Genomic DNA, 439,850 nt, shown 5'->3' on the forward strand with positions numbered 1-439,850 from the left:
GGCGCCGCGGCGATGAACGCGGCGGCCATCTGCACGTTGTACTCCGTGACGAACGATCCCTGTAACGCGTTCAGCGACAGCGTCACGACCTGGTTCGACGTCGAGGAGACGAGCACGAGCGCGAACAGCAGGTCGTTCCAGATCTGCGTGAACTGGTAGATCAGCACCACCGCGAACATCGGCGCCGACAGCGGCAACACGATCCGGCGGTAGACCCGCCAGACGGAGGCGCCGTCGAGGCGTGCGGCTTCGAGCATCGCCTCGTCGAACGAGAGGTAGTACCCCCGGAACAGCACCACGCAGATCGGGATGCCGTAGGCCGTGTGCGTGATCATCAGTTCGACGAGGTCGATCTTCGCCCCGAGGAACGGGACGCCCGACAGCAGCGAGTTCAGATCGACCATCAGCCAGAACCGCGTCAGCGGCACGAGCACCGACTGGTACGGGAGGAACACGCCCGCGAGGATCAACACGAGGACGGCGAGTTGCCCCCGCCAGTCGACGTGCGTGAGGCCGTAGGCGGTGAGACTGCCGATCGTCGCCGACAGCACGGTCGCGGGGACGGCAAACAGCAGGCTGTTGACCATCGACCCGCTCAGGTTCGTCAGCGGCCCCTGGAGGCGCTCGAACGCCGTCAGCCACGGTTCGACGGTGAACCCGACCGGGCCGGGGGGCTGGATCGGGGTCGTCCGGACGAACGCGTCCTGGGTCTTGAACGCCGTCATCAGCCCCGACTCCAGCGGCGCGAGGTAGAACGCCACGAGGAGAAGCAGGCCGGCGTACAGCGCGACGCGGCGCCCCGACGGGCGCCGCACGCGGCCGCCGGATCGCTCGGCCGTGGCCCCCATCAGAGCTCACCTCGCCGGTACTGCATGAACAGGTAGGGGGCGATCACCGCAAGCGCCATGAGGAACAGCACGGTCGCGACGGCCGCCCCGTAAGCCCACCGGGTGTTGTCGAACGCCTCGCGGAACATCATCACCGAGAGGATGTCGACCGAACTGCCGGGGTTGGTCCCGAACAGCACGTACAGGAAGTCGAACGCCTTCAGCGCGAACACCATCAGGACGACGGCGGCGCTGGTCGTCGCCGTCCGCAACTGCGGGAGGATCACCCGCCAGTACATCCGGACCGACGAGGCGCCGTCGACCTTCGCGGCCTCGTAGTGTTCGGTCGGGATCGCACGTAACGCGGCGAGGTAGACGACCATGCAGTAGCCGCTGAACTGCCACATCAGCGCGAAGATGACCGCGGCCATCTTGAACCGGGGGTCGCCGAGCCAGTCCTGCGTCAGGAATCCGATCTCGACGCCGACGAGGCCGAGCGGGACGTTGAGCGCCCCCTGGACGGCCCCGAGGACCGTGTTGACCATCCCGACGGTGGGGTTGTACATCCACGACCAGAAGATGGCCGTCACCACGAACGAGAGGCTCATCGGCAGGAGGTAGATCGTCCGGAAGGTGTTCTCGAAGCGGATCCCCTGATCGACGAGGATCGCCGCGAACAGCCCGAACGCGAGCGACACGGCGGTGAACGCGACCAGCAGCACGATCGTGTTCCGGAACGCGACGTGGAACTGGCCGTGTTCGAGCATCCGCACGTAGTTGTGGAGGCCGACCGTCGAGTAGTCGGGCGACGGCTGGAGCGTGGCCCAGTCGGTCAGCGAGATGACGAAGTTCCAGCCGACCGCGCCGTAGACGAACAGGCCGACGAGCAGGAACCCGGGGAGCCAGAACGGGAGCGACCGGAGGAACTCCGAGTCGAGGATCGAGGCCACACCGGTCGACCGCTCGCCGACGACGGCCCCGCCGTCCGGCCGCGGCTCCTCGCCGTCCGGGGGGTCACGACCCGGGAGTCGCCGCCCGATCGCCCTCACGAGAGTGTTTCGCATAACTCGTGTATGGCCCGGTTCAGAACGCGTTGACGAGCCCCTGGTAGGCGCTGTCGACGTCCCAGCTTTCGACGAAGTCGGCGAACACGCCCTCGATCTCGCTCTTCTGCTGTGGAGTGACCCCGGAGCCGTGGGCGATCGTCGTCGGCTGGGCCGACGAGGCGTCGAAGTCCTCCATCTGCGAGGCCAGGAACTCGCTGTCCAGTTCTTCGGCGTCGACGTCGGTCCGCGGGGGGATCGATCCCTTCTCGCGGTTGAACCGGATCTGCGCGTCGCGGGTCGTACAGTAGGTCAGCCACGCCTCGGTGGTCTCCGGCGACGGGTTGTTCGAGGGATAGACGAACGAGTCCATCACGCTCGAGTAGACGTCCTCGGTGCCGGGGAACGGGACGTAGTCCCAGTTCTCGCCGTACTCGAAGCCCTCGGCGGCGTTGTACTGGCCGGCCGCCCAGTCGCCGTTGTGCAGGAACGCGGCGTCCCCGGAGATGACGTTCTCGTTCGCCTGGTCCCACGTGACCGAACTGGCGTCGTCGTTGTAGTACTCGCGGAGGTCCGAGGCCACCTGCAACGCGTTTCGCACCTCGTCCTCGTAGGCCTCGACCTCGCCGTTCATGAACTCCTCCTGACCGTCGGCGCCGATCTCCGAGAGCAACACCATCTCGAAGAACTGGAGTTGGACCCACACCTCCTGGGTTGACGTGGCCATCCCGACGGCGTCGGTCTCGCTCTGGACCGTCTCGAGGGCGCCGACGAGGTCGTCGATCGAACCGATCGACGCGGGGTCGACGCCGGCCTCGTCGACGAGTTCGACGTTGTAGAACAGGTTGTTCAGCCGGTGGATGTTGATCGGAACGGAGACGTAGGTGCCCTCGGGGCTGGCGGCGTTGCGGACCCCTTCGAGGTAGGCGCCCTCGACCTCGTCGGTCCAGACGTCGTCGACGTCCTCGAGCACCTCGTAGAACGGTTCGAGCGCCTTCCCCGGCCAGATCTGGAAGGTCCCGGGCGGGTCCTCGTTGACGATCCGGTTGCGGATCTCGGTGTCGAGCGCGTCGCCGGCGCCGCCCGGCGCGGGGTTGTCGTCGATCGAGATGTCCGGGTACTCCTCCTCGAACCCCTCGTAGAGGGCGTCGATCGCGTCCCGCTCCCCGCCGGCGGTCCACCAGTGCATGACCTCGAGTTGGCCGCTGCCGGCGCCGGTGTCGTCGCCGTCGCCGCCGTCGCCGCCGTCGCCACCGTCGCCGTCGCCGCCGTCGTCGCCGTCGTCGTCACCGGTACAGCCGGCGAGGGAGACGACGCCTGCGGTTCCCGCGAATCCGGCACCCCTGAGGATCGTCCTCCGCGAAAGAGTATCCATGTCAGTCATTGTGGGCCACACTAGAGAGTCGTCGGCAGGGTACTTAATAGTTTTCCGCCATTAATTCGATGATGAGTGAATTGTTGTCACGAGACGCGCGATCGATCTACAGGGGCCGCGTCTCCGTCTCCTCGATCGCGTCGAGCGAGCGGTTGTGGACCGTCGTGCCCGTCTCGGGGTCGAACAGGTGGATCGCCGACTCCGGGAACCGGACGGTCGCGGTCGTCCCGGCGTCGATCGGACGCAACCCCGAGACGGTCGCGACGAACGAGGCGTCCGCGAGCGTAAAGTACACGTTGTTCTCGTTGCCCATCGGCTCGACCACGTCGACGTCCGCGGCGAACGCGCGGTCGCCGGCGTCGCCGGGCGCCCGATCGAGGACCTCGATGGCTTCCGGCCTGATGCCGAGTACGAGGTCGGTCCGGTCCCCGACGTCCGCGCGGGTCGCGGCCGACAGCGGGTACTCGAAGGCGTCGGCGACGAGCCGATCGTCGGCTCGCGTCACGTCGAAGAAGTTCATCGGCGGCTCCCCGACGAACCCCGCGACGAACAGGTTCGCCGGCTCGTGGTAACACTCCAGCGGCGTGGCGACCTGCTGGAGGCGGCCGTCGTTCAGGATGGCGATGCGCTCGCCCATCGTCATCGCCTCCGTCTGGTCGTGGGTGACGTACACCGTCGTCACGTCGAGGTCGGCCTGCAGGCGCTTGAGTTCCGTGCGCATCTCCGCGCGCAACTTCGCGTCGAGGTTCGACAGCGGTTCGTCCATCAGGAAGACGTCCGGGTCGCGGACGATGGCGCGGCCGAGCGCCACTCGCTGCTGCTGGCCGCCCGACAGCTCCCGCGGACGCCGGTCGAGCAGGTCGTCGATTTCGAGCATCGTCGCCGTCTCGGCGACGGTGCGTTCGATCTCGTCGTTCGGGAGGTCGGTGGACTCCTCCAGCCCGAAGGCCATGTTCCCCCGGACGGTCATGTGCGGGTACAGCGCGTACGACTGGAACACCATGGCGACGTCGCGTTGCTGTGGCGCCCGGTGGGCGATCGACTCCCCGTCGAGGCGGATCTCGCCCGCGGTGACCGATTCGAGGCCGGCGACCGTCCGCAGGGTCGTCGACTTGCCACAGCCGGAGGGGCCGACGAGCACGAGGAACTCGCCGTCGTCGACTTCGAGCGAGACGTCGTCGACGGCGACGACCTCGTCGCGGCCGTCGACGAACCGCTTGGTCACGTTCCGGAGTTCGAGCGTCGCCATCAGCCGGCCCACCTCCGTCGGGACGGCGGTTTTCGTCGGTCGGTGCCTCGGAAACGCGTCGGCGCGGTCGTGGGTTCGTGTCGTGGAGTCATCCGGATTCACCCGCGAGTCCCCTCGCGAACTGTCGACCGAAGACGACGTACAGCAGCAGCGTCGGCGCGGCGACGACGAACGCGCCGGCCATCTGCAGGTTGTACTGGCCGACCATCGCCCCCTGGAGTTCGTTCAGCGCCTGCGTCGCGACGAAGTTGCGGCTCGTGGTCACGAGCACGAGCGCGAACAGCAGGTCGTTCCAGATGTTGGTGAACTGGTAGATAAGCGCCACGGCGAACATCGGCTTCGAGAGCGGCAAGACGATGCGCCGGTAGATTCGGAACGTGCTCGCGCCGTCGATCTTCGCCGCCTCGATGATCTCGTCGTCGATCGTCAGGTAGTAGCCCCGGAACAGGATCGTACAGATCGGGATCCCGTAGGCGGTGTGCGTGATCGCGAGTTCGAGCAGGTCGGCTCGCGCGGCCAGCACCGGCGAGAACGCGAGCAGCGACGCCAGATCGACCGCCGACCAGAACTGTCTGAGCGGGACGAGCACCGACTGGTAGGGGATGAACACGCCCGCCAGAAACAGCAGGAGGACCCCGATCTGTCCCCGCCAGTCGACGTGCGTCAGGCCGTAGGCCGCGAGGCTGCCGAGAAACGCCGAGAGGACCGTCGCCGGCACGACGAAGATCGCGCTGTTGCTCATCGCAAAGCGGATGCGCCCCCACGCCTCGTACCACGGCCCGGTCGTGAAGCCGTCCGGCGGCGGGGGCGTCAGCGGCGACGTGGTCGCGAACGCCGCGGCCGTCTTCAGCGAGGTCGTAAAGCCGCTCCACAGCGGCGAGAGGTAGAGCAGCACCGCGGCCACCAGCACCCCGTACAGCGCGACCCGCCGCCGGCCGATCCGGTCGACGTCGGGGCCTCGATCCGCGGCCGCGTCGACCGCTCCGGAGCGCTCGTCGGCCGCCATCAGAGCTCACCCCGCCTGTACTGTGCGTAGACGTACGGCGAGATGACGGCGATGGCCATGAGAAACAGGACCGTCGCGATCGCCGAGCCGTACGCCCAGTTCGTCCGCGAGAACGCCTCCCGGAACATCATGACCGCGAGGATGTCCGCGGAGGGCCCCGGCGTGTCGCCGTACATGACGAATACGAAGTCGAACGCCTTCAGCGCGAACACCATCAGGACGACGGCGGCGCTGGTCGTCGCGGCCCTGAGTTGCGGGAGGATCACCCGCCAGTACATCCGGACCGTCGAGGCGCCGTCGACCTTCGCGGCCTCGTAGTGTTCGGTCGGGATCGCGCGCAACCCCGCCAGATAGACGATCATGCAGTAGCCGCTGAACTGCCAGGTGAGCGCGACGACGACCGTCGCGAGCTTCGTCCGCGGATCGCTCATCCAGTTCATCGCGAGCGCGTCGAGGCCGAGTCCCCGGAGCGCGACGTTGATCATTCCCGTCTCCGGGTTGTACATCCAGGCCCAGAAGATGGCCGTCACCACGAACGAGAGGCTCATCGGCAGGAGGTAGATCGTCCGGAACGTGTTCTCGAAGCGGATCCCCTGATCGACGAGGATCGCGAGCAGGAGGCCGACGATCAGGGCGCCGCCGGTGAAGACGATCAGCAACGCGAGGGTGTTTCGCGCGGCGGCGACGAACGAGCCGTCGTCGACCATCCGCCGGTACGTCTCGAAGTTCAGCGCGTCGTAGGTGGGCTGGCCGAGGCCGCTCCAGTCGGTCAGCGAGATGACGAAGTTCCAGCCGATCGCGCCGTAGACGAACCAGCCCATCAGCAGGGCCGGCGGAAGCCAGAACAGCGCCGCCTGCAGGGTCTCGGCGTACCGGAGGCGCCCGACCCGCTCGCGCACGCGGAACCGACGTTCGGTCACGGTGCCGCCGTCGGGGGCCGGGCGAGCGTCGCCGTCGTCCCGGCGGTCGGCCGCGGACGTCGAGGACGACGAGCGCGAGTCGCCCCGCTCGCGGAGGCGTCGAACTCGGTGCCGAAGCCACGAGCGGGGTGACGGCATTCGTTCGGCCCTCGCGATCAGAAGCCGGCCGCCTCGTGGGCGTCGAGGAGGCGCTGGGTCGTCTCGTCGACGTCCTCCGTCTCGAGGAACCGCGCGAACGTCTCCTCGATCTCGCTTTTGACCTCCGGGCGGACCGCGGTGCCGTGGGCGATCGTCGTCGGCTGCTCGTCGGACCCCTGGAACGCCTCGATCTGGTTCTGGAGGAACGGCGGGAACCCGTCGGTGGAGACGTCGGTTCGCGGCGGGATCGACCCCTTGATGGGGTTGAACCGCTCCTGGGCGTCGATCGTGCCACAGTAGCTCAGGAACGCCGCCGTCGCCTCCGGCGAGGGGTTCGGCTCGGGCATGACGAACGAGTCGATCACCATCGAGTAGACGCCCTCCGTCCCCGGGAAGGGGACGTAGTCCCACCCGGATTCGTACTCGAAGTCGGCCTCGCCGTACTGGCCGGCCGCCCAGTCACCCTGGTGGATGAACGCGGCCTCGCCGTCGATCACCTGCGCGTTGCCCTCGTCCCACGCGATGGCCCCCGCGTCGGGGCTGAAGTAGTCGCCGTACTCGACGACGAGTTCGAGCGACTCCCGGACCTGCTCCTCGAGGCCGTCGGTCTCGCCGGCGACGTACTGCTCGAACGTCTCGACCCCGTGCTGGCCGATCAGGACGGTCTCCCAGAGCTGAACCGTCGACCACTCCGTCGAGGTCTGGTGTGCCATCCCCGTGTAGCCGGCGTCGTCGGCCGCCGCGAGCACCTCCAGCAGATCGGCCGGATCCTCGATGCCCTCGGGATCGACGCCGACGTCCTCGACGATCCCGACGTTGTAGAACAGGTTGTTCAGCCGGTGGATGTTGAGCGGGACGGAGACGAGGGCGTCCTCCGGGCTGGCGACGTCCATCACGCTCGCGAGGTAGGCCTCGCGCATCTCCTCGTCCCACAGGTCCTCGACGCTCGCGAGCACGTCCGCGTCCGTGTACGGCCGCAGCGACTCGCCCGGCCAGATCTGGAACGTGCTCGGCGGCGTCTGGTCGACGATCCGCGACCGGATGGCCGCGTCGAGCGCCGACCCGGCCCCGCCCGGCGCGGGGTTGTTGTCGATCTCGACGTCCGGGTACTGCTCCTGGAAGCCCTCGAGCAGCGCGTTGAGCGCGTCCTCTTCGCCGCCCGCGGTCCACCAGTGGACGATCTCGAGCGTGCCGTCCTGACGGCGAACGTCGCCGAGGTAGCCCGAAAGCCCGGCGAGACTTACGGCCCCCGTGACCCCCGTAGCTTTGACGTACCGCCGACGTGACAGACGTTCGTGTATCATGGTAGACAGTGACTACCTCATTCCTATCCTTCGGTACGATATGCCTAATAATTATTCATATAATTAGCGAACGAAATACGTCGAACCGTGTGAGAGTAACGAAACCCGTCACGTGGCGCCCGTGGTCGCCGCGCGGGGTCCGACGCTCCCGGAGCCGATCCGCGCGAACCGTCTCGGGGCGACGACGGTGCGTTTTCGGTGGATTTTACCCGACCGACCGCGAGGTTTCGAGTATGGCAGGCGATGACGAGTTCCGGATCGAGGAGGACAGCCTCGGCGAAATGCGCGTGCCGGCGGACGCTTACTGGGGGGCACAGACCCAGCGCGCCGTCGAGAACTTCCCCATCTCGGGGATCACCTTCGGTCGGCGGTTCGTTCGCGCACTCGGCGTCGTCAAGAAGGCCGCCGCGCAGGCCAACCGCGACCTCGGACTGATCGAGGACGACGAGGCCGAGGCGATCATCGAGGCCGCGGACGAGGTCATCGCCGGCGAACACGACGACCAGTTCCCCGTCGACATCTTCCAGACCGGCTCTGGAACCTCCTCGAACATGAACGCCAACGAGGTCATCGCGAACCGCGCGGCCGAGATCTACGGCGCGGAGGTCGGCGACAGGGAGATCCATCCCAACGACCACGTCAACTTCGGCCAGTCGAGCAACGACGTGATCCCGACGGCGATGCACGTCGCCTCCCTCGAAGCCGTCGAGAAGGACGTCATCCCCGCGCTCGACACCCTGCGGGAGGCCCTCGAGGAGAAAGAAGCGGAGTTCGACGACGTCGTCAAGACCGGCCGCACCCACCTCCAGGACGCCACGCCCGTCACGCTCGGTCAGGAGTTCGGCGGCTACCGCACGCAGGTCGAGAAGGGCCTCGCGCGCGTAGACAAGGTCCGCGAGCACCTCGCGGAACTCGCGCTGGGCGGCACCGCGACGGGGACGGGCCTGAACACCCACCCCGAGTTCCCCGGCCGCGCGGCCGAGTACATCACGAAGGAGACCGGCGTCCAGTTCCGCGAGGCCGACGACCACTTCGAGGCCCAGGCCGCCCACGACGCCATGAGCGAGGCCCACGGCGCCCTTCGCGTCGTCGCCGGTTCGCTGAACAAGATCGCCAACGACCTGCGCCTGCTCGCCTCCGGCCCCCGCAACGGCCTCGGGGAGATCGAACAGCCCGAGAACCAGCCGGGGTCGTCGATCATGCCGGGCAAGATCAACCCCGTCGTCGCCGAGGCCGTCAACCAGGTCCACAAGCAGGTCGTCGGCAACGACGCCGCGGTCGCCGCCGGCGCCGCCGAGGGCCAGATCGACCTCAACCTCTACAAGCCCGTGCTGGCGCACAACTTCCTCCAGTCGGCCGACCTCATCTCGAACGCGAGTGCGGTCTTCGCCGACCGGTTCGTCCGGAAACTGGAGGCCAACCGCGAGTACTGCGAGGAGCAGGTCCAACAGTCGATGGCTCTCGCGACGTCGCTCAACGTCCACATCGGCTACGACAAGGCCAGCGAAGTCGCCAAGACCGCGCTCAAGGAGGACAAGACCGTCCGCGAAGTCGCCCTCGAGAAGGGGTACCTCGACGAGGCGGAGGCCGACGAGGTGCTCGACCCCCGGAAGATGACCGAGCGGGGCATCCTCGGGCAGGACGACTGAGCCGGATCTGACGGATTCGACACCCGTTCTCGACGGTGCGTGTGCCACGCGCCCGCGGCGCACACACCTGACAGATTCGGTAGAACTCGGGCGCGAGTACTCGGGCGATTCGACCGTTCTTTCTTGCCGACTCGACCGACGTAAATCAGCGTATAGAAGCCCGATCAACGTCGATCTGGGCGGAATAAAAGAACCCAAGTAGTTTTAACGAGGGGCGTCGTCAGACGATATATGCACACCTGTCGCGACTGCAACCAGTCGTTCCGGACCGAACTCGCCCTCGAACTCCACCGGGACTCGTGCAAGAACGGACAGCTGTTCTGTCAGGTCTGTGGTGATCGATTCCGCGAGCGAGAGGCCACGCAGGACGGCTGGCACTACGAGTGCCCGAACGAGGACTGCGACGGCACCGGCCTGCAGGAGGACCTCGTTCACGTACGGGACGTTCGAGCGGCGACGCACTGACCCGTCCAGCCGCCGGGATCACGCGATTGAACGGTCCCGGCCGCCGATATCCCATCTTTTATTCTCACCCCGTCCCTGACGGCACGTATGGAACGGCTCAACCCGCGGGTCCGTGCCGTCTGGGTGGTTTCGGCGCTGGTTCGTGCCGCGGTCTTCGCGGGCATCGTCGTCGGCGGTACGTTCGCGCTCTACGTCGCCGACATCGTGGCGACGTCCCGCTCGCTCGTACTCGGCGGGGCGGTCGCGCTGGTGCTCGTCCTCGGGGTCGCCCGCGTCCTCGTCGCCTGGCTTCGCTACGGTATCTGGCGGTTCGAACTCCGGGAGGACGCGCTCTACATCGAACGAGGGGTCTTCACCCGGGTGAAGACCGTCGTCCCCTACGTCCGGGTCCAGCACGTCGACTCCCGCCGGTCGCCGATCGAGCGGCCGATCGGACTCGCGACGCTCGTCGTCTACACGGCCGGATCGCGCAGCGCCGACGTGGCGATTCCCGGGCTGACGCCGGCGCGGGCGGAGGCCCTGCGGGAGGAACTGCGCCGCCTCGCGATCGAGAGCGAGGGTGAGGACGCCGTATGAGGAAACTCCACCCGGCGTCGGTCGCCGTCCGGTCGCTCTCGCGCAGTCTGAACACCGGGTTTCTGTTCTTCGTCGTCGGCGTGGTCGCCTCGCCCGGCGGGGCGGGCGCGAACCTGCTGGCCATCGGCGGGATGGTGTTGATCGGGATCGCCTTCGGCGTCGTCTACGAACTCGCCTACTACCAGCGGTTTCGCTACCGGACGACCGAGGACACCTTCGACGTCGCCTCCGGCGTCGTCTCGCGGCGCGACCGCGAGGTCCCCCTCGGGCGCGTCCAGAACGTCGACGTCCGCCAGAACGTGATCCAGCGGGCACTCGGCATCGCGGCCGTCCACGTCGAGACCGCCGGCGGCGGCGAGACCGAGGTGACCCTCAAGTACGTCGACGAGCGCGAGGCCAAACGCCTCCAGCGGGTGCTCCGGCGGAAGGCCCGCGGGGCCGACGTCGGCGCTGACGCCGACGGCGAGACCGACGGGGCCGAACGGTTCGACGACGAGTACGGGGACGAGGACGAGGAGGAACTCCTGTTCGAGATCCGGCCGAGCGAGCTCGTGTTGCTGAGCGTCTTCACCATCGACCCCGGGGCGAGCGTCCTCGGCGGGATCGCCGTCTCGTTCGCCAGCGGGTTCGACCCGACGACGCTCGTCCCGTTCGACCTCATCGAGGGCGACCTCCCCGGGTCGGGGCTCGTCGCCCTCGCGTGGGCCGTCACGCTGTTCGTCCTCGCGGCTTGGGTGCTCAGCGCCGCGCTGACGTTCAGCCGCTACTACGGCTTCCGGCTCACCCGCGTCGGCGACGAACTCCACTACGAACGGGGGCTCGTCCAGCGCTACAGCGGGACGATCCCGCTCGGGAAGGTCCAGACGCTTACCGTCACCGAGTCGGTGCCGTTTCGCTGGTTCGGCTACGCCTCGCTGGCCGTCGAGACGGCCGGCTACGCGCCCGGCCAGTCCGACTCCCGCGGGAGCGAGTCGGCGATCCCGCTGGCCGAGCGCGAGCGGGTCCTCTCGCTGGCCCGCTCGATCGAGCCGTTCGGCCCGGCCGACCCCCTGCGGTCGATCCCCAAGCGGGCGCGGGAACGCTACGCGGTCCGGTACGGGGCCGTCGTCGTCCTGCTCGTCGCCGCCGGCTACGCCCTCGCGACCTGGGTCGGCGTCGTCCGCGACTGGTACGTCCTCGCCGCGCTCGCGCTCGCGGTGCCGGTCGCCGCCCACCTCAAGTGGGCAAACCGCGGCTACCGCGTCGGCGACCGCTACTTCTTCGCCCGGACGGGCTTCTGGCGCCGGACCACGAAGGTCGTCCCCTACTACCGCGTGCAGGCCGTACTCTTCCAGCAGACGATCTTCCAGCGCCGGCGGGGACTGGCCAGCGTGACCGCCGACACCGCGAGTTCGGCCTCGCTGCTCGGCCGGGCCGCGATCGCCCACGACGTCGACGCCTCCCGCGGGCTGGAACTACAACGGGTCACCGAGGAGCGACTGCAAGAGCAGTTGCTCGAACGCAAGCGCCAGCGGACGTTCGGCCGCTGGTTCGGCGACGAGTCGAGCGATCCACGCGAGGGGGCGTCGGGCGCGGACGCGAGCTGAGACCCGGGAGCGGTTCGACTCCCGTCAGGCGGCCGTTCGGGGACGCGGCGACGGATCGACCCGAGAGGTATCGTCACGAGTAGCGAACGAAGGCGGAAGATCGGACGACCAGGGGATGCTGGCGGCGAGTTCCCTCGCTCGCGTCGCTCGCGCTCGTTCGGCTCCGGGACGTAACGACTGCGGGAGATCGACTATCCCACCGACGGCGGGGTTGTCGTGACCATCGCGCGACACGACCCGTGGGCGACGCCGAGCGACGTCCGTCTGCCGGCGCCGTCGCGACCGCGACCCCCCGTGGGCGACCACGTTCCGGGTAGCTCGTCCCCCCATCGAGGGGATCAATTTGATATAGCGACATACGATTTATCAGTCGCAGTTCGAACGCCGCGGATCGCCACGGAACTCCGAGAAGACGCCTCGAACGGCGCTATTTCCGGGTTTAGAGTAGCGAGTAGACGTTGGCCTCGTAGACTCGCCGGACGCGGTCACCCCAGTTGTGGGTGTAGGTGTCGATCACGTCGCTGGCGACGTCGCCGCGGAGGTACTTGACGACGCCGCGGTCCCCGGTGCGATCCCGCAGATGGGTGGTAAAGAAGTGCCGGAAGTAGTGGGGCGTGACGTTCTCGGCGGCCCCGCCGCCCGTCCGGTACCAGCCACGCTCCCGGGCGTGTTTCTCGACGACGTACCGGACGTCCGACGGCGTCAGGCGCTCGCCCCACGACTCGCCCGTGTCGAGAAAGAGGGGGTTCGCCGGCGAAACCGGGTCCGGGCGGATCGCCAGCCACTCGATCAGCACCCGGCGGAGTTCGTCGCCGACGGGGATCACCGTGTCCCGCTTGCGCTTGTTCGAGGCCGTCCGCTCCTCGCCGTTGACGACGTCTCCCCGGGCGGGTTCGGCGGAGACGTACAGCGAGTTCGGCCGCCGGTCGAGGGCGACGCGGGGTTCCCACTCGCAGTCGAGTTCCGCCGTCGAGAGTTCCAGGTCCCGGAGGTCGAGGTTGCAGAGTTCCCCGACGCGCATCCCGGTCTTCAGCAGGGTGACGACGACCGCCCGCTCCAGCGGGTGGGGGATCGAACCGACGAACGATCGCATCCCCTCGACGGAGATGTCCCGCCGGGTCGGGTTCGTGTCGATCGACTCGTTCATCTCCTCTATGACCAGCGCCATCGGGTTCGACTCGAAGACGCCGACCCGGTTCATGTAGTCGTAAAAGCGGTTGACGTAGGAGGCGTAGGTCGCGATCGTGCTCGGTTCGTGGCCGCGTCGCAGCGAGTGTACCCACGCCATACACTCCCGCCTGCTCGCGGTCTCCGGGGTGACTTCCCGCCCGTCGGGATCCTCGCGGACGAACGCCTCGAACTCCCGGAGCACCCGCTCGTAGGCGTCGAGGGTGCGCTCGCTCTTGCCGTGGTAGCGTTGCTCGTCGAGGAAGTACGCGATCGGATCCTCGACGGACTCCGGCGCGCCGGCCTCAGTCGCCATCGTCGCCCTCCACGATCGCGTACCCGCCGTGGCGCCCGCTGTACCGAATCCGGTTGTCGGCCTGCAGGGATTCGAGGGCCTCGTCCAGTCGCGACTCGACGTCGTCGCTGACCGCCTCGAGGAGTTCGTCCCACGAGTACGTGTCGTCCTCTAGTAATTTTAGGACCCGCCTTTCGAGGCCGTTACCCCCGGGGTTTGCGTCCGGAGAACCGGCTTCCTCGCGGTCGGGTTCGAACCCCCGGCGCCCCGCCTGTACCATCGTCCGGACGAACTCGCTCTGGCTCATCCCGAGTTCGTCGGCGTGGCGTTTCCACTCGGCTTTCTGGTAGGCGGGGACGTAGGTCTTGATGACTTTCTTAGACGTTTCGGCGGACTCGCCCATACGCGACCCCTCACGGGCCGTGATCTTCAATCTGTCCCTACATTCGAGCTAAGTAACCTTATCTGTGATTGAGGCACCCTAACCGCGTCCATGATAGAACCAATGTTCGAGATTAGTGTATACTACAGCACCACAATTGAGGATCTTAGGTTTGGCTGCCTAGTACCACACTTTGGGATACAATTACGGCGCCGAACTCCGCCGCGGGCGTTCTCCGACGCCGCATCCGCGCCTCGCCCGGGAACCCGACTGCACCGTGTCCCGTGCCGTGTGCCCGGCACAGGGGCCTCTGTGGCCGAGCGTTCGGCCGACCGGACTCTACGGGATCGCCGTGCCTTCGGAGTGCACGTACTGCGCCGTCGCGAATCGCGGCACCGGCCGGCCTCGACGAACTGCTACTCGTCGTCCGGGGGAGGGATCGAACGAATGCGTCCGCGTCGAAGCCACCGGTTGCCGGGTCGGCGGTTGTGGTGTCCCCGGACCCCGTTGGTCTCGTTACCGCCGGTAGGGCTCCCCGTTCACGATCGCGAGATCGACACGTCGGGTGACGGCGACGTCGCGCGCCGACCGTGTAAACCCCATATCGCTATATCAACTGCACCCTCGAAATAGTTGACAACCGACCAACCGGACCCGGAACTGTACGAGACGACAACTGTTCCGAAGCCGGCACGTAACAATGTTCCGGTCGTTCGTAGACGGGGTCATGACCGGCGAGAGCCAGGGTTCGGTGATCTACGTCGGCTGTACCGCACCGGGGCGGGCCGTCCTCGAGACGCTGCTCGCCGAGGGCGTCCCGATCACGGGCGTCGTCACGATCGACCCGGAGACGGCCGCTGACGCCGGCGTCTGCGGGTACGCCGACCTCGGCCCGGTCGCCGACGAGCACGACTTGCCCGTCTACTACCCCGAGTCGTACGCGATGACCGGGGAGGCCGACCTCGATTTCTTCGAGACGGCCGATCCGGACCTGCTGATCGTCAACGGCTGGCAGCGGCTGATTCCCGAGTCGATCCTCGAAACAGCCACGTACGGCGCGCTCGGCAACCACGGCAGCGCGTACGGCCTCCCGAAGGGCCGGGGCCGGTCGCCGCTGAACTGGTCGCTGATCGAGGACCGCGACCGATTCCTGCTGTCGGTCATCAGGCTCGACCCCGGCGCCGACTCCGGCGACGTCGTGACGACGCGCAAGTTCGACGTCACCGACCACGACACGATCCGGACGCTCTACTACAAGGTGACGATGGCGCTCGAGGAGATGTTACTGGAAGTGATCGATCCGATCCTCCGCGGGGAGTGGTCGTTCGAACCCCAGGAGGGAGAGCCGACGTACTACCCGAAGCGAAACCCCGAGGACGGCGAGATCCACTGGGGCGACGGCACCGCCGAAATCTACGATCTGGTGCGCGCGGTCGCCGATCCGTACCCGGGCGCGTTCACGTTCCACGAGGGCGAGCGCGTGATGATCCGGGAGGCGACCCCGTTCTCCGCGGACCTCGCGCGGACCGCGGCGGCCGGGACGATCGTCGAGACGTTCTGGACGGGCGACTTCGTGGTCGCGACCGCCGACGGCACCCTGCTGGTGACCGAGTGGGAGGCCGACGAGTGGGAGCCCGAAGCCGGCCTGCGGTTCGAGAGCCACGGGCGTCACGACCGCGTCGACGGCCCCGAGCACCGCCACAACCTCACGAGTTCCTGAGCGATGCCGGAACTCTCCGTCCCCGACCGACTCGCCTACGACCTCGACGAGTACGAGGGGTTGCTCCGGTCGCTGCGCGAGGACGGCTTCTCGTTTACCGGCTTCTCGTCGCTCTCGGACGACGAGGTCGCGATCCGCCACGACGTCGACCTCTCGCCGGAGGCGGCCCTCGAGATGGCCCGCATCGAGGCGAACCTCGACGTCCGGACGACCTACTGCTTCCTGCTGACGACGCCGGTGTACAACCTGCTCGAAGTCGAGCACATGCAGGCGCTCGCCGAGATCGACGCCCTCGGCCACGACGTCGGCCTGCACTTCGACACCCACCACTACTGGCCGAATCGGCCGAGCGCGGACGAACTCCGGACGCGAGTCCGCGCGGAGTGTGACGTCATCGGCAAACTGGTCCGGAGGGAGGTCGACGTCGTCTCGTTCCACCGGCCTCCGGAGTGGGTCCTCGGCGTCGACTTCGCCGGCTTCGAGAACGCCTACGGACCCGCCTACTTCACCGAGGCCACCTACCGCTCGGATTCGAACCAGAAGTGGCGCCGCGAACCGCCGTTCCCCGACGGCCGGCCGGACCGGCTCCAGCTTCTCGTCCATCCGGGCCTGTGGGGCGAGGACGACCGCGAGATGGACGCGATCATCGCCGACCTCGCGGGGACCTGCCACGACCGCGTCGACACGTACCTCGAGGCACTCGGCGCCTGAACCGACTCAGACCGCGAGTTCGGTCTCCGTCTCCCGCTCGACACCCGTCAGCAGCGAGCGAACCGCCCGCACCGCGTCCGTAACCTCGGCCGCGTTCTCCATGAGGACCGTCTCGCTCGGGAAGAGCCGCTCGCCGAGCGACAGGCCGTGCTGGCGTGCCGTCGAGCCCGTCACGGTCAGGTAGACGCCGAGCCCCGTCTCGGCGATCGCGGCCTCCTCCTCGCGGTCGCCGGACGGATACCGGAACTCGACGTCCGCCAGCGCGTCCGTCCCGACGACCGCCTGGACGAGTCGCTCGTACCGCGGGGCGATACACAGCGGCCCCGCGTACTCCGTCACGAACGAGCGGTCGAGTCCGCCGGCGTTCGGGGCGACCTCCGGGGTCGCCATCAGCGTGTGGTAGACCGTGTCGCCGAGACCGGAGACGACGCGGACGTCCGTGTCGGTCGGGTCGATCCGGGCGTTCACGTCGGCGATCCGGTCGAGCGGCTCCGGGCGCAGTTCGACGACCTCCTCTAAGACGAGGTCGGCGCTGTCGAACCCGAGGGCGAACTCGTGGGTGCGCAGCGCCCGGAACGGCTCGTCCCGGCCGACAAGCTGGATCGCCGTCCCGTTCGGGACGCCGTCGACGCCGTCGAGCGGGAGAGTCACGCTGTCGAAGACGATCCGCCGGGGTTTCCCGTCGCGGTCGTCCCGGAGCAGCGTGTACTCCGGCGCCGTCGGCTCGTCGACGTCGCTGTAGGTCGCGAGACGATGGTAGACGTCGCCGTCGGTCGGGTCGACGGCGCCTTTGGTGACCGCCTTCTCGTGTCGGAGCGTCGAGGTGACGTCGTCCGCGAGCCCCGCGAGGTGCAGGCGCCGTGCCAGTAGCTCGAACACCGATTCGAGCGGGCGCCCCTTGCGCGGAATCGCGACCGGAATCGTCTCGCCCATCGACGAAGCGTCCGATTCCGAGGGGTAAACGAGTTGCGTTTCGACCGGATACTTGCGATATCAGCCCGAGAACATCGAGCCGAGCTGGTCGCGCCACTCGGCGATGTCCGTGACCGTCTCGCTGACCTCCTCGAGTTCCTCCTCGACGTCGTCGAGGTCCGCTTTGACGTCTTCGAGGGCGGCCTCGACGTCCTCGACGTCTTCGTCGAGGTCGGACAGGTCGCCGTCGAGGTCGCTCACCCAGTCGGTGACCTCCTCGACCTCGCCGTTTACGTCCGCGAGCTCCTCCTCGACGTCCTCGACGGCGGCGGCGGTCTCGTCGAGGCGCTCCTCGAACGAGTCGAGGTCGGCCTCGAACTCCTCGATCAGCTGCTTGCCGGTCCCCTCCTCGTCGAGGAACTCCTCGAGGGCGTCGGCGTACGCGGCGACGTCCTCGACGCGCGACCGGAGGTGGTCGATCTTCGCGACGTCGGTTGCCCCCGGGCCAGCCTCGACGTCGAGTTGCTCGCGGATGACCTCGCGGTCGCCCTCGTCGACCGCGCCCTCGCGGAGTTCCTCGGCGAGTGCGGCCGCGACGGACTCGACGGCGGGGGCCGGTTCGGCCCCGGCCGTCTGGTCGGCCTCGCCGCCACCTTCGGTCTCGGAGTCGCCGGCGTCGGATTCCGCGGCCTCGTCGGTCCCGGACGCGTCGAGCCCCGACTCGTCTTCGTCCTCGGCGAGTTCGAGCGACGGCTCGTCCTCCTCGTCGGCAGCGCCGTCCGCGTCGCCGGACCCCTCCTCGTCGACCGACGCCGCGGCCGCTTCGAGGTCGATCTCGATCTCCGGGCCGTCGTCGTCCCCGGCGTCGTCGGCGTCGTCGGCGTCGTCCTCGTCGAAGCCGAGGTCGATGTCGGGGGTGTCGTCGGCGTCGTCCGCCTCCGTCTCGACCGGATCGGGGTCGGCGTCCTCGAGGTCGAGTTTCAGTTCGAGTCCCTCGTCTTCCTCGTCGGCCGTCGACGCGGTACTCTCGTCCTCGGCTTCGTCCTCGTCGTCGAGCCCCGGGACGGTGTCGGACTCGCCGGCGATCATGTCCTTGACGACCTGCGTCCGGTCGTCGTCGATGATGTCGTCGATCATCGTGTCGTCGACCGTCTCGGCGTCGGTGGCCGACCCCCCCTCGACGTCGATTTCGGTGATCCGTGGCTCGGCGAGAAACTCCTCGACGTCGTCGTCGTCGTCGATGCGGATCCCGTAGACGGTCACGAGCGACTCGCCGGGGTCGACCGTCCCGGTGAACTCGAGGTGGTTGTCCTGGAAGGCGGTCCAGTCCTCGCTGTGGTACTCGGGGTGAAAGCCGACCCCGTCCATCGGAAAGGAGGAGGGGATCCGTTCGGAGAGACGAAACGTCACGCGATCGTCGTGTTCGGACTCGATCTCGAAGCGGATCGCCGGGACGGGAAACTCGTCCGGCGCGAAGCGTTTGCGGACGATCAACCCGTCGTCGCTGACCTCTATCACGTCCTGTGCGTCGGCGGCGTTACTCATGGCGAGAAGGTTACTCCACCACTACCTTAAAGGAAACGGGCAAATCGGCGGCGGGCTCAGAGGTCGACGCGGTCGCCGATCTCGACGAGTTCGAGCCGGCGGGGGTGGGCGAAGCTCTTCGCGTGGTGGTGGAGCACCTTCGGGTCGGCGGTCAGCCCGCGCCACATGTCCCAGTGGCTCGGCAGCAGGCGGTCGAGGCGCAGCGCCTCGGCGGCCTCGACGATCTGGTTCTCGTCGTTGTACCACTTCGTCCGTACCGGCTCGCCGGTCTCCTTGTCCGGGACGGTGCCGACGGTGCCGAACGCGAGGATGCCGAGGTCGACGTCGTACTCCTCGCCGATCCGGTCGAACTCCTCGGACGGCTTGGTGTCGCCGCCGTGGAAGACCGTGCCGGCCTCGTGCTCGAACACGTAGCTGACCGGGTGGGTCGCGTCCGGATCGTGGGCGTCCTCGACGTGGAGGGTGAACTCGCCGATTTCGATGGTCTCGCCCTCCGTGACTTCCTCGAACTGTTCCCCGGAGACGTCCCACTCGTCGGTCCACGACTCCTCCTCGCGGGCGACCGCGAGGCTGTCGTCCGGGGCGTAGAACGTCGCCCCCGCGTTCGCGAGGATCGGCGCCTGACTCGGCCCGTGGACGTGGTCGGTGTGCTCGTGGGTCGCGAGCACGGCGTCGGCCTCGACGACGTCCTCGGGGTCGAACGGGACGGGGATCATCCGGACGGTCCGCGGCGGGTCCCCGAGGCCGACGTAGGGGTCGACGAACAGCGTCGTCCCCTCGCTCCCCTTGAGGACGAAGCCGTTGCAGCCGAGATACCAGACCGCGACCCCGTCGGGGTCGGCCGCCTCGACGTCGCGTACTAGCCAGTCGCCCCAGTCGCTGGTTGCCATGTTCGGAGGTTTCGAGGCGGGTGCGTAAGTGTTGTCGTTTCGGCGAAGAGGAGAGGGGCGATCGACTCCGTTGAGACTCACAGTGGTCGATACAAACGGCGTGCTGGAACCAGCGCGCGAGTACAACCGAACCGAAGAAACGTATCGCGGTTGCTCATACGGTCGACTGTACCTGCGTGAAACCACTCACTACCCCATGGCAGCGAGAATTTCCACGCAGGGAGCCACCAGTATCACGTAGATTTCTTGTCCTCTTTCTTCTCCTTTTCGGGCTCTTTCTCGGGTTCGTCTTCTTTCGGCTTCTCTTCGTCCGGGAGGGAATCCTCCGTGAGGAGGATCTCGAACGGCTCATCGGCGGGTGCTCGCTCCGGCTCGAGGTAGCCGATCGCGAACGCGGAGTAGACGGTCCCTCCGGCGAGGGAGACGTCGATCTCGAAGACGCTGGTCTCTCGGTCACCCGCAGGATAGATGGCGAGCGTATACTCGCCTTCCGGGACTTCGGTGTAGCCGGATTCGCCGAACGCGACGTTCTCGAACAGCGCGTCCCCGTTTTTACCGGCGACGACGTCCACCGCAGGCGCGTCGGGTGAGGCGTGGAGGGCGCGAACGCGAGCGACACCCGGATCGACCGGGCTGTTGTCGTCCTCGAGTAGCAGCGCCTGCAGGGGCTGGTTTTCGGCGGCCACTTCGCCGATCACCGCGAAGGTGGAGTCTACGTCGACGATCTCGATGGTCTCCTTGAGCACTGCTGCGGACGGGTCTTCACCGGCGGGGACGACCTGAACCGTGTACGTTCCAGAGTCGAGATCGCGGTAGGGGGTGACCGTCCCGTACGGGATGTCCTCGCGGACCCGCTCTCCGTCGACGTAGACGTCGATGTTTGGTGCGTCGGGTGAGAGGTGTGCACTTCGAGTCCGGACGCGGGCATCGGTCGACTGGTCGTTCGTTTCGTGGTCACTCGAGGCGGCCGTGGTACTTCCGACGCCACTGACCACCACGAGGCCACCGCCGATCTGTATAACTCGCCGTCTGCTCACGCTATCTCTAGTCATTCACTTGTCATGAACGGCGATATCGGTAATAGTGCTACCACTTGCAGACGAAGGCCGGTACAGTTCCGGGGCTCGATCCCCGACGCGTTGGGCCTTTCGAGCGAACCACCCGGTATACCCGACGAGCGAGGTCCCGTGACCGGATCGATCACTCACCGGCGTCCGGTCTCTCGAACTGGATGTCGCCTCGATTGCTCCCCCACACCCGTCGTATGCTCCGTCTCTTGCACGCACGTTCTATCAACTGCATAGATCGAGCGAAACGTGCGAGAGACACAGCGGACTACTCCGAACTGACGGGCGAGGCCCGTGATCACGCTCCCGGTACGGATAGCCGATCGAGAACCCGGAGACGATCATCCGGCTACTACTATCGTCGCGTCATGAAATTATTCTCGAGTCTCGTCGCCGTATTATATGGCACGCTGGCGTGAGAGCGTGTGAGTCGGTCCCAACTGCTGCCGTGGGCTGCTCGGAGAGACACGAGCTATGAGCAACGAGCCACCCCATACGACTGCGGAACCGGACTCCGAATCGATGCGAGCAACGCGACGCACCGCACTCCGCGGGGCGGGCCTCGCCGGAATGTTCGCGATGGGCGGCGCCAGCGCCCGCCAGGAGTCCGGTGTGCGACTCCACTGGCATCGCCGCGACCTTCGCGTGACCGACAACCCGGCGCTGGCGGGCGACGACCGCCTCCTCCCGGTGTTCGTCCACGACCCCGAGATACTCGCCTACGGCGCGCCGCCCGTGGTGGCGTTCCTGCTCGATGCGCTCGACTCGTTGCGCGAGCAGTACCGCGAGCGCGGCGGCGAACTGCTCCTCGCCCGCGGCGACCCGAGCGCGGTGCTTCCCGACCTCGCCGCGGCCTGCGACGCCGATGCGGTCACCTGGAACCGCGACTACTCCGGGCTGGCGAGCGAACGCGACCGCACGGTCGCGGCGGCGCTCGCCGACGCCGGCGTCAGCGTCGACGTCGAGCAGTTCGGCGGCACTCTCCTCCACGAACCGGAGACCATCACGACGGACGACGGGAGCCACCACTCCGTCTTCTCGAATTTCTGGCAGGAGTGGCGCGACCGGGAGAAGGCCGCCCCCGTCGCCACGCCGGTTCGCGGTGACGTCGTCGACCCCCGCGACAGCCTCGACGAGGAGTGGCTCGGCGAGACCGCCGAGACCGCCGGCGCGCTCCCGTCACTCGCCGATCTGGGCTTCGACGAACCCGAAGCCGACGTGCAGCCAGCGGGCACCGACGCCGCCCACGACCTGCTCGCCGACTTCCGCGAGGACACGATCTACCGCTACGAGGACGACCGCGAGTACCCCGCCCGGGAGTCGACCTCGCGCCTCTCGCCGCACCTGAAGTTCGGGACGGTCGGCGTCCGGACGGTCTGGGAAGCCACCGAGGACGCGGCGGCCGCCGCCGGCGACGAGGACGCCCGGGAGTCGGTCGAGACGTTCCGGCGACGGCTCGCCTGGCGGGAGTTCTACGCGCACGTCCTCGACGCGCGTCCCGACGTAGTGACCGAGAACTACCGCGAGTATCCGAACGAAATCCAGTGGCGCGACGACCCCGAGAGCCTCCGGGCGTGGAAGGACGGCGAGACGGGATATCCGCTCGTCGACGCCGGGATGCGGCAGTTGCGTGCCGAGGCGTGGGTTCACAATCGCGTCCGGATGGTGGCCGCCTCGTTTCTCACGAAGGACCTGCTGATCGACTGGCGCGAGGGCTACGACTGGTATCGCCGAAAGCTTGTGGATCACGACACCGCCCACGCCGCCGGCGGCTGGCAGTGGGCCGCCTCGACGGGAACGAACGCCCAGCCGTACTTCCGCTTCCTCGACCCCGTGGCCCAGTCGGAGGAGTACGATCCGGACGGCGAGTACGTCAGGGAACACGTCCCCGAACTCCGGGACGCCCCGACCGACGCCATCCACGAGTGGCCCACGCTGGACGACGAGACACGCGCCGCCATTGCGCCCGACTACCCCGCTCCAGTCGTCGACTACGGCGAGTACCACGAGCGCGCAATCGAGGCGTTCGAGGCCGCGCGCGGCGACGGCTGACGGGACACGCGAGAAGGGACGCCGTCAGGACCACGAGGACACGGCGGGGCTGGTTCCGTGGGCGGGGATATCGAAGCGACGAAACTCCAACGCCGGGCCGGACATAACGGAACGGCCTTGTTGAAACCCGCTATCGACGATGGATCGTAGCGACCGTGCTGAATACAGGGCGCGTATGTTGAATCAGTTATCTGTGAGTGGAACGAGGAATCCGAATATGCACAGCCCTCTCCACTTCCTTTGGAACACCCGAATCCTCGGGGGATACCTCCGATTTCGGATTGCTCTCTTTGTAGCTGGTGTGTTAGCAGCGGGAGGTACAGTTGTCGCCCTCGAAATCGGTGGTGTGGCCGGTATCCTGACTCTCTCGGGATTGGTTTTCGTCACTCTCGGTGCGCTTGCTGTCGCCTTCAGATTCCGCTGAACTCAGCCTCTCTATTCGGCACCCCGTTTTGACAGAATTTGAGTAGAACACTCGGCCGCTGCCGAGTCGAAGGCGCGAATGCGGCACAACCCGAGTCGGTCAACGAATAGTGGCGATCGTCCAGTACAGACGGGAAATCGAACGGAAACGGGACGCCGCGTCGGGATTACAGCGACAGCATCGAGAGGAAGTCCTCGCTCTGGGCGTCGAGGTGGTCCAGCCGCGAGCCGAGCATCTCGCGCAGCAGGACGACGAGCCCGTTGTTCGCGCCCTCGCCGACGATGGCGGTCTCGTCGTACTCGTCGTCCCCGCGGGCACGCCCGAGGGTGCCGACGAGCGCGGCCTCGCGGTCGGCGAGGACGAGCCGGCCGATCGCGTCGCGCTCCGGCGGGAGGTTGAGCCAGTCCAACTGGGGCTCCCAGATGACCGCCTCGGGCAGCCGCTCGCGGACGACCTCGCGGACCGTCGGGTCGCGGGTGCCGAGGGAGACGTCGACGCCCCGGTCGATCGCGTCCTCGAGGCGGGCGAAACAGCCCTCCTCGAGCAGCCCGGTCGTCGTGATCATGAGGAACAGTTCCTCGTCGGCGCGCTCGAAGAGCGACTGTCCGTGGGCGACGATGTTCTCGCGGCCCTCGACGGCTCGGACGCCGCTCTCGCGGGAGTCGCGCTCGGATTCGGGCCGGAGCCAGCGGGCGCGAAGCGCCGGGTGCCCCTCGTAGGAGAGCCGGTCGGCCTCGTCGGCCGTCACGAGCCCCGCCTCGCGCAGCAGCGGGAGGTGCGAGTGGACGAGCGAGACGCGGACGCGGTCGACGGCCGCCCCCGAGACGACCCGTTCCGGTTCGCCCGCCTCGCGGGCGGCCACGTCGCGCGCGAGGGTATCGAGGCGGATCGGGTGGCGCTGCTCGCTGAGGACTGCCAGCGTCGTCCGCCGGCGCTCGTCCGCCAGCGCACGGAAGAGGGCGTCGAGGTCGTCGTCGGCGGGGCCGCCGGCCGGGACCTCGTCGAGCCCCAGTTCGCCGACGCCGGGGTGGTCGGTCGCGCGGACGGCGTCCGCCTCGCGGTCGTACTCGATCAGGCCGGCATCGGCCATCGCCGGGAGGTGGCGGTGCCGGAGCTCCGTCAACTGTCGGCGGTGCTCCGCGTCCGTCACCGAAAGCAGGGATTTCTCGCCCGCGCGCGCCGCCAAGTGCGCCGCGAGGTCCGAAACCGAGGTCGCGGAGCTGCGCCCGTCGAGCAGCTCCAGCGTATATCGCCTATTACCGCCGGCGTAACAACGAAAGAGCTCGTTTCGGGACCACTCGGGTTCCCGTCCGGTTTGTCGGGTAGTCATCGACCGGGTATCGGTCCCTCGGGGGAATAAGCGACACCCCAAGGTATTTTGGAATTGGGGCCAGTTAGGAACACATTTCACGACTTTCAGCAGGATTTGTACGTACGTTGCAGGACAATAGTACGATATTGCGGGTGAATTTCGATCCGGAGTGACGGTCGCGATCGCTGAAACGGACCGGCTGCGGCCGTCGCGGGCCGGTCACCAGGTGCCGTGGAAGGTGTCGAACGAGAGTTCGTCGAGGGGCTCGTTCCCCACTGCGATCTCGTACTCGCCGGGGGTGAGCATCGGCTTGTGGAACCGCGGGCCGTCGTCGGTCGTGATCCGCGGACAGCCAGTGTTGACGAAGGCGTCGAAGTCGAAGTTCCGGAGGCGGTCGGGGGTCACCTCGTCCATCGTGATCAGGTAGGCGTCGTCGTTGTCGTCGAGGATGTCCTGGGCGACCTCCCAGCGGCCCTGCCCGATCTTCGTACAGAAGATGACGCCCCACGTCTCGGCGTCCATCGCGCGGTGGACGGCGGCGTAGCGCTGTTTCATGAACGTCTCCGTGTCGGCCGCGGTGACGACGTTGTTGACCGGGTCGGCGATGACGACGTGCTTGTCGGGGTGTTCCATCGCCAGTCCGAGCGGGTGGAACTTCCCGCCGCCGACGTAGAGCACCTGATCGGCCGGGACGTCCGCGCTCGCGTAGTTACAGCCGAGCACCTGTCCCTCGTGGGTCAGGCGCTCGTCGCCGCGGCGACTGTGGACCTCGTAGCCCCGCTCTTCGAGGAACTCGCCCATCTCCTCGTAGCGGTTCATGTGCTGGGCGGTCGTCACGAGGCCGACTTCGGGGGTCTCCTCGGGGGACTCGAGCGTGTCGAGGGCCTCCTCCATGATCGGCGTCACGTCGACGTTCGAGAAGAGGGGGACGTAGATGATCTTCTCCGACTCTTTCATCGGCGAGTGGCCGAAGTGGACGAAGACGTCGGTCCGGCGCATCAGGTAGGTGTCGAGGTCGCAGGCGCCGTAACAGGGCTGGCCCGAGATGAGGAAGGTGACGTCGTCGTCGACGAGTTCGCGGAGGTCGTCGGCGACTCTCGGGCCGCGGCGTTTCAACCCCTCGGGGAACTGCAGGCCGACGTTCGTCGCGTCGCGCTCCTCGATCGCCTCGACGATCCGATCGAGTTCGTAGTCCCACTCGCGGTCGTGTTTCAGCCGCATCCCGGTGTTTCGGAGGTCGCCCTCGCTGTACTCCGACTCCTGACTCATTGCCCGTCGTAACGGCCACGGACGTATAACGCCGACGCTTCGGTCACGGCGGCGCCGTGCCGGCGGATCGTCGCGGAGTCGGCGGGCAGCAAACGGTCGCGAACGGTACGAACGGCGCGAACGCGCCGAACCGTTCGGCGTACGGTCACGTTTCCGCCGCTACGAGCCGATTACCGGCGGTACGTTGAAACCGCGGACGCCCGTACCGCGGCCATGAGCGTCGAGCGAAGCCGCCCCGACGAACTGGCCCGACGACTCGGCGAGGCGATCGCGGACCTGCCCGAGTACGAGGCGTTCGAGTCGGCGCGAGCGGCGGTCGCCGACTCCGAGCACGCACAGGCGAAGATCGACGAGTTCGAGCGCCGACGCCGGGAGTTCGCCCTCGCCCGGCAGGCGGGGTCGGCGACCCGGGAGGACCTCGAGACCCTGCGGGAGACCCAGGAGGAACTGCACGCGATACCGGTGATGCGCGAGTACCTCGAGGCGAAAGCCGACCTCGCGGGGCGTCTCGAAGAACTCAACGAGGCCATCTCCGGGCCGCTCGCCGTCGACTTCGGCGGCGAGGCGGGCGGTTGCTGTCACGACTGAGCGGTTCGGCCCGCCGTCGGAGTTAATTCGTCGCGATTCGGCGGCTATTTTTTCGACCCAACAGTCATGGTGCTGGAATCGAAAGGGGCTCTCAATGCCAGCAGAAGGGTCTACGGACGGGTACCTGTTCGACCTCTACCGCCGGTACATCGGCGAACCCGACGGTCGGACGGACGTGTACCTCGGCTTCGGGCTGTTCCTCGGCGGTATCGGCCTGGCGATCGTCGCGCTGTCGCTGTTCCTGTGGGGAAGCACGTTCGAGGCGCGGACGCCGGCGTACTTCGCGTGGATCGAACCGGCCTACGCGCTCGGGATGCTCTCGCTGCCCGCGGTGATGCTCGGCATCGTCGTCCTCCTGCCGGCCGAGCGTCGGGTGCGCTACGCATCGATCGGCGGTGCGGCGGTCGCGGTGGCGGCGGTCGTCGGCTTCCTTCAGCTCTATCCGTACAACTGGAATTTCTACGAGAGCGGCGAGGCAGCGTTCAGCACCGTCCACGTCGTCGCGACGTACGCCGTCGGTCTGGCGAGTCTCACCGCCTCGACCGGCGCCGCGCTGATCGCCCACTACCTCGACATGGCGCGGACGGTCGAGGAACTCGAGGCCGCCGACGAGGCGGACGAGGAACGCTACTCCGACGAGGAGATCCGCGAGGACATCGACGCCGCGATGGAGGAGGTCGAACTCTCGTGGGGCGGCGTCGAGAAGAACGACAACAAGCGGCTGAGTTTCACCGACCACGAGTTCGAGAGCGTCGACGTCGACGTCGAGGCCAAGACCACCCGGTCGTCGGGCGTCGACGAGCAGGTCGCCGGCCTCAAGGGGCTCAAAGGCGGCGAGACGAAGACGACCACGTCGAGTTCGACCGTCGACGACCAGACCCGGAAACTGAAGGAACTCAGAGAACAGCGGCGGGCGGAGGAGACGGCCGACGACGGCGGCGCGCTGGCGTCGGTCCGCCGACCGTTCGCGGGGCTGGTCGAACGGCTTCGACGGCTGGGTCGCGGAAATTGAATCGCCGGTTCGATATAAATACAGCCCTCTTCTCCACTGTTTTCTGATTCAACCAATTCACATAGATTTATAATCCGTCAGACGCCTTGGCCAACCATGGCCAAGGGCCTAGACGTTGGGACGATGAACATCCTGTCGGCACAGCAGGATGGTAACGACACGGTGTTCGTGCAGCAGCGAAACTCCTTCGTGGAGATCGAGTACTCCGACATGGCCGAGCAGATGCTCTCGCGGAGCGAGGTCCTCCACATCCGCAAGGACGACAAGGTGTACGTCGTGGGGGACGACGCCCTGAACTTCGCGAACATCTTCAACAAGGAGACGCGCCGGCCGATGTCTCAGGGGATCCTCTCCTCGGACGAGAAGAGCGCGATTCCGATGATGAAACTCATCATCGAGCAGGTCGTCGGCGAGCCCTCCTATCCGGACGAGAAACTCTACTTCTCTACGCCCGCGGACCCGATCGACTCCGATCTCTCGACGCTGTACCACCAGAAGACGATCGAGTCGTTCCTCAACGACATGGGGTACGACGCCGAACCGATCAACGAGGGGATGGCCGTCATCTACTCCGAACTCGCGGACAACAACTTCACCGGCCTCGGCATCTCCTTCGGCGCGGGCATGACGAACGTCTGTCTGGCCTACTACGCGGTGCCCGTGATGAAGTTCTCGGTCGCCCGCGGCGGCGACTGGATCGACGAGCAGGCCGCCCGCGCGACCGGCACGCCCGTCGACAAGGTGACCTCGATCAAGGAGGACGACTTCGAACTCGACTTCACGACCGACGTCGGCGGCGTCGAAGGGGCCCTCTCTATCTACTACGAGAACCTGCTGGACTACGTCATCGAGAACATCGTCACGGAGGTCGACGACGAGGACGTCGAGGAGGGTCTGGACGTGCCCGTCGTCGTCACCGGCGGCACTTCGAGTCCCAGCGGCTTCGAGGCGCTGTTCCGCGATCACCTCGAGGACGCGAACATCCCGTTCTCGATCAGCGGCGTCAGCCACGCCACCGAACCCCTCTACAGCGTCGCCCGCGGTGGCCTCGTCGCCGCCCGCTCCGACGAGGACGTCGACCACGACGACGAACCGGAAGCCGAAGCGACCGCCGAGTAACCCTCCCTCGCTCCCGCCCGCTCGGATCGACGTTTCGACGGCGGAGGCCCCCTCAGTTCTCGTAGAACCGGTTGATCGCGTCCCGCCACGACTCGGCGTCCTCGGGTTCGCTCTCGTGGTCGACCGGCACGTTCGCGTACCCACAGCGGTTACACGCGACCGTCTCGACGTCGCCCAGCGAGAGCCGTTCGAGCGGGGCCTGACACCGTGGGCAAACCTCCATGTGCGTACCTATCAGTCGATCCAGTTAATTCTATACGATAGTTTTCACCGCCGACGGATACCGCGTTCCGGCCCGTCGCAGTCCCCGGGTTCCGGCCCCGACGCCCGCCCCGGAATTACTATTGCGCATTTACCAAAGTTTTTGTATGCGGCCCATGTATGCAGTTTCGATGAGCGCAACCTCGCCCGCCGACGTGGACCGGACGATCGAACGCTGTCGACCCGCGGACGTCACCCCCGTGCGACTCGACGCCGACGCCCTCGAGTCGACCGCACCCGAGTACCTGCGCGACCTGAAACGCGAGTTGAACCGCAACGGCCTGTTCCCCGCCGACCTCACGGTCGCGGCCCGCTTCGACGAGGACTGCTCGCTTGACACCCAGCGCGAGGCCGACCGCGTCCGCGGCTACGTCCGCGCGGGCGCGTTCCTCGGCGTCGGGACGGTGACCGTCTCCGTCGAGGAGGTCGCCGACCCCGAGAAGGTCCGGCCCGCCCTCGCGGCCTGCGCCGAGCGCGCCGACCGCGAGGGACTGGCGCTCGAACTCGACGGACCCATTAGCCTCGAGGGCTGACGGCCACCCGATGCCCTCGCGGCGCGCGGTCGCCCGCCGACTCGAATCCGTCGCGGACTTCGCGGAGCCGTCGCCGGCGCTCGAACAGTACCTCACGCCGCCCGAAATCGCCGCTCACGTCGCCCACCTCGCCGACCTGCAGGGCGACCTGCGCTCGCGGACCGTCGTCGACCTCGGGACGGGCACGGGGATGCTGGCCATCGCCGCGGCCTGTTTCGATCCCGGCCGCGTCGTCGGCGTCGACGTCGACCCCGACGCGCTGGCGCTCGCCCGCGACAACGCCGCGGCCGTCTTCGGCGACCCCCCGGCCGCCGACGCCCTCCAGTGGGTGCGCGGCGACGCCGCTCGCTCCCCCATTTGCGCCCCCGACGCGACCGTCCTCTCGAACCCCCCGTTCGGCGCCCAGCGCGGGAACCGCCACGCCGACCGCGCGTTCCTCGAGACGGCCAGCGAGGTCGGCGCCGTCTCGTACACGATCCACAACGAGGGGAGCCGCGAGTTCGTCGAGGCCTTCGCCGCCGACGCCGGCGGCACCGTCACCCACGCCTTCCGGGCGGCGTTCCCCATCGAGCACCGGTTCGACTTCCACGAGGCCGAGTCGCGCGAACTCGCGGCCGAAGTGTTCCGGATCGAGTGGGAGCGATCGTAGCTCCCGACGGTTCGAGATCGCGACGAACCCGTTCACCCGTCCCGGTACTCCTCCGCGCTCGCGATCGGCACGCGCGTCCCGTCCGAGCGTGCGAAGACGACGTCCTCCTCGCGTTCGACCTGCAGTCCGTTCGCCGAGACGGTTTCGTTCTCGGCGGGGATCTCGACCCGGGCGTCCTCGCCGTCGCCCGTCACGTCGAGGAAGAAGCCGTCCTCCTCGGGGACGATCCGGACGTCACGGCCGTCGATCCGCACGTCGGGGTCGACGGGGTCGGAGGCGTGGGCGAAGTGCCGGTCGCCGTCGACGTCGATCCAGACCCGGTAGGCGGTCTCGTTGCCGACCGCCGACCAGCCCTCGCGCTCGACGGTGACGGACTCGCGCCAGCCCGGTCCGCCGACGTGGACGGTCTCCTCGCCGGCGAACTCGAGTTGGCGGGCGGGGACCGCCTCGATCCAGAGGTTGCGCTCGTCGCTGGAGACGACGAGGCCGCTCGACTCCACCGTCGAGTTCAGGCCGTACGGCGAGAGGTCGACGACCGAGACGAGTTCGTTCTCGACGCCCTCGACGTACTCGACCGAGTAGTCCTCGACCGTCACCGCCGTCTCCGAGGACTCGCCCTCGACGACGAACAGGTTCGCCGGGACGGCGGGGCCGGCGACGAGCGCGACGACGAACAGCACGGCGACGAGCGCCGACCGGCGACGGGTCGCGCCGGCGAGTCGACCGCCCAGCGTACGCACGCGCCCCCCCGAGGCGAGGGCGCGGATCCGTTCGCCGGCGCCGGGGCTCGATCCGCCGCCGAACGCGAGCGAGAGGGGCCGCGCCGTCGGCGCCGCGTCGCCCGCGAGGCGTCGCCGGAGACCCGCCGGCAGCAGCGGCCGGTCCGAACCCGCGACGGCGACGGTGACGAGCAGCGCCAGCGCGAGGACCACGACGACGCCGGGCCCGCGGTAGAGGACGTACGTGTCCCGGCCGCCGAACCAGTAGATCGCCCACAGCGACTTGGCGAAGCCGAAGAATACCAGCGCGAGCCAGAACCGGAGCGGGTCGGGCCGGTGGCCCCGCCGTTCGAGCATCGCCGCACAGAGCAGGACGCCGACGAGGAAGCCGAGCGCGTGGCCCTGGATCGCTATCGTCGCCCACGACGGGGCCGACGGCGCCCCGGGGGTCGCCTCGTAGACGTAGATCGGGTTCCGGACGGCCCAGTAGACCGTCGAGAGGACCCCCTGCGCGCCGAGGGTCGCGAGGACCGTCGCGATCGGGTAGCGGACGAGGGCGAAGCCGGCGAACGCGAAGACGACCCCCGAGAAGCCGATGACGGGGCCGAGCGCGAACAGCCCCGTCACCAGTCCGACCGCGAGGACCGCGCCCGGAACGATCGCGAACGCGCGCACCCGCGGGTCGTACCACCACCAGCGGGACCCGTCGCCGTCGTCGCGCCCGCCGGGCGGGTAGTGTCCCCACGCGAACTCGGCGATGGGCGCGACGACGGCGGTCCCGACGAGGTTGCCGACGAGGTGGCCCGATCCCGCGTGGGCGAACGACGAGGCGACGATCCCGAGCGGGTAGAAGTACGACCACGCGCGGTAGGGGAGCGCGACGGGGTTCTCGAAGTCGGAGACGCCGTCCTGAACGAACAGGTAGAACCCGAGGACGAACGCGACGACGAGGAGCGTCCCCCACGGGACGCCGTACAGCAGCCGCGAGCGGAGGGTCTCGCCCCACCGCCGGCCCGCGGGGGAGAGTCGCCTGACGACCTCGACCGACGCGACAAGCGACGCTACTACGAGCGCCGCGAGCAACGGTCCGAGGGCGTCCCCGGGTTCGGGCACGCCCAGAGGGTTTTCGCGGAGCCGTCTTGTGGGTTGTGTCTCCGGCGAGTCGCGGCCGTTCGGACGGGAGAGGCTTCGAAAGGTACAAGCGACCGACGAACGGACGTGTGGGCATGGAACTGCGGGTCACCGAGAGCAGCGAGGACGAACTCTCGATCGAGATCGCCGGCGAGGACCACACGTTCATGAACGTGCTGAAAGGTGCCCTGCTGGAACACGACGCCGTCGCCGCGGCGACCTACGACATGAACCCCGAGCAGTCGGGCGGCCAGACCGACCCGATCCTGACGATCAAGACCGACGGTGGCGTGGACCCCCTCGACGCCCTCGAGGAGGCCGCCGCGAGCATCCGCGAGAAGACGGCCGCGTTCCGCGAGGCGTTCGAGACGGCCGCGGACGAGCAGACGGCGTAGGGTTCGAACCGGCCCGCCGACGCTGGTACGTCGCTTCTTCGGGTTCCGGCGCGAACAGCGCCGCGGGCGCCCGGTTCAGGGAAGCCCCGGCAGGGAGACGGCGCCGGTCGCGACGAGTACGAGCGCGAGGCCGACGGCGACGAGGATGGGCAGGTAGGGCTTTGCGACCTCGACCCAGCCCGGCGCGACGAGGTCCTCGCTGGCGGCCGTGGCGTCGAACGCCGTCTTCTCGAGGTCGTGACCGCCACAGCGCGAACACGGCGGATTGTTCTTGACGTGCTGGCGGCCGCAGTCCGAACAGACCCAGACGTACTGGGGGCCGGTGTCGACGGTCCGCGACGACGGGTCGGCCTCGGCCGGTTCGAAGACGTTGTGGCCACACGCGTCGCAGGGAGGATCGTTCTCGGCGTGGGCTTTCCCACACCACGTACACCGCCACGTCACCCCTAGAACGGGGGACCGGGGTGGTATAAGGGTACGGGAATCCGGCCGCGTCGGCGGTCGAAGCGGGAACGGCCGAACCTACGGGCGAACGGGAACGCCGCGCTCGTCGAGGTACGCCTTGACCTCGGGGATCGAGTACTCGCCGAAGTGGAAGATAGAGGCCGCCAGCCCGGCGTCGGCGCCGGCCTCGGTGAACACCTCGTGCATGTCCTCGGGCCCGCCACAGCCGGAGGAGGCGATGACGGGCGTGTCGACGGTCTCGCAGACGGCCTTCGTCAGCGGGACGTCGTAGCCGTCCTTGGTGCCGTCCTTGTCGATGGAGTTGACGAACAGTTCGCCCGCGCCGCGGGCCTCGGCCTCGGCGGCCCACTCCAGCACGTCGATCCCGGTGCCCTCGCGGCCGCCCTTCTTGGTGCACTCGAACCAGCAGGACTCGCCGTCGACCTCGACGTAGTGCTCGCCGCCCTCGTCGTACCGGCGGCGGGCGTCGACGCTGATGACGATACACTGGCTGCCGAACGCCCTGGCGCCCTCGGTGACGAGTTCGGGCCGTTCGAGCGCGCCCGTGGTGATCGACACCTTGTCCGCACCCGCACGCAGGGTCTCCTTGATGTCCGCGACGGTGCGGATCCCGCCGCCGACCGTGAGGGGGATGAACACCTCGTCGGCCACGTCGCGGACGACGTCCAGCATCGTCTCGCGGCCCTCGGCCGAGGCCGTGATGTCGAGGAAGACGAACTCGTCGGCGCCGGCCTCGTTGTAGGCGCGGGCCATCTCGACCGGGTCGCCCGTGTACTGCAGGTCCTCGAAGTGGACGCCCGTGTAGACCGCCGCGTTCCCGTCGTCGTCGAGGTCGACGTCGATACACGGGATGATTCGCTTGGTCAGTACCATGCTGTGGGTCTCGCGCGGACGTTCGCGCCCGGGGTAGTAAAGGCGTCTGGATCGGGCGATTCGCGCTCCCTCGACGGTCAGTCCGCGAGCAACCGGTCGCGAAACGCCGCGACGGCCTCGGGCAGGACCTCGAGTTCCGCACGCAGGCGGGCGTAGCGGCCGTACTCTTTGTCGATCGAGACGACCACCTCGGGGTCGTGGTCGGCGGCACGGCGCACCGTGCCGTCGATCCACTCGAACGATCGCAACGTCTCCGAGAGGGCGTACGAACCGGGTGACGGCTCGGAGACGGGAAGTTCCTCGCGCGCGGCGGCCGCCGCCTCGATCGCCCGTTCGCGTTCGTCGCGGATCTCGGCGACGTCGGAGGGGGCCGCGACCGTCCCCTCCGCCATCCGGTCGCGGAGGCGCTCGAACGCCCGGTACGTCCGTTCGAACTCGAGCGCGCGGTAGAGCCCGGTTCCGAGGTCGCCGTCGGCCCGCGCCGTCTCCGTCCCGTCGCGAGCGTCGACGACCGAACCGCCGAACCGCCAGAGGGTGAATTCGAGTCGATCGTCGTCGAGGTCGCCGACGCCGACCGCGTCGTACCACTCCTCGCCGTCCTGCTCGGGAAAGTCGACGGCCGCGGCGCGGTCGATCGAGCGGTCGAGGGCAGCCTCGAAGATCGGCTCGAACGTGGTCGCGTCGTCGAGTCCCGCCTCGTACCGCTCCTCGAAGTGGTCCCAGACGTCGGCCGTCGCCGTCGCGAACTCGACGTCGCCCGCGGTCTCGCCGACTTCGATGACGTTCGCGTCGACGCGCCGCCGGTCGAGCGACGCGGTGGCGCGGTCGAGGTCCGACTCGAGTTGCTGGTAGTACAGCGCCGCCCGGAGCCGTCCGTCGTCGGCGTCGTCGCCACGGTACTCGATTCCCCCGCGCCGGTCCTCGATCGCCGACCGGACGGTCTCGCGTTCGGTCGCGAGGTCGTCGACGAGCGCCTCCATCTCCTCGTCGATGGCGCGCAGCGTGGTCGACGACGCCCGCGCGGACTCGCGGGCCTCTCGAAGGTCGCGCAGCGCGTGGTACAGGTCGTCGCCCGTCGCGTCGGCGGCCTCTCCCCGGGTTCGGACGGCGTCGTCCCGATGCTCCGCGATCGACTCGCGGACGACCCCGTTGGGGACGTCGTCGGGACCGAGCGATTCCGGGACGTCGGCCAGGAGTTCGTCGACCCGTTCGATCGCCGCCTCGCGGGCGCCGCGTTCGGGCCGGACCGGCACCGGCCACTTGACCGCCGGCGGCGACGGCGCGTCCGCCAGCACGGCCTCGGCGTCCGCGGCGGTGAACGTCGTCGAGTCGGTTTCCGAGGGGCGAACCTCGCTACAGCCAGCGAGGGCGACGCCGGCGCTCGCGGCGAGGCCGGCGAGGAACGCCCGCCGACGGGAGCGCGGCGTTCGTTCGCCCGTCATTCCTGGTCACCCCCGTCGGCGGTCCCGTTCGACTCGCTCGTTTCGGTTCCGTTCGGTGGGGCCAGCGGTTCCGACACGTACCGGCACATCGCGCTCTCGGAACTGCCCCGGCTTCGGGGCCGCTCCTCGTAGGGTCGATCGACCCTGCAGAGGACCGCCTCCATCACGTCCCTGTCGGCCTCACAGCGAGTCGTCGGCTCTTTCAGCCACCGACAGTAGTGGATCTTGAACTCCTCGTCCCGGGCCTCGACCGCCTCGACCTCCCTGCGGTAGCAGTCGCCGATGGACCGCTGGTCGATCGCGACCGTCTCGTTCTCGAAGTCGGTCCCCTCGACGAACGTTCGGATGGTCTCTCGCCCGTCCTCGTCGGCTTCGACGTGAAGTTCCTCGGCCGCGGCCTCGTCGGTGACGAACAGGATCGACGTCACGCCGACCGGGAGGGGTTCGTCCTCGGGGGTCTCCGCGACCTCCCGGGCCGTCTCCTCGTCCTCGAAGAGGAACGGCTCGTCGGCGTCGCTCCGGACGAAACGAACCGCGTACTCGTGGGTCGACGAGCGCTCGACGCCCGGGCCGACCGCGGTTTCGCGTCCCGTCGACGACGAACTCGGCCGATCGTCGCCGGTACACCCGGCGAGGACGACGCCGAGACAACCGCTCGCGGCGGCGAGGAGGCGCCGCCGGGAGTGCAAACTGGAGGGCATCGTCCGAAACTCGTACCCCTCGGATAAATACTCTCCGAACGACACGTCTGCGGGGAGTCGTCGCGGCGTCGCTGTAGACGGTTTTAAGGTGCTGAACCGGAAACCCTCGCGTATGGCAGACGAGAGCGAGTCCACGGACGAAGGGGAAGGGGACTCGGCGGCGACGGTCGGCCACGACCGCGTCGCCGAGCGGACGACGGCGCCGATGAGCGAGTTCGGAGCGAGGGAGACCGCCGTCGGCGCGCTCGTGGCGGTCGTCGGCGTCGCCGTCGCGTTCGGAATCCCGCTCGTCGCGTTCTGAGGAGAGAAGAGCAGCTAGAAGACGTACTCGTCGTCGTGGCCCATCATTCCGTCGTCTTCGAGCCCCGGCTCCTCCTCGTCCATCGGCCCACTGGTCTTGTAGGCTTTGATCCCCGTCGAGAGGAGGTCCTCGATGGCCTCCTCCCGATTGACGAACTCGCCGCGCTCGACCATCTGCGTGATCTGCATCTCGAGGTGCTCCGGGATCGTGATCTCTACTTTCGGCATCTGATTCGGGTTTCGGCGAGGGGGTATTTAACTTTGACGGGGATAATACACCGAAGGAAAAGAAAAATTCACACCGTGATAACTTTCTTTGGGCGGAACCGGAAATCGAACGCTTCCGCGTCGGGACGAGGCCGGGCCCGCTAGCGGTTCCCCATCATCGAGTCGATGGCGTTCCTGAGCGTCGACCCCGGCTGGGTGATCGTGTTGAGCTGCTGGCGCATCTTGCGCTGGTTGAAGTAGCTGGCGAACGCGAGGATCGTCGGCGGCCAGAGGCCGACGAACAGCCCCCGTTCGCGGTCGCCGCGCAGGAAGAAGTAGTACCACGCGAGCCCCACGGACGCCGCCGACGCGAGGGCCGCCGGCCCTATGGCCTGTTCGCTTACCTCTTCTGCCGCCTCTCCTGACATCTCCCGTTCGGAAATCTTCTGTCTGGTCGCCATGCGATCCAACGGTCCACGAGCCGATACTAAGCGGTGGCGAGGGTTTCGGGTGGTACCGAGCTGTTGGTACCCTCGCCGCGGCCGTTACGATCCGTTTAGGCGCCGGTGCCCGCGGGCGAATGCCGGATTTACCGCGCGCCGTCCGGCCGCCGGTCGAGGCGGCCGTAGCCACCTCGATTCGGGGGAACGTTACGCCTACGTACGTCGGGGCCTACCTCCGCGTATGCGAGACGTCACGGACCTCTACCGGGAGTTCGGCGACGACCGCCTCCCGCCGGGCCAGCGCGAGACTTCGAAGTTCCCCGTCCTCTCGAAGAGCGGGACGCCGTCGTGGGATCCCGAGACGTGGGAGTTTACCGTCACCGGGGCCGTCGAGGAGCCGCTCTCGTTCTCCTGGGAGGAGTTCCGCGACCTTCCGAGCGAGACCCAGCGGCAGGACTTCCACTGTGTCACCGGCTGGAGCAAACTCGACTGTGAGTTCACGGGCGTCCCGTTCCCCGAAATCGCCGAGCGGGCGGGCGTCCGCGAGGACGCCGTCCACGTCCTCTTCTCCGCGCTCGACGACTACACGACCGACCTGCCCCTCGAACAGTGCACGCGTGAGGAGGTGCTGTTCGTCCGGGCGTTCGACGGCGAGCCGTTGCCCCGCGAGCACGGCGGCCCCCTCCGCGTCGTCACCCCGCACAGGTACGCCTACAAGGGGGCGAAGTGGGTCGACGGCGTCGAGTTCCTCACGGAACCCGAACTCGGCTACTGGGAGCGGCGGGGCTACTCGGAGACGGCGAATCCGTGGCGAGAGGAACGATATAGTTAGGCTGAAGACGGCCCGCTCCCGAGGGTCTGGCGATGGACAGAGCGTCGGGAGACCGGGGGCTGACCGGAGTCGCCGAGGGCGCGGACGCCGCGTTGCACAGTCGCAGCAGCGAACTCGAAGACGTCTCCTTCGGCGCGGTGCTCGACGCCGACGGCGACTCGCTGGTCGCGTGGGCGACGCCCGACGGCCTCGAAGTCGTCGGCTGCGGCGTCGCCGCCCGCCTCTCGGCGACCGGCCCGGAGCGCTTCGAGCGCATCCGGGCCGACGCCCGCCGGCTCTTCGACGACCTCGACCACGACGGCCCCGCCGTCGCCCGCCCGCGGGCGTTCGGCGGCTTCGCGTTCCACGACGGCCACGAGGCGACGCCGCCGTGGCGCGGCTTCGACGCGGCGACGTTCGTCGTCCCCGAGGTGCTCGTCGTCCGGAGCGAGGCGGGGACGTGGCTGACCGGCGTCGCCCGCTCCGAGGCGGCGGCGAGCGAGACCCTCGACGCGTGGCGCGAGCGGCTGGCCGGCCTGCCCGCGATGCGCCCGAGCGGCGATCCGCCGGGGGTCGTCGAGACCCGGCGGACGACGACCCGCGAGGAGTGGACCGAAGGGGTCGAGACGGCCCTCGACCGGATCGACGCGGGCGACCTCGAGAAGGTCGTCCTCGCGCAGGCGCTGTCGGTCTCGCTGGCCGAACCGATCGACGTGCCGGCGACGCTCGAACGCCTGCGCCGGCGGTACCCGAACTGCTACCGGTTCCTCGTCGGCTACGGCGCGGGCACCTTCTTCGGCGCGCCACCCGAGCGCCTCGTCGCCAAGCGCGGCGACCGCGTCGAGACCGAGGCGCTCGCGGGGTCGGTCCCCCGCGGGGAGAGCCCCGAGGGCGACGAGGAACTGGCCGCCCGTCTGCTCGACAGCGAGAAGTTCCGCCGCGAGCACGGCCTCGTCGTCGAGGCGATCCGCGAGCAACTCGCGCCGCTGGCCCGGGCGGTCACGGTCGACGACCGGACCGTCCGGCGGCTGGCGACGATCCAGCACCTCCGGACGCCGATCGAGGCGACGCTCGCCGACGGCGCGCACGTCCTCGACATCGTCGAGGCGCTGCACCCGACGCCGGCCGTCGGCGGCGTCCCCCCGGACGCGGCGTGGGAGACGATCCGGAGCGTCGAGACGTTCGACCGGGGGTGGTACGCGAGCCCCGTCGGCTGGTTCGACGCCGCGGGCGACGGCGAGTTCGCCGTCGGCATCCGCTCGGGCGTCGCGACCGACGAGTCGGTCACGCTGTTCGCCGGCAACGGCATCGTCGCCGACAGCGACCCCGACGAGGAGTGGGAGGAAGTGTTGCTCAAGTACCGGCCGATCCTCGACGAACTCCGCCGATGACCGCGCCGAACCGCGCCACCCTCTGGGGTCGCGTCCTCGTCGACGAACTCTCGAAGGCCGGCCTCGAAGCCGTCTGCCTCGCCCCCGGCAGCCGGTCGACGCCGCTGACCGTCGCGTTCGCCGAGAGCGACGTCCGCGTCTTCTCGCACCTCGACGAGCGCTCGGCGGCGTTCTTCGCGCTCGGGCGGGCCCGCCGGACGGGCGAGCCGACCGCGCTGGTCTGTACTTCCGGCACGGCGGCCGCGAACTTCCACCCGGCGGTGATCGAGGCCAGTCAGGCACGCGTGCCGCTGCTCGTGTTGACGGCCGACCGACCGGCGGAACTGCGCGACAGCGGCGCCAACCAGACCGTCGATCAGGTCAAACTCTACGGCGACGCCGTCCGCTGGTACGCCGAACTTCCCGACCCCGAGGCCGACCAGCGGAAGGTACGGAGCCTCCGGACGACCGCCGCGCGGGCGCTCGCGGAGACGACCGGCGTCCCGCCGGGGCCGGTCCACCTCAACTGCCCGCTCCGCAAGCCCCTCGAACCGACCGACGTGCCGGAGGCCGTCCCCGACGAGTTCGCCGAGACGCTCGCGGGGGCGGGCCGCGAGGGGCCGTTCGTCCGGACCGAGCGAGGACGGACGACGGCCGACGCGGACGCCGTCGACCGGGTCGCGAGCGCGCTCGAAGACGCCGAGCGACCGCTGCTCGTCGCCGGCCCCGCCGACCCGCCCGCGGTGGACGGGATCGACCCCGACGTCGTCGCCGCAATCGCGACGGCCGCCGCCGCTCCGATATTCGCGGACCCGCTCTCGGGGCTGCGGTTCGGTCCGCACGTCGACGACGCGCCCGTCTGCGGCGGCTACGACGGCTACGCCGACGCGCTCCCGGCGCCGGACGTCGTCGTCCGCGTCGGCGCGTCGCCGACCTCGAAACGGCTCCGCAACGCCTTGCGCGACGCCGAGGCCCGGCAGTTCCTCGTCGACCCCGCCGGCGAGTGGCGCGAGGCGACGTTCACCGCGACCGACCTCGTCACCGCCGAACCGGGGCCGTTCCTCGCGTCGGTCGCGGCCGAACTGGACGCCGACGCGGGGACGGACGCCGACTGGCTCGAATCCGTCCGCGAGGCGGAGGCCCGCCACTGGCGCGTCTGCGAGGCCGCCCGGACGGACGACGCGGTCGCGAGCGACCCGTTCGAGGGGGCGGTCGTCGCCGCGGCGCTCGACCTCGCCCCGGACCCGGCGACCGTCTTCGTCTCGAACAGCATGCCGATCCGGGACGCGGATCGGTTCGGCCGACCGCGGAGCGCGGCCCTGACCGTGCTCGCGAACCGCGGCGCCAGCGGCATCGACGGGATCACGAGCACCGCGCTCGGGGCCGGCAGCGCGACCGACGACCCGCTCGTGCTCGTCACGGGCGACCTCGCTTTCTACCACGACGCGAACGGCCTGCTGGCGGTCGACCGCTGTGGCGTCGACGCGACGGTCGTCCTGCTGGACAACGACGGCGGCGGTATCTTCCACAAACTCCCGATCGAGTCGTTCGACCCGCCGTTTACCGACCAGTTCAAGACGCCCCACGGCCTCGAGTTCGACGCGCTGGCGGAGTTCTACGACGTCGAGTTCGAGCGCGTCGCGCCGGCCGACTTCGACGAGGCCTACGAGCGCTCGCTCCGGCGCCCGGGGACGCAGGTGCTCGCCGTCGGGTTCGACGCCGAGGCGAGCCACCGGCGCCGGGAGGAACTCGAACGGCGGGTTCGCGACGGCGAGTGAGTCGGGGCGTCAGGGCCGTACGGCCCACCAGACGGCCACCGCGTAGCCGAGGGGTACCCAGGTGGCCGCGAGGGCGAGCAGGCCGATCGGGGAGAACGGCCCGACCGCGGGGTGCCAGACGAGCGCGAGCGGCGTGAGGACGCTCCAGACGCCGAAGGCCGTGAGCGCGGCCCGCGGCACCGTCAGCAGGGAGCCGACGAGGACGAGCGTGCAGGCCGCGACGACGAGGTTGACCCACAGCGGGAACGCCGGTGTGAGGCTCCCGTAGACCAACAGCGGATAGAAAAGCGCCACGGCGCCGGCGGTGATCGCGATCGACTGGTCGATCGGCGGTCGTTCGTCGGCGAAGTCGACCTCGTCGTCCCAGCCGTGGACGCTGTAGCTGAACCCCTCGCCCTCCGCGCGCGACCCCCCGGCGGTCGTCCGCGTCCGGTCCGTCGAAGTTGTCTTCGCCCGCGCTCGGCCGGCGGAGACGTCCGACGAGGAGTCCGTCCCGAACTGCCACTCCGTGCCCGAGGTCGCTCGCCGGCGGCGGGACCGCTGGCGGGCGTGGTGGCTCGGTCCGCCGTCGTCGGCCTCGCTCGCGGATCGCTCGGCGGCCCGCGCGGCCGCCTCGGCGACGCTCCACGATCCGTCGCCGCCGGTCCCGCCGCCGGTTCCGGCGACCCCCTCGTCGTCCGACTCGACCCCGAGGTAGGCCTCGTGGCCGAGGCGGTCGTAGCGGGTGCGCTCGTCCTCGTCCGTGAGGACCGCCTCGGCCTCGCGGACGCGTCCGAACTGCTCCGCGGCGTCGGGGTCGTCGTTGTGGTCCGGGTGGGTTTCGAGGACGCGCTCGCGGTAGGCGGCCCGAATCTCCTCCGTGGAAGCGTCGCGGGGGACGCCGAGCACGTCGTAGTACGTCTCGGCCATCGGCTGGTCGACGATACGTCGGCGGGGGGATAAATTTCCCGGAGCGACGCGGCGACGCGAACCTATTTCACGCCTCCGTCACCAATTCCCCGGCATGGTTTCGGAACTGTTCGACGAGGACCGGTGGGAGCCGGTGGACGGGTTCGACTTCCGCGACATCACCTACCACCGCGCGGTCGACTCGGGGACGGTCCGGATCGCGTTCGACCGCCCCGAGGTGCGAAACGCGTTCCGGCCCGGCACCGTCGACGAACTGTACGACGCGCTCGACCACGCCAAGCGCCAGACCGACGTCGGGTGCGTCCTGCTGACCGGCAACGGCCCGTCGCCGAAAGACGGCGGCTGGGCGTTCTGTTCGGGCGGGGACCAGACGATCCGCGGCGAGGACGGCTACCAGTACGAGGGCGAAGAAGCGCGAGCCTCGGAGCAGGGTCGCCTCCACATCCTCGAAGTCCAGCGGCTCATCCGTCATATCCCGAAAGTCGTCGTCTGCGTCGTCCCCGGGTGGGCCGTCGGCGGCGGCCACTCCCTGCACGTCGTCTGCGACCTCACGCTCGCCAGCGAGGAGCACGCGAAGTTCCTCCAGACCGACCCCGACGTCGCCAGCTACGACGCCGGTTTCGGCTCCGCGTACCTCGCCCGACAGATCGGCCAGAAGAAGGCCCGCGAGGTGTTCTTCCTCGGGAAGACCTACTCCGCCGAGGAGGCCGCCGAGATGGGGATGGTAAACGAGGTCGTCCCCCACGAGCGGCTAGAGGAGACCGCACTGGAGTGGGGCGAGACCATCAACTCGAAGAGCCCGACGGCGATGCGGATGCTCAAGTACGCGTTCAACATGGCCGACGACGGCTTCGTCGGCCAGCAGGTGTTCGCCGGCGAGGCAACCAGACTCGGCTACATGACCGACGAGGCCCGGGAGGGCCGGGACGCCTTCGTCGAGGGGCGGGAGCCGGACTTCTCGGAGTTTCCCTGGCACTACTGACCGCTACCGTCCCTCCCACTCGGGGTCGCGGTCCTCGAGGAAGGCGTCGATCCCCTCGTCCTTGTCGCGGGTCGCGAACAGCCCCGCGAACAGTTCGGCCTCGTACTCGATGCCGGCTTCGAGGTCCATCCGGGAACTCGCCGTGACGGCTTTCTTCGCGACTTCGAGCGCCAGCGGGCTCTTCTCGGCCATCGAGCCGGCGAGGTCGTAGACGGCCTCGTCGAGGTCCTCCGGAGGGTGAACCTCGTCGACGAGGCCGATCTCGCGGGCCTCCGCGGCGTCGATCAACTCGCCGGAGAGGATCAGCCGCATGGCCTGTCCCTCGCCGACCAGTCGCGGCAGCCGCTGGGTCGCCCCGCCGCCGGGGACGAGGCCGAGGTTGATCTCCGGCTGGCCCAGTTTCGCCCGCTCGCTGGCGATCCGGACGTCACAGGCCTGCGCGAGTTCACAGCCCCCGCCCAGCGCGTGGCCGTTGATCCGCGCGATCACGGGCTTCGAGAGGTCGTCGACGGTCTCGTAGACCCGCGGGCGCGCGCTCGCCGCGCGCTGCTCGACGGGGCCGCGCTCGCGTAGCTCCGTGACGTCGGCGCCGGCGACGAACGCCTTCGCCTCGTCGGCGCCGGTCAGTACCACCGCGCGGACGCGGTCGTCGGCCTCGACGGCCGCGAGCGCCCGCTTCAGTTCCTCTCGTACCGTCGCGTTCAGCGCGTTCCGGGCCTCGGGGCGGTCGATCGCGACCGTCGCCACGCGCTCGGCGCGCGCGCCGACGTCCACCCGGACGGTTTCGAGCGAGGCCGCGACTGCCTCCGGGTCGCCGTCGTCGCCGTCGCCCTCGACGCCGCCGTCACTCATCGGCGCCACCCCCGAGCCCCCCGCTCCCGTCGTCGCTGACGCCGACGATTTCGCCGTCCTCCCAGACGTAGAACCCCTCGCCGGTCTTGCGCCCGAGTTTGCCGGCGCGGACCTTCCGGCGGAGGATCTGTGGCGGGCGGAACCGCTCGCCGAGTTCCTCGCGCAGGTGCTCTAGGATGTCCAGTCGGACGTCCAGCCCGACGACGTCGCCGAGTTCGATCGGCCCCATCGGGTGGTTGTAACCGAGTTCCATCGCCCGGTCGACGTCGCGGGGCGAGGCGACGCCCTCCTCGAGCATCCGCATCGCCTCGACGCCGAGCGCCACGCCCAGCCGCGAGGTGGCGAAGCCGGCGGTGTCCCGGACGGTGATCGGCTCCTTGCCGAGGTCGTCGACGAACTCGCGGGCGAACGCGACCGTCGACTCGTCGGTCTGCTCGGCGACGACGATCTCGACCAGCGCCATCACGTGCGGCGGGTTGAAGAAGTGGAGGCCGATCATCCGTCCGGGATCGTCGAGCGTGCTCGCGATCTCGGTCAGCGACAGCGACGACGTGTTCGAGGCGAGCGTCGCGTCCGCCGGGGCGAGGTCGGCGACCTCCTCGAACGTCCGTCGCTTGAGGTCGAGTTCCTCGGGGACCGCCTCGATTACGAGGTCGGCCTCGCCGACGGCCGCCTCGAGGTCGATCGTGCCCTCGATCCGTTCGAGGGTCGCTTCGAGGTCCTCCTCGGGGACCTTCCCGCGGTCGACCCCCTCGCGGAGGTTCCCCTCGATCGACTCCAGGCCGTCGCGGACGAACTCCGTCTGGACGTCCCGCATCACGACGTCGTGGCCGGCCATCGCGGCCACCTGCGCGATTCCGTGCCCCATCGTGCCTGCGCCGAGTACGCCGACGTGCATGCACGAACCCCCACCCGCGTTCGGGTTAAGCGTTGTTCCCGTCCGCGCTACGCGGGCCGGACCTTGAACCCGTACCGCGTCACGCCCTCCTGCTCGTAGATCCGGCGGATCGTCGCCTCGACGCGGTCGCCGACGGCGAACGCCGCGGGGTCGGCGTCGGTCCCCATCGCGGGCACCCTGACGCGCTCGTCGCCGACCGCGAAGGAGACGACCAGCGCCGCGTACGCGCCCTCGCGGGCCACGCGCTCGGCGAACTCCGGCGGGGCGCCGCCGCCGGAGATGGTCGTGGCCGCCTCGACGGTCCCCTCGCGGGGGAGGGCGACGGACTCGAACGGGTCGAGCGACCCGCAGTCGGGGCAGGCCCCCTCCGGCGGGAACGCGAGCGCCCCGCAGTCGGGACAGCGCCCGGCCTCGAGTCGGTAGCGCTGCGGGAGCGACCGCCGCCACGAGGGGACGCTGACGTACGCGCCCCCGCCCTCGGGCGGGCCGGACGTGACGACGCCGCGCCGGCGGAGGTACGCGGCGTACGAGATGGGGTCGCCGCCCCGGTCGAGCGCGTCGTCGACGGGGACGTCGCCCTCCGCCTCGACGACGAACGCGTCCGCGCCGGCGCCGCTGCCGTGGGAGACCGCGAGGATCGACTCGTGGCCCGCCGCCAGCGCCCGGGCGAGCGAGACGGGGACGCTCGCGGCCCCGAGGTCGCCGAGGTCGTGGACCGTCGCCGCGGCCTCGATCGCCCCCGCGTCGACGCCGGCCGCGTCGGCCGCGCGGTAGGGGAGTTTCCCGTCGGGCGCCTGAATCGCCGCCGCGTCGGGGTCGGGCACGGCGGCGAGTCCGTCGACCGCACCCTCGATCGTCTCGACGAACGCCCGCCGGTCGTAGGCCGTGACGCCCAGTCCCGTCGTCTCGTCCGACCCCGTCTCGCGGAACCGCGTCCCCGGATAGGGGGCGGCGTACTCGGCCCGGTCGACGATCCGGGCGGGCCCCTCGCGGTCGAGGACGAACGCCGCGGCGCCCGCGCCCGCCGCGTGGTCGATTTCGTCGTCCGGGTCGCCCCGCGGGGCGTCCGCCGCGACGACGAGCGCCGTCTCCGCCGCACCCGCTTCGAGGGCGTCCGCCGCGGCCCACAGCGCCCGCGTCCCGGCACGGGTGCTCCCCGCGAAGGCGTGTCGGGTCGCCCGCTCCGGGACCGCGAGCATCGCCCCCAGACGGGCGGTGAGGTCCTCCTCGGCCAGCGGGGGCCGGGAGGCGGCGAAGCCGAGCCAGTCGACCGCCGACCCGTCGCGGTCGGCCGCCGAGAGCGCGCGCGCCGCGGCCTCGCGGGCCATCGTCAGCGGGTCCTCGTCGGCCGCGGCGACCGCCTTCTCCCGGACGCCGGGGGCGTCGAACCGGCCCCACGCCGCCTCGAACGCCTCCGCGTCGATCCGGAAGCGGGGCGCGTAGGCGCCCGCGGCGCGGATCGCGGTCACGCGCCCACCTCCTCGGACTCCTCGCGCTCGAAGACGTGGACGACCGCCGCGCCGCCGCTCCCCCCGACGTTGTGGGTGAGCCCGCGGGTCGCGCCCGCGACCTGTCGCTCGCCGGCGGTCCCCGAGAGCTGTTCGAACGCCTCGACGACCTGCCCGGCGCCGGTCGCGCCGATGGGGTGGCCCTTCGACTTGAGGCCGCCGGAGGTGTTGACCGGCAGGTCGCCGCCGCGTTCGGTCGCGCCGGCGGCGACGAGGTCGCCCGCCTCGCCGCGCTCGCAGAAGCCGAGGTCCTCGTAGGCGAGCAGTTCGGCGATGGCGAAACAGTCGTGGACCTCCGCGAAGTCGATCTCGTCGGGGCCGATCCTGGCCGCCTCGTAGGCCCGCTCGGCCGCCCGCTCCGAGGCCGGGATCCGCGCGAGGTCCTCGCGCTGGAACAGTCCGACGCGGTCGCTGCCGGCACCGACGCCCGCGATCCGGATCGGCTCGTCGGCGTACTCGGCGACGACGTCCTCACTCGCGACGAGGACGCAGGCCGCCCCGTCCGAGGTCGGACAGCAGTGATAGAGCGTGAGCGGGTCGGCGACGACCGGCGCCGACTCGGCGTCCTCGACGGAGCACTCGAACCCCAACTGGGCGTGGGGGTTTTTCGCGCCGTTCTCGTGGTTCTTCGCGGCGACCTGCGAGAGGCGCTCGCGCGGGAGGTCGTACCGGTCGGCGTAGACGCCGGCCATCTGGGCGTAGGTGCCGGCGAAGGTCGTCCCGGAGAGCCGTTCCCACTCGGTCTCGCCGGAGACGCCGAGCCAGTACTTCGTCGCGTCGGCGCTCGCGTCGGTCATCACCTCGAAGCCGCCCGCGAGGACGACGTCTGCCATCCCCGAGCGGACGGCCTGTACCGCCTGCCGGACGGCGAAACCACTCGCCGCGCAGGCGTTCTCGACCCGCGTACAGGGTACGCCGCCGAGGCCGACGTGTTCGGTGACGGCGGGGCCCGACAGGCCGAGTTGGCGACCGCCGACGCCGAGGGTACCGACGACCGCCTCGTCGACGGCCGCGGGGTCGAACCCCTTCGGGACGCTCGCGACGGCCGCCTCGAACGCCGTCCGGAACAGCGAGCGGTAGCTCTCGTCGGGGAACGCGCCGAAGTCGGACTGGCCCGCCCCGACCACGTAAGCGTCTCGCATACCCCCACGTGCGTCGGCGTCGCGGAAATACGTGCTGGGGCGGCGGTCTTCGGCGAGCGAGGAAAACCTCACGATTAAATATCGTGTCCGGAGAACCCCCGGAGCATGCCCTACAGCTACGAGCCCCACCACTTCGAGGACTTCGAGGAGGGACAGGAGTTCGAGAGCGTCGGCCGGACGGTGACGGAGGCGGACTTCGTCTTCCACTCGATGTTCGCCGGCGACTGGACGGAACTACACACCAACCGTCACTACGCCGAAGAGGAGTACTTCGGCGAGCGCGTCGCCCACGGCCCGATGACGTTCGTCCTCGCGACGGGGTTCGTCTACCGCTGTGGCTTCCTCGAACGGACCGTACTCGCGTTCCTCGGGATGAACTACATGGACATCCCCGCGCCCGTCCGGACGGGCGACACCATCTCCCTCGAGATGGTCGTGACCGGGACGAAGGACCTCTCCAGTCGCGACGACGCCGGCCTCGTGACCATCGACACGACGATGACGAACCAGGACGGCGAGGTCGTCTTCGAGGGCGACATGAAGTTCCTGATCAAGCGCCGGTCGGCATGACGACGGGCAGTAATAGACACTTACACCGGTAAACACGGTGTTGCCGCGCGTTCGGCCCGCAGAACCGCCGGGGGGTTCAAACGCGTCGTCGCCCTATGTGGATGCATGTCCCGCGCGGCGGAGCTCGCGGACGCGCTCGACGAATGCGACTCGCTGGCGATCGTCTGTCACGACAATCCCGACCCGGACTGTCTGGCGAGCGCGCTGGCGCTGCGGACGATCGCCGACGCCCACGACGTCGAGGAGGTGACGGTCCTCTACGGCGGTGAGATCTCCCACCAGCAGAACCGCGCGTTCGTCAACGTCCTCGACATCGGCGTCCACGACGTCGGCGGGGGCGATCCCCTCGACTTCGACGACGACGAGTGTATCGCGTTCGTCGACCACTCGCGGCCGGGCGCCAACTCGATCGCCTCGGCGTCGGTCGACCCGGACATCGTCGTCGACCACCACCCCGGCGAGACCGTCGACGCGCCGTTCGTCGACGTGCGAACCGACTACGGCGCGACGGCGACGATCTTCGTCGAGTACCTGCTCGAACTCGGGGTCGCGCTGACGACGCGGCTCGCCTCGGCGCTGCTGTTCGCGCTCCACCGCGAGCGCCTCGACTACCTGCGCGAGCCGACCGAGCGCGAGTACGAGGCCGCGCTCACGGTCTTCCCGCACGCGGATCTGGAGACGCTCGAACAGCTCTACGGCAGCGCGTTCTCCCCGGCGACGATCGACGCGATCGGTCGGGCGATCGCCACGCGCAAGCGCCGGGGCTCCTCGATGGTCGCGAGCGTCGGCCGCACGCCCGAGACCGACGCCCTCCCGCAGGCCGCCGACTACCTGCTGAACCTCGAGGGGGTCGACACGGTGCTGGTCTACGGGCTGGTCGACGGCACGATCCGGATGAGCGGCCGCTCGATCGACCCGCGGGTGAACATGGGCGAGACGCTCGACGACGCCTTCGGCGACCTCGGCGCCGTCGGCGGCCACCACGACATGGCCGGCGGCCGGATCGGCCTCGGGCTGTTCGCCGACGACTCCGGGGACGACGCGGAACTCCTCGAGTTCGTCGCCGGCCGGATCACGCGCCGGTACTTCGACGCGCTCCACCTCGACGACCGCGCCGAGGAGGCGCGCTGACCCGCTCCCGTCACTCGATGTCGATCGAGCGCCCCGCCTCGCTCGGCTCTCGCTTCTCGAGGGTGACCGACAGGACCCCGTTGTTGACCGACGCGCTCACGCCGTCGGGGTCGACGGGTTCCGGAAGGCTCACCTGCCGGCTGAACGACTGCGACCGGCGCTCGCGCCGGATGAACGTCTCGTCGCTCTCGTCGACGGCGTGCTCGCGCTCGCCGCTGACGTGGAGTCGGTCGCCAGAGAGCCGGACGTCGAGGTCTTCGGTCTCGTAGCCGGGGACGTCGACGGTGACGACGAACTCGTCGCCGCGGTCGGCGAGGTCGAGACCGGTCGTCGACCCGCCGAGCGACATCTCGAACTGTCCTTCGCCCCCGGCGTTCGTGTCCCACACGCGCGCCGCGTTCTCGAACTGCCGGCTCATCCGTTCGAACAGTTCCTCGAGTCCTTGAAACGGGTTGGGTCGACCTGACATGGATACCACCGCACTCGGACGGTTCGCCGCGAACGGCGAAAAAGATCACCCCCGCGCTCCGGGAGCCCGCGGCCGGCAGGTCGCCGGCTGTCGGTTCCGGCAGAATCGAGGGGTGGGCCGGTCGTTATAGTTCTGGGTCGCGTACGGCCGTCCATGACGAAAGCACTGTTCGTCGTCAGCGAGGAAGGCTACTGGGGAGAGGAGTGTGTCGAACCGCTCGAAACGCTCTCGAACGCGGGCGTCGAGGTGACGGTGGCGACGCCGTCGGGCGGGCCGCCGGTGATCGACGAGCGCTCGATCGACCCCGAACAGGTCGGCGAGGAGACCGCCGAGCGCGTCCGCGAGGTCCACGAGACCGACGAGCGACTCAACGACCCCGTCCCGCTGGCCGACGTCCACGCCGAGGACTACGACGCCGTCGTCTTCCCCGGCGGCCACGGCACCGAGTGGGACATCAATCAGGACCGCCACGCCCGCGCGGCCCTCCGCGAGGCCATCGAGGGCGAGGAGGGCAAGGCGATGGTCGTCTGCCACGCCGTCGGCCTCCTCGCGTTCGCCCGCGACAGCCACGGGGCGTTCATCGTCAACGGCCGGGAGGTCACCGGCTTCCCCAACGCGTGGGAGGAGGGGATCGTCGACGAGAACGACTGCATGCCCGACGGCCGGAAACTGCCCTACTGGGTCGAAGACGAGGTGAAAGAGGCCGGCGCCGAGTGGGACGCCGAACTCGATTCGGACACGAGCGTCACCGTCGACGGCGACCTCGTCACCGGCCGCGGCCCCGAGTCCTCGCGGGCGGCCGCGGAGACGCTGCTTTCGGAACTCGGCGTCTAGCTCCGGCGGCCGGTACTCCCGTCGTCCCACCGCGACCCCGGTACGGTTTTGACGGCCGCAAGCGTGGTCCCGCGTATGGAGTACACCCGACTCGGGTCGACCGGGACGACGGTCTCGCAACTGTGTTTCGGGACGTGGCGCTTCGGCCGCGAAACCGACGGCGTGGTCGAGACGGACCGCGAGGAGGCCCACGAGTTGCTCGACGCGGCGTGGGAACGCGGCATCAACTTCGTCGACACCGCCAACGTCTACGGGACGCCACACGGTACCAGCGAGGAGTACATCGGCGAGTGGCTCGAAGACCACGACCGGGAGGACTTCGTGCTCGCCTCGAAGGTTTACTTCCCGTTCGACGGCTGGGGCGACCCCGGCCCGAACGATTCGGGACTCGGGCGCAAACACGTCCGGGCGCAGATCGAGGGGACGCTCGACCGCCTCGGCACCGACTACCTCGACCTCTACTACATCCACCGCTGGGACGAGAACACGCCGATCCGCGAGACGCTCCGGGCGCTCACCGAACTCGTCCGCGAGGGGAAAGTCCACTACCTCGGCGCCTCGACGATGGCCGCCTGGCAACTCACGAAGGCCCTCTGGACCGCCGACGTCGACGGCCTCGAACGGTTCGAGGTGACCCAGCCGCTGTTCCACGCCGGCTACCGCGACGACATCACGGACTACCTCGACGTCTGTGCCGACCGGGACCTCGCGGTCTGCCCGTACTCGCCGCTGGCCGGCGGCTTCCTCACCGGCAAGTACGAGCGCGTCGACGAGGACGACCCGACGGCGTTCGAGGGGCCGGAGGGCGCCCGCGGCTCGCTCGACGATCGCTTCGAGGACTACTACCTCTCCGAGCGCGGCTGGCACGTACTCGACGAGGTCCGCGCGGTCGCGGACGAACTCGACGCGACGCCCGCGCAGGTCGCCTTGCGCTGGCTGATCGAACAGCCGAACTTCACCTGCGTCCCCATCGTCGGCGCGCGCACCGTCGACCAGCTAGACGAGAACGTCGGCGCCGTCGACCTCTCGCTCAGCGACGAGCAGTTCGACCGGATCGTCGACGCCCGGTACGACGAGGCCGGCGAGCGGTGGGGTCACCGCACCTGACCGTCCTGGTGTGAATCAGTCCCTTTTTACGCCGCGCCGGGGAACTGCGAGTATGAGCTTCGAGGAAGACGACCGCGTCGTCCTGCACGACAAACACAGCGAGTTCGACGGCGAGGTCGGCACCGTCACCCAGACGATGGAGTCGATGTTCGGCGACGTCACCTACACCGTCAGCTTCGAGGAGGGGCAGGAGACCGGCGTCCCCGAGGACGCCATCGAGGCCGCCGACGAGGACGAGGACGAGGACGAGGACGAGGACGAGGACGAGGAGTAAGCGCACCGCCGCCCGACCGCCACCGACTCACGAACCGATGCCAAAGATCCCGCTGCACTACGTCGACCTCCGTACGTTCTGTTACGCCACCGAGGACGAGAAGCGCGTCGAGGCGGCGCTCCGGACGTTCCTCCCCGAGGAGTTCGAGGTAGAGCGCGCCGAAACCGAGGGCCACTACGGCGACCGCATCCTCGTCCTCTCGGCGCGCGTCGAGAACGCCGACGACGTCCGCCACGTCCTCGGACGGCTGACCGACCTCGAAGGGTTCGACCGCCTGCTCGCGGAACTCGACCAGCGGGTCACCGACAACTGCGAACTCTTCTTGCGGCTGGACAAGCAGGCCGCGTTCAACGGGGCGGTCCGCCTCGGCGACGGCATCACCGTCCGCGCGAAGGTCGAGGCCTACCCCGCGAAGAAGGAGCGGGCCGTCGAGAACGCCGAGGCGGTTCTCGAGGAACTGCGCGACGAGGCGGCCGAGGACTGACCGGCCGCGCCCGCGGCGTCGAGCGGGGCGTTTTTCTCCCCCGCGCGAGTGGGGCGGCGTATGGACGTACACGTCGTCGCGGACGATCCGATCCTCGACGCCGTCGCCGCGGCGCTCGCCGACGCCGACGTCGGCGTTCGCGAGGCCGAGGCGGCCGACGTCGCCGACGCCCGCTTCGCCGTCGTGAGCGACCTCGCCGGCGGCGAGACGCTGCGGGCGGCGAACCGGGCCGCGCTGGACGGGAACACGCCGTGGATCGCCGTCGAGGTCGGCGGCGTCGGCGGCCACCCGCTGCCGGGGGTCGACGCCGCGGTAGCGGGATTTGCCCCGCAGACGGGCTGTTACGAGTGCCTGCGCGCCCGCGTCGCCTCGACCGTCGACGAGACGGCGGACCGACCGAAAGCCGACCGCAGCGCCGTCCGCCTCGCGGGCGCGGTCGCCGGCCGGGAGTGCGTGCGGCTGTTCGCCGGCGAGGAGCCGTCGATCGTCGGCCACGTCCGCGAGGTGCCCCACGCCCGTCGACGGCTGTTGCCCGTCCCGGGCTGTTCCTGCGAGGAGGGCGGCCGGGACCGCCGCCTCGACCGCGCGGACGACGAGTCGCTGTCGCTGGAGGCGGCCGTCGACGCCGCCGAACGCGCCATCGACGAGCGAGTCGGTCTCGTCACCTCCATCGGCGAGGCCGAGTCGTTCCCCGCGCCGTACTACCTCGCGACGGCGGCGGACACGACGGCCTACAGCGACGCGAGCGCGGCGACGCAGGCCGCCGGCGTCGCCGTCGACTGGAACGCCGCGCTGATGAAGGCCGTCGGCGAGGCCCTCGAACGCTACTGCGCGGGGGTCTACCGCGAGGACGACTTCGTCCACGCGAGCGAGGTCGACCTCGCGAACCCGGTCTCGCCGACCGACCTCGTCCGGCCCGACGACGCCCCCGCGTACGACCCGGCCGACGAGCACCGGTGGGTCGAGGGCGAGGACCTCGCGACGGGCGAGCAGGCCCACCTCCCGGCCGCCGCGGTGCAGTTCCCCCAGCCCGGCGACCGCCTCGTCCCGTCGATCACGACGGGACTCGGCCTCGGCTCCTCGACGGCCGACGCGCTCGCCGCGGGGCTGACCGAGGTCGTAGAGCGCGACGCGACGATGCTCGCGTGGTACTCGACGTACGATCCGGTCGGGCTGTCGGTCGACGACGACGGCTTCGAGGCGCTGGCGAAGCGTGCGCGCAGCGAGGGGCTGACCGCGACGCCGCTTTTGGTCACGCAGGACGTCGACGTGCCCGTCGTCGCCGTCGCGGTCCACCGCGACCCCGACGCCGACGGTTTCGACGCGGAGTGGCCCCACTTCGCGGTCGGCTCCGCCGCCGACCTCGACGCGGCCGCGGCCGCCCGGTCGGCGCTCGCGGAGGCGCTGCAAAACTGGATGGAACTGCGCGGGCTCGGCCCCGAGGACGCCGACGAGGCCGGCGGCGCCATCGGCGAGTACGCCTCGTTCCCCGAGCGCGCCCGCGAGTTCGTCGCCGTCGACCGGACGATTCCGGCGGCGTCGGTCGGCCCGGACCCGGTCCCGACGGGCGCCGAGGCGGTCGAGGAACTCGTCTCGCGGACCGTCGACGTCGGACTGACGCCCCACGCGGCCCGGCTGACGACCCGGGACGTGGCGGGGGTCGGCTTCGAGGCGGTCCGGGTCCTCGTCCCCGGCGCGCAGCCGCTGTTCACCGGCGAGCCGTTCTTCGGCGAGCGCGCGCGGGAGGTGCCGAAAGAACGGGGGGACGAGCCGCGGCTCGACCGGGCGTTCCACCCGTATCCCTGATCACTCGCCGGTCGTCCCGTCCGCGGTGTCGTTGGTCGAGCCGTCCGCGGTGTCGTTGGTCGTCCCCTCGCCCTCGCGCTCGCTGATCTCTAGCGTCAGGTCGTCGTCGTAGATGCGGATCGCGACGAGGTTCGTCTCCTCCGTGATCCGGCCGGTCTCGACGAGGTCGTCCGCGCCGTCGCCGCCGAACCGCGTCACCCGGAACCGCTGGGCGACCGCGTCGAGTCGGGGCGCGTTGACGCGCTCGTCGGGCCTGACCGTGTACGCCTCGTCGTAGGTCTGGCGGTCGGTCCGGCTGTCGTACGCCTCGAGGCGCACGTTGAACGCCCGGTCGGCCTCGCTGAAGATCCGCACCGGCACCGGCCGGCGGAGGCTGCCCTGAAAGTGCTCCCGGAAGGCGTCGAGACAGCCCGCCGTCCCCACGGTCCCGAGGGCGGCCGTCGATCGGAGTACCGTACGGCGATTCACGGCCGGCGGTTGGGGGCGGGAACTGGTAAACGCTCCCCTTTCGGGTCGGTCGACGGACCCGTCACTCGAACTTCTCGAACGGCTGGCGACACGCCCGGCAGAAGTGCATCGACCGACAGAGCGACGGCCCCTTCGGGTGCTCGCGGACGGTGTCCTCCGACCCGCAGTAGGGACACTCCGCGCCGGCGGCCGCACCCGAGGTGTCGACGCTGGGGTCGAGTCTCCGGCGCATGTCAGACGCTCAGGCCGAACTCGCGGAGGTCGGCCTTCCCCCGGTCGGTGACCATCTCGAGTGACCACTCCGGACTCCAGACGAGTTCCACGTCGGCCGCGTCGACGCCTTCGGGCGAGGCGGCGGCCTCCTCGACGTCGTTCAACAGCATGCTCCGGGCGGGACAGCCGGTGTAGGTGAGCGTCATCAGCACGGTGGCGCGCGTTTCGGCGGCGTCACCCTCGTCGACGTCGACCCCGTAGATCAGCCCGAGGTCGACGATCGAGACGGGCATCTCCGGGTCCTCGACCTCGTAGAGGGCGTCCCACACCTCGCGTTCGAGGCCCGTCGCGCCCTCGCCGGTCGCCGGCAGGTCCTCGGGGTCGGAGCCGCGGACGTACTCGGTGTACGCGCAGGGCGTCGCCTCCGCGTCGGGATCGGGATCGAACTCGACGGCGGGATCGCGGGGGTCGAACTCACTCATCGTCGGGATCACCCATGATCCGGCCCGCCTCCGTCCGCCCGAGTTCGCGGTACGTGCGGGTGAACTCGTCGTGGAGGGTAAACCAGTCGTCGGTGTGGCTCCCGTCCCGGCCGCGGGCGTCGGGGAGGTCGGCCTCGGTCACCTCGTCGCGCCCCGAGACGGGCGTCTCGACGCCCAGCGACTCGAAGAAGGGGACGACGGTGTCGAGCCACTCCGCGCCCATCTCGTCGAGCGAGCGGGTCCGCAGTCCGAGGTCGTCGATCCGGCGCTCGATCTCGGGATCGACCGGTTCGAACAGCGTCAGCGCGTGCGGGAACAGCCGGTCGACGGCGTCTTCGACGCGCTCGCGGCCGTCCTCGGTCTCGGCCAGCCGTTCGAGCCAGTTCGTCGCGTGTTCGCGGTGGTAGTCCTCCTCGCCTCGCACCTTGCCGACGCGGTCGACGATCCGGGGGTACGAGGACTCTTCGAGCGCCGCCAGCCGTAGACGCTCGGCCTCGTCGTAGAGGTACGAGCGAACGATGGCGTCGGCCCAGTCGCCGGTCTCGAAGGGGCGTTCGACCAGCGTCGCGTGGCGGAACGCGCCGGGGTCGCGCTCCCAGAGCAGGTCCGGTTCGTCGTAACCGAAGTCCGCGAGCAGGTCGTACCAGAGGCGGGCGTGGCCGTACTCGTCCTGAGCGACGTTCGCCAGCGCGAGGTCCGATTCGAGGGTGGGCGCGCGCACCTGCCACTCGGTGTAGCGTTCCGCGAGGACGAACTCGTCGTCGGCCAGCCGGTAGAGGAGCGTCTCGACGGCCTCGCGCTCCTCGGCGTCGAGGTCGTCGGGTCCGGGGAGGGGTTCGACGGTCGCCATCAGTCGTCACCTCCGGCGGTCGCGTCGCGTTCGCGCTCGCGGTCGGCGCGTTCCTGTTCGCGCTGGGAGTCGGCGACCTCCTCGGCGAAGCTCTCGTCGACGCGGTTGTACGTCATCGCCCACCGGTAGGACTTGTCGGTCGTCCCGCCGAAGTTGGTGTCCTCGGCGTCGACCTCCTCGACCGCCGACTTCGGGACGACCCAGAGGCTGTTGGTGGGCTTGCGCCGGCCGTGCTGGATCTCGGCGAACAGCTTCGCCATCTCGGCGTCCGGCGCGTGGACGTCCCCGCAGTGAGTGTGGTACCCTCCCGGCTTCTCCTGGCGGAACACTTCCCAGATCATGGTCAATCGGCCGCCTCCGCGACCGTCTCGCCGGTCGCCGCGCCCTCGTGTTCGTCGAGGGCCTCGCGGACCCACTCGACGGCCTCCTGGGTCCGCCGGCGCTTGCCGATCTGTTCGTGGCTGCCCTCGTACTCGTTCTTCGCGACCCGGAAGAACTCGTCCCAGTCGAGGTCGTCCTCGACGACCTCGTAGGTGCCGTCGTCGCGCTCGCGGATCCGGGGCTCGTCGGGGATTTCGAGGCCGTACTTGCGCGCTTTCGGGACGTACGCGGTGAGGAAGGCGTTGCGCAGTTCGTCGTTGGTCATCTGCTTCAGCCCGACGGCCGCCGAGAAGTCGTGGTGGGTCGACTGCGTGTCCGTCGGCCCGAAGAACTGGATGATCCGGGGCCACCACTCCTCGAACGCCTCCTGCAGCAACTCCCGTTCCTTGCGCGACCCCGTCGCGAGTTCGCGCATGATGTCCTCGCCGTGTTTGACGTGGAACCCCTCCTCGAAACAGATCTTGTCCATCGCGTGGGCGTACGGCTCCCAGCTCGACCGCTTGAGGGTGGCCTGCCGTCGCATCGCCGCGCCGTCGACGAAGAAGGCGATCATCGGCGTCTCCCACCAGTGTTCCATCGGGTAGTGAAAGCAGTTGAGGAACTTGCCCTCGCCCGCCGCGAGTTCGTCGAGCATCTCCTCGCGCGTCTTGATCCCCAGCGACTCGGCCGCCCGGTAGAGGAGTTGGCCGTGCCCGATCTCGTCCTGTACCTTCGCCGAGAACGCGAGCTTTCGGTCGAGCGACGGCGCCTGCCGGATGAACGGCCGTTCGAGGTACGCGCCCATGATCTCGCTGTTCGCGTGGAACTGGATCATCCGGGTCGCCGCCTCCCGGTACTCCTCGGGCATGTCGTCGGCCGGGCCGAACGCCCGCGGCCCGGCGCGCTCCGTGACGGTATCGAGGTCCATGATTATTCGTTCGGGTTCGGCTCGCGTACCTCTTGGCCCGTCCATGGACGGGATTTATACGTGAGCGCGGGCTGTTCCCGAACGTGATCGCCGAGTGTCTCGCCGTCGAGTTCGCGGTCACCGGCGACGACTGCCCGCTGGCGGCGGCGACCCGGGAGACCGACTCGGCCGTCGACTCCCGGCCGCCCCAGCGACGGCGCGACGGGAACGCGCTGTTGCGGTTCAGCGCGCCCCACGGGGCCGCGCTCGCGGAGGCCCTCGACGCCGACGACCGCATCCGCTACCTCCACGCCTCGCACACCGACGGCCGGACCAACTACCGGTGTCTCTCGCGCCAGCCCTGCGTGGTCCACGAGTTGATCGACGCGGGCTTTCTCGTCGACTCGATCCGCTACCGGCGCGGCGAGGAGCGTTACGCCGGCGCCGTCGTCGGCTACGACGTTCTGGAGGGGGTGCTCGAAGCGGCGGGCGAGACGGTCGGGGTGACCCTCGAACGCGTCTACCCCCTCGGCGACGAGGACGAGCGGGCGGTCGCCAGGCGCTGGGACCTCACGCCCGCCCAGGAGGAGGCGATCCGGGCGGCCCACCGGATGGGGTACTTCGCGGTGCCGAAGGGGGCGACCGCCTCGGAGGTGGCGGCGGAACTCGGGATCGGCAAGTCGGCGTTCCTCGAACGCCTGCGGCGGGGTCAGGCGGCGGTGTTCGACCAGTTGTTCGCCTGAGTCGACGGGCGCCGCACACGGCGCTCTCGACCGAGTTCCGGCGCCGCTGAGCGGGTCGGTGGTCCTGCGGCCCGGGTTGGCGGCCCCGGGGTTTTAGCCACCGGCCGACGACCGTCGGGACATGGAGAAAGTCTCGATCGACGACGTCGAGGCGGTTCCGAACCCGATGAACGTCCACGAGATCCGACGGCCCGTCTCGAAGGCGCTCGGCACGACGGACTTCGCGATGAACTACTTCGAACTCGATCCCGGCGAGTCCTTCTCGGGCGGATTGCACACCCACCACGATCAGGAGGAGGTGTTCTACGTCGAGACGGGAACCGCGACGTTCGACACGGCCGACGAGGAGGCCGCGGCCACCGTCGAAGCGGGCGAGGCGATCCGCTTTGCCCCCGGCGAGTACCAGACGGGGTACAACGACGAGGCCGCCGACGAGCGCGTCGTCGCGTTCGCCTTCGGCGCCCCCGGCGCGAGACACGACTGGGACGAGATCGAGTCGCTGGTCTTCTGTCGCGAGTGCGGGGACGAGGTCGGCCACGGCCTCGAACTGACCGACGAGGGGGCCTTCCGGCTGACCTGTGGCGACTGCGGCACGTCGTTTACGATCGGCTGAACGCCGCGTTCCGGCCTCGACGCTCGCGTGACCGCCGTCCGGAGCCGTCGGCTCACCCCGTCTTGTAGACGCCGCGGGCGTCCGCGACGTGGGTCCCGTCGTCGGTCGCGTACACCGCCACGTCGACGACGCCGACGTCGCCGCCCTGCCGGACGACGTCGGCCTCGGCGCGCAGGTCCCCGGTTCCCGCCGCGAGGTAGTCGATGCGCATGTCGATCGTCGGCACCGGCCGCTCCACCAGCGAGACGAGCGCCGCGCCGCCGACGGTGTCCGCGAGCGTGAACGTCACGCCCCCGTGGGCCACCAGCCGATCGGCGTTCCAGGACAGTTCCTCGCGCACCTCGATCCGGCCCTCGGCGTGGCCGTCCGCGACGGTCGTCACCTCGACCCCGAGCAGGTCGGCGAACGGCATCTCCTCGAAGAAGGACTCGACGTCCATGCCGGCGTGTGCACGGCGCGCCCGCATAAAGGGTCGGGCGCGTCTCGGACGGGTCCCTACTCGTTCGGCGAGTAGTTCGGTGCCTCGTCGGTGATGACGACGTCGTGGGCGTGGCTCTCGGTCTGGCCGGCCGCGGAGACGCGGACGAACTCGCTGCGCTCTTTGAACTCGGGGATCGTCTCGGCGCCGACGTAGCCCATCCCGGACTGCATCCCGCCGGCCAACTGGTGGAGTTCGGACTTGAGGGTACCCTTGTACGGGGTCGCGGCCTCGACGCCCTCGGGGACGTACTCCTCGTCGTCCTCGGGGTCCTCCTTGAGGTAGCGGTCCGCGTCGCCCGACTTCATCGCGCCGACCGACCCCATCCCGCGGTACTGCTTGTACTTCTTGCCGTTCATGGTGACGACGCGGCCGGGCGCCTCCTCGGTGCCCGCGAAGTACGAGCCGAGCATGACGGCGTCGGCGCCGGCGGCGACCGCCTTGATCGCGTCGCCGGAGTAGCGGATGCCGCCGTCGGCGATGACGGGGACGTCGTGTTCGGCGGCGACGTCGGCGACCTGCGCGACGGCCGTGATCTGGGGCATCCCGGCGCCCGAGACGACCCGCGTGGTACAGATCGAACCGGGGCCGATGCCGACCTTGATGCCGTCGGCGAAGTCGACGAGGTCGGCGGCGGCCTCGCGGGTCCCGACGTTGCCGACGACGACGTCGGCGTCGACGGACTCCTCGATCTCGCGGGCGCCCTCGATGACGTTCAGGTTGTGGGCGTGGGCGGTGTCGATGAACAGCACGTCGGCGCCGGCCTCGTCGGCGGCGACCGCGCGGTCGAACTCGAACGGACTCACGGCGACGCCGAGGCGGAGTCGCCCGTCGTCGTCGCGGACGGCCTCCTCGTACTCGCGGCGCTGGAGGATACCCTGCATCGTCACGAGGCCGACCAGCAGGTTCTCGTCGTCGACGACCGGGACGCGCTCGATCTTGTGCTCGTACATCAGGTCGAACGCCTCGCGGGCGTCGACGTCCTCGGGGGCGGTGATGACCTCGTCGGTCATCGCCGCCGTGACGGGGTCGTCTTCGTTGACTTCGAGGTGCGGACGGATGTCCGTACTCGAGATGATCCCCAGCACCTCCCCGCGGGTGTTGACGACGGGCGCGCCGCCGACGCCCTCGCGGACCATCATCTCGTCGACCTCGCGGACGGTCATCTCGGGATCGGCGGTGACGACCGATTCGAGGGGGATGATGAGTTCGTCGGCGCGCTTGACGCGCTCTATCTCCTCGACCATCCGGTCGGCGTTCATGTTGCGGTGGAGGACGCCGAGGCCGCCGTGGCGGGCCATCGCGATCGCCATGTCGCTCTCGGTGACGGTGTCCATCGCCGCCGAGAGGATCGGGACCGAGACCTCGACGTTCTTCGAGACGCGGGAGGTCAGGTCGGCGTCGTCGGGTTCGACGCGGCTCTCTTTCGGGCGCAACAGGACGTCGTCGAACGTCAGCGCTTCGGGTACGCGAAGTTTCGAGGAGTAGGGCTCGTGCTCGGGAACGTCGTTCGCCATGTAAACCGTCCGGAACCGCGGGCCAAAAACGTTGCGAGATTAGAGCGGAGCGGGCGACCGGCGCGCGGGCCGGTCCGTGGCACCCGCGACTGGGCGTCGCCGCAGTCCCTCGGAACGCCGGCCCGCCGGGTGGCAACCGTTGCGTCGACCGAAAAGGACCGCCCGCCGAGGGCCGTCGACGTACCCCCTCCGGCGGCGACGGTACGTCAGTCGTTGGCACCGCTCACCACGATTTCGTCGCCCGATGCCCGGATTCGGTGACGATTTTTTCGATCGTGGCTCGATTTGCCACACAACGTTTATTAACGATCGCCTACTGTTGCCGAGTATGAACGCTGTGAGTATCGGCGCATCCCGTACCGTCGGTCGGACGAGTCTCGACTCCGCCACGACGTTCTTTAACGGGAAATGCACACTCACAGCGCGAGGCCTCCGGCAAGCGACGGACTGGCTCGCATCGCGTCAGCCCTTGCTGGACCGTTCTCGGTACCACCCTTCGGCCTTGGGTTACGGCCATCGAACCTGATCGATGAGCACGTCACAACACCCGGTCGCCCTCCGTCTCGAGCGGTTAGTGGGCGGTGACACCAGACTCTTGGCGCTGGTGATGGGGCTGCCGTTGATCGACGGCATCTTCCCCGCGCTGATCCTCGCGGGCGCGCTCGACGAACCGCTGGGCGCCCTGCAGGTCGGCCTGCTGATCTTCGGCGGCAGCGCCACCGTCGCAGTCATCCTCGCGGAGATGGACGGCACCCCGGCAGAGCAGATGAAGGTCGTCCTGCTCGTGGGCGTGCCGCTGGTGGCCCTCGCGGCCGTTCAGGCGGCGCTCGCGCCCGCGATCGCGAGCGTCCTCGAAATCGTCGTCTTCGAGCGGTTCGCCGCGCTCGTGATCGCCGGCATCGCGGCCAAGACCGCGAGCGCGACCGTCGGCGAGTACCTGCCCAGCTCCGGAATCGTCATCGCCCTCGGACTGGTCGCCAGCCTCGACCCGAGCGGGTTCGAATTCGTCGTCATGGACGACCCCGCGCTGGTCGCGAACGCGACGCTCGCGGCCGTCGTCGGCGTCGCGTTCGCCCTGTCGATCGCCCTCGGCGGCCCGTACCTGCGCGAGTACCTCGACATCGACCGCTTCCGCTTCGGCAGCGCCGTCGCGCTCGGCCTGCTGCCGCTGTCGTTGCTGGGGATGCCGTTCGGGCAGGCCCCGCTGGCGGTGCTCTGTGTCGCCGCGCTGTTCGCGTTCGACCCCGAGTCGGATTCGGAGACCGACGCGGCCGACGAACCAGCCGAATCGCCGTCGCCCTCGCCGGCGCCGGCGAGGACGGACGCGGGGACCCTCGCCGACGGCGGCCGGGCGGGCGAGCGTGGCGACGGGGAGGCCGACCGCGAGGAGGCGCCGTTCCCGGGCGACGACGTGACGCCCGCCGAGGGCCGGGCCCCGTGGCTGTAAGCACCGGCCGGATGCCTTCTCTCTCTTCGGTAGGCGACACCCGTTTGCCGATCGTTCCGTCGTGACGCTACGTTCCGCGAGGGGCTACTGTAAATTAGCCGACCCGATCGAGTACAGTGTTAGCTATTCTAAATAACATTTATGGAAGTGGGCTAAAATTGAGGTCCTACACAGATATGATAGAAAGTGATGGCCCACAGAACGAAACGGACGGTGGACGCGAAGACGGTGCGGAACTCGGTTCCAGGCCGCCGGATTCGACCGCTTCGGCAGGCGTCGAGTCGACCGGCCGCCGGCGCTTGCTCGCGGCCGTCGGGGCCGTCGGACTGACGGGACCGCTGGCGGGATACGCGAGCGCGGACGGGGGTTCCGGCCCGGAGGTCGCCTCCCTCGAGGTGATCGACAGGAGCAACCCGCCGTGGGTGTGGTACCGCGTCCGCTGGGACGTGACGAGCGGGGACGCGGACCTCGCGACGGCGCGGTCCGAACTGCTCCACGACGGGGCCGTCGTCGACTCCAGGGAGACGAGCGTAAGCGGTTCGAGGGAGACCGGGGCGCACCGAATCCGGACGAAGGGCGAGGCCGACACCGTCCGATTCCTCGCTTTCGACGAGGAGGGTCGTCTCGGCGGACGGGTGTTCGACGCCGACGACCCCGCGGACGAGGGGGACGGCGACGAGACCGACGGTGGCGATACGGACGGAAGTGGCGGCGACGGCGAGAGCGACAGCAGCGGAACTGGCGGTAGTGTCGACGACGCCGAGGACGACGGCGAAGATGGTGACGGCAACGAATCCGACGGCACCGAGGTCGACGCCGTCGAAAACGCCACCGAGGCGAACTCCGACGGTGACGAGAACGCGGACGGAAGTCCGGGTCCGGGCGCGTTCACCGCGCTCGCGAGCATCACCGGGACCGGCTACCTGCTGGCCCGATTGCGTCGCGACGACACGGAGCGATAGCGCCGCTCGCTCCCGGTTGCTGGCCCACAAATCGAAACCACTTTAGGTGGGTTCGCCCTACGACTCGCCGAGGGGTCGTGGCCAAGCCAGGCATGGCGACTGACTCCAGAGGCTCGCGCCCGGGACGACACTCCAGACTGATATACTGATCGGACGCCTGATCAGCGTCCGTGTGATGACCCTCTGGAGTTCCGAGGCGCACCGGAGATATCAGTCGATCGGGGGTTCAAATCCCTCCGACCCCACTCACCAGTTCTTTAGGCTTTGAGAGTGGCGTACACAGGCTCTACAGCGGGTGACTTATAAAGTCTTTCGAGGATATCGAGAGTTGAACCCATCCCCTTATCGACTATGCCCCCCTCACGTACGCCGAAAATGTGGTACTCGCTAACCGGCAAAAGACTCCGGTAGCGGCACGAGTCATCGGTTGACGGACAACTCGCGCTTGGAGCGTTCCGAAAACAGATATGTTATCGGGTAGTCGCCGTTAGAGGGCCACCACTTGGTGTCTTCAGAGAGTTCTGCGCCAGGAATCGTCATCGCCCTCTTCTCACTGGGTGTTTCTCGCACACGGAAGACCCTTTCTCGGCGTTTGCGATAGCGTTATATTCGCCTACGCAATCCAGATGGGGGAAGTCTCAAGCGGCGGGAAGCGCCGCCGCCTCTTCTCCCGGACAGATCATGCCATACGACGAGACCGAAGCAGTCCCGCTTAGCGAGCCGGCCACGGAGAACGCCACCAAATTTCATATTCAGGACGTACCAGCCGCACAGCGACGCCGTCTCTACAAGGGCGCTATTAACCTGGAAGAACGGTGGCGGCGATTCTACGGCCACAACACAGGGCTGTGGAACGGGAACTGGGGGGACAACAAGCGACTTCGGCAGAAGGACAACAGGGAGATGTTCGACGCGATCGCCGGCTACCTGGAGCTATCTCGCCACCAGCGAGATCGGGCACTGTATCTCCTGCACGGCATCCACTTTCCGACGTACAGCCCCTACTACACTGTTCGAGATATCATCATCATCGTCTGTATTCTCGTCGCCAGCGTGGACTACCGTGGCGAGGGCATGATCTACTACCCAACCCGGAAGTACCCGTCCGACTCGACGGAGGATGATCTGCTGGAGCCACAAGACCCCTTCCGGAACCTCATCGAATCCCTCGGGGTCGAGAAGCGCGTTCTGGAGAAGGGTATCCCCAAGTTCCGCAATATCCTCAACAACAATCGCCCTGCGTTCAGCCCCCCTATATAAGGCGGCGTATATTGTTATGAGTAAGACGAATAGGGTTCCCGGTGACGGATAGCCCTCTCATCCGAGACCCGCTTACCCGTGGCGTCGCCACGGCTCACCGAGGCCTCGATCAAAGAGGCGGCGCGTTCCTGCTGGAGAGGGTTCGTGAGGGTGAGACAGGGATTGTTTGAGGCCGGGCAGGGTTTCTGATGGATACCCAATGGGCAACACTTCGACTCGTCGCGTCCCGCTGGATAGGGTAATTCGGATATTTGGAAACTACCTCGGCGTGACAGGTATATACTCTGTTCACCGAGTCGGGGTATGACATGGACGCTCCGCGTGTACGACGCCGACGGCACCGAAATCGGGTGGGCGACTGTTGAACCGCTCGATTACTGGGTTGACGACACACATCCCGACTCAATCTTCATCGACGCGACGATCGACATGGTTCCGCGCGAGATCGTCCGTGAGGCCCGGATAAACTGGATAGCCGAAGACGGCGAATACCACCCAGAAATGGTCGAAATCATACGAGAAAACGATACCCCGGCTCGTGATCGGCTCGATAGCGCAGGAATGACCTGTGTTCGAGAGGGCTGGGCTGACCACTACGAACTGGCTGACGAATAACCCCCCTTCCCCGCTTCTCTCCCGATGAGTGTTGATCTCGATAAGTGGCATCCAACCTACGTCTATCTCGTGTTCTGGTCACAGGACAAAATCAAGCGAGAAGGCCTTGAGGGAATCCACTACATGCAACACGCCTGCGACTGGGCGGAACGCAACGTAGAGGATGTGACGGACAAACACGGCAGGAAGCCACTCCTTGCCTTGCAGACCGGGCGCGTCGCAGAGACGACCATCCAACGGTACATCTACACGGCGACCCGTCCCTGCTACGACAACAGTGGGAACTGCCCGTTCGACCGGGAACCTGAGGCCTGCGAGGCTATGTCTTGGAACGCCTCACGTGTCCCAGCTCAGTCAGCCCGTATGCCCTTCGTCGGAGCTATGTCAGGGCGGCGCGGAATGCAGGTCAGCCCGGGGACGTGACTGGTGAGCGAGTAAATATGACCGGGAAAGTGCTGAACAAGCACTACGGTAAGGGGACGAACGCAGAGAAAGCAGAAAGGAGGCAGGACTACATCAGAGACATATAGAATAGCTCGGGAGTTCACCTCGACCTCAATTTTATATTATACCGCTAAGAAGTTCCATCTATGGCAGATACCCCTTTTGAGATTTCACTTACTCTAAACGCGATTTCACAGGCGCTCGAACTGACTAAACCACCGTACACATCGACAGCCGCAGTTGCCCCATCAAGTCAACTGGAGAACGCTCTGGGATACGACGTCGAACTCCCTTTCCTCAAAAGTCTATTTCTCCAATTCAAACGACCGTACATCCTAAATTACCGTAAGCGGCCATTCTCGTTTCATACCGACCACCCCGGTCAGTTGGATACCCTTCTTAAACTTGCCAACATCCTACCGAGGACGGTTTTCTATTCTCTCCCTCTTGTTGAGACGGAGTCGGAATTGGACAGAACCTTAGAGAATACCTTGTTCGTCAAGGTAGATTGTCTCAAGAAGAACACAAGCCGGATTCGAGTTCATCGAAATTACGATTGGTCTGGAGAATGGGAAATCGACCGAGTAGAGGCAAAAGTGAAGAAGGGCGATTGGTATGACCTCTCCAACAAATGCTGGCTGAATTGGGTGCAGTTCAATGAAGGACTTAGTTCCCAATTCAGCGGGATTGAAGGCTGGGTTGGCGAAGAATTCAGTGATGTGGAGTGGGAGCCGGTTGGAGTTGTGCTGAAAGCAGAAGGAGAGTTAGAGAGATTCGGTGATTCGCAGGCAACAGTCCGAGACTATGCAATGAAGCGAATCAAAGAGGCGGAGATCGATATTGACCAAGGAGGTCTAACTGCCGGGATGTTCGCGCGGTAGTCAGAACTATTGTTGGTTAGTTTGATTCTTAGGATATGGAGATTAGTAACGTACCTCAGAAGCCGAACTTCGTGGTTGGGGAGCGATACCTGCGAAAAGAACTCCACAACCAATTCAAGGGTCAGCGACAGTACGGGATTTCTACACCCTCCTCTGAATCATTTATCTTCATCTTCACCGACCCCGATTCCGAAGAACACGGGTACAGTGACCGGTTCCTCGACAACGGATTGTTTGTCTACTCTGGTGAAGGTCGGTTGGGAGATATGACGCTTGACGGCGGGAACGAGCGTATCCTAAAACACAAAGAAAACGGCGACTCACTACTCGTCTTTGAGAAGGTCGGTGAACAGAACGGTGCAGACGTAGTGACCTATGATGGAGAGTATGAGTACGTAGACCACTATTGGGAGCGTGCCCCAGACGATAACGACGAAATGCGTGATGCAGTCCGGTTCAAATTGGAACCGCAAGGTGGTCTGGAGACGAGCTTAGACGAATCTGAAGTCGGTACGTTGTCCGATGATGAATTGTTCAAACGTGCAAAACAGAGTGCCCCCGGGAAGTCTGTCACCACAACTACCAGCACGAGAACGCCTTATACTCGGAGCGACCTCGTTCGAGACTTCGCACTACGGATGGCTGATGGGATTTGTCAGGCTTGCTCAGAAGAAGCCCCGTTTGTTTCTCAAAAGGGCGAACCGTATCTGGAAGTGCACCATCTCTACCGCGTCAGTGATGGCGGCGTTGATGACCCGGAGAACGTTATTGCTATCTGTCCTAACTGCCACCGAGAAGTCCATCACGGTAGGAACGGCGATGACCTGAATGAGAGACTTATCGAGACTGCGGAGAAGCGGAACGAGCGTCTTCGGTCAGTATCACCGAGGAGTTAACCTTCCAAGGAGCTGAGAACTATCCGACATAATCACTATTCATTTCTCAAATCACAAGACAACAGGAATCCCCACGCTCACGGGTGTCCTTCGTAGGCAAAGGATTGTGGCGGTCGGGAACACAATTTGAAGACAAATTGGCTACTTGTCCTACTATGGGCAGTTCGGATAGCGAATTGAAGGCACGGGTCAGAGAGTGTGTGGAAGATTTTGTTGAAACCATCCGTGAGGAGCAAGATTTCGTCCCCAAACTTCGAATTGCTGCAGGAGATCGGATGGACAGAAAAGAGAAGATCATCGATGAGCCTTCACGGATTATTACGTTCTATTCCTCACGCCAGCAGGAGTTCTTCAAAGAGACCGCAGAGTGGATGCACGAGACCGGAAACGGATTTGGTCTCAAGGGGCCTGCTGACCCCGGTGACGAAGACGTAGTATTTCTCAGCGCACCGGAGGACTACGAACCCCCTGAGGAACCTAATCTATTCTCCTACGTTAACGCGCTTTTCAACTTCGCTGGTACAGTAATGGATTACTCAGGAGGTTACGTGGTCACGGAGGAAGGGTTCAATCAAGCATACGAGGAACGTTGGCTTCCGAAGTACGAGACCGGACTGAAAACCTTCGAAATCATCATTCCACTTCACCTATTCAATATCCCAAGAGACGACGAGGCAGTTATCGAATTATCTCCAGAATTCGAACTTCGTCGAAGACGGCACAATTACTATCGAGTTGAGTCGCTTCGTATCTGTCCTATCACTGATTCGGAAAGGCGGGGAATCCATACATCTTCAGCAGGTGGAGGAGAGCAGTTCAATCTAAACCCTATTGACGCTTGTGAGTACAAAATCCATGCAGAGATCGCGGCACGCGAACCTGAAGCGACTCTCTATGACCCGGGTGAGGAGATCGGAGAGCGGTTAGCAACTGCACTTCGACTCTTTGACCCTGACCCAGAAACAGGTGATTTGATTGTTGGCACTACCTTCCGGCGTGAACCCAATTGGCTGGAATTCAGAGAAGGAATTCCGGACTTCACAGTAATCGGAGACGCCAACAAAGACCGAACACAACGGCAAGAAGCATACCTGCTGTATCCGGACTCGGTTGAAGAGTTTACTGAGTTCTGGGAGCGTCATTGCCAACGGATTCGTCTCGATAAGAACGGGCAGTTCACCCGTTCAATTCAGCGATTCAACGAGATTTGGTCGAAACGATTCTACGAAGATCAACTCCTTGACTGTCTAATTGGGCTGGAAGGGCTCCTTCTCCACGGAGTCGGGTCAGGAAACTCAATCACTTTTCGACTCAAATTGCGTGGAGGTCAGATACTGTACGATAGGCTACCCTACGAAAGAGAATACATCCAAAAGTTCCTACAGGACATTTACTCACTTAGGGGAGACATTGTTCACGAAAATCAGTATCTCGCAAATGTGTTAGACCGAAATAGCCGGCTAAAGGTGTTAGATGAGGAATTTGACCATCCGAAAGATGTAGTGGCTGAAGCGCGCCGATTCATGGGCGCATCCGTTGTCGCATACATGGATTTAACCGAGAAAACGGGGCTGAGTATAGACAAGATCGGTGAGAAGATGGATGAAGCAGCTCTTGATGTGCACTCAGAAGAGTTGTTCGGGTAGTCGCTGAAAACGCCACGCGCGGCGGGAACGCCCCTACCACAACCAGGGAACACAACTCTTCTACCAACTCGTAGTCGGCGGCCCAGCTTTCGTAGACGATACCAGTCCCGCACTCTTCGAGCCGATCTCGGGGCGGGGTCTCGTCTACTGAGACAACCGTTCTCATCTCGGGAACGTAGCCGCCATCGTACAGTCTTGAAGCCGACCGACTCGTATTTTGCCCGTGAGCCCGTGGTTCTGAGTGCGACAGTCGGCCCTCGAACCGGCGCGAGTCCCGACGTGGGGGAAATCACGGCAATTGTCGTTCCCCGATCTGGGCCAGTGTGCTATTATCGTGGCATGGTACTATAGTCACCTACCGGCTATACTCGGTTACTCGGATAGGGTTTCCTAAGGTACCCTATGGTATCTACCTCAATCAGGTACCAGCAATAAGCCCCAATCAGAATACCAGTGGTATACCTAATCAGGCTACCAGTGGTTTCACCAGGGGTTTACCGAACCAGATAGCCGCTGTTCCTGCTTGTTTCGGTAAACCTTGGGTAATACCGGTGAGAGTACCGGGTACGGTTCCGCTGGTGGTACCGAGTATAGCCGATACACGTCGGTATGTGAATCTGTTACCACACTCGGTTCGGCCCGGAAAGAAGAGGAATCGAGATCGGATAGCTGTTCTCGGTATAGCTGTTCTCGGTATAGCTGTTCTCGGTCTCAGTCCCTTGTTGAGCCTGAACGACCTTCTTCTCACCCAACCTTCGGTTGCCAACCTTATGAGTGTTGTGTATAATCTAATTAGAGAATATAATTGAAGCCCATTAGCACACAGAGTCTCTCCAGATCGCCGGCCCCCTCAGACGGCTCAGATTCGCTCCTGTTACATTTCCTGGTTCGAATGTAGAAAGGCATTCAGAGAAAAAAGAAACTCAACAGAAAGCGTTCTCGTGGCTCTGGTGGGACTTGGTGGTAGTGGCAGTGGTGGTGACGTGGAAGGCTACTCCGTGGAGAGCCGTTCTTGGTATCTGCTACGGCTGGGCTTCGAACGATTGAGAGATGTGAGAAGACCATATCTGGAGCCGGAGACGGATACCTCTGATCGGGCCGCTGGTCGAGATCGGTGGCTGGCCACCGACGGTATTTCGTTGATTGTCGATAACAGGCCGGTCGGTTATTACACCGTTCGATTCACGATGCTGATTCGCTACGTTACCTGCCTCGAAAATATCTGGGTTTTCCACGCGCGTTAGGGCCGATCTCGGGTGTGGGCGATCGGCCCCGATAGGTAATGATTCTGAATTATGTTACTGGTGATTCGTGTAAAAGGCCGTTCCCGGTAACCAGCCGGGTGAGCCGACGACCGACGACTGTTACTGGAGCCAACCAGACCCCAGACCCAAATGCAACCAATTACGGGATGCCTCCCGCACTTCGGAGAGGAGAGGGGCGGATATAACAGTTTCCTTGAGGGTCTGTAAGGGGCCTTCTGCGTTTCAGCCCAGGTCGAGAAGCACCCTTCCAGGATTCGGAGTTACAGGCTGACGCCGACCAGGTAGAGGTCGATATCGTTACAGAAGTTCTGCATTAGCTCTTCTTCGTGCTGGTTCAGGTCACCTCGCTTGATGGCCTGAACGACGGCCTCCTGAACCAGTACGGCCTGCATCGGCGACGGTTTTAGCGACATACTTTTTCTGACGGTCGCTGAGATTATATATCTTTCAGATAGATTATAGAAGGCCCCTTCTGGGTTAGAGAAGGTCTCGGTACTGCTTCCGTCTCCGCAAGGCGTCTTCCTGCGTTCTCGCGTCGTAGTGCTTCTCCAGTACCTCGACAGATACATCTACGCGCTCCGACAGCAACTCTTTCGGCCACCCTCTGTTGATGTGATCGGTGATCGAGCCGCGCCGGATGGGGTGAAGGCTGACGTTCTCCGGGCAGGACATGGCCCGCTTCTTTTTGGTGAACTCGCAGGTTTCTATGTCCTTGTTGGCGGGGCACTGACCGGCGTAGACGCAGGGCCGGGTGAGGGCGACGGTGTTCTTGTAGGCCCGTTGGCGGGTGAGCCGACCATTCGCCGTTGTGAAGAGCGGGTTCCTCCCGTATTCGTCTGTCACGTCGGGCCGCCGCATTTCGATGTAGTCTTGGAGAACGTCGAAGAGGCCTTCCGAGAGTTGGATTGTCCGCTCGCTCTTCTCGTTGTTCTTCAGCGGGGTTCCCTGGGCTTCTCGGTGTACGAACGTTAGTGCGGGGTCGCCTTCTCGATCTCTTCCGAGGTCTTCGAGATCGAGTGAGATCGCCCCGGAGATTCGGCTGGCGGTCTCCCACATTAGCTGGAAGAGCGCGTGCTGTCGGGTGGCGTATTCGTAGGTCGAGAGGTAGTCGAGGATTTGGTTAGCGGCGTGTGCCCGTAAGACCTCTTGGCTGACTTGCTCTTTTTCGCTCACGTTGGGGACGCGGGTTCGGTCGTAGACGCCCGGCTCGATCAGGCCGGAGTTCTCGCACCATTTGATGAAGACCCGGACGAGTTTTACGGTCTGCTGGGCCGTGATGGGCTTCACGTCTTCGGCTTCCCGTTTCTGTACCCACGATTCCATGAGGTAGCTGTTGACTTGGCCGATTGCGTCGATGCCCTCGTTCTCGCAGTATTCGACAAAGTGCCGGGTGGGGAATTTGTAGGCCCGGTAGCTGGATTCTTTGACGTTCCCGCGCTTGGCGTTCAAAAACTGACGCCGTGCGGCTCGGGGTGTGAGTTCTTCGCTGGGGTCGCGTTCTGTGATCGGCTTCATCGTGATCGGTCTCCGTGTGCGCCCCTCTGCTGGCTCTTCCGAGGCCGGTGGAGATATCAGTCTGTTCCCCGACGGCCCTACCGAGCCAGTTCAAAGAACTGGTGAGGTGGGGTCGGAGGGCCGACCGAAATCTCGACGGCGGTATGTCGAGATTGAGGGAGGTTGAACCCGCGAGCGGCCTGAAAGGCCGCGAGCGGAGGTGGTTCAAATCCCTCCGACCCCATACTTCTGTCGCGAACGATCCCTACCGGGCCGTCGGCCTCGGCTTCCCGTGGCCGGTCGGGCTGGTCGCCGCCGTCCTCGCCGCGGCGGCGCTCGGCCTCCTGCTCGGAGCGACGACCCTCAGACTTCGCGACGACTTCCTCGCAATCGTCACGCTGGGCGTCGCCGGAATCGTCCACGGGCTGGTCGTCGCCTTCCGCGACGTCACCGGCGGGGCGGTCGGTCTCACCGGCGTTCCCCGGCCGATATCGGACGCCACGACGTCGGCGGGGGAGCGGAACTCGTGTCGACGCTGTTCGTCTTCGGTGCGCTCGCGCTCCTGTTCTACGGCGTCTTCCACCGGCTGTCGGCGTCGCCGTACGGGCGCGTCCTCCGTGCGATTCGGGCCGACGATCTGGTGACGGAGACGGTCGGCAAGCGCGTGTTCCGGTACAAGGTCGCGGCGTTCGTCTACGGGGCGGCCGTCGCGGGCCTTGCCGGCGCGTTGCTGGTCTTCTACAACGGCGCGGACGCGGTGGGCTTTTTCACCATCGACGTGACCGTCGTCCTCTGGGTCGGAATGCTCATCGGCGGCGCGGGCAACGACCGCGGCGTCGTCGGCGGGCTGGCGATCATCATGGGCTTTCAGCTGGCGACGCGGTTCTTCAACGACGCGATCCCGTTTGTCACGCAGGATCGGTTCGCGTCCGTCCGGCTGATGCTCGTCGGCCTGCTGTTGATGCTCATCGTCAGGTACCGCCCGGAGGGGATCTGGGGTGACGCCGACAGGCTGGGGGTGGAGTCGTGACGCTGCTCACGGTCGAGAACCTCCGGCGCTCGTTCGGCAGCCTCGTCGCCGTCGACGGCGTCTCCTTCGAGGTCGAGGCCGGCGAGATCGTCGGGATGATCGGTCCGAACGGCGCCGGGAAGACGACCACGTTCGACTGCGTGTCGAGCGTCGTCGAGAGCGACGCCGGGACCGTCACGTTCGACGGGCGAGACGTCACGACCAGTCCCCCGCACGCTCTCGCCCGACGGGGTCTCGTCCGGACCTTCCAGCGGACCCGGGAGCTGTCGACGATGACCGTCGAGGAGAACCTCCGGATCGGCGCCTACCCGCTCGGCGGCCTCCCCGAAGACCGGCTGCTCGCGGTCGTCGAGCAGTTCCCGGTCCTCGAAGAGCGCCTCGACCAGCGGGCGGGCAACCTCTCGGGGGGCCAGCAGCAACTGCTCGCGATGGCGCGGGCGCTGATCCCGGAGCCGCCGCTGCTGTTGCTCGACGAACCGTCGGCTGGTCTCGCCCCCGACCTCGTCGACGAGATGTTCGACCACATCGACGCGATCAACGACCGCGGCGTCACGGTCCTCATCGTCGAACAGAACGCGAAGACGGCGCTCCGGCGGTGCGACCGCGGCTACGTCCTCGCGCAGGGGGAGAACCGCTACGCCGACGAGGGGGAGACGCTGTTGAACGACCCCGAGGTCCGCAAGCAGTTCCTCGGCGGCTGACGCGGCCGGTGCGGCCCCCGCGAGCGTAACCGGCCGCCGCTCCCGCGAGTTACAGCGAAATCTCCGTCCCGGCCCCGCGTTCCAGCGCTCGCCGGTAGACGGTCGTTCCCGCGGCCGCGTCCAGCGTCGCGGAGCCGACGCTCTCGACGACGACGGGTTCGTCCGGGGAGCCGCGCTCGTAGCCGTCGGCGAGCAGGTCGCCGAGCGGCACGAGGTCCGCGGCGTCGAGGTCGGTCGCGAGGAGGTCGCCCGTGTCGGCGACCTCGGTCGGGACGTCGGCGAAGACCGCGCCGGCCCGTTCGAGGACGGCGGCGTCGAGTTCCCGCATCTCGGCGGTGAACGCGCCGACCGCGACGACGACCGCCCCCGGGGCGAGCGCGTCGGCCGGGAACACCGGTTCGGTGGCGGTCGTCGCGGTCACGACCGCGTCGGCCCCGTCGACGGCCGCCGACGGGCGCTCGACGGCCCGGGCCGGGATTCCCTCGTCGCGCAGGTCGGCCGCACACGCCGTCCGGGAGTCGCTCGGGGAGTAGACCCGCACGTCGTCGAGCGAGGCGACCGTCTCGATGGCGCGGGTCTGCCAGCGCGCCTGCGCGCCCGCCCCGAGGACGCCGAGCGTTGCCGCCTCGGGGGCGAGTTCGCGGACCGCGAGCGCGCCGATACAGCCCGTCCGGGCGTTCGTGACGGTCGTTCCGCCCATGAACGCTTCGGGGACGCCGGTGCGGGCGTCCGCGAGAACGATCTGCGCGTGAATCGTCGGCAGGCCGCGTTCGGCGTTGCCCTCGTGGACGCCGACGAGTTTCGTCGCGTACTGGTCGTCGCCGTGGACGTAGGCGGGCATCGCGATACCCGTCCCCAGCGGGTCGTCGCCGTCGAGGCCCGCGCCGACGGCGAAGTGGGGTCGGTCGGGTCGCTCGACGTCGCCCGCGGCCTGCTTGACGAGCGCGTCGCCGACCACGTCGACGAGTCCCGCCAGGTCGAGGGCCTCCCCGACCTCGTCCTCCGAGAGTACGAGTACCATGGGCTGGCGTCGCACTGTCGCGCCTTAGGTGTTGGTCAAAATCGGCGCGGATCGTGCCTGAACGCTCGTCCTGTCGCTCGTGGGGAGACGCGACGGGGACGCGGTTCGCGTCGACGAGTTGTACTGCTCCGACGAGGCCCCCGACCCCCTCCTCGCGGACCTCCAGCACCACCACCTGCCGAAACTCGTCGATACGGGGTACGTCGTCCGGGACGAGGAGACGCGGACCGTCCGACGCGGGCCGCAGTTCGACGAGGTTGCGCCGCTCCTGCGGGTGTTACACGACGACCGCGACGTGCTTCCCGGCGACTGGCCGTGACCGGGAGTGTAGCCGCTCGCTTCCAGCCGTACCGGCGGGTTACGGGCGGAGCGGCGCCGGAAGGGACGACCTGCGACGGCGCCGAGCGGGAGGCCGGGTCGAATCGATCCGCGTACCCGCCGGTAACGACCGACATCCGTCCGGGGGAGAACCGGGGCGGCGACCTGTAACGGGAGAATACACGACCGGCGCTAGCGCACGCGTGCGCGAATTCGAGTCGCATCGGCGCCGACGGTCGGTCGCAGGGGGACACCGACGCCGGCCCCGGTGACGAACGAGACGGCGGCGGCCGCGAGGAGCAACGGCAGGTTCGGGCGTTCGAAACCGCTGTGACGGATCGGATCCGTGGCGTTCGCTGGCGGCCGGAACCCCTTAGCGTTACGATACCGCGAACCGGCGATGGAGGCGCCGAGACGGCCGTCTACCGGGGCGAGCGCCTAGAGAAAGGTACGGCGCGATTACTAATCACGGATTCTATCAATCGGCCTGATATGGAGCGACGAAAGATCCTCCTCGGCAGCGGTGCCGTGTTCGCAACCGTCCTGGCCGGCTGTTCCAGCGCTGACGGCGACGAAGAGAACGACGGCGACGACGGCGGCGACGGGACGACCGGCGACGGCGGCGACGGAACGACCGGCGACGGCGGCGACGGCAGCGACCACGACATCCCCGGCTTCACGGAGAAGGAACTCTCCCTCGAAGAGCACCACGTCGAGGTGAAACGGGTCAAACGCGACGGGAACGCGGTCGAGGTCGTCGTCAGCACGACGATCCTGAGCGAGGAAGAACTGGAAGCGGAACTCGAAGAACTGAGCACCGCCATCGCGGAGGCGATCGAGGACCCCGACGCGTTCGTGAACGCGATCGACGTCGTCTACGGGACGATCATCGACGCCGACGGGAACGAACTGGCCACCTTCCACGTCGAGGTCGCCTGGGCGATCGCCTACCTCAACGGCGAGATGACCGCGGAGGAGTTCGCAAACCGGGTCCTCGAGACGGTCGACTGAAGTCGACCGACCGTCGCCTCGCGACGCGGTTTTCGCCGGGACGGTCCGGAGTCGTCCCCGGCCGCGGCCGCGGCCGTCGCTACCCGGCGTCGCGGCGGCGAAACGGAGAGCGGGACCTACTCGTCGTCGGCGGCCTCGACGCGGATCTTTCCGTCCGCGGTGACCGTCACGAGACAGCCCTCGTGTTCGAAGGTCACCGATCCCCCCGAACGGAGGCCGTCAGCCCGGGGTTCGAACAGGCGTTCTAGCGCGTCGGCGTTGATCGAGTAGTGAAGCGGTTCGAGATCGACGACGTCGACGCCGGCGAAAGTGGCGACGGCGTCGGCGACGGCGACGCTGAGCGGTTCGTCGTCGAGTCGATCGTACTGTACGGTGTAGCTGTCTCCGCTCGAAGATGGCGAAATCGGTGAACTCGTCTCTGTCATTCGTGTCTCCCCCAGTTCAACGACGGTTCTTCAGCACTGGTAGTAAAGAGGTTGACCATTAACTGTGTAACGGACTTCTTCGAGGGCGGTTAAAGGATTAACCTCCGACGCCCTCGCCGTCGAACAGCGCCGCGAAGAGCTTTCGCTCGGCGGTTCGCACGTGGTTGTGAAATGCCGGCGGGGAGATGCCCAGCGAGTCGGCGACCTCCTCGCCGGTCGCCTGCCGCGGCCACTCGAAGAAGCCCCCGTGGTAGGCGGCCTGGACGACCTCGCGCTGGCGGTCGGTGAGGTCCTCGAGGGCGGAGACGGGCTCCCGGTAGGGGCCCCTGAGCCGGCCGTCGCCCGCGCTGGAGCGGTCGCGTCTCGCCAGCAGCGAGACCGAGAGGCCGCGCCGATTGATCGTCGAGAGCAACTCCCGGACCTCGATCGACGGCGGGACGTCGACCGTCGCGCGCACCTCGTCGCCGTCGACGACGAACTCGCGTAACACGCCGCCGTGGGCGTCGACGATCGAGCCGAGGAACGGCTCGACGAGGCGAAGCTGGACGACCGTCCGCCCGTCGGCCCGGCCGATGACGGCCGCGTCGTCGAGACCGTCGACGTCGTTCACCTCGTCGGCGTCGACCTCTCCGTCGATCTCCGCGAAGACGACGGTCGAGCCGTCCTCCTGTGAGATCACGCCCCGGAGGTCGACGGTCGCCCCGAGGGCGCCGGAGAGCGCCGAGAGCGGGCCGCCGTCGTCGACCGCGAGTTCGACCTCGGTGACCTCGTCGCCGAGCAACGCGTTCTTTCGCTGGACGGCGTCGATGGCGTACGCGACGGTCTCGCCGAGTTCCGTGAGCACCCCGCGGTGGGTCTCGTCGAAGGCGTCGCGCCGGGTCGCGTAGATCGAGAGGACGCCGTAGAGGAAGTCGTCGTAGAGCAGCGGGACGGCGTAGACGGACTGGACGCTGCGCGAGAGGGCCTCGGGGCGCCAGGCGCCCTCGCGGATCGCGTCGGCGACGTTGTCGACGTAGGTCGGCCGCCGGCTCCGGGCGGCCCGGCCCGTCGGCTCCGCGGCGGGGTCGTCGACGGTCGTGACGGTCACGGCGTCGAGGTAGCCGCGGTCGAGCCCCGCGGTCGCGCGGGAGACGACCCGGTTCCCGCCCGGGTCGGGTTCGCCGATCCACGCGAACGCCCAGTCGTCGACGTCGGTCACCCGCTCGCAGACGCCGCGTTCGATCTCCTCGCGGGAGTCCGCGCGCAACAGGAGCTGTTCGACGTCTTCGCGGAGGTTGCCCGCGCGGTTGAGCCGTTCGAGGCGCTCGTTTTGCCGCCTGAGTTCCTGCTCGCGCTCGTGGAGGCGCCGCGTCCGGCCGATCCTGTCGAGGGCGGCCTCGGCGGTCGCGGCGAACAACTGGACGAGTTCGACCGTCTGGTCGTCGTAGAGGCCGGACTCGGTCGAGAACGCGACGAGGACGCCGTGTTCCCCGAGGGGGACGTAGAGTCCGCTGCGGACGTCCGTCGACTCGTCGTAGACCGCCGACGCGGTCCTGACGTCGTCGTAGACCTGCGGGGTGCCGTCGACGAACGCCTCCCACGTGATGCTCTCGTTCGGGCCGAACCGCGGCGGCGTGCCGACGTGCGTCGTCAGTTCCGAGGAGTACGCCGCCGGGTAGAGTTCGTTCTCGCGTTCGTCGAACCGGTAGACGACGACGCTCGTGAGGTCGAGGACGTCGGCGGCGACGTCGACGATGTACTCGCAGGCGGCCTGCTTGGACTCGACGGCGAGCAGGTGACGCGTCGCCTCGTGCATCGCGCCGAGGGTCTCCTCGTAGGTGACCCGCTCGGTGACGTCGATGGCGATGCCGATGACCCGTTCGAGGTCGTCGCCCCGGGTCACCGGCCGGTACCACGTCTCGAAGATGCGGTCGCCGACCTCCCGGTGGCTGTAGACCGGGTCGCCGTCGAGCGCTCGCGCGGCGTCCTCCTGAATGCCGGAGTCCTCGAAGACGTCGAACAGCGACTCGCCGACGACGTCCCCAGCGCCGAGCCCGATCTTCTCGAGGCCGCGCCCCTCGGAGAGGGTGAACCGACCGTCGGTGTCGAGGACGAACAGCACGACGGGGACGTTCTCGACGACCGCCTGAAGACGCTCGGTGCGGTCGAGGAGTTCGCGCTCGCGGGCGACGCGTTCGGAGACGTCCCGGAAGTAGACCGAGATGCCCGTCGCCGACGGGAAGACCCGCGCCTCGATCCAGGCGTCCATCGGCTCGTAGTAACCCTCGACCGTCCGGGGCTCCTGGTTCGTCATCGCCGTGACGGCCTCGTACTCGAACGCCGACCCGGCGACGCCCGGGAAGACCTCGAGGAACGTCCGGCCGAGCAGGTCCGACTCCTCGCGTTCGAGGATGTCCTCGGCGCGGTCGTTGACGTACGTGAACCGCCACTCGTCGTCGAGCGCGAGGAACGCGTCGGTGACCCGGTCGAACGACTCCCGCAGTTCCCGCTCGACGCGGTGGTAGGCCGTCACGTCGCGGATCGAGAGGACGATCCCCTCGACGGCCGGGTCGTCGAGCCGGTTGGTGAAGACGGCCTCGTGGACACACCAGGAGCCGTCGGCGTGTCGACAGCGGTACTCGCAGGTGTCCGTCGCGCCGAGGTCGCCCTCGGCGACGGCATCGAGCGTCGCGAGGAACTCCTCGCGGTCCTCCGGGTGCAACACCTCGTCGACGGGCGCTTCGAGCAGTTCCTCGGGTTCGTAGCCGACCATCCGCTCGACGGACGGGCTGACGTACGTCCGCCGGAACTCCTCGTCGAGGACGACCAGCAGCGTCGAGGAGCGTTCGAGCAGCGTCCGGTACCAGTCCTCCCGGTCTTCGAGCGCCGCGCGGGCCCGTTCGCTTCGAACCGTCCGCCGCACCCGGTGTCGGAGGAGGGTCGGCTCTTCGAGGGCGGCCGCCGTCACGACCTCGGCGGCACCCGCCGAGAGCGCCGCCTCGACGGTCGCGCCGTCGGCCGCGTCGACGAAGACGACCGGCCGGTCGTCGCCGCCGACCGCTTCGAGGAGGTCGAGGTCGTCGGTCAGCAGGCAGTGGATCGAGTCGTCGACCGCGTCCGCGTCGGTTCCGAGGGTCGTCCGCGGCCCCTCGACGGAGACGGCCCCGTCCTCGTCCCCGTCCTCGGCGTCGCCGTCGCCGTCGCCGTCGAGGGCGGTCGCCGCGGCCCGCAGCGGCGACGACGAGCCGACGGCGAGGACCCGGATCGACGTCGACTGGAGGGGACCGATCGCGCCGTTCATACCGTCCCTGAGCCGCCGGAGCGTAAAAAAGCGCCGCCGGGTTCCGGCACGGGACCGTATTTGTCGCTGGCGTCCGAAGGCGACGTATGGTCTCGCGAGTCGTCTCCAACGGCGACGTCGAGGTTCCGACGATCGGGCTGGGGACGTGGCGTCTCACCGGAAACCGGTGTCGGCGGGCGGTCGAGACCGCACTCGACCTCGGCTACCGGCACGTCGACACGGCACAGCGGTACGGCAACGAGCGCGCGGTCGGCCTCGCGCTGGCGGCGAGCGACGTCCCGCGCGAGGAGGTGTTCCTGACGACGAAGGTCTTCGGCACGAACGCGGGGTACGACGACGTGCTCGACTCGACCGAGGAGAGTCTCGACCGCCTCGGCGTCGACCGGGTCGACCTCCTGCTGTTGCACTGGCCCAATCCGCTGGTCGACGTCGAGGAGACGATGGCCGCGATGAACCGCCTCCGCGAGGAAGGGAAGGCACGACACCTCGGCGTGAGCAACTTCTCGCGGCGCCAGTTCGCGGCCGCGCGGGCCGCCTCCGACGCGCCGCTTGTGACCAATCAGGTCCAGTTTCACCCGTACAATCCCCAGCGGGAGCTACTACGGTACTGTCAGGACGAGGGGGTGCTCCTGACGGCCTACAGCCCGCTGGCCCACGGCGGGGTGATCCACGACGACACCCTGACCGAGATCGGTGCGCGGTACGGGAAGACGCCCGCACAGGTCGCCCTCCGGTGGGCGATCCAGCACCGGAACGTCCTCGCGATCCCGAAGGCCTCAAGCCGGGCGCACGTCGCGGAGAACCTCGACGTCTTCGACTTCGAACTCTCCCGGGCGGAGATGGAGACGGTCACGAACGCCTCCCCGTTCAGGACCGGACTCGCGTGGGTCCGGGGTCGGCTCGGGGTCTGAGCGGTCAGTAGCCCGCGACGTGGCCGTCCTTGCGGGGCTCGGTCGCGCCCGCGAGCGTCCCCTCGCGCCGGCGGACGAGTTGCGCGCCGCCGAACAGCGACGGCGGGAGGACGCGGACGTCGTGGCCCTTGCGCGCGAGTTTCGCCGCGTTCGGCAGTCGTTCCTCGACGCCGAGGGTGCCGTCCTCGCGGTAGCGCCACCGCGGGGCGTCGAGGGCCTCCTGCTCGCCCATGTCGTAGTCGACGATGTTGGAGAGCACCTGCACGTGGCCCTGTGGCTGCATGTAACCGCCCATCACGCCGAAGGCGGCCCAGTCGTCCGGGCCGAACCGCGCGACGGCGGGGACGAGCGTGTGGAACGGCCGCTTGCCCGGTTCGAGGCTGTTCGGGTGGTCGGGGTCGAGCGAGAACGACGCCCCGCGGTTCTGGAGCGCGATGCCCGTCTCGCCCGCGACGAGGCCGCTCCCGAAGCCCGCGAACCGGGAGTTGATGTAGGAGACGAGGTTCCCCTCGTCGTCGCCGACGGTCAGCAGGACGGTGTCGGCGTCCTCGGCGGTCGCGTTCGGCACGCCCACCGCGGGATCCGAGATCGGCGACTCGCCGATCGCCTCGGCGCGCTCGCGGGCGTACGCCTTCGAGGCAAGCGGCGGCACCGTCTCGTACTCGGGGTCGGTGACGTAGCGGTGGCCGTCGACGAACGCGAGTTTCGTCGCCTCGGCGAAGGAGTGGACGCGCTCGGGCGAGTCGTAGGGGTGGTCGCCGGCGCCGATCTCCGCCGCGAGGTTGAGCGCCTCCAGCGCGATCAGCCCCTGGTTGTTCGGCGGCAACTCGTACACCTCGGCGCCCTCGTAGGTCGTGCTCACGGGGTCGACGAACTCGGGTTCGAAGCCGGCGAGGTCGTCGACGGTCAGGAAGCCGCCCTTCGACCGCACTTCGGCCGCGATGGCCTCGGCGATCTCGCCCTCGTAGACGACGTCGGCGCCCGCCGCGGCGATTTGCCGCAGCGACTCGCCGAGTCGCTCCAGCGTCACGGTCTCGCCGGGCGCCGGCGACTCGCCGTCGAACAGGTAGGCCTCGCGGGCGTGTGCGTCGGTAAAGAGGTCGGTCGCGCCCTGCCAGTAGTAGGAGATCACCTCGGAGACGGGGAACCCCTCCGTCGCGTAGCGGATCGCGGGGTCGAGCACCTCGGCCAGCGTCTTGCGGCCCAGTCGCTCGACCGTCGCCTCCCAGCCGCGGGCCGTCCCCGGGACGGTGACCGCGTGCGGGCCGAGGAAGGGCATCCCGAGGTCGTCGGCGTCGGCCGCGGCGTCGACGGCGTAGCCGCGGGACGCGGGGTACCACGCCGAGGGGTCCTCGGCCTCCCGGATCGCCGCCTTCACGTTCTCGATCGTCGCCCCCGCGGGCGCGCCGCCGCAGGCGCGCATCGCGCCCACCTCGCCGTCGGCCGTGCGGTAGAGCGCGAAGACGTCCCCGCCCAGCCCCGTCGAGGTGGGTTCGACGACGTTCAGCGCCGCGGCCGTCGCCACCGCGGCGTCGAAGGCGTTCCCGCCGTCCCGCAGGATCGAGAGGCCGGCCTGCGCGGCCAGCGGCTGGCTGGTCGCCACCATCCCGCGGTTCGCGCGGACGGTCGAGCGTCGCGAGTCGAACCGGTCGAGGTCGTCGATCATGTGTCCTCCTCGGACCGGCGGGACCTAAAACGCGGGCGTCGCGGTAGCCCGGAGGGGGTACCGTCCCGCGGCGTCTCCGGACCGACCGACGGACTGTCGGTGGAACCGGCGAAATCGGTTAAGCTCCCTGACAGCCCCCGTACCCCATGGACACGAACTGGAGAGCAGTGATCCTCGGATTCGCCGTCATGATCGTCGTCGGGACCCTCGGGGGCCTCGGCCTGCCGGTCGTCGGCGTCGTCGGCGGCGGCGTCGTCGGCGGGCTGGTAGCGGGCTACCTCGCCGGGAACGGGGTCGGAAACGGCGTCTGGAACGGGCTGGTCGCGGGCGCGCTCGGCGGCATCGTCAGTGCGGTCCTGCTCGCGCTGCTCGGGGCGCTCGTCGGCGCCGTCGCGGGGCCGCTCGGGAGCCTCTTCGCGGGCGTGAGCGTGCTGGTCGTCGGCGTCGTCGTCGCGCTCCTGTACGCCGTGCCGAGCGGGATCGCGGGCGGCCTCGGCGGACTGCTGCGGGGCGCCGTGCGCCGGCGCGGCGTCGAACCGGTCGAACCGGTCGGCCGCTGAGCCGGCCGGGCCGCGGACGCAACGTTCACGTCGACTCGCGAGAAGCCACGCCTATGCGCGACGGGCCGCGCCTCCCCGGCGTCGAGCGCGAGGACGACGAGCGGATCGTCCTCCACGTCGACGCAGACTGCTTCTACGCCGCCTGCGAGCGCCTGCGCGAGCCCGACCTCCGCGGCGAGCCGGTCGTCGTCGGCATGGGCTACGAACCCGGCGAGACCGTCGGCGCCGTCGCCACCGCGAGCTACGAGGCCCGCGAGTTCGGCGTCGAGAGCGCGATGGCGATCTCGACGGCGCTCGAACGGCTCCCCCGGCGGGTGGACGCGGCCGACGACCCCGACCTCGCCCGCGAGGAGACCGGCCACTACCGGCCCGTCGACCTCGACTACTACGAGTCCGTCGCGGCCGACGTACGGGAGATCCTCCACGACTGCGCCGACGTCGTCCGCGAGGTGAGCATCGACGAGGCCTACCTCGACGTCACCGAGCGCACCGCGTGGGAGGTCGCCGACGGCTTCGCCCGCCACGTCAAAGACCGCATTCGCCGCGAGGTGGGCGTCACCGTCAGCGTCGGCGCCGCGCCGACGATGAGCGCGGCGAAGATCGCCAGCGACTTCGACAAGCCCGACGGCCTCACGGTCGTCCGCCCCGGCGAGGTCCGGGACTTTCTCGCGCCGCTCGACGTCGACCTGCTCCACGGCGTCGGCCCGGTCACCGCGCGCGAACTGCGGGAGATGGGCCTCGAAACCGCGGGCGACGTCGCCGCCGCGGATCCGGGACCGCTCGTCGAGCGCTTCGGCGAGCGCGGCCGGGAGCTGTACGACCGCGCGCGCGGCGAGGACGACCGCCGCGTCGAGCCCCGGGGCGAGCCCAAGAGCTTCTCGCGGGAGTCGGCGTTCGCCGACCCCGTCGAGGCGCCCGAACCGAAGTACGAGCAGGTCGGGACGCTCGCGGCGGCGGTCGCCGACCGCGCCCGCCGCGAGGGCGCGCTGTACCGGACCGTCGGCGTCAAGGCCGTCACCCCGCCGTACGACGTCAACACCCGGGAGCGGTCGCTGCCGGGACCGGTCGACGATCCGGACCTCGTCGCCCGCCTCGCGCGCGACCTGTTCGCCGAGTTCGAGTCCGAGCCGGTGCGCAAACTCGGCGTCCGCGTCGCGAACCTGGAGTTTACCGGCGCCGAGCAGGCCAGTCTCGACGGCTGGGGCGGCGACGGGGACGGAGACCCGGACGCAAACCCGGGAACGGCCGACGACGAGCGCGAGGCCGAGGAAACGTCGCCGGACCGGCCGTCCGGACAGTCCTCGCTCGGCGACTTCGCGTGAGCGGCGGGTGCCAACCGCCCCGTCCCCCACGTCGAGTATTCAAGATATAAGTACCCGTGCGCGAATCTCTCCGCAACGATAGCGTCCAACCGGACGACAGATATTCGATGACCGAGGACTTCTACGAGCTTCTCGACGTTCCTCCCGACGCCTCGCAAGACGAGATCAAGCGGGCGTTTCGTGAGCAGGTCCGGGTCTACCACCCGGACCACAACGACGACGACCGCGCGCGGGCGCAGTTCACCGCGATCAAGAAAGCCTACGACATCCTCGGCGACCCGGTCGAGCGGCAGGCGTACGACCGGCTGGGCCACGAGGACTACGTCGCCAAGCGGACCAAAGGGCTGCCCTCGCCGGACGTCTGGGAGCCGCCCGACGAGGACGAACTGCGCTCGCGCGACCGGTCGAGCGCGTCGGGGCGGTCGACGGACCGCTCGCGGTCGAGCGCCGACGCGGGTGCGACCTCGACGGGATCGACGCGCACGTCCGCGGGTGCGACCTCGACGTCCCGCGGCCGTCGAACGACCCGGTCGACGGGGTCGACGTCCTCGTCGACCGGCGGCGGGAGGACGACCCGGAGCGCGGGCGCGACCGACTCGCGGCGCTCGCGATCCGCGGCGGGCGACGCCGACGGACCCGTCGACGCGCTCGTCCGGTGGTGGCGGGCGCGCAACCTCGCGTGGCCGCTCATCTGGGCGTCGGTGCTGACCTACCTCGCCGGCCTCGGCCACTACGCGCTCGAACACGAGGCGGCGCTGCGCCGGGTCGTCGAGGAGGCCGGCGCGATCGGTCCCGACCCGGCCGGCCTCCTGTCGTTCCTCTCGAGCGGTCACCACGGCCTCGAGTCCCCGGCGGCGTTCGTCGCGGGGGCCGACTTCGTCGGGGCGTCGCTCCCGACCGCGCAGTGGCACGGCGCGCTCGCCGGGCTGGTGGCGCTCTCGGCGCTGCTCGTCGTCGGCGCGCGGCTGGCGCGCGACCGGCCGGTCAGGGACCGGCTGACGACCGACGAGACGATCGTGATCGCGCTCGCGGTCGCCGTCGCGACGACGCTCGTCGGCGGGCCGCTGCTGGCCGGCGCCGCCTTGCTGCCGCTGTTGTTCGGCGTGATCGTCCACCGGACCCACCAGTTGCCCGGCTGGTCGCCGTCGTACCTCTACGTCCTCGGCGTGCTCGCGCCGGCGGCCGGCCTCGTGGCCGCCGCGGCGGGCGCCGACTCGCTGATCGGCGACCTGCTCGCGTTCGTCGTCGTCCCGCTCGTCGCCGCGCTCGGCCTCCCGGTCCGCGTCGAGATCCGCAAACGGTACGGGCGCTGACCTACCCGATCCTCGTCGCGACGCCTTTCGTCTGCCGGTAGTCCGACGCGAGGATCCCCCGCATCGTCTCCAGCAGCGCCTCGCGGTCGCCGTCGTCCCACGCGGCCGGGTCACGGATCGGGACGACGAGGAAGCCCCGGCCGCGGACCTCGCTCGCGTGGCGGGCGGCGAGGTCGAGGTCGTCACCGAAGCGACGGCGCTGGGTCGTGTACTCCCGGAGGACGTGGTCGGTCGGCCATTCGCCGACCGGCAGCAGGATGTGGGCGTTGACCGCGCGCAACTCCGCGTCGAAGTACCGCTCCAGTTCGTCGTACTCCGCCTCGGTCGGCTCGCGGCCGCCGGCGAGGCAGTTCATGTGGAGGTAGCTGCAAAAGAGGTTCGACAGGGCGGGGCGCTCCGGCGGGCCGGAGACGAACCCGAGGTCACGGAAGACGTCGAGCAGGGTCTCCCCCCGCTCGGTCCCGGTGAACGGGACGCCCGTCTCCTCGCCGCCGTGGACGCCGGGGTGGTCGCCGATCAGGTGGAAGTCGGCGTTGGCGTCGCCGTAGCCGAAGACCGCGGGCGGGCTCCCGGGGTCCTGTCGCTCGAACGGCGGGCGCATCCCGAACGGGTTGCTGATCCTGTCGGTGACGTTCTTCACGGACGGACAAACGGCGTCGCGACCCATAACGGCCGCGATACCGGAATATTAGCGGTCCGGCGGCGGCTCGACGCCGGTCCGGTCCGGCCGGGGGTCGGCGGCGATGGTCGACTCGATCAGGGCGGCGAGGCCGCGGCGGAGCCGCTGGGAGACCGCCGAGTCGGAGACGCCGAGGCGTTCGCCGAGGTCGACCAGCGTCGCCCGCCGGGGAACCTCGAAGTAGCCCGCCTCGTAGGCCGCCAGCAGCAGGTCGCGCTGGGCGTCGGTCAGGCCGAACCCGACGTCGCGCTCGGGCGGGACCGCCTCGCGCAACCGGACGAGTTCGATCGACAGCCCGCGGTCGACACAGCGGGCGTGAAACGCCGAGAGGTCGTCGTAGCCGGGCAGGCGGAGCCGGAACGTCCAGCGGTCGGCCGTCCCGATCGCGTCGGTGACGATCGCGTCCGACTCGCGGATCGCCTCGACGAGGCCGTCGACCTCGTCGACCCACTCCAGTTTGACGAGGGCGTATCGGCCGACCTCGTCGAGCACCGTCGCCGACGCCACGTCGGGGTCGGCCTCCAGCGCCTCGACCGGCGAGGCGGAGAGTTCCGTCGGCACCCAGAGGTACGGGAGCACCTCCTCGCCGGTCGGCACCGCCGTCTCGGCGAGGAGGGCGCGTTTCGAGTCCGCTTCGAGGGTCGTCCCGAGGGGGAACTCCGCGGCGGGGACGGCGACGGTCACGAGCAGGCTCATCCGCGGCTCACCGTCGTCACCGGGCGATGCGAAGCGTCTCCGGGGGGAGCGGCGCCGCTGGGGGGCCACGCGTCGGGGGTCTGGCGTCGGTCTCGGCGATCCATGAACGACTCGTTGTCTGTGACATTCTCCGTCAGACACATGAATACGGAGCTTGGATGTCGAAGCCGTTTATACGAGCCACGCTCCGTGCGGCCGGCGGCTCACCGCCCGAGCGAGTGGAACTCCTCGTTGGGCCGCATGTCGGCCAGCTGGGCCATCCGGTTCGAGAGGTTGAAGAAGGCGGCGACGGCCCCGACGTCCCAGATCGCCTGCCGGCTGAACCCGTGGGCCGCCAGCCGTTCGAGGTCGGCCGCCTCGACGGCCGCGGGTGACTCGGTGAGCTTCACGGCGAGGTCGAGCATGGCCCGGTGGCGGTCGCTGACGTCCGCGGTCCGGTAGTTCGCCACGAGTTGATCGGCCAGCAGCGGGTCGTCGCCGTAGAGACGTAGCAGGGCGCCGTGGGCGACGTTGCAGTAGTAACAGTCGTTCGCGCCGCTGACGGCGACGACGATCATCTCGATCTCCTCGCGGGTCAGTTCGGTGTCCTCGACGAGCGCGTCGTAGTACCGGAAGAACGCCCGGAAGTGCGACGGGCGGTAGGCGTACGCGAGGAAGACGTTCGGCGTAAAGCCCGCCCGCTCGGTCTCCTCCTCGATGCGGTCGACGACGTCCTCGGGGAGGTCGTCGAGGGACGGTACCGGGAATCGGGTCATCGGATCGACGTCCGACATGGGCGCGAAGACGACCCCCGGGACGGTAAGGATACGGGTCCGGGTCAGGCCGACAGCGGGCTCCGGGTGTCGCCGCCGCGGCGGGCGAGCCACGCCGCGGCGAGCAGGGCCGCGAAGAGGACCGCCGTCGTGAGCGTGTAGAGCTGGTCGAGCGCGGGCGCGAACGTCATCACGCTGCGCCGGCCGAGCAGGAGGACGAGGAACGTCAGGACGGGCGTCGCGAACAGGACGCCGACGAGCCGCCGGTCGGCGAACCGCCGCGGGCCGACCATCGCGGCGAGGATCACCGCGCCGACGAGCGTCAGCGTCGCGGCCATCTGGATCGTCATGGTGACGTCGGTGTACCCCTGAATGAACAGGGGGCTCAACACGAGCTGGACCGGGACCGCGACGGCGGCGAGCCCGAGCGCCGCGGTGACGTGGGTCCGCGTCAGCCGCGTCGACCAGACGGTGACGGCGGCGACGACGTAGACGACGAAGATGGCGATCGCGGTCCAGAAGTGCATCGAGAGGATCTCGAGTTCGTACGAGAGGACGGTCTCGCGGCCCAGCAGGATCTGCACCGGCGTCAGGACCAGCCCGAGGGTGACGAGGGCGGTGACGCGCCGGCCGACGCCCCCGGCCCGCCAGGCCGCGGCGGCGGTGCCGACGATGAAGAGCCCGGCGGTCCCCGCGACGACGCGGTGGATCCACTCGTAGAAACTCGGCCGTCCCTGGGGCAGCAGGTTCAGGAAGCCGCCGTCACAGACCGGCCAGTTGGCGTTACAGGCCAGCCCCGAGCCGGTCACCCGCGCGGCGACGCCGAGGACGATCGTCCCGGCGACGAACAGCGTCGTCACCGCGAGCAGGTGCTCGAACCCGAAGCGGTCGAGCGGCGAACGGGTCGAAGAATCGGACGTGTGGCTGTCGTACGACACGGGCGTTCTGTCGACGGTTGGGAACGGCCGTACTTAGGTTTCCCGAGTCCCCGTCGAGTCGACGGCTTCGTCGGATTCAATACCCCGCCGTTCCAGCGACCGCCATGGAGAAACTGGAGCGACTCGACGCCTCCCTCGACCGGAACGGGCTCGAGACGGTCTGGCTCGTGCGACCGAACTCCTACGCGTGGCTCACCGGCGGCAGCGCCGTCGTCGACCGTGAGAGCGACCTCGGGGTCGCCGCGGTCGGCTACGACGGCGACGAGGTGACGCTGCTGACCAACACCATCGAGGCCGACCGCCTCGAAGCCGAGGAACTGCCGGATCTGGACCGCGACGCCGTCCGCGTCGAGACGTTCCCGTGGCACGAGCGCTCGCTCGTGGAGGCGATCGCCGAGCGGACCGACGGCCCCGCCGCCGCGGACGTCGACGTGCCCGGTCTCGACCGCGTCGACCCCGCGACGCTCCGCCAGCCGCTGACCGAGACCGACCGCGAGCGCTACCGCGACCTCGGCCGCGAGACGGCCGCCGCCGTCGAGGCCGTCTGCCGGGAACTCGAACCGGAGGACGCCGAACACGAGGTCTCCGCGGCGCTGTCGGTCGCGCTGTCGGCCCGGGGGATCGAGGCGCCGGTCGTCCTCGTCGGCGGCGCCGAGCGCGCGCAGGCGTACCGCCACTACACGCCGACGGACGCCCGACTCGGCGGGTACGCTCTCGTCTCGGTGACCGCCCAGCGCCACGGCCTCCACGCCAGTTGCACCCGCGCGGTCGCGTTCGACCCGCCGTCGTGGCTCGCCGAGCGCCACGCGGCCGCCGCACGCGTCGAGGCGACGGCGCTGGCGGCGACCCGCGAGGCGGCGACCGAGGGCGGAACGGCCGGCGACGTCTTCGCGGCGATCCAGGAGGCGTACGCCGACCTCGGCCACGAGGGCGAGTGGCGCCACCACCACCAGGGCGGAGCGGCCGGCTTCGCCGGCCGGGAGTGGATCGCCACCCCGGACCACGAGGCGCCCGTCGAGGCGCCGATGGCCTACGCGTGGAACCCGACCGTTCAGGGGGCCAAAAGCGAGGGAACCGTCCTCGTCTCGGAAGACGAGGTCGAACCGCTGACCGACACCGGAGGCTGGCCGACCGAGTCGGTGCGTGCGGTGGGGTACGACCTCGAACTCGAACGGCCCGCGGTGCTCGGCCTCGAGGAGGAGTAGCCGACTTCGACTGACACCGGTCGCTGACGTCGCGTTCCGGCCGGGTCGACGCCGTCCGTGCGTTACTCCTCGTCGACCTCGTCTCCCGGTCCGGCGTCGGCACCGGACTCGGGGTCGGCGTCGTCGTTTGCCGACGCCCGATCGTCGGCCGCGTCCGGCGCGCTCGTGTCGTCGACGGTGATCGTCACGGGTTCGACGCCCTCGTCGAGGTCCCCCTCCTCCTCGCGGTCGAGGATGCGGTCGAGGGTGAAGATCGTGTTGAGTTCGCGCTGGACCTGATCGACGACGCCGCCGACGAGTTCGCTCGGCTGGATCGCCGTGTACTCGTAGGGGTTGTTGCCGGCGCCCTCGCTCGCGCGCTTCTCGCGGCTGACCCGCTCCTCGTCGTGCAGTTCGGCGAGCGCCTCGCGGACCGTGCTCGGGTAGAGGCCGGTCCCCTGGGCGACCTCCTCGGAGGTGCTCCCGGGGTTTGCGAGCAGGTAAACGTAGATCTTCGCCCGGGTCTCCGTGTCGAGGATCCAGGCGAGCAGGTCGACGATCCGGCCGTCGAGTTCCTCGGCCGCGCTCGCCGTCGGTTCCTGCCCCTCCCCCTCGACCGGCGTGATTCCGCCGTCTTCGGTGTCGTCGACCCCGGTCTCGCCGGTCACCGGACGGTCGTCGGTGTCGTCTGAAGCCATGGCTCCTCTCGTGGGGTGAAAGCTATCCGCGGTGTTAAACCTTTGCGGGTCAGTTCACGCGGCTTCGAGCAGCAACGACCGGCAGAGGGCGTCGACGCCCGCCTCCTCGCGCAGTCGGCGCTGCCGGTGCGCGCCGCTCTCGCGCTCGTAGACCCGGCGGATGCCGTCGACGCCGAGGCGCTCGGACTCCCGGTCGACGAGTTCGCCGAGGTCGACGGTCCCCTCCACCTCGCGGTCGAGGAACGCGGCGTCGTGGCCGTAGCGGATCGCCCGCCACTTGTTCTCGTCGAGCAGTTCGCGGCGGTGGCGGCGGGCGGACGTGCCGTCCTCGTACTCCTCGGCCAGCGCGGTCACGAGCGCGTGGGCGTACTCGACGAACGCGTAGACGACGTCGGGGTCGGCCTGCCCGTCGGGGGTCCGTATCTCGACGGTGCCGTGGCCGGTGTGCGGACGGACGTCGTACCAGAGTTCGCCGCGGTCGTTTATCGCGCCGGATTCGAGCATCCGGCGCTCGAAGTCGTCGAACGCGGCGAAGTCCTCGAAGTAGGTCGGCATCCCCGTGTTCGGCAGCGCCTCGAAGATCTTCGCCCGGGCGGACTGGAGGCCGGTGTCGAAGCCGTTCCAGTACGGCGAGTTGGCCGAGAGCGCCAGCATGATCGGCACGTACCACCGCAACTCGTTTGCGATCCAGACGGCCTTGTCGGCGTCGTCGACGCCGACGTGGACGTGGACGCCCGCGGTCGTGTTGCGGTGCTGGGGATACTGGATGCGGTCGAGTTGCGAGCGGTAGCGGGGCTTCTCGGCGTGTTCGAGTTGGCGCCACCTCGCAAGCGGGTGCAGGCCCGCGGCGGCGACCCGGAAGCCGTAGGCCTCGGCGTAGGAAACGAGCGCCTCGCGTACGTCACACAGCACGTCGCGGGCCTCGCCCGGGTCGTCGATCAGCGGCGTCTGGGTCTCGATCACGAACTTGAACAGTTCGTGGTCGAGTCGCCCATCGAGAATCTCCGGCGGCTCTCCCTCGTAGACGAGTTCGTCGGTCCCGCTCGTCGGGCGGCCGCGCTCGTCGACGACGAAGCACTCCTCCTCGATGCCCAGCGTGCCCATTCGCGTGAACGATTCGGGCGACCCCCGTTCCATCGTTGCGCGTCTTTCGGCCCGGGAGATAAATACGGTTTGGAGTCGGCAGCGCCTCCGCGGCGACTCACCGCGGCCGGGCGACGACCCCGAGGTGGTCGGCGTGGTACTCGTCGAGCCGCCGGCTTTCGAGGATCTCGTACCCCGTTTCGAGTTCCTCGCGCACCGCCGCGAAGACGGCGGCGGGGTCGCGGGTCACGTCCTCGCTTCTGGCCTTGATCGCGACGAGCAGGCGGCCGTCGTCGGCGAGGAACCGGCGGTTTTCGAGCGCCACGCGGGCCTGCCCCCGGGTCGCGACGTCCTGGACGACCGCGTCGACGTCCGCCTCGACGACGTGGGCGTAGGTCTCGGGCTTGCGGGCATCTTTCAGCAGCGGGAACAGCCGCGGGCGCGGTTCGGCCGCCGAGAGCAGGTCGCGGGCGGGGCGGGCGGCGAACTCGACGGCGTAGGTCGGCCCCGCGAAGTCGGCCACGTGGCTCGCGGTCGTCCCGCTGGCCGCCCCGAGGTAGAGTACCGTCTCGCCGCCTTCGAGGCCGGTCTCCATCCCGAGTTCGAACATCGCGCCGAGCTTCGACCGGCGCGGGTCCCACGCGCGCCACTCGCCGTCCGTGGGTTCGCCGTAGACGGGGTCGCCGCGGGTCGCCAGCCGCTCCCGGCCGTCGATTTCGCGGCGCTCGACGCCAGCGGGGAGGACGTCATTCACCGCCCTCACCTCCCGTATCGTCGGCGCGCGCCTGTATCGTCTCGATCCGCTCGGCGAGTTCGGCCTCGAGTTCCGGCCGGTAGTCGCCCGAATAGTGGTCGATCCGGGCCGCGATGGCGAGTTTGCCCGCGACCGCGCGGGCCGCCGACCCCCGGTCTTCCGGTCGGGTGCCGCGGACCGCGTCGTGGGTGTAGATGATCCCGTGTTTGGGCGAGGGGGCGTGCCCGCGGAGGTGCGCGAACAGCGCGTCCTCGGCGCCGAGCACCTGGACCGTCCCGCTGGGCTGTTTCGCCAGCGATTCGAGGCCGCCGGCGAGCGAGACCAGTCGCGCGGCGAGGACGGGGCCGGCGAGCGCCGCGAGGTTGGGCGCGACCGCCGGGGTGCGCCGTTCGACGAACGCCCGCAGGTCGTCGGCCTCGTCGGCGAGGGCCGCGACGCGGGCGGCCAGCGAGTGGACGCGTTCGAGCCCCGGTTCGGGCTCGCGGGCGGCCAGTTCGCGGGCGTACTCGACGCCGGTTCCCGCCTCGGGGTCGACCGTCCCGGCCCACTCGGCCAGCCGCTCGGCGAGTTCGTTGGCGGTCCGCCGGCAGTCGTCCATCGCCCGCACGGCGTGGACCAGCTGGCGGTCGTCGGCGCGCTCGCGCGCCTCGACGGCGGCCCGCGTCGCCACGAGCGAGGCCTCGTGCAGGGCGTCGTAGTAGCCCGCCTCGTCGGCCGCGAAGCCGGCGTCGACGGCGCGTTCGGGCCAGTCGCGGGGCTCGTCGGTCTCGCCGTCGCCGATGGCGGCGGCGAGCGCGTCGACGTCGTCCGGGTCGCCCGCCGCGAACCACCCGTCGGTGTCGGTCATGGGCGGTCGTTTCGCGCCGCGGCGATTAAACGCCTCGCTCCGCGGAGCGGGGCCGACGAGAACGGGCGGCGGGCGATCAGACGCCGAACGTCGCCCGGAGCATGTCGCGGGTGCCCGGCCCGAGGCCGACGGCGACGACGGTGATCAGCAGGAGGACGGCGTAGCGCGGGCTCTCCTCGAAGATGGTCTCGTCGAAGATCCAGACGACGAAGACGGCGGCGACGACCTTCAGGAGGAGGAACGGCCCCGCGTGGCCGAAGTAGTCGACGATCGCCGCGTTGATCGGGTGTTTCGGGATCAGGTTCTGCTCCCAGCCGAAGTACGTCGCGTACTCGAGGCCGATCACGTTCGCGACGCCGTCGACGGCGTGGGCCCAGATGACGACCAGTCCCATGTACTCGGTGCCCCGGTTGAGGTCGGGTGCGAACCGGTCGATCCCGACCCACGTGACCGCCGTGACGACGGTCGCGCCGCCGAGCGTCGCCACGAGGATGCCCGGGTAGAAGGACGTGTACGGCGTCGTCGCCGCGAGGTAGCTCAGGTAGCCGACCGTGACCGCGAGGGCGGCGGTCCCGAGGCCGGCCAGCGCGTACTCGTAGCCCCGGACGTGGCCGTTGCGTTCGAGCCGGACGGCCGCCACCAGCGCGGCGACCGTGAGCACGAAGACGGTACCGTAGATGAACGGGCTGATGAGAAACGCCGACCACGGCAGCGAGATCGGCGTCCCGCCGGCGACGTTGGCGTCCTCGACGACCCGGAGCGCCCCGCCGAACAGCATGAACGGGAACAGGCCGTAAAAGCCCGCGCGGTAGCGGGTGATATCGAGCCGGCGGATCAGGAAGATGATCCCGACCAGCAGCAGGATCAGCGTCGGGATGTAGCCGGCGTAGGAGACGAACGTGTACCCCGGGCTGGCGGTCGGGCCGTCGCCCGGACCCGCCTGAGTGCAGGGAATCTCCGTCCCGCCGGCCCACGCGACGCAACTCATCCCCTGTGCGTCGGCGACCACCGGTCCCCAGTAGTACTGCCAGATGAGGTCGACGTACACCCGCTGGGGGAACAGCGTCGCGCCGAGGACGACCGTGAGGCCGAGGATTCCGACGACCGCGACCCAGAGCCGTTCGGCGCCAACGCGGTCGATGTACTCGTCCATACACGATACGCCTGCGGGGCTTGCGTTTACCGTTTCCGATTCCGGTCGCGGGCGCTCGCCGTGCGGTGGCTCACAGCGGCAGTTCCTCGCTGTCGTGGGTCGTCCCGAGGACGACCATCGTCTGCGAGCGCGCGAAGCCGTCCATCCGGGCGATCCGGTCGAACATCAACTCCCGCAACGCGTCGGCGTCCTCGGCGTAGACGCGCATCATCACGTCCCACTCGCCGGTCGTCAGGTGAACCTCCTGGACGCCTTCGATCCCCGCGAGCGCTTCGAGGGTGTCGGTCTCGCGGCCCTGTTCGACCCGCAGGCCAACGATCGCGGAGATGTCGAGGCCGACCGCCTTCGGGTCGACCCGCGCGTGGTACCCTTCGATGACGCCGGCCTCTTCGAGGCGGTTGACGCGGTCGTGGACCGTGGCGCTCGACATGTCGATCCGGCGTGCGATCTCGCTGAACGGCGTCCGCGCGTTCTCCTGGAGAATCCGCAGGATCGCGCGGTCCGTGTCGTCGAGGTCCATACCTCGACGGGCGGACGCCCGGCTAAAAGGCCTTCCGGCGGGGGCAGATTCGCGGGATGGCGTCGGCCTCAGTCTCCGGCCTCGCGTTCGATCTCGCGGGCCGCCGCGAGCACCTCCTCGTGGACGGCCCCGTTCGAGGCCACGAGGCCGACGCTGTCGTGGCGCCAGCGCTCGCCTTCGAGGTCGGTGACCGTACCGCCGGCCGCCCGGACCATGTGGACGCCGGCGACCGAGTCCCACGGGTTCGCCCGCAGGTTCGTGATCGTCCCGTCGAGCGCGCCCGAGGCGACCATCGCCAGCGTGGCCTGCGCACAGCCGAACCGCCGCAGGTCGGCGAACCGGTCGACGATCGCTTTGCAGGCCGCGCCGTAGCGCCCGCGGTCGTCGAGGGCCCACCACAGCGTCGGCGCGACGGCGCAGGTCTCGGGGTCCGTCCGGTCGCTGACCGCGATCGGGTCGCCGTCGCGGAAGACGCCTTCGGGCCCCGACCGGTAGGCGTCCCCGAGCGCGGGGAAGACGTTCGCCGCGCCGACCGGTTCGCCGTCGACGACGGCCGCGACGGCCGTGCCGAACACTCGGATCCCCCGGACGAAGTTGTTCGTCCCGTCGATCGGATCGACGATCCACGCCGGCCCCGCTTCGGGGACCGCCTTCAGTTCGTCCTCCTCCTCGCCGACGACCGGGTCGTCGGGGTACTCCTCGCGGATCGCCTCGATGACGGCCCGCTGGGCGTCGCGGTCGGCCTGCGTGACGACGTCGGTCTTCCCGCCTTTCGTCTCGACTGCGATCCCCTCCCGGAACGCCTCCTCGGCGACCGCGGCGCCGGCCTCGGCCGCCCGCGCGGCCCTCGTAGCCCGGGCCGCGTGGTCCTCGTCGTCGCTCTCGTTCATCGTCGAGGGTGAGCGGGCCGGCGACAAAAGGTGTAGGGGTTCCGGCGGTCGGGGTCGTCCCCGCGTCGCGGCCGCGGGGCCGGTCAGCGGATGGCCTCGAACAGTTCGCGGACGAGTTTCCGCTCGGCCGCACAGAGGCGGTTCGAGACCGCAGAGCGCGTGATCCCGAGACGATTCGAGATGTCCGCGAGGTCCGTCCGGCGTGGCACGTCGTAGTAGCCGGCGCTCACCGCGACTTCGACGGCCTCCAGTTGCTTGTCCGTGAAGCCGTCCACCTCCAGCGTGAACGACCTGTTCGCCTCGTCGAGTTCGTCCGTCGTGAGTTGCTGGAGTCGGACCTCGGCCCCAGTGTCCTTCAGCGAGCTGATAATAGAGAAGATCTGCTCCCGGTCGCAGGTCGACAGCGAGACGATCAGGTCGTCGTCCTCGAAGGCGTCGACGCTCGAAATACAGTCGTGGGACCGGATCACCGAACAGATGCACTTCTCGTGGACGTTCGTCTTGACGAGCGTCGCGTCCGACTCACCCGTCCGCAGTTTCGCGCGACACTCGTCGCACTCCTCTTCGTTGTTGTGACAGATAGACTGCATTACCTCCCGGCTGGAGCCGATCGCATCGAGTATCGGACAGTTCGAGTCGGGGTGCGGCGTGATTCGTAACACCGCGTTGAGACACTCTTCAACGGTTATCACGTCGAGAGGAGTTTCGTTGCAGTCAGTCATCTTATACGTAACTATCCGCGGCACGCTTACAAGTCCACGCTCCATTCCCAGCGAGTGGGGTTCACGACGGGAGTCCCCGTCGTAGCCGGGGTCGTGAGGGGCACGTCGCCGGTCGGCGTCCGACGGTCATCGCTTCTCGTCGTCGGCCGACCGCCGTCGGTGCAAGTCGAGCAGGTCCACGTCGAGGGCGTCGGTGGGACACTCCTCGACGCACCGGAAGCAGTTGATACACGCGTCCTGCTCGGTTCGGGGTCCCCGGACGTCGTTTCCCCGCGGGCAGACGGTTACACAGCGGTTACAGTCGATGCACTCGTCCGGCGCGTACCGAACGGTCTCGGTCGACGTGTACACGTTCGCGACGCCGCCGACGTTTCCGACGGGACAGACGCGGGGCCAGTCCACGACGAACAGCACGACGAACGGGTACGCGGCGGCGATGCCGAGGCTCCACGACAGCGTCTGGTGTTTCCCGAGGAGGATCAGGTTCCGCGAGATGATCCCGATCGGACAGAAGGAACTCCAGAACGGGTAGCCGGTCACCGCGGTGACCCCCAGTACCCCTGCAAGCAGCGCGACGCCGTCGCGCCAACTCGTCGATACCGGGAGCCGACGCGACGCGCCGTGGACCCACATCAGGGGCCGGGACCGCTGCACCCAGTGGACGATCGGTCGCATCGGACAGACCCACCCGCACAGCGACCGTCCGAGGACGAGTACGACGCCGAGGGTCAACAGCGTGTAGGGGAGCGCGACCCACACGACCGAGCGCGTGGCGAGCGTGATCTCCAGAAAGCCCACCGGACAGATAAACCGGAGCATCCCCACCCCGAACGCCGAGAGCGATCCGGTCGCGACTTCGAGTCCCGACCCGACGAGGATCAACGCGAGCACGCCGAGGAAGAACGCGTTCCGGACGGTCCGGATGGAGAGGCGCGACATCGGTCACCCCCTCCGGACCGGGTACGCCGCCTCCTCGTCGGGCGGGTACAGTTCGATCGCCGTCCCGTCGACGGGACAGGCCTCGACGCACCGGCCACAGCCCGGACACCGGTCGGTGTCCACCGAGAACGTCTCCCGGTCCTCGTAGCCGGGTTCGCGGATCGCGTCGGTGGGACACACCGGGTCGCAGTTCGAGCAGTTGATACAGCGGCCGGCGTCGACCTGTGCGACCCCGATCACCTCGTCGGCCGGGAGGCGGCCGCGGTCGTCCGTGGGCAGGTCCCGGAGCGCGTCGGTCGGACAGGCGTCGACGCAGTCGAGACACGCCTCGTTCCACGCGATACAGCCGCCGTTTTCGGGATCGAGGATCGGCACGCCGCTGTGTAACAGCCCGTCGGGGACGTCGGCGAACGTCAGCGCCGACGTCGGGCAGACCTGGACGCAGCGGCCGCACTTGATGCAGCGTTCGAGCAGTCGCTCGTCGGCGTCGACGCTCGGCGGGAAGACGGCCTCGTCGGCGTCGCCGCCGACGACGCCCGCTCGAATCAACAGGGTTCCCAGCGCGGTGACGGCCGCGGCTTCGCCGCCGTAGCGGAGCGCCTCGCGCCGGTTCACGCCGGCCACCCCCTTCCCGTCGCGGGACGGCGTCGACGGTCGCGTCTCGGAGTACTGGTGGTGTGCATGTGGTTTGACGTCGAAACGGACGTTCGTGGGGTGCGGGACGATAGCCGACTCCGGCGTTAGCTCTCGAGCCGACGGACGAGCGCGGATCGGGCGCCGTGGGGGTCACGCCAGAGGTAGATCGCGAGCCCCGCCAGCAGCCACGCGATCAGGATCCCCAGCAGGATTCGTCCCGCCTGCGGGACCTGTTCGCGGTAGGCGCCCGCTGCCCAGTCGTACCACACCCACAGTCCGACGAGCCAGATCACGCCGAGGACGACGCCGGGCGCGCCGAGTTGCGCCAGTTTCGCCTTCGTGAGCGATCCGACCGTCCGCCAGTAGCCCGCGTCTTCGAGTTCCGTGTTGTGTGCCGTCATCGTTGTCACCTCTAGAACGTCCCGAGACCGGGGTCCGCGTAGATGCCGTACGGGAGCCAGTCCATCTCCCAGATCGCCTCCGCGGGGAGGGGTTGCTCGTAGCCGAACGCGCGCGACATCGTCGCCAGCATCCCGTCGACGGTGCCCGAGATGCCCGCCTGCCAGCGGACGATCTCGTGGAGCCAGCTTCGACCCTGCGTGAACGGGCAGGCGTTCATACAGGCGCTGTCGTTCGTGCCGTTCTCGCCCCAGAACTTCCGGCAGCGCGCGCCGTCGTTGTACCATTTGCGGACGCCGGGGTTCTTGTGCTCTTGCGTGCCGGGATAGGGGCTCTCCCACGTCTGCGTGCCGGTCGGAATCGCGCCGGCCGGACACTGGTGGGCGCAGATCTTGCAGGCGTCACAGAACTCGTTCGCCCCGAACCGGATCCAGTCGTCGGACTCCAGGGGCATGTCCGTGAAGATCTTCGACACCCGCAGGTTCGAGCCGAACTGCGGGTGGATGAGCCGCGCGTGGCGGCCGTGCTCGCCGAGGCCGGCGTCGATCGCCAGCGGGACGGTGGCGGCGAGGTCGTTCCCGCTCGGGATGGCGCGGTAGCCCATGTGCTCGATCCACAGCGACATCGTCTCCAGCGCGTACCCCTGGCGTTCGTACCCCATGTTAGAACAGAGGCCGCTGGCGAGAGACTGGCCCGTCCGACCCATGTTCCGGGGCATCTCGATGGCGATGACGATCGCCTTGTCGTAGCTCTCGGGGAAGTAGACGGTACCGTCGTCGCCGTGTATCCGGTCGTAGTCCCCGATTTCGACGGTCTGGCCGAACTGGGTCGTCTCGTAGATCCAGCGCTCGTCTACGTCCGCGACGCCGACGGCGCCGACGCCCATCATCCGCGCGAGTTTCTTGACCTTGTGGGTCAGGTCGGCCGGGTCGGTGAGGTCCGGCGCCCGCGTCGCCAGTTCGTCGTCGTCGAGGCCGTGTTTCTCGTAGAACGTCGTCTCCGCCCGGTTCACGTGTGCCCCCCAGCCGGGACGGGCTCTGGCGTCGTTTATCGCCCAGAGCGCTCGCGCCTCGCCCACGCTGGAGGCCTCGTACGGGTCCATGTTGCCGATCGTCACGGAGCCCCGACCCACCCAGGCGTTTTCGATCTGGGTTATCGGGTCCGACTCGCTCGCGTCCGGTTCGCCGATGTCGCCGGACGTTTCGCCGTAGAGGTCGGGGTGGCGGATCGCGTGTTTCGACGCGTCGATCCGCTCGTAGACGTCGTCGTCGACCTCGTAAGGGGGGTCGTCGACCTTCCGGACGCCGAGGGGCGCGTCGCTCGCGGACGCGACCGCCTTCATCCCCGACTCGAAGTCGTCGCCGAAGAACAGCTTCTGGGCGAACAGCGCGTTCAGGACCGCGAGACCGCCCCCGCCCGCGAACGCCCCCAGGACGGCCCGCCGGTCGACCTCCGTCTCGACGATGTCCTCGAAGAGGTCCTCGTAGGTCTCCTCCATCTCCCGCCGGTCGATCTCCCCCTCGTGTTTGGCCATCTCCTGTAGCCCTTCCGGAAGGTCGTCGACGTCGTCGGATGGTTCCACTCCGCCGGAGAGTTCGTCGGGATTGCTGGCCATCGTCCGTACAATCGGTAGTAAGACGAATAGGTACTATGCGCTATATTACACGGGTACTAGTACGACCCTCGAAACGGACGGGGTCGAGCCGACGGCGCCGTCTACAGGGTGGCCTTATTTTGGGTGGGTGAAACCATCACTCACGATATATGTCGTCCTCCGGGATCGAACCGCCGGACGAACCGTCACGCCGAGAGCGACGAATCCGGACCGTTCCCGCGACGGGATGCGATACCTCGGTGATAAACGTTCCTCTCTCCAATACAGTGTGAGAAAACTGAACGTTCTTTTGCGACGTCGGGACGCGCGTGAGCGTGTGGCAGCCCGCCACACCACCGACTATGAGCAACGAACGCCACCACGACCGGGCGTCGGCGTCGTCCGGTTCCGACGCGGCGGACGGGTATCGACTGGACAGACGAACCGCGCTGAAACTCGCCAGCGTGGCGGGCGTCGGCGCCGTCTTCTCCGGGACGGCGCTCGGGGACGGCGCGTCGCCGGACGGGGAGCCGATCGATCCGGATCGCTCGCCGCCGTGGGAGGACCGCGACGGGCGGGGCGACCGGTGGGCGGCGGATCGGTGGTTCGTCGAACTCGAGGCGCCGCCGACGGTCCGCGGGGGGACGCCGGCGGACCACGCCGACGAGCGCGCTCGCCTCCGTGCGGCGGCCCGACGCGAGGGCGTCCGGTTCACCGAGCGGTACGACTTCACCGCGCTGTGGAACGGCCTCTCGGTTCGGGCCGACCTCGCCGACGCCGTCGCGATGAGCGGGTTCGACGCCGTCGGCGCGGTGTACCCGGTCGCGCTCGTCGACCGTCCCGATCCCGAAGAGGCGTCGCCGGAACTGGACACCGCGCTCGCGATGACCGGCGCGGACCGCGCGCAGAACCTCGGTCTCACCGGCGACGGCCGCAGCGTCGCGGTCGTCGACACGGGCGTCGACTACAACCACCCGGACCTCGGCGGCGGCGGTGACCCCGACGAGACGATCGAGGCCGGCGCCGACCGCACGTTCGACCACCCGCGGATCAGCCACGGCTGGGACTACGTCGGCGACGAGTTCGACGCCAGCGACCCGGACGCCGAACCCGACCCGAACCCCGACCCGATGGACCGCAACGGCCACGGCACCCACGTGGCCGGCATCGCGGGGGCGAACGCCGCCGCCGACGACGGCGTCACCGGCGTCGCGCCCGCGGTGGCCTTCGGGGCCTACAAGGTGTTCGGCGCCTCCGGGCCCACGACGGCCGACGTCATCGTCGCGGCGCTGGAGGACGCCTACGAGGACGGGATGGACGTCGTCAACATGTCCCTCGGGGCGAGCCTGACGTGGGGACAGGAGTACCCGACGACGGCCGCCAGCAACGAACTCGCCGCGCAGGGCGTCGCGGTCGTCAACTCCGCGGGCAACGACGGCGGACTGGGCGCGTGGAGCCTGAGCGCGCCGGCGAACGCCCACGACATCGTCAGCGTCGCCAGCGCCGAGAACACCTCCCTCGACGCGCTGGCCTTCGAGGTCACCGCGCTCGACGGGTCGGTTCCGTACCTCGAACTCAGCGGCGCGGAACTGCCGCCGACGGCGGGGGAGTCGGCGCCGCTGGCGCTGCCCGCCGAGAGCGAGATCGGCGGCGAGACGGGCTACTTCGGCTGCGAGCCCGAGGACTTCGCGGCGTTCCCGGAGGGCCACGTCGCGCTGATCGAGCGCGGTCATTGCACGTTCGCGCGGAAGTACCTGAACGCCGTCGAGGCCGGGGCGACGGGCGTGGTGATCTTCAACAACGTCTCCGGCCTGTTCAGCGGCACGATCCTCGACGCCGGCGTCGAGGGCGTCTGGGGGGCGGGCATCAGCCGCGCGGACGGGCTCGAACTCGCCGCCCTCGTCGACGCCGGCGAGGAGGTGCGACTCGGCTTCACCGACGAGGAGGTGTCGGTGCCGAACCCGAACGCCGGCCTGCTGTCGAGTTTCAGCTCCTACGGACAGGACGTCGAACTCGCGTTCGGCCCGACGCTCACCGCGCCGGGCGGGCTGATCACCTCCACCTACCCGCTGGAGCGGGACGGGTACGCGATGCTGTCGGGGACGTCGATGGCGGCGCCGCACGTCGCCGGCGCGGTCGCGCTGCTGCTCGAAGCCGAACCCGACCTCGATCCGTTCGCGGTACGCGACCGGCTACAGAACACCGCCGAGCCGGCGCCGTGGTCGCTCGCTCCCGGCGCCGGCTTCCTCGATCACAGCTTCCGGCAGGGGGCCGGGATGCTCCGGATCGACGAGGCGGTCGGCGCCGACCGGCGCGTCGAGCCCGGGCAGATAGCCGTCGGCGACGCCGACCGAACCGAGGTGACGGTGACGGTGTACAACGACGGTGACACGGACGTCGAGTACGCGATCGACCACGCCGGCACGCTCGGGACCGCGGCCAGCACGTTCGAACCGACGTTCCTCCTGCCGGGCGCCGCGGTCGAGGCCCCGGAGACCGTGACGGTCCCCGCCGGCGACTCGACCGCGGTCGACGTGACGATCGTCGCCCCCGGCTTCGGCTGGCCGAACCACCAGTACGGGGGCTACGTCGAACTGCGCCCCGACGACGAGGACGCGGCGACGCTGCGCGTCCCGTACGCGGGGTACGACGGCGAGTACCTGGACCTGCCGCTGTTCGGCTACTACGAGGGGCCGGACGAGTTCGTCGAGCGGGAGCCGCGGCTGGCGGCGATCGTCGACGAGGCGGACGGGGACCCCGTCACCGAACCGGTCGAGGCGGGCCACGAGTTCGCCGTCGCGGAGGGTGACTACCCGGTCGTCGAGGCGTTCTTCGGGCACTTCCCGCGGGAGATGCGGGTGTACGCCGAGCACCGGGAGAGCGGCCGGGAGTGGCTCGCGATGGCCGACGAGTACCTGCCACGCAGCGAGGGGCCGAACCACTACCGACAGTTCCCCTGGCCCGGGACGACCCGGGCGGGCGAGAGCGACGCCGCCCGCCCGGTCCCGAGCGGGACGTACACGCTCAGGGTGGAGGTCCTGCACACCCTCGGCGACCCCGAGAACCCCGCCCACTGGGAGACCTGGAAGTCGCCCGCGTTCGAACTCGACACCCGTCGGGCCCGGCGGCCGACGGCCTCGCCGGTCGACTCCCCCGCCAGTTCCGGGGAGTAGTCGGCGGGTAGACGCCGTTTTCGTTCGCCGACGGCCCGACGGTGACGACGGCCCCCGAGCGACCGATAACAAATGTATAGTATACCGTTTTTCAGGAAACGATCGAGGTCGAACCGGTTGTACGTCCCCGGCGGTTCGGCCGCCCGGAACGGCGGAGACGCGGCGCTCGTCGGTCGTCCGGTCAGAATTGCGAGGGAAGATCGCTCCGTCGGATCTTCCGCATCTTGCGATGCGAGGGGAGGGAATCGAACCACCTCCGAGAACCTGCGCGAAGCGCAGAACCTCGGCGTAATTCGATTCCTCCGTGGCATCTCGTTCGGCGCGGCGTGCGCCTCACTGCGATGCGAGGGGAGGGAATCGAACCCACGAACTCCTACGAGAGCGGATCTTGAGTCCGCCGCCGTTGACCGCTTGGCTACCCTCGCACGCGACTCGGGTGTACGCCCTCGTGGGGGTTAAACGACCCGATTTTCGTTCCGGCGGTCTCCGGACGCCTATCGGGACACGTGATCGGCAGAAACGGTTCGGGAAGTCTAGTCCGGCAGACCGTGTAGACGGTGCCGAACGGATAGCACGTATCGTTCGGAGAAGCGGACAGAACTGGGCGTCGATCGGGAGAATGCCGTGTGCTCCCGCGAGGCGCTCGTCCCGACGGGATCGGGTGGAGATTTGGGGCCAATCTTCGACGGAGTTTCCATCGATCTTCCGTCCTTCTTGAAAAATCTACTTCCCCGGGGGCGGCCACGTACTGGTAGCATGAGGCCCACTGGAACGCGACGAAGTGTGTCCACGCGGCGAGTGGAGCCACGGCCCTCGAACTGGCCGACCGTACCGACGGCGGGAGCGACGACGATCCGACGGACAACGAGACGACGGCCGATGGCGGGTAACTGCCGCTGCCGGAAGCCACTATGCTGACCGAGCGCCTCCGAGGCGGCGAGTTCCCCTCACGTACCGACTTCCTGTTCGCCGTACTCGCCGGAGGTACGGGCGTCGCGGGATCGTACGCGGTCGCAGGGTACACGAGACGGTTCGTCGTCGCACCGATCGATGCCGCGGTCGTCCGGCTGACGCCCGGAGAGATCGTCGCGTTCGTGATTCAGAACGTCGGCGAACAGGGACACCTCCTGCACGTTGGCCTGTCCCTCGTCGTCGCGACCGGATTGCTCGCGGCCACCGCACTGGGTGGACGCTACGCTGCTCGACGAGTCGGCCGGCCCGTGGTCGGCGGTGGCCTGGCCTGCGTCCTCGCGTGGGGCCTGACCGTCTCGATTACTGCAGAGCCGGTACTCGCGGTCGGTGCCGCTGGACCCGTGGCGGCGTTTACCACCGCTGGCGCTGTGCCGCTGGCCGCTTCCGGACGGGACCCGTCGCGACGGCGCGTCCTCGTCGCGAGCGCGAGTGCCCTCACCTTCCTCGGTATCTCTATCGGCCTCGGCCGGTCGACGGCTCCCGGCAAGCCCGCCACCGGCGAGACGGGGGAGATCGACGAAGAGGTATCCACGCTTCTACAGGAGGCCGAAGCGAAGTCCCTCGACATCCGTGGCGACGTCCCGGGACTCGTGAGTACGTTCGACGAGTTCTACAACGTCGACATAGCGACGTTCGATCCGACCCTCTCGCCCGAGGACTGGTCGCTGACGATCACCGGCGAAGTCGACGACGACGTGACAGTTTCCTTCGACGAACTGACGGACATGCCCACCGAGCGACGGTTCGTTACGCTCCGGTGTGTCGGCGAGACCCTGAACGGCCGGAAACTGGACAACGCCGTCTGGACCGGGACGCCGATCAAACCACTCCTGGAGGAGGCCGACCCCGGGGGTGAGTGTGGCTGTGCAATGGTTCACGCGGCGGACGATTACTTCGTCCAGTTCCCGATCGAGGCCCTCGAGGACGGCTTCCTCGCGTGGGAGATGAACGGCCGGCCTCTCCCCCGGTCCCACGGTCATCCGGTGCGCGTTCTGATCCCCGGACACTGGGGCGAGACGAACGTCAAGTGGCTCACCGAGATCGAACTTCTGGACGAGGAGATAGACGGCTACTGGGAACAGCGCGGGTGGCACGGGACCGGCCCGGTGAACACCGTCGCCAAACTCTGGAGCGACGCCACGCTCGACGATGGAAACGTCGAGGTCGCCGGCCACGCGTACGCCGGGACGCGTGGCATCGAGAGCGTGGAAGTCTCGATAGACGCGGGGGAAACCTGGCGGGACGCGGAACTCTCGGACCCGCTCCCCGGGGACGACGTGTGGCGACAGTGGCGGTACGAGTTCGAAGCCGACGGCACTCACGACGTCGTGGTGCGAGCGATCGACGGCGAGGGAACCCTTCAGCCCGAAGCGCCGTCGGAGGCGTTCCCGAGCGGTGCGACCGGGTGGGTCTCGAAGACGGTAGGGGAACGACCCCCGAATTGATGATACCCCGAACCGAGAGCACGCACGGATGGAGAAGGCACTCTGGTATCTCCTCGTCGGCACTCGCGGCGGCGAGAACCGTGCGCGGATCATCGCCGCTCTCGACGAGCGACCCCGGAACGCCAACCAACTCGCGGAGTGCCTCGACGTCGACTACAACACGGTGAGACACCACCTCGAAATGTTACAGAAACACGACGTGATCGAATCCGGCGGCGACGAGTACGGGAAGTTGTACTTCCTGACCGATCGGTTCGAGCGCCACCGCGAGGAGTTCGAAACCGTGCTGGAGGCGATGTGAATGGCGGAGGCGATGGGGCCCTGGATACTGGTCGCGACCGCCCTCTCGGGGGTGAACGTCCTCCTCCTGGCGGCGCTGACGGTCGTCTGGCTGCGCAACTACCGGACGTTCGGGTCCGAGATGACTGCCGGACTGGCGGCGTTCGGCGTCGCGATGCTCCTCGAGAATATCGTCGCCATTTACTTCTTCTTCAGCAGCGGGATGCTCTACGCCGATTCCCCGGCCGTCCAGCGGTCCGTGGTCACCCTCCGTGCACTGCAGACCGTGGCTCTGGCCTTCCTCACCTACGTTACTGCGAAGTGACCCGTCCCGTACTCCGTGCGGGATTCCTGAAAGAGGGGGTCACGTCACCGCAACCGAACATCCCGGGAAACCGATCTTCGACGCGCTCGACGCGCCTCGGTCGCCGGAACCGATTCGTTGATGTGTGCGAGAGGCCGAGAGCCGACCGAACGACAGCCAGTGACCATGACACTCTCCTTCGAACTCACGCTCTCGCTGCTCGGCGTCTGGACTCTCATGCTCTTCGCGGCGACGAACGCCGCGGCCTACGGCCAGTGGCTCGCGGAGCGGTCGCCGCCGGACGAACGAGAACGGTAAGCGGGGGCGTCAGGCCGGTGCCTCGACGCGGCGCTCGCGCTCGTCGCTCCCGCCGCCGTCGTCGTTCCCGTCTCGGCCCTCGCCGTCCCGGCGCCCACAGTTCGGACACCAGTAGCCGCCCTCGACGTGCGCGTAGAGGCGTTCCCCACACCCCGCACAGCGCCAGCTCGGATGTCTCATCGGCGTCCCGTCCCACCCGGAGCCGAATAAGGCCTCGCCCCGAACGTGCGGGGGACCGAGGGAGTTACCCGGCGGCGGCGCCAACCGTGGGCATGGACGAGCACACCCGCGACCCGACGGTCGAACCGCCGCCGGGGAATCCGACGGGGTGGCTCGCGTCCGCGGGCCGCTGGGAGCACGACACCCTCCGCCGGGCGACGGTCCACGGCGTCCGCCTGTACAACGCCGGCGCGTTCCACGAATCACACGACTGTTTCGAATCGGAGTGGTACAACTACGGGGCCGGAACCACCGAAAGCGCCTTCGCTCACGGAATGGTGCAGGTCGCGGCGGGCGCGTACAAGCACTTCGACTTCGAGAACGACGACGGGATGCGGAGCCTCTTCGAGACGGCGTTGCAGTACCTCCACGGCGTCCCGAACGACTACTACGGTGTCGACCTGCTCGACGTGCGAACCACGCTCACGAACGCGCTAGCCGATCCAACCGTGTTAGACGGGTGGCGAATCGAACTCGACGGGGAGCGACCGGAAGCGAGACCGGGGGATTACGAACACGCCGAACGCCTCGAATGACGCCATTCCGGCCCCGTCGAACCCGCAGACGGGGATCGGGTTCGGCGAGCGTGCCGAGGACGGGGCGCGAACGTGGCACCGTCGACGAGTGAAAGCGACACTCGGCGCGGAGAGAGAGTGTGCAGTAGATTCAGCAGGCCGTATCGTCACGGTGTCATGGTTGTATGCGATGGTACCGACATTATTTTATGTGAGAGTTCGACGTGCGATAGTGCGTGAGCCGGTTGCCTATCGACAGCGATTTAGAGAGGGGACAGCGGGACGTTCCCGTTCCGTACCCGACAGCTGACGCGCCGCGAGGCGCTCCGGAGAGGGGGCTGTGAGCCGGAGCCGCGACCGCCCCGAGGTGCGAACGGCCCTCGCCGGCCCCCTCGAAGAGCCGCTTACAGCCGGAGCGGCCGGTCCGAGGAGACGTAGTCGACGCCGCGTAGCCCGAGCAGCGTCGCCGTCAGTCGCTTCTCGACGTCCCAGGCGTGGACTTCGAGCCCGAGGTGCTTCGCCCGGGAGACGAGCCGCGTCCCGAGACAGCGACGGGAACTCGCCCCGAGGACGTCGCAGTCGAGTTCGACCGCGGTCGTCACCGGGTGGTCGAGGCTGCGACCGGCCAGCAGCCCCGTCGGTTGCTCGGGGTCGAGGTCCCGGACGGCGCGCAGTTCGGGGAGCAGGAACGAGGTGACGACGACGCGGTTGTCGACCCCGTCGAGCGCGTCGAGGACGTCCGCGGCGACGCCGACGGCCTTCACTTCGAGGTTGACGTCGACCCCCGGCGGGAGCGCCGCGAGGACCTCGTCGAGCGTCGGAATTCGCTCGTCCGAGCGGCCGACGGTCAGCGAGCGCAACTCCTCCAGTGTGAGGTCGGCGACCGCGCCGGTGCCGTCGGTGACGCGGTCGACCGTCTCGTCGTGGACGACGACGAGTTCGCCCGAGCCACAGCGGCGGACGTCGAACTCGACGGCGTCGGCGCGCTCGGCCGCCGACCGGAGCGCCGCGACGGTGTTCTCCGGGGCCGCGGCCGCGAAGCCGCGGTGGGCGATGAGCCGCATCGGTCGTTCGAGTAGACGACGCCCGCGACGTATTAACGTACCGTCGGCACGGACGGCTCGCGCCGTCGACGAGTCCGTCGGGGTCGCGACGAGACGCGCTGCCGGAACCGTGGTATGCTTTGTCCCCCGGGACGAATCGGGGGACATGCGCGCCGTTCGATTCCACGAACACGGCGGACCGGAGGTACTGCGAGTTGACGAGGTCGACCGGCCGGAACCCGACGACGACGAGGTGCTGATCGCCGTCGAGGCGGCGGCGGTCAACCCCGTCGACACCTACTTCCGCGAGGGGTCGTACCAGCCCGGCGACCTGCCGTGGATTCCGGGCAGCGACGTCGCCGGCGTCGTCGAGGCCGTCGGCGAGGCCGTGACGCGCTTCGAGCCCGGCGACCGGGTGTTCGGCACCGGACTCGGGAAGGACCACCAGGGGACGTGCGCCGAGTTCGTCGCCGCGCCGGCGGACCTCCTCGCGCACCTCCCGGACGGCGTCGGCTTCGACGTCGGCGCCGCCCTCGGCGTCGCCGGCGGTACCGCCTGGCGGGCGCTGATCCAGTACGCGGGGCTCGAACCGGCCGAGCGGTGCCTGATCCACGGCGGTAGCGGCGGCGTCGGCCACGCCGCCGTTCAGGTCGCGGCCGCGGCGGGCGCGGCGGTGACGGCGACCGCCGCGCCCGAGTACCACGCCGACCTCGAGGCCCTCGGCGCGGACGCCGTCGTCGACTACGCGCGAGACGACCTCGCGGACGCGGTCCGGGAGGCGGGCGAACCCGACGTGATCCTCGACCACCGGCTCGACGACTACCTGCAGTTCGACGCGGACGTCGCCGCGCAGGGCGCACGCGTCGTCGGCATCGGGAACACGCGGCCCGAGGCGGGCTTTACGAACGTCCCGGCCGCGCGGGCGACGGAACTGCGGATCCAGCTGATGGTGCTGTTCAACGCGCCGGACATGGCGGGCATCCTGGAGCGGCTGGCGCGGCTGCTGGCCGCGGGCGACCTCACCGCGGAGGTCGCCCGCACCTACAATCTGGAGGCGGTCGACGAGGCCCAGCGGGCCGTGATGGAGGACAGTTTCCTCGGGAAACTCGTCGTCGAGCCGTAGTCGCGGGCGGCGGGAGCCGCGTTTTTGAGACCGCGGGTCGTAGGGGAAGCCATGTCAGTCTCGTACGACTTCGAGGGGACGGTCGCGGTGATCACCGGCGCGAGCGGCGCGCTCGGCAGCGCCGCCGTCGAGACGTTTCTGGCGGCCGGCGCGACGGTCTGTGCCGTCGACGTGGTCGAACCCGACGCCGAGGACGCGCTCCTCGATCCGGACGCCGGCCACCACTTCTACGAGACCGACCTCACCGACGAGTCGGCGGTCGAGGAACTGATCGAATCGGTCGTCGACGACCACGGCGGGATCGACCACCTGCTGAACGTCGCGGGGACGTGGCGCGGCGGCAGCCACGTCGAGGAGACCGACCTCGAGGAGTTCGAGTTCCTCGTGGACGTGAACCTGAAGACGGCGTTTCTGGCGTCGAAACACGCCCTCCCGCACCTGCAGGCACGCGAGGGGGCGATCGTCAGCGTCAGCGCGCGCTCGTCGCTCGAAGGCGGCGCGGGCGACGGCCCCTACCGGATCACGAAGGCCGGCATCCGCCTGCTGACCGAGACCCTCGCCGAGGAGAATACGGGCACCGTGCGCGCGAACTGCGTGCTGCCGAGCGTGATCGACACGCCGGCCAACCGGGAGATGCTGCCCGACGCCGACCACGACGCGTGGGTCCAGCCCCGGGAGATCGCCGACGTGATGGCCGTCCTGTGTAGCGACGCGGCGGCGGCCACGAGCGGCGCGGCCGTGCCGGTCTACGGCGAGGCGTGAAAAAAGAGCGGTCGACGGTTACAGGTTCTGTCCGAGCCAGTCGGCGAAGTCCCCGGTCAGGAACTCGTAGTACTCGAAGACGCCGAGGTAGATGGTGACGAACAGGATGACGATGACGGGAATTCGGACGAGCCAGATCCAGACGTCGCCCCACGAACCGAGGTTCCTGACGCCGCGTCCGATCTCGTCGAGCGCGACGTTCGAGATCACCCAGCCGACGAAGATCGACACCATCAGTCCGCCGAACACCAGCAGGATGTTGTTGGCGAACAGGTCGTAGAGGTCGATGAAGACGAGGTCGAGCGCGGTCGGGATCCCGACGACGAAGATGATCGTTCCGACGATCGCCGTCGCGGTGAACCGTTCCATTCCCCGCTCGTCGATGAGGTACGAGACGACGACCTCGAGCAGGCTGATCGCGCTCGAGAGCGCCGCGATGGCGATGGTGCCGAAGAAGACCGTACCGATGAGCCAGCCGAACGACAGGTCGCCGAGCGCCGCCGCGAGGCTGATGAAGATCGCGCCCGCGCCGATCGTATTGGCCGGATCGACGCCGCCGGTGAAGAAGATCGGGAAGACGATCAGACCGGCGGTGAACGCGATCAGCGTGTCCAGTCCGACGATGATCAGGCCGTCCTCCGCGAGGTTTCGGTCGTCTCCGATGTAGGACGCGTAGGTGATCATCGCGCCCATCCCGAGCGACAGCGTGAAGAACGCCTGTCCGGCCGCCGCCGGCAGGATATCGGTCCAGTTCGCGAGGATCTCGCCCACGTCGGGCGAGAGGTAGAACGCGTACGCCTCGCTGGCACCCGGGAGCGTGAACGCGTAGACCGCGAGGCCGAAGGCGATGAGGATGATCGCCGGGACCATCACTTGCACGGCGAATTCGATCCCGCGACGGATGCCGAAGCCGACGATGGCGATCACGGCCGCCATGAAGATGGCGTGGCCGAGCACGGCGTCGAGTCCGCTCGCCGCCTCGACGAACTGCCCTCCGGCGCCCTCGATGTCACCGACGTAGCCGCCCTGAAGGCCGATCAGGACGTACCTGAGTACCCAGCCGCCGACGACGCTGTAGTACGACAGGATGATGAATCCCGTGGCGGCGAAGACCCAGCCGAGGTACTGCCAGACGCCGCCGCCGAGTTCCTTCAGTGCGCCGACCGGGTTGCGATTCGTCCGCCGACCCACGACGAACTCGACGAGCATCGCCGGGAACCCGATGAGGGCGACGAACAGGAGGTAGACGACCAGAAACGCCGCGCCGCCTTCCTGTCCGACGAGGAACGGAAATCGCCAGATGTTACCTAGTCCCACTGCGCTACCGACCGCGGCGAGGATGAACCCCGTCCGCGTGGCCCATGTTTCTCGTTGCGCCATGACACGGGGTACAAATGCCCCCCATATATGAGTTTCGTGATCTTATGTATCAACAGTCCGACCGAACTGCCGGACGGGCGCGGACTTCGGCGATCCGACGCGGTCGAGAACCCCCGGAGATGGCGATTATTGCCAGTTCCGGTGACGCCGGAATCGGAATCGAACGGGTCAGGTTACGTTACATTGTCTGTCTTCACCAGCCACGTCTCCCCGTAACGTATAACACGGCACCGCGGGAATACGCCTGCATACGGAGGGATAGATATTGTCTACCATAGACGAGGCGGTAAGACGGGGTCGAGACGTGAGCCTCGAGGAAGCGGGCGCGATCGTCGTGGGACTCGCCGGGCTCCTGTTGCTCGGCGACCTCGCGCTCGGGATCCTCGATGGCACGTACAGCATCGCCCGGACCGGCAGGTACCTGTGGCAGGGACTGATGTACGGACTGATCATCGGTCTCGCGGGGATCGGCCTCTCGATGACCTACAGCATCCTGAACTTCGCGAACTTCGCCCACGGTGACTACATCACGAGCGGCGCCTTCCTCGGCTGGGGCGTCACGTACCTCGTCGCCGGGTGGACCGCTGGCGTCTACGAGTTCGGCCAACTCGTGCTGGTCAGCCCCACCCGCGGCGTCGGTGGACCGCAACTCGGCATCGCCGCGACGTCGACGCCGCTTGCGGTCCTCGTCGGCGCGCTGTTCGCCGGGGTGGCGACGGCCGCGTTCGTGCTCCTGATCGACCGGGTCGTCTACAAGCCGATGCGCGGGGCCGGCGGGATCCCGCTGCTGATCGCCAGCATCGGGGTGGCGTTCGCGCTGCGGTACCTCGTCGTCTTCGTCTACGACCAGCGGACCCGCGGGACGACGGCGACGCTCGACCTCCCCTCGTGGGAGTTCCTGCTCGTCGACGGTTACATTACGATCGACGCCCACGACCTGACGCTGTTGTTCGCCAGCGTGGGGCTCATGGTCGGCGTCCACCTGCTGTTACAGCGGACGAAACTCGGCAAGGCCATGCGGGCGATGTCGGACAACGAGGACCTCGCGCTGGTGACCGGCATCCCGAACGAGCAGGTCGTCCGCTGGACGTGGGCCATCGGCGGCGGCCTCGCGGGCGTCGCCGGTTACCTCATGGTGCTGTGGACCGGGACCATCGACTACCAGTTCGGCTGGCTGTTGCTCCTGTTGATCTTCGCCGGGGTGATCCTCGGCGGGATCGGCTCGGTCTACGGCGCGATCGCGGGCGGACTCGTCATCGGCCTCGCGATGCGGGTGTCGCTGATCTGGCTGCCCGGGGGCGATTTCACCAACGTCACGGCGTTCCTGATCATGATCCTGGTACTGCTCATCAAACCGTCCGGCATCTTCGGAGGGAAGACCACAGCATGACGAACGGACCCGACCGACCGACCCTCGCAGCGTGGTGGGAACACGACGCCGTGAAGATCGTCGTCGTCATCGGCGCGATCTACGTCGCCTACGCGGCCATCGGCCTGTCGCTCGGCTACTCGACGTCGGGGATCGCCAACACGCTCCGGCGGCTGACCTACCTGATCGCCCTCTACGGGATGGTGACGCTCGCGCTGAACCTCCACTGGGGGTACACCGGGCTGTTCAACATCGGCGTCGCCGGCTTCATGGCCATCGGCGTCTACGTGACGATGATGTTCGCGAAGTCCCCGGACCCGTCCGGGGGCGCCCAGTACCCGGGCCTCGGCCTGCCGATCCCGATCGCGATGGCGGCGGGCGTGCTCGCCGCCGCGCTGGCCGGGCTGGTCGTCGCCATCCCTGCCCTCCGCCTGCGCGCGGACTACCTCGCGATCACCACCATCGCGTTCGCCGAGATCGTCCGGCTGACGTTCACCTCGAGCGCGCTCCAGGAGTTCACGATCTTCGGCGTCGAACTCGGCACGGGTGGCGGCCGCGGGATCATCGCCGACTACCCCGACCCCATGAACGTCATCTTCGAACTGCCGGCGTTCGAGACGTTCGTCGACCTGACGAACAGCTGGTTCGGCTTCGGCCCCAGACAGGCGCGGGCGCTCGCGTACGCGATGACGCTCGTCGCCTTCCTCGCCGGCTTCTACTGGCTCATCCAGCGGACGAGTCGGTCGCCGTTCGGGCGCGTCCTGAAGGCGATCCGCGAGGACGAGCAGGCGGCCCAGGCGCTCGGGAAGAACACGAACCTGTTCAAGGTGAAGGTGTTCATGCTCGGCTGCGGGCTGATGGGGCTGGCCGGCACGCTCTGGTGGTTCCGCCGACAGGGGGTAACGCCCACCGCGTTCCGCCCGCACGTCACGTTCTACATCTGGATCGCGCTGATCATCGGCGGCGCCGGCTCGAACACCGGCAGCATCCTCGGCTCCGGGCTGTTCGTCGCGGTCCTCTTCGAGGGGCCCGACTACGCCCGCCGGGTGATCCTCGCGAACGTGGAGGCCGGCGACGCGCCCAACACGTTCGACGCGGCGGTCGCGCCGCTGCTGTCGGGCGACCCCTCGCCGCTGCTCTGGTACGCGTTCGACGAACTCCTGACGCTGCAGTTCGTCGCGATGGGCGTCGTGTTGATCCTGCTGATGCAGCGGCGGCCGGACGGCCTGCTCGGCCACCGCGAGGAGACGGCCGCGGCCGTGCCGTTGACGCGGCGATCAACCGAAGCCCCCGCCGCACAGCCGGGAGGTGACGACTGATGAGCGACACGGCTGGCGACCCCGCTACCGGCGCGGACGCGGCCGGGGAGGCGGCGTCCGCGGTGACGACCGAGGAGCGCCGTCCGGAGGCGGAACTCGTCGTCTCCAACATCGAGAAGCGCTTCGGCGGCATCACGGCCGTCGACGGGGCCTCCTTCGAGGTCGAGGAGGGGACCCTGACCGGCCTCATCGGGCCCAACGGCGCCGGCAAGTCCACGACGTTCAACCTCATCACCGGCATCCACCGGCCCGACGGCGGCCGCGTCACCTTCCAGGGCCACGACGTCACGACCCTCAGCCCGCACGAGGTCGTCGACTACGGGCTGGTCCGGACGTTCCAGATCGCCCGGGAGATGCCGAACATGACCGTCCTCGAGAACCTGATGCTGCCGGCGAAAGACCAGCTGGGCGAGGCGCTCTGGCGGTCCGTGACGCCGATCGTCCGGGACGAGGTCGAACGCCAGGAGGCGGAACTCCTGGAACGCGTGTGGAAGACCCTCGAGTTCTTCGAGATCGAGCACATCGCCGAGGAGAAGGCGGGCAACCTCTCGGGCGGGCAGCGAAAGCTACTCGAGATGGCCCGCGCGCTGATGACCGATCCCGAGATGCTGCTGCTGGACGAACCGTTCGCGGGCGTCAACCCGACGCTCGAGAAGAAGTTGCTCGGGCACATCCACGACCTGCGGGCCGACGGCTACACCTTCCTCATCGTCGAACACGACATGGACGTCATCATGGAGAACTGCGAGCACGTCATCGTGATGCACCAGGGGACGGTCCTCGCGGAGGGCCCCCCCGAGGAGATCACGTCGGACGAGCGGGTAATCGAAGCCTACCTCGGGGGTGAGGTCTGATGGCGATGCTCGAAGTCGAGGGCCTCGACGCGGGCTACGGCGACCTCCAGATCCTCAGCGAGGTCGACCTCGCGGTCGACGAGGACGAGTACGTCGTCATCGTCGGTCCGAACGGCGCCGGCAAGTCGACGGCGATGAAGTCCGTCTTCGGACTGACGACGTACATGGGCGGCAGCGTCCGGTTCAAGGACGACGACATCACCGGCCGTCCGCCGGAGGAGATCATCCGCGAGGGGATCGGCTACGTCCCGCAGAACGAGAACGTCTTCCCGTCGCTGACGGTCGAGGAGAACCTCGAGATGGGAGCGTACATCCTCGACGAGATCCCGGACGAGGCGTTCGAGACCGTCTTCGAGCAGTTCCCCGTCCTGCGCGAGCGCCGCGACCAGAAGGTCGGCACGATGAGCGGCGGCCAACAGCAGATGGTCGCGATGGGCCGGGCGCTGATGCTCGACCCCGACCTGCTGTTGCTCGACGAACCCAGCGCCGGCCTCGCCCCCGACCTCGTCGACGAGATGTTCGATCACGTCGACCGGATCAACGAGAACGGCACGGCGGTGCTGGTCGTCGAACAGAACGCGAAGGAGGCCCTCGGTCGGTGCGACCGGGGCTACGTACTCGTGCAGGGCCGGAACCGCTACGAGGACGCCGGCGACGCGCTCCTCGCGAACGAGGAGGTCCGTCAGGACTTTCTGGGCGGCTGAGCCGCGACGAGGGCGGACCGGCCGCTCGGCCGGCGACGTGCGAAGAACTGCCGGCGCCCGGTCTCACCCGGACAGCGCCGATTCGAGTTCGCTCGTGTACGAACCCTGCGTCTGCTCGAACGAGACGGTGTTGAGCGCCTCGCCGCCCTGATCCTCCTCGAACGCCCGAACGAACTCGTCGGAGAGCTGCTGGCCGTAGTCGTTGTTGACGTACAGCGTCGCGGCGGTCTCGGCGCCGAGTTCCTCGGCGCAGACTTCCGCCATCACCTGTCCCTGGAGGATGTCGCTCGGGGCGGTACGGAAGAAGTAACCGTCGTCCTCGATGTTCGTGAGGCTGAGCGCCGTGCTCGCGGGCGAGCACTGGACGATGCCCGCGTCGCTTGTCACGCCGACGAGCGGCACCGAGTTACCCGAGGAGGCCGCGCCGACGATCGCCGGGTAGCCGGCGTCGATGAGCGCCTCGCCGTTGCTCAGCGCCGTCTGCTCGTCGGTGGCCGTGTCCTCGACCTGCAGGTCGATGCTGAAGGCGCCCTCGAACTGCGCGGCGGCGAGTTCGCCGGCGCGGATCATCAGCGACCCGAGTTCGCCGAGGTCGCCGGTCTCGGGCAGCAGGATGCCGACGCTGACCTGATCGCGGTCGGTGCCGCCCGGACTCTCGTCGGCCATCTCGCCGCCGGGGTCTTTGCCCTCGAACTCGATCATGTCGTAGGGCGTGACTGCGCCCTCGCTGAAGTCCCAGAGGTCGTACGCCGCGTCCGCGGGGTCGCCGTTCTCGTCGTAGTCGACGCTGCTCGAAGCGCCCTGGTAGTTGATGTCCTCGCCGTCGGCGACCGCCTCGGCGGCCTCCTGTAACTCGCCGGGGCCGTACTCGTCGCCGTTCGGGTTGGCGATCCGGCGCATCTGGCCGCGGATCGCCTCGCCGTCGTTCTCGCCGGCGGCGACGTTCGCGAGCACGCACGTCGCGACGGCGTCGAACGTGTGCGAGTTGAACACGCCGGCGCTCTCGCCGTACTCGTCCTCGTAGAGTTCCTCGAAGGTGTCCTCGTTCGGACCCGCGGACGACGGGGCGGTACCGACGACGTTGTCCATCGGGTTGCCGACCTCGCTCGGGAGCGCGTCGTCGGCCAGTCCGTCCGGGACGATGATGTCGGTCCCGTTGTCGAACGTCGAGTAGAAGTCCCGGAAGATCTGGATGCCGCTCTCCGGGTACCCGATGATGTTCAGCACGTCCGGGCCGTCGAGCCCTTGGCTGGCCTCGGCGGCGGAGTCCTGATCGTCGCCGTCGCCGCCGTCGCCGTTCGAATCTCCGTCTCCGATGCAACCCGCGACGAGTGATCCGACGCCGATCGCACCCGCGCCCTTCACTACCGTTCGCCTGTCGCAGTGACGTGGCATAGTAGATAGAGATAGCTAATTCTATATAAACTCCGGTAGTTATTGTCATGCAAGGTATGGGTTAACACGACATTTGACACCGCATTCCGGGCCGGTCCGGGGTGGGGAGCCGCCGGGACGATTCCTCCCCATCGTTGCAGAACGTTTTTTGTGTCCGTGCTCGTTGCCCCGCACGATGACTCGGCACGGGAGGGGCAACCGATGACGATGGAAGACCGCATCGAGGAGCTGGAGGAACTGCGCGAGGAAGCGCTGCTCGGCGGCGGCGAAGCCCGCATCGAGCGCCAGCACGAGAAGGGGAAGATGACCGCCCGCGAGCGGATCGACTACTTCCTCGACGACGGCACGTTCACCGAGTTCGATCAGCTCCGGACCCACCAGACGAGCCAGTTCGGGATGGAGGAAAAGCAGATTCCCGGCGACGGCGTCGTGACGGGCTACGGCGAGGTCGACGGCCGGACCGTCTTCGTCTTCGCCCACGACTTCACCGTCTTCGGCGGTTCGCTCGGCGAGGTCTTCGCCGAGAAGATCTGCAAGGTGATGGACATGGCGATGGAGGTCGGCGCGCCCATCGTCGGCCTCAACGACTCCGCGGGTGCCCGCATCCAGGAGGGCGTCAAGAGCCTCGCCGGCTTCACCGAAATCTTCCGGCGCAACCAGGAGGCAAGCGGCGTCGTCCCGCAGATCTCGGCGATCATGGGCCCGTGTGCCGGCGGCGCCGTCTACTCGCCGTCGATCACCGACTTCATCTTCATGGTGAAAGACACGAGCCACATGTACATCACCGGCCCCGGGGTGACGAAGACGGTCACCGGCGAGGAGGTCACCCACGAGGAACTCGGCGGGGCGATGACCCACGCCGACAAGACCGGGGTCGCCCAGTTCGCCTGCGACAGCGAGGAGCAGGCGCTCGACGACATCAAACGGCTGCTCTCCTATCTCCCCCAGAACAACGTCGAGGATCCCCCGCGGGTCGAACCGTGGGACGACCCCGACCGCCGCGACGAGGCCCTGGAGTCGATCGTCCCCGACAGTCCGCAGAAACCGTACGACATGACGCGGGTCATCGAGTCGGTGACGGACGAGGGTTCGTTCTTCGAGGTCGCGGAGAACTACGCGCAGAACCTCGTCGTCGGCTTCGCGCGCCTCGACGGCCGCTCGGTCGGCATCGTCGCCAACCAGCCCCGGGTGAACGCCGGCACGCTCACCGTCGACGCTTCGATGAAGGGATCGCGGTTCGTCCGCTTCTGTGACTCCTTTAACATCCCTATCGTCACCTTCGTCGACGTCCCCGGCTACATGCCCGGCACCGACCAGGAACACCGCGGCATCATCCGCCACGGGGCGAAACTCCTCTACGCGTACGCGGAGGCGACCGTCCCGCTGCTGACCGTCATCACGCGGAAAGCGTACGGCGGCGCCTACTGCGTCATGGCCTCGAAGAACCTCGGCGCGGACGTCAACTACGCGTGGCCGACCGCCGAAATCGCCGTCATGGGTCCGCAGGGCGCGGTCAACATCCTCTACCGCGACGAACTCCAGGAGGCCGAGGACCCCGACGCGCTGCGGGACGAACTCATCGAGGAGTACCGCGAGGAGTTTGCCAACCCCTACACGGCGACGGACAAGGGCTTCCTCGACGACGTCATCCTCCCCACGGAAACCCGGCCGCGGCTGATCGACGATCTCGAGATGCTCGAGACGAAACGCGAGACGAACCCGGACAAGAAACACGGCAACATCCCGCTGTGATGTCGGGCGGAGGCGACACCCCCGAGATGGGCACGGTCGACGACCCCGAACCGCTGGGCGAGGTGCTCCCCGGCGGGATCGACCTCGACGTCCCCGCGGACGCGACCGACGAGGAGGCCGCCGCCATCGTCGCCGCCATCGGGGCACACCTGCGCGACCGCGAGCGTGCGGCCGCCGCCGCGGCGGCCGAGGAGGAGACCTGGCAGGACGCTCGCTGGCGGTTCGCCGGCCGAATGCGCGCCCAGCAACACCGCGACGCCCGGGTGCCGACGACGGCGCCGACGGACCCGTGGACGGCGGCGGGGCGGACGGACAGGTTCTGAGCCGCGTCGGCTCGTAAACCGGACTCTCGATCGAGCGTTGACGCTACTCGTTGCGAAAAAGTAAGGTAGTCGCCTTCCGACGAGACGAACAGGAATGTTCCGGAAGGTTCTCGTGGCCAACCGCGGCGAGATCGCGGTCAGGGTGATGCGAGCGTGCGAGGAGTTGAACGTCGGCACCGTCGCCATCTACTCCGAGGCCGACAAGGACTCGGGCCACGTCCGGTACGCCGACGAAGCGTACAACGTCGGGCCGGCCAGGGCGGCCGACTCCTACCTCGACCACGAGGCGGTCATCGAGGCCGCCCGCAAGGCCGACGCGGACGCGATCCACCCCGGCTACGGCTTCCTCGCGGAGAACGCCGAGTTCGCCCGCAAGGTCGAGGAGGCCGAGGGGATCACCTGGATCGGCCCGTCGAGCGACGCGATGGAGTCGCTGGGCGAGAAGACCAAAGCGCGGACGATCATGGACGAGGCCGACGTCCCCATCGTCCCCGGCACCACCGACCCCGTCACCGATCCCGACGTCGTCCGCGAGTTCGGCGAGGAGCACGGCTACCCGATCGCCATCAAAGCCGAGGGGGGCGGGGGCGGCCGCGGCATGAAGGTCGTCGAGGACGAGAGCGAGGTCGAAGACCAGTTCGAGAGCGCCCAGCGCGAGGGCGAGGCCTACTTCGGCAACGACTCCGTCTACCTCGAACGCTACCTCGAACGGCCCCGCCACATCGAGGTACAGATCATCGCGGACGAACACGGCAACGTCCGCCACCTCGGCGAGCGCGACTGCTCGCTCCAGCGTCGCCACCAGAAGGTCATCGAGGAGGGTCCCTCGCCCGCGCTGTCGGACGAACTGCGCGAGCAGATCGGCGAGGCCGCCCGCCGGGGCGTCGCCGCCGCCGACTACGTCAACGCCGGCACCGTCGAGTTCCTCGTCGAGGAGGAACCCGGCCGCGACGGCCCGCTGGGCCCGGACGCGAACTTCTACTTCCTCGAGGTCAACACCCGGATTCAGGTCGAACACCCCGTCACCGAGGAGATCACGGGCGTCGACATCGTCAAGTGGCAGATCCGCGTCGCCGCGGGCGAGGAACTCGCGTTCGCCCAGGACGACGTCGATTTCGACGGCCACGCGATGGAGTTCCGGATCAACGCCGAGAACGCGGCGAAGAACTTCCAGCCCGCCTCGGGCGGCAAACTCGCCACCTACGATCCGCCGGGCGGCGTCGGCGTCCGGGTCGACGACGCGCTCCGGCAGGGCGACGGGATCGTCACCGACTACGACTCGATGGTCGCGAAGCTGATCGTCCACGCCGAGGACCGCGACGAGTGCATCGCGCGCTCGCTGCGCGCCCTCCGGGAGTACGAGATCGAGGGCGTGACGACGATCCTGCCGTTCCACCGGTTGATGCTCACCGACGAGACGTTCGTCGACGGCAGGCACACCACGAAGTACCTCGACGAGGAGATCGACCGGAGCCGCATCGAGGACGCCCAGGCACAGTGGGGTCCCGAGGAGTCGACCGCCCCGGAGGACGAGGAGGTCGTCGAGCGCGAGTTCACCGTCGAGGTCAACGGCAAGCGCTTCGAGGTCAACCTCGAGGAGCGCGGCGCCGTCCCCCTCGCGACCGGCGACGGCGGCGCCGACGCGGGGGCGAGCCGGCCCGAACCGGCCGGCGGCAGTTCGGGCGGCGCGACGGCCGTCGAGGGCGACGGCGAGCGCGTCGACGCGGAGATGCAGGGGACGATCCTCTCGGTCGAAGTCGAGGAGGGCGACGAGGTGGCCCCCGGCGACGTGCTGGTCGTTCTCGAGGCGATGAAGATGGAAAACGACATCGTCGCCTCCCGCGGCGGCACCGTCTCGCAGGTCGCCGTCGGCGAGGGCGAGAGCGTCGACATGGGCGACACGTTAGTCGTCATCGAGTGACGGCCGGCCGCGAACGCTTTCGGCGGGATTCCGCTCGACGCGCGTAGCCCCGCGCACGCGGGGTCGGCTCCAGCGAACGTCCGTCGGCCCGTGGCCGCGGGACGGGGCCGTCGCGCGCGGCCGAACGCCTCGTCGCCGACCGCCGCCTGCGGGGTTGCTCAGTCGCCCGTCGCCGCGTCCGGGACCGAGTCGCCGTCGTCCCACGGCAGCGGGCCGTCGTACTCCTCGGGGACGAACGGACAGAGTGGGTCGCTCTCCAGCGGGTCGCCGGTGTGGGCGTACGCCCGCGAGCGACTGCCGCCGCAGACGTGCCGGTAGGGACAGGCGCCGCACTTGCCTTTCAGCCGGTCGCGGTCACGGAGCGCGCGGAACAGCGGCGTCTCGCGGTAGAGTTCGTAGACGGGCCGGTCGCGGACGTTGCCGGCGGACTCGGGCAGGAAGCCGGAGGGGTACACCTCGCCGGTGTGGCTGACGAACGCGAAGCCGTCGCCGGCGACGATGCCGCTGCGACGGCGGACGCCCGAGTCGCGCTCCTCGGGGTCGAGGTCGCCGGACTCCACGCGGCGCTGGATCGACACGCGGCGGTAGTGTGGCGCCTCGGTCGTCTTCACGCCGAACGGCTCGGTCTCGCCTGCGTCGGCGAGCCAGGCCATCACGGCGTCGGCCTCCTCGGGGTCGATCGGGTCGAGGATGCGCCCCCGGCCGACGGGGACGAGAAAGAAGACGCTCCACATGACCGCGCCGACCTCCGCGAGGAGCGTCCGGATCTCCGGGAGTTCGCCGACGGTCTCCTGGCAGACGGTGGTGTTGACCTGTACCGGGATGCCCGCAGCCCTCGCGTCCTCGATCGCTCGCAGTGTCTCCTCGAAGCTGCCGTCCTCGCCGCGGAAGGCGTCGTGGGCCTCGGGCGAGGCGCCGTCGAGGCTGACGGCCATCCGCTTGAGACCGGCGTCGGCGAGCGCCTCGATCCGCTCGCGGGTGAGCGAGTGCGTCCCGCTCGGCGTGATCGTCATCCGCAGGCCGAGGTCGTCGCCGTAGGCGACCAGTTCCTCGACGTCGTCGCGGACGAGGGGGTCCCCGCCCGAGAGCACGACGAGTTGGCCGTCGCCGAACTCGGCGGCGTCCGCCAGCAGGGCCTTCCCCTCCTCGGTCGAGAGCTCCCCGGGGTCGCGTTCGGGGTGGGCGTCGGCCCGGCAGTGGTCGCAGGCCAGCGCGCAGGCCTGCGTGAGCTCCCAGATGAGGACGAACGGACGATTCGACGTGTCGATCCGACCGGGGCGCATGATAGGTGGCGCCTTGGGGCGCGACCGGGAAAGTCGTCCCCGACGTTCCCGCGACCCGGGAAGTTCTGCGAACATGTTCGGCACCATCCCCTCGGGTTCCCGGCGCGTGGGAGTTTACGTAACCGTCTTCGATCCGGTTTCGAAGGTATATCTATGGTAGAGAAAGCACGCCGCTCGCGCGTCGAGGGGGACCGACGCGGGACGCCGGTCGGACAGTGGGAGGTGTTCGTCCGCGACGAGGAGGCCGACCCGCTCAGACACGTCGGGAGCGTCGCGGCCGAGAGCGCGACGGAGGCCCACGAGCACGCCTCGCGGCTGTTCGGCTGGTACGCCGTCGACCTCTGGGTCTGTCCGGCCGAGGAAGTCGCGCGGTTCTCGACGCGGGGACTCGGGACCGCAGGCGGCGAGGACGAGAGCGAGGCCGAATCGGACGAGGCGAGCGCCGAACCCCGCGTCTACGAGGAGACCGAGGGGAGCCCGGAGGTGCGCGAGTCGTGATCTCGATCAGCAAACTCCTCTGTGACCTCGACGCGGAGGGCGACGGCCTGCGCTACGACGCGGCCGACGAGTCCGAGAAGCCCCAGATCACCGAGCGCAAGCAGCGCCGGCCCGTCGTCGTCTGGAACGTGACGCGGCGCTGTAACCTCTACTGTGCACACTGTTACGCGGCCGCCCAGACCGAACCCGCGCCGGGGGAGTTCTCCACCGCCGAGGCGAAGGCGTTTCTCGATCAACTGGTCGACTACGGCGCCCCCGTCGTGCTCTTCTCCGGGGGCGAACCGCTCGTCCGGAACGACCTGATCGAACTCGTCGACTACGCCGCCGACGCCGGCTTGCGGCCGGTGCTCTCGACGAACGGGACGCTGCTCACCCGCGAGAAGGCCGCCGCGCTCCGGGACGCCGGCCTGCAGTACGCCGGCATCTCCGTCGACGGCCTCCCCGAGCGCAACGACCGCTTCCGCGGGAAAGACGGCGCGTTCGAGGCCGCGGTGCGGGGCATCGAGGCCTGCCTCGACGTCGGGCTGAAGACCGGCCTCCGGTACACGATCACCGAGGCGAACGCCCCCGACCTCGAGGGGGTCGTCGACCTGCTCTCGGACGTCGGTCTCGACCGCTTCTGTTTCTACCACCTCGACTACGGCGGCCGCGGCGCCGAAATCGCCGACATCGACCTCACGCCCCGGGAGAAACGCGAGGCCGTCCGTCGGCTCTGTGACCTCACCCTCGAGTACCACGACCGCGGGGAGGAGATCGAGACCCTGCTGGTCGGCAACTACGCCGACGCGGGTTTCCTCGTCGAGTACGCCCGCGAGCGCTTCGGGCCGGAGAAGGCCGCCGCCGTCTACGAGTACCTCGAACGGAACGGCGGCGACCCGACCGGCGAGCGGATCGCGGACGTCGACTACCAGGGCAACGTCCACCCGACACAGTTCTGGCAGGGCTACAGCCTCGGGAACGTCCGCGACCGCCCGTTCGGCGAGATCTGGGAGGACGAGTCGAACCCGCTGCTGTCGGCGCTGCGCGAACGCGAGAAGCACCTCACCGGGAAATGTTCGTCCTGCCGGTACGCGTCGATCTGTCGGGGTGCCTCGCGACTGCGCGCGCTCTCGACGACCGGTGACCTGTTCGCGCCCGACCCGCAGTGTTACCTGCGCGACGATGAGATCCAGTACGACGGGCCGATCGCGGGCGGCCTCGCGGACTGAGCGCCGCGGGGTTTCCGTCGCGGGCGACCGGTACGCGTCGAAGACGGTCGGCCGGCGGTCGCCCAAACTCTCTGGAGGCGTGCTTTTTCCCACTCCCCATCAACGAGCGGTTAGCACGAGCCAGACACGAACGCGACGCCACGCGACCTCGTCAACGCGACCTTTGAGGGCGTCTCCGGCGGGCGTCGTCGACGCCTCCTCGCGGTCGTCGCGGATCGCAACTCCCCCGTCGACACGCGCGACCTCGCGACCCACCTCGCCGCGCGGGAACGCGGGAAAGCCCTGATTGACGTGAGCCGCGAGGAGTTCCGCCGCGTCTTCGTCGCCCTCGTCCACGAGGCGTTACCGCCGCTGGACGACGTCGCCCTCGTCGCGTGGGACCGCGAGGCGGGCACCGTCGCGCTCGGCGACCGCTACTCGCCCGCCACGCCGGCGCTGCAGTCGGTCCTCGACGCCGACGGGACGCCGTGCGCCCTGCTCGCGGCCGTCCACGAGTAGGTCGCCCGCGGCCGCGACGGCCTCAACAACAGAAGATAAACGGGTAGAGCAGCCCCACGCGGTCGCCCTCCGAGAGTTCCGTCTCGAACCCGTCGAGGTGCTCGTTGAACCGGCCGTTGATCGTGACGCGGGCGTACGGCCGGGTCTGCTCGCCCTCGGGGTTCTTGCGCCACGTGCCGGGGAGGTCGTCGGGGACGGGCGCCCAGCCGCGGGCCGTCGCGTCGGCCTCCGTCTCGGCGATCAGCAGGTCCTCGACGGGGTGCTCCTCGAAGAACGCTTCGAGGAACTCCCGCAGGCTGGACCCCTCGAAGGTGAACTCGATGTCGTGCTCCCCGATGGCGGTTCGGACGTGGCCCGTACAGCGGACGTCGACCGTCGTGGTGTCGGCTCGCGCCTCCTGAGCGTCGGTTGCCATGGTCGGCTACGCCCGTCTACGTCCCGGCGCGGGGAGAGCTGTCTTCCGAACATGTTCGTCGCCAACGCGAGGGGACCCGCGGCCGAAGCCCGGGTATGAACGCGATTCCCGGGGGGTTGCGGACCGATCAGCAGCCGCCGATGGCGATCCCGCTGCGCCACTTCGTCGTCGCGCTGGCGTTTCTCGTCGTCGGCGTCGGAGGCGGGGCCGCCCTCGCGGTCGCGAGGGGGCCGGGGCTGGCGCCGCTCGCCCACCGCCACGCGCTGCTGGTCGGCTGGATCGCGCTGACGATCATGGGCGCGATGACGCAGTTCGTCCCCGTCTGGTCCGGCGTGACGATCCACTCCAGACGGCTCGCGGTCGCCCAGCTCTGGCTCGCCGTCGCGGGGCTCGTCGGCTTCCTCGCGGGCCTGCTCGCGGGGGCGTTCGAACTCCTGCCCGCGTTCGCCGCGGTGCTCGCCGTCGGGATCCTGACGTTCGTCTACAACGTCGGCCGGACGCTGCTGCGGGCTCGGCCGTTCGATACGATCGAGCGCCACTTCGCGCTCGCGCTCGTCTGCTTCGCGCTCGTCGCGACGTTCGGCCTCGGCCTCGCGGTCGACTTCACGACGCCGGTCTTCGAACCGCTCTCGATCGCCCGAAGCGAGGCGATCCTCGTCCACGCGACCCTCGCGCTCTACGGCGCGGTCCTGCTGACGGTGATCGGCGCGCTCGGCCAGCTCGCGAAGATGTTCACGCAGGCGACCCTCGAACCGGTCGACGACGCGCTCCTGCTCGGCGAGGAGGCCCTCGTGGTCGGCGGCCTCGCGGTGCTGGTCGTCGGCCGCGGGACGGGCTGGGAGGCGGCGGCGCGCGTCGGCGGCCTCGCGCTGCTCGTCGGCGTGGTCGCCTTCGCCGTCGTGATCGCGCGACTGCTCGCGCGCGCCACGGTCGACCCCAGCCCGATGACGCGGCGCTACTGGGTCGTCGTCGCCTCCCTGATCGCGTGGGCGGGACTGGCCGCGCCCGCGTGGTGGGACGACCCGGCGAGTTACGCGACGCTGTTCGGCCATCCCGAGGGGCGGAACCTGTTGCTGTTCGGCGTCCTCGCGTTCGTCGTCGTCGGCAGCCTCTACCACATCGTCCCCTTTATCATCTGGATCGAGCGCTACAGCGACCGGATCGGCCTCGAGAAGGTGCCGATGATCGACGACCTCTACGACGACCGCCTCGAACGCGCGGACTTCGCCGCGACCCTCGTCGGCGCCGCCGGCCTCGTCGCCGGCGAACTGCTCTCGCTCGCGGCGACCGTCCGCGCCGCGGCCGGCCTCCTCGCGACGGTCGGCTTCGCCCTGTTCGTCGCCAACCTCCTGCTGACGATCCACCGCCACGGTCCCGGTCTGGCGGGCGTCCTCGCGGGCGACCTCGGGACGGACGAGGACGGCGCCGTCGAGGGCGTCGACGCCGCCGAGCGCTGACGGCGGACCCGACGCCGCACGCGGCAGGCTTTTGCCCGCGTCCGGCGTAAGACCGTAGATCACGCATCATGAGCCACGCTGCCACCGGGAGCGAACTGGAGGAGGTGTCGAGAGGGATTCGGGCCGGTGTGGACCGGCTGACGGCCGCGATCGAGGGCGGCGCGTCCGAGCGGGACTTATCGGAGACGGCGACGGAGTTCTGGGAGGTCGTCGAGGCCGCTGCCGCCCTCCTCGGGACGGTCGACCTCGCGGCGGCGCCGGACGTCGTCGACCCGCGGACGATCCCGGAGGCGGTCGACGCGGCCGCGATTCCGGCCGCGATCGCGGCGCGCGATCCGGATCGCGCGCTGGACGTCCGACCCATCCTGCAGGCGGTCGAACTGCGCGAACTCTGGAACGCCGTCGACCTCGTCGAGTTCGCGAGGGCAAAGCGGCGCCTCGACGTGGAACTGGCCGACGTGGTCGACGTCGACGGCGCGTCCGGGTCGGCCGACTCGGACGTCGCCCGCGACCTCGACGAGTTCGCCGCCGAGAACCGGACCGCGAGTCGGAACGCCGCGGTGCAACAGCAGGCGCGAAAGCGGGTCGGGGCGGCCCGCGCCGCGGCCGTCGACGCACACGTCACCCTCGAATCGGCGTACGACGCGAACCGGAGCCGGCGGCGCTCGCGGAACCCGACGGCGGTCTCGCTCCGGAGTCCCGGACCGCTCCCGGCGAGCAGTTCCGCGGCGTTTTCGACGGTTCCGGCGACCGTCCGGGGCGCGGCGGTCGACGCCCCGCCGCGGCTCTACGGCCGGCGGTGGCGGGACGTCCGGCGCGAGCGGGAGAGCGGGCGGTGAGCCGGCTGGCTCACACCGGCCGCTCGACGAACAGGACCGCGAGAATCGCCGCGTAGACGGCGGCGCCGGCGAGCGCGAGCCAGCGGCCGAGCGCCGCCGCCGCGGGGGCGTCGACGAGCAGGCCGCCGGCTTCGAGGGCGATGCCCGACGCGAACAGCCCGACGGAGGCGGCCGCGGTCCGGTCGTCGACGCCGCGGCGCGTGGCGACCGACGGCGGGTAGAACTGGTAGGAGACGCCGACGATCGAGAGCGCGAGGAAGCCCCCGACGGCGAGGCGGTAGTGGGCGTCGAGCGCGGCCGCGTCGACGCCGACGAACGCGAACCACAGGCCGAGCGCGACCGCAACGACGCCAAAGCCCACGGCCGCCAGAACCGCCGGGAAGCCGACGCGGCGGCGCTCGCTGCGCCGGTAGAGGTCGGCGTACGCGGCGGCGAAGCCGACGACGGCGCTCGCCTGGAGGGCGGCGCCGAGCCGGAAGGGGAGGCCGCCGAGGAAGTCACCCGCCAGCAGCGCGGGCGCCGCGGCCCCCGCGGGGAGGACGGCGTAGACGAGCGCGGGTCGCGGGTCGGCGACGAGAAACCGCGGGAGCAGGCGGAAGCCGACGGCGAACAGGAGCAAGGCGCCCGCGCCCGCGGCGAGCAGGTGGGAGGCCGGCGGGCCGTTCGCGGGGAGGACGGCGGGCGCGAGGCCGACTCCGTCGAGTACGGGCAGCGCGGCGCCGGCGAGGAGGTACGCGAGGACGACCGGAACGGCCGCGTTCGCGACGCGGTCGACGGTCAGGCGGTGCTCGTCGACCGCGCCGGTCCCGGTCTCCCGGCCAGAGAGGTTGTCCCGGACGGTCCAGCCGAGCGCGCCGACGAAGACGAGCGCGCCGGCGAGCCAGAGGACGGCGCCGGCGAACGCGACCGTCGGGGACGCGAGCCCCGCCTCGCCGGCGAAGCGGCAGGCCGCGCCGGCGGCGGCCAGCGGGAGGTGGACGAACGGCGCCCGGGGGAACGCGAGTTCGCGGGCGAAGTACGAGGGGACGAGCGCGTAGGCCTTCCCGAAGACGACGTGGAAGACGAAGCCGTAGAGTCCGAGCGCCAGCGCCGCGGACCGGCCGAGCCCCGCGACGACGGCGGCCTGCCAGGCGACGAGGAAGGCGACCCCGGTGGCGACGAACGCGCGCGAGCCCCGGCTGACCGTCGCCGTCGCCATCCTAGAAGGGGGAGCCCTCGCCGTCGGTCGAGTCGTCGCCCTCGTTCGCGGCGGCGACGCCGGCCGTCGGATCGGGGGTCAGCGAGTCGAGAGCCGCGTCGTCGAGGCCCGACTCGAGTGCCTCCGCCTCGAGGTCGGCGAGGTCGGACTCGACGGCCGCGGCGCGGTGGTGGCTGGGGTGGACGCGCACCCGGACGAGGTCGTACCCGTGGCGGTCGGCGAGGCCGTTCCACGCGCGGAACGACCCCTTCGCGAGGGCGGCCGCCTGCGGGCAGAACGGCGTCGTCGGCGTGAACTCCGCGCGCAGGACGGCGGGGTCGTCGGCGTCGACGGCGTAGCGGTAGCCGGCGTCGGGGTGGCGCCGGTCGAGGTTGAGCCGCGCGAGGTTGTAGCCGAACGTCGCGTCGTAGACGCCACGCTCCTCGAACACCTCGCGGGTCACCTCGTGGAACGCGACGTGGTCCTCGCCCGCGAGGACGTCGTGGCCGTCGAGGAACGGACCGGGCTCGGGGACGCTCGCCGGGACGAACTCGGCCCAGTCGTCGAAGCTCCCGTCGTCTCCGTCGGAGGCCGCTCTCGAGAACGGGTTCATGTCGGCCGTGACTACTCGCTCCGGCCCCCAATATGTACCCCCGAACGTGTTCCCGTCCGTGGGCGGGGAGTCGCGCGGGTGCGGCCGAACACGTTCGCCGATACGTTCTGGTGGGCATCGTTCCAACCGTCGGCCGATGGCGGTCGAACGATCCGACACTACCGGCGATCGGCGGGCGCCGTCACCGAACGCCTACGGCGACGTCGACGAGATCGAACAACGACACGTCGAGCGGGCGCTGAACCGTCTCGCCTCCCGTGGTGACCTGACTGACGACCAGCGCGAGGCCGTCGCCGAGTTGGCCCGTTCGATCACGTCGTCGCTCGCCCCGGCCGCCATCGCGACGGTCCGGGCCGGCCGAACGACTCCGGGCGAGTCGGTCGCCGGGCAGTCCCGCGACGAGCGGGACCGGTCCCGGTGAGCGCACCGGGCGACCGACCCGGCCGTCGACGCGCCGGATCGCCTCTCCCCCCGTCTTCTCGCCGCTCGACGCCGACAGCCACACCGGCAGGTCCGGGCGACGACCGGCGGTAGTCGTGCGACGATCGTATCCGGGGAGTGAGACGGGGTAGCCAACCGGGTGAAAGCACTTACCGGTGGCCCGCGACCGTTCCGGTCGATGGTCGAGCGAGACGACGTTCGTCGGGCCTACGACGAACTCGCGGAGGTCTACGCCGCACAGCGGAGCGAAGACGGCACCGGCACGGAGCGTCTCGAGACGTTCCTCGAGTCCCTCCCGTCGTCGGCCCGCGTGCTGGACGCCGGTTGCGGGCAGGGGACGCCGATCCTCGGCCGACTGCGCGACTCGACCGACGCCGTCGGCGTCGACTTCTCGCGGGAACAGCTACGGCTGGCGGCGGGGAACGTCCCCGGCGCGTCCCTCGTCCGGGGGGACATGACGACGCTGCCGTTCGCGACCGGCGCGTTCGACGCCGTGGTCGCGTACTGGTCGCTGATCCACGTCCCGATGGACGACCACCCGACGGTCGTCGACGAGTTCGCACGCGTCCTGCGTCCGGGCGGTCGGCTGCTCCTCTGCGAGGGGACGACCGAGTGGGTCGGCGAGAACACGGACTGGCTCGACAGCGGCGTGACGATGACGTGGAACATCGCCGGCGCCGAAACGACGCGAGAGCAGTTGCGAGACGCCGGATTCGAAATCGTCGACGAGTGGGGCGTCCCCGAGGAGCTGGGTGAAGACGAAGACGACGCCGACGACGAGCCGTGGACGTTCTTCTCGGCGCGACTCGACGGGTGACGGAACGAGACGTGCGACTCACGAGGTTGTTCGTCGGAGAATGCTCCGTCTGGGATTTGAACCACGGCCAGACGTGCTCGCTACGCTGCGCGCGACTGGTCTGATTCGAATCCCATCCGTGCGCGCTTTGCTTCGCGTCACTCCGCGTTGCTACGTTCGCTCGAAAAGTGCTCCGTCTGGGATTTGAACCCAGGTCATCGGCTCGAAAGGCCGAAATGATTGGCCGGACTACACCAACGGAGCGTTCACTTCGTTCCGCCCCGAGCCCTACGTCGCCGCGCTCCGTAGGACAACGGAGCTCGCATCTCCTGCTTGCTCTGGCCTAGTAAAAAGCGTTCCGTTCCGCGCCGAGGATGCCATCTCGTCACGCACTCCGTCGGCGGGCTCGCCGCCTCAACGCTTTTCGTCCCCGAGTGCGACCGACCGGGCATGCGCTACGTCCGATTCCGCGACCCGGCCGGAGCCGTCCGGCGAGGCGAACTCGAGAGCGGTCACGTCCACTTCGGCACCGAGAGCTACGCGCTCGACGACGACGCGATCGACGTCCTGCCGCCGTGCGAGCCGTCGAAGCTCGTCTGCGTCGGCCGCAACTACGCCGACCACGCCGCCGAGATGGACTCCGACGTCCCCGACCGGCCGCTGTTGTTCCTCAAGCCGCCGAACACGGTCGCCGCCCACGGCGACACCGTCACCGCCCCCGCCGGGAAGGCCCGCGTCGACTACGAGGCCGAACTGGGCGTCGTGATCGGCGAGCAGTGCCGTCACGTCCCCGAGAGCGACGCGATGGACGTCGTCGCGGGCTTTACCTGCGTGAACGACCTCTCGAACCGCGACGACCAGCGCGAGGAGCAAAACTGGGTCCGCGGGAAGGCCTTCGACGGCGCGGCACCGATGGGCCCCGTCCTCGCCACCCCCGACGAGGTACCTGCCGACGCCACCGTCCGCTCGCGGGTCGACGGCGAGGTGAAACAGGACGGTTCGCGCGACCGGCTCATCTTCTCCGTCCCGGAGCTGATCGCCGAGATCACGACCTACCTCACCCTCGAACCGGGCGACGTGATCGCCACCGGCACCCCCGAGGGGGTCGGCCCGCTGGCCGACGGCGACACGGTCGAGATCGACGTCGAGGGGGTGGGAACCCTCGAACACTCGGTACGGGTTCCCTAGTCCGGGACGGGAACGCTTTTCGGCCGCCTGACCGAACGGAACGGTATGACCGTCCGCTTCGGCGCCGTCGCCGTCGACTGGCTCGGGTACGCGACCGTCCGCCTCGAAGGGGAGACCGGGGCCGTCGTCTACACCGACCCCGGGAGGTACGGCGTGCTCGACGGCTACGACGCCCGCGACGGCGATCTGGTGCTCGTCACCCACGACGACCACTACGATCCCGAGGGGATCCGGCGGGTGGCCCACGACGACGCGCTCGTGCTCGTCCACGAGGCCGTCGACGCCGCCGACATCGACCGCGTGGACGAACAGCCGGCGGACCTCCCCTTCGAGGTCGAGCGCGTCCGCGAGGACGAGTCGTTCGTCCTCGGGCCGCTGGACCTGTTCACGACGCCCGCGTACAACGAGCCCGACGGGCCGTACACCCGCGAGGACGGGACGCCGTACCACCCCGAAGGCGAGGGCTGTGGCTACGGCGTGATAATCGACGGCGTCTGCGCGTTCTGGCCCGGCGACACCGACGCCCTCCCCGTCCACGAGGGACTCGACGTCGACCTCTTCCTGCCGCCGATCGGCGGTAGCTTCACGATGGATCGCCGCGACGCGGCCGCCCTCGCCGGCCGGATGGCCCCCGGTCTCGTCCTGCCGATCCACTACGACACGTTCCCGGCGCTTGAAACCGACGCCGACGCGTTCGTCGTCGACGTCGCGAACCGCGGCGTCCCGGTGGTCCTCGACGAGCCCTGAGCCCGCCGACGGTCGTCGGGAGACCCCCTCAGAACACGCCCATCTCGGTCAGGCGCTCGGGTAGGTACGTCTCCGTGACGAAGTCGAGCCCGCGCGAGGCGAGGGCCTGCTGTTCGGCCTTCTTCTCGATGTCGAGTTGGAGTTCGATCTGTTCCTCCCAGTAGTCGGTCTGGAAGCGCGGGTCCTCGAGTTCGCTCTCCAGGGCGTTGACGTCCGAGTCGCTGAGCGGGTCGGTCGGCAGGTCGTACTCGACGATGTCGGCGGGCTGGATGCCGACGAACTGCGCCTCGGGCGTCGCGAGGTACTCCGAGAGGTGGGCGGACTTGATCGAACCGTAGGTGACCGAGCCGTAGATGCGGTACGACCACGGGTCGCCGTCGGTGAAGACCGTCACGGGCAGGTCGAGTTCGTCGTGGAGCCGGCGGGTGATCCGTCGGGTCGCGCGGGCGGGCTGGCCCTTGAGGTGGACGATCAGCGCGTCGTACTCCTCGTCGAAGCCGTTCTCGACCAGCCGGTCGCGCATCCCGCCGGTCTCGACACAGAGGACGAACTCGGCGTCGCAGTCGAGGAACTCGATCGTATCGGGGTTGTTCGGGATCTGGTAGCCGCCCTCGCCGACGTCCTCTTGGCAGTGGATCTCGCGTTCGCCCCGGCGGGTCTGCTCGCGCAGGTACAGCGGTCCCATGACCGTCGCCCCCGACTCCTCGGGTCGCATGTGGAAGTCCTCGCGGGTGACCCCCGAGACGATCTCCAAGTCCTCGATGAGACCGTTCGACTCGTCCTGGTTGTTGAACTGGGCCTCCTCGTTGTCCCAGCTCTCGGAGAGGTAGTAGAGTTCACGCAGGGTCGACGAGCGGTCCTCTTCGAGCTGGGTCGCGAGGAACTCGATGGTGTAGACCGCCTTGAGGAGCTTTCGTGCCCCCCGGACGGAGTTCGCCGAGCGCGTCGAGGTGCGGTCGCCGTAGACCCACACGCCTTTCTCCTCGTCGAAGACGATGTTGCTCTTGGTCCGCGTCGGCACCTCCATCGAGGGGATCTCGCCCAGTTCGAACTGGTCGTAAAACTGGGCGGCGAGGTCGATCAACTGTTCTCTGGCCTGCTGGCTGTCGTCTGCGCTCATTGTTCGGTCACCGTGAGTTTCTCGCTTTCGACCCCTTTCACGTCGAGGTCGAACGATGCGTCCGCGGCCACCTCGTACTCGAGGACGGCCTCGTCGCCGCTGCTAACGTCGGGCTCCCACTTGACGAACCACTCGCCGTCCATCTCGACGACGGTCGCGCCGTCCGAGAGGCTCGACGGCTCGGCGCTGACGATGTCGGTGACCTCGAGGCTCTCGTTCGTGCCCGAGTTGTTCTCGACGACGACCCGGACCGCGGAGCCGTCGCCGTTCTCCTCGACGTGTCGTTCGACGAGGACGTTGTTCATGATGCGGGCGACGGCGTCGTCGATGTCCGGCTCCGGCCGGTCGATCACCTGCGCGACCTTCTCGGCCATCTCCGGGAGGATCTTCCCGAGGACGTTCTGTTTCTTCCGGCGCTTTTGCATCGAGCGGCGCTTGTTGAGGTAGCTCTTGAGGTCGCGGGCGGCCTCGCGGATCGCGAGTTCGATCTCGTCTTCGATCTCGGGGACGTTCGCGATGGCGTCTTTCGACTCGCTCGTGAAGGGCACGTTCGTCGAGGCGACGTGGATCATCACCACGGCGGCACCGTTCGGCAGGCCGGAGCCGCCGGGCTGGTCGAGGCCGTAGTTGCGCCAGCCGATGGTCTTGACGACGTCGGTGGTCGCGCACGCGCCGCGCTGGTAGACCAGCGGGACGCGGTTGGCAAACCGGAGCACGTCGACGCTCCCCTCGGCCTCGAGGTCGCCGCCGTAGGCGATGCCGGCCTCGACGACGAACGGGTCGCCGCCGGAGACCTCGGCGTCGCGGCTCGCCGCCGCGTAGAAGTCGGCGTCGAACTCCTTTTTCAGCCCCGCCTCGATCAGGTCCGCCGAGATGGGCGAGAGACACCGCGTCGGCGGCGCGATGATGTCGGTCGTGCGCATCGCGTCGACGAGGTCGCTCGCGGCGTCCCGGGAGTCGGCGAGTTCGCGCACCAGCGGCGGGTCGTCCGGCACCGTCACCATGACGTCCCAGACGGCGTCGGTGACGTTCTCGCGGGCCGTCTCGCCGAAGGCGACCTCGTCGTACTCCTCGGTCAACTCGGCCGCGCGGTCGACGTGCGAGCGCAGGCGGTCGCGGGTGAGGCGGTGCCGGTGGTCCTCCTCGTCGGCGAACTTGCCCGCCAGTCGGACGGCGAAGGCGTGGACCACCTCGTCGTCCTTGCGGGTGCTCGTCGCGTCGTCGGCAAGGTCGTAGAGGTCGGCGACGAGCCGCGACTCGTCGTCGGCGTCGGCCTCCGCGTCTCCGTCGGCGTCGGCCTCCGGTTCGCCGGGGCCGGCGATCTCGTTCCAGGCGGCCTCGAGAGCGTTCTCGCGGACGGTGTCGCCGAAGGTCGTCCCGTGGTCGGCTTCGGCCGCTTCGGCGGCGTCGGCGACGACCGCCCGCAGTTCGTGGTGGGCGATCCGGTCGCGGTCGGCGACCGCGTCGGCGACCGCGTCGGCGAAGGCGGCGGTCGCCTCCGGGCCCTTGTTCGCCGTGGCGTCCTCGACGGCGGCGGCGACGTCGGCGGACTCGGCCGCCGTCGGGGGCCGCCAGGTCATCTCGCGGCCGTAGTGGCGGTCGCGGAAGGCGTCGATGATCGACGCCGCGGTCTTCGTGCCCACGCGAGTGAACTCCTCCTGAAGGAACCCCGAGACGGAGTGGGAGTCGGTCGCCGTGAGCATCTTCATCACGGTGCCGAGTTCGACGCCGTGGGGGTGTGGGCGGATCTCCTCGGTCTCCTCGGGGAGCTGGTCGGTCGCGCGCTCGAACTTGAAGTGGGCGTTCGGCTCGCGCAGTTCGAGCCGGGCGTGTGGGTTGACGACCGCCGTGTGCTTGATGTAGTCGTGGAGCTGTCCGCGGGCGCGCATGTTCGCCTCCATCTCGAGTTCGATGCGCGTCCCGTGGGGCCTGTCCCACGAGGTCGTCTCGTCGACGCTGATCTCGGGTTCGTTCTCGTCGGTGTCGACGATCAGCTCGAAGTACTGGGCCTCGCTCGACCCCTGTGTGCGGCTGGTGATCTTCGCGGGCTTGCCGCTCGTGAGCTGAGAGTAGAGGACCGCGGCGGAGATACCGATCCCCTGCTGGCCGCGGGACTGTTCGCGCCGGTGAAAGCGCGAGCCGTAGAGCAGTTTCCCGAAGACTTTCGGTAGCGACTCCTTCGTGAGCCCGGGACCGTTGTCCTCGACGATCAGCCGGTAGTAGTCGCCGTCCTCTCTGATCTCGACGTAGATATCCGGGAGAATGCCGGCCTCCTCGGCGGCGTCCAGGGCGTTGTCGACGGCCTCCTTGACGGCCGTGACTAACCCTCGGGCTCCGCTGTCGAAGCCGAGCATGTGCTTGTTCTTCTCGAAGAACTCGGCGATGGAGATCGATCGCTGGTTTTCGGCCAGCTCTTCGGCGATCCCCGACTCCTCGCCGAGCGTCGACTGAAACGACGTCATCACGGACACGGTAGCGGTGGTGTCCTTAAAACATTCCCGCTACCGTGGTGAAAGTATTCCCCCCGCGCCCACGTCGTGTGGTCTCGCGGGCCGCCCGCGCCCCGCCCTCGCGCGCGAGCGCGTACGTGAGTTTTATAAAGGATCGTCCACTACCCGGAAACAGGTTTCTCATGTCCCAGGAAAGCGAGTACGGCGCCGGACAGATCCAGGTCCTGGAAGGCCTGGAGGCGGTCCGAAAGCGTCCGGCGATGTACATCGGCTCTACAGACGCTCGAGGGCTCCATCACCTCGTCTACGAGGTGGTGGACAACTCGATCGACGAGGCGCTGGCCGACTACTGCGACGAGATCACCGTCACCATCCACGACGACGGGTCGGTGAGCGTCGCCGACGACGGCCGCGGCATCCCGGTCGACACCCACGCCGAGTACGACCGTCCGGCGCTCGAGGTCATCCTCACCGTTCTCCACGCCGGGGGCAAGTTCGACAACAAGTCCTATCAGGTCTCCGGCGGCCTCCACGGCGTCGGCGTGAGCGTCGTCAACGCCCTCTCCCAGCGGTTCGAGATCGAGGTGACCCGCGACGGCGGCGTCTACCGCCACGCCTTCGAGCGGGGGGAACCCGTCGGCGAGATGGAGCGCGTCCGCGATATGCGCCCCGACGAGGAGACCGGGACCTACCAGCGGTTCTGGCCGGACGAGGAGATCTTCGAGACCGGCGAGTTCTCCTCCTCGACGCTCTCGAACCGACTGCGCGAACTCGCGTTCCTCAACTCGGGCGTCCGGATCACGCTGCGCGACGAGCGCGACCGCGAGGACGGCGACCCCGCCGAGGAGACCTACGAGTACGACGGCGGCATCCGCGAGTTCGTCGAGTACCTGAACGAGACGCGCTCGTCGCTGCACCCGGACGTCATCTACTTCGAGGACGAAGAGCAGAACGTCCAGATCGAGGTCGCCATGCAGGCCACCGAGGAGCTACAGGGCTCGATCCACGCCTTCGCGAACAACATCAACACGCGCGAGGGCGGCACCCACCTGACGGGGTTCAAGACGGCGCTGACCCGCGTCGTCAACGACTACGCCAACGAGAACGACCTGCTGTCCGACCTCGACGAGAACCTCCGCGGCGAGGACATCCGCGAGGGACTCACCGCGGTGATCTCGGTCAAACACCCGGACCCGCAGTTCGAGGGCCAGACGAAGACCAAACTCGGCAACAGCGAGGTACGGGGCATCGTCGAGAGCGCGATGCACGAGGGGCTTGGCACCTACTTCGAGGAACACCCCGACACCGCCCAGGCCATCGTGATGAAGGCCGTCGAGGCCGCGAAGGCCCGCAAGGCCGCAAAGAAAGCCGAGGAACTCACCCGCCGGAAGTCGGCGCTGGACTCGACCTCCCTGCCGGGGAAACTCGCCGACTGCCAGACCCGCGACCCCGACGAGGCCGAACTGTTCATCGTCGAGGGCGACTCCGCGGGCGGCAGCGCAAAGCAGGCGCGCAACCCCGGGTTCCAGGCGGTCTTGCCCATCCGCGGGAAGGTGCTGAACGTCGAGAAACACCGGCTGGATCGCATCCTCGAGAACGACCAGATCCGGAACATGATCACCGCCATCGGCGCGGGCGTCGGCGACGAGTTCGACGTCGAGGAGGCCCGGTACAAGAAGATCATCATGGCGACCGACGCCGACGTCGACGGCGCGCACATCCGCACCCTGCTGTTGACGTTCTTCTACCGGCACATGCGCCCGCTGCTCGAGGGCGGCTACGTCTACGCGACCAAGCCGCCGCTGTACCGCATCCGTTACCGCGGGGAGACCTACGACGCGATGACCGACGCCGAGCGCGACGAGATCGTCGAAGAGAAGTGCAACGGCAACCCCTCGCAGGTCCAGCGGTTCAAGGGTCTCGGCGAGATGAACCCCGAACAGCTCTGGAGTACGACCATGGACCCGGAAAACCGCATTCTAAAGCAGATCACGGTCGAGGACGCGGCCGCCGCGGACAAGATGTTCTCCGTCCTGATGGGCGACGCGGTGGAGCCGCGAAAGCAGTTCATCAAGGAACACGCCCCCGAGGCGGAGTGGGTGGATATCTAGCATGAGTTCAGACGTACCCGAACCGACGGACGTCGACGCGGCCAGAGTAGAGCACGTCCGCATCGAGGACGAGATGGAGCAGAGCTACATCGACTACGCGATGAGCGTCATCGCGGGTCGGGCCCTCCCGGACGTCCGGGACGGGCTAAAGCCCGTCCACCGCCGCATCCTCTACGCGATGGGCGAGATGGGCGTCACGAGCGGGAGCAGCCACCGCAAGTCGTCCTCGATCGTCGGCGAGACGATGGGCGACTACCACCCCCACGGCGACCAGGCCATCTACGACACGCTCGTCCGGATGGCCCAGGAGTTCTCGATGCGCTATCCGCTGGTCGACGGTCAGGGGAACTTCGGCTCGATGGACGGCGACCCGCCGGCGGCCATGCGGTACACGGAGGCCCGGATGGCCGCCATCGCCGAGGAACTGCTCGAGGACATCGAGAAGGACACGGTCGACTTCCAGTCGAACTACGACGACCGCCTCCAGGAGCCCGGGGTGCTCCCCGCGGCGTTCCCGAACCTGCTGGTCAACGGCTCCTCGGGCATCGCCGTCGGGATGTCGACGAACATCCCGCCGCACAACCTCGGCGAGATCGTCGACGCCACCGTCGAGGTCATCGAGAACCCCGACTGTACCGTCGAGGACCTGATGGAGCACGTGAAGGGGCCGGACTTCCCGACCGGCGCCAACATCGTCGGCCGGGACGCCATCTACTCGGCGTACGCGACCGGCCGGGGACGGCTCCGCGTGCGTGCCGAGTTCGAGGTCGAGGAGTACGACAACGACCGCGAGCGTATCGTCGTCACCGAACTCCCCTACCAGACGAACAAGGCCCGCCTCGTCGAGCGCATCGCCGACGACGTAAACGAGGGCAAGATCGAGGGCATCTCGGACCTGCGCGACGAGTCCGACCGCGACGGCGTCCGCGTCGTCGTCGAACTCAAGCGCGGCGCCAACACCGAGGTCGTCAAGAACCAACTGCTCGAACACCACCTGGAGCGGACGTTCGGCGTCATCAACCTCGCGCTGGTCGACGGCCAGCCGCGGGTGCTCAGCTTAAAGGAGACCCTAGAGGAGTACGTCGCCCACCGCCGCGAGGTGATCCGCCGGCGCAGCGAGTACGACCTCGCCGAGGCCGAAGACCGTGCCCACATCCTCGACGGGCGGCTGAAGGCCCTGGAGAACGTCGAGGACGTGGTCGACCTCATCCGCGACTCCGAGGACCGCGACGCCGCGAAGACGCGCCTGCGCGAGGCGTTCGACTTCTCGGAGGCGCAGGCGAACCACATCGTCCGGATGCAACTCGGTAGCCTCACCTCGATGGAGGCCGCCGAGATCGAGTCCGAGTACGAGGACGTCCAGGCGGAGATCGAGCGCCTCGAACGGATCCTCGGCAGCGAGGAGGAACTGCTCGGGGTCATCAAGGAGGAACTGCTCGACCTCAAGGAGGAGTACGGCGACGAACGCCGCACCTCGATCGTCGAGGACGAGGGGACGGTCACCCACGAGGACCTCATCCCCGAGGAGGACGTCGTCGTCGTCACGACCGAGGACGACTACGTCAAGCGGATGCCCCTCGCCCAGTTCGAGGCGCAGGGCCGCGGCGGCAAGGGGATCATCGGCGCCGACGTCAAGGAGGACGACCGCGTCGCGACGGCCTTCAGGGCGAACACCCACGACTACCTGCTCTGTTTCACGAACCACGGACAGGTCTACCGGCTGAAGGCCTACGAGATCCCCGAGATGGGCCGGACCGCCCGCGGGAAGTCCGCGGTCAACATCCTCGATCTGGACCCGGGCGAGGACATCACGGCCATCGTCGACACGGACGCCCTGGACGGCGACGAGTACGTGACGATGGTCACCCGCAACGGCTACGTCAAGCGGACGGCGGGCGAGGAGTTCGAGAACATCCTCTCGACGGGGATCATCGCCGCCTCGCTCGAGGACGGCGACGAACTCGTCGACGTCGAGGTCACCGACGGGACCAGAGACCTCGTGATCGCGACCGAACAGGGGATGACGATCCGCTTCGACGAAAGCGAGGTGCGTCCGATGGGGCGCAACGCCCGCGGCGTCAACGGCATCAAACTCGAAGGCGACGACGCCGTCGCCGGCCTCGTCGCGACCGACGAGGGCGACGACCGCGCGCTGCTGACGGTCACCCACAACGGCTACGCCAAACGGACGCTCCTCTCGGAGTACCGCACGCAGTCGCGGTACGGCAAGGGCCTGATCGACATCAAGACGAACGAGCGAAACGGCCCCGTGACGGCCGTGAAGGCCGTCACCGAGGACGATCACCTCGTCGTGATGAGCGAACGCGGGCAGATCATGCGCACGCGCGCCGGCGAAATCTCGACGGTCGGCCGGAACACGATGGGCGTGACGCTGATGGACGTCGAGTCGGGCGACGCGGTCGCCAGCGTCGACGTCGTCCCCGACACGTCGGACGACGCGTAGAGACGCTCCGGGTCGGCGCGTTTCGTTCGCGACGCGAATCGAGACGGGAGTCGAGAGACGAGACGGAAACTCAGTGTTCCGGCTCCTCGGCCGGTGCGATCATCGCGTCGATCCGCAGAATGAGGATGTTGTTCGTGTCGTCCTTGCCGTCGAGGGTGCCCTCGATGACGAGTTTCGACAGCGGCGTCGGGCCGACGGTGACGGAGTCGCCCTCGTGGATGTCGTTCGTCGGGCCCTGAATGTGTACCTCCGCCCGGCAGAGTTCGGGGTGGTGGACGCTCGAGAGGTCGATCTCCTCGACGATGACGCCCTCTACTGATTCGCCCTCGTGTTCGAGGGGGACGGCGGCCGGGTCGTCCATCTGCTGGATTTCGAGGGCCTCGTAGGCGGCCGCGGTCGGCTTGTAGCCGCCCTTGGGGCCGGGGACGCCCTCGACCAACTGGAGCGCCTTCAGGCTCTGCATCTGGTTTCGAATCGTCCCCGGGTTCCGGTCGACCTGTTCGGCGATGTCCTCGCCTTTGATCGCGTCCTCGGAGTCGGAGTGGAGATTCGTCAATGCGCGCAAAATTTTCTTCTGACTTGGAGTGAGTTCGATCGATGACATGGGGAATCCTTCGTAGTTGATTTCCTTAAATGGGATGGTCGATTTCCTTAAATGGGATGTATCGAACGGGCGATCCCTTCGAATTTGACGGTTACTCCGGGAGTAGTAAGTAGTTGTCTTTCCCGGCGGCCGGTCAGTGTTCGATCTCTGCGGGGGCGGCGACGCGGACGTGGCGGGCGACCCCCTCCGGGAGCGAGACGGGGTCGTCGTGGCCGCTCGCACGAGCGGTCACCATCCCGAAGGGGGCGACCTCGAGGATTTCGAGTTCGACGCCGGGTTCGACGCCGTGGTCGGCGAGGTACGAGAGGATCTCGGGGTCGCGGTCGGCGACCTCCTCGACGATCACGACGTCGCCCTCGTCGAACTCGACGATCGACTCGCCGGCGGGGGCCGCCGGCGGTTCGAGGTCGGCGCCGGGGATCGGCGAGCCGTGGGGGTCGACCTCCGGGTCCCCGAGGGCGGCGGCGACCCGGGCCTCGAAGTCCTCGCTGATGTGATGTTCGAGGCGGTCGGCCTCCTCGTGGACCTCCGCCCAGTCGTAGTCGAGGTGTTCGGTGAGGTACGCCTCCAGCAGACGGTGGTGGCGGATCACTTCGAGGGCGACGGTCTCGCCCTCGTCGGTCAGCGTCGCGCCGCGGTACTTCTCGCGGTCGACCAGCCCCCGCTCCTCGAGTTTGTCGAGCATGCTGGTGACGGTCGGCGACGTGACGTCGAGTTCGGCGGCGATCTCGGAGGTTCCGATCCGTTCGTCGCGGCCCCGCTGGAGCTGATAGATCGCCTTCAGGTAGTCTTCCATCACGTCGCTCAGCATCATTTCGTCGGGATTTAGAGACGTCTAACCCTAAGTGTTGCGTCGTCCCGAACCCGCCGGAAATCGGCCCGCTCGCCCCCTCGAACCTGCCCGTGACAACTGTGCACACGCCGATCGGGGTTTCAACACCTTTGTATCGGAGTGATTCTGACAGTGCCGTATGACCGAGAACGTCGTCGTCCTGGGCGCCGGATACGCCGGCGCCGGGGCGGTCACGAAGCTCCAGTCGGAACTGGATGGCACCGCGCGGCTGACCTGGATCTCCGATACCGACTACCACCTCGTCCTCCACGAAGCCCACCGCGTGATCCGTGACCCCGCCGTCCGGTCCGACATCACCATCCCGGTCCACGACATCGCCGACCCGGCGACCCGCTTCATCCAGGACCGCGTCGTCGACCTCGACGTCGACGAGCGGGTCGTCGAACTCGAAGACGGCGAGGACGTCGAGTACGACTACGTCCTCGTCGCGCTCGGCAGCCAGACCGCCTACTACGGCATCCCCGGCCTCGAAGAGTACTCCCTGACGCTCAAGAGTCTCGACGACGCCCTCGAGATCCACGAGGCGATCGAGGCGGCGAGCCGCGACGCCACCCGCGGCGAACCCGCCCAGGTCGTCGTCGGCGGCGCCGGCCTCTCGGGCATCCAGACCGCCGGCGAGGTCGCCGAGTTCCGCGACGCACACCGCGCGCCCATCGAGATCCACCTCGTCGAGGCCCTCGAAGAGATCTTCCCCGGCAACGACCCCGAGATTCAGGCCGCGCTGCGCGACCTCCTCGAAGACGCGGGCGTCACGATCCACACCGACGACCCGATCACCGAGGCCGAGGAGGGCGTCATCCACTTCGACGAGGGCGACCCCCTCGAGTACGACGTGCTCGTCTGGACCGGCGGCATCACCGGCCGCGACGCGCTCGACTCCGCCGACCTCGACAAGCAGCACAACCGCGTCGAGGCGGAGGCGAACTTCCAGACCTCCGACGAACGCGTCTTCGCCATCGGCGACTCGGCGATCGTCGACCAGGGCGACCAGCCCGCGCCGCCGACCGCCCAGGCCGCCTGGCAGGCCGCCGAGGTCGCCGGCGAGAACATCTCGCGGGCCATCCAGAACCGGCCCCTGGTCACGTGGGAACACGAGGACAAGGGGACCGTCGTCTCCGTCGGCGAGGAGGCCGTCGCCCACGGCGTCAAGCCCGCCCTCGGCGTCTCCCTCCCCGTCACCACCTTCGGCGGCTTCCCCGCGAAGAACCTGAAGAAGCTCATCGCCGCCCGCTGGATCGCCGACCTCACCTCCTGGAACCGCGCGCGCAAGGCCTGGCCGTCGCTGTAGCGCCGGGAAGTCGCTGCCGCGGACGCGGCGACCGCCGCTTCCCCGGGGCGACCCGCCGATTCGTCGGGCCGTCGACTCGTCGCCCGTCGCCGATCACGTCGATCAGCCGAAGTCCGCCTGCGACGTGATCGGGTCCGTCTCGATCAACGCCTCGTCGCTGTACGCGCCCAGATTTTCCCGCAGTCGGTCGACGTCGAACGGGTCTCCGTGGGCCGGATAGACCGTCTCGGCACTGCTGTCGAGGATCTTCCGCCAGCTCTCGTAGTACCGGTCGACGTCGGCGATGAAGATCGTGTGGTACTTGATTCCCGCCCAGAGCGGCCTGCTCATCGCCGCGTCGCCACAGAAGAGCGTACCGTCGTCGAGCAGGACGGAGATCGAGTCGGGGGTGTGTCCCGGCGTGTGAAGGATCGTCCCGTCGATTCCCAGTTCGCCCAACAGCCGATCGTCGTCGCCGTCGACCAGCAGATCGTCGTCGCGAAGCGCCACCGGCGGAAAGGTCAGGTCCCACTCGGGGACGAGCCACGATCGGAGTTTCGCGAGGTAGTAGACCCGCCTGTTCAACAGCCCGCCGCCGGACCTGTCGTTCTCGCCGGCCCGGAGCAGTTCGTCGGCGGCTTCGTGAGCGATCACGGTCACGCCGTCGAGCAGTTCGTTCGCGAAGCCGACGTGGTCGTCGTGGTGGTGGGTCAAGAGCAGGTACTCGATCTCCGCGACGTCGACGCCGACGTCCGCGAGTTGCTCTACGAAGCTCCGGTACTCCCACTCGTACCCGGTATCGATCAACAGGTATCCCTCGTCGGCGTCGAGCAGGTAACAGTTGGTCGATCCCGGGGATAGCGTGATCCACCGCTCCCCCTGCGTCGCGTCGTCAGTCACTGTTCGTCACCCCCTGTACGCGGGAACAGCACGGTCAGCACCGCCAGCAGGGCGAGCGAGCCGGTTAGCCCGGCACCGGTCAGCGCGGGGTATCGGCATCGGAAGGCGCCCGGGTTCGCGCTACGGCCCTCGCGCCTCCGGGCCGGCGTCGGCGTCCGACACGTCACCGGCGATTCTCCCGAACCCGAGCCGCCGGCCGACGCCTCGCTCTCCACCGTGCAGGTGACGGATGGTCGAGACGAACGACCCATGTCGGAGCGTCCGTCCACGCGCCACAAACCATGGCGCTAAATTTCCCACTGGGCGAGAATCGCTGGTCACGATTGCCCTCCACGGCCCGCCGTTCGAGACGGGCGTCCCAACGCGACGAGATCCGCTCAGGTGGCCGCTGACCGTCCTCGGCGGGACACTGGTCCTGCTGGCGAGGCGTTTCACCGGTCAGGCGTACCGCCGTTGACCGACTACCACAGAGGTCTCGGGATAACCGTCGGCGGAACGCGTCGCTCACCGCCGACCAGTTCGCGGGTACAGCGCCGTCAGCGCCAGCAGCACCGCCACGGCCGACAGCGCGACCCCCAGCCAGTCGGCGAACACCGGCAGAAAGTAGGCCACGGTCTCCCGGCCGAGCCCCCACCACAGGCCGAGCGTCGCGACGGCGAGGCCGCCGAGGAGCGCGCGGGCGGGCCGGTCGCGCTCCGACAGCGGGTCGAACGAGCGCGTGCGGCTGAACCGGCCGTAGCCGAGTCGCGCGGCGAGGCCGACGGCGACGCCCCCGAGGATCCAGACCGGCAGCCGGATCCACCGCACCGCGCTGGCGATGGCGGGCGAGGGCAGCCCGCGCCGGTCCGCCCACGCGCGGACCACGTCGGCGATGAGCTGGACGCTCCGCTCGCTGTTGGTGAGGATCACGATGCCGTCGCCCGTCGCGGGGACGGCGTGGAACCAGCTCCACGAGCCGGTGCCCTGGCCGCCGTTCATCACCGCCAGTTCACCGTTCGAGAGGGTCTCCGCGAAGTGACCCAGGCCGGCGCCGTCGGTCGCCAGTTCGTAGAAGCCCGTCGTCTCGACGGCCGGGTCGTGTATTTCGGCGACGCTCTCCGGTTCGAGCACGCCCCGGCCCGGCGGTTCGCCGTCGGTCCCCTCCGTCCCGGCGGCGACGAAGCGGGCGACGTCCGCGGCGGTCGCGTACAGCATCCCCTGCGCCCTGACGGGTTCGCGGTACTGGGGCACCGGCGTCCCGTCGACGAGGTGCTCGGCGGCCAGTTCCGCCTCGATCCGGTCGTCCCAGACGAACGTGGCCCCGTCCATCCCGAGCGGTTCGAGGATCGCCTCGCGCATGTACGCCGCGAAGTCGCGGCCCGTGACGTCCTCGATCAGCAGTTCGAGCAGCCCGTACCCGGGGTTCGCGTAGCGAAACGACCCGGGTTCGTCGGTCGGCCGCGCGGCCGGCGCACCCGCCTCGCCGGAGAGGGCCTCCCGGAGCGAGGGGGGCTCCTCGTCCGGCGGGACCTTCTCGTAGCCCCCCGCCGGCAGCCCGGCGCTGTGATTGAGCAACCGTCGCACGGTCACCCCCTCCCACGGGAACTCGGCGTCCGGGAGTTCCCAGCCCGTCACGTGGCGCCCGACCGGATCGTCGAGGGCGACCTCGCCGCGCTCGACCAGTTTCAGCACGCCCCACGCGGTGACCGACTTCGTGATCGACTGTACCCGGCAGGGCGTGTCGACGGTCATCGCCCGCCCCGCCGCGGGGTCGGCCTCGCCGTACGCGCCGGCCCACGTCGGGTCGCCGCCCTCGACGAGGGCGACGCTCGCCCCGGGGACGTCGTAGCGGTCGAGCAACTCCGGGACGTACTCGTCGAGGTAGTCGGGCAGCGAGTCGCCATCGCCCTCACCGCCGGGTCCGAGGTCGAGACGCCCGGCGAGCGCGCCCGTCAGCCCGGCGCCGGCCGCCGCGAGGTAGCCGCGGCGGGTCGCGGCCGGTCCCACGTCAGGACCCCTCCCCCGGGCCGCCGGCGGCGACGTCGCCCGGGACCTCGTCGAGAGTCGCCTGTCGACCGCTGGACGTCCGGCCGCGGCGCTCCCGGAACGCGTCGCGGAGGCCGAGCGCGAGCGCCCCGAGGCCGAGCAGGAACGCGACGAACTCGAGGAGGCCGCCGAGGAAGGGGACGGCCCCGAGGACGGCGAACCCGACGAGGCCGACCGCGAGCGCGAGCCACCGGTTCTCCCGGTCGGCCAGCCCCAGCGCCCACGCGCCGACGGCGTACTGGCCGTAGACGACCGCGACCCAGACCGCGAGCGCGAAGCCGAACGCGCCGAGGACGGTCAGCGGGATGCCGACGACCGTAAGCGCCACCAACACCAGCGCGACCGGGACGCCGATCAGCGTCAGGACGCCGACGCCGCCGGACGTGACCGGATCGTCGGCCACGCGGGACGCGACGCCGGACGAGAACGAGGGGAAGACCGCGAGCAGGACCGCGCCGAGCAGGAGGCTGGCGACGAGTTCGTAGCCGGTCACCAGCCACGGGGGGACCGTAAAGACCTCGACGGTGCCGACGCCGTTCCCGCCGAGGCTCGCGTCGTGGACGACGCCGCCGCCGACGCTCGCCGCGGGGTCCTCGGTGAACTCGCCCGCGTCGTAGCGGAACTCGCCGGCGACGTCCGCGTTCGGCCCCAGAACGATCGTCTCGGCGCCGGCGCGGACGTCGCCGTCGACCGCCCCGTCGACGGAGAGGTAGCCCGCGCCGACCGCGAGGTCGCCGCCGATCCGGGCGGTCTCGCCCACCTCGACGTGGCCGGCGCCGGCGCTGACGTCGCCGGTCACCGTCCCGTCGACGCGGACGCTCCCCGCGGCGACCTCGACCGCCCCGTCGACGGTGCCGCCCTCGGCGACGTGGACGGTACCGGCGACCCCCGCGACGTCGCCCGAAACCGTGCCGCGGACGACGATCGATCCCGCGACGCCCTCGATGCCGTCGGACGTCTCCCCCTCCTCCACGACGACCGTCCCGAACCCGCTCTGGATCGGCCCCGCGGCGACGACGCCGGTCCCGGCGGAGAGCAACAGCACTGCGACGACGACGAGCACGACCGCTCGCCGTCCCGTCTCGATGTCCGTGAAACTCATACTGAAAGTTCGCGCAGGTTTCAGAAATCTACGCCGGCCGGTTCTCGAACGGCGGGAATCAGCGGTCGCTCGCCGGGTCGGTCTCCCCGCCGTCGAGCCCCACCGCGTCGCGCTCGACGCGCGTTCCCATCGGCCGCGCCGGGACGCCGGCGACGGTCTCGCCCGGCGGGACGTCGCGGGTGACGAGCGAGTTCGCCGCGACGCTCGCCCCCTCGCCGACCTCGACGCCCGGGAGGAGTATCGCCCCGGCGCCGATCATCGCCCGCTCGCCGATCACGACCTCGCCGGTTCGGTACTCGTCCTGGAGGAACTCGTGACAGAGGATCGTCGCGTCGTAGCCGACGATGGCGTGGTCGCGGACCGTGATCAGGTCCGGCCAGAAGACGTCCGGGGTCGCCTCGAGCCCCCACGAGACGCCCTCGCCGACCGTCATCCCGAGCCGGCGCATGAGCCAGCGTTTGAGCCGCAGGCTCGGCGAGATGCGCACGAGCCAGACGACGACGTAGTTGATCGCCACCCGCAGCGGGTGCCGCGCGCTCGTCCAGTGGGCCAGCGAGTTGCCCCGTCCCGGGGTCGGGTGGGCGGTCACGCGGTCGTGTCGGGAGTCGGCGTCGTCGGTCACTGCAGGGCGGTTGGGCGGCGGTCTACAAGAAACCACGCGACGGTCGCACGCGCCGAGTCAGTCCCCGCGAAGCTCCTCGACGTGGTCGATCCGCCGCCGGACGAGGTCGGCCGTGCCGATGTCGTGACGCACGTGCAGGCCCTCCTCGCCGGCGACCGCGAGGGCGTCCTCGGCGATTTCCTCGGCCTCGGTGATCGAGTCGGCGACGCCGACGACGGCGAACGACCGCGAGGTCGTCGTGTAGATGCCGTCGTCGCGCTCGTCGACGCTGGCGTAGAAGAGCAGGGCGTCGCCGGCGCTCTCTCGCGGCTCGTCGCCGCTCGAATCGTCCGTGGCGCGGGCCGCCCGCGCCACGCTCTCCTCGTCCACCTCGACTTTCGCCCCAGCCGTCGGGTCCGTCGGGTACCCCTCGGGGACCGCGTACTTGCAGACCGTCGCCATCGGGGCGAACTCGGGTTCGGGCAGGGGGTCGCCCTCGCGGGCGGCGACGAGCACGTCGAGGAAGTCCGTTTCGAGGACGGGCAGGGTGTTCATCGCCTCGGGGTCGCCAAAGCGGGCGTTGAACTCGACGACCTTCGGCCCCTCGGCGGTGAGCATGAACTGGCCGTAGAGGATGCCGCGGTAGCCGTCGAGCGCGTCCACGGTGGCCTCGATTATCTCGACGGCCGCCTCGTAGTCGGCCGCGGTCATGAAAGGCAGTTCGCGCGCGGCGTCGCTGTACGAGCCCATGCCGCCGGTGTTGGGCCCCTCGTCGCCCTCGTAGGCGCGCTTGTGGTCCTGGACGGCCGGCGCCGTGCGGACCTCGCCGTTTGCGACGAACGCCTGCACCGTGAACTCCTCGCCGACCAGCCGCTCCTCCAGGACGAGCCGGTCGTAGCCCGACTCGCGGATGTACGCCTTGCCCTCCTCGGCGGTGACCTGATCGCCGATCACCTTCACGCCCTTGCCGCCGGTGAGGCCGGCGGGTTTGATCGCGAGGTCGCCGTCGTACGCGTCGACGTACTCGCAGGCGGCCTCGGGGTCGTCGAAGACCGCGAAGTCCGGACAGCCGGGGACGTCGTGTTCGGCCATGAACTCCCGCTGGAAGGACTTGTCCGTCTCGATGCGGGCCTCGGCCCGTCGCGGGCCGAACGCGTAGATGTCCGCGTCTTCGAGCGCGTCGACGACGCCCGCCGCGAGCGGCGCCTCGGGGCCGACGACCGCGAGGGTCGCCTCGATCGCCTCGGCGTAGTCGACGACCGCCTCCGGGTCCGTCGTCTCGACCGTCTCGAACTCCGCGGCGAGTCGGGCGATGCCGGGGTTGCGGTTGCCCGCGCAGGCGTACAGCTCCGCCTCGCCGTCGCCGCCGGCGAGCGCCCGCGCGATGGCGTGTTCGCGCCCGCCCCCGCCGATCAGTAGCACGCGTTCGCGCATGGTCGGTATCGGAACGCACGAAAGTGTAAACCTTGCTGTTTCTCTACCCGAGGGTGTACACGTTCGTGGGTAGGCGTGCGGGCGGCGCGGCCGGCGCCGGTCCGAGCGAGCGATCCCCTACGGCTCGCAGACGATCGCTTCGACCGGCTCGGTCGGCCGGAGCGTGATCACGGGCCGAAGCGAGAGTTCGCTGGCGAGCGGTTCGAGGTCCCACCGCGGGGCGAGCGTCGCGAGGACGACCTGCGCCTCGACGGTCGCGAACCGGTGGCCGAGGCAGTGACGCGGCCCGCCGCCGAACGGGAAGTAGGCGTACTCCGGGCGGTCGGGGTCGTCGTCGAGCCAGCGTTCGGGCCGGAACGACTCGGGGTCGTCCCACCAGCGACCGTCGCGGTGGACGATCCACTGGGGCAGGAACACCGGCTCCCCGGCCGGGACGACGTAGCCGTCGAACGTCACGTCCTCGGTCGGCTCCCGGGCGGTGGCGTGGGTCGGCGGGTACAGCCGCAGCGCCTCGGAGACGACCGCCCCCGTGTACTCGAGGTCGGACAGGTCCGCCAGGGTCGGCGGCTCGCCGTCGAGGGCGTCGAGTTCCTCGCGAAGCCGCGCCGCCGCGTCCGGGTTCGTGCCGAGCAGGTGCCACGCGTAGGTCAGCGCCAGCGCGGTGGTGTCGTGGCCCGCAGCCAGCAGCGTGACGACCTCGTCGCGGACCCCCTCGTCGGACATCCCCTCGCCGCGCTCGTCCTCGGCGACGAGCAGCGTCGAGAGCAGGTCGTCGCGGTCGGCCGCCGTCTCGCGTCGGGACTCGATCAGCGCGGAGACGATCTCGTCGAGGCGCTCGCGCCCGCGCTCGAACCGCCGGTTCGCCGGCGTCGGGAGCCAGCCGGGCAGCCACATGTTCGCCCCCTCGAACCGGCCCATCGCCATCGTGAACGCCTCGCGGATCTCCGCTTCGAGCGCGCCGAGGTCGGTGCCGAACAGCGACCGGACGAGGACCGAGAGGGTGAGCCGGCGCATCTCCTCGGTGACGTCGATCGTCTCCCCGCGTTCCCACTCCTCGGCCGTCGCCGCGGCGCGCTCGCCCATGATCTCGGCGTAGGTCGCGATCCGGTCGGGCCGGAACGCCGGCTGCATCCGCGTGCGCTGTCGCCGCCAGTACTCGCCGTCGCTCACGACCAGCCCGTTCCCGAAGAGCGGTTCCAGCCGCCCCTGTCCCAGTTCGGCCTTGCGGAACCGGTGGTCCTCGGTGACGAGCACCCGCTCGACGTGCTCGGGGTGGACGAGCATGTGCGAGTCGGCCGTGCCGACGTTCGTCGCCACCACGTCGCCGTACTCCTCGGCGCAGCGCTCGACGAACCCCAGCGGGTCGCGCAGGTACCGGTGGAGGTTCCCGACGGCCGGCAGTCCGTCCGGGCCGGGCGCCCGACGGCCGATCTCGCCTCGCGCGTCGGGGGTGGCGTCGGAGGCCATCGGTCGACGCTCCGACGGCCAGGTCCATTGCGTTTTCCGTGGCATCCCCCGGCCCCCGCCCGCGGCCACCGACGTCCTCGCGAACTGGGAGGGTCGGCGCCGCTTTATTGCCGTCCGGCCCCTCCGGTCGGACGTGCCCCGGTCCGGGGCGGTGCCACGAATGACAGGAAGAGTCGTTATCAGCGAGACGCCGTTCGTCGACGTCGACTACCAGCGCGAACGCCTCGACGGCGCGACCGTCGAGGTCCGGGACACGCACACGGAGGGGGCCGTCCGCGAGGCGGCGGCCGACGCCGACGCGCTGATCGTCGACGTGCACACGCCGGTGACCGCGGACGCGCTGGCGAGCGCGGATCGGCTGCGGCTTGTCGCCCGCGCCGGGACCGGCTACGACAACGTCGACGTGAACGCGGCCGCCGAGCACGGGATCATCGTCACGAACGTCCCCGAGTACTGTACCGACGAGGTCGCGAGCCACGCGTTCGGGCTGTTGCTGGCGTGTCGCCGGCGCATCCCGGCGTACGACCGCGAGGTCCGGGACGGCGGGTGGGACTGGCGGACCGACCGCCCGATCCGCCGCGTCGCGGGGTCGACGCTGGGGCTGATCTCGTTCGGCGCCATCGCGCGCCGGGTCGCCGACTACGCCTCCGGGTTCGACATGGAGGTGATCGTCTACGACCCGTACGTCGACGAGGCGATCGTCGAGGGCTACGGCGGCCGCCTCGTCGAGTTCGACGAACTGTTCGAGGCGGCCGACGCCGTCTCCGTCCACGCCCCGCTGACCCCCGAGACGCGGGGGCTGATCGGCGCCGGCGAGTTCGCCCGCCTGCCCGACCACGCCGTCCTCGTCAACGTCGGCCGGGGCGGGATCGTCGACGAGGACGCGCTGGCCGAGGCGCTTCGCGAGGGCGACATCGCGGCCGCCGGCCTCGACGTTCTGGAGGAGGAGCCCCCGGAGGAGACGCCGCTTCGGGGCCTCGAAGACGTCGTCCTCACGCCACACGCCGGCTGGTACTCGACGGAGGCCCGCGCGGACCTCAACCGGACGCTCGCCCGACAGGTCGAGCGGACGCTCGCCGGCGAACGTCCCGAACACGCGATCGAACCGGACGCCTGGACCTGACGCACCGGCGGCGACCGCCGGTCGCGCCCGTCCCCGTCGGCAGGGACACGCGTCGCGGGCGTCGTGAGGTGCGAGGTCGGCCGAGAGGGTCGCGGGAGACGTGGTCTCAGGCGATCGAGGGGTCGGCGAGGGTCTTCCGGAGCGCGATGGCCATCTCCTCGAACGGGTCCATCTCGATCCCGTCGCTGGTGACGAGGACGCCCCGGTCGCCGACGATGACGCGACTGACGAAGCCGTCGGAGAAGACGCGGACGGTGAACTCGTACTCGCCGATGTCGGGTTCGACGTTCGGTTCGGTCGCGAGGCTCTCGTAGGTCTCCACGTCGGCGAAGCCGACGCGTTCGTTCTCGACGAACGCGCCTTTCGCCTCGCGGACCGCGTCTTCGTCGCCCGCGTAGAGGTCGGCCCGGACGTACAGCAACTCGAAGTCGTCGGGCGTGAAGTAGACGACCGACCTGAGCGAGTCGCCGACCGTTACCCGGGCCGTATTTACGATCGTTTCCGCGAAGTCGTCGGTGACGAGGTCCGCCATAGCAGTCCCCGTAGGTCCCCGAGCGGCATCAACTCGCGCGCTAACGGGACCGGTCGATTCCGGTGTTGCTTTTGTGCCGGCCCCCGAACGGACCCACGATGCGACAGTACCTCGACCTCGTCGACGCGGTCCTCTCGGGGGGCGCCTACAAGCCGAACCGGACCGGCGTCGACACGATTTCGTCGTTCAGCCGGCACTACGAGGTCGATCTGGGGGAGGGATACCCCCTGCTGACGACCAAGAAGATGGACGGCTACCGGTGGAACTCGATGATCCACGAACTGTGCTGGTACCTCTCGGGCGAGGAGCACGTCAGGAACCTGCGCGAGGAGACGAAGATCTGGGACGCCTGGGCCGACGAGGAGGGGCGCCTCGACACCGCCTACGGCCGCTTCTGGCGCCGGTTCCCGATCCCGGAGGGCGAGGCGCGCCTCGACGGCGAGTCCTGGCCCGACGCCGGCCACCGGTGGGTGACCGAGGAGGCCGACGGTCGGCAGACGTTCGACCAGTTACGGTACGTGATCGACACGCTCTCGGACGCGCCGAACTCCCGGCGACTCGTCGTCGACGCGTGGCACCCCGCCAACGCCGCCGTCTCGACGCTGCCGCCGTGTCACTACACCTTCGTCTTCAACGTCCAGGGGGATCGGCTCAACTGCCACCTCACCCAGCGCTCGGGCGACGTCGCGCTCGGGATTCCGTTCAACATCGCGGCCTACGCCCTCCTGACGAAAGTCGTCGCACAGCAGACCGGCTTCGAACCCGGGGCGTTCGCACACACCGTCGTCGACGCCCACGTCTACTGCGGCCGCGGCGAGCGCGGCGCGTGGTACGCCGGGAACCTCGGTCGGCTCCAGTCGCGACTCGCCGACGTCGACGACCGCGAGGGGTACCGGGAGGTCCGCGACTGGCTCGAAGCCGAGGCGCCGCCGGAGGCCGACGGCGACGAGCACCTCGACCACGTCCCGAACCTGCTCGAACAGCTCTCGCGCGAGCCCGGGCCCCGCCCCCGCCTCGAACTCGCGGACGTCTCCGTCGACGAGTTGCGCGCCGACGACGTCGAACTGGTCGACTACGAGGCCCACGACGGCCTGGAGTTCGCGGTCGCCGAATGAGCGCGCCCGACCGGGGTCCGGAGACCGACCTCGAACTCGTCGGCATCGTCGCCGTCGCCGACAACGGCGTCATCGGCCGCGACGGCGAGATGCCGTGGCACCTCCCCGCGGACCTGCGTCGCTTCAGGGAGGCGACGACCGGCCACCCCGTGATCCTCGGCCGGGTCACCTACGAGAGCATCCGCGACGACCTCGGCGAACCGCTCCCCGGACGGACGTCGGTGGTCCTCACGAGCCGCGACGTCGAGACGCCCGAGAACGTCGTCCTCGCCCGCGATATCGAGTCGGCGGTCCGCGCCGCGGAGGCGGCCGCCGAGGAGCGCCACGGCGGGGTCGACCGCGCGTTCGTCGCCGGCGGCGCGACGGTGTACGAGGCGTTCCTCCCCGCGCTCGACCGCCTGCTCGTCACCGAGGTCCACGACGACCCCGACGGCGACACCCGGTTCCCCGACCGGGACCGCGAGGCGTGGCGCGAGGTCGACCGTGACGAGCGCGACGGCTTCGCGTTCGTCGAGTACGTCCGCGGCGAGCCGTCGTGATGGACGACCTCGAACGACGGCTTTCGGACGCGCTCGGCTCGCGGCCCGAGCGCGCCGTCGAACTGCACGGCGGGATGATCGGCTCGGTCCGCCGGGTCGACCTCGACGACGGGCGGACGGTCGTCGCGAAGACGGGCGAGACGCCGCTGGAGCCGGAGGCGTTCATGCTCCGGTACCTCCGCGAGGAGAGCGATCTGCCCGTCCCCGCCGTCTACCACGCCGACGACGACCTGCTGGTCATCGAGTACGTCCCCGGGTCGACGGACCACTCTCCCGCGGTCGCCCGCGACGCCGCGGCCCACCTCGCCGCGCTCCACGGGGTCGAGGGACCGGCGTTCGGCTTCCCCCGGGACACCCTCACCGGTCCCGTGTGCCAGCCGAACCCGTGGACCGACTCGTGGGTCGAGTTCTTCCGCGATCACAGGGTCCGCCACGTCGCGTCGCTGGCGGCCGACGACGGAGCGCTCCCCGCGGCCCTCGCGGAGCGCGTCGACGCGCTCGCGGACGACCTCGACGCGCTGCTCGTGGAACCGGACGCGCCGTCGCTGATCCACGGCGACGTCTGGACGACGAACGTCCTCTCGCGCGACGGGCGCGTGACGGCGTTTCTCGACCCGGCGACCTACTACGCCCACCCGGAGGTCGAACTCGCGTACGTCGACTGGACCGACACGTTCGGCCGGGCGTTCTTCGAGGCCTACGGCGACCGGCACGAGGTCGCCGACGGCTTCTTCGACCGCCGGCGGTACGTCTACCGGCTCTACCCGCTGCTCGTCCACGTCCACCTCTTCGGCGGCCGGTACGTCGAGGAACTCGACCGGACGCTCGACCGACTGGGGTACTGACCCTCTCGCGTGTCTCCGGCGACGACACAATCACGGATTTGGGGCCGGTCCGGCGGCGGGACCACCTCGCCGGCCCCGCTCGGCGGGGCGGCGTGACCCCCGTAAACGGCTCGTTCCGGGGCCGTCAGATCCCCACGGCGACGACCGACGGATCGTCGCGCCGTGGGCCGAATCGAACGGTTCGGCGGCGTCGCGCCCGCGCCGGCTCCCGAAACGATGGCGGTCACTTATGCGACGAGTACCGCAACGGCCGGACGCCCCGAGGGGGTGATCTGACGTGAGAGACATGACAGGAACTGACCGAACGGACGAAACGAGACGACGAACGCTCGGCGCGGCCGGCGGCCTCGCCGCCGGCGCACTCGCGACGGGAACCGCGGCCGCGCGGACCCGGCAGGACACCGAAGGGCGGGTACTGGTCTTCTCGGGCAACTACTTCCCGAGCGCCGACTTCGAGGTCATCGGCGAACTCCAGGTGTCGGCGGCGATCGACATTCTGCGGGTCGACGGCGAGGAGGTGTCCGAAATCTCCGACCCCACCGACTGGACCACGTACATCATCCGCTACGACATGAACGGGGAGGACGTCGCGGGCGTCACGACGTTCCTCTTCAGCGAGGACGTCGACCTCGACGAGGGCGACACGGCGACGCTCTCGTCCGATTCGTCGATGTACAGCCCCGATCTGAACCTCCTCGAGACCGAACTCGGCGACGACGCCGACGTCGGCGACGACGAGGACGAAGACGACGAGGACGAAGACGACTTCGCCGCGGACGACGAGGACGACGACTTCGACGCCGACAACGAGACGGACGACGGGGTGAGCGACGTCGAGCACGTCGCCGAGGCCGCTCCCTGCGACGACGGCGAGCAGTACGACTGGTGCCAGTAGACTCACTGGCGCCGACACCTCCGTTCTACTCCGGCGCGGTCGAGACGACGCTCGTTCGCCTCCGCGGGCGCACGAGCGGTCGAGCAGGCGGACCGTGAAGCGACTGCTCGTACGGGAGACGGTCAGCGATTCGGACCCGTCTTCGACGCTCGTCGTCGGGCGAACTGTCCGAGGAAAGCACCTGTTTTCGTGAACGAAACTCCGACCGAGAGCCCGCGAAACCGCGACATACCTCCGAGACGCGCGTTCGAGGCGTCGTGCTCGATCCGCGAGTGATCCTCCGACGCGACGTGTCCGCTCCGAGTACTGTCAGCGCCGGATCGACGTCCCGGCGGCGGACGCGTGCCGCGTCGAGCGCCGTTCCGACGGATAAACGACCATTTCTGCCGGCCGGTCTCCGCGCCGAGTGTTCTGCGGGCATTCGTCCCACAGAGGCTCCGAAACCCGAATTTTCTGGAGGTATCGTTCCGTAGAAGGTGAAACGATCGGCGTCACTTATACGAAAATTCCATCAACGGTAGTGTGCCCCGAACAGGGGATACCGAGTGAGAGACATGACAGACGAAACCTACGACAACGGACCATCGGGCGACTCGCGACGCTCGTTCATGAAGAAGGGCGCGCTCGCCGCGAGTGCCGTCGCCTTCGGTGCGGGGGCGACGGCCGGCACGGCCGCCGCCCAGGACGACGGCGACGTGCTGGCGTTCTCGTACGACTACTTCCCGGGCGCGGACTTCGAAGTCCTCGCCGTGATGGAACAGAGTACGACGAACAGCGTGCTGCGCGTCGACGACGAGGAAGTGGACGAGATCGACGACCCCTCCGACTGGGACGGCCACGTCATCCGCTACGACATGGGCGGCGACACCGCCGGCGTCACGACGTTCCTCTTCAGCGAGGACGGCCTCAGCGAGGGCGACAGCGGGACCCTCGGCGAGGACGCCCGGATGTTCAGCGACGACCTGAACCTCCTCGAGGTGTCGCTCGACGGTAACGGCGGCAACGGCGGCGACGACGAGGACGAGGAGGACGACGAGGAGATGGAAGAGGACGACGAGGAGATGGACGACAACGAGACCGAGGGCAACGAGACCGCGTAAGCGGACGATCCCGCCACGGCGCTGATCTTCCTTTCCTCTCGCGGTCGGCGAGCGGGGAGCGACTGGAGCGTCGATCGCACGTGCGCCGCCGTCCGGCCGCTCCGGCGGCGACGAACCGTCCCGAAAAACTGTGCTTACGACCGAACCGTTCACCGTTCCCGAGAGAAGGTTGTCGTAACGTGCTGTAACGATCGACTTCGCTTATACGAAAACTCCACCAACACCTTCTCGCCCCGAACAGGGGATACCGAGTGAGAGACATGACAGACGAAACCTACGACAACGAACCGGTCGACGACTCGAAGGGTTCGCTCGCGAAGAAAGGCGCCGTCGCCGGCGCCGCCGGCCTCGCGGCGCTCGGAGCGAGCGGCTCGGCCGCCGCGCAGGACGGCGACGAGGTGCTGGTGTTCTCGAGCAACTATTTCCCGGGCGCGGACTTCGAGATCATCGCCGAGTTGGATCGGACGACGACGGACAACGTGCTGGTCGTCGACGACGAGGAAGTCGACGAGATCTCCGACCCCACCGACTGGAACGGGTACGTCCTCCGCTACGACATGAACGACTCGGCGGGCGTCACGACGTTCCTCTTCACGGAGGAGAGCCTGGACGAGGGGGACACCGGGTCGCTCGGCGAGGACACCCAGATGTTCAGCGCCGACCTGAACCTGCTCAGCAGCGACCTCGACTGATCGGCCGGTCGGTTCCCCGGTGGACCCGGTCGCTCGCGACCCCGCCCCGGTCGCTCCGCTGACCGACGTTTCGTCCCTCCGTCCGCGCCCGTCGACGGGCGTCGTCACGGTAGATCGAGACGTATCGCCGGCAACGCCAGTCGCGTCGACGGAACGAATCGCGCGGGCGACGCCGAGGCGAAGTCCCCCCGCGTCCCTGTGCCTTTTAGCCGCCACCGCGCCTAGCGGGTCACATGGATTCTCCCACGCGGCGCAACCGACTCGACGAGGAGGAGAGCCCCTACCTGCGCCAGCACGCGGACAACCCGGTGAACTGGCAACCCTGGGACGAGACCGCCCTCGAAGCGGCCCGCGAGCGCGACGTCCCCATCTTCCTCTCGATCGGCTACTCGGCGTGTCACTGGTGTCACGTCATGGAGGAGGAGAGTTTCGCCGACGAGGACGTCGCCGAGGTGCTAAACGAGCACTTCGTCCCGATCAAGGTCGACCGGGAGGAGCGACCGGACGTCGACAGCGTCTACATGACCGTCTGCCAACTCGTCACGGGCAGCGGCGGCTGGCCGCTGTCGGCGTGGCTCACCCCCGAGGGGAAGCCGTTCTACGTCGGCACCTACTTCCCGAAGGAGGCAAAGCGGGGCCAGCCGGGCTTTCTCGACCTCTGTAGTCGAATCGCGGCGTCGTGGTCGGACCCGGACGACCGCGAGGAGATGGCGAACCGCGCCGACCAGTGGACCCGGGCCGCGAAGGATCGGCTGGAGGAGACGCCGGACTCGGTGCGCGCGAGCGAGCCCCCCTCCAGCGACGTGCTGGAGTCGGCCGCCGACGCCGCCCTCCGGAGCGCCGACCGGGAGTACGGCGGCTTCGGGAGCGGCGGGCCGAAGTTCCCCCAGCCCGCCCGCCTGCTGGTGCTCTGTCGCGCCTTCGACCGGACGGGCCGGGACGCGTACCTCGACGTCGTCCGCGAGACGCTCGACGCGATGGCCGCCGGCGGGCTCTACGACCACGTCGGCGGCGGCTTCCACCGCTACTGCGTCGACCGCGACTGGACGGTCCCCCACTTCGAGAAGATGCTCTACGACAACGCCGAACTCCCGCGGGCGTACCTCGCGGGCTACCAGCTTACCGGGGACGACCGCTACGCCGAGGTCGTCCGCGACGCGCTGGCGTTCGTCGAGCGCGAGTTGACCCACGAGGAGGGCGGCTTCTTCAGCACGCTCGACGCCCAGAGCGAGGACCCCGGGACCGGCGAGCGCGAGGAGGGCGCCTTCTACGTCTGGACGCCGGCGGCGGTCGACGCGGTCCTCGAAGACGCCCTCGACGCCGACCTCGTCCGCGCCCGGTTCGGGATCACCGAGTCGGGGAACTTCGAGGGGGAGACGGTTCCGAACGTCGACGCCTCGATCCCCGACCTCGCCGCGGAGTTCGACCTCGACGAGGCCGACGTCGAGCGCCGCCTCGAAGACGCCCGCGAACGGCTGTTCGAGGCCCGCGAGGATCGTCCCCGGCCGAACCGCGACGAGAAGGTACTCGCGGGGTGGAACGGGCTGACGATCGCCGCCTTCGCCGAGGCCGCGCTGGTGCTGGGCGAGGACGCCTACGCCGAGACGGCCGTCGACGCCCTCGAGTTCGTCCGCGAGCGGCTGTGGGACGCCGAATCGGGGCGGCTCTTCCGGCGGTACAAGGACGGGGACGTCGCCGTCGACGGCTACCTCGAGGACTACGCCTTCCTCGCCCGCGGGGCGCTGGGCTGTTACGAGGCGACGGGCGAGGTCGACCACCTCGGGTTCGCCCTCGACCTCGCCCGGGGCATCGAGTCCGAGTTCTGGGACGCCGACCGGGGGACCCTCTACTTCACGCCCGCCAGCGGCGAGTCCCTCGTCACCCGGCCCCAGGAACTCGGCGACCAGTCGACGCCAGCCTCGGCGGGCGTCGCCGTCGAGGTCCTGCTCGCACTCGACGGCGTCGCCGACGAGGACTTCGAGGGGATCGCCGAGGCCGTCCTCGAAACGCACGCGAACCGCCTCGAAGCGAGCCCCCTCGAACACGGCACGCTCTGTCTGGCCGCGGACCGCCTCGAGTCGGGGGCGCTCGAAGTGACGGTCGCCGCCGAGACGGTGCCCGACGACTGGCGCGAGGCGTTCGCCACGCGGTACGTCCCCGACAGGCTGCTCGCCCGGCGGCCGCCGACCGACGAGGAACTCGCGGACTGGCTCGACGCGCTCGGCCTCGACGAGGCGCCGCCGATCTGGGCCGGCCGGGAGGCCCGCGACGGCGAACCGACGCTGTACGTCTGTCGCGGCCGGACGTGCTCGCCGCCGACCCACGACGCGGCCGCGGCGATCGAGTGGCTCGGCGGGGAGGGCGGCGAGGACGTTCCGTTCTAGGGGTCAGGCCGTCCCGAGCGCCGACTCGATCTCCTCGGCGAGGTAGACCGCCGGCGGGCGGTCCTCGCTCTCGACGAAGCGGGCGACCTCGGTTCCGTCGTCGTCCTCGACGACGATCGTCGGGATGTACTCGACGCCGTACTCGTCGACCCCGGGGCCCTGCTTGTCCCGATCGACCGCGAACTCCTCGATCCGGTCGTCGGGGACGCCGGCGGCTTCGAGCGCGGCGCCGAAGTCGGGGAGCAACGCGCGGCAGTCCTTGCACCAGTCGCCGCCCCAGACGAGGTACCGGAGGTCCTCGCGGCGGGCGGCGAGCGCGTCGACGGTCTCCTCGTAGGCCGCGCCGTCCCACGTCGGGTTCGGGCGCATGGTTTCGAGCGTCATGGCTTCGCGTTGCGCCGCGAGCGCCTTAACCGCCCCGCTCGCGAGGGGCGCGAAAAACGGGCCGCTGGCCGATATCCCCGCCGGTCGAGCGGTCGCAGTGGCAGTGAGTTTCGGTGGTGTGTCGGCCGACCGACCGGGATACGAGTACGCTTCCTCGTCGGGGTACCTTATTATGAACCACATAACCCGCAGGCGACCGGATCGCCGGCACGAACTGTCGGTATCCGCCACGGGTTTACGTGTTCGCTCCCTACGGAGTCGCGATGAAGGGAAGTATCCTGGACACCATCGGGTCCCCGCTCGTCCAGGTGGACTCGCCGGACGGTGCGACCGTCGCCGCCAAGGTCGAGTCGTTCAACCCCGGCGGGTCGGCCAAGGACCGGCCGGCGCAGGCGATGGTCCGCGCGGCCGAGCGCGAGGGGGTGCTCGAACCCGGCGACCGGATCGTCGAACCGACCAGCGGCAACACCGGGATCGGCCTCGCGCTCGTCTGTGCCGCCCGGGACTACGACCTCACGATCGTGATGCCAGCCTCGAAGTCCGAGGAGCGACGGCGCATCATGCGCGCCTACGGCGCCGACCTCGAACTCGTCGACGGCGACATGGAGACCGCCCGCGCCCGCGCCGACGAACTCGAGGCCGAGGGCGCGGTCCAGCTCGGCCAGTTCGAGAACCCCGCAAACCCCGAGGCCCACTACCGGACGACCGGCGAGGAGATCGTCGAACAGGTCGGCGACCGCGAGGTCGACGCCTTCGTCGCCGGCGTCGGCACCGGCGGGACGCTCTCGGGGGTCGGCCGCCGCCTGCGCGAGGAGTTCCCCGACGTGGAGATCGTCGCCGTCGAACCGGCGCGCAACGCCGTCCTCTCGACCGGCGAGGCCGGCGAGGACGGCTTCCAGGGAATGGGGCCCGGCTTCGTCAGCGAGAACCTCGACGTCGACCTGATCGACTCGGTCGAGACGGTGCGACTGGAGGACGCCGAGGCGGAGTGTCGCCGCCTCGCCCGCGAGGAGGGCGTCCTCGTCGGCCAGTCCAGCGGCGCGACGAGCATCGTCGCCCGGCGGGTCGCCGAGCGCATCGCCGACCCCGACCGCGAGTGTCCGGCGGTTCCCGACGCGTTCGAGGCGGCCCCGCCCGCGGAGTCCGACGGCGGCGAGGTCGACGACTGCCCGCTGGTCGTCACCGTCTTCTGGGACAGCGGCGAGCGCTACCTCTCGACCGGGCTGTTCGACTAATTCTACCGGACGACCGTTACTCCGCGAGAGCACGCTCGTCGACGCCGTCGCGTCGAACGAAGTCGCTCGCGCGGGTCACGCCCGGGCGAGGAACGCGCCGAGGACCTCGTTGAACCGTTCGGGTCGCTCCCGGGGGGTCCAGTGGCCGCAGTCTTCGAGGATCGCGAGGTCGGCGTCCGGGATCCGCTCGGCCGCCCGCTCGGCCCAGCGGGCGGGAAACAGCGGGTCCTCGGCGCCGTGGACGAGCAGCGTCGGCGCCGACAGCGACCCGAGGTCGTCGGCGTAGTTGGTGACGGCCGTCCCGTCGGGCGCGAGTTCGTTTCGCTGGAACGCCTCGAACGCCCGCCCGGCGCCCGGCTGGCTCGCTCGCGACCGGACGTCCTCGACGAACCCGTGTGACAGGGCGGCCGGATCGGCGACGACGTTCCCGAGGCCGATCCGGGCCGCCGCGGTCGAGACGCCCAGCGCCGACCAGGCCGCGGCGTTCGCCCCCGGGACGTACGCGGCGGCCCTCCAGAACGGGCCGACCGGAATATCGCCGCCCAGCCCGTAACTGTCGACCAGCGCCAGCCGATTCACCCGGTCGGGACGGTCCAGCGCGAAGCCGAGCGCGGCCGCCCCGCCCATCGAGATGCCCGCGAGCGACGGGGCGTCGAGGCCGACGGCGTCGAGAAAGCCCCCGAGGAGTTCGACGTAGCTCTCGGTCGAGTGGACGACGCCGTCGGCGCTGTCGCCGTAGCCCGGCCAGTCGGGGGCGTACACCCGGTGGTCGTCGGCGAGGTGGTCGATGGCGTGGCGCCACGAGAGGGTCGCGTCGTCGACGCCGCCGCCGTGGAGCAGGACGACCGGCGGGCCGTCGGTCCCCGCCCGCCGGTAGGCGATCCGCACGCCGTCGACCGTCGCGACGCCGGTCCCGCTCACGGCGAGAACTCCTCCTCGGTGAGCCTGACGACGAGCGTCTCGTCGACGTCCCGGAGGTCGTACTCGGGGACCTCGCCGTCGGTCCGGCGGACGTACAGCGGTTCGACGAGGCGGTCAGCGGCGGTCGTCCCGGCCGCGGCGGCGTCCGCGTCGTCGGCGTCGGCGTCGGACTCGGCGTCCGCGTCGCCGTCGGGATCGATCGGCTCCGCCGCCTCGACGCCGTACACCTTCAGGAACTCGGCGGTCTCCTCGGGTTCGACCTCGCCGTTTCGCAGCGCCACGGCGAGGTCCCGCGAGAGCCACTCGCCCTCGGTGACGCTCGGTTCCTGCACGATCGCCTCGTCGACGAACCGGACGAGGTACCACTGGAGGTCGTTGAGCAGCGAGACCGCGGCGCCGACGCTGACCGTGCGAACCGCGAGCGCGTTCTCGAACGGCCGTTCGAGGTCGTAGGTCGACAGCGCCTCGCGGGAGGTCTCCCGCGAGAGCAACTCGTACCGGACGTTCACCTCGGGGGAGCCGATGAGACAGACGCGGGTCACTGATGGGTGGTGCGTGCGCTCCGTATTGGTGGTTTCGCCTCCCGGCCGAGGGAGTCGTCACTCCGAGCGCCCCTCGGCCGAGCGCGCTTCGTCGCCGGGCCGGGGCTGTAGCTGGCGAACCAGATTCAGGTGCATGAGGTGCAGGTGCATCCCGATCCCGTAGAGGAGGAGCCCCATGCCGACGAAGATGAGCGGGAGGAGCATCGATTCGATCGCCTGCGAGGCGCTGTCGAGGTTCGCCGGGAGGACGCCGCCGAGCGCCAGGAGGAACGCGCTCAGGATGACGAGGAACCCGGCGCGGACGGCGCGGGAGTAGGTTCCGACCTCTCGGAGTCGATCCTCGATCTCGTCTTCGGTGGGAGTCGGTCGTTCGCGAGCCATAGTCGCGTACACACCAGTAGTGAGAGGTCGTGCGGATAACCGTTCAGTTTGCAGACTCGCGTGACGGGGATCGAGGGTCGGTTCGCCCGAGAAGGAGCGACCCGGGAAGCGCGCCGAACCGCTATCAGGGCTCGACCCGCGTCGCGTTCGCGGCCGCCTCGTCGGCGCGGTCGAACAGGTCGTCCGGTTCGACGTCGAGCAGTCGATCGAGGCGGGCGTTGGTCTCCGCGCGGTCGGGTGCGGCGCGGTTACAGCCGGCGTCGATCGTCGAGTCGGTGAAGGTACCGATCTCGCGGGCGGTGGCGACGATGTCCTGTTTGTCGTGGGTCAAAAGCGGCCGGTGGATCGGCAGGTCGGCGGCGCGGCTGGTCACCCCGAGGTTCTGGGCGGTCTGGCTCGACTTCTGGCCGACGGCCTCGCCGGTGACGATGCCGCTCGCGTCCTCGCGCTCGGCGATGCGCTCGGCGATCCGGTAGAAGAAGCGCCGAAGCGAGAGCATCCGCCCCTCCTCCATCGTCTCGACGAGCAGGGCGACCGTCTCGCCGCCGGGGACGCGGTAGACGCGAGTGTCGAAGTTGGGGGCGTACCGCGCGAGCGTCCGCACGGTCTCCATCGCGCGCGCCTCGTGGTCGATGCCGCCGTAGTCGCCGAGGGAGACGTAGACCGGGATCACCGGCGAGCCGCGTCTCATCATCTCGTAGGCCGCGACGGGGGAGTCGATGCCGCCGCTGACCAGCGCGACGACCGGCGCCTGCGAGCCCAGCGGGAGCCCGCCCGGCCCCGGGACGGTGTCGAGGTAGACGTACGCCGCGTCCTCGCGGATCTCGACGCCGAAGGTGAGGTCGGGGTCGTCGAGGTCGACCTCGGGGTCGAACTCGTCCTCGACGGCGTTCCAGACGGCGTCGCCGCCGCCGACGGCGACGTCCTCGCTGGTGAACGGCAGCGACTTGTCGGCGCGGTTGACGTCGACGGCGAAGCTCCCGCCGCGGTACCGCTCCCGGGCGGTCGCGTCGAGGGCGTCGTAGATCGCCGCCTCCTCGGGGGCGACCCGGCGGGCGGCGCTGGCGGAGACGACGCCGAAGGTGTCCGCGGCGGTCGCCGTCGCCTCCTCGACCGCCTCCTCGGTCGTGTGGATCAGCGGCCGGTTCCAGCGCTTCTCGACCTCGCCGGGAACCGAGCGGTCCGCCAGCAGCGCCTCGAGGTTCTCCAGCAGGCGGTCCACCATGTACCGCTTGACGGTGGCGCTTTTCGTGTTGAGGTCCCCGTGGCGGACGAGGACGGTGTCGGCTCCCGGCGGATGCATGGACGGGGATAGACGGTTACACCTATAAGGGGATTACGAGCCAGCGGTCGCGACGTCGGCGCTTACGGCCGGCCGGTTAGAGGATCGACTCGTCGACGGTCGGACTCAGACTGCCCGTGTGGGCGTAGACGCCCGTGACGAGGACCGCACCGGCGACCACCGCGATGGTCGCGCTCGCGGCGTACATCGCCCCGAAGCCGACGGCCTCGACCAGCGGCAGCGAGACCATCGGTCCGAGGCCGCCGCCGACGTCCCCGAGGACGTTGTTGGTCCCCATCGCCCGCCCCATCCGCTCTTCGGGGGTGAGGTCGGCAAGCAGGGCGGTCAGCGGGCCGCCGACGCCGCCCTGCCCGGCGCCGACGAGGGCGCAGGCGGCGACGACGACCGGGAACGACGGCGCGAGCGCGAGCACGACGAAGCCGACGCAGTTGGTCGCGAGGAAGAAGACGAGCACGGGGACCCGCGCCCCGACGGTGTCGCTCGCGGCGCCACCCGAGATGGTGAAGATCGACCCCGCGAGCACCGTCACCGCCATCAGCATCCCCGAGGTGCCCTTCGGGCCGAACGCGACGGCGTAGCCGAGGACGTCGGTCGAGATGGTGAGCGCCTCGCGTTCGAGGTAGAGCACGAGCGTCGAGAACAGCACGCCGACGTACGCGAAGTAGAGCCCGAAGTTGACCAGCCCGACGGTGAGCGCGGGCGTCGTCAACTCGAGGTCCCACGGCGAGACCGACCTGTCGGCCGCCTCGACGTGGGTCTCCGGGACGACGAAGTAGGCGACGACACTCGCCAGCGCGGCGAAGGCGGCCGCGAGGACGAACGCGACGGCGTTCCCGTACTGCTCGCCGACGATTCCCCCGAGGACGAGGCCGACGGGAAAGCCGAAGGTGATCCCCGCGCGGACGACCCCCATGCTGGTGCCCCGCGAGTCGGCCTCGCTGACGTCGGCGGTGATCGTGTACGCCGTCGCGAAGACGAGCGCGCTCCCGAGCCCCCAGAGCACGCGCGCCAGCAGGAACCAGAACTCGGGGGCGCCCGGCAGGACCGCGACCTCGTCGGCGACGAGCGCGACGACGTAGCCGAACGTCGCGACGCCCTCGACCGCCAGTCCGACGACGAACGGCGTCCGGGTGCCGACGCGGTCGATGAGGACGCCCGCCGGGGCGTTCGCGACCAGCCGCGTCCAGCGGTTCGCCGCGAGGATGAGCCCCACCATGAACGCCGAGATGCCCAGAAACTCCCCGAGGGTCGGCAGGATCGGGAAGATGACCCCGCCGCCGAAGCCGACGAAGAAGGTGCTCGCGACGACGGCGAGGACGACGCTTCGGGGACTGGCGCTCGAATCCGGCACTGGCGATCGCTCCGAGGTGTTTCGATTCGTAACGGCGATACCGGACGGGCGCTCTTGGCTCTTCCGGAGTCGCGAAACGGTGCCGGTCCGACGCGAGGAAGGGGAGACCGGCGACCGCGACTCAGAAGGTCGTCAGGTCGCCCTCGATGACCCGGCGGGTGACGTCGGTGACGGTCGCGAGGCGCTCGTCGGCGATGGCCGTGACCTCGGCCTCGACGTCCGAGAGTTCGACGCCGTCCTCGGTGACGACGTGGATGTCGGCGACGTGGGGTCGGTCGATCGGACGGCCGATCTGGCTGAGCAGTCGGACGCGCAGGTCGCGGATGCCGTCGACCTCGCCGACGACCTCCTCGGCGATCTCCGTCGAGAGCAGGTTGTAGATCTTGCCGATGTGATTCACGGGGTTCTTGCCGCTGGTTGCCTCCATCGACATCGAGCGGTTGGGCGTGATGAGGCCGTTGGCGCGGTTACCCCGGCCGACGGAGCCGTCGTCGCCCTGCTCGGCGGAGGTGCCCGTGACGGTGAGGTAGATCGACCCCTGCTCGACGTCGTCGGCGGTGTTGACGTGGACGTTCACCTCGCGGTCGGTGTAGTCGGCGGCGACCTCGGCGACGTACTCGCGGACCGACTCGACGGCGTCGACGTAGGCGTCCATGTCGGGGACGTACTCGTCGACCATCGCCGCGGCGACGGTGACGTCGATCGTATCGCCCTCGCGTTTGCCCATGATCTTCACGTCCGGCCCGAGGTAGGGGTTCTCGGCGGCGAACTCACCGTTGAGTCGCCGTTCGGCGTTCAGGACGATCTCCTCGGTCTCCGAGAGGGGGGCGTGGCCGACGCCGAAACTCGTGTCGTTGGCCATCGGTACCTGCACCTCGTCCTCCCCGAAGACCTCCTGGAGGTCGCCGCTTCCCTCGCCGAGTTTCACGTCGACGACGACGTCCTCGCCGAACTCGAGTTGGGGAATCTCGGATTCGAGGTACTCGCGGGCGGCCGTCAGGGCGATCCGCTCGGTGGGGATCGTCTGGCCCTCGTAGTGTTTGGTGGCGCGGCCGACGATCAGCACGTAGATGGGGTCGACGACCTCGCCGCCGCCGAACGCGGGGGCGGCCTCGCCCGCGACGAGTTGCGTCTCGTCGGTGTTGAAGTGCAACACCTTTCCGACGCGGTCGATGTACTCGCGGGCGAGCGCCCCGGCGACGCTCTCGGCGATCCCGTCGCAGATCGAGTCCGGGTGACCGATCCCTTTCCGTTCGACGATCTCTACCTCCTGATCCTCGACGGCTCGGCGATCGATCGGCTCGACCCTGATGTTCCGCTCGCTCATTGCCGGACGTTCAGCCGGGGTCGTTCTATAACTTGCGAAAACTTTGCCGTCCCGGAAGATACGCTCCAGTAATGTCGCCGGTCACTCGGCGAGCGACAGTTCGAGGTACGAGGTCCGGATCCCGTCCGCGGGGTCGAGTCCCAGCCGTTCGAGGACCGCCGCCGCGCCCTCACGGACGGCGTCGAGGTCGTCCGCCTCGGCGGCGGCCTCTACCTCGACGAACTCGCCGACGCCGTCGACCGAGTCGACGACGACCGCGTAGCCGTCGAGGCCGTAGCGCTCGCGCTCCTTGCGGACCGTCGCGGCGGGCTCGAAGCCGAGGTGGCCGAGGATGGTCGCCAGTTTCTCGCCGTCGGCGACGCGCGTCTCGACCTCCTCGCGGGTCTTCGTGGCGTCGTCGACCAGCGGCCCCTTGTAGGTCACGCGGGTCTCCGGGTCGGCTCCCTCCTCGTCGACCGCCACCTCCTCGCGGATCCGCAACGCCTCGTCGGTCTCCGGGAACGACCGGTGGGGGGCGTCGTAGTAGGTGTCCTCCTGGACGACCGTCCCGCGGCGGTCGGCCCCGAGTTCGTCGAGCCTGTCTCGGACCCGGTCGGGGTCCGCGGGCACCTTCAGTTCGACCTCGTACATGGGCGGGTCGAGGGGCGGCGCGCTCAAGAAAGGGTCGCTCTCGACCGTGTGGAAACGCATCCCTTAAATGTAGACGGCGGGACGTACCACGTATGACCGAGGATCAGGAGGCCGATCTCGAGGAGCAGGCCGATGACGTCGAAGCGGAGACCGAAGACGCAGACGCCGACGGGCTTCAGGTCGGCGACTTCGTCGAGATCGCCTACACCGCACGCACCGTCGACGGCGACCAACTGGTCGACACGACCGACCCCGAGGTCGCCGAGGAGGAGGGCGTCGACGCCGACCGCGAGTTCGCCCCCCGGACGATCGTTCTCGGCGAGGGCCACATCTTCGAGGCCGTCGAGGACGAACTCGTCGGCACCGAGGTCGGGACCGAGGGCACCGTCACCATCCCCGCCGAGGACGCCTTCGGCGAGTACGACCCCGACGCGGTCGAGACCGTCAGCGCCGAGAAGATCGACGAGGACGACCGCTACCCCGGCGCACACGTCCACCTCGACAACCGCCACGGCTACGTGAACACCATCGTCGGCGGCCGCGCCCGCATCGACTTCAACCACCCGCTGGCCGGCGAGGACGTCGAGTACGAGTTCGAGGTCCTCGACGAGGTCGACGACCGCGAGCAGCAGGCCGCCGGCCTGTTCGAGATGTACCTCGACGTCGAACCCGAACTCCACATCGAGACCGACGAGGTCGAAGAGGAGGTTCCCGTCGAGGCCGACGACGGGGACGACGAGGACAGCGAGACTCCGGAGGAGTCTCGTGAAGGCGGCGAAGCCGCCGACGCCGAACCCGAGTTCGAGACCCAGACCGTCGAGAAGGAGACGCTGTACGTCGAGTCGACGCCGCAGTTGACGATGAACCAGCAGTGGATGTTCTCCAAGCAGCAGATCGCCCAGGACGTCATCGACAAGGTCGGCGTCGACCGCGTCATCGTCCAGGAGGTCATCGACGGCATGGGCGGCATGGGCATGGGCATGGGCGGCATGATGGGCGGCATGGGTGGCGCCGGTGGCGCCGGCGGCGCCGACCTCGAAGCCGCGCTCGAAGACGCCGACGTCGACGCCGACGAGATCGTCGAGGAACTCGAAGGCGACCTCGACGAGGAGTAAGACGGCTCGCGGACGTTCTCTCCCGGTTCGAACGGACGGCGGACGGCGAGCCGTCGCGCCGTCAGGCGATGTCGCGGCTCGTGTCGATCTCGACCCGCTCGGAGAGTTCCAGCTTGATGGTCTCGTTTGGCCCGCCGCCGACGCGGTACTTCGGGATCGAGAGGTGGTTCTCGATCTCCGTCCCCTCCACGTTCGTCCGGAGGTCGAAGACGGCGTCGGCGAGGTGTTCGGTTCGCGTCCTGTTCTCGGGTTCTGCCCGCCCCTTCAGGCAGTGCAAGAGGGCGATGCTACCCGTCTCGACCATCCGCGCTTTGAGGGCGTTCAGGAACTCGACGTAGGCGTCGGTGGAGGCACGTTCCAGGACGTCCATCGTGTCGATGATCAGGTTCGCCCCGTCCGGAAGGGCGCCGATGAGCCGCGTCGTCTCCTCCAGCGGGTCGTCGGCGTCGATGTGCCTGACCGTCGGGCTGCCGACCTGTGCCTGCGTCGCCGCGAACGAGTGCTCGATGACGTCCTTCGAGCGCTCCGTCGAGACGTAGAGCGTCCCGCGCGCGGCGGTCAACTCGTAGAGCAACAGCTCCGACTGGCTGGCCGGTTCGGCGGTGTACGCGACCACACAGCCCGGTGGCAGCCCGCCGTCGAGTTTCCGGTCCAACACGTCGATTCCCGTCTTCAACCGACCCGCCATGCGGTTACAACTGATTGCAACAGCCCCTGCATAACTCTTTGCTTTGCGGTCGGCCGTGAAGGAATCGAACGCGTTCCGGACCGCAAATCCGGTGAGCGGCGACGAAACGCCGGGAACGTCCCCGCGGATCGGCGCGGCCCGCCGGCCCAGCGCCGGACGACTCGCGCGGGTTCCGCGAGCGCCCGAACCGACCGGTCGGCGAGTCAGTCGCCGACGGTGATCGTTCACGGCGCCCAGAATGCCTAAGTACGGAGACGGTGAAGTGTCGAACGGACATGTCGCGCACCGTTAAAGTCATCATCGCCCTGGCAGTTATCGCTCTCCTGTGGAAGACCTTCTCCGGCGACTCGTCGGAGGTCGAAGTGGAGTACGAACCCGCGACCGTGGAGTGAGAAACCGAACGGCTTACTCCGTCGAGGCCGTACCGGCGGCCATGTACGGCGTCGTCACGCGAAACGCCGAGGAACTCGACTGGCCGGAGTTCGATCTGGGATTCTACGAAGTCAAGGACGTCACCGGCAGGTCCGCCGAACCCCAGCCGAACGCGGTTAACATGATCTCCTGTTTCGGGGACAACGCGGCCGCCGACGCCGACCCCTCGCTCGTCCCCGTCGACGACGCGGGCAACCGGGCCACCCGCGAGCAACCCTACTTCGACTGGGCGTACGTCTGCCCCTCCCGCGAGGAGTACCGCGAGGGGTTGCTCGAAATCGTCGACGACTGCGTCGCCGCGAACGAGGACGTCCGCCTCGACGACGTCGGCTTCCCCCGGGCGGAGTACTGCCGCTGTGAGGTCTGCGAGGAACGGTTCGCCGAGAGCGAGTACGACGACCGCTTCGCGTGGCGCGCGAGCGTGATTACCGAGTTCGTCGAGGAGGCCGTCGACCGGATTCCGGGAAAGACCTACTTCACCCTCTACCCCGACCCGTACCCCGGCCACCTCTACGAGCGCGCCGGCCTCGACCTCGAAGCGCTCGACGGACTCGTCGACGAGTTCGTCGTGCCGCTGTACGACACGGCCTACGGGACGACCTACTGGCTGGAGACGATCGCCGCCGGCTTCGAGAGCGCCCTCGAGACGCCGTTCAGCGTCGAACTGTACGCGGTGAACGTCGACGTCGACGACCTGATCCGCGCGACCGAGGTCGCCGACGCCTACGGCGAGCACGTCCTCTTCGGCTACGAGGCCGGCAACGCGCGGGCGGTGCTGCGCCGACTGCACGCGGACCGACGCGAGGGGGTCACCCACGGCGACCCCGACGGGTGACGGTCGTTACCGCCGCGAAACGAGGGCATTCCCGCGGTAGCGATCGATTTGTCTCCCCACGCCGTCGGCGGGTTCTCCGGTCCCGGCCGTTTCGAACGGTTGGTGGCGGGCTTCGGGGACGCAACTGCCGCCGGCTTTATCCGGCTCTCGGTGGCCGTCGGTGACGACCGGGGACGCGGCGTCCTCGAGAGGTGAGTCTCATGGACGACCGACAGTCTACCTTCCAGCAACGGACGGCCGATCAGGGACAGCGCGCGCTCCAGCAGGCGATCGAACTCCAGCGAAACGCCGCCAGAATGACGCTGAGCGCGCTCGAGTGGCAGGACACGACCCAGCGACAGGGAATCGAGTTCACGAAGTCGCTCCTGCGCAACTACCTGCAGGGCGTCGAGTCGATCGCACCCGAGATGGGACGCGCGATGCAGGAGGGGATGGGCGGGCCGATGGCGGCCCAGCAGGAGATGATCGAGGGGATGGAGCGTGGAATGCAAGGCGTCGCGGGCGGCCAGCGGGGGTCGATGGGCCCCGAACGCGGCCGCGGCGGCGAGTTCGGCGGGTTCGAGACCGGGCCCGGCGGGGGTCGGGGGTACGAGGAGGCCGGCCGGCGGCGGTCCCGCGAGTCCGGGTGGGAGTCGCCGGATCGCCGCCAGTCCGGGCGAATGGGCCCCGGATCGGAGCCGCCGGAGCGAGGCCCGGAGTTCGCGGGCGGCGAAAGCGGCTACGGGCGGACGCAACCGCCCTACGAGCAGGGCGAAAGCCGGCGGAACGAACCGGAGTACCGACGATCCGAGGGGCAGACGGGTGCCCCCCGCTCCGGCGGGACCGGGTCGCCGTACGGGCAGCCCTCGCGCGAACCCGACCGGCGGAGCCGCGAGTACGAGCGGCCGGGCGGCGAGCGGGAGCGGGAGCGAGAGCGAGAGCAGCCGATGCCCCGACGGGACCGCGGGTCCGGCGACCGCCGGCGCGAACCCGAGAGCGGCCGGGGCGAGGAGAGCGGGGGCGACCGCGAGCGTGGCCTGCGGTCCGAAGCGGACGTCGAAGACGAGTCGCGACAGGGCGGCGCGCCGAGTCGGAATCGGGGGAGTCGGTCCCCCGAGTGAACGCGGGCGGCGTCAGAAGCGGTCGCGGCGCCACGCGAGGAGGTCCTCGCGGTCGCGGGTGTCCGCGGGGAGCGTCTCGAACCAGCGCGCCGCGGAGATTTCGCCGTCCGGGTCGTCGACCTCGGGGTCGGTGGTCTCCGCGCGCGCCTCGAAGATCGGGAGGACCCCCCACGTGCGGTAGCCGCGCGTTTCGAGGTCGATCCGGGTGAGAATCGCCAGACCGTCGTAGCTGACATCGACGCCGGCCTCCTCGGCGAGTTCGCGGCGCGCACCCTCCAGTGCGGACTCGTGGCGGTCGAGGCGGCCGCCGGGGAGGACCCACATGTCGACGCCCTCGTGGCGGACGAGGAGCACCTCCCCGGTTGGCCGGTAGACGATCGTGTGCGCGCCGTAGGGGGTGCCGCTCTCGCGGATGCGCTCGACGAGCGCGCTGAACCGCCGCCTCGATACCTGCTTGCTGCGTTCGCGTTCGAGGAACTCCTCGTCGCGTCCCTCCAGTCGGCGGTAGAGGTCCGCGGCGCGGCGGGTGGCCTGATCGGCCCGGAGCGTCAGTTCGTCGACCGACATCGGTAACGCGACGGGCGGTGGTCGTCCGACGGAGACGAAGACGGAGCGCGGTTCCGGGCGACGCGATTCATACGCCCGACGTACATTCGCCTGTGCAATAACGATTCGGTCGCCGTACACGGTTTAGTCGGCGGCGGTGACGCTGATCGAGGAGTTCGAGGGGGCCGCGGCCGCCGTCGTCGACGAGGTTGCCGGCCGCGCGCGAGGCGGGGGTCGACCGGGTCGTCGGCGACGTCGTCAGGGGGACTCCCCACCGGGAGATCCTCGCGTACGCCGACGAACACGACGTCGATCTGATCGTGGTGGGGACCCACGGCCGGACGGGCCTCGAGCGTCCTCGCCGGCAGCGTCGCGGAGAAGGTCGTCAGGTCGTCGACGGTGCCGGTGCTCGCCGTTCGGCTGACCGAGGCGTGACGCGGTTCGGGAGCGAGCCGAGGGATTTTGACGCCGTCGCCCGTACGGACCGTATGTCACCGCAGGCGTCGTTCGACGTCCACTGCCCCGACGACCGCCGCTGCGACGTCCTCGTGCTCGGACTCTCGACACCGGGACTCGCCGGCGTCACCGCGACCGACTACCTCGTCCGTCAGTTCGACTGCGAGGAGATCGGCCACCTCGCTCCCGACGGCCTGCCGGGGGTCACGCCGTTCGCGAACGGGACGCCCCGGCACCACACCCGCGTCTACGACGTCGCGGACTCGCCGCTCTCGCTCGTCGTCGGCGAACTGTTCGTCCCCGTGTGGGCGGCCGCGTCCTTCGTCGACTCCCTGCTCGGGTGGGCCGAGCGGGCCGGCGTCGACGAGATCGTCGTCCCCTACGGCGTGGCCTACCCCCACGGCCCCGACGAACACGGCGTCTTCTCCGTCGCGACCCCGGCGTACCGGGATCGACGGCTCGACGGGACGACGATCGAGGGGCTTCGAGGCGGCGTCCTCGACGGCGTCGTCGGGGAGGTGATGGCCCGGAGCCTCGCCGGCGACGCCCCGCCGGCGGGCGCGCTGGTGACGCCGATCCACCCGCCGGGGCCGGACCTCGATGCCGCGCTGTCGCTCATCGACGCGCTCGAAGGGGTCTACGGGTTCGACGTGGACGAGCGGGACCTGCGCGAGCAGTCGACCGAACTCCGGCGGTACTACGCCGCGCTCGCCGACCGGATGGCCGCGATCGAGGAGGAGTCGGGTCGCGAGTACCCCGAGGATCGATCGTACATGTGATTTTTGTCGCCGGGCGTCGCACCCCGGCGTATGTCGCTACCGACGGCGCTCGAGGCGGCCGACGGACCGCGGGCGATCGACACCCACGCCCACCAGCCGACGGCGACGTTCCTGCGCGACGCCGGCGGACGGATGATGCGCGACGCGGCCGACCGCTTCGGCGCCGACCTCGAGACCGGCACGTACGAGGAGATGATCGAGGAGTACCGCGAGACGGGGGTCGGCCGGGCGGTGTTGCTCGGCTGGGACGCCGAGACCAACACGGGGAACCCGCCGGTGCCCAACGACCACGTCGCCGAGGTACGCGACGAGTACCCCGAGTTCTTCGTCGGCTTCGGGAGCGTCGACCCGCTGAAAGACGACTGCGTCGAGGAGGCGATCCGCTGCGTCGAGGACCTCGACCTCTCGGGGTTCAAGTTCCAGCAGATCGCCCAGGGGTTCGACCCCTCGGAGCCGGCCCACGAGGAACTGTGGGCGACGATCGAGGACCTCGGCGTCCCCGTCGTCTTCCACGGCGGCAGTTCGACCCTCGGCGCCGGGAGCCCGGGCGGCCGCGGCCTCAAACTCGAGTACGGGGATCCGATGTTGATCGACCCCGTCGCGGCCGACCACCCCGAGTTGCGGATCCTGATCGCCCACCCCGCGTTCCCGTGGGAGAAAGAGCAACTCGCGATCTGTCAGCAGAAGGGCAACGTCTACATGGACCTCTCAGGGTGGATGCCCGGGTACGTCGACGAGCAGGTGCTCCACTACGCGCGGAAACTCCTGCCCGAGAAGGTCATGTTCGGTACCGACTACCCGATGCTCGAACCGCGGCCGTGGCTCGAGGGGTTCGCCGAACTCGGCTTTCCCGAGGGCGTCCAGCGAAAGCTCCTCTGGGAGAACGCGGAGTCGTTTCTGGGGCTGTAGCTGCGGGCGCGGTCACTCCCCCCGTCCGACGGCCCGGCCGAGGGCGACCCCGAGGCGGTCGAGGAACTCCTCGACCGGCCGGCCGCGCTCGGCCGACCGGAGGATCGGCGCGAGGACGAGGCCGGCGACGGCGAGGCCGACCGCCGCCGGCAGCCCGGGGACGGGGTCGGCGGCCCCGACGGTCACGACGAACAGCGCCGCGACGGCCAGTCCCGCGGTCCAGACGTGGACGGCGCTGCGCCGGCCGTCCTCGCCGGCGGTCTCGGCCGCGCGGAAGGCGGCCCAGCCGGTGAGCGCGCCGAGCGTCGCCGCCAGCAAGAGTACCTGATCGAAGGCGGCGCCGCTCGAACCGACGCCGGCGGCCGCGCAGGCGACCGCGACGAGGAACGCGACGGCGCCCCGCTCGCGTCCGGCCCGCCGGAGGAGAAGCGCCGTCGCGCCGAGGAAGGCGAGGCCGACGGCGACGCCCGCGAGCACGTCGACGAGGTAGTGGACCCCGAGGGCGACCCGCGAGAGGGAGACGGCGCCGACGAGGGCCGCGGCCGCGGCGTACCGCCGACGGGCGCTCCCCGCCGCGACGGCGCCGGCGAGCGAGACGTAGACGACCGTCGACAGCAGGGCGTGGCCGCTCGGGAAGCCGTAGCCGCCCGCAAAGCCCGTCGCGGCGTACAGCGGCTGGATCGCCGGGTGGACCGCCTCGACCGGCGCCAGCGGGGCGCTGGGCCGCGGGAACGCGAAGTAGTACTTCAGCGCGTAGAGGACGCCGAGCCCCCCGAGCGCCCGGGCGGCGACGACGGCGAACCGCTCGCGGCCGTCGCGGACGTACAGGAGCGTCACGACGAGCGCGAGGAACCAGACGTCGCCGAGTTGCGTGACGAGCGCGACGACGGGCGCCAGCGACTCGGGGAGTACCCCCTGAACGAACTCGACGCCTCCGAGTTCCCTGGCCATTCGTCACCCACTCCGTCTCGACGGCTGATGTATGTGTCGAAAAAGCGGGCCGTCAGGGCGCGACGTCGTCCTCGTCGCCGCGGTCGGACTCCCGGTCGCGGTCCTCGATCTCCTCGGCGGCGTCCGTCTCCAGTTCGTCGTCGGCCGGTTCGTCCACCGGGGGTTCGTCGGTCGGCCCCTCACCGCCGCGCTGGCGGGGCCGTTCGTCCGCGTCGACCTCGCCCTCGGTGTCGCTCGGTTCGACCTCGTCGACGCCACGCTCCTCGCCCGCCATCCCCTCGGCGGCCCGATCACGCTCCCGCGACTCGTCCGTACTCGGCGTTCGCTCCCGCGCTCGCTCGACCCGTTCCGCCCGCCGGCCCTCGTCGGTCGCCCCCGCCGCGCCGACGCTCTCGGAGAGGTCCCCCCGCAGGCGGACCGCGTCGCCGGTGATCTCCGCGACCGACTCCGCTTCGAGGGCGACCGTGTCCGGACCCGGTTCGTCCCAGCCGATCGCGGCCTTGATGCTGTCCAGTATGCCGGGGTCCGGTTCGACGTGGGCGACGTCGCCCTCGACGACCGCCACCAGTCCGACCTCGTCGCCGTTGGCGTCGACGACCGTCTTGCCGACGTCGTCGTCCGTGAATTGTGCGCACATGACACGTGTCAGGTGGGTCGTGACGGCAAAGCCCCTGCTGCCTGCATCCGCGTGGGGCGAGGCCGTCGCTGGCGGGTAACGCCGGCGAAAAATCGATGGCTTCCGGACGGGCCGATCGAGTTCAGATTCCGGTGTCCGATCCCATTCCCGCGCTGGCGTCGGAGAGATCGCCCCTGAGGCGAATCTCGTCGTCGGTGACCCTGTCGACGGCGGCCTCCTGCAGCGGGTAGGCCTTCTCGTCGGGGTCCTCCCAGCCGAGTTTCGCCTTGATCGTGTCGGTCATTCCGGGGTCCGGTTCGACGTGTGGCGTGCCGTGTTCGATCGCCGTCACCACGCCGATCTCGTCGCCGTTCGCGTTCACGACGCGCTTGCCGACGTCGTCGTCGGTGAAGTCGGGAGACATGGCGTTCGAACGAACGGCCATTCCGGCCAAGGCGCTGGTGCCTGTGCCTGCAGGCCGTCAGTCGAACTCCGGATCCCGTCCCTCGAGGAACGCCGAGACGCCCTCCTCGTGGGCCTCGGAGGTGTACGCCTGCACCTGCACGTGGTTCTCGTAGTCGAGCGCCGCCGACCAGTTCCGCCCGAGGTTCTCGTGTATCGCCCGCTTTGCCAGCCCGATGGTTCGCGTCGGTCGCCGGGAGAGGCGGTCGACGGTCTCGGCGACGCGCTCGTCGAGTTCCTCGGCGGGGACCGCCTCGTTGATCAGGTCGATCGCCGCGGCCCGCTCGGCCGGGAAGAACTCGCCGGTGAACGCCAGTTGCTTCGCGGTGCGCAGTCCGACCAGTTGCGGCAGCAGGAACGTCCCGCCCGTGTCGGGGATGAGGCCGACCCGGACGAACGCACACGAGAACGTCGCGTCCTCGGTCGCGTACGCGAAGTCGGCCAGCGCCGCGACGGCCAGTCCCGCCCCGACGGCGTCGCCGTTTACCTTCGCGACGGTGGGCACGCGACACTCGAGCATCTCCTCGACGACCCGCCCGAACGTCTCGGTGACCCGGTCGTAGGCCTCGCTCGGCCCCTCGTCGCGCTCGGCCATCGCCTGAATGTCGCCGCCGGCGCTGAACGCGTCGCCCTCGCCGGTGAGCACGACCGCGTGGTGGTCGTCGGGGGAGGCGCTCGCCACCGCCTCGGCGAGTTCCTCGGCGGTCTCCGTCGAGAAGGCGTTGAGCACCGCCGGTCGGTCGAACGTGATTCGCAGGACGCCGTCGTCGTCTTCGACGCGCATGGCCGCAGTCTCGAACGCCGGCGCCTTAACTGTACGCGGGAGACGGCCGGCGGCGGGCCGCGACGATCTCGCCACGTCCGGCAGGATAGCCGAACGTTCGTTCAATCCTTCTCGTTTTACCAAGAAATTTTATAAGTAACGTCCGGCTACCGGTTCGGTTCACTTAACTCGTGAACTGGTGCTGGGCAACCCCTATGAGAACACGACAGCGAACCTGACCTGCATGGCACGCGGACCTTCGGGAACGAGTGAATCCGATAGTCGCAACGTACGCAGGGACTCCCTGCTGGATCGACGGTCGTACCTGAAAGCGGCCGGGATCGCGGCCGGCGTGATGGCCGGCGCGGCCGGCAGCGCCGCGGCGGCCGAGGACGCCGACGTGAACATCGTCGAGGCCGGCGCCGACGATACCGGGAACAGGGCGATCAACGACGTACTGGACCGCGTCCACGGGAGCGGCAAGACGATCTACTTCCCGCCGGGGCGGTACCTGCTGCGGTCGTTCCGGACCGCCGCGAACGACTGGACGTGGGTCGGCGAGGACGCGACCATCGTCGTCCCCGGCAGCGAGAACCGGAACTACCTCTTCTTCGAGGGCGACCGGTGGACGTTCGACAACTTCACGATCGACCTGACGGCGTCCGGCGCCGCGCCGATCAACTACCCCCGTGGCAACGACTGGGAGTTCAAGAACGTCGTCTTCGAGGGGCAGATGGACGACCCGGAGTACCGGGCCGGGTCGAACCTGCTGTACCCCAACGTCGACAGCGCCGGCGCGACCGGCGTGATCGAGAACGTGATCGCGACCGACGGGAGCGCCGACCCGGGCGACTCCTCCAACCGCGGCGGGTTGTGGGCCGGTCCGAGCAACGAGGGCCACCTGATCGTTCGCAACAGCCACTTCCGGCACTTCGCGAACAACACGCTGTACGTCGCGAACATCCCCGGCCGCGTGACGATCGATGGCTGTCTCATCGAGGACAGCAACGTCGGCGTCCGCATCGGCGGCAACACGGCGGTCCGGGACACCGTCTTCGACCAGCGCGGGCCGGTGCCGCGGGCGCGCTGGTCCGGCGGCCGGGCGGCCCGGGGGATCTGGATCAACAGCAACTCCTACGTCCCCGGCGACATCGAGGTCGAAGGCTGTGATTTCCTGATGAACGGCCCGCAGGGCGCCCACGCCGTCTTCTCCCGGCGTCGCCTCGACGGGATCGAGATCCGTGACTGCCGGATCCACCAGAACGGCGGCTTCACCGGCATCGAGTTCGCCGACGGCGGCTCCGGCGCGACGGTGATCGAGGACACGAGCGTCGTCGGCGACTCCTCGAAACCCGCGATCAGGCTCGTCGACCGCGACGGGGCGCGGCTCCGGCGCGTCTGCGTCCAGAAGTCCGGCCCCGGGATCGAACTCCGCGGGTCGAGCAACGTCTCCGTCGAGGACTCGAACGTCAACGTCTCCGGACAGCAGTTCACCGGCGTCGCGCCGTCGACCCGCGACGTCACCGCGAACGAGAGTTGCCCGGCGCCGTCGAGCGACTGGGACGGCGAGTCGGAGCCAGGCGACGACCGCGACGACGAGGACGAACCCGCCGAACCCGAGGGGACCGAGGTCCGACTGGTGGGGACCGCCGAGTACGTGATCGAGGCCTCCGGCGAGGTGCAGCCGGCACCCGAGATCGCAGAGTGGGTCGAAGAGGGTGACCAGTACGGCGACGGCCGGGTCGAGTGGTACCTGACCGACTCCGAGACCGCGTGGTACGTCACCGGCGAGATCGAGACCCTCGACGTGGACGACCCGAGCACCGTGACCGTCTACGTCGACGGCGAGGAGGTCGACCCCGAGACGTACCCCTCGGCGGACGAGGACGACGGCGAGCACAGCCTCCGTCTCGACGGGACCGCCGAGTACCTGATCGAAGTCAGCGGCGAGATCCGCCCCGCCGAGGAGATCGCCGAGTGGGTCGAGGAAGGCGAACAGTACGGCGACGGCTGGGCCGAGTGGTACCTGACCGACTCCTGGACCGAGTGGCAGTTCACCGGCGAGATAGAGCGGTTCGAACTCTCCGGCGCGGAGAACCTCGACGTCTACCTCGACGGCGACGCCGTCGACCCCGACGACCTCGGGGCCGACGACGGCGACGGCGTCCCGCCGAACCGGATCACGATCACCGGCACGGGGACGCCGACGGAGTACACCTTCACCGCGAGCGGCGACGTCGTCGACAACCCCGACCGCGGAACCCTAGAAGAGTGGGACGAGATCGACGGCAGCACCGTCACGGGCTGGGTGACCGACCCCGAGCACGTCGACAGCTTCCGCTTCGAGGGATCGCTGACGAACCTCGAGTTACGCCAGGGCGAGGCGGAGGTCCGGGTCAACGGCGTCGCGGTCGACCCCGGGGACGTCTGAGCGGCGTCGGGGACCGACCGCGCTCCGGTCGGGTTCTCTGACCCTCGGGCTGACGCGACGGTAACGGGGCTGTACCCGTCCGAAGCCGTGATATAACAATACCGGGTAACGGCGTCGGGTCCGGACATGGTCGGAATCACCGGCAGGCTGTCCCGACGGGAGCCCCGCCAGGGGTCGTTCGCGGAGTCGCTTCGGCCGCTGTTGCACACGGAGCGGCTGAACCCCCACATCGCGTACCGGACCGACGTCCACTCGGTCGGCTACACGGCCTACCCCGAGTACCCGATCCGGACGTTCGAGGCCGACGGCGTCCGGGTCTGCTTCGAGGGACGGCTCTACGACCGGCCGGCCGACGCCGTCGAATCGGAGGTCATCGAGGTCGCCCGCCGGGCGCTGGCGGACGACCCGGATCCGGGGCCGATCCGCGACTGGCTGCTCGACGTCGACGGGGAGTTCCTGCTGGTCGCCTGCGACGTGGAGAGCGGGCGACTCGCCGTGCTCAACGACGCGCTCGCGCGGCTGCCGACGTACTACTACCGCGACGAGGACGCGTTCGTCCTCTCGCGCGAGATCCGTTACCTCCTCGAATCCATCGACGTCGAGTTCGACCGCCTCGGCGTCGCGCAGTGTCTCCTGTTCGGCTACACGCTGGGCGATCGAACGATCGTCGAGGGCGTCAGCCGACTCCGGCCGGCGACGCTGCTGACGGTCGAACCCGACTCGCTCGCGGTCACGACGACGCGGCTCCACACCTTCGACTTCGACGAGCACCGCCACGACGACCGGAGCCGGACGCGCAACGCCTCCGAACTCGTCTCGCGGTTCGAGACGGCCTGCGAGAACCGCGCGGGGTACGCCGACCGCGACGTGATCTCGCTGAGCGGCGGGCTCGACTCCCGGTCGGTGCTCGCCGGCTACGCGGCGGCCGGGCTCTCGCCCGTGGCGGCCACGATGGAGTCCGAGGAGTACGTCGCGCGGTCCGACGTCGAAATCGCCGAGCGGCTGGCGGCGGACTTCGACGTCGACTGGCGGACCTACCACGTCGGCCACCCGACGGGTGCGGACCTCGACACGCTCGTGAAGACGAAAAACGGCCACATCGGGCTGATGACCTCGTTCATCCTCGACTTCTTCCGCCAGCTCGAAGCCGAGTTCGGCCCCGACGTCACGTACATCACCGGCGACGGCGGGGACAAGGCCCTCCCCGACCTGACCCCGGTCCGGTCGCTCTCCGAGGACGACCTCGTCGACTACGTGCTGGCACAGAACAGCCTCGTCGACGTCGAGCGGGTGGCGGAGCTGACGCGGCTCTCCGAGGGCGAGATCAGGCGGAGCGTCCGCGAGCACGTCGACGCGTTCCCGGAGCGGACCCCCGCCGGGAAGTACGTCCACTTCCTCGTGTACGGGCGGGCGGTCAACTTCCTGTTCGAGGGCGAGGACCGCAACCGGCTGTTCTTCTGGAGCGTGACGCCGTTTTACTCGCTGCCGTTTTTCCGGTACGCGATGAACTGCCCGCCGGAACAGAAGGAGCGGTACAAGCTCTACCGGTCGTTCCTCGGCCAACTCGCGCCGAGCGCCGCCGGCCGGGTCCACCCCATCTACGGGGCACCCGTCGACTCCTCGCGCCACGCCCTCGCGGCGCTCGTCGACGACGTCCTCTCGCGGTACCCGTCCGTCTTCGAGACGGTGAAACCGTTCATCAAGGCGTTCAACGACCTCGACACGGGCTCGACGGTCGGCCCGGACACCGTCGACTGCATCCGCCACCAGGTCGACCGCAACGACGTCGTCGACGACCTCTTCGACCGGCAGGCGCTCGACCGGATCATCGACGCCCACGACGAGTACGGGAAGTTCACCCTCTACCGGATCTTCGCGCTGACCTCCGTCGTCGACGACATCCACTCGACCCGGAGCGTCCTCGAGGCCAACCGGGACGCGGTGTTCGCCTGAGCCGCGGCCGGGACCTACGGCGCGGTCCGCGGCCCCGTCAGTCCTCCAGCAACGTGTCGGGGTCGACCGCGACGCCGTTGACCCGGACCTCCGCCTCGCCGTCGACCGACAGCGACTCCAGCCGGCCGCTGAACCGGTAGGCGTCGAGCCAGTTTGCGACCTCGCCGCTCGCGCGGTTGCCGTCGACCTCCGCGGCGTCGTCGACCGTCGCGCCGTCGTCGGTGCTGGCCGCGACCGCCCCGGAGACGGTGAACTCGTAGCTGGTGATCTCGTCGGACCCCTTCTCGCGGCCGTCGAAGAAGATCGTGTTCAACAGGAGCGGCTCGTCGTCGCCCTCGACGGAGCCGCCAGCGGCCGCCTCCTCGGCGCTCGTGGGGACGCCCTCGGGGACCTCGGTCGTCGGATTCGAGCCGGCGCCTTCGACGGTGAACTCGCTCGTGGGCCGGTCGCCGGCGAACTCGCAGTCGCGCAGGGTCGCGGTGCCGCCCTGGGCCGTCGTCGTCATGCTCCCGGGGGTCTCCCACGTGAAGTGGCAGTCTTCGAGGACGATGTCGGAGGGGTTCGACCGGTACCACGCCCAGATACCCCGGCCGCCGGGGTAGCCGGTCGCGTCGTGGACGAAGACGCAGTCGCGGGCGCGACTCCCCTTCGTCCCCAGCCGCAGGTGGTTGACGCCGTTGCCCCGGAAGTAACACGACTCGAGTTTGACCGGGCCGCCGCTGGGCCCGGCGCCGGAGGCGTAGGCCGCGTTCGAGGGCCACCCCGCGAAGTGGACGCGGTCGAGTTCGAGGGTGCCGGCGTGCTCGCTCGACGCCCACAGCGCGCTGCGCCCCCAGTTCTTGCCGCCGTGGACGCCGCAGTCGTCCTCGCCGACGCTCGACCCGTCGCCGAGGTAGACGTTCTCGATCCGGCCGGTCGACCCGGCGTCGACGGCCGCGGTGATCGCGAAACACGGCGGGTCGTTGCGGAGGTCGTGGTCGCCGCGGAAGCCGACGTCGCGGATCGTCCAGTCGCTGCCGCGCGCGTGGATCGTCGCCGCCGTGTTCGACGCGGTACAGTCGATCAGGACGTTCTCGAACGTCTCGCCGCTGCCGACCGAGATGACCTCGTGTTGGCCCGAGGGGACCTCGATCACGTCGTAGTCGTCCGACGCCGCGGCCGCCGTTCCGCTCGCGGCGGCCGTCGCCGCGCCGGCCGCGGCCGCGCCCACCATCCCGAGGTACGCGCGACGGTGGATCGAACCGTCCCTGTTCGGCCGTTCGCGGGTGTCGTCCGCGTCGGCAGTCTCGTCATCCAGTACGTCAGGTTCGCGTGCCATACACCCCAGACGGACAGTCACCGGAACATAAATTTTTCGTATTGCCACTTATAATTTTTCGTGAGATAAATTTGTTCCTAACTGTCCACGGAAGGGGTATCGACCCGGACTCGCTAATCTTTATACGTCCGCGAGCGCGCCGCTCCCCCGAACCGCCCGTACGCGACGGCGCCGGCCACGGATATATGCCGCTGGCCGCTGTAGGGAGCCGGTGACTCGGCTCGTGTCCCGAACGCGCCAGACGAGCGCCCCCGGCGAAGCGGCGCCCGAACCGGTCCCTGTCCCCGAGGAGCGCGTCCTCCGGGCGTGGCTCGCCCGGGAGGCCGACCGCGGCGCGGCCCCCGTCGATCCGGAGTCGGTCCCGACGGACCGGACGGCGATGCTCGACGCGCTCCTCGCGGCGAAGCCGGGGGCGGCGGCGTTCGTCTGGCGCGAGCGACCCGTCCGCTGGTACCGACTCGACCTCGACTGGGATCGCTTCGCGGCGCTCCGGCCGGTGAACGGCCCGGACGACGCCCTGTGGCGGGCCGCCTCCACGGACGGGACCCTGTTCGGCGTGGCCGAGCGGGCCCGCGAGGAGGGGTTCGCCCCGCTCCGGGAGGCGGGAATCGACCCGGCGGCGATCCGCGCGTACCGCGACGACCTCGCCGCCGGGCGACGACTCGACCCGCTTGTCGTCCGGACCAGACGCGGCGCGACCCCGTGGTTCGTCGCCGACGGGAACCACCGGGCGACGGCGGTGGCGCTGCACGCCCTCGAAACCGGCCGGTACGATCCCCAGACGGCCTACGTGGCCGTGACCGCGAACCCCGTCCTCGGGCCGGCGCTCGCTCGCGTGCGGGGGCTCCTCCAGCGTCTTCGCGGACGGACGATCGGTCACGGGGGCGTACGGCGGTGACGGCGTCGCCGCTCGGGCGGTCGTCCGTGATGAGAGCGGGCCGCGATTCGAACCACGCCCGAGAACCCGCTCACTTCGTTCGCGGAACCTCGATTTACGTCAGAGTCCGCCGATGGCGGACTCTGACCGCACGGTCGGACGTGCTCGCTTCGTTGCGCGCAGCCTCCCTGCGTTCAAATCGTGCCTGCCGCTTCGCTCCTCGCGAATCGTTCGTCGCAGAAAGCGGGCCGGGCGCGATTTGAACACACAGTCGGACGTGCTCACTCCGTTCCGCGCGACCTCCCTACGTTCAAATCCCGCCGGATCCGATGCTCACCGCTCGCGGAGTTGCTCGCGGTGAGAAGCGGGCCGGGCGCGATTTGAACACGCGACCGACGGATTAAGAGTCCGTCGCTCTGCCTAACTGAGCTACCGGCCCTGTGTACGAACGTTTCGGTCGGGTATTGAAATACGTTTCCTTTAGCGAGTTCCGTGCGAGGGCGGGACAAACCGGTTGCGCGCCGAGAGCGTCCTGTCCGAGAACCAAAACGTAACAATCTTCGGGAGCGTTAAGTACGGTGGGTTCAACCACACTCTCACCATGAGCACGGGGGTCACTATCTCGTCGATATCTGACTACGCCATTCTGGGCTGTGGCAGCGTCGGCTACGCCGTCGCGGAGGAACTCGTCGATCAGGGGAAGGACGTCCTCATCATCGACCGCGACGAGAGTCGCGTCGAGTCGCTGCGCGACCAGGACCTCGACGCCCGCACCGCCGACATCGGCGACCCGGAGACCGCCGACCTCGTCGCCGACCGGAGCGTCGTCCTCATCCTCGCCTCGGACGTCGAGGCGAACAAGCAGGCCGTCGAGAACATCCGCGAGAACGACGGCGAGCAGTTCGTGGTCGCGCGCGCGAGCGACCCGGTCTCGGGCGACGAACTCTCCGACCTCGGCGCCGACGTCGTGATCAACCCCTCGACGGTGATCGCCGACTCGGCCCTGCGCGCGCTCGAATCGGGTGAACTCGAGTACAACGCGGGCAAACTCGCGGAGATCATCGAGGAGACCGCCGGGCGACTCGCGATCGTCACTCAGGACAGCCCCGACCCCGACTCCATCGCCAGCGCGGCGGCGCTGCAGGCCATCGCCGACCATCTCGGGGTCGAGGCGGACATCATCTACATGGACGAGATCGGCCACCAGGAGAACCGGGCGTTCGTCAACCTGCTCGGGATCGACCTCCTCCAGTGGGACGACGTCGAGGACCGCTCGGCGTACGACACGGTCGCGCTCGTCGACCGCGCCACCTCCGGCGAGATGGAGTTCGACGTCGACATCATCGTCGACCACCGCGAACCCGAGGTCGACTACGACCCCTCGTTCGTCGACATCCGCCCGAACATGTCCTCGACGTCGACGATCATGACGAAGTACATCCAGGAGTTCGACATGAACGTCTCCGAGGAGGTCGCGACCGCCCTGCTCTACGGCATCCGCGCCGAGACGCTCGACTTCAAGCGCGACACGACCCCCGCCGACCTCACCGCCGCGGCCTACCTCTACCCGTTCGCGAACCACGACACCCTCGAACAGGTGGAGTCGCCGTCGATGTCCCCCGAGACGCTGGACGTCCTCGCCGAGGCCATCGCCAACCGCGACGTTCAGGGGAGCCACCTCGTCTCGAACGCGGGGTTCGTCCGCGACCGCGAGGCGCTCACGCAGGCGGCGAGCCACCTCCTCAACCTCGAAGGGGTGACGACGACGGCCGTCTTCGGCATCTCCGAGGAGACGATCTTCCTCGCGGCCCGCTCGAAGGACATCCGGATGAACATCGGCAGCGTCCTCGCCGACGCCTACGGGGAGATCGGCGAGACCGCCGGCCACTCCACGCAGGCCAGCGCCGAGATCCCCCTCGGCATCTTCACCGGGATCGAGATCTCCGACGACACCCGCGACACGTTACTTGAGTTGACCGAGGAGGCGGTGAAACGGACGCTGTTCGACGCGATGGGCGTCGACGGCAGCGAAGGATCGAACGGCGGTTAGACGACGACTTCCTCTCGTTCCTGATCGGGGTCGCGGACGCGCTCGATGACGTCGTTGACGAGGACGACGTCGCCGACCGCCCGCACCCAGCGGTAGGGTACGATGACCCCCCGCGCGCTCCGGGCTTCCTCGTCGAACAGTTCCGGGTTGAGGGTGCCGAGCGCGAGGCCGGTGACGCTCTCGCCGTCGACGTCCAGACGCAGGTCCTCGACCTCGCCGACGTAGATGCCGTTGTTCGAGTACACCTCTCGCCCGACGAGCGACGTGATCTCCTGGGGAGTGTCGTCCATACCGAACGATCACGCGAGGCTGACTCTTAACTCTTAGTCAGACGCCACCCGACCGGCCGCGCCCGGGCCGACCCGTCGCGGCCGCCCCCGCTCGGCGGGGTCGCGACGCGGGTCCGACGGATTCCGACCGCGATCGGACGACGCGACCCCTTATAAACGAGAGTAACATTTAACACTAATTAACGATCGTGTGGCGGGATCGGCGACGCGTGAGAATATATCGCTGGAGGGCGAACGATCTGTCGCCGGGGTGCCTCTGACAACCGGCACGGGGACGGCCCGTCAGGCCCGGAGCGGCCGTCCCCACGGCCCCGACGCCCTTATACGAGTCGACCGCGCGCCGACAGCGCCCGGTCTCGACGCGCTCACTCCCCGAGGATGGCGTCGACGTCGGCGTGGTTCGAGAGGAGTTCCTCCATCCGGTCGACGGTCCGTTCGTCGCGGGTGCGGCCGCTACGGACGACGTCTTCGGCCCGTTCGATGGTCGTCAGCGTGTCCGTGTTGACCAGCAACACCGGCAGGTCCTTCTCGGCGGCCTGCCCGAGGATCGCCCCCGACGGCCGGTGGCCGCCGGTCAGGATGAGACAGCGCACGCCCGGCGCTTCGAGCGCGGCGGTCTGGAGTTCCGCGCGGTCGCCGCCCGTGATGACCGCGGCGTTCTTCGTCCGGCGGAAGTGCCGCAGCGCGCTGTCGGCGCCCATCGCGCCGACGCTGAACCGTTCGACGTAGGCGTCGGTCTCGCCCTCGACGAGGAGGTTCGCGCCGAGTTCGTCCGCGAGGTCGCCGACGGTGACCCCCGACAGCGTCCGCTCGGTCGGGAGCACGCCGTAGACGGGGATGTCCTGTCCTTCGAGGAACGGGACGACCTCGTTCTCGAGCTGGTCGTAGACCGCGTCGGCGACGTCGTTGAAGACGACGCCGTCGAGGTGGTCGCCCAGCACCTCGGCCGCGGCGAGGACGTCGTCGACGTCGCCGGGCACCTCGTACGGGGCGACGAGCAGTACGCGGGCGTCGAGCAGGTCGGCGACGTCGGCGTCGGTGAGATCGACGATGCCGCCGAGTTCGAGTCGCCCGCCGCCCTCGAGGAACACCCGGTCGTGGTCCGCCGCGAGCGTCTCGAACGCCTCGCGGACCCGGTCGCGCAGTTCGTCGGGGTTCTCGCGGCCGCGGATCGCCTGCTCGATGAACGTCGGCGAGTAGACGACCGGTTCGAGGTCGTGCATCTCCGCGTCGAGGTCGAGCAGTTCGCGCGCGAACATCGGGTCCTCGTCGAGGGTCTTCCCGACGTTGCTCTGCAGGCGCGTCCCCTTCGGTTTCATGTAGCCGACGTCCTCGCCGCGCTCGCGGGCCAGTCGGGCGAGCGCGAGCGCGATGGCGGTCTTGCCGGTACTCTTCTCCAGTGACGTGACGAGGATCGTGTCCGTCTCGGTGGTGTCGGTGGTGGTGTCGGTATCGGTGTCGGTGTCGCTCATAGTTCCTCCGTGTCAACGGTGAGTCTGAGGTCGATCGCCTGTACGCCCTCCGGCCCCGCGACCAGCGGGTTCACGTCGAGTTCGAGGATCGACGGGAAGTCCGTCACCAGTTGCGAGAGTCGCTGGATCGTCTCGACGACCGCGTCGACGTCCGCCGGGTCCCGTCCGCGCGCGCCGCGCAGCAGCGGCGCCGCCTTGATCTCGTCGACCATCTCGGCGGCCTCGTCCTCGCCGACGGGCGCGACGCGGACCGACGTGTCCTTCAAGATCTCGACGAAGATGCCACCCAGCCCGAACAGCAGCAGCGGGCCGAACTGGGGGTCGCGGTTCATCCCGACGATGGTCTCGGTCGACCCCTCGAGGTCGAGCATCTCCTGGACCTGCACGCCGAGGATCGTCGCGTCGGGCTGGTAGTTGTGCGCCCGGGCGACGAGGTCCTCGTAGGCGTCGTAGACGTCCTCGTCGCCGACGCCGACCTTGACGCCGCCGATGTCGGACTTGTGGGTGATCTCCGGGCTGACGATCTTCATCACGACGTCGCCGTCGATCGACTCGGCGACCGCATGCGCGTCCGCCGGGTCGTCGACGATTTCGCCCTCGGGGATCGGGATGCCGTAGGCGTCGAGCAGGTCCATCGCCTCGACGCCCAGCCGGTTGTCCTCGCGGTCGCGCGCCCGTTCGAGGATCTCGCGGGCGCGCTCGCGGTCGACGTCGAACGCCGTCGGCTCGTCGTAGGTGCGCTCGCTGACGTCGCGGTAGGTCGCGAGCGCGTCGAGCCCCGACACGGCCCGCGCGGGGTCGAAGTAGTTGGGGATGCCGCTGTCGCGGAGGACCGCCTCCGCCGAGCGGGTGCGCTCGCCGCCCATCAGGCAGGTGACGACGGGCTTGTCGTGTTCCTCGCTGCGCTCGATCACCGCCTCGGCGAGGTCGTCGTAGTCGAGCACCGCCGTCGGCGCCGAGACGACGACCGCACAGCCGACGTTCGGGTCGGCCAGCGCGACGTCGAGGGCCTCCTCGAACCGCTCGACGTCGGCGTCGCCGATGGCGTCGATCGGGTTGTAGACGTTCGCCTCGTCGGGCATCGCCTCCGAGAGCGTCTCGATCGTCTCGTCGGTGAACGAGGCCATATCGAGGCGCGAGTCGCCGACCGCGTCGGTCGTGAGCACGCCCGGCCCGCCCGCGTTCGTGACGACGGCGACGCCGTCGGACTCGGGCGTCGGCAGTCCCGAGAGCGCGCGCGCCCAGTCGAACAGCTCCTGGACCGAACTCGCCCGCAGGACGCCCGCCTGTTCGAGGCCGGCCTCGTAGGCGCGCTCGCTGCCGGCGATGGCACCGGTGTGCGAGGAGGCGGCGGCCGCGCCCGCGTCGGTCCGGCCGGACTTGACGAGGACGATCGGGGTGTCCTCGCTGACCTCGCGGGCGGCGTCGACGAACGCGCGCCCCTCGTCGATCCCTTCGAGGTAGCCGATGACGACGTCGGTGCCGTCGTCCTCGCCCCACTCGTGGACGAAGTCGGTCTCGTCGAGGACGGACTTGTTGCCGAGCGAGACGACGTCCCGGAAACCGATCTCCTGCTGGTTCGCCCAGTCGAGCACGGCGGTGATGAACGCCCCCGACTGGCTCATGAACGAGACCGACCCTTCGAGGGCGTTCTCGGGCCCGAAGGTGGCGTTCATGCCGGCGCGCGTGCTCATCACCCCTAAGCTGTTGGGCCCGACGAGGTTGAGGTCGTACTCGGCGGCGACCTCGCGCAGTTCCCGCTCGCGTGCGGCGCCCTCGCCGCCGGTCTCGGAGAAGCCGGCGGTGATGACGACGACGTTCTCGACGCCGGCCTCCGCGGAGTCGCGGATGGCGTCGATCACGTACGGCGGCGGGACGACGATCACGGATAAGTCGACGGGAGGAGCGCTGGCGACGTCGGAGTGACACTCGAGGCCGAGTACCTCATCGCGGTTCGGATTCACCGGCACCACTTTGCCGGCGAAGTCCGTCCGGAGGTTCTCGAGGATCGCCCGACCGACGGCCCCCTCGCGGTCGGTCGCGCCGACCACGGCGACAGTCTCGGGTGCGAACAACTCGTGTAACCTTCCCATCACTCGTGGCTTGGCCGAGCGCGGAGTTAAACGTGTTCTCCCGTTCCCGATTCGTGGGTCCACCCCGTTGGTTTGGCCGGATCAATGCGTCGATATCGCCGTCGTCGATCGGTTCGAGGCGGCGACCGCCAGCAGGTAGAGCGCGACCGCGACGAGGACGATCGACCCGCCCGAGGGGAGTCCCCAGCGGATCGCGGCCGCGAAGCCGCCGACGATCGCGGCCTGCCCGGCCAGCACCGAGAGGTACAGCGTCTCCCGGAAGCCGCGTGCGACCTGCGAGGCGGCGGCGACCGGGATGACGAGCATCCCGGCGACGAGGATCACGCCGAGTACCTGCATCGAACCGACGACGACGACCGCCGTCAGCACGACCAGCAGGGTGTTGTAGCCGGTGACGTTCAGCCGGGCGACGCGGGCGGCCTGCTCGTCGAAGGTGATAAACACCAGTTGCTTGTACGCGAGCGCGACGGCGGCGACGACGACGACGCTGAGGACGGCCATCAGCCGGGCGCCGGCGGGGGTGACGACCGAGAGGTTTCCGAAGAGGTACTCGTCGATGGTGAACCCCTGCTGGCCCGGCCCGTAGCTGACGACGATCGTCCCGAGGGCGAAGCTGCCGGTGAGCATGATCGCGATGGGGACGTCGCCGTAGGCGTCCGTCCGCTCGGAGAGCCACTGGACCCCGAGCGCGCCGAGGACGCCGACGACGAGCGCCGCGTACAGCGCCAGCCCCCGCTGGGAGCCGCCCCAGCCGGTCACCGAGCCCGCGGCGAAACCGATCGCGACGCCGGCGAACGCCGTGTGCGCGAGCGTCTCGCCGATGAGCGCCATCTGGCGGTGGACGAGGAACGTCCCCACGAGCGGCGCGACGACGCCGACGAGCACCCCCGTCGACAGCTGTTGCCACATGAGGGGGTGTTCGAAGACGTTCGTCCCGAGGTAGAGGTCGATCCACTCGCCGACGATCAGGTACTGCTCGTACAGCGGTCCCGCGACGGGGTACGCCCGGAGCCAGTAGCAGGCGACGAAGCCGAGCATCGCCAGCGCGAGCGCGGCGGTGACCGCGAGGCCGGCGAGTTCGGCCGCTCGCCGCGGTCGCTTTCGCAGGGAGCGGACGCTCTCGGCGATCCCACGTTCTCCCGTCCGCTCGACGTTCCCGCTCATCAGTGATCGTGGTGGACGACCTGTCCGGTCGCGCCGTAGGCCTCGGCCAGCGCGTCGCTCTCGACGAACGACTCGGTGTCGCCGTGGTGGTACAGTTCCGTGTTGATGCAGGCGATGCGGTTCGCGCGGTCGGTGACGACCCCGACGTCGTGTTCGATGAGGATGATCGTGATCCCCGACTCGTTCAGCGAGTCCAGCAGCCGGTAGAACGCGTCCCGGGACTCGGCGTCGACGCCGACGGTCGGCTCGTCGAGCGCGAGCAGGTCGGCCTCCGAGGCCAGCGCCCGCGCGATGTACGCCCGCTGGCGCTGGCCGCCCGAGAGGCGGTTGATCCGCCGGTCCGAGATGTCGGCGATGCCGACCGTTTCGAGGGCCTCGTCGACGATCTCGTGGTCTTCCGCGGTCAGCCGCGAGCGGCCCGCGCGGGCGAACCGTCCCATCGTCACGCCCTCGCGGACGGTGACCGGCATCGAGCCGCCCCGCGAGGTCGCCTGCTGGGAGACGTAGCCGATCCGCTCGCCCCGATCGAACTCGTCGATCGGCCGGCCGAACAGCTCGATCCGGCCCTCGTCGGGTTCGAGCAGGCCGAGCATGAGGTGCAACAGCGTCGTCTTCCCGGAGCCGTTCGGGCCGATCAGCCCGAGGAAGTCCCCCGCCTCGATGGTCAGCGAGACGTCGCGGACCACGTCGGTCTCGTCGTAGGCGAACGACACGTCCTCGAGTTCGACGACCGGGGGCACGGTGGAGTCGCCCGATCCTCCGCGCGCGAGACGTTTAGTTCTTCCAGTTCGCGTCGGCGCCGACATGGTCACTCCGCGTCGAGGGCGGTTCGCAGCGACGGCAGGTTCAGCTCCCGCATCTGGTCGAGCCAGCCCCAGCCCGTCTCGTTCCACTCGGCGGTGGTCCCCTCGGCGGGGCTGATGGGGACGGCGTCGGTCGCGTCGCTGCTCTCGATGATCGACGCCGCGATCTGGGGGATCTCGTCGCCGGGTGCCGCGAAGGGATCGTAGAGGATCGTGTCGATGCCCTCCCCGTCGACGAGGTCGATCGTGTCCGCGATTTCGGTCGGGCTCGGGGACTCGTCGGGCGAGACCCCGACCGGCGAGTGCAACTCGAAGCCGTAGCGCCGTTCGAGGTAGCGGAAGGAGTCGTGGCCCGCGAAGACGGCCACGTCCCGGGCGGCGTCGTCGACGAGCCGGCGGAACGCCGCGTCGAGGTCGTCGATGCGCTCGCGGTAGTCGTCGGCGTTGGCCGCGTAGACGTCGGCCCCGTCGGGGTCGGCCGCGGCAAGCCCGTCGGCGATCCCGTCGACCATCTCGCCGACCAGCACCGGGTCGGTCCAGACGTGGGGGTCGAAGCCCTCGCCGGCGTGGTCGCCTTCGCCGTCGTTGCCGTCCTCGTCGTGGTCGTGCCCGCGAGCGTCCGTCGGGTCGAGCAGTTGGGCCGCCGGGACGGCGTCGAGGGCGTCGATCACGGCGACGTCGTCGTAGTCGGCCTCGATCTGGTTCGCGATGTCCTGTGCCCACGCGAACTCCGGCATGTCGAGGTAGACGAAGGCGTCCGTCGAGGCGATTTCCGTGGCGAGGTTGCCCCCGGGGCTCCAGCCGTGGCCGCTCTGGCCGACGCCGACCGGGTTCTCGAAGGCGAACCGGTCGCCGCCGACGTGTGTCGTCCAGTCCCAGATGGCGAAGAACGCGGCGTAGCCGGTGTCGTCCCCGTCGGCTCCGTCGGCACCCTCCTCGGGCGAACTCAGACAGCCGGCCAGCGAACCGAGCGCGAGCGCGCCCGCGCCGTTGCGCAGCACCGAGCGCCGTGTCAGGTTCATACCGGAGAATGCGGCCCCCGTCGTAAAAGAGTTATTATACCTAATGTCCGAGTTAATAACTCGTGGCAGCTATCGGACGCGAGCTAGTAACCGGCCGATCGAGGGTCGCTATCCGTCGGGCGGACACCCACAGCGGCCGATGCAGTGTGTCGCGGCACCGTTCGAGACGACCCCGTCGGCGGCGAGACGCGCCAGCACCTCGTCGAGCGCGTCCGTCCGCGGGCGCGCGGAACTCGCCGTCGCGCCGTAGGGCGCGGCGCCGACCGGGAGCCGTTCCGCGACCGTCCCGCGCTCGTGGTCGATCACCGCGACCTCGTCTTCGGTCTGGACCGGCGCGAAGAGCCGTTCCCTGTCGGGCCCCCACGTCCCGGTGAACGCCTCCCCGCCGAGGTCGAGGCGGTCGACGACCGCCCCGTCGCCGAGGTCGACGACCGTGACGTCCGCCGTGCCGGGGGTGAACACGTAGGCGACCTCGCCGTCGGGGCCGATCTCGCTCGTCAGCGGCGACTCGCCGAGGCCGTCGTCGGCAGTCAGCCGCGTCCGCTCGACCGGGCCGGCCGGATCGCTGACGTCCCAGACGCTCTCCGTGCCGCGCTCGCCCTCCTCGTTCTCGACGGTCAGCAGGTCGCCGTCCCACGAGGCCGTCGCCATCCACGGCCGGGCGTGGTCGGCGTCGTCGACCGGGTCGACCGCGACCTGCGTCCGAATCTCGAACGGGTCGATCCCGAGGACGGTCAGCGTGTTCCCGTAGCGGTCGGGGACGTAGGCGTACTCGCCGTCGGGGTGGATCGTCACGTCGCAGGGACCGGGCCCGTCCTCGCCCTCGATCGCGGGTTCGTCGCGGCGGTCGATCTCGGCGGTGACCTCGCCGAACGAGGCCGACGCCGGGTCGGCGTCGAGCCGGTAGTTCCGGTGGACCGGTTCCCGCGCGCTCACGACGAGGTGCTCGCCGTCGGGCGTCCGCTCCAGCCAGTTGGCGGCCGCGCCGGTCTCGTGGCTCGCGACCGTCTCCAGCCCCGAGAGCCCGACCGCCTCCACGCCGCCGTCGACGGTGAGCCAGAGGACCTCCTCCCGGGAGTCCGCCAGCCGCGGCGCGTACTGGTTCGAGGGGAACGAGGAGGTCGTCCCGAGGTGGACCGTCGCGACCACCTCCGGCGCCGACGGGTCGATCAGGCTCGCGGTGCCGTCGCCGGTGTTGAAGACGTACACCGTGGGCGCGTCCGCCTGCGGGCGCGACCCGATCCGCGCCGCTCCGACGCGCCCGAGCGTCGTCGCGCCCGCGCCGGCCGCGACCGACCGCCGGAGCAGGCGTCGTCGCGACACGGCGGCGGGTTCGACGACGTCGCCCTCGCCGTCGCGGTTCCGTGCAGGCATCGCGGTCGCCTGTCGACGCCGGCGCGCAAAAAGCCACCACGGACGGTTCGGCTTCCCTGACGGTCGTAGCCGTCGCTCACTCGCCGACGGCGACCGCCTCGGCGCCGGCGAGCGTCCGGAGTCGCTCGGGGTCGATCGGAAACACCGCGTCCGGCGTCCCCGCGGCGGCCCAGACGGTGTCGTACGCGAGCAGCGTCTCGTCGAGCACCACGGGCACGGGCCGGTCGTGACAGAACGGCGGGACGCCGCCGATCGACCAGCCGAGGACCCGCTCGATCCGGTCCGGATCGGCCAGCGAGACCGCGTCGGCCGGCGCGTCGAACTGCGCGCCGAGGGCGGCCTCGTCGACGCGGTTCGCGCCGCTGGTGACCGAGACGACGAGGTCGCCGTCGACGTCGAACGCGAGCGAACTGGCGATCTGGGCGACGTCGCAGCCGACCGCCGCCGCGGCGTCCGCGGCGGTCTCGGTCCCCTCGGGGAACTCCTCGACCGCCGGATCGAAGCCGTACTCCTGCCGCGCCTGGGCCCTGAACGACGCTGTACGCGGGTGCATGAGCGCGACGGACGACGCCGCGCGTAGAAAAGCTACCGGACGTTCGTGAGGGTTGTGACGGCCCGGCCGGCTCACGCGAGCGCGACCGAGAGCGCCACGCCGTCGAGCCGGCGGTAGCCCGGGTCGGGGTCGCGGACGACCTCGAAGGCGTCGAGGCGGATCACGAGCCGTCCGGGGTCGACCGTCGCCCGGAGGATCGGCCCGCGGCTGGTGACGGCGACGTACGGCGGCGACGGCACCGGCGTCGCCGGGAGCTCGAAGCCCGCCGCGTCGACGGCGTCCGCGAGGACCCGCGGGAGCGTCTCCAGCACGCCTCGGGCCGCGAGCCGCCGGCGGAGCGGGTCGACGACGGCCGCCCGGTCGGTCGCCAGCGGGCCGTCCCAGGCGTCGGCGACGGCGTCCGCACAGGCGTCGACGGCGCGGACGGTCCCCCGGTGCTCGCGCTGGATCCGACGCCGGGCCGACCGGGCGGGGTGGGTCACGCAAGCGAGTGCGACGGCGAGCGACAAGTGTCTCCCGATCTCACTCGTCCGACCGCGAGACGCCGATCGAGAGGACCGAGACGCGCCCGGCGAGCCGTCGCGCGAGTCGCTGCCAGCCGGGTTCGCGCCGGAGTTCGCGCTCCGCACGCAGGCGCTCGGTCTCCCGCTCCAGTCGGTCGCGTTCGGCCTCCAGCCGCCGCGAGCGCCGTTCGAGGCGGTCCCGTAGCTCCCGCGCCGCGTGCAGGTCGTGTGCGAGGAGGTCCCGCTCGCGTTCGAGGTCCGTGACCCGCTCGGCGAGGCGCTCGCGTTCCACCTCGGCCGAGTCGGGGCCGATCTCCGGCGTCTCCTCGGCGTCCGCCTCGACGACGAGTCGGCCGGTTCCCGTCGCGTTCACCACGGCGCCGACGAGCAACACGAGGGCGCCGAAGTAGAGCCACGTCAGCACCAGCAGGACGCCCCCGATCGCCCCCGCGGACTCGGAGCCGCTCGCGAACGCGACGTACACCTGGAACAGCGCCTGCAGCGCCGCCCAGCCGACGGCCGCGACGACGACGCCGGGGAGCACCTCGCGGACGGAGACGTCGACGTTCGGGAAGACGTAGTACATCGGGAAGAACGCGACCGTGAGCCCGACGACGAGCAACAGCGGGTTCACCACGGCGAGGAGGACGCTGTCGGGGAAGAACGCGAAGGCGCCGCTGGCGACGGCCGCCGCCAGCAAGGCGAGTCCGAGCGCGCCGAACACGACGAGGGCGTCGCGGAGTTGGCCGACGAACGACCGCTCGGCCGTCGAGTCGTACACCTCGGAGAACGCGGTGTCGAGGCCGCGGAAGATCTTCAGCGACCCCCAGAGCAACACGACGAGGCCGATGACGGAGGTGCCCGCGGTGGCGACCGAGCCGGCGATCGCGTCTTCGAGCAGTTCGGTGCCGCTCTCGGGGAGGAACCCCTCGGTGGTCTCGGCGACGGTCGCGGCGAGTTGCTCGTCGCCGACGACCGAGACGAGGAAAAAGACCAGCACGAGCAGCGGGATCAGCGAGACGAACGCCTGGTAGGCGATGCTCGCGGCCATGAACGGGACGTTCCGCTCTCGAACGCCCGCGACGACCGCCTTCGCGAACGGCACGGGGGTGCGGAGGTCGGGATCGGGTTCCATACCGCGCGAACGGGCGCGCGACCGATAGCCGAACGGCTTGCAGCCACGCGCCGCCGCCGGTCAGTCGCCGTCGGCCCGCGCGCGGAACGACCGGACCGCCTCGCGGTCGGGGAGGGCCGCCATCGCCCCGGCGGCCGTGGTCGCCGTCGCCGCGACCGCGCTCGCGAACGCGAGCGCCTCCGCGAGGTCCTCGCCGTCGCGCAGGGCGGCGATCGCGCCGGCGACGAAAGCGTCGCCCGCGCCCGTCGTGTCGACGGCGTCGACCGCGTAGCCGGGGTGGTCGACGACCCCCGACGGCCACGGGGCGTCCTCGCCGGCGACCGCGACGGCGCCCTCGCTCCCCCGCGTGACGAGGGCGGTGTGGGGGCCGTCGGCGACGACCGCGCGGGCGACCTCGACCGGCGACGACCCCTCGAAGCCGAGCGTCCCGAACTCCTCGACGGTCCCCTTGCAGACGTCGACGTGTGCGAGGGCCTCGCGGACGACGCGCGCGAACGTCGCCTCGTCGGGCCAGAGTTCGGGCCGGGCGTTCGGGTCGAACGAGACCGTACAGCCGGCGGCCGCGGCCCGTTCGAGCAGGTCGAGGGTCGCCGCGCGCGAACTGCCGCCGGAGAGCGCGACGGCGCCGGCGTGGACCCACGCGAGGTCGGCGAGGACGTCGTCGCCGACGGTCCCCGGTTCGAGTCGGGTGTCGGCGGTGTCGTCGCGGTAGAACGAGAACGTCCGGTCGCCCGCCTCGTCGTGGGTGACGAACGCGAGGGTCGTCTGCGCGTCGGGGTCGCGCTCGACGAACCGATCCGGGAGGCCGCGGTCGGCGAGGACGTCCGCGAGGTAGCGCCCGAACGGGTCGTCGCCGACGCGCGTCCAGAACAGGGGGACCTCCCCCAGTCGCGCGAGCGCGACGGCGACGTTCGCGGGCGCGCCGCCCGGCCGTCGCTCGAAGCCGTCGACGGCCGAGAGCGGGCCCGGACGCTCCGGGAGGAAGTCGATCAGCGTCTCGCCGGCGACCAGCACCTCGTGGGTCATTTTCCCACACGTCCGACGGCAGGGGCCGTCAGTGCTTCGTTCCGGGCGACGGCGCGAGCGTGTACCCCCAGTATGCGGGGTTCCACAAACGTTTTAGGCCGAACTAAAAACTTAGTTTTCCGATTCGGGAAAAGAAATTCCTCGTAGGGCAAACCTTTAAGTGGAATGCTGCTGTATCATCGAACGAGATGAGCACCCAGAAGACCGTCCGTCAACAGGCCGACACCGTCGAGGAGACCGCGCTTCGGCTCGACCAGGAGAAGGCCGAACAGATCGTCGACGCGCTGAACACGGAACTCGCGAACGCGTACGTCCTCTACCACCAGCTGAAAAAGCACCACTGGGTGGTCGAGGGCGCCGAGTTCCTGCCGCTGCACGAGTTCCTCGAGGAAGCGTACGAGAACGTCGAGGAGGGCGCCGACGTCATCGCCGAGCGCGCGCAGGCGCTCGGCGGCGTCCCCGTCTCGGGGCCGACCAACCTCGAACGCCGCGCCACCGTCGAGTTCGAGGGCGAGGACGTCTACGACGTCCGGACGATGTTCGAGCACGACCTCGAGATGTACGGCGACATCGTCGAGTCGATGCGCGACAGCGTCGAACTCGCGAACAACCTCGGCGACCACGCCACCTCGCAGATCCTGCGGGAGATTCTCGTGGAGGTCGAGGAGGACGCCCACCACTTCGAACACTACCTCGAGGACGACACCCTCGTACTCGAGGAGGCGACCCACTGATCGGTCGACGGGTCGCGCGAACACGGTCGGCGAACGGAACCTAACTTTTCTGCACCCGATCGAGAGCGAGAGCGACGGCTACCTCGGAGGAACGGATCGCGAGAAGGCGGCGACTCAGGGCTCGAGGTCGACGGTCAGGTCAGTGGCGATCCAGCCGTCGGTGTTGTGTCGCTCCGTGAAGACGAGCTTTCCGGGGCTGGTCTCGTGGCACGTGACGACCGCGTCCGTCGGCTCGAAGCCGTCCGGTTCCGTCGCGTCTTCCCTCTTTGCGGGGACGTCCATCAACAGGAGTTAGGTGAGCCTAAAACTAAAAGCGTTGTGATCGGACCGGACTCGCGGGAACGACCGCCGCCGACGGCCGATTTTTTGGGCCGTCGCGGCGTACCCGCGCGCATGGAGTTCGACGTCGTTCAGGGAGACATCGCCGCACAGGAGGCGGACGCGCTCGTCAACGCCGCCGGGACGAGCCTCCGAATGGGGTCGGGCGTCGCCGGCGCGCTCCGGCGGGCGGCGGGCGAGGAGATCGACGAGGAGGCACGGTCGAAGGGGCCGGTCGACCTCGGGGAGGTCGCGGTCACCGGCCCCTACGACCTCGACGCCGAGTACGTGATCCACGCGGCCGCGATGCCCCACTACGGGGACGGGCAGGCGACCGCCGACAGCATCCGCGACGCCACCCGCAACGCGCTCGAACGCGCCGACGAACTCGGCTGCGAGTCGCTCGTGTTCCCCGCGCTCGGCTGTGGCGTCGCCGGCTTCGACCTCGACGACGGCGCGGCGATCATCTGCGAGGAGATCGACGCCTACGAAGCCGGGACGCTCGCGGACGTCCGCTTTATCGCCTACTCGGACGAGGAGTACGAGACGATCCGCGCGGTCGCCGCGTCGATCTAGGATCTAGTCAGGGCGCGACGGTCGCCTCGCCGTAGACCGGGATCGAGAGCAGGAGAAGCGACGCGGCCCCGACGACCGCGACGGCCGTCGCGAGCGCCCGCGCCGGCGAGGGGTTCGCGCGGACGGCGTACCCCGCGAGCGCGAGCAGCGCGACCTGCGCGAGCAACTCGACGTAGCTCGCGTGGAGCCCCGGTCCGCCGGGGCGGAGGACGAGGACGGTCACGGACGTAGAGAACAGGGTCAGGCCGGCCGCCGCGGCCGCGGGGGACGACCGGTGCCCGGCCGAGCGGGCGACCATCGCGGCCAGCGTCGCGTTGAGGAGGAACCGCGCGCCGACGAGCGCCGCGATGGTCGCCGGATCGCTCCAGTTCGGGAAGAGCCACTCGGCCGCGCTCATCGCGTCGAACGTCAGACGCGGGCGGGATAGTCGTTTCGGCGGGCGCGTGACCCGCTCAGGACAGCGACAGCCCGCGGATCTCGACCGCGTTCCCCGCCTCGACGCGGCCGACGATCCGTCCGTCGGTCTCGGCAGCGAGCGCCTCGGCTCGCTCCTCGGGAACGGCGACGACGAAGCCAGTGCCCATGTTGAACGTCCGGTGCATCTCCTCGTCGCTCACGCCACCCTCCTCGGCTACGAACTCGAAGATCGGCTGGGCCGGCAGCGGGTCGTCGATCACGTACCGTCGCTCGCCCATCCGCAGGAGGTTCGTCCAGCCGCCGCCGGTGACGTGGGCCGCCGCGCGGGCGCCGTGGTCGCGCATCGGGTCGAGCAGGTCCGCGTAGATCCGCGTCGGCCGGAGCAGTTCCTCGCCGATCGTCCGCTCGTCGTCGTACGGGAACGGGTCGTCGTACTCGTGCTCGCGGGTGACGGCCTCGCGGGCGAGCGTCAGCCCGTTCGAGTGGATCCCGTTCGAGGGGACGCCGACGAGGACGTCGCCGACGTCGGCCTCGCCGTCGAGGATGTCGCCTTTCGCCGCGAGGCCGGCGCAGGTGCCCGCGAGGTCGAAGCCGGAGACGACCTCGGGCATGACGGCCGTCTCGCCGCCCAGCAGGGTGAGGTCGGCCCGTTCGAGGCCGGCGGCCAGCCCCTCGCCGATCTCGTTGGTCAGGTCCTCGTCGGGTTCGTCGACGGCGAGGTAGTCGACGAACGCGACGGGTTCGACGCCGGCGGCGACGAGGTCGTTGACGTTCATCGCGATGCAGTCGATGCCGACCGTCGAGAAGTCCCCGACGGCCTCCGCGACGAGCAGTTTCGTCCCGACGCCGTCGGTCGCCAGCGCGAGGTAGCGGTCGCCGATGTCGAGCAGGCCGGCGTACTCCGTGGTGAGGTCGCTGCCGAACGCGTCGAGTAGCGCCGCGGTGGCGTCCTCGCTGGCCTCGATGTCCACGCCCGTCCCGGCGTAGGTGAGTCCGTCCCCCTCGCCGTCGTCGGCTGGCTCGGTCATGTCGGATAGAGTTCGGGGTGTCGGCAAAAGGTCACCGGTCCCGGCTTCGACCCGCCGATCGGGGGACGACGCGGTGGTAGTTTGCGGTAGTTACCACGGAACGAGAATTATAATGGTAGTTAATGAGATTGAAGGAGACCCTGTACGTGGGATGGCGACGATAGATATCGAAACCGAAGCCGGACAACGCGAGGCACTGGAGCGGATGTTGCTGATCCGTGAATTCGACGGTGCGGCCGGCCAGCGGTTCGCAGACGGAGAGATCCCGGGGTTCGTTCACCTCTACATCGGCGAGGAGGCGGTCGGCGTCGGGGCGTGTGCGGCACTGGAGCCGGACGACTACATCACGAGCACCCACCGAGGACACGGTCACTGCATCGCGAAAGGGCTCGACCCGAAGCGGATGATGGCCGAACTGTACGGCAAGCGCGAGGGCTACTGCAACGGCAAGGGTGGCTCGATGCACATCGCCGACGTCGACGCGGGGATGCTCGGCGCGAACGGCATCGTCGGGGCCGGCCCGCCGCTGGCGACGGGGGCGGCGCTCACGGCGTCGATGGGCGACGGGGACCGGGTCGTGCTGGCGTTCTTCGGCGACGGCGCGGTCGCGCAGGGACAGGTCCACGAGGCGATCAACCTCGCGGCGACGTGGAGCCTCCCCGCGGTGTTCCTCGTCGAGAACAACCAGTTCGGCGAGGGGACGCCCGTGGAGAAACAGCACAACCTCGAAGACCTGAGCGAGACGGCCGAGGCGTACGACATTCCGGGCTTTACCGTCGACGGGATGGACATCACCGCCGTCTACGAGGCGGTCGGGGAGGCCCGCGAGCGGGCGGCCGACGGCGACGGGCCGACGCTCATCGAGGCGAACACCTACCGCTTCCGCGGCCACTTCGAGGGCGACCAGGAGCCGTACCGCGACGACGAGGAGGTCGATCGCTGGCGCGACCGCGGTCCGATCGAGACGTTCGAGCAACGGCTCCTCGACGCCGGCGTGCTGACCGAAGACGAGATCGAGGAGATCCACGAGGAGGCGAGAGCGGAGATCGAGGCCGCGATCGAGTTCGTCGACGAGGCGACCGACCCCGATCCGAGCGAGGCGTACGAGGACATGTACGCGGTCGCGGTCCCCGAACTACAGGAGTTCGCCGGCGGGAGCGCACGTACCGACGGCGGCGTGGACGGAGGTGAACGCCAATGAGCACCGAATCCGACACCGGGGGCGAGGTAGCGAACACGGAAACGATGACCGTCCGGGAGGCGATCCGGGAGGCCATGCGCGAGGAACTCGACCGCGACGAGGACGTGTTCCTGATGGGCGAGGACGTCGGCGTCTTCGGCGGCGTCTTCGACGTCAGCGGCGACCTCTACGAGGAGTTCGGCGAGGAACGCGTTCGGGACACCCCGATCAGCGAGGCGGGCTTTATGGGCGCCGGCGTCGGCGCGGCGGCGACCGGCTCCCGCCCCATCGTCGAGATCATGTTCGCCGACTTCCTCGGCGTGTCGATGGAACAGGTGATGAACCAGATGGCGAAGATGCGGTACATGTTCGGCGGGAAGACCGAGATGCCGGTCACCGTCCGCACCACGGAGGGCGGCGGCATGGGCGCGGCGAGCCAGCACTCCGGGACCGTCCACACGTGGATCGCCCATTTCCCGGGGCTGCTCGCGGTGACGCCGGGGACGCCCGCGGCGGCGAAGGGGCTCCTCAAGTCCGCGATCCGCTCGAACGATCCGGTGTTCTTCTTCGAGAACAAGATGATCTACGAGCGGTCCGGCGAGGTCCCGACCGACCCCGACTTCACGCTCCCGCTCGGGGAGGCGAGCGTCGAGCGCGAGGGCGAGGACGTCACCGTCGTCGCGACCCAGCGGCTGGTCGGCGAGTCGCTCGACGTCGCCGACGACCTCGACGGCGACGTGAGCGTCGAGGTGATCGACCTCCGGTCGCTGTACCCGCTGGACACGGACACGCTCGTCGAGAGCGTCGAGAAGACCGGCCGCCTCGTGGTCGCCGACGAGAGCCCGCTCTCCTACGGCACCCACGCCGAGGTGCTGACGCGCGTCCTCGAGAACGGCTTCTTCAGCCTCGACGCGCCGCCGGAGCGCGTCGGCGTGCCGGACACGCACGTTCCGTTCAGCCCGCCGCTCGAGCAGGAGGTGCTCCCGGGCGGGGAAGACGTGAGAGCCGCGATCGAACGGCTGGTCTGATGGCCGCTGACGAGCCATGACCGACCCCGGCCGGCGGCCCCGGTCGGACCGCCCCGCGGTCGGACTGATCGTCAACCCGGCCGCCGGTCGCGACATCCGCCGGCTCACCGGCGGCGCCAGCGTCAGCGACAACTACGCGAAGCGCCGGATCGGCGAGTGCGTCCTCTCGGGGCTGGCGCTCGGCCGCGATCCGGTCGACGCGCTCGTGATGCCCGACCGCGCCGAACTCGGCCAGCGGATCGCCGAGGACGCGGACGCGGACGGCGGCGACGGCTCGGTTCGCACCCTCGAGATGCCGATCACCGGCACGTTCGAGGACACCCGCCGGGCGGCGCGTCGCTTCGCGGAGGTCGCCGACGCGGTCGTCGTCCTCGGCGGCGACGGGACGACCCGGGACGTGTCGACGGCCATCGGCGACGTCCCGGTCGTCGCCGTCTCGACCGGGACGAACAACGTCGTGCCGACGCCGGTCGACGGGACGGTCGCCGGCGGCGCGGCCGCCCTCGTCGCGACGGGCGCGGCCGACCCCGCGGCGACGACCCGCCGACACGGGACCGTCCGGGCGACGATCGACGGCGCGGCCGGGGCCGGGACGGTCCGCGGACTCGCGACGATGGGACTTCTCGACAGACAGTTCGTCGGAACGCGGGCGATCCTCGACGCGAGCGAGTTCGTCGGCGGCGCGGTCTCGCGGGCCTCGCCGGCCGAGATCGGCCTCTCCGGCGTCGCCGGCGGCCTGCTCCCGACCCGGCCCGACGACTCGGGCGGCGTCGGCCTGCGGTTCGAATCGGCCGACGCGGCCGACCGCCGCGTCCGGGCGATCACCGTCCCGGGCGTCGTCTCGGAACTGGGCGTCGCCGACTGCCGGCGACTCGAGGCGGGCGAGTCGCTCTCGTTTGCCGTCGATCGGGGCGTCGTCACCGCGGACGGCGAACGCGAGCGGGAGGTCTCCGACGCGACGGTCGCGTTCGAGGTTCGCGACGACGGGCCGCGACTCGTCGACGTCGAGGCCGCCTTCGAGGCGGCCGACGCCGACGTCTTCGCGACCGAGCGGGCGTGACCGCCCGCCGGTACGCCGACTCCCGCCCACCCCGCTGACGTTCTACCGCCGATGCCACGCGAGGTCGACGTCGAGGTCCTCCCGGAGCAACTCGGCGACGTGACAGCTCCGTTCCCCGCCGGCGACGATCCGTTCGAGGGTCGCGTCGTCGACGTCGGGGTCGGCGTCGATTTCCACGTCGATCTCGATCCCCTCGACGGACTCGTTTCCGTCCCGGGGCGAACCGACGACCCGCACGTCGATCCCGTCGAACGCGACGTCGCGCATGTCCGCCTGAATGCCGATGCTGTCGGCGAGACAGGCCGACAGCGCGCCGAGGAAGTAGTCGACCGGCGTGGGCGCGCGACCGCCGCCGAGGTCGGCGGTCACGTCGAACGGCCACTCCTCGCTGCCCGCCGCGACGGTCCCCGAGAGGTCGGGCGCGACGCTCGCGGTCACGTCGCGCTCGGGGAGTTCGATCGCGCCCGCGGCGCCGCGCCAGTCCACGTCCGACGGGACGTCCGCCGGACTCACGCCTTCGAGCAACGGCCACGGCTCCTCGATGTGGCCGACGAGCGTCTCGAGGAAGCGCGCGGCGTCGGCGCCGTCGACGATCCGGTGGTCGAACGAGAGGTCGAGCGGGAGCGTCCGCCGGACGACCACCTCGCCGTCGCTCGCGACGGGGCGCTCGGCCAGCGCGTCGACGCCGAGGATGGCCACCTGCGGCGGGTTGATGACCGGGTCGAACGCCTCCACCCCGAGCAGGCCGAGGTTCGAGACGGTGAACGTCCCGCCGCTGAGGTCGTCCATCGTGTACTCACCCGAGAGCGCTCGCTCGGTCACCGCCGCCCGCTTGCGCGCGAGGTCGGCGACCCCGAGGCGGTCGGCGCCGCGGATCACCGGCGCGATGAGGCCGTCGTCGACGTCGACGGCGACACAGAGGTTGTGCTCCTCGTGGAGTCGGTGGACGTCGTCCTCGAACGTCGCGTTGAACGCGCGGTGGTCGTCGAGCGTCGCCGAGACGGCCGTCAGCAGGACGTCGGTCACCGTGACCGACTCCTCGTGGACGGCGGCCGCGGCCTTCGCCGCGGCGCGAAGCGCCTCGGCGTCGGCCTCCCGGTGTTCGGTGACGTGGACCGCCTCGCGGTAGCTTTTCCCCAGTCGGGAAGCGATCGTCCGGCGCATCCCGTCGAGCGGGCGCTCCTCGACGCCGTCCCCCGTCGCCGGCGTCGTCGTCGACTCGGCCGCCGCCTCGACGTCCTCCGCGGTGACCGATCCCTGCGGGCCGGTCCCCGACACCGCCGCGAGGTCGACGCCCAGTTCCTCCGCGCGCTTTCTGGCCCGCGGCGACGCCTTCACCGCCTCGGCTCCGTCGTCCCCCGCGGCTTCGACGTCCGCTTCGGTGATCGCCCCGCCCGGCCCCGATCCCGTCACCGTCGCGAGGTCGACGTCCAGTTCGTCCGCGCGCTTTCTGGCCCGCGGCGACGCCTTCACGTCGCCGGCCGCGGTCGGCTCGGTCCCCTCCTCACCTCCCGCGGCGGGTTCGGCCGCCGCGTCGTCCGCGCCCGCGTCGTCGTCCGCTACCGCCCCCTCGTCGACCGTCGCCTCCAGTTCCGAGAGGTCCTCGTCGGGGCCGGCGACGATCCCCATCGGCGCGCCCGGCGGCCCGGAATCGCCCGCTTCCATGTAACGGCGGCGCAACACGCCGCCCTCTCGCGCCTCGACTTCCGCGGAGGTCTTCTCCGATTCGATCTCCGCGATTACCTCCCCCCCATCGACCTCGTCGCCCTCGTCGGCGAACCAGGCCGTGACGGTCCCGCTGTCCATCTCCAGACCGAGTTTCGGGACCTTGACTACGTACCCCATACGTATGGCTACCGGCCGCGTCAGCATAAATACAGCGAGGGGCATCACCCGAAATATAACGGGCAGTCAGGGGAATCCGAGGACGAGAAACGCCGCGACGAGTGCGACCACGCTCGGGACGAAGACGCCGATGAACATCGACGTGTCCCACCGCCAGACGGACTTGCCGTCGAGTGGCCCGTACGGGAGCATGTTGAACGCCGCGAGAAAGAGGTTGATCAACACCCCGAGGTGGCCGACGGCGCCGAGTCCGGGGACGACCACGAGCGGCAGGAACGCGGCGGCGAGGCCGATGTTCGTCACGGGACCGGCGAGCGCGATCAGGCCGTTCTCGCGGACGGTGATCCGGCCGCGGTGGTAGACGGCGCCGGGCGCGGCGAAGAGGAAGCCGACGAGCGCGCTGACGATCGCCAGGAACAACATCCCGTAGTCGGCGCGGAACTCGGCGGTCTGTCCGAAGCGGACCGCGACGACCTTGTGAGCGAGTTCGTGCAACAGGAAGGCGACGCCGACGGTCACGAAACTCAGCCCGACGGTCGCGACGAAGTCGGCGGGCGAGATCCCGCCGCGGTGGATCGGCCGCAACAGCAGCGCGAACGCGACGCTCAGCGCCACCCACGCGGCCGCGAGGTCGACCAGTTCGCGGTCGCTGAACTCGATCGACGAACGCGTCGGGTAGCTCATCGCAGGGCCCCCACGAGCAGTTCGAGGCTGTTTCGCGCGCCCCGGAGCAGTTCCGAGAGCAGCGCGTCGACGCTGCCGAACTCCCCGCCCGCGAGCCACGGGAAGACGACGACCGCGAACAGCAGGCTCGCGACCATGCTGCCGAGGTTCGTCAGCGCGACGATCATGATCAGCCGAAACAGCGGCACGTCGAACATCGCACGCATCGCCTCGTCGAGCGGGCGCTCGGTGTCGCCGACGATCTCGTTGAGGGTGGCGATGTCGCCGACGTTGACCGGCCGGTGTCGGAGTTCGACGTAGCCGGCGAACCAGCCGGGAGCCAACAGCGGGTTGATGCTCGTCAGCCACGCGACGGCGCCGCCGACGCCCGCGCTGGTCCAGCGGGCGCCGGCCAGCCGCGCCAGCGCGAACGCGAAGACGCCGTTGAACAGGACCCAGGCGAGAAACAGCCGGAGCAGGAAGGTGTTCTGGACGCCGGCCATGAGCAGCAGGAAGAAGAAGCCGACGAAGCCGACCATGAACAGGTAGCTGACGACCTTCACCGGCGAGAACCGCCGACCGGAAACGGTGCCGGTGATCGACTCCAGCGGGGGCAGCGACCCGGGGTTTTCGAGGTAGGTCTCGATGCCGGCCTCGTGGCCGGCGCCGACGACCGCGACGACGTCGTACCCCTGCTCGCGGAGCGCGTGCAGTTTGTGGGCGATGTAGGCGTCGCGCTCGTCGATCAACGCGTTGGCCCCACGCGGGCTGAACCGGCGAAACTCCTCCATCATCGCCGTGACGACGTCGCCGTCGGTCATCTCCTCGATGTCGATCTCGTCCAGTTCCTCGGTGTCCTCGGCCACCGCGTCGAGTACTACGCCGACGACGGCGCCGACGGCGACGCCGGCGCCCAGCCCCGCGAGACCGCCGACGGTCCCCCGGATCGTGAGCGCGCCGGCCGTCTCGAACGCCGCGGCCGAGAGCGGGCCGACGTACGCTCCCGTGTAGACGACCGCGAGAGACGCGACGACGCCGACCGCGACGCCGGCCGCGAGCCGGAGCGCGAAGCCGTCGACGGCGCCGCCGGTGTACTTCTCGGGGGCTTCGAGCGAGGGGAGAAAGAGCAGGCCGAGCAGGAGGCCGCCGACGACGCCGGCGCCGACCGCGCCGACCGCCGTCAGCGTCCCGGGGTCGGAGACGCCGAGCGCGAGCGTCCCGCCGAGGCCGACCAGCGGCGCGACGAACGCGGCGAAGATCAGGCCGACGAACAGCCCGAGGCCGCCGCCGAAGGCGACAGCGATCGTCCGGGGGTCGGTGATGCCGAGCGCGAGGCCGCCTATCATCTTCACCTTCTCGGCGAGCGAGAGCCGCGTCCAGAACCGCTGCATCGTCACCTGGATGTCCCGATCGACGAGCGCGACGCCGCGCTCGCCGCGCTCGGCCGCCTCGATGGCCGCGCGCATGTCCGCGCCGGGTTCGATGTCGAAGCGCTCCCCGAGACGCGACTGGACGTACGAGAGCATCCAGTACGCGAGGAACTGAAAGACCGTGTTGCCGCTCAGGAGGTCGCGGGCCTCGATGTCGTCCGGGGTACCGCCGCGCATCTGCCGGTACCGTCCCTCGTCGAGTTCGACGGCGACCACGTCCGGCTCCTCGCGTTCGACCGTCTCGTGGACCTCGTCGACGCTCGCCTGCGAGACGTGGGCCGTCCCGAGGACGTGGACGGTACCGCGGTCGCGTTCCGGCGGGTCTGGTGGTTCCGGAACGCTCGCGTCACCTGCGTCGCTCATTACCGGTTCAACTCGGCCGCGACTTTTACCAGTATCGAACGCTCCGGGAGGCCGTGACACGGACGCGGACCGCGGGACGCGAGATACGGGGTCGCGGGATGCGTGACGCGCCGTCGCACGCGCCGGCGAACGGGCAAGACTGATTGGGCCGCTGGCGAAACGGTCGCCGATGACCGACCTGATGGAGACCTACATCGAGAACCGCGAGATGGTCCAGCCGAACCACGCGAACATCCTCGAGGTCGCCCACGGGGGGAACGTGATGAAGTGGATGGACGAGATCGGCGCGATGTCCGCGATGCGCTTTGCGGGCGAGACCTGCGTCACCGCCCGGGTCGACCAGATGAACTTCGAGCGGCCCGTCCCCGTCGGCGACACCGCGTTCATCACCGCCTACGTCTACGACGCCGGCGAGACCAGCGCCAAGGTCCGCATCCGGGCCTACCGCGAGGACCTCCTGACCCACGAGCGCGAGCAGACCACCGAGTCGTACTTCGTCTTCGTCGCCATCGACGAGGAGCGCAAACCGACGACGGTGCCCGACCTGACCGTCAGCACCGCGGAGGGCGAGCGACTCCGGGAGGAGGCGCTGTCGGGCGAGTCGAACCTGCGGTGAGTGGGCGCACGAACAGTGCATGCACCACCGTTTTCGCGCTCGCTCGCGCGAGTTCGACGCGTGCAAACCGTATTCCACCTGATCGAGGACGACGCGGAAAAGCGCGAGACGGCGCTCACGATCGCCGAGAATCTCACGCAGGACGACTCCGTCGAGGTGGGCGAGGTCGCCGTCGTCGCGCAGTCCCACGGCATCGAACCGCTCACGGCCGACGGCGAGGGGAGCGACCACGTCCGGTCGTTGCTGGAGGCCGGCGTCTCGTTCAAGGCCTGCGGGAACACGCTCGACCTGATGGACCTCGACGAAGCCGACCTCGTCGAGGGGGTCGAGCCCGTCTCGTCGGGGGCTGGAGAACTCACGCGCCTGCAAAGCGAGGGCTACGCGTACGTCAGGCCCTGACCGACTCCCCGAACCGGATCGTCTCCTCGTCGGAGCGGACCGCGATCCGCTCCCAGATCACCCCCGCGGCGCCGGCGAGCACCGCGAGGCAGGCAGCGGCGAACGCGATCGCACGGTCGAGGTGGGCGATCGGAGCGCCACCTCGACCGGTGCAGCAACGTCGGCCGCGACGACGGCCCCTCTCCGAGAGACACGTCGGATGCCTCTGACCCGGATACAGCCCCTCTCGTCGCGTCCCCGGTAGAGGTGCCGTGCCGACCGACTCGGCTTCGAGGCGTTCGACGAAAGCGAGCCGGCCATACCCAGCCCCGCGTGGGCGCCGGCTCCCTTCGACGACTTCGAACTCGCGGGCGCTTTCCCGAGAGTGTTCTGGCTCGACTCTCGTACGGCGCTCGCCGTCGGAACCACCTTACTGCCCGACGCCCGCGTCTCCCGAGCGATGGGCCGGGGGCTCCCCGAACTGTCTGTTCGATTGAAACATTGAGTTAGAGTTATTACGCCCCTATCATAACTCATGAATCGTGAGAAATTATGGCGGAGAAGGACGAAGATCCGGTTGTACAGGATGCTGAACGGATCACGGCCGAATTCCTCGAACGAGAGATGATTCCCGAGGAGGTAAAAGACGACGTGGTCTCCCTCCTCGAAGATGGGGACCCGACGGAGGCCCTCGAAACGGCACTGACGGCTCGCAGCCGGTCGCTCTAGCACGACGGAGCGCCACTACCGGCGAAGAGCGAACCGTCGGTACCGCCTGCGGAGTCGGTGCCGTCAGTCGGCATCGCTCACCTCGGGACGGCCTCGACGCCGGTCGCCGGGCCGTCGTCGGTCGCGACGATGCCCTTCCCGACGGCCACGTCTCGTCGAACTGTGGCCGCGGATGCCACGAGGGAGTCCACGCACCGGTCGTCGGTCCTCGGAAGAACGCGACATCGAGGCTGGAGGCCCGGTTTCGGGACCCGTCGCCGGCGGGAGGGAGGAGCGTTTTTCCGGGTCCACGCCGATGACCACTACATGTACGATCACGTTCTGTTTCCGACGGATGGAAGCGAGGGAGCCGAGACGGTGTTCGAGTACGTCCTCGATCTCGCCGCGGCACACGGAGCGACGCTTCACCTCCTGAACGTCGCCGACACGACCCACGACAGCGTCACGCGGATCGAAGGCGAGGTCATCGACGTACTCGAACGCGAGGGCGAAGAGATCGTCGACGAGTTCGCGGATCGCGCGGCGGAGCGCCACGTCCCGACCGCGACCGAGGTTCTCCAGGGGGCGGTTCCCGAAACCATCACGACGTACGCCGCGGAGTTCGGCATCGACCTGATCGCCATGCCGACGCGCGGGCGAACCGGACTGCAGCGGCTGGTTCTCGGGAGTACGACCGAACGCGTCGTCCGCCGGGCGACGACGCCGGTTCTCACGCTCCGCCCGGAGGACACCGCCGCTCGGTATCCGCCACGGAACGTGCTCGTCCCGACCGACGGGAGCGACTGTGCGACCGCGGCCCTCGAACACGCGGTGACACTCGTAACGGCGGCGGACGCGACGCTTCACCTCCTGTCGGTCGTCGACGTGACGAGCCTCGGCGCCGACGTCTACGCCGAACACCAGGTCGAGACGATCGAAGGGCACGCGAAGCAGGCGATCAGCGAGGCGGCGGCGTACGCCGAGGAACGGTCCGTCGAGTCGGTCGTCGAGTCGATCGAGTTCGAGTCCGCGATCCATCGCGGGATCCGCGCTTACCTCGACGACCACGACGTCGATCTCGTGGTGATGGGAACGCACGGACGCACCGGCGTCGACCGCTATCTACTCGGGAGCGTCACCGAAAAGATCGTCCGCACCGCGCCGACGCCAGTCCTGACGACTCCCGGGTCGTCTCCGGATACGTAACATCGCGTCCGGGATCGGGACAGTCCGCCGAACTCGTACGCCGACCGCCGACAGTCGAAAGCCCTGCCTTGAATACCCCCCGCGTGGAGCGGTGTACCTGAATTATGTCCGTTGGCGAACTCGGTCCGGAGGAGGTCGTAACGGCGAGCAAAGGACGTTCGCTGGGGGAGATCACGGAACTGCTCGACTCCGAAGGCGTGGGGGCGGTCGTGATCACCGACGACGACGCTCCCGTCGGGATCGTCACCGACCGTGACGCCGCTCTGGCGATCCACCGGCACGACGACGTCTCGGACGTCCCCGTGGAGGACGTGATGACGGCCGATCCGGCGACGATCCGGGAAGACGAGGAGGCGATCGAGATTTCGCGAGCGATCGAGGAACACAACGTTCGCCGGTTCCCCGTCGTCGACGAAAACGGGAAGCTGACCGGGATCGTCACCCTCGACGACCTCGTCGCGGTGATCGGCGAGCAACTCGACAACGCCGCGGAGACGATCGAAGTCCAGTCGCCGGAGTACAGCCCCTGACGTAGCGCGATCGGTAGCCGACCCGACGCTACACCGAGCACCTCGGGAGGTGTTCGCGGGCGGCCGCTCCACCACCTCCCCGCCGGGCACCACCACTGCGATGAGATTCCACGCTCTTGCCCGGTCGAGACGGACAGCAGGTCGCCGCCGAGCCTGCGTAGCAACACCTAGTCGAGCAGGTCCGCGATTTCGGCAAGCGAGTCGAGGACGTAGTCGGGCCCCGCGGCGGCGTCCGCGACGTCCGCGCGGCTGGTCAGCCCGGTCGTGACGAGCGCGGTCGTCATGTCCGCCCGGCGGCCGAGTTCGACGTCGGTGTCGAGGCGGTCGCCCACCACGAGCGTCCGCTCGGGCGGGACGCCGAGACGGTCGATCGCCGCCGCCGCGGCGACGTCGGAGGGCTTTCCGAGGACGGCGTCCGGCGGGCGGCCCGCGATGGCCTCCAGCGCCCCGAGGATCGCGCCGGAGCCGGGCATCGAGCCGTTCTCGGTCGGGATCGTCGAGTCGGGGTCCGTGCCGTAGAACGGTACGCCCCGTTCGAGGGCGGTCTGGGCCTCGCCGAGGCGGTCGTAGCTCAGCCCGCGGTCGATCGAGCCGAGGACGACGTCCGCCGCCGTCGGCTCCGCCGTCACGACGAGGTCCCGGGTTTCGAGGATCGCCCGGAGCCGGGACTCGCCGAGGAGGTAGATCGCGTCGTCGGCGTGGTTCGCGGCGAGGTACTCGGCCGTCACCGTCGCCGAGGTGAGCACGTTTCGGGGGTCGACCTCGATGCCGTGGTCCCCGAGGCGGTCGCCGTAGTGGGCCGCCCCGCGGGTCGGGTTGTTCGAGAACAGCAGCCGGGGGACGCCGGCCGCGTCGAGCGCTCGTAGCCCGTCGACCGCGCCGGGGAGCAACGCGTCGCCGCGGACGATGGTGCCGTCGACGTCGAGGATCGCCGCCTCGAAGGGAGCCATGTCGGGACGAAGGGGCGGCGTGCTGTTGAGCGTTCTGCCGGACGGCCGCGTGGGAATTCTTATTCGGGGCCGCCGCCTACGCGCGAGCATGACACTCGAGGTCGAGCCGACCTCGACGAGGAGGGGTACGCCGTCGCCGGCGACCTCGCGCTCTTCGCGGACTACGATTTCTTCTCGGGCGGCCCGGCCGTTGTTCTAATCGAAATCGGGCAGATCGTCCGGTGGTTCGTAGTCGGATTCCCAATCGATGTAGTCGTCTTTCAGTACCTCACAGACGATTTGCCCTAGTTCGGTCAGTTCGGCATTGATCGACGATACGCTTCCCCACGAATCCAGATCCGAGTGGTACTCGCGTTCTCGCCAATCTTCGGGGATCCCAGGTGCGTGGTAGCCTACCCTGTCGGCAAACGAATCCCAAAAAAAGTCAAATTGTCGTATCAAATTCAGATCGGCCACTACCTCGTAGTCGGTTTCCTCGAGATCGGTGTCTTCGGCCCAGATGTCCCACGCCTGTTGCCACGCGCCGTCGTTCAACAGGGTCGATATCTCGTCCCGCTTGTAATCCGTCTCACCGACTATTTCGGCGTCGTCGTACTCGTTAGGATCTACGTCCCGCAACTCGGGCGGGTCGGGAGTCTCCACGTCCAGGGCCATACGTTGGCTAAGCGACCTGCATTCATAAGAATAGGTGACGCCGGATTGCCCCCACAGATTCGCGTGTAGGCTATCCTCCTCGCGCCTATAACGAGTCTCACTATCGTATCGCGTGATTGCGTGGCCGCGTACGGTCTTCGGTCGAACTCGACTTCGACTTTCACGTCGATGTACTCGTGGTACAGGTCAGCCACACCGTCGTGGATCTGCTCGCCTTCCGTGGAAATGGCGCGGCCGCGCCATTCCTGCAATTCTCCCGTCACGGCCGGGTTCGAACTCTCTTGCAGCCGACTCACGAAGTGACCGTCGTTCCCATCGATCAACGCGAAGCGGCGGTACTTGAAGCAGGCTCGATCGAACGGAACGAGCCGACAGCGGGAGGTATCCGTTACGCCGCCGGGAACGTTATCTCGATGCTGTCGTCGTATTCGACCGTTGCTGTGACTGGATTGAGCGTTTCGATAGTTACTTCCACCTCTTCGACCCCATCGGATACTTCGTAAACCTGCCATTCGTTCACGGAGTCACCGGGATCGAGTGCGATGTTTAGGCGACTACCATCGACCAGGACCGTCCACTCGCCTTCTTCACCATCCGCGTTAACGGTGATGTTTCCGGGGGCAAAGTCGATTCTTTCCTCACCAACGTTCTCGATCCGGAACTGACCGAGAAGGAAGGCTTCGCCGTCCTCGGCTTCCCAGAACTGATCACCGTCTTCAAGGGTGTCGTATACCTCTGCGTAAAACGAAACGTCGAGTTGTCCAGTCGGATCGTCAGGGTTGGCGTCGACACCCTCGATTGTCGGCTGACTGTCGACCAGTTCACCAAACTCGTTACCTGCTGTCTCGGACCCGTCATCGCTATCGCCGTCGGTGTCGTCGGTGTCATCTGTGCCGTCGGTGTTGTCTGTGTTATCTGTGTCGTCGGTGTCAGCGCTGGAACTGTCGGTTGATGGTGGCTCATCGCCAGAATCAGCACATCCAGCCAACGCAACGGTGCTTAGACTACCGACTGCGGCGACCCCTTTTGTTGTAAGGAAGGTTCTTCTATGCATTAGTATCCTCTTCGGTTACGTTACCTAATTGATGGGGTAGTACTATCGTGGCTCTATTTGATTCCTTTGCCATCTGCATTCATCTATCATTATCGAACTATCATAAATGTAATTGAAACAGTCACTATTTCTTTGAAATTTATATTGGGTTAAAATAATCGACGTCTGAAAGCTATGTATGATCCGAACGCTGAACGCGACGTTAGACGATACTGAATTTTGAGGGTGGAGAACGGGTGACAGACGAGTTGGGTTTGACGTGGCAAGAGTTCGTCACCCAAGCGGCCGATACACTGGTCAAACGGGACGGTGTAGATTAGTTCCGTAGCTTCTCGAGAAGGGCGGCTTTGATTTCGGGATTGTCTGGGACGACTTCGCCGACCGCGTCGGCTACCACGCGCCGGGCATCCCCGAGGACTGGCGCGAGCGCGAGACCCACCCCGACCTCGACTCGTGGGGGACGGTCTCGGCGATCAACGCCGAACTGACCGAACTCGGTCAGATCGCCTGCGACCTGCTGAAAGCGGAGTACGTCGACTGGGAGGCCGCGTACGAACCGCCGGAGGACCTGCCGGATTTCGATTGATCACTCCTGGGCGACCGAGAGGGTCTTCACGGCGCCGCGACACCGCGGACACGCGCCGGGCGTGTGCGCCTCGAACGCACGGTGACCACAGTCCAGACACTCGTAGTACGATCTCGACGGCCTGTAGGGGCTCATGTAGACCATGCGATCGAGTGGCACGGAGAGGGCATAACCGTTTTGTTCGAACGATATACGGCCGATCTAGCGGTCTAATCGGATCTATATCGACTATATTTTCGGACGCTCGTCCACTATCGCGCCGTCGCCACGACCGCGAACGTCGCCGGGCGCTCGCGGGCCTCCTCGACCTCGAAGCCGGCGGCCTCGAGGTCGGCGACGGCCTCAGCCGCGGAGAACCGTTCCTCGACCGGCGGACCCGCCTCGTCGTCGCCGGCCGCCGACCAGTCGACGGTCACGAGTCGCCCGCCCGGCCGGAGGACCCGCGCCAGTTCAGCGAACGCCTCGTCGCTCGCGTACTCGTGGTGGGTCATCGTCGAGTACGCCCCGTCGAGGCCGTCGTCGTCGAACGGCAGCGAGGCGACCGCGGCCGTCACGAGGTCGACGTTCTCCGGGACGCCCTTCTCGCGGTACCGGTCGTGCATCGCGGACTGGACGTCGACCGCGCGGAGGGTGCCGACGAACGGGGCGACGTCGTCGGCGAAGAAGCCGGTGCCCGAGCCGAGGTCGGCGACGACGTGGTCGGGTTCGGGCGCGAGCATCGCCACCAGTTCCTCGCGCGAACAGAGGCGGTAGCGCGACGGGTCCTCGAGGGCGTCGGCCCGTTCGATCGGGAACGTGTGAAAGCCCATGTCCCGGTTTCGAGACGGCGGCCGATGAATGTGCGCATTCGTGTCGACCGGGGCCGGGACAGGTCCCCGTCAGCGCAGCGCCGGCACGACCTCGCTGCCGAGGCGGTCGATGCACTCGCGCATGGCGTCGGTTCCGATGCCGGGGTGGTAGGTGCGGAAGATGACGTGGACGTCGTCGCCGACCGCCTCGCGGTAGGCTTCGAGTTCCTCGACGACGTGGTCGGGAGTGCCGACCATCGCCTGCTCTCTCAACGCCCGCTTTCGCTCGGCCGGGAGTTCGGAGACCGGTTCGCCCGAGAAGATCTCGGCGTACCGGCGCTGGATGTAGAAGTAACCGTCGCGCATCGCCTCCCACGCGGCCTCGCGGGAGTCGCCGACGAAGCCGTGCCGGAGGACGTAGACGTCGAACTCGCCGTCGATCCCCTCCCGCTCGCGGACCGCCCGGACGTCCTCGACCCGTTTCCGCACGCCCTCGACCGACAGCGACGACGGCGCACACCAGGCGTCGGCGATCCGGGCGGCCCGACGCACCGCCGGCCTGGCCTTCCCGCCGAGCATGATCGGCACCTCGCCGTCGGGTTTCGGCGTCACCGAGACCTCGGGGGAGACGTCGTGGAACGCGGCGTCGTAGTCGAGCGACCCCGCCGACCACGCCGCCCGCAGCAGTCGAACCTGCTCTTCGAGGCGCTCGACGCGTTCCTCGCGCGGGACGCCGAACGCCTCGAACTCGCGGGGGTTCGAGCCGATGGCGAGCCCCAGCGTCAGCCGGCCACCCGAGAGGAGGTCGACCGTCGCGGCGTCCTCGGCCAGCCTGACCCCGTCGTACAGCGGCGCGAGCGCGATGCAGGGGCCGATCTCGATCCCGTCGGTCGCCGCGGCGAGCGCGCCCAGCGCCGGCATCGTCCCGGAGAGGTAGTCGTCGTCGGCGAAGTGGTGCTCGGAGACCCACGCGCTGTCGAGGCCGGCGTCGTCGATCGCGCGGGCCAGGTCGAGCATCTCCGCGTACAACTGCTCCCCGGTGCGGTCGTCGTCGGGGCGGCGCTGGCACGTGAACAGGCCGGTGCCGAGCTTCATGGAGGCAGATATTGCGGCGAACGTGTAAAGTCGTTCGTACGCCGCGAGGCGAGTCGGACGGCGGCGCGCCGGTTCGAGGGACTCAGTACTCGATCGTCGTGATCTCCTCGACCGGCCACCGGCTCAGCACCTCGACGCCGTGCTCCCGGACGACGACCATCTCCTCGACGCGGACGCCCTGCCTGTCGGCGGGCTCCTGGGTCTCGACGGCCATCGTCATCCCCTCCTCGATCTCGATCGGGTGCTCGGGCGAGAGGCCGCGCCAGATCAGCGGCGTCTCGTACAGCTGTAACCCCAGACCGTGGGCCCAGTGGTTCGTCGTCAGCTGCCAGTGCTCGTCGGCGCCGTAGAAGTCGGCGTGTTCGCCCGCCATGTCCGGGAACGCGGCGGCGATCTCGTCGGTCGTCGCGCCCGGTTCGATCTCCTCGAGGACGGCGTAGAGGTTCTCGACGGCCGTCTCGTACGCCTCTTTCTGCGCGTCGGTCGGCTCGCCCAGAGAGAAGGTGCGGTAGTAACACGATCGGTAGCCGAGGTAGCCGATATTGTAGAAGTCGGCGTAGACGAGGTCCCCGGGGCGGACGATCCGGTCGGTCGCGTTCGCCTGGTGTTTCGGCCACGTGTTCGGCCCCGAGGTGAGGTAGCCGCCGCCGACGAACGCCCCCTGTCGCCAGCACTCCTCGACGGCCTTCCCCCAGAGTTCGGACTCGCGCATCCCCGGTTTCGCCTCGTCTTTGATCCGCTGGAAGCCCGCCTCGCAGATGGCCGCGACCTGCCGGAGACACTCGATCTCGTCGCGGGTCTTTACCTTCCGGGCGTCCCACAGCAGCCGGTTTGCCGTCTCGGTGTCGACTTCGACGCCCCTCCTCTCGAACGCCCGGACCAGCCCCGTGTTCCCCACGTCGAGGCCCACCGGCTCGTCGGCGACGCCGTACTCCTCCAGCGCCTCGACGACCGTCTCCGCCATCTTCTCCGTCAGGAACTCCCGCGCGGAGTCGCTGCCCGACGCCCGCGGGACGTTCCCGAGCCCCGGACAGGCGTACCGGACGTCGTCGAGCCACGGGCAGTTGAACCGCTGGTTGCTCGCGTGGTCGGCGGTGTCCCAGTGGACGACGTCGCCGGCCTCGGTCAGCAGGGTGTAGTGGTCGGCGCCGCTGCCGCCGGTCATCGCCAGCCCCGTCACGTACCGGACGTTCGGGTCCGAGACGAGCAGCGTCGATCCCAGCGCCGACTCGCGGAGCCGTTCGAGCGCCCGCGCCTCGCGCTCCTCGCGCAGCCGCTTCACGTCGATGCGCTCCTCCCAGTCGACGGCCTGCGTCCCGCGGGTGCCCTCCATGAAGCCGGGCTCGTACATGCCCCAACCATCACGAACGTCCCTCATAAACTCACTCCCGGTGGTCGTACACCCGCGTGACCTTCCCGACCGTCGTCCGCTCCAGTTCACCCGGCTCGACTACCCGGAGGGCGTCGGGAGTGACGCCGAGGACGTCGTCGAGGCGGGACGCGACCCGCTCCTCGAGGGCCGCGGGGGAGCCGTCGTAGGACTCGTGGCGTTCGACCGTGATCTCGATCCGGTCGAGGCGGCCCTCCCGCCGGAGGTCGATCCGGTAGTGGGGCGCGACCGCCTCGAGGTCGACGATCGCCGCCTCGATCTGGCTCGGGTAGACGTTGATGCCCCGGACGACCAGCAGGTCGTCGGTCCGGCCGGCGACGTTGTCCATCCGCACGGCCGTCCGCCCGCACTCGCACGGTTCGGCGGTGAGCGTCGTCACGTCGCCCGTCCGGTAGCGAAGCACCGGCAGGGCCTCCTTCGTCAGCGTCGTCAGGACGAGTTCGCCCTCCTCGCCGTCCGCCAGGACCTCGCCCGTCTGGGGGTCGATCACTTCGGGGTAGAAGTGGTCCTCCCAGACGTGGAGGCCGTCCTGGGCCTGCGCGCACTCGACGGAGACGCCGGGGCCGATGACCTCCGAGAGGCCGTAGACGTCGACCGCGGTCACGTCGAGGGCCGACTCGATCTCCTCGCGCATCGGGTCGGTGAACGGCTCCGCGCCGATGGTGACCGTCGACAGCGGGAGGTCACGCGGGTCGATCCCCCGCTCCGCGGCCGCCTCGGCGAGGTAGAGGCAGTACGACGGCGTACACGCCAGCACGTCGGCTTCGAGGTCCTCGAGTAGCTGGAGCTGTTTCGCCGTCTCGCCCGCGCCGGTGGGGACGACCGTCGTCCCGAGTTCCTCCGCGCCGTCGTGGAAGCCGAGTCCGCCCGTAAAGAGGCCGTAGCCGTAGGCGTTCTGGACCGTCCCGCCCGGTTCGACGCCCGCGGCGGCCAGCGAGCGCGCCATCACCTGCCGCCAGACGTCGAGGTCGCCTTCGGTGTAGGCGACGACCTTCGGCTTCCCCGTCGTCCCCGAGGAGGCGTGGATCCGGCGGACGTCGGCCCAGTCGACGGCGAACAGCCCGTCCGGGTACGCCTCGCGGAAGTCCTCCTTGGTCGTAAAGGGCAGGCGTTCGAGGTCGGCGAGCGACTCGATATCGCCCGGGGCGACGCCCGCCTCGTCCAGTCGGTCGCGGTAGAACGGCACGCGCTCGTACGCCCGGCGGACGGTCTCGCGGAGGCGCTCGCGCTGGCGCGCCGCGAGTTCGTCCCGCGGGGCCGCCTCGATGTCGTGGTACGGCATACCACGAGGGGCCAACGGCCGCCCTGAAATACGTTGAGGTGGGCCACGGCCGCGGGTTCGCGGCGGCGGTCGGCCGGTCCCTCACCTTTTTTGCTGTACCACGTCGCACCCGGTCGTATGTACAAGCACGTCGCCTGCCTCGTCCGCAAGGAGGGAACGAGCCACGGGGAGTTCGTCGACTACTGGCAGACCCACCACACCCCCATCGCGCGCGACATCGAGGGCGTCGTCCGCTACCACACCGTGGTGCCGACCGATCCCGAACACAGCGAGTTCGACGGCGTCGCGGAACTCTACTTCGAGAGCCTCGACGACCTCCACGACGCGCTCGGCAGTCCCGGCAGCCGCGACTACGACCCGACCAAAGCGGTCGCCGCGAAAGCCCGCGAGGACGTCGACGAGTTCCTCGCCATCGACGAGCGCCCCCGGTTCATCGGCGAGGAGGTCGTACAGAAGGACGCGGTCGGCGGCGACACGAACGGGCTCTACAAACACTCCGCGTTCCTCGTCCGCAAGGAGGGGCTGACCCACGAGGAGTTCCGCGACTACTGGGAGACCCAGCACACCCCGCTCGCGAGGGACATCGAGGGGGTGGTGCGGTACCACACGGTCTACCCGACCGACCCCGAGAACGCGGAGTTCGACGGCGTCGCCGAACTCTACTTCGAGACTCTGGAGGACCTCCACGACGCGCTGGGGTCGCCCGGCAGTCGCGACTACGACCCGACCAAAGCGGTCGCCGCGAAGGCCCGCGAGGACGTCGACGAGTTCCTCGCCATCGACGAGCGCCCCCGGTTCATCGGCCGGGAGACCGTCCGGAAGGACGCGACCGAGGGGGTCGAGGGCTACTGACGATGCCGGCGGGCGACCGCGACTACGAGACGCAGGTGCGCGAGGCGTTCCCCGAACTCGCCGAGATCGGGGACTCCGACCTCCGCGAGCGGGTCGTCGAGGCCTGGACGCTGGGGCTCGAACGCGGCGGCTGGCGGGACGTCGAGGACGTCCCGTACGCCTGGAACATCCACGAGGTGAGCAACGTCGAACACGTCCGCGGGACGACGACGGTCGCCCTGCGGTCGGCCGAGGTCCAGCGGGAGGTCCACGGCGCCGACCCGGACGTCGACGTCCTCGTCGCCGCCTGCCTGCTCCACGACGTCGGCAAGTGCTACGAGTACGTCGACCACGTCGACGCGGGCCTCGTCGATCCCGATCCCACGTACTGCGGCGAGGAGATCCCCCACTCCATCTCGGGATACGCGCTGGCCCACGAGGTCGGCTGCCCGCTCGCGGTCCAGCGGGCCATCCCGCACTTCCTCGGTGAGGTCCCCGAGCGGACGCTCGAAGCCGAACTCGTCAAGAGCGCGAATTCGGCGAGTTCGAACGCCATCACGCAGGCGACGATGGGGATCACGCTACAGGAGTGGGTCGAGGAGTACTCGCAGACGACGGGGTGATCGGGTCGCGCCCGGCGCCCCGGGACCGACGGCTACCCGCGAACGCCGCCGGAACCGGAGGATTCTCGTCGCCGCCCCGCCGTGTCCGGACCGTATGCCGATCCCGACGCTCCGTCGCCTCTCGCGGTACGACGCGCTGGCTCTGACGGCGGCGATCTGGTTTCTCGCGAAGTTCCTCCGGTACGCGTTCCCGCCGCTTTTCGGGCCGTTCCAGGCGACCTACGGCGTCTCGAACGCCGAACTCGGGGCGGCGTTCACCGGCTTCATGCTGGTCTACGCGGCGACGCAGTTCCCCTCGGGCGTGCTCGCGGACCGCCTCGGCTCGGTGACGGTGATCGTCGCGGGCGCGGTCGTCGCCGCGGCCGCGGCCCTCTCGCTGACCGTCGACTCGCCGTTTCCCGTCCTCGTCGGCGCGATGCTGGTGATGGGCGCGGGCACCGGCGCGCACAAGACCGTCGCCGTCCGGCTGCTCTCGCGGGCCTACCCCGCCCGGACGGGCCGGGCGCTGGGCATCCTCGACACGTTCGGCACCTTCGGGGGCGTAGCCGCGCCCGCGGCGGTCGTCGTCGCTTCGGGCGTCCCCTTCGCCCTCGGGGCCGGCTGGCGTGCGGTCTTCCTCGCCGCGGGGGTGGCCGGCCTCGCGCTGACGGCCGCGTTCGCGCTGCGGGTGCCCGAGCGGCTCCCGAACTCCTCGGGGGCGGCGACGAGCGCCGACGGCCTCGGCGACGTCGGCGTCCGGCAGTACGCCGGGCTCTTTCTCGACGTCCGGTTCTCGACGTTCGTCGCTGTCACGGTGTTGTTCTCGTTTACCTACAACGGGCTGGTCGCGTTCGCGCCGCTGTACCTCACCGACGAGGCGGGGCTGGCGCCGGCGACGGCGAGCCTGCTCTACAGCGCGCTGTTCGCGGTCAGCCTCGTTCAACTGGCGACGGGCGAGGTCAGCGACCGGGTCGGGACGCTCCCGGTCATCGTCTGCGCGCTCGGGGTCGCCGCGGCCGCGATGGTGGCGCTGGTCGCGCTCACGGGCACCGGCTCCGCGGTCGTCCTCGGGGCCGCGCTCGTCGCCGTCGGCGTCGGCTCCCACGGCTTCCGACCCGTCAGGGGCGCGTACCTGATGGCGGCCGTCCCCGACGACATCGCCGGCGGGAGCCTCGGCATCGTCCGGACGCTGCTGATGGGCGCGGGCGCGGTCGCCCCGGCGGTCGTCGGCGCCCTCTCGGAGACCGTCGGCTTCCGGCCCGCGTTCTGGCTGCTCGCGGCGTCGGTCGCGGCCGCGACGGTCCTGAGCGCGGCGCTGCTCGTCGTCGGCCCCGCGGAGTCGACCTGACCGCGAGGCGGTCGTTCACGGCCGCGTGACGGTCACCGCGAGGCGTGCAAGGAGGTTTGTCGCCGTCCGTGGAACCGGCGACCATGACGACGACGCGCGAACTCGCCGAGTTCGTTCAGGAGACGTCGTACGGCGACCTCTCTCCGGCGGTCCGCGACGCGCTGAAGCGGCGCGTGCTCGACTCGGTCGGCATCGCGGTCGCCGCCGCGGAGGCGGAGTCGACCGGGGTCGTCGACCGGACGGTGGCCGATCTGGAGGACGGCGGCCCCTGTACCCTCTGGCGGCGCGACCGGGGCGCCTCGCCCGTTCAGGCGGCGATGCACAACACCGCGCTCACCAGGTACCTCGACTACATGGACTCGTTTCTCGCGCCGGGGGAGACGCCCCACCCGAGCGACAATCTCGGGGCCGTCGTCGCCGCGGGCGAGTACGCCGACCGCTCCGGCGAGGCGCTGCTCGCGGGGCTGGCGGTCGCCTACGAGATCCAGGGCGAACTGGCGTGGAACGCCCCCGTCCGCGAGAAGGGATTCGACCACGTCACCCACACCGTCGTCTCGGCGGCCGCGGGCGCCGCGAAGACGCTCGGCCTCGACGTCGAGGCGACCCGCGACGCCATCGCCATCGCCGGGACCGCCCACAACGCCCTCCGGGTGACCCGGACGGGCGGGATCAACGAGTGGAAGGGGATCGCGTCGGCGAACGCGGCCCGGAACGCCGTCTACGCGGCGATGCTCGCGCGCAACGGGATGGAGGGGCCGCGGGACCTCTTCGAGGGCCAGAAGGGCTGGCAGCAGGTGATCTCCGGCCCGTTCGAGGTCGACCTCTCGCCCGGCGAGCGCGTCCACGACGTGATGACCAAACGGTACGTCGCCGAGACGTACGCGCAGTCGGCCGTCGAGGGCGTGATCGAACTCGCCCGGAGCGAGGACATCGGTCCGGACGAGGTCGCGGCGATCAAACTCGAAACCTTCGGCGGCGCGAAACTCATCATCGGCGGCGGCGAGGGCAACCGCTACGAGGTCGAGACGCGGGCGCAGGCGGACCACTCGCTGCCGTACATGCTCGCGGCGGCGCTGATCGATCGCGACCTCTCGCTCGAACAGTACGAACCCGAGCGCATCCGCCGCGACGACGTCCAGCGGCTGTTGCGCCTCGTCGACGTGACCGAGGATCCGGAACTCACCGAGCGCTTCGAGGCGGGGGAGATGCCCGCCGTGATCGACGTCACGACCGACGACGGCACCACCTACCGCGTCGAGAAAGACGCCTTCCGCGGCCACCCGCGGGACCCGATGGGGTGGGACGAACTCGAGGAGAAGTTCGACGCCGTCGCCGGCGAGCGCCTCGGCGACGACCGCCGCGACGACCTCGTCGGGACGATCCGTTCGCTCGACGAACGCGACGTGGCCGACCTGACGGCGTTGCTGGCGTAGCGCGTCGCAGACCTGCGACGGGAGCGGAACGCTGATGCGTCGGGGGACGGGATACCACGAGCGATGACGTACGACACCTCCCGCCGGCGGCTGCTGGCGACGCTCGGCGCCGCGACGGTCGGATCGGCGGGCTGTCTCGCTCCCGTCACGCGGACGGCCCTCGAAGGGGACCCGGCGCCGCTCGAAGGGTCGCGCGACGGAACCTCGCAGACGACTCCGGACGGCGTCGCGCAGTTTCGCGGCTCGCTCGAACGCTGGGGGTACTACCCCGACGAGACCGTCCCCGACGCGGTCGAGCGGGCGTGGCGGCTGCCCGAGGTCAACACGGGCGAGCACACCGCAGCGAAGGCGAGCGCCACCCCCCTCCCCGACGGCGGGGTCGTCCTCCCCGGCGACACGGGTACCGTCACCGCGCTCTCGCCCGACGGCGAGGTCCGCTGGGAGGCGTACACCGACACGTGGGGTCGCGGCGTCCACGGCACCCCCGCGGTCGCCGACGGCCGGGTCTACGTCGGCGCCTACGACGGCGCGCTCTACGCCTTCGACGCCGAGACCGGCGACCGGGTGTGGCGGCGGAAACTCGGCGGCTCGATCGGCGCGAGCCCGCTCTACTACGACGGCGTCGTCTTCATGGCCGTCGAGTACCCCGACCCGGACGGCAGCATGTTCGCCGTCGACGCCGAGACCGGCGCCGTCCTGTGGGAGGACGCCGAGAGCCTGCCGACCGACCACCCCCACTCCACCCCGGCGCTCGACCTCGACGCGGAGCGTCTCGTCGTCGGCGCCAACGACGGGGTCCTCTACGGCTGGGACACCGAGACGCTCGAACTGGCGTGGACGTTCGAGACCAGCCCCGAGAACGGGACGAACGGCCAGATAAAGGGGCCGATCGCCACCTACGACGGCGGCGCCTTCTTCGGTTCGTGGGACCGGCGCGTCTACCGCGTCGACCTCGAGGACGGCACCGAGGACTGGTCGTTCGAGACCGGCTGGCTGTCGATGACCGGCCCGGCGATCGATCCGACGATCCCCGCGGTGTTCGCCGGCAGCCACGACGGCAACCTCTACGCGCTCGACCCCGGGACGGGCGAGGAACGCTGGCGGTTCGGCACGCGCGGGGCGCTCACCGGCTGTCCGACCGTCTGCGCCGACCGCGTCGTCTTCGGCTCGAAGGACCGCACCCTCTACGCCGTAGAGAAGGAAAGCGGCGAGGAGGTCTGGCGCGTCGACCACGAGGGGGTCGTGACGAGCACGCCGCTGGTCCACGACGGCGCGATCTACTACGCCGAGCGCGCGCCCAACCCGCCGACCTCCGGGGAGGACCAGGACGAGTCCGAGATCGACGTCGACGGCGGCGGCTACAAGCTGGTCGCGGCGGAGTGAGCCTGTCAGCTTCAAGTCCCTGCTCGTGGTCCGTGGCGTCGTATGTCCGAGCGCGCGTTCGACTTCCTGCACGTCAACGACCGGGAGGGGAAACCGAGGGAGAAAGGGATCACCGAGATCCGCGGGCCCTACTACGACCCGATGGGGCCGCGGGAGTTGCGGGACATCCTGGAGACGATGGGCGAGTACGTCGACATCTACAAGTTCTCCGGCGGATCGTTCGCGCTGATGCCGGAGGCGGCCGTGACGGAGCTGATCGACGTCTGTCACGAACACGACGTCCAGGTCTCGACCGGCGGCTTCGTCGAGCACGTCCTGATCCGCGACCACGACCAGGTCGAGCGGTACGTCGAGGAGGCCGCCGAACTGGGGTTCGACATCGTCGAGGTATCTAGCGGCTTCCTCGCCATCGACGTCGACGACGCGGTCGCGCTGACCGAACTCGTCCAGGACCACGACCTGAAGGCGAAACCCGAGATCAACGTCCAGTTCGGCGCCGGCGGCGCCTCGAGCGTCGAGGAACTCGAGTCCGAGTCGTCGATCGACCCGACGAGCGCCATCGAGGAGGGCCGGCGGCACCTCGACGCCGGGGCGTACAAGATCATGGTCGAGTCCGAGGGGATCACCGAGCGGGTCCGCGAGTGGCGCACCGACGTCGCCTTCGAGATCGCCACCGAACTCGGGATCGAGAACTGCGTCTTCGAGGCCGCCGACCCCGAGGTGTTCGAGTGGTACATCAAGCAGTTCGGCCCGAAGGTGAACCTCTTCGTCGACAACTCCCAGATCGTCGAACTCGAGTGCATGCGCTCGGGGCTGTGGGGCAAGAAGTCGACGTGGGGCCGGATCGCGAGCTACGAGCGCGAGTGAGTCGGCCGCGTCGCGACCCGACGGCGCCGGGCGCGCCTTTTTACCGGCGTCCGTGGAACCCCCGGCCGCGCCCATGTACTCGATGGTCACGCTCGAAAACGTCGAACCGCGCGAACTCGAAGGGCAGGTGCCCACGCTCCTGCCGGTGGGGTACGAACTCCGGCCCGAGGAGATGCGGCCCAACGTCTGGCAGTACGAGGCCGGCGAGGAGAACGCCTTCCACCGGCAGACCGAACAGGAGGAACTGTACGTCGTCCTCGACGGGGCGATCTCCATGACCGTCGAGCGCGGGGACGACCGCGACGTGCTCGAACTCGAACCGCACGACGTCGTCGTCGTGCCGCCGCACTCGTGGCGCCAGTTGCGGGCCGTCGAGCCGAGCACCGTCCTCGTCGTCGGCGCGCCGAACGTCAAAGACGACGCCGTCGTCGAGGAGTGAGTATCGAGACGGGGAGGACTGCGACGCGACCTCGCTACCGCCTCGCGACCGCGACCGAGAGCGCGAGCAACACCACGCCGAGCGCGAGGGCCGCGGGCCCCAGTCGGGCGTCGCCGGAGAGGGTCGTGACCGCGCCGGCGACGATGCCCGCGGCGCCCCCGCCGGCGAGCACCGGGGTCGCGACGGCCGCCTCGCCGCCGTCGCCGTCGGCTCCCGACTCTGCCGCTTCGAGGCGCTCCTCTATGGCCGTGACGCGCGCCGTAATCTCGTCCGCGTCGCGGGTCGCGCTCCCGTCGTCGGCCGGCGACTCGCGGTCTTCGAGGGCCGCGACCGCCCCCTCGAGGGCGTCGATGGCCGCCATCGCCTCGTCGAGGTCCGCCCGAACGGCGTCGAACTCCTCGGCCAGTCCGGCGTCGGGCACCTCCTCCTGCTCGATCACCGCGTCGAACCGCTCCTCGAGGCGAGCGACGCTCCCTTCGAGCGCGGCGACGCGGTCGTCGGCGACGGCGTCGCACTCGAGGCCGTCGAGGCTCGCGTCCAGCGACTCGAGGCGGTCTTCGAGCGCCGACACGTCCGACTGGACGGTTTCGAGGGCGACCTCCTCGCCGGTCGCGCTCCCGTCGTCGGCCGGATCGAGCGCGTCGAGGTCGGCTTCGAGGGCCGCGACCGCCGCTTCGAGGTCGTCGACCGTCGCCGTCGCGGCCTCGAGGTCCGCCGTCCGCTCCTCGAGGGCCGCGACGTTCGATTCGAGCGACGCGACGGCGTCGACGTCGCTCTCGACGGCGTCGATCCGGTCGAGGGCCGACTCGACGTCCGTCGCCAGCGCGTCGAGGCGGTCGGAGACGTCGCCGACGCGTTCGAGGAGCGGGCCGACTCGCTGCGGGCGGCCCTCGACGAACGCGTCGGCGCGGTCGGCGGCGGCACACTCGAGGCCGACGACCCGGTCTTCGAGGGCGTCCGCGTCGTCGGTCAGCGCGTCGAGGTCCTCGTCGAGCGCCCCGACGCGCTCGCGGGTCGCCGCGAGCGTCTCGCGGACCTCGATCAGGTCCGCCTCGGCGGCCGCGTCGGCTTCGAGGTCGGCGACCGCCTCGTCGAGGTCGTCGAGGTTCGATTCGAGCGACGCGACGGCGTCGCGGGAGGCCGCCCGGCCGTCGAGCCCCTCGACGGTGGCGGAGACGGCGGCGACCGACTCTTCGAGGTCGGAGACGTCGTCGTCGAGCGCGTCGAGGTCCGCGTCGAGGTCGGCGACGTCCTCGCGGACGCCCTCGACGGCGGCCTCGCTCGCGGCCGCCCCTTCGAGGTCGGTCACGTCGGCCCGCAGGTCCGCGAGGTCGTCCGCGGTCGACTCGACCCCGTCCTCGAGGTCGGCCAGTCCGTCCTCGACGGTCGCTTCGAGGTCGTCGAACCGGGCGTCGGTGCGCTCCGACAGCTCTTCGAGCCGGCCGGAGAGTCCCCCGAGCCGCGTCGACTGCTCCTCGACCCGCCCGGAGACGTCCTCGACGCGGGTGCACGCCTCCTCGAACCGGTCGTCGAGCGAGTCGGCCCGTTCCTCGACGGTCGCGGTTCGCTCGTCGAGATCGCTGGTCCGCTCGTCGAGCGACGCCACGTCCGCGGTGACCGCCGAGAGCGCGTCGTCGGTCTCGTCGAGGCTCGCCTCGACGTCCGCGAGGTCCCCTTCGAGCGACTCCAGATCCCCCCGCAGTTCCGAGCGGTCGGACGCGGCTTCGTCCTCGAGGTCCGAAACCTCGTCGTCGAGCGCGTCGAGGGCGGCATCGAGGTCGTCGAGGGCCCCGGACAGGTCGTCGAGGTCGGCTTCGAGGGCCTCGACGTCGTCGGCCGGCGCGCGGTCGTCGACGTCGTCCGCGACGGTCGAGAGGTCCGCGGCGACCTCGTCGAGGCGCTCGTCGAGGGCCGCGACCTCGTCGACGGTGGCGCTTCGCTCCTCGACGTACTCGAGGTCCTCGCCGAGGGTTTCGACCTCCTCGGCGACGTTCTCGATCTCCTCGTCGCGGTTGGCGAGGCGGTCGAACAGCTGGTCGATCGCCTCGTCGGCGCGGCCGTCGACGTCGCCCGGTGCGTCGATCGTCTCGCCCTCGTCGAACGCGAGCGACGCGGCGGCCGCGTCGTCGTCCTCGGTCCCGTCGGCCGCACCCGCCGCCTCGGACCAGGTGACCGCCTCGTAGGCGTCGACGTCGTCGCGGGCGGCTTCGAGCGCGCCCCGGGCCGTGCTCTCCGCGGGGTCGTCGGCGAGTCTGACCCCGCGGACGGAGAAGGGGAGGTCGGCCGCGTCGAACCGGCCGCCGAGGAGGAACTCGACGCCCTCGACGGCGCGGTCGCCCGCGACGGCGACGGGGACGGCGATCCCCTGCTGGACGTCGCGCTCGGCGGCCTCGGCGGCGATGGCGTCGATCAACTCCGCGGCGAGGTCGTCGAGCGCCCGCGCCAGCGCGCTCTCGATATCGTCGGTCGCCGCGTTCGGGTCGAGCGCGAACTCCTCGAGGACGGACCTGACCTGTTCGCGGGCGTGGCCGGTCTCGGCGGCCGCCCGCTCGACGACCCACTCGCTGCCCTTCGCGAGCGCGAACGCCAGCGCCGGGACGCCGTAGTACGACAGCGCGACGCTCGTCGTCTCGTCCTCGATGCAGACGCCGAGGCCGGTGTAGTTGTCCGTCTCTAGCTGGTCGTAGACGACGGCGAACCCCTTCGTGATCGGCGTCGGGTCGAACTCGCGGTCGCCGAGGACCGACTCGACGGCCCTGCGGTGGGCGTCGGTCGCCTCCGCCTCGTCGACCAGCGGGCCGGGCGTCGTGTAACAGATGCGTTCGTCTCCGCCGTCGGGGAGGAGGTCGGCGACGAGCGCGTCGAACGCCGTCTCCGCGCCGTCGTCGACCGACAGGTAGCCGTGCGAGAGCAGCGACGTCGCCTCCGCGTCGAGGGCGTCGGCGGCCGCGAGCGCGTCGTCGCCGAGGACGTACGTCGTCCCCTCGCGCTCGACCGTCAGCAGGTCGGCCGGGTCGAGTCCCGCCGCGTCGAGGGCGTCCGCGTCGGCCGGGAGCGCGACCGGCGGCGCCGCGTCGACCGCGGGGCCGTCGGGGCCGTCCCGGACTGCACGGAGCGCCCCCGTTCCGATGTCGAGACCGTGTACCATGACCTCCGGGAAACGGGCAGCCCTCTTGGAAGTTTGGCCCCCAGTACCAGAACTGAAAATCGGGGTTCGGCCGGTCGACGCACGGCAACTCGCGCGCCCGCGCGAGTCGACCGCGCGGGTTCGGACGTCGGCGTCGAACGCGGCCGTCCGCAGCCTCAGGACTCGATCTTCTCGACGATTTCCTTCGCCCGCGATTTCGCGTCGTCCTCGTCGACGTCGTTCGGAACGAGCACGCTCTCGACTTCCCAGTCGTCGCTCCCTTTTACCTTCCCCGTCCTGACCTCGGCGCCGTCGGAGACCGACTCCGCGGCGTTTCTCGCCCAGTCCGGCGTCCGGATGTCCGAGAATCGGTCCGGGTCGCGAAAGCGAACGTGGTGGTACTCGTCCTCGGTCTCGAACGTCTGGATGTCTGCCTCCGGCATACTCGACGTCCGCCCGTGGCGCGCTAAAGCGTGCACCGCGCCGTCGCAAGGTCCCGGTTCGGGCGCGGACGCCGGCCGAGTCAGAGCGGGTCGAGTCCTGCCTCCTCGCGCAGCACGTCGATATACTCCCGGAAGCCGTCATCGAGGCCGTACTCGGGTTCGTAGCCGAGGTCCTCCCGTGCCGCGGTCTGGTCCAGTTTCTGGGTCCACGGCAGTTCGCCCGCGTCGGAAACGTCGAGGTCGGCGTCGGGGACGATCCGTTCGACCGTCTCGGCCGCCTCGCGGATCGTCGCCACGGTGCCGCGAACGTTGTAGATCCGCCGGGAGAGGTCCGCTTCGGGGGCGAACGCCGCCTTGCGGAACGCCTGCGCGATGTCGCGGACGTACTGCCAGTCGATCACCTGATCGCCGTACTCCACCGAGAACGGTTCGCCGAGCGCGGGCTTCTCGATTATATTGGCGAGGAACGCCGACCCGCCCGTCTCGCGGTAGGGGCCGTAGGCGACCGTCGGCCGCAGGCCGACGTGGGAGACGCCGTAATCCTCGCCGTAGACGCGGGCCTGGTGCTCGTTGTACTCCTTGGTCGCGCCGTAGAGAGTGTCGGGGTAGACGAGGTCCTCCTCGGTGACCCAGCCGTCGGCCTCGCCGTCGCCCGCGTAGTTGTGCGGGGGAGCGTAGACGGCCGCCGAGGAGGCCCACGCGACCCGCTCGACCTGTTCGTCGAGGGTTCGCGCGGCCTCGAACACGTTGTTCGTCCCCTCGACGTTCACCCGCAGGGCGGCCCGCGGGTTCTCCCGCGCCGAGGTCGTCAGCAGCGCCGCGAGGTGGATCACGCGCGTCGCGCCCGTCTCCCGGACGGCCCGGAACACGTCGGTCGCCTCCGAGACGTCGCCGCGGCGGACTTCGACGTCGTCGGCGACGCCGAGTTTCTCGAGGATCCGCGCGTCCGTCGAGAGGTCGAACGCGACGACGTCGTGACCGGCCTCGAGCAGGTCCTCGACGACGTAGGAGCCGATGAAACCCGTACCGCCCGTGACGAGTACCGTCGAATCCGAGTTCGACATTGTCACGAACGTCCCTGTAGAACGTGAAAAGCGTTCCCACGGATTCGGGATGCGGGCGACGTCGGAACGCGGGCGACGTCGGAACGCGGGCGACGTCGTACCACACCCCGTGTCCGGGCCGCCCGGAATCCGGCCGCTCACTCGTGTAACCCGCCGACCTCCTCGTAGAACGACGACGAGAGGCGGTCGGCCATCGGCTCCTCGCGGTCGATGCGGACGTCGACGACCGTCGGGACGGCGGCCGCCTTCGCCTCGCGGATCGCGCCGTCGAGGTCGGCGGGGTCGTCCACGCGCACGCCGTCGCCGCCGAGGCCGCGGGCGACGGCGACGAAGTCGGTGTCGCGGAACTCGACGCCCGGCATCTCCGGGTCCATCTGGCGGACCATCCCGAGCGAGGCGTCGTTCATGACGACGAACGCGGGCGCGACGCCGTGGTCGACCGCCGTCTCGATGGCGGTCATCGTCATCGCGAAGCCGCCGTCGCCGGCGACGCAGATGGCGTCCCGGCCGAGGAGGGCCGCCGTGACGGCCGCGGGCGCCGCCCAGCCCATCGCGCCCACGCCGCCGCTGCCGACGTAGCTCGCGGCGTGGCGGGTCTGGAGGTAGTGCAGCAGCCAGAAGCGGTTGTTGCCCGAGTCGGCCGTGACGACCGTCCCCTCGTCGAGGACCGACTCGACGGCCTTCGCGACCCGCTGGGGCCTGATCGGGACCGCGCCGGCGTCGCACTCGGGGGCGTGGAAGTCCTCGCGGGCCGCCGCGGCGCGATCGAGCGCCCAGTCGTTCTCGCCGCCGCCGCGCTCCGCGGCCGCCTCCCGGAGGGCGGCGAGCGTCTCGCGTGCGTCGCCGATCAGGCCGACGTCGGCGGGGTAGACCCAGCCGGCGTTGCGCGAGTCCACGTCGGCGTGGAGGATCGTCTGCTCGTCGGGACGGACGAACGACTCGGCCCCCCAGTTGGTGTCCATCGGGTTGAGCCGACAGCCGACGACGAGGAGGACGTCGGCCTCGCTGACGGCGCGGTTTGCCCCCTCGTGGCCGAACGAGCCGATCACGCCCGCCGCGCGCTCGTGGGTCTCTGGGATCGTCGACTTCCCGAGATAGGAGGTGACGACGACGGCGTCGTAGGCCTCCGCGACCGCGAGGAGTTCGTCGTAGGCGGTGGTGGCGTCGGAGTCGGCGACCGAGCGCGCGCCGCCGGCGCTCGCGTGCACCCCGTTCCCGGCGACGATCACGGGCCGCTCGGCGCCCGCGAGCGCCTCGCGGGCCGTTTCGAGGTCGCCCTCGGTCGGGCGCGAGCGCCAGTTTCTGACCTGCCGCCGGTCCCCCCAGAGCCGCGGCGTCGGATCGGCGGGGACCTCGTCGGCCACGGCGTCCCCGTCGAGGACGACCGCGCAGGGGCCGTTCCGGCCGGCAGTGGCGTGTTTGAACGCTAGCTGGACGCTGCGGACGGTCTCGGCGGGCGTGCGGGGGAACCACCACTCCTTCGTGATCGCGTCGAGGATCTTCGGCAGCGAGAGGCCGCCGTAGTCGCCGCGGGACTGCTGGTAGGGCGCGAGCGTCGAGTACTCGCCGCGCTCGGAGGCCTCGGTCAGGACGACCATCGGCGTCGATCCCAGTCGAGCCTCCATCTGGCCGATCGCGCCGAGGCTGCCGATCCACGGCCCCTGTCCGGCGAGGACGGCCGGCGAGCCGGTCAGCCGGCCGTACGCCTCGGCCATCACGCTCGCCTCGCGCTCGTCGCGCGGGCGGACGACCGTCGCGTCGGCGTCGGTCTCGCCGATCGCCTCGAACAGTTCGATCACCCGCCCGCCGGGGTAGCCGAAGACGTACTCGACGTCGAGGGCGTCGAGCGTCTCGACCAGCCGCTCCGCGGTCGTCGGCGAGGCGGTCACGGCGATCGACCCTCCGGCGCGTCGGGCGTGTCGGATGCGATCATGGCACACTCGACCGGTCACCGGAGCGATCCTTTGCTCTGTCGGTCCGACCGGATCGATCGTGAGGGAGGCAGACGTTGCCGGACACGACCAGCGTTATGTGCGTGGGGTTCTCACACTCGGGTAATGAGCGCGCAGCTTCGAAAGCCGACCGAACGCGTCTGTGAATGCTGTAACCGAACCGAGCGATGGGACGAGGGCCTCGACGCCTGGCAGATCGCCCGCGAGAACGGCGAACGCCTCGCCGGCGATCCCCACTGCATCCACGAGTGGGACATCAACGGCGCGTTCAACCCGTTCGATCTCGACTGAGTCCGACGATCCGGAGCGATCGTCTCGCCCTCTGTCCCCGTTCTCCGCTCCACTCCCGGGTCCGTTCTCCGCTCCACTCCCGAGTCCGTTCCGCGCCGGCCCCGGCGCCCGCCGTACCCCCACATCCCGCGCCCTCACCCCACCGCGTCGAGTGTTCCGCGGCGAGCGGGCGTCGGGCGTCTCGGTCGCGACCCACCCACCCCACCGCGTCGAGTGTTTCGTCGAGGGCGGGTCGACCCCCCGTCTCCGACGCCGAATCGCAGGACGGAGCCGCCGGGACTCCCTCACCCCACCGCGTCGAGTGCTTCGGCGGGCGCGGGCCCGTGGCCGCCTGCTCCCTTCAGTGCCTGATCCCATCACCGCCCGATCCACCGGAGCCACTCCCCGTAGGACTCGAACCGCGCGAGGTGGGACTCCTCGGCGGCGCCGTCGACGAACCGGACGTGACGGTAGACGGGTTTCCCGAGGTCCTCGTCGGGGTCGATCGAGAGCCAGTGGACCGGCCGCTCGAAACCGTGCTCGCGCAGGGTCGCCCGCAGGTCGGCCACCGTCTCGTCGTCTAGCTGGTAGAGGACGTGCGTGCTGAAGACGACGAGCGCGGCGTCGTCCGGGGCCTCCGCGAGCAGCCGCGGGAGCGTTTCGACGGCGTCCCCCTCGACGAGGTCGGGCCGGGCAGTCCTCGCCGCGTCGATCGCGGCGTCGAGCCGTTCGCGCCGGTCGGGCTGATCGGGGTGGACGAGCGCGCGGAGCCAGCGAGCGTCCGCGGGATCGGTCGGATCGAGCGGGTTCAGGTCGACGCCGGTCCTGTGGACGACCCGCGGGAACCGCCGCGGAATCGGCGGCCGTCGATCGCCCCGGACGGCGGCCCCGACCTCGACGGGCGAGTCCGGGTCGCCTGCGGTCCGAACCGCCGAGTCCGTGCGGTCGAGACGGTCGGACGGCCCCGCGTCGTCGGTTTCGCCCGACCGGTACCGATACCGGTACCGGTCCCAGTTGAGATTTAGCCCCGCGCTCGTCCCGATCTCGATCTGTGCGAGGGTCCGCGTCTCGGCCGTTCGGGCCACGCGCTCGAACGCGGGCAGGAGCACCGCGGTCCTCCCGACGTCGTTCGTCTGGACGCGGCGCGTCGCGAGCAGGTCCCGCAAGCGCTCCTCGTTCGCCAGACAGAACTCCCGAAAACGAGCGACGACGCCCCCGTCGTCCCCTTCGTTCGCTCCCGTTCGTCGGTCGGTCGTCTCGCCCCCACACGACGGGTAGTAATCGGCGAGCGGGTGGTCGACGCCGTCCAGGAGCAGCGAGTGAACCGCGGCGAGGAGCAACTGCGGCGCTGGCTGGCCGGGACGGGCGTCCGCGGCGATCCCCAGGAGCCGTTCGTCCTCGGCCGCGGCCGCCGCCAGCGTCCCGTACAGGGGCGTCACGTCGGCGGCCCAGCCGGCGTACCGTTCGAACTCCGCCGCGAGGTCGCCCCGCGTCGTGCGGTCGTCCATGTGACGTCCGCGGACCCCAACGTGAAAAGTGTCGGGAACGGGGACGGTCACCCGATCCAGACCGAAAGGTCATTGTCGGTCCGGCGGCGACGGACGAGTCACGCGCTCGGCCCGGCGTCGGCGAAGCGTCGACGAACCAGTTACCGAGCCGAAACACTCGACGTAGTGGGGTGGCGATCCACCGGCATATCGGGAACACTCGACGCACTCGACACGGTGGTTTTATGTGTTTGCCGTCCCCCGGATCGAACGATGCCGCTGTTCGACCGGGACACGTCGATCTTCTCGGACGAGGACGTGCTACGCGAGGACTACCAGCCGGAGTCGATCCAGGAGCGCGACGAGGAGATCGACGCCTACATGGCCGCCCTCCAGCCCGTGATCAACGGCGCCCAGCCGCGGAACCTCTTCCTCTACGGGAAAGCCGGCGTGGGGAAGACGGCCGTCACCCGCTATCTCCTCTCGCATCTCGAACGCGACGTCGAGGCCTACGACGACGTCACGCTGACGGTCGTCTGGCTCAACTGCAACAACCTCTCGTCGTCCTATCAGGTCGCGGCGAACCTCGTCAACGAACTCCGGCCCCCGTCCCGACAGATCAGCACGACGGGCTACCCCCGCCAGACGATCTTCGACATGCTCTACGACGAACTCGAGTCGGTCGGCGGCACGGTCCTGATCGTCCTCGACGAGATCGACCACATCGGCGACGACGACGGCATCCTCTACGAACTCCCGCGGGCGCGGGCCAACGGCTACCTCTCGGCGGTCAAACCCGGCATCATCGGGATCAGCAACGACCTCAGCTTCCACGACAGCCTCTCGCCGAAGGTCAAGGACACCCTCTGTGAGGAGGAGGTCCACTTCCCGCCGTACACGGCCGACGAACTCCGGGCGATCCTCGAACAGCGCGCCGAAAACGCCCTCTACGACGGCGCCTACGGCTCGAACGTGCTCTCGCTGTGTGCGGCGCTGGCCGCCCAGGACACCGGCAGCGCCCGGCAGGCGCTCGACCTCCTCTACAAGGCCGGCGACATCACCCGGTCGAACGACGAGACGACGATCACCGAACCCCACGTCAGGGAGGCCCAGCGCGCCCTCGAACGCGGTCAGATCCGACAGGGAATGATGGAACTGACCCGCCACGGCCACCTCTCGCTGGCGGCGGTCCTCTCGATCGCCATCGAGGACGACACGCCGGCCCGGGTCCGCGAGATCTACCCGAAGTACGCCGAGATCGCCGAACGCTTCGGCACCAAGCCGCTCGTGCGCCGGCGGATGCACGACCACCTCTCGGATCTGGCGATGCAGGGGATCCTCAAGCGGTACACCCGCAACCACGGCCGCTCGGGCGGCCAGTACTACGAGTACGACCTCGACGTCACCCTCGAACTGGCGATCGACGTCGTCGAGGAACTGGACGACGTCGACCTCTCGCCGCACGCCTCGCGGACGGCCGCCAGACTGGGCCTGCGGTAACCCCGCTTCCGTCCGCTCTCGTTTCCGACTCGCGCCCCGCTTCGTCGCCTTCTCGCCCACCCCCACCCGCTTCCCCCCGAAACACTCGACGCGGTGGGGTGGGGGTGTGTCCGGTCGCCCGGACCGTCGGTCCGTCCCGTCGCCCCCGCGAACCGGCCCCCGCCACGGGAACACTCGACACGGTGGGGTGGGTGAGTCGAAATAACTCCACCGCAGGCCCCCAGTTCAGCACGCTTTTGTCGAAACCGCACGTAGCCGAGCGCGTGCCAACGGTCTACGTCACGGCCCCGCCCGAGGCCGCACCCGAAATCGCCGAGACGCTCGTCGAGGAACGCCTCGCCGCCTGCGTCAACCGCGTCCCCTGCGAGTCGACCTACCGCTGGGAGGGGGAGATCCACCGCGACGAGGAGGAGATCCTGCTCGCGAAGACGACCGACGACGCCTTCGACGCCCTCGTCGAGCGCGTCGAGGCCATCCACCCCTACGACGTCCCCTGCGTCGAGCGCTTCGACGAGGGGGGCGTGCTCGCGGCGTTCGCCGACTGGCGCGACGGTAGCGTCGACTGATCGCGGCGCTCGCCGGCGTCGCGGCCCCACGCCCTCGCGGGCGGCGATTGCCCGAAAAAGCAACCCTTAAAACTCGCGCGCGGGTTCTGTCGGGTATGGCTGGAACCATCGAAGTGCTCGTTCCGGGTGGCCAGGCCAACCCCGGCCCGCCGCTCGGTCCCGAGCTCGGACCGACGCCCGTCGACGTACAGGCGGTCGTCCAGGAGATCAACGACCAGACCGCCGCGTTCGACGGCACCGAAGTCCCCGTCACCGTCGACTACGAGGACGACGGCTCCTTCGAGATCGAGGTCGGCGTCCCGCCGACGGCGGCGCTGATCAAGGACGAGGCCGGCTTCGAGACCGGCAGCGGCGAGCCCCAGACGGACTTCGTCGCCGACCTCTCGATCGATCAGGTCAAGAAGATCGCCGAGCAGAAACACCCCGACCTGCTCGCCTACGACACGAAAAACGCCGCGAAGGAAGTCGTCGGCACCTGCGCCTCGATGGGCGTCACCATCGAGGGCGAGGACGCCCGCGAGTTCAAGGAGAAGGTCGACGCGGGCGAGTACGACGACGTGTTGGCCGGCGAAGCCAAAGCCTAGTCCCTCTCGATCTCCGCGACTGACGGTTTTCGAGCGATCGTCGACGAGCGACGCGTCCGGACCCGGCCGATGCCGGTTCCGGCGACGCTCTGGCTCTCGGCTCACGTCCGCCGTCCGAGCACGTCGAGGTTGTGGACCACAGCGACGAGGTCGCCGCGTTCGAGCGCCGCCAGCCGCCGCTCGACCCACGCCTCCCGGACCGCCGGGTCGAGTACCGCGGGCGGATAGTCCGCGAGCGCGCCGTCGATCGTTTCGAGCAGGTGCCCGAGGAAGGCCGCCTCGTCGGCGGGGTAGGCTCCATCGACCGGGCGGACGACCCAGTCGGAGCCGCCCGCGGCGAGGACCTCGAATTCGGACCCGGAGGCGGCCCCGGACCCGGGGAGCGCCGCGAGCAGTTCGCGACCCGCGCGGCTGCTCCCCGGCGCGTCCCGCACCTCGTCCATGTGCCGGTGGTAGAGACGCTCGATCCGGTCGTCCGCCGGCTCGGACGGGGCGAACGCCGTCCCGCCGTCGAACGTGATCGGCGCGTACAGCAGGCCGCCCGGTCGCAGCAGGTCGGCGACGGCCGGCAGCGCCCGGTCGAGGTCGACGAGGTCGAGAAACGCCGCCGCGATCACCGCGTCGGCTTCGTCGTCGATCGTGAACGCGTCCGCGACCGCCAGCGTCGCGTCGAGGCGTCGCTCGCCCGACGTCGCGACGATCCGCTCGTCGTCGGCCTCGACGTCGTAGCCGGCTTCGTCCAGCCACGCGGGGACGCGCTCCCGGGCGCGGCGGACGCGGCCCCGGTCGCGGTCGACCGCGCGGTAGGTGACCCGGTCGGGGAGCAGCCCCCACGACGCCAGCCGGGCGATCATCGTCCCGACGCCGGCGCCGAGTTCGACGATCCGCACCTCCTCTCCCGTCGGTCCGTCGCTCGCCTCGCCGTCGGCCCCGGCCAGCCGCCCGAGTTCGGCCGCGAACCGGTCGAGGACGCGACGGTTCAGCGCGCGGTCGTCGACCGTCCGCTTGGCTTCCAGATAGCCGCGCGTCGATCCCGTCACGCGTGATCGCCCCCGTCTCGGCCGTCCGTCCCCGGCTCCCTCCCCCCGGCTATGTCGACGAGGAACGACCGCGCGCGCTCCATCGTCTCCGCCCAGCCGGGGTGTTCGCTCGCGGTCTCCAGCGCCGCCCGGCTCAGGCGGGCGAGTTCGGTCCGGTCGGCGGCCAGCCGGTCGACGACCGCGGCGATCCGATCCGGGTCGTCGGGCTCGACGAGGAAGCCGTTCTCCCCGTCCGCGACGAGTTCGCTCGCCCCGCCGGCCGCGCTCGCGACCGGGACGGCGCCGTACTCCATCGCTTCGAGGTAGACCGCGCCGAACCCCTCGTGGCGCGACGGCACGGCGAGGACGTGTAGCCGCCGGAGGAGAGACGCCAGTTCCGCGTCGTCGACCTCCCCGGCGAACGTCACGCGCTCGCCGATCCCGCGCTCGGCGGCCGCCTCGCGGACCTCGCGGGCGTACCCGGGGTCGGCCTCGTGGCTCCCGACGACGGTCAGTTCCCACGGGCGGTCGACGCGTGCGAGCCCCGCGAGGAGCGTCGTCGCGCCCTTCCGGGGCACGAGATTGCCGACGAACCCGATCCGGAGCGGCCCCTCCCGGGCGCGTCCGGCGGCCGCCTCGGGCGAGACCGCCGCGCCCTCGACCCGGCCGCCGGGACGGGCGACGAGCGTCGGCAGCGGCGCGAGCGCGACCGTCCGGTCGCGGGTGTCCGCGCTCGCACAGATCGCGGCGTCGACCGTCCGGAGGTACCGCCGCTCGATCGCGCGGGTGGCGGGCCGGAGCGTCGGTCCGACCTCGTCGGTCCGCAGGTGGTGGACGATCGAGACCACGGCGCCCGGCCGGTCGAGGTGCGGATTGTGACGCCACAGCGACGGGTGACAGAGTTCGTCCTGCACCAGGACGTCGACCGGCCGGTTGAGCTTCGCCCGGAGCGCCTCCGAGCGGGCGTCGGCGAGGTGCTCGGGGTAGGTCCGCCACGGCAGCGCGATCACCTCGACGCGGTCGCCCCGGCCTTCGAGGTGCGAGACGAGTTTCCGGTCGTACCGGAACCCGCCCGACGTCCGGTCCAGCCCGCCGTACACCACGAGGCCGACGTCGAGCGCGTCGCCTCTCGACCCGCTCCCGTCACCGCTGGCGTCGGCGCGTCGGTCGTCGGTCTCCCGGTCGCTCGCCCTCGTCATTCGATCGAGCGCACGTGTGCGACGCGCGCGATATCGTCCTCGGCCACGTCGACGTGGAGTTCGGTCGCCGCGGGCGGGTCGAGCCGTTCGAGCAGTCGGTCGCCGAAGATCCGCGCGAAGCGCTCGGCGCTCGGGTTCGCCCCCTCGAACGCGGGGAGGTCGTTGAGCGTCCGGTCGCGGTAGCGCTCCGCGAGGGCGTCCATCGCCTCCGAGACGTCGTCGATGTCGACGAGGTAACCGTGCTCGCCGAGGTCCGGCCCGCGGAACGTCGCCTCGACGGCGTAGCGGTGGGAGTGGAGGGTCCCCTCGGGTCCGGGATCGGGCACGGTGAGGTAGTGCTGGGCGACGAACGAGCGCGAGACGGACACGGCGTACATACCCCGGGCTACGGCGAGCGCCGGCGTAAAGCAGGGCGTCGATCGACAGTCCGTGAGACTGTCGTCGACGGGCGACCGTCGCGGCCGGCGATCGGTCGTCGACCGTCGCTTCGCCGGCGACCGCCGGTCAGTCGTAGGTGAAAAGCACCTGCAGGGCGTCCTCGCCGCCCGCCGCCAGCAGTCGGTAGGCGTCGGCGGCCTCCTCCAGCGGGAACTCGTGGGTGAGGAGCCGATCCGCGTCGAGCCGTTCCAGCCGGTCCCAGGCGACCTCGTGGCGGCGTCTGCGCGACCAGCGGCCGCCGTGACGGGGCGGGATCGTGCTCACCTGGCTGCTCCGCAGGTCGATCCGCGAGCGGTGGAAGCGCCCGCCGAGGTCGACCGTCGCGGGTTTCGTCCCGTACCACGAGCCGATCACGACCCGGCCGTCGAACTCCGTGGCCGCGATCGCGTCGTCCAGCGCGTCCGGGTTCCCGGAGAGCTCGTAGGCCAGATCGACCCGGCCGCCGGCGGCGGCTTCCACGGCGTCGGCCACCTCGCAGTCGGCCGGATCGAGCGTCCGGTCGGCGCCGAACTTCTCGGAGACGGCCCGCCGCCGCGCCCACGGTTCGACGGTCACGAGGGCGTCGAGGGGCATCTCGGCGAGCAGCGCGCTCGTCAGCAGGCCGACGATACCCTGACCGAAGACGACGGCCCGCTCGCCGAGCAGGGGTTCGCCGTCGAGCAGGAACGTCACCGCGGTCTCGACGCTCGCGAGCAGGGTCGCCTCGCGCGTCGGGACGCCGTCGGGAATCGCGAGGAGGTCCTCCGGCCGCGCGAGGAAGCGGCTCTCGTGGGGGTTGTACGCGAACACCCGCCGGCCGAGCCACGCCTCGGGAACGCACTCGCCGACGGCGTCGACCTCGCCGGCGGCGGCGTAGCCGTAGGTGAGCGGGTACGAGAGGTCCCCGTCGAGCGCGTCGAGGGTCTCGTCGGCCGCGAGGCCGGCGGGGGCCTCCCCGCGGTAGAGTAGCCCCTCGGTGCCGGCGCTGATCGCCGAGGCGACCGTCCGGACGCGGACCTCCTCCGGCCCCGGGTCGGGAACCTCGCGGTCGCGCACCTCGACGGAGCGGGGGCCGGTGAAGCAGAGCCGTCGGGCGGTCATCGTTCGTCGTCTCCTCGGCGGCGGGCGAGCGCACCGCGGGGACGGCGCCCCCGTCCCGGCCGGTCGTGTCTCCGATCGATCACGTCTGACCGACTTCACCGGGCGGCTACTTGATCGTTGCCCGCGCTCTCACTGCGATCCGCGACGCCCGCTGACGGCCGGCCAGTCCCACCAGAACCCGAGGAGGACGGGGACGGCCGCGGCCGTCGCCAGCGTGCGCGTGTCGACCCCGACGTCCGCGGGTAGCAAGGCGAGCCAGACGGCACCCATCGCGAGCGCGCCGAGGGGGCGCCGGACGCGACTCGGGGGGATGGTCTCGATCACGCGCCAGAAGACGGCCGACTCGACCGCCACCGCGGCGGCGACGCCGAGGACGAACCTCCCCCTCGGCCCCGCCGCCCACAGCCACTCGAGCGACGCCAGCGCCAGCGCGACGCCCGCGCAGGTGCCCGCCGTCGCCTGCGACCACGACCGCCACGCCGCGTGCCGACTCGCGCCGACCGGCCCGTCGCTCATCGGGGCTCACCACGGCGCCGGCGGCCGTCGCGGTCGGGGTCAGCGATCACGGGCGTACAGGACGGTCAGTGCGGCGATCAACAGCAACTGTGCGACCTTGTCGACGGCCTCGGCCCCCGAGAGGTCGGCGACCCCGGCCGGTCGGTTGAGCAGATACCAGAGGACGACCTGCCCGGCCGTAAACGGGACCCCGAGCAGGTACAGGAGGCGACGGCGGTAGCCGACCAGCACGAGCGCGACGCCGCCGAAGAAGCCGACCGCGGCGATCAGAAAGGCGGCCCCCATCGGGTGAGGGAGGAAGTCGACGCCGAGGACGAGGTGAACGACGCCGGTGACGACCGCCAGCGCGATCGCGAGCCAGTGAAGCGGGCCGAGCGAGCCGAGGGCGAGTCGGCCGGCTGACGTGTCCATCGGCCGATAGCTCCACAGGGGCGGTAAAACGTCTTTCGGGCGTCCGCGGCGACGGACGCCGTCGGACCACGGAACGTCAGATCTTGTTCGCGGGCGGGACGACGCGCTCGCGCTCCCTGCTCAACCCGTCGCGGGCGAACAGGACGCGGGCGCCGGCACCGACGCCGAGCACGGAGGCGAGGCCGCCGACCGCGGTTCCGGCCGGCCCGACGACGACGAACGCGCTCAGGAGGCCGCCGACGAGCACCCAGACCGGGAGGCGATCCGTACCGAGTTTGGACGCGACGACGCCGCCCAGCGAGACGAAGCCGAGGGCGGTCCACGCGGGCAGCAGCGTCGCGCCGACGGCGACGAGCGGGATCGCGAAGACGACGCCGACGTTCGTCTCGCCGAGGATGGCCCCCGTGTAGAGCAACGTCCCCAGCGCGAGGACGCCCGGAATCCCGACGCACGTCGAGATGATCGGGCTACGGTGCGAGCGGCGGACTGTCTCCGTCCCGTATCTCGGGAGCATCCCGAGGGCGAGCGTGCCGAGTACCACCGTGACCCCGAAGTGGACGGCCGCGCGCTCGGCGAGGTCGAGCCCCAGATAGCTGCCGACCAGCGACTCGTACGTGACCAGTGGCCCGAGCACTGGATCTATCATCCCATATAACTCTACTGGCCCCATGGATGTACGGTGGAACTTCACCCTAAAGTAAATTTCGGTACAAATGACCCATTACGGTTACTGCCCCGGATACGCTCATTCAACCCCGATCTGTCGGTGGATAGTTCTTCCCGCGGGCGCGAGACGGCCCGCGGAACCGGGGGGTGTGGTCGACCTGTCGCTCACAAGGGACGCACTTAGGGTGTCCTCTCCCGTACGCCCGAGCGTATGTCGACCGACGACACGGACACCGACGACACGGACACCGACGACACGGAACTCGAGTTCGAGCGGGACCTCTCGCGCGAGGAGATCGCCGACCGCCTCGAGACGTTCGCGACCAACCTCCGGGGGAGCGACCCGCTGGAGTTCGAACTCGGCGACGAGACGGCGACGATCGACCCGCCCGAGACGGTCGGGTTCGAACTCGAACTCGAGGACGAACCCGGCGACGAGGGCGTCGAGCGGAGCCTCGAAATCGAACTGGAGTGGCTCCGGGGCGACGACGAGGAGCCGCTGCCCGAACCCGAGGACGTCGAGGGGACCGACGCGATCGAGGAGTAGCGCGGCGACCGGCCCGATCGGGCGTACGGAAGCGCATAGTTCGACGGGTTTAAGTCACCGATGGCTCTTGTTCCGGGTGAGACAGGCAACGCCTGTTTCACTGACCCGTAGGAGCAGTCCCTGCGTACTACGGAGGTGAACGATGGCAGATTCGGATATCGAAGCAGCAGTGACTCGCGCACTCGAGGAGTCGCCGGATCGGAACTTTACCGAGACGGTGGACCTCGCGATCAACTTGCGCGATCTAGACCTCAACGAACCGTCGAATCGTGTCGACGAGTCCATCGTCCTGCCGTCCGGAACCGGCCAAGAGACTCAGATCGTCGTCATCGCCGAAGGCGAGACCGCGGTCCGCGCCGAGGAGGTCGCGGACCAGGTGCTTTCGGGTGACGACGTGGCCGATCTGGACGACGACGAGGCCAAGGACCTCGCGGACGCCACGGACTTCTTCATCGCCGAGGAGGCGATGATGCAGGACATCGCCCGCCACCTGGGTACCATCCTGGGTCCGCGCGGGAAGATGCCCGACCCGCTCTCGCCCGACGACGACGTCGTCGAGACGGTCAATCGACTCAAGAACACCGTGCAGCTTCGTTCCCGGGACCGACGCACGTTCCACACGCGCGTCGGCGCCGAGGACATGGGCGCGGAGGATATCGCCGACAACATCGACGTCATCCTGCGCCGGCTGCACGCCGACCTCGAGAAGGGGCCACAGAACATCGACTCCGTCTACGTGAAGACGACGATGGGCCCGTCCGTGGAGGTGGCCTGAGATGAGCGCCGAAGCCGAACGCAAGACCGAGAACCTCCCGCAGTGGAAGCGCGAGGAGGTCGAGGCGCTCTCCGAACTCATCGAGAGCTACGAGAGCGTCGGCGTCGTCGGCATCGCCGGCATCCCCTCGAAGCAGCTCCAGGACATGCGCCGCGGGCTGCACGGCACCGCCGTGCTCCGCGTCAGCCGCAACACCTTACAGGAGCGCGCGCTCGAGGCCGCCGCCGACGGCGTCGAGGAGCTCGTCGAGCACGTCGACGGGCAGGTCGGTCTGATCGCGACGAACGACAACCCGTTCGCGCTCTACAAGGAGCTCGAGGCGTCGAAGACGCCCGCGCCGATCAACGAGGGCGAGGTCGCCCCGAACGACATCGTCATCCCCGAGGGTGACACCGGGGTCGACCCCGGCCCGTTCGTCGGCGACCTCCAGCAGGTCGGAGCGAACGCCCGCATCGAGGACGGCTCGATCAAGGTCGTCGAGGACTCACAGGTGCTCGACGCCGGCGAGGAGGTCTCCGCGGACCTCGCGAACGTCCTCAACGAACTCGGCATCGAGCCCAAGGAGGTCGGCCTCGACCTCCGTGCCGTCTACTCCGACGGCGTCATCTTCGACCCCGAGGACCTCGACATCGACGTCGAGGCCTACGAGAGCGACGTCGGGACGGCCGCCGCGCGCGCCCGCAACCTCGCGGTCAACGCGAGCTACCCGGCCGCCGGCGTGATGCCGACGCTCGTCGCGAAGGCGACGGGCGAGGCCAAGAGTCTCGGCCTGCAGGCCGCCATCGAGGACGAAGACCTCATGCCCGACCTCGTCCGCAAGGCCGACGCGCAGCTTCGCGCGCTCGCGGCCAACGTCGAGGACGAGGAGGCCCTGCCCGAGGAGCTCCAGGACGTCGAGGCGCCGGCCGCCGCAACCGCGGCCGCGCCCGACGAGGACGAATCGGCCGACGACCAGGACGACGACACCGACGCCGACGCCGACGCCGACGCCGACGACGAAGACGAGGACGACGAGGACGACGACGGCGCGGAAGGCCTCGGCGCGATGTTCGGATAATCACCAACGGAGGACACAACCATGGAATACGTTTACGCAGCACTCATCCTGAACGAGACGGACGAAGAGATCAACGAAGAGAACCTGACCGGCGTGCTCGAAGCCGCCGGCGCCGACGTCGTGGAATCGCGCGTCAAGGCGCTCGTCGCCGCGCTCGAGGACGTCGACATCGACGACGCCGTCGCCCAGGCGGCCGCCGTCCCCGCCACGGGGGGTGCCGCGGCCGGCGGCGCCGCGCCCGAGGCGGCCGAGGAAGAGGAAGCCGAGGAGACCAGCGACGTCCCGGACACGACGGACGACGACGAGGACGACGAGGAAGAGGAGGCCAGCGGCGAGGGCCTCGGCGAACTCTTCGGCTGAGCCGTCCACGCGACGACTCGGACACCACGCTTTCTTTCGACGCCGCTCCGGTAGTTACTTCTCCCGCGGCCGGCACGACCCGGACGTGACGACCGCCGTCTCCTTCGACCTCGACGGGACGCTCCTGCGCTACGACGTCCCCTTCGACGAGCAGTTCGCGACGACCGTCTCCCCGTACGGCGAGCCGACGGACGACGCCTACGAGGCCTACGAGAGCCGGCTGTTCGCCGCGCTCGAACGGTGCGAACCGGCGCCCTATCGGCGCGCGTTCGAGGCCGTCGTGGAGACGGTCGACCTCGACGCCCCGCCGGCGACGCTCGCCCGCGAGCACTGCGAGACCGAACTCGCGGCGACGACGGTCCCCGACGGGGCCAGACGGGTCGTCGAACGCGTCGCGGCCGAGTACCCGACCGCCGTGCTGACGAACGGCGACGAGCGCCAGCAGCGGGCGAAACTCGAACGCCACGGCCTCGCCGACGTCGTCGACGCGGTGATCGTCTCCGGCGCCGTGGGCGTTCGCAAGCCCGAACCCCGGATTTTCGAAATCGCGAGCGAGCGACTGCCCGCCGACGAACACGTCCACGTCGGCGACAGCTACGAGGAGGACGTCTGCGGCGCCCGCGCGGCCGGCTTTCGGGCGATCCACGTCGCGGGCGAGTCCGCCGACGCGGACGGGGACGCGGCCGACGCCGTCGTCCCCCGCGTCGCCGCGTTGGCCGACCCCGACTCGCTCTCGCTCTCGCTCCCGGACCCGGTCGCCGCGCCGTTCCAGCCGTCCGAAGGGTGACCCGCCGTCCCCGTCCGCGACTTTATATCCGAAGGGGCGGCCAGACCGACCGATGGCCGCGAGCGTCGAGTTCGTCGTCGATCCGCCGCTGACCGTCCGCGTCGTCGGCTGGGTGCTCGGCGGCGCCGCCCTCGGGACCGTCAGCGGGCTGGTGCCGGGGCTGCACGCGAACAACTTCGCGTTGCTGCTCGCGGGGGTCGCCCCCTCGGTCCCCGGCCCCCCGCTGCTGGTCGGCTGTGCGATGCTCGCCGCGGGCGTCGTCCACACCTTTCTCAACGCCGTGCCGGCGATGGCGCTGGGGGTGCCGGACGCCGAGATGGCCGCCGCGGCGCTGCCCGGCCACCGGCTGCTCCTCGACGGGCGCGGGCACGAGGCGATCCGGCTGTCCGCGCTCGGCAGCCTGCTCGCGGTGCTCGCGGCGGCGCCGCTCGCGATCCCGATCACGCGGGCCGTGACCGCCGCCTACCCGACGGTACGCTCGCACCTCCCGCTCCTGCTGGCGCTCGTCGCGCTCGGACTCGTGGCCTCGGAGCGAAGCCGCCCGGCCCGGATCGGCGGCGCCCTCTCGTTCGCGCTCGCGGCGGCCCTCGGCGCGGCGACGCTCGACCTCTCCCCCGAGGCGCCACTCGACGCGGGCGGGATGCTCGCACCGCTGTTCGCCGGACTGTTCGGTGCGCCGGTGCTGATCGACGCGATCCGCGGCGGCGGGATCCCCCCGCAGGACGGCGGCGAGATCCGAACGTCGCGTGCGTTCGTCGGGGTCTCGGCGCTCGCCGGAGCCCTCGCGGGGGCCGTCGTCGGCTACGTCCCCGGCATCTCGGCGGCGATCGCCGCGGTCGCGGTGCTGGCGCTCTTCCCCGGCGGCCCCACCGACCGGGGGTACGTCGTCGCGACCAGCGGCGTCGATACGGCGAACGCGGTGTTCGTCGTCGCATGGTAACGGCGAAGAGAGCGTCCAGAACTGCCGAAAACGCGATATTTCTGTCTCGGGTGGAGGGATAGCGTATACTGCTACATCAAACTCAGGGGGTGTTCCGGCGTGACGGTGCCGGGGCTCACCCCGACCCAGCAGGTCCCGGCGTCTGCCGCGGCCGCGATCGATCTCGACACCCAGCCGGTGACCGCCCTCTGGGAGGAAGTCATCTCCTACGACGATGTTGCCGACACGTTCGTCCGCGCGCTGCGCGCGTTCGCCGCCGGCAAGACCGTCCCCGAACTCTACGCCGCGCTTGACGAGCGGGACGTCCCGCGACGGCTGTGGTCGTGGATCCGCGACGTCGGCCTCGGGAATCGTCGGTCGGCACTGTGGCTCACAGCGAAGCTCCTCCCGAACCTCGGTCAGGTCCACTCCTCGACGGCCGATCTCTTCGCAACGGCGCGGCTGTTCGAGTGCGTTAGCGAAACCGGAACCCCCACTCGGACGCTCGCGTTCATCGTCGACCGCGCGTTCGAGGACGCCGACCGGCGCAAGCGCGTCGACGTCTGCCGGCTCCTCTCGATCCTCGCGCGCGCGTTCGACGTCCGCCTCGTCGCGAGCGGCGTCACCGAGGCGTTCCTGCGAACTCAGCATCGCGAGGACCTCCCCGGCGTTAGCGAGTGGCGGGATGCACACCGTGACGTGGGGCCGCTGGCCGAGGTCGTCGACGCGGCGACGGCCCGCCTCGATCCCGACGGGCGCGACGTCCAGGTCCTCCGGGCGCTCGCCGACGAACCCAGCGAGACACTGGCCTACGGCCAACTCTATGGCCTGTTCCCGGCGATCGACGACTCGCGCGTCCGCCAGTGTGTCGGCCGGCTCGCCGACCTCGAACTCGTCGCGACGTTCGGACCTCGACAGGATCGGAAGGTCGAGCTCCTTGAGGCCGGCCGGCGCGTTCTCGAGACGTTCGACGCCAAAATCGGCCGACAGCGACGCCTCGATGAGAGCGTTAGCGAGACCGGAAAGTCCTCTCCCCAGTGCCGTGTAACCCCGCGCACGGGAGGGGAGGGAGAGGATGGCCCCCAACCGTACGAGGTCGGGTGGATGGGCCGGCCTGGCCACGCCGCGGCGGCAGCCTGCGGCCGCCCCGGCGGCGTGACGCTTGTACGCGGCCGCCTGCCAGACGGTGACGGCCGAACCCACGAGGTGAGCTATGACGCCGACCGCGACGAGGCCGTAGTGGCCGTGCGGGCCGCCGAGCCCCTGCCCTACGTGGTGAGCGTTGCAGTGGCGTTAGCGACGCCGTGGTTCCTCGACGCGGTTCTCCCGTCGCGGCGGCTCGAACAGGTTGTCGATCGGGAACCGCCGGCGATTCTTCGCGACGCTCGCTGTATCGGCGCGCTCTCGGACGAGGCCCTCGCCGATCCGACCGTCCTTCGCGACGAGCTCGTCGCGTGGGGCCAGCGCCTCCAGGACCTCACAGTCGACCTCCGAAACGGCGAGTACGACGACCGCGACGCCTTCCGGGCGGCAATCATGCGCTCGGCACACGGTCTGGCGGGGTCGATCGTTCACCTCCTGGACGTCGCTGGTGTCGACCTCGTCCGGGAGGTGCGCGTCCCGGCCGGCGTCGATCGCGACGACCTCGACGCCCTCGCAAAATCGATGGCGATTTCGGCGGCGATCCAGTCGCGGTACGCCGGCGTCCACAACGCCTACCGCCACCTGTTCGAGTCTCGTCCCGAGAAGCGGGCAGCGGCGTTCACGCCGGAGGTCGACGCCGCCGATCCCGTCGGCCGGCTCATCGGATCGTTCGTCGTCCGCGGCGAGGACGTCCACCGGCTTCGGCCGGCCCTCGAGGAGTGTCTGGCCAGGCCGCAGGAACTTCACGAGGACGCTCCGGAGTTCGTCGTCTCGGTCCCGATCACCGAGGTCGGCCGGGCGGCCCACGTGGCGGTCGCGAACCGCCTCCTCCTGCCGAAGCGGATCCGCCCGACCGACGCCAGCGTAACCCTCGTCCACGCACTCGTTCCGGATCCGTACGCCGCGGCGAGGGCGCTGCACCAACTCGGCGCCGAGGATCAGCCTCGCGACCTCCGGCTCGGCGAACTTCGCTACGCCCTCGGGACGCTCGACGCCGCCGACCTCCTGCCGGACCTCCCACCGACGGTCGGGAAAGTGGTGTCGGCCCTCCTCGTGGCCGAGGCGCCGCTCACTCAGCGCGCCCTCGCCGACGCCGCCGGCGTCTCGACGCGGTCGGTCCGCACCCACCGTCACCGTCTCACGTCGCTGGGACTCGTCGAGGCGACCGGCGCCGGCCTTCGCCTTGCCCTGCCGTTCGCCGACGAGCGCGGCGACGACGTCCGCCCGGCGCTCCTCAAGGGCGCCCTGCTCGTCGACGCCGTCGATGCGCTGCTCGTCGCTACCCTCTCACCAGAACGGTATGCCGATCCCGACGACCCGCTCGGTGGGGTACTGTTCGACCTTCCCGGCGATCCGGCGGACCCATGGCGACTCGTCGACGACGCCGATCTCGGCTCGTGGGTCGCCCTCGCAGGTCGGCTCACCGCGATGGATCGCCCCGACGCCGAGACGGCCATCGCGATGGGCCCGGCGATCGAGCAGGCGCCGCTGCCTACCGTCGGCGACGAGGAGGTGATCTCGGCGTGAGCGCCACCCGCCGCGCTCAGCAGTCGGACCGCCCACGCTACCCCGACGTCGAGGCGGCGGTCGGCGAGGACCCGGCACGGTTTCTCGCCTGTTCCGAACACTACCTCCCGCTGGCACGCATCCGGGGGATCCAGGACAAGGGCCTGCTCTCGGCGTACCGGGCGGTCGAGATCCGCGAGTTCGGCGGCCGGGAGATCGTTCTCGAGGCGATCGAGGAACGCGAGCGCGAACTCGACGCGGAGGGGTCGCGATGACGTACGACTACTCGCGGCTGGTCAGCGACGAGGAGTTCGTCGACACGGTCGCCGACCTCTACGCCGCGGGCGAGCGCCTGCCGGGTGACGGCGGCGTCCCGATCGACGCCGTCGCGGACACTCTCGGCGTCTCGAAGGACACGGCCTCACGACACCTCAAGCGCCTCGCCGACGCCGGCGAGGTCGACCGAGTGCTGGGCCTCGGCCCGAAGGGCCCGCAACCGAGTTACGCCCCCGTGGAGGTGGACGATGCAGGGTGAGACGATCGGGGAGACGGACGCAGAGCGACGCAAACGCTCGAAGGAAGTCTACGAGGCCGTTATTCGCGCAGTCGACTTCAACTCCGGGCGGATGCAACCACCGCTCGCTTCGCAGCCGTCGGTGATCGGAACCCTCTATCGCGGGCGCTACGGACTCGATGAGGTCCATCGAGCGATCACCGCCGCTCGTGCGAACGGCGACCTCGTCCGGGTCCGCGACGCCGAAGGGCGGGTCCGCCTCGGGATCGACGACCGGTGGAGACTGCGCGAGAAGATCGATAGCTATCGCAGAACCGTCGACGGCCCGCGGCGGGACCTGATCGGGCTGGCGAACCGGCGCGTCCAGCAGCTCCGCGAGCGAGGTGAGGATGATGCGTAGGGGGAGGCTGACTGGAAGGGGAATAGGTGGTGATGTGATGATGGTGTTCGTGACGGCGTCAGGCTCTCCCCCCACGATGGCCCCGAATGGGGCCAACTTAGCGTGGGAAACCTACCTCTGTGGTGCCCCCGGCGACACTTGCAAGCAGTTAAACACAGAGCGGGATTCGGCCCGGTCGCTACCACTCACGCAGGAGATTACATTATGTACAATCTCCACCCGAAACGAAGGGGGTGGGGTCGGTGGCTAAGTACTCGATCCCGGACGGCCACTGGGACGACGACGACGAAGACGACGCCGCGGCCGTCGAGCCGCCGGTCCGGCTGTACTCGCACGTCGTCTGGATCGACGACGACCGCGACGCCCACGGCTACGAGTACGGCCTCGAGTGGGCGTTCGCGATCGAGGACGGCACTGTCACTGGCGTCTCCTGCGGGCACTACCTTGAGGGCCGGACGCAGGCCGACCTGATGGCCGTCACGTGGGCCGACGTCCCCGAGTACGTCAAACTGGTCCTCGAGCGCGAGCTCAACGTCGACGATGTCGATGACCACCTGGATCTCCCGGCGTTCCGGCGGGGTGATCGCGATGCCTGAGCAACTTCCACCAGAGATTGTCGACGACACGCCGGCGACGCGGCTCGTCTATCTCGTCCTCGAGGACACAGTTCTGAACCAGACGATGCTTGCCGAACGAACTGGGCTCTCGACACGCCGTGCTCGGGAGGCAGCGAACAATCTCGTCGACCGCGAGCTGCTGATTTCCTACCGAGATCCGACGGACCAGCGCCGCCGCGTCTACTATCGACCGGACTGTTTCGCCAGCGTCGTAGCCGCACACCGATCGTATACGAAGCTTCGGTAGCGTTCAGAATACCGTCGAGAGGCTCTCGAAGAATCCGAGGGTGACGAGAAGCCGGCCGAGGCTTCCGAGAAACGTCGCGATCGCGAATCTCGCGTAATTCCGTTCGAGAACGGCAAACGCGTAGATCGAGACCGTATCGGGGAAAAACGGAACGGAGAGGGCCAGTGCGAGTCCGCCGTATCCGTACCGCTGTGCGAGTTGAACGGATCGTTTTTCGGACCACTCCATGATGCCCCATCTCGACTCTCGTAACCAGCGCGTGATTGGTCCAGACCGTTTGACCTCCTGACCGATGTGGAACGCGAACATGCTTCCGGCCGCCTTTCCGGTCGCACACCCAGCTCATTCTTCACGAGCTCGGTGAGTACCTCGGGTACTCGCCACCGCTGCTGTTGAAGCGGCTAATCGAAGACGCACAGAAGATCCACCAGCAGCGACCGATACTGTAAGCGACACTCGCTACCGCTACGCAACCGGGTGTGAGTCTTAGCTAAAGACGGATGTCAATCCGCCCATATGGATTGATATATTATTTAGAAGTGTTAGCATCAATCACCCATACTTTTATGCTGATGGAAATAGCCTTTGGTTATGTGGTCGACGAAAGCAACTCCAACCTGAACCGACGGACCATACTTCAATTAAGCGGCGCCGGCCTCACCACCTTCGCAGGCCTCTCCGCCGTCGACACTACCGCAGCAACCGGCTTCGAAAACCGAGCCGGATCATACAGAGTCGACGAACAACAACAAAACATTCCAAACGTCGTCCCCGACTCCAAAGTCGGATTCGCAAAAGGCGGCCTGAACAAACCAGTCACACAAAACACCATCGACGCCCTCTACACCAAGATCATCGCGACCAATACCGACACGAATAATCTCGCCCTCCCCCGCCCAGCAACCTACGAAGGCGGGCCCCAAGAGCAAGAGAACAAGGTCCTCGGCGTGGTTGTCTCGATGGAACAAGGCGAACCCTACATTTCGGCTGAGAAGATCCCCGGCGATCTCACGCCTGCCAACGACCAAATAAAGAAAGGAATCGAAGCAGACATTCACAAAATCGTCGACAAGAAAGCAGCTGCAGCCGCACAAAACGACACCGACAGCGGCAACGGAGGTGACTAACCATGGGTGACGTCGTTCGCTACGACGACAACGTCCACGTCTATCAGAACAACTCCGACTGTGGCTCGAAAGTCGGCGAATTCCGGCTAGCCAGCCGCTTGGAACGATACGACTACATTGACGAATACAGTGGCGCCCAACGGTCAGAGTGGGCCATGTCACAGAAGGGCTTTATCTGGCCGCTCGCCGCAAATCCAGACGAATTCAACTACTGTTATGACTGCTTCGGCGACCAGTACCAGTGCTGGAAGACCGACGAGGCAGAACTGACTCAGAACTGGAACCGCAGCGAGCTGGACGACCTCGGCATCTACGAATACGCCCCCTCGTACCAAGACGAACAGGAAACCTCGATCAATACGTCGATCTCCGCTTCGGCGCCGAAATCTGTCGGCGTGTCCGTCTCGATTGATACGCCAAAGCTCAGAATTCAATCGGAGTTGATCGACAAGAAGCTCAAAAGCACCTACGGCTTCTGGAACATCTGGGGCGAGCTCGATGCCGCCGATGAAGACGTCCAGCTCGGAACCGTGATGGCCTGGGACTCGAAGGCGCCGGATAGCGGGGACAAGGTCGCGCCGACCTACATGTATACCCAGTTCATCGGTCCGGACTTCTACTGTCACGAACTCAACGGGTGTGCCACCGACTTCCGAGAGGAAGTCTACCCGAGTTCATCGACCTTCAACTTCTTCTACGAGTACAACATCGACGACCTCTGAGTCACTGCAGACCAGCATCTCACACTCCATAACTACCAACGACTGCCAAATTTTTTTGATCGGCTGACGACGGTGTATTTAATAACCATAAACAATTGACACCATATATCTCTTGTGTCTGGCTTACGTCTATTCCCTCTATTGAACGTTCAGAGTATCCTGTCGAGGTGGTGAGTGAGACAACCGATAACGAGTTCACGGAACTGCTTCGACCAGTGTCGTGAGCGGATGAACACTATCTTCACGGCTAACGCGCGAATCTCCTGGTCGTCGTATCCTTTGTTGCCGAGGAGAATCGCTACTTCACTGGTATTTCGCTTGATGAGCGACGGCGCGATCTTCGAGTCGTGTTTTCTAATCGTCGTCACGTGAAGATCGAGGACGGCATTCGCTCTCGTATCCACGAAAAGTGTGACGTTCAACTGCTGAAGCGTCAACTTCGTTCGCTTTGTGTAGTGGTTCGAGGCGTGACTACGGTTAAAGCCGGAGGCATCGATACCGACGACACCGTTAGTCGAGAGGAGTGTGACCGAGAGGTTGAGCAGGACGCGCCAAACAGCCATGTCAAGGCGGTTGAACGCCTTACACAACGTCGAAGGGGACGGGAGTTCCTCAAGATCGAGGGCACTCCGAATCGGGGGCATCTCGATAAGTTTGTTAAGAAGTGTCCGATACGTCGTGTTCTTCCGAACTTTGAGGCAGAGCAAGACGATGTGCTGGTGGAGCATGTAGCGCCGTTTCGAGAACGTCGAGGAATACCGTGCAACAGCTCGGCGAGCCAAGTGAAATGCCCGCTCAACGACCCGTAGTAGTTGCGACTTTGGAAGGGCTTACATCCAGCCACACTACTGGTTGAACCTGTAACTCTCCGAGGATTTCAACAGAGCCAAATGAGTGTGTTATCGCCATCCCGTATGATTATAACCGCCAGAAGGGCATCAAACAACCGGACGTCTGTTACTGATTGTTGGCTTTTTAAGCCGACATCTCGCCTTACGTGAGTGTAGCGACAGTGTCGAGACGGTCCCGGATCGAGGCCGCGATGACGTCCGGGCCCGGCCGACAGCCGAGAGTTTCTCCCCACTGCATCATGTCGACGACAGCACACACCATCGACGAGGTTCAGGCCCGCGACGAGCCGGCGAACGTCTTCGAGCGGTACGTCTTCGAGGATCCATCCTGCTGTAGCAGTTGCTTCCGACGGATCAAGAGCGACCACCGCCGCATCGCGTGGGGGACGGCGGGGCAGGACAAGGAGGACCACGACCCGATCCCGGGGTACCTCCGCGACGAGGACGACGACCGCGAGGCCTATGGTGCGATCGCCTCCTATCCGACGCGGACCGTGTGCGATGCCTGCGGGTCGATCGCCGGCCAGGCGCCGGACGAGACGCTCTCGCGACGCGAGGCGATCCAGCGGACCGACGCCCTCGCGGATCGTCTCCTCGAGCTGGGTGAGCCGATCGGCGAGACCGAGCGCGACGAGCTCAAGCGCTCGGTCGGCATCCTCAAATCGAAACCGGAGATCCGCGGGTACGACCGCGAGATCTTCTCGCGGGCGACGAAGGTGATCGTCCGCCGGGCTCGCACCCGTCACTGGTGAGCCGACCATGTCGACCCAGCTACCCCCGCCGGGCCAGCGGGTCACCGTCGAGTTCGGGCCTCGGACGGTCGAGGGCGTCGTCGACGACGTCCGCTGGCGGCCGTCGTTCAACGCCTCCGATGAGCAGATCGTCGTCGACGCCGGCGCCGCGACGATCACCGCCGACCCCGGAGACGTCCGCCCCCGATGACGCCCGACGTCGTCCCTGTTCACGTCGGGCCGAGGGCATCTGCATCGCTTCGGGACGGATTCCACGGCCGACTGCACATAGGTGGCGTTCTCCGATCGAGACCGAGACCGAGTCAGCATCCCGTTGACACACGGCCCCGTCCCGACCGCGCCGGAGTCTGGCCGGAAAGGCCTCCCGCACGGGACCCGGCGCACCCACACCGCTCTCTGTTTCCATACATGACCGACGATTCAGACCCGCCGACCATCCTCTCGAGACTCGTCCGCTTCGTCCGTGAGGCCGGCGCGCCGAGCGAGGACGACACCGACCGCGACGGCTTCCTGAGCTACCACGCCGAGAGCCACGCCGCCGGTGTCGGCCTCGGCGTCGGAATCGCCGCGTCGGCCACCGGCGACCTACAGTACGCCGGGGCTATCCTCGCGATGGCCTTCGGGCTCAACCGTGGGCCGACACTCTCGAACGCGAAGATCACCGAGGACGTCCGCCAGGAGCCCCACTACGCGCTCGGCGGCCTCGGTCTCGGGCTCCTCCTCGGTTCGGTCCTCGGTTCTACCGTCTCACTGTGAACGTTGACCGATGCCATGTCTGTTCCACCCAACACACGCACGCCGCTGGACCGCGCGAAGATCGAACTCGTCTGTTTGGGGAGAGCACTGATGCCCGACGACGACTCACTCGACCGAACCCTCGCGACGCTCACGCTGTTCGCGGTCTGGGCCGGGATCGTCCTCGGGCCGATGTTCACTCATGCCGACCCTCCGCCGTACGAGATCGTCGTCGGCGTCACCTCGATCGTCTTCCTCATCCTCGGGCGGATGTGGGGCCTCGAGGTCGAGCGCATCCTCGACGGCATCACGATCTCCGCCGGCAACCGCTCGGAGGACGACGACTGATGTGGGCCTGCTCGTCCGGCGCCGCGCCCGACTGCGTCGGGTCGGACCTCTACGACCCGCCAGCCAGAACTCTCCAGGGGGAGCCGCTCTGTCTCGCCTGCGCCCGCGCCCTCGGATGCATCAGCCCACACGATTCGGAACGAGAAGACGAGAGTGACCGAGACGACTTCTCGGCGCGCGACGACGCGCCGTACGGTCTCACCGACTGACCGTGCGCCCCACTTAAAGTATATACCACCCGTCGACGCTGCAGAACGGATTAGACGTCCTATGAGCACGAAACAACGCCGCGTCACTCTCGCCCTCAAGTGGCACTATCTGGATAACCTCTCGGTCGAGGAGATCCAGCAGCGCTTCGAGGACGAGGGAATCGGCTCTTACGCGCGGTCGACCATCCGCGGCTACCTCAACGAGGACCCAGCTGACGAGGTCCTCGAGATGATCGAGGAGGAACACGCAAACACGCGCCTCCAGATTGCCGAACGTGAAGAGCGGCTGTACCAGCGCGCTCGAGAGGCCGAATCGAGGGCGCTGACGGACGAGCCGATCCAGCGGGTCGTCCCACAGACGGACCGTGTCCCGGCCGATCGTGAATCGCCGATGACGTGGCAGGACTGGGAGTACGTCGACCCCGATGACGAGGACTGGCCGGAGTGGGCCGAGGAGCGCGACATCATCATCCGGTTCACAGACCAGAAGCGCCAGTTGATGCCCGGCGAGGAGTATCCGCTCCGCGCCGTCGACGGCTCGCCGAAGTACACGACTGAGTTCGTCGGCCTCGAGCGCGACGTCGACGACCTCAAGGGACAGTCGATGGCCCGTCGGGAACAGTCCCAGCACCTCCAGGCGAAGGGCGACGTCCTCGGTGTCTACAAGGACCGCGTCGAGATCGACGGCGCGATCGAGACAGAGTCGACCGTCGGCCTCGACGAGGAGACGAAGGAGATCGCGCGAGAGGTACTCCGGGAGCGCTACACGGAGGGTGACGATGGCGACGAGTGAGTCCGTCGACCCCGACGTCGTCCTCGGGACGTTCGAGGACCCGCATGCACTACGCGAGGTCCTCAACCCGTTCGACGGCTGCCCGTGGGACGTCTACTACAACCGCCTCACTGAGGGGTACATGGCGGCCGAGCGGGATCCACACGTCCCGATCGGCGACGTCCACACGCACTGGGCCAAGACGTTCGAGTCCGACCAGAACATCGGCATCCTCGCCCACCGTGACGCGCTGAAGACGACGTTCACGCTGGGCTATCTGATTGCCTGCCTCGAGTACATCGACGGCTTCCGCGCCCACTGGATCACGAACACCCAGGGGCAGGCCCACAAGAAGGCCGACACCGAGTTCTGGAAGATGGTCGAACGCAACCCGTGGCTCACCACTCTCAACAGCGACCCCGTCCAGGACACGAAGGAAGCCAAGGAGTTTCAGAACGGGGCGATGCTGTACGCCGGCTGGCTCTTCGGCGCGATCGAGGGCGACCGCTCGCACTTGCTCGTCCTCGACGACGTCATCAAGGAGCACGGCGACGGCGAGACGCAGAACATCCTCCAGTGGATCGAGGGCGTCACCGTCCCGATGGTCAAAGACTCAGGGAAGACGGCCGTCGTCGGCACTCGAAAGCGCCCGGACGACATCTACTCGCACCTGATCGATCGCGACGCCTACGACTTCACGGAGTACCCGGCGATCCTCGAGGTCTGGGACCAGGAGTTCCGTGAGGACGACACCTGGCGCGAGCGCCGGCCACCGGAAGCTCTCTACACCGAGGTCGAGGATCCGTGGCACGAGGGCGAGACGATCCACGTCCTCTGGCCGGAGGCACGGGGCCCGCAGTACCTCGCGGAGAAACACGAGCAGATGAGCTCGCACCTGTTCTACCGCGAGTTCTGCATGGTCATCCGGGGGGCATCGGGTAACCTCGTCGACGAGGCGGACGTCAACCGACTCGCCGAGGACGGCGGCTGTTCGATCCGCGGACAGACGCCCCCGCGGCAGCTGACGCCCGGTGCTGGCGAGGCGACGATCGTCTCGCTCGATCCAGCGCAGAGCCCCACTGGCGATAACATCGCGTTCGAGGCGTGGCACGTCGGTCGCGACGGCCGGCGGACGCTCCTTGATGCGATCGCCGAGAAGGGGATGCCGCCGTCGCAGGTCAAGGCGACGCTGACCGACTTGGATGAGCGCTACGACCCGGCAGTGATCGTGATCGAGTCGAACGGTATCCAGCAGTACATCGCGAACGACGCGATCGAGTTCTCGCCGTCGCTGATGGCGAAGGTTACCGGCATCCCGACGACGGGGAAGAAGCACTCGTGGGAGAACGGCATCCCGCGGCTACGGACGCTCGTCGAGAACGGCGGCCTGCAGCTCTACCGCGGCCACCCGGGGACCGAGGACTTCATCACGGCGATGCTCTCGCTCGAACTTACCGACGGGAAGCTCAAGGGCCATACACCGGACCTGATCGCGGCGTGGTACATGGCCGAACAGGGGCTCCGGCGGCTCGAAAACATCGTCGGCGACGACGCTGGCGACGAAGCTGACGAGCCCGACACGGGCGTCTCTGGCATCTAACGCAGACCTGATCTGATCCATGAGCACAGACGACGACACGCCTACGACCACGACCACAACGGACGACGGCCCGGCCGGCCACGTCGGCAAGGGAGCCTACTCGGAGATCACGCGGTCGATCACCGAGAAGGCCGAAGAAACACAGCAACTCGAAGAGCGTGCCAAGGGCAAGATCCGCGGTGGGGCGGTCCTGCCGCCGTTCGACCCGGCGAAGCTGGCGAAGCTCCTCGAGGTGAACACCACCCACGCGAAGTGTGTCTACTCGAAGGCGCGCAACGTCGCCGGCTACGGCCTCGAGATCGTTCCGCACCCGGACATCGAAGACCCGGACGAGACGCAGCGCGAGGTAGCGGAAAACTTCTGGTTCGGCGCGGACTCGACGTGGCAGGTCGGCCCGGTCTCTTCGGAGCGATCGACGCCGGCAGACGTCCTCGAGATGGGCTGGATCGACTACGAGGGCATCGGCTGGCTCTCGCTCGAAGTGCTGACGACGATGGACGGTACGCCGATCGGGCTGGCGTACGTCCCGGCGATGACGGTCCGCCGGCGCAAGGACGAACCCGGCTACGCCCAGCTTCGCGAGGGGCGGATTACCTACTACGGCGCGTTCGGCGATCGGTATCGCGGGCTCGAACCGACGATCGCCGACGGGGCCGGTGACGAACCGCCGACGGTCACCTACGAGACCGACGGGGATGCCGACGAGGCGCCGCAGTTCGTCGACGCCGAAAGCGGTGACTCAGGGCCCGACATCAACTCACAGAACCAAGCGAATGAACTGATCTTCAAGCGCAATCACTCGCCGCTGTACACCTACTATGGCGCGCCAGACATCATTCCGGGCCTTCCGACGATCGAGGCCGACGACGCCGCGCGCGACTTCAACATCGACTTCTTCGAGAACAACGCCGTTCCGCGGCTGGCGATCATCGTCGAGGGCGGCGAACTCACGCAGGGCGCCCGGCAGGACATCCACGACCTCCTACACGGGATGAAAGACCAGGACCACCGGACGGTGATCCTTGAGGTCGAGAAGCTGCTCGAGACGACCGACGGGATCACGATGGACGACGACGCGGACGACCTCGCGATCCGCGTCGAGCCACTGACCGTTGGCATCAACGAGGACGCCAGCTTTCAGGATTTCCGCGATCGCAACGAGCATGAGATCCTCAAGACACACGAGGTTCCGCCGATCGAGGCGGGCCAGATCAAAAGCGGGGCGTTCTCGACGGATGCGCAGGCCCAGCGGAAGGGCTACATCGAGACGGTCATCCGACCCAAGCAGGAGGCGTACGCCCAGCTACTCTACGAGACGGTCCACGCGGCGCTGGGCGTCACCGACTACACGATCCGGTTCAAGACGCGCGGCGTCGACACACGGCTGATCGACGCCGACTACGCCTCGAAGCTGATCCAGTCGTCGCAGGGTGCGATCACAGTCAACGAGGCCCGCGAGGTCATCGCGAACATCACCGGCGAGGACCTCGGCCAACTCGAAGACGACCGCGGCAACCAGTTGCTCGCGGCTCTTGACAGGCGCGGCGGCAACGGCGACGGTGGCGGCGCCGAGGAGGCCGAGCGACCGGACGCGGCGCCGCCGCCGCGGATGAAGATCGGCGAGAACCCGGCGATCGACGTCTCGAAGGACATCGACATGGTGCAGTTCGACTCGTCGAACCTGCGGGCCGGGCTGTACGACTACGACACCCGCGACCTGTACATCCGGTTCATCGGCGACCCGCAGGACCGCATCTACGTCTATCGGTTCGTCGAGCCGGAGACGTGGGAGGCGCTCAAAAACGCTTCGAGCCACGGTAGCTACCACTATCACAATATCCGGATGGCCTACCCGTACGAGGAGCTGACGGCGTCGGATTGGCCCCAGCAGGGCCGGGCGGCACCCGATCGGAATGACGCCGTCCGAGCCTTCCTGGAGGCGTAATCTGATGCCCCACACCGACCCCGTGTTCTGCGGCCGCTGTAAGTCACAGCTCGACCTCGATCGCGAGAACTGCCCCAACTGCGGGGCGTGGGTCGAGGCGGTGACCGACGCGGTCTGATCGTCGCCGATCACCAATCGCCGACCGACCGCAGCAGGGCGATACCGATGACCGCCGGGACGCACCCGACCCGGTGCGAGGGCCCGATCGGGACTGGAGTTCTCAGACATGAAAAACAGCGACAAAGAGCGCGGCGCCAAGCGCGGTCTTCTCGGGACCGATCGAGCCCAGAAGCTCGAGAAGACCGCCGACGCCGCCACCGACGACGAGGAGGAGTAGCACCATGCCGGTACAGAAGGGCGAAACGTTCGAGAAACGCGTCGAGTTCAAGGCCACCGACGACGAGCGGCGCGTCGCGACCGGCGGCGTCCTCGTGCCGTCGAAGGTCGACCTCCAGGGTGACTGGCTGACGTCGGAGCAGATCCGCGAGCTGGCGGACGACTTCATGGCCCGCCTCCAGGCGGCCGACGACGACGACGTCGATTCGGTCCCAGGCGTGATGCACGCGGTCTTTCCGCCCGAGCACGTCACGCTCGTCGAGAACCGCGTCCTTGAGGAAGCCGAGACGATCGGCGGCAAGGAGTTCCCCGCCGGCTCGTGGATCCAGTCGTGGCGCTTCGACGACGACGAACTCTGGAGTCTCGTCGCCGACGGCATCCTCTCGGGGTACTCGATCGGCGCGATCGACGTCAAGTGGGAAGGCCCATACGACCAGTCCGAACTGCCCGAGGGCATCACTGTCGCCGACGGCTACCCGGACGACGAGCCGGCGTGGCAGATCGTCGCGGCGACGATCGCCGAAGTGTCGAGTGTCGACATCCCGGCGGTCCCCGACGCCGTCATGGCCTCGGTGAAAGCCGCCGGCGTCCAGACCTACAGCCGCGAGAAGAACGTCCTCGACCGCGTCGGCGGGAAAGACGAGTTCCTCGAGGTGATGGCCGACCGCGGCCACGACGAGGAGGCGGCCACGCGGATGTGGAGCTACCTCCAGCGAGCCGCCGAGGAAGGCGCCGATCAGCACCCAGCTGACAAAGCGTCCGATGGCGTCCTCCGTCGGATGGGCCGGGCGGCGCTCAACGCCTTTTCTTCCGGCGGGCCCGACGCCGAGTCGGCCCCGCAGGCCGCTGCGAAGTCGACCGATGACGGCGCTCCCTCGCCAGAGGCGACCGCAGCGAAAGAGGGACGGACGCTCTCGCGGGCGAACCGCAACGCGCTGTTCGCGACGATCGACGCCTCGCTGGACGTCCTCCAGGACGCCGGCGTCGATCACGGCATGACGCGGTTCACCGATCGCGAGGAGATCGACTGGACGCTCGACGACCACACCGCCCGCGAGTGGGCGACACCCGACGACGACGAGGACGCGGACGGCGAGGACGACGAGGAGACGGCGCCAGTCGACCCGAGTTTCGAATCCGCTACCGGCGGCGAGACGCCGGACGACACGACCATGAGCGCAGACGACACCGACACCGACACCCCCGACGACACGTTCGCCGACGCCCCGGAGTGGGCGAAGGCGATCCACGACCAGACCCAGGAGAACAGCAAGCGAATCGAGGAACTCGTCGACGACGGCGACGAGCCCGAGAAGGACGCCGACGAGCCCGACGACCCGGAGAAGAGCACCGACGCCAACGAGGACGTCGACGAGGGGCCCCCGGAGTGGGCGAAGGCGATCCAGGAACAGACCGAGAAGAACGCCGATCGGATCGAGAGTCTGGCGAAGGCCTCGGGCCAGAGCCAGCAGCTCGACGAGCCGGCGCAGACCACGGAATCGACCGACACCAACCGCAAGTTCTCGTCCGCGTGGGACCAGACGTTCGGCATCGGCGCGGCCGAGGGAGGTGACTGATCATGACGCAGGCACAGCGATCGCTCGACAAGGTAACGACTGGTGACTTCAGCGCGGGCGGCCTCCTCAACCGCCAGCAGTTCGAAGAGTTCTTCCGCGAGGTGCAGGCGCAGGCGCAGATCCTCGGGCAGGTCCGGTTCGAGCCGGTCGACGCCCCGAAGGGCCAGATCGACAAGATCGGCGTCGGCCAGCGCCTCCTGCGCTCGGCGACCGAGGCCACCGAGGGCAGCCTGAACACGCCAAACACGGGCAAGGTCGACTACGACACCGAGAAGGTCGAACTCCCGTGGGAAGTCTCGATGGAGACCGTCGAAGACACCATCGAGGGTGAAGGTACTGCTGACACGCTGGTCGAGCTCTTTGCGAACCAGATGTCGGCCGATCTCGAGGACCTCGGCGGAAACGGTGACACGAGCGCCAGCGGCGTCACCGACGAGAACTTCATCACCATCGTCGACGGGTGGCTCACCTACGCCGAGACCGACACCGACACGAACACCTACGACCACCAGAGCGCTGCGATCGACAAGAGCCTCTTCAAGGAACTGAAGATGTCGCTCGACCCGCGCTACCGGCGGGATGCGAGCAACCTCCGCTGGCTCATGTCCGAGGACCAGAAGGAGGAGTTCAAGGATTACCTCACCGACCGCTCGACGTCGGCTGGTGACGCGATGCTGATGACCGGCCAGGAGCCGACGCCGCTGGGCATCCCGATCGAGACGCCAGTCAACTGGCCCGACGACACGATCATGCTGACGCCGCTGGAGAACCTCGTCTGGATCGTCCAGCGGGACGTCAACATGCGCTTCACCGACGAGGGCGAGGCGGTCGTCCGCCGCGACCTGTACGGCATCTACAACCTGCTCGCGCGGATCGACTACGTCATCGAGGATACCAAGGGCGTCGGCCTCGCACAGAACGTCGCGTCGCCGACCGCGTAGAGGTGATCTGACATGGGGATCACCTACACCGAAACCGACCACCGCTGGACCGGCGGCATCCAGCGCGAGAAAACCGTCGAGGCGGCGTTCGACTCCTCGTACACCGCCGGCGGCGAGCCGCTCACGCCCACCGACGTCGGCCTCGGTTCGATCGAGAACGTGACGATCGAGTCGGGCACCACCGACTCGGGGTACGTCGTCCAGTGGGACGACGCCACCGAGGCGCTCGTCGTTCGCGAAGAGTCCGACGCCGGCGGCGGCCTCACCGAGGTTGCTGATGCGACCGACCTGTCGGGCGAGAGCGTCCGCCTCGCCGTTCGGGGGCGATCCTGATGGTCCGCGTTCGCCTTCTCGACGACGGGCCGGCACAGTACCGTAACCGCTCGGGCGTCTCCGCCGACGAGGACGATCCCGTCGTCGACGTCGACGACGAGCAGGCGGCGTACCTCGTCGACGAGACGGGCTACTTCGAGTTCGTCGACCCCGATCCGCGCCTCGAGGCGGCCGCCGATGCCGACGCCAGTGATGACGCCGCCGGCGACGACGGAGGTGACGACCCGCCCGACGAGGGGAAACCCGCGGGTCTCGACCCGAGCGGGTACACCCTCGAGGAACTCGAGGTCGAACTCGCAACGGGCGACTACGACGATCGCCTCGACGCGATCGAGGCGGCCGAGCGGGCCGAGAAGGATCGCGACGGCGCGTACGCCCTCATCGACGCACGCCGGGAGGAGTAAGCCATGGCCGACGTCGGCTACTGCACCGTCGAGGACCTCCGGCGAGCGCTGCGCGCGGCCGACCTTCCAGGCGACGCCGCGCAGGACCGCGAGATCGCGATCGACGCGATCACCGCCCAGACCGAGTGGCTTCAGGAGGAGACGAACCGCCACTGGTACGAGCCGACCGGCCTCGACGAGGACACCGACGGCTTGATCCCGACGGCGCCGCTGGTCCACGAATCCGACGAGCAGGATATCTCGACGGGGACGATCATGTTCGCCGACGAGGAGATCACGCCCTCGACGCGGATCGGCTCCTACACGCCGGTCTCGCTCTTCCGGCGAGACGTCACCCAGCTGACCGAGTTGCTGGTGCTGAACAACGCGGGCGGCTTCGACGACTGGGTTGCCTCAAGCGATCACACGGAGGGCCGCGGCGAGGACTACTTCCTCCAGGTCGACGACGCCGACGGCTGGACAACGCTCTACCTCGACACGGAGTCGCTCGACGATGAAGACGTCACGGACTACCGCAACGCGGTGGTTGCGACTTACGAATACGGCATCGAGGGGACCACGAAGACGGTCCGGCGCGCCGTCGCGATGAAGGCAGCCGCGCAGCTGCTCACCGACGACGAGACCGCCCTCGGCATCCCGGACAACGGCAACCTCGTGCCAGCGGAGTCGAAACTTAAGGCACTCGAACGACAGGCCGAAGAACTCCTCGGCATCCACGAGGACAGCCGATGAGCCTCGACCTCGAACGCGGCTTCGAGGCGAAGCTCCGCGAGGCCGTCCTCGACGACATCGAGCAGCGCCTCCGCGAGGACCTCGGGCCGGCACTCGAGGAGACCGCCCGCGAGAACTGGGAGGCCTACGCCTCTCGGAACGGCTACGACATCGAGCACGTCTGGGAGGAGGCCGAGGGCCCGTTCGTCGGGCGCGACGGCGACGGCGTCACGCTCCGGATCGAGTGGCCGGGGCTGTCAGCGCTATTTGAGTTCGGAGTGGAGCCGCATACGATCGAAGGATCGCCCCTGCTCGCGTTCATCTGGGAAGACGCCCCGGCGGACGTCGTCGAGCAGCACGGCGAAGACCCGCTGATGGTCAGGCAAAAGGTCAACTGGGGGAGCGAGACGGGCGGCATCCCCGAGTCGCAGGCGATCCGTGACGCGCTCGAACAGTTCCGCCAGGAGGTGAGCTGACGTGCAGGATGAAGTCACCTGGGTCCTCGACACCATCAAGACCGGATGGCCGGGCAGCTGGCCAGCAGACGATGACGGCGACCCGCTGCTCTACCGCATCAACCGCGACGAGCCGGAGATCCTCGAGACCGGCGAGCGGACACGATCGCTCGACCTCTCGAAGGCTTCGGCGATCGGCGCCGCACTGGGCTCGCGCTCGCCAACGCCAACCGGGACCGAGTACCGCAACCGCGTCGAGACCGTCGTCAGTGTTCGCTTCGAGGGCCTGACGTCCCGGGGTGGCGAGTGGGGTCATGTCGACTCGGCCGCGGACGTCGAGCAGTTGGTCCGCTACGCCCAGCACGCTCTCTTAGCGCAGCGTTCGTATCCGACGATCAACGACGTCGACCAGGACGCGATCGGTTCCGTCGCCTATCACTCGCTGTTCGTCGAGAACGAGACCGACCAGAGTCACGACCATCGCGACTACTTCCGACGGGACTGGGACGTCCGCTTCGTCGGCTACAGCAATCCAGACTCATGATTCGATACACTACCACTGACGGAGGTACAGTATGACCGGCGCGGGTTCTGCGACCGTGGCGTACGCGCTCGAACAGACCTACGGCGGGTCGCTCGTCGACGAAGACAGCGACGGCACGCCGGAGTGGTACCAGCCGGGCGTCGACGTCACCGTCGGCGACCTCTCGGTCGAGAACGCCCTCGAACGGATCCGCCAGCCGGACGATCCGACGCCGGCTGGCTCTCGCGAGGGCAATTTCGAGGGCGCCGCCTCGGTGTCGTTCACCCTCACGGACGACAACTTCCACGACCTCGTCTTCGCCGACGGCGGCACCGCACTCCCGTCGAGTCCGATGGCGGCGCCCTCGTCGACGTGGTACTTCGGCGTCGATCACGTCGACGGCAACGAGGCGCGAACCCCCACTGGGGCGATCGTCGTCGACGCCACGATCAACTACCAGCAGGGCGCCGACGTCACCGTCGAGCTGACGATGCTCTACGGCGACGAACCGGACGACGTCACCGCGCCGTCGTCGATCACGCAGCCCTCGGACGCCGACGTCTTCACGTGGCACGGCGCCGACCTCACCGTCGACGCCGTCGACCAGACGCTCATGCAGACGGCGTCGCTGTCGCTGTCCGGGCTGGCACGCTTCCGTCGGGGACAGTCCCGGCATCCGTTCGACGCGGTCGTCGGGGCGATCGAGCCGTCGCTCTCGACCGATGCGACGTTCACGGAGAACGCCCAGCTGCAGGCCGCCTACGGTGGCGCGACGACCCCGCAGGACACCATCGGCAAGGTCTCCGGCAGCCTCTCGTTCCAGAACGGCCAGGGCACGACGATCAGCTACGATCTGACGGGCCTGCAGCCGACGTCCTACGGCTGGAACGATCTCGTCAACCCCGACGAGGACCTGTCCGAGGCCGTCGAGTACCACGTCGCCGACGTCGCGGTGGTCTAAATGGCCGAACCCGAGACACGCGAAGTCGTCCTCGAGGAGGAGGCCGACCGCCTCGTCGAGGCGTGCGAGGAGATCGCCGACCGGATGGTCGATCTCGATCCGTCGACGGACCTCTACCAGACACTGCGGGCGCGAGGCAACCGCCTCGACACCCACCGCCGCGGCATCGGGTGGGCGCTCGAGGCGTGGGACGTCGAGACGCTCACGTTCAAGGCGCTCACGTTGGGCGACGAGGCCCGCATCGCCGACGAGTTCGACGGTCGCGGCTCGAAGCCCGGCGCCGAGCGCATCTGGCAGATTGCCCTCGGGACGTACGACGCGCCCTACCTCGAACACGACCCGGAGAACCCGACCGACGCGGCGCTCCAGGAGACGGTCGCGAACGTCGCGACCATCGACGCCCTCGCGTTCGGTCGCTGGGCTGAAAGCCAGATCGACGAGTTGAGTGCGGTGGGAAACTGGAACGACGAGCGGAGTTTCGCGCGCTTCTTAACGGAGAAACAGGCGGAACAGAGCCAGACCGAGGAGTGATGACGGACTACCTGCTCGCGGTCGCGATGCGCAACGGGCACGACCCGCGCGAGGCCCGCGAGTACCCCGTCCGTGACCTCCGCCTGCTCGCGATGCTCGACGCCGCCCGAGGTGGCCTTCGATGAGCGAGTTCGAAACCGAGGCGACCGTCGGCCTGGTCGTTCGCGAACGCGACCTCCGGCGGGTCCGCGAGCAGATCGAGGAGGCCGTCGGCGACGCCGCGGTTCAGCCCGGTGCGGGTGCCGGCGGGCGGCCGCCGGAGATGGCGACCGACGGCGGGGCCAGCGGCCGCCAGCGCCGGCGTGCGCGTCGCTCGTACCGGATGGAGATCCAGCGGACCGACGACCTCGAGGAACTGCTCGAGGTCGCCTACGCGATCGAGGACAAGGTCGGCGGCGATGGCGGGATGCTGTCGGAACTGTTCGGCGGTGGCATCCTCGGTGGGTTGCTCGGTGGCGCCGGCGGCGCTGCCGGCGGTATCGGTGGCGGCCTCGCGACTGGCATCGGCGCCGCCGTGGGGTCGGCCGTCGGGGACGCCGTCGGCGAGGCGCTCTCGGAGGACTTCGCGATCGAGGAACCCGACTGGGTGCCGATCGCCGTCGAGGAGCCGGGCGCGCTCCCGGTCGAGGACCCCGGTCCGTTCGCGGTCGAGCATCCCGATTCGATTCCGCTCGACCATCCGGACGACGTCCCGCTCGATCACCCGGAGGACATCCCGCTGGACGCACCGGAGGCGATCCCGGTCGAAGACGTCGACCCGCTCCCGGTCGAAGAGATCGATCCGATCTCGGTCGACGCTCCTGAGTCGATTCCGGTCGACATGTCGGTCCGCACAGCGACCAACGGCCAACCTGCCGCTGGCGACTCAGCGTCACCTTCAGCGTGGCAGCGCTTTCGAGATGAGAAACTGCGACGCGTTCCCGGTGTCGGTATCCTCGGCGACATCGATGCCGAGACAGAAGACTGGTTCGAGCCGTTCGGGGACATCCCGGGCATCGGGATGGGGTCGCCCGGCTCTGGCGGTGGTTCGCTAGGTGGGCAGCCAAGCGGCCAAGGCAGGGCGGCAGTGCCGACCATCAACGTCACGCAGACGTTCAACACGGAGCTGATCGTCGACGAACTCCGCGGGGTCGCCGACGCGATCTCTCAGCTTGAACGCGAACTGGACTCGGCGTACGACGAACTCGAAAGCGAGATCGACGCTGTCCAGTCGGACGTGGACGATCTCGAACGGCAACTTACGCGGCGGTGATATTTATGAGCGCAGGCAAACAAGGCGCCAGTTATGAACGTCAGCGTGACCACACTCGTTTGGGTTCGCCGCCTGTTACTCGCCGCACTCGCGGTCGTCTTTTTCGGCATCGTGACAGCGTATATCGGCGGCGGTGTCGTTGCCTTCGTGGTGGTCGCAGCGGTCTCGGTCGGGATGTATCTCTTGCTTACCTGGCGGCCGACAGAAGACCCTGCGCCCGATACGCCAGAGTAGCCTCCCGATCCCCGTCGCCGCGCGGTCACTGCGGCCCCGTTTTCCATACCGAGACTCATGCCCGGACTTAGAGACACGGCTGTCCTCGAGATCGACCTCGACGATAGCACGACCGGCGTCTTCGAACTCCAGGAGGACCTCACCGATACGGGGACGGTCCAAAAGCAGTACCTCCTAAGCAACCGCGGGCAGTACCTCCGCGAGGCGTACGACATCGGCGTCGACCTCCTCCCGGACGAGGTCGAGGAGGCCGACCTCGAGGATCGCAAGGGCTACCACGTCGACGGCGGCGCCGGCGGCTACCAGGAACAGTTGAGCTTCAAAGCCGGCGCCGAGGGCGCCCAGTGGGGTGACGGCTCGACCGATCCCACCAACCCCGACGACATCGCGAAGACCGACGCGACGGGCGCCGACCCGGTGGCGATGAAGCAGGTCTTCGAGTGGTACGTCACGCAGAGCCGCAGCGATAGCCGCGGCGGCTGTCGACTCCACATCGGCGAGTGGACCGACGGTTCACACTCGACGGAGGCCGGCGTTTTCGGGCAGCCGCTGCCGGTCGCGATCACCGAGGCGACGGTCACCTACGACCCGGACGACCCGGGCGCGATCGAGGTGACACTCGAACTCGAATGGACGGCCGTCTTCCCGGACGTCGACCTCCAGGGTGCGATCAACGACGGCCTCGACGACCTCGCCGAACTGATCCCGGACTTCTGACCCACTGACCCATGAAGTACCTGTACAACAGCCCGCTCCCCGAGTCGGCAGCAACGGACGAACGCGACCGCCTCGGCCAGCAACTCGCCGAGGCGGGTCTGCTCGACGAGGACAGCGCGATGGTCGAGTCGATCGCCTCGCAGGCAGCCGACCTCACGCTCGAAGGCCAGTACCGCTGGGGCGAGGACGTTTCGACGATGCTCGCGACCGAACTCGACGAACTGTCGGGTGCCTCGACTGGAGCGCTCCCGCTGTACCGCCGCAGCGGCGGCTACCCGAACGCGGGCTACTACGAGATCGCCAGCGCCGACGTCGCGCCGCTGCACGCGAACGACCGAAGCGTCTGGCGATACACCCTCTCGCTGACTCACGCCGGCGCACGTGGCCGGCACTTCCGGGCGATCGAGCCGACCCAGCGCCAACTCGATCACGAGTTCGGGACCGATACGCAGGCGCTCGTCGCCGTGCCCACCACGGCGAGCAAGGTCCGCTGGTTCGATCCGGAGTCAAAGGCCATCGCGCAGGCGACCACCCTCGAGACGCGGGCGGCCGAGCCGCTTGACGTCGACGTCTACGACCTAGCCGACGGTGAGGCCGCGGTCGGCGTCAGCGACCCGTGGCTCATCTACGACGTCAGCTACGCCGACGACGTCCGCACCGGCGTGCGCGCCTACGACACGCGCGGGAACGCGGAGAAGTTCATGACGACGGGCGACGGCAGTCAGGGCCCGCGCCAGTGGCAGACGATCCACTCCACCGGCCACGACATCACCAACGAGATCGTCCTCGATAACGGCCTGCTGCGGCTACGTCCGGACGAGACCGCGGGGACGATGAGCGCCGAGATGTGGGACGATACGAACGGCGTCTGGTCGGACACGGGCCTCGCGGGCACCCAGCCGGCGACGGTCACGCTGCTCGATGTCGACCTGACGGCGGTCTCGATGGTGCGCGACGTCGTCCAGTTGCTGTTCGACGTCGACGGCTCGCTGTTCGCGTTGAACGCGATCGTCGCGAAGGGCTACGACGAGGTGCTGTTCTCGATCCCGGAGAACGAGACGGGGCCGATCCCGACCGATCTGGAGACGTGGCTGTCGTCGATCGCCAGTTCGTCGATTACGGATCCGAACGCGGCGAAGACGCTCGTCCCCCGCTCGGAGGTGCGGCGGTAGATGGCGGAGTTCTCCAAAACGTACGATACGTCAGGCGAGTACACGCTCGATCTCCACCCGAACGCGACGAACATCTGGGTTCAACTCAACGGCGCGGGCGGTGGTGGTGGCGGCCATGATAGCGGTGGTGACGGTGGGTACGCCGAAGGATACCTCCCCGACAGCCTCGCCGCCGGTCAAACTCTCACGATCCGAGTCGGCGAGGGGGGTAAAGCGGAATCAAAGAGCAGTACGTTCAACGGTGGCGCTGGCGCTGGCTCTGCGGATGGACAGTCGGCCAGACGAAGTGCTTCAGGCGGCGGGGCGAGTGACATCCGCATCGGCGGAACGACGCTCGACGATCGTGTCGCGGTCGCGGGTGGCGGCGGCGGTGCCGGTAATGCGGCGGAGTCTGCTGATACAGGGGGTGGCGGTGACGGCGGCGGACTTGAGGGCAATGCCGGCGGCGACCATTTCGGCTCCACTGGCGGTGGTCAGGGTGGTACCCAGACTTCGGGCGGCGCTGGAGAGCCCGGCGCGGACGACGGGGTGTTCGGAGCGGGTGGTGCTGGCGAGGACGTGGTGTATCCGGATTACAGCGGCGCTGGCGGTGGCGGCGGCTGGTACGGCGGCGGCGGGGGTCACGGAGCTACGACGACCGGCGGCGGCGGTGGCGGGTCGGCGTACATCGACGACCTCACCAGCGCGACGACGACGACCGGCGCTGGGTCGGCGGGCGGATCGGTGGACGCGGACGGCACGGACGGGAGTATCACGATCGAGTGGGACATCGAGGTCACGGCACCGAGCGACCTCTCCGTCGACGCGACACGCGACACCGAGGTCGACCTCTCGTGGACCGAGCCCGACCCCGACGTCGACGGCCACGAGATCTACCGCTCGATGTCGTCACCCGTCGATCCCGCGACCGATACGCTCGTCGCCGACCTCCCGCAGGGGACCGTCTCCTACACCGACACGGGGATCAACAACGGGACGACGTACCACTATCTCATCGTCTCGTACGTCGAGATCGACGGCAGTCGCTCGACCGACCAGTCAAACGAAGCCAGCGGGACGACGACCCTCCCGGACGTCGACGGCTTCGTCCTCGATGGGAGCGTCCAGGGCGAACTCCTCGCCGAAGAGTTCGACGCCGGGCTCAACACCGGCCAGTACCGCATCCGGTGGAAGCGGTCGGTCAACAGCACGTACGACGCGGCGAACGAGGCGACGGTCCCGTTCGACGCCGATCCACTCGAGTACGTCATCACCAACGTTCTCGACGGGGAGAAGTACGACGTCGGCATCCGCTCGGAGACTGCCGACGTCACCGGCGCATGGCACACGGCCGCCGAGATCACAGCACTCATCCCCGCCTCGGGCCTCCAGGGGACGTCAATCGGGCAGCATTCGGTGACGCTCGGCTGGACGGTCGAATCCAATTTCGACGGCAGCCAACAGATCTGGCGGCGGCGCGAAGACGGCAAGCGCGACCGCGTCTACGACGACCCCGAGGACGGCGAGTTGATCGCGACGCTCGATACGGTGACCGAGAGCTATACCGACGACTCCGACGGGCTCTACCCGGACCGCGAGTTCACCTACACGGTCCGCGCGGTCACCCAGTACGTCTACGCCGATACGAGTCTCACGCTCACCACCGCGTCGGCGGGCCTCGCGCAGTCGGCGGCGCCACCGCGGGGCTGGCACGTCGAACTCGACCATCCCTCGGGCCAGACGCTCACCCCCCGCATCCTCGACGGCGCCCGGCTTGAACCGCGGGTGAACGACCTCCCGCGAGCCCGCATCCCGATCCCGCGCGACGACGCCTACGCGCTCCAGTCGTACGAGGGCGCGCCGATGCGGGTCTACCGGGATGGGGAGCGCCAGCCGATCGACGAACTCCGCGACGTCGTCATCGAGCCCGGGCGGGCCGAACTCGTCGGCGTCGGCGGGACGCAACTCGAACGCCGGATCCAGCGCGACGTCGACCAGGAGGCCGCCCACACGCTCGCCGACGACCTTATCACGACCGAGACGTCATACGCGGCGGTCGTCGACGCCCCCGCCGTCGACGAGGTGGTCGACGAACCGCTCCAGAGTGCCTCGACAGGGACGGAGTTCGCAGAGGTCTTCTCGCCCAAGGCGACGACGCCGGTCGTCTTCCGCGACGGCGGCTTCGAGAACGCGCAGACCAGTTTCCTCCGCGACACCCAGTTCTATCTGTCCGGGAACGCGGGGTACATCTCGGATCCGATCTACTCGATGGGCGAGACGTACACCTTCAGTGCCAGCGGCGACGGGCTCGAATCGACCTCGTTCTCCGTCGAGTACACGATCCCGGCGAGCGAGGTCGGGATCGCGGCGCGCGTCAGCGCCGACGGCTCAAGCCCGGCGTATTTTCGCGTCCACGTCGTCGACGACTCTGACGGTACATCGTTGGGCAAGGCCACGTTCGAAGACATCGGCTACGGCAGCAGCCCCGGCTGGTTCGGTGATTCGACGCAGTTCGACGACGTCGACTACACTGGGTGGGACGGCGGCGACATCCCACCGGGCGAGTACCGACTCGAAGTCGAGTGTTACTGGGATGGCGATCTGATCTACTTCGACGCCGCCTCGCTCCACGATATGCGATACTACGACAGCACTGACTTCGACGAGAACGGGGAACTGACCGACGGCAAGGCACTCGACAAGCCGGTAGACTACAAGCCGGTGACGGTCGAGTCGGACGATGCCCAGACGGTCTACTCGGTCACGACGGGGTATCTCGACACCACGTGGACCGATACGTCGGGCGCGCAGGCGATCGCGCTCTCGAACGACAACGGCCGGTCGTGGACCGAGGTGACGAACGCGACGTCCGTCTCGACGGACTTCGACGCCCTCGGCGCCAGTCTCCGGGCGCGCGTGACGTTCGACGGCTACGAACCGGACGGCGTCCGGAGTCAGTCACCCCGGTATGGCTATGCGCCCCAGCGCGTCGAGAGCTACGAGTTGTCGTTCGACGGCGACGACACGCCGCTGGTCGTCAACGCGAGCTGGGATACCGACCTGCTGGACGTCCTGGTCGAGATCGCCGAGCAGTCCGACTCGCTGTTCGAAGTGCGGTATAGCGACGCCAACGGCACCGAGATCCACTGGGCGCAGGCCGGCCAGCGCTCGAGCACCGAGGCACCCTCGCTCGCAAACTACTCGGTGACGAAACGGGGCGATCGCACCTTACGGGCGACCGTTCTCGGTGGGGGCCGCTCGGAGACCGAGACGATCACCGCCGACCTGGGGACGTCGATCGAACTCGAGCACACGAACCTCATCTCGGGGACTGAGACCGTCCGAGATGCCGACAGCGGCGAGAGGTTCGAATACCTTCAAGACTACACGATCCAGAACACGACCGGGACGATCACGTTCCTCGCCGACGGGAGCATCACCGACGGGCAGGAGATCGAGATTTCGTACAACTACAAGGTCTCCGGCACCTACGAGGCCGACGCCTACGACGGCGACCCGCGCTACGATCGGACGGCCACGATCTCCGGGATCACGACCGAACGCGGCTGCGAACTTGCGGCGAAACTAATCGTCGACACAGCGGCCGACCCCCGCTGGGAGGCAGACGTCGAGATTCCGGCGAGCGCGGCCCTCGACGGCCTCCTGGAGGCGCTCGATCTCGAGGGGGTCCCGGGCGAGGCGATGAGCGTCTACGACCTGACGGTCTCACCGGAACGCCTCTCGCTGCGGCTGGGCTCGCGGGAGCGCGTCCGGGAGACGATCGAGCAGATCCGCTCGACGGTCGAGACGGCGAGCGAGCGGGTCTGATCAATCGTAACAAAGCGCTACAATTGCGAACAGTACGGCGATAGGCGAATTGGTCTACTGATTCAACCTACCAAGGCTTTCTGCTTAGTGAGACGGGCGGTCGCCTAAACCGCCTTCTGGACATTGACGGGTTCCAATTCCGTTCTGGGTTTCTCCCTGCTGCGACCTACCGACGCGGCCGGTAGATACACCGCCAATCGCCCGTTTCAATCCCGTTCTGGGTTTTCTGACTCCTGCGACACAGCCACAGTCACGGCGGCATCAGCTACGATTAGTTTCAATCCCGTGCTGGGTTTTCTGACTCCTGCGACTCCGCGATAAGTTCGTTGTCGGGGCCGGGAACAGCTAGTTTCAATCCCGTGCTGGGTTTTCTGACTCCTGCGACAGCCGGTCGACGAGCGGACGAACGCCTATCGACCGACCGACGCCGGCCGGTTTCAATCCCGTGCTGGGTTTTCTGACTCCTGCGACATGGACTCGCTGACCCGTTCGCGAGCACTGGAGGCTGTTTCAATCCCGTGCTGGGTTTTCTGACTCCTGCGACGGTCACCTCCGAACGGCAGGTCGAACCCCCAGATGAGTTTCAATCCCGTGCTGGGTTTTCTGACTCCTGCGACCGCCTCGGCGTCGCTCTCGTCTTTCACGAGGCCGGCGTTTCAATCCCGTGCTGGGTTTTCTGACTCCTGCGACATCGTCGGGACGTCGTTGGTGGCGACGGTCTGGCGTTTCAATCCCGTGCTGGGTTTTCTGACTCCTGCGACAATCAGTGACCACGATCGTCTCGGTCAACTCCGACAGGTTTCAATCCCGTGCTGGGTTTTCTGACTCCTGCGACCTCGCGGATGACTTCCGCGAGCATCCCGACAAGATCGTTTCAATCCCGTGCTGGGTTTTCTGACTCCTGCGACTTCGGCGGACGTGGGCGACCGACTGTTACTATAGTCTGTTTCAATCCCGTGCTGGGTTTTCTGACTCCTGCGACGGACTCACACGGGCGCTCCTCGCCGTTTTGGTGTGGGTTTCAATCCCGTGCTGGGTTTTCTGACTCCTGCGACGAGTGGGGCCACGACGAGACCGAGTTACTCGACCGGTTTCAATCCCGTGCTGGGTTTTCTGACTCCTGCGACACGAGGATGTTAACCGAGTCGCATTCGACCTCGAACTGTTTCAATCCCGTGCTGGGTTTTCTGACTCCTGCGACTTCGACACTGAGCAGCGCGACGATGACGGCAACTTCGTTTCAATCCCGTGCTGGGTTTTCTGACTCCTGCGACCGCGATTGTCGTCGCCGCTCTGATTATAGGAGAGTTGTTTCAATCCCGTGCTGGGTTTTCTGACTCCTGCGACACACGCGGCTCCCGGCGGTCGACGAGCCGGACGAGCTGTTTCAATCCCGTGCTGGGTTTTCTGACTCCTGCGACTACATCGGTTGCATTGATCCCGGTGAATCTTAATGGTGTTTCAATCCCGTGCTGGGTTTTCTGACTCCTGCGACAATCGTGCCGGACAGTGACGAACCGTTTGTTGACGAGTTTCAATCCCGTGCTGGGTTTTCTGACTCCTGCGACTGGGGGTCGAAATACGTCTATGCAAACTATAAACGTCTATCATCACATCATTTTCGGCTAGCAGTTCGTGGACCGGGGCTGTACACAGGGTTCAAAAAGGTTGACGAAGAGTTATTCTCGAGTAACCTCCGAGAGCAACCACCCCGTCGGTGTTACCTCGACGTACTTTGCTCGCCCACTGTTTTGAGTCGTGACCAGACCGTCGTCCTCGAGGACGGCGACGTGCCGGGCAATCGTACTCGAGTCGTGATCAGTTTTACTGGTGAGTTCAGAGATCGATAGCTGTTGATCAGCCATCGCGAGCGCCCGTAACGTCGGACGTGCATGCTCAGGAATTGTTGCGGTAAGGTGGGGAAGCTCAATCTCCGCCACCTGTTGGTCGATATCGGTGTACTGGAACGCCTGTTCGATACGGTGAGCATACATCGTGGCAGCCATCGAGAGCGGAAGGAACACCTCGCGTGCTCCACCGCCGAAATTGACGATCACCGAACCGTCGGCGTCGTCAATGATCGCACCACACTGTTGCACCGCGTCGGGAACGTCGCTCGTATCGATGCGCTCAACTGCAACCTTCACGCCCGGCGTGATCTTCTGGAGCGTCTCTCGCACATGATCGACCGCAGCCATTGCACGATCGTCTTCACGCTCCGTTTCGGGCCGCAACAGTCGAACGACGTCGCCGTCCTCAAGTCCGTTACGCAACACTGGTCGCGTAACCCGCGTCTCGTCAAACCCCAGCGTCGACACGTACGTCCGCATTGCTGAATTCGTCGTGGAGAGCGACTAAAGGTGTACCGACAGGTCGACGGTCAGCGACTCGGTCCGTCGGTGTCCCTCACTTCGTCGCGGTGCAACTGACCGGTACTAGTCTCATCGCTGTACAAGAAATATCTAATCTCCGATATCTTTATCACCTCCCGGTCGGTAGAGAGTGCCGTGTCATCGCAGCACGCCCGACCGCAAACAGCACTCCGGCGCGTCGACTTGACGCTTCGAGCCGAGTCGACGTTTCCAGTGCCATACTCCGACGGCTACTCGGTGTATGGTGCCTTGCTCGATGCCCTCGATTCGGTTGACGCCGACGTGAGCCAGCGCGTCCACGACGCGCCTCTGGGGAGTGTCCACAGCAGTGGGCTACTCGGTCCATTCGGGAACAGCAACCGTCCCTATCACAAGTCTGTCCGGAACGGTGAGCAATACCGGCTCTCGCTCGGCATCGTCGACCCGTCGGATGTCGAAATCTTCCAGGCGCTTGTCAACGCCGTCGTCCTCGAGGGTAACTCGCTCGAACTTTCCCACGGGTTGCTCCACGTCGAGACCTTCGAAAGCGAGAACGAGACCCACGAGGAGATCCTTGGACGTGCATCACGCGTGGACGATCCGACGCTCGAAATGCGGTTCCAGACGCCGACCTGCATCGAGGAAGCCGGCGACGTGACGACGATGTTCCCGCATCGGATTCCAGTGTTTACCTCGCTACTCGGAAAGTGGAACCGGACCGCACCCGAGGAACTCGAGTTGGATCTCTCACAGGAGGAGATTGCCGGAAACGTGCTTGAGAAACCCGATCCTGATCGCTACGACACCCACTCGGTACTGGTGAGTCGCGGTGAAACCGACGATAGGGAGACCCGAAGCATCATGAAGCAAGGGTTCACCGGCCTGTGTGAGTACGAGTTCAAGGACGCGAGTGAGGCGGTAGAGAACGCCGTAACGACGCTTGCGCTGTTCGGGAAGTACTCAGGTGTTGGAAGTGCCGTCGCGCGAGGGTGTGGAGACGTGGAGGTGACTATCTCCGATGACTGACGACCGCTCGGACGAGGACGTCCTCGATTCAATCCTCGGAAATCTCCGTCCACAGTCGGGCGGCGGGACCGAAGTCGAGCGATCGGTGGAGGAGACGGTGCTGGAAGACTTCCGGACATCCGTCGATCCTAGAATCGTCGACACTGGGTGGGGATTCGAGGCTGCGAAGAGTGTTGAGTTGGGGAAAACGGACCAGTCATTACTCAACCATGTCAGGAACGGTGTATTCGTACTCGCACAGTTGAATGAGGCCGCCCGATCGCTCGGCGGATACACACTTGACGAAGCAGATCTGCGAGCTACGATCGCATTGTTCACGATCCACGATATCCACAAGCTCAATTCCGAGCGTGACGTGGACCCCGAATCCCGGTTCGACATTTCGGCTAAGGAAGTGCAACAGTACGTCGAAGCGTTTGGACTCGACGACTTTGCGCCGGAATTGACTACCAAGGATTTCCGATCATGTGCGATCGACCACCATGACGACTGGACGGCCAACTACGACCAGACGACGCGCCGGTTCGACGATCTGCGTCCGTTCGTACGAGTTGCGGACGCATTTGCATCGTGTGACACACCCGAAGCAGCAACGACTAAATCTGTCCAGACAGCGATCAACCGCGCCTATCTCAAATCGGAATTTGAACTCCGCTGCCACGTCATCGATGACGTGAAAGGGGTCTTGACGAATCTCCTGAACGCGGCGGTCTCCGAACGCTTGGGCGCGTTCGACTATCAGCCGGTGGCGATCTATCAGGACGGATGCGTCTACCTCGCGCCAGAAGATGTGAATCGGCCAGAGGTAGATCAAACACTGGTCGATGAAATTTTAGAGCAACTTCAAGAAAATACACAGAAATCACATTCCGCATTCGCGTCTGCAAGCGAACTTAGGTCGAATCTGTCTACCCGATATGCGAAGGATTTCTACGGGATCAATGATCAAGATTTCTTCTACGCTGGTGCAGAAACCGTGCTTGCTGCGGTAGCTCAAAAATCTGTTTCGGACGCAAATCCAGATGAAGAGCCCACCGAAAACATGGTAGAGACGATGGAGAGTCTTGAGGAATATATCCCACTAAATATTGAACGCACGCGTAGGCCAGTCGGAATAGCAAGATTCGTATATACCGTACGGCGTGCGTTCGTCGATCCACTGATTGAAGATAATGCAGATTCTCAACTGAAAGAAACATGTAAGATATTATCCATCTCTGATGAAGTTCTTGAGGGGTTGCTGAAAGCATCTGAAGAGGATGATAATGATAAGTCAGACTTCTCTTTGACTGCCGGAGGAAGATGGGACTATGCTTACGGAATTGGACAAGCTCTGCTCAACGAAGATTTGACCGATCCAGTTAAATTGAAAGAACGAGCCAATTCAGGTCTCAGTCGGCGTGCTGAAAATTGGGCCGAGATCGTCGAAGACTTCCATGCCGGAAATCTACGCGAAGAACTCGCAGCGTACCTATCTGACGTGGTATCTATCGATGGATGTCCAATCGCTGTAGGCAGCGAGACCCTCAGTGACCCATTCGAGGAATATCATAATACCCGGCGGGGGAAAACGTGTGTGCTTTGCAACCGTGGTACAACGAGTACGCGAAAGGCCGATATCGAGACCCCTAAGTCACTAACAACACTCAAAGCGGGGTATTCCAATCATGTGCCAGTGGATGCCGGCAAACCCGACAATCTGCTCACTTGTATTCCATGTCAGATAGAACTCTCGTTACGGGAAACCGGTGCATCTCAAAGAGAAGAGGGTCGACTCTTTGTTCACCTGATCCCTGATTACTTCTACACACCGCTATCGTGGCGTAGCTACAGCGACGTCATGAGCGAATTTACTGGGGAGAGCCAAATCGAACTCGGACGGCTGGCGGAAGCAATACTGTGGCTGACGGACGACCCTGAGGCGGCGAACGTTGAGGGATTCGAGAACGCGCTCTTCGATGAGGAAAGCGGTCGTCCGATGGTTGAAACGCTCGATCAGGGATTTAATCCGGGAACGCAGTACGGTGCTCGCACTCTCGGGTACTACAAACCGCAAGACAACGAGGCGGAATTCCAGTTCTTCGGTGTGTATGTTGCCCTTGCTGTCGCAGCATACGCCGGTCTTCGAGTATATGTCTCGGAGTCTCCGATCCCCGACATCAGGGGTCGAGACTTCCAGACGTACGCTCGCGTTGGGGCCGGGTTTACACAGGTCCATGATTTCTACAGCACAGAAATACCACTGTCGCGAGTTGAATCCCGATTGCGAGCTGCGTCAGCACTTGTCAAATTAGGGTATGGAGCGATGGATAGTAACAATAAAAAGCGAAACGACGCGCTGTTCGCGAAGTTCCTCCGGGTAACGCGGAATCAGCTGCTCCCCGGATCACACCTGCTCAAGCGCATCGCGCAGGCCGATGATGGCAGTGACGCTCGCTATCTGCTGGAGGAAGCACGGGTGCTCGATCAGGAAACTGGTATAGATTCGACAACTAACACCACCAAAATACACGACAAATGAAAGAGACAAGCGATACAATTGCAGAACTCGCAGCGCGTTCGTTCGACGTGATACGGCCCGCGCCGGGAAACGACAAACCGTACGCGATCGAACGTGTATTCCGCGAGAGCGTCAAGGCAGTCAAAGAGTTCGGACCGCTTGAAATTTCCCGACAGGACGCGATCGATGCAGTTGCCGGTCGAGTCGGGAAAGTTCCCGAACGAAGTGAACAGGTCTATCGCGTCCCATACGAAGACAGTGATGTCGGTGGCGCTTACAATGAGCGCGTCGAACGATATGCCGAATTCTTCGTCGATGAGGTCCTAATCGGGATGTTCGACGGCAAGCCGTCGCGGTTGAAGCGCCGGGCGAACAATCTCGCAGACGGGTTCTACGCGGCGACGCTCCGGCTGCAGCGCGAACAGTTCGAAAACGACTCCGCAAATACCGACAACTAATGATCGACCAAGACACCTATCCCGAACTTGAACCTGGTACTGTTCCCGCAGACGAGATGACGCTCCGTCCTCGGAGCAATTTCGTTAATCTACTCGTCCTTCGTGAACTCGAGAGTCATGCAGTTTTCACGACCAATGGAGAGGACGCTGACATCGCAACTGTTCCCCTCGGTACCACTAATGGACCTCAGGACTACGCTCCCGGTCTCATGTTCATGCGAAAACAGACCGGGAGCGACCGACGCTTCGGGAAAGCCCTACAGCGCGACCTCGACCTCTTCGATGATGACGAAGACGAGTGTACGATGCAAGTTAACGAGATGTGTCAAGACTGCATTGAGTGCATCCTCTATGGAAGCGCCGCGAGTAACAATGAAGGGAACGACATTTCGATCACTTCGCGGGTCATGTACGACACGGCCTACTCATTACGCGACGCGAGCGTCGTAATTGACGAGAAGTTCCAGAATGCGCCCGGTGACGATTTCGCCAAATCCGCGGAGGCAACGATCCGGGAACCCGACTTCTTCGAGCCCGGAACGATGTTTCCCAGCGTCGTGACGCTTCGAGACGCGACTCCAGCAGAGGTCGCGTTCGTACTCGGAATTACTGCCAAGAACAAACGCTATGGAGCGACAACGTCCCGACTCGGACGAGTCAATAACCGAATTCTCGGCATGTATGTTGGGAGCGAAGAAGGGCCAGCGAACCTAGAGTTGACGCGAGAAGCGATCTCGCGGTTGCGAGACGATGAACGGACCGATTACGATTCGGTTACTGACGTGGTGATGGCCGAAACACTCGATCCGTCACGCACCGCAGATCACGTTCAGGCCGCGTTTGAGGGCGCTATCGACGCCGATGGCTTAGACCTAGAACGAGTGTCCGATGGAACGGTCGCCGAGATTCTCGATAAGGCGACGAGCGAGGAGCTCGGCGACTTGCTGGCAGAGCAGCGAGAACACTCGAGGACATTCCTCGATCAGGCGGAGTAAAGGCATGAAGGTTCTCGAAGCGATTCTTCGGACGCGCGGGGAAGTCACGTTCACCTCGCGAGAGGTCGGACGACTGGCCGATACGGAGCCGTACATCCTCAACACGGCTCTCTACTACGCGCTGGGTCTCGCGAGTGGTCGCTACGTGGATACCTCATACGAACCGACTTATATCGAGGACACTGCGGATATCACCGACATCTACGTCTCGCCTGCTGCGCCAACCGACGAAGCCGCACCGAACTACGTGACGACCACCTACAATGCGACGCGCGACGAATACGCGGAGGTGAACTACTCGGCTCAAGATGACCCGAACGCCAAACAGAACCTGCCTTCATATGGGCGACGACGGTCACTCGCTCACGGGACGCCGCTCCGGTTTTTCATCATCCCGCGCGGACGATCGGTAGCCGACCTCGAACGACGGTTGCCGAGCTACGTCAGGCTGGGCAAAAAACGAGGGAAAGCCAGACTCGATGTCAAACGACGCCCTTCAACCCGACAAACCGGAAAGTTTAGACTGAATCATCCGATCGGCGCGTACGATCATCCCGATCCTCCAGAGGGTAATGTCATTACGAAGGCGATGAAGCCCACGCCACTCGTGATGCAGGGCGATTACACCGGCGAGTACATCAGCATCGACCGGGGCGAGAACGACCCTATTCACTTTCCTGCCGGACTCATCTTCCTCGCGACCAAACGATGACAACGCTCAATCTCGCCGGCGTTGCACTCCGAACGTACGATCATCCCTATCCGTTCGACGTCGCTCCCTTCGCCCACCAGCGGGAAATGTTGTGGTTATTTCAAGAACGCGATCGATTTGTCGCGGTAAACGATAGTCCAACTGGTGGTGGAAAAACATCGTCGTGGCTGGCCCCAGTCCTCGACGAACAACTCGACACAATCGCGATCTACCCCACCAACGCGCTCATTGCAGATCAGCAAGATGCCATCCAACGTGCAGTCGACGATGCAGTAAATCACGACGTTGCCGTGTTGAGAGTGACCGCGGACAGGCTAGCTGAAAGGAGTGACCAGTTCGCTCCTAATTCGCATGGAGGAGTCCTTGACGACTGGCTTCAACAGGAGGGACGCTACAACGATCAGCGTATCCTGTTGACGAACCCAGACCTTCTCGTGATGATGCGTCGCAACCTCTATCGAAGAGGATCACGTGAATACAAGGACTTCGAAGCCGCGATCGTCGATGAATTTCATCGAGCCGGTCGCAAGGAGCAGAACACTCTTCGCTTTCTGCTTGACGAGATGCAAGCGGAAGACGAGGAGATCGTCGCGCTCCGGAAGGTGGCGTTTCTTAGTGCGACACCTGACGAACGCCAAGAACGACTTTTCGAACACGCGATGGAGGCACCGTACGTGCGGATCACCAAAGAAAATTGTTGTGAACTGGCATCGTTCACCGATCCACCCGGCGACGATTGGTACGGAGTAATGCCACCTATCGAACTCAATGTCCGAACGGCGCCAACCTTCGGCACGGGTGAGACACTCAAAAGCGATGAGGAGGAGACGCTGTCGTTCTGTCGCAGGGGCAGAACGGTCATCATGCTCGACGGTATTCACGAGGTCGAAGCCGTCCACAGGTGGCTCCAGAACACGCTTGACGGCCGCGTTGAACGGATTGACGGCTTCGACAGGGGCGACAAGCGCGAAAAACTCAATCAGTTCGACGTTTTGGTCAGCAATTCGGCCGTTGAGGTCGGTATTGACTTCGATGTTGACCGAATTCTCTTCGCCGGTCATGACAAGGATAGCTTTCTCCAGCGACTCGGACGGTTGCGCTCGGAGACCTGTTTACGGAAAGCCCGGTGTTACGTGCCAGCAGGGATTGCCGATATGTTGTCGAACCACGACAGCGAGACACTTACCCGACAGGAACTTGATGAGTTGCTGGACGACGCATACCCCGAACCACGTCGTCCCGAGACATTCGACGCACGATACTCAGCGGCAGAGGCGTTCGAACACCTCAATGATCGGCTACGAAACGCTCCGCCAGACGAAGTGCAAGAGATCAAGCGATCGACACTTGACCGTATCAAACGGCACTTTGGCATCGGATCGGAAACGGAGTTTTCGCTCCGAGATATGGAGGCGTTCACCGGTGCCCTCAACTGGCGAGTACTGACGAAACTACAGTGGTACCGAGGAGATAGCATTCAGTCACTCGTCTACGACCGGACGAGAGAGTACGTCACCGTCTACGACCTGTTTTACCTCCTTAGGTACGGCAACGTAGAATTCGTCGACCGCGGAACGTTCGAGCGGATCATTCCAGATAGACACAGAGACAGTATCGACCGTAGCCATCGATATGTCGACGGGTTCTGTATCTACGACGGGACGATCCAGACCAACGACGAAGGTTACGGTCGCAACGTGTATTTTACGGGTGGCACGCTGAACGCGTGGCTGGACCAGACCTCGAATACAGGACGGAAACCACAGACAAAATCTGGGTTGCGAATCGACGTCGATCCGAATGGGACTGGATCGCGCGTTCCTTCAATCACGAAGGTCAACGAACGACTTCGCAAACGAGGTGAGCGAGTTGACGACGAAGAAGAAGGATTACTGTGTTATGCTGTTAGTGGCTCTCCTAGTCGCGTGAAACGACAGTACGGCCTCGACGACTTTTTCTTCCTTTATCCGATTCAGGTACAGAACAAAGCTGTGCATAGTCTCGCTATCGGAACTGATGCTCTCTACCTTCATTGTCACGTTCTCGAACAAAAGAACCGGCTGACGGATGATACCGGATCTATTAACTCCATATGATAGGATCGGGATTCAGGGATGAACTCGTGCACGTTAGTGCGTTACAGGAGTTCGTTTATTGTTCACGACGATATTACTATCATCGATATCACGATCAGATCGGTTCGCCGTTTGAGCTCGTTGACGGGCGATCGAAACACGCTACCCAGTCACGCCGTGGCGGTTGGACCACGGAACGGTACTTCCGATCGGAAGAGCTCGGATTGCATGGAAAGATTGACCTCGTCGAGAGTGATCATGGTTCGCTTACCCCTGTCGAGCGGAAACGGGCCGAGAGTGGGGATTACTATCTGAGTGATGAGGTTCAGTTGGCTGGATACTGTATGTTGCTTGAGTCTGCGATCGATGAGCAAGTCAATGTCGGATATATTTATCTCTACTCGACAGACGAACGACACGCGATCCGAATTTCGGACAACCATCGACAAACCGTGGAAGAAACCGTCTCCCGCATCAACTCGATGACTGTCAGTTCGATCCCACCATTCACGGATAATCCGAGTAAATGCGACGGCTGTTCTGCACGCGAATACTGCCTACCGGCTGAAACCGCCCGAATGGAACATGATAAAGTCCGTGGCACAGGCTGGGAGGACCAGCAATGAAAGAATCAGAAGCGATCTTCGAGGATTCGGTCATCTTCGTGACCAAACAAGGTACCCAAGTCCGGATCGACGGGGGGCAGGTCGTGATCTGGAACGTCGACGCCGAGGAAGATGAAGACCGAAAATTAGCTGGATATCCGATCGAGCAGCTAGATACAATCAACGTCTTCGGCGGGGTCAACTTCTCGACGCCGTTCGTCGCGAAGGCAAACGAACACGGGATCGTCCTCAACTACTTCACCGAGAACGGGAAGTACCGAGGAAGCTTTGTTCCTGAGAAGAACACAATCGCGGAGGTCCGTCGAGCACAGTACGCCCTCTCGAGGGATGATGAGATCGCTATCGCTCGACAGATGATTCAGGCGAAGGTTCGCAACGCACGAACGCTGCTCTCCCGGAAGGGCGTGTACGGAACGGATGTCCTCAAGGACCTTGGTGTCCGGGTGGAGGACGCGACGACGAAAGACGACATCCGTGGCGTGGAGGGTGAAGCTGCAGAGCGATACTTCCAGCGACTCGACGAGACGCTCATCGACGGCTGGACGTTCGAAAAACGGACAAAACGACCACCGGAAGATCACATCAACTCGTTGTTATCACTGACCTACGTCTTCATGAAAAACGAGGTACTGGCTGCACTTCGACAATATAATCTTGATCCGTTTCTCGGTGTGTTACACGCTGATCGCCACGGCCGCCCATCACTCGCATTGGACCTCCAGGAGGAGTTTCGACCGATCTTCTGCGATGCCTTCGTCACGCGGCTAGTCAACCGAGGGACGATTACCCACGACGACTTCCGGAAGGACAACCGACTCAACGGCGACGCGTTCAAGACCTACTGCGCGAAGTTCGACGAGTTCATGAAAGAAGAACTGACCCACCCACACTTTGAGTACACCGTCACGCGACGTAAGGCAATTCGCCAGCAAGCAATTCTCTTGCGAAAGACAATCACTAGCGAGCTCGACAAGTATCACTCATTTTCGTTTGTACGATAACCATGCGTCTCGTGATCGCATACGACGTCAGCGACGATACAAATCGCCGCCGTGTGTATCGGACGCTACAACGATACGGTGCTTGGCAACAGTACAGTGTCTTCGAACTCGAGATAGACAGTGCCCAACGCGTCGAGCTGGTAGACGAACTTGAGTCATACATCAATTCTAGCGACGGAGACCGAATTCGGATCTATCGACTCTGTAGTGCCTGCCAAGACGCGACGACGGATATCGGGAGTGAGCCACCCGACGAACAGTCGAACGTAATCTGACGGTCTCTCTTCGTGAACCTTTATTAACTCACTGTACAGCCCCAGTCGACGAATGCAGGTGAGGATTTCAGACCACAAGAAACGTTTTTGATTCCTCTGGTTGTATCTCGACCCCCTGTCGCAGAGACCAGAAAACCCAGCACGGGATTGAAACAATTATCTGCTTGCAGGTACGCCCATTCGCGCCAATCGTCGCAGAGACCAGAAAACCCAGCACGGGATTGAAACCCTACTGGATCAGCTATACGATGCCCTCGCGCGAGGACGTCGCAGAGACCAGAAAACCCAGCACGGGATTGAAACTCTCAATCTCGAACGCGCCCGCCGGCGTGACGAAGTCGCAGAGACCAGAAAACCCAGCACGGGATTGAAACTGCGTGGCATACCAGCGGAGCACTTCGGGCCACGTCGCAGAGACCAGAAAACCCAGCACGGGATTGAAACAGCTCCACATCCAACCCGGAGACCTTGAGGGCGACGTCGCAGAGACCAGAAAACCCAGCACGGGATTGAAACAATTGTGAGAGAGGTCGCGGAGTATGGAGGGTGGATGTCGCAGAGACCAGAAAACCCAGCACGGGATTGAAACATGAGTTCCGGTGTCAGAACAACGAGTGTTGGGTGGGTCGCAGAGACCAGAAAACCCAGCACGGGATTGAAACTCGTTGTTACTCATTCTGACCTCCGTCCGTACGGAGTCGCAGAGACCAGAAAACCCAGCACGGGATTGAAACACAAGACCTCGTCCGTCGCGGCCACCGCGACCGTGTCGTCGCAGAGACCAGAAAACCCAGCACGGGATTGAAACAGAGCCGCGAGTTTCCACGGCGCGAGTATCCACAACCCGTCGCAGAGACCAGAAAACCCAGCACGGGATTGAAACGTCGGCGAAGTCGTCGGGGATGTTGAACGAGGTCTGGTGTCGCAGAGACCAGAAAACCCAGCACGGGATTGAAACCGGGTATGCTGTGGGGAGCACACGGTGACCCACCTGGTCGCAGAGACCAGAAAACCCAGCACGGGATTGAAACAAAGCGTCGGAACCGATACGCTCACGGCAAACGGCAGTCGCAGAGACCAGAAAACCCAGCACGGGATTGAAACTCTACGCGATCGACATCAAGCAGGTGGACGCCGACGGTCGCAGAGACCAGAAAACCCAGCACGGGATTGAAACGAGAGTGGCGCGTAACGGCGGTCTACGACCGATACGTCGCAGAGACCAGAAAACCCAGCACGGGATTGAAACTTCCTGGGTGCGCGAGATCGACCAGAGTTCGCGTTGTCGCAGAGACCAGAAAACCCAGCACGGGATTGAAACAAGAAGACGACCACCCCCGGGATCGAGCAACTGTCGCAGAGACCAGAAAACCCAGCACGGGATTGAAACACGACGTCGACGACCGACACGCCGGTTAACGTCTCGTCGCAGAGACCAGAAAACCCAGCACGGGATTGAAACGACGATGGCGCAGAGATGGCTGCACGGTCCCTCGTGGTGTCGCAGAGACCAGAAAACCCAGCACGGGATTGAAACTTAGCTACTCCGCTGGCAACCGAGGGCCGGGCAGGGAGTCGCAGAGACCAGAAAACCCAGCACGGGATTGAAACCCGACTACGTGGCCGGCATGGACTTCGCGGCCGAGAGGTCGCAGAGACCAGAAAACCCAGCACGGGATTGAAACACCAAAACGTCGGAATCGAACTCGGGGAGAGGGATGTCGCAGAGACCAGAAAACCCAGCACGGGATTGAAACCGTTTCTCACGATCGGACACAAGTAACGATCCGTCGGTCGCAGAGACCAGAAAACCCAGCACGGGATTGAAACAGGGTCGTCGTCCGCTGAATCGTCTCCTCGGCAAGCGGTCGCAGAGACCAGAAAACCCAGCACGGGATTGAAACATATCCTCCTCGGGCTGGTGCTGTGGGTCCGCGCCGTCGCAGAGACCAGAAAACCCAGCACGGGATTGAAACTCGCAGGAGTAGAGGCCGCCGTCGGCGTCGATGCAGTCGCAGAGACCAGAAAACCCAGCACGGGATTGAAACTACCATCGTTCCTGTGATACACAGATCAATAGAGTCGCAGAGACCAGAAAACCCAGCACGGGATTGAAACGGATTACGTCGAGACGAACGCTCCCGTGCCGGAGGTCGCAGAGACCAGAAAACCCAGCACGGGATTGAAACCGAGCCACGGGCCGGCGAGCGCGTCGCCCGCCGTCGGTCGCAGAGACCAGAAAACCCAGCACGGGATTGAAACAAAAACGCGCGCGCGTCGTCGAACCAGCTCGGGTCGTCGCAGAGACCAGAAAACCCAGCACGGGATTGAAACAAAACGCTCCGGGGCCGATCCGATTTTAAAGATGTCGCAGAGACCAGAAAACCCAGCACGGGATTGAAACCTTCTGAATGTGATCGTGAAGACCGTCCATCGTCCGAAGTCGCAGAGACCAGAAAACCCAGCACGGGATTGAAACAATAAACGATAGTTCGAAATCCTACCGCGATGGTCGATTGTCGCAGAGACCAGAAAACCCAGCACGGGATTGAAACAGGGGACGCGGCGGACGTACGTCGAGGGCGACGAGAGTCGCAGAGACCAGAAAACCCAGCACGGGATTGAAACATACATCGAACGGCGAAAGTCTCGGCGCGAGCGATCGTCGCAGAGACCAGAAAACCCAGCACGGGATTGAAACCCGAGATCGTCGTTGTCTACCTCGCGTGGTGCGGGGGTCGCAGAGACCAGAAAACCCAGCACGGGATTGAAACGTAGCGAGCGGTAACCTGTTAATCCCGGCGCCCGGCGGTCGCAGAGACCAGAAAACCCAGCACGGGATTGAAACATACCGCAACCGATCTTACATCGTCAGAGTGGCCGTGTCGCAGAGACCAGAAAACCCAGCACGGGATTGAAACAGGACGAGCAGCTCGCCCGTGTCGGCGACGACGTCCGTCGCAGAGACCAGAAAACCCAGCACGGGATTGAAACCTCGTTCCAGGCCTCTTCGAGGAGGTCGCTCACATTGTCGCAGAGACCAGAAAACCCAGCACGGGATTGAAACCATCGAGAAGGTCGCGATGGAGTCGGCCTTCGAGAGTCGCAGGAGACCGAAAACCCGAGAAGAGATGAAACAGGGTCCGTTGAAACAATCTTTCGAGGACCGAATCGACCACTACACGTCCTTTCAAACGGATTTTTTGTAACTTAGAATAATCATCCCTTCACAGATCGACTCAATCTATTACTCGCTTAACCGCTCTCACTTACCTATATTGTGTTCTTCTGCGATCGCGACGGCCAGCCACCGCGCCCGCCGCGCAAGATCGGGATCGACGTCCTCGTAGTCGTCGGCGAGACGCTGCAGTGCGACGATCACGAGCCAGTCCTCCAGCGGTGAGGTCTCGACGTGCATCGCCGGCGTTGGCCGCGGCTTCGGATATAAACCTGAAATCAATAAGGCAAGTGAGGTTGGTGGATTCGGTGTTCAGTTATAAGGAGGGTCAGAGAACAGTCCGACCAGGACGATCGCTGCGCCCATGCTCGTATTAGTTTTGCAGGAGCCTAGGAAGGCGTGATAAATGCGTGTTCAGGTCTGGTGAAACTGTTGATGATTCCGCTAGTAGAATCGTCGCTGTCGTAGCCATTTCGGATCGTTTCAGCACGAGCTAAATTCGTGCCTCGGACTGGATAAGACATTAAGAAAACGAATAAAAACCTAATCGCTTCGAGTCTAGCCTATCGCCACGGGTTTTCGTTCGCAGGAATCGACGATTTCATAACGGCATCACCCGCCGTACCGATTCCGTCGCCATAGTGGAAATCTCCTACAACCTGTGCCGTACATTTCGACATAATCGGCATAGGTTTATTCACGTATGCCCACCGTTCCCAGTCACGTCCTTCACAGTCTTCTTCACCATCCGGATATTCATCGTCATCCGTGCTTTTAGCCTGCGAAGTGTAGCCGGTAGCCATAACGGAAGGCGTGGCCATACCAGTATTCGAGGTGTAACTTTCCGAACAGACCGTAATACCCATACGATGGTCGTAATACCCGCTGTTATCGTAAATTTCGGTGTTAAAGGTCTGACCGTGGATTAGTTCGTGAATAAAGATATTATATCCGTAGTCGTAACCGGTCTGGCTTCCAGTGTCGATGTCGAAGCCGATATCCGCGTGGTCAGCATTGGCAAAGGCGAAAATACCTTCGTCTGTCTGGATATCATCACCGCTCGGATCTGATTCGTAATTATACAGGCTTCCCCACGACTGGCCGAGATACGTATCAGTGTTCCGGATGATGGCGATATTCATATTTTCCGGCGAACGGCGATAGCTGGAAGCCGCATTACGCACGTCATCAGGGGAAAGAACTTCGCGGTCTATCTGAAGCGAAGACCAACCGTGTTCTCGTGCTGTATACACATCGACATTACCGACATAAGCGAACCAGCTTTCGAGATACTGCGCGAAGTCGTGCGCGGCATCGATACAGCCGTCATAAAATTCACTATCCTGAGTTGTGATATTAGGTCCGTCGTAAACGTAAATAGTCAGGTCCTGATAGTCGGCTGAATCGTTCGTAAGATGCGAAGCCGACGCGAGTCCGGAAGTAGCACCGACTGCACCGGCGCTAGCACCTGCGACGGCGGCTGATCTCATAAACGTACGTCGATCGATCGATCGGCAATTACCTTCAGACATTGCAGAACCACCCACAGCAGTGAGCTTAATAAAACCTTACTATAATCCGTCGGCACCTCGTTTAGACTCCCCGGTAATCGCGACGGCTCCCGCGAACCCTTAAGACTCCCCAGTCCCGTACCGAGCTAACGTGCATCGCCGGCGTTGGCCGCGACCTCGCGTATAACCCTGTAGCAGAGAGGGGAGTGGGACGGAGATGGTAGTGCTCTGGACACCCCTGACTGGCAGAAGGTTGTTGTCCCAGCTGATGTGCCACCCCCTGCGAGTCGACGGTTCGACCAGAAGGCGATACGCCGACTGGCGAACGAGTTCGCCGCCGACGAGGCTACGCCGCGCCGCGAAGGCGACCATCGACCGCTTCGAGGCGGTCCTCCTCGAGGGCCAGGTCGATTGCCGAGCGCGCCTCGTCGGTCGAGAGATTCGAATGCTGGGCGACGACCATAATCGTCTCGAGGCGGACGGCGTCCGGTTGCTTCGGGCTCGTCTGGGCGTCGACCATCGCGACGACGCGGTCGACCGGGTCCGTAGGCATATCCGAGTGTTCGCGAGGAGAAGGCAGCAGTCGGTCGGCCGTGGTCAGCCGTCGTGCTCCGCTTGCAGGCAGCGGTTGCATCTCTCGACGGGCGAATCGTCTGTACCGGATTGGCTATCGGTCGGTCGTCGACTAATCTTGGCCTCCTTGAGGACCTCGCCACATGCGAGTGTCACTTCATCGGTACCGAGCTCGACGACCCGGTGCCACTGGCCATCGTGACCGGTGGCCCACAACCCGAACGGCACTGACTCATCGACCAGATCGTACGGATCGGAAACCACTTCGCGATCGACCGTGGTTCCGGTCTGCATTCGAACTCGTTCGACGACGTGCCGGCCCTCATCATCGAGAACGAGGAGATCCTTCTCGAGGACCCGTCCGTCGATTCCCTCGACGTCGACGGGACCACGCATATGGTAGACGTGTTCCGAGGTCGTGCCGTCGGCCCAGTGGGTTTGCTCGATCGCCCAGTTCTCACCCCAGCGCTCGCGGGCGAGTTCCTCGAGCCGTTCGAGCCGGTCGTCGGAGTCACTCATCGGCTCCCCCCGCAGCCTCGCGGAGTCGCTGCATGGCGACGTCGACGTCCATTCCGCCGTTCGCGAGCGCGTGTTCGAGGTCCTCGATCGCGCGGGCGAGCTCCTGCCGATCGGGCGCCTCGGCGAGCCGGTCGTGGCAGTCGTCGAGGCGCTCTTTGTACGCCTGCCGGTCCTCGCGCGCCTCGGTCAGCGACGCCTCCAGGTCGGCGATTCGCTCCTGGAGGTCGGCGGGATCGGCAGGTGGTTCGACGTCGTCGCGCGGGTCGTCGACGAGTTCGTAAAGGCCTGGAGCAACGCGTTCGGCGTGACCGTGTTCGAGCATTCGGATAAGTCGCTCGCTGGCGTACTCCCGACTCTTGTCGAGTTCGTCAGCCACGTACGGCGGCGTGACGCGCCCCTCGCGTAGTAGCCCGAGGATCGATCGATCCGTGTCGTTCAGGTCGTCGTTACTGAGCACTGGTGAGTCTTTCATGCTCATGGCCTACTATTCTACGGGTAACGACAAGTAAGCTACGACCTGCAGGTAATAGCTTACTATCCGTAATCTATATGCCGCTGGGGAATAGAGTAGTAACTGAGCACGGGACGGCCGCGGAAAATGGCCGACGCGTTGGAGCGCGTTCGACCGTGCCGGTGAACGGCAGATGGCAACTACGCAGACTACCCACGAAACGGTTTCGACTCAGGGACAGCCCGACGACTACGACCACGACGACGAGGACGTCGTCTTCGAGCGGCGGTCGTGGAACTACGCCTACGTCGGCCGCGACGCCGAGGGGCGGTTCCACCACGTCGACCGCAAGCGCGGGCGCATCGTCGTCACCGCGGGCGACCGCGAGCGCGACGACAGCGAGGCGATTCCTCGCTTCCGTGTGCGCGGACCGACCCTCCACACTGAGGCGATCGAAGACGATGAGACCCTCCGGCGCTGGATCGAGTTCGTTGACGAGGAGGTGTGCGGCTGGGCCGAGCGGCCGGTTTCGGCGGCCGACACGCTTCAGGACGCGCTCACGGAGGGGATGTAGATGGCGGCCACCATCCAGACCGACGTCGACCTCGACGAGCGCGATCGGCGCGCGCTCGAACAGTATCTGACGGTGCTCGAGGACTACGGGCCCGCGAAGGGCGCCGAGGACCTCTACGTGGTCGTCTCGCAGTCGGGGAAGGAGTACCTCGTCGACGCGCGGACGGGCGCGTGTGAATGCCCCGACGCGGAGTATCGCCGACCCACGGGCGGATGCAAGCACGTCCGGCGTGTCCAGTTCGCGACCGGACGGCGTCCGATTCCTGCCGGCGTCGACGTCGACCCGCAGCTGAGTGCGCACGTCTCCGAGGGCGAGCCGCGGTTCGTCGCGACCGACGGCGGCCGGGTGACGAAGGTGCCGCTCGACTCGTTTGACGAGCTCGCATACGGCGACCGAATCGTCTACGTCGGGCCCGACGACCTCCCCGGCGGCTGGGCGGCGCCGCGCGATCGCGACCAGCCCTACCGCTTCCTGCACGTCTGCGTCGGCGGGACGCTCACCTGCGAGACGCGGTTCAAGAGCCGGCGATATCTCGCGCCCGAGCACCCGGCGAACGACCCGCGGCACTGGCGGCGGGCGACCGAGGACGAGATCAAGCGGGGGCTCTAACGATGCGCGTCACTGACCTGATTGAGACGCCCGACGGTCGCGACGAGATCGGCACGCCCGACGAGCACCTCGAGCGGTGTCCGAACTGCGGCGCGCTCTACCGCGTTGACGGATGGCACCGGTGCCCCGACGGGACGGAGGTGAGCCCGGCGTGAGCGACGACACGCCGAAGCGCCTGTGGGAGAACCTGAAGCACCGGCCCGCGGGCCTCCCCGAGAACGTCCCGGAGCCGCGGTGTGGGGACATGATCCAGTTCCGCGACCGCGACGATCTCGACTTCGAGCCCGGCATCTACCGCGTCGGGACGACGTCGCGCCGGCCGGACGGCGAGGGTGCGAACTACGGCCTCGTCCAGGTCGACGGGACGGACGTCGCGAACCTCTCGGGCGAGACGCTCGCCTCGCTGTGGGAGACCGAGAAGAGCGCGCTCTGGCCGGTGGTCTACCCGCGAGTGGACCTGATGAAGCGCCGGCGCGACATCGAGAACGGCGGCGTCACGTGGCACGGCGAGCCGTTGCACGCCGGCAAGGAACGCGCCCGGCGGAAGAAGAACGCCGAGCGCTACATGCGGATCGTCACCGGCGAGGAGGTGGACGACTGATGGCCGCCCGTGACACGATCACGATCCGGTGGACACCGCCGGACGCCCGCCCCCGCCGGCTGGTGTTCGAGCCGCGTGACGCTGGCGGCTGGCTTCGCCGCGAGGAAGTCTGGCGCGACGTCGATGGCGAGGGCCCGCGGTGGACGGTCACGGGCGAGGAGATCGTTTCGAACGTCGGCCTCGAGGCACCCGCGGCGATCATCCCGCGGCCGGCCAGCAAGACCTGGCGCGGGCCGTAGAAGACGCTGTTTTTCACCGCAGTTCGATACTACGCGTGGTTAGTATTGGGGCTTCTGAGCGCTCGACGTCTGGATCTTAGTCGCTTCTAGCGTAGACGCGTACGTTTCCGGTGTCCTCGATTCGGATCTCATAGCCAGCATACCGGAACGTAACCTGTATTCCGGCGGGCTCCAATGGTGTCGTGAACAGTGTGTTGAGGGCATCGGGGTCGATCGCCTCGTTGAGCGGGGGCAATTCGAGCGGGTCGGAGTCAGCCGCGTCTGCAACTGCAGAGGCGATTGCGTAGACCGGCGTCTGTCCCGGCTCTTGAGACCATCTCGTGCTGCTGACTAGCATTGAATCGGGTGCAGAGGCGATCTCATTTCCCTGTGATTCTCCCCCGGTCATACTCATGTAGCCAGCACCCTCTCTTATAAAAAGGTTGGCGAATTCAGATAGAATATTTGATCTTAATGTATTGAGTATCCACTCTGCCGACCGGAGATCTCGTCAATCTGGAGCGCGTACCACGTTCGGTCGAACTCGTCGAGTTCTACTAATTGGGACTCGCCTGTCTCATCTTCCTCGACGAAGAAAATGGGAGCTAGCTGCACAGAGACTTCGGAGTCCGGAATAGGTGCGATCGGCCCTGTGACGATAACGCTTCTCCAGGAGTCGACGTCGTCGTACTCGTAGATCGTCAGCGTCGCTTCCTCGGTCGCGACGGCGAATTGGTGTTTCTTACTCTCGGGGGTATTTACGAACCCAAAAATGAGACGGTCATTGGCTTCATCATACGCATATGATATCGGGAGACCATAGCTCCGGTCCCTACTCGCAATGCTCAAGACGCCGTGGTCGTGTGACGTGAGCAACGAGCGGCTCTCCCTCTCGCTTAACTCCGCCCCTACTTCCGAAGCGCCCCCCATAGGAAAGACAAACACACCTCAACGTCTTATGGCTTCTGCGGGAGCTAACAAGTCAGTTCTATCTCCCGAGTGAACTCCACAGCCCCCCATCTGAGACGGGAGACTGCATACCGCGCATGTGTATTATTCACGGCAGATCACTCCTCTCTGGCAACGCTCCTTGTGATCGGCGAGGAGCACCCCCGCTACGCAAGAAAACGCCTCGAAATATACCATACTGATCACATAACAAAGGTGGTGTCAGTAGCACCTCGCTCGTGTGTGACTACCCTATGGACGACCTGACCGGCTTTCAACGTGACCTCCTGTACGTCATCGCAGGGATGGACCACCCATCCGGACAGGCGGTGAAAGACGAACTCGACACGTACTACAAGACTACAATCGACCACGGGCACCTGTACTCAAATCTCGATATCCTTGTCGAGAAGGGTTTGGTCGAAAAAGGCCGGCAAGACCGTCGGACGAACTATTACGAGCTCACCGACGCGGGCGAGGCGGAAATCCGCGACCGTCGAGCGTGGCGGACGCAATATATCGAGTTAGAGGTGTAAGAGACGCAACTCTACACTTTGGAGGGTGTCTTCAGAAGGGCTCAAATGTTCAGTGCAGGTGATTTGTAGATTGTGAAAACTGGGCGTCTGCAACCGTTGCAGTGGCCAATTCACTTAAGGGAACCGATGGTGATTATTTAGAATGATGAAAATTAGACTTGTAAATGGGAAACGTGTCATCGACAAATGGGACGATGTTTTCGCGGCTGTCATGGCCGAACCGCGCCGCCAGATCATCGTCTCACTGTTGGACACGCCACCGGACCACTCGACTCCACTGCCGGAGAGCGCGATGAATCCTAACGTTCCCGTCGACCCCGAAACACTCAGACGAGAACTTCTCCACCAGCATCTCCCGATGCTAGCGGACAGGGATTTCATCGACTGGGAGGCAGACCCGTTCGTCGTTTCCCGCGGTCCTCGGTTCGAAGAGGTCGGTATCGTATTCGAAGCGCTACACGCACAAGCGGACGAGATCCCCGACTCTCTGGTCGTCGGTTGTCAGCGGCTCGAAGAAGAACGACAGTTTAGCTCCGGAGAGCTCCGCTAGTCCATCGGTCGTGTGCGCTACTCTCTCCCCCAATTCATTTAAGAATGTTAATGGAACTAACTGAGACTCGGTATCCGGGTATCTGAGGAGGGTAAGAGATTCTATTTCAGCCTAGGTCTTTATTATAAAAGTAGACGTCACCCACAGGTATGCCCTCCCGCCGCAATCTGCTGGTGTTAGCTTCAACTCTCTCCGTCCCCTTGTCGGGGTGTCAGACTCACTTCCGTGGTCAGCAGGCTGTCACACTTCATTCAATTGGAATTCGCAATGACGATCAAGAGTACCACACAATTTCAGTCCAAGTCGAAGAAAACGAAGAGACAGTGTTCCAGGAGGATTACGAGATTCAACCAGATATGGCGAAGGAGATCAAAGATCCCGGCGGTGAACCAGGCGCATATACAGTTTCGGCTTCATTTGACGGGGGCAATTATAGCCGAGATACCACCGCTACGATTGATGAAGGTGACTCGTGCGTCCGCGTCATATGGCAAATTACGCCAGATGAGACATTAGCGTCTGAAGTACAGTCGTACACCCAGTGCAGTGAGGTAAGCGAATAAGTTTACTCATCCAGTATTACATCTCTCGTGGCCTATAACGGTCTAGACTCGGTCACACTTGGGCCGGAGATCGTCTCGTACGTCGGCCTCGAGGTACCCACGGCGATCATCCCGCGGCCGGCGTCGAAGACCTGGCGCGGGCCCTGACCGCCGCAGCGGGACTCTTCTCTGATTGCCGGTCGTATCAAAAGAGGCAGCAGTGGCCGTGGTGATACCCTCAACCGGAGATAGTTGCAGAGGGAGAATATAGATCAATTAAAAGTATAGAACGATAGCAGCACCCGTAAGGAAGACAACCAGCATCAGCAGCACAATCCAGTCAGGTAGATCCTGTAGTGACTCATCGTTGGCCATGTCGATCAAATCCCAAACACATCGCCGAAACCGCCGCTGCCACCGAAGTCGTGCGGTTCACCAAAGTTCTCACGTCGTTTGATGATAAACGTAAACTGTGTCTGGTCCATCCCTATTCCCATCCCGCGACCCTGTGTAAACTTGTTTTCTAACTCTCGCCACCCATTGATATCGTCAATGCCGCACGCAAGGGCGATCACATAGGGATAGTTGTCGGCATAGTCTTCCAACTGCCCTCGGAGTTTCTTCTTTTGTGAGTTAGAAAAATGGCGCTTCATCTCGATGCCGACGATATCGTCAACAACGACATCTCCACGGGAAGCTCCGCGTTCCCGGTAGACCACATAGTTGCCGCCACCTCCAACCTCACCCAGAAGGTCGTCCATTCCACCGGCGGTCTGCTCGTTCAGCTGTTTGTCAAGATAATTAGCTAGTTCTTTCTGAAACTCTCTTTCATGCCCGTAATCCTGCGACGGTCGCCATGCTTCAACTAGTTCAACCACTTTTTGATACGTTTGGTCGCCCTGTCCAAACATGGTGATGTATCCAAATTAAAATATGATAAAGGTAGCGACTAACTAGATGAATACTACGGCGAGGTCGACGATTCTTCGAGCTTGTATGGGTCAAGCAGGCGACTTATGAGCCCTCGTGGCACGCGGAGAGACGAAATCCCCGTCAGGATTGACTATAGAGCTTGGGTTCCCGACTACTTTCAGTTTCCGTGACTCTCAGGTCGGGTTGTATTTCTGCCACAGGTACCTCCTACTGCCCGACAGAGCGGGATTTCCGAGAGAATCACTTTCGCTCTGGGGGAGAAAAACCGCTTTTATGTCACGTGTGGACGCCTCTGGTATGGCGACGAAACAACGTGCCCGGGTGGTGCTCGACCGAACCAAAGCACACGTCCGCTATCGGTACGTCTGCCCCCACGGCCACATCGACTGGGACCAGACGAACAACCACATCTGGTGTCGCGGCTGCCGGCGCCAGGCGGAGAACGGCGACGACGTCGACCCCGAACACCGAGAGCTCGTCGATAAGAAGACCAGCGAGGTGATCCCGTGGGAGCGCATCGAGATCGTCGTGCCCGAACCGGAGGAGCGGGAAGCGGACGCATGATCGCCGCACGCCATCACGACGATGTAAAGGAGCGTAGGATGGCCGCGACTACCGAGGAGCGAAACCAGCGAGGAGAACAGACTCAATCAGCTGCTGCTGTTGCGGTGTCTCCGCCGTCCGTTTCGGTGTCGTTTCCCTCGGATTCCTCATTCGCTTCAACGTCTTCAAGTAACCGCTCGATGACGTCATCGAAACTGTCCCCAGGGCGCTTCCGGTTGTTAAGGCGCTTCCATGTCTCCTCGGTTACACGAATGTGGGTGTCGGCTTTTCGGCCCATACCTGCCTGTTATAGCCTGCACCTATATAAAATATGGGCTAAAACGGCCATTGTTAACCATGGTAACGTCCGGGTTAATTGTCCATCCGGTAATTTTATGCCCCATGGAAAAGAAGGTTGGTGGTGATGTCGTCGGACACGAGAATCCGAGTCTCTGAAGAAAACTGGAAGCGGATCAACCGCGCACGCGAGCCGGGTGAGACGTTCGACGACACGCTTCAGAGGCTCTTAGACGGCGACAGTGACGAACCGGTTGAAGAGTAGGCGCCGCCTGCGCGCTCGGCCTCGGGTACCAATCGACTCCGGGCGCGCAGGTGGATGCTCACCACACGTCAATACCCATGACGTACGACGCCACGCGGGACGACACGTCCCGCAATGATAGGAGTATCGCATCAGACCAAGAGAGCGACGCCAAAACTGTTAGGGCCGATAATGTCGAGACCGGTGACACCACCCACACCCGGCGGACCCGCATCGTCACGGAGTTCGACGCCGCCGAGGCGGACGCCCGCGACGCGCAGTACACCCGCCCCGTCGCGACGCTGACGCCGGCCGGCCAGCTGCACATCGTCGGCGCCGGCGACGACGAGTGGCTCACCACCACCTACGCGATCGCCGCGGGTGATGCGCGATGACGGGGTTCGTCGACGCCGACGACGTCGAGCCGATGCTCGAACCGGAGTACGTCGGCGCGCACTCCGCGCTCGCGAGTGCCGAGTGCCAGCACTGGGACGACGCCGACCCCGACGTCGAACGCACGGTCCCGACGAAGTGCGGCCAACCAGCGACGCACACGATCGTCCTGCTCGGGAAGTACGGCCTGCGGGAGGTCGCGATGTGCGACATCCACGGCGAACCGGAGGACGTCACCGCCGGCGAACGCGAGTGGACCGGCGCCCTGCGCGAGCACATCGTTGAAGCGACCGACGAGGAGGTCGCCGACCACATCGGGGGTGACGCCTGATGGTCGACGCGGAGGTCCGCCCCGGCGACGTCGTCCACGACCTCGTCGAGCGGGGAAAGATGCAGGTCGTCGCCATCGCGGCCGACTCGGTCGCCGCCTACCGCGAGCGCGAGGACTTCGACCTCGCGGCGTACAAGAGCCACCCGCTGCTCGGCGTCGGTGACGACGAGCCGGTCTACACCTGCGTCTACCTGCCGGACGCACCGACGGCCACCTTCAGCGGGACCTACGACTTTCCGCGCTCGCGGCTGGCGCGCGTCCCCGTCGAGGAGGCGAACGCCGACCTCGACCGCATCCAGAACGCGCTGGCGATCGACCTGCTCGAGAAGCTGTTCACCCGCGCGGCGGAGGATGACGAGAACGCGGTCGCGGTCCTCGAACGCTACGCGACCGACGCCGGGATCGACGCGGACGCCGTTGCGGCCGCGCGCGAGCTCGCCGCGGCCGACCAGATCGGAGGTGACGGGGCGTGACCCTCCGCGAGCGTTTCGGCCTCGGCTCGGAGGCCGGGCCGCAGGCCGAGGACGTCGACGTCGACGACCTGCTGGCGGCCGTCCGCAACCGGCGGCGACGCCACCTCGTCCAGCATCTCGCGCGCGACCACGGGCCCGAGGACGTCGTGACGATCTCGCAGCTCGCGGAGTACGTCGCCGCCGTCGAGTTCGGCCCCGATTTCGACGGGGCCGAGCGCAAGGCCGTCTACGTCGCGCTCTACCAGACCCACCTCGACGCGCTCGAAGACGTCGGCGCCGTCGAGTGTGTCGACGACCGCGAGCGCGCGTACCGTCCGGGGCCGAACGCCGCGGCCCTCGCCGAAGTGATCGACGTCGCCGAGCGCGTTGCCGGTGAGACCGTGAGGGGTGACGAGGCGTGATCGCCGGCACCCTCGCGTTCCTCGTCGAGCCGGCCGCCGAGCCGCTCGCGAACTACCACGACACCCACCGCGCACTCCACGTCGAGTCGGCAGTCAGCTACCTCGACGACCTGACCGTCCAGCGTGGGACCGTCGCCGGGCGCGTCCCGAAAGAAGAGGAGATCGTCTCGATGGACGGCCACGAGATCGAGGTCGAACGCGAGACGCGCACGCGCACGGTCGCTTCGGACTGGATCGGCGACGTCACTGGCGGCGGCTGGCTCGTCGCCGAGCGCACGCACTCCCCACGGCAGGAGGACGAACACCTCGACGTCGACTGGCCGTTTACGGCGTTCGTCAAGCGCACGGGCGTCGAGATCGAGCCGGTCGCCCTCTCACCCGCGCAGTTCGTCCGCAACCAGCGCGACGCCGACCGCGATTACACGATCGAGATGGCCTCGCGCGAGTACAACGTCGACGACGTCTCGATCCAGTGGGGGCAAGGTGCGCTCAAAAAAGACGCCATCAAGTCCGACGTCGGCGTCGCGCTGACGACCCTCTGGCGCGGCGAGTTCGTCCGGCTGGTCCTCTACGGCTCTGGATACTTCGCCGTCTGGGAGCCCGCCGAGTGGCCGATCGAGGAGTTCGCCCGGTTCGTCGACGAGGAGATCGTCCCGATTGCCTTCGTCCCCGAAGAGGACGAGACCGAGGCCGAACAGGAGACGCTCGACGGCGACCGCGAGCGGGTGAGCGCCTGATGTCGTTCACCGAGACCAACATCCGGTGGACGGACACGACGTGGAATCCCGTCCACGGGTGCTCGAAGACGAGCGAGGGGTGTCGGAACTGCTACGCCGAGGCGGTGAGCCGGCGCTACGGCCACACCGAGGCCGACTGGACGCACGTCAATGCAGAGGCGAACGTCCAGCTGAAAACGCACTACCTCGGCGACCGCCTCCGCGACCCGCGCTGGGTGTTCGTCAACAGCATGTCTGACCTGCTGCACGCCGAGGTGCCCGACGCGTTCGTCGGGGCAGTCCTGGAGGCGTGCGCGGACATGCCCGCCTCCGCGTTTCAGGTTCTCACGAAGCACGGGCCGGACGCCGATCGGGACGTCCCGGTCGGCCTGCCGGAGAACGTCATGCTGGGCGTGAGCGTCGAGTCGGCGCGCCGCGAGTACCGCCTCGACTGGCTTCGCGAGCAGGACGCGACGACCCGGTTCGTCAGCTTCGAGCCGCTCGTCGAGCCCGTCACGGACCCTGACCTCGCGGGGATCGACTGGGCGATCATCGGTGGCGAATCCGGCGCCGCCGACCACCGACGGGAGATGGATCCCGCGTGGGCGCGCGCCCTCGTCACCGCGTGCCGGGAGCAGGACGTCGCGGTGTTCTTCAAGCAGCACAGCGGGCCGCACCCGGAGCGCGACGTCCGCCTCGATCTCGGTGACGGCCCCGAACGAATCGAGGAGTTCCCCGCGCTGCCCGACGGCGTCGTCCCAGCACCGCAGGAGTTCCTTACCGACGAGGTGGTCGCATGACGCTCCGCTACGAGGTCGTCGGCGCGGTCGATCGGTCGGTCGGGGACTCGCTCGACCTCGGCGGCGAGACCATCCTCGTCGACGACGGCGACGACGACCTGCTGCTCGCCCAGCCCACCGGCGGTGATGCCGATGAGTGACGGTAACGCTTACTACGCCTTCGCGAACGGCGTCCAGACGGAAACGGTCTGCTACACCAATATCCGGAACACGCGCGCCTGCGTCGTTGTTCCGGAGGATATCCCGGTCGACCACCTCCACGAGGTGATGCACCTCTCCCGGTGCAACGGATTCGTCTGTACGCATGTCAACCCGCTCGACGGCGAAGCCTTTGACTTCGAACTCGAGTTCACGCCGATCGACGCCGTCGACATCAATCGGGGTGACGGCAGCGATGAGTGACTGCGACGTCTGTGGCGGTCGCTCGTACCTCTGCCGGGAGTGTCGCCACGAGGCGCTCGAACGGCGCCACGGGACGCCTGCGGACAACCTCGACGATGACGTCGAGTGCTGGGTCCAGGACCTCACCGAGATGTGGCACGCCTCGATGTACTTCGAGGGCGAGCGCCACGTCGCGGCCTGCGGCACGATCCTCGAGACGCCGGTCGCCGGCGTTCGCGACGACCCGCGGTTCGTCGACGGCGCCGACGCCTGCGAGGCCTGTGTCGCCTCCCTCGACCGCGAGAGCGACGAGCAGCGGCTCCCCGACGGCGGGGAGTTCGAGCGCGCGAGTGAACTGCGGGCGGATGGTGGTCGGCGACTCGACCCGGCGATCGACGTCGGTGCCGTTCGCGAGCGCGTCGACTGCTGGGTCCGGTTCCCCAGCCAGCGCGCGCAGGCGATCCACGTCCCCACGGACGCCGACCGCGAGGCGCCGGCGACGCCCTGCCGGCACAAGCCCCGTATCGGAGCGCCGAAGGCGTACGACCTCGGTCACTTCACCGACGCCGACCTCGAGGCTCGGCTCTGCGAGGAGTGCGCCTTCGAGGCGCTCGGCATCCGGCGCGAGGTGGACACGAGCAAGTTCGGCCGGTCGCCTGCGGACGTCCTCGCCGCGGCCGGCCTCGACGAGCCCGACGATCGCGATCACGAACTCGTCACCGACGGCGGTCGTAATACAGCGACGAGCGAGAGTTATCGTTCGTTGTCACCCGGCAATCAGGCCCAGGGCTCCGACGATCGCCATTCCAACTCCCATAATTCGGGTGAGTGCCACTTTCCAATCTGCTGGTTCGACTTCGGACCAGGACCGCTTGCTCCCGATCGAGTCAAGTTGCTCCTCGAACCGCGCGAGCTTATACGGCCAGATCGCACCAGGGGCCCCGAAAACAAGAAGGAAGATTGCCAATGGCGTTTCCATATTTCGCCCTGCCAGTGTCAAGTAATAACTCTTCTGGGACGACTCTTCAGGCCAGCAGTCGCTTCAGATCCCGACTCAGTTCCTTCTATCCAGTGCGCAAAGCAACGAACGCTCCGTGACATTTGCACGGGAGCTGAGCAGCGGGGTGGTCGGGATGCCGAGTAACGGCGCGAACGTCGGTCCGATCATCTTCGCGAACGAGATCGCGCGCTCGCAGCTCGTCAACGAGGGCGAGGTCGTCTCGTTCCGGCAGGGCCGGCGAACCACGGGCGAGACGTGGTGGCGAAAGAGCCGGACCAGCCCGAAGGAAGGTGACGTCCTCGTCGAGGAGATCGGGCCCGTCGATCCCGGCCTGCCGTGCAGCCGGTTCGAAGCCCACGCCGACCTGAGCGGGTTCGCCTCTGCTGACGAATGGCGGGAGGCGATCTACGACCTCTACGGCCGCTACCCGGACGGCTACCTCTACCGGGTTACGGAGCGTGGTCGCGATGCGTGACGACGAGGGCGTCGTCTACGTGGCCTGCCACAGCGCGAGTCGGCGCGTCTACCACACCGACCCCGACTGCCGGTACGTCGCGCAGGCCGACCACCGCGTCCAGACGTGGCAGCGCGAGACTGCCGAGGCGTGGGACCTCCGAGAGTGCCAGCGGTGTGCTGGCGCCCTCGGCCCCGCCGCCGACACCGACGTCGGAGGTGAGTCCGCATGAGCCACGTCGACGACGCGCTCCATCGGCTCGCCGACGTCGTCGAGGCCCTCGAAGAGACGGCGGTCGACGTCGACCGCGCGCACGTCCTCGACTGGGACGACCAGACGGTCACAGGCCAACTGGTCGTGATCGCACCGGCCGACGGCGACCTCGCGATCGGGGCGGTCGCGCCGGCGACCGGTGCCGACGAGTCGGTAGCTGACGACCAGAACGCGGACACTGATCAGGAGGCCGACGAGTACGCCTGTGACGTCCCCGGCTGTGACTACACGGGATCGGAACGCGGTCTCGCGATCCACAAGGGCCGTGCGCACAAGGGCGGCGGCGACGCGGACGACGAGCCCGAGGACGAGGACGACGACACCGGTGAGGACCCGTTCGTCGAGGCACGGAAACGCCAGCAGGACAGCGAGGAGAGCGACCCCTCCACCGAGGACGACACTACGTCAGAGGCCACGTCAGAGGCACCCGATGTCGACCTCGCGGAGGCGGACGCGGACGACGGCGCCGAAGGATCCGGCGCCGCCGGCGACGACGACCAGGACGAGAGCGCGGCGGCGGACGGCGCCCAAGAGACCGGTGCTGAATCCGAGAACGAGACCGAAACCGAGGCCGAAGACGGCGCCGACGCTGGGTCGTCGCGACGCTACCAGTGCGCCTGCGGCGTCGCCTGCGAAACCAGCTTCGAGTACTACGTCCACCGCACCGAGGACCACGGCGTCCCGCAGGCACACCTCGGCTACCTCGAACCCGGCGAGTTCGAGGAGATCGTTCGCGAGGGGGAGACGCTCCAGGACATCGTCGACGCGACCGGCTGGAGCCCCGAGCGGACGCTCCGGGCGCTCGGCGTCTACGGCCTCTCCGACGTCGTCGGACCCGACGGGATCGAACTCTCGAATCTGACCGACTACGAGTTCGAGGGCGTTGCCGCCGTCGACGAGGCCGGCGACGAGGAGACGGAGGCCGTCGACGAAGTGGCCGAGGAGCCTGAGCGATCGGTCGCGAACGATGGCGGCGCCGTCGCCTTTCGCGACTACTCCGGGTCGGCAGGTAACGCGAACCGATGCTCGAATTGCGGCGCCCACCTCGACAAGAAGTTCACCCGGGTCTTTGAGCCCGACGAGGAGGGCGCCCCGCGGGCCTGCCCGAACTGCGACAACCTCGTCCGCGAGGCGGACGCCCAGACGATCCGTGAGAAGCGCAGCAAGCGCGGGGGTGGTGTCTGATGTGCGAGCGCGCGCAGCTGACCCCTAAGGGCACGATCGGGTTCCTCGCCGCCTACCTCGCGGTCCTCGCCGGCGCCTACGTCGTGGGGGTGATCGTGTGATGGCCACTGACACCGACGCCGACAGCGATGCCGACCCTCGCCGGCGCTGGAACCCCGCGACCGACCCCGCGATCGACGAGGCGATCCGCGAGCGATACCGGGCCGTCGAGATGGCCATCGGGCACGTCAGCGACCACGTCTACCGCAAGTGGGCCCGCCGGGCGCCCGCCCACACCGAGTGCGACGTCGTCACAGCGTGGCACGACGGCGAGCCCGTCCACTACCCGAGCGCGGCCAACGGCGCCGTCGCGCGCTACCACCGCGAGAGCGATATGCTCGTCCTCGCGCGGATGGGCGCGCTCGTCTCGACCGTCCCGCTGGGCGACCGCCCGCGTGACGAACAGCAGTACGTCCGCAATCAGGTGACCTCCGAATGAGTACGAGCAATACGCCGTTTGATTCAATTCGCAACGACGACGACGTCCGTGCCGGCACTGAAGAGCTTGCAGAACGTGACGGGAAACTCGGCGCACTCGCCCGGATCACGCTCGCGATCGCGGACGGACAAGAACCGAACCCGGACGACTGCGAAGAAGCTGGCCTCGAGACGCTCCCGAAACTCGCGCGAGGTGAGGAGTGATGTCAGTTCGAACTCTCGAGTTCGTCAGCGAGGGTGACTGGGTCGTCGATCGCCTCGAGGACGGTTCGGACGGCCTGACGTTCTTCGGCAGACAGCGGGTCGTCGCTATCGAGCGCCTCGTCAAGTGCGTCGTCGGACGCCGCGTCAGTCTCCTCGGCCAGCTGCTCGATGTCGGGGCCAAAGAGTTCGTCACAGGACGGGCACCGACGCCAGTGATCTTTGAGGAGTTCGCCACACGTCGGACAGGCGTCGGGAGTCATGGGGCTCTCGCGCTCGGGTTCGCGGTAGCCGACTGCAATCTCGGCCTTCTCGACGTACTCGTCGTTCGTTACGTGCGCGTAGACCGTCTCGAGGATCGTGCTGTCGGGTGCGACACCGAGCAACGACCGCAGCGTGTCGCTGTCGAGATCGTAGTCGCGCTTCATGACGGTCACGAAGTAGTGTCGGAAGTTGTGCGGATTCACCGGCTTATCGACGCCAGCCCGATCGGCGATGCGCTTCAGGTGTTGGCGGATCCCGGGATCGCTCCATGGCTCGTCGAGGTTCGTCCGGTGGTTCTTCGGATCGCCGACGAACAGCGGCGCGTCGGGGTCGTCCTTTCGAGGATGGTACTGCAGCCAGTCACGGACGTATTTCCGCGCGCCGAACATCGGTCGCTTCCGACCGCGATCGGCAGCGCCTTTCAGTCCGTCGACGTCGTCGTTGAGGTAGATCACGCCCTCTTGGACGTCGGCGTCCCGGATGCGAAGCGTCTGAAGTGCGGTGATGCGCTGACCGGTGAAGATGAGCAACTCGAGGAAGGCCCGGTCTCGCGGCGTCTCGCACGCCTCGCGAAGTGCGTCGACCTCATCGTGAGTGAACATATCCTGTTCGTCGTGGCGCGGCGGCGACCGCTCGCTGTAGACGTGGATATCGTCGGGGTCGACTCCGAGAGTATCGTGATAGCGGTAGAAGGTCCGTGCGGCGGACTGGTAGCGGGCGAGCGTCGTCTTCGAGAGGCCACGGTCGTCGTGCTGGCCATCGATGAACGCGTTGAACTCCTCGGCCGAACACTTGAGGAGATCACAGCCGCGCTCGACGCACAGCCGGAGGCTCTGCAGGTAGGCCTCGATCGACCGCGGAGCGTAGGTCTTCTCGCTCCCGTCGGCGTCGAAGTATTTTCGGCGCGTCGTCTCGCCATCGAGCGCGTCAGCCCACTCAAGGAGCGCGTCGCGAACATCTCGCGAGAGTTCGCCGACGTCAGCGAGTTCGTCGATCGTGTTCTTCTCGCGGTTGAGTCGGTCGCGCGGCGTCGTAGCCATGAACTATCTGGACAGTCAGGTTCTGACACAATAATGTTTGGCGTGTCTGCAACACGGCGAACGCGGTGTTCGTCGTCGCATGGTAACGGCGAAGAGAGCGTCCAGAACTGCCGAAAACGCGATATTTCTGTCTCGGGTGGAGGGATAGCGTATACTGCTACATCAAACTCAGGGGGTGTTCCGGCGTGACGGTGCCGGGGCTCACCCCGACCCAGCAGGTCCCGGCGTCTGCCGCGGCCGCGATCGATCTCGACACCCAGCCGGTGACCGCCCTCTGGGAGGAAGTCATCTCCTACGACGATGTTGCCGACACGTTCGTCCGCGCGCTGCGCGCGTTCGCCGCCGGCAAGACCGTCCCCGAACTCTACGCCGCGCTTGACGAGCGGGACGTCCCGCGACGGCTGTGGTCGTGGATCCGCGACGTCGGCCTCGGGAATCGTCGGTCGGCACTGTGGCTCACAGCGAAGCTCCTCCCGAACCTCGGTCAGGTCCACTCCTCGACGGCCGATCTCTTCGCAACGGCGCGGCTGTTCGAGTGCGTTAGCGAAACCGGAACCCCCACTCGGACGCTCGCGTTCATCGTCGACCGCGCGTTCGAGGACGCCGACCGGCGCAAGCGCGTCGACGTCTGCCGGCTCCTCTCGATCCTCGCGCGCGCGTTCGACGTCCGCCTCGTCGCGAGCGGCGTCACCGAGGCGTTCCTGCGAACTCAGCATCGCGAGGACCTCCCCGGCGTTAGCGAGTGGCGGGATGCACACCGTGACGTGGGGCCGCTGGCCGAGGTCGTCGACGCGGCGACGGCCCGCCTCGATCCCGACGGGCGCGACGTCCAGGTCCTCCGGGCGCTCGCCGACGAACCCAGCGAGACACTGGCCTACGGCCAACTCTATGGCCTGTTCCCGGCGATCGACGACTCGCGCGTCCGCCAGTGTGTCGGCCGGCTCGCCGACCTCGAACTCGTCGCGACGTTCGGACCTCGACAGGATCGGAAGGTCGAGCTCCTTGAGGCCGGCCGGCGCGTTCTCGAGACGTTCGACGCCAAAATCGGCCGACAGCGACGCCTCGATGAGAGCGTTAGCGAGACCGGAAAGTCCTCTCCCCAGTGCCGTGTAACCCCGCGCACGGGAGGGGAGGGAGAGGATGGCCCCCAACCGTACGAGGTCGGGTGGATGGGCCGGCCTGGCCACGCCGCGGCGGCAGCCTGCGGCCGCCCCGGCGGCGTGACGCTTGTACGCGGCCGCCTGCCAGACGGTGACGGCCGAACCCACGAGGTGAGCTATGACGCCGACCGCGACGAGGCCGTAGTGGCCGTGCGGGCCGCCGAGCCCCTGCCCTACGTGGTGAGCGTTGCAGTGGCGTTAGCGACGCCGTGGTTCCTCGACGCGGTTCTCCCGTCGCGGCGGCTCGAACAGGTTGTCGATCGGGAACCGCCGGCGATTCTTCGCGACGCTCGCTGTATCGGCGCGCTCTCGGACGAGGCCCTCGCCGATCCGACCGTCCTTCGCGACGAGCTCGTCGCGTGGGGCCAGCGCCTCCAGGACCTCACAGTCGACCTCCGAAACGGCGAGTACGACGACCGCGACGCCTTCCGGGCGGCAATCATGCGCTCGGCACACGGTCTGGCGGGGTCGATCGTTCACCTCCTGGACGTCGCTGGTGTCGACCTCGTCCGGGAGGTGCGCGTCCCGGCCGGCGTCGATCGCGACGACCTCGACGCCCTCGCAAAATCGATGGCGATTTCGGCGGCGATCCAGTCGCGGTACGCCGGCGTCCACAACGCCTACCGCCACCTGTTCGAGTCTCGTCCCGAGAAGCGGGCAGCGGCGTTCACGCCGGAGGTCGACGCCGCCGATCCCGTCGGCCGGCTCATCGGATCGTTCGTCGTCCGCGGCGAGGACGTCCACCGGCTTCGGCCGGCCCTCGAGGAGTGTCTGGCCAGGCCGCAGGAACTTCACGAGGACGCTCCGGAGTTCGTCGTCTCGGTCCCGATCACCGAGGTCGGCCGGGCGGCCCACGTGGCGGTCGCGAACCGCCTCCTCCTGCCGAAGCGGATCCGCCCGACCGACGCCAGCGTAACCCTCGTCCACGCACTCGTTCCGGATCCGTACGCCGCGGCGAGGGCGCTGCACCAACTCGGCGCCGAGGATCAGCCTCGCGACCTCCGGCTCGGCGAACTTCGCTACGCCCTCGGGACGCTCGACGCCGCCGACCTCCTGCCGGACCTCCCACCGACGGTCGGGAAAGTGGTGTCGGCCCTCCTCGTGGCCGAGGCGCCGCTCACTCAGCGCGCCCTCGCCGACGCCGCCGGCGTCTCGACGCGGTCGGTCCGCACCCACCGTCACCGTCTCACGTCGCTGGGACTCGTCGAGGCGACCGGCGCCGGCCTTCGCCTTGCCCTGCCGTTCGCCGACGAGCGCGGCGACGACGTCCGCCCGGCGCTCCTCAAGGGCGCCCTGCTCGTCGACGCCGTCGATGCGCTGCTCGTCGCTACCCTCTCACCAGAACGGTATGCCGATCCCGACGACCCGCTCGGTGGGGTACTGTTCGACCTTCCCGGCGATCCGGCGGACCCATGGCGACTCGTCGACGACGCCGATCTCGGCTCGTGGGTCGCCCTCGCAGGTCGGCTCACCGCGATGGATCGCCCCGACGCCGAGACGGCCATCGCGATGGGCCCGGCGATCGAGCAGGCGCCGCTGCCTACCGTCGGCGACGAGGAGGTGATCTCGGCGTGAGCGCCACCCGCCGCGCTCAGCAGTCGGACCGCCCACGCTACCCCGACGTCGAGGCGGCGGTCGGCGAGGACCCGGCACGGTTTCTCGCCTGTTCCGAACACTACCTCCCGCTGGCACGCATCCGGGGGATCCAGGACAAGGGCCTGCTCTCGGCGTACCGGGCGGTCGAGATCCGCGAGTTCGGCGGCCGGGAGATCGTTCTCGAGGCGATCGAGGAACGCGAGCGCGAACTCGACGCGGAGGGGTCGCGATGACGTACGACTACTCGCGGCTGGTCAGCGACGAGGAGTTCGTCGACACGGTCGCCGACCTCTACGCCGCGGGCGAGCGCCTGCCGGGTGACGGCGGCGTCCCGATCGACGCCGTCGCGGACACTCTCGGCGTCTCGAAGGACACGGCCTCACGACACCTCAAGCGCCTCGCCGACGCCGGCGAGGTCGACCGAGTGCTGGGCCTCGGCCCGAAGGGCCCGCAACCGAGTTACGCCCCCGTGGAGGTGGACGATGCAGGGTGAGACGATCGGGGAGACGGACGCAGAGCGACGCAAACGCTCGAAGGAAGTCTACGAGGCCGTTATTCGCGCAGTCGACTTCAACTCCGGGCGGATGCAACCACCGCTCGCTTCGCAGCCGTCGGTGATCGGAACCCTCTATCGCGGGCGCTACGGACTCGATGAGGTCCATCGAGCGATCACCGCCGCTCGTGCGAACGGCGACCTCGTCCGGGTCCGCGACGCCGAAGGGCGGGTCCGCCTCGGGATCGACGACCGGTGGAGACTGCGCGAGAAGATCGATAGCTATCGCAGAACCGTCGACGGCCCGCGGCGGGACCTGATCGGGCTGGCGAACCGGCGCGTCCAGCAGCTCCGCGAGCGAGGTGAGGATGATGCGTAGGGGGAGGCTGACTGGAAGGGGAATAGGTGGTGATGTGATGATGGTGTTCGTGACGGCGTCAGGCTCTCCCCCCACGATGGCCCCGAATGGGGCCAACTTAGCGTGGGAAACCTACCTCTGTGGTGCCCCCGGCGACACTTGCAAGCAGTTAAACACAGAGCGGGATTCGGCCCGGTCGCTACCACTCACGCAGGAGATTACATTATGTACAATCTCCACCCGAAACGAAGGGGGTGGGGTCGGTGGCTAAGTACTCGATCCCGGACGGCCACTGGGACGACGACGACGAAGACGACGCCGCGGCCGTCGAGCCGCCGGTCCGGCTGTACTCGCACGTCGTCTGGATCGACGACGACCGCGACGCCCACGGCTACGAGTACGGCCTCGAGTGGGCGTTCGCGATCGAGGACGGCACTGTCACTGGCGTCTCCTGCGGGCACTACCTTGAGGGCCGGACGCAGGCCGACCTGATGGCCGTCACGTGGGCCGACGTCCCCGAGTACGTCAAACTGGTCCTCGAGCGCGAGCTCAACGTCGACGATGTCGATGACCACCTGGATCTCCCGGCGTTCCGGCGGGGTGATCGCGATGCCTGAGCAACTTCCACCAGAGATTGTCGACGACACGCCGGCGACGCGGCTCGTCTATCTCGTCCTCGAGGACACAGTTCTGAACCAGACGATGCTTGCCGAACGAACTGGGCTCTCGACACGCCGTGCTCGGGAGGCAGCGAACAATCTCGTCGACCGCGAGCTGCTGATTTCCTACCGAGATCCGACGGACCAGCGCCGCCGCGTCTACTATCGACCGGACTGTTTCGCCAGCGTCGTAGCCGCACACCGATCGTATACGAAGCTTCGGTAGCGTTCAGAATACCGTCGAGAGGCTCTCGAAGAATCCGAGGGTGACGAGAAGCCGGCCGAGGCTTCCGAGAAACGTCGCGATCGCGAATCTCGCGTAATTCCGTTCGAGAACGGCAAACGCGTAGATCGAGACCGTATCGGGGAAAAACGGAACGGAGAGGGCCAGTGCGAGTCCGCCGTATCCGTACCGCTGTGCGAGTTGAACGGATCGTTTTTCGGACCACTCCATGATGCCCCATCTCGACTCTCGTAACCAGCGCGTGATTGGTCCAGACCGTTTGACCTCCTGACCGATGTGGAACGCGAACATGCTTCCGGCCGCCTTTCCGGTCGCACACCCAGCTCATTCTTCACGAGCTCGGTGAGTACCTCGGGTACTCGCCACCGCTGCTGTTGAAGCGGCTAATCGAAGACGCACAGAAGATCCACCAGCAGCGACCGATACTGTAAGCGACACTCGCTACCGCTACGCAACCGGGTGTGAGTCTTAGCTAAAGACGGATGTCAATCCGCCCATATGGATTGATATATTATTTAGAAGTGTTAGCATCAATCACCCATACTTTTATGCTGATGGAAATAGCCTTTGGTTATGTGGTCGACGAAAGCAACTCCAACCTGAACCGACGGACCATACTTCAATTAAGCGGCGCCGGCCTCACCACCTTCGCAGGCCTCTCCGCCGTCGACACTACCGCAGCAACCGGCTTCGAAAACCGAGCCGGATCATACAGAGTCGACGAACAACAACAAAACATTCCAAACGTCGTCCCCGACTCCAAAGTCGGATTCGCAAAAGGCGGCCTGAACAAACCAGTCACACAAAACACCATCGACGCCCTCTACACCAAGATCATCGCGACCAATACCGACACGAATAATCTCGCCCTCCCCCGCCCAGCAACCTACGAAGGCGGGCCCCAAGAGCAAGAGAACAAGGTCCTCGGCGTGGTTGTCTCGATGGAACAAGGCGAACCCTACATTTCGGCTGAGAAGATCCCCGGCGATCTCACGCCTGCCAACGACCAAATAAAGAAAGGAATCGAAGCAGACATTCACAAAATCGTCGACAAGAAAGCAGCTGCAGCCGCACAAAACGACACCGACAGCGGCAACGGAGGTGACTAACCATGGGTGACGTCGTTCGCTACGACGACAACGTCCACGTCTATCAGAACAACTCCGACTGTGGCTCGAAAGTCGGCGAATTCCGGCTAGCCAGCCGCTTGGAACGATACGACTACATTGACGAATACAGTGGCGCCCAACGGTCAGAGTGGGCCATGTCACAGAAGGGCTTTATCTGGCCGCTCGCCGCAAATCCAGACGAATTCAACTACTGTTATGACTGCTTCGGCGACCAGTACCAGTGCTGGAAGACCGACGAGGCAGAACTGACTCAGAACTGGAACCGCAGCGAGCTGGACGACCTCGGCATCTACGAATACGCCCCCTCGTACCAAGACGAACAGGAAACCTCGATCAATACGTCGATCTCCGCTTCGGCGCCGAAATCTGTCGGCGTGTCCGTCTCGATTGATACGCCAAAGCTCAGAATTCAATCGGAGTTGATCGACAAGAAGCTCAAAAGCACCTACGGCTTCTGGAACATCTGGGGCGAGCTCGATGCCGCCGATGAAGACGTCCAGCTCGGAACCGTGATGGCCTGGGACTCGAAGGCGCCGGATAGCGGGGACAAGGTCGCGCCGACCTACATGTATACCCAGTTCATCGGTCCGGACTTCTACTGTCACGAACTCAACGGGTGTGCCACCGACTTCCGAGAGGAAGTCTACCCGAGTTCATCGACCTTCAACTTCTTCTACGAGTACAACATCGACGACCTCTGAGTCACTGCAGACCAGCATCTCACACTCCATAACTACCAACGACTGCCAAATTTTTTTGATCGGCTGACGACGGTGTATTTAATAACCATAAACAATTGACACCATATATCTCTTGTGTCTGGCTTACGTCTATTCCCTCTATTGAACGTTCAGAGTATCCTGTCGAGGTGGTGAGTGAGACAACCGATAACGAGTTCACGGAACTGCTTCGACCAGTGTCGTGAGCGGATGAACACTATCTTCACGGCTAACGCGCGAATCTCCTGGTCGTCGTATCCTTTGTTGCCGAGGAGAATCGCTACTTCACTGGTATTTCGCTTGATGAGCGACGGCGCGATCTTCGAGTCGTGTTTTCTAATCGTCGTCACGTGAAGATCGAGGACGGCATTCGCTCTCGTATCCACGAAAAGTGTGACGTTCAACTGCTGAAGCGTCAACTTCGTTCGCTTTGTGTAGTGGTTCGAGGCGTGACTACGGTTAAAGCCGGAGGCATCGATACCGACGACACCGTTAGTCGAGAGGAGTGTGACCGAGAGGTTGAGCAGGACGCGCCAAACAGCCATGTCAAGGCGGTTGAACGCCTTACACAACGTCGAAGGGGACGGGAGTTCCTCAAGATCGAGGGCACTCCGAATCGGGGGCATCTCGATAAGTTTGTTAAGAAGTGTCCGATACGTCGTGTTCTTCCGAACTTTGAGGCAGAGCAAGACGATGTGCTGGTGGAGCATGTAGCGCCGTTTCGAGAACGTCGAGGAATACCGTGCAACAGCTCGGCGAGCCAAGTGAAATGCCCGCTCAACGACCCGTAGTAGTTGCGACTTTGGAAGGGCTTACATCCAGCCACACTACTGGTTGAACCTGTAACTCTCCGAGGATTTCAACAGAGCCAAATGAGTGTGTTATCGCCATCCCGTATGATTATAACCGCCAGAAGGGCATCAAACAACCGGACGTCTGTTACTGATTGTTGGCTTTTTAAGCCGACATCTCGCCTTACGTGAGTGTAGCGACAGTGTCGAGACGGTCCCGGATCGAGGCCGCGATGACGTCCGGGCCCGGCCGACAGCCGAGAGTTTCTCCCCACTGCATCATGTCGACGACAGCACACACCATCGACGAGGTTCAGGCCCGCGACGAGCCGGCGAACGTCTTCGAGCGGTACGTCTTCGAGGATCCATCCTGCTGTAGCAGTTGCTTCCGACGGATCAAGAGCGACCACCGCCGCATCGCGTGGGGGACGGCGGGGCAGGACAAGGAGGACCACGACCCGATCCCGGGGTACCTCCGCGACGAGGACGACGACCGCGAGGCCTATGGTGCGATCGCCTCCTATCCGACGCGGACCGTGTGCGATGCCTGCGGGTCGATCGCCGGCCAGGCGCCGGACGAGACGCTCTCGCGACGCGAGGCGATCCAGCGGACCGACGCCCTCGCGGATCGTCTCCTCGAGCTGGGTGAGCCGATCGGCGAGACCGAGCGCGACGAGCTCAAGCGCTCGGTCGGCATCCTCAAATCGAAACCGGAGATCCGCGGGTACGACCGCGAGATCTTCTCGCGGGCGACGAAGGTGATCGTCCGCCGGGCTCGCACCCGTCACTGGTGAGCCGACCATGTCGACCCAGCTACCCCCGCCGGGCCAGCGGGTCACCGTCGAGTTCGGGCCTCGGACGGTCGAGGGCGTCGTCGACGACGTCCGCTGGCGGCCGTCGTTCAACGCCTCCGATGAGCAGATCGTCGTCGACGCCGGCGCCGCGACGATCACCGCCGACCCCGGAGACGTCCGCCCCCGATGACGCCCGACGTCGTCCCTGTTCACGTCGGGCCGAGGGCATCTGCATCGCTTCGGGACGGATTCCACGGCCGACTGCACATAGGTGGCGTTCTCCGATCGAGACCGAGACCGAGTCAGCATCCCGTTGACACACGGCCCCGTCCCGACCGCGCCGGAGTCTGGCCGGAAAGGCCTCCCGCACGGGACCCGGCGCACCCACACCGCTCTCTGTTTCCATACATGACCGACGATTCAGACCCGCCGACCATCCTCTCGAGACTCGTCCGCTTCGTCCGTGAGGCCGGCGCGCCGAGCGAGGACGACACCGACCGCGACGGCTTCCTGAGCTACCACGCCGAGAGCCACGCCGCCGGTGTCGGCCTCGGCGTCGGAATCGCCGCGTCGGCCACCGGCGACCTACAGTACGCCGGGGCTATCCTCGCGATGGCCTTCGGGCTCAACCGTGGGCCGACACTCTCGAACGCGAAGATCACCGAGGACGTCCGCCAGGAGCCCCACTACGCGCTCGGCGGCCTCGGTCTCGGGCTCCTCCTCGGTTCGGTCCTCGGTTCTACCGTCTCACTGTGAACGTTGACCGATGCCATGTCTGTTCCACCCAACACACGCACGCCGCTGGACCGCGCGAAGATCGAACTCGTCTGTTTGGGGAGAGCACTGATGCCCGACGACGACTCACTCGACCGAACCCTCGCGACGCTCACGCTGTTCGCGGTCTGGGCCGGGATCGTCCTCGGGCCGATGTTCACTCATGCCGACCCTCCGCCGTACGAGATCGTCGTCGGCGTCACCTCGATCGTCTTCCTCATCCTCGGGCGGATGTGGGGCCTCGAGGTCGAGCGCATCCTCGACGGCATCACGATCTCCGCCGGCAACCGCTCGGAGGACGACGACTGATGTGGGCCTGCTCGTCCGGCGCCGCGCCCGACTGCGTCGGGTCGGACCTCTACGACCCGCCAGCCAGAACTCTCCAGGGGGAGCCGCTCTGTCTCGCCTGCGCCCGCGCCCTCGGATGCATCAGCCCACACGATTCGGAACGAGAAGACGAGAGTGACCGAGACGACTTCTCGGCGCGCGACGACGCGCCGTACGGTCTCACCGACTGACCGTGCGCCCCACTTAAAGTATATACCACCCGTCGACGCTGCAGAACGGATTAGACGTCCTATGAGCACGAAACAACGCCGCGTCACTCTCGCCCTCAAGTGGCACTATCTGGATAACCTCTCGGTCGAGGAGATCCAGCAGCGCTTCGAGGACGAGGGAATCGGCTCTTACGCGCGGTCGACCATCCGCGGCTACCTCAACGAGGACCCAGCTGACGAGGTCCTCGAGATGATCGAGGAGGAACACGCAAACACGCGCCTCCAGATTGCCGAACGTGAAGAGCGGCTGTACCAGCGCGCTCGAGAGGCCGAATCGAGGGCGCTGACGGACGAGCCGATCCAGCGGGTCGTCCCACAGACGGACCGTGTCCCGGCCGATCGTGAATCGCCGATGACGTGGCAGGACTGGGAGTACGTCGACCCCGATGACGAGGACTGGCCGGAGTGGGCCGAGGAGCGCGACATCATCATCCGGTTCACAGACCAGAAGCGCCAGTTGATGCCCGGCGAGGAGTATCCGCTCCGCGCCGTCGACGGCTCGCCGAAGTACACGACTGAGTTCGTCGGCCTCGAGCGCGACGTCGACGACCTCAAGGGACAGTCGATGGCCCGTCGGGAACAGTCCCAGCACCTCCAGGCGAAGGGCGACGTCCTCGGTGTCTACAAGGACCGCGTCGAGATCGACGGCGCGATCGAGACAGAGTCGACCGTCGGCCTCGACGAGGAGACGAAGGAGATCGCGCGAGAGGTACTCCGGGAGCGCTACACGGAGGGTGACGATGGCGACGAGTGAGTCCGTCGACCCCGACGTCGTCCTCGGGACGTTCGAGGACCCGCATGCACTACGCGAGGTCCTCAACCCGTTCGACGGCTGCCCGTGGGACGTCTACTACAACCGCCTCACTGAGGGGTACATGGCGGCCGAGCGGGATCCACACGTCCCGATCGGCGACGTCCACACGCACTGGGCCAAGACGTTCGAGTCCGACCAGAACATCGGCATCCTCGCCCACCGTGACGCGCTGAAGACGACGTTCACGCTGGGCTATCTGATTGCCTGCCTCGAGTACATCGACGGCTTCCGCGCCCACTGGATCACGAACACCCAGGGGCAGGCCCACAAGAAGGCCGACACCGAGTTCTGGAAGATGGTCGAACGCAACCCGTGGCTCACCACTCTCAACAGCGACCCCGTCCAGGACACGAAGGAAGCCAAGGAGTTTCAGAACGGGGCGATGCTGTACGCCGGCTGGCTCTTCGGCGCGATCGAGGGCGACCGCTCGCACTTGCTCGTCCTCGACGACGTCATCAAGGAGCACGGCGACGGCGAGACGCAGAACATCCTCCAGTGGATCGAGGGCGTCACCGTCCCGATGGTCAAAGACTCAGGGAAGACGGCCGTCGTCGGCACTCGAAAGCGCCCGGACGACATCTACTCGCACCTGATCGATCGCGACGCCTACGACTTCACGGAGTACCCGGCGATCCTCGAGGTCTGGGACCAGGAGTTCCGTGAGGACGACACCTGGCGCGAGCGCCGGCCACCGGAAGCTCTCTACACCGAGGTCGAGGATCCGTGGCACGAGGGCGAGACGATCCACGTCCTCTGGCCGGAGGCACGGGGCCCGCAGTACCTCGCGGAGAAACACGAGCAGATGAGCTCGCACCTGTTCTACCGCGAGTTCTGCATGGTCATCCGGGGGGCATCGGGTAACCTCGTCGACGAGGCGGACGTCAACCGACTCGCCGAGGACGGCGGCTGTTCGATCCGCGGACAGACGCCCCCGCGGCAGCTGACGCCCGGTGCTGGCGAGGCGACGATCGTCTCGCTCGATCCAGCGCAGAGCCCCACTGGCGATAACATCGCGTTCGAGGCGTGGCACGTCGGTCGCGACGGCCGGCGGACGCTCCTTGATGCGATCGCCGAGAAGGGGATGCCGCCGTCGCAGGTCAAGGCGACGCTGACCGACTTGGATGAGCGCTACGACCCGGCAGTGATCGTGATCGAGTCGAACGGTATCCAGCAGTACATCGCGAACGACGCGATCGAGTTCTCGCCGTCGCTGATGGCGAAGGTTACCGGCATCCCGACGACGGGGAAGAAGCACTCGTGGGAGAACGGCATCCCGCGGCTACGGACGCTCGTCGAGAACGGCGGCCTGCAGCTCTACCGCGGCCACCCGGGGACCGAGGACTTCATCACGGCGATGCTCTCGCTCGAACTTACCGACGGGAAGCTCAAGGGCCATACACCGGACCTGATCGCGGCGTGGTACATGGCCGAACAGGGGCTCCGGCGGCTCGAAAACATCGTCGGCGACGACGCTGGCGACGAAGCTGACGAGCCCGACACGGGCGTCTCTGGCATCTAACGCAGACCTGATCTGATCCATGAGCACAGACGACGACACGCCTACGACCACGACCACAACGGACGACGGCCCGGCCGGCCACGTCGGCAAGGGAGCCTACTCGGAGATCACGCGGTCGATCACCGAGAAGGCCGAAGAAACACAGCAACTCGAAGAGCGTGCCAAGGGCAAGATCCGCGGTGGGGCGGTCCTGCCGCCGTTCGACCCGGCGAAGCTGGCGAAGCTCCTCGAGGTGAACACCACCCACGCGAAGTGTGTCTACTCGAAGGCGCGCAACGTCGCCGGCTACGGCCTCGAGATCGTTCCGCACCCGGACATCGAAGACCCGGACGAGACGCAGCGCGAGGTAGCGGAAAACTTCTGGTTCGGCGCGGACTCGACGTGGCAGGTCGGCCCGGTCTCTTCGGAGCGATCGACGCCGGCAGACGTCCTCGAGATGGGCTGGATCGACTACGAGGGCATCGGCTGGCTCTCGCTCGAAGTGCTGACGACGATGGACGGTACGCCGATCGGGCTGGCGTACGTCCCGGCGATGACGGTCCGCCGGCGCAAGGACGAACCCGGCTACGCCCAGCTTCGCGAGGGGCGGATTACCTACTACGGCGCGTTCGGCGATCGGTATCGCGGGCTCGAACCGACGATCGCCGACGGGGCCGGTGACGAACCGCCGACGGTCACCTACGAGACCGACGGGGATGCCGACGAGGCGCCGCAGTTCGTCGACGCCGAAAGCGGTGACTCAGGGCCCGACATCAACTCACAGAACCAAGCGAATGAACTGATCTTCAAGCGCAATCACTCGCCGCTGTACACCTACTATGGCGCGCCAGACATCATTCCGGGCCTTCCGACGATCGAGGCCGACGACGCCGCGCGCGACTTCAACATCGACTTCTTCGAGAACAACGCCGTTCCGCGGCTGGCGATCATCGTCGAGGGCGGCGAACTCACGCAGGGCGCCCGGCAGGACATCCACGACCTCCTACACGGGATGAAAGACCAGGACCACCGGACGGTGATCCTTGAGGTCGAGAAGCTGCTCGAGACGACCGACGGGATCACGATGGACGACGACGCGGACGACCTCGCGATCCGCGTCGAGCCACTGACCGTTGGCATCAACGAGGACGCCAGCTTTCAGGATTTCCGCGATCGCAACGAGCATGAGATCCTCAAGACACACGAGGTTCCGCCGATCGAGGCGGGCCAGATCAAAAGCGGGGCGTTCTCGACGGATGCGCAGGCCCAGCGGAAGGGCTACATCGAGACGGTCATCCGACCCAAGCAGGAGGCGTACGCCCAGCTACTCTACGAGACGGTCCACGCGGCGCTGGGCGTCACCGACTACACGATCCGGTTCAAGACGCGCGGCGTCGACACACGGCTGATCGACGCCGACTACGCCTCGAAGCTGATCCAGTCGTCGCAGGGTGCGATCACAGTCAACGAGGCCCGCGAGGTCATCGCGAACATCACCGGCGAGGACCTCGGCCAACTCGAAGACGACCGCGGCAACCAGTTGCTCGCGGCTCTTGACAGGCGCGGCGGCAACGGCGACGGTGGCGGCGCCGAGGAGGCCGAGCGACCGGACGCGGCGCCGCCGCCGCGGATGAAGATCGGCGAGAACCCGGCGATCGACGTCTCGAAGGACATCGACATGGTGCAGTTCGACTCGTCGAACCTGCGGGCCGGGCTGTACGACTACGACACCCGCGACCTGTACATCCGGTTCATCGGCGACCCGCAGGACCGCATCTACGTCTATCGGTTCGTCGAGCCGGAGACGTGGGAGGCGCTCAAAAACGCTTCGAGCCACGGTAGCTACCACTATCACAATATCCGGATGGCCTACCCGTACGAGGAGCTGACGGCGTCGGATTGGCCCCAGCAGGGCCGGGCGGCACCCGATCGGAATGACGCCGTCCGAGCCTTCCTGGAGGCGTAATCTGATGCCCCACACCGACCCCGTGTTCTGCGGCCGCTGTAAGTCACAGCTCGACCTCGATCGCGAGAACTGCCCCAACTGCGGGGCGTGGGTCGAGGCGGTGACCGACGCGGTCTGATCGTCGCCGATCACCAATCGCCGACCGACCGCAGCAGGGCGATACCGATGACCGCCGGGACGCACCCGACCCGGTGCGAGGGCCCGATCGGGACTGGAGTTCTCAGACATGAAAAACAGCGACAAAGAGCGCGGCGCCAAGCGCGGTCTTCTCGGGACCGATCGAGCCCAGAAGCTCGAGAAGACCGCCGACGCCGCCACCGACGACGAGGAGGAGTAGCACCATGCCGGTACAGAAGGGCGAAACGTTCGAGAAACGCGTCGAGTTCAAGGCCACCGACGACGAGCGGCGCGTCGCGACCGGCGGCGTCCTCGTGCCGTCGAAGGTCGACCTCCAGGGTGACTGGCTGACGTCGGAGCAGATCCGCGAGCTGGCGGACGACTTCATGGCCCGCCTCCAGGCGGCCGACGACGACGACGTCGATTCGGTCCCAGGCGTGATGCACGCGGTCTTTCCGCCCGAGCACGTCACGCTCGTCGAGAACCGCGTCCTTGAGGAAGCCGAGACGATCGGCGGCAAGGAGTTCCCCGCCGGCTCGTGGATCCAGTCGTGGCGCTTCGACGACGACGAACTCTGGAGTCTCGTCGCCGACGGCATCCTCTCGGGGTACTCGATCGGCGCGATCGACGTCAAGTGGGAAGGCCCATACGACCAGTCCGAACTGCCCGAGGGCATCACTGTCGCCGACGGCTACCCGGACGACGAGCCGGCGTGGCAGATCGTCGCGGCGACGATCGCCGAAGTGTCGAGTGTCGACATCCCGGCGGTCCCCGACGCCGTCATGGCCTCGGTGAAAGCCGCCGGCGTCCAGACCTACAGCCGCGAGAAGAACGTCCTCGACCGCGTCGGCGGGAAAGACGAGTTCCTCGAGGTGATGGCCGACCGCGGCCACGACGAGGAGGCGGCCACGCGGATGTGGAGCTACCTCCAGCGAGCCGCCGAGGAAGGCGCCGATCAGCACCCAGCTGACAAAGCGTCCGATGGCGTCCTCCGTCGGATGGGCCGGGCGGCGCTCAACGCCTTTTCTTCCGGCGGGCCCGACGCCGAGTCGGCCCCGCAGGCCGCTGCGAAGTCGACCGATGACGGCGCTCCCTCGCCAGAGGCGACCGCAGCGAAAGAGGGACGGACGCTCTCGCGGGCGAACCGCAACGCGCTGTTCGCGACGATCGACGCCTCGCTGGACGTCCTCCAGGACGCCGGCGTCGATCACGGCATGACGCGGTTCACCGATCGCGAGGAGATCGACTGGACGCTCGACGACCACACCGCCCGCGAGTGGGCGACACCCGACGACGACGAGGACGCGGACGGCGAGGACGACGAGGAGACGGCGCCAGTCGACCCGAGTTTCGAATCCGCTACCGGCGGCGAGACGCCGGACGACACGACCATGAGCGCAGACGACACCGACACCGACACCCCCGACGACACGTTCGCCGACGCCCCGGAGTGGGCGAAGGCGATCCACGACCAGACCCAGGAGAACAGCAAGCGAATCGAGGAACTCGTCGACGACGGCGACGAGCCCGAGAAGGACGCCGACGAGCCCGACGACCCGGAGAAGAGCACCGACGCCAACGAGGACGTCGACGAGGGGCCCCCGGAGTGGGCGAAGGCGATCCAGGAACAGACCGAGAAGAACGCCGATCGGATCGAGAGTCTGGCGAAGGCCTCGGGCCAGAGCCAGCAGCTCGACGAGCCGGCGCAGACCACGGAATCGACCGACACCAACCGCAAGTTCTCGTCCGCGTGGGACCAGACGTTCGGCATCGGCGCGGCCGAGGGAGGTGACTGATCATGACGCAGGCACAGCGATCGCTCGACAAGGTAACGACTGGTGACTTCAGCGCGGGCGGCCTCCTCAACCGCCAGCAGTTCGAAGAGTTCTTCCGCGAGGTGCAGGCGCAGGCGCAGATCCTCGGGCAGGTCCGGTTCGAGCCGGTCGACGCCCCGAAGGGCCAGATCGACAAGATCGGCGTCGGCCAGCGCCTCCTGCGCTCGGCGACCGAGGCCACCGAGGGCAGCCTGAACACGCCAAACACGGGCAAGGTCGACTACGACACCGAGAAGGTCGAACTCCCGTGGGAAGTCTCGATGGAGACCGTCGAAGACACCATCGAGGGTGAAGGTACTGCTGACACGCTGGTCGAGCTCTTTGCGAACCAGATGTCGGCCGATCTCGAGGACCTCGGCGGAAACGGTGACACGAGCGCCAGCGGCGTCACCGACGAGAACTTCATCACCATCGTCGACGGGTGGCTCACCTACGCCGAGACCGACACCGACACGAACACCTACGACCACCAGAGCGCTGCGATCGACAAGAGCCTCTTCAAGGAACTGAAGATGTCGCTCGACCCGCGCTACCGGCGGGATGCGAGCAACCTCCGCTGGCTCATGTCCGAGGACCAGAAGGAGGAGTTCAAGGATTACCTCACCGACCGCTCGACGTCGGCTGGTGACGCGATGCTGATGACCGGCCAGGAGCCGACGCCGCTGGGCATCCCGATCGAGACGCCAGTCAACTGGCCCGACGACACGATCATGCTGACGCCGCTGGAGAACCTCGTCTGGATCGTCCAGCGGGACGTCAACATGCGCTTCACCGACGAGGGCGAGGCGGTCGTCCGCCGCGACCTGTACGGCATCTACAACCTGCTCGCGCGGATCGACTACGTCATCGAGGATACCAAGGGCGTCGGCCTCGCACAGAACGTCGCGTCGCCGACCGCGTAGAGGTGATCTGACATGGGGATCACCTACACCGAAACCGACCACCGCTGGACCGGCGGCATCCAGCGCGAGAAAACCGTCGAGGCGGCGTTCGACTCCTCGTACACCGCCGGCGGCGAGCCGCTCACGCCCACCGACGTCGGCCTCGGTTCGATCGAGAACGTGACGATCGAGTCGGGCACCACCGACTCGGGGTACGTCGTCCAGTGGGACGACGCCACCGAGGCGCTCGTCGTTCGCGAAGAGTCCGACGCCGGCGGCGGCCTCACCGAGGTTGCTGATGCGACCGACCTGTCGGGCGAGAGCGTCCGCCTCGCCGTTCGGGGGCGATCCTGATGGTCCGCGTTCGCCTTCTCGACGACGGGCCGGCACAGTACCGTAACCGCTCGGGCGTCTCCGCCGACGAGGACGATCCCGTCGTCGACGTCGACGACGAGCAGGCGGCGTACCTCGTCGACGAGACGGGCTACTTCGAGTTCGTCGACCCCGATCCGCGCCTCGAGGCGGCCGCCGATGCCGACGCCAGTGATGACGCCGCCGGCGACGACGGAGGTGACGACCCGCCCGACGAGGGGAAACCCGCGGGTCTCGACCCGAGCGGGTACACCCTCGAGGAACTCGAGGTCGAACTCGCAACGGGCGACTACGACGATCGCCTCGACGCGATCGAGGCGGCCGAGCGGGCCGAGAAGGATCGCGACGGCGCGTACGCCCTCATCGACGCACGCCGGGAGGAGTAAGCCATGGCCGACGTCGGCTACTGCACCGTCGAGGACCTCCGGCGAGCGCTGCGCGCGGCCGACCTTCCAGGCGACGCCGCGCAGGACCGCGAGATCGCGATCGACGCGATCACCGCCCAGACCGAGTGGCTTCAGGAGGAGACGAACCGCCACTGGTACGAGCCGACCGGCCTCGACGAGGACACCGACGGCTTGATCCCGACGGCGCCGCTGGTCCACGAATCCGACGAGCAGGATATCTCGACGGGGACGATCATGTTCGCCGACGAGGAGATCACGCCCTCGACGCGGATCGGCTCCTACACGCCGGTCTCGCTCTTCCGGCGAGACGTCACCCAGCTGACCGAGTTGCTGGTGCTGAACAACGCGGGCGGCTTCGACGACTGGGTTGCCTCAAGCGATCACACGGAGGGCCGCGGCGAGGACTACTTCCTCCAGGTCGACGACGCCGACGGCTGGACAACGCTCTACCTCGACACGGAGTCGCTCGACGATGAAGACGTCACGGACTACCGCAACGCGGTGGTTGCGACTTACGAATACGGCATCGAGGGGACCACGAAGACGGTCCGGCGCGCCGTCGCGATGAAGGCAGCCGCGCAGCTGCTCACCGACGACGAGACCGCCCTCGGCATCCCGGACAACGGCAACCTCGTGCCAGCGGAGTCGAAACTTAAGGCACTCGAACGACAGGCCGAAGAACTCCTCGGCATCCACGAGGACAGCCGATGAGCCTCGACCTCGAACGCGGCTTCGAGGCGAAGCTCCGCGAGGCCGTCCTCGACGACATCGAGCAGCGCCTCCGCGAGGACCTCGGGCCGGCACTCGAGGAGACCGCCCGCGAGAACTGGGAGGCCTACGCCTCTCGGAACGGCTACGACATCGAGCACGTCTGGGAGGAGGCCGAGGGCCCGTTCGTCGGGCGCGACGGCGACGGCGTCACGCTCCGGATCGAGTGGCCGGGGCTGTCAGCGCTATTTGAGTTCGGAGTGGAGCCGCATACGATCGAAGGATCGCCCCTGCTCGCGTTCATCTGGGAAGACGCCCCGGCGGACGTCGTCGAGCAGCACGGCGAAGACCCGCTGATGGTCAGGCAAAAGGTCAACTGGGGGAGCGAGACGGGCGGCATCCCCGAGTCGCAGGCGATCCGTGACGCGCTCGAACAGTTCCGCCAGGAGGTGAGCTGACGTGCAGGATGAAGTCACCTGGGTCCTCGACACCATCAAGACCGGATGGCCGGGCAGCTGGCCAGCAGACGATGACGGCGACCCGCTGCTCTACCGCATCAACCGCGACGAGCCGGAGATCCTCGAGACCGGCGAGCGGACACGATCGCTCGACCTCTCGAAGGCTTCGGCGATCGGCGCCGCACTGGGCTCGCGCTCGCCAACGCCAACCGGGACCGAGTACCGCAACCGCGTCGAGACCGTCGTCAGTGTTCGCTTCGAGGGCCTGACGTCCCGGGGTGGCGAGTGGGGTCATGTCGACTCGGCCGCGGACGTCGAGCAGTTGGTCCGCTACGCCCAGCACGCTCTCTTAGCGCAGCGTTCGTATCCGACGATCAACGACGTCGACCAGGACGCGATCGGTTCCGTCGCCTATCACTCGCTGTTCGTCGAGAACGAGACCGACCAGAGTCACGACCATCGCGACTACTTCCGACGGGACTGGGACGTCCGCTTCGTCGGCTACAGCAATCCAGACTCATGATTCGATACACTACCACTGACGGAGGTACAGTATGACCGGCGCGGGTTCTGCGACCGTGGCGTACGCGCTCGAACAGACCTACGGCGGGTCGCTCGTCGACGAAGACAGCGACGGCACGCCGGAGTGGTACCAGCCGGGCGTCGACGTCACCGTCGGCGACCTCTCGGTCGAGAACGCCCTCGAACGGATCCGCCAGCCGGACGATCCGACGCCGGCTGGCTCTCGCGAGGGCAATTTCGAGGGCGCCGCCTCGGTGTCGTTCACCCTCACGGACGACAACTTCCACGACCTCGTCTTCGCCGACGGCGGCACCGCACTCCCGTCGAGTCCGATGGCGGCGCCCTCGTCGACGTGGTACTTCGGCGTCGATCACGTCGACGGCAACGAGGCGCGAACCCCCACTGGGGCGATCGTCGTCGACGCCACGATCAACTACCAGCAGGGCGCCGACGTCACCGTCGAGCTGACGATGCTCTACGGCGACGAACCGGACGACGTCACCGCGCCGTCGTCGATCACGCAGCCCTCGGACGCCGACGTCTTCACGTGGCACGGCGCCGACCTCACCGTCGACGCCGTCGACCAGACGCTCATGCAGACGGCGTCGCTGTCGCTGTCCGGGCTGGCACGCTTCCGTCGGGGACAGTCCCGGCATCCGTTCGACGCGGTCGTCGGGGCGATCGAGCCGTCGCTCTCGACCGATGCGACGTTCACGGAGAACGCCCAGCTGCAGGCCGCCTACGGTGGCGCGACGACCCCGCAGGACACCATCGGCAAGGTCTCCGGCAGCCTCTCGTTCCAGAACGGCCAGGGCACGACGATCAGCTACGATCTGACGGGCCTGCAGCCGACGTCCTACGGCTGGAACGATCTCGTCAACCCCGACGAGGACCTGTCCGAGGCCGTCGAGTACCACGTCGCCGACGTCGCGGTGGTCTAAATGGCCGAACCCGAGACACGCGAAGTCGTCCTCGAGGAGGAGGCCGACCGCCTCGTCGAGGCGTGCGAGGAGATCGCCGACCGGATGGTCGATCTCGATCCGTCGACGGACCTCTACCAGACACTGCGGGCGCGAGGCAACCGCCTCGACACCCACCGCCGCGGCATCGGGTGGGCGCTCGAGGCGTGGGACGTCGAGACGCTCACGTTCAAGGCGCTCACGTTGGGCGACGAGGCCCGCATCGCCGACGAGTTCGACGGTCGCGGCTCGAAGCCCGGCGCCGAGCGCATCTGGCAGATTGCCCTCGGGACGTACGACGCGCCCTACCTCGAACACGACCCGGAGAACCCGACCGACGCGGCGCTCCAGGAGACGGTCGCGAACGTCGCGACCATCGACGCCCTCGCGTTCGGTCGCTGGGCTGAAAGCCAGATCGACGAGTTGAGTGCGGTGGGAAACTGGAACGACGAGCGGAGTTTCGCGCGCTTCTTAACGGAGAAACAGGCGGAACAGAGCCAGACCGAGGAGTGATGACGGACTACCTGCTCGCGGTCGCGATGCGCAACGGGCACGACCCGCGCGAGGCCCGCGAGTACCCCGTCCGTGACCTCCGCCTGCTCGCGATGCTCGACGCCGCCCGAGGTGGCCTTCGATGAGCGAGTTCGAAACCGAGGCGACCGTCGGCCTGGTCGTTCGCGAACGCGACCTCCGGCGGGTCCGCGAGCAGATCGAGGAGGCCGTCGGCGACGCCGCGGTTCAGCCCGGTGCGGGTGCCGGCGGGCGGCCGCCGGAGATGGCGACCGACGGCGGGGCCAGCGGCCGCCAGCGCCGGCGTGCGCGTCGCTCGTACCGGATGGAGATCCAGCGGACCGACGACCTCGAGGAACTGCTCGAGGTCGCCTACGCGATCGAGGACAAGGTCGGCGGCGATGGCGGGATGCTGTCGGAACTGTTCGGCGGTGGCATCCTCGGTGGGTTGCTCGGTGGCGCCGGCGGCGCTGCCGGCGGTATCGGTGGCGGCCTCGCGACTGGCATCGGCGCCGCCGTGGGGTCGGCCGTCGGGGACGCCGTCGGCGAGGCGCTCTCGGAGGACTTCGCGATCGAGGAACCCGACTGGGTGCCGATCGCCGTCGAGGAGCCGGGCGCGCTCCCGGTCGAGGACCCCGGTCCGTTCGCGGTCGAGCATCCCGATTCGATTCCGCTCGACCATCCGGACGACGTCCCGCTCGATCACCCGGAGGACATCCCGCTGGACGCACCGGAGGCGATCCCGGTCGAAGACGTCGACCCGCTCCCGGTCGAAGAGATCGATCCGATCTCGGTCGACGCTCCTGAGTCGATTCCGGTCGACATGTCGGTCCGCACAGCGACCAACGGCCAACCTGCCGCTGGCGACTCAGCGTCACCTTCAGCGTGGCAGCGCTTTCGAGATGAGAAACTGCGACGCGTTCCCGGTGTCGGTATCCTCGGCGACATCGATGCCGAGACAGAAGACTGGTTCGAGCCGTTCGGGGACATCCCGGGCATCGGGATGGGGTCGCCCGGCTCTGGCGGTGGTTCGCTAGGTGGGCAGCCAAGCGGCCAAGGCAGGGCGGCAGTGCCGACCATCAACGTCACGCAGACGTTCAACACGGAGCTGATCGTCGACGAACTCCGCGGGGTCGCCGACGCGATCTCTCAGCTTGAACGCGAACTGGACTCGGCGTACGACGAACTCGAAAGCGAGATCGACGCTGTCCAGTCGGACGTGGACGATCTCGAACGGCAACTTACGCGGCGGTGATATTTATGAGCGCAGGCAAACAAGGCGCCAGTTATGAACGTCAGCGTGACCACACTCGTTTGGGTTCGCCGCCTGTTACTCGCCGCACTCGCGGTCGTCTTTTTCGGCATCGTGACAGCGTATATCGGCGGCGGTGTCGTTGCCTTCGTGGTGGTCGCAGCGGTCTCGGTCGGGATGTATCTCTTGCTTACCTGGCGGCCGACAGAAGACCCTGCGCCCGATACGCCAGAGTAGCCTCCCGATCCCCGTCGCCGCGCGGTCACTGCGGCCCCGTTTTCCATACCGAGACTCATGCCCGGACTTAGAGACACGGCTGTCCTCGAGATCGACCTCGACGATAGCACGACCGGCGTCTTCGAACTCCAGGAGGACCTCACCGATACGGGGACGGTCCAAAAGCAGTACCTCCTAAGCAACCGCGGGCAGTACCTCCGCGAGGCGTACGACATCGGCGTCGACCTCCTCCCGGACGAGGTCGAGGAGGCCGACCTCGAGGATCGCAAGGGCTACCACGTCGACGGCGGCGCCGGCGGCTACCAGGAACAGTTGAGCTTCAAAGCCGGCGCCGAGGGCGCCCAGTGGGGTGACGGCTCGACCGATCCCACCAACCCCGACGACATCGCGAAGACCGACGCGACGGGCGCCGACCCGGTGGCGATGAAGCAGGTCTTCGAGTGGTACGTCACGCAGAGCCGCAGCGATAGCCGCGGCGGCTGTCGACTCCACATCGGCGAGTGGACCGACGGTTCACACTCGACGGAGGCCGGCGTTTTCGGGCAGCCGCTGCCGGTCGCGATCACCGAGGCGACGGTCACCTACGACCCGGACGACCCGGGCGCGATCGAGGTGACACTCGAACTCGAATGGACGGCCGTCTTCCCGGACGTCGACCTCCAGGGTGCGATCAACGACGGCCTCGACGACCTCGCCGAACTGATCCCGGACTTCTGACCCACTGACCCATGAAGTACCTGTACAACAGCCCGCTCCCCGAGTCGGCAGCAACGGACGAACGCGACCGCCTCGGCCAGCAACTCGCCGAGGCGGGTCTGCTCGACGAGGACAGCGCGATGGTCGAGTCGATCGCCTCGCAGGCAGCCGACCTCACGCTCGAAGGCCAGTACCGCTGGGGCGAGGACGTTTCGACGATGCTCGCGACCGAACTCGACGAACTGTCGGGTGCCTCGACTGGAGCGCTCCCGCTGTACCGCCGCAGCGGCGGCTACCCGAACGCGGGCTACTACGAGATCGCCAGCGCCGACGTCGCGCCGCTGCACGCGAACGACCGAAGCGTCTGGCGATACACCCTCTCGCTGACTCACGCCGGCGCACGTGGCCGGCACTTCCGGGCGATCGAGCCGACCCAGCGCCAACTCGATCACGAGTTCGGGACCGATACGCAGGCGCTCGTCGCCGTGCCCACCACGGCGAGCAAGGTCCGCTGGTTCGATCCGGAGTCAAAGGCCATCGCGCAGGCGACCACCCTCGAGACGCGGGCGGCCGAGCCGCTTGACGTCGACGTCTACGACCTAGCCGACGGTGAGGCCGCGGTCGGCGTCAGCGACCCGTGGCTCATCTACGACGTCAGCTACGCCGACGACGTCCGCACCGGCGTGCGCGCCTACGACACGCGCGGGAACGCGGAGAAGTTCATGACGACGGGCGACGGCAGTCAGGGCCCGCGCCAGTGGCAGACGATCCACTCCACCGGCCACGACATCACCAACGAGATCGTCCTCGATAACGGCCTGCTGCGGCTACGTCCGGACGAGACCGCGGGGACGATGAGCGCCGAGATGTGGGACGATACGAACGGCGTCTGGTCGGACACGGGCCTCGCGGGCACCCAGCCGGCGACGGTCACGCTGCTCGATGTCGACCTGACGGCGGTCTCGATGGTGCGCGACGTCGTCCAGTTGCTGTTCGACGTCGACGGCTCGCTGTTCGCGTTGAACGCGATCGTCGCGAAGGGCTACGACGAGGTGCTGTTCTCGATCCCGGAGAACGAGACGGGGCCGATCCCGACCGATCTGGAGACGTGGCTGTCGTCGATCGCCAGTTCGTCGATTACGGATCCGAACGCGGCGAAGACGCTCGTCCCCCGCTCGGAGGTGCGGCGGTAGATGGCGGAGTTCTCCAAAACGTACGATACGTCAGGCGAGTACACGCTCGATCTCCACCCGAACGCGACGAACATCTGGGTTCAACTCAACGGCGCGGGCGGTGGTGGTGGCGGCCATGATAGCGGTGGTGACGGTGGGTACGCCGAAGGATACCTCCCCGACAGCCTCGCCGCCGGTCAAACTCTCACGATCCGAGTCGGCGAGGGGGGTAAAGCGGAATCAAAGAGCAGTACGTTCAACGGTGGCGCTGGCGCTGGCTCTGCGGATGGACAGTCGGCCAGACGAAGTGCTTCAGGCGGCGGGGCGAGTGACATCCGCATCGGCGGAACGACGCTCGACGATCGTGTCGCGGTCGCGGGTGGCGGCGGCGGTGCCGGTAATGCGGCGGAGTCTGCTGATACAGGGGGTGGCGGTGACGGCGGCGGACTTGAGGGCAATGCCGGCGGCGACCATTTCGGCTCCACTGGCGGTGGTCAGGGTGGTACCCAGACTTCGGGCGGCGCTGGAGAGCCCGGCGCGGACGACGGGGTGTTCGGAGCGGGTGGTGCTGGCGAGGACGTGGTGTATCCGGATTACAGCGGCGCTGGCGGTGGCGGCGGCTGGTACGGCGGCGGCGGGGGTCACGGAGCTACGACGACCGGCGGCGGCGGTGGCGGGTCGGCGTACATCGACGACCTCACCAGCGCGACGACGACGACCGGCGCTGGGTCGGCGGGCGGATCGGTGGACGCGGACGGCACGGACGGGAGTATCACGATCGAGTGGGACATCGAGGTCACGGCACCGAGCGACCTCTCCGTCGACGCGACACGCGACACCGAGGTCGACCTCTCGTGGACCGAGCCCGACCCCGACGTCGACGGCCACGAGATCTACCGCTCGATGTCGTCACCCGTCGATCCCGCGACCGATACGCTCGTCGCCGACCTCCCGCAGGGGACCGTCTCCTACACCGACACGGGGATCAACAACGGGACGACGTACCACTATCTCATCGTCTCGTACGTCGAGATCGACGGCAGTCGCTCGACCGACCAGTCAAACGAAGCCAGCGGGACGACGACCCTCCCGGACGTCGACGGCTTCGTCCTCGATGGGAGCGTCCAGGGCGAACTCCTCGCCGAAGAGTTCGACGCCGGGCTCAACACCGGCCAGTACCGCATCCGGTGGAAGCGGTCGGTCAACAGCACGTACGACGCGGCGAACGAGGCGACGGTCCCGTTCGACGCCGATCCACTCGAGTACGTCATCACCAACGTTCTCGACGGGGAGAAGTACGACGTCGGCATCCGCTCGGAGACTGCCGACGTCACCGGCGCATGGCACACGGCCGCCGAGATCACAGCACTCATCCCCGCCTCGGGCCTCCAGGGGACGTCAATCGGGCAGCATTCGGTGACGCTCGGCTGGACGGTCGAATCCAATTTCGACGGCAGCCAACAGATCTGGCGGCGGCGCGAAGACGGCAAGCGCGACCGCGTCTACGACGACCCCGAGGACGGCGAGTTGATCGCGACGCTCGATACGGTGACCGAGAGCTATACCGACGACTCCGACGGGCTCTACCCGGACCGCGAGTTCACCTACACGGTCCGCGCGGTCACCCAGTACGTCTACGCCGATACGAGTCTCACGCTCACCACCGCGTCGGCGGGCCTCGCGCAGTCGGCGGCGCCACCGCGGGGCTGGCACGTCGAACTCGACCATCCCTCGGGCCAGACGCTCACCCCCCGCATCCTCGACGGCGCCCGGCTTGAACCGCGGGTGAACGACCTCCCGCGAGCCCGCATCCCGATCCCGCGCGACGACGCCTACGCGCTCCAGTCGTACGAGGGCGCGCCGATGCGGGTCTACCGGGATGGGGAGCGCCAGCCGATCGACGAACTCCGCGACGTCGTCATCGAGCCCGGGCGGGCCGAACTCGTCGGCGTCGGCGGGACGCAACTCGAACGCCGGATCCAGCGCGACGTCGACCAGGAGGCCGCCCACACGCTCGCCGACGACCTTATCACGACCGAGACGTCATACGCGGCGGTCGTCGACGCCCCCGCCGTCGACGAGGTGGTCGACGAACCGCTCCAGAGTGCCTCGACAGGGACGGAGTTCGCAGAGGTCTTCTCGCCCAAGGCGACGACGCCGGTCGTCTTCCGCGACGGCGGCTTCGAGAACGCGCAGACCAGTTTCCTCCGCGACACCCAGTTCTATCTGTCCGGGAACGCGGGGTACATCTCGGATCCGATCTACTCGATGGGCGAGACGTACACCTTCAGTGCCAGCGGCGACGGGCTCGAATCGACCTCGTTCTCCGTCGAGTACACGATCCCGGCGAGCGAGGTCGGGATCGCGGCGCGCGTCAGCGCCGACGGCTCAAGCCCGGCGTATTTTCGCGTCCACGTCGTCGACGACTCTGACGGTACATCGTTGGGCAAGGCCACGTTCGAAGACATCGGCTACGGCAGCAGCCCCGGCTGGTTCGGTGATTCGACGCAGTTCGACGACGTCGACTACACTGGGTGGGACGGCGGCGACATCCCACCGGGCGAGTACCGACTCGAAGTCGAGTGTTACTGGGATGGCGATCTGATCTACTTCGACGCCGCCTCGCTCCACGATATGCGATACTACGACAGCACTGACTTCGACGAGAACGGGGAACTGACCGACGGCAAGGCACTCGACAAGCCGGTAGACTACAAGCCGGTGACGGTCGAGTCGGACGATGCCCAGACGGTCTACTCGGTCACGACGGGGTATCTCGACACCACGTGGACCGATACGTCGGGCGCGCAGGCGATCGCGCTCTCGAACGACAACGGCCGGTCGTGGACCGAGGTGACGAACGCGACGTCCGTCTCGACGGACTTCGACGCCCTCGGCGCCAGTCTCCGGGCGCGCGTGACGTTCGACGGCTACGAACCGGACGGCGTCCGGAGTCAGTCACCCCGGTATGGCTATGCGCCCCAGCGCGTCGAGAGCTACGAGTTGTCGTTCGACGGCGACGACACGCCGCTGGTCGTCAACGCGAGCTGGGATACCGACCTGCTGGACGTCCTGGTCGAGATCGCCGAGCAGTCCGACTCGCTGTTCGAAGTGCGGTATAGCGACGCCAACGGCACCGAGATCCACTGGGCGCAGGCCGGCCAGCGCTCGAGCACCGAGGCACCCTCGCTCGCAAACTACTCGGTGACGAAACGGGGCGATCGCACCTTACGGGCGACCGTTCTCGGTGGGGGCCGCTCGGAGACCGAGACGATCACCGCCGACCTGGGGACGTCGATCGAACTCGAGCACACGAACCTCATCTCGGGGACTGAGACCGTCCGAGATGCCGACAGCGGCGAGAGGTTCGAATACCTTCAAGACTACACGATCCAGAACACGACCGGGACGATCACGTTCCTCGCCGACGGGAGCATCACCGACGGGCAGGAGATCGAGATTTCGTACAACTACAAGGTCTCCGGCACCTACGAGGCCGACGCCTACGACGGCGACCCGCGCTACGATCGGACGGCCACGATCTCCGGGATCACGACCGAACGCGGCTGCGAACTTGCGGCGAAACTAATCGTCGACACAGCGGCCGACCCCCGCTGGGAGGCAGACGTCGAGATTCCGGCGAGCGCGGCCCTCGACGGCCTCCTGGAGGCGCTCGATCTCGAGGGGGTCCCGGGCGAGGCGATGAGCGTCTACGACCTGACGGTCTCACCGGAACGCCTCTCGCTGCGGCTGGGCTCGCGGGAGCGCGTCCGGGAGACGATCGAGCAGATCCGCTCGACGGTCGAGACGGCGAGCGAGCGGGTCTGATCAATCGTAACAAAGCGCTACAATTGCGAACAGTACGGCGATAGGCGAATTGGTCTACTGATTCAACCTACCAAGGCTTTCTGCTTAGTGAGACGGGCGGTCGCCTAAACCGCCTTCTGGACATTGACGGGTTCCAATTCCGTTCTGGGTTTCTCCCTGCTGCGACCTACCGACGCGGCCGGTAGATACACCGCCAATCGCCCGTTTCAATCCCGTTCTGGGTTTTCTGACTCCTGCGACACAGCCACAGTCACGGCGGCATCAGCTACGATTAGTTTCAATCCCGTGCTGGGTTTTCTGACTCCTGCGACTCCGCGATAAGTTCGTTGTCGGGGCCGGGAACAGCTAGTTTCAATCCCGTGCTGGGTTTTCTGACTCCTGCGACAGCCGGTCGACGAGCGGACGAACGCCTATCGACCGACCGACGCCGGCCGGTTTCAATCCCGTGCTGGGTTTTCTGACTCCTGCGACATGGACTCGCTGACCCGTTCGCGAGCACTGGAGGCTGTTTCAATCCCGTGCTGGGTTTTCTGACTCCTGCGACGGTCACCTCCGAACGGCAGGTCGAACCCCCAGATGAGTTTCAATCCCGTGCTGGGTTTTCTGACTCCTGCGACCGCCTCGGCGTCGCTCTCGTCTTTCACGAGGCCGGCGTTTCAATCCCGTGCTGGGTTTTCTGACTCCTGCGACATCGTCGGGACGTCGTTGGTGGCGACGGTCTGGCGTTTCAATCCCGTGCTGGGTTTTCTGACTCCTGCGACAATCAGTGACCACGATCGTCTCGGTCAACTCCGACAGGTTTCAATCCCGTGCTGGGTTTTCTGACTCCTGCGACCTCGCGGATGACTTCCGCGAGCATCCCGACAAGATCGTTTCAATCCCGTGCTGGGTTTTCTGACTCCTGCGACTTCGGCGGACGTGGGCGACCGACTGTTACTATAGTCTGTTTCAATCCCGTGCTGGGTTTTCTGACTCCTGCGACGGACTCACACGGGCGCTCCTCGCCGTTTTGGTGTGGGTTTCAATCCCGTGCTGGGTTTTCTGACTCCTGCGACGAGTGGGGCCACGACGAGACCGAGTTACTCGACCGGTTTCAATCCCGTGCTGGGTTTTCTGACTCCTGCGACACGAGGATGTTAACCGAGTCGCATTCGACCTCGAACTGTTTCAATCCCGTGCTGGGTTTTCTGACTCCTGCGACTTCGACACTGAGCAGCGCGACGATGACGGCAACTTCGTTTCAATCCCGTGCTGGGTTTTCTGACTCCTGCGACCGCGATTGTCGTCGCCGCTCTGATTATAGGAGAGTTGTTTCAATCCCGTGCTGGGTTTTCTGACTCCTGCGACACACGCGGCTCCCGGCGGTCGACGAGCCGGACGAGCTGTTTCAATCCCGTGCTGGGTTTTCTGACTCCTGCGACTACATCGGTTGCATTGATCCCGGTGAATCTTAATGGTGTTTCAATCCCGTGCTGGGTTTTCTGACTCCTGCGACAATCGTGCCGGACAGTGACGAACCGTTTGTTGACGAGTTTCAATCCCGTGCTGGGTTTTCTGACTCCTGCGACTGGGGGTCGAAATACGTCTATGCAAACTATAAACGTCTATCATCACATCATTTTCGGCTAGCAGTTCGTGGACCGGGGCTGTACACAGGGTTCAAAAAGGTTGACGAAGAGTTATTCTCGAGTAACCTCCGAGAGCAACCACCCCGTCGGTGTTACCTCGACGTACTTTGCTCGCCCACTGTTTTGAGTCGTGACCAGACCGTCGTCCTCGAGGACGGCGACGTGCCGGGCAATCGTACTCGAGTCGTGATCAGTTTTACTGGTGAGTTCAGAGATCGATAGCTGTTGATCAGCCATCGCGAGCGCCCGTAACGTCGGACGTGCATGCTCAGGAATTGTTGCGGTAAGGTGGGGAAGCTCAATCTCCGCCACCTGTTGGTCGATATCGGTGTACTGGAACGCCTGTTCGATACGGTGAGCATACATCGTGGCAGCCATCGAGAGCGGAAGGAACACCTCGCGTGCTCCACCGCCGAAATTGACGATCACCGAACCGTCGGCGTCGTCAATGATCGCACCACACTGTTGCACCGCGTCGGGAACGTCGCTCGTATCGATGCGCTCAACTGCAACCTTCACGCCCGGCGTGATCTTCTGGAGCGTCTCTCGCACATGATCGACCGCAGCCATTGCACGATCGTCTTCACGCTCCGTTTCGGGCCGCAACAGTCGAACGACGTCGCCGTCCTCAAGTCCGTTACGCAACACTGGTCGCGTAACCCGCGTCTCGTCAAACCCCAGCGTCGACACGTACGTCCGCATTGCTGAATTCGTCGTGGAGAGCGACTAAAGGTGTACCGACAGGTCGACGGTCAGCGACTCGGTCCGTCGGTGTCCCTCACTTCGTCGCGGTGCAACTGACCGGTACTAGTCTCATCGCTGTACAAGAAATATCTAATCTCCGATATCTTTATCACCTCCCGGTCGGTAGAGAGTGCCGTGTCATCGCAGCACGCCCGACCGCAAACAGCACTCCGGCGCGTCGACTTGACGCTTCGAGCCGAGTCGACGTTTCCAGTGCCATACTCCGACGGCTACTCGGTGTATGGTGCCTTGCTCGATGCCCTCGATTCGGTTGACGCCGACGTGAGCCAGCGCGTCCACGACGCGCCTCTGGGGAGTGTCCACAGCAGTGGGCTACTCGGTCCATTCGGGAACAGCAACCGTCCCTATCACAAGTCTGTCCGGAACGGTGAGCAATACCGGCTCTCGCTCGGCATCGTCGACCCGTCGGATGTCGAAATCTTCCAGGCGCTTGTCAACGCCGTCGTCCTCGAGGGTAACTCGCTCGAACTTTCCCACGGGTTGCTCCACGTCGAGACCTTCGAAAGCGAGAACGAGACCCACGAGGAGATCCTTGGACGTGCATCACGCGTGGACGATCCGACGCTCGAAATGCGGTTCCAGACGCCGACCTGCATCGAGGAAGCCGGCGACGTGACGACGATGTTCCCGCATCGGATTCCAGTGTTTACCTCGCTACTCGGAAAGTGGAACCGGACCGCACCCGAGGAACTCGAGTTGGATCTCTCACAGGAGGAGATTGCCGGAAACGTGCTTGAGAAACCCGATCCTGATCGCTACGACACCCACTCGGTACTGGTGAGTCGCGGTGAAACCGACGATAGGGAGACCCGAAGCATCATGAAGCAAGGGTTCACCGGCCTGTGTGAGTACGAGTTCAAGGACGCGAGTGAGGCGGTAGAGAACGCCGTAACGACGCTTGCGCTGTTCGGGAAGTACTCAGGTGTTGGAAGTGCCGTCGCGCGAGGGTGTGGAGACGTGGAGGTGACTATCTCCGATGACTGACGACCGCTCGGACGAGGACGTCCTCGATTCAATCCTCGGAAATCTCCGTCCACAGTCGGGCGGCGGGACCGAAGTCGAGCGATCGGTGGAGGAGACGGTGCTGGAAGACTTCCGGACATCCGTCGATCCTAGAATCGTCGACACTGGGTGGGGATTCGAGGCTGCGAAGAGTGTTGAGTTGGGGAAAACGGACCAGTCATTACTCAACCATGTCAGGAACGGTGTATTCGTACTCGCACAGTTGAATGAGGCCGCCCGATCGCTCGGCGGATACACACTTGACGAAGCAGATCTGCGAGCTACGATCGCATTGTTCACGATCCACGATATCCACAAGCTCAATTCCGAGCGTGACGTGGACCCCGAATCCCGGTTCGACATTTCGGCTAAGGAAGTGCAACAGTACGTCGAAGCGTTTGGACTCGACGACTTTGCGCCGGAATTGACTACCAAGGATTTCCGATCATGTGCGATCGACCACCATGACGACTGGACGGCCAACTACGACCAGACGACGCGCCGGTTCGACGATCTGCGTCCGTTCGTACGAGTTGCGGACGCATTTGCATCGTGTGACACACCCGAAGCAGCAACGACTAAATCTGTCCAGACAGCGATCAACCGCGCCTATCTCAAATCGGAATTTGAACTCCGCTGCCACGTCATCGATGACGTGAAAGGGGTCTTGACGAATCTCCTGAACGCGGCGGTCTCCGAACGCTTGGGCGCGTTCGACTATCAGCCGGTGGCGATCTATCAGGACGGATGCGTCTACCTCGCGCCAGAAGATGTGAATCGGCCAGAGGTAGATCAAACACTGGTCGATGAAATTTTAGAGCAACTTCAAGAAAATACACAGAAATCACATTCCGCATTCGCGTCTGCAAGCGAACTTAGGTCGAATCTGTCTACCCGATATGCGAAGGATTTCTACGGGATCAATGATCAAGATTTCTTCTACGCTGGTGCAGAAACCGTGCTTGCTGCGGTAGCTCAAAAATCTGTTTCGGACGCAAATCCAGATGAAGAGCCCACCGAAAACATGGTAGAGACGATGGAGAGTCTTGAGGAATATATCCCACTAAATATTGAACGCACGCGTAGGCCAGTCGGAATAGCAAGATTCGTATATACCGTACGGCGTGCGTTCGTCGATCCACTGATTGAAGATAATGCAGATTCTCAACTGAAAGAAACATGTAAGATATTATCCATCTCTGATGAAGTTCTTGAGGGGTTGCTGAAAGCATCTGAAGAGGATGATAATGATAAGTCAGACTTCTCTTTGACTGCCGGAGGAAGATGGGACTATGCTTACGGAATTGGACAAGCTCTGCTCAACGAAGATTTGACCGATCCAGTTAAATTGAAAGAACGAGCCAATTCAGGTCTCAGTCGGCGTGCTGAAAATTGGGCCGAGATCGTCGAAGACTTCCATGCCGGAAATCTACGCGAAGAACTCGCAGCGTACCTATCTGACGTGGTATCTATCGATGGATGTCCAATCGCTGTAGGCAGCGAGACCCTCAGTGACCCATTCGAGGAATATCATAATACCCGGCGGGGGAAAACGTGTGTGCTTTGCAACCGTGGTACAACGAGTACGCGAAAGGCCGATATCGAGACCCCTAAGTCACTAACAACACTCAAAGCGGGGTATTCCAATCATGTGCCAGTGGATGCCGGCAAACCCGACAATCTGCTCACTTGTATTCCATGTCAGATAGAACTCTCGTTACGGGAAACCGGTGCATCTCAAAGAGAAGAGGGTCGACTCTTTGTTCACCTGATCCCTGATTACTTCTACACACCGCTATCGTGGCGTAGCTACAGCGACGTCATGAGCGAATTTACTGGGGAGAGCCAAATCGAACTCGGACGGCTGGCGGAAGCAATACTGTGGCTGACGGACGACCCTGAGGCGGCGAACGTTGAGGGATTCGAGAACGCGCTCTTCGATGAGGAAAGCGGTCGTCCGATGGTTGAAACGCTCGATCAGGGATTTAATCCGGGAACGCAGTACGGTGCTCGCACTCTCGGGTACTACAAACCGCAAGACAACGAGGCGGAATTCCAGTTCTTCGGTGTGTATGTTGCCCTTGCTGTCGCAGCATACGCCGGTCTTCGAGTATATGTCTCGGAGTCTCCGATCCCCGACATCAGGGGTCGAGACTTCCAGACGTACGCTCGCGTTGGGGCCGGGTTTACACAGGTCCATGATTTCTACAGCACAGAAATACCACTGTCGCGAGTTGAATCCCGATTGCGAGCTGCGTCAGCACTTGTCAAATTAGGGTATGGAGCGATGGATAGTAACAATAAAAAGCGAAACGACGCGCTGTTCGCGAAGTTCCTCCGGGTAACGCGGAATCAGCTGCTCCCCGGATCACACCTGCTCAAGCGCATCGCGCAGGCCGATGATGGCAGTGACGCTCGCTATCTGCTGGAGGAAGCACGGGTGCTCGATCAGGAAACTGGTATAGATTCGACAACTAACACCACCAAAATACACGACAAATGAAAGAGACAAGCGATACAATTGCAGAACTCGCAGCGCGTTCGTTCGACGTGATACGGCCCGCGCCGGGAAACGACAAACCGTACGCGATCGAACGTGTATTCCGCGAGAGCGTCAAGGCAGTCAAAGAGTTCGGACCGCTTGAAATTTCCCGACAGGACGCGATCGATGCAGTTGCCGGTCGAGTCGGGAAAGTTCCCGAACGAAGTGAACAGGTCTATCGCGTCCCATACGAAGACAGTGATGTCGGTGGCGCTTACAATGAGCGCGTCGAACGATATGCCGAATTCTTCGTCGATGAGGTCCTAATCGGGATGTTCGACGGCAAGCCGTCGCGGTTGAAGCGCCGGGCGAACAATCTCGCAGACGGGTTCTACGCGGCGACGCTCCGGCTGCAGCGCGAACAGTTCGAAAACGACTCCGCAAATACCGACAACTAATGATCGACCAAGACACCTATCCCGAACTTGAACCTGGTACTGTTCCCGCAGACGAGATGACGCTCCGTCCTCGGAGCAATTTCGTTAATCTACTCGTCCTTCGTGAACTCGAGAGTCATGCAGTTTTCACGACCAATGGAGAGGACGCTGACATCGCAACTGTTCCCCTCGGTACCACTAATGGACCTCAGGACTACGCTCCCGGTCTCATGTTCATGCGAAAACAGACCGGGAGCGACCGACGCTTCGGGAAAGCCCTACAGCGCGACCTCGACCTCTTCGATGATGACGAAGACGAGTGTACGATGCAAGTTAACGAGATGTGTCAAGACTGCATTGAGTGCATCCTCTATGGAAGCGCCGCGAGTAACAATGAAGGGAACGACATTTCGATCACTTCGCGGGTCATGTACGACACGGCCTACTCATTACGCGACGCGAGCGTCGTAATTGACGAGAAGTTCCAGAATGCGCCCGGTGACGATTTCGCCAAATCCGCGGAGGCAACGATCCGGGAACCCGACTTCTTCGAGCCCGGAACGATGTTTCCCAGCGTCGTGACGCTTCGAGACGCGACTCCAGCAGAGGTCGCGTTCGTACTCGGAATTACTGCCAAGAACAAACGCTATGGAGCGACAACGTCCCGACTCGGACGAGTCAATAACCGAATTCTCGGCATGTATGTTGGGAGCGAAGAAGGGCCAGCGAACCTAGAGTTGACGCGAGAAGCGATCTCGCGGTTGCGAGACGATGAACGGACCGATTACGATTCGGTTACTGACGTGGTGATGGCCGAAACACTCGATCCGTCACGCACCGCAGATCACGTTCAGGCCGCGTTTGAGGGCGCTATCGACGCCGATGGCTTAGACCTAGAACGAGTGTCCGATGGAACGGTCGCCGAGATTCTCGATAAGGCGACGAGCGAGGAGCTCGGCGACTTGCTGGCAGAGCAGCGAGAACACTCGAGGACATTCCTCGATCAGGCGGAGTAAAGGCATGAAGGTTCTCGAAGCGATTCTTCGGACGCGCGGGGAAGTCACGTTCACCTCGCGAGAGGTCGGACGACTGGCCGATACGGAGCCGTACATCCTCAACACGGCTCTCTACTACGCGCTGGGTCTCGCGAGTGGTCGCTACGTGGATACCTCATACGAACCGACTTATATCGAGGACACTGCGGATATCACCGACATCTACGTCTCGCCTGCTGCGCCAACCGACGAAGCCGCACCGAACTACGTGACGACCACCTACAATGCGACGCGCGACGAATACGCGGAGGTGAACTACTCGGCTCAAGATGACCCGAACGCCAAACAGAACCTGCCTTCATATGGGCGACGACGGTCACTCGCTCACGGGACGCCGCTCCGGTTTTTCATCATCCCGCGCGGACGATCGGTAGCCGACCTCGAACGACGGTTGCCGAGCTACGTCAGGCTGGGCAAAAAACGAGGGAAAGCCAGACTCGATGTCAAACGACGCCCTTCAACCCGACAAACCGGAAAGTTTAGACTGAATCATCCGATCGGCGCGTACGATCATCCCGATCCTCCAGAGGGTAATGTCATTACGAAGGCGATGAAGCCCACGCCACTCGTGATGCAGGGCGATTACACCGGCGAGTACATCAGCATCGACCGGGGCGAGAACGACCCTATTCACTTTCCTGCCGGACTCATCTTCCTCGCGACCAAACGATGACAACGCTCAATCTCGCCGGCGTTGCACTCCGAACGTACGATCATCCCTATCCGTTCGACGTCGCTCCCTTCGCCCACCAGCGGGAAATGTTGTGGTTATTTCAAGAACGCGATCGATTTGTCGCGGTAAACGATAGTCCAACTGGTGGTGGAAAAACATCGTCGTGGCTGGCCCCAGTCCTCGACGAACAACTCGACACAATCGCGATCTACCCCACCAACGCGCTCATTGCAGATCAGCAAGATGCCATCCAACGTGCAGTCGACGATGCAGTAAATCACGACGTTGCCGTGTTGAGAGTGACCGCGGACAGGCTAGCTGAAAGGAGTGACCAGTTCGCTCCTAATTCGCATGGAGGAGTCCTTGACGACTGGCTTCAACAGGAGGGACGCTACAACGATCAGCGTATCCTGTTGACGAACCCAGACCTTCTCGTGATGATGCGTCGCAACCTCTATCGAAGAGGATCACGTGAATACAAGGACTTCGAAGCCGCGATCGTCGATGAATTTCATCGAGCCGGTCGCAAGGAGCAGAACACTCTTCGCTTTCTGCTTGACGAGATGCAAGCGGAAGACGAGGAGATCGTCGCGCTCCGGAAGGTGGCGTTTCTTAGTGCGACACCTGACGAACGCCAAGAACGACTTTTCGAACACGCGATGGAGGCACCGTACGTGCGGATCACCAAAGAAAATTGTTGTGAACTGGCATCGTTCACCGATCCACCCGGCGACGATTGGTACGGAGTAATGCCACCTATCGAACTCAATGTCCGAACGGCGCCAACCTTCGGCACGGGTGAGACACTCAAAAGCGATGAGGAGGAGACGCTGTCGTTCTGTCGCAGGGGCAGAACGGTCATCATGCTCGACGGTATTCACGAGGTCGAAGCCGTCCACAGGTGGCTCCAGAACACGCTTGACGGCCGCGTTGAACGGATTGACGGCTTCGACAGGGGCGACAAGCGCGAAAAACTCAATCAGTTCGACGTTTTGGTCAGCAATTCGGCCGTTGAGGTCGGTATTGACTTCGATGTTGACCGAATTCTCTTCGCCGGTCATGACAAGGATAGCTTTCTCCAGCGACTCGGACGGTTGCGCTCGGAGACCTGTTTACGGAAAGCCCGGTGTTACGTGCCAGCAGGGATTGCCGATATGTTGTCGAACCACGACAGCGAGACACTTACCCGACAGGAACTTGATGAGTTGCTGGACGACGCATACCCCGAACCACGTCGTCCCGAGACATTCGACGCACGATACTCAGCGGCAGAGGCGTTCGAACACCTCAATGATCGGCTACGAAACGCTCCGCCAGACGAAGTGCAAGAGATCAAGCGATCGACACTTGACCGTATCAAACGGCACTTTGGCATCGGATCGGAAACGGAGTTTTCGCTCCGAGATATGGAGGCGTTCACCGGTGCCCTCAACTGGCGAGTACTGACGAAACTACAGTGGTACCGAGGAGATAGCATTCAGTCACTCGTCTACGACCGGACGAGAGAGTACGTCACCGTCTACGACCTGTTTTACCTCCTTAGGTACGGCAACGTAGAATTCGTCGACCGCGGAACGTTCGAGCGGATCATTCCAGATAGACACAGAGACAGTATCGACCGTAGCCATCGATATGTCGACGGGTTCTGTATCTACGACGGGACGATCCAGACCAACGACGAAGGTTACGGTCGCAACGTGTATTTTACGGGTGGCACGCTGAACGCGTGGCTGGACCAGACCTCGAATACAGGACGGAAACCACAGACAAAATCTGGGTTGCGAATCGACGTCGATCCGAATGGGACTGGATCGCGCGTTCCTTCAATCACGAAGGTCAACGAACGACTTCGCAAACGAGGTGAGCGAGTTGACGACGAAGAAGAAGGATTACTGTGTTATGCTGTTAGTGGCTCTCCTAGTCGCGTGAAACGACAGTACGGCCTCGACGACTTTTTCTTCCTTTATCCGATTCAGGTACAGAACAAAGCTGTGCATAGTCTCGCTATCGGAACTGATGCTCTCTACCTTCATTGTCACGTTCTCGAACAAAAGAACCGGCTGACGGATGATACCGGATCTATTAACTCCATATGATAGGATCGGGATTCAGGGATGAACTCGTGCACGTTAGTGCGTTACAGGAGTTCGTTTATTGTTCACGACGATATTACTATCATCGATATCACGATCAGATCGGTTCGCCGTTTGAGCTCGTTGACGGGCGATCGAAACACGCTACCCAGTCACGCCGTGGCGGTTGGACCACGGAACGGTACTTCCGATCGGAAGAGCTCGGATTGCATGGAAAGATTGACCTCGTCGAGAGTGATCATGGTTCGCTTACCCCTGTCGAGCGGAAACGGGCCGAGAGTGGGGATTACTATCTGAGTGATGAGGTTCAGTTGGCTGGATACTGTATGTTGCTTGAGTCTGCGATCGATGAGCAAGTCAATGTCGGATATATTTATCTCTACTCGACAGACGAACGACACGCGATCCGAATTTCGGACAACCATCGACAAACCGTGGAAGAAACCGTCTCCCGCATCAACTCGATGACTGTCAGTTCGATCCCACCATTCACGGATAATCCGAGTAAATGCGACGGCTGTTCTGCACGCGAATACTGCCTACCGGCTGAAACCGCCCGAATGGAACATGATAAAGTCCGTGGCACAGGCTGGGAGGACCAGCAATGAAAGAATCAGAAGCGATCTTCGAGGATTCGGTCATCTTCGTGACCAAACAAGGTACCCAAGTCCGGATCGACGGGGGGCAGGTCGTGATCTGGAACGTCGACGCCGAGGAAGATGAAGACCGAAAATTAGCTGGATATCCGATCGAGCAGCTAGATACAATCAACGTCTTCGGCGGGGTCAACTTCTCGACGCCGTTCGTCGCGAAGGCAAACGAACACGGGATCGTCCTCAACTACTTCACCGAGAACGGGAAGTACCGAGGAAGCTTTGTTCCTGAGAAGAACACAATCGCGGAGGTCCGTCGAGCACAGTACGCCCTCTCGAGGGATGATGAGATCGCTATCGCTCGACAGATGATTCAGGCGAAGGTTCGCAACGCACGAACGCTGCTCTCCCGGAAGGGCGTGTACGGAACGGATGTCCTCAAGGACCTTGGTGTCCGGGTGGAGGACGCGACGACGAAAGACGACATCCGTGGCGTGGAGGGTGAAGCTGCAGAGCGATACTTCCAGCGACTCGACGAGACGCTCATCGACGGCTGGACGTTCGAAAAACGGACAAAACGACCACCGGAAGATCACATCAACTCGTTGTTATCACTGACCTACGTCTTCATGAAAAACGAGGTACTGGCTGCACTTCGACAATATAATCTTGATCCGTTTCTCGGTGTGTTACACGCTGATCGCCACGGCCGCCCATCACTCGCATTGGACCTCCAGGAGGAGTTTCGACCGATCTTCTGCGATGCCTTCGTCACGCGGCTAGTCAACCGAGGGACGATTACCCACGACGACTTCCGGAAGGACAACCGACTCAACGGCGACGCGTTCAAGACCTACTGCGCGAAGTTCGACGAGTTCATGAAAGAAGAACTGACCCACCCACACTTTGAGTACACCGTCACGCGACGTAAGGCAATTCGCCAGCAAGCAATTCTCTTGCGAAAGACAATCACTAGCGAGCTCGACAAGTATCACTCATTTTCGTTTGTACGATAACCATGCGTCTCGTGATCGCATACGACGTCAGCGACGATACAAATCGCCGCCGTGTGTATCGGACGCTACAACGATACGGTGCTTGGCAACAGTACAGTGTCTTCGAACTCGAGATAGACAGTGCCCAACGCGTCGAGCTGGTAGACGAACTTGAGTCATACATCAATTCTAGCGACGGAGACCGAATTCGGATCTATCGACTCTGTAGTGCCTGCCAAGACGCGACGACGGATATCGGGAGTGAGCCACCCGACGAACAGTCGAACGTAATCTGACGGTCTCTCTTCGTGAACCTTTATTAACTCACTGTACAGCCCCAGTCGACGAATGCAGGTGAGGATTTCAGACCACAAGAAACGTTTTTGATTCCTCTGGTTGTATCTCGACCCCCTGTCGCAGAGACCAGAAAACCCAGCACGGGATTGAAACAATTATCTGCTTGCAGGTACGCCCATTCGCGCCAATCGTCGCAGAGACCAGAAAACCCAGCACGGGATTGAAACCCTACTGGATCAGCTATACGATGCCCTCGCGCGAGGACGTCGCAGAGACCAGAAAACCCAGCACGGGATTGAAACTCTCAATCTCGAACGCGCCCGCCGGCGTGACGAAGTCGCAGAGACCAGAAAACCCAGCACGGGATTGAAACTGCGTGGCATACCAGCGGAGCACTTCGGGCCACGTCGCAGAGACCAGAAAACCCAGCACGGGATTGAAACAGCTCCACATCCAACCCGGAGACCTTGAGGGCGACGTCGCAGAGACCAGAAAACCCAGCACGGGATTGAAACAATTGTGAGAGAGGTCGCGGAGTATGGAGGGTGGATGTCGCAGAGACCAGAAAACCCAGCACGGGATTGAAACATGAGTTCCGGTGTCAGAACAACGAGTGTTGGGTGGGTCGCAGAGACCAGAAAACCCAGCACGGGATTGAAACTCGTTGTTACTCATTCTGACCTCCGTCCGTACGGAGTCGCAGAGACCAGAAAACCCAGCACGGGATTGAAACACAAGACCTCGTCCGTCGCGGCCACCGCGACCGTGTCGTCGCAGAGACCAGAAAACCCAGCACGGGATTGAAACAGAGCCGCGAGTTTCCACGGCGCGAGTATCCACAACCCGTCGCAGAGACCAGAAAACCCAGCACGGGATTGAAACGTCGGCGAAGTCGTCGGGGATGTTGAACGAGGTCTGGTGTCGCAGAGACCAGAAAACCCAGCACGGGATTGAAACCGGGTATGCTGTGGGGAGCACACGGTGACCCACCTGGTCGCAGAGACCAGAAAACCCAGCACGGGATTGAAACAAAGCGTCGGAACCGATACGCTCACGGCAAACGGCAGTCGCAGAGACCAGAAAACCCAGCACGGGATTGAAACTCTACGCGATCGACATCAAGCAGGTGGACGCCGACGGTCGCAGAGACCAGAAAACCCAGCACGGGATTGAAACGAGAGTGGCGCGTAACGGCGGTCTACGACCGATACGTCGCAGAGACCAGAAAACCCAGCACGGGATTGAAACTTCCTGGGTGCGCGAGATCGACCAGAGTTCGCGTTGTCGCAGAGACCAGAAAACCCAGCACGGGATTGAAACAAGAAGACGACCACCCCCGGGATCGAGCAACTGTCGCAGAGACCAGAAAACCCAGCACGGGATTGAAACACGACGTCGACGACCGACACGCCGGTTAACGTCTCGTCGCAGAGACCAGAAAACCCAGCACGGGATTGAAACGACGATGGCGCAGAGATGGCTGCACGGTCCCTCGTGGTGTCGCAGAGACCAGAAAACCCAGCACGGGATTGAAACTTAGCTACTCCGCTGGCAACCGAGGGCCGGGCAGGGAGTCGCAGAGACCAGAAAACCCAGCACGGGATTGAAACCCGACTACGTGGCCGGCATGGACTTCGCGGCCGAGAGGTCGCAGAGACCAGAAAACCCAGCACGGGATTGAAACACCAAAACGTCGGAATCGAACTCGGGGAGAGGGATGTCGCAGAGACCAGAAAACCCAGCACGGGATTGAAACCGTTTCTCACGATCGGACACAAGTAACGATCCGTCGGTCGCAGAGACCAGAAAACCCAGCACGGGATTGAAACAGGGTCGTCGTCCGCTGAATCGTCTCCTCGGCAAGCGGTCGCAGAGACCAGAAAACCCAGCACGGGATTGAAACATATCCTCCTCGGGCTGGTGCTGTGGGTCCGCGCCGTCGCAGAGACCAGAAAACCCAGCACGGGATTGAAACTCGCAGGAGTAGAGGCCGCCGTCGGCGTCGATGCAGTCGCAGAGACCAGAAAACCCAGCACGGGATTGAAACTACCATCGTTCCTGTGATACACAGATCAATAGAGTCGCAGAGACCAGAAAACCCAGCACGGGATTGAAACGGATTACGTCGAGACGAACGCTCCCGTGCCGGAGGTCGCAGAGACCAGAAAACCCAGCACGGGATTGAAACCGAGCCACGGGCCGGCGAGCGCGTCGCCCGCCGTCGGTCGCAGAGACCAGAAAACCCAGCACGGGATTGAAACAAAAACGCGCGCGCGTCGTCGAACCAGCTCGGGTCGTCGCAGAGACCAGAAAACCCAGCACGGGATTGAAACAAAACGCTCCGGGGCCGATCCGATTTTAAAGATGTCGCAGAGACCAGAAAACCCAGCACGGGATTGAAACCTTCTGAATGTGATCGTGAAGACCGTCCATCGTCCGAAGTCGCAGAGACCAGAAAACCCAGCACGGGATTGAAACAATAAACGATAGTTCGAAATCCTACCGCGATGGTCGATTGTCGCAGAGACCAGAAAACCCAGCACGGGATTGAAACAGGGGACGCGGCGGACGTACGTCGAGGGCGACGAGAGTCGCAGAGACCAGAAAACCCAGCACGGGATTGAAACATACATCGAACGGCGAAAGTCTCGGCGCGAGCGATCGTCGCAGAGACCAGAAAACCCAGCACGGGATTGAAACCCGAGATCGTCGTTGTCTACCTCGCGTGGTGCGGGGGTCGCAGAGACCAGAAAACCCAGCACGGGATTGAAACGTAGCGAGCGGTAACCTGTTAATCCCGGCGCCCGGCGGTCGCAGAGACCAGAAAACCCAGCACGGGATTGAAACATACCGCAACCGATCTTACATCGTCAGAGTGGCCGTGTCGCAGAGACCAGAAAACCCAGCACGGGATTGAAACAGGACGAGCAGCTCGCCCGTGTCGGCGACGACGTCCGTCGCAGAGACCAGAAAACCCAGCACGGGATTGAAACCTCGTTCCAGGCCTCTTCGAGGAGGTCGCTCACATTGTCGCAGAGACCAGAAAACCCAGCACGGGATTGAAACCATCGAGAAGGTCGCGATGGAGTCGGCCTTCGAGAGTCGCAGGAGACCGAAAACCCGAGAAGAGATGAAACAGGGTCCGTTGAAACAATCTTTCGAGGACCGAATCGACCACTACACGTCCTTTCAAACGGATTTTTTGTAACTTAGAATAATCATCCCTTCACAGATCGACTCAATCTATTACTCGCTTAACCGCTCTCACTTACCTATATTGTGTTCTTCTGCGATCGCGACGGCCAGCCACCGCGCCCGCCGCGCAAGATCGGGATCGACGTCCTCGTAGTCGTCGGCGAGACGCTGCAGTGCGACGATCACGAGCCAGTCCTCCAGCGGTGAGGTCTCGACGTGCATCGCCGGCGTTGGCCGCGGCTTCGGATATAAACCTGAAATCAATAAGGCAAGTGAGGTTGGTGGATTCGGTGTTCAGTTATAAGGAGGGTCAGAGAACAGTCCGACCAGGACGATCGCTGCGCCCATGCTCGTATTAGTTTTGCAGGAGCCTAGGAAGGCGTGATAAATGCGTGTTCAGGTCTGGTGAAACTGTTGATGATTCCGCTAGTAGAATCGTCGCTGTCGTAGCCATTTCGGATCGTTTCAGCACGAGCTAAATTCGTGCCTCGGACTGGATAAGACATTAAGAAAACGAATAAAAACCTAATCGCTTCGAGTCTAGCCTATCGCCACGGGTTTTCGTTCGCAGGAATCGACGATTTCATAACGGCATCACCCGCCGTACCGATTCCGTCGCCATAGTGGAAATCTCCTACAACCTGTGCCGTACATTTCGACATAATCGGCATAGGTTTATTCACGTATGCCCACCGTTCCCAGTCACGTCCTTCACAGTCTTCTTCACCATCCGGATATTCATCGTCATCCGTGCTTTTAGCCTGCGAAGTGTAGCCGGTAGCCATAACGGAAGGCGTGGCCATACCAGTATTCGAGGTGTAACTTTCCGAACAGACCGTAATACCCATACGATGGTCGTAATACCCGCTGTTATCGTAAATTTCGGTGTTAAAGGTCTGACCGTGGATTAGTTCGTGAATAAAGATATTATATCCGTAGTCGTAACCGGTCTGGCTTCCAGTGTCGATGTCGAAGCCGATATCCGCGTGGTCAGCATTGGCAAAGGCGAAAATACCTTCGTCTGTCTGGATATCATCACCGCTCGGATCTGATTCGTAATTATACAGGCTTCCCCACGACTGGCCGAGATACGTATCAGTGTTCCGGATGATGGCGATATTCATATTTTCCGGCGAACGGCGATAGCTGGAAGCCGCATTACGCACGTCATCAGGGGAAAGAACTTCGCGGTCTATCTGAAGCGAAGACCAACCGTGTTCTCGTGCTGTATACACATCGACATTACCGACATAAGCGAACCAGCTTTCGAGATACTGCGCGAAGTCGTGCGCGGCATCGATACAGCCGTCATAAAATTCACTATCCTGAGTTGTGATATTAGGTCCGTCGTAAACGTAAATAGTCAGGTCCTGATAGTCGGCTGAATCGTTCGTAAGATGCGAAGCCGACGCGAGTCCGGAAGTAGCACCGACTGCACCGGCGCTAGCACCTGCGACGGCGGCTGATCTCATAAACGTACGTCGATCGATCGATCGGCAATTACCTTCAGACATTGCAGAACCACCCACAGCAGTGAGCTTAATAAAACCTTACTATAATCCGTCGGCACCTCGTTTAGACTCCCCGGTAATCGCGACGGCTCCCGCGAACCCTTAAGACTCCCCAGTCCCGTACCGAGCTAACGTGCATCGCCGGCGTTGGCCGCGACCTCGCGTATAACCCTGTAGCAGAGAGGGGAGTGGGACGGAGATGGTAGTGCTCTGGACACCCCTGACTGGCAGAAGGTTGTTGTCCCAGCTGATGTGCCACCCCCTGCGAGTCGACGGTTCGACCAGAAGGCGATACGCCGACTGGCGAACGAGTTCGCCGCCGACGAGGCTACGCCGCGCCGCGAAGGCGACCATCGACCGCTTCGAGGCGGTCCTCCTCGAGGGCCAGGTCGATTGCCGAGCGCGCCTCGTCGGTCGAGAGATTCGAATGCTGGGCGACGACCATAATCGTCTCGAGGCGGACGGCGTCCGGTTGCTTCGGGCTCGTCTGGGCGTCGACCATCGCGACGACGCGGTCGACCGGGTCCGTAGGCATATCCGAGTGTTCGCGAGGAGAAGGCAGCAGTCGGTCGGCCGTGGTCAGCCGTCGTGCTCCGCTTGCAGGCAGCGGTTGCATCTCTCGACGGGCGAATCGTCTGTACCGGATTGGCTATCGGTCGGTCGTCGACTAATCTTGGCCTCCTTGAGGACCTCGCCACATGCGAGTGTCACTTCATCGGTACCGAGCTCGACGACCCGGTGCCACTGGCCATCGTGACCGGTGGCCCACAACCCGAACGGCACTGACTCATCGACCAGATCGTACGGATCGGAAACCACTTCGCGATCGACCGTGGTTCCGGTCTGCATTCGAACTCGTTCGACGACGTGCCGGCCCTCATCATCGAGAACGAGGAGATCCTTCTCGAGGACCCGTCCGTCGATTCCCTCGACGTCGACGGGACCACGCATATGGTAGACGTGTTCCGAGGTCGTGCCGTCGGCCCAGTGGGTTTGCTCGATCGCCCAGTTCTCACCCCAGCGCTCGCGGGCGAGTTCCTCGAGCCGTTCGAGCCGGTCGTCGGAGTCACTCATCGGCTCCCCCCGCAGCCTCGCGGAGTCGCTGCATGGCGACGTCGACGTCCATTCCGCCGTTCGCGAGCGCGTGTTCGAGGTCCTCGATCGCGCGGGCGAGCTCCTGCCGATCGGGCGCCTCGGCGAGCCGGTCGTGGCAGTCGTCGAGGCGCTCTTTGTACGCCTGCCGGTCCTCGCGCGCCTCGGTCAGCGACGCCTCCAGGTCGGCGATTCGCTCCTGGAGGTCGGCGGGATCGGCAGGTGGTTCGACGTCGTCGCGCGGGTCGTCGACGAGTTCGTAAAGGCCTGGAGCAACGCGTTCGGCGTGACCGTGTTCGAGCATTCGGATAAGTCGCTCGCTGGCGTACTCCCGACTCTTGTCGAGTTCGTCAGCCACGTACGGCGGCGTGACGCGCCCCTCGCGTAGTAGCCCGAGGATCGATCGATCCGTGTCGTTCAGGTCGTCGTTACTGAGCACTGGTGAGTCTTTCATGCTCATGGCCTACTATTCTACGGGTAACGACAAGTAAGCTACGACCTGCAGGTAATAGCTTACTATCCGTAATCTATATGCCGCTGGGGAATAGAGTAGTAACTGAGCACGGGACGGCCGCGGAAAATGGCCGACGCGTTGGAGCGCGTTCGACCGTGCCGGTGAACGGCAGATGGCAACTACGCAGACTACCCACGAAACGGTTTCGACTCAGGGACAGCCCGACGACTACGACCACGACGACGAGGACGTCGTCTTCGAGCGGCGGTCGTGGAACTACGCCTACGTCGGCCGCGACGCCGAGGGGCGGTTCCACCACGTCGACCGCAAGCGCGGGCGCATCGTCGTCACCGCGGGCGACCGCGAGCGCGACGACAGCGAGGCGATTCCTCGCTTCCGTGTGCGCGGACCGACCCTCCACACTGAGGCGATCGAAGACGATGAGACCCTCCGGCGCTGGATCGAGTTCGTTGACGAGGAGGTGTGCGGCTGGGCCGAGCGGCCGGTTTCGGCGGCCGACACGCTTCAGGACGCGCTCACGGAGGGGATGTAGATGGCGGCCACCATCCAGACCGACGTCGACCTCGACGAGCGCGATCGGCGCGCGCTCGAACAGTATCTGACGGTGCTCGAGGACTACGGGCCCGCGAAGGGCGCCGAGGACCTCTACGTGGTCGTCTCGCAGTCGGGGAAGGAGTACCTCGTCGACGCGCGGACGGGCGCGTGTGAATGCCCCGACGCGGAGTATCGCCGACCCACGGGCGGATGCAAGCACGTCCGGCGTGTCCAGTTCGCGACCGGACGGCGTCCGATTCCTGCCGGCGTCGACGTCGACCCGCAGCTGAGTGCGCACGTCTCCGAGGGCGAGCCGCGGTTCGTCGCGACCGACGGCGGCCGGGTGACGAAGGTGCCGCTCGACTCGTTTGACGAGCTCGCATACGGCGACCGAATCGTCTACGTCGGGCCCGACGACCTCCCCGGCGGCTGGGCGGCGCCGCGCGATCGCGACCAGCCCTACCGCTTCCTGCACGTCTGCGTCGGCGGGACGCTCACCTGCGAGACGCGGTTCAAGAGCCGGCGATATCTCGCGCCCGAGCACCCGGCGAACGACCCGCGGCACTGGCGGCGGGCGACCGAGGACGAGATCAAGCGGGGGCTCTAACGATGCGCGTCACTGACCTGATTGAGACGCCCGACGGTCGCGACGAGATCGGCACGCCCGACGAGCACCTCGAGCGGTGTCCGAACTGCGGCGCGCTCTACCGCGTTGACGGATGGCACCGGTGCCCCGACGGGACGGAGGTGAGCCCGGCGTGAGCGACGACACGCCGAAGCGCCTGTGGGAGAACCTGAAGCACCGGCCCGCGGGCCTCCCCGAGAACGTCCCGGAGCCGCGGTGTGGGGACATGATCCAGTTCCGCGACCGCGACGATCTCGACTTCGAGCCCGGCATCTACCGCGTCGGGACGACGTCGCGCCGGCCGGACGGCGAGGGTGCGAACTACGGCCTCGTCCAGGTCGACGGGACGGACGTCGCGAACCTCTCGGGCGAGACGCTCGCCTCGCTGTGGGAGACCGAGAAGAGCGCGCTCTGGCCGGTGGTCTACCCGCGAGTGGACCTGATGAAGCGCCGGCGCGACATCGAGAACGGCGGCGTCACGTGGCACGGCGAGCCGTTGCACGCCGGCAAGGAACGCGCCCGGCGGAAGAAGAACGCCGAGCGCTACATGCGGATCGTCACCGGCGAGGAGGTGGACGACTGATGGCCGCCCGTGACACGATCACGATCCGGTGGACACCGCCGGACGCCCGCCCCCGCCGGCTGGTGTTCGAGCCGCGTGACGCTGGCGGCTGGCTTCGCCGCGAGGAAGTCTGGCGCGACGTCGATGGCGAGGGCCCGCGGTGGACGGTCACGGGCGAGGAGATCGTTTCGAACGTCGGCCTCGAGGCACCCGCGGCGATCATCCCGCGGCCGGCCAGCAAGACCTGGCGCGGGCCGTAGAAGACGCTGTTTTTCACCGCAGTTCGATACTACGCGTGGTTAGTATTGGGGCTTCTGAGCGCTCGACGTCTGGATCTTAGTCGCTTCTAGCGTAGACGCGTACGTTTCCGGTGTCCTCGATTCGGATCTCATAGCCAGCATACCGGAACGTAACCTGTATTCCGGCGGGCTCCAATGGTGTCGTGAACAGTGTGTTGAGGGCATCGGGGTCGATCGCCTCGTTGAGCGGGGGCAATTCGAGCGGGTCGGAGTCAGCCGCGTCTGCAACTGCAGAGGCGATTGCGTAGACCGGCGTCTGTCCCGGCTCTTGAGACCATCTCGTGCTGCTGACTAGCATTGAATCGGGTGCAGAGGCGATCTCATTTCCCTGTGATTCTCCCCCGGTCATACTCATGTAGCCAGCACCCTCTCTTATAAAAAGGTTGGCGAATTCAGATAGAATATTTGATCTTAATGTATTGAGTATCCACTCTGCCGACCGGAGATCTCGTCAATCTGGAGCGCGTACCACGTTCGGTCGAACTCGTCGAGTTCTACTAATTGGGACTCGCCTGTCTCATCTTCCTCGACGAAGAAAATGGGAGCTAGCTGCACAGAGACTTCGGAGTCCGGAATAGGTGCGATCGGCCCTGTGACGATAACGCTTCTCCAGGAGTCGACGTCGTCGTACTCGTAGATCGTCAGCGTCGCTTCCTCGGTCGCGACGGCGAATTGGTGTTTCTTACTCTCGGGGGTATTTACGAACCCAAAAATGAGACGGTCATTGGCTTCATCATACGCATATGATATCGGGAGACCATAGCTCCGGTCCCTACTCGCAATGCTCAAGACGCCGTGGTCGTGTGACGTGAGCAACGAGCGGCTCTCCCTCTCGCTTAACTCCGCCCCTACTTCCGAAGCGCCCCCCATAGGAAAGACAAACACACCTCAACGTCTTATGGCTTCTGCGGGAGCTAACAAGTCAGTTCTATCTCCCGAGTGAACTCCACAGCCCCCCATCTGAGACGGGAGACTGCATACCGCGCATGTGTATTATTCACGGCAGATCACTCCTCTCTGGCAACGCTCCTTGTGATCGGCGAGGAGCACCCCCGCTACGCAAGAAAACGCCTCGAAATATACCATACTGATCACATAACAAAGGTGGTGTCAGTAGCACCTCGCTCGTGTGTGACTACCCTATGGACGACCTGACCGGCTTTCAACGTGACCTCCTGTACGTCATCGCAGGGATGGACCACCCATCCGGACAGGCGGTGAAAGACGAACTCGACACGTACTACAAGACTACAATCGACCACGGGCACCTGTACTCAAATCTCGATATCCTTGTCGAGAAGGGTTTGGTCGAAAAAGGCCGGCAAGACCGTCGGACGAACTATTACGAGCTCACCGACGCGGGCGAGGCGGAAATCCGCGACCGTCGAGCGTGGCGGACGCAATATATCGAGTTAGAGGTGTAAGAGACGCAACTCTACACTTTGGAGGGTGTCTTCAGAAGGGCTCAAATGTTCAGTGCAGGTGATTTGTAGATTGTGAAAACTGGGCGTCTGCAACCGTTGCAGTGGCCAATTCACTTAAGGGAACCGATGGTGATTATTTAGAATGATGAAAATTAGACTTGTAAATGGGAAACGTGTCATCGACAAATGGGACGATGTTTTCGCGGCTGTCATGGCCGAACCGCGCCGCCAGATCATCGTCTCACTGTTGGACACGCCACCGGACCACTCGACTCCACTGCCGGAGAGCGCGATGAATCCTAACGTTCCCGTCGACCCCGAAACACTCAGACGAGAACTTCTCCACCAGCATCTCCCGATGCTAGCGGACAGGGATTTCATCGACTGGGAGGCAGACCCGTTCGTCGTTTCCCGCGGTCCTCGGTTCGAAGAGGTCGGTATCGTATTCGAAGCGCTACACGCACAAGCGGACGAGATCCCCGACTCTCTGGTCGTCGGTTGTCAGCGGCTCGAAGAAGAACGACAGTTTAGCTCCGGAGAGCTCCGCTAGTCCATCGGTCGTGTGCGCTACTCTCTCCCCCAATTCATTTAAGAATGTTAATGGAACTAACTGAGACTCGGTATCCGGGTATCTGAGGAGGGTAAGAGATTCTATTTCAGCCTAGGTCTTTATTATAAAAGTAGACGTCACCCACAGGTATGCCCTCCCGCCGCAATCTGCTGGTGTTAGCTTCAACTCTCTCCGTCCCCTTGTCGGGGTGTCAGACTCACTTCCGTGGTCAGCAGGCTGTCACACTTCATTCAATTGGAATTCGCAATGACGATCAAGAGTACCACACAATTTCAGTCCAAGTCGAAGAAAACGAAGAGACAGTGTTCCAGGAGGATTACGAGATTCAACCAGATATGGCGAAGGAGATCAAAGATCCCGGCGGTGAACCAGGCGCATATACAGTTTCGGCTTCATTTGACGGGGGCAATTATAGCCGAGATACCACCGCTACGATTGATGAAGGTGACTCGTGCGTCCGCGTCATATGGCAAATTACGCCAGATGAGACATTAGCGTCTGAAGTACAGTCGTACACCCAGTGCAGTGAGGTAAGCGAATAAGTTTACTCATCCAGTATTACATCTCTCGTGGCCTATAACGGTCTAGACTCGGTCACACTTGGGCCGGAGATCGTCTCGTACGTCGGCCTCGAGGTACCCACGGCGATCATCCCGCGGCCGGCGTCGAAGACCTGGCGCGGGCCCTGACCGCCGCAGCGGGACTCTTCTCTGATTGCCGGTCGTATCAAAAGAGGCAGCAGTGGCCGTGGTGATACCCTCAACCGGAGATAGTTGCAGAGGGAGAATATAGATCAATTAAAAGTATAGAACGATAGCAGCACCCGTAAGGAAGACAACCAGCATCAGCAGCACAATCCAGTCAGGTAGATCCTGTAGTGACTCATCGTTGGCCATGTCGATCAAATCCCAAACACATCGCCGAAACCGCCGCTGCCACCGAAGTCGTGCGGTTCACCAAAGTTCTCACGTCGTTTGATGATAAACGTAAACTGTGTCTGGTCCATCCCTATTCCCATCCCGCGACCCTGTGTAAACTTGTTTTCTAACTCTCGCCACCCATTGATATCGTCAATGCCGCACGCAAGGGCGATCACATAGGGATAGTTGTCGGCATAGTCTTCCAACTGCCCTCGGAGTTTCTTCTTTTGTGAGTTAGAAAAATGGCGCTTCATCTCGATGCCGACGATATCGTCAACAACGACATCTCCACGGGAAGCTCCGCGTTCCCGGTAGACCACATAGTTGCCGCCACCTCCAACCTCACCCAGAAGGTCGTCCATTCCACCGGCGGTCTGCTCGTTCAGCTGTTTGTCAAGATAATTAGCTAGTTCTTTCTGAAACTCTCTTTCATGCCCGTAATCCTGCGACGGTCGCCATGCTTCAACTAGTTCAACCACTTTTTGATACGTTTGGTCGCCCTGTCCAAACATGGTGATGTATCCAAATTAAAATATGATAAAGGTAGCGACTAACTAGATGAATACTACGGCGAGGTCGACGATTCTTCGAGCTTGTATGGGTCAAGCAGGCGACTTATGAGCCCTCGTGGCACGCGGAGAGACGAAATCCCCGTCAGGATTGACTATAGAGCTTGGGTTCCCGACTACTTTCAGTTTCCGTGACTCTCAGGTCGGGTTGTATTTCTGCCACAGGTACCTCCTACTGCCCGACAGAGCGGGATTTCCGAGAGAATCACTTTCGCTCTGGGGGAGAAAAACCGCTTTTATGTCACGTGTGGACGCCTCTGGTATGGCGACGAAACAACGTGCCCGGGTGGTGCTCGACCGAACCAAAGCACACGTCCGCTATCGGTACGTCTGCCCCCACGGCCACATCGACTGGGACCAGACGAACAACCACATCTGGTGTCGCGGCTGCCGGCGCCAGGCGGAGAACGGCGACGACGTCGACCCCGAACACCGAGAGCTCGTCGATAAGAAGACCAGCGAGGTGATCCCGTGGGAGCGCATCGAGATCGTCGTGCCCGAACCGGAGGAGCGGGAAGCGGACGCATGATCGCCGCACGCCATCACGACGATGTAAAGGAGCGTAGGATGGCCGCGACTACCGAGGAGCGAAACCAGCGAGGAGAACAGACTCAATCAGCTGCTGCTGTTGCGGTGTCTCCGCCGTCCGTTTCGGTGTCGTTTCCCTCGGATTCCTCATTCGCTTCAACGTCTTCAAGTAACCGCTCGATGACGTCATCGAAACTGTCCCCAGGGCGCTTCCGGTTGTTAAGGCGCTTCCATGTCTCCTCGGTTACACGAATGTGGGTGTCGGCTTTTCGGCCCATACCTGCCTGTTATAGCCTGCACCTATATAAAATATGGGCTAAAACGGCCATTGTTAACCATGGTAACGTCCGGGTTAATTGTCCATCCGGTAATTTTATGCCCCATGGAAAAGAAGGTTGGTGGTGATGTCGTCGGACACGAGAATCCGAGTCTCTGAAGAAAACTGGAAGCGGATCAACCGCGCACGCGAGCCGGGTGAGACGTTCGACGACACGCTTCAGAGGCTCTTAGACGGCGACAGTGACGAACCGGTTGAAGAGTAGGCGCCGCCTGCGCGCTCGGCCTCGGGTACCAATCGACTCCGGGCGCGCAGGTGGATGCTCACCACACGTCAATACCCATGACGTACGACGCCACGCGGGACGACACGTCCCGCAATGATAGGAGTATCGCATCAGACCAAGAGAGCGACGCCAAAACTGTTAGGGCCGATAATGTCGAGACCGGTGACACCACCCACACCCGGCGGACCCGCATCGTCACGGAGTTCGACGCCGCCGAGGCGGACGCCCGCGACGCGCAGTACACCCGCCCCGTCGCGACGCTGACGCCGGCCGGCCAGCTGCACATCGTCGGCGCCGGCGACGACGAGTGGCTCACCACCACCTACGCGATCGCCGCGGGTGATGCGCGATGACGGGGTTCGTCGACGCCGACGACGTCGAGCCGATGCTCGAACCGGAGTACGTCGGCGCGCACTCCGCGCTCGCGAGTGCCGAGTGCCAGCACTGGGACGACGCCGACCCCGACGTCGAACGCACGGTCCCGACGAAGTGCGGCCAACCAGCGACGCACACGATCGTCCTGCTCGGGAAGTACGGCCTGCGGGAGGTCGCGATGTGCGACATCCACGGCGAACCGGAGGACGTCACCGCCGGCGAACGCGAGTGGACCGGCGCCCTGCGCGAGCACATCGTTGAAGCGACCGACGAGGAGGTCGCCGACCACATCGGGGGTGACGCCTGATGGTCGACGCGGAGGTCCGCCCCGGCGACGTCGTCCACGACCTCGTCGAGCGGGGAAAGATGCAGGTCGTCGCCATCGCGGCCGACTCGGTCGCCGCCTACCGCGAGCGCGAGGACTTCGACCTCGCGGCGTACAAGAGCCACCCGCTGCTCGGCGTCGGTGACGACGAGCCGGTCTACACCTGCGTCTACCTGCCGGACGCACCGACGGCCACCTTCAGCGGGACCTACGACTTTCCGCGCTCGCGGCTGGCGCGCGTCCCCGTCGAGGAGGCGAACGCCGACCTCGACCGCATCCAGAACGCGCTGGCGATCGACCTGCTCGAGAAGCTGTTCACCCGCGCGGCGGAGGATGACGAGAACGCGGTCGCGGTCCTCGAACGCTACGCGACCGACGCCGGGATCGACGCGGACGCCGTTGCGGCCGCGCGCGAGCTCGCCGCGGCCGACCAGATCGGAGGTGACGGGGCGTGACCCTCCGCGAGCGTTTCGGCCTCGGCTCGGAGGCCGGGCCGCAGGCCGAGGACGTCGACGTCGACGACCTGCTGGCGGCCGTCCGCAACCGGCGGCGACGCCACCTCGTCCAGCATCTCGCGCGCGACCACGGGCCCGAGGACGTCGTGACGATCTCGCAGCTCGCGGAGTACGTCGCCGCCGTCGAGTTCGGCCCCGATTTCGACGGGGCCGAGCGCAAGGCCGTCTACGTCGCGCTCTACCAGACCCACCTCGACGCGCTCGAAGACGTCGGCGCCGTCGAGTGTGTCGACGACCGCGAGCGCGCGTACCGTCCGGGGCCGAACGCCGCGGCCCTCGCCGAAGTGATCGACGTCGCCGAGCGCGTTGCCGGTGAGACCGTGAGGGGTGACGAGGCGTGATCGCCGGCACCCTCGCGTTCCTCGTCGAGCCGGCCGCCGAGCCGCTCGCGAACTACCACGACACCCACCGCGCACTCCACGTCGAGTCGGCAGTCAGCTACCTCGACGACCTGACCGTCCAGCGTGGGACCGTCGCCGGGCGCGTCCCGAAAGAAGAGGAGATCGTCTCGATGGACGGCCACGAGATCGAGGTCGAACGCGAGACGCGCACGCGCACGGTCGCTTCGGACTGGATCGGCGACGTCACTGGCGGCGGCTGGCTCGTCGCCGAGCGCACGCACTCCCCACGGCAGGAGGACGAACACCTCGACGTCGACTGGCCGTTTACGGCGTTCGTCAAGCGCACGGGCGTCGAGATCGAGCCGGTCGCCCTCTCACCCGCGCAGTTCGTCCGCAACCAGCGCGACGCCGACCGCGATTACACGATCGAGATGGCCTCGCGCGAGTACAACGTCGACGACGTCTCGATCCAGTGGGGGCAAGGTGCGCTCAAAAAAGACGCCATCAAGTCCGACGTCGGCGTCGCGCTGACGACCCTCTGGCGCGGCGAGTTCGTCCGGCTGGTCCTCTACGGCTCTGGATACTTCGCCGTCTGGGAGCCCGCCGAGTGGCCGATCGAGGAGTTCGCCCGGTTCGTCGACGAGGAGATCGTCCCGATTGCCTTCGTCCCCGAAGAGGACGAGACCGAGGCCGAACAGGAGACGCTCGACGGCGACCGCGAGCGGGTGAGCGCCTGATGTCGTTCACCGAGACCAACATCCGGTGGACGGACACGACGTGGAATCCCGTCCACGGGTGCTCGAAGACGAGCGAGGGGTGTCGGAACTGCTACGCCGAGGCGGTGAGCCGGCGCTACGGCCACACCGAGGCCGACTGGACGCACGTCAATGCAGAGGCGAACGTCCAGCTGAAAACGCACTACCTCGGCGACCGCCTCCGCGACCCGCGCTGGGTGTTCGTCAACAGCATGTCTGACCTGCTGCACGCCGAGGTGCCCGACGCGTTCGTCGGGGCAGTCCTGGAGGCGTGCGCGGACATGCCCGCCTCCGCGTTTCAGGTTCTCACGAAGCACGGGCCGGACGCCGATCGGGACGTCCCGGTCGGCCTGCCGGAGAACGTCATGCTGGGCGTGAGCGTCGAGTCGGCGCGCCGCGAGTACCGCCTCGACTGGCTTCGCGAGCAGGACGCGACGACCCGGTTCGTCAGCTTCGAGCCGCTCGTCGAGCCCGTCACGGACCCTGACCTCGCGGGGATCGACTGGGCGATCATCGGTGGCGAATCCGGCGCCGCCGACCACCGACGGGAGATGGATCCCGCGTGGGCGCGCGCCCTCGTCACCGCGTGCCGGGAGCAGGACGTCGCGGTGTTCTTCAAGCAGCACAGCGGGCCGCACCCGGAGCGCGACGTCCGCCTCGATCTCGGTGACGGCCCCGAACGAATCGAGGAGTTCCCCGCGCTGCCCGACGGCGTCGTCCCAGCACCGCAGGAGTTCCTTACCGACGAGGTGGTCGCATGACGCTCCGCTACGAGGTCGTCGGCGCGGTCGATCGGTCGGTCGGGGACTCGCTCGACCTCGGCGGCGAGACCATCCTCGTCGACGACGGCGACGACGACCTGCTGCTCGCCCAGCCCACCGGCGGTGATGCCGATGAGTGACGGTAACGCTTACTACGCCTTCGCGAACGGCGTCCAGACGGAAACGGTCTGCTACACCAATATCCGGAACACGCGCGCCTGCGTCGTTGTTCCGGAGGATATCCCGGTCGACCACCTCCACGAGGTGATGCACCTCTCCCGGTGCAACGGATTCGTCTGTACGCATGTCAACCCGCTCGACGGCGAAGCCTTTGACTTCGAACTCGAGTTCACGCCGATCGACGCCGTCGACATCAATCGGGGTGACGGCAGCGATGAGTGACTGCGACGTCTGTGGCGGTCGCTCGTACCTCTGCCGGGAGTGTCGCCACGAGGCGCTCGAACGGCGCCACGGGACGCCTGCGGACAACCTCGACGATGACGTCGAGTGCTGGGTCCAGGACCTCACCGAGATGTGGCACGCCTCGATGTACTTCGAGGGCGAGCGCCACGTCGCGGCCTGCGGCACGATCCTCGAGACGCCGGTCGCCGGCGTTCGCGACGACCCGCGGTTCGTCGACGGCGCCGACGCCTGCGAGGCCTGTGTCGCCTCCCTCGACCGCGAGAGCGACGAGCAGCGGCTCCCCGACGGCGGGGAGTTCGAGCGCGCGAGTGAACTGCGGGCGGATGGTGGTCGGCGACTCGACCCGGCGATCGACGTCGGTGCCGTTCGCGAGCGCGTCGACTGCTGGGTCCGGTTCCCCAGCCAGCGCGCGCAGGCGATCCACGTCCCCACGGACGCCGACCGCGAGGCGCCGGCGACGCCCTGCCGGCACAAGCCCCGTATCGGAGCGCCGAAGGCGTACGACCTCGGTCACTTCACCGACGCCGACCTCGAGGCTCGGCTCTGCGAGGAGTGCGCCTTCGAGGCGCTCGGCATCCGGCGCGAGGTGGACACGAGCAAGTTCGGCCGGTCGCCTGCGGACGTCCTCGCCGCGGCCGGCCTCGACGAGCCCGACGATCGCGATCACGAACTCGTCACCGACGGCGGTCGTAATACAGCGACGAGCGAGAGTTATCGTTCGTTGTCACCCGGCAATCAGGCCCAGGGCTCCGACGATCGCCATTCCAACTCCCATAATTCGGGTGAGTGCCACTTTCCAATCTGCTGGTTCGACTTCGGACCAGGACCGCTTGCTCCCGATCGAGTCAAGTTGCTCCTCGAACCGCGCGAGCTTATACGGCCAGATCGCACCAGGGGCCCCGAAAACAAGAAGGAAGATTGCCAATGGCGTTTCCATATTTCGCCCTGCCAGTGTCAAGTAATAACTCTTCTGGGACGACTCTTCAGGCCAGCAGTCGCTTCAGATCCCGACTCAGTTCCTTCTATCCAGTGCGCAAAGCAACGAACGCTCCGTGACATTTGCACGGGAGCTGAGCAGCGGGGTGGTCGGGATGCCGAGTAACGGCGCGAACGTCGGTCCGATCATCTTCGCGAACGAGATCGCGCGCTCGCAGCTCGTCAACGAGGGCGAGGTCGTCTCGTTCCGGCAGGGCCGGCGAACCACGGGCGAGACGTGGTGGCGAAAGAGCCGGACCAGCCCGAAGGAAGGTGACGTCCTCGTCGAGGAGATCGGGCCCGTCGATCCCGGCCTGCCGTGCAGCCGGTTCGAAGCCCACGCCGACCTGAGCGGGTTCGCCTCTGCTGACGAATGGCGGGAGGCGATCTACGACCTCTACGGCCGCTACCCGGACGGCTACCTCTACCGGGTTACGGAGCGTGGTCGCGATGCGTGACGACGAGGGCGTCGTCTACGTGGCCTGCCACAGCGCGAGTCGGCGCGTCTACCACACCGACCCCGACTGCCGGTACGTCGCGCAGGCCGACCACCGCGTCCAGACGTGGCAGCGCGAGACTGCCGAGGCGTGGGACCTCCGAGAGTGCCAGCGGTGTGCTGGCGCCCTCGGCCCCGCCGCCGACACCGACGTCGGAGGTGAGTCCGCATGAGCCACGTCGACGACGCGCTCCATCGGCTCGCCGACGTCGTCGAGGCCCTCGAAGAGACGGCGGTCGACGTCGACCGCGCGCACGTCCTCGACTGGGACGACCAGACGGTCACAGGCCAACTGGTCGTGATCGCACCGGCCGACGGCGACCTCGCGATCGGGGCGGTCGCGCCGGCGACCGGTGCCGACGAGTCGGTAGCTGACGACCAGAACGCGGACACTGATCAGGAGGCCGACGAGTACGCCTGTGACGTCCCCGGCTGTGACTACACGGGATCGGAACGCGGTCTCGCGATCCACAAGGGCCGTGCGCACAAGGGCGGCGGCGACGCGGACGACGAGCCCGAGGACGAGGACGACGACACCGGTGAGGACCCGTTCGTCGAGGCACGGAAACGCCAGCAGGACAGCGAGGAGAGCGACCCCTCCACCGAGGACGACACTACGTCAGAGGCCACGTCAGAGGCACCCGATGTCGACCTCGCGGAGGCGGACGCGGACGACGGCGCCGAAGGATCCGGCGCCGCCGGCGACGACGACCAGGACGAGAGCGCGGCGGCGGACGGCGCCCAAGAGACCGGTGCTGAATCCGAGAACGAGACCGAAACCGAGGCCGAAGACGGCGCCGACGCTGGGTCGTCGCGACGCTACCAGTGCGCCTGCGGCGTCGCCTGCGAAACCAGCTTCGAGTACTACGTCCACCGCACCGAGGACCACGGCGTCCCGCAGGCACACCTCGGCTACCTCGAACCCGGCGAGTTCGAGGAGATCGTTCGCGAGGGGGAGACGCTCCAGGACATCGTCGACGCGACCGGCTGGAGCCCCGAGCGGACGCTCCGGGCGCTCGGCGTCTACGGCCTCTCCGACGTCGTCGGACCCGACGGGATCGAACTCTCGAATCTGACCGACTACGAGTTCGAGGGCGTTGCCGCCGTCGACGAGGCCGGCGACGAGGAGACGGAGGCCGTCGACGAAGTGGCCGAGGAGCCTGAGCGATCGGTCGCGAACGATGGCGGCGCCGTCGCCTTTCGCGACTACTCCGGGTCGGCAGGTAACGCGAACCGATGCTCGAATTGCGGCGCCCACCTCGACAAGAAGTTCACCCGGGTCTTTGAGCCCGACGAGGAGGGCGCCCCGCGGGCCTGCCCGAACTGCGACAACCTCGTCCGCGAGGCGGACGCCCAGACGATCCGTGAGAAGCGCAGCAAGCGCGGGGGTGGTGTCTGATGTGCGAGCGCGCGCAGCTGACCCCTAAGGGCACGATCGGGTTCCTCGCCGCCTACCTCGCGGTCCTCGCCGGCGCCTACGTCGTGGGGGTGATCGTGTGATGGCCACTGACACCGACGCCGACAGCGATGCCGACCCTCGCCGGCGCTGGAACCCCGCGACCGACCCCGCGATCGACGAGGCGATCCGCGAGCGATACCGGGCCGTCGAGATGGCCATCGGGCACGTCAGCGACCACGTCTACCGCAAGTGGGCCCGCCGGGCGCCCGCCCACACCGAGTGCGACGTCGTCACAGCGTGGCACGACGGCGAGCCCGTCCACTACCCGAGCGCGGCCAACGGCGCCGTCGCGCGCTACCACCGCGAGAGCGATATGCTCGTCCTCGCGCGGATGGGCGCGCTCGTCTCGACCGTCCCGCTGGGCGACCGCCCGCGTGACGAACAGCAGTACGTCCGCAATCAGGTGACCTCCGAATGAGTACGAGCAATACGCCGTTTGATTCAATTCGCAACGACGACGACGTCCGTGCCGGCACTGAAGAGCTTGCAGAACGTGACGGGAAACTCGGCGCACTCGCCCGGATCACGCTCGCGATCGCGGACGGACAAGAACCGAACCCGGACGACTGCGAAGAAGCTGGCCTCGAGACGCTCCCGAAACTCGCGCGAGGTGAGGAGTGATGTCAGTTCGAACTCTCGAGTTCGTCAGCGAGGGTGACTGGGTCGTCGATCGCCTCGAGGACGGTTCGGACGGCCTGACGTTCTTCGGCAGACAGCGGGTCGTCGCTATCGAGCGCCTCGTCAAGTGCGTCGTCGGACGCCGCGTCAGTCTCCTCGGCCAGCTGCTCGATGTCGGGGCCAAAGAGTTCGTCACAGGACGGGCACCGACGCCAGTGATCTTTGAGGAGTTCGCCACACGTCGGACAGGCGTCGGGAGTCATGGGGCTCTCGCGCTCGGGTTCGCGGTAGCCGACTGCAATCTCGGCCTTCTCGACGTACTCGTCGTTCGTTACGTGCGCGTAGACCGTCTCGAGGATCGTGCTGTCGGGTGCGACACCGAGCAACGACCGCAGCGTGTCGCTGTCGAGATCGTAGTCGCGCTTCATGACGGTCACGAAGTAGTGTCGGAAGTTGTGCGGATTCACCGGCTTATCGACGCCAGCCCGATCGGCGATGCGCTTCAGGTGTTGGCGGATCCCGGGATCGCTCCATGGCTCGTCGAGGTTCGTCCGGTGGTTCTTCGGATCGCCGACGAACAGCGGCGCGTCGGGGTCGTCCTTTCGAGGATGGTACTGCAGCCAGTCACGGACGTATTTCCGCGCGCCGAACATCGGTCGCTTCCGACCGCGATCGGCAGCGCCTTTCAGTCCGTCGACGTCGTCGTTGAGGTAGATCACGCCCTCTTGGACGTCGGCGTCCCGGATGCGAAGCGTCTGAAGTGCGGTGATGCGCTGACCGGTGAAGATGAGCAACTCGAGGAAGGCCCGGTCTCGCGGCGTCTCGCACGCCTCGCGAAGTGCGTCGACCTCATCGTGAGTGAACATATCCTGTTCGTCGTGGCGCGGCGGCGACCGCTCGCTGTAGACGTGGATATCGTCGGGGTCGACTCCGAGAGTATCGTGATAGCGGTAGAAGGTCCGTGCGGCGGACTGGTAGCGGGCGAGCGTCGTCTTCGAGAGGCCACGGTCGTCGTGCTGGCCATCGATGAACGCGTTGAACTCCTCGGCCGAACACTTGAGGAGATCACAGCCGCGCTCGACGCACAGCCGGAGGCTCTGCAGGTAGGCCTCGATCGACCGCGGAGCGTAGGTCTTCTCGCTCCCGTCGGCGTCGAAGTATTTTCGGCGCGTCGTCTCGCCATCGAGCGCGTCAGCCCACTCAAGGAGCGCGTCGCGAACATCTCGCGAGAGTTCGCCGACGTCAGCGAGTTCGTCGATCGTGTTCTTCTCGCGGTTGAGTCGGTCGCGCGGCGTCGTAGCCATGAACTATCTGGACAGTCAGGTTCTGACACAATAATGTTTGGCGTGTCTGCAACACGGCGAACGCGGTGTTCGCCCTGTTCGCGCTCGCGGCGATCGGCCGGCCGCGGACCGGCGTGATGGTCGCCTTCGAGCGGGCGGACGCGCCGGTCGACCTTCCGGTGCTGGTCGCGGCCGTCCTCCTCGCGGGGGCGCTGGCGTTCGCGCTCACGCTGGTCGTCGGCGACGCCTACCTCGAGGTGGTCGGCCGGACCGAGTACTGGAAGCTCTCGGCCGCGGTGCTCTCGCTGCTGGTCGCCCTCTCGTTTCTGTTCACCGGCCCGCTCGGGGTCGCCGTCTTCGCCGTCGCCGCGACGGTCGGACTGGTCCCGGTCCGGTTCGGGGCTCGCCGGGTCCACCTCATGGGCGTCCTGATCGGACCGTTGATCTTCAGTTCGTGAGCGGGGCCGCGAACTCGACGCCGACCGCCGCCGACGTTCGCGCCCGGAGTGGGAAAGACAATCGTTAAAAGCGGCGGGCGGAAAAGGGTGGGTATGAGTACGACGGACGAGCGAGGGACGCGCTCCTGTGTCTCTTGCGGGATCAACATCGCGGGGACGAACGCCGCGTCGTTCAAGTGCCCCGACTGCGGGACGCAGATCTACCGCTGTGCGAAGTGCCGCAAGCAGAGCAACCTCTACGAGTGCCCCGACTGCGGGTTCACCGGACCGTAACCATGGGAAAAGTCGCCGCCAAAATCAAGGTCATGCCGAACAGCCCCGAGATCGACCTCGACGCGCTCCAGGAGCGCCTCGAGAGTTCCCTCCCCGAAGGGGCGAAGATCAACGGCGTCGAGCGCGAGGAAGTCGCGTTCGGCCTCGTCGCCCTCTACCCGACCGTGATCGTCCCCGACGGCGCCGGCGGCACCGAGGCCGTCGAAGAGGAGTTCTCCGCGGTCGACGGCGTCGAGAGCGTCGGCGTCGAGAACGTCGGCCGGATCTGAGGATCTAAACGGTTTTTTCGCGCGGGCGTCGCGGTCAGCCGTCCGAACTCGCGTTCGAACTCGACTCCGGGAGGCCGGCGTCGACGGCCTCCAGGTACTGTTCGAGGAGGGCGGGAAACTCCCGGCCCCTGAGATAGCGCAGGCCGAAGTCCTCCGTCCAGGCGACGATGCCGGTGTCCTCGGTGACGACGCCCGCGTCGAGTTCGCGGGCGAGGATCAGGAGGTCGAAGTCCTCCCGGGAGTCGAGGACGCCCCGTCGCATCGCCCGCCGGTACTTCTCGCGCAGGTCTGCGATCACCGCGTCGACCTCGGTCTTGTACTCGTGGTCGTCGAGGGGTTCGTTCGCGGAGGCCTCCGCGCGCCTGACGGCCTCCTCGGAGACGCGCAGGCCGCGGTCGACGCGGTCGCTCATCTCGTCGACGAAGCTGTAGACGACGTTCGCGGGGATCGTGACCGCGTACCGGTCGGGGTGTTTGCGGATCACCCAGGTGTTGAGCCTCGCGAAGAGGTCCTCGTCGACGTCGCGGTCCGCGAGCATCGTCGTCAGTTCGTCGTGGATCGTCGGCGGCACGTAACAGGAGATGCCGAGGTGGAGGCGAGCCCGCGCGATCAGGTCGAGGAGGCGGTGGATCGCCTCCTCGGCGGACTCGTCTCCCCGACGGATCTCCTCGGTGAGGAACGTGGAGGTGTCGAGGACGAACCGCTGTTTGAACGGATCGGCTGCCATGTCGCGACCTTGGGTCCGCGACGGCAAATAAGTGGACCGCGCCGGCAGTCAGGAGAGCAGTCGCGCCGCCTCCGGGGAGAGGTCGACCGTGACGTCCTCGTCGACGACCTTGCTGACCTCGTCGAGGTTGCCCGCGAGCACCTTCAGTATGTCCCCCGGGTTTGGGTAGACGAGCATGGTGCCGTCCTCGCCCTCGGCGACCAGTTGCGTGTCGTTCAGGACGATCTGGTCGTTCTGGATCGTCGCCGTGACGACCGGCAGCGTCTCCGGTTTCCCGCCGTCGGTCCCCGTTACCTTCTGGATGTTCACGGTCTCGAGTCCGAGGACGTCCTTGTACTCCTTGACCCGCTCGGCGCAGGCGACCATGTCGTTGAGGATCGCCGTCCGGCGCTCGTCGCCGTGGTCGCCGTCGAGACAGTGCTGGCAGACGCGGAGTTCGAGTCGCATTGGCGGACGTTGTCGGCGCGCGCCGATGACGGTTTCGACTCTTCGACCCGACCGCGGACAGCCGTTATGGGCGCGGGACGCGTACCCCCGACCGGGTGACAGACCGTGGCGGAGCCGTACCACAGGCGACTCGGGATGGGGGAGGAGGCCTTCGAGGACCTCGCCGAGCACCTCCAACGTCGCGAGTACGAGGGCCGGGAGTACCGACACGTCCCCGACTACCGGCGCGGCGTCGAGCGCGGGACGGTCCTGCTGGAGGGGGTCGTCGTCCGCGGGTTCCCGAAGGTGCCCCGGACGCTCGTCCTCTCGGAGGGCGTCCCGAACCACTTCGAGGACGCCGAGGTGGCCGTCGAGGAGAAGTTAAACGGGTACAACGTCCGCGTCGCGTGCGTCGACGGCGACGTCCTCGCGTTCACCCGCGGAGGGCTGATCTGTCCGTACACCACGTGGCTGCTCGACCGGCGCCTCGACGTCGACTTCGAACCGATCTTCGAGGCCTATCCGGAGGCGATGCTCTGTGGCGAGGTGATCGGCCCGGAGAACCCCTACACGAGCCACGACTACCCCGCGGTCGACTCGATCGCCTTCCGCGCGTTCGACTGGCGCGACCGCGAGTCGGGCGACCCGCTGTCGGTCCGCCAGCGCCGCGAGCGCTACGAGTCGTTCGGCGTCCCGCAGACGCGGCTGTTCGGCGTCTACGACGTCGACGAGACGGCCGCGGCCGTCCGCGAGGCCGTCGCCGAACTGGACGCCGAGGGTCGCGAGGGCGTCGTGATGAAGTCGGCCGACGCGCGGACCCAGTTGAAGTACACGACCTCGGCGGCCAACCGGGGCGACCTCGCGTTCGCGTTCTCGCTGCCGTTCGACTACGGGCAGGCGTTTATGTTCCGGCGGCTCATCCGCGAGGCGTTCCAGTCGGTCGAGTGGGACGAATCCGACGAGCGGGCCCGCGAGCGGGCCCACGACCTCGGCGAGGCGATCCTGCTCTCGATGCGCGACTCCCTCCGGACGGTCGACGAGGGCGGCACGGTCGGCGAGCGCCACACCGTCCGGGGCGACGACGAGGCGATCGACGCGCTGGTCGAACACCTCCGCGGTCAGGGGCTCTCACTCGAAGTCGAGACGGACCGGCGCGAGGACGGCGACCGGGTGCTCACGTTCCGCAAGCGGGCGCAGTCGACGAACGACAAGATCCGCAACTACCTCGACGGACACGTCGTCCGCGAGTGAGGGCCACACATCTAGATCGGGCGACACACCTAACTCCGTCCCCTTCCACGTCACGGCTGTCAATGAGCGACGAGTTCCGCTCCCTTTCGAAGAGCGACGTGGAGCGATTGCGAGACGACGTGGCGACCCACGACCTCCCGGCGGCCGTCGAACCCGTACTCGACGAGTACGCGCGCGTCGCGGGCGACCGCGACTCGTTCATCTGGCGGTGGCTCCACCGGCTCTTTCCGCACGTCAGGCTCTCCTGTGTCGATCCGGCGGCGGCCGAGCGAGTGCGGACCGCCAAACTGCTCGCGTCGATCTACGTCTCGGCCGTCGACGACGTCGCCGAGTCCCACGGCGACCGGGCCACGTTCGAGGAGGCGTCGAAGGTCCCGTTCGACCACCTGCATCCGCGCCCCGACCGCGAGGGGGTCGACGCCGACCTCGTCTCGTTCGCGGCGACCGTCTGGGACCGGTTCGATGGGATCGTCGCCGACGCCCCCCGCGCCCCGGAGTTCGCGGACGTGCTCCGGTTCGACTTCCGGCAGGCGCTGACCGCGATCGAGTTCTCCGCGCTCGCGAACCGGCACCTCGAACTCCTCGCCCCGGAGGAGGTCAGCCGCTACGACGCCCACAACATGCTGGTCTACGTCTGCGCCGACGTCGATCTGTTGCACTCGCCCGAATTCGACGCGACGGAGTTGGCGCCGCTGCGGCGGGTGCTCGCGCGCACCCAGCGGATGGCGCGGATCGGCAACTGGCTCACCACGTGGAAGCGCGAACTCGCGGAGGGCGACCTGAGTTCGGGCGTGATCGCCCGCGCGCTCGATCGCGGGGTCGTCACGCTGGCGGAACTCGAGGCGCTGCGGGACGAACCGACGGACGAGCGGGTCGAGACGATCGCCCGACGGATCGACGAAAACGATGTGGAGGATTTTTACCTCCGGCAGTGGCACGAGGACTTCGCCGCCGTCGAGGCGCTCGAACCCGTCATCGAATCGGTCGACGTCGAGTCGTACCTCGAGGGGTTCGAGACCGTCCGCCGGTACCACGTCGCCAGCGAGGGACTGAAGTGATGACCGCTACCGGACCACGAGAGACCCACACCGTCGAACCGCCACCCGACGAGGACGATTGGCCCGCGGGGATCGATCGGGACCTGCTCATCGAGGCGGTTCGCCGCTCGAACGTCCTCGCCGAACTACGATCGGGGCCCGCCGACGCCAGCGAACTGGAAGCCGCCCTCGACGTCTCCCGGTCGACGATCCACCGGGCGACGAAGTCGCTCGAGGAACTGAACCTGATCGAGAAGTCGAACGGCCGGTTCGAACTCACCGGCGTCGGCGACGTCGTCGCCCGGGAGACGGACGTCTACGGGCGGCGCATCGCGGCCGCGATCTCGCTCGAACCGTTCCTGAACCTCGTCGACGTCGAGGACGTCCCGATCGAACACTTCGCCGACGCGACGGTGACGGTGCCGAAGCCGCGCCAGCCACACTTTACCGTCCGCCGGATCATGGACCTGATCGAGGAGGCCGACTCCCTCCGGCTTTTCACGTCGGTCATCTCCCCGTTCTACGTCGACGTCGCTCACCGCGAGATCCTCGAGGGGACCGAGGTCGAGGCGATCTTCGACGCCGACATCCTCGACATCGTCCTCGCGGAGTACGAGTCGGAGGCGAGGGGGGCGATCGAGACGGGGAACTTCGACGTGTACGTCCACGACTCGGTCCCGTTCGAACTGTTCCTCCTCGACGGGAAAATCGGGATGGCCGCCCACGACGAGAACGGCATCGCGCGGGTGTTCGTGGAGGCGGACTCCCCGGAGGCGATCCGGTGGGCCCGTCGCCTCTACGACCGGTACCTCGCGGAATCGCGGCACAAAGCCCCCTGAACTGCCGTCCCCGTTCGGGGCTCCGGTCGTCGTTTCACGAGTGACACCGTTGTCGGAGCCGAACGAGTTTCACCTCCGGAATCGACGTCGGGGGTCGTACTGGTTGCGGCGGTGAATATAAGCGCCGACGAGAGGTAGGGTGGACGACGTCGGGTACCCCTCCCGTCCGACGGGTCGGGCGGGCCCGAGCGAGAGACGACCATGAGTTCCACGATGACCGATCGACCATCCCCGGACCTGAAGTACGACGCCGACGCCGAGGCGTACGTTCTCGTCCCCTCGCCCGAGGCGGACGTGAGCGTCGAACTCGTCCTCGCGATCGCCGAGATAACCGACCGCGACCCGCTCGAGATGCGTCCGATCTACGAGTGTTGCGATCCGGAGACGATCGACGCGCTGTGTGCGGCCCGTCGAAACGACGCGGTCGAGATCGACGGCGACGTCTCGGTGACGATCGCCGACCACCGGGTGACGATCGAAGCCGACGGGACGTTCCGCGTCGAACCGCCGGCGTGACCCTAGCGTAACGCGGCGTCGATCGCCGCCTCGAGGTCGGCGATCAGATCGTCGACGTGTTCGATGCCGACGCTGACGCGGATCAGGGCGTCGGTGAGGCCGGCCTCGATGCGCTCCTCACGCGGGATCGCCGCGTGGGTCATCGGCGCCGGCTGTTCGATCAGGCTCTCGACGCCGCCGAGGCTCTCCGCCAGCGTGAACACCTCGGTGTTCGAGACGACCGCGCTCGCCTCCTCCATGCCCGCGTCGAGTTCGAAGCTCAGCATGCCGCCGAAGTCGTCCATCTGCTCCGCGGCGACCTCGTGGCCGGGGTGGCTCTCGAGGCCGGGGTAGTAGACGCGCTCGACGTCCGGGTGGTCCTCGAGCCACGCGGCGATGGCGCGGGCGTTCTCGCAGTGGCGCTCCATCCGGACGGGCAGGGTCTTCGTCCCGCGGAGGACGAGAAAGCAGTCGAACGGGCCGGGCGTCGCGCCGACGGCGTTCTGGTAGAAGCCGAACTGCTCGTCGAGGTCGGGGTCGTTCGTCAGCAGGGCGCCGCCGACGACGTCGGAGTGGCCCCCGAGGTACTTCGTCAGCGAGTGGGAGACGACGTCGGCGCCCAGTTCCAGCGGTCGCTGGAGGTACGGCGTCGCGAACGTGTTGTCGATGGCGCAGATCGCGTCGTGGTCGTGGGCGATTTCGGCCGCACCCTCGACGTCGACGATCGACATGAGGGGATTGGTGGGCGTCTCGAGCCAGAGCAGTTCGGTCTCCTCGCGGAAGGCCGCCTCGATCGCGTCGAGGTCGGTCATGTCGACGAACGAAAAGTCGACGTCGTAGTCCTCGTAGACCTGCGTGAAGATGCGGTGGGTGCCGCCGTAGACGTCGTTGCCGGTGACGACGTGATCGCCGGCGGAAAGCAGGTTGAGGACGGTGTTGATCGAGCCCATGCCGCTGGCGAAACAGCGGCCGTACTCCGCCCCTTCGAGGCTCGCGAGGTTCTCCTCTAGGTCCGTGCGGGTCGGGTTGCCGGTCCGGGAGTACTCGTAGCCGCGGTGGTCGCCGGGGGCGTCCTGCTCGTAGGTGGAGTTCGCGTAGATCGGCGTCATCAGCGCGCCGGTCTCCTCGTCGGGCTCCTGGCCGGCGTGAATCGCGCGGGTCTCGATCCGCTGGTCGTCGTCCATACGCGGGGCGACGGCGCGGAGGTAAGTTACGCTTGCCTTCTCCGCCGGCGTCGACGGGTCGCCGCCTCAGCGACGACCCCGGTCCGGGCCGTCCCACTCCGTCCGGAGGAGGCCGTAGATCACGCAGTCGACGTGCGTTCCGTCGACGAACATGAACTTCCGGAGCCGTCCCTCCTCCGCGAAGCCCAGCGACTCGAGGAGCCCTCGCGAGGCGTCGTTGAACGCGAACGCCCGCGCGCTGACCGCGGGGGTTCCGTACGTGCGAAAGACGTAGTCGACGGCGAGCGCGACGGCCTCCGAGCCGTAGCCCTCGCCGTGGACCTCCGGGACGAGCCAGTAGCTGAGTTCGGGGCGCTTCCAGTCGACGTCCTCGACGTTGACGACCCCGATCGGACGGGTCTCGTCGGCCTCGGGCGCGCCGGGTCCGGCACCGTCCGCGTCGAGGCAGACGAGTAGCCTGTCGTCGTCGCTCTCGGCCAGCGCGGCCTCGATCTCGTCGCGAGTTCGCACTCTGGAGGCCAGCGGATACCGGATCTCCGGGTTCGTACACCCCCGCTGCAGGAACTCGACGTCCTCGGACTCGGCCGTACGGAGGGTCACGCGGTCGCCGCGCTCGATCGCTGCGCCGGGCATGGCACGGAGCACTCGGCCGGCGCGGATAAGCCTGTTTGAAGCGTGGTATCCTCCGACGGGAGGAGCGCCTCGACCGGCGCGCACGGACGCGGAACGTGCGTTTTATAACGGTCACCGGACAAGAGGGGCGTACGACTATGCCGAACTCCAATGGACCTCGCCAGGGAACCCGGAAGAAACTCGCCAACGATCCCCGAGAGCGCGGCACCTCCCCGCCACAGCGGGCGATCCAGGAGTACGACGTGGGCCAGAATGTCCACCTCAAGATCGACCCGAGCGTCTCCAACGGACGCTTTCACCCGCGCTTCGACGGTCAGACCGGCGAAGTCGTCGGCAAGCAGGGCAGCGCGTTCAAGGTACGCGTCACCGACGGCGGCAAAGAGAAGACGCTGATCGTGACGGCTGCCCACCTCACGGGCCAGAAAGGCGAGGACAACCTGCCCGACCAGGAATGACGATCTTCAAGGAGATCGTCGACGAGGAGTACCTGACGGTTCCGGAGGTCAAGGAGCTACTCGCCGACATCGAGGCCGAGCGCGCCCTCGACGAGGACCGCGAACTCCGCTACGAACTCGCGCGGGCGATCGAACACGTCAACCGGTTTGCGGTCCTCGACCCCGAGGAGTCCCGGGAACTGGTCGAGGAACTGCGCGAACTCGAGAAGGTCGACGAGGCGACGGCGTACAAGATCGCCAACCTCCTGCCGCGGAACCGCGACGAACTGCGGTCGGTCTTCGCCCAGCAGCGCTACTCGCTCTCCGGGGACGAACTCGACGAGATTCTGGACGTGGTCGCCCGCTACGTCTGAACTCGGGCAGACTATTTAAGTGACCGGTCGCCGTACTCTCCTGCAATGAGTGACTCCGAACGCGACGAGGGCGACGTTCGCCGCGCGGTCGTGCTGGACTACCTCCCGCACGGCCTCTCCGGCGACGACCGTCCGCGGTACCAGAAGTCGCCGGCGGGATACGCGATGGGCGTCGACGACTTCCAGCTGTACGAGGTCGCCTTCGACGAGGACGTCCGCGTGACCATCGGTCGGCGCGTCGTCGTCGAACCGACCGAAGAGCGCGAGGCGGTCGTCCAGTGTCGGTCCGTCGAGTACGGGGACCTCTCCTCGGGCGCCCAGTCCGAGATCGAGTACGTCGTCCACGACCTCGTCGAGGAGGACGAGGAGCGGTTCGTCGACTTCTACAACGAGGCCCAGCCGATCACGCTGCGGCTCCACCAGCTGAATCTCCTGCCCGGCATCGGGAAGAAGCTACGAAACGGCATCCTAGAGGAGCGAAAGCGCAAGCCGTTCGAGAGCTTCGATGACCTGGAGGAGCGCGTCTCGGGGCTGCACGACCCCGACGAGATCCTCGTCGAGCGGATCCTCGAGGAACTGCGCGACGACGACCTGAAGTACCGCACGTTCGTGGGCCGGCGCGAGCGCGCGGAGTGAGACGGGCGCGGTTTCCCCCGAACCGGCGAATCGGGCCCCGCACAGTCGCGCGCCCGAGACGGTGCGTTTACGGCGGCCCCGCGCGTAGCCGGCGGCGATGAGAGACCCAGACGGGCTGCTCGCCCGGGCCGGCGTGCGCGGCGACCCGGACCGCGACCAGCACTTCCTCGTCGACGACCGCGTCCTCGACCGGTTGCCGACGTACCTCGGGGACGCCGACGCCTCCCACCTGCTGGAGGTCGGCGGGGGGACGGGCGCGCTGACCGACCGCCTGCTGGCGGCCGGCGACGAGGTGACCGTCGTCGAGCGCGACCGGACGCTGGCCGGGTTCCTCCGCGAGGAGTTCGCCGACGAACTCGCGAGCGGCCGGCTCACCGTGATCGAGGGCGACGCACTGGAGGTCGACCTCCCCCCGTTCACGGCGTCGGTCTCGAACCTCCCGTACGGCGTGTCGAGCGAGGTCACCTTCCGGCTGCTGCCCGAGAAGCGCCCGCTCGTGTTGATGTACCAGCGGGAGTTCGCCGAGCGGATGGTCGCCGACCCCGGAACGTCCGAGTACGGCCGGCTCTCGGTGTCGACCCAGCACTTCGCCGACGCCGAAATCGTCGAGACGGTGCCGAAGGAGGCGTTCTCGCCGCCGCCGGCCGTCGAGAGCGCCGTCGTCCGGCTCACCCCCCGCGAGCCCGACTACGAGGTGGCCGACGAGGCGTTCTTCCTGCGGTTCGTGAAGGCGCTGTTCACCCAGCGGCGCAAGACGATGCGCAACGCGATCCGGAACACGGCGCACATCTCGGGGCTCGACGACCCCGACGCGGTCGTCGACGCGGCAGACGAGGACCTGCTCGGCGAGCGCGCCGGCGCGGTGACGCCCGCCGAGTTCGCGTCGCTGGCGCGGCTCGCGGCCGACGTCGGGGGGATCGAGGACGACGATGAGTGAATCCACTCCCGAACGAAGGCCATGTCCGAGCTAGTCAGCGCCCTCGACGCCCTCGCCAGGCAGTTCCCGACGACCGAGCAGCGGCTGGCGGTGACGTTCGCCGCCGTCGGCACGCTGCTGTTCGTCCTGCTTTCCTACCGCGACCTCCAGGAGCGGGTCGCCGAGCGGACGCGTCCGCTGTACGCCGACGTCGTCTCGACGGTCGTCCTCGCCGGGACGACCGCGCTGACCATCGCGGTGACCCTCGGCGTCTGGGGGCAGACGACCCGGGTGCAAGACGCCTACGCCAGCCTCGGGCTGGGAGAGTCCGTTCTGCCCAACGCGATCCTCTCGCTCGTGATCGTCGTCGTCGCGATGGTCGTCTCGCGGTTCATCCGCCGGATCCTCCAGGAGTTGCTGAGCAACGCGACCGCCGTGACGGACCACCAGCGGGAGGTGACGAACCGGCTGACGCAGGCGGTCATCTGGTCGGTCACGCTCGTCGCCGTCCTCGCGACCTGGATCGACGACCTGAGCGGGGTCATCGTCGGGGCCGGCGTGCTCGGCGTCGTCATCGGGATGGCTGCCCGCCAGACCCTCGGGACGATGCTCGCGGGGTTCGTCCTCATGTTCTCGCGGCCGTTCGAGATCGGCGACTGGATCGAGATCGAGGGCGACGAGGGGATCGTCACCGACATCTCGATTTTCAACACGCGGATCCAGTCGTTCGACGGCGAGTACGTGATGGTCCCGAACGACCTCGTCGGGTCGAGCATGGTGACGAACCGCTCGCGGCGCGGGCGCCTGCGCGTCGAAGTCGAGGTGGGCGTCGACTACGACGCGGACCTCGACCGGGCGGCCGAACTCGCCGAGGCGGCGATCGAGGAGGTAGAGCAGGCGATGGACGCGCCGTCGCCGCAGGTCGTCGCGAAGGCGTTCGGCGACTCGGCGATCGTACTCGGGGTGCGCTTCTGGATCGACAAGCCGAGTTCGCGCCGGCGCTGGCGGGCCCGCACGGCCGCCATCGGGGCGATCAAGCGCGCGTTCGAGGCGGAGGGGATCAAGATCCCCTTCCCGCAGCGCGAACTCTCCGGGCGGGCCGAGACCGGCGGCTTCCGCGTCGACGACGGCGGGAGGGGACCCGAGGACGACCGACAGGCGGGCGTCGCCGAAACGCCCGCGGAGGACGACTAGATGGACCTCGCCGACCGCCGCGGCCTCGAAACGGACGTCTACCAGCCCGCCGAGGACTCGCGGCTGCTGGCGGAGGCGGCCGTCGACCGACTCGACGACGACGCCCTCGTCCTCGAAGTCGGTACCGGCTCGGGGTACGTCGCCGAGCGGATCGCCGCGGGGACCGACGCCCGCGTGATCGCCTCGGACCTGAACCCGCACGCGTGCGAGCAGGCACGCGAGCGCGGCCTCGAAGCCGTCCGTGCCGACCTCGTCTCGCCGTTCGCCGACGGCGCGTTCGACGCGGTGGCGTTCAACCCGCCGTACCTGCCGACCGACCCCGACGCCGAGTGGGACGACTGGATGGAGCGTGCCCTCTCGGGCGGCGCGGACGGCCGGGCGGTGATCGACCCGTTCCTCGACGCGGTCGGTCGGGTGCTCGCGCCCGACGGCGTCGTGTTCCTGCTCGTGAGCAGCCTCACCGGCGTCGACGACGTGGTCGAGCGCGCCGGCGAGGCGGGCTTCGGCGCGGTCGCCGTCGCCGACGAGTCGTTCCCGTTCGAGACGCTGACGGTGCTGGAACTGGTCCGGTGAGAGCCGCGGTCGCCGCCCGTCGAGTTCGTCGTTGGATTACTCTCGCGTATTCGCGAGGATGGAAAATATTAAACAGTGGCATAGCCTAGCCGCGAGTACGCATGACCGACTACGTCTCGACCACTCCGGGGCTGTTCCCGCTCCCGGACTGGGCGAAAGACGACCTCTCGGACCGCAAGGGCCACCAGAAAGGCGACCTCATAAGCGGCGACGAGGGCGAGGAGATCACCGCCGTCTACGAGGACGCGCGCGAGGACGTGATCGACCTCCAGCGCGAGGCCGGCCTCGACCGCGTCGTCGAGGGGCAACTCCGCTGGGACGACATGCTCGCACACCCCCTCGCGGTCCACGACGCCGTCGAGACCCGCGGCATCGTCCGCTACTACGACAACAACAACTTCTACCGCGAACCCGTCGTCACCGACGACCTCGGCTTCTCGGGCGACGTCGCGGGCGAACTCGAGTCCGCGGCCGACCTGACCGACGGCGGTCTACAGGCGGTCCTCCCCGGCCCGTACTCGCTTTCCGACCTCGCGACCGACGAGCACTACGGCGACGATGCGGCGTTTCTCGCGGCCGTCGCCGACTTCCTCGCCGGCGAGGTCGAGGCGTTCCCCGACCACGAGACGCTGTTCCTGCTCGAACCCTCGCTCGTCGAGACCCCGCCGGACGACGGCGCCGACGAGCGCGCAAGCGAGGCCATCGACGCCGTCGCGGCCGCGACCGACGCGGACGTCGTCGTCCAGCCCTACTGGGGCGCCCTCGACGAGAAGGTCCACGCCCACCTGCTCGACGCCGACGTCGACGCGGTCGGCTACGACTTCGTCGCCGACCACGAGGCGAACCGCTACCTCCTGCAGGAGTACGGGACGAAAGGCGACGTCGCGCTCGGACTGGCCGACGGCCAGAACACGCTGGTCGAGGAACCCGAGGCGATCCGCGAGCGCGCCGACTGGGTGTTCGAGCACCTCCCCGTCACGGAGTTCGACACCGTCTACCTGACGACCAACACCGAGACGTTCTACCTGCCCTACGGCAAGTTCGAGGAGAAACTGGCCGCCCTCGCCGAGGCCGCGACCCTCCCGGAGGTGACCCCCGCATGAGCACGAAAGACCAGTTCCGACCCGAGGACCACCCGAACGACCACTTCCTCCTGACGACCGTCGTCGGTAGCTATCCCAAGCCGAAGTGGCTCAACCGCGCGACGGACCTGTACGAGGACCCCGACCACGAGTTCGACGCCGACGACTGGCGGGAGGCGAAAGACGACGCCGCGCGCCTGATCACCGACGAGCACGAGCGCGCCGGCCTCGACGTCGTCGTCGACGGCGAGATGCGCCGCAACGAGATGGTCGAGTACTTCGCCCACCGCATCGAGGGCTACGAGTTCAACGGCCCCGTCAAGGTCTGGGGGCACAACTACTTCGACAAGCCCTCCGTGGTGTCGGAGGTCGAGTACGACGAGACGTGGCTCGTCGACGAGTACGAGTTCACCGCCGCCGCGAGCGACCGCCCCGTCAAGGTGCCGATCACGGGGCCGTACACGCTCGCGAACTGGTCGTTCAACGAGGCCTACGACGACGAGGAGAGCCTCGCGTACGACCTCGCGGACCTCGTCAACGAGGAGATCGAGAAACTCGTCGACGCCGGCGCCCGCTACATCCAGATCGACGAACCCGCCCTCGCGACGACGCCCGACGACCACGCCATCGTCGGCGAGTGTCTGGAGCGGATCGTCGACGACGTCCCCGAGGACGTCCGCGTCGGCCTGCACGTCTGCTACGGCGACTACTCGCGTATCTACCCCGAGATGCTCGAGTTCCCCGTCGACGAGTTCGACCTCGAACTCGCCAACGGCGACTACGAGCAACTCGACGTCTTCAAAGACCCCGCGTTCACGAAGGACCTCGCGCTCGGGGTCACCGACGCCCACGTCGCCGAGGTCGAGTCCGTCGAACGGATCGAGGAGAACATCACGAAGGGACTGGAGGTCGTCCCGCCGGAGCAACTCGTCGTCTCGCCGGACTGCGGGCTGAAACTCCTGCCCCGCGAGGTCGCCTACGGCAAGATGGCCAACATGGTCGAGGCGGCCCGCAACGTCGAGGCCAGACTCGACGCCGGCGAGGTCGACGTCGAGCGCGCGCCCGCGCCCGCCGACGACTGAGCGCGTTCCCGGCCTGCGGTCCGTCGTCCTCGTTCGCGCCGGAACGCCGTCGAGTCCGTCGCGGTAACGCGAGCGTACACCGGCGATGGCCGATCCCGATCGAACTACCGGTCAGCTACGCAGAATGTCCTCCGGAACTGATAACGTACCAAATATTTATCTAGATCTGTATTGTGGTATGCCGTTCCATGTCCGATGATCGAACGGCCGACGCCGATGGCGTCGACGCGTCCCGGCGGACGTTCATGCGAGCGACCGGCGCGGCGACCGCGGCGTCCGCGGTCGGCGCCGGCGCCGCGGGTGCGACGACGGGAGAGGCAAAGCGCACGAAACGGACCGTCGAGGACCTGATCGAGTCGATGACCCTCGAACAGAAGGTCGGCCAGATGACGCAGGTGGCGGTCGACGACCCGGAGGAGGGGTTCGACCCCGACGATCCGTTCCTCATGCACGACCAACCGGACACCGTCGGCGAGTTGTTCACCGACCTCCACGTGGGATCGATACTCAACGGCGGCGCCTCGGGGCCGACCTGGGACGGCGAGGAGTTCGTCGCGGGACTCAACGGCCTCCAGCGGCACACCGTCGAGAACACCGAGCACGGAATCCCGTTCCTCTGGGGCGGCGACGCGCTGCACGGGAACTGCCTGCTCGACGGCTGTACGAGCTTTCCCCAGCGGCTGAACATGGGCGCCACGCGGGACCTCGACCTCGTCGAGGCGGCCGCGACCCACACCGGCGAGGCGGTCGCGGCGATGGGCGGTCACTGGAACTTCGGGCCCACGACCGACCTCCTGCGTGACATGCGCTGGGGCCGGTTCTTCGAGGGTCACAGCGAGGACTCGATGCTGCTCGGCGAGATGGCCGCGGCCCGGGCGCGGGGCTTCGAGGACAACGGCCGCGTCGCCGCGACGGTCAAACACTTCGCCGGCTACGGAACCCCCAACACGGGGAAGGACCGCGCCCACGCGCGTACGTCGATGCGCGACCTCCGCACGCGGCAGTTGCCCGCGTACGCCCGGGCGCTCGCGGAGGCGAAGACGGTGATGGTAAACAGCGGCGCGGTCAACGGCAAGCCCGCCCACGCCTCCGACTGGCTGCTGACGCAGGTGCTACGCGACCGCTACGGCTTCGACGGCGTGATCCTGAGCGACTGGGACGACTTCCTGCGGCTGATCACCAACCACGAGTACCTGCCCGACACCGAGGAGGGGTGGCGACGGGCGATCACGGAGGGCATTCTGGCCGGCGTCGATATGCACATGTGCGGCGGCGAGGTCGCCCCCGCCGACTTCATCGAGACGACCGTCGACCTCGTCGAGAGCGGCGAGATCCCCGAGGAGCGGATCGACGAGTCCGTGCGGCGCATCCTCGAACTCAAGGCCGAACTCGGGCTGTTCGACGACCCCTACGCGCCGGAGGACGAGATCGGTGACCTCGTCGGCGGCGCACGGGACGTCTCCGAGGGGTTGGCAAAGGAGTCGCTCGTCCTCCTGAAGAACGAAGACGGGACGCTCCCACTTTCCGGGACGGAACGGGTCCTCCTGACCGGACCCGGCGTGGAGGACGGGATGCCGAACCGCTTTTTGATGCAACACGGCGGCTGGACGCTCGGCTGGCAGGGGATCGAGGAGGGGTACCCGACCGAGGACGGGCCGCGACCCCGCCAGAGCACCCTCGAAGGGGCGCTGGCCGACCGGCTGGGCGACCGCCTGACACACGTGCCGACCGAGTTTTCGGCCGCACCCTACGCGAGCATCTACGAGACCTTCGACAACGGCTTCTTCGACGTGACCGACGAGCAGGAGGCCGCGATCCGCGAGGCGGCGCCCGAGTCGGACGCGGTGGTCGTCGTGCTCGGCGAGGGGCCGCACAACGAGGGCTTCGGCGACCGCGACAAGATGCGCTTCCCCGAAGCGCAGCGCGACCTCGTCGAACTGCTGGCCGCCGAGACGGGCGCGGACACCCCGCTCGTGGGGGTCGTCCTCGCCGGGAGTCCCCGCGGAACGGAGGCGACGTTCCAGCACCTCGACGCGGTCCTCTTCGCCGGTCAGCCGGGGAGCGACGCCGGCGTCGCGGTGGCGGACACGCTGTTCGGCGACTACAACCCGTCCGGGCGGCTCCCGTTCACCTGGGAGGCGAACGTCGGCCACGTGCCGCTGTTCTACGACGACTACCCGCCGCGACAGTCCGTCGGCGCGAGCGCGGGGACCGTCCAGTTCGAGTTCGGCCACGGCCTCTCGTACACCGACTGGGCGTACTCGAACCTCTCGATCGACCCCGACTCGGTGGCGAACCCGGCCAAAAAGGCGACCGTCACGGCGACGGTGGCAGTCGAGAACGTCGGCGAACGACCGGGCGAGCACGTCGTCGAGGTGTACAACACCGAGTCGTACGGGTCGGTCCTCCAGCCCCACCGTCGGCTGATGGGCTTCGCGCGCGTCGACCTCGACCCCGGCGAGTCGACGACGGTCGAGATCGATCTCGACCTCTCGACGCTCGAGGTGATCCCCGGCGACGTGCCCGGCCACCGCGTGCGCGTGGTCGAAGCCGGCGAGTACGAGATCGCCGTCGGCTCCGACTGGGTCTACGGCGGGGACGACGGCGAGGACGGCGCGACGGCGACGCTGACCGTCCGCAAGACCGTCCCCGTCACGGATCCCGAGCCGATGCCCGGCCGGTACGACATCGACAACGACGGCGACGAGGACTTCGACGACGCGATGGAACTGTACCGACGGCTCAAACGGCGCGAGTAGTCGGCCCCGGCGACCGAAGCCGAACTCAGTCGCTCTCGACGGGCGTCGCCTCGCGTCCGGACGCGAGACCGGACCGGCCGGATCGCCACTCCGAGAGGAGCGTCGCCGCGACGAAGCACGCGAGCAGCGCCGCCGCGACCCGGCCCGAGTTGGTCGGGTCCAGTCGGTCGAGCGTCCGGTGGAGCCAGAAGACGTCCGCCAGCGGCGAGGCGTGGAACGCGGCCAGGTGCTCCTCGGCGACCGGGAGCGGGAGCGGGAGCACCTTGTAGGCGTCCGGGACCATCGCCCACCCGCCGCCGACCGCGACGATCGTTCGCGGGTACCGCGTTTCCGGGCGCGACGCCGCGACGACGAGCGTCGTCAGCGCGGCCCCGAGCGCGAAGTGTGCGACGCCCATCGACACGGTCTATCGGTCGTACTCGCTACGGCGTCGCCTTCAGTGTTCCTATCGCGGTTCCGGTCGGGGCGGGACGTAAGCGTACCACAAAACGCTAACTACCGTCCGCGTGAACGTCCACGTATGACGCTACGAGTCGGCGTACTTGGGTACCGCTTCATGGGCAAGGCCCACGCGAACGCGATGGCGCGGCTGCCGATGTTCTTCCCGGACGCCCCCGACGTCGAGCGCGGCGTGCTGGTCGGCCGCGACGAGGCGGCGCTCGCGGCGGCGGCCGACAGGCTGGGGTTCGAGGAGATCTCGACCGACTGGGCCGACGTGGTCGAGTCGGTCGACGTCTTCTACAACCTCGGGCCGAACCACGTCCACGCCGAGCCGTCGATCGCGGCGCTCGAAGCCGGCACCCCGGTGTTCTGCGAGAAGCCGCTGGCGCCGACGCTCGACGAGGCCGAGGAGATGGCCGCCGCGGCCCGCGAGGCGGGGGTGCCGGCCGGGGCGGCGTTCAACTACCGGTTCGTCCCCGCGATCCGGTACGCGAAGGAACTGATCGAGGCCGGCGAACTGGGCGAAATCCACCACGTCCGGGGCCGGTACCTCCAGGACTGGCTGGTCGACCCCGAGGCGCCGTGGTCGTGGCGCAACGACGCCGAGATGGCCGGTTCGGGCGCGCTGGGCGACCTCGGCGCGCACACGGTCGACCTCGTGCGCTTTCTCGTCGGCGACGTCGCGCGCGTCAGCGGCCAGTTGACGACCTTCGTCGACGAGCGGCCCGTCGAGGGGAGCGACGAGACCCGCCCCGTCACCGTCGACGACGCCTACACCGCCCAGATCGAACTCGAGAACGGCGCCGTCGGCACGCTCGAAGCCTCGCGGTTCGCGAACGGCCACAAGAACGACCACACGATCGAGATCAACGGCTCGAAGGGGAGCCTGCGGTTCTCGCTCGAACGGCTGAACGAACTCGAACTGCTGTCCGAGGGCGACCGCGGCTACGAGACGATCCTCGTCACCGACGAGGACGACCCCTACGTCGACCACTGGTGGCCGCCGGGCCACGTCATCGGCTGGGAGCACACGTTCGTCCACGAGAACTACGAGTTCCTCTCGGCCGTGGCCGACGACGGCGCGTTCGAACCCGGATTCGAGGACGGCCTCGCCGCCCAGCGGGTCCTCGCGGCGATCGAGGAGAGCGACGACCGTGGCGAGTGGATCGCGACCGAGTAGCGACTGGGTCGATCCGACAACATCGAGGCCGATTCTTCCCGATCGTCCCCGCTTCGGATCGGTTTCGTCGCGCAGTACGATGTCGGTCCAGATGCGCATCGACCGCTCGAATTACGCTGAGATGTGATCTCGAACGTGATGGCAAGCCCGTTCGGGACGTTCGCCGCGTCGCCACCAGCACCGTCATCTCGCTAGCAACACCCGGCGCATCACTCGGCGAGGAGCGTGCTCGCGAGTGGGGGAAATCTCCGGTGGGCGAAATGCACCGCGAGGACGACGACGATCGGCCCGAGAAACAGGCCGTACCAGCCGAACGCCAGCGTCCCGAGGAAGTATCCGAGGAGGACGAGCCCCATGTGAATCCCGCTCCGTGCGGAGAGCAACGACCGGGCGAAGAAGTCCGGAACGGTGTCGACGACGGTAAACGAGAGGAGGAAAAACGCGATCGGCTGCCAGAGCGGCGCCGGACCCGCGAGCGACAGGACGAGGAGGTACAGCCCGTACGGGACGTAGACGATCTTCATCCCGACGGCCGGGATCAGCGTCCCGATCCCGATCAGAAAGGCGAGCAACACCGGCGTGGCGACGACCTGACCGCCGGGCGCGAACAGGTTCAGGGCGAGGTAGGTGCCGGCGGCGATGACGGCCGCGACCCCGACGATCGCGAGGTTGCCGACGAAGATCGTCTCGAGGTCGTCGTCGACCGCTTCGAGGAACGAGACGAGGTCCTCGTCGTGGTCGACGCTCCTCGAGAACCACCGTCGAAGCTTCGAGTCGTCCCGCAGCAGGTAAAAGAGGAACGTGATCATGAGGAAGATCCGCGCGAGGATTCCGAAGACGGATCCCGCGATCGACGAGAGTGGACCGAAGGCGGCCGGAATCCCCTGCTGGAGCGCCGAGGTGACCGATCGGCCGGTGTCCGAGGCGAGCGCCTCCCGAAGGCGACCCACGTCCCGTTCGCGAGCCATCGAGAGGTACGGTTCGAGGGCCGACCGGTAGGCTTCGAGGTCGCTGGCGGCGAGGAACTGGTCGAGTTCGCGGAGGGCCGCGAGGGCCGCATAGCCGACGACGGCTAGCATCGGCAGGACGACGAGCAGGATCGTGATCGAGGCCGTGACGTTCGGGTGGGCGACGCGCCGATCGAGCAGGCGGTAGAGTGGACGGGTGGCGTAGTAGAGGAAGATCGCGAAGAGCAGGGTCCCGAGGTAGCTGTAGAGGGCGAATCCGATCGCGACGGCGATTGCCAGTCCGAGACCCGCCCAGACGGAACGGCGGCCGTCCCACTCGTGGAACGCGCACATGGTCGGTACACGGGCGTGAACGGCAAAAGTGACCGGCGTGACACTGCACGCGCCGGCAGGGACGTTCGACCCCGTCCCCGCGGCACGACGGTTTTTGTGGGAGAACGCCGAATCGGGGGCATGAAGATCATCAAGGACAGCGTCCACGACCACATCGCGGTCGACGGCGTCGCCCGCGACCTCCTCGACACCCCGGCGGTCCAGCGGCTCCGGGGGATCAAGCAACTCGGGACGGTCTCGCTGGTCTACCCCTCCGCGAATCACACCCGCTTCGAGCACAGCCTCGGGGTCTACCACCTCGCCTGCGAGGCGCTCGACGGCCTCGGCGTCGGCGGGGTCGAGGCCGAGCGCGTCCAGGCCGCCGCCCTGTTGCACGACGTCGGCCACGGCCCGTTCAGCCACAACCTCGAAGCGCTGACCCACCGTCACACCGGCCGGTACCACGACGACGTCCACGGCCTGCTCGCGTCGGGGCGGGTCGGCGAGGTGCTTCGCGAGCACGGCCTCGATCCCGCGGACGTGGCGGATCTGGTCGCCGGCGAGGGCCGGTTCGGCCAACTGGTCTCGGGCGAACTCGACGTCGACCGCATGGACTACCTCGTCCGCGACGCCCACCACACGGGGGTGCCGTACGGGACGATCGACCACGGGCGACTGGTGCGCGAACTGCGGTTCGTCGACGGCGAACTCGTCCTCGGGGAGGGGAACGTCCAGACCGCCGAGAGCCTGCTGGTCGCGCGGGCGCTGATGAACCCGACGGTCTACAGCCACAGCGTCGCCCGGATCAGCAAGGCGATGCTCCGGCGGGCCGCCGAGCGCCTGCTCGAATCCGACGACGTCGACGCCGAGACGCTCCAGCGGATGGACGACCACGACCTGATCGTCGCGCTGCGCTCGACGGCCGCGACCGAGGCGTTCTCCCGCCGACTGGATCACCGCGACCTCTACAAGCGCGCCGTCTGGGCCGAGATCGACGACGTCCCCGGCGGGATCATCGAGGCCGACCACGAGTCGATCCGCGAGTTCGAGCGCGAGATCGCCGCCGAGGCCGACGTCGACGCCGAGTCGGTGATCCTCGACGTGCCCGGCCGGCCGTCGATGACCGAGTCGACGACGCGGGTGATGGTAAACGGCGAGATCCGCCGGCTCGGCCACCAGTCGCCGCTGGTCGACGCCCTGCGGTCGGCCCAGTACTCCCAGTGGCGTCTCGGGGTCTACTCGCCGGCGCCGGCCCGCGACCGGGTGGGCCGGGCCGCGGTGGACGTCCTCGGACTGGACATCGACGGCTCGCTCGTCAGCGAGGTCCGCGACGGCCTGTACGCGACGCTCGACCAGTTCGTCGACTGACCGTCGGCGTCCCGATGACGAACGCTTCAAGGGCTCGACGCCGAAACCCGAGGTATGGAACTCACCGGCACGATCCTCCGGGGCCGCGAGTTCGAGCCGGTCGAGGGTCGTCTCGTCGTCGACGACGCGGGTCGGATCGACCGGATCGAGGCGGAACCCGTCGGCTCCACGGACCTGATCGTCCCGGCGTTCGTCAACGCCCACACGCACGTCGGGGACTCGATCGCCAAGGAGGCCGGCGGCGGCCTCACGCTCGCGGAACTCGTCGCGCCGCCGGACGGGCTGAAACACCGGCTCCTGCGCGCGGCCGACCGCGAGGAGCTCGTCGCGGCGATCCGCTCGTCGCTGCGGTTCATGCGCCGCGGCGGCACCGCCGCCTGCCTCGACTTCCGCGAGGGCGGCATCGAGGGCGTCCGGCTGCTCCGGGAGGCCGCCGACGACCTCGACGTCGACGCCCTCGCGTTCGCCCGGGGCTCGGTCGAGGCGATGCGCGAGGGCGACGGCTTCGGCGCCAGCGGAGCCAACGACGGCGTCTTCGACCGCGAGCGTGCGGCGACCCGCGAGGCGGGCAAGCCGTTCGGCATCCACGCCGGCGAGGCCGACCCGAGCGACCTGACGCCCGCGCTCGACCTCGATCCCGACTTCCTCGTCCACGTCGTCCACCCGGAACCCCACCACCTCGAACGGATCGCCGACGCAGAGGTTCCGATCGCGGTCTGTCCGCGCTCGAACCTCGTCACCGGCGTCGGCCTCCCGCCGGTCGAGGACCTCGTCGAGCGGACGACCGTCGCGCTCGGGACGGACAACGTGATGCTCAACTCGCCGTCGATGTTCCGCGAGATGGAGTTCTGTGCGAAGCTGACGGACCTCCCCGCGGCCGAGGTTCTGCGGATGGCGACGGTCAACGGCGCCGAACTCGCCGGCCTCGAGTACGGCCTCCTCGAAGCGGGCCGCCCCGCCCGGCTGGTCGTCCTCGACGGCGACTCCGACAACCTCGCGAACGCCCGCGACCCGGTCCGGGCGGTCGTCCGCCGGGCCGGCGTCGACGACGTCCGGGACGTGGTAGTCGCCCGTTGACCGGCGCCGTCCGGGAGTACGAGCGGATTACCCGAAAATCGAACCCGCGAGCCGGGATAACGTTATTACGGTTCGCCGTGGTATGTCATTTGCTACCGCGATGTACGATCGCATCCTCGTCCCGACCGACGGCTCGGTCGAGGGCGAACGCGCAGTCGAGTACGCCATCGACCTCGCGAGAGCACACGACGCGACGATCAGGGCGATCTACGTCGTAAACGCCGCGAGCTACGGGGGGCTGCCGATGGAGACCGCCTGGGACGGCATCAGCGACGCCCTCCGCGAGGAGGGCGAGGTCGCCGTCGAACGGGTCGAGGAGTTGGCGCCGGAGGACGTCACCGTCGAGACGAAGGTACTCGAGGGGTCGCCCAGCCGCGTCATCGTCTCGGAGGCCGCCGCCGTGAGTTGCGACCTCGTCGTGATGGGTACCCACGGCCGCGGCGGGATCGACCGCCTCCTGCTCGGCAGCGTCGCCGAGCGGGTCGTCCGCTCCGCGCCGGTGCCCGTGCTGACGGTGCGCGTCGGCGGCGACGAACCCGCGGTCACGGAGGACGTCCGCGCGGCCGCGCCGGGCGGGCGCGGGGAGCGGGACGTCCCCGTCGAGTGACCGGTCGGCCAGCGTCCGTCGCGTCGGCTCTCGCCGAGCGGTCGCTCAGGCCGGCCTGAGGTGCTCGCAGTCGCCCGCGGCGACGGTCACGCGCTCGTTTTCGTCGGTTTCGACCACCAGCGCGCCCGACTCGGTGACGTCGACGGCGGTCCCGACGACCGCCCCGTCGGCGCGTTCGACGCGCACCCGGCGGCCGAGGGTGGCCGCGAGGTCCCGCCACGCCGGGACGACGCCGTCGAGGTCCGCGCGCAGCCGGTGGAACTCCGCGAGCAGGCGCTGGACGAACCGCCGGCGGTCGACGTCGCCGGCCTCCGCGCGGACGCTCGTCGCCCCGTCCGGGAGGCCGTCGGGGTCGAGGTTCGCGTTGACGCCGACCCCGACGACGAGCCACTCGACGCGGTCGGTCTCGCCTTCCATCTCCGTCAGGATGCCCGCGAGTTTGCGATAGTCGCCGTCCTCGGGGACGATCACGTCGTTGGGCCACTTGATCCGGGCGTCGACGCCCGCCTCGCGCGCCGCGCGCGCCGTCGCGACGGCGGCCGCGAGCGTGTACAGCGGCGCGTCGGCCGGCGGGACCGCCGGCCGGCAGACGAGGCTGAGCCAGACGCCGCCGCTCGGTGCGGCCCACTCGCGGTCGAGGCGGCCGCGCCCCCCGGTCTGCTCGTCCGCGACGACGGCCACGTCCGCGGCGCCGTCGGCGGCCAGTTCCCGCGCGCGGTCGTTCGTGCTCCCGATCGACTCGTGGAACTCGACCGAGAACGGCGCGTCGAGACCGAACTCGATCGCCGGCGCGCTGTACGCCGTCGCGTCGACCAGTTCGTAGCCGTCGGCCCCGCTCTCGACCTCGAAGTCCGCCTCCCGGAGCGCCTCGACGTGCTTCCAGACGGCGGCCCGGGAGACGCCGAGGTCCGCGGCGAGCGCCGGCCCCGCGACCGGCCCGTCGGCGAGCGCCTCGAGGATCGCCCTGCGGGTGTCGTTCATGCGTTCGAGAGGGGGACGACGGCACTTGAATCGGCCGAAACGGGGCGGTCGGCGGCGGCTCAGTCGGTCGCGGTCCGTCCGGAGCCGTTCGGCCGCTCCGCCTCGCTCAGGTCGACGAACTCGCGCCCGCCGCAGCGACACTCGTTGCTGCGGCCGATCAGGCGAATCGACCCGTCGGAGAACTTCCGCGCCGCGTACGTCGCCCCGCAGCGTTCGCAGGCGGCCGCTGTCCGGTGAAAATCGTCCCTGTTTATCATGCGGTGTGTGCCCACGAGTCAGTCCGGCGGGGACGGGGATAAGGTGCGCGTCGGCGGCCGTATTCAGTCCCGTAGTTCGCGGAGTTTCTCGCGGCCGGGGGCGATCAGTTCGTCGAGGTAGCGCGCCAGCGTCGACTTCGCGTCCGCCGGGTGGAGGTCGCCGCTTTCGAGGTCCGCCGCCAGCGTCTCGAAGGCCCCGTAGGCGACGTCGCCGCCGTACTTCTCGGGGCGCTCGACGACGACCTCCTCGAAGCGGGGGAAGACGTGGTACTCGAACAGTTCGAGGACGGGGTTCTCGAGGTCGCCCTCGGGGTCGCGCGTCGGCGGGCAGAACGCGGAGTTGACCTTCTCTTCGAGGTCCTCGGTGGAGTCCTCCATCGAGATGGTGACGCCCGCGCTCGAGGACATCTTCCCCTCGCCGGTCGTGAGGTCGGCGACGATGGGCGTGTGCAGGCAGGGCCGGGCCTCGTACCCCAGCCCCGGAAGCTCCTCGCGGGCGAGCATGTGGACCTTCCGCTGGTCGAGTCCGCCGACGGCGAGGTCGAGGTCGAGGTACTCGATGTCCAGCGCCTGCATCAGCGGGTAGACGACGTGGCTGACCTTCGCGGTCTCGCCGCTCTGGAGTTCGGCCATCGCCCGCTGGGCCCGGTTGAGCGTCGTCGACAGTTCGAGTTCGTGGAGGTCGAGGGCGTACTCCTCCTCTAGCTGGTACGACGAGCCGTAGACGAACTCCGTCTTCTCCTCGTCGAGACCGTAGGCGAGAAACTGGGCTTGCATCCGCTCTGCGGTCTCGCGGATCTCCTCGAACGTCCCCTTCCCGTTGAGGTAGGCGTGGACGTCCGCCAGCAGGACGACGACCTCCATCCCCGCCTCCTGGAGGTCGATCAGCTTGTTCGCCGTCAGCAGGTGCCCGAGGTGGAGCACACCCGAGGGCTCGTAGCCGACGTAGACGCGCTTGCCCTCGGGGTCGGCGGCGAGTTCGCGCACCTCCGCCTCGGTGACGACCTCCTCGGCGTTTCGCGTGATCAACTCGTAGGCGTCCATGTGGGACGAAAGCCGGAGGAGGGATTTATGACTTCTTGAACGGCGCTACCGCACCGATCGCCCGCGGCCGCCCCGGTCAGCCGCCGCCGAACAGCCTGAGCGCGAGGCCGACGAGGATCACGAGCGCGCCGAGCGCCGTCGCCACCGGCGGGATCGGCACGAACAACAGCCCGATACCGACGAGGATCACGACCGTGGAGGTGCGGACCATGCGAATCAGGTCGGCGGCCTCGCGGGTAGGCGTGGTGCCGGCATTGCCAGCGCCCGCGTCAGTCGCAGTCGACCGCCCGCGAGGGCTCAAGCACGTCGAGCTTGCGCGCGGCGTAGCCGAAGACGTCGCGGTAGCCGTACGGCGACATGAGAACGGGGTAGAAGGGGTCGTCGGCGACCCGCTCCTCGCCGTCGGCGGCCGCGAACGTGTCGCCCGCCTCGACGCGCTCGAAGTTGTCGACGAACACCTCGTAAGTGTCCGCGCTGTCCTTCCGGATGCGGTCGGTCAGCCGGTAGACCGGCAGGTCGCGGACGACGGTGTCGCCGGGGAGGACGCCGACGGCTGTCAGGAACGCCCGGGTGAGCCGGTCGGCGTTCTCGGCGGCCGCGTCGGTCCCCTGGAGGCCACACTCGACCTCGACCGTCTCGATCTCGGTGAACAGCCGCCCCTCGGCGAACGCGCCCGTCTCGACCATCGCGGTCACCGGCAATCGCGGGACCAGTTCGCGGGCCGTCTCGGTGACCCCGTTGACGATCGCGAACGGCTCGGCGTGGCTCTGGGTCGAGTGCATCGAGAACGTCAGGCAGTCGCCGAGTTCCTCGGTCAGTTCGTGGGCCAGCCGCTTCTCGTGGCTCTTCGCGTCCGGGTCGCCGGGAAAGGCGCGGTTGAGGTCCTCGTCGACGAACCTGACCTGCCGTTCGAGGGCCGCCTCGTTGGCGACGACGAGCTTGACGGGTCGCTCGACGGCCGGCCGCTCCTCGAGCAGTCGCTCGACGGCGCGGACGCCGCAGGGCTCGTCGCCGTGAACGCCGGCGACGACCGCGACCTCCGGCGTCCCCGATCCCAGCTGTGCGACTCTCATCGACTATCCTAGGAATCGATCCCTCAAAGGCGGTTCGATCTTCGCTCCCCGCGACCGGCGAGCGACGCCCTCGCACGCCCGTCGGCGCTACTCCGTCGCCGGGACGACCGTCACCGACACCCGGCGTCCGCGGCCCGTCGCACTCGACCAGCAGGATCGACTGCCAGCGTCCCAGCGCGAGGTCGCCGTTCTCGACGGGGACCGTCACCGACGGCCCCAGCAGCGACGCCCGGAGGTGGGAGTCGGCGTTTTGCGGTTACACCGCAAAGCTCGTTGAGCTTCGCTCAACGCTGTTACCGTCGAGTTCGTCGTGGGCGTGGCCCTCGTCAGGGACGACGTCGGCGAGAAACGCCTCGACGTCCCCGCGGAGCCGCGGCTCGGTCTCCTGGACGAGGAGCCCGGCGGTGGTGTGGCGGACGAACGCCGTACAGAGCCCGGACGCGAGGTCGGCAGGCACCGCGTCGGCGACGCGGTCGGTCACGTCGACGGTCGTCAGCCGCGCGTCGGTCTCGACGGACAACTCCATACGCGGACTGCGACCGGACGAGGTAAAGCCTACGCCTCCTCTCGCTTCTCGGACCGACCGAGTTTCGAGAGCGCCCACGCCGCCCGCTCGCGGACGTCCGGGTCGGGGTCGTCGGCGGCCAGTTCTTCGAGGCGGTCGCGGGCCTCCTCGACCCGGCCGTGTCCCAGCGCGACGCAGACGTTGGCGCGGACCGGCGCGTGATCGTCGTCGAGGCGCGCTCGCAGCCGCTCGCGGGCCGGATCGACCGCGGACTCCGAGCCGGCGGCGACGCGGGCGACCGCGACCGCGGCGTTCGCCCGCGCCTTCTCGTCCGGGTCGTCGAGGGCGTCGGCGACGTCGGGGCAGGCCCCCTCGACGGCCGCCGGGTGGTGGGCGGCGACGTCCCCGAGACAGCCGAGCGCGTTGTTGCGCACGGCGGCGTCGGCGTGGTCGAGCAGCGCCGTCACCTCCGCGACGAACTCGACCGAGACCGTCGGGCTCGCCCGGGCCAGCCGACCCAGCGCGGACAGCCCCGGGGGGCCACAGACCGTCGGCGCGTCCGCGACGGCGTCGGCGAGGGCGGGTGCCGCCGGTTCGATCTCCTGGGGGTACTCGCGTGCGAGCCGCGAGAACGCGTCGACGCCCCACCGCCGCCCGTCGAGGGCCGCCTCGGCCGCGAGGGCGTCGGCGAGCGGATCGACGTGGTCGACCACCGCGTCCGGGCGCTCGCCCGCGACGGCGGCGAGACACCGGAACACGTGGGGCGTCGCGGGGTGGGGCGCGCGCTCGACGGCGAACGAGACGATGGCGTCGACCGAGGGGGCGACGTCCTCGGGCGACTCCTCGGCCAACTCCGCGAGGCAGTACGCGACGTCGCCGTGGCAGTCGACCGACGCGGAGCCGAGTAGCGCGCGTAACTTCGGGACGGTCGGAACGCACACCGCCGGACGCTCCTCGACCGTCGCCGCGACCCGCTCGACGGCCGCCCGCCGGACTTCCGGGTCGTCGTCGTCGAGTCGCGCGAGCACCGCCGGCAGGTCGAACGAGTCGAGCGGCGCCGCTCCGGGCCCGGAGTCGGACGTGGGCTCCGATCTCCGTCGGATCGTCGAACCGTCCCCCTTCCCAACCATTCACGCGGATAGCGAGGCGAGAGCCGGAAAAGCGTTCCGGCCGTTCGGTCCCGGCCGGTCAGGCCAGCCACTCCTCGGGCTTGGTGTCGTAGTCGACGTCGTCGGCCGCGAGGTGCTCGACGGCCTCCCACGGAACGTCCTCGACGGTCACCTCCTCGCCGTCGTAGCGCAGCAGTTTCCCGCGCTCTTCGGGTTCGGGCTCGCGGTTGCGCCGCTTGGCCACCTCGACGTCGTGTTCGTCGACCTCCTTGACGATCGTCAGCAGGTTCACCGGGCGGCCCCACAGTTCGAAGACGCGCTTCAGCGTCTCCCGTGCCTGCCCGAGGTCGAGCATGACCCCGTTGTACTGGTGGCCGAGCAGCAACTCGCCGGCGTTGTCGTAGTTGCCGTCGTAGACCGCGATCGTCGGCTTCCCGAAGTTGGTAAACTGCAACAGCAGTTTCTTCTTGACGTCCTCGGGGTCGGTGCTCGCGACGTGGAAGCCGCCGGTCGCCTTCGAGTACTCGTAGGTGAAGTAGTCGTTGGCGGTGATGAACTCCCGGGTGAGAAACTCGTCGAGGAACGTCACGTCGTTGTGGCTCTCCCGGACGTCGAACATCCGGTCCCAGCCGGCGGTGAAGTCGACGTGGTCGAGTGCCTCCTCGACCGACGCGTACCGGGCGTCGTCGAACAGGTAGCGGCCGATCCGTTCGAGTTCGTTCTGGGAGACACGCGAGAGGAAGCCGCGGTGCTGGGGCGTGACCAGCGAGTAGTGCCGGCGGGCCAGCCCCTCGTAGGAGAGTACCTTCCACGGGTACGCCTCGACGTCGACCTCGCCCTCGCGGGCGGCCTCCAGGGCCTCGCGGTCGACGTACTCCTCGGGCACCTCCTCCAGCGCGTCGAGGCTCTCGGGCCCGATGGACCGGATCGCCGCTGGCGGTTCGAGCGCCTCGCGGACCGCCTCGAAGTCGACGACGTCGTCGAGGTTGCGCCAGCTGATCCCCTCGACGCGCAGCAGGTGTTCGAGCACCTCCCGGCGGTTGGTCCGGTTCTCGACGTACTCCCACAGCTCCATCCCGAGGCTGTACGGGTTGAGCCCCGGCGAGGCGAGCACCTTCGCCATGTGGTCGGCGTAGTTGAGGAACTCGTCGGCGCCGGCGAACGCCTCGTCGCTCATCATCGTCGACTCCCAGTAGGCGGCCCACCCCTCGTTCATCACCTTCGTCATCTTCTGGGCGGCGAAGTAGTACGCCTCCGCGCGCATCATGTCGAGCACGTCGCGTTGCCACTCCGCCATCTCGACGGCCTTGCCGCTCTCCTCGTCGAACTGCTTGCCGTGCTCGCGGACGAACGCCAGCAGGTCCTTCTGGGGCTTCTCGGGGAAGTTCGTCGGGGCCTCCTCGGCCTCCAGAGCCTCGATCCACTCGTCGGTGAACACCTCGGCTCTCACCTCCTCGGAGAAGCCGAGTTCGTCGAGTTTCTCCGCGAGGTCCTCGTCGAGGTCGCGCTCGGGGCCGTCGACGTCGAGGCGACGCTCGAAGACCCGGTGCTGGTCGATGTTGTCCTCGAGGGTGAGCGCGTGGTCGACCCACTTCTCGACCTCCGCGCGGTCGACGTCGGGGTCGGCCATGTACTCGCCGATGGCGCGGGCGTGGCGTTCGAGCATCGCCGCGGCGTCGACGGCGTCGTCCTCGGCGCGTCCCTCGGTGAACAGACCGAACCACTCGTTGTTCGCGAAGAAGTCCGAGTGGGCCTCGACGTGGGTGATGACGGCCTTCTGGTCGGCCACCGTGTTCGACTCCTGCAGGAACGCGTGGGCGGGGTTGTCGTTGTTGACGATCTCGAAGGCCTTCCCGCCGCCGTACTGGCCCTGCTTTTGCTGCTTGTCGTACTGCATCCCCCACCGCCAGTGGGGGTACCGGTTCTGGAACCCGCCGTAGGCGATGAGTTCGTTCATCTCGTCGTAGTCGACGATCCAGTAGTTGACGGGGTACGGTTCGAGGCCCAGTTTCTCCGCGAGGTTGCGCGCCTCGACGACCGGCTCTTCGAGGTCGGTCGCGATCGCCTGCTTGCGGAAGCGGTCGGTTTCACTCATCGGTCTCACCCTCCGTGCTGAGGATCTCGTAGATCGCGTCGGTCACGTCCGCCTCGCCGTTGACGTACGCCACCGCGACGTCGCCGGTCTCGCCGAAGTGCCGCTCCAGTTCCTCGGCGTGGGTGGCGTTGATCGCGTTGCCGCTGGGCTGGGTCTCGACGTAGGCGTGGAGGTTCGCGTCGATCTCCTCCATCAGCGGGACGACCCGCTGTTCGGTGTCGTTCGACGAGTTCTCGGAGTCGCCCGCGGCGAAGACGTACCGGTTCCAGTCGCTCCACGGGTACTCCTCGAGCAACTCGGCGGCGAGTTCGTACGCGCTGGAGATGCGGGTGCCGCCGCCAGAGCGAATCCCGAAGAACTCCTCGCGGGAGACCTGCCAGGCGTCGGCGTCGTGGGCGATGTAGAGGAACTCCGCGTTGTCGTACTTGCCCGTGAGATACCAGTCCAGCGGCGTGAACGTCCGCTCGACGAGTTCGCGCTTCTTCTCGCGCATCGACCCCGAGACGTCGCGGATGTTGACGACGACGACGTTCTTCTCTTTCTCCTCGACGATCTCCGGGTAGCGGTAGCGTTCGTCCTCCCGGCGGAAGGGGACGTGTCTGATCCCCTCGCGGCGGATCTTCTGCTGGACCGACTGGCGCTCGACGTTCTCCTCGACCTCCTCGATGGAGTCCCACACGCCCCGCTCGTCGGCGACTTCCTCGTGGGCCTCCTCGATCCAGGCCATCGACACCGGCAGGTTCTCGCCGCGGGCCCACTCGTAGACCTCGCGGGGGGAGATGCCGTCGACCTTGCAGACCTCGCGGAGGAACTCCTCGTCGAAGTCCATCGCGAGCTTTCGCTTGAGCCCCTCCTTGAACATCCGCTCGAAGTCGAGCGTGCTGTCCGGGCCGGAGCGCGTGAGGTCCGTGAACGGCCCCTCCTTCTCCTCGATCACCTTCTTGCCCTTCGGATCGAGGTCGAGGCCGAGTTCCTCGTCGAGTTCCTGGGCGAACTCCTCGGGGTCCATCTCGTAGTACTCGTGCTCGCCACCCTCCTCGCCGGGGTCTCCCTCCTCGTCGCCGTCGCCGGGCTGTGGCTGGGGCTGGCCGACCGGCTGGCCCACGTCGGGCGTGTCGCCGTCGCCCTGACCGACGCCGCCCTTGTCGCGCTGGTCGTAGGCGAACTCCGGCAGGGAGACGATCTTGACGGGGATCTTGATCTCGCCGGGGCGGCTCCGCCCGAGGTCGCCGTACTGGATGAAGTCCGCGAGGTCCTCGCGGCGTTCCTCCCCGACCTCGCGGAACCGCTCGACGTCGTCTCTCAGTCCCATCTGTAGCTCACCTGTCCCATGACATGCCTGCTGGTCAACTCCGCCGAGGCCGCCGAGTAGCCGTACTCCTCGACCATGCGCTCGGTGGTCGCCTCCTTGACCGCCTCGGTCTCGGTGCCGCTTGGCGGGTCGTCCCACTGGCGCGGGTCGAAGTCCTCGAAGGTCCGCCGGACGTCGTCCCAGTCGTGGCTCTCGAGGACCGTCTTGATGACGGGGATCGAGGTGAGGTCGACGTCCTCGACGGAGAAGTCCGCGTCGCGTTGCTCCCACGCGTGGCGGTTCAGCGCCGTGATCACCTTCTCCCGGCGGAACGTCCGGACGCTCTCGCGGGGGCGGTTCCCCTCGTAGGCCCCGTTCGAGAACCGCCCGAGGTGTTCGACCTCGAACAACTTCATCTTCAGCGGGTCGGGTTCGATCTCCTCGCCGCGGTCGTTGTACAGCGCCTCGTCGGTCTCCCAGGCGTAGACGTGTTCGACGTACTCGGCGACGGTCTCCTCGTCGACGCGCTTGTCGTGCATGATCGCCTCGATGACGTCGGCCTCCTGACGGTCGAAGACGTAGTTTTTCACCGGGACGACCCGGTTCTCGAACTCGGTGCGCTCGCCCGTCGAGAACACCGGCGCCTCCGAGAGCCCCTGGACCATCTCGTTGAGCACGTCCCGCGGCATGACGACGTCCTCGACTGGCAGTTCGGGGTGGTGGCGATCGGCGTCGGCCTGCAGGAGGTCCGCCAGCCCGTCGCGGGTGTAGGTGACGGGGATGCCGTGCTCGCCGTCGTGGCCGTCGTCGTCGAAGTCGAACTCGTCTTTCTCCCGGCGGGTGTCGCCCTCCTGGAGGTAGCCGCGGTCGTAGATCAGCGCCTTGTCGACGAGGTCCAGCCCGGCCGGGAGGTCCTCCTCGTCGAGTCGCGTCGCGACGGCGTACATCGCCGCCGCTTCGAGCGCGTGGGGCGCGAACTCCCGCTCGCGGGCCCGACCCTCGCCGTCTTTGACCGTCACCGTCACCGCCTCGCGGATTCGTTCTTCGAGGTCGTCGTACTCCTCCGCCTCCCAGACCTCGGTCTCGTCGGTCAGCTCCCGGCGGATCAGCTCGGTTTCGAGGCTGAGGTTGGTGAGGTAGCCGAACTCGTGTTTATCGAGGCGGCGCTTGAGCGCCTTCAGCGGGTCCATCCCGTTGCGGTCGGCGTGCTGGTTGAGCTGGGCCTCGAGGTCGGGGTTCGAGATGATCATCATCTGCGTGTCGAGGTCCATCCCGATGCCCTTGTCCAGTTTGACGGACTGCTCGTCGGGAACGTTCAGCAGCTTCTGCAGCAGGTCGGCGTGCTGGGCGGCGTCCTCGACGATGGTGAGCACGCCGTTGCCCTGCGAGAGGACGCCGTCGTAGCTGAACGCCTGCGGGTTCTTCCGGCCGCGGGAGTCGAGTTCCTGGAGCATCCCGTGCATCCACGAGCCGACGAGTCGCTCCTTGGGGCTGCCGTCGTCCTCGGAGTGGAGGACGCCGACGCCCTGTCCCACGTCGACGACGTAGTTTTTCACCCGGAGGTGGTTCCCGTCGGTGATCGCCGAGAACAGCCCCGACTTGCCCTGCCGGCGGTACCGTTCTTCGAGGTACTCGTACGCCTCCCGCGAGAACGGGTCGAGCCGCGAGTTGACCCGGATCGGGACGTGGTCGTCGAGTTCGGCGTTTAACTCCGCGAGCAGTTCCTCGCGGATCTCCTCGGGGAACACCGAGAGGGGGTGGACCTGGACGGGGCTCTCGTACCAGTGTTCGTCGTCGGCGGCGGTCGGGTCGCCGCCGTAGCTCAGCCCGCGGGTGTCGGCGTCGGCCGTGTTGACGTTCCACTCGACGGTGTAGCGCCGGCCGGCGGGGGTCTTCGAGTACTCCCGGAGGCCGTTGACCAGACAGCGCTTGAGTTCGGACTTGCCGGTCGCGGTCGGCCCCTCGAACCAGACGATCTTCTCGTCTTTCCCCCGGCCCGCGGCGATCGACCGCAGGTCGTCGACGAAGCCGTTGAGCACCTCGGTGTTGCCGAGGATGGCGTGTTCGCCGTCGTTGTGCGGGTCGTCGAAGAAGCGGTAGCGCTGTTTCTCCTCGCCCTCCTCGACGACCGTCCGCGTGCCCGCGGCCTCGATCGCCTCCAGCAGGTACTTCGAGGCGTGGGAGGCCACGGTGGGGTTCTCGAAGATCCGGTCGACGTACGCCGACAGCGACATCGGCTCCTCGTAGGTCTCCTCCAGCGCGCGGTCGGCGTCGCGGACGTACTCGTCTCCTCTGGTCATGCTAGTCCTCGATTTCGGCCTTGGCGACCTCCGCGCCGGCGAACTCGAGGACCTCCTTGGCGCCGTCCTCGGAGTACCCCTGCTCTATCAGCGCGTCGATCCACGAGGAGCGTTCGTCGTCGTCGAACTCGTTGGCGCTCACGAGGGCGGAGAAGTTGATGTTGTGCTTCTTGTCCTCCCAGAGCTTGCGCTCCAGGGCGCGGCGGAGGCGCTCGTTGTCCTGCGGGTTGAACGCCTCGCCCTCGCGGGCCCGGCGGGAGACCCAGTTCGAGACCTCCTGACGGAAGTCGTTCTTGCGGTCCTCGGGCACCGAGAGCTTCTCCTCGACCGACCGCAGGAACGTCTCGTCGGGCTCCTGTTCGCGGCCCGTGAGTTCGTCCTCGATGGTGTCGTCGTCGATGTAGGCCATCACGTGGTCCATGTACTTCTCGCCCTGACGCTGGATCTCGTCGATGTCGTAGGCCAGCGCGTGGCGGACGTCCTCGATGGCCCGCTCGCGGTACTCCTCGCGGACGACCTCGAGGTAGCGGTAGTAGGTCTCGAAGTTCTCCTCGGGGATCGAGCCGTGGTGTTCGAGGTTCTCCTCGAAGAAGTTGAACACCGTAAGCGGCGAGAGGAAGCCGCGTCCGCGGTGTTTCGAGTCCATGATCGCCTCGGCGATCTCGTCGCCGATGAACCGGGGCGAGACGCCGACCATGCCCTCGCCGATCTCGGCTTTCGCGGCGGCCTCCTCGCGGAGCTTCTTCACGTCGACGTCGTCGCCCTCGTCGATCTCGCCGTTGTACGCCTTCGCCTTCGAGAGCAGGTCGACCGTCTCGTTGTCGGGGTCCTCGATCCGCGTGAGCACGCCGAACAGCCCCGCCATCTCCAGGGTGTGGGGCTCGACGTTGATGTCGGGGACGTCGGCGTTGTTCAGCATCTTCTGGTAGATCTGGGCCTCCTGCTCGTAGGAGAGGACGTACGGGAAGTCGATCCGCTTGGTGCGGTCGTTGAACGCCTCCATCTTCTCGTCGCCTTTCTTGTCCTTGTACTCGGGCATGTTCGTCCGCCCGACGATCACCTGGTCGATGTCGATCCGCGGGTTGTTCTTCGGCTTGATCGTCATCTCCTGGGTGGCGTGCAGGAAGTCGTAGAGGAACTCCCGCTGGAGTTTCAGGAGCTCCTCGCCGGAGAAGACCCCGCGGTTTGCGTTACAGAACGCTCCCGAGTAGTCGAACGCCCGCGGATCGGACTCGCCGTAGATGGCGATCTTCGAGTAGTTGACGTCGCCCGTCAACTCGGTTTCGTCCTGATTCTTCTTGTCCTTGGGCTCGAACGTCTCCAGACACTGGCGCTTGTTCTCGTCGGCGACCAGCCGAACGATCTCGACGTGGTTTTCGAGGACCTGCTGGAGGTCGTCTTCGTAGTACGCCAGCAGCTTGTCCATGTAGAACTCGCTTTCGGGATCGAGGCTCTGCTCGTTCTGGATCGTGTATGGTGCATCGAGGCGCTCGTTGAGGTCGTCGATCACCGACTGGCGCTGCTCCAGCGGCAAGAGCACGAGCGGGTCCTGGTTCATCGGCGAACGGACGGTGTCGTCGGCGGGGTCCTGATCCTTGACGACGTCACAGAGGTTCGTCCACCGGAAGGTGTACATCCGACCCTCCTCGCGCAGCGTGTAGTCCTCGAAGTACCGACGGACCTGCCGGTCGAAGTGGGACTTCCCGGAGCCGACCGGCCCGAGCAGGAGTTTGATCCGGCGTTCGGGCCCCAGTCGCCTCGCGCCCGACTTCACCTTGTTGACGAACTCGTGGATCGACTGGTGGATGACGGTGCCGTAGAAGGTGTTCTCGCCGTCGCCCAGCGGGTCCTCGCTCGCGAGCCGGTACTCGACGACGCCCTCCGTCTCGTCGTAGGTCGTCCCGTAGTAGTCGAACATGTCCGCGACGCGCTGGTGGGCGTTGCGGGCGATCTTCGGGTCCTCGTAGGCCTCTTCGAGGTACCAGTCGAACCCTCTGGTCTCCCGCAGGTCCGCGGGCATCGACTCCTTGTAATCGGTACTGAGCTTTTCGAGCGTCTCGATGTCACCGGTCATGCTATCATTGCCTGTGGTCTCTCCCGTTTCCGTCCGTGGCAGCACGCGCCCGGCGGCCGGCGCCTCGGGTGCGTCGACGTCTCGTCGGAACCCGTCCGGCACGGCGGGCCGTACCCTCTCGAGTCGGGACTCCCCGGAGGGCGAGAGCGCGCGGGCGGCGTGGCGTGCCAGTTGTGAACCTGTACCACTCGCGACGTCGCGACGACCGGGTCGGCGGCGTTGCAACGACCTCGCGCCGGGGACGGGCGCGGAGTGGATCGGTCCGTCGAACGGATACCGATAGTGTTTAATGAGTGCGTAATCCAACTACTTAAACTTGGTCCCAAAAGATATTTACCAGAAGCTAATTTCAGCCGGAAACTGACGGTATCGTATATCGTCACACCGTACCACACCGGTTTCACGGCCGTCTCGCACATAAACGGCCGGCCGGCGAGAGCCGGGGGTCGCCGGCGCGCACCCGACGCCGGTGGTGATTTACGCGCGCCGACCCAAGCCGCGGCCATGACGGAGTTTGCGGACCGGAGCCTCCCCGACGGCTGGGTCGTCTGGAGCGACGAGGACGACGGCCGGGCCGTGCTGGCGTACCACCCCGAGGTGTTCGACGCCGACGCGTTCCCGCCGGCGTGTCTCCCCACGCTCTACCTCACTCACGGCCGGCGCAGCCGCCGGCCCGGCGTCAACCCGAACGACCGCCGCGTCGACCGCGACTGGCACGTCACCCTCTACCTCGAACCCGACGTCTACCTCCGCGGGGAGTTTCGCTTCCCCACGCGCGAGGCGGCCGTGGAGTGTGCCGTCGACCTCGCCCGCCGGTTCGACGGCGGCGAGATCGACTACCGCGCCCTCTACCAGATCCCGCGCGAGGAGTACTTCGACGCGCTCGACGACCTCACCGGCCGGGACGAGTAGCGCGGACGTGAGTCTTAACCCCGCGCGGGGAGAATTCGTTACCATGTCCACCGTCACCCTCATCGGAACCCGCCTCGCGGAGCCGGGAACCGAGTTCGTCTACGAGGGCGAGGCCGACGCCTGCGCGGGCTGTCCCTACCGCAGCCAGTGTCTCAACCTCTCGGTCGGCACGCGCTACGAGGTCACCGACGTCCGCGAGAACGCCCAGACCCTCGAGTGCGCGATGCACGACGGCGGCGTCCGCGCCGTCGAGGTCGAACCCGCCGCCGTGCGTGCGAACGTCCCGTCGAAGGGGACCTTCGGCGGGAGCAAGGCGAGCCTCAAGGGCCCCTGCCCGTACGTCGAGTGCCCGAGCCACGAGTACTGCGAACCCGACGGCGTCTCCTTCGACGAGGAGTATCGCATTCAGGAAATCCTCGGCGACCCGCCCCACGAGGTCTGTCACCTCGACCGTTCGCTCCGGCTGGTCGAACTCGAACCCGGGGAGTGACCCCGGCGCGCCGCTTCTGCTCTCTCCGGCCGCCACACCCGACGCCCATCTCGACGCCAACGAGTAGTCGGGCGCCGTCCCTCGGACGTCTAGTCGGCCAGCGCCTCCTCCTCGAGCCAGCTGTCGGCCCAGCACTCGATCTCGTCGAAGACGGGTTCGAGGGACTCGCCTTTCGGGGTGAGGCTGTAGTAGGTGGCGATGGGGGCGTCCTCCTCGATGCGGCGGTCGACGAACCCCGTCTCGCCGAGGTCGTCGAGCACGCGCGAGAGCGTCCGGGCGTTCGCCCCCGTCGCGCGTTTGAGTTCGTTGAACCGGAGTTCGCCGTCCTGCAGTTCGTGCAACACCGCGAGACGCCACCGGGACCCGATCTGTTCGAGCGACGCGATGACGGGACACGCGCCGTCGTCCTCGCGGACCGTCGTTCCGGACGATTTCGAAGCCATCTCCGTTCCCGGCGGCTACGGCCCGGTCCGGTATAGGCGGTTCGGTTTCGAACCAGATGACGCGACGTTAGTCGCCCCCGCGGCCGCACGTGATCCGGGGGCGACACGTTATTAGGCCCGAGTCGAATGGTAGCCCGTGACATCCGATACGACGCGACGGGGCGTACTCGCCGCCGCGCTCGCCGCGGGGGTCGGTGGGCTGTCGCTGTCCTCCGCGCGCGGGCTGGTCGAGGCGTTCGCCCCGCTCTCGGGCGACGCGTGGGACGCCACCGACCGTACGCTCTCGGGGTCGGTCCCGAGTCCCCACGGCGAGGCGACCGTCCGGACCGACGACGACGGCGTGCCGTACGTCCGGGCGGACGACGAGGCGGCGGCGTACTTCGCCGTCGGCTACTGCCACGGCTTCGACCGGCCGTTCCAGCTCGACCTGCAGCGGCGGGTCATGCGGGGGCGACTCTCCGAGATCGTCGGCGAGGCGACGCTCGATAGCGACGAGTTCCACGTCCGGATGGACTTCGCGGCCGCGGCGGAGGCGACCTGGGAGGGCATCGCGGACACGCCCGCCGGTCCCCTCGTCGAGGCCTACGCCGACGGCGTGAACGCCGCGCTCGAACGCGAACGGCTCCCCCTCGAGTTCGAACTCCTCGAGTACGAGCCCCGGCCGTGGACGCCCGTCGACTCGATGCTGATGGAGAAACAGATCTCCTGGAGCCTCACGGGCGACTTCGGCGAACTCCGCCGGGCGCTGGTCGCCGACCGCCTCGGCGCGGACGCCGCCGCGGAACTGTACCCCGACCGGATGGGCCACGACGTCCCGATCCTCCGCGGGGGCGACGGCGAGACCGGCGAGGTCGGCGGCGTCGCGGGGCGGGTCGACGCGCGCGGCGACGCGGCCATAGTCGAGTGGCTCTCGGCGTTCGAGTCGCCGACCGGCGTCGGCTCGAACAGCTGGGTCGTCTCGGGCGAGCACACCGAGAGCGGGCGACCGATCGTCGCGAACGATCCACACCTCTCGCTGTCGGCGCCGCCGGTCTGGTACGAGCAGGCCGTCGAGACCCCCGAGACTTCGGTCCGGGGCGTGACGTTCCCCGGGGTGCCGTTCGTCGTCATCGGCGCGAACGACCGCGGCGCGTGGGGGTTCACCAACGTCGGCGCGGACGTACTCGACTGCTACGAGTACGAGATCGACGACGAGGGCGGGCGCTACCGCTACCGCGGCGAGTGGCGCGATTTCGAGACCGACGAGCGCGAGATTCCCGTCGCCGGCGGCGAGGACCGGACCGTCGAGGTCCGCAGGACCGTCCACGGGCCGACCCTCGAACGCGAGGGCCGGACCGTCGGCGTCGCCTGGACGGGGCTCGCGGCGACGCGGACGACCGACGCGATCCGGTCGATCTGCCGGAGCGAGGGGGTCGACGACGTCCTCGACGCGGTCGAGCGGTTCGACCTGCCGACCCAGAACCTCGTCTACGCGGACGCCGACGGGCGGACGCTGTACTACGTGACCGGCCAGTTGCCGATCCGCCGGGTCGACGGCGAGCCCGTTTCGGGGAACCGGATCTTCGACGGGTCGGCCGGCGAGGGCGAGTGGGAGGGGTTCGAGCCCTACGGCGACCCCTCCTGGGAGGGGTTCGTCCCCTTCGAGGAGAAGCCCCACGCGATCGACCCCGGCTACGTGGCGACGGCGAACCAGCGGGTCGTCGACGACCCCGCCCACTACGTCGGCGTCTCGTACGCGACGCCCTACCGCGGCGCGCGGATCTACGACCACCTCGACGAGCGCGCCGCTGCGGGCGAGCCGACCGACCCCGCGTTCCACCGCGACCTCCAGCGGGACGTCCGCGACGGCCGGGCCGCCGAACTCGTCCCCGACCTGCTCGCGGCCGTCGACGGCCGGGACGTCCCCGAAGCGGTCGCGGACGCGGCGGCCGCCCTCGACGGCTGGGAGTACCGGATGGAGCGAGACTCCCGCGGCGCGCTCGTCTTCGCGCGCTGGCTCGCCGCGTTCCGCCGCGTCACCTTCGAACCTGCCTTCGGGGAGGCCGACCTCGACGCGTCGTACTACCCGAACGACTGGGTGCTCGCGCGGCTCCCGGACGACCACCGCTTCTTCGAGACCACGCGCGCGGACGCGATGGTCGAGGCGCTGGCGGCGGCGGCAGACGAGATCGACGCCGAAGGCTGGGAGGTCTACGGCGACTGGAACTCGACGCGGGCGATCGAGCACCCGTTCGGCTCCGAGGCGCCGTTCCTCGACTACCCCGATCTGCCCGCGGACGGCTCGGCGGCGACCGTGAACAACTACCGCGTCGAATCGGCGGTCGGCAGTAGCTGGCGGATGGTCGTCGAACCCGGCGGCGAGGCGTCGGCCATCCTCCCCGGCGGCAACTCAGGGGACTACTTTTCACCCCACTACGACGATCAGCTCCGCCGGTGGGTCGACGCCGAGTTCAAACCGATGCGATTCGAGACCGACGGCGAGGTCGCGGTCGCCTTCGAGGAGGGGTCGTCGTGAGCGCGGCCGACGCGGCCGACGCCCGGGACGCCCCCGCGGGAACGCTCGAACGCGTCCGGACGGAGCCACGGACCCACGCGGCGGCGGTGCTCGCCGCCGTCGTCGTCGGGCTGGCCGCGGCGTGGCTCCACTGGCTCGGGCTGGTCGTCGGCGGCGCGCTCGTCGGGCTGACCGCCGCCAGCCTCCCGCGGGCGCTCGCCGGCGGCGTCGGCTTCGGTCTGCTCGCGCTGGCCGCGTTCGCCGTCTCGCTCGGGGGCGACGCGTTCGCGGTCGTCGAGATGGCGCCCGCGGTCTACGTCACCGTCGCCGCGGGCCTCGGGTTACCGCTGCTCGGCTCGCTGGTCAGGGGCGTGGTCTGAGCCGGCCCGTTCCGTCGACGCGGTCACGGGACCGACGCCGGCGGGCGGAGTCGGCCGTCGAGGTAGGCCGCGCCGTCGGCCGCGATCCGGTACTTGCCGCGCTCGACCCGCTCGACCAGCCCGCCGCCTTCGAGTTTCGCCAGCCGGCGGTTCACCTCCGCGCGGCTCCGGCCGAGGTTGAGCGCGACGACCGCGGGCGTGAGCACGAGGTCGCTCCCGCGGAGGAGGTCGAGTATCTCGTCGTCCATCGGCGTCATCCACTCGGCCGACCGCCTCGCTCGCGCCGTCCCCGCGAGCGGCTCCGCCGACGGATCGCCCCGGAGGTCGGCCGTGGCGGGAACGTAGATGCCGGCGACGACGAGGACGGCCCCGGCGCCGTGCAGCCAGTGGACCAGCTCGGGGACCGTCACGGCGGCGACGGACCCGCCGACGACGAACAGGAGCAGTCCCGCGAGCGTCGTCGCGAGGTACCGGTCGGCGCCGCGCTCGCGGAGGACGGCGGCCGCGGCGAGCGCCGCGAGCGCGCCGAGCGCGAGGTTGTACCCCGTCGCGGGCCCGAGGTCGACCCCGACCGTGGAGACGGCGTCGAGCACGCTCACCTCCCGGGCGCGGCCCGGCGGAACCGTTCCCGGGCCGCCAGCGCGAGCACGAACGCGGCCAGTCCCGTGTACGTCGCGCTCTCGAGGCCCTCGACGAGCGGCGAGCCGGCCCCCTCGACGAGCAGTAGCGCGTGGGCGGCGGTCAGGAACGCCATCGACCCGGCGAGCAGGGCGACGCCGGCGGCGAACGGCGCGTTCCGGCGGCGGGTCCACCACAGCCACGAGAGCACGCCCGCTGCGGTTCCGGCCACGAGCGCGAACGGGACGCTCGCGAGGTGAAGCGTCGAATCGACCATGCCGGACCTCCCCTCGGGACCGAGTTAACGTCTCGACCGGTGAGTGCAGGGTGGCCGCGACCGGCCGCCGCGGGGCGGGAGGCCGGCGGGGTCGGCGCCCGCGACCGTCGCAACGATCTGTTACCGGGACGAAACGGGCGGTAGACGCGTCCGTGTCGCCCCGGCGCGTTCGGTCCGCAAACCGGCTCGTTCTCCCGCGAACGCGACCTCACTAGTCGTCCGCGGATCGATCCCAGCGCATAACGAAGGGCGGGTCGCCCGTCGTGCCCGACGCATGGCGCTGACTCAGATCACCCACCTGAGCGAGGACGAAGAGATGCAGGAGTGTATCGACAACTGCTTCGAGGCGGCCCAGGCCTGCGAGTGGTGCGCCGACGAGTGCCTCGACGAGGGCGAGGAGATGGCCCGCTGTATCCGGCTCTGCCGGGACGTCGCCGACCTGACGACGATGCACGCCCGGTTTATGGCGCGCAACTCGGGCTACCACGCGGACCTCGCCGAGACCTGCGCCGACGCCTGCGAGGCGTGCGCCGAGGAGTGTGCGCAGTTCGACCACGAGCACTGTCAGGTGTGTGCGGACGTCGTCCAGCGGTGCGCCGAGTCCTGCCGGTCGATGGCGTCGGCCTGACCGGCCGGCGAAGGCGACGCCGACCGCACGTTCGGGGCCGCGAGCCGTCCCGGATCGCCGTTTCACGTACTTATTTTGGGGGCGACCGCGTCGGCCGGCACATGGAGTACACGACGCTCGGCGACACCGGGATGGAGGTCAGCCGCATCTGTCTCGGCTGCATGAGCTTCGGGTCGAGCGACTGGCGCGAGTGGGTCCTCGACGAGGAGGAGGGTCGCGAGATCGTAGAGCGCGCGATCGACCTCGGGATCAACTTCTTCGACACCGCCAACATGTACTCGCTGGGCGAGTCCGAGCGCGTGCTGGGGCGGGCGCTGGAGGGCCACCGCGAGGAGTCGGTCGTCGCCACGAAGGTCTACTTCCCGATGCGCGAGGACGACCCGAACTCGGGTGGCCTCTCGCGGAAGACGATCGAGCAGGAACTCGACGCCAGCCTCGACCGACTGGGGATGGAGACGGTCGACCTCTACCAGATCCACCGCTGGGACTACGAGACGCCGATCGAGACGACGCTCTCGGCGCTCGACGACGCCGTCCGTCGCGGCAAGGTGCGGTACGTCGGCGCCTCCTCGATGTGGGCCCACCAGTTCGCCGAGGCGCTGCACGCGAGCGATCGGCTGGGACTCGAACGATTTCGAACGATGCAGAACCACTACAACCTCGTCTACCGCGAGGAGGAACGCGAGATGCTGCCCCTCTGTGCGACGGAGGGGATCGGCGTGCTCCCGTGGTCGCCGCTGGCCCGCGGCTACCTCACGCGCCCCCACGAGGAGGTCGACGCGACGACGCGCGGGGCAGCCGAGGAGCGCCTGTACGAACACCCCTACCGCGAGGGCGGCGGCCCCGAGATCAACGAGCGCGTCGCCGAACTCGCCGACGAGTACGACGCGACGATGGCCCAGATCGCGCTTGCGTGGCTGTTGCACCAGGAGCACGTCGACGCCCCCATCGTCGGCACCACGAGCGTCGAGCACCTAGAGGAAGCCGTCGCGGCCCTCGACATCTCGCTGTCGCGGTCGGACCGCGAGTACCTGGAGGAGCCCTACGAACCGGTCCGCGTCTCCGGCCACGAGTAGCCGGCGCGGTCAGTCCGCCGCCGGGCCGACGTCCCACCCCTCGCGCTCGTAGACCATCTCCCAGAAGCGGTACCGAGGCGGGCGCTCGTCAGGAACGCCTCCTCGTCGAGGGTTCCCGCGGCGAGTTCGGTGACGAACGGGTGGGACTTCCGTGCCTCCCGGAGGTCGGCGCCGGCTTCGAGGAGCGTGTCGTTGAACACCATGCGTCGTCCGAACGTGGGCGCTCCACCGATATATAACTCGTTGGTACCACGGGGTTGTATCGGGTACGACGCGGCGGGGTCGACGGTGCAGTGTCGTGGGACCGGTCCGCATCGACCCGCGCGAGGCCCGACGGGCGTCGCGCTCAGGAGAGTCTGGCCGCGACGTCGGCCTCGGTGATGATGCCGACGGTTTCGCCGGCCTCGGTGATCATCACGGCCTTGTAGTGGTCGAGCAGGTTGCTGATCTCGTCGAGGGTGGCGTCCTTCGAGACGGTCGGGAAGCTCTCGGACATGTGTTCCTCGACGGGTTCGTCCCGGGCCTCCGCGTCGAGGTGGACGAGGTCGCCCTGACTGATCGAGCCGACGGGAATGCCGTCCTGGATGACCGCCAACTGGGAGTAGGCCTCCTCGTCCATCCGCCGGGCGGCCTCGCCGACCGAGTCGTCGGGGGCGACGCTGACGACTTCCTCGTTCATCAGGTCCGCGGCGCGGATGACGTCGCTTTCGGCCTCTTCGAGGGCGGTGACGATCCGGCGCAGCGTCGACAGCCGCGGGTCGACGTCGCCGCCCTCGATGCGCGCGATCAACGGCTGGGAGACGTCCGCGCGGTCGGCGAGGTCGCTCTGAGTCAGCCCGAGTTCCGTTCGCCGCTGGCGGAGGTCCGTGGGCGTGGGTAGCTCCATGCGCTACAATAACTAGGGGTTATAGAAAACCGTTTGGGGTGGTCCCCCCTCACCCCAGCGCCACCGCGGCACCCGTTACTCGTCCTCGGGAACCTCGAAGACCTCGACGACCGAGAGCGGGACGTCCCGGAGGGCGCCGCCGACTTCGCTCTTGGCGATTCTGGAGGCGTGTTCCTCTCCCTCGGCGTTGAACACCTCCATCTCCAGTGCCAGCCCGACGAGCGCGGTGTCGGCGGCGACAAAGGCCGAGTCGAACGGCTCGCCGCAGGCGGGACAGCCCGTCGCGCCGACTTCGACCTCGACGTACTCCATGTTCGCGGCGTTGAGTCGCTTCCCGGCTTCGCTGACGGCGACGCCGATGGCGTCGTCGACCGCTTCGACGTCACGAACGAGCCACGCGGCTTCCATCGCGACGAGATAGTTGCCCATACGCGTGGCTCGTGCCCGAGGGTTTCCTGCTTTGCGGTTCGCCGGCGCGGACGCGGGCCGCGCCGGCCGCGCACGTGAATCGGATAATGGCCGTAACTTACGGGAATCCCGTCAGTCGATTCCGTCCATCGTCGGCGTAGTTCGGCCCGAATCCGACCGCAGTTGTCCCCTCCACAACCGCAGTTGAATCGATAGACGGCGCGGCGGCGATAGGTAATGTACGACCATTATGATTTTCGCGGTTCAAGAAAGCTTATATGTACCCTCGCTCTGAGCCCCGGCTGAAGGTCGATGAAATCCCGCGTGCACCGCGCGACGCTGTTCGCACTGTACCAGACCTGCATCGCGGTCGGCATCCTCGTGATGCCGGTCGCCATCGCCGCCAGCCAGGCCGGGTTCACCCTCCCCGTCCACCGCCTCCTCGAGCGCGTGGGCGACGCCTACGAGGAGGCCCAGGCCCGGAGCGGAGCCCAGCATCCGTGAACTGATCGAGTCGTCTTCCTCCGTCGATCCACACCGCCAGCCCCGGCTGAACGACGAGCGGCCGCGCTCTCGTGGCTTCGGTAGCGGAAACCCCGGCGGTGAACGCCGATGTTTTATACCGTCCCGGCCGTAACGGTACGTCAATGCGTACGCCTACCCGCGACTCCGAGTTCTCTCGCACGGTCGACCAGTTGGCCGACGACAGGAGCCCCTACGACCCGGAACTCGGCTCCCTGCCCTCGAACGACCTCTCGCGTGCCGACCTCGACAGCGTGAACAAGACCGGGACGACGACCATCGGCATCTCGACCGCCGACGGCGTCGTCATCGCGACGGACATGCGCGCCAGCCTCGGCGGCCGGTTCGTCTCGAACAAGAACGTCCAGAAGGTCGAACAGATCCACCCGACCGCCGCGCTGACGATGGTCGGCAGCGTCGGCGGCGCCCAGTCGTTCATCTCCAGTCTCCGCGCCGAGGTCAACCTCTTCGAGGCCCGCCGCGGCGAGGACATGAGCATCGACGCGCTGGCGACGCTCGCGGGCAACTTCGCCCGCGGCGGCCCGTTCTTCGCCATCCACCCCATCCTCGGCGGCGTCGACGAGGAGGGCAGCCACGTCTACAGCATCGACCCCGCCGGCGGCGTCATGGAGGACGACTATCAGGTCACCGGCTCCGGGATGCAACTCGCCTACGGCCACCTCGAACAGGCCTACGAGGACGACCTCTCGAACGAGGAGGCGATGACCATCGCCGCCCGCGGCATCAAGTCCGCCGCCGAGCGCGACACCGGCTCCGGCAACGGCGTCTTCCTCTGTGAGATCACCGCGGAGGGCGTCGACATCCACGGTCACAGCGACTTCGAGGAAGTCATCTAGGCGCACCCTCCGTTCTTCGCCGCCCTCCGTCGCCCTCACCGTCGAGCCCCGCGGCCGGCCGCGACCGCCAAAATTGACAGCATCACAACAGTTATGCCGCAGGTTGTGGGCCGCTACCGTATGGCGTCGGAACACAACCTCGACGACTACGACTCGGTTCGCGAATCGTTCACCTGGGACGACGTCTTCGCCGAGGCCGACTGGGAGGCCCCGGCGTCGCTGAACATCGCCCACGAGGTCTGCGACCGCCACGCCAGCGACGGCGACCGGATCGCGCTGCGGCAGGTCGGGGTCGACGGCGAGTCGCGGACGCTGACGTTCGCGGAACTGGCCGAGCGGTCGAACCGGTTCGCCGACGTCCTCGCCGACCTCGGCGTCGGCCGCGGCGAGCGCGTGTTCACCTACCTGCCCCGGATCCCGGCCCACTACGTCGCACTCGTCGGAACGCTCAAGCGCGGTGCCGTCTTCGGCGGCATCAACGAGCGGTTCGGCCCCGACGGCATCGCCTACCGCCTCGCGGACTGTGACGCCGCGGCCGTCGTCACCACGAGCGACAACCGCGAGACCGTCGCAACGGCGCTGGAGGAGGTCCCGTCGGTCGAGCACGTGATCGTCGTCGACCGCGGCGACGGGATCGAACCCGACGACGTCGACTTCGAGTACGCCCTCGCGGCGGCCTCGCCACAGTACGAGACCGCCCGGACCTCGGGCGATGACGACGCCCTGCTCTACTACACGAGCGGGACGACCGGCCCGGCGAAGGGCGTGCTCCACGAGCACCGCTGGATCGCGGGCGTCGCGGCCACCCAGCGGTTCGCGGCCGACCTCCGGCCGGACGATCTCTACTGGTCGACCGGCGACCTCGGCTGGCTCACCGGCCCGATCAACACGCTCGGCGCGTGGTTCTGGGGGACGCCGCTGTTCACCTACGAGGGCGAGTTCGACCCCGAGACGTGGGCCGACCTGCTCGACGAGTACCCGATCACGGTGCTGTTCAGCGTCCCGACCGCCTACCGGATGCTCCGCGAGAACGAGGACGCGCTCGCGGACGCCGACCTCGACCTGCGCCACGCGCTCTCGATCGGCGAACCGCTGTCGGCCGGCGTCGTCGAGTGGGGCGAGGAGACCCTCGGCGTGACGATCCACGACACCTACGGCCAGACCGAGACGGGGAACATGATCGTCGACAACTACCCGACGATGGAGGTCCGCCCCGGATCGATGGGCAAGCCCCTCCCCGGCGTCACCGCGGAGATCGTCGATCCCGAGACGGGCGAGCCGCTCGAACCCGGCGAGACCGGGGAAATCGCCCAGCGCGGCGACTACCCCTGTTTCTTCGCCGGTTACTGGGAGAAACCGGACCGGACCGAGGCGTGTTTCGTGAACGGCTGGTACCTCTCGGGGGACCTCGCACACAAAGACGAGGACGGCTACTTCTGGTTCGAGGGCCGGGCCGACGACGTCATCATCTCCGCGGGCTACCGGATCGGGCCGTTCGAGGTCGAAAGCTCCCTCGGCGAGCACTCCGCCGTCGCCGAGGCCGCCGTCGTCCCCAAACCCGACGAGAAGCGTGGCTCGATCGTCAAGGCGTACGTCGTTCCCAGCGAGGGTGCAGACCCCTCGCCGGACCTGAAAGCGGAGATCAAGACCCACGTCCGCGAGGAACTGTCCGCACACGAGTACCCCCGCGAGATCGAGTTCCGCGAGGACCTCCCCAAGACGGTGACCGGGAAGATCCGCCGCACCGAACTGCGCGAGGAGACCGGACGGGCGAGCTAACGGCTCGTCTAGACGACGACACGGTCGCGAGAACGAGCGACGGGAACGCCGAACCGCGGTCAGTCCAGCCGGGCGGACGCTTCGAGTTCCTCGGCCGCGACCGGTTCGGCCTCGGCCGATTCGAGCCGCTGTGCGCGACCCGTCTCGCTCGACCGGTAGATGGCGTCGATGACCCGCTGGACGACCAGCGCCTCCTCGACGGTGTTGGCCGTCGGCTCCGCGCCGGCGACGATCGTCTCGAGGAACACGGCGTCTTGCTCGTTGTACCCCGTCGCCGACGAGTCGCCCGAGAGGTCGACGTCGGCGTAGTGGTCGACGCCGGCGGTGTCGGTCTCGTAGATCCGCATGTCGGTGTCGCCGATCTCGAACTTCGCGCCCGCCTCAGTCCCGCGGACGACGAAGTCCATGCTGGGCTCGCGGTTGGTCGCCCAGGCGGCCTCCAGCGAGATCGTCTTCCCGTCCGCACAGCGGACGAACGCGCTGACGGCGTCGTCGACCTCGTAGGTCTCGGCCTCCGCGTCCCAGTTGTCGCCGAAGCCGTCGGGGTCGGCGTACTCCTCGGTGGTGCCGAAGGTGGTCCGGGTGACGCCGCTTACCTCGACGACCTCGGGGAAGTCGAGCACGTACAGCGCGAGGTCGAGCGCGTGGACGCCGATGTCCAGCAGCGCGCCGCCGCCGGCGAGTTCGGGGTTCGTGAACCACGATCCGGGGCCGGGGACGCCGCGGCGTCGAACGTAGTTCGCCTCGACGTGGGTGAGGTCGCCGAACCGGCCGCGGGCGCTGTACTCGTCGAACATCGCGGCCGCGCCCGTGTGGCGGTTGTGGAAGCCGACCATGCAGATGCCGTCGGACTCGGCGGCGGCCGCGGCGATCCGCTCGGCGCTCTCGAGGCTGTGGGCGAGGGGCTTTTCGACGAGGACGTGACGGTCCGCTTCGAGCGCGGCGACCGCGATCGGTTCGTGGAACTTGTTGGGCGTGGCGACGACGACGGCGTCGACGGCCTCGTCCGCGACGAGATCCTCGTGGTTCTCGTAGGGGGTGGCGCCGTACGTCTCCGCGAACGCGCGCCGCGCCTCGGGGAGCAGGTCGGCGCCGGCGACGACGTCGGCCCCTAGTTCGCTGAGGTTCTTGGCGTGGTGCTGGCCCATCCCGCCGAGGCCGACGACGCCGACGCCGATACCCGAGCCGATCATCGGGTAACCTCCCGTTTCGGTACTCGACCGGGAGCGAGCGCTCCCGTAACCGTTCGTTTCGACGTTCGAGTGCGGTGCCAGCTCTCCATGGTTGCTAGGGGGTGACCGACCGAGATAAGGGTTGTGTCCGGCATAACAACACCATAACGGTTGTTAATGGAATCGAACGCCGGGCCCGCCACGGAGGGAGAGGGGAGGTGAATCGTAATTCCCGGTTTCCGTCGGACCCGGTCCGTCGGTGACCGCCTCACCTATGGCCGTCGAGACGGAAGTGGCGGCCGATGGTCGCAGTCACGATCTGGAACGAGTTCCGACACGAACGCGAGGACGACGAGGTCGCCGCGGTCTACCCCGACGGGATCCACGCGACGCTGGCGGCGGCCCTCGAGGACGACCACGAGGTCCGGACCGCCACGCTCGACGACCCCGAACACGGGCTCACCGAGGAGGTCCTCGACGGGACCGACGTCCTGCTGTGGTGGGGGCACAAGGCCCACGACGAGGTCGACGACCTCGTCGTCGACCGCGTTCAGGAGCGCGTCCTCGACGGGATGGGACTGCTCGTCCTCCACTCGGGCCACTACTCGAAGCCCTTCAAACGCCTCATGGGGACCACCTGTAGCCTCCAGTGGCGCGAGGACGGCGCCACCGAGCGACTGTGGGTCGTCGACCCCGGCCACCCGATCGCCGACGGCCTCGACGAGTACGTCGAGTTGCCCGAGACGGAGATGTACGGCGAACCGTTCGACGTCCCCGAACCCGACCGCCTCGTGTTCACCTCGTGGTTCGAGGGCGGCGAGGTGTTCCGCAGCGGCTGTTGCTACCGCCGCGGGAGCGGCCGGATCTTCTACTTCCGGCCGGGCCACGAGACGTACCCGATCTACGAGAACGAGGCGGTTCGACGGGTGCTACGAAACGCCGTCGACTGGGCCGCGCCGACCGAGGGCGCCCCGCGGACGTTCGGCCACCGCGACTAGAACTCCGTCCGGCCCTCGTCCGTGATCACGCTGTCGAGCAGCGAGACCGGCGTCGCGTCGTAGGCGGGGTTCAGCACCTCGAACCCCTCGGCGGGTTCGGACATGACCTCGGTGCCCGAGCGGAACTCGTTCTCGAAGACGAACCCCTCGGTGATGATCTTCGCCGCCGACCCCAGCACCGTCACCGGCACGCCGATCTCGTTCGCCGCCGTGGTGATGGGGAACGTGCCGACGCGGTTGTACAGCGTCCCGTCGACGATGCAGTCCATCCCGACGATCACGCGGTCGCAGTCGGCGAGGAAGTGGCCGCTCGCGCCGTCGGTGATCAGCGTCGGTTCGACCCCCTCCAGACGGCCGAGCGCGCGGGCGGTCTTCCGCCCGATGTACCGCGGGCGCGCCTCGGTGACGTAGACGTCAAAGCGCATCCCCTCGGCGGTCGCCAGTTCGAGCGCCTCCAGAACGGTCGAGGAGTAGTCGTGGGTCAGCAGCGTCGCCCCGTCGGCGAGGTAGTCGACGGCGTTCTCGGCCGCGCGGCGCTTGGCCGACTCGACCCGCGAGACGACGTCCTCGATCGCCGTCTCGGTGAGTCGCTTCGCCTCCTCGACGCTTTCGGGGTCGTCCCGGTCGACGCTGGCGACGATCTCGCGAACCGCGTTCTGCATCGCGGCGTGGGACGGGTTCGCCCGCCGGAGCACCTTGGCGTTTCGCTCCAGGGCGCGCTGGTACTCCTCGACGGTGGCGAACTCCCTGTCGAGCAGGTCCCGGAGCGCGCGGGCCGCGTTGACCGCCACCACCGAGGAACTGTGCGTCTGCATCTCCCTGATTTCCTCGGCCGTCTCGTCGATCATACCCGAGAGAACTGCCGTGTGAAAGAAAGGTGTTCCGGGTGTGCCTGCGACCCCGACCGCGTCGGCCGATCCGCCCGTCCCCGCCAGCCCGTCGGCGCGGTCGTCGCCGAACCACAACCATCAAGACAATCTTGTGTCTGCTTCCATCATGGAACAAATGCAGGCCGAGTCGAGTCAGTCTCCCCGGTCGGTCGGCGTCGAGTGGATCGTCCTCGCGCTGGTCGCGATCACGGCGGGCATTCACGTCTACCTCGGGGTCACCGAGGGGCGGCCGCCGCTGACGTTGGCCGGCGTCGGCTACGTCGTCGGCGCCGGCCTGTACGCCTCCGGGCGGTTCCGGCGGAGGCTCGTGCTCCTCGCGATCCCGTACACGGCCGTCCAGATCCCGCTGTGGATCGTCGCGGGGACGCCGACGTTCACCTGGGGGGTCGTCGACAAGGTCGTACAGGTCGCGTTGATCGCCGCGCTGGTGTGGCACTACCGCTCGCGTTGAGTCGCGCGGGCCGGGCACCGATTCGTCCGTTCCCGGATCGGATCCGGCGCGGGCACAGCCCTTAGGTCCGTCCGACACCTAGCGGGCCCGATGACCGTCACCGTCAGGTACACCTGCCCGCACTGCGGGGCCGTCACGAGCGTCGAGCGCCGGCCGGACCTCGCCGACAGGTCGGTGACGACGATCCCACAACCCGGCTGGGAGTACGCCGCTCCGGGCGACGACGCCCTCGAATCGGCCGACGGGATCGCGTTCCGCTGTGGCGAGGACGGCCCGACGACCGACCTCGAAGGCCGACCCGTCGAGGGCTGTGGCCGCCCGTTCTACCTCAACTTCGTCCGCTTCGAGCGCGGCGTGGAACTCGACCCCGATCCGCCGACCTACGGCGGGCCGCGGTTCGACTTCCTCGGCTGACGCGGGCCGCGAGCCGCGAGCACAACGCTTTTCGACCGCGGGACGCCACCTACGGGCATGGACGAAGACGCCGTCCGCGACCGCCTGCGGGGGATCGAGGACCCGGACCTCGGCGACGACATCGTCTCGCTCGGCCTCGTCAACGACGTGACCGTCGACGGGGCGGACGTCTCGATCGACCTCGCGCTCGGGGCGCCGTACTCGCCGACGGAGTCGGACCTCGCCGCCGAGGTGCGGCGGGCGTTCGCCGACGAGGGGATCGAACCGGAGCTGTCGGCGAGCGTCCCCGGCCGGGACGACGGCCGGGAGGTGCTGCCGAACGTCAAGAACGTGATCGCCGTCGCCTCGGGGAAAGGCGGCGTCGGCAAGTCGACGCTCTCGGTGAACCTCGCGGCGGGGCTCTCCCGGCTCGGCGCCCGGGTGGGGCTGTTCGACGCGGACGTCTACGGGCCGAACGTCCCGCGGATGGTCGACGCCGACGAGCCGCCGATGGCGACCGAGGACGAGACGCTCGTCCCGCCCGAGAAGTACGGGGTGAAGCTGATGAGCATGGCCTTCCTGGTGGGCGACGACGACCCCGTCATCTGGCGCGGCCCGATGGTCCACAAGGTGATCACCCAGTTGACCGAGGACGTCGAGTGGGGCCACCTCGACTACCTCGTGGTCGACCTGCCGCCGGGGACCGGCGACACCCAGTTGACGATGCTGCAGACGATGCCCGTCACCGGCGCGGTGATCGTCACGACCCCGCAGGACGTCGCGCTCGACGACGCCCGCAAGGGGCTGCAGATGTTCGCCCGCCACGACACCGTCGTGCTCGGCATCGCCGAGAACATGGCGACGTTCGTCTGCGACGACTGTGGCAAACACCACGACATCTTCGGCGCCGGCGGCGGCGAGGCGTTCGCCGACGTCCACGACCTCCCGTTCCTCGGCTCGATCCCGCTCGATCCCCGGGTGCGGGAGGGCGGCGACGAGGGCCGGCCGACCGTCCTCGACGAGGAGAGCGAGACCGGCGAGGCCTTCCGCGAAATCGCGACCAGCGTCGCGAACAACGTCGGCGTCGTCCACCGCCGGAGCGTCTCCGACGCCGCCGCGGAGCGAACCGTCCCCGGCGAACCCGCCGACCCCGCGGACGAGTGAGGTGGCGCCGATGAGCGACTCGACCGACGAGGCCCGGTTCGAGCCCGACCCCGAGCGCGTCGCCGTCCTCCGCGAGGTCGCCGACGACGTCCGCGGCGAGTCGAGCGAGAGCAAACAGCTCGCGAACGTCCTCTACCGCGTCAGCGACCTCTACGACGAGGACGAGGACGCCTCCCCCGAGGAGATCGTTCGGAACGTGAAGTTCATCCTCGAGGTCAAAGAGCGCGGCGGCCTCGGCCGCTGAGCGTTCGCGAGCGCGCCGCTTTTGCCCACGGAAGCCGACGGGCGAGTGTGGACGCGAACCAACGGAGCCGGGCGAACCCGTTCGGCATGGACGAGGAGTGCCCCAACTGTCCGGCGCTCTGTGAGACGCGCAGTCGGGTCGTCCACGGCTACGGCGACGTGGCGGCGGACTTCCTGTTCGTCGGCGAGAACCCCGGTCCCGGCGCCGACGAGACCGGCGTCCCGTTCGCCGGCGACGAGGCCGGCGAGACGTTCCAGCGGATCCTCCAGCGGCTGGGCCTCTGTGACGCCACCTCCGACCCCGACCGGCCGGAGGTCGTCGACGTCTACCTGACGTACCTCACGCGGTGTCGCCACCCCGACCGGCCGCCGACGGACGAGGAGGTCGGCAACTGCGAGCCGTTCCTCAACGCCGAGATCCGGATGATCAACCCCGAGATCATCGTCCCGGTCGGCCAGCGCGCGCTGGAGGAGATCGCGACCGAGCACACGACGAAGCCGGCCGAGCGGTTCGACGTGGAGGCCGACCACGGGCGGACGATCCGCGGGCGGGGGTTCGAACTCGTACCTATGATCGAGCCGGCCGAGCAAAGCGACGAGCAGGTGCAGGCGTGGGTCGAGGCGTTCGCGGGGCTGATGGCCTCGGACTACCGTCAGACGAAGGGTCGCCGCGAGCGCTGACCGCCTACCAGTACGGCGTGCCGAGCCACCGGTCCGAGCGCGCGCCGAGGACGAACAGCCCGAAGACGACCGCGGCGGTGATCACGAGCGACGCGAGCGTCGGCGCGAGGTACTCGCCGGCCGAGGCGAGCGCGTAGTTGCTCGCGAACGACCAGAAGCCGACGGCGCCGAACGCGACGACGACGGCCGCACCCACCAGGCCCGAGAGTTTCCATCCGATCATGTCGTCCGCGACGGGGGCGACCCCCTTAATTCGCCCGGAACGGACGCTCCGGCCGCCGGCGGAAACGCCGCGTTCAAGGGTCGGCGTCTCTCAGTGTCGGGCATGATCGTCGTCGTTCCCGTCGCCCCGCCGCGAGACGGACTCGTGCTGTCGTCGCTCGTCGAACGGACGCCGCTCTCGTCGGCCGACGCCGCGCGGCTGTACGAGGGGGCCGTCGCCGACGTCCTCCGGGCCGTCGCCGAGAGCGGGGGCGACCCGCTCGTCAACTACCGCGACGAGGATACCCTCCCCGAGGCGTTCGCCGACGGCGACCACGAGGCGGCGGTCCGCGAACTCGCGGCCGCGGCCCTCGGGGACGAAGCCCTCGACGAGGTCCGCTTCGAGCGACAGGTCGGCTCGACGCGCGCCGCCCGGATCGGCAACACCGTCACCCACCTGCTCGAACGCGAGGGGGCGACGACCGCCGGCGTGCTCGAACCGACGGCGCCGCTCGTCGGCCGGACGGAGGTGGACGGGGCGGCGATGTCGCTGCGGCGCAACGACGTGCAGATCGGCCCGTCACAGGGCGGCCACACCTACTTCGCGGGGTTCGCCGAGCCGATCGACTTCGACGGGGCGTACGCGGCGCCGGAACTGGCGACGCTCGCCCGGCACGGCGCGGACGCGGGCCTGTCGGTCGGCTTCGCGCCGCGCGTCCCGACCGTGACCGATCCCTGCGGCCTCCGGTCGACGGTCGCGGGGATCGAGGCCCGCCGTGTGGCCAGCAAGCGGCACCCGGAGGTGACCGCCGCCGTGATCGACGACCTCGGGCTGGCCGTCGGCGAAGACGGCTCGCTCGAACGGTCATAGACCGACAACACTTTTTGAACCGACGGTGAACCCTCGGCCGAGGTGGGGTGGCGGAGCGGCCTAACGCGCCTGCCTTGAGAGCAGGTGGCTGTCAAGCCTCATGGGTTCAAATCCCATCCCCACCGTCGCTGTCGCGAACGATTCCGTAAGCGACAGCGAGGTCGATGGATTCGAATTAGACCAGTCGCGCACAGCGAAGCGAGCACGTCTGGGCGTGGTTCAAATCCCATCCCCACCGTCGCTGTCGCGAACGATTCCGTAAGCGACAGCGAGGTCGATGGATTTGATGTCGATCCCATCCCCCGCCGAGTGTCCGGGTCGGCATACCAGGTTCGATTCTGACGCGGTCCCCGAGTCGGGAACCGGCCCGCCCGGCGGTCGTCGGGGCCGTTGCCGTCGGTTCGCTGGACGGTTCAGCGGGCGACCGGTTCCCCAACCGATATAGGGGCCGACGGCCAACGGACGCGCGATGGACGACGATACGGCAGCCCGACGCTCGGTGGTCGGACTCGCGGGGCTGGCGAGTCTCTGCTGTGTCGGCCCCGGAACGGCCGCCGTGACGGGCGGCGTCGCCGCCGGCGGGATGGGAGCCGGCCTCGTCGAGACGGCCGTCATCGCACTGACGCTCGCGGTCGCCGCGTTCGCGATCCGCCGACGGACCGGGTGTGGAACCTGTGACGGCGACCGTGCGTGCGACTGACCCCCCGAGAGAACTGTTCGCCGGTCTCACGTACCGTTTCGCCGACAGAGACGGCCGCGAACGTATATGGTCACGTTCCGCATACGGCCGTACATGCGCCGTTCGAAGAACGTGGGCGGTCTCGACCGCATCGTCCGAGGAGTGCTTGGCATCTGGCTGATCGTCGTCGGCATCGCGGCGTACATCGACGAACAGCGGACGAAAGCCGCCGTCGCGACCATCGCCGGACTCGGACTGTTGCACAACGTGCGGACCGGCTTCTGCGGCGGCAACTACCTGTTCGGGGTCGACACGACCGCCGACGAGGCCGTTTGATCGGAGACGGCCTCGTCCGACCGCGCGTTCGACCCGTTCGTGTCGGCTCCAATAGGTCTACGTAACTACAGGGAGCGCCACCGAACGGAAGCCACGCTCCGATTCGTCGCGGTGTGACCCGCGCCGGCCCGCTACCGGTACGAGAGGTCGAGGTCCAGCGCGCGTTCGAGCAGGTCCGCGTCGTAGCGGTCCTCGGTCTGTTCCGGCCGCCGCTCGTGGATCGTCCTGACCTGCAGGACCGAGTTGCGGAACACCTTGAACGTAGCCTCGTCGACCATCTGGCCGTCGAGGGTGACCGCGCCGGTCCCCTCGCGTTTGGCCTCGTTGAACCGTTCGATCTTGCTGACGTCCCGTTCGAGTTCCGCCGCCGTCGGCATGTGGATGGTGTTGGCCTGGATCGTCTGCTTGGGATAGAGCGACCAGGAGCCGTCGAGGCCGAGGTGGGCCTCGTGCTCGACCTGATCGGCGTAGCCGTCGGCGTTGTAGTAGGTCAGGCCGGCGCGTTCGGTAAACAGGTCGTCGAACGGGCCGCCGATGGCGAGCAGGCCGGCGGCGCTTGCCTCGTTCGAGAGCCGTTCCAGCAGACCGTCCCAGCGCGGGCGGCCGTCGCCGAGGTCCCGGGCGCCGAGTTCGGCCGCGTAGTCGACGGGGCCGAAGACGAGCGCGGTGAGTCTGGAGTCGGCGCCCCAGCGGGCGATCTCCCGGAGGTCCGAGCGCGCCCGCCCCGTCTCGACGATGATCGACAGCCCGATCGAGCCGTCGGGGTGGCCGTGCTCGCGTTCGGCCTCGGCGACGGCGGCCGCCGCGCGCTCGACGTCGGCGAGTCGGCCCACCTTCGGGACGACGACGCCGTCCATTTCGTCGCCGATCTCCGCGACGAGTCGGTCGATCTGCTCGCGCCCGCGCCCGCGAAACGACTCGTCCTCGTAGCTCCACTCGACGCGGGGCCAGATCTCGCCGGGGAAGTCGTACTCGGGGACGAGGTCGATCGTGTTCTCCAGGCCCTCGTCTTTCATGTCCGGGGCGGTCCCGTCTTCCATGTCCGGGACGAGCCAGTCGGGGGCGCCGAACCCCTCGGCGTCGAGGCCGGAGCGGAGGTACTTCGCCGTGTCGTCTTTGGGGACGGCGGCCGGTGCGGTCTGGAAGGTTCGACAGAGTCTCAGGTCGCTCATGCGTGCGTGTGTGTTAGGTCGTCGGCTGGTCGGGGTACTAGTCGTCTCGCTTGCAGATCTTCGCCGCCCGGGTACCCGAGTAGACGGGTTCGTCGCGCTGGTTGAACGCGACGTGTTCGAAGCGGACGGTCCCGGCGACGTCGCCGGTCTCCTCGGCGTCGAGGACGCGCGTGAACGCGTAGACGGTGTCACCGGGGGTGACGAAGGTGTGGAACCGCTCGTCGTCGAAGCCGACCTCGCGGTAGGTCCGCTCGTCCGAGCGGGCGTGACCCAGCGCGGTCGAGCGAGTGACGTCGCCGTAGGTGACGATGTCGCCCGACGGCGAGTCGGCCATCGCGTCGACGTTGTGGTGCTGTTTGGCCGTGTTCAGCGTCGCGAGCGGGAGGGAGGCGACGGTGACGTCGTCCTGGGTCCGCCCGCGCTCGTGGCGGTAGGCGACGGCCGCGTCCCGCCCCTCGGCCGCGTCGAGCGCCGCGGCGAAGTCCTCGAAGTAGCCGCCCTCGGGGACGACGAACTCCGCGGGGAGGTCGGCTTCGTCCGCCGCGTCCTCCGCCGTCCCGCCGTCGGATCGCTCGCCCCCGTCCGTTTCGAGGGGCGTTCGCCGCGGGATCATGTTCGTCCGCTCGTACGAACAGAGGACCTCGCCCGTCTCGGCGTTCGTCCCGCGGGTGCGCCACGTGACGATGCCGTAGTTCGGGCGCGAACTCGAGGCCTTCTTCGTCACGACCTCGCTCTCGACGCGCAGTTCGGTCCCCGGGTAGACGGCGTCGGTCGGGAACCGGACGTCGGTCCGACCGAGGAAGTAGCCCCCCTTCTCGCTTAAGTCCTCGACGGTGACGCCGAGGGTGGCGGCGGTCAGGTAGTCGGGGTGGATCGGCGGCGCCGCGAAGTCCCGGGCCTCGGCCGCGTCCCGGCGCCAGTAGGCGGGATCGTGGTTGAGCGTCTGGCTCATCCACGCCTCGTTGCCGTGTTTCGTGAGGGTGAGGCCGGGGTCGTGTTCGATCACCTGCCCCTCCGCGAAGTCCTCGAAGCAGTTGCCCTTCTCCCGCGTCTCGGCCCGTTCGAGCGCCCGCGCGAACGTCTCCGGGTCGGTCCAGTCAGTCACCGGCGGTCACCTCCTCGGCCGCCCGCGAACGGTCGCGCTCGCGCCGCGCGACGGTCCGTCGCATCTCGTTTTCGACGATCATGAACCCCTCGTCGAAGCCCATCCCCGGCTTGGCGAGCACCTGCGCGGCGTCGGTCGCGAGCGCGACGTGCGCGCAGGCGCGCGCGGAGAGTTCCGTCTCGTTGCAGGTGCCGCCGAGGTACGCGCGGGTGTCGGTCCCCTCGCAGTAGCGAACCGCCTGCGCGCTGCGGTGGACGCTCCCGAGGTCGGGGGTCTTCACCTGCACCACGTCCGCGGCGCCCGCGTCGACGAACGCCCGGACGTCCTCGAAGGTGTTACACCACTCGTCGGCGACGACGTCGACGTCGACGCCGGCGTCGGCGAGCCCCGCCCGGAGGTCGCACATCGCGTCGATCTGGTCCTCGCGGTCGCCGACGTCCATCGGCCCCTCGATCTGGAGCGGGAGGTCACCCGCCGCGTCTTCGAGGGCGGCGAAGTAGTCGACCACCTCGTCGCGGTCGTACGGCGCCCCGAATAGCTCGCCGATCATCCCGTAGACGTCGACGTGCAGGCGGGGCTCGTACCCCTCGGGGCCGAGTTCGCGCGAGCGGTAGACGAGCCACTCGACGTACTCGAGCAGCGCCTCGCCGTCGGAACCGATCTTCTCCTCGGCGTTGATCAGCCCGTGGGGCAGGACGGGGACGCCCTTGACGAACATCTTCTCGGCGTTGACGTAGCGGTCGTCGCCGGTCTGACCGAACACCGGGACGGGTTCGGCCGCGGGCTCGGTCCCGAGTTCGTCGGCGACGACGTCCGTCATCGTCGTCCGTCGCGCCCGCGCGGCCGCGGCGAGCAGCGCCTGCGAGACGCCGTAGCGGATCGCCGTGTGAAGCCGGTCGCCGTCGACGGTCAGTTCTTCGAGCAGTTCGGCGTTCGCGAGGAACTCCTCCGCCTCGCGGCCCGTCACCGCGTCGGCGACCGGGCCCTCGACGACGGGGGCGTACTCCTCGGCTTTGAACAGCGGGTCGCGCCCGCCGGCCCCGGAGTACTGGACCGCGGCGCAGTCGCCGCGGACGACGGTGCCGTCCGCGAGTTCGACCTCGACGAGCAGGGCCTCGCCGGCCTGCCGGATCGCGTCGAAGCCCTCGGTGACGGGGTCGCCCTCGTAGGCGAAGCCGTCCTGACTCGCGCCCCGTTTGATCGCCCGCTGGTCGTCGAAGTAAAAGCCCGAGACGCCGGGCGTCGCGTGGACGCTCTCAATCCGCATTGCCGACACCTCCGGTCCCGCGGGGGCGGCCGATCAGTTTCCCGTCGCTGATCGCGTCGACGTCGTCGGCGACCATCCGGAACGACTGCTCCCGGTCTTCGGTCTCGGCCCGCCGGGAGAGGCGGGCCCGGTGGATCTCCTTGATCTCGTCGTCCATCTCGAGGTCGGCCCACTCGAAGATGCGGACCCGGCCGTCGTCGTCTCTGGCCGGGAGCACCGCGCCCTGCGCGCTGTCGCTCGGCGCGAACGGCACGTCGAGCGCGCCGGACTCGAAGGCCTCGACGGTGCCCCGCGCGACGTCGCCGTCGCCGTGTCTCAGGATCGCGTCCATCAGACAGCGGGTCTCGCGTTCGATCAACGCCTGCTCCTCGTCGATGCCGTCGATGTCGATGTCCTGTTCGATCGCCATGTCGATGATCTGTCTCGTCGTCCGCAACCCGGCCGCGTTGGCCTCCTTGGTCGGCACTCCCTGGAACTCCTGGGGGGACTTCGTGATGACCTTGTCCGGCCGGGCGATCGCCGCGGTCATCCCGCCGAGGCTGATGACGCCGTTGGCGCGGGCCTCGTCCGGCGGGAACCCGCCCATCCACTCGTGGAAGACGGTCGTCACGCGGACCTCGTCGGGCAGGTACTCGTTCGCGAGTTTCCGCAGCGCGCGCAGGGCGGCGACGTCCTGGACGACGTTGCCGACCTGACCGTAGCCGAGGGTGATCGAGCGAACGCCCTGGGTGGCCGCGAGTTGGCCCTCGACGATGCCGATCGCGATGGCGATCGAGGGCGGAACGAGCGTCCCCGTGAGGGGGCCAAACGGCTCGCGGTTGATCCGGACGCCGCGCTCGGTGTACGCGCCGGCCAGCCGATCGACGAACTGCCAGTGTTCGATCGTCTGGGCGAGACCGTGTTCTTTCGTGTACGGAATGTTGTAGGAGATCGGCCCGCCCTCGAAGCTCTGGAAGCCGCCCGCGAACGTGATCGCCGCGAGCAGACGGGCGTCGGGCGTGCCGTGGCGAACCTCGATCGGGGCGTCGATCGCCTCGATCAGTTCCCGGCAGCCGTCGACGCCGTGGTTGACGGCCGGGAAGCCGTTCAGGGTGTCCTCGCCCGTCTCGCGGGCCTCTTCGAGACCCGACTGGGCCTTCCCGTACTCGTTGTCGCGCGTGTACGAGTCGATGGTCGTCGGGAGGAGGTCGGCCTCGCCCTCCGCGCGGAGGTACTCGAGTAACTCGATCTGGTCGTCGAGCCGCGGAACGCCCGCTCGCGGCTGTAACAGCGGCGTGTCGGCGGATTCGAGCACCTCGGCGAACCGCTTCTCCGCGGGGAGCGACTCGTGGTAGCGGATCGCCTCCTCGAAGTCGACGGCCCCACCCGTCGGCCAGTCGGCCCGTATCTCGTCGTCGATGCGCCGTAGCTCGTCGGAAGGAAGTCGTTCGTCGCGTATCATCTAGGTGTTGACGGTAACACGTTCCGACTCGGTCGTCGCGATCTGCAGGTCTCGTCGCAGGGCGGCGATGGCCTCCTCGGGGTCGGTCTCGCTGTCGAAGACGCGATCGAAGCCCATCCCCTCGAACTGCTCGCGGGTCTCCTCGAAGTCGTTCTGGCCGACCGCGAGGTTGCCGCCGATGTACGTGACCGCGTCCACGCCGGCGCCCTCGAGGACGTCGTGGAAGCCCCGGCAGTCCTGTTCGGCGTGGCCGTACAGCGAGGAGACCAGTACGGCCTCGGCGTCGTGGGCGATAGCCGCCTCGGCGAACTCCTCCTGGGAGGTCTGCACGCCGAGGTTGATGACGTCGAATCCTGCCGCACTGAACGCCTGCTCGAGGATCGTGATACCGACGACGTGGGCGTCGGACCCGATCACCCCGAGGACGACCGTTCGGGACATTGTGTGCGGAACCATGGGGAATCCGACCATAAACCTAACGATCTTTCATGATAATACTCCTTAAATCCCCTTTCAGACTCTCCGTGGGGCTTGTTCACACTGTCATGATCTATAGTAAAGGTTTTTGCGTCGGCTCCGAGACGGGCCGGTCATGGGAGCGCTCTCGTCCCTGCGCGTGCTCGATCTGACGCAGGTGCTCGCCGGACCGTACTGTACGATGTTGCTCGCGGACATGGGCGCGGACGTCGTGAAGATCGAACGCCCCGGGGGCGACCTCATCCGTCCCAACCCGCCGTTTCTCGACGACCCGGAGGCGGAGGCCTACGGGGGCTACTTCCAGAGCGTCAACCGCGGCAAGCGCAGCCTCGAACTCGACCTCGGCGACGCCGACGACCGCGAGGCGTTCCTCTCGCTGGTCGAGCGCGCCGACGTCGTCGTCGAGAACTACCGCGCGGGCACGATGGAGAAGTTCGACCTCGACTACGAGACCCTCCGGGAGCGCAACCCGGAGCTGATCTACTCCTCGATCCGCGGCTTCGGCGACCCGCGTACCGGCGAGACGGACCGGCAGGGCCAGCCCTCCTTCGACCTCGTCGCGCAGGCGCTCGGGGGCGTCATGGAGATCACGGGCCACCCCGACGGCCCGCCGACGAAGGTCGGGCCCGGAATCGGCGACCTGTTTACCGCGACGCTGAACTGCATCGGTATCCTCGCCGCGGTCTACCACCGCGAACGCACCGGCGAGGGCCAGTACGTCGACACCGCGATGTACGACGCGATGCTCAGCCTGACCGAGCGCGCGATCTACCAGCACTCCTACACCGGCGAGCCCCCGACGCGGCGGGGCAACTCCCACCCGACGCTCTTCCCGTACGACGCCTTCGAGACCGCCGACGGCTACGTCGTGATCGCCGCCTTCGGCACGAACCACTGGCGGGCCCTCTGCGAGGCGATGGACCGGCCCGACCTCGCGGCCGACTACCCCGACCCGGAGAGTCGCCTCGGGAACCGGACGCACCTGCGGGCGGAAATCGCCGACTGGGCGCGCTCGCGGGCGACCGACGAGATCTGTTCGCTCCTGGAGGGCCGGGTCCCCGCCGCGCCCGTCCAGAACACGGCCGACATCTTCGACGATCCGCACGTGCGCGACCGCGAGATGCTCGTCCCCGTCGACCAGCCCGGCGCCGACGGCTCGGTCGAGATCGCGGGCAACCCGATCAAGATGACCGAGACGCCGCCGCGGCCGCGCGGCCGCGCGCCGCTGCTCGACGAGCACCGCGACGAACTGCTCGGGTCGGCGACGGAAGCCGAGACGGACGCGACCGAGGCCGCCGACGACTGAGCGGCGGCGGCCAAGAGTAACCCTTTTGCGAGACCCCTGCACACGTCCGAGTATGAGCGCGGACTGGCCACACGATCCCGACGGCGAGGAGGGTAGCGAGGGGATGCGCAAGTACGGCATAGCCGTCATCGCCAAGAAGGTCGACGAGGAGGAGGACTTCCCGCTCGACCGCGAGGAGTTCGTCGACGAACACGGCGACGATCCGATCCGGATCAACTACCAGCGGGTCGTCGCCCTCCGGGACATCTTCGAGTACGTCGACGGCGAGGAGTTCGAAACGATCACGGACATGCACAAGGCGGTCGGGAAGGCGATGCGCGAGGGCGGCTTCTGGGACTACCACCCCGTCGGCGCCGACCCCGAGAAGAAGTCCGCCTGAGACGACGTTCGATTCCCGCCGCGAATTCACCGCGGGGGCGAACCGAGCAGCGCCGAACCCGGCGTCGAAGGTGCGTACGTCGCTATCCCGTGGATAGCCGAGAGAAACGTCCCACCGCCGTCGAATCTCCACTTCCTCCTGATCCCCCATCCCATACCGAATCTGGATTGCGTATCACTTATACGACGGCGTTCGAAAGATAAACTACAGTGACGAACACGCAGGTAACGCTCCTCCAGATCGACAACTACGGGCCGTGGACGGTGACGCCGGAGCCCCGGCGCGAGGCGGACCTCCAGACGCTGCAGTCGCGGCTGTACGCCGACGTCTCGCAGTTCGTCGGCGCCCGCGACGGCTACGTCTTCTTCACTCGCTTCGACAACATGATCGCCGTCACGAACGGCCTCGACATGGACGACCACGCGCTCCTGCAGGAGTCGGTCGGTAACCGGTACCCGGTGACGCTCAGTCTCGGGGTCGCCACGGGGACGACGCCCGTGCAGGCACTCGACGACGCCACCTCGCTCCTCCAGGACGCCGGCAGCGCACAGGACAGCCACCGCCGCGAGATCCTCGACGGCCGCGCCGTCGAGTCGGACCACCGGACCGACGACGACGTCCAGATCGCGCACTTCGACGTCATCAACGCCACCGGGACGTACACGGACGAACTCAACGCCTTCGACACGTTCATCGAGATCGAACAGGGCTACGCCGCGCTCATGAAGTACATGCGCCGGGCCCACGACAGCCTCTCGTTTTTCGTCGGCGGCGACAACGTCATCGCGGTCTGCCCCGACCTCGACCGCGGCGACTACGAGGACGCCATCGCCCACGTCGAGGAGGCCGCCGACGTCAGCCTCCAGGTCGGCGTCGGGCGCGCGTCGACCGCCCAGACCGCCGGGATGGCCGCCAAGCACGCCCTCGAAGCGTGTCGCGCGGACGGAAGCCGGGTCGAACTCGACTGGTGAGCCCCACAGGAAAATCGCCAGCCCGAACCTCATTCTTGGCCGTCCGCCAGAATAAGCCTGCCGGGGGTAGCTTTTAGGCCGTTTGGGAAGTTGAATTACACATGGAATCGGAACTGTCGGTCAGGGACGTGCTGACGCCGGAGTACGTCGGCGTCAGCGAGTCCGATACGGTCCTCGGCGCGGTCCGGCTGATGCGCAAGGAACGCTCCGGCTGTGCGCTGGTCGTCCGCGGCTCCGAGCCCGTCGGCATCGTCACCGAGTGGGACGTGCTCGGACTCGTCGCCGACGAGGCGGTTCCAGCCGAGACGACCGTCGGGGAGGTCATGTCCAAGCCGGTGCTCACGGTCGACGTCGACCGGTCGCTCTCCGACGCCGCGAGCACGATGGCCCGGGAGAACATCCGCCACCTCGTCGTCGAGGACGTCGACGCGGGCGAGGTCGTCGGCGTCCTCACCCAGCGCGACGTCATCGCCGCGGCGGGCTCGTTCGCCGGGACGACGAGTCGTGCCGGCTCCGCGACGGCACCCGTCGGCGGCCCCGAGGGCGACGACGTCGGGGACGAGGCGCTGCCCAACGGCGGCGACGAGTTCTCGACCCAGGGCGTCTGTGAGGCCTGTGGCTCGCTGGCGGACTCCCTGCGCGAGGTCAACGGCCAGCTGGTCTGCCCCGAGTGCCGGTCGGTCTAAATCGGTTTCGTGACTGTGCCGTTTCACCGTCTATGACGCCGCTCGAAGAGCCGACTATCGAACCCGCGACGCCGGCCGACGTCGAGACCATCGCCGACCAGTGGGTCCGCCTCGCGCGCGGCCAGCGCGGCCACGGCTCGCACGTCCTCGCCGACGGTAACCGCGAGACGATGCGCGCCACGCTCGCGGCCCACCGCCTCGACGGGGGCCTCCTCGTCGCCCGCCTCGACGGCGACGTCGTCGGCTTCGCCTCGTTCACGCTCGAACGCGGGGCGCTGGAACTCGACGCGACGCGGGGCGTGCTCTCGAACCTGTACGTCGACCCCGGCCACCGGGGCCGCGGGATCGGGTCGGCGCTGCTGGGCGCCGTCGAGGACGCCCTCGTCGAGCGCGGGGCCGACGTGCTCGCGCTGGAGGTGCTGGCCGACAACGAGGCGGCGCGTCGCTTTTACCGCCGCGAGGGCTACGAACCGTACAGGGTGGCCATGCAGCGCCGGCTCCCGCGGGAAAACGATACACACTCAAAGGAGGACGGGTAACCAACGGACCGCGCCAGGGGAGCATGGGCGGTTCATGCACTCGACTTGTAATCGAGACTTCCCGGGTTCAAATCCCGGCCCTGGCTTGAATCCTCGGGATCGAAGCTCCTACTCGCTCACGGAGTCCCCCGAGTAGGCCACGAACCCGCCCGAATTTCGACCGACGCCCAGCTACACCGATCACCTCCGCGAGTTCCTCGCGGGCGCCCGATCCGTCCACGTCTCTCGACTCGCACGTCCGCCTTCCGCTCGCTGAAATCGACGGACAGTACGTACCGTATGGCCTGCCGGAAAGAACGAAAGCGCCCGCGGGAAGTTCGCGACCCCCATCGCGTGCCTCCGACCGGGTCTGGCTGGAAACGGACCGCTGGCGCTCTCGCGTGCCCTCAGCCGAATGGCCTCGTTGGGCGGGTGTCGAGGACTGCGTCGTAACGACGTCGTCTGTTGGTAAGTTTTCACCATCCACCGACCTGATGGCTGGTTCGAGCCTCTCTCTCTCTCTCGGTGGTCGAGGTCGTAGGAAGACTTTTATGTTGGATGTGCCAAGCGAATGTATCGGGTCCCTACGCCGTAACGAACGAGCCTCGGATAGGCGTCGGCTCCGGACCCGCCGTATCGATGCCCAGCAGTCGACAGGCCGTAGCCCACTCTGACGTGGATGTGCGTCGACGCTACGGTCGGTCGCTGTGGGTGCCCGAACTCATCTATGAGCGACACCACTACATCCTCGTCGGACCTTTACGACCGCGTCGCGAACGAACTGCCGTCCGGACTGGACGTTTCCGAAGTCCAGTACGAGGGCCCGGATCTCGTCATCTACACCGAAACTCCTCGAGAGTTCGCGAAAAACGGTTCCATCATCGGCGACCTTGCGCGGACGTTCAGAAAACGAATCGCAATCCGCCCGGCCGCCGGAACGCGGTCACCCCCCGACGAAGCCCGTCCACTGATCGAGGGAATCGTCCCGGACGAGGCCGAGATCCGCGAACTGGAGTTTTACCCTGAAGTCGGCGAGGTCATCATCGAGGCGGCGAAGCCGGGACTGGTGATCGGTCGCCGCGGTAGTACCCTCCGTGAGATCACGAAGGAGGTCGGTTGGACGCCAGACGTGATTCGAACGCCACCGATGGAATCGTCGACCGTCGATAACGTCCGGGGCTTCCTCCGTCAGGAGCGCGGTGAGCGGCGGGACTTCCTCGAACGCGTCGGCGAGAAGATCCACAGGGAGCCCGAGAAGGACGTCGACTGGGCCCGGGTGACGACACTCGGTTGCTGTCGGGAGGTCGGGCGGGCGAGTTTCCTGCTCAGCACGCCGAACTCACGCATCCTGATCGACTGCGGAGACAAGCCCGGTGCCGAGGGGGAAGTACCGTATCTCCACGCGCCTGAAGCGTTCGGCGCCGGCCCCCAGTCTATCGACGCAGTCGTGCTTACACACGCCCACCTCGACCACAGCGCGTTGCTCCCGCTGCTGTTCAAATACGGCTACGACGGGCCGGTGTACACGACGGAGCCGACTCGCGATCTCATGGGGCTGCTCCAGCTCGACTACCTCGACGTGGCCGCCAAGGAGGGTCGTACGCCGCCGTATTCGAGCGAACAGGTACGAGAGGAGATCAAACGCACTATCACGGTCGACTACGGCAACACCACCGACATCGCCCCGGACGTCAAGTTGACCATGCACAACGCCGGCCACATCCTCGGCAGTGCGGTCTGCCACTTCCACGTCGGCGACGGCTTTCACAACGTGGTCTTCAGCGGCGACATCCACTACGAGCCGACCCGACTGTTCAACGGCGCCGTCAACGACTTCCCCAGAGCCGAGTCGATGGTCATGGAGTCGACGTACGGCAGGCGTGGCGATCACCAGACGGAGACCGCCAAAAGCGAAGCGCGGGTCAAGAACCTCATCCAGGAGACCTACGAAGCCGGCGGGAAGGTCGTGATCCCGGCGTTTGCCGTCGGTCGGTCCCAGGAGCTGATGCTGGTCCTCGAAGAGGCCATGCGCGAGGGCGACGTTCCGACGATGCCGGTCTACCTCGACGGGATGATCCGCGAGGCGACGGCAATCCACACCGCCTATCCCGAATACCTCCGTGACGGCCTCCGCGAGCGGATTCTCCACGAGGACGAGAACCCGTTTCTCGCCGAGCAGTTCCAGCAGGTCGACGGTGGTCAGGAGATGCGCGAGGCGATCGCCAGCGGCGAGCCCTGTATCATCCTTTCGACGTCCGGAATGGTCACCGGTGGCCCGATCATGTCGTGGCTCGAACTGCTCGGCCCCGACCCGGACAGCACGCTCCTGTTCGTCGGCTACCAGGCCGAGGGCACGCTCGGCCGCCGGATTCAGAGCGGTCGGACCGAAGTCACGCTCGGCGACCACCGGGACCGAGCGGCCCGCGTCACGCTCGAGTGTCGCATCGAGTCCGTCAGCGGTTTCTCCGGCCACGCCGACCGCGCCGGCCTCGAGAACTTCGTGAAGGAGATGAACCCCCGTCCGGAGACGATCCTCTGTGTTCACGGCGACGAGAGGGCAACCGATCACCTCTCCTCGGCGCTCTACCAGCAGTTCAACGTCCGGACCAACCAGCCCAAGAATCTCGAGACCTTCCGGCTCGCGTAGGTTCACGCCGGAGCCTCGTTTTTCTCGATCCGTCCCGTAGCGCAACCCGTGCCCCGGACGAACCCCTCTCACGACGCGAGCCACTCCAGCGCACCGACGCCCCCGCGGACCGCCTCCCGGAGTTGGGCGAGCGATCGGCGAGACCGAACGCGACGAGCGCGAGCGCGCGGTTGGAATTCTCAAATCGAAACCGGAGATCCGCGGGTACGACCGCGAGATTTTCGCCCGGGCACCTTGTCATCACGTGGTCGCCCGTCATAATTCCGAACTCGTACGTTGACTGTAGCACTGATCGTCGCCCACTCAGAAGGACGACGGCCCCGTACAGGACAAGTGTGTAACTGTGTAATTTTGGATCCATCCTGATTGTACCAGCCACGGAAAGTACTTATCAGCATGAAAATGACAATTAGTATGCTTACAATTTCAGAGATCCGTTCTTCGGTTGCCGACCTGGCTCGCGAGAGTCGTTCGTCGGTCGTCGACCTGGACGGACGAACGTTCATCGGCTTGCTGGTCGGCATCGTCGGGGTCGGGCTGGCCTTGAGGGGGGCCTACTTGACGGCGATACTGTTGGATTTCGACCTGCTGCAGGCGTTGCTGGACCCGGTGGAATCACTCCACGGGCTGGTCCCCTTCGTGGTCGGGGCCCTCGCGTACGTGTGGAACCGACCAGCAGCGAGTGCCGTGGAAGTTGGGCTCGTCGTACTCTGGGGGGTGTGCGCGATGTACGTTGCGTTTCTGTTCATCTTCGTTTTCGGACCCGCAGTAGTTGGCGACGTCCGAATCTCCACCATCCTGGCGTCCCGTGGCGCTGAATTCATCCTGTGGGACCTGTTGCGCTCTCTCGGAACGGCCGCCGTCTTCGCCGGATTCTACGCCGCGGCGGCGTCTCGGCGTGATCGACCGCTTGTCAGCGCCCTCGTCCTGCTCGCTGTTCCGGCCGGGATAGTCGGGGTCTGGGCGATCGCGTAGGACCGGCCGACGCCTCGGGACGCCGACGAGGCCGGCTATCGCTGTCTTTCTGCAAGCAGGAAACCCCGCCGCTTGCGGCGGGGAGGAATGCGACACTTGGCCGTCTGTCCAACTACTGCGTTCCGTTGGTGTCGAGTGCCTTCGCACCCTCTAACATGAGGCCCTTCCACGTGTAACCGCGCTCGTCTTTGAGTTCGCTCAGCCACTCGTACTGCTCGTCTTCCACCTCGAACCGTATCGATTTGCTCACACATCTTTATCGTATCCGTGCAGTTTATGTGCTTTGGTTGCGTAGGCCGTACTGTCGGATGACCCCACTGCCACGAAAACGCTCGAAGCCACGCTTGCGCCACCGACAGCGCACAAAGAGCGTCGGCTTCAGCGTACCGTGGCAACCTACCGCCGTGCCCTCTCCGACGCGTTCGAGAGTGGGGCGGATACACAGTCGGCGGTCAACGATGTCGTCACCGGCTACAACCTCACGTCCTACGCGAAGGACGCGCTCAAGAACTACGTCCCGAAGCTCCGACGGACGTACGACGCCAGCGAGATTCGAGACGACCACCCGGTTCGATTCACGAACCGAGGGTTTCGGATCGACCACTCCGAGGACAGAACACATAAGTTCTGTTGGCGCGTTCCGCAGGCCGGACGTGGCAACGCCTTCTGGATTCCGCTCCGGATCAACCCGGCGCAGGAATCGCTCTGGCTCGACTTGCTCGACGGGGACGTGACGGTCGGCGAATTCCGGTTGCAGGAGTACCGAACGAATTGGGTGCTCCACGTCACCGTCGAGTATACCGTTGAGGAACCCCAGACGCCGGAAGAGCCGACGTACGTCGGGTTCGACCTCGGCGAATCCAAGTTGCTGACGGGCTGTGCCCTTCAGCACGACACTCCAACCCAGCCGTTACACGTCCAAGACGTGCCACGCCTGCGGGCACGTCGGACGGCGTGGGTCGCAAGCCGAGTTCCGGTGTATGAACCCGGAGTGTTGGGTTTCGGAGTACCAAGCGGACATCAACGCGGCGGCGAACATCGCCGGTCGCGTCAACCCGTGGGGAGAGAGCGTTCCTTGGAAACCGGAACGCGATGACTCGCCGCGGGATGGGAGCCGTAGTGACACGGCCACAGGACACCGAGCGGCGAGTCGGCAATCCCGACAGACGACCCTCTCGGAATACGGTCCTGAAACCTCCGATGACGAGGCTTCCCTTGTAGGAAGCCCCGCCCTTTAGGGCGGGCGAGGATGTCACAGCACTTGTACTGAGTATCGCCGTCCTTGTGGGTGGTCTGGCGGGCCTTCCGCCAGTGTTCGCACGGCACCGATCGAACGGAATCTGATGGGGTAATTGATTTCCAAGAATCGGACGGGGAATCTGCGCGCTGGCTCGACGGGACGACCCGTAGTAGGTCGGTCGTGTCTCCGCGACGTGCGGTCGTGTACCCACGAAACACTCGACGCGGTGGGGTCGTGTACGAAACCCGAATAACAAATTATTTCGGATCTCGGACGCGAGAGCGCGTATGACGCGTTCAGTACCGCGAGCCGGCCGGCGGTGTCCCGTCTGCGAGTTCGTCCACTATCCGGCGTCGCGGACGGCCCCGTCTACGTGTCGCATCTGCGGGGCCGCGCTGGACGACGCCCGCCGCTGATCGCCCCGGCGTGACGCGGCCTCCAGTCGCGCAGGAATCGGCTCCGACCGCGTCCGGCACCGTCTTCCACCGGTGCCCGCCGCCGGCGCCGGTCTACAACGACATCTTGTAGCCCGAATTCAGACAGGCGAACGGTTTACTTCACGACATCGTTCTAAATTCATGTATGTTTTAACTCCCAATATGCAGGCCAACGTACCAAGTTGTAGTTTGATGGTTGCTTTTGTCGGACAAGATCGGGTTGAGGCCACAGGATTTATATCCGATGGAATGAAGCGTCCGGTCAATGCTGCTCTCAGCCGATCGTTCGGAGACACGACGAGATCGTTCACTCAGTTTCGAGATTATCAACGCAGTAGCCGAACGGGAGGGGGTCGACGCGACCGAGATCGAACCGCCCGAGTACGAAGCCCTCTACGACGTTCTCAACCCCGAAGCGCTCGATGCGTTGTTCTCTCCCCGCGAAGACGGTACCCCGCGATCGAACGGTACGGTCGAGTTCCGCTTTTGCGGTTACGACGTCGTCGTCACCGGCGACGGCGACGTGGACGTCCGCGAGTGAGTCCGGTCACGGCGACCGCCGCTCCCGGTGAGCACGGATCCGGTCGCGCCACTCGGGGGGCATCTCGCGGGACCGTCCCGTCTCCCGGTCGACGATCACCTGCACGGTCCTCGCGGTCGCCGCCCGCTCCCCGTCCGCCCGGACCTCGTACTCCATCGGCAGGCTCGAGGTCCCCGGTTCCGGCACGCCCAGCGCGACGGTGACCGACTCGTCGGCGTCGATCGGTCGGCGGTAATCGATCTCGAGGTTCGCGAGGACGGTGTCGGCGGTCACGAGCGACTCGCCGATCACGTCCTCGAAGAAGGCCGCCCGGGCCTGTTCGAGGTACGTCGCGTAGACGGCGTTGTTGACGTGGCCCATGAAGTCGATGTCGCGGAGGCGAACGTCGACGTCGACGGCGTACGTGTACTCGGTCATGGCGTGTCGGTACGGACCGACGGACGCTGGTTCTATCGGTCGCCCGGAACGTCCGGCCGGCGGCGCGGAGACCGGGACCGCTACCCGGGAGCCTCGACGAGCGGACTCATTGTAAGGGAGCCGCTACCCGCCGCTTCGCGGCGGTTACGGCTCCTCCTCGGCGTCGCAGACCGACGCGAACACCGACTCGTGGAGGCGGTCGGCGACGAGGTCCGTCAGCGGTTCGAGGTTCGCCGTGTCCGCCCGGTTTGTACTCGATCAGCGTTTCGAGGGCCGCCTCGTCGCCGCGCTCGTACTCGTGCCAGAGGCGAACGGCGTCGCGCCCCGAGAGGTCCGGCAGGTCGCGTTCGAGTCCGACCTCGCGTTCGATCCGCTTGAGGCCGCCGTCGAGGCCGAGTTTCCGACACGGGTACATGAGGTCGACGTGGGGGAGCGAGGCGTCGAGGTCGTAGTTGGCCTCAAGGAACGGCACGTCGAAGCGGGCGCCGTTGAACGTCACCAGCAGCGACGCCGCCTCCAGTTCGGTCCGTAGCCGCTCGCCGGTGAGGTCCCGGCCGCGCACGAACGTCCGCGTCTCGCCGCCCCGGTGGACGCTGACGGTCGTCACCTCGTCGCGCGCCGGGTCGAGCCCGGTCGTCTCGATGTCCAGAAAGCACGCCTCCTCGCGGACGTTCTCGTACAGCCGCCAGCGGCTGGCCGCCGGCAGCGACTCCGCGAAGTACGAGACGTCGCCGCGGTCGAGACGGGCCCGGCCCTCCTCGATGAACGACTCGATGCGGTCGGCGAGGGTGGCGCCGACGACGCGCCCGTCGAACTCGTCCCAGTGGGTAACCCCCTCGGCCCAGAGCCGGCGCTCGGTCTTCTCGCCGACTCCCCGGACCGGGATGAAGCTGTTCTCGATTCGCACGGTATCCGCTGGGGAGCCGTCGCCTCAAAAGCGCTCGGATCGCCGCCCGTCCCGCGGCCTATCGGCCGCTTTTTCACGTCGCCGCCCCAACGGGTTCGCATGGACGGATCAGACGAGGACCTCGCCGAGGCCGTCCGGGAACTCTCGGAGACCCTGCGCGAACTGCGCCGCGAACTCGAACGCGAGGGGCGCGAGGGGCGCGAGCGGCGGCGCGGGCGGCCGTTCCGGTTTCGCCCGCCGCGGCCCGAGGACCTGCTCCGGTTCGCGGACG

The 439,850-nt window shown here is 67.4% G+C and carries 474 protein-coding genes, 6 tRNA genes, 12 pseudogenes and 4 CRISPR repeat arrays (2 of these 496 only partly in view); of the genes and pseudogenes, 298 read left to right on the forward strand and 194 right to left on the reverse strand.

Features of this window, described 5'->3' with window-relative positions; genetic code table 11:
* From NKG98_RS01460 to NKG98_RS01490, 7 genes are all read right to left on the reverse strand, one after another.
* A protein-coding gene (locus tag NKG98_RS01460) for a carbohydrate ABC transporter permease (protein ID WP_254767972.1) crosses the window boundary here: on the reverse strand, positions 1-848 show its 5' portion. It extends 67 nt beyond the left edge of the window; the window shows 848 of its 915 coding nt (coding positions 1-848); it begins with the start codon at positions 846-848; its stop codon lies beyond the left edge, outside the window.
* Positions 848-1,891 (reverse strand): carbohydrate ABC transporter permease, encoded by a 1,044-nt coding sequence (locus NKG98_RS01465; protein WP_254767973.1) that lies wholly within the window; start codon positions 1,889-1,891, stop codon positions 848-850. Before NKG98_RS01465 ends, NKG98_RS01460 begins: the two co-directional genes overlap by 1 nt.
* 19 nt (positions 1,892-1,910) lie before the next feature.
* Complete coding sequence (locus NKG98_RS01470; protein WP_254767974.1) at positions 1,911-3,245, reverse strand: ABC transporter substrate-binding protein; 1,335 nt, start codon at positions 3,243-3,245, stop codon at positions 1,911-1,913.
* Positions 3,246-3,351: 106 nt separating this feature from the next.
* Positions 3,352-4,494: an ABC transporter ATP-binding protein gene (locus NKG98_RS01475; protein ID WP_254767975.1), complete on the reverse strand. Its 1,143-nt coding sequence runs from the start codon at positions 4,492-4,494 to the stop codon at positions 3,352-3,354.
* 88 nt (positions 4,495-4,582) lie between these two features.
* Complete coding sequence (locus NKG98_RS01480; RefSeq protein WP_254767976.1) at positions 4,583-5,500, reverse strand: carbohydrate ABC transporter permease; 918 nt, start codon at positions 5,498-5,500, stop codon at positions 4,583-4,585.
* Positions 5,500-6,558 carry a carbohydrate ABC transporter permease gene (locus tag NKG98_RS01485; RefSeq protein WP_254767977.1) on the reverse strand — a complete coding sequence of 353 codons (1,059 nt, stop codon included), beginning with the start codon at positions 6,556-6,558 and terminating at the stop codon, positions 5,500-5,502. Before NKG98_RS01485 ends, NKG98_RS01480 begins: the two co-directional genes overlap by 1 nt.
* 17 nt (positions 6,559-6,575) lie before the next feature.
* Entirely contained in the window at positions 6,576-7,862 is a 1,287-nt protein-coding gene (locus NKG98_RS01490; protein ID WP_254767978.1) for an ABC transporter substrate-binding protein, read from the reverse strand.
* 233 nt (positions 7,863-8,095) lie between these two features.
* Here NKG98_RS01490 and NKG98_RS01495 point away from each other — a divergent pair, with 233 nt between their 5' ends.
* From NKG98_RS01495 to NKG98_RS01510, 4 genes are all read left to right on the forward strand, one after another.
* A complete protein-coding gene (locus NKG98_RS01495) occupies positions 8,096-9,511 on the forward strand; it encodes a class II fumarate hydratase (RefSeq protein WP_254767979.1) in 1,416 nt (471 codons plus the stop codon).
* A 231-nt stretch (positions 9,512-9,742) separates the two neighbouring features.
* A complete protein-coding gene (locus NKG98_RS01500) occupies positions 9,743-9,976 on the forward strand; it encodes an HVO_2901 family zinc finger protein (RefSeq protein ID WP_254767980.1) in 234 nt (77 codons plus the stop codon).
* Positions 9,977-10,063: 87 nt separating this feature from the next.
* Positions 10,064-10,552 carry a PH domain-containing protein gene (locus NKG98_RS01505; RefSeq protein ID WP_254767981.1) on the forward strand — a complete coding sequence of 163 codons (489 nt, stop codon included), beginning with the start codon at positions 10,064-10,066 and terminating at the stop codon, positions 10,550-10,552.
* Positions 10,549-12,138: a PH domain-containing protein gene (locus tag NKG98_RS01510; RefSeq protein ID WP_254767982.1), complete on the forward strand. Its 1,590-nt coding sequence runs from the start codon at positions 10,549-10,551 to the stop codon at positions 12,136-12,138. The genes NKG98_RS01505 and NKG98_RS01510 overlap by 4 nt, the downstream gene beginning before the upstream one ends.
* A gap of 439 nt (positions 12,139-12,577) precedes the next feature.
* On the opposite strand, the gene NKG98_RS01515 is transcribed toward NKG98_RS01510, so the two are convergent.
* Together NKG98_RS01515 and NKG98_RS01520 are read right to left on the reverse strand one after the other, a co-directional pair.
* Positions 12,578-13,621 (reverse strand): tyrosine-type recombinase/integrase, encoded by a 1,044-nt coding sequence (locus tag NKG98_RS01515; RefSeq protein WP_254767983.1) that lies wholly within the window; start codon positions 13,619-13,621, stop codon positions 12,578-12,580.
* Positions 13,611-14,003, reverse strand: coding sequence for a DUF5805 domain-containing protein (locus NKG98_RS01520; protein ID WP_254767984.1), 393 nt, complete (start codon positions 14,001-14,003; stop codon positions 13,611-13,613). Before NKG98_RS01520 ends, NKG98_RS01515 begins: the two co-directional genes overlap by 11 nt.
* A gap of 679 nt (positions 14,004-14,682) precedes the next feature.
* Between NKG98_RS01520 and NKG98_RS01525 the strand changes: the two genes are divergently transcribed.
* Positions 14,683-15,702, forward strand: coding sequence for a methionyl-tRNA formyltransferase (locus NKG98_RS01525; RefSeq protein WP_256558450.1), 1,020 nt, complete (start codon positions 14,683-14,685; stop codon positions 15,700-15,702).
* 3 nt (positions 15,703-15,705) lie between these two features.
* Complete coding sequence (locus NKG98_RS01530; RefSeq protein WP_254767986.1) at positions 15,706-16,413, forward strand: polysaccharide deacetylase family protein; 708 nt, start codon at positions 15,706-15,708, stop codon at positions 16,411-16,413.
* Between the two features lie 6 nt (positions 16,414-16,419).
* Here NKG98_RS01530 and NKG98_RS01535 read toward each other — a convergent pair whose 3' ends face one another.
* The 4 genes from NKG98_RS01535 to NKG98_RS01550 form a co-directional block, all read right to left on the reverse strand.
* Positions 16,420-17,346 (reverse strand): phosphoribosyltransferase HisG-related protein, encoded by a 927-nt coding sequence (locus NKG98_RS01535; RefSeq protein WP_254767987.1) that lies wholly within the window; start codon positions 17,344-17,346, stop codon positions 16,420-16,422.
* 60 nt (positions 17,347-17,406) lie between these two features.
* Complete coding sequence (locus NKG98_RS01540) at positions 17,407-18,870, reverse strand: putative sodium/potassium/calcium exchanger (RefSeq protein ID WP_254767988.1); 1,464 nt, start codon at positions 18,868-18,870, stop codon at positions 17,407-17,409.
* A 56-nt stretch (positions 18,871-18,926) separates the two neighbouring features.
* On the reverse strand, positions 18,927-19,760 hold the full coding sequence (locus tag NKG98_RS01545; protein ID WP_254767989.1) for an MBL fold metallo-hydrolase: 834 nt from the start codon (positions 19,758-19,760) through the stop codon (positions 18,927-18,929).
* A gap of 233 nt (positions 19,761-19,993) precedes the next feature.
* Positions 19,994-20,812, reverse strand: a complete 819-nt coding sequence (locus tag NKG98_RS01550) for a DUF4397 domain-containing protein (protein WP_254767990.1) — start codon at positions 20,810-20,812, stop codon at positions 19,994-19,996.
* Between the two features lie 627 nt (positions 20,813-21,439).
* On the opposite strand from NKG98_RS01550, the gene NKG98_RS01555 reads away from it, so the two are divergent.
* Positions 21,440-22,879 (forward strand): cryptochrome/photolyase family protein, encoded by a 1,440-nt coding sequence (locus NKG98_RS01555; protein ID WP_254769509.1) that lies wholly within the window; start codon positions 21,440-21,442, stop codon positions 22,877-22,879.
* A gap of 590 nt (positions 22,880-23,469) precedes the next feature.
* Here NKG98_RS01555 and NKG98_RS01560 read toward each other — a convergent pair.
* A complete protein-coding gene (locus NKG98_RS01560; RefSeq protein WP_425504374.1) occupies positions 23,470-24,633 on the reverse strand; it encodes a DUF7344 domain-containing protein in 1,164 nt (387 codons plus the stop codon).
* A gap of 201 nt (positions 24,634-24,834) precedes the next feature.
* Positions 24,835-25,884 (reverse strand): diphthamide biosynthesis enzyme Dph2, encoded by a 1,050-nt coding sequence (gene dph2, locus NKG98_RS01565; RefSeq protein ID WP_254767992.1) that lies wholly within the window; start codon positions 25,882-25,884, stop codon positions 24,835-24,837.
* Positions 25,885-26,097: 213 nt separating this feature from the next.
* On the opposite strand from dph2, the gene NKG98_RS01570 reads away from it, so the two are divergent.
* The 3 genes from NKG98_RS01570 (at position 26,098) to NKG98_RS01580 (ending at position 28,603) form a co-directional block, all read left to right on the forward strand.
* A complete protein-coding gene (locus tag NKG98_RS01570; RefSeq protein WP_254767993.1) occupies positions 26,098-26,472 on the forward strand; it encodes a YlbF/YmcA family competence regulator in 375 nt (124 codons plus the stop codon).
* 94 nt (positions 26,473-26,566) lie between these two features.
* Entirely contained in the window at positions 26,567-27,484 is a 918-nt protein-coding gene (locus tag NKG98_RS01575; protein WP_254767994.1) for a cell division protein CdpA domain-containing protein, read from the forward strand.
* Between the two features lie 96 nt (positions 27,485-27,580).
* Complete coding sequence (locus NKG98_RS01580) at positions 27,581-28,603, forward strand: disk-shape morphogenesis protein volactin (protein ID WP_254767995.1); 1,023 nt, start codon at positions 27,581-27,583, stop codon at positions 28,601-28,603.
* 52 nt (positions 28,604-28,655) lie between these two features.
* Here NKG98_RS01580 and NKG98_RS01585 read toward each other — a convergent pair whose 3' ends face one another.
* Positions 28,656-28,826, reverse strand: a complete 171-nt coding sequence (locus NKG98_RS01585) for a zf-TFIIB domain-containing protein (RefSeq protein WP_254767996.1) — start codon at positions 28,824-28,826, stop codon at positions 28,656-28,658.
* 169 nt (positions 28,827-28,995) lie between these two features.
* On the opposite strand from NKG98_RS01585, the gene NKG98_RS01590 reads away from it, so the two are divergent.
* The gene (locus NKG98_RS01590) at positions 28,996-29,397 is read left to right on the forward strand and encodes a DUF7961 family protein (protein ID WP_254767997.1); all 402 of its coding nucleotides are present in this window, start codon (positions 28,996-28,998) and stop codon (positions 29,395-29,397) included.
* Between the two features lie 10 nt (positions 29,398-29,407).
* Complete coding sequence (locus NKG98_RS01595; protein WP_254767998.1) at positions 29,408-30,046, forward strand: METTL5 family protein; 639 nt, start codon at positions 29,408-29,410, stop codon at positions 30,044-30,046.
* Between the two features lie 32 nt (positions 30,047-30,078).
* On the opposite strand, the gene NKG98_RS01600 is transcribed toward NKG98_RS01595, so the two are convergent.
* On the reverse strand, positions 30,079-31,878 hold the full coding sequence (locus NKG98_RS01600) for a rhomboid family intramembrane serine protease (RefSeq protein WP_254767999.1): 1,800 nt from the start codon (positions 31,876-31,878) through the stop codon (positions 30,079-30,081).
* 113 nt (positions 31,879-31,991) lie between these two features.
* Between NKG98_RS01600 and NKG98_RS01605 the strand changes: the two genes are divergently transcribed.
* Complete coding sequence (locus NKG98_RS01605) at positions 31,992-32,291, forward strand: DNA-directed RNA polymerase subunit L (RefSeq protein ID WP_254768000.1); 300 nt, start codon at positions 31,992-31,994, stop codon at positions 32,289-32,291.
* A 75-nt stretch (positions 32,292-32,366) separates the two neighbouring features.
* Here NKG98_RS01605 and NKG98_RS01610 read toward each other — a convergent pair whose 3' ends face one another.
* From NKG98_RS01610 to NKG98_RS01625, 4 genes are all read right to left on the reverse strand, one after another.
* Complete coding sequence (locus NKG98_RS01610) at positions 32,367-32,735, reverse strand: toprim domain-containing protein (RefSeq protein WP_425504375.1); 369 nt, start codon at positions 32,733-32,735, stop codon at positions 32,367-32,369.
* A gap of 78 nt (positions 32,736-32,813) precedes the next feature.
* Entirely contained in the window at positions 32,814-33,629 is an 816-nt protein-coding gene (gene hisF / locus NKG98_RS01615) for an imidazole glycerol phosphate synthase subunit HisF (protein WP_254768001.1), read from the reverse strand.
* A gap of 77 nt (positions 33,630-33,706) precedes the next feature.
* A complete protein-coding gene (locus tag NKG98_RS01620) occupies positions 33,707-35,071 on the reverse strand; it encodes a hypothetical protein (RefSeq protein WP_254768002.1) in 1,365 nt (454 codons plus the stop codon).
* Positions 35,068-35,772 carry a hypothetical protein gene (locus tag NKG98_RS01625; protein WP_254768003.1) on the reverse strand — a complete coding sequence of 235 codons (705 nt, stop codon included), beginning with the start codon at positions 35,770-35,772 and terminating at the stop codon, positions 35,068-35,070. The genes NKG98_RS01620 and NKG98_RS01625 overlap by 4 nt, the downstream gene beginning before the upstream one ends.
* Positions 35,773-35,884: 112 nt before the next feature.
* On the opposite strand from NKG98_RS01625, the gene NKG98_RS01630 reads away from it, so the two are divergent.
* Positions 35,885-36,073 carry a DUF7550 family protein gene (locus NKG98_RS01630; RefSeq protein WP_254768004.1) on the forward strand — a complete coding sequence of 63 codons (189 nt, stop codon included), beginning with the start codon at positions 35,885-35,887 and terminating at the stop codon, positions 36,071-36,073.
* A 14-nt stretch (positions 36,074-36,087) separates the two neighbouring features.
* On the opposite strand, the gene NKG98_RS01635 is transcribed toward NKG98_RS01630, so the two are convergent.
* Together NKG98_RS01635 and NKG98_RS01640 are read right to left on the reverse strand one after the other, a co-directional pair.
* The gene (locus tag NKG98_RS01635) at positions 36,088-36,300 is read right to left on the reverse strand and encodes a ribbon-helix-helix domain-containing protein (RefSeq protein WP_254768005.1); all 213 of its coding nucleotides are present in this window, start codon (positions 36,298-36,300) and stop codon (positions 36,088-36,090) included.
* A 140-nt stretch (positions 36,301-36,440) separates the two neighbouring features.
* Complete coding sequence (locus NKG98_RS01640; RefSeq protein WP_254768006.1) at positions 36,441-36,740, reverse strand: hypothetical protein; 300 nt, start codon at positions 36,738-36,740, stop codon at positions 36,441-36,443.
* Positions 36,741-36,963: 223 nt separating this feature from the next.
* Between NKG98_RS01640 and NKG98_RS01645 the strand changes: the two genes are divergently transcribed.
* The 3 genes from NKG98_RS01645 to menD are packed head-to-tail and all read left to right on the forward strand — an operon-like array spanning position 36,964 to position 40,681.
* On the forward strand, positions 36,964-37,554 hold the full coding sequence (locus NKG98_RS01645; RefSeq protein WP_254768007.1) for a sulfite oxidase-like oxidoreductase: 591 nt from the start codon (positions 36,964-36,966) through the stop codon (positions 37,552-37,554).
* 32 nt (positions 37,555-37,586) lie between these two features.
* Positions 37,587-38,924, forward strand: a complete 1,338-nt coding sequence (locus NKG98_RS01650) for an isochorismate synthase (protein WP_254768008.1) — start codon at positions 37,587-37,589, stop codon at positions 38,922-38,924.
* Positions 38,921-40,681, forward strand: a complete 1,761-nt coding sequence (gene menD, locus NKG98_RS01655; RefSeq protein ID WP_254768009.1) for a 2-succinyl-5-enolpyruvyl-6-hydroxy-3-cyclohexene-1-carboxylic-acid synthase — start codon at positions 38,921-38,923, stop codon at positions 40,679-40,681. The genes NKG98_RS01650 and menD overlap by 4 nt, the downstream gene beginning before the upstream one ends.
* Positions 40,682-40,690: 9 nt before the next feature.
* Here the strand turns inward: menD and NKG98_RS01660 are convergent, their stop codons facing one another.
* Positions 40,691-41,590 carry a J domain-containing protein gene (locus NKG98_RS01660; protein WP_254768010.1) on the reverse strand — a complete coding sequence of 300 codons (900 nt, stop codon included), beginning with the start codon at positions 41,588-41,590 and terminating at the stop codon, positions 40,691-40,693.
* 94 nt (positions 41,591-41,684) lie between these two features.
* On the opposite strand from NKG98_RS01660, the gene NKG98_RS01665 reads away from it, so the two are divergent.
* Positions 41,685-42,572 carry a 1,4-dihydroxy-2-naphthoyl-CoA synthase gene (locus tag NKG98_RS01665; protein ID WP_254768011.1) on the forward strand — a complete coding sequence of 296 codons (888 nt, stop codon included), beginning with the start codon at positions 41,685-41,687 and terminating at the stop codon, positions 42,570-42,572.
* Between the two features lie 3 nt (positions 42,573-42,575).
* Here the strand turns inward: NKG98_RS01665 and NKG98_RS01670 are convergent, their stop codons facing one another.
* The 4 genes from NKG98_RS01670 to NKG98_RS01685 are packed head-to-tail and all read right to left on the reverse strand — an operon-like array spanning position 42,576 to position 46,972.
* A complete protein-coding gene (locus NKG98_RS01670) occupies positions 42,576-43,424 on the reverse strand; it encodes an enoyl-CoA hydratase/isomerase family protein (RefSeq protein ID WP_254768012.1) in 849 nt (282 codons plus the stop codon).
* Positions 43,417-44,322, reverse strand: a complete 906-nt coding sequence (locus NKG98_RS01675; protein ID WP_254768013.1) for a 3-hydroxyacyl-CoA dehydrogenase family protein — start codon at positions 44,320-44,322, stop codon at positions 43,417-43,419. Before NKG98_RS01675 ends, NKG98_RS01670 begins: the two co-directional genes overlap by 8 nt.
* Positions 44,323-44,369: 47 nt before the next feature.
* Positions 44,370-45,791 carry a zinc ribbon domain-containing protein gene (locus tag NKG98_RS01680; protein ID WP_254768014.1) on the reverse strand — a complete coding sequence of 474 codons (1,422 nt, stop codon included), beginning with the start codon at positions 45,789-45,791 and terminating at the stop codon, positions 44,370-44,372.
* Complete coding sequence (locus NKG98_RS01685; RefSeq protein WP_254768015.1) at positions 45,788-46,972, reverse strand: thiolase domain-containing protein; 1,185 nt, start codon at positions 46,970-46,972, stop codon at positions 45,788-45,790. The genes NKG98_RS01680 and NKG98_RS01685 overlap by 4 nt, the downstream gene beginning before the upstream one ends.
* Before the next feature lie 105 nt (positions 46,973-47,077).
* Here NKG98_RS01685 and NKG98_RS01690 point away from each other — a divergent pair, with 105 nt between their 5' ends.
* Together NKG98_RS01690 and NKG98_RS01695 are read left to right on the forward strand one after the other, a co-directional pair.
* Positions 47,078-47,542, forward strand: coding sequence for a MaoC/PaaZ C-terminal domain-containing protein (locus NKG98_RS01690; protein ID WP_254768016.1), 465 nt, complete (start codon positions 47,078-47,080; stop codon positions 47,540-47,542).
* Between the two features lie 105 nt (positions 47,543-47,647).
* Entirely contained in the window at positions 47,648-48,673 is a 1,026-nt protein-coding gene (locus NKG98_RS01695; RefSeq protein WP_254768017.1) for a DHH family phosphoesterase, read from the forward strand.
* A gap of 10 nt (positions 48,674-48,683) precedes the next feature.
* On the opposite strand, the gene NKG98_RS01700 is transcribed toward NKG98_RS01695, so the two are convergent.
* Positions 48,684-49,142 (reverse strand): Hsp20/alpha crystallin family protein, encoded by a 459-nt coding sequence (locus NKG98_RS01700; protein WP_254768018.1) that lies wholly within the window; start codon positions 49,140-49,142, stop codon positions 48,684-48,686.
* A gap of 153 nt (positions 49,143-49,295) precedes the next feature.
* Between NKG98_RS01700 and NKG98_RS01705 the strand changes: the two genes are divergently transcribed.
* The 5 genes from NKG98_RS01705 (at position 49,296) to NKG98_RS01725 (ending at position 53,647) form a co-directional block, all read left to right on the forward strand.
* Entirely contained in the window at positions 49,296-49,976 is a 681-nt protein-coding gene (locus tag NKG98_RS01705) for a type 1 glutamine amidotransferase domain-containing protein (protein ID WP_254768019.1), read from the forward strand.
* 75 nt (positions 49,977-50,051) lie between these two features.
* Positions 50,052-51,083 (forward strand): aldo/keto reductase, encoded by a 1,032-nt coding sequence (locus NKG98_RS01710; protein ID WP_254768020.1) that lies wholly within the window; start codon positions 50,052-50,054, stop codon positions 51,081-51,083.
* 52 nt (positions 51,084-51,135) lie between these two features.
* Positions 51,136-51,357 (forward strand): DUF1918 domain-containing protein, encoded by a 222-nt coding sequence (locus tag NKG98_RS01715; protein ID WP_254768021.1) that lies wholly within the window; start codon positions 51,136-51,138, stop codon positions 51,355-51,357.
* A 37-nt stretch (positions 51,358-51,394) separates the two neighbouring features.
* Positions 51,395-51,841: an RNA-binding protein gene (locus tag NKG98_RS01720; protein WP_254768022.1), complete on the forward strand. Its 447-nt coding sequence runs from the start codon at positions 51,395-51,397 to the stop codon at positions 51,839-51,841.
* Between the two features lie 60 nt (positions 51,842-51,901).
* Positions 51,902-53,647, forward strand: a complete 1,746-nt coding sequence (locus NKG98_RS01725) for a YcaO-like family protein (protein ID WP_254768023.1) — start codon at positions 51,902-51,904, stop codon at positions 53,645-53,647.
* Here NKG98_RS01725 and NKG98_RS01730 read toward each other — a convergent pair whose 3' ends face one another.
* The 6 genes from NKG98_RS01730 to paaA form a co-directional block, all read right to left on the reverse strand.
* Positions 53,648-54,115 carry a hypothetical protein gene (locus tag NKG98_RS01730; RefSeq protein WP_254768024.1) on the reverse strand — a complete coding sequence of 156 codons (468 nt, stop codon included), beginning with the start codon at positions 54,113-54,115 and terminating at the stop codon, positions 53,648-53,650. It abuts the gene before it with no gap.
* Between the two features lie 61 nt (positions 54,116-54,176).
* Positions 54,177-54,347 (reverse strand): 1,2-phenylacetyl-CoA epoxidase subunit PaaE, encoded by a 171-nt coding sequence (gene paaE / locus NKG98_RS01735; RefSeq protein ID WP_254768025.1) that lies wholly within the window; start codon positions 54,345-54,347, stop codon positions 54,177-54,179.
* Between the two features lies 1 nt (position 54,348).
* Positions 54,349-54,810, reverse strand: coding sequence for a 1,2-phenylacetyl-CoA epoxidase subunit PaaD (gene paaD, locus NKG98_RS01740; protein ID WP_254768026.1), 462 nt, complete (start codon positions 54,808-54,810; stop codon positions 54,349-54,351).
* Positions 54,803-55,660 (reverse strand): 1,2-phenylacetyl-CoA epoxidase subunit PaaC, encoded by an 858-nt coding sequence (gene paaC / locus NKG98_RS01745; RefSeq protein WP_254768027.1) that lies wholly within the window; start codon positions 55,658-55,660, stop codon positions 54,803-54,805. Before paaC ends, paaD begins: the two co-directional genes overlap by 8 nt.
* Positions 55,660-56,001, reverse strand: a complete 342-nt coding sequence (paaB, locus tag NKG98_RS01750) for a 1,2-phenylacetyl-CoA epoxidase subunit PaaB (RefSeq protein WP_254768028.1) — start codon at positions 55,999-56,001, stop codon at positions 55,660-55,662. The genes paaC and paaB overlap by 1 nt, the downstream gene beginning before the upstream one ends.
* A 2-nt stretch (positions 56,002-56,003) precedes the next feature.
* Positions 56,004-56,948, reverse strand: a complete 945-nt coding sequence (gene paaA, locus NKG98_RS01755; RefSeq protein WP_254768029.1) for a 1,2-phenylacetyl-CoA epoxidase subunit PaaA — start codon at positions 56,946-56,948, stop codon at positions 56,004-56,006.
* An 83-nt stretch (positions 56,949-57,031) separates the two neighbouring features.
* Between paaA and NKG98_RS01760 the strand changes: the two genes are divergently transcribed.
* Both NKG98_RS01760 and NKG98_RS01765 read left to right on the forward strand, forming a co-directional pair.
* Positions 57,032-57,670, forward strand: coding sequence for a helix-turn-helix domain-containing protein (locus tag NKG98_RS01760; RefSeq protein ID WP_254768030.1), 639 nt, complete (start codon positions 57,032-57,034; stop codon positions 57,668-57,670).
* A 121-nt stretch (positions 57,671-57,791) separates the two neighbouring features.
* Complete coding sequence (locus NKG98_RS01765) at positions 57,792-58,283, forward strand: cupin domain-containing protein (protein ID WP_254768031.1); 492 nt, start codon at positions 57,792-57,794, stop codon at positions 58,281-58,283.
* A gap of 52 nt (positions 58,284-58,335) precedes the next feature.
* On the opposite strand, the gene NKG98_RS01770 is transcribed toward NKG98_RS01765, so the two are convergent.
* Positions 58,336-58,722 (reverse strand): PaaI family thioesterase, encoded by a 387-nt coding sequence (locus NKG98_RS01770; RefSeq protein ID WP_254768032.1) that lies wholly within the window; start codon positions 58,720-58,722, stop codon positions 58,336-58,338.
* Positions 58,723-58,778: 56 nt separating this feature from the next.
* Positions 58,779-60,278: an IMP dehydrogenase gene (guaB, locus tag NKG98_RS01775; protein ID WP_254768033.1), complete on the reverse strand. Its 1,500-nt coding sequence runs from the start codon at positions 60,276-60,278 to the stop codon at positions 58,779-58,781.
* A gap of 529 nt (positions 60,279-60,807) precedes the next feature.
* Between guaB and NKG98_RS01780 the strand changes: the two genes are divergently transcribed.
* The 9 genes from NKG98_RS01780 (at position 60,808) to NKG98_RS01820 (ending at position 68,429) form a co-directional block, all read left to right on the forward strand.
* Positions 60,808-61,725, forward strand: coding sequence for a DUF5794 domain-containing protein (locus NKG98_RS01780; RefSeq protein ID WP_254768034.1), 918 nt, complete (start codon positions 60,808-60,810; stop codon positions 61,723-61,725).
* A gap of 299 nt (positions 61,726-62,024) precedes the next feature.
* A complete protein-coding gene (locus NKG98_RS01785; protein WP_254768035.1) occupies positions 62,025-62,687 on the forward strand; it encodes a hypothetical protein in 663 nt (220 codons plus the stop codon).
* Between the two features lie 71 nt (positions 62,688-62,758).
* Positions 62,759-62,932: transfer RNA gene (locus NKG98_RS01790), tRNA-Trp, on the forward strand.
* Positions 62,933-63,368: 436 nt separating this feature from the next.
* The gene (locus NKG98_RS01795) at positions 63,369-63,947 is read left to right on the forward strand and encodes a hypothetical protein (protein ID WP_254768036.1); all 579 of its coding nucleotides are present in this window, start codon (positions 63,369-63,371) and stop codon (positions 63,945-63,947) included.
* 303 nt (positions 63,948-64,250) lie between these two features.
* Positions 64,251-64,562 (forward strand): hypothetical protein, encoded by a 312-nt coding sequence (locus NKG98_RS01800; RefSeq protein WP_254768037.1) that lies wholly within the window; start codon positions 64,251-64,253, stop codon positions 64,560-64,562.
* A 24-nt stretch (positions 64,563-64,586) separates the two neighbouring features.
* The gene (locus tag NKG98_RS01805) at positions 64,587-64,985 is read left to right on the forward strand and encodes a hypothetical protein (protein ID WP_254768038.1); all 399 of its coding nucleotides are present in this window, start codon (positions 64,587-64,589) and stop codon (positions 64,983-64,985) included.
* Between the two features lie 167 nt (positions 64,986-65,152).
* A complete protein-coding gene (locus NKG98_RS01810; RefSeq protein ID WP_254768039.1) occupies positions 65,153-65,887 on the forward strand; it encodes a hypothetical protein in 735 nt (244 codons plus the stop codon).
* A 35-nt stretch (positions 65,888-65,922) separates the two neighbouring features.
* The gene (locus NKG98_RS01815; protein ID WP_254768040.1) at positions 65,923-66,783 is read left to right on the forward strand and encodes an HNH endonuclease; all 861 of its coding nucleotides are present in this window, start codon (positions 65,923-65,925) and stop codon (positions 66,781-66,783) included.
* Between the two features lie 155 nt (positions 66,784-66,938).
* Positions 66,939-68,429, forward strand: a complete 1,491-nt coding sequence (locus NKG98_RS01820; RefSeq protein WP_254768041.1) for a HEPN domain-containing protein — start codon at positions 66,939-66,941, stop codon at positions 68,427-68,429.
* 1,525 nt (positions 68,430-69,954) lie between these two features.
* Here the strand turns inward: NKG98_RS01820 and NKG98_RS01825 are convergent.
* Together NKG98_RS01825 and NKG98_RS01830 are read right to left on the reverse strand one after the other, a co-directional pair.
* Complete coding sequence (locus tag NKG98_RS01825) at positions 69,955-70,107, reverse strand: hypothetical protein (RefSeq protein ID WP_254768042.1); 153 nt, start codon at positions 70,105-70,107, stop codon at positions 69,955-69,957.
* 64 nt (positions 70,108-70,171) lie between these two features.
* Positions 70,172-71,209 (reverse strand): tyrosine-type recombinase/integrase, encoded by a 1,038-nt coding sequence (locus NKG98_RS01830; protein WP_254768043.1) that lies wholly within the window; start codon positions 71,207-71,209, stop codon positions 70,172-70,174.
* Positions 71,210-71,714: 505 nt separating this feature from the next.
* Here NKG98_RS01830 and NKG98_RS01835 point away from each other — a divergent pair.
* Positions 71,715-72,218, forward strand: coding sequence for an ABC transporter permease subunit (locus NKG98_RS01835; RefSeq protein ID WP_254768044.1), 504 nt, complete (start codon positions 71,715-71,717; stop codon positions 72,216-72,218).
* A complete protein-coding gene (locus NKG98_RS01840; RefSeq protein ID WP_254768045.1) occupies positions 72,215-72,919 on the forward strand; it encodes an ABC transporter ATP-binding protein in 705 nt (234 codons plus the stop codon). The genes NKG98_RS01835 and NKG98_RS01840 overlap by 4 nt, the downstream gene beginning before the upstream one ends.
* A gap of 49 nt (positions 72,920-72,968) precedes the next feature.
* Here the strand turns inward: NKG98_RS01840 and NKG98_RS01845 are convergent, their stop codons facing one another.
* The gene (locus NKG98_RS01845) at positions 72,969-73,940 is read right to left on the reverse strand and encodes an ornithine cyclodeaminase family protein (RefSeq protein WP_254768046.1); all 972 of its coding nucleotides are present in this window, start codon (positions 73,938-73,940) and stop codon (positions 72,969-72,971) included.
* A gap of 79 nt (positions 73,941-74,019) precedes the next feature.
* On the opposite strand from NKG98_RS01845, the gene NKG98_RS01850 reads away from it, so the two are divergent.
* Both NKG98_RS01850 and NKG98_RS01855 read left to right on the forward strand, forming a co-directional pair.
* Positions 74,020-74,259, forward strand: a complete 240-nt coding sequence (locus NKG98_RS01850) for an ArsR family transcriptional regulator (protein ID WP_254768047.1) — start codon at positions 74,020-74,022, stop codon at positions 74,257-74,259.
* Positions 74,260-74,750: 491 nt separating this feature from the next.
* Positions 74,751-75,269 (forward strand): DUF8159 domain-containing protein, encoded by a 519-nt coding sequence (locus NKG98_RS01855; protein ID WP_254768048.1) that lies wholly within the window; start codon positions 74,751-74,753, stop codon positions 75,267-75,269.
* A gap of 116 nt (positions 75,270-75,385) precedes the next feature.
* Here NKG98_RS01855 and NKG98_RS01860 read toward each other — a convergent pair whose 3' ends face one another.
* Positions 75,386-75,694 (reverse strand): HalOD1 output domain-containing protein, encoded by a 309-nt coding sequence (locus NKG98_RS01860; protein ID WP_254768049.1) that lies wholly within the window; start codon positions 75,692-75,694, stop codon positions 75,386-75,388.
* 97 nt (positions 75,695-75,791) lie between these two features.
* On the reverse strand, positions 75,792-78,974 hold the full coding sequence (locus tag NKG98_RS01865) for a PAS domain S-box protein (RefSeq protein WP_254768050.1): 3,183 nt from the start codon (positions 78,972-78,974) through the stop codon (positions 75,792-75,794).
* Between the two features lie 86 nt (positions 78,975-79,060).
* Here NKG98_RS01865 and NKG98_RS01870 point away from each other — a divergent pair, with 86 nt between their 5' ends.
* Positions 79,061-79,885, forward strand: coding sequence for an aldo/keto reductase (locus tag NKG98_RS01870; RefSeq protein WP_254768051.1), 825 nt, complete (start codon positions 79,061-79,063; stop codon positions 79,883-79,885).
* 4 nt (positions 79,886-79,889) lie between these two features.
* Here NKG98_RS01870 and NKG98_RS01875 read toward each other — a convergent pair whose 3' ends face one another.
* Positions 79,890-81,551, reverse strand: a complete 1,662-nt coding sequence (locus tag NKG98_RS01875) for a gamma-glutamyltransferase family protein (protein ID WP_254768052.1) — start codon at positions 81,549-81,551, stop codon at positions 79,890-79,892.
* Positions 81,552-81,697: 146 nt separating this feature from the next.
* Between NKG98_RS01875 and NKG98_RS01880 the strand changes: the two genes are divergently transcribed.
* From NKG98_RS01880 to NKG98_RS01890, 3 genes are all read left to right on the forward strand, one after another.
* Positions 81,698-82,111 carry a DUF5518 domain-containing protein gene (locus NKG98_RS01880; RefSeq protein WP_254768053.1) on the forward strand — a complete coding sequence of 138 codons (414 nt, stop codon included), beginning with the start codon at positions 81,698-81,700 and terminating at the stop codon, positions 82,109-82,111.
* A 53-nt stretch (positions 82,112-82,164) separates the two neighbouring features.
* Entirely contained in the window at positions 82,165-83,433 is a 1,269-nt protein-coding gene (dinB, locus tag NKG98_RS01885; RefSeq protein WP_254768054.1) for a DNA polymerase IV, read from the forward strand.
* A 107-nt stretch (positions 83,434-83,540) separates the two neighbouring features.
* A complete protein-coding gene (locus NKG98_RS01890; protein WP_254768055.1) occupies positions 83,541-84,746 on the forward strand; it encodes a J domain-containing protein in 1,206 nt (401 codons plus the stop codon).
* 1 nt (position 84,747) lies between these two features.
* Here the strand turns inward: NKG98_RS01890 and NKG98_RS01895 are convergent, their stop codons facing one another.
* The 4 genes from NKG98_RS01895 to NKG98_RS01910 form a co-directional block, all read right to left on the reverse strand.
* Positions 84,748-85,413, reverse strand: coding sequence for a uracil-DNA glycosylase family protein (locus NKG98_RS01895; RefSeq protein WP_254768056.1), 666 nt, complete (start codon positions 85,411-85,413; stop codon positions 84,748-84,750).
* A gap of 21 nt (positions 85,414-85,434) precedes the next feature.
* A complete protein-coding gene (locus tag NKG98_RS01900; protein WP_254768057.1) occupies positions 85,435-86,121 on the reverse strand; it encodes a helix-turn-helix domain-containing protein in 687 nt (228 codons plus the stop codon).
* A 203-nt stretch (positions 86,122-86,324) separates the two neighbouring features.
* Complete coding sequence (locus NKG98_RS01905; protein WP_254768058.1) at positions 86,325-86,876, reverse strand: peroxidase-related enzyme; 552 nt, start codon at positions 86,874-86,876, stop codon at positions 86,325-86,327.
* Positions 86,877-86,938: 62 nt separating this feature from the next.
* Positions 86,939-87,811 carry a COX15/CtaA family protein gene (locus NKG98_RS01910; RefSeq protein ID WP_254768059.1) on the reverse strand — a complete coding sequence of 291 codons (873 nt, stop codon included), beginning with the start codon at positions 87,809-87,811 and terminating at the stop codon, positions 86,939-86,941.
* Between the two features lie 104 nt (positions 87,812-87,915).
* On the opposite strand from NKG98_RS01910, the gene NKG98_RS01915 reads away from it, so the two are divergent.
* Entirely contained in the window at positions 87,916-89,016 is a 1,101-nt protein-coding gene (locus tag NKG98_RS01915; RefSeq protein WP_254768060.1) for a M24 family metallopeptidase, read from the forward strand.
* A 62-nt stretch (positions 89,017-89,078) separates the two neighbouring features.
* Here the strand turns inward: NKG98_RS01915 and NKG98_RS01920 are convergent, their stop codons facing one another.
* The 12 genes from NKG98_RS01920 to NKG98_RS01975 form a co-directional block, all read right to left on the reverse strand.
* Positions 89,079-89,693 (reverse strand): helix-turn-helix domain-containing protein, encoded by a 615-nt coding sequence (locus NKG98_RS01920; RefSeq protein ID WP_254768061.1) that lies wholly within the window; start codon positions 89,691-89,693, stop codon positions 89,079-89,081.
* A 54-nt stretch (positions 89,694-89,747) separates the two neighbouring features.
* A complete protein-coding gene (locus NKG98_RS01925) occupies positions 89,748-90,830 on the reverse strand; it encodes a glutamate--cysteine ligase (RefSeq protein WP_254768062.1) in 1,083 nt (360 codons plus the stop codon).
* A 64-nt stretch (positions 90,831-90,894) separates the two neighbouring features.
* The gene (locus tag NKG98_RS01930) at positions 90,895-91,530 is read right to left on the reverse strand and encodes a fibrillarin-like rRNA/tRNA 2'-O-methyltransferase (RefSeq protein WP_254768063.1); all 636 of its coding nucleotides are present in this window, start codon (positions 91,528-91,530) and stop codon (positions 90,895-90,897) included.
* Positions 91,523-92,377 carry an NOP5/NOP56 family protein gene (locus tag NKG98_RS01935; RefSeq protein ID WP_254768064.1) on the reverse strand — a complete coding sequence of 285 codons (855 nt, stop codon included), beginning with the start codon at positions 92,375-92,377 and terminating at the stop codon, positions 91,523-91,525. The genes NKG98_RS01930 and NKG98_RS01935 overlap by 8 nt, the downstream gene beginning before the upstream one ends.
* A gap of 76 nt (positions 92,378-92,453) precedes the next feature.
* Positions 92,454-93,530, reverse strand: coding sequence for a DUF63 family protein (locus NKG98_RS01940; RefSeq protein WP_254768065.1), 1,077 nt, complete (start codon positions 93,528-93,530; stop codon positions 92,454-92,456).
* A gap of 70 nt (positions 93,531-93,600) precedes the next feature.
* Positions 93,601-94,050: an Lrp/AsnC family transcriptional regulator gene (locus NKG98_RS01945; RefSeq protein ID WP_254768066.1), complete on the reverse strand. Its 450-nt coding sequence runs from the start codon at positions 94,048-94,050 to the stop codon at positions 93,601-93,603.
* A gap of 68 nt (positions 94,051-94,118) precedes the next feature.
* The gene (locus tag NKG98_RS01950) at positions 94,119-94,940 is read right to left on the reverse strand and encodes an inositol monophosphatase family protein (protein WP_254768067.1); all 822 of its coding nucleotides are present in this window, start codon (positions 94,938-94,940) and stop codon (positions 94,119-94,121) included.
* Between the two features lie 83 nt (positions 94,941-95,023).
* Positions 95,024-95,662 carry a helix-turn-helix domain-containing protein gene (locus tag NKG98_RS01955; protein WP_254768068.1) on the reverse strand — a complete coding sequence of 213 codons (639 nt, stop codon included), beginning with the start codon at positions 95,660-95,662 and terminating at the stop codon, positions 95,024-95,026.
* 126 nt (positions 95,663-95,788) lie between these two features.
* A complete protein-coding gene (locus NKG98_RS01960) occupies positions 95,789-96,601 on the reverse strand; it encodes a 4Fe-4S binding protein (RefSeq protein WP_254768069.1) in 813 nt (270 codons plus the stop codon).
* A 3-nt stretch (positions 96,602-96,604) separates the two neighbouring features.
* Positions 96,605-97,216 (reverse strand): 4Fe-4S binding protein, encoded by a 612-nt coding sequence (locus NKG98_RS01965; RefSeq protein WP_254768070.1) that lies wholly within the window; start codon positions 97,214-97,216, stop codon positions 96,605-96,607.
* A gap of 125 nt (positions 97,217-97,341) precedes the next feature.
* Positions 97,342-97,638, reverse strand: a complete 297-nt coding sequence (locus NKG98_RS01970) for a hypothetical protein (protein ID WP_254768071.1) — start codon at positions 97,636-97,638, stop codon at positions 97,342-97,344.
* Positions 97,639-97,649: 11 nt separating this feature from the next.
* A complete protein-coding gene (locus NKG98_RS01975) occupies positions 97,650-99,251 on the reverse strand; it encodes a reductive dehalogenase (protein ID WP_254768072.1) in 1,602 nt (533 codons plus the stop codon).
* 341 nt (positions 99,252-99,592) lie between these two features.
* Between NKG98_RS01975 and NKG98_RS19045 the strand changes: the two genes are divergently transcribed.
* Positions 99,593-102,403 carry a S8 family serine peptidase gene (locus tag NKG98_RS19045; protein ID WP_304612848.1) on the forward strand — a complete coding sequence of 937 codons (2,811 nt, stop codon included), beginning with the start codon at positions 99,593-99,595 and terminating at the stop codon, positions 102,401-102,403.
* Between the two features lie 342 nt (positions 102,404-102,745).
* On the opposite strand, the gene NKG98_RS01990 is transcribed toward NKG98_RS19045, so the two are convergent.
* Positions 102,746-102,828, reverse strand: a tRNA-Leu gene (locus tag NKG98_RS01990).
* A 486-nt stretch (positions 102,829-103,314) separates the two neighbouring features.
* Between NKG98_RS01990 and NKG98_RS01995 the strand changes: the two genes are divergently transcribed.
* The 4 genes from NKG98_RS01995 to NKG98_RS18970 all read left to right on the forward strand — a co-directional run bounded on the left by NKG98_RS01995 (position 103,315) and on the right by NKG98_RS18970 (position 105,721).
* Positions 103,315-104,820 (forward strand): molybdopterin-dependent oxidoreductase, encoded by a 1,506-nt coding sequence (locus tag NKG98_RS01995; RefSeq protein WP_254768073.1) that lies wholly within the window; start codon positions 103,315-103,317, stop codon positions 104,818-104,820.
* 28 nt (positions 104,821-104,848) lie between these two features.
* Complete coding sequence (locus NKG98_RS02000; RefSeq protein ID WP_254768074.1) at positions 104,849-105,121, forward strand: ArsR/SmtB family transcription factor; 273 nt, start codon at positions 104,849-104,851, stop codon at positions 105,119-105,121.
* Positions 105,122-105,424: a DUF8036 family membrane protein gene (locus tag NKG98_RS02005; RefSeq protein WP_254768075.1), complete on the forward strand. Its 303-nt coding sequence runs from the start codon at positions 105,122-105,124 to the stop codon at positions 105,422-105,424.
* Positions 105,425-105,589: 165 nt separating this feature from the next.
* Positions 105,590-105,721 (forward strand): hypothetical protein, encoded by a 132-nt coding sequence (locus NKG98_RS18970; RefSeq protein WP_256558456.1) that lies wholly within the window; start codon positions 105,590-105,592, stop codon positions 105,719-105,721.
* Between the two features lie 9 nt (positions 105,722-105,730).
* Here the strand turns inward: NKG98_RS18970 and NKG98_RS02010 are convergent, their stop codons facing one another.
* Positions 105,731-105,901 (reverse strand): hypothetical protein, encoded by a 171-nt coding sequence (locus tag NKG98_RS02010; RefSeq protein WP_254769515.1) that lies wholly within the window; start codon positions 105,899-105,901, stop codon positions 105,731-105,733.
* Positions 105,902-105,993: 92 nt separating this feature from the next.
* On the opposite strand from NKG98_RS02010, the gene NKG98_RS02015 reads away from it, so the two are divergent.
* Positions 105,994-106,476, forward strand: coding sequence for a DUF309 domain-containing protein (locus NKG98_RS02015; RefSeq protein WP_254768076.1), 483 nt, complete (start codon positions 105,994-105,996; stop codon positions 106,474-106,476).
* A 383-nt stretch (positions 106,477-106,859) separates the two neighbouring features.
* Here NKG98_RS02015 and NKG98_RS02020 read toward each other — a convergent pair whose 3' ends face one another.
* Positions 106,860-107,519, reverse strand: a complete 660-nt coding sequence (locus NKG98_RS02020) for a glycerophosphodiester phosphodiesterase (protein ID WP_254768077.1) — start codon at positions 107,517-107,519, stop codon at positions 106,860-106,862.
* A gap of 145 nt (positions 107,520-107,664) precedes the next feature.
* Here NKG98_RS02020 and NKG98_RS02025 point away from each other — a divergent pair, with 145 nt between their 5' ends.
* Both NKG98_RS02025 and NKG98_RS02030 read left to right on the forward strand, forming a co-directional pair.
* Positions 107,665-108,621 (forward strand): NADPH:quinone reductase, encoded by a 957-nt coding sequence (locus NKG98_RS02025; protein ID WP_254768078.1) that lies wholly within the window; start codon positions 107,665-107,667, stop codon positions 108,619-108,621.
* A gap of 51 nt (positions 108,622-108,672) precedes the next feature.
* A complete protein-coding gene (locus tag NKG98_RS02030; protein WP_254768079.1) occupies positions 108,673-109,383 on the forward strand; it encodes an SDR family oxidoreductase in 711 nt (236 codons plus the stop codon).
* A gap of 18 nt (positions 109,384-109,401) precedes the next feature.
* Here the strand turns inward: NKG98_RS02030 and NKG98_RS02035 are convergent, their stop codons facing one another.
* Positions 109,402-110,763, reverse strand: a complete 1,362-nt coding sequence (locus NKG98_RS02035) for a sodium-dependent transporter (protein WP_254768080.1) — start codon at positions 110,761-110,763, stop codon at positions 109,402-109,404.
* Positions 110,764-111,028: 265 nt separating this feature from the next.
* Here NKG98_RS02035 and NKG98_RS02040 point away from each other — a divergent pair, with 265 nt between their 5' ends.
* From NKG98_RS02040 to NKG98_RS02055, 4 genes are read left to right on the forward strand one after another with little or no spacing between them, the layout of a single operon-like run.
* Complete coding sequence (locus NKG98_RS02040) at positions 111,029-112,153, forward strand: branched-chain amino acid ABC transporter permease (protein ID WP_425504376.1); 1,125 nt, start codon at positions 111,029-111,031, stop codon at positions 112,151-112,153.
* Complete coding sequence (locus tag NKG98_RS02045) at positions 112,150-113,451, forward strand: branched-chain amino acid ABC transporter permease (protein WP_254768082.1); 1,302 nt, start codon at positions 112,150-112,152, stop codon at positions 113,449-113,451. Before NKG98_RS02040 ends, NKG98_RS02045 begins: the two co-directional genes overlap by 4 nt.
* Positions 113,451-114,305, forward strand: a complete 855-nt coding sequence (locus NKG98_RS02050; protein ID WP_254768083.1) for an ABC transporter ATP-binding protein — start codon at positions 113,451-113,453, stop codon at positions 114,303-114,305. Before NKG98_RS02045 ends, NKG98_RS02050 begins: the two co-directional genes overlap by 1 nt.
* Positions 114,305-115,009 (forward strand): ABC transporter ATP-binding protein, encoded by a 705-nt coding sequence (locus NKG98_RS02055; protein WP_254768084.1) that lies wholly within the window; start codon positions 114,305-114,307, stop codon positions 115,007-115,009. The genes NKG98_RS02050 and NKG98_RS02055 overlap by 1 nt, the downstream gene beginning before the upstream one ends.
* Positions 115,010-115,072: 63 nt before the next feature.
* Here NKG98_RS02055 and NKG98_RS02060 read toward each other — a convergent pair whose 3' ends face one another.
* The gene (locus NKG98_RS02060; RefSeq protein ID WP_254768085.1) at positions 115,073-116,404 is read right to left on the reverse strand and encodes an ABC transporter substrate-binding protein; all 1,332 of its coding nucleotides are present in this window, start codon (positions 116,402-116,404) and stop codon (positions 115,073-115,075) included.
* Positions 116,405-116,611: 207 nt separating this feature from the next.
* Between NKG98_RS02060 and NKG98_RS02065 the strand changes: the two genes are divergently transcribed.
* The 3 genes from NKG98_RS02065 (at position 116,612) to NKG98_RS02075 (ending at position 120,400) form a co-directional block, all read left to right on the forward strand.
* The gene (locus tag NKG98_RS02065) at positions 116,612-118,156 is read left to right on the forward strand and encodes an acyl-CoA carboxylase subunit beta (RefSeq protein WP_254769511.1); all 1,545 of its coding nucleotides are present in this window, start codon (positions 116,612-116,614) and stop codon (positions 118,154-118,156) included.
* Complete coding sequence (locus NKG98_RS02070; RefSeq protein ID WP_425504377.1) at positions 118,156-118,479, forward strand: DUF8022 family protein; 324 nt, start codon at positions 118,156-118,158, stop codon at positions 118,477-118,479. The genes NKG98_RS02065 and NKG98_RS02070 overlap by 1 nt, the downstream gene beginning before the upstream one ends.
* A gap of 94 nt (positions 118,480-118,573) precedes the next feature.
* The gene (locus tag NKG98_RS02075; protein WP_254768086.1) at positions 118,574-120,400 is read left to right on the forward strand and encodes an acetyl-CoA carboxylase biotin carboxylase subunit; all 1,827 of its coding nucleotides are present in this window, start codon (positions 118,574-118,576) and stop codon (positions 120,398-120,400) included.
* A 158-nt stretch (positions 120,401-120,558) separates the two neighbouring features.
* Here NKG98_RS02075 and NKG98_RS02080 read toward each other — a convergent pair whose 3' ends face one another.
* Entirely contained in the window at positions 120,559-121,683 is a 1,125-nt protein-coding gene (locus NKG98_RS02080; protein WP_254768087.1) for a TIGR04053 family radical SAM/SPASM domain-containing protein, read from the reverse strand.
* A gap of 153 nt (positions 121,684-121,836) precedes the next feature.
* On the opposite strand from NKG98_RS02080, the gene NKG98_RS02085 reads away from it, so the two are divergent.
* From NKG98_RS02085 to NKG98_RS02095, 3 genes and pseudogenes are all read left to right on the forward strand, one after another.
* A complete protein-coding gene (locus NKG98_RS02085; RefSeq protein ID WP_254768088.1) occupies positions 121,837-122,181 on the forward strand; it encodes an Htur_1727 family rSAM-partnered candidate RiPP in 345 nt (114 codons plus the stop codon).
* On the forward strand, positions 122,178-123,389 hold the full coding sequence (locus NKG98_RS02090) for a TIGR04347 family pseudo-SAM/SPASM protein (RefSeq protein ID WP_254768089.1): 1,212 nt from the start codon (positions 122,178-122,180) through the stop codon (positions 123,387-123,389). The genes NKG98_RS02085 and NKG98_RS02090 overlap by 4 nt, the downstream gene beginning before the upstream one ends.
* A gap of 186 nt (positions 123,390-123,575) precedes the next feature.
* Positions 123,576-123,887 (forward strand): annotated as a pseudogene (locus NKG98_RS02095) (DUF7344 domain-containing protein); the annotation flags it as partial.
* Positions 123,888-123,909: 22 nt separating this feature from the next.
* Here the strand turns inward: NKG98_RS02095 and NKG98_RS02100 are convergent.
* On the reverse strand, positions 123,910-124,302 hold the full coding sequence (locus NKG98_RS02100; protein ID WP_254768091.1) for a MoaD/ThiS family protein: 393 nt from the start codon (positions 124,300-124,302) through the stop codon (positions 123,910-123,912).
* A gap of 95 nt (positions 124,303-124,397) precedes the next feature.
* Between NKG98_RS02100 and NKG98_RS02105 the strand changes: the two genes are divergently transcribed.
* Positions 124,398-125,759 (forward strand): cbb3-type cytochrome c oxidase subunit I, encoded by a 1,362-nt coding sequence (locus tag NKG98_RS02105; RefSeq protein WP_254768092.1) that lies wholly within the window; start codon positions 124,398-124,400, stop codon positions 125,757-125,759.
* 68 nt (positions 125,760-125,827) lie between these two features.
* Complete coding sequence (locus NKG98_RS02110; protein ID WP_254768093.1) at positions 125,828-126,598, forward strand: hypothetical protein; 771 nt, start codon at positions 125,828-125,830, stop codon at positions 126,596-126,598.
* Positions 126,599-126,608: 10 nt separating this feature from the next.
* Here NKG98_RS02110 and NKG98_RS02115 read toward each other — a convergent pair whose 3' ends face one another.
* The gene (locus tag NKG98_RS02115) at positions 126,609-127,796 is read right to left on the reverse strand and encodes a hypothetical protein (protein ID WP_254768094.1); all 1,188 of its coding nucleotides are present in this window, start codon (positions 127,794-127,796) and stop codon (positions 126,609-126,611) included.
* Between the two features lies 1 nt (position 127,797).
* Positions 127,798-128,388, reverse strand: coding sequence for a DUF7998 family protein (locus NKG98_RS02120; RefSeq protein WP_254768095.1), 591 nt, complete (start codon positions 128,386-128,388; stop codon positions 127,798-127,800).
* Between the two features lie 136 nt (positions 128,389-128,524).
* On the opposite strand from NKG98_RS02120, the gene NKG98_RS02125 reads away from it, so the two are divergent.
* On the forward strand, positions 128,525-128,809 hold the full coding sequence (locus NKG98_RS02125) for a hypothetical protein (protein WP_254768096.1): 285 nt from the start codon (positions 128,525-128,527) through the stop codon (positions 128,807-128,809).
* 198 nt (positions 128,810-129,007) lie between these two features.
* Entirely contained in the window at positions 129,008-129,646 is a 639-nt protein-coding gene (locus NKG98_RS02130) for a class I SAM-dependent methyltransferase (protein ID WP_254768097.1), read from the forward strand.
* A 168-nt stretch (positions 129,647-129,814) separates the two neighbouring features.
* On the opposite strand, the gene NKG98_RS02135 is transcribed toward NKG98_RS02130, so the two are convergent.
* Positions 129,815-129,889, reverse strand: a tRNA-Glu gene (locus NKG98_RS02135).
* Positions 129,890-130,075: 186 nt separating this feature from the next.
* Here NKG98_RS02135 and NKG98_RS02140 point away from each other — a divergent pair.
* Both NKG98_RS02140 and NKG98_RS02145 read left to right on the forward strand, forming a co-directional pair.
* Positions 130,076-130,813 (forward strand): fumarylacetoacetate hydrolase family protein, encoded by a 738-nt coding sequence (locus NKG98_RS02140; RefSeq protein ID WP_254768098.1) that lies wholly within the window; start codon positions 130,076-130,078, stop codon positions 130,811-130,813.
* 45 nt (positions 130,814-130,858) lie between these two features.
* On the forward strand, positions 130,859-131,560 hold the full coding sequence (locus NKG98_RS02145; protein WP_254768099.1) for an MBL fold metallo-hydrolase: 702 nt from the start codon (positions 130,859-130,861) through the stop codon (positions 131,558-131,560).
* A 28-nt stretch (positions 131,561-131,588) separates the two neighbouring features.
* Here the strand turns inward: NKG98_RS02145 and NKG98_RS02150 are convergent, their stop codons facing one another.
* Both NKG98_RS02150 and NKG98_RS02155 read right to left on the reverse strand, forming a co-directional pair.
* The gene (locus NKG98_RS02150; protein ID WP_254768100.1) at positions 131,589-132,680 is read right to left on the reverse strand and encodes a DNA topoisomerase IV subunit A; all 1,092 of its coding nucleotides are present in this window, start codon (positions 132,678-132,680) and stop codon (positions 131,589-131,591) included.
* Positions 132,677-135,142 (reverse strand): DNA topoisomerase VI subunit B, encoded by a 2,466-nt coding sequence (locus NKG98_RS02155; RefSeq protein ID WP_254768101.1) that lies wholly within the window; start codon positions 135,140-135,142, stop codon positions 132,677-132,679. Before NKG98_RS02155 ends, NKG98_RS02150 begins: the two co-directional genes overlap by 4 nt.
* Positions 135,143-135,312: 170 nt before the next feature.
* Here NKG98_RS02155 and gyrB point away from each other — a divergent pair, with 170 nt between their 5' ends.
* Positions 135,313-137,241, forward strand: a complete 1,929-nt coding sequence (gene gyrB, locus NKG98_RS02160) for a DNA topoisomerase (ATP-hydrolyzing) subunit B (protein WP_254768102.1) — start codon at positions 135,313-135,315, stop codon at positions 137,239-137,241.
* Position 137,242: 1 nt separating this feature from the next.
* Positions 137,243-139,705 carry a DNA gyrase subunit A gene (gene gyrA, locus NKG98_RS02165; RefSeq protein ID WP_254768103.1) on the forward strand — a complete coding sequence of 821 codons (2,463 nt, stop codon included), beginning with the start codon at positions 137,243-137,245 and terminating at the stop codon, positions 139,703-139,705.
* Between the two features lie 70 nt (positions 139,706-139,775).
* Here gyrA and NKG98_RS02170 read toward each other — a convergent pair whose 3' ends face one another.
* Both NKG98_RS02170 and NKG98_RS02175 read right to left on the reverse strand, forming a co-directional pair.
* Positions 139,776-140,309, reverse strand: a complete 534-nt coding sequence (locus NKG98_RS02170) for an Rrf2 family transcriptional regulator (protein ID WP_254768104.1) — start codon at positions 140,307-140,309, stop codon at positions 139,776-139,778.
* A gap of 133 nt (positions 140,310-140,442) precedes the next feature.
* A complete protein-coding gene (locus tag NKG98_RS02175) occupies positions 140,443-141,123 on the reverse strand; it encodes a metal-dependent transcriptional regulator (protein ID WP_254768105.1) in 681 nt (226 codons plus the stop codon).
* A 157-nt stretch (positions 141,124-141,280) separates the two neighbouring features.
* Here NKG98_RS02175 and NKG98_RS02180 point away from each other — a divergent pair, with 157 nt between their 5' ends.
* Positions 141,281-142,450: an NAD(P)/FAD-dependent oxidoreductase gene (locus tag NKG98_RS02180; protein WP_254768106.1), complete on the forward strand. Its 1,170-nt coding sequence runs from the start codon at positions 141,281-141,283 to the stop codon at positions 142,448-142,450.
* 102 nt (positions 142,451-142,552) lie between these two features.
* On the opposite strand, the gene NKG98_RS02185 is transcribed toward NKG98_RS02180, so the two are convergent.
* The 6 genes from NKG98_RS02185 to NKG98_RS02210 all read right to left on the reverse strand — a co-directional run bounded on the left by NKG98_RS02185 (position 142,553) and on the right by NKG98_RS02210 (position 149,958).
* Positions 142,553-143,329, reverse strand: coding sequence for an MBL fold metallo-hydrolase (locus NKG98_RS02185; protein ID WP_254768107.1), 777 nt, complete (start codon positions 143,327-143,329; stop codon positions 142,553-142,555).
* 504 nt (positions 143,330-143,833) lie between these two features.
* Positions 143,834-145,315: a serine hydrolase domain-containing protein gene (locus NKG98_RS02190; protein WP_254768108.1), complete on the reverse strand. Its 1,482-nt coding sequence runs from the start codon at positions 145,313-145,315 to the stop codon at positions 143,834-143,836.
* A 1-nt stretch (position 145,316) separates the two neighbouring features.
* Complete coding sequence (locus NKG98_RS02195) at positions 145,317-146,456, reverse strand: bactofilin family protein (RefSeq protein ID WP_254768109.1); 1,140 nt, start codon at positions 146,454-146,456, stop codon at positions 145,317-145,319.
* Positions 146,457-146,514: 58 nt separating this feature from the next.
* Positions 146,515-147,078 (reverse strand): acyltransferase, encoded by a 564-nt coding sequence (locus NKG98_RS02200; protein WP_254768110.1) that lies wholly within the window; start codon positions 147,076-147,078, stop codon positions 146,515-146,517.
* A gap of 57 nt (positions 147,079-147,135) precedes the next feature.
* A complete protein-coding gene (gene purD, locus NKG98_RS02205) occupies positions 147,136-148,491 on the reverse strand; it encodes a phosphoribosylamine--glycine ligase (protein WP_254768111.1) in 1,356 nt (451 codons plus the stop codon).
* A 117-nt stretch (positions 148,492-148,608) separates the two neighbouring features.
* A complete protein-coding gene (locus NKG98_RS02210; protein WP_254768112.1) occupies positions 148,609-149,958 on the reverse strand; it encodes a cytochrome P450 in 1,350 nt (449 codons plus the stop codon).
* Between the two features lie 160 nt (positions 149,959-150,118).
* On the opposite strand from NKG98_RS02210, the gene NKG98_RS02215 reads away from it, so the two are divergent.
* A complete protein-coding gene (locus NKG98_RS02215; protein WP_254768113.1) occupies positions 150,119-151,081 on the forward strand; it encodes a C-terminal binding protein in 963 nt (320 codons plus the stop codon).
* 106 nt (positions 151,082-151,187) lie between these two features.
* Here the strand turns inward: NKG98_RS02215 and NKG98_RS02220 are convergent, their stop codons facing one another.
* Positions 151,188-151,613, reverse strand: a complete 426-nt coding sequence (locus NKG98_RS02220) for a DUF7522 family protein (protein WP_254768114.1) — start codon at positions 151,611-151,613, stop codon at positions 151,188-151,190.
* Positions 151,614-151,711: 98 nt separating this feature from the next.
* On the opposite strand from NKG98_RS02220, the gene thyA reads away from it, so the two are divergent.
* The 7 genes from thyA (at position 151,712) to NKG98_RS02255 (ending at position 159,183) form a co-directional block, all read left to right on the forward strand.
* Positions 151,712-152,728, forward strand: a complete 1,017-nt coding sequence (gene thyA / locus NKG98_RS02225) for a thymidylate synthase (protein WP_254768115.1) — start codon at positions 151,712-151,714, stop codon at positions 152,726-152,728.
* On the forward strand, positions 152,725-153,267 hold the full coding sequence (locus NKG98_RS02230) for a dihydrofolate reductase (protein ID WP_254768116.1): 543 nt from the start codon (positions 152,725-152,727) through the stop codon (positions 153,265-153,267). The genes thyA and NKG98_RS02230 overlap by 4 nt, the downstream gene beginning before the upstream one ends.
* Positions 153,267-154,112 carry a fructosamine kinase family protein gene (locus NKG98_RS02235; RefSeq protein ID WP_254768117.1) on the forward strand — a complete coding sequence of 282 codons (846 nt, stop codon included), beginning with the start codon at positions 153,267-153,269 and terminating at the stop codon, positions 154,110-154,112. The genes NKG98_RS02230 and NKG98_RS02235 overlap by 1 nt, the downstream gene beginning before the upstream one ends.
* 286 nt (positions 154,113-154,398) lie before the next feature.
* Entirely contained in the window at positions 154,399-155,007 is a 609-nt protein-coding gene (locus tag NKG98_RS02240; RefSeq protein ID WP_254768118.1) for a calcium-binding protein, read from the forward strand.
* A gap of 554 nt (positions 155,008-155,561) precedes the next feature.
* Entirely contained in the window at positions 155,562-156,107 is a 546-nt protein-coding gene (locus NKG98_RS02245) for a calcium-binding protein (RefSeq protein WP_254768119.1), read from the forward strand.
* 260 nt (positions 156,108-156,367) lie between these two features.
* Positions 156,368-156,799: a calcium-binding protein gene (locus tag NKG98_RS02250; RefSeq protein WP_254768120.1), complete on the forward strand. Its 432-nt coding sequence runs from the start codon at positions 156,368-156,370 to the stop codon at positions 156,797-156,799.
* A gap of 233 nt (positions 156,800-157,032) precedes the next feature.
* The gene (locus tag NKG98_RS02255) at positions 157,033-159,183 is read left to right on the forward strand and encodes a thioredoxin domain-containing protein (protein ID WP_254768121.1); all 2,151 of its coding nucleotides are present in this window, start codon (positions 157,033-157,035) and stop codon (positions 159,181-159,183) included.
* 3 nt (positions 159,184-159,186) lie between these two features.
* On the opposite strand, the gene NKG98_RS02260 is transcribed toward NKG98_RS02255, so the two are convergent.
* Positions 159,187-159,567 (reverse strand): TlpA family protein disulfide reductase, encoded by a 381-nt coding sequence (locus NKG98_RS02260; RefSeq protein ID WP_254768122.1) that lies wholly within the window; start codon positions 159,565-159,567, stop codon positions 159,187-159,189.
* A 263-nt stretch (positions 159,568-159,830) separates the two neighbouring features.
* On the opposite strand from NKG98_RS02260, the gene NKG98_RS02265 reads away from it, so the two are divergent.
* A complete protein-coding gene (locus NKG98_RS02265; protein WP_254768123.1) occupies positions 159,831-160,802 on the forward strand; it encodes a PLP-dependent cysteine synthase family protein in 972 nt (323 codons plus the stop codon).
* Between the two features lie 75 nt (positions 160,803-160,877).
* On the opposite strand, the gene NKG98_RS02270 is transcribed toward NKG98_RS02265, so the two are convergent.
* The 7 genes from NKG98_RS02270 to cyaB all read right to left on the reverse strand — a co-directional run bounded on the left by NKG98_RS02270 (position 160,878) and on the right by cyaB (position 167,257).
* Positions 160,878-161,723, reverse strand: a complete 846-nt coding sequence (locus tag NKG98_RS02270; protein ID WP_254768124.1) for an alpha/beta fold hydrolase — start codon at positions 161,721-161,723, stop codon at positions 160,878-160,880.
* Positions 161,720-162,265 (reverse strand): DUF5804 family protein, encoded by a 546-nt coding sequence (locus NKG98_RS02275; RefSeq protein WP_254768125.1) that lies wholly within the window; start codon positions 162,263-162,265, stop codon positions 161,720-161,722. Before NKG98_RS02275 ends, NKG98_RS02270 begins: the two co-directional genes overlap by 4 nt.
* Positions 162,266-162,322: 57 nt before the next feature.
* Positions 162,323-162,646 (reverse strand): hypothetical protein, encoded by a 324-nt coding sequence (locus NKG98_RS02280; protein ID WP_254768126.1) that lies wholly within the window; start codon positions 162,644-162,646, stop codon positions 162,323-162,325.
* A gap of 124 nt (positions 162,647-162,770) precedes the next feature.
* The gene (locus NKG98_RS02285) at positions 162,771-163,949 is read right to left on the reverse strand and encodes a tRNA sulfurtransferase (protein ID WP_254768127.1); all 1,179 of its coding nucleotides are present in this window, start codon (positions 163,947-163,949) and stop codon (positions 162,771-162,773) included.
* A gap of 76 nt (positions 163,950-164,025) precedes the next feature.
* Positions 164,026-165,300 carry an MFS transporter gene (locus NKG98_RS02290; RefSeq protein WP_254768128.1) on the reverse strand — a complete coding sequence of 425 codons (1,275 nt, stop codon included), beginning with the start codon at positions 165,298-165,300 and terminating at the stop codon, positions 164,026-164,028.
* A gap of 121 nt (positions 165,301-165,421) precedes the next feature.
* Positions 165,422-166,627 (reverse strand): methionine adenosyltransferase, encoded by a 1,206-nt coding sequence (locus NKG98_RS02295; RefSeq protein WP_254768129.1) that lies wholly within the window; start codon positions 166,625-166,627, stop codon positions 165,422-165,424.
* Between the two features lie 81 nt (positions 166,628-166,708).
* Positions 166,709-167,257, reverse strand: a complete 549-nt coding sequence (cyaB, locus tag NKG98_RS02300) for a class IV adenylate cyclase (protein ID WP_254768130.1) — start codon at positions 167,255-167,257, stop codon at positions 166,709-166,711.
* Positions 167,258-167,349: 92 nt separating this feature from the next.
* On the opposite strand from cyaB, the gene NKG98_RS02305 reads away from it, so the two are divergent.
* The gene (locus tag NKG98_RS02305; protein WP_254768131.1) at positions 167,350-168,372 is read left to right on the forward strand and encodes an FKBP-type peptidyl-prolyl cis-trans isomerase; all 1,023 of its coding nucleotides are present in this window, start codon (positions 167,350-167,352) and stop codon (positions 168,370-168,372) included.
* Positions 168,373-168,433: 61 nt separating this feature from the next.
* Here the strand turns inward: NKG98_RS02305 and NKG98_RS02310 are convergent, their stop codons facing one another.
* Entirely contained in the window at positions 168,434-169,060 is a 627-nt protein-coding gene (locus tag NKG98_RS02310; RefSeq protein WP_254768132.1) for an RAD55 family ATPase, read from the reverse strand.
* A gap of 433 nt (positions 169,061-169,493) precedes the next feature.
* On the opposite strand from NKG98_RS02310, the gene NKG98_RS02315 reads away from it, so the two are divergent.
* On the forward strand, positions 169,494-170,327 hold the full coding sequence (locus NKG98_RS02315) for a hypothetical protein (protein WP_254768133.1): 834 nt from the start codon (positions 169,494-169,496) through the stop codon (positions 170,325-170,327).
* A gap of 200 nt (positions 170,328-170,527) precedes the next feature.
* Entirely contained in the window at positions 170,528-171,427 is a 900-nt protein-coding gene (locus NKG98_RS02320; protein ID WP_254768134.1) for a hypothetical protein, read from the forward strand.
* A 12-nt stretch (positions 171,428-171,439) separates the two neighbouring features.
* Here the strand turns inward: NKG98_RS02320 and NKG98_RS02325 are convergent, their stop codons facing one another.
* Entirely contained in the window at positions 171,440-171,994 is a 555-nt protein-coding gene (locus NKG98_RS02325; protein WP_254768135.1) for an NUDIX hydrolase, read from the reverse strand.
* 188 nt (positions 171,995-172,182) lie between these two features.
* Between NKG98_RS02325 and NKG98_RS02330 the strand changes: the two are divergent.
* The 3 genes and pseudogenes from NKG98_RS02330 (at position 172,183) to NKG98_RS02340 (ending at position 174,117) form a co-directional block, all read left to right on the forward strand.
* Positions 172,183-172,408, forward strand: a pseudogene (locus NKG98_RS02330) (universal stress protein).
* Positions 172,409-172,461: 53 nt separating this feature from the next.
* Positions 172,462-173,208, forward strand: coding sequence for a proteasome assembly chaperone family protein (locus NKG98_RS02335; protein ID WP_254768136.1), 747 nt, complete (start codon positions 172,462-172,464; stop codon positions 173,206-173,208).
* A 30-nt stretch (positions 173,209-173,238) separates the two neighbouring features.
* Positions 173,239-174,117, forward strand: a complete 879-nt coding sequence (locus tag NKG98_RS02340) for an amidohydrolase family protein (protein WP_254768137.1) — start codon at positions 173,239-173,241, stop codon at positions 174,115-174,117.
* Positions 174,118-174,129: 12 nt separating this feature from the next.
* Here the strand turns inward: NKG98_RS02340 and NKG98_RS02345 are convergent, their stop codons facing one another.
* From NKG98_RS02345 to NKG98_RS02360, 4 genes are all read right to left on the reverse strand, one after another.
* Positions 174,130-175,068 (reverse strand): phosphatase PAP2 family protein, encoded by a 939-nt coding sequence (locus tag NKG98_RS02345; protein WP_254768138.1) that lies wholly within the window; start codon positions 175,066-175,068, stop codon positions 174,130-174,132.
* Between the two features lie 52 nt (positions 175,069-175,120).
* A complete protein-coding gene (locus NKG98_RS02350) occupies positions 175,121-175,705 on the reverse strand; it encodes a hypothetical protein (protein ID WP_254768139.1) in 585 nt (194 codons plus the stop codon).
* A gap of 121 nt (positions 175,706-175,826) precedes the next feature.
* Positions 175,827-176,108: a hypothetical protein gene (locus tag NKG98_RS02355; RefSeq protein WP_343230416.1), complete on the reverse strand. Its 282-nt coding sequence runs from the start codon at positions 176,106-176,108 to the stop codon at positions 175,827-175,829.
* Between the two features lie 57 nt (positions 176,109-176,165).
* Positions 176,166-176,930: an enoyl-CoA hydratase/isomerase family protein gene (locus NKG98_RS02360; protein WP_254768140.1), complete on the reverse strand. Its 765-nt coding sequence runs from the start codon at positions 176,928-176,930 to the stop codon at positions 176,166-176,168.
* A gap of 223 nt (positions 176,931-177,153) precedes the next feature.
* Here NKG98_RS02360 and NKG98_RS02365 point away from each other — a divergent pair, with 223 nt between their 5' ends.
* Together NKG98_RS02365 and NKG98_RS02370 are read left to right on the forward strand one after the other, a co-directional pair.
* Positions 177,154-179,340 (forward strand): right-handed parallel beta-helix repeat-containing protein, encoded by a 2,187-nt coding sequence (locus NKG98_RS02365; protein WP_254768141.1) that lies wholly within the window; start codon positions 177,154-177,156, stop codon positions 179,338-179,340.
* 126 nt (positions 179,341-179,466) lie between these two features.
* Positions 179,467-181,293 (forward strand): asparagine synthetase B family protein, encoded by a 1,827-nt coding sequence (locus tag NKG98_RS02370; RefSeq protein ID WP_254768142.1) that lies wholly within the window; start codon positions 179,467-179,469, stop codon positions 181,291-181,293.
* Between the two features lie 37 nt (positions 181,294-181,330).
* On the opposite strand, the gene NKG98_RS02375 is transcribed toward NKG98_RS02370, so the two are convergent.
* Positions 181,331-182,611, reverse strand: a complete 1,281-nt coding sequence (locus tag NKG98_RS02375; protein ID WP_254768143.1) for a hypothetical protein — start codon at positions 182,609-182,611, stop codon at positions 181,331-181,333.
* A gap of 211 nt (positions 182,612-182,822) precedes the next feature.
* Between NKG98_RS02375 and NKG98_RS02380 the strand changes: the two genes are divergently transcribed.
* Entirely contained in the window at positions 182,823-183,509 is a 687-nt protein-coding gene (locus NKG98_RS02380; protein WP_254768144.1) for a hypothetical protein, read from the forward strand.
* Between the two features lie 344 nt (positions 183,510-183,853).
* Here the strand turns inward: NKG98_RS02380 and NKG98_RS02385 are convergent.
* Positions 183,854-183,927, reverse strand: a tRNA-Lys gene (locus NKG98_RS02385).
* A 162-nt stretch (positions 183,928-184,089) separates the two neighbouring features.
* Here NKG98_RS02385 and NKG98_RS02390 point away from each other — a divergent pair.
* Entirely contained in the window at positions 184,090-185,538 is a 1,449-nt protein-coding gene (locus NKG98_RS02390) for a DHH family phosphoesterase (RefSeq protein WP_254768145.1), read from the forward strand.
* On the opposite strand, the gene NKG98_RS02395 is transcribed toward NKG98_RS02390, so the two are convergent.
* From NKG98_RS02395 to NKG98_RS02445, 11 genes are all read right to left on the reverse strand, one after another.
* On the reverse strand, positions 185,535-185,828 hold the full coding sequence (locus NKG98_RS02395) for a PRC-barrel domain-containing protein (RefSeq protein WP_254768146.1): 294 nt from the start codon (positions 185,826-185,828) through the stop codon (positions 185,535-185,537). The two genes, NKG98_RS02390 and NKG98_RS02395, sit on opposite strands and share 4 nt — an antisense overlap.
* Before the next feature lie 365 nt (positions 185,829-186,193).
* Positions 186,194-187,300, reverse strand: a complete 1,107-nt coding sequence (locus NKG98_RS02400) for a phosphotransacetylase family protein (protein ID WP_254768147.1) — start codon at positions 187,298-187,300, stop codon at positions 186,194-186,196.
* Complete coding sequence (locus tag NKG98_RS02405; RefSeq protein WP_254768148.1) at positions 187,297-189,393, reverse strand: acetate--CoA ligase family protein; 2,097 nt, start codon at positions 189,391-189,393, stop codon at positions 187,297-187,299. The genes NKG98_RS02400 and NKG98_RS02405 overlap by 4 nt, the downstream gene beginning before the upstream one ends.
* Before the next feature lie 81 nt (positions 189,394-189,474).
* Entirely contained in the window at positions 189,475-190,557 is a 1,083-nt protein-coding gene (locus NKG98_RS02410) for a metal ABC transporter permease (RefSeq protein WP_254768149.1), read from the reverse strand.
* On the reverse strand, positions 190,557-191,297 hold the full coding sequence (locus NKG98_RS02415) for a metal ABC transporter ATP-binding protein (RefSeq protein ID WP_254768150.1): 741 nt from the start codon (positions 191,295-191,297) through the stop codon (positions 190,557-190,559). The genes NKG98_RS02410 and NKG98_RS02415 overlap by 1 nt, the downstream gene beginning before the upstream one ends.
* 68 nt (positions 191,298-191,365) lie before the next feature.
* Positions 191,366-192,382 carry a metal ABC transporter substrate-binding protein gene (locus NKG98_RS02420; RefSeq protein WP_254768151.1) on the reverse strand — a complete coding sequence of 339 codons (1,017 nt, stop codon included), beginning with the start codon at positions 192,380-192,382 and terminating at the stop codon, positions 191,366-191,368.
* Positions 192,383-192,490: 108 nt separating this feature from the next.
* The gene (locus NKG98_RS02425) at positions 192,491-193,756 is read right to left on the reverse strand and encodes a YncE family protein (RefSeq protein WP_254768152.1); all 1,266 of its coding nucleotides are present in this window, start codon (positions 193,754-193,756) and stop codon (positions 192,491-192,493) included.
* 76 nt (positions 193,757-193,832) lie between these two features.
* Positions 193,833-194,309 (reverse strand): YbaK/EbsC family protein, encoded by a 477-nt coding sequence (locus NKG98_RS02430; RefSeq protein ID WP_254768153.1) that lies wholly within the window; start codon positions 194,307-194,309, stop codon positions 193,833-193,835.
* A gap of 71 nt (positions 194,310-194,380) precedes the next feature.
* On the reverse strand, positions 194,381-194,791 hold the full coding sequence (locus NKG98_RS02435) for a DUF7988 family protein (protein WP_254768154.1): 411 nt from the start codon (positions 194,789-194,791) through the stop codon (positions 194,381-194,383).
* A gap of 40 nt (positions 194,792-194,831) precedes the next feature.
* Positions 194,832-195,947: a YihY/virulence factor BrkB family protein gene (locus NKG98_RS02440; protein WP_254768155.1), complete on the reverse strand. Its 1,116-nt coding sequence runs from the start codon at positions 195,945-195,947 to the stop codon at positions 194,832-194,834.
* A 60-nt stretch (positions 195,948-196,007) separates the two neighbouring features.
* Positions 196,008-196,973: a carbohydrate kinase family protein gene (locus NKG98_RS02445; protein WP_254768156.1), complete on the reverse strand. Its 966-nt coding sequence runs from the start codon at positions 196,971-196,973 to the stop codon at positions 196,008-196,010.
* Between the two features lie 188 nt (positions 196,974-197,161).
* On the opposite strand from NKG98_RS02445, the gene dpsA reads away from it, so the two are divergent.
* Positions 197,162-197,707: a DNA starvation/stationary phase protection protein DpsA gene (dpsA, locus tag NKG98_RS02450; RefSeq protein WP_254768157.1), complete on the forward strand. Its 546-nt coding sequence runs from the start codon at positions 197,162-197,164 to the stop codon at positions 197,705-197,707.
* A 114-nt stretch (positions 197,708-197,821) separates the two neighbouring features.
* Here dpsA and NKG98_RS02455 read toward each other — a convergent pair whose 3' ends face one another.
* A complete protein-coding gene (locus NKG98_RS02455) occupies positions 197,822-197,989 on the reverse strand; it encodes a hypothetical protein (protein WP_254768158.1) in 168 nt (55 codons plus the stop codon).
* A 111-nt stretch (positions 197,990-198,100) separates the two neighbouring features.
* Here NKG98_RS02455 and NKG98_RS02460 point away from each other — a divergent pair, with 111 nt between their 5' ends.
* A complete protein-coding gene (locus NKG98_RS02460; protein WP_254768159.1) occupies positions 198,101-198,601 on the forward strand; it encodes a macro domain-containing protein in 501 nt (166 codons plus the stop codon).
* Positions 198,602-198,608: 7 nt separating this feature from the next.
* Here the strand turns inward: NKG98_RS02460 and NKG98_RS02465 are convergent, their stop codons facing one another.
* Positions 198,609-198,998 (reverse strand): hypothetical protein, encoded by a 390-nt coding sequence (locus NKG98_RS02465; protein ID WP_254768160.1) that lies wholly within the window; start codon positions 198,996-198,998, stop codon positions 198,609-198,611.
* Positions 198,999-199,053: 55 nt separating this feature from the next.
* A complete protein-coding gene (gene purM, locus NKG98_RS02470; protein WP_254768161.1) occupies positions 199,054-200,046 on the reverse strand; it encodes a phosphoribosylformylglycinamidine cyclo-ligase in 993 nt (330 codons plus the stop codon).
* Between the two features lie 151 nt (positions 200,047-200,197).
* On the opposite strand from purM, the gene NKG98_RS02475 reads away from it, so the two are divergent.
* Genes NKG98_RS02475 through NKG98_RS02485 form a run of 3 tightly spaced genes read left to right on the forward strand, consistent with a single transcriptional unit; the run spans position 200,198 to position 203,314 of the window.
* Positions 200,198-201,247: a thiamine pyrophosphate-dependent dehydrogenase E1 component subunit alpha gene (locus NKG98_RS02475; protein ID WP_254768162.1), complete on the forward strand. Its 1,050-nt coding sequence runs from the start codon at positions 200,198-200,200 to the stop codon at positions 201,245-201,247.
* Positions 201,244-202,254, forward strand: coding sequence for an alpha-ketoacid dehydrogenase subunit beta (locus NKG98_RS02480; protein WP_254768163.1), 1,011 nt, complete (start codon positions 201,244-201,246; stop codon positions 202,252-202,254). The genes NKG98_RS02475 and NKG98_RS02480 overlap by 4 nt, the downstream gene beginning before the upstream one ends.
* A 16-nt stretch (positions 202,255-202,270) precedes the next feature.
* Complete coding sequence (locus NKG98_RS02485; protein WP_254768164.1) at positions 202,271-203,314, forward strand: NAD(+)/NADH kinase; 1,044 nt, start codon at positions 202,271-202,273, stop codon at positions 203,312-203,314.
* 42 nt (positions 203,315-203,356) lie between these two features.
* On the opposite strand, the gene NKG98_RS02490 is transcribed toward NKG98_RS02485, so the two are convergent.
* The 3 genes from NKG98_RS02490 to NKG98_RS02500 form a co-directional block, all read right to left on the reverse strand.
* The gene (locus NKG98_RS02490; protein WP_254768165.1) at positions 203,357-205,159 is read right to left on the reverse strand and encodes a 2-oxo acid dehydrogenase subunit E2; all 1,803 of its coding nucleotides are present in this window, start codon (positions 205,157-205,159) and stop codon (positions 203,357-203,359) included.
* Between the two features lie 66 nt (positions 205,160-205,225).
* Positions 205,226-205,843: a zinc metalloprotease gene (locus NKG98_RS02495; RefSeq protein WP_254768166.1), complete on the reverse strand. Its 618-nt coding sequence runs from the start codon at positions 205,841-205,843 to the stop codon at positions 205,226-205,228.
* Positions 205,840-207,615, reverse strand: coding sequence for a TraB/GumN family protein (locus NKG98_RS02500; RefSeq protein ID WP_254768167.1), 1,776 nt, complete (start codon positions 207,613-207,615; stop codon positions 205,840-205,842). The genes NKG98_RS02495 and NKG98_RS02500 overlap by 4 nt, the downstream gene beginning before the upstream one ends.
* 169 nt (positions 207,616-207,784) lie before the next feature.
* Here NKG98_RS02500 and NKG98_RS02505 point away from each other — a divergent pair, with 169 nt between their 5' ends.
* The 5 genes from NKG98_RS02505 to NKG98_RS02525 all read left to right on the forward strand — a co-directional run bounded on the left by NKG98_RS02505 (position 207,785) and on the right by NKG98_RS02525 (position 211,053).
* The gene (locus tag NKG98_RS02505; RefSeq protein WP_254768168.1) at positions 207,785-208,231 is read left to right on the forward strand and encodes an acyl-CoA thioesterase; all 447 of its coding nucleotides are present in this window, start codon (positions 207,785-207,787) and stop codon (positions 208,229-208,231) included.
* A gap of 60 nt (positions 208,232-208,291) precedes the next feature.
* Positions 208,292-208,630: a DsrE family protein gene (locus tag NKG98_RS02510; RefSeq protein ID WP_254768169.1), complete on the forward strand. Its 339-nt coding sequence runs from the start codon at positions 208,292-208,294 to the stop codon at positions 208,628-208,630.
* A gap of 531 nt (positions 208,631-209,161) precedes the next feature.
* Entirely contained in the window at positions 209,162-209,338 is a 177-nt protein-coding gene (locus NKG98_RS02515) for a hypothetical protein (RefSeq protein ID WP_254768170.1), read from the forward strand.
* A 306-nt stretch (positions 209,339-209,644) separates the two neighbouring features.
* Entirely contained in the window at positions 209,645-210,523 is an 879-nt protein-coding gene (locus NKG98_RS02520; protein ID WP_254768171.1) for a universal stress protein, read from the forward strand.
* Between the two features lie 104 nt (positions 210,524-210,627).
* The gene (locus NKG98_RS02525) at positions 210,628-211,053 is read left to right on the forward strand and encodes a CBS domain-containing protein (protein WP_254768172.1); all 426 of its coding nucleotides are present in this window, start codon (positions 210,628-210,630) and stop codon (positions 211,051-211,053) included.
* A gap of 167 nt (positions 211,054-211,220) precedes the next feature.
* Here the strand turns inward: NKG98_RS02525 and NKG98_RS02530 are convergent, their stop codons facing one another.
* The 4 genes and pseudogenes from NKG98_RS02530 to NKG98_RS02545 form a co-directional block, all read right to left on the reverse strand.
* Complete coding sequence (locus tag NKG98_RS02530) at positions 211,221-212,003, reverse strand: HAD-IIA family hydrolase (RefSeq protein WP_254768173.1); 783 nt, start codon at positions 212,001-212,003, stop codon at positions 211,221-211,223.
* Positions 212,004-212,198: 195 nt separating this feature from the next.
* A complete protein-coding gene (locus NKG98_RS02535; protein WP_254768174.1) occupies positions 212,199-212,657 on the reverse strand; it encodes a DUF7992 family protein in 459 nt (152 codons plus the stop codon).
* 77 nt (positions 212,658-212,734) lie between these two features.
* Positions 212,735-213,028, reverse strand: a pseudogene (locus NKG98_RS02540) (IS4 family transposase); the annotation flags it as partial.
* A 17-nt stretch (positions 213,029-213,045) separates the two neighbouring features.
* Positions 213,046-213,711, reverse strand: a complete 666-nt coding sequence (locus NKG98_RS02545; protein ID WP_254768175.1) for a hypothetical protein — start codon at positions 213,709-213,711, stop codon at positions 213,046-213,048.
* Positions 213,712-214,060: 349 nt separating this feature from the next.
* On the opposite strand from NKG98_RS02545, the pseudogene NKG98_RS02550 reads away from it, so the two are divergent.
* Positions 214,061-214,297 (forward strand): annotated as a pseudogene (locus NKG98_RS02550) (DUF7992 family protein); the annotation flags it as partial.
* Here the strand turns inward: NKG98_RS02550 and NKG98_RS02555 are convergent.
* The 5 genes from NKG98_RS02555 to paaK all read right to left on the reverse strand — a co-directional run bounded on the left by NKG98_RS02555 (position 214,298) and on the right by paaK (position 218,852).
* Positions 214,298-214,441 (reverse strand): rubrerythrin-like domain-containing protein, encoded by a 144-nt coding sequence (locus NKG98_RS02555; protein WP_254768176.1) that lies wholly within the window; start codon positions 214,439-214,441, stop codon positions 214,298-214,300.
* A gap of 107 nt (positions 214,442-214,548) precedes the next feature.
* On the reverse strand, positions 214,549-215,106 hold the full coding sequence (locus NKG98_RS02560; protein ID WP_254768177.1) for a class I SAM-dependent methyltransferase: 558 nt from the start codon (positions 215,104-215,106) through the stop codon (positions 214,549-214,551).
* 69 nt (positions 215,107-215,175) lie between these two features.
* Positions 215,176-216,180 (reverse strand): LLM class flavin-dependent oxidoreductase, encoded by a 1,005-nt coding sequence (locus NKG98_RS02565; protein ID WP_254768178.1) that lies wholly within the window; start codon positions 216,178-216,180, stop codon positions 215,176-215,178.
* Positions 216,181-216,262: 82 nt separating this feature from the next.
* Entirely contained in the window at positions 216,263-217,531 is a 1,269-nt protein-coding gene (locus NKG98_RS02570; protein ID WP_254768179.1) for a M24 family metallopeptidase, read from the reverse strand.
* A 31-nt stretch (positions 217,532-217,562) separates the two neighbouring features.
* A complete protein-coding gene (gene paaK / locus NKG98_RS02575; protein ID WP_254768180.1) occupies positions 217,563-218,852 on the reverse strand; it encodes a phenylacetate--CoA ligase PaaK in 1,290 nt (429 codons plus the stop codon).
* A gap of 117 nt (positions 218,853-218,969) precedes the next feature.
* Between paaK and NKG98_RS02580 the strand changes: the two genes are divergently transcribed.
* The 7 genes from NKG98_RS02580 (at position 218,970) to NKG98_RS02610 (ending at position 225,755) form a co-directional block, all read left to right on the forward strand.
* Positions 218,970-219,704, forward strand: coding sequence for an EthD domain-containing protein (locus NKG98_RS02580; protein WP_254768181.1), 735 nt, complete (start codon positions 218,970-218,972; stop codon positions 219,702-219,704).
* A gap of 2 nt (positions 219,705-219,706) precedes the next feature.
* A complete protein-coding gene (locus tag NKG98_RS02585) occupies positions 219,707-220,306 on the forward strand; it encodes an HD domain-containing protein (protein ID WP_254768182.1) in 600 nt (199 codons plus the stop codon).
* Between the two features lie 94 nt (positions 220,307-220,400).
* Positions 220,401-221,633, forward strand: coding sequence for an MFS transporter (locus NKG98_RS02590; protein WP_254768183.1), 1,233 nt, complete (start codon positions 220,401-220,403; stop codon positions 221,631-221,633).
* A gap of 83 nt (positions 221,634-221,716) precedes the next feature.
* Positions 221,717-223,066: an MmgE/PrpD family protein gene (locus NKG98_RS02595; RefSeq protein WP_254768184.1), complete on the forward strand. Its 1,350-nt coding sequence runs from the start codon at positions 221,717-221,719 to the stop codon at positions 223,064-223,066.
* A gap of 63 nt (positions 223,067-223,129) precedes the next feature.
* On the forward strand, positions 223,130-224,449 hold the full coding sequence (locus NKG98_RS02600) for an outer membrane protein assembly factor BamB family protein (protein ID WP_254768185.1): 1,320 nt from the start codon (positions 223,130-223,132) through the stop codon (positions 224,447-224,449).
* 42 nt (positions 224,450-224,491) lie between these two features.
* A complete protein-coding gene (locus NKG98_RS02605) occupies positions 224,492-225,316 on the forward strand; it encodes a phosphosulfolactate synthase (RefSeq protein WP_254768186.1) in 825 nt (274 codons plus the stop codon).
* A gap of 73 nt (positions 225,317-225,389) precedes the next feature.
* Positions 225,390-225,755: a cupin domain-containing protein gene (locus tag NKG98_RS02610; RefSeq protein WP_254768187.1), complete on the forward strand. Its 366-nt coding sequence runs from the start codon at positions 225,390-225,392 to the stop codon at positions 225,753-225,755.
* Between the two features lie 34 nt (positions 225,756-225,789).
* Here NKG98_RS02610 and NKG98_RS02615 read toward each other — a convergent pair whose 3' ends face one another.
* The 4 genes from NKG98_RS02615 to NKG98_RS02630 all read right to left on the reverse strand — a co-directional run bounded on the left by NKG98_RS02615 (position 225,790) and on the right by NKG98_RS02630 (position 232,278).
* A complete protein-coding gene (locus tag NKG98_RS02615; protein WP_254768188.1) occupies positions 225,790-228,903 on the reverse strand; it encodes a disk-shape morphogenesis protein volactin in 3,114 nt (1,037 codons plus the stop codon).
* A gap of 155 nt (positions 228,904-229,058) precedes the next feature.
* The gene (locus NKG98_RS02620; RefSeq protein WP_254768189.1) at positions 229,059-229,325 is read right to left on the reverse strand and encodes a hypothetical protein; all 267 of its coding nucleotides are present in this window, start codon (positions 229,323-229,325) and stop codon (positions 229,059-229,061) included.
* Positions 229,326-229,405: 80 nt separating this feature from the next.
* Positions 229,406-230,389 (reverse strand): NAD-dependent epimerase/dehydratase family protein, encoded by a 984-nt coding sequence (locus tag NKG98_RS02625; protein ID WP_254768190.1) that lies wholly within the window; start codon positions 230,387-230,389, stop codon positions 229,406-229,408.
* 137 nt (positions 230,390-230,526) lie between these two features.
* The gene (locus tag NKG98_RS02630; RefSeq protein ID WP_254768191.1) at positions 230,527-232,278 is read right to left on the reverse strand and encodes a thiamine pyrophosphate-binding protein; all 1,752 of its coding nucleotides are present in this window, start codon (positions 232,276-232,278) and stop codon (positions 230,527-230,529) included.
* A gap of 168 nt (positions 232,279-232,446) precedes the next feature.
* On the opposite strand from NKG98_RS02630, the gene NKG98_RS02635 reads away from it, so the two are divergent.
* Positions 232,447-232,632, forward strand: a complete 186-nt coding sequence (locus NKG98_RS02635; RefSeq protein ID WP_254768192.1) for an HEWD family protein — start codon at positions 232,447-232,449, stop codon at positions 232,630-232,632.
* Between the two features lie 356 nt (positions 232,633-232,988).
* Here the strand turns inward: NKG98_RS02635 and NKG98_RS02640 are convergent, their stop codons facing one another.
* Positions 232,989-234,119 carry a DUF2332 domain-containing protein gene (locus tag NKG98_RS02640; protein ID WP_254768193.1) on the reverse strand — a complete coding sequence of 377 codons (1,131 nt, stop codon included), beginning with the start codon at positions 234,117-234,119 and terminating at the stop codon, positions 232,989-232,991.
* 252 nt (positions 234,120-234,371) lie between these two features.
* On the opposite strand from NKG98_RS02640, the gene NKG98_RS02645 reads away from it, so the two are divergent.
* The 3 genes from NKG98_RS02645 to NKG98_RS02655 all read left to right on the forward strand — a co-directional run bounded on the left by NKG98_RS02645 (position 234,372) and on the right by NKG98_RS02655 (position 236,748).
* Positions 234,372-235,598, forward strand: a complete 1,227-nt coding sequence (locus NKG98_RS02645; RefSeq protein ID WP_254768194.1) for an orc1/cdc6 family replication initiation protein — start codon at positions 234,372-234,374, stop codon at positions 235,596-235,598.
* Between the two features lie 263 nt (positions 235,599-235,861).
* Positions 235,862-236,164, forward strand: coding sequence for a divalent-cation tolerance protein CutA (gene cutA / locus NKG98_RS02650; protein WP_254768195.1), 303 nt, complete (start codon positions 235,862-235,864; stop codon positions 236,162-236,164).
* Between the two features lie 95 nt (positions 236,165-236,259).
* On the forward strand, positions 236,260-236,748 hold the full coding sequence (locus tag NKG98_RS02655) for a 50S ribosomal protein L11 (RefSeq protein ID WP_254768196.1): 489 nt from the start codon (positions 236,260-236,262) through the stop codon (positions 236,746-236,748).
* A gap of 101 nt (positions 236,749-236,849) precedes the next feature.
* Here NKG98_RS02655 and NKG98_RS02660 read toward each other — a convergent pair whose 3' ends face one another.
* From NKG98_RS02660 to NKG98_RS02690, 7 genes are all read right to left on the reverse strand, one after another.
* Positions 236,850-237,788, reverse strand: a complete 939-nt coding sequence (locus tag NKG98_RS02660) for a class I SAM-dependent methyltransferase (RefSeq protein ID WP_254768197.1) — start codon at positions 237,786-237,788, stop codon at positions 236,850-236,852.
* On the reverse strand, positions 237,785-238,966 hold the full coding sequence (locus tag NKG98_RS02665; RefSeq protein WP_254768198.1) for a glycosyltransferase family 4 protein: 1,182 nt from the start codon (positions 238,964-238,966) through the stop codon (positions 237,785-237,787). Before NKG98_RS02665 ends, NKG98_RS02660 begins: the two co-directional genes overlap by 4 nt.
* Positions 238,963-239,343, reverse strand: a complete 381-nt coding sequence (locus tag NKG98_RS02670; protein ID WP_254768199.1) for a 6-pyruvoyl trahydropterin synthase family protein — start codon at positions 239,341-239,343, stop codon at positions 238,963-238,965. The genes NKG98_RS02665 and NKG98_RS02670 overlap by 4 nt, the downstream gene beginning before the upstream one ends.
* 127 nt (positions 239,344-239,470) lie before the next feature.
* Positions 239,471-240,484: a zinc-binding dehydrogenase gene (locus NKG98_RS02675; protein ID WP_254768200.1), complete on the reverse strand. Its 1,014-nt coding sequence runs from the start codon at positions 240,482-240,484 to the stop codon at positions 239,471-239,473.
* Positions 240,485-240,613: 129 nt separating this feature from the next.
* Entirely contained in the window at positions 240,614-241,000 is a 387-nt protein-coding gene (locus tag NKG98_RS02680) for a hypothetical protein (protein WP_254768201.1), read from the reverse strand.
* A gap of 39 nt (positions 241,001-241,039) precedes the next feature.
* Complete coding sequence (locus NKG98_RS02685) at positions 241,040-241,411, reverse strand: DUF7475 family protein (RefSeq protein WP_254768202.1); 372 nt, start codon at positions 241,409-241,411, stop codon at positions 241,040-241,042.
* Positions 241,412-241,487: 76 nt separating this feature from the next.
* Positions 241,488-242,057, reverse strand: a complete 570-nt coding sequence (locus NKG98_RS02690; protein WP_254768203.1) for a hypothetical protein — start codon at positions 242,055-242,057, stop codon at positions 241,488-241,490.
* Between the two features lie 231 nt (positions 242,058-242,288).
* Here NKG98_RS02690 and NKG98_RS02695 point away from each other — a divergent pair, with 231 nt between their 5' ends.
* The 12 genes and pseudogenes from NKG98_RS02695 to NKG98_RS02750 all read left to right on the forward strand — a co-directional run bounded on the left by NKG98_RS02695 (position 242,289) and on the right by NKG98_RS02750 (position 250,949).
* Positions 242,289-242,624: an amphi-Trp domain-containing protein gene (locus NKG98_RS02695; protein WP_254768204.1), complete on the forward strand. Its 336-nt coding sequence runs from the start codon at positions 242,289-242,291 to the stop codon at positions 242,622-242,624.
* 142 nt (positions 242,625-242,766) lie between these two features.
* Positions 242,767-243,399 carry a 50S ribosomal protein L1 gene (locus NKG98_RS02700; protein WP_254768205.1) on the forward strand — a complete coding sequence of 211 codons (633 nt, stop codon included), beginning with the start codon at positions 242,767-242,769 and terminating at the stop codon, positions 243,397-243,399.
* 1 nt (position 243,400) lies between these two features.
* Positions 243,401-244,456: a 50S ribosomal protein L10 gene (locus NKG98_RS02705; protein WP_254768206.1), complete on the forward strand. Its 1,056-nt coding sequence runs from the start codon at positions 243,401-243,403 to the stop codon at positions 244,454-244,456.
* Positions 244,457-244,477: 21 nt separating this feature from the next.
* Positions 244,478-244,816: a 50S ribosomal protein P1 gene (rpl12p, locus tag NKG98_RS02710; RefSeq protein WP_254768207.1), complete on the forward strand. Its 339-nt coding sequence runs from the start codon at positions 244,478-244,480 to the stop codon at positions 244,814-244,816.
* Positions 244,817-244,901: 85 nt separating this feature from the next.
* Positions 244,902-245,603: an HAD family hydrolase gene (locus NKG98_RS02715; protein ID WP_254768208.1), complete on the forward strand. Its 702-nt coding sequence runs from the start codon at positions 244,902-244,904 to the stop codon at positions 245,601-245,603.
* A gap of 52 nt (positions 245,604-245,655) precedes the next feature.
* A pseudogene (locus NKG98_RS02720) lies at positions 245,656-246,534 on the forward strand (tripartite tricarboxylate transporter permease); the annotation flags it as partial.
* A 108-nt stretch (positions 246,535-246,642) separates the two neighbouring features.
* Positions 246,643-249,192 (forward strand): hypothetical protein, encoded by a 2,550-nt coding sequence (locus NKG98_RS02725; RefSeq protein WP_254768209.1) that lies wholly within the window; start codon positions 246,643-246,645, stop codon positions 249,190-249,192.
* Complete coding sequence (locus tag NKG98_RS02730) at positions 249,189-249,446, forward strand: DUF8129 domain-containing protein (protein WP_254768210.1); 258 nt, start codon at positions 249,189-249,191, stop codon at positions 249,444-249,446. The genes NKG98_RS02725 and NKG98_RS02730 overlap by 4 nt, the downstream gene beginning before the upstream one ends.
* The gene (locus NKG98_RS02735) at positions 249,443-249,706 is read left to right on the forward strand and encodes a transcriptional regulator (protein WP_254768211.1); all 264 of its coding nucleotides are present in this window, start codon (positions 249,443-249,445) and stop codon (positions 249,704-249,706) included. Before NKG98_RS02730 ends, NKG98_RS02735 begins: the two co-directional genes overlap by 4 nt.
* Positions 249,696-250,085, forward strand: coding sequence for a hypothetical protein (locus NKG98_RS02740; RefSeq protein ID WP_254768212.1), 390 nt, complete (start codon positions 249,696-249,698; stop codon positions 250,083-250,085). The genes NKG98_RS02735 and NKG98_RS02740 overlap by 11 nt, the downstream gene beginning before the upstream one ends.
* 242 nt (positions 250,086-250,327) lie before the next feature.
* A complete protein-coding gene (locus NKG98_RS02745) occupies positions 250,328-250,681 on the forward strand; it encodes a hypothetical protein (RefSeq protein WP_254768213.1) in 354 nt (117 codons plus the stop codon).
* Positions 250,674-250,949 carry a MarR family transcriptional regulator gene (locus NKG98_RS02750; RefSeq protein WP_254768214.1) on the forward strand — a complete coding sequence of 92 codons (276 nt, stop codon included), beginning with the start codon at positions 250,674-250,676 and terminating at the stop codon, positions 250,947-250,949. The genes NKG98_RS02745 and NKG98_RS02750 overlap by 8 nt, the downstream gene beginning before the upstream one ends.
* A 3-nt stretch (positions 250,950-250,952) precedes the next feature.
* On the opposite strand, the pseudogene NKG98_RS02755 reads toward NKG98_RS02750, so the two are convergent.
* Positions 250,953-251,282 (reverse strand): annotated as a pseudogene (locus NKG98_RS02755) (VTT domain-containing protein); the annotation flags it as partial.
* Between the two features lie 260 nt (positions 251,283-251,542).
* On the opposite strand from NKG98_RS02755, the gene NKG98_RS02760 reads away from it, so the two are divergent.
* Both NKG98_RS02760 and NKG98_RS02765 read left to right on the forward strand, forming a co-directional pair.
* Positions 251,543-252,076: a hypothetical protein gene (locus NKG98_RS02760; RefSeq protein ID WP_254768215.1), complete on the forward strand. Its 534-nt coding sequence runs from the start codon at positions 251,543-251,545 to the stop codon at positions 252,074-252,076.
* A 2-nt stretch (positions 252,077-252,078) separates the two neighbouring features.
* Entirely contained in the window at positions 252,079-252,798 is a 720-nt protein-coding gene (locus NKG98_RS02765) for a hypothetical protein (RefSeq protein WP_254768216.1), read from the forward strand.
* 149 nt (positions 252,799-252,947) lie between these two features.
* On the opposite strand, the gene NKG98_RS02770 is transcribed toward NKG98_RS02765, so the two are convergent.
* Positions 252,948-253,580 (reverse strand): IS5/IS1182 family transposase, encoded by a 633-nt coding sequence (locus NKG98_RS02770; RefSeq protein WP_254768217.1) that lies wholly within the window; start codon positions 253,578-253,580, stop codon positions 252,948-252,950.
* A 308-nt stretch (positions 253,581-253,888) separates the two neighbouring features.
* On the opposite strand from NKG98_RS02770, the gene NKG98_RS02775 reads away from it, so the two are divergent.
* The 23 genes from NKG98_RS02775 to NKG98_RS02880 all read left to right on the forward strand — a co-directional run bounded on the left by NKG98_RS02775 (position 253,889) and on the right by NKG98_RS02880 (position 273,964).
* Entirely contained in the window at positions 253,889-254,401 is a 513-nt protein-coding gene (locus tag NKG98_RS02775) for a hypothetical protein (RefSeq protein ID WP_254768218.1), read from the forward strand.
* Positions 254,402-254,408: 7 nt separating this feature from the next.
* Positions 254,409-254,591 (forward strand): hypothetical protein, encoded by a 183-nt coding sequence (locus NKG98_RS02780; RefSeq protein ID WP_254768219.1) that lies wholly within the window; start codon positions 254,409-254,411, stop codon positions 254,589-254,591.
* Positions 254,592-254,809: 218 nt separating this feature from the next.
* Positions 254,810-255,157, forward strand: coding sequence for a hypothetical protein (locus tag NKG98_RS02785; protein ID WP_254768220.1), 348 nt, complete (start codon positions 254,810-254,812; stop codon positions 255,155-255,157).
* A gap of 90 nt (positions 255,158-255,247) precedes the next feature.
* The gene (locus NKG98_RS02790; RefSeq protein ID WP_254768221.1) at positions 255,248-255,484 is read left to right on the forward strand and encodes a hypothetical protein; all 237 of its coding nucleotides are present in this window, start codon (positions 255,248-255,250) and stop codon (positions 255,482-255,484) included.
* On the forward strand, positions 255,484-255,693 hold the full coding sequence (locus NKG98_RS02795) for a hypothetical protein (protein ID WP_254768222.1): 210 nt from the start codon (positions 255,484-255,486) through the stop codon (positions 255,691-255,693). The genes NKG98_RS02790 and NKG98_RS02795 overlap by 1 nt, the downstream gene beginning before the upstream one ends.
* A gap of 61 nt (positions 255,694-255,754) precedes the next feature.
* Positions 255,755-256,486 carry a hypothetical protein gene (locus NKG98_RS02800; RefSeq protein ID WP_254768223.1) on the forward strand — a complete coding sequence of 244 codons (732 nt, stop codon included), beginning with the start codon at positions 255,755-255,757 and terminating at the stop codon, positions 256,484-256,486.
* Entirely contained in the window at positions 256,473-258,065 is a 1,593-nt protein-coding gene (locus NKG98_RS02805) for a phage terminase large subunit family protein (protein ID WP_254768224.1), read from the forward strand. Before NKG98_RS02800 ends, NKG98_RS02805 begins: the two co-directional genes overlap by 14 nt.
* Positions 258,066-258,084: 19 nt before the next feature.
* Complete coding sequence (locus tag NKG98_RS02810; protein WP_254768225.1) at positions 258,085-260,010, forward strand: phage portal protein; 1,926 nt, start codon at positions 258,085-258,087, stop codon at positions 260,008-260,010.
* 341 nt (positions 260,011-260,351) lie between these two features.
* Complete coding sequence (locus tag NKG98_RS02815; protein ID WP_254768226.1) at positions 260,352-261,923, forward strand: XkdF-like putative serine protease domain-containing protein; 1,572 nt, start codon at positions 260,352-260,354, stop codon at positions 261,921-261,923.
* Positions 261,924-261,925: 2 nt separating this feature from the next.
* Entirely contained in the window at positions 261,926-262,864 is a 939-nt protein-coding gene (locus NKG98_RS02820; RefSeq protein WP_254768227.1) for a P2 family phage major capsid protein, read from the forward strand.
* 12 nt (positions 262,865-262,876) lie between these two features.
* Positions 262,877-263,197 carry a hypothetical protein gene (locus tag NKG98_RS02825; RefSeq protein WP_254768228.1) on the forward strand — a complete coding sequence of 107 codons (321 nt, stop codon included), beginning with the start codon at positions 262,877-262,879 and terminating at the stop codon, positions 263,195-263,197.
* Complete coding sequence (locus NKG98_RS02830; RefSeq protein ID WP_254768229.1) at positions 263,197-263,601, forward strand: hypothetical protein; 405 nt, start codon at positions 263,197-263,199, stop codon at positions 263,599-263,601. The genes NKG98_RS02825 and NKG98_RS02830 overlap by 1 nt, the downstream gene beginning before the upstream one ends.
* 3 nt (positions 263,602-263,604) lie before the next feature.
* Positions 263,605-264,333: a hypothetical protein gene (locus NKG98_RS02835; protein ID WP_254768230.1), complete on the forward strand. Its 729-nt coding sequence runs from the start codon at positions 263,605-263,607 to the stop codon at positions 264,331-264,333.
* Positions 264,330-264,788 (forward strand): hypothetical protein, encoded by a 459-nt coding sequence (locus NKG98_RS02840; RefSeq protein WP_254768231.1) that lies wholly within the window; start codon positions 264,330-264,332, stop codon positions 264,786-264,788. Before NKG98_RS02835 ends, NKG98_RS02840 begins: the two co-directional genes overlap by 4 nt.
* A 1-nt stretch (position 264,789) precedes the next feature.
* Positions 264,790-265,311 carry a hypothetical protein gene (locus NKG98_RS02845; RefSeq protein WP_254768232.1) on the forward strand — a complete coding sequence of 174 codons (522 nt, stop codon included), beginning with the start codon at positions 264,790-264,792 and terminating at the stop codon, positions 265,309-265,311.
* A 31-nt stretch (positions 265,312-265,342) separates the two neighbouring features.
* On the forward strand, positions 265,343-266,251 hold the full coding sequence (locus NKG98_RS02850) for a phage tail tube protein (protein ID WP_254768233.1): 909 nt from the start codon (positions 265,343-265,345) through the stop codon (positions 266,249-266,251).
* Positions 266,252-266,782: a hypothetical protein gene (locus NKG98_RS02855; protein WP_254768234.1), complete on the forward strand. Its 531-nt coding sequence runs from the start codon at positions 266,252-266,254 to the stop codon at positions 266,780-266,782.
* On the forward strand, positions 266,782-266,907 hold the full coding sequence (locus NKG98_RS18975) for a hypothetical protein (protein ID WP_256558458.1): 126 nt from the start codon (positions 266,782-266,784) through the stop codon (positions 266,905-266,907). The genes NKG98_RS02855 and NKG98_RS18975 overlap by 1 nt, the downstream gene beginning before the upstream one ends.
* A complete protein-coding gene (locus NKG98_RS02860) occupies positions 266,904-268,034 on the forward strand; it encodes a hypothetical protein (protein WP_254768235.1) in 1,131 nt (376 codons plus the stop codon). Before NKG98_RS18975 ends, NKG98_RS02860 begins: the two co-directional genes overlap by 4 nt.
* Before the next feature lie 33 nt (positions 268,035-268,067).
* Positions 268,068-268,268, forward strand: coding sequence for a hypothetical protein (locus NKG98_RS02865; RefSeq protein WP_254768236.1), 201 nt, complete (start codon positions 268,068-268,070; stop codon positions 268,266-268,268).
* Between the two features lie 57 nt (positions 268,269-268,325).
* On the forward strand, positions 268,326-268,985 hold the full coding sequence (locus NKG98_RS02870) for a hypothetical protein (protein WP_254768237.1): 660 nt from the start codon (positions 268,326-268,328) through the stop codon (positions 268,983-268,985).
* 11 nt (positions 268,986-268,996) lie between these two features.
* Complete coding sequence (locus tag NKG98_RS02875) at positions 268,997-270,157, forward strand: hypothetical protein (protein ID WP_254768238.1); 1,161 nt, start codon at positions 268,997-268,999, stop codon at positions 270,155-270,157.
* Positions 270,158-273,964 carry a glycine-rich protein gene (locus tag NKG98_RS02880; RefSeq protein WP_254768239.1) on the forward strand — a complete coding sequence of 1,269 codons (3,807 nt, stop codon included), beginning with the start codon at positions 270,158-270,160 and terminating at the stop codon, positions 273,962-273,964. It abuts the gene before it with no gap.
* A gap of 203 nt (positions 273,965-274,167) precedes the next feature.
* Positions 274,168-275,532: a CRISPR direct-repeat array (repeat unit 37 nt; unit sequence GTTTCAATCCCGTGCTGGGTTTTCTGACTCCTGCGAC).
* A gap of 111 nt (positions 275,533-275,643) precedes the next feature.
* Here the strand turns inward: NKG98_RS02880 and csa3 (NKG98_RS02885) are convergent.
* The gene (gene csa3, locus NKG98_RS02885) at positions 275,644-276,294 is read right to left on the reverse strand and encodes a CRISPR-associated CARF protein Csa3 (protein WP_254768240.1); all 651 of its coding nucleotides are present in this window, start codon (positions 276,292-276,294) and stop codon (positions 275,644-275,646) included.
* Positions 276,295-276,471: 177 nt separating this feature from the next.
* Between csa3 (NKG98_RS02885) and cas6 (NKG98_RS02890) the strand changes: the two genes are divergently transcribed.
* Genes cas6 (NKG98_RS02890) through cas2 (NKG98_RS02930) form a run of 9 tightly spaced genes read left to right on the forward strand, consistent with a single transcriptional unit; the run spans position 276,472 to position 285,983 of the window.
* Positions 276,472-277,341, forward strand: a complete 870-nt coding sequence (gene cas6 / locus NKG98_RS02890; protein WP_254768241.1) for a CRISPR system precrRNA processing endoribonuclease RAMP protein Cas6 — start codon at positions 276,472-276,474, stop codon at positions 277,339-277,341.
* Positions 277,334-279,862 carry a type I-D CRISPR-associated protein Cas10d/Csc3 gene (cas10d, locus tag NKG98_RS02895; RefSeq protein ID WP_254768242.1) on the forward strand — a complete coding sequence of 843 codons (2,529 nt, stop codon included), beginning with the start codon at positions 277,334-277,336 and terminating at the stop codon, positions 279,860-279,862. Before cas6 (NKG98_RS02890) ends, cas10d (NKG98_RS02895) begins: the two co-directional genes overlap by 8 nt.
* Complete coding sequence (cas10d, locus tag NKG98_RS02900) at positions 279,859-280,299, forward strand: type I-D CRISPR-associated protein Cas10d/Csc3 (protein WP_254768243.1); 441 nt, start codon at positions 279,859-279,861, stop codon at positions 280,297-280,299. The genes cas10d (NKG98_RS02895) and cas10d (NKG98_RS02900) overlap by 4 nt, the downstream gene beginning before the upstream one ends.
* Complete coding sequence (gene cas7d, locus NKG98_RS02905; protein ID WP_254768244.1) at positions 280,299-281,294, forward strand: type I-D CRISPR-associated protein Cas7/Csc2; 996 nt, start codon at positions 280,299-280,301, stop codon at positions 281,292-281,294. Before cas10d (NKG98_RS02900) ends, cas7d (NKG98_RS02905) begins: the two co-directional genes overlap by 1 nt.
* Before the next feature lie 4 nt (positions 281,295-281,298).
* On the forward strand, positions 281,299-282,006 hold the full coding sequence (gene cas5d / locus NKG98_RS02910) for a type I-D CRISPR-associated protein Cas5/Csc1 (protein WP_254768245.1): 708 nt from the start codon (positions 281,299-281,301) through the stop codon (positions 282,004-282,006).
* Complete coding sequence (gene cas3, locus NKG98_RS02915) at positions 282,003-284,102, forward strand: type I-D CRISPR-associated helicase Cas3' (RefSeq protein WP_254768246.1); 2,100 nt, start codon at positions 282,003-282,005, stop codon at positions 284,100-284,102. The genes cas5d (NKG98_RS02910) and cas3 (NKG98_RS02915) overlap by 4 nt, the downstream gene beginning before the upstream one ends.
* Complete coding sequence (gene cas4 / locus NKG98_RS02920) at positions 284,099-284,707, forward strand: CRISPR-associated protein Cas4 (RefSeq protein ID WP_254768247.1); 609 nt, start codon at positions 284,099-284,101, stop codon at positions 284,705-284,707. The genes cas3 (NKG98_RS02915) and cas4 (NKG98_RS02920) overlap by 4 nt, the downstream gene beginning before the upstream one ends.
* Positions 284,704-285,708 (forward strand): CRISPR-associated endonuclease Cas1, encoded by a 1,005-nt coding sequence (cas1, locus tag NKG98_RS02925; RefSeq protein ID WP_254768248.1) that lies wholly within the window; start codon positions 284,704-284,706, stop codon positions 285,706-285,708. The genes cas4 (NKG98_RS02920) and cas1 (NKG98_RS02925) overlap by 4 nt, the downstream gene beginning before the upstream one ends.
* A 2-nt stretch (positions 285,709-285,710) precedes the next feature.
* Positions 285,711-285,983: a CRISPR-associated endonuclease Cas2 gene (gene cas2, locus NKG98_RS02930; protein WP_254768249.1), complete on the forward strand. Its 273-nt coding sequence runs from the start codon at positions 285,711-285,713 to the stop codon at positions 285,981-285,983.
* A gap of 117 nt (positions 285,984-286,100) precedes the next feature.
* Positions 286,101-289,050: direct repeats of the CRISPR family, unit length 37 nt; unit sequence GTCGCAGAGACCAGAAAACCCAGCACGGGATTGAAAC.
* Positions 289,051-289,248: 198 nt separating this feature from the next.
* On the opposite strand, the gene NKG98_RS02935 is transcribed toward cas2 (NKG98_RS02930), so the two are convergent.
* The 5 genes from NKG98_RS02935 to NKG98_RS02955 form a co-directional block, all read right to left on the reverse strand.
* Positions 289,249-289,401 carry a hypothetical protein gene (locus tag NKG98_RS02935; protein ID WP_254768250.1) on the reverse strand — a complete coding sequence of 51 codons (153 nt, stop codon included), beginning with the start codon at positions 289,399-289,401 and terminating at the stop codon, positions 289,249-289,251.
* A gap of 323 nt (positions 289,402-289,724) precedes the next feature.
* Positions 289,725-290,651: a hypothetical protein gene (locus NKG98_RS02940; RefSeq protein WP_254768251.1), complete on the reverse strand. Its 927-nt coding sequence runs from the start codon at positions 290,649-290,651 to the stop codon at positions 289,725-289,727.
* A gap of 367 nt (positions 290,652-291,018) precedes the next feature.
* Entirely contained in the window at positions 291,019-291,225 is a 207-nt protein-coding gene (locus NKG98_RS02945) for a hypothetical protein (RefSeq protein ID WP_254768252.1), read from the reverse strand.
* Positions 291,226-291,269: 44 nt separating this feature from the next.
* Positions 291,270-291,764, reverse strand: coding sequence for a hypothetical protein (locus NKG98_RS02950; RefSeq protein ID WP_254768253.1), 495 nt, complete (start codon positions 291,762-291,764; stop codon positions 291,270-291,272).
* Entirely contained in the window at positions 291,757-292,242 is a 486-nt protein-coding gene (locus NKG98_RS02955) for a hypothetical protein (RefSeq protein ID WP_254768254.1), read from the reverse strand. Before NKG98_RS02955 ends, NKG98_RS02950 begins: the two co-directional genes overlap by 8 nt.
* 166 nt (positions 292,243-292,408) lie before the next feature.
* On the opposite strand from NKG98_RS02955, the gene NKG98_RS02960 reads away from it, so the two are divergent.
* Genes NKG98_RS02960 through NKG98_RS02980 form a run of 5 tightly spaced genes read left to right on the forward strand, consistent with a single transcriptional unit; the run spans position 292,409 to position 294,238 of the window.
* A complete protein-coding gene (locus tag NKG98_RS02960) occupies positions 292,409-292,789 on the forward strand; it encodes a hypothetical protein (protein WP_254768255.1) in 381 nt (126 codons plus the stop codon).
* A complete protein-coding gene (locus NKG98_RS02965) occupies positions 292,790-293,398 on the forward strand; it encodes a hypothetical protein (protein ID WP_254768256.1) in 609 nt (202 codons plus the stop codon).
* Between the two features lie 2 nt (positions 293,399-293,400).
* Positions 293,401-293,553 (forward strand): hypothetical protein, encoded by a 153-nt coding sequence (locus NKG98_RS02970; protein ID WP_254768257.1) that lies wholly within the window; start codon positions 293,401-293,403, stop codon positions 293,551-293,553.
* Positions 293,550-293,999, forward strand: a complete 450-nt coding sequence (locus tag NKG98_RS02975; RefSeq protein WP_254768258.1) for a hypothetical protein — start codon at positions 293,550-293,552, stop codon at positions 293,997-293,999. Before NKG98_RS02970 ends, NKG98_RS02975 begins: the two co-directional genes overlap by 4 nt.
* Positions 293,999-294,238, forward strand: coding sequence for a hypothetical protein (locus NKG98_RS02980; RefSeq protein WP_254768259.1), 240 nt, complete (start codon positions 293,999-294,001; stop codon positions 294,236-294,238). The genes NKG98_RS02975 and NKG98_RS02980 overlap by 1 nt, the downstream gene beginning before the upstream one ends.
* Before the next feature lie 76 nt (positions 294,239-294,314).
* On the opposite strand, the gene ddfA (NKG98_RS02985) is transcribed toward NKG98_RS02980, so the two are convergent.
* Entirely contained in the window at positions 294,315-294,626 is a 312-nt protein-coding gene (gene ddfA / locus NKG98_RS02985) for a DdfA family disk-determining factor (RefSeq protein WP_254768260.1), read from the reverse strand.
* Between the two features lie 62 nt (positions 294,627-294,688).
* A complete protein-coding gene (locus NKG98_RS02990; protein ID WP_254768261.1) occupies positions 294,689-295,147 on the reverse strand; it encodes a pyridoxamine 5'-phosphate oxidase family protein in 459 nt (152 codons plus the stop codon).
* 272 nt (positions 295,148-295,419) lie between these two features.
* Between NKG98_RS02990 and NKG98_RS02995 the strand changes: the two genes are divergently transcribed.
* The 3 genes from NKG98_RS02995 (at position 295,420) to NKG98_RS03005 (ending at position 296,814) form a co-directional block, all read left to right on the forward strand.
* Positions 295,420-295,701, forward strand: coding sequence for a PadR family transcriptional regulator (locus NKG98_RS02995; RefSeq protein WP_254768262.1), 282 nt, complete (start codon positions 295,420-295,422; stop codon positions 295,699-295,701).
* A gap of 142 nt (positions 295,702-295,843) precedes the next feature.
* On the forward strand, positions 295,844-296,251 hold the full coding sequence (locus tag NKG98_RS03000; protein ID WP_254768263.1) for a hypothetical protein: 408 nt from the start codon (positions 295,844-295,846) through the stop codon (positions 296,249-296,251).
* A gap of 149 nt (positions 296,252-296,400) precedes the next feature.
* Positions 296,401-296,814 (forward strand): Ig-like domain-containing protein, encoded by a 414-nt coding sequence (locus NKG98_RS03005; RefSeq protein WP_254768264.1) that lies wholly within the window; start codon positions 296,401-296,403, stop codon positions 296,812-296,814.
* Positions 296,815-297,173: 359 nt separating this feature from the next.
* Here NKG98_RS03005 and NKG98_RS03010 read toward each other — a convergent pair whose 3' ends face one another.
* Positions 297,174-297,704 carry a hypothetical protein gene (locus NKG98_RS03010; protein WP_254768265.1) on the reverse strand — a complete coding sequence of 177 codons (531 nt, stop codon included), beginning with the start codon at positions 297,702-297,704 and terminating at the stop codon, positions 297,174-297,176.
* 319 nt (positions 297,705-298,023) lie between these two features.
* Between NKG98_RS03010 and NKG98_RS03015 the strand changes: the two genes are divergently transcribed.
* The gene (locus tag NKG98_RS03015) at positions 298,024-298,290 is read left to right on the forward strand and encodes a hypothetical protein (RefSeq protein WP_254768266.1); all 267 of its coding nucleotides are present in this window, start codon (positions 298,024-298,026) and stop codon (positions 298,288-298,290) included.
* A gap of 82 nt (positions 298,291-298,372) precedes the next feature.
* Here NKG98_RS03015 and NKG98_RS03020 read toward each other — a convergent pair whose 3' ends face one another.
* Positions 298,373-298,567: an antitoxin VapB family protein gene (locus NKG98_RS03020; RefSeq protein WP_254768267.1), complete on the reverse strand. Its 195-nt coding sequence runs from the start codon at positions 298,565-298,567 to the stop codon at positions 298,373-298,375.
* 126 nt (positions 298,568-298,693) lie between these two features.
* Between NKG98_RS03020 and NKG98_RS03025 the strand changes: the two genes are divergently transcribed.
* The 15 genes from NKG98_RS03025 to NKG98_RS03095 all read left to right on the forward strand — a co-directional run bounded on the left by NKG98_RS03025 (position 298,694) and on the right by NKG98_RS03095 (position 305,898).
* Positions 298,694-298,831: a hypothetical protein gene (locus NKG98_RS03025; RefSeq protein ID WP_254768268.1), complete on the forward strand. Its 138-nt coding sequence runs from the start codon at positions 298,694-298,696 to the stop codon at positions 298,829-298,831.
* Between the two features lie 77 nt (positions 298,832-298,908).
* The gene (locus NKG98_RS03030) at positions 298,909-299,205 is read left to right on the forward strand and encodes a hypothetical protein (protein WP_254768269.1); all 297 of its coding nucleotides are present in this window, start codon (positions 298,909-298,911) and stop codon (positions 299,203-299,205) included.
* Positions 299,202-299,534: a hypothetical protein gene (locus NKG98_RS03035; RefSeq protein ID WP_254768270.1), complete on the forward strand. Its 333-nt coding sequence runs from the start codon at positions 299,202-299,204 to the stop codon at positions 299,532-299,534. The genes NKG98_RS03030 and NKG98_RS03035 overlap by 4 nt, the downstream gene beginning before the upstream one ends.
* Positions 299,534-300,007, forward strand: a complete 474-nt coding sequence (locus tag NKG98_RS03040) for a hypothetical protein (protein ID WP_254768271.1) — start codon at positions 299,534-299,536, stop codon at positions 300,005-300,007. The genes NKG98_RS03035 and NKG98_RS03040 overlap by 1 nt, the downstream gene beginning before the upstream one ends.
* Positions 300,004-300,408, forward strand: coding sequence for a DUF7344 domain-containing protein (locus NKG98_RS03045; RefSeq protein ID WP_254768272.1), 405 nt, complete (start codon positions 300,004-300,006; stop codon positions 300,406-300,408). Before NKG98_RS03040 ends, NKG98_RS03045 begins: the two co-directional genes overlap by 4 nt.
* Positions 300,405-301,145, forward strand: coding sequence for a hypothetical protein (locus NKG98_RS03050; protein ID WP_254768273.1), 741 nt, complete (start codon positions 300,405-300,407; stop codon positions 301,143-301,145). The genes NKG98_RS03045 and NKG98_RS03050 overlap by 4 nt, the downstream gene beginning before the upstream one ends.
* Positions 301,145-301,924 (forward strand): DUF5131 family protein, encoded by a 780-nt coding sequence (locus NKG98_RS03055; protein ID WP_254768274.1) that lies wholly within the window; start codon positions 301,145-301,147, stop codon positions 301,922-301,924. Before NKG98_RS03050 ends, NKG98_RS03055 begins: the two co-directional genes overlap by 1 nt.
* Positions 301,921-302,064 (forward strand): hypothetical protein, encoded by a 144-nt coding sequence (locus NKG98_RS03060; protein ID WP_254768275.1) that lies wholly within the window; start codon positions 301,921-301,923, stop codon positions 302,062-302,064. The genes NKG98_RS03055 and NKG98_RS03060 overlap by 4 nt, the downstream gene beginning before the upstream one ends.
* On the forward strand, positions 302,057-302,326 hold the full coding sequence (locus NKG98_RS03065) for a hypothetical protein (RefSeq protein ID WP_254768276.1): 270 nt from the start codon (positions 302,057-302,059) through the stop codon (positions 302,324-302,326). The genes NKG98_RS03060 and NKG98_RS03065 overlap by 8 nt, the downstream gene beginning before the upstream one ends.
* A complete protein-coding gene (locus tag NKG98_RS03070) occupies positions 302,319-303,449 on the forward strand; it encodes a hypothetical protein (RefSeq protein WP_254768277.1) in 1,131 nt (376 codons plus the stop codon). The genes NKG98_RS03065 and NKG98_RS03070 overlap by 8 nt, the downstream gene beginning before the upstream one ends.
* Positions 303,439-303,780, forward strand: coding sequence for a hypothetical protein (locus NKG98_RS03075; RefSeq protein ID WP_254768278.1), 342 nt, complete (start codon positions 303,439-303,441; stop codon positions 303,778-303,780). The genes NKG98_RS03070 and NKG98_RS03075 overlap by 11 nt, the downstream gene beginning before the upstream one ends.
* Positions 303,773-303,991: a hypothetical protein gene (locus NKG98_RS03080; protein ID WP_254768279.1), complete on the forward strand. Its 219-nt coding sequence runs from the start codon at positions 303,773-303,775 to the stop codon at positions 303,989-303,991. The genes NKG98_RS03075 and NKG98_RS03080 overlap by 8 nt, the downstream gene beginning before the upstream one ends.
* On the forward strand, positions 303,988-305,217 hold the full coding sequence (locus NKG98_RS03085) for a DUF7563 family protein (protein WP_254768280.1): 1,230 nt from the start codon (positions 303,988-303,990) through the stop codon (positions 305,215-305,217). The genes NKG98_RS03080 and NKG98_RS03085 overlap by 4 nt, the downstream gene beginning before the upstream one ends.
* 100 nt (positions 305,218-305,317) lie before the next feature.
* Complete coding sequence (locus NKG98_RS03090; RefSeq protein WP_254768281.1) at positions 305,318-305,695, forward strand: hypothetical protein; 378 nt, start codon at positions 305,318-305,320, stop codon at positions 305,693-305,695.
* Complete coding sequence (locus tag NKG98_RS03095) at positions 305,692-305,898, forward strand: hypothetical protein (RefSeq protein WP_254768282.1); 207 nt, start codon at positions 305,692-305,694, stop codon at positions 305,896-305,898. Before NKG98_RS03090 ends, NKG98_RS03095 begins: the two co-directional genes overlap by 4 nt.
* A gap of 2 nt (positions 305,899-305,900) precedes the next feature.
* Here the strand turns inward: NKG98_RS03095 and NKG98_RS03100 are convergent, their stop codons facing one another.
* Entirely contained in the window at positions 305,901-307,199 is a 1,299-nt protein-coding gene (locus NKG98_RS03100; protein WP_254768283.1) for a site-specific integrase, read from the reverse strand.
* 185 nt (positions 307,200-307,384) lie between these two features.
* Between NKG98_RS03100 and NKG98_RS03105 the strand changes: the two genes are divergently transcribed.
* The 6 genes from NKG98_RS03105 (at position 307,385) to NKG98_RS03130 (ending at position 311,691) form a co-directional block, all read left to right on the forward strand.
* Positions 307,385-309,934: a hypothetical protein gene (locus NKG98_RS03105; RefSeq protein WP_254768209.1), complete on the forward strand. Its 2,550-nt coding sequence runs from the start codon at positions 307,385-307,387 to the stop codon at positions 309,932-309,934.
* Entirely contained in the window at positions 309,931-310,188 is a 258-nt protein-coding gene (locus NKG98_RS03110; RefSeq protein WP_254768210.1) for a DUF8129 domain-containing protein, read from the forward strand. The genes NKG98_RS03105 and NKG98_RS03110 overlap by 4 nt, the downstream gene beginning before the upstream one ends.
* Positions 310,185-310,448, forward strand: coding sequence for a transcriptional regulator (locus tag NKG98_RS03115; protein ID WP_254768211.1), 264 nt, complete (start codon positions 310,185-310,187; stop codon positions 310,446-310,448). The genes NKG98_RS03110 and NKG98_RS03115 overlap by 4 nt, the downstream gene beginning before the upstream one ends.
* Positions 310,438-310,827: a hypothetical protein gene (locus NKG98_RS03120; RefSeq protein ID WP_254768212.1), complete on the forward strand. Its 390-nt coding sequence runs from the start codon at positions 310,438-310,440 to the stop codon at positions 310,825-310,827. The genes NKG98_RS03115 and NKG98_RS03120 overlap by 11 nt, the downstream gene beginning before the upstream one ends.
* A gap of 242 nt (positions 310,828-311,069) precedes the next feature.
* Positions 311,070-311,423, forward strand: a complete 354-nt coding sequence (locus NKG98_RS03125; RefSeq protein ID WP_254768213.1) for a hypothetical protein — start codon at positions 311,070-311,072, stop codon at positions 311,421-311,423.
* Positions 311,416-311,691 carry a MarR family transcriptional regulator gene (locus NKG98_RS03130; RefSeq protein WP_254768214.1) on the forward strand — a complete coding sequence of 92 codons (276 nt, stop codon included), beginning with the start codon at positions 311,416-311,418 and terminating at the stop codon, positions 311,689-311,691. The genes NKG98_RS03125 and NKG98_RS03130 overlap by 8 nt, the downstream gene beginning before the upstream one ends.
* 3 nt (positions 311,692-311,694) lie before the next feature.
* Here NKG98_RS03130 and NKG98_RS03135 read toward each other — a convergent pair.
* Positions 311,695-312,024, reverse strand: a pseudogene (locus NKG98_RS03135) (VTT domain-containing protein); the annotation flags it as partial.
* A gap of 260 nt (positions 312,025-312,284) precedes the next feature.
* On the opposite strand from NKG98_RS03135, the gene NKG98_RS03140 reads away from it, so the two are divergent.
* Together NKG98_RS03140 and NKG98_RS03145 are read left to right on the forward strand one after the other, a co-directional pair.
* The gene (locus tag NKG98_RS03140) at positions 312,285-312,818 is read left to right on the forward strand and encodes a hypothetical protein (RefSeq protein WP_254768215.1); all 534 of its coding nucleotides are present in this window, start codon (positions 312,285-312,287) and stop codon (positions 312,816-312,818) included.
* 2 nt (positions 312,819-312,820) lie between these two features.
* Entirely contained in the window at positions 312,821-313,540 is a 720-nt protein-coding gene (locus tag NKG98_RS03145; RefSeq protein ID WP_254768216.1) for a hypothetical protein, read from the forward strand.
* A 149-nt stretch (positions 313,541-313,689) separates the two neighbouring features.
* Here the strand turns inward: NKG98_RS03145 and NKG98_RS03150 are convergent, their stop codons facing one another.
* Complete coding sequence (locus NKG98_RS03150) at positions 313,690-314,322, reverse strand: IS5/IS1182 family transposase (protein WP_254768217.1); 633 nt, start codon at positions 314,320-314,322, stop codon at positions 313,690-313,692.
* Between the two features lie 308 nt (positions 314,323-314,630).
* On the opposite strand from NKG98_RS03150, the gene NKG98_RS03155 reads away from it, so the two are divergent.
* The 23 genes from NKG98_RS03155 to NKG98_RS03260 all read left to right on the forward strand — a co-directional run bounded on the left by NKG98_RS03155 (position 314,631) and on the right by NKG98_RS03260 (position 334,706).
* Entirely contained in the window at positions 314,631-315,143 is a 513-nt protein-coding gene (locus NKG98_RS03155; protein WP_254768218.1) for a hypothetical protein, read from the forward strand.
* A gap of 7 nt (positions 315,144-315,150) precedes the next feature.
* Positions 315,151-315,333 (forward strand): hypothetical protein, encoded by a 183-nt coding sequence (locus NKG98_RS03160; protein ID WP_254768219.1) that lies wholly within the window; start codon positions 315,151-315,153, stop codon positions 315,331-315,333.
* A 218-nt stretch (positions 315,334-315,551) separates the two neighbouring features.
* The gene (locus tag NKG98_RS03165) at positions 315,552-315,899 is read left to right on the forward strand and encodes a hypothetical protein (protein ID WP_254768220.1); all 348 of its coding nucleotides are present in this window, start codon (positions 315,552-315,554) and stop codon (positions 315,897-315,899) included.
* A 90-nt stretch (positions 315,900-315,989) separates the two neighbouring features.
* Positions 315,990-316,226 carry a hypothetical protein gene (locus NKG98_RS03170; protein WP_254768221.1) on the forward strand — a complete coding sequence of 79 codons (237 nt, stop codon included), beginning with the start codon at positions 315,990-315,992 and terminating at the stop codon, positions 316,224-316,226.
* On the forward strand, positions 316,226-316,435 hold the full coding sequence (locus NKG98_RS03175) for a hypothetical protein (RefSeq protein ID WP_254768222.1): 210 nt from the start codon (positions 316,226-316,228) through the stop codon (positions 316,433-316,435). Before NKG98_RS03170 ends, NKG98_RS03175 begins: the two co-directional genes overlap by 1 nt.
* 61 nt (positions 316,436-316,496) lie before the next feature.
* Positions 316,497-317,228 (forward strand): hypothetical protein, encoded by a 732-nt coding sequence (locus NKG98_RS03180; protein WP_254768223.1) that lies wholly within the window; start codon positions 316,497-316,499, stop codon positions 317,226-317,228.
* The gene (locus NKG98_RS03185; RefSeq protein WP_254768224.1) at positions 317,215-318,807 is read left to right on the forward strand and encodes a phage terminase large subunit family protein; all 1,593 of its coding nucleotides are present in this window, start codon (positions 317,215-317,217) and stop codon (positions 318,805-318,807) included. Before NKG98_RS03180 ends, NKG98_RS03185 begins: the two co-directional genes overlap by 14 nt.
* Positions 318,808-318,826: 19 nt before the next feature.
* Positions 318,827-320,752, forward strand: a complete 1,926-nt coding sequence (locus tag NKG98_RS03190; RefSeq protein ID WP_254768225.1) for a phage portal protein — start codon at positions 318,827-318,829, stop codon at positions 320,750-320,752.
* Positions 320,753-321,093: 341 nt separating this feature from the next.
* A complete protein-coding gene (locus NKG98_RS03195; RefSeq protein ID WP_254768226.1) occupies positions 321,094-322,665 on the forward strand; it encodes an XkdF-like putative serine protease domain-containing protein in 1,572 nt (523 codons plus the stop codon).
* Positions 322,666-322,667: 2 nt separating this feature from the next.
* Positions 322,668-323,606: a P2 family phage major capsid protein gene (locus NKG98_RS03200; protein WP_254768227.1), complete on the forward strand. Its 939-nt coding sequence runs from the start codon at positions 322,668-322,670 to the stop codon at positions 323,604-323,606.
* Positions 323,607-323,618: 12 nt separating this feature from the next.
* Entirely contained in the window at positions 323,619-323,939 is a 321-nt protein-coding gene (locus tag NKG98_RS03205; protein ID WP_254768228.1) for a hypothetical protein, read from the forward strand.
* Positions 323,939-324,343: a hypothetical protein gene (locus tag NKG98_RS03210; RefSeq protein ID WP_254768229.1), complete on the forward strand. Its 405-nt coding sequence runs from the start codon at positions 323,939-323,941 to the stop codon at positions 324,341-324,343. Before NKG98_RS03205 ends, NKG98_RS03210 begins: the two co-directional genes overlap by 1 nt.
* Positions 324,344-324,346: 3 nt before the next feature.
* Positions 324,347-325,075 (forward strand): hypothetical protein, encoded by a 729-nt coding sequence (locus NKG98_RS03215; RefSeq protein ID WP_254768230.1) that lies wholly within the window; start codon positions 324,347-324,349, stop codon positions 325,073-325,075.
* On the forward strand, positions 325,072-325,530 hold the full coding sequence (locus tag NKG98_RS03220; protein WP_254768231.1) for a hypothetical protein: 459 nt from the start codon (positions 325,072-325,074) through the stop codon (positions 325,528-325,530). Before NKG98_RS03215 ends, NKG98_RS03220 begins: the two co-directional genes overlap by 4 nt.
* Position 325,531: 1 nt before the next feature.
* A complete protein-coding gene (locus tag NKG98_RS03225) occupies positions 325,532-326,053 on the forward strand; it encodes a hypothetical protein (RefSeq protein ID WP_254768232.1) in 522 nt (173 codons plus the stop codon).
* 31 nt (positions 326,054-326,084) lie between these two features.
* The gene (locus NKG98_RS03230; protein WP_254768233.1) at positions 326,085-326,993 is read left to right on the forward strand and encodes a phage tail tube protein; all 909 of its coding nucleotides are present in this window, start codon (positions 326,085-326,087) and stop codon (positions 326,991-326,993) included.
* Positions 326,994-327,524, forward strand: a complete 531-nt coding sequence (locus NKG98_RS03235) for a hypothetical protein (RefSeq protein ID WP_254768234.1) — start codon at positions 326,994-326,996, stop codon at positions 327,522-327,524.
* On the forward strand, positions 327,524-327,649 hold the full coding sequence (locus tag NKG98_RS18980; protein WP_256558458.1) for a hypothetical protein: 126 nt from the start codon (positions 327,524-327,526) through the stop codon (positions 327,647-327,649). Before NKG98_RS03235 ends, NKG98_RS18980 begins: the two co-directional genes overlap by 1 nt.
* Positions 327,646-328,776, forward strand: a complete 1,131-nt coding sequence (locus NKG98_RS03240; RefSeq protein WP_254768235.1) for a hypothetical protein — start codon at positions 327,646-327,648, stop codon at positions 328,774-328,776. Before NKG98_RS18980 ends, NKG98_RS03240 begins: the two co-directional genes overlap by 4 nt.
* Positions 328,777-328,809: 33 nt before the next feature.
* On the forward strand, positions 328,810-329,010 hold the full coding sequence (locus NKG98_RS03245; protein WP_254768236.1) for a hypothetical protein: 201 nt from the start codon (positions 328,810-328,812) through the stop codon (positions 329,008-329,010).
* Positions 329,011-329,067: 57 nt separating this feature from the next.
* Entirely contained in the window at positions 329,068-329,727 is a 660-nt protein-coding gene (locus NKG98_RS03250) for a hypothetical protein (RefSeq protein ID WP_254768237.1), read from the forward strand.
* 11 nt (positions 329,728-329,738) lie between these two features.
* Entirely contained in the window at positions 329,739-330,899 is a 1,161-nt protein-coding gene (locus NKG98_RS03255) for a hypothetical protein (protein ID WP_254768238.1), read from the forward strand.
* Positions 330,900-334,706 carry a glycine-rich protein gene (locus tag NKG98_RS03260; protein ID WP_254768239.1) on the forward strand — a complete coding sequence of 1,269 codons (3,807 nt, stop codon included), beginning with the start codon at positions 330,900-330,902 and terminating at the stop codon, positions 334,704-334,706.
* A 203-nt stretch (positions 334,707-334,909) separates the two neighbouring features.
* A CRISPR array of direct repeats spans positions 334,910-336,274; the repeat unit is 37 nt; unit sequence GTTTCAATCCCGTGCTGGGTTTTCTGACTCCTGCGAC.
* Positions 336,275-336,385: 111 nt separating this feature from the next.
* Here NKG98_RS03260 and csa3 (NKG98_RS03265) read toward each other — a convergent pair.
* On the reverse strand, positions 336,386-337,036 hold the full coding sequence (gene csa3 / locus NKG98_RS03265) for a CRISPR-associated CARF protein Csa3 (protein WP_254768240.1): 651 nt from the start codon (positions 337,034-337,036) through the stop codon (positions 336,386-336,388).
* Positions 337,037-337,213: 177 nt separating this feature from the next.
* On the opposite strand from csa3 (NKG98_RS03265), the gene cas6 (NKG98_RS03270) reads away from it, so the two are divergent.
* From cas6 (NKG98_RS03270) to cas2 (NKG98_RS03310), 9 genes are read left to right on the forward strand one after another with little or no spacing between them, the layout of a single operon-like run.
* The gene (gene cas6, locus NKG98_RS03270; protein ID WP_254768241.1) at positions 337,214-338,083 is read left to right on the forward strand and encodes a CRISPR system precrRNA processing endoribonuclease RAMP protein Cas6; all 870 of its coding nucleotides are present in this window, start codon (positions 337,214-337,216) and stop codon (positions 338,081-338,083) included.
* On the forward strand, positions 338,076-340,604 hold the full coding sequence (gene cas10d, locus NKG98_RS03275; RefSeq protein ID WP_254768242.1) for a type I-D CRISPR-associated protein Cas10d/Csc3: 2,529 nt from the start codon (positions 338,076-338,078) through the stop codon (positions 340,602-340,604). Before cas6 (NKG98_RS03270) ends, cas10d (NKG98_RS03275) begins: the two co-directional genes overlap by 8 nt.
* On the forward strand, positions 340,601-341,041 hold the full coding sequence (cas10d, locus tag NKG98_RS03280; protein ID WP_254768243.1) for a type I-D CRISPR-associated protein Cas10d/Csc3: 441 nt from the start codon (positions 340,601-340,603) through the stop codon (positions 341,039-341,041). The genes cas10d (NKG98_RS03275) and cas10d (NKG98_RS03280) overlap by 4 nt, the downstream gene beginning before the upstream one ends.
* Positions 341,041-342,036, forward strand: a complete 996-nt coding sequence (cas7d, locus tag NKG98_RS03285; protein ID WP_254768244.1) for a type I-D CRISPR-associated protein Cas7/Csc2 — start codon at positions 341,041-341,043, stop codon at positions 342,034-342,036. The genes cas10d (NKG98_RS03280) and cas7d (NKG98_RS03285) overlap by 1 nt, the downstream gene beginning before the upstream one ends.
* Positions 342,037-342,040: 4 nt before the next feature.
* Positions 342,041-342,748: a type I-D CRISPR-associated protein Cas5/Csc1 gene (gene cas5d, locus NKG98_RS03290; protein ID WP_254768245.1), complete on the forward strand. Its 708-nt coding sequence runs from the start codon at positions 342,041-342,043 to the stop codon at positions 342,746-342,748.
* Positions 342,745-344,844 carry a type I-D CRISPR-associated helicase Cas3' gene (gene cas3 / locus NKG98_RS03295; RefSeq protein WP_254768246.1) on the forward strand — a complete coding sequence of 700 codons (2,100 nt, stop codon included), beginning with the start codon at positions 342,745-342,747 and terminating at the stop codon, positions 344,842-344,844. The genes cas5d (NKG98_RS03290) and cas3 (NKG98_RS03295) overlap by 4 nt, the downstream gene beginning before the upstream one ends.
* A complete protein-coding gene (gene cas4 / locus NKG98_RS03300) occupies positions 344,841-345,449 on the forward strand; it encodes a CRISPR-associated protein Cas4 (protein WP_254768247.1) in 609 nt (202 codons plus the stop codon). The genes cas3 (NKG98_RS03295) and cas4 (NKG98_RS03300) overlap by 4 nt, the downstream gene beginning before the upstream one ends.
* Positions 345,446-346,450, forward strand: a complete 1,005-nt coding sequence (gene cas1, locus NKG98_RS03305) for a CRISPR-associated endonuclease Cas1 (RefSeq protein ID WP_254768248.1) — start codon at positions 345,446-345,448, stop codon at positions 346,448-346,450. Before cas4 (NKG98_RS03300) ends, cas1 (NKG98_RS03305) begins: the two co-directional genes overlap by 4 nt.
* 2 nt (positions 346,451-346,452) lie before the next feature.
* Positions 346,453-346,725 carry a CRISPR-associated endonuclease Cas2 gene (cas2, locus tag NKG98_RS03310; RefSeq protein ID WP_254768249.1) on the forward strand — a complete coding sequence of 91 codons (273 nt, stop codon included), beginning with the start codon at positions 346,453-346,455 and terminating at the stop codon, positions 346,723-346,725.
* Between the two features lie 117 nt (positions 346,726-346,842).
* Positions 346,843-349,792: a CRISPR direct-repeat array (repeat unit 37 nt; unit sequence GTCGCAGAGACCAGAAAACCCAGCACGGGATTGAAAC).
* Positions 349,793-349,990: 198 nt separating this feature from the next.
* Here the strand turns inward: cas2 (NKG98_RS03310) and NKG98_RS03315 are convergent.
* From NKG98_RS03315 to NKG98_RS03335, 5 genes are all read right to left on the reverse strand, one after another.
* Positions 349,991-350,143, reverse strand: a complete 153-nt coding sequence (locus NKG98_RS03315) for a hypothetical protein (RefSeq protein WP_254768250.1) — start codon at positions 350,141-350,143, stop codon at positions 349,991-349,993.
* 323 nt (positions 350,144-350,466) lie between these two features.
* Complete coding sequence (locus tag NKG98_RS03320; protein WP_254768251.1) at positions 350,467-351,393, reverse strand: hypothetical protein; 927 nt, start codon at positions 351,391-351,393, stop codon at positions 350,467-350,469.
* A gap of 367 nt (positions 351,394-351,760) precedes the next feature.
* Positions 351,761-351,967, reverse strand: coding sequence for a hypothetical protein (locus NKG98_RS03325; RefSeq protein WP_254768252.1), 207 nt, complete (start codon positions 351,965-351,967; stop codon positions 351,761-351,763).
* 44 nt (positions 351,968-352,011) lie between these two features.
* Positions 352,012-352,506: a hypothetical protein gene (locus NKG98_RS03330; protein WP_254768253.1), complete on the reverse strand. Its 495-nt coding sequence runs from the start codon at positions 352,504-352,506 to the stop codon at positions 352,012-352,014.
* Positions 352,499-352,984 carry a hypothetical protein gene (locus tag NKG98_RS03335; protein WP_254768254.1) on the reverse strand — a complete coding sequence of 162 codons (486 nt, stop codon included), beginning with the start codon at positions 352,982-352,984 and terminating at the stop codon, positions 352,499-352,501. Before NKG98_RS03335 ends, NKG98_RS03330 begins: the two co-directional genes overlap by 8 nt.
* A 166-nt stretch (positions 352,985-353,150) precedes the next feature.
* Between NKG98_RS03335 and NKG98_RS03340 the strand changes: the two genes are divergently transcribed.
* From NKG98_RS03340 to NKG98_RS03360, 5 genes are read left to right on the forward strand one after another with little or no spacing between them, the layout of a single operon-like run.
* Positions 353,151-353,531, forward strand: a complete 381-nt coding sequence (locus NKG98_RS03340) for a hypothetical protein (RefSeq protein ID WP_254768255.1) — start codon at positions 353,151-353,153, stop codon at positions 353,529-353,531.
* Positions 353,532-354,140, forward strand: coding sequence for a hypothetical protein (locus NKG98_RS03345; protein ID WP_254768256.1), 609 nt, complete (start codon positions 353,532-353,534; stop codon positions 354,138-354,140).
* Positions 354,141-354,142: 2 nt separating this feature from the next.
* Entirely contained in the window at positions 354,143-354,295 is a 153-nt protein-coding gene (locus NKG98_RS03350; RefSeq protein ID WP_254768257.1) for a hypothetical protein, read from the forward strand.
* The gene (locus tag NKG98_RS03355) at positions 354,292-354,741 is read left to right on the forward strand and encodes a hypothetical protein (RefSeq protein WP_254768258.1); all 450 of its coding nucleotides are present in this window, start codon (positions 354,292-354,294) and stop codon (positions 354,739-354,741) included. The genes NKG98_RS03350 and NKG98_RS03355 overlap by 4 nt, the downstream gene beginning before the upstream one ends.
* A complete protein-coding gene (locus NKG98_RS03360; protein WP_254768259.1) occupies positions 354,741-354,980 on the forward strand; it encodes a hypothetical protein in 240 nt (79 codons plus the stop codon). The genes NKG98_RS03355 and NKG98_RS03360 overlap by 1 nt, the downstream gene beginning before the upstream one ends.
* A gap of 76 nt (positions 354,981-355,056) precedes the next feature.
* Here NKG98_RS03360 and ddfA (NKG98_RS03365) read toward each other — a convergent pair whose 3' ends face one another.
* Both ddfA (NKG98_RS03365) and NKG98_RS03370 read right to left on the reverse strand, forming a co-directional pair.
* Positions 355,057-355,368, reverse strand: a complete 312-nt coding sequence (ddfA, locus tag NKG98_RS03365; protein WP_254768260.1) for a DdfA family disk-determining factor — start codon at positions 355,366-355,368, stop codon at positions 355,057-355,059.
* 62 nt (positions 355,369-355,430) lie between these two features.
* A complete protein-coding gene (locus NKG98_RS03370; protein WP_254768261.1) occupies positions 355,431-355,889 on the reverse strand; it encodes a pyridoxamine 5'-phosphate oxidase family protein in 459 nt (152 codons plus the stop codon).
* Positions 355,890-356,161: 272 nt separating this feature from the next.
* Here NKG98_RS03370 and NKG98_RS03375 point away from each other — a divergent pair, with 272 nt between their 5' ends.
* The 3 genes from NKG98_RS03375 (at position 356,162) to NKG98_RS03385 (ending at position 357,556) form a co-directional block, all read left to right on the forward strand.
* Positions 356,162-356,443, forward strand: coding sequence for a PadR family transcriptional regulator (locus tag NKG98_RS03375; protein ID WP_254768262.1), 282 nt, complete (start codon positions 356,162-356,164; stop codon positions 356,441-356,443).
* Between the two features lie 142 nt (positions 356,444-356,585).
* Positions 356,586-356,993 (forward strand): hypothetical protein, encoded by a 408-nt coding sequence (locus NKG98_RS03380; protein ID WP_254768263.1) that lies wholly within the window; start codon positions 356,586-356,588, stop codon positions 356,991-356,993.
* 149 nt (positions 356,994-357,142) lie between these two features.
* Complete coding sequence (locus NKG98_RS03385; protein WP_254768264.1) at positions 357,143-357,556, forward strand: Ig-like domain-containing protein; 414 nt, start codon at positions 357,143-357,145, stop codon at positions 357,554-357,556.
* A gap of 359 nt (positions 357,557-357,915) precedes the next feature.
* Here the strand turns inward: NKG98_RS03385 and NKG98_RS03390 are convergent, their stop codons facing one another.
* A complete protein-coding gene (locus NKG98_RS03390; protein WP_254768265.1) occupies positions 357,916-358,446 on the reverse strand; it encodes a hypothetical protein in 531 nt (176 codons plus the stop codon).
* A 319-nt stretch (positions 358,447-358,765) separates the two neighbouring features.
* Between NKG98_RS03390 and NKG98_RS03395 the strand changes: the two genes are divergently transcribed.
* Positions 358,766-359,032 (forward strand): hypothetical protein, encoded by a 267-nt coding sequence (locus tag NKG98_RS03395; RefSeq protein ID WP_254768266.1) that lies wholly within the window; start codon positions 358,766-358,768, stop codon positions 359,030-359,032.
* A gap of 82 nt (positions 359,033-359,114) precedes the next feature.
* Here the strand turns inward: NKG98_RS03395 and NKG98_RS03400 are convergent, their stop codons facing one another.
* Complete coding sequence (locus tag NKG98_RS03400) at positions 359,115-359,309, reverse strand: antitoxin VapB family protein (protein WP_254768267.1); 195 nt, start codon at positions 359,307-359,309, stop codon at positions 359,115-359,117.
* Positions 359,310-359,435: 126 nt separating this feature from the next.
* Between NKG98_RS03400 and NKG98_RS03405 the strand changes: the two genes are divergently transcribed.
* From NKG98_RS03405 to NKG98_RS03475, 15 genes are all read left to right on the forward strand, one after another.
* Positions 359,436-359,573 carry a hypothetical protein gene (locus NKG98_RS03405; protein ID WP_254768268.1) on the forward strand — a complete coding sequence of 46 codons (138 nt, stop codon included), beginning with the start codon at positions 359,436-359,438 and terminating at the stop codon, positions 359,571-359,573.
* A gap of 77 nt (positions 359,574-359,650) precedes the next feature.
* Positions 359,651-359,947 carry a hypothetical protein gene (locus NKG98_RS03410; RefSeq protein WP_254768269.1) on the forward strand — a complete coding sequence of 99 codons (297 nt, stop codon included), beginning with the start codon at positions 359,651-359,653 and terminating at the stop codon, positions 359,945-359,947.
* Positions 359,944-360,276, forward strand: a complete 333-nt coding sequence (locus tag NKG98_RS03415) for a hypothetical protein (RefSeq protein WP_254768270.1) — start codon at positions 359,944-359,946, stop codon at positions 360,274-360,276. Before NKG98_RS03410 ends, NKG98_RS03415 begins: the two co-directional genes overlap by 4 nt.
* A complete protein-coding gene (locus NKG98_RS03420; RefSeq protein WP_254768271.1) occupies positions 360,276-360,749 on the forward strand; it encodes a hypothetical protein in 474 nt (157 codons plus the stop codon). Before NKG98_RS03415 ends, NKG98_RS03420 begins: the two co-directional genes overlap by 1 nt.
* Entirely contained in the window at positions 360,746-361,150 is a 405-nt protein-coding gene (locus NKG98_RS03425; RefSeq protein ID WP_254768272.1) for a DUF7344 domain-containing protein, read from the forward strand. The genes NKG98_RS03420 and NKG98_RS03425 overlap by 4 nt, the downstream gene beginning before the upstream one ends.
* Positions 361,147-361,887, forward strand: coding sequence for a hypothetical protein (locus tag NKG98_RS03430; protein WP_254768273.1), 741 nt, complete (start codon positions 361,147-361,149; stop codon positions 361,885-361,887). Before NKG98_RS03425 ends, NKG98_RS03430 begins: the two co-directional genes overlap by 4 nt.
* Positions 361,887-362,666: a DUF5131 family protein gene (locus NKG98_RS03435; protein WP_254768274.1), complete on the forward strand. Its 780-nt coding sequence runs from the start codon at positions 361,887-361,889 to the stop codon at positions 362,664-362,666. Before NKG98_RS03430 ends, NKG98_RS03435 begins: the two co-directional genes overlap by 1 nt.
* Positions 362,663-362,806, forward strand: coding sequence for a hypothetical protein (locus tag NKG98_RS03440; protein WP_254768275.1), 144 nt, complete (start codon positions 362,663-362,665; stop codon positions 362,804-362,806). The genes NKG98_RS03435 and NKG98_RS03440 overlap by 4 nt, the downstream gene beginning before the upstream one ends.
* The gene (locus tag NKG98_RS03445; protein WP_254768276.1) at positions 362,799-363,068 is read left to right on the forward strand and encodes a hypothetical protein; all 270 of its coding nucleotides are present in this window, start codon (positions 362,799-362,801) and stop codon (positions 363,066-363,068) included. The genes NKG98_RS03440 and NKG98_RS03445 overlap by 8 nt, the downstream gene beginning before the upstream one ends.
* Complete coding sequence (locus tag NKG98_RS03450) at positions 363,061-364,191, forward strand: hypothetical protein (RefSeq protein ID WP_254768277.1); 1,131 nt, start codon at positions 363,061-363,063, stop codon at positions 364,189-364,191. The genes NKG98_RS03445 and NKG98_RS03450 overlap by 8 nt, the downstream gene beginning before the upstream one ends.
* A complete protein-coding gene (locus NKG98_RS03455; RefSeq protein ID WP_254768278.1) occupies positions 364,181-364,522 on the forward strand; it encodes a hypothetical protein in 342 nt (113 codons plus the stop codon). The genes NKG98_RS03450 and NKG98_RS03455 overlap by 11 nt, the downstream gene beginning before the upstream one ends.
* Entirely contained in the window at positions 364,515-364,733 is a 219-nt protein-coding gene (locus tag NKG98_RS03460) for a hypothetical protein (protein ID WP_254768279.1), read from the forward strand. The genes NKG98_RS03455 and NKG98_RS03460 overlap by 8 nt, the downstream gene beginning before the upstream one ends.
* Complete coding sequence (locus tag NKG98_RS03465) at positions 364,730-365,959, forward strand: DUF7563 family protein (RefSeq protein WP_254768280.1); 1,230 nt, start codon at positions 364,730-364,732, stop codon at positions 365,957-365,959. Before NKG98_RS03460 ends, NKG98_RS03465 begins: the two co-directional genes overlap by 4 nt.
* A gap of 100 nt (positions 365,960-366,059) precedes the next feature.
* The gene (locus tag NKG98_RS03470; RefSeq protein ID WP_254768281.1) at positions 366,060-366,437 is read left to right on the forward strand and encodes a hypothetical protein; all 378 of its coding nucleotides are present in this window, start codon (positions 366,060-366,062) and stop codon (positions 366,435-366,437) included.
* Positions 366,434-366,640, forward strand: coding sequence for a hypothetical protein (locus NKG98_RS03475; protein ID WP_254768282.1), 207 nt, complete (start codon positions 366,434-366,436; stop codon positions 366,638-366,640). Before NKG98_RS03470 ends, NKG98_RS03475 begins: the two co-directional genes overlap by 4 nt.
* 2 nt (positions 366,641-366,642) lie before the next feature.
* Here the strand turns inward: NKG98_RS03475 and NKG98_RS03480 are convergent, their stop codons facing one another.
* Positions 366,643-367,941, reverse strand: a complete 1,299-nt coding sequence (locus NKG98_RS03480; protein WP_254768283.1) for a site-specific integrase — start codon at positions 367,939-367,941, stop codon at positions 366,643-366,645.
* Positions 367,942-367,991: 50 nt separating this feature from the next.
* On the opposite strand from NKG98_RS03480, the pseudogene NKG98_RS03485 reads away from it, so the two are divergent.
* The 3 genes and pseudogenes from NKG98_RS03485 to NKG98_RS03495 form a co-directional block, all read left to right on the forward strand.
* Positions 367,992-368,378: pseudogene (locus NKG98_RS03485) on the forward strand (tripartite tricarboxylate transporter permease); the annotation flags it as partial.
* Positions 368,379-368,471: 93 nt separating this feature from the next.
* Entirely contained in the window at positions 368,472-368,651 is a 180-nt protein-coding gene (locus NKG98_RS03490; protein ID WP_254768284.1) for an HVO_2753 family zinc finger protein, read from the forward strand.
* A gap of 2 nt (positions 368,652-368,653) precedes the next feature.
* Positions 368,654-368,920 (forward strand): elongation factor 1-beta, encoded by a 267-nt coding sequence (locus NKG98_RS03495; RefSeq protein ID WP_254768285.1) that lies wholly within the window; start codon positions 368,654-368,656, stop codon positions 368,918-368,920.
* 34 nt (positions 368,921-368,954) lie between these two features.
* On the opposite strand, the gene NKG98_RS03500 is transcribed toward NKG98_RS03495, so the two are convergent.
* Positions 368,955-369,647, reverse strand: coding sequence for an RNA ligase partner protein (locus NKG98_RS03500; RefSeq protein WP_254768286.1), 693 nt, complete (start codon positions 369,645-369,647; stop codon positions 368,955-368,957).
* A gap of 48 nt (positions 369,648-369,695) precedes the next feature.
* Complete coding sequence (locus NKG98_RS03505) at positions 369,696-370,094, reverse strand: hypothetical protein (protein ID WP_254768287.1); 399 nt, start codon at positions 370,092-370,094, stop codon at positions 369,696-369,698.
* A 135-nt stretch (positions 370,095-370,229) separates the two neighbouring features.
* On the opposite strand from NKG98_RS03505, the gene NKG98_RS03510 reads away from it, so the two are divergent.
* The 4 genes from NKG98_RS03510 (at position 370,230) to NKG98_RS03525 (ending at position 373,716) form a co-directional block, all read left to right on the forward strand.
* The gene (locus NKG98_RS03510) at positions 370,230-371,324 is read left to right on the forward strand and encodes an RNA ligase (protein WP_254769417.1); all 1,095 of its coding nucleotides are present in this window, start codon (positions 370,230-370,232) and stop codon (positions 371,322-371,324) included.
* Between the two features lie 62 nt (positions 371,325-371,386).
* Positions 371,387-372,382: a hypothetical protein gene (locus tag NKG98_RS03515; protein ID WP_254768288.1), complete on the forward strand. Its 996-nt coding sequence runs from the start codon at positions 371,387-371,389 to the stop codon at positions 372,380-372,382.
* Positions 372,382-373,200 carry a helix-turn-helix transcriptional regulator gene (locus NKG98_RS03520; RefSeq protein ID WP_254768289.1) on the forward strand — a complete coding sequence of 273 codons (819 nt, stop codon included), beginning with the start codon at positions 372,382-372,384 and terminating at the stop codon, positions 373,198-373,200. Before NKG98_RS03515 ends, NKG98_RS03520 begins: the two co-directional genes overlap by 1 nt.
* Positions 373,201-373,413: 213 nt before the next feature.
* Positions 373,414-373,716 (forward strand): HalOD1 output domain-containing protein, encoded by a 303-nt coding sequence (locus tag NKG98_RS03525; RefSeq protein ID WP_254768290.1) that lies wholly within the window; start codon positions 373,414-373,416, stop codon positions 373,714-373,716.
* 2 nt (positions 373,717-373,718) lie between these two features.
* Here NKG98_RS03525 and NKG98_RS03530 read toward each other — a convergent pair whose 3' ends face one another.
* Positions 373,719-374,879 carry a cystathionine gamma-synthase gene (locus tag NKG98_RS03530; protein WP_254768291.1) on the reverse strand — a complete coding sequence of 387 codons (1,161 nt, stop codon included), beginning with the start codon at positions 374,877-374,879 and terminating at the stop codon, positions 373,719-373,721.
* Between the two features lie 66 nt (positions 374,880-374,945).
* On the reverse strand, positions 374,946-375,512 hold the full coding sequence (locus NKG98_RS03535; RefSeq protein ID WP_254768292.1) for a GNAT family N-acetyltransferase: 567 nt from the start codon (positions 375,510-375,512) through the stop codon (positions 374,946-374,948).
* Between the two features lie 137 nt (positions 375,513-375,649).
* Between NKG98_RS03535 and NKG98_RS03540 the strand changes: the two genes are divergently transcribed.
* The 9 genes from NKG98_RS03540 to NKG98_RS03580 all read left to right on the forward strand — a co-directional run bounded on the left by NKG98_RS03540 (position 375,650) and on the right by NKG98_RS03580 (position 384,562).
* Positions 375,650-375,967: a 50S ribosomal protein L21e gene (locus tag NKG98_RS03540; RefSeq protein ID WP_254768293.1), complete on the forward strand. Its 318-nt coding sequence runs from the start codon at positions 375,650-375,652 to the stop codon at positions 375,965-375,967.
* Positions 375,964-376,320, forward strand: a complete 357-nt coding sequence (locus NKG98_RS03545) for an RNA polymerase Rpb4 family protein (RefSeq protein ID WP_254768294.1) — start codon at positions 375,964-375,966, stop codon at positions 376,318-376,320. The genes NKG98_RS03540 and NKG98_RS03545 overlap by 4 nt, the downstream gene beginning before the upstream one ends.
* Before the next feature lie 45 nt (positions 376,321-376,365).
* The gene (locus tag NKG98_RS03550; RefSeq protein WP_254768295.1) at positions 376,366-376,956 is read left to right on the forward strand and encodes a DUF655 domain-containing protein; all 591 of its coding nucleotides are present in this window, start codon (positions 376,366-376,368) and stop codon (positions 376,954-376,956) included.
* 97 nt (positions 376,957-377,053) lie between these two features.
* Entirely contained in the window at positions 377,054-377,893 is an 840-nt protein-coding gene (locus tag NKG98_RS03555; RefSeq protein ID WP_254768296.1) for a 16S ribosomal RNA methyltransferase A, read from the forward strand.
* Between the two features lie 21 nt (positions 377,894-377,914).
* Entirely contained in the window at positions 377,915-379,066 is a 1,152-nt protein-coding gene (locus NKG98_RS03560) for a mechanosensitive ion channel family protein (protein ID WP_254768297.1), read from the forward strand.
* Positions 379,067-379,639, forward strand: a complete 573-nt coding sequence (locus NKG98_RS03565; RefSeq protein ID WP_254768298.1) for a HemK2/MTQ2 family protein methyltransferase — start codon at positions 379,067-379,069, stop codon at positions 379,637-379,639.
* A 101-nt stretch (positions 379,640-379,740) separates the two neighbouring features.
* Positions 379,741-380,742 carry a 5-methyltetrahydropteroyltriglutamate--homocysteine methyltransferase gene (locus tag NKG98_RS03570; RefSeq protein ID WP_254768299.1) on the forward strand — a complete coding sequence of 334 codons (1,002 nt, stop codon included), beginning with the start codon at positions 379,741-379,743 and terminating at the stop codon, positions 380,740-380,742.
* The gene (locus tag NKG98_RS03575) at positions 380,739-381,803 is read left to right on the forward strand and encodes a methionine synthase (protein ID WP_254768300.1); all 1,065 of its coding nucleotides are present in this window, start codon (positions 380,739-380,741) and stop codon (positions 381,801-381,803) included. Before NKG98_RS03570 ends, NKG98_RS03575 begins: the two co-directional genes overlap by 4 nt.
* A gap of 188 nt (positions 381,804-381,991) precedes the next feature.
* Entirely contained in the window at positions 381,992-384,562 is a 2,571-nt protein-coding gene (locus tag NKG98_RS03580; protein ID WP_254768301.1) for a glycoside hydrolase family 3 protein, read from the forward strand.
* 25 nt (positions 384,563-384,587) lie between these two features.
* Here NKG98_RS03580 and NKG98_RS03585 read toward each other — a convergent pair whose 3' ends face one another.
* Positions 384,588-384,959 carry a hypothetical protein gene (locus tag NKG98_RS03585; protein WP_254768302.1) on the reverse strand — a complete coding sequence of 124 codons (372 nt, stop codon included), beginning with the start codon at positions 384,957-384,959 and terminating at the stop codon, positions 384,588-384,590.
* A gap of 123 nt (positions 384,960-385,082) precedes the next feature.
* Between NKG98_RS03585 and NKG98_RS03590 the strand changes: the two genes are divergently transcribed.
* Positions 385,083-386,183: a Gfo/Idh/MocA family protein gene (locus NKG98_RS03590; protein ID WP_254768303.1), complete on the forward strand. Its 1,101-nt coding sequence runs from the start codon at positions 385,083-385,085 to the stop codon at positions 386,181-386,183.
* 209 nt (positions 386,184-386,392) lie between these two features.
* Here the strand turns inward: NKG98_RS03590 and NKG98_RS03595 are convergent, their stop codons facing one another.
* A complete protein-coding gene (locus NKG98_RS03595) occupies positions 386,393-387,484 on the reverse strand; it encodes an AI-2E family transporter (protein ID WP_254768304.1) in 1,092 nt (363 codons plus the stop codon).
* 120 nt (positions 387,485-387,604) lie between these two features.
* Between NKG98_RS03595 and NKG98_RS03600 the strand changes: the two genes are divergently transcribed.
* The 3 genes from NKG98_RS03600 to NKG98_RS03610 all read left to right on the forward strand — a co-directional run bounded on the left by NKG98_RS03600 (position 387,605) and on the right by NKG98_RS03610 (position 390,515).
* Positions 387,605-388,831 carry an HD domain-containing protein gene (locus tag NKG98_RS03600; protein WP_254768305.1) on the forward strand — a complete coding sequence of 409 codons (1,227 nt, stop codon included), beginning with the start codon at positions 387,605-387,607 and terminating at the stop codon, positions 388,829-388,831.
* A 54-nt stretch (positions 388,832-388,885) separates the two neighbouring features.
* Positions 388,886-389,908 carry an amidohydrolase family protein gene (locus NKG98_RS03605; protein WP_254768306.1) on the forward strand — a complete coding sequence of 341 codons (1,023 nt, stop codon included), beginning with the start codon at positions 388,886-388,888 and terminating at the stop codon, positions 389,906-389,908.
* 100 nt (positions 389,909-390,008) lie between these two features.
* Positions 390,009-390,515: a universal stress protein gene (locus NKG98_RS03610; protein WP_254769418.1), complete on the forward strand. Its 507-nt coding sequence runs from the start codon at positions 390,009-390,011 to the stop codon at positions 390,513-390,515.
* 45 nt (positions 390,516-390,560) lie between these two features.
* On the opposite strand, the gene NKG98_RS03615 is transcribed toward NKG98_RS03610, so the two are convergent.
* The 11 genes and pseudogenes from NKG98_RS03615 to NKG98_RS03665 all read right to left on the reverse strand — a co-directional run bounded on the left by NKG98_RS03615 (position 390,561) and on the right by NKG98_RS03665 (position 403,244).
* Positions 390,561-391,496, reverse strand: a complete 936-nt coding sequence (locus tag NKG98_RS03615) for a biotin--[acetyl-CoA-carboxylase] ligase (RefSeq protein WP_254768307.1) — start codon at positions 391,494-391,496, stop codon at positions 390,561-390,563.
* Between the two features lie 59 nt (positions 391,497-391,555).
* Positions 391,556-391,753, reverse strand: coding sequence for a hypothetical protein (locus NKG98_RS03620; protein WP_254768308.1), 198 nt, complete (start codon positions 391,751-391,753; stop codon positions 391,556-391,558).
* Positions 391,754-391,816: 63 nt separating this feature from the next.
* A complete protein-coding gene (locus tag NKG98_RS03625) occupies positions 391,817-392,797 on the reverse strand; it encodes a tyrosine--tRNA ligase (RefSeq protein WP_254768309.1) in 981 nt (326 codons plus the stop codon).
* 76 nt (positions 392,798-392,873) lie between these two features.
* The gene (locus NKG98_RS03630) at positions 392,874-393,008 is read right to left on the reverse strand and encodes a transporter (RefSeq protein WP_254768310.1); all 135 of its coding nucleotides are present in this window, start codon (positions 393,006-393,008) and stop codon (positions 392,874-392,876) included.
* Between the two features lie 58 nt (positions 393,009-393,066).
* The gene (locus tag NKG98_RS03635; RefSeq protein WP_254768311.1) at positions 393,067-393,870 is read right to left on the reverse strand and encodes a M14 family metallopeptidase; all 804 of its coding nucleotides are present in this window, start codon (positions 393,868-393,870) and stop codon (positions 393,067-393,069) included.
* Positions 393,871-393,985: 115 nt separating this feature from the next.
* Positions 393,986-394,396: pseudogene (locus NKG98_RS03640) on the reverse strand (secondary thiamine-phosphate synthase enzyme YjbQ); the annotation flags it as partial.
* Between the two features lie 29 nt (positions 394,397-394,425).
* Positions 394,426-395,505 (reverse strand): HEAT repeat domain-containing protein, encoded by a 1,080-nt coding sequence (locus tag NKG98_RS03645; RefSeq protein WP_254768312.1) that lies wholly within the window; start codon positions 395,503-395,505, stop codon positions 394,426-394,428.
* Positions 395,506-395,563: 58 nt separating this feature from the next.
* Positions 395,564-397,579 (reverse strand): SpoVR family protein, encoded by a 2,016-nt coding sequence (locus NKG98_RS03650; RefSeq protein WP_254768313.1) that lies wholly within the window; start codon positions 397,577-397,579, stop codon positions 395,564-395,566.
* A complete protein-coding gene (locus NKG98_RS03655) occupies positions 397,572-398,891 on the reverse strand; it encodes a YeaH/YhbH family protein (protein WP_254768314.1) in 1,320 nt (439 codons plus the stop codon). The genes NKG98_RS03650 and NKG98_RS03655 overlap by 8 nt, the downstream gene beginning before the upstream one ends.
* A complete protein-coding gene (locus NKG98_RS03660) occupies positions 398,882-401,170 on the reverse strand; it encodes a PrkA family serine protein kinase (protein ID WP_254768315.1) in 2,289 nt (762 codons plus the stop codon). Before NKG98_RS03660 ends, NKG98_RS03655 begins: the two co-directional genes overlap by 10 nt.
* A 1-nt stretch (position 401,171) precedes the next feature.
* Positions 401,172-403,244 (reverse strand): PrkA family serine protein kinase, encoded by a 2,073-nt coding sequence (locus NKG98_RS03665; protein WP_254768316.1) that lies wholly within the window; start codon positions 403,242-403,244, stop codon positions 401,172-401,174.
* 504 nt (positions 403,245-403,748) lie between these two features.
* On the opposite strand from NKG98_RS03665, the gene NKG98_RS03670 reads away from it, so the two are divergent.
* Both NKG98_RS03670 and NKG98_RS03675 read left to right on the forward strand, forming a co-directional pair.
* Positions 403,749-404,156 (forward strand): DUF5820 family protein, encoded by a 408-nt coding sequence (locus NKG98_RS03670; protein WP_254768317.1) that lies wholly within the window; start codon positions 403,749-403,751, stop codon positions 404,154-404,156.
* A 43-nt stretch (positions 404,157-404,199) separates the two neighbouring features.
* Positions 404,200-404,646, forward strand: coding sequence for a UPF0179 family protein (locus NKG98_RS03675; RefSeq protein ID WP_254768318.1), 447 nt, complete (start codon positions 404,200-404,202; stop codon positions 404,644-404,646).
* 89 nt (positions 404,647-404,735) lie between these two features.
* On the opposite strand, the gene NKG98_RS03680 is transcribed toward NKG98_RS03675, so the two are convergent.
* The gene (locus NKG98_RS03680; protein WP_254768319.1) at positions 404,736-405,089 is read right to left on the reverse strand and encodes a winged helix-turn-helix transcriptional regulator; all 354 of its coding nucleotides are present in this window, start codon (positions 405,087-405,089) and stop codon (positions 404,736-404,738) included.
* A gap of 136 nt (positions 405,090-405,225) precedes the next feature.
* Here NKG98_RS03680 and NKG98_RS03685 point away from each other — a divergent pair, with 136 nt between their 5' ends.
* Both NKG98_RS03685 and NKG98_RS03690 read left to right on the forward strand, forming a co-directional pair.
* Entirely contained in the window at positions 405,226-407,604 is a 2,379-nt protein-coding gene (locus tag NKG98_RS03685) for a penicillin acylase family protein (protein WP_254768320.1), read from the forward strand.
* Positions 407,601-407,963, forward strand: coding sequence for a hypothetical protein (locus NKG98_RS03690; RefSeq protein WP_254768321.1), 363 nt, complete (start codon positions 407,601-407,603; stop codon positions 407,961-407,963). Before NKG98_RS03685 ends, NKG98_RS03690 begins: the two co-directional genes overlap by 4 nt.
* 23 nt (positions 407,964-407,986) lie before the next feature.
* Here NKG98_RS03690 and NKG98_RS03695 read toward each other — a convergent pair whose 3' ends face one another.
* Together NKG98_RS03695 and NKG98_RS03700 are read right to left on the reverse strand one after the other, a co-directional pair.
* Entirely contained in the window at positions 407,987-408,556 is a 570-nt protein-coding gene (locus NKG98_RS03695; protein ID WP_254768322.1) for a helix-turn-helix domain-containing protein, read from the reverse strand.
* A gap of 2 nt (positions 408,557-408,558) precedes the next feature.
* Positions 408,559-408,858, reverse strand: a complete 300-nt coding sequence (locus NKG98_RS03700; protein WP_254768323.1) for a hypothetical protein — start codon at positions 408,856-408,858, stop codon at positions 408,559-408,561.
* 274 nt (positions 408,859-409,132) lie between these two features.
* On the opposite strand from NKG98_RS03700, the gene NKG98_RS03705 reads away from it, so the two are divergent.
* Together NKG98_RS03705 and NKG98_RS03710 are read left to right on the forward strand one after the other, a co-directional pair.
* Positions 409,133-409,486 carry a four-helix bundle copper-binding protein gene (locus NKG98_RS03705; protein ID WP_254768324.1) on the forward strand — a complete coding sequence of 118 codons (354 nt, stop codon included), beginning with the start codon at positions 409,133-409,135 and terminating at the stop codon, positions 409,484-409,486.
* A gap of 101 nt (positions 409,487-409,587) precedes the next feature.
* Positions 409,588-410,562: an aldo/keto reductase gene (locus tag NKG98_RS03710; protein ID WP_254768325.1), complete on the forward strand. Its 975-nt coding sequence runs from the start codon at positions 409,588-409,590 to the stop codon at positions 410,560-410,562.
* A 92-nt stretch (positions 410,563-410,654) separates the two neighbouring features.
* Here NKG98_RS03710 and NKG98_RS03715 read toward each other — a convergent pair.
* The 3 genes and pseudogenes from NKG98_RS03715 to NKG98_RS03725 all read right to left on the reverse strand — a co-directional run.
* Positions 410,655-410,765, reverse strand: a pseudogene (locus NKG98_RS03715) (thiaminase II); the annotation flags it as partial.
* 143 nt (positions 410,766-410,908) lie between these two features.
* Positions 410,909-411,448 (reverse strand): CBS domain-containing protein, encoded by a 540-nt coding sequence (locus tag NKG98_RS03720; protein ID WP_254768326.1) that lies wholly within the window; start codon positions 411,446-411,448, stop codon positions 410,909-410,911.
* A 75-nt stretch (positions 411,449-411,523) separates the two neighbouring features.
* Positions 411,524-411,877 (reverse strand): DUF555 domain-containing protein, encoded by a 354-nt coding sequence (locus NKG98_RS03725; RefSeq protein ID WP_254768327.1) that lies wholly within the window; start codon positions 411,875-411,877, stop codon positions 411,524-411,526.
* A 291-nt stretch (positions 411,878-412,168) separates the two neighbouring features.
* Between NKG98_RS03725 and NKG98_RS03730 the strand changes: the two genes are divergently transcribed.
* The 3 genes from NKG98_RS03730 to NKG98_RS03740 all read left to right on the forward strand — a co-directional run bounded on the left by NKG98_RS03730 (position 412,169) and on the right by NKG98_RS03740 (position 415,014).
* A complete protein-coding gene (locus NKG98_RS03730; protein WP_254768328.1) occupies positions 412,169-412,360 on the forward strand; it encodes a hypothetical protein in 192 nt (63 codons plus the stop codon).
* A gap of 143 nt (positions 412,361-412,503) precedes the next feature.
* Complete coding sequence (gene psmB / locus NKG98_RS03735) at positions 412,504-413,235, forward strand: archaeal proteasome endopeptidase complex subunit beta (RefSeq protein WP_254768329.1); 732 nt, start codon at positions 412,504-412,506, stop codon at positions 413,233-413,235.
* Positions 413,236-413,355: 120 nt separating this feature from the next.
* Positions 413,356-415,014, forward strand: a complete 1,659-nt coding sequence (locus NKG98_RS03740) for an acetate--CoA ligase (RefSeq protein ID WP_254768330.1) — start codon at positions 413,356-413,358, stop codon at positions 415,012-415,014.
* A 59-nt stretch (positions 415,015-415,073) separates the two neighbouring features.
* Here NKG98_RS03740 and NKG98_RS03745 read toward each other — a convergent pair whose 3' ends face one another.
* Positions 415,074-416,207, reverse strand: coding sequence for a Gfo/Idh/MocA family protein (locus NKG98_RS03745; protein ID WP_254768331.1), 1,134 nt, complete (start codon positions 416,205-416,207; stop codon positions 415,074-415,076).
* Positions 416,208-416,488: 281 nt separating this feature from the next.
* Between NKG98_RS03745 and NKG98_RS03750 the strand changes: the two genes are divergently transcribed.
* Complete coding sequence (locus NKG98_RS03750; RefSeq protein WP_254768332.1) at positions 416,489-417,184, forward strand: ThuA domain-containing protein; 696 nt, start codon at positions 416,489-416,491, stop codon at positions 417,182-417,184.
* Here NKG98_RS03750 and NKG98_RS03755 read toward each other — a convergent pair.
* Positions 417,181-418,032 carry an eIF2B alpha/beta/delta subunit family protein gene (locus NKG98_RS03755; protein ID WP_254768333.1) on the reverse strand — a complete coding sequence of 284 codons (852 nt, stop codon included), beginning with the start codon at positions 418,030-418,032 and terminating at the stop codon, positions 417,181-417,183. The genes NKG98_RS03750 and NKG98_RS03755 overlap by 4 nt on opposite strands.
* Before the next feature lie 148 nt (positions 418,033-418,180).
* Here NKG98_RS03755 and NKG98_RS03760 point away from each other — a divergent pair, with 148 nt between their 5' ends.
* The 5 genes from NKG98_RS03760 (at position 418,181) to NKG98_RS03780 (ending at position 421,006) form a co-directional block, all read left to right on the forward strand.
* Positions 418,181-418,525: a hypothetical protein gene (locus NKG98_RS03760; protein ID WP_254768334.1), complete on the forward strand. Its 345-nt coding sequence runs from the start codon at positions 418,181-418,183 to the stop codon at positions 418,523-418,525.
* Between the two features lie 90 nt (positions 418,526-418,615).
* Positions 418,616-418,939, forward strand: coding sequence for a DUF7969 family protein (locus tag NKG98_RS03765; RefSeq protein ID WP_254768335.1), 324 nt, complete (start codon positions 418,616-418,618; stop codon positions 418,937-418,939).
* A gap of 57 nt (positions 418,940-418,996) precedes the next feature.
* A complete protein-coding gene (locus NKG98_RS03770; RefSeq protein WP_254768336.1) occupies positions 418,997-420,082 on the forward strand; it encodes an Mrp/NBP35 family ATP-binding protein in 1,086 nt (361 codons plus the stop codon).
* Positions 420,083-420,092: 10 nt separating this feature from the next.
* Positions 420,093-420,326 (forward strand): DUF7976 family protein, encoded by a 234-nt coding sequence (locus NKG98_RS03775; protein ID WP_254768337.1) that lies wholly within the window; start codon positions 420,093-420,095, stop codon positions 420,324-420,326.
* 47 nt (positions 420,327-420,373) lie between these two features.
* On the forward strand, positions 420,374-421,006 hold the full coding sequence (locus NKG98_RS03780; RefSeq protein ID WP_254768338.1) for a uracil-DNA glycosylase: 633 nt from the start codon (positions 420,374-420,376) through the stop codon (positions 421,004-421,006).
* A 4-nt stretch (positions 421,007-421,010) separates the two neighbouring features.
* Here the strand turns inward: NKG98_RS03780 and NKG98_RS03785 are convergent, their stop codons facing one another.
* The gene (locus NKG98_RS03785; protein WP_254768339.1) at positions 421,011-421,229 is read right to left on the reverse strand and encodes a hypothetical protein; all 219 of its coding nucleotides are present in this window, start codon (positions 421,227-421,229) and stop codon (positions 421,011-421,013) included.
* Between the two features lie 102 nt (positions 421,230-421,331).
* Between NKG98_RS03785 and NKG98_RS03790 the strand changes: the two genes are divergently transcribed.
* From NKG98_RS03790 to NKG98_RS03805, 4 genes are all read left to right on the forward strand, one after another.
* Positions 421,332-422,078 (forward strand): hypothetical protein, encoded by a 747-nt coding sequence (locus NKG98_RS03790; protein ID WP_254768340.1) that lies wholly within the window; start codon positions 421,332-421,334, stop codon positions 422,076-422,078.
* A 41-nt stretch (positions 422,079-422,119) separates the two neighbouring features.
* Positions 422,120-422,203, forward strand: a tRNA-Ser gene (locus tag NKG98_RS03795).
* Positions 422,204-422,547: 344 nt separating this feature from the next.
* Positions 422,548-422,778, forward strand: a complete 231-nt coding sequence (locus tag NKG98_RS03800) for a hypothetical protein (protein WP_254768341.1) — start codon at positions 422,548-422,550, stop codon at positions 422,776-422,778.
* Between the two features lie 93 nt (positions 422,779-422,871).
* Entirely contained in the window at positions 422,872-423,093 is a 222-nt protein-coding gene (locus NKG98_RS03805) for a YgaP family membrane protein (RefSeq protein ID WP_254768342.1), read from the forward strand.
* A 131-nt stretch (positions 423,094-423,224) separates the two neighbouring features.
* Here the strand turns inward: NKG98_RS03805 and citE are convergent, their stop codons facing one another.
* Genes citE through glmS form a run of 5 tightly spaced genes read right to left on the reverse strand, consistent with a single transcriptional unit; the run spans position 423,225 to position 428,534 of the window.
* A complete protein-coding gene (citE, locus tag NKG98_RS03810) occupies positions 423,225-424,265 on the reverse strand; it encodes an L-malyl-CoA/beta-methylmalyl-CoA lyase (RefSeq protein WP_254768343.1) in 1,041 nt (346 codons plus the stop codon).
* Between the two features lie 37 nt (positions 424,266-424,302).
* A complete protein-coding gene (gene mch / locus NKG98_RS03815; RefSeq protein ID WP_254768344.1) occupies positions 424,303-425,370 on the reverse strand; it encodes a 2-methylfumaryl-CoA hydratase in 1,068 nt (355 codons plus the stop codon).
* Positions 425,363-426,637: a methylaspartate ammonia-lyase gene (locus tag NKG98_RS03820; protein ID WP_254768345.1), complete on the reverse strand. Its 1,275-nt coding sequence runs from the start codon at positions 426,635-426,637 to the stop codon at positions 425,363-425,365. The genes mch and NKG98_RS03820 overlap by 8 nt, the downstream gene beginning before the upstream one ends.
* The gene (locus tag NKG98_RS03825) at positions 426,627-428,078 is read right to left on the reverse strand and encodes a methylaspartate mutase subunit E (RefSeq protein WP_254768346.1); all 1,452 of its coding nucleotides are present in this window, start codon (positions 428,076-428,078) and stop codon (positions 426,627-426,629) included. The genes NKG98_RS03820 and NKG98_RS03825 overlap by 11 nt, the downstream gene beginning before the upstream one ends.
* Positions 428,079-428,534, reverse strand: coding sequence for a methylaspartate mutase subunit S (gene glmS / locus NKG98_RS03830; RefSeq protein WP_254768347.1), 456 nt, complete (start codon positions 428,532-428,534; stop codon positions 428,079-428,081). It abuts the gene before it with no gap.
* Positions 428,535-428,670: 136 nt separating this feature from the next.
* Here glmS and mct point away from each other — a divergent pair, with 136 nt between their 5' ends.
* From mct to NKG98_RS03870, 8 genes are all read left to right on the forward strand, one after another.
* Complete coding sequence (gene mct, locus NKG98_RS03835; protein WP_254768348.1) at positions 428,671-429,861, forward strand: succinyl-CoA:mesaconate CoA-transferase; 1,191 nt, start codon at positions 428,671-428,673, stop codon at positions 429,859-429,861.
* 52 nt (positions 429,862-429,913) lie between these two features.
* A complete protein-coding gene (locus NKG98_RS03840; RefSeq protein ID WP_254768349.1) occupies positions 429,914-430,240 on the forward strand; it encodes a DUF5785 family protein in 327 nt (108 codons plus the stop codon).
* A gap of 209 nt (positions 430,241-430,449) precedes the next feature.
* The gene (locus NKG98_RS03845) at positions 430,450-431,211 is read left to right on the forward strand and encodes a GTP cyclohydrolase III (protein WP_254768350.1); all 762 of its coding nucleotides are present in this window, start codon (positions 430,450-430,452) and stop codon (positions 431,209-431,211) included.
* Between the two features lie 101 nt (positions 431,212-431,312).
* A complete protein-coding gene (locus tag NKG98_RS03850) occupies positions 431,313-431,897 on the forward strand; it encodes a CBS domain-containing protein (protein WP_254768351.1) in 585 nt (194 codons plus the stop codon).
* Positions 431,898-431,929: 32 nt separating this feature from the next.
* On the forward strand, positions 431,930-432,436 hold the full coding sequence (locus tag NKG98_RS03855) for a GNAT family N-acetyltransferase (RefSeq protein ID WP_254768352.1): 507 nt from the start codon (positions 431,930-431,932) through the stop codon (positions 432,434-432,436).
* A gap of 12 nt (positions 432,437-432,448) precedes the next feature.
* Positions 432,449-432,522: transfer RNA gene (locus tag NKG98_RS03860), tRNA-Thr, on the forward strand.
* Positions 432,523-433,142: 620 nt separating this feature from the next.
* Entirely contained in the window at positions 433,143-435,062 is a 1,920-nt protein-coding gene (locus NKG98_RS03865; protein ID WP_254768353.1) for a beta-CASP ribonuclease aCPSF1, read from the forward strand.
* 414 nt (positions 435,063-435,476) lie between these two features.
* Positions 435,477-436,037, forward strand: a complete 561-nt coding sequence (locus NKG98_RS03870) for a hypothetical protein (RefSeq protein WP_254768354.1) — start codon at positions 435,477-435,479, stop codon at positions 436,035-436,037.
* Positions 436,038-436,149: 112 nt separating this feature from the next.
* On the opposite strand, the gene NKG98_RS03875 is transcribed toward NKG98_RS03870, so the two are convergent.
* Complete coding sequence (locus NKG98_RS03875; protein WP_254768355.1) at positions 436,150-436,287, reverse strand: hypothetical protein; 138 nt, start codon at positions 436,285-436,287, stop codon at positions 436,150-436,152.
* Between the two features lie 51 nt (positions 436,288-436,338).
* Between NKG98_RS03875 and NKG98_RS03880 the strand changes: the two are divergent.
* From NKG98_RS03880 to ddfA (NKG98_RS03885), 3 genes and pseudogenes are all read left to right on the forward strand, one after another.
* Positions 436,339-437,275 (forward strand): annotated as a pseudogene (locus tag NKG98_RS03880) (zinc ribbon domain-containing protein).
* Between the two features lie 289 nt (positions 437,276-437,564).
* A complete protein-coding gene (locus NKG98_RS18985; RefSeq protein WP_256558462.1) occupies positions 437,565-437,693 on the forward strand; it encodes a hypothetical protein in 129 nt (42 codons plus the stop codon).
* Positions 437,694-437,979: 286 nt separating this feature from the next.
* The gene (gene ddfA, locus NKG98_RS03885; protein ID WP_254768356.1) at positions 437,980-438,255 is read left to right on the forward strand and encodes a DdfA family disk-determining factor; all 276 of its coding nucleotides are present in this window, start codon (positions 437,980-437,982) and stop codon (positions 438,253-438,255) included.
* Positions 438,256-438,261: 6 nt separating this feature from the next.
* Here ddfA (NKG98_RS03885) and NKG98_RS03890 read toward each other — a convergent pair whose 3' ends face one another.
* Positions 438,262-438,672, reverse strand: coding sequence for an acyl-CoA thioesterase (locus NKG98_RS03890; protein WP_254768357.1), 411 nt, complete (start codon positions 438,670-438,672; stop codon positions 438,262-438,264).
* A 144-nt stretch (positions 438,673-438,816) separates the two neighbouring features.
* Positions 438,817-439,579: pseudogene (locus tag NKG98_RS03895) on the reverse strand (ribonuclease H-like domain-containing protein).
* 99 nt (positions 439,580-439,678) lie between these two features.
* Here NKG98_RS03895 and NKG98_RS03900 point away from each other — a divergent pair.
* Positions 439,679-439,850 carry the 5' portion of a DUF7547 family protein gene (locus NKG98_RS03900; protein WP_254768358.1) on the forward strand. It continues 575 nt past the right edge of the window, so 172 of the gene's 747 nt are visible here — the first part of the coding sequence; the start codon lies at positions 439,679-439,681; the stop codon falls past the right edge of the window.

Source organism: Salinilacihabitans rarus (genome assembly GCF_024296665.1).
GTDB classification, from domain to species: Archaea; Halobacteriota; Halobacteria; order Halobacteriales; family Natrialbaceae; genus Salinilacihabitans; species Salinilacihabitans rarus.

Coding starts and splice junctions, on each gene's coding strand:
- NKG98_RS01465 (WP_254767973.1), bottom strand. CDS start 1,891: ATGCGAAACACTCTCGTGAGGGCGATCGGGCGGCGACTCCCGGGTCGT.
- NKG98_RS01470 (WP_254767974.1), bottom strand. CDS start 3,245: ATGGATACTCTTTCGCGGAGGACGATCCTCAGGGGTGCCGGATTCGCG.
- NKG98_RS01475 (WP_254767975.1), bottom strand. CDS start 4,494: ATGGCGACGCTCGAACTCCGGAACGTGACCAAGCGGTTCGTCGACGGC.
- NKG98_RS01480 (WP_254767976.1), bottom strand. CDS start 5,500: ATGGCGGCCGACGAGCGCTCCGGAGCGGTCGACGCGGCCGCGGATCGA.
- NKG98_RS01485 (WP_254767977.1), bottom strand. CDS start 6,558: ATGCCGTCACCCCGCTCGTGGCTTCGGCACCGAGTTCGACGCCTCCGC.
- NKG98_RS01490 (WP_254767978.1), bottom strand. CDS start 7,862: ATGATACACGAACGTCTGTCACGTCGGCGGTACGTCAAAGCTACGGGG.
- NKG98_RS01495 (WP_254767979.1), top strand. CDS start 8,096: ATGGCAGGCGATGACGAGTTCCGGATCGAGGAGGACAGCCTCGGCGAA.
- NKG98_RS01500 (WP_254767980.1), top strand. CDS start 9,743: ATGCACACCTGTCGCGACTGCAACCAGTCGTTCCGGACCGAACTCGCC.
- NKG98_RS01505 (WP_254767981.1), top strand. CDS start 10,064: ATGGAACGGCTCAACCCGCGGGTCCGTGCCGTCTGGGTGGTTTCGGCG.
- NKG98_RS01510 (WP_254767982.1), top strand. CDS start 10,549: ATGAGGAAACTCCACCCGGCGTCGGTCGCCGTCCGGTCGCTCTCGCGC.
- NKG98_RS01515 (WP_254767983.1), bottom strand. CDS start 13,621: ATGGCGACTGAGGCCGGCGCGCCGGAGTCCGTCGAGGATCCGATCGCG.
- NKG98_RS01520 (WP_254767984.1), bottom strand. CDS start 14,003: ATGGGCGAGTCCGCCGAAACGTCTAAGAAAGTCATCAAGACCTACGTC.
- NKG98_RS01525 (WP_256558450.1), top strand. CDS start 14,683: ATGTTCCGGTCGTTCGTAGACGGGGTCATGACCGGCGAGAGCCAGGGT.
- NKG98_RS01530 (WP_254767986.1), top strand. CDS start 15,706: ATGCCGGAACTCTCCGTCCCCGACCGACTCGCCTACGACCTCGACGAG.
- NKG98_RS01535 (WP_254767987.1), bottom strand. CDS start 17,346: ATGGGCGAGACGATTCCGGTCGCGATTCCGCGCAAGGGGCGCCCGCTC.
- NKG98_RS01540 (WP_254767988.1), bottom strand. CDS start 18,870: ATGAGTAACGCCGCCGACGCACAGGACGTGATAGAGGTCAGCGACGAC.
- NKG98_RS01545 (WP_254767989.1), bottom strand. CDS start 19,760: ATGGCAACCAGCGACTGGGGCGACTGGCTAGTACGCGACGTCGAGGCG.
- NKG98_RS01550 (WP_254767990.1), bottom strand. CDS start 20,812: ATGACTAGAGATAGCGTGAGCAGACGGCGAGTTATACAGATCGGCGGT.
- NKG98_RS01560 (WP_425504374.1), bottom strand. CDS start 24,633: ATGACTACCCGACAAACCGGACGGGAACCCGAGTGGTCCCGAAACGAG.
- dph2 (WP_254767992.1), bottom strand. CDS start 25,884: ATGAGTCAGGAGTCGGAGTACAGCGAGGGCGACCTCCGAAACACCGGG.
- NKG98_RS01570 (WP_254767993.1), top strand. CDS start 26,098: ATGAGCGTCGAGCGAAGCCGCCCCGACGAACTGGCCCGACGACTCGGC.
- NKG98_RS01575 (WP_254767994.1), top strand. CDS start 26,567: ATGCCAGCAGAAGGGTCTACGGACGGGTACCTGTTCGACCTCTACCGC.
- NKG98_RS01580 (WP_254767995.1), top strand. CDS start 27,581: ATGGCCAAGGGCCTAGACGTTGGGACGATGAACATCCTGTCGGCACAG.
- NKG98_RS01585 (WP_254767996.1), bottom strand. CDS start 28,826: ATGGAGGTTTGCCCACGGTGTCAGGCCCCGCTCGAACGGCTCTCGCTG.
- NKG98_RS01590 (WP_254767997.1), top strand. CDS start 28,996: ATGAGCGCAACCTCGCCCGCCGACGTGGACCGGACGATCGAACGCTGT.
- NKG98_RS01595 (WP_254767998.1), top strand. CDS start 29,408: ATGCCCTCGCGGCGCGCGGTCGCCCGCCGACTCGAATCCGTCGCGGAC.
- NKG98_RS01605 (WP_254768000.1), top strand. CDS start 31,992: ATGGAACTGCGGGTCACCGAGAGCAGCGAGGACGAACTCTCGATCGAG.
- hisF (WP_254768001.1), bottom strand. CDS start 33,629: ATGGTACTGACCAAGCGAATCATCCCGTGTATCGACGTCGACCTCGAC.
- NKG98_RS01620 (WP_254768002.1), bottom strand. CDS start 35,071: ATGACGGGCGAACGAACGCCGCGCTCCCGTCGGCGGGCGTTCCTCGCC.
- NKG98_RS01625 (WP_254768003.1), bottom strand. CDS start 35,772: ATGCCCTCCAGTTTGCACTCCCGGCGGCGCCTCCTCGCCGCCGCGAGC.
- NKG98_RS01630 (WP_254768004.1), top strand. CDS start 35,885: ATGGCAGACGAGAGCGAGTCCACGGACGAAGGGGAAGGGGACTCGGCG.
- NKG98_RS01635 (WP_254768005.1), bottom strand. CDS start 36,300: ATGCCGAAAGTAGAGATCACGATCCCGGAGCACCTCGAGATGCAGATC.
- NKG98_RS01640 (WP_254768006.1), bottom strand. CDS start 36,740: ATGGCGACCAGACAGAAGATTTCCGAACGGGAGATGTCAGGAGAGGCG.
- NKG98_RS01645 (WP_254768007.1), top strand. CDS start 36,964: ATGCGAGACGTCACGGACCTCTACCGGGAGTTCGGCGACGACCGCCTC.
- NKG98_RS01650 (WP_254768008.1), top strand. CDS start 37,587: ATGGACAGAGCGTCGGGAGACCGGGGGCTGACCGGAGTCGCCGAGGGC.
- menD (WP_254768009.1), top strand. CDS start 38,921: ATGACCGCGCCGAACCGCGCCACCCTCTGGGGTCGCGTCCTCGTCGAC.
- NKG98_RS01660 (WP_254768010.1), bottom strand. CDS start 41,590: ATGGCCGAGACGTACTACGACGTGCTCGGCGTCCCCCGCGACGCTTCC.
- NKG98_RS01665 (WP_254768011.1), top strand. CDS start 41,685: ATGGTTTCGGAACTGTTCGACGAGGACCGGTGGGAGCCGGTGGACGGG.
- NKG98_RS01670 (WP_254768012.1), bottom strand. CDS start 43,424: ATGAGTGACGGCGGCGTCGAGGGCGACGGCGACGACGGCGACCCGGAG.
- NKG98_RS01675 (WP_254768013.1), bottom strand. CDS start 44,322: ATGCACGTCGGCGTACTCGGCGCAGGCACGATGGGGCACGGAATCGCG.
- NKG98_RS01685 (WP_254768015.1), bottom strand. CDS start 46,972: ATGCGAGACGCTTACGTGGTCGGGGCGGGCCAGTCCGACTTCGGCGCG.
- NKG98_RS01690 (WP_254768016.1), top strand. CDS start 47,078: ATGCCCTACAGCTACGAGCCCCACCACTTCGAGGACTTCGAGGAGGGA.
- NKG98_RS01695 (WP_254768017.1), top strand. CDS start 47,648: ATGTCCCGCGCGGCGGAGCTCGCGGACGCGCTCGACGAATGCGACTCG.
- NKG98_RS01700 (WP_254768018.1), bottom strand. CDS start 49,142: ATGTCAGGTCGACCCAACCCGTTTCAAGGACTCGAGGAACTGTTCGAA.
- NKG98_RS01705 (WP_254768019.1), top strand. CDS start 49,296: ATGACGAAAGCACTGTTCGTCGTCAGCGAGGAAGGCTACTGGGGAGAG.
- NKG98_RS01710 (WP_254768020.1), top strand. CDS start 50,052: ATGGAGTACACCCGACTCGGGTCGACCGGGACGACGGTCTCGCAACTG.
- NKG98_RS01715 (WP_254768021.1), top strand. CDS start 51,136: ATGAGCTTCGAGGAAGACGACCGCGTCGTCCTGCACGACAAACACAGC.
- NKG98_RS01720 (WP_254768022.1), top strand. CDS start 51,395: ATGCCAAAGATCCCGCTGCACTACGTCGACCTCCGTACGTTCTGTTAC.
- NKG98_RS01725 (WP_254768023.1), top strand. CDS start 51,902: ATGGACGTACACGTCGTCGCGGACGATCCGATCCTCGACGCCGTCGCC.
- paaE (WP_254768025.1), bottom strand. CDS start 54,347: ATGCGCCGGAGACTCGACCCCAGCGTCGACACCTCGGGTGCGGCCGCC.
- paaD (WP_254768026.1), bottom strand. CDS start 54,810: ATGAGTGAGTTCGACCCCCGCGATCCCGCCGTCGAGTTCGATCCCGAT.
- paaC (WP_254768027.1), bottom strand. CDS start 55,660: ATGGCGACCGTCGAACCCCTCCCCGGACCCGACGACCTCGACGCCGAG.
- paaB (WP_254768028.1), bottom strand. CDS start 56,001: ATGATCTGGGAAGTGTTCCGCCAGGAGAAGCCGGGAGGGTACCACACT.
- paaA (WP_254768029.1), bottom strand. CDS start 56,948: ATGGACCTCGATACCGTCACGGAGCGCGCCGGGCCGCGGGCGTTCGGC.
- NKG98_RS01765 (WP_254768031.1), top strand. CDS start 57,792: ATGGAGAAAGTCTCGATCGACGACGTCGAGGCGGTTCCGAACCCGATG.
- NKG98_RS01770 (WP_254768032.1), bottom strand. CDS start 58,722: ATGGACGTCGAGTCCTTCTTCGAGGAGATGCCGTTCGCCGACCTGCTC.
- guaB (WP_254768033.1), bottom strand. CDS start 60,278: ATGGCGAACGACGTTCCCGAGCACGAGCCCTACTCCTCGAAACTTCGC.
- NKG98_RS01780 (WP_254768034.1), top strand. CDS start 60,808: ATGAGCACGTCACAACACCCGGTCGCCCTCCGTCTCGAGCGGTTAGTG.
- NKG98_RS01795 (WP_254768036.1), top strand. CDS start 63,369: ATGCCATACGACGAGACCGAAGCAGTCCCGCTTAGCGAGCCGGCCACG.
- NKG98_RS01800 (WP_254768037.1), top strand. CDS start 64,251: ATGACATGGACGCTCCGCGTGTACGACGCCGACGGCACCGAAATCGGG.
- NKG98_RS01805 (WP_254768038.1), top strand. CDS start 64,587: ATGAGTGTTGATCTCGATAAGTGGCATCCAACCTACGTCTATCTCGTG.
- NKG98_RS01810 (WP_254768039.1), top strand. CDS start 65,153: ATGGCAGATACCCCTTTTGAGATTTCACTTACTCTAAACGCGATTTCA.
- NKG98_RS01815 (WP_254768040.1), top strand. CDS start 65,923: ATGGAGATTAGTAACGTACCTCAGAAGCCGAACTTCGTGGTTGGGGAG.
- NKG98_RS01820 (WP_254768041.1), top strand. CDS start 66,939: ATGGGCAGTTCGGATAGCGAATTGAAGGCACGGGTCAGAGAGTGTGTG.
- NKG98_RS01825 (WP_254768042.1), bottom strand. CDS start 70,107: ATGTCGCTAAAACCGTCGCCGATGCAGGCCGTACTGGTTCAGGAGGCC.
- NKG98_RS01830 (WP_254768043.1), bottom strand. CDS start 71,209: ATGAAGCCGATCACAGAACGCGACCCCAGCGAAGAACTCACACCCCGA.
- NKG98_RS01845 (WP_254768046.1), bottom strand. CDS start 73,940: ATGGTACTCGTACTCTCGGAGGACGAGGTCGGGGAGGCCCTCGACCTG.
- NKG98_RS01855 (WP_254768048.1), top strand. CDS start 74,751: ATGGAGCGACGAAAGATCCTCCTCGGCAGCGGTGCCGTGTTCGCAACC.
- NKG98_RS01860 (WP_254768049.1), bottom strand. CDS start 75,694: ATGACAGAGACGAGTTCACCGATTTCGCCATCTTCGAGCGGAGACAGC.
- NKG98_RS01865 (WP_254768050.1), bottom strand. CDS start 78,974: ATGAACGGCGCGATCGGTCCCCTCCAGTCGACGTCGATCCGGGTCCTC.
- NKG98_RS01870 (WP_254768051.1), top strand. CDS start 79,061: ATGGTCTCGCGAGTCGTCTCCAACGGCGACGTCGAGGTTCCGACGATC.
- NKG98_RS01875 (WP_254768052.1), bottom strand. CDS start 81,551: ATGATCGACGACCTCGACCGGTTCGACTCGCGACGCTCGACCGTCCGC.
- NKG98_RS01880 (WP_254768053.1), top strand. CDS start 81,698: ATGGACACGAACTGGAGAGCAGTGATCCTCGGATTCGCCGTCATGATC.
- dinB (WP_254768054.1), top strand. CDS start 82,165: ATGCGCGACGGGCCGCGCCTCCCCGGCGTCGAGCGCGAGGACGACGAG.
- NKG98_RS01890 (WP_254768055.1), top strand. CDS start 83,541: ATGACCGAGGACTTCTACGAGCTTCTCGACGTTCCTCCCGACGCCTCG.
- NKG98_RS01895 (WP_254768056.1), bottom strand. CDS start 85,413: ATGGGTCGCGACGCCGTTTGTCCGTCCGTGAAGAACGTCACCGACAGG.
- NKG98_RS01900 (WP_254768057.1), bottom strand. CDS start 86,121: ATGAGCCTGCTCGTGACCGTCGCCGTCCCCGCCGCGGAGTTCCCCCTC.
- NKG98_RS01905 (WP_254768058.1), bottom strand. CDS start 86,876: ATGACCCGATTCCCGGTACCGTCCCTCGACGACCTCCCCGAGGACGTC.
- NKG98_RS01915 (WP_254768060.1), top strand. CDS start 87,916: ATGGAGAAACTGGAGCGACTCGACGCCTCCCTCGACCGGAACGGGCTC.
- NKG98_RS01920 (WP_254768061.1), bottom strand. CDS start 89,693: ATGGCTTCAGACGACACCGACGACCGTCCGGTGACCGGCGAGACCGGG.
- NKG98_RS01925 (WP_254768062.1), bottom strand. CDS start 90,830: ATGGAACGGGGGTCGCCCGAATCGTTCACGCGAATGGGCACGCTGGGC.
- NKG98_RS01935 (WP_254768064.1), bottom strand. CDS start 92,377: ATGACCGACACCGACGGGTGGTTCGCGGCGGGCGACCCGGACGACGTC.
- NKG98_RS01940 (WP_254768065.1), bottom strand. CDS start 93,530: ATGGACGAGTACATCGACCGCGTTGGCGCCGAACGGCTCTGGGTCGCG.
- NKG98_RS01945 (WP_254768066.1), bottom strand. CDS start 94,050: ATGGACCTCGACGACACGGACCGCGCGATCCTGCGGATTCTCCAGGAG.
- NKG98_RS01950 (WP_254768067.1), bottom strand. CDS start 94,940: ATGAACGAGAGCGACGACGAGGACCACGCGGCCCGGGCTACGAGGGCC.
- NKG98_RS01955 (WP_254768068.1), bottom strand. CDS start 95,662: ATGACTGACTGCAACGAAACTCCTCTCGACGTGATAACCGTTGAAGAG.
- NKG98_RS01960 (WP_254768069.1), bottom strand. CDS start 96,601: ATGTCGCGCCTCTCCATCCGGACCGTCCGGAACGCGTTCTTCCTCGGC.
- NKG98_RS01970 (WP_254768071.1), bottom strand. CDS start 97,638: ATGACGGCACACAACACGGAACTCGAAGACGCGGGCTACTGGCGGACG.
- NKG98_RS01975 (WP_254768072.1), bottom strand. CDS start 99,251: ATGGCCAGCAATCCCGACGAACTCTCCGGCGGAGTGGAACCATCCGAC.
- NKG98_RS19045 (WP_304612848.1), top strand. CDS start 99,593: ATGAGCAACGAACGCCACCACGACCGGGCGTCGGCGTCGTCCGGTTCC.
- NKG98_RS01995 (WP_254768073.1), top strand. CDS start 103,315: ATGCTGACCGAGCGCCTCCGAGGCGGCGAGTTCCCCTCACGTACCGAC.
- NKG98_RS02000 (WP_254768074.1), top strand. CDS start 104,849: ATGGAGAAGGCACTCTGGTATCTCCTCGTCGGCACTCGCGGCGGCGAG.
- NKG98_RS02005 (WP_254768075.1), top strand. CDS start 105,122: ATGGCGGAGGCGATGGGGCCCTGGATACTGGTCGCGACCGCCCTCTCG.
- NKG98_RS18970 (WP_256558456.1), top strand. CDS start 105,590: ATGACACTCTCCTTCGAACTCACGCTCTCGCTGCTCGGCGTCTGGACT.
- NKG98_RS02010 (WP_254769515.1), bottom strand. CDS start 105,901: ATGAGACATCCGAGCTGGCGCTGTGCGGGGTGTGGGGAACGCCTCTAC.
- NKG98_RS02015 (WP_254768076.1), top strand. CDS start 105,994: ATGGACGAGCACACCCGCGACCCGACGGTCGAACCGCCGCCGGGGAAT.
- NKG98_RS02020 (WP_254768077.1), bottom strand. CDS start 107,519: ATGCGGCTCATCGCCCACCGCGGCTTCGCGGCCGCGGCCCCGGAGAAC.
- NKG98_RS02025 (WP_254768078.1), top strand. CDS start 107,665: ATGCGCGCCGTTCGATTCCACGAACACGGCGGACCGGAGGTACTGCGA.
- NKG98_RS02030 (WP_254768079.1), top strand. CDS start 108,673: ATGTCAGTCTCGTACGACTTCGAGGGGACGGTCGCGGTGATCACCGGC.
- NKG98_RS02035 (WP_254768080.1), bottom strand. CDS start 110,763: ATGGCGCAACGAGAAACATGGGCCACGCGGACGGGGTTCATCCTCGCC.
- NKG98_RS02045 (WP_254768082.1), top strand. CDS start 112,150: ATGACGAACGGACCCGACCGACCGACCCTCGCAGCGTGGTGGGAACAC.
- NKG98_RS02050 (WP_254768083.1), top strand. CDS start 113,451: ATGAGCGACACGGCTGGCGACCCCGCTACCGGCGCGGACGCGGCCGGG.
- NKG98_RS02055 (WP_254768084.1), top strand. CDS start 114,305: ATGGCGATGCTCGAAGTCGAGGGCCTCGACGCGGGCTACGGCGACCTC.
- NKG98_RS02060 (WP_254768085.1), bottom strand. CDS start 116,404: ATGCCACGTCACTGCGACAGGCGAACGGTAGTGAAGGGCGCGGGTGCG.
- NKG98_RS02065 (WP_254769511.1), top strand. CDS start 116,612: ATGGAAGACCGCATCGAGGAGCTGGAGGAACTGCGCGAGGAAGCGCTG.
- NKG98_RS02070 (WP_425504377.1), top strand. CDS start 118,156: ATGTCGGGCGGAGGCGACACCCCCGAGATGGGCACGGTCGACGACCCC.
- NKG98_RS02075 (WP_254768086.1), top strand. CDS start 118,574: ATGTTCCGGAAGGTTCTCGTGGCCAACCGCGGCGAGATCGCGGTCAGG.
- NKG98_RS02080 (WP_254768087.1), bottom strand. CDS start 121,683: ATGCGCCCCGGTCGGATCGACACGTCGAATCGTCCGTTCGTCCTCATC.
- NKG98_RS02085 (WP_254768088.1), top strand. CDS start 121,837: ATGGTAGAGAAAGCACGCCGCTCGCGCGTCGAGGGGGACCGACGCGGG.
- NKG98_RS02100 (WP_254768091.1), bottom strand. CDS start 124,302: ATGGCAACCGACGCTCAGGAGGCGCGAGCCGACACCACGACGGTCGAC.
- NKG98_RS02105 (WP_254768092.1), top strand. CDS start 124,398: ATGAACGCGATTCCCGGGGGGTTGCGGACCGATCAGCAGCCGCCGATG.
- NKG98_RS02110 (WP_254768093.1), top strand. CDS start 125,828: ATGAGCCACGCTGCCACCGGGAGCGAACTGGAGGAGGTGTCGAGAGGG.
- NKG98_RS02115 (WP_254768094.1), bottom strand. CDS start 127,796: ATGGCGACGGCGACGGTCAGCCGGGGCTCGCGCGCGTTCGTCGCCACC.
- NKG98_RS02120 (WP_254768095.1), bottom strand. CDS start 128,388: ATGAACCCGTTCTCGAGAGCGGCCTCCGACGGAGACGACGGGAGCTTC.
- NKG98_RS02125 (WP_254768096.1), top strand. CDS start 128,525: ATGGCGGTCGAACGATCCGACACTACCGGCGATCGGCGGGCGCCGTCA.
- NKG98_RS02130 (WP_254768097.1), top strand. CDS start 129,008: ATGGTCGAGCGAGACGACGTTCGTCGGGCCTACGACGAACTCGCGGAG.
- NKG98_RS02140 (WP_254768098.1), top strand. CDS start 130,076: ATGCGCTACGTCCGATTCCGCGACCCGGCCGGAGCCGTCCGGCGAGGC.
- NKG98_RS02145 (WP_254768099.1), top strand. CDS start 130,859: ATGACCGTCCGCTTCGGCGCCGTCGCCGTCGACTGGCTCGGGTACGCG.
- NKG98_RS02150 (WP_254768100.1), bottom strand. CDS start 132,680: ATGAGCGCAGACGACAGCCAGCAGGCCAGAGAACAGTTGATCGACCTC.
- NKG98_RS02155 (WP_254768101.1), bottom strand. CDS start 135,142: ATGACGTCGTTTCAGTCGACGCTCGGCGAGGAGTCGGGGATCGCCGAA.
- gyrB (WP_254768102.1), top strand. CDS start 135,313: ATGTCCCAGGAAAGCGAGTACGGCGCCGGACAGATCCAGGTCCTGGAA.
- gyrA (WP_254768103.1), top strand. CDS start 137,243: ATGAGTTCAGACGTACCCGAACCGACGGACGTCGACGCGGCCAGAGTA.
- NKG98_RS02170 (WP_254768104.1), bottom strand. CDS start 140,309: ATGTCATCGATCGAACTCACTCCAAGTCAGAAGAAAATTTTGCGCGCA.
- NKG98_RS02175 (WP_254768105.1), bottom strand. CDS start 141,123: ATGATGCTGAGCGACGTGATGGAAGACTACCTGAAGGCGATCTATCAG.
- NKG98_RS02180 (WP_254768106.1), top strand. CDS start 141,281: ATGACCGAGAACGTCGTCGTCCTGGGCGCCGGATACGCCGGCGCCGGG.
- NKG98_RS02195 (WP_254768109.1), bottom strand. CDS start 146,456: ATGAGTTTCACGGACATCGAGACGGGACGGCGAGCGGTCGTGCTCGTC.
- purD (WP_254768111.1), bottom strand. CDS start 148,491: ATGCGCGAACGCGTGCTACTGATCGGCGGGGGCGGGCGCGAACACGCC.
- NKG98_RS02210 (WP_254768112.1), bottom strand. CDS start 149,958: ATGGCCTCCGACGCCACCCCCGACGCGCGAGGCGAGATCGGCCGTCGG.
- NKG98_RS02215 (WP_254768113.1), top strand. CDS start 150,119: ATGACAGGAAGAGTCGTTATCAGCGAGACGCCGTTCGTCGACGTCGAC.
- NKG98_RS02220 (WP_254768114.1), bottom strand. CDS start 151,613: ATGGCGGACCTCGTCACCGACGACTTCGCGGAAACGATCGTAAATACG.
- thyA (WP_254768115.1), top strand. CDS start 151,712: ATGCGACAGTACCTCGACCTCGTCGACGCGGTCCTCTCGGGGGGCGCC.
- NKG98_RS02230 (WP_254768116.1), top strand. CDS start 152,725: ATGAGCGCGCCCGACCGGGGTCCGGAGACCGACCTCGAACTCGTCGGC.
- NKG98_RS02235 (WP_254768117.1), top strand. CDS start 153,267: ATGGACGACCTCGAACGACGGCTTTCGGACGCGCTCGGCTCGCGGCCC.
- NKG98_RS02240 (WP_254768118.1), top strand. CDS start 154,399: ATGACAGGAACTGACCGAACGGACGAAACGAGACGACGAACGCTCGGC.
- NKG98_RS02245 (WP_254768119.1), top strand. CDS start 155,562: ATGACAGACGAAACCTACGACAACGGACCATCGGGCGACTCGCGACGC.
- NKG98_RS02250 (WP_254768120.1), top strand. CDS start 156,368: ATGACAGACGAAACCTACGACAACGAACCGGTCGACGACTCGAAGGGT.
- NKG98_RS02255 (WP_254768121.1), top strand. CDS start 157,033: ATGGATTCTCCCACGCGGCGCAACCGACTCGACGAGGAGGAGAGCCCC.
- NKG98_RS02260 (WP_254768122.1), bottom strand. CDS start 159,567: ATGACGCTCGAAACCATGCGCCCGAACCCGACGTGGGACGGCGCGGCC.
- NKG98_RS02265 (WP_254768123.1), top strand. CDS start 159,831: ATGAAGGGAAGTATCCTGGACACCATCGGGTCCCCGCTCGTCCAGGTG.
- NKG98_RS02280 (WP_254768126.1), bottom strand. CDS start 162,646: ATGGCTCGCGAACGACCGACTCCCACCGAAGACGAGATCGAGGATCGA.
- NKG98_RS02285 (WP_254768127.1), bottom strand. CDS start 163,949: ATGCATCCGCCGGGAGCCGACACCGTCCTCGTCCGCCACGGGGACCTC.
- NKG98_RS02295 (WP_254768129.1), bottom strand. CDS start 166,627: ATGAGCGAGCGGAACATCAGGGTCGAGCCGATCGATCGCCGAGCCGTC.
- cyaB (WP_254768130.1), bottom strand. CDS start 167,257: ATGTACGAGGTCGAACTGAAGGTGCCCGCGGACCCCGACCGGGTCCGA.
- NKG98_RS02305 (WP_254768131.1), top strand. CDS start 167,350: ATGACCGAGGATCAGGAGGCCGATCTCGAGGAGCAGGCCGATGACGTC.
- NKG98_RS02310 (WP_254768132.1), bottom strand. CDS start 169,060: ATGGCGGGTCGGTTGAAGACGGGAATCGACGTGTTGGACCGGAAACTC.
- NKG98_RS02315 (WP_254768133.1), top strand. CDS start 169,494: ATGTACGGCGTCGTCACGCGAAACGCCGAGGAACTCGACTGGCCGGAG.
- NKG98_RS02320 (WP_254768134.1), top strand. CDS start 170,528: ATGGACGACCGACAGTCTACCTTCCAGCAACGGACGGCCGATCAGGGA.
- NKG98_RS02325 (WP_254768135.1), bottom strand. CDS start 171,994: ATGTCGGTCGACGAACTGACGCTCCGGGCCGATCAGGCCACCCGCCGC.
- NKG98_RS02335 (WP_254768136.1), top strand. CDS start 172,462: ATGTCACCGCAGGCGTCGTTCGACGTCCACTGCCCCGACGACCGCCGC.
- NKG98_RS02340 (WP_254768137.1), top strand. CDS start 173,239: ATGTCGCTACCGACGGCGCTCGAGGCGGCCGACGGACCGCGGGCGATC.
- NKG98_RS02345 (WP_254768138.1), bottom strand. CDS start 175,068: ATGGCCAGGGAACTCGGAGGCGTCGAGTTCGTTCAGGGGGTACTCCCC.
- NKG98_RS02350 (WP_254768139.1), bottom strand. CDS start 175,705: ATGTGCGCACAATTCACGGACGACGACGTCGGCAAGACGGTCGTCGAC.
- NKG98_RS02355 (WP_343230416.1), bottom strand. CDS start 176,108: ATGTCTCCCGACTTCACCGACGACGACGTCGGCAAGCGCGTCGTGAAC.
- NKG98_RS02360 (WP_254768140.1), bottom strand. CDS start 176,930: ATGCGCGTCGAAGACGACGACGGCGTCCTGCGAATCACGTTCGACCGA.
- NKG98_RS02365 (WP_254768141.1), top strand. CDS start 177,154: ATGGCACGCGGACCTTCGGGAACGAGTGAATCCGATAGTCGCAACGTA.
- NKG98_RS02370 (WP_254768142.1), top strand. CDS start 179,467: ATGGTCGGAATCACCGGCAGGCTGTCCCGACGGGAGCCCCGCCAGGGG.
- NKG98_RS02375 (WP_254768143.1), bottom strand. CDS start 182,611: ATGGCACGCGAACCTGACGTACTGGATGACGAGACTGCCGACGCGGAC.
- NKG98_RS02390 (WP_254768145.1), top strand. CDS start 184,090: ATGAGCACGGGGGTCACTATCTCGTCGATATCTGACTACGCCATTCTG.
- NKG98_RS02395 (WP_254768146.1), bottom strand. CDS start 185,828: ATGGACGACACTCCCCAGGAGATCACGTCGCTCGTCGGGCGAGAGGTG.
- NKG98_RS02400 (WP_254768147.1), bottom strand. CDS start 187,300: ATGAGCGACACCGACACCGATACCGACACCACCACCGACACCACCGAG.
- NKG98_RS02405 (WP_254768148.1), bottom strand. CDS start 189,393: ATGGGAAGGTTACACGAGTTGTTCGCACCCGAGACTGTCGCCGTGGTC.
- NKG98_RS02410 (WP_254768149.1), bottom strand. CDS start 190,557: ATGAGCGGGAACGTCGAGCGGACGGGAGAACGTGGGATCGCCGAGAGC.
- NKG98_RS02420 (WP_254768151.1), bottom strand. CDS start 192,382: ATGAACCTGACACGGCGCTCGGTGCTGCGCAACGGCGCGGGCGCGCTC.
- NKG98_RS02425 (WP_254768152.1), bottom strand. CDS start 193,756: ATGCCTGCACGGAACCGCGACGGCGAGGGCGACGTCGTCGAACCCGCC.
- NKG98_RS02430 (WP_254768153.1), bottom strand. CDS start 194,309: ATGCACCCGCGTACAGCGTCGTTCAGGGCCCAGGCGCGGCAGGAGTAC.
- NKG98_RS02440 (WP_254768155.1), bottom strand. CDS start 195,947: ATGGAACCCGATCCCGACCTCCGCACCCCCGTGCCGTTCGCGAAGGCG.
- NKG98_RS02445 (WP_254768156.1), bottom strand. CDS start 196,973: ATGACCCACGAGGTGCTGGTCGCCGGCGAGACGCTGATCGACTTCCTC.
- dpsA (WP_254768157.1), top strand. CDS start 197,162: ATGAGCACCCAGAAGACCGTCCGTCAACAGGCCGACACCGTCGAGGAG.
- NKG98_RS02455 (WP_254768158.1), bottom strand. CDS start 197,989: ATGGACGTCCCCGCAAAGAGGGAAGACGCGACGGAACCGGACGGCTTC.
- NKG98_RS02460 (WP_254768159.1), top strand. CDS start 198,101: ATGGAGTTCGACGTCGTTCAGGGAGACATCGCCGCACAGGAGGCGGAC.
- NKG98_RS02465 (WP_254768160.1), bottom strand. CDS start 198,998: ATGAGCGCGGCCGAGTGGCTCTTCCCGAACTGGAGCGATCCGGCGACC.
- purM (WP_254768161.1), bottom strand. CDS start 200,046: ATGACCGAGCCAGCCGACGACGGCGAGGGGGACGGACTCACCTACGCC.
- NKG98_RS02475 (WP_254768162.1), top strand. CDS start 200,198: ATGGCGACGATAGATATCGAAACCGAAGCCGGACAACGCGAGGCACTG.
- NKG98_RS02480 (WP_254768163.1), top strand. CDS start 201,244: ATGAGCACCGAATCCGACACCGGGGGCGAGGTAGCGAACACGGAAACG.
- NKG98_RS02485 (WP_254768164.1), top strand. CDS start 202,271: ATGACCGACCCCGGCCGGCGGCCCCGGTCGGACCGCCCCGCGGTCGGA.
- NKG98_RS02490 (WP_254768165.1), bottom strand. CDS start 205,159: ATGGGGTACGTAGTCAAGGTCCCGAAACTCGGTCTGGAGATGGACAGC.
- NKG98_RS02495 (WP_254768166.1), bottom strand. CDS start 205,843: ATGAGCTACCCGACGCGTTCGTCGATCGAGTTCAGCGACCGCGAACTG.
- NKG98_RS02500 (WP_254768167.1), bottom strand. CDS start 207,615: ATGAGCGACGCAGGTGACGCGAGCGTTCCGGAACCACCAGACCCGCCG.
- NKG98_RS02505 (WP_254768168.1), top strand. CDS start 207,785: ATGACCGACCTGATGGAGACCTACATCGAGAACCGCGAGATGGTCCAG.
- NKG98_RS02515 (WP_254768170.1), top strand. CDS start 209,162: ATGGCGGAGAAGGACGAAGATCCGGTTGTACAGGATGCTGAACGGATC.
- NKG98_RS02520 (WP_254768171.1), top strand. CDS start 209,645: ATGTACGATCACGTTCTGTTTCCGACGGATGGAAGCGAGGGAGCCGAG.
- NKG98_RS02525 (WP_254768172.1), top strand. CDS start 210,628: ATGTCCGTTGGCGAACTCGGTCCGGAGGAGGTCGTAACGGCGAGCAAA.
- NKG98_RS02530 (WP_254768173.1), bottom strand. CDS start 212,003: ATGGCTCCCTTCGAGGCGGCGATCCTCGACGTCGACGGCACCATCGTC.
- NKG98_RS02535 (WP_254768174.1), bottom strand. CDS start 212,657: ATGGCCCTGGACGTGGAGACTCCCGACCCGCCCGAGTTGCGGGACGTA.
- NKG98_RS02545 (WP_254768175.1), bottom strand. CDS start 213,711: ATGCATAGAAGAACCTTCCTTACAACAAAAGGGGTCGCCGCAGTCGGT.
- NKG98_RS02555 (WP_254768176.1), bottom strand. CDS start 214,441: ATGGTCTACATGAGCCCCTACAGGCCGTCGAGATCGTACTACGAGTGT.
- NKG98_RS02560 (WP_254768177.1), bottom strand. CDS start 215,106: ATGGGCTTTCACACGTTCCCGATCGAACGGGCCGACGCCCTCGAGGAC.
- NKG98_RS02565 (WP_254768178.1), bottom strand. CDS start 216,180: ATGAAGCTCGGCACCGGCCTGTTCACGTGCCAGCGCCGCCCCGACGAC.
- NKG98_RS02570 (WP_254768179.1), bottom strand. CDS start 217,531: ATGTACGAGCCCGGCTTCATGGAGGGCACCCGCGGGACGCAGGCCGTC.
- paaK (WP_254768180.1), bottom strand. CDS start 218,852: ATGCCGTACCACGACATCGAGGCGGCCCCGCGGGACGAACTCGCGGCG.
- NKG98_RS02580 (WP_254768181.1), top strand. CDS start 218,970: ATGTACAAGCACGTCGCCTGCCTCGTCCGCAAGGAGGGAACGAGCCAC.
- NKG98_RS02585 (WP_254768182.1), top strand. CDS start 219,707: ATGCCGGCGGGCGACCGCGACTACGAGACGCAGGTGCGCGAGGCGTTC.
- NKG98_RS02590 (WP_254768183.1), top strand. CDS start 220,401: ATGCCGATCCCGACGCTCCGTCGCCTCTCGCGGTACGACGCGCTGGCT.
- NKG98_RS02595 (WP_254768184.1), top strand. CDS start 221,717: ATGACGACGACGCGCGAACTCGCCGAGTTCGTTCAGGAGACGTCGTAC.
- NKG98_RS02600 (WP_254768185.1), top strand. CDS start 223,130: ATGACGTACGACACCTCCCGCCGGCGGCTGCTGGCGACGCTCGGCGCC.
- NKG98_RS02605 (WP_254768186.1), top strand. CDS start 224,492: ATGTCCGAGCGCGCGTTCGACTTCCTGCACGTCAACGACCGGGAGGGG.
- NKG98_RS02610 (WP_254768187.1), top strand. CDS start 225,390: ATGTACTCGATGGTCACGCTCGAAAACGTCGAACCGCGCGAACTCGAA.
- NKG98_RS02615 (WP_254768188.1), bottom strand. CDS start 228,903: ATGGTACACGGTCTCGACATCGGAACGGGGGCGCTCCGTGCAGTCCGG.
- NKG98_RS02620 (WP_254768189.1), bottom strand. CDS start 229,325: ATGCCGGAGGCAGACATCCAGACGTTCGAGACCGAGGACGAGTACCAC.
- NKG98_RS02625 (WP_254768190.1), bottom strand. CDS start 230,389: ATGTCGAACTCGGATTCGACGGTACTCGTCACGGGCGGTACGGGTTTC.
- NKG98_RS02635 (WP_254768192.1), top strand. CDS start 232,447: ATGAGCGCGCAGCTTCGAAAGCCGACCGAACGCGTCTGTGAATGCTGT.
- NKG98_RS02640 (WP_254768193.1), bottom strand. CDS start 234,119: ATGGACGACCGCACGACGCGGGGCGACCTCGCGGCGGAGTTCGAACGG.
- NKG98_RS02645 (WP_254768194.1), top strand. CDS start 234,372: ATGCCGCTGTTCGACCGGGACACGTCGATCTTCTCGGACGAGGACGTG.
- NKG98_RS02655 (WP_254768196.1), top strand. CDS start 236,260: ATGGCTGGAACCATCGAAGTGCTCGTTCCGGGTGGCCAGGCCAACCCC.
- NKG98_RS02665 (WP_254768198.1), bottom strand. CDS start 238,966: ATGACGAGGGCGAGCGACCGGGAGACCGACGACCGACGCGCCGACGCC.
- NKG98_RS02670 (WP_254768199.1), bottom strand. CDS start 239,343: ATGTACGCCGTGTCCGTCTCGCGCTCGTTCGTCGCCCAGCACTACCTC.
- NKG98_RS02675 (WP_254768200.1), bottom strand. CDS start 240,484: ATGACCGCCCGACGGCTCTGCTTCACCGGCCCCCGCTCCGTCGAGGTG.
- NKG98_RS02680 (WP_254768201.1), bottom strand. CDS start 241,000: ATGAGCGACGGGCCGGTCGGCGCGAGTCGGCACGCGGCGTGGCGGTCG.
- NKG98_RS02685 (WP_254768202.1), bottom strand. CDS start 241,411: ATGGACACGTCAGCCGGCCGACTCGCCCTCGGCTCGCTCGGCCCGCTT.
- NKG98_RS02690 (WP_254768203.1), bottom strand. CDS start 242,057: ATGATAGATCCAGTGCTCGGGCCACTGGTCACGTACGAGTCGCTGGTC.
- NKG98_RS02695 (WP_254768204.1), top strand. CDS start 242,289: ATGTCGACCGACGACACGGACACCGACGACACGGACACCGACGACACG.
- NKG98_RS02700 (WP_254768205.1), top strand. CDS start 242,767: ATGGCAGATTCGGATATCGAAGCAGCAGTGACTCGCGCACTCGAGGAG.
- NKG98_RS02705 (WP_254768206.1), top strand. CDS start 243,401: ATGAGCGCCGAAGCCGAACGCAAGACCGAGAACCTCCCGCAGTGGAAG.
- rpl12p (WP_254768207.1), top strand. CDS start 244,478: ATGGAATACGTTTACGCAGCACTCATCCTGAACGAGACGGACGAAGAG.
- NKG98_RS02735 (WP_254768211.1), top strand. CDS start 249,443: ATGACGTACGACTACTCGCGGCTGGTCAGCGACGAGGAGTTCGTCGAC.
- NKG98_RS02740 (WP_254768212.1), top strand. CDS start 249,696: ATGCAGGGTGAGACGATCGGGGAGACGGACGCAGAGCGACGCAAACGC.
- NKG98_RS02750 (WP_254768214.1), top strand. CDS start 250,674: ATGCCTGAGCAACTTCCACCAGAGATTGTCGACGACACGCCGGCGACG.
- NKG98_RS02765 (WP_254768216.1), top strand. CDS start 252,079: ATGGGTGACGTCGTTCGCTACGACGACAACGTCCACGTCTATCAGAAC.
- NKG98_RS02775 (WP_254768218.1), top strand. CDS start 253,889: ATGTCGACGACAGCACACACCATCGACGAGGTTCAGGCCCGCGACGAG.
- NKG98_RS02780 (WP_254768219.1), top strand. CDS start 254,409: ATGTCGACCCAGCTACCCCCGCCGGGCCAGCGGGTCACCGTCGAGTTC.
- NKG98_RS02785 (WP_254768220.1), top strand. CDS start 254,810: ATGACCGACGATTCAGACCCGCCGACCATCCTCTCGAGACTCGTCCGC.
- NKG98_RS02790 (WP_254768221.1), top strand. CDS start 255,248: ATGCCCGACGACGACTCACTCGACCGAACCCTCGCGACGCTCACGCTG.
- NKG98_RS02795 (WP_254768222.1), top strand. CDS start 255,484: ATGTGGGCCTGCTCGTCCGGCGCCGCGCCCGACTGCGTCGGGTCGGAC.
- NKG98_RS02800 (WP_254768223.1), top strand. CDS start 255,755: ATGAGCACGAAACAACGCCGCGTCACTCTCGCCCTCAAGTGGCACTAT.
- NKG98_RS02805 (WP_254768224.1), top strand. CDS start 256,473: ATGGCGACGAGTGAGTCCGTCGACCCCGACGTCGTCCTCGGGACGTTC.
- NKG98_RS02810 (WP_254768225.1), top strand. CDS start 258,085: ATGAGCACAGACGACGACACGCCTACGACCACGACCACAACGGACGAC.
- NKG98_RS02815 (WP_254768226.1), top strand. CDS start 260,352: ATGCCGGTACAGAAGGGCGAAACGTTCGAGAAACGCGTCGAGTTCAAG.
- NKG98_RS02820 (WP_254768227.1), top strand. CDS start 261,926: ATGACGCAGGCACAGCGATCGCTCGACAAGGTAACGACTGGTGACTTC.
- NKG98_RS02825 (WP_254768228.1), top strand. CDS start 262,877: ATGGGGATCACCTACACCGAAACCGACCACCGCTGGACCGGCGGCATC.
- NKG98_RS02830 (WP_254768229.1), top strand. CDS start 263,197: ATGGTCCGCGTTCGCCTTCTCGACGACGGGCCGGCACAGTACCGTAAC.
- NKG98_RS02835 (WP_254768230.1), top strand. CDS start 263,605: ATGGCCGACGTCGGCTACTGCACCGTCGAGGACCTCCGGCGAGCGCTG.
- NKG98_RS02840 (WP_254768231.1), top strand. CDS start 264,330: ATGAGCCTCGACCTCGAACGCGGCTTCGAGGCGAAGCTCCGCGAGGCC.
- NKG98_RS02850 (WP_254768233.1), top strand. CDS start 265,343: ATGACCGGCGCGGGTTCTGCGACCGTGGCGTACGCGCTCGAACAGACC.
- NKG98_RS02855 (WP_254768234.1), top strand. CDS start 266,252: ATGGCCGAACCCGAGACACGCGAAGTCGTCCTCGAGGAGGAGGCCGAC.
- NKG98_RS18975 (WP_256558458.1), top strand. CDS start 266,782: ATGACGGACTACCTGCTCGCGGTCGCGATGCGCAACGGGCACGACCCG.
- NKG98_RS02860 (WP_254768235.1), top strand. CDS start 266,904: ATGAGCGAGTTCGAAACCGAGGCGACCGTCGGCCTGGTCGTTCGCGAA.
- NKG98_RS02865 (WP_254768236.1), top strand. CDS start 268,068: ATGAACGTCAGCGTGACCACACTCGTTTGGGTTCGCCGCCTGTTACTC.
- NKG98_RS02870 (WP_254768237.1), top strand. CDS start 268,326: ATGCCCGGACTTAGAGACACGGCTGTCCTCGAGATCGACCTCGACGAT.
- NKG98_RS02875 (WP_254768238.1), top strand. CDS start 268,997: ATGAAGTACCTGTACAACAGCCCGCTCCCCGAGTCGGCAGCAACGGAC.
- NKG98_RS02880 (WP_254768239.1), top strand. CDS start 270,158: ATGGCGGAGTTCTCCAAAACGTACGATACGTCAGGCGAGTACACGCTC.
- csa3 (WP_254768240.1), bottom strand. CDS start 276,294: ATGCGGACGTACGTGTCGACGCTGGGGTTTGACGAGACGCGGGTTACG.
- cas10d (WP_254768242.1), top strand. CDS start 277,334: ATGACTGACGACCGCTCGGACGAGGACGTCCTCGATTCAATCCTCGGA.
- cas10d (WP_254768243.1), top strand. CDS start 279,859: ATGAAAGAGACAAGCGATACAATTGCAGAACTCGCAGCGCGTTCGTTC.
- cas7d (WP_254768244.1), top strand. CDS start 280,299: ATGATCGACCAAGACACCTATCCCGAACTTGAACCTGGTACTGTTCCC.
- cas5d (WP_254768245.1), top strand. CDS start 281,299: ATGAAGGTTCTCGAAGCGATTCTTCGGACGCGCGGGGAAGTCACGTTC.
- cas3 (WP_254768246.1), top strand. CDS start 282,003: ATGACAACGCTCAATCTCGCCGGCGTTGCACTCCGAACGTACGATCAT.
- cas4 (WP_254768247.1), top strand. CDS start 284,099: ATGATAGGATCGGGATTCAGGGATGAACTCGTGCACGTTAGTGCGTTA.
- cas1 (WP_254768248.1), top strand. CDS start 284,704: ATGAAAGAATCAGAAGCGATCTTCGAGGATTCGGTCATCTTCGTGACC.
- cas2 (WP_254768249.1), top strand. CDS start 285,711: ATGCGTCTCGTGATCGCATACGACGTCAGCGACGATACAAATCGCCGC.
- NKG98_RS02935 (WP_254768250.1), bottom strand. CDS start 289,401: ATGCACGTCGAGACCTCACCGCTGGAGGACTGGCTCGTGATCGTCGCA.
- NKG98_RS02940 (WP_254768251.1), bottom strand. CDS start 290,651: ATGAGATCAGCCGCCGTCGCAGGTGCTAGCGCCGGTGCAGTCGGTGCT.
- NKG98_RS02945 (WP_254768252.1), bottom strand. CDS start 291,225: ATGCCTACGGACCCGGTCGACCGCGTCGTCGCGATGGTCGACGCCCAG.
- NKG98_RS02950 (WP_254768253.1), bottom strand. CDS start 291,764: ATGAGTGACTCCGACGACCGGCTCGAACGGCTCGAGGAACTCGCCCGC.
- NKG98_RS02955 (WP_254768254.1), bottom strand. CDS start 292,242: ATGAGCATGAAAGACTCACCAGTGCTCAGTAACGACGACCTGAACGAC.
- NKG98_RS02960 (WP_254768255.1), top strand. CDS start 292,409: ATGGCAACTACGCAGACTACCCACGAAACGGTTTCGACTCAGGGACAG.
- NKG98_RS02965 (WP_254768256.1), top strand. CDS start 292,790: ATGGCGGCCACCATCCAGACCGACGTCGACCTCGACGAGCGCGATCGG.
- NKG98_RS02970 (WP_254768257.1), top strand. CDS start 293,401: ATGCGCGTCACTGACCTGATTGAGACGCCCGACGGTCGCGACGAGATC.
- NKG98_RS02980 (WP_254768259.1), top strand. CDS start 293,999: ATGGCCGCCCGTGACACGATCACGATCCGGTGGACACCGCCGGACGCC.
- ddfA (WP_254768260.1), bottom strand. CDS start 294,626: ATGACCGGGGGAGAATCACAGGGAAATGAGATCGCCTCTGCACCCGAT.
- NKG98_RS02990 (WP_254768261.1), bottom strand. CDS start 295,147: ATGGGGGGCGCTTCGGAAGTAGGGGCGGAGTTAAGCGAGAGGGAGAGC.
- NKG98_RS02995 (WP_254768262.1), top strand. CDS start 295,420: ATGGACGACCTGACCGGCTTTCAACGTGACCTCCTGTACGTCATCGCA.
- NKG98_RS03000 (WP_254768263.1), top strand. CDS start 295,844: ATGATGAAAATTAGACTTGTAAATGGGAAACGTGTCATCGACAAATGG.
- NKG98_RS03005 (WP_254768264.1), top strand. CDS start 296,401: ATGCCCTCCCGCCGCAATCTGCTGGTGTTAGCTTCAACTCTCTCCGTC.
- NKG98_RS03010 (WP_254768265.1), bottom strand. CDS start 297,704: ATGTTTGGACAGGGCGACCAAACGTATCAAAAAGTGGTTGAACTAGTT.
- NKG98_RS03015 (WP_254768266.1), top strand. CDS start 298,024: ATGGCGACGAAACAACGTGCCCGGGTGGTGCTCGACCGAACCAAAGCA.
- NKG98_RS03020 (WP_254768267.1), bottom strand. CDS start 298,567: ATGGGCCGAAAAGCCGACACCCACATTCGTGTAACCGAGGAGACATGG.
- NKG98_RS03025 (WP_254768268.1), top strand. CDS start 298,694: ATGTCGTCGGACACGAGAATCCGAGTCTCTGAAGAAAACTGGAAGCGG.
- NKG98_RS03030 (WP_254768269.1), top strand. CDS start 298,909: ATGACGTACGACGCCACGCGGGACGACACGTCCCGCAATGATAGGAGT.
- NKG98_RS03035 (WP_254768270.1), top strand. CDS start 299,202: ATGACGGGGTTCGTCGACGCCGACGACGTCGAGCCGATGCTCGAACCG.
- NKG98_RS03040 (WP_254768271.1), top strand. CDS start 299,534: ATGGTCGACGCGGAGGTCCGCCCCGGCGACGTCGTCCACGACCTCGTC.
- NKG98_RS03055 (WP_254768274.1), top strand. CDS start 301,145: ATGTCGTTCACCGAGACCAACATCCGGTGGACGGACACGACGTGGAAT.
- NKG98_RS03060 (WP_254768275.1), top strand. CDS start 301,921: ATGACGCTCCGCTACGAGGTCGTCGGCGCGGTCGATCGGTCGGTCGGG.
- NKG98_RS03065 (WP_254768276.1), top strand. CDS start 302,057: ATGAGTGACGGTAACGCTTACTACGCCTTCGCGAACGGCGTCCAGACG.
- NKG98_RS03070 (WP_254768277.1), top strand. CDS start 302,319: ATGAGTGACTGCGACGTCTGTGGCGGTCGCTCGTACCTCTGCCGGGAG.
- NKG98_RS03075 (WP_254768278.1), top strand. CDS start 303,439: ATGCCGAGTAACGGCGCGAACGTCGGTCCGATCATCTTCGCGAACGAG.
- NKG98_RS03080 (WP_254768279.1), top strand. CDS start 303,773: ATGCGTGACGACGAGGGCGTCGTCTACGTGGCCTGCCACAGCGCGAGT.
- NKG98_RS03085 (WP_254768280.1), top strand. CDS start 303,988: ATGAGCCACGTCGACGACGCGCTCCATCGGCTCGCCGACGTCGTCGAG.
- NKG98_RS03090 (WP_254768281.1), top strand. CDS start 305,318: ATGGCCACTGACACCGACGCCGACAGCGATGCCGACCCTCGCCGGCGC.
- NKG98_RS03095 (WP_254768282.1), top strand. CDS start 305,692: ATGAGTACGAGCAATACGCCGTTTGATTCAATTCGCAACGACGACGAC.
- NKG98_RS03100 (WP_254768283.1), bottom strand. CDS start 307,199: ATGGCTACGACGCCGCGCGACCGACTCAACCGCGAGAAGAACACGATC.
- NKG98_RS03115 (WP_254768211.1), top strand. CDS start 310,185: ATGACGTACGACTACTCGCGGCTGGTCAGCGACGAGGAGTTCGTCGAC.
- NKG98_RS03120 (WP_254768212.1), top strand. CDS start 310,438: ATGCAGGGTGAGACGATCGGGGAGACGGACGCAGAGCGACGCAAACGC.
- NKG98_RS03130 (WP_254768214.1), top strand. CDS start 311,416: ATGCCTGAGCAACTTCCACCAGAGATTGTCGACGACACGCCGGCGACG.
- NKG98_RS03145 (WP_254768216.1), top strand. CDS start 312,821: ATGGGTGACGTCGTTCGCTACGACGACAACGTCCACGTCTATCAGAAC.
- NKG98_RS03155 (WP_254768218.1), top strand. CDS start 314,631: ATGTCGACGACAGCACACACCATCGACGAGGTTCAGGCCCGCGACGAG.
- NKG98_RS03160 (WP_254768219.1), top strand. CDS start 315,151: ATGTCGACCCAGCTACCCCCGCCGGGCCAGCGGGTCACCGTCGAGTTC.
- NKG98_RS03165 (WP_254768220.1), top strand. CDS start 315,552: ATGACCGACGATTCAGACCCGCCGACCATCCTCTCGAGACTCGTCCGC.
- NKG98_RS03170 (WP_254768221.1), top strand. CDS start 315,990: ATGCCCGACGACGACTCACTCGACCGAACCCTCGCGACGCTCACGCTG.
- NKG98_RS03175 (WP_254768222.1), top strand. CDS start 316,226: ATGTGGGCCTGCTCGTCCGGCGCCGCGCCCGACTGCGTCGGGTCGGAC.
- NKG98_RS03180 (WP_254768223.1), top strand. CDS start 316,497: ATGAGCACGAAACAACGCCGCGTCACTCTCGCCCTCAAGTGGCACTAT.
- NKG98_RS03185 (WP_254768224.1), top strand. CDS start 317,215: ATGGCGACGAGTGAGTCCGTCGACCCCGACGTCGTCCTCGGGACGTTC.
- NKG98_RS03190 (WP_254768225.1), top strand. CDS start 318,827: ATGAGCACAGACGACGACACGCCTACGACCACGACCACAACGGACGAC.
- NKG98_RS03195 (WP_254768226.1), top strand. CDS start 321,094: ATGCCGGTACAGAAGGGCGAAACGTTCGAGAAACGCGTCGAGTTCAAG.
- NKG98_RS03200 (WP_254768227.1), top strand. CDS start 322,668: ATGACGCAGGCACAGCGATCGCTCGACAAGGTAACGACTGGTGACTTC.
- NKG98_RS03205 (WP_254768228.1), top strand. CDS start 323,619: ATGGGGATCACCTACACCGAAACCGACCACCGCTGGACCGGCGGCATC.
- NKG98_RS03210 (WP_254768229.1), top strand. CDS start 323,939: ATGGTCCGCGTTCGCCTTCTCGACGACGGGCCGGCACAGTACCGTAAC.
- NKG98_RS03215 (WP_254768230.1), top strand. CDS start 324,347: ATGGCCGACGTCGGCTACTGCACCGTCGAGGACCTCCGGCGAGCGCTG.
- NKG98_RS03220 (WP_254768231.1), top strand. CDS start 325,072: ATGAGCCTCGACCTCGAACGCGGCTTCGAGGCGAAGCTCCGCGAGGCC.
- NKG98_RS03230 (WP_254768233.1), top strand. CDS start 326,085: ATGACCGGCGCGGGTTCTGCGACCGTGGCGTACGCGCTCGAACAGACC.
- NKG98_RS03235 (WP_254768234.1), top strand. CDS start 326,994: ATGGCCGAACCCGAGACACGCGAAGTCGTCCTCGAGGAGGAGGCCGAC.
- NKG98_RS18980 (WP_256558458.1), top strand. CDS start 327,524: ATGACGGACTACCTGCTCGCGGTCGCGATGCGCAACGGGCACGACCCG.
- NKG98_RS03240 (WP_254768235.1), top strand. CDS start 327,646: ATGAGCGAGTTCGAAACCGAGGCGACCGTCGGCCTGGTCGTTCGCGAA.
- NKG98_RS03245 (WP_254768236.1), top strand. CDS start 328,810: ATGAACGTCAGCGTGACCACACTCGTTTGGGTTCGCCGCCTGTTACTC.
- NKG98_RS03250 (WP_254768237.1), top strand. CDS start 329,068: ATGCCCGGACTTAGAGACACGGCTGTCCTCGAGATCGACCTCGACGAT.
- NKG98_RS03255 (WP_254768238.1), top strand. CDS start 329,739: ATGAAGTACCTGTACAACAGCCCGCTCCCCGAGTCGGCAGCAACGGAC.
- NKG98_RS03260 (WP_254768239.1), top strand. CDS start 330,900: ATGGCGGAGTTCTCCAAAACGTACGATACGTCAGGCGAGTACACGCTC.
- csa3 (WP_254768240.1), bottom strand. CDS start 337,036: ATGCGGACGTACGTGTCGACGCTGGGGTTTGACGAGACGCGGGTTACG.
- cas10d (WP_254768242.1), top strand. CDS start 338,076: ATGACTGACGACCGCTCGGACGAGGACGTCCTCGATTCAATCCTCGGA.
- cas10d (WP_254768243.1), top strand. CDS start 340,601: ATGAAAGAGACAAGCGATACAATTGCAGAACTCGCAGCGCGTTCGTTC.
- cas7d (WP_254768244.1), top strand. CDS start 341,041: ATGATCGACCAAGACACCTATCCCGAACTTGAACCTGGTACTGTTCCC.
- cas5d (WP_254768245.1), top strand. CDS start 342,041: ATGAAGGTTCTCGAAGCGATTCTTCGGACGCGCGGGGAAGTCACGTTC.
- cas3 (WP_254768246.1), top strand. CDS start 342,745: ATGACAACGCTCAATCTCGCCGGCGTTGCACTCCGAACGTACGATCAT.
- cas4 (WP_254768247.1), top strand. CDS start 344,841: ATGATAGGATCGGGATTCAGGGATGAACTCGTGCACGTTAGTGCGTTA.
- cas1 (WP_254768248.1), top strand. CDS start 345,446: ATGAAAGAATCAGAAGCGATCTTCGAGGATTCGGTCATCTTCGTGACC.
- cas2 (WP_254768249.1), top strand. CDS start 346,453: ATGCGTCTCGTGATCGCATACGACGTCAGCGACGATACAAATCGCCGC.
- NKG98_RS03315 (WP_254768250.1), bottom strand. CDS start 350,143: ATGCACGTCGAGACCTCACCGCTGGAGGACTGGCTCGTGATCGTCGCA.
- NKG98_RS03320 (WP_254768251.1), bottom strand. CDS start 351,393: ATGAGATCAGCCGCCGTCGCAGGTGCTAGCGCCGGTGCAGTCGGTGCT.
- NKG98_RS03325 (WP_254768252.1), bottom strand. CDS start 351,967: ATGCCTACGGACCCGGTCGACCGCGTCGTCGCGATGGTCGACGCCCAG.
- NKG98_RS03330 (WP_254768253.1), bottom strand. CDS start 352,506: ATGAGTGACTCCGACGACCGGCTCGAACGGCTCGAGGAACTCGCCCGC.
- NKG98_RS03335 (WP_254768254.1), bottom strand. CDS start 352,984: ATGAGCATGAAAGACTCACCAGTGCTCAGTAACGACGACCTGAACGAC.
- NKG98_RS03340 (WP_254768255.1), top strand. CDS start 353,151: ATGGCAACTACGCAGACTACCCACGAAACGGTTTCGACTCAGGGACAG.
- NKG98_RS03345 (WP_254768256.1), top strand. CDS start 353,532: ATGGCGGCCACCATCCAGACCGACGTCGACCTCGACGAGCGCGATCGG.
- NKG98_RS03350 (WP_254768257.1), top strand. CDS start 354,143: ATGCGCGTCACTGACCTGATTGAGACGCCCGACGGTCGCGACGAGATC.
- NKG98_RS03360 (WP_254768259.1), top strand. CDS start 354,741: ATGGCCGCCCGTGACACGATCACGATCCGGTGGACACCGCCGGACGCC.
- ddfA (WP_254768260.1), bottom strand. CDS start 355,368: ATGACCGGGGGAGAATCACAGGGAAATGAGATCGCCTCTGCACCCGAT.
- NKG98_RS03370 (WP_254768261.1), bottom strand. CDS start 355,889: ATGGGGGGCGCTTCGGAAGTAGGGGCGGAGTTAAGCGAGAGGGAGAGC.
- NKG98_RS03375 (WP_254768262.1), top strand. CDS start 356,162: ATGGACGACCTGACCGGCTTTCAACGTGACCTCCTGTACGTCATCGCA.
- NKG98_RS03380 (WP_254768263.1), top strand. CDS start 356,586: ATGATGAAAATTAGACTTGTAAATGGGAAACGTGTCATCGACAAATGG.
- NKG98_RS03385 (WP_254768264.1), top strand. CDS start 357,143: ATGCCCTCCCGCCGCAATCTGCTGGTGTTAGCTTCAACTCTCTCCGTC.
- NKG98_RS03390 (WP_254768265.1), bottom strand. CDS start 358,446: ATGTTTGGACAGGGCGACCAAACGTATCAAAAAGTGGTTGAACTAGTT.
- NKG98_RS03395 (WP_254768266.1), top strand. CDS start 358,766: ATGGCGACGAAACAACGTGCCCGGGTGGTGCTCGACCGAACCAAAGCA.
- NKG98_RS03400 (WP_254768267.1), bottom strand. CDS start 359,309: ATGGGCCGAAAAGCCGACACCCACATTCGTGTAACCGAGGAGACATGG.
- NKG98_RS03405 (WP_254768268.1), top strand. CDS start 359,436: ATGTCGTCGGACACGAGAATCCGAGTCTCTGAAGAAAACTGGAAGCGG.
- NKG98_RS03410 (WP_254768269.1), top strand. CDS start 359,651: ATGACGTACGACGCCACGCGGGACGACACGTCCCGCAATGATAGGAGT.
- NKG98_RS03415 (WP_254768270.1), top strand. CDS start 359,944: ATGACGGGGTTCGTCGACGCCGACGACGTCGAGCCGATGCTCGAACCG.
- NKG98_RS03420 (WP_254768271.1), top strand. CDS start 360,276: ATGGTCGACGCGGAGGTCCGCCCCGGCGACGTCGTCCACGACCTCGTC.
- NKG98_RS03435 (WP_254768274.1), top strand. CDS start 361,887: ATGTCGTTCACCGAGACCAACATCCGGTGGACGGACACGACGTGGAAT.
- NKG98_RS03440 (WP_254768275.1), top strand. CDS start 362,663: ATGACGCTCCGCTACGAGGTCGTCGGCGCGGTCGATCGGTCGGTCGGG.
- NKG98_RS03445 (WP_254768276.1), top strand. CDS start 362,799: ATGAGTGACGGTAACGCTTACTACGCCTTCGCGAACGGCGTCCAGACG.
- NKG98_RS03450 (WP_254768277.1), top strand. CDS start 363,061: ATGAGTGACTGCGACGTCTGTGGCGGTCGCTCGTACCTCTGCCGGGAG.
- NKG98_RS03455 (WP_254768278.1), top strand. CDS start 364,181: ATGCCGAGTAACGGCGCGAACGTCGGTCCGATCATCTTCGCGAACGAG.
- NKG98_RS03460 (WP_254768279.1), top strand. CDS start 364,515: ATGCGTGACGACGAGGGCGTCGTCTACGTGGCCTGCCACAGCGCGAGT.
- NKG98_RS03465 (WP_254768280.1), top strand. CDS start 364,730: ATGAGCCACGTCGACGACGCGCTCCATCGGCTCGCCGACGTCGTCGAG.
- NKG98_RS03470 (WP_254768281.1), top strand. CDS start 366,060: ATGGCCACTGACACCGACGCCGACAGCGATGCCGACCCTCGCCGGCGC.
- NKG98_RS03475 (WP_254768282.1), top strand. CDS start 366,434: ATGAGTACGAGCAATACGCCGTTTGATTCAATTCGCAACGACGACGAC.
- NKG98_RS03480 (WP_254768283.1), bottom strand. CDS start 367,941: ATGGCTACGACGCCGCGCGACCGACTCAACCGCGAGAAGAACACGATC.
- NKG98_RS03490 (WP_254768284.1), top strand. CDS start 368,472: ATGAGTACGACGGACGAGCGAGGGACGCGCTCCTGTGTCTCTTGCGGG.
- NKG98_RS03495 (WP_254768285.1), top strand. CDS start 368,654: ATGGGAAAAGTCGCCGCCAAAATCAAGGTCATGCCGAACAGCCCCGAG.
- NKG98_RS03500 (WP_254768286.1), bottom strand. CDS start 369,647: ATGGCAGCCGATCCGTTCAAACAGCGGTTCGTCCTCGACACCTCCACG.
- NKG98_RS03505 (WP_254768287.1), bottom strand. CDS start 370,094: ATGCGACTCGAACTCCGCGTCTGCCAGCACTGTCTCGACGGCGACCAC.
- NKG98_RS03510 (WP_254769417.1), top strand. CDS start 370,230: ATGGGGGAGGAGGCCTTCGAGGACCTCGCCGAGCACCTCCAACGTCGC.
- NKG98_RS03515 (WP_254768288.1), top strand. CDS start 371,387: ATGAGCGACGAGTTCCGCTCCCTTTCGAAGAGCGACGTGGAGCGATTG.
- NKG98_RS03520 (WP_254768289.1), top strand. CDS start 372,382: ATGACCGCTACCGGACCACGAGAGACCCACACCGTCGAACCGCCACCC.
- NKG98_RS03525 (WP_254768290.1), top strand. CDS start 373,414: ATGACCGATCGACCATCCCCGGACCTGAAGTACGACGCCGACGCCGAG.
- NKG98_RS03530 (WP_254768291.1), bottom strand. CDS start 374,879: ATGGACGACGACCAGCGGATCGAGACCCGCGCGATTCACGCCGGCCAG.
- NKG98_RS03535 (WP_254768292.1), bottom strand. CDS start 375,512: ATGCCCGGCGCAGCGATCGAGCGCGGCGACCGCGTGACCCTCCGTACG.
- NKG98_RS03540 (WP_254768293.1), top strand. CDS start 375,650: ATGCCGAACTCCAATGGACCTCGCCAGGGAACCCGGAAGAAACTCGCC.
- NKG98_RS03545 (WP_254768294.1), top strand. CDS start 375,964: ATGACGATCTTCAAGGAGATCGTCGACGAGGAGTACCTGACGGTTCCG.
- NKG98_RS03550 (WP_254768295.1), top strand. CDS start 376,366: ATGAGTGACTCCGAACGCGACGAGGGCGACGTTCGCCGCGCGGTCGTG.
- NKG98_RS03555 (WP_254768296.1), top strand. CDS start 377,054: ATGAGAGACCCAGACGGGCTGCTCGCCCGGGCCGGCGTGCGCGGCGAC.
- NKG98_RS03560 (WP_254768297.1), top strand. CDS start 377,915: ATGTCCGAGCTAGTCAGCGCCCTCGACGCCCTCGCCAGGCAGTTCCCG.
- NKG98_RS03565 (WP_254768298.1), top strand. CDS start 379,067: ATGGACCTCGCCGACCGCCGCGGCCTCGAAACGGACGTCTACCAGCCC.
- NKG98_RS03570 (WP_254768299.1), top strand. CDS start 379,741: ATGACCGACTACGTCTCGACCACTCCGGGGCTGTTCCCGCTCCCGGAC.
- NKG98_RS03575 (WP_254768300.1), top strand. CDS start 380,739: ATGAGCACGAAAGACCAGTTCCGACCCGAGGACCACCCGAACGACCAC.
- NKG98_RS03580 (WP_254768301.1), top strand. CDS start 381,992: ATGTCCGATGATCGAACGGCCGACGCCGATGGCGTCGACGCGTCCCGG.
- NKG98_RS03585 (WP_254768302.1), bottom strand. CDS start 384,959: ATGGGCGTCGCACACTTCGCGCTCGGGGCCGCGCTGACGACGCTCGTC.
- NKG98_RS03590 (WP_254768303.1), top strand. CDS start 385,083: ATGACGCTACGAGTCGGCGTACTTGGGTACCGCTTCATGGGCAAGGCC.
- NKG98_RS03595 (WP_254768304.1), bottom strand. CDS start 387,484: ATGTGCGCGTTCCACGAGTGGGACGGCCGCCGTTCCGTCTGGGCGGGT.
- NKG98_RS03600 (WP_254768305.1), top strand. CDS start 387,605: ATGAAGATCATCAAGGACAGCGTCCACGACCACATCGCGGTCGACGGC.
- NKG98_RS03605 (WP_254768306.1), top strand. CDS start 388,886: ATGGAACTCACCGGCACGATCCTCCGGGGCCGCGAGTTCGAGCCGGTC.
- NKG98_RS03610 (WP_254769418.1), top strand. CDS start 390,009: ATGTACGATCGCATCCTCGTCCCGACCGACGGCTCGGTCGAGGGCGAA.
- NKG98_RS03615 (WP_254768307.1), bottom strand. CDS start 391,496: ATGAACGACACCCGCAGGGCGATCCTCGAGGCGCTCGCCGACGGGCCG.
- NKG98_RS03620 (WP_254768308.1), bottom strand. CDS start 391,753: ATGATAAACAGGGACGATTTTCACCGGACAGCGGCCGCCTGCGAACGC.
- NKG98_RS03625 (WP_254768309.1), bottom strand. CDS start 392,797: ATGGACGCCTACGAGTTGATCACGCGAAACGCCGAGGAGGTCGTCACC.
- NKG98_RS03630 (WP_254768310.1), bottom strand. CDS start 393,008: ATGGTCCGCACCTCCACGGTCGTGATCCTCGTCGGTATCGGGCTGTTG.
- NKG98_RS03635 (WP_254768311.1), bottom strand. CDS start 393,870: ATGAGAGTCGCACAGCTGGGATCGGGGACGCCGGAGGTCGCGGTCGTC.
- NKG98_RS03645 (WP_254768312.1), bottom strand. CDS start 395,505: ATGGTTGGGAAGGGGGACGGTTCGACGATCCGACGGAGATCGGAGCCC.
- NKG98_RS03650 (WP_254768313.1), bottom strand. CDS start 397,579: ATGAGTGAAACCGACCGCTTCCGCAAGCAGGCGATCGCGACCGACCTC.
- NKG98_RS03655 (WP_254768314.1), bottom strand. CDS start 398,891: ATGGGACTGAGAGACGACGTCGAGCGGTTCCGCGAGGTCGGGGAGGAA.
- NKG98_RS03660 (WP_254768315.1), bottom strand. CDS start 401,170: ATGACCAGAGGAGACGAGTACGTCCGCGACGCCGACCGCGCGCTGGAG.
- NKG98_RS03665 (WP_254768316.1), bottom strand. CDS start 403,244: ATGACCGGTGACATCGAGACGCTCGAAAAGCTCAGTACCGATTACAAG.
- NKG98_RS03670 (WP_254768317.1), top strand. CDS start 403,749: ATGACGGAGTTTGCGGACCGGAGCCTCCCCGACGGCTGGGTCGTCTGG.
- NKG98_RS03675 (WP_254768318.1), top strand. CDS start 404,200: ATGTCCACCGTCACCCTCATCGGAACCCGCCTCGCGGAGCCGGGAACC.
- NKG98_RS03680 (WP_254768319.1), bottom strand. CDS start 405,089: ATGGCTTCGAAATCGTCCGGAACGACGGTCCGCGAGGACGACGGCGCG.
- NKG98_RS03700 (WP_254768323.1), bottom strand. CDS start 408,858: ATGGTCGATTCGACGCTTCACCTCGCGAGCGTCCCGTTCGCGCTCGTG.
- NKG98_RS03705 (WP_254768324.1), top strand. CDS start 409,133: ATGGCGCTGACTCAGATCACCCACCTGAGCGAGGACGAAGAGATGCAG.
- NKG98_RS03710 (WP_254768325.1), top strand. CDS start 409,588: ATGGAGTACACGACGCTCGGCGACACCGGGATGGAGGTCAGCCGCATC.
- NKG98_RS03720 (WP_254768326.1), bottom strand. CDS start 411,448: ATGGAGCTACCCACGCCCACGGACCTCCGCCAGCGGCGAACGGAACTC.
- NKG98_RS03725 (WP_254768327.1), bottom strand. CDS start 411,877: ATGGGCAACTATCTCGTCGCGATGGAAGCCGCGTGGCTCGTTCGTGAC.
- NKG98_RS03730 (WP_254768328.1), top strand. CDS start 412,169: ATGAAATCCCGCGTGCACCGCGCGACGCTGTTCGCACTGTACCAGACC.
- psmB (WP_254768329.1), top strand. CDS start 412,504: ATGCGTACGCCTACCCGCGACTCCGAGTTCTCTCGCACGGTCGACCAG.
- NKG98_RS03740 (WP_254768330.1), top strand. CDS start 413,356: ATGGCGTCGGAACACAACCTCGACGACTACGACTCGGTTCGCGAATCG.
- NKG98_RS03745 (WP_254768331.1), bottom strand. CDS start 416,207: ATGATCGGCTCGGGTATCGGCGTCGGCGTCGTCGGCCTCGGCGGGATG.
- NKG98_RS03750 (WP_254768332.1), top strand. CDS start 416,489: ATGGTCGCAGTCACGATCTGGAACGAGTTCCGACACGAACGCGAGGAC.
- NKG98_RS03755 (WP_254768333.1), bottom strand. CDS start 418,032: ATGATCGACGAGACGGCCGAGGAAATCAGGGAGATGCAGACGCACAGT.
- NKG98_RS03760 (WP_254768334.1), top strand. CDS start 418,181: ATGGAACAAATGCAGGCCGAGTCGAGTCAGTCTCCCCGGTCGGTCGGC.
- NKG98_RS03765 (WP_254768335.1), top strand. CDS start 418,616: ATGACCGTCACCGTCAGGTACACCTGCCCGCACTGCGGGGCCGTCACG.
- NKG98_RS03770 (WP_254768336.1), top strand. CDS start 418,997: ATGGACGAAGACGCCGTCCGCGACCGCCTGCGGGGGATCGAGGACCCG.
- NKG98_RS03775 (WP_254768337.1), top strand. CDS start 420,093: ATGAGCGACTCGACCGACGAGGCCCGGTTCGAGCCCGACCCCGAGCGC.
- NKG98_RS03785 (WP_254768339.1), bottom strand. CDS start 421,229: ATGATCGGATGGAAACTCTCGGGCCTGGTGGGTGCGGCCGTCGTCGTC.
- NKG98_RS03790 (WP_254768340.1), top strand. CDS start 421,332: ATGATCGTCGTCGTTCCCGTCGCCCCGCCGCGAGACGGACTCGTGCTG.
- NKG98_RS03800 (WP_254768341.1), top strand. CDS start 422,548: ATGGACGACGATACGGCAGCCCGACGCTCGGTGGTCGGACTCGCGGGG.
- NKG98_RS03805 (WP_254768342.1), top strand. CDS start 422,872: ATGCGCCGTTCGAAGAACGTGGGCGGTCTCGACCGCATCGTCCGAGGA.
- citE (WP_254768343.1), bottom strand. CDS start 424,265: ATGAGCGACCTGAGACTCTGTCGAACCTTCCAGACCGCACCGGCCGCC.
- NKG98_RS03820 (WP_254768345.1), bottom strand. CDS start 426,637: ATGCGGATTGAGAGCGTCCACGCGACGCCCGGCGTCTCGGGCTTTTAC.
- NKG98_RS03825 (WP_254768346.1), bottom strand. CDS start 428,078: ATGATACGCGACGAACGACTTCCTTCCGACGAGCTACGGCGCATCGAC.
- glmS (WP_254768347.1), bottom strand. CDS start 428,534: ATGGTTCCGCACACAATGTCCCGAACGGTCGTCCTCGGGGTGATCGGG.
- mct (WP_254768348.1), top strand. CDS start 428,671: ATGGGAGCGCTCTCGTCCCTGCGCGTGCTCGATCTGACGCAGGTGCTC.
- NKG98_RS03840 (WP_254768349.1), top strand. CDS start 429,914: ATGAGCGCGGACTGGCCACACGATCCCGACGGCGAGGAGGGTAGCGAG.
- NKG98_RS03850 (WP_254768351.1), top strand. CDS start 431,313: ATGGAATCGGAACTGTCGGTCAGGGACGTGCTGACGCCGGAGTACGTC.
- NKG98_RS03855 (WP_254768352.1), top strand. CDS start 431,930: ATGACGCCGCTCGAAGAGCCGACTATCGAACCCGCGACGCCGGCCGAC.
- NKG98_RS03865 (WP_254768353.1), top strand. CDS start 433,143: ATGAGCGACACCACTACATCCTCGTCGGACCTTTACGACCGCGTCGCG.
- NKG98_RS03870 (WP_254768354.1), top strand. CDS start 435,477: ATGCTTACAATTTCAGAGATCCGTTCTTCGGTTGCCGACCTGGCTCGC.
- NKG98_RS18985 (WP_256558462.1), top strand. CDS start 437,565: ATGACGCGTTCAGTACCGCGAGCCGGCCGGCGGTGTCCCGTCTGCGAG.
- ddfA (WP_254768356.1), top strand. CDS start 437,980: ATGCTGCTCTCAGCCGATCGTTCGGAGACACGACGAGATCGTTCACTC.
- NKG98_RS03890 (WP_254768357.1), bottom strand. CDS start 438,672: ATGACCGAGTACACGTACGCCGTCGACGTCGACGTTCGCCTCCGCGAC.